The organism is Pseudobacillus wudalianchiensis (assembly GCF_001685015.1).
Classification (GTDB): domain Bacteria; phylum Bacillota; class Bacilli; order Bacillales; family Domibacillaceae; genus Pseudobacillus; species Pseudobacillus wudalianchiensis.
Window position 1 is genome coordinate 115,344 of sequence record NZ_MAYT01000001.1, and the last position, 461,373, is coordinate 576,716.

The 461,373-nt window shown below is 41.1% G+C and carries 467 protein-coding genes, 1 tRNA gene, 2 other RNA genes, 7 pseudogenes, 4 riboswitches and 6 other annotated features (2 of these 487 running past the window's edge); of the genes and pseudogenes, 386 read left to right on the plus strand and 91 right to left on the minus strand.

Annotated features, from left to right (window positions below; all coding sequences use genetic code 11):
* Positions 1 to 76: the end of a DRTGG domain-containing protein gene (locus A8F95_RS00630; RefSeq protein WP_049663747.1), read on the plus strand. The gene continues 1,238 nt to the left of window position 1, outside the view; 76 of the gene's 1,314 nt are visible here — the last part of the coding sequence; its start codon lies off the left edge, out of view; the stop codon is at positions 74 to 76.
* A 363-nt stretch (positions 77 to 439) separates the two neighbouring features.
* On the opposite strand, the gene A8F95_RS00635 is transcribed toward A8F95_RS00630, so the two are convergent.
* Positions 440 to 745 carry a YtpI family protein gene (locus A8F95_RS00635; RefSeq protein WP_049663745.1) on the minus strand — a complete coding sequence of 102 codons (306 nt, stop codon included), beginning with the start codon at positions 743 to 745 and terminating at the stop codon, positions 440 to 442.
* A 95-nt stretch (positions 746 to 840) separates the two neighbouring features.
* On the opposite strand from A8F95_RS00635, the gene A8F95_RS00640 reads away from it, so the two are divergent.
* Positions 841 to 1,782, plus strand: coding sequence for a DHH family phosphoesterase (locus tag A8F95_RS00640; protein WP_065408796.1), 942 nt, complete (start codon positions 841 to 843; stop codon positions 1,780 to 1,782).
* A gap of 52 nt (positions 1,783 to 1,834) precedes the next feature.
* Here the strand turns inward: A8F95_RS00640 and ytrI are convergent, their stop codons facing one another.
* Both ytrI and ytrH read right to left on the minus strand, forming a co-directional pair.
* Positions 1,835 to 2,329, minus strand: coding sequence for a sporulation membrane protein YtrI (gene ytrI, locus A8F95_RS00645; RefSeq protein ID WP_245671044.1), 495 nt, complete (start codon positions 2,327 to 2,329; stop codon positions 1,835 to 1,837).
* Between the two features lie 11 nt (positions 2,330 to 2,340).
* Positions 2,341 to 2,676, minus strand: coding sequence for a sporulation membrane protein YtrH (gene ytrH / locus A8F95_RS00650; RefSeq protein WP_065408797.1), 336 nt, complete (start codon positions 2,674 to 2,676; stop codon positions 2,341 to 2,343).
* A 146-nt stretch (positions 2,677 to 2,822) separates the two neighbouring features.
* On the opposite strand from ytrH, the gene dnaE reads away from it, so the two are divergent.
* The 8 genes from dnaE to A8F95_RS00690 all read left to right on the plus strand — a co-directional run bounded on the left by dnaE (position 2,823) and on the right by A8F95_RS00690 (position 13,548).
* Positions 2,823 to 6,173, plus strand: coding sequence for a DNA polymerase III subunit alpha (dnaE, locus tag A8F95_RS00655; protein ID WP_065408798.1), 3,351 nt, complete (start codon positions 2,823 to 2,825; stop codon positions 6,171 to 6,173).
* Positions 6,174 to 6,279: 106 nt separating this feature from the next.
* Positions 6,280 to 7,518, plus strand: coding sequence for an NADP-dependent malic enzyme (gene ystJ / locus A8F95_RS00660; RefSeq protein WP_065408799.1), 1,239 nt, complete (start codon positions 6,280 to 6,282; stop codon positions 7,516 to 7,518).
* A gap of 4 nt (positions 7,519 to 7,522) precedes the next feature.
* A complete protein-coding gene (locus tag A8F95_RS00665; RefSeq protein WP_077247151.1) occupies positions 7,523 to 8,131 on the plus strand; it encodes a FadR/GntR family transcriptional regulator in 609 nt (202 codons plus the stop codon).
* A 76-nt stretch (positions 8,132 to 8,207) separates the two neighbouring features.
* Complete coding sequence (accD, locus tag A8F95_RS00670; protein ID WP_049663733.1) at positions 8,208 to 9,080, plus strand: acetyl-CoA carboxylase, carboxyltransferase subunit beta; 873 nt, start codon at positions 8,208 to 8,210, stop codon at positions 9,078 to 9,080.
* A complete protein-coding gene (gene accA / locus A8F95_RS00675; RefSeq protein WP_049663730.1) occupies positions 9,077 to 10,027 on the plus strand; it encodes an acetyl-CoA carboxylase carboxyl transferase subunit alpha in 951 nt (316 codons plus the stop codon). Before accD ends, accA begins: the two co-directional genes overlap by 4 nt.
* Before the next feature lie 211 nt (positions 10,028 to 10,238).
* On the plus strand, positions 10,239 to 11,198 hold the full coding sequence (gene pfkA, locus A8F95_RS00680; RefSeq protein WP_065408800.1) for a 6-phosphofructokinase: 960 nt from the start codon (positions 10,239 to 10,241) through the stop codon (positions 11,196 to 11,198).
* Positions 11,199 to 11,226: 28 nt separating this feature from the next.
* Positions 11,227 to 12,987: a pyruvate kinase gene (gene pyk, locus A8F95_RS00685; protein ID WP_065408801.1), complete on the plus strand. Its 1,761-nt coding sequence runs from the start codon at positions 11,227 to 11,229 to the stop codon at positions 12,985 to 12,987.
* A 174-nt stretch (positions 12,988 to 13,161) separates the two neighbouring features.
* Entirely contained in the window at positions 13,162 to 13,548 is a 387-nt protein-coding gene (locus A8F95_RS00690) for an FxsA family protein (RefSeq protein WP_065408802.1), read from the plus strand.
* A gap of 27 nt (positions 13,549 to 13,575) precedes the next feature.
* Here A8F95_RS00690 and ytvI read toward each other — a convergent pair whose 3' ends face one another.
* Positions 13,576 to 14,706 carry a sporulation integral membrane protein YtvI gene (ytvI, locus tag A8F95_RS00695; RefSeq protein WP_065408803.1) on the minus strand — a complete coding sequence of 377 codons (1,131 nt, stop codon included), beginning with the start codon at positions 14,704 to 14,706 and terminating at the stop codon, positions 13,576 to 13,578.
* Positions 14,707 to 14,813: 107 nt separating this feature from the next.
* Here ytvI and A8F95_RS00700 point away from each other — a divergent pair, with 107 nt between their 5' ends.
* From A8F95_RS00700 to rplT, 21 genes are all read left to right on the plus strand, one after another.
* A complete protein-coding gene (locus A8F95_RS00700; RefSeq protein ID WP_065408804.1) occupies positions 14,814 to 15,269 on the plus strand; it encodes a DUF441 domain-containing protein in 456 nt (151 codons plus the stop codon).
* Between the two features lie 293 nt (positions 15,270 to 15,562).
* Positions 15,563 to 16,681 carry a citrate synthase gene (gene citZ, locus A8F95_RS00705; protein WP_049663715.1) on the plus strand — a complete coding sequence of 373 codons (1,119 nt, stop codon included), beginning with the start codon at positions 15,563 to 15,565 and terminating at the stop codon, positions 16,679 to 16,681.
* Positions 16,682 to 16,789: 108 nt separating this feature from the next.
* Positions 16,790 to 18,079: an NADP-dependent isocitrate dehydrogenase gene (gene icd / locus A8F95_RS00710; RefSeq protein ID WP_281181734.1), complete on the plus strand. Its 1,290-nt coding sequence runs from the start codon at positions 16,790 to 16,792 to the stop codon at positions 18,077 to 18,079.
* Positions 18,080 to 18,169: 90 nt separating this feature from the next.
* On the plus strand, positions 18,170 to 19,111 hold the full coding sequence (gene mdh / locus A8F95_RS00715) for a malate dehydrogenase (RefSeq protein WP_049663705.1): 942 nt from the start codon (positions 18,170 to 18,172) through the stop codon (positions 19,109 to 19,111).
* Between the two features lie 162 nt (positions 19,112 to 19,273).
* Positions 19,274 to 19,987, plus strand: coding sequence for a response regulator transcription factor (locus tag A8F95_RS00720; RefSeq protein ID WP_065408806.1), 714 nt, complete (start codon positions 19,274 to 19,276; stop codon positions 19,985 to 19,987).
* Positions 19,984 to 21,783, plus strand: a complete 1,800-nt coding sequence (gene pnpS, locus A8F95_RS00725) for a two-component system histidine kinase PnpS (RefSeq protein ID WP_065408807.1) — start codon at positions 19,984 to 19,986, stop codon at positions 21,781 to 21,783. Before A8F95_RS00720 ends, pnpS begins: the two co-directional genes overlap by 4 nt.
* On the plus strand, positions 21,758 to 24,385 hold the full coding sequence (gene polA / locus A8F95_RS00730) for a DNA polymerase I (protein WP_176713586.1): 2,628 nt from the start codon (positions 21,758 to 21,760) through the stop codon (positions 24,383 to 24,385). The genes pnpS and polA overlap by 26 nt, the downstream gene beginning before the upstream one ends.
* A gap of 32 nt (positions 24,386 to 24,417) precedes the next feature.
* A complete protein-coding gene (mutM, locus tag A8F95_RS00735) occupies positions 24,418 to 25,254 on the plus strand; it encodes a DNA-formamidopyrimidine glycosylase (RefSeq protein WP_065408809.1) in 837 nt (278 codons plus the stop codon).
* Positions 25,255 to 25,320: 66 nt separating this feature from the next.
* Entirely contained in the window at positions 25,321 to 25,953 is a 633-nt protein-coding gene (ytaF, locus tag A8F95_RS00740) for a sporulation membrane protein YtaF (RefSeq protein ID WP_049663697.1), read from the plus strand.
* Between the two features lie 19 nt (positions 25,954 to 25,972).
* The gene (gene coaE, locus A8F95_RS00745; protein ID WP_065408810.1) at positions 25,973 to 26,575 is read left to right on the plus strand and encodes a dephospho-CoA kinase; all 603 of its coding nucleotides are present in this window, start codon (positions 25,973 to 25,975) and stop codon (positions 26,573 to 26,575) included.
* A 136-nt stretch (positions 26,576 to 26,711) separates the two neighbouring features.
* Positions 26,712 to 26,921: a helix-turn-helix transcriptional regulator gene (locus A8F95_RS00750; RefSeq protein ID WP_065408811.1), complete on the plus strand. Its 210-nt coding sequence runs from the start codon at positions 26,712 to 26,714 to the stop codon at positions 26,919 to 26,921.
* Complete coding sequence (locus tag A8F95_RS00755; RefSeq protein ID WP_065408812.1) at positions 26,914 to 27,228, plus strand: DUF2178 domain-containing protein; 315 nt, start codon at positions 26,914 to 26,916, stop codon at positions 27,226 to 27,228. The genes A8F95_RS00750 and A8F95_RS00755 overlap by 8 nt, the downstream gene beginning before the upstream one ends.
* Before the next feature lie 231 nt (positions 27,229 to 27,459).
* Positions 27,460 to 28,488 carry a glyceraldehyde-3-phosphate dehydrogenase gene (locus A8F95_RS00760; protein ID WP_065408813.1) on the plus strand — a complete coding sequence of 343 codons (1,029 nt, stop codon included), beginning with the start codon at positions 27,460 to 27,462 and terminating at the stop codon, positions 28,486 to 28,488.
* A 283-nt stretch (positions 28,489 to 28,771) separates the two neighbouring features.
* The gene (gene speD / locus A8F95_RS00765) at positions 28,772 to 29,149 is read left to right on the plus strand and encodes an adenosylmethionine decarboxylase (RefSeq protein WP_041097721.1); all 378 of its coding nucleotides are present in this window, start codon (positions 28,772 to 28,774) and stop codon (positions 29,147 to 29,149) included.
* Positions 29,150 to 29,266: 117 nt separating this feature from the next.
* On the plus strand, positions 29,267 to 29,725 hold the full coding sequence (gene nrdR, locus A8F95_RS00770) for a transcriptional regulator NrdR (protein WP_049663688.1): 459 nt from the start codon (positions 29,267 to 29,269) through the stop codon (positions 29,723 to 29,725).
* Positions 29,726 to 29,810: 85 nt separating this feature from the next.
* Complete coding sequence (locus A8F95_RS00775; RefSeq protein ID WP_065409409.1) at positions 29,811 to 31,202, plus strand: replication initiation and membrane attachment family protein; 1,392 nt, start codon at positions 29,811 to 29,813, stop codon at positions 31,200 to 31,202.
* Positions 31,199 to 32,131 carry a primosomal protein DnaI gene (gene dnaI / locus A8F95_RS00780; RefSeq protein WP_065408814.1) on the plus strand — a complete coding sequence of 311 codons (933 nt, stop codon included), beginning with the start codon at positions 31,199 to 31,201 and terminating at the stop codon, positions 32,129 to 32,131. The genes A8F95_RS00775 and dnaI overlap by 4 nt, the downstream gene beginning before the upstream one ends.
* A gap of 63 nt (positions 32,132 to 32,194) precedes the next feature.
* Positions 32,195 to 32,421, plus strand: a binding site (T-box leader).
* A gap of 52 nt (positions 32,422 to 32,473) precedes the next feature.
* On the plus strand, positions 32,474 to 34,414 hold the full coding sequence (gene thrS / locus A8F95_RS00785; protein ID WP_065408815.1) for a threonine--tRNA ligase: 1,941 nt from the start codon (positions 32,474 to 32,476) through the stop codon (positions 34,412 to 34,414).
* Positions 34,415 to 34,535: 121 nt separating this feature from the next.
* Positions 34,536 to 34,665 (plus strand) — a sequence feature (ribosomal protein L20 leader region).
* A 76-nt stretch (positions 34,666 to 34,741) separates the two neighbouring features.
* The gene (gene infC / locus A8F95_RS00790) at positions 34,742 to 35,260 is read left to right on the plus strand and encodes a translation initiation factor IF-3 (RefSeq protein WP_176713617.1); all 519 of its coding nucleotides are present in this window, start codon (positions 34,742 to 34,744) and stop codon (positions 35,258 to 35,260) included.
* A gap of 23 nt (positions 35,261 to 35,283) precedes the next feature.
* On the plus strand, positions 35,284 to 35,484 hold the full coding sequence (rpmI, locus tag A8F95_RS00795; protein ID WP_041097707.1) for a 50S ribosomal protein L35: 201 nt from the start codon (positions 35,284 to 35,286) through the stop codon (positions 35,482 to 35,484).
* Positions 35,485 to 35,516: 32 nt separating this feature from the next.
* Positions 35,517 to 35,876: a 50S ribosomal protein L20 gene (rplT, locus tag A8F95_RS00800; RefSeq protein WP_065408816.1), complete on the plus strand. Its 360-nt coding sequence runs from the start codon at positions 35,517 to 35,519 to the stop codon at positions 35,874 to 35,876.
* 82 nt (positions 35,877 to 35,958) lie between these two features.
* On the opposite strand, the gene A8F95_RS00805 is transcribed toward rplT, so the two are convergent.
* The gene (locus A8F95_RS00805; RefSeq protein ID WP_065408817.1) at positions 35,959 to 36,168 is read right to left on the minus strand and encodes a hypothetical protein; all 210 of its coding nucleotides are present in this window, start codon (positions 36,166 to 36,168) and stop codon (positions 35,959 to 35,961) included.
* Between the two features lie 156 nt (positions 36,169 to 36,324).
* Here A8F95_RS00805 and A8F95_RS00810 point away from each other — a divergent pair, with 156 nt between their 5' ends.
* The 3 genes from A8F95_RS00810 to A8F95_RS00820 all read left to right on the plus strand — a co-directional run bounded on the left by A8F95_RS00810 (position 36,325) and on the right by A8F95_RS00820 (position 38,240).
* Positions 36,325 to 36,573, plus strand: coding sequence for a DUF1294 domain-containing protein (locus tag A8F95_RS00810; protein ID WP_065408818.1), 249 nt, complete (start codon positions 36,325 to 36,327; stop codon positions 36,571 to 36,573).
* 15 nt (positions 36,574 to 36,588) lie between these two features.
* Positions 36,589 to 37,077, plus strand: coding sequence for a dUTP diphosphatase (locus tag A8F95_RS00815; RefSeq protein WP_065408819.1), 489 nt, complete (start codon positions 36,589 to 36,591; stop codon positions 37,075 to 37,077).
* 77 nt (positions 37,078 to 37,154) lie between these two features.
* Positions 37,155 to 38,240 (plus strand): M42 family metallopeptidase, encoded by a 1,086-nt coding sequence (locus A8F95_RS00820; RefSeq protein ID WP_049663671.1) that lies wholly within the window; start codon positions 37,155 to 37,157, stop codon positions 38,238 to 38,240.
* Positions 38,241 to 38,487: 247 nt separating this feature from the next.
* Here A8F95_RS00820 and A8F95_RS00825 read toward each other — a convergent pair whose 3' ends face one another.
* Positions 38,488 to 38,925: a YueI family protein gene (locus A8F95_RS00825; RefSeq protein WP_065408820.1), complete on the minus strand. Its 438-nt coding sequence runs from the start codon at positions 38,923 to 38,925 to the stop codon at positions 38,488 to 38,490.
* A gap of 376 nt (positions 38,926 to 39,301) precedes the next feature.
* On the opposite strand from A8F95_RS00825, the gene A8F95_RS00830 reads away from it, so the two are divergent.
* From A8F95_RS00830 to A8F95_RS00875, 10 genes are all read left to right on the plus strand, one after another.
* Positions 39,302 to 41,122 (plus strand): assimilatory sulfite reductase (NADPH) flavoprotein subunit, encoded by a 1,821-nt coding sequence (locus A8F95_RS00830; protein WP_065408821.1) that lies wholly within the window; start codon positions 39,302 to 39,304, stop codon positions 41,120 to 41,122.
* A gap of 28 nt (positions 41,123 to 41,150) precedes the next feature.
* The gene (gene cysI, locus A8F95_RS00835; protein WP_095407428.1) at positions 41,151 to 42,866 is read left to right on the plus strand and encodes an assimilatory sulfite reductase (NADPH) hemoprotein subunit; all 1,716 of its coding nucleotides are present in this window, start codon (positions 41,151 to 41,153) and stop codon (positions 42,864 to 42,866) included.
* Between the two features lie 131 nt (positions 42,867 to 42,997).
* Complete coding sequence (locus A8F95_RS00840) at positions 42,998 to 43,315, plus strand: hypothetical protein (protein ID WP_065408823.1); 318 nt, start codon at positions 42,998 to 43,000, stop codon at positions 43,313 to 43,315.
* Between the two features lie 18 nt (positions 43,316 to 43,333).
* Positions 43,334 to 43,777, plus strand: coding sequence for a GNAT family N-acetyltransferase (locus A8F95_RS00845; protein ID WP_065408824.1), 444 nt, complete (start codon positions 43,334 to 43,336; stop codon positions 43,775 to 43,777).
* 56 nt (positions 43,778 to 43,833) lie between these two features.
* Complete coding sequence (locus A8F95_RS00850) at positions 43,834 to 44,343, plus strand: DUF1648 domain-containing protein (protein ID WP_065408825.1); 510 nt, start codon at positions 43,834 to 43,836, stop codon at positions 44,341 to 44,343.
* 77 nt (positions 44,344 to 44,420) lie between these two features.
* Positions 44,421 to 45,095, plus strand: a complete 675-nt coding sequence (locus A8F95_RS00855; protein ID WP_065408826.1) for a response regulator transcription factor — start codon at positions 44,421 to 44,423, stop codon at positions 45,093 to 45,095.
* Positions 45,085 to 46,476: a sensor histidine kinase gene (locus tag A8F95_RS00860; protein WP_065408827.1), complete on the plus strand. Its 1,392-nt coding sequence runs from the start codon at positions 45,085 to 45,087 to the stop codon at positions 46,474 to 46,476. The genes A8F95_RS00855 and A8F95_RS00860 overlap by 11 nt, the downstream gene beginning before the upstream one ends.
* Positions 46,477 to 46,697: 221 nt before the next feature.
* A complete protein-coding gene (locus A8F95_RS00865; RefSeq protein WP_065408828.1) occupies positions 46,698 to 46,910 on the plus strand; it encodes a hypothetical protein in 213 nt (70 codons plus the stop codon).
* Positions 46,911 to 47,107: 197 nt separating this feature from the next.
* Positions 47,108 to 48,322, plus strand: coding sequence for a S1C family serine protease (locus A8F95_RS00870; RefSeq protein ID WP_065408829.1), 1,215 nt, complete (start codon positions 47,108 to 47,110; stop codon positions 48,320 to 48,322).
* 101 nt (positions 48,323 to 48,423) lie between these two features.
* The gene (locus tag A8F95_RS00875) at positions 48,424 to 49,098 is read left to right on the plus strand and encodes a hypothetical protein (RefSeq protein ID WP_065408830.1); all 675 of its coding nucleotides are present in this window, start codon (positions 48,424 to 48,426) and stop codon (positions 49,096 to 49,098) included.
* A gap of 48 nt (positions 49,099 to 49,146) precedes the next feature.
* Here the strand turns inward: A8F95_RS00875 and A8F95_RS00880 are convergent, their stop codons facing one another.
* Both A8F95_RS00880 and A8F95_RS00885 read right to left on the minus strand, forming a co-directional pair.
* A complete protein-coding gene (locus A8F95_RS00880; protein ID WP_065408831.1) occupies positions 49,147 to 50,628 on the minus strand; it encodes an amino acid permease in 1,482 nt (493 codons plus the stop codon).
* Between the two features lie 259 nt (positions 50,629 to 50,887).
* A complete protein-coding gene (locus A8F95_RS00885; protein WP_049666668.1) occupies positions 50,888 to 51,907 on the minus strand; it encodes an AI-2E family transporter in 1,020 nt (339 codons plus the stop codon).
* 362 nt (positions 51,908 to 52,269) lie between these two features.
* Here A8F95_RS00885 and A8F95_RS00890 point away from each other — a divergent pair, with 362 nt between their 5' ends.
* Entirely contained in the window at positions 52,270 to 53,853 is a 1,584-nt protein-coding gene (locus A8F95_RS00890; protein ID WP_065408832.1) for an S-layer homology domain-containing protein, read from the plus strand.
* A gap of 279 nt (positions 53,854 to 54,132) precedes the next feature.
* A complete protein-coding gene (locus A8F95_RS00895) occupies positions 54,133 to 54,951 on the plus strand; it encodes a squalene/phytoene synthase family protein (protein ID WP_065408833.1) in 819 nt (272 codons plus the stop codon).
* A 54-nt stretch (positions 54,952 to 55,005) separates the two neighbouring features.
* Here A8F95_RS00895 and A8F95_RS00900 read toward each other — a convergent pair whose 3' ends face one another.
* The gene (locus A8F95_RS00900) at positions 55,006 to 55,149 is read right to left on the minus strand and encodes an acid-soluble spore protein N (protein WP_049663641.1); all 144 of its coding nucleotides are present in this window, start codon (positions 55,147 to 55,149) and stop codon (positions 55,006 to 55,008) included.
* 234 nt (positions 55,150 to 55,383) lie between these two features.
* Between A8F95_RS00900 and A8F95_RS00905 the strand changes: the two genes are divergently transcribed.
* The 9 genes from A8F95_RS00905 (at position 55,384) to A8F95_RS23145 (ending at position 67,606) form a co-directional block, all read left to right on the plus strand.
* Positions 55,384 to 56,889 (plus strand): N-acetylmuramoyl-L-alanine amidase, encoded by a 1,506-nt coding sequence (locus tag A8F95_RS00905; RefSeq protein ID WP_245671046.1) that lies wholly within the window; start codon positions 55,384 to 55,386, stop codon positions 56,887 to 56,889.
* 259 nt (positions 56,890 to 57,148) lie between these two features.
* Positions 57,149 to 58,585, plus strand: a complete 1,437-nt coding sequence (locus tag A8F95_RS00910; RefSeq protein ID WP_065408834.1) for an FAD-binding oxidoreductase — start codon at positions 57,149 to 57,151, stop codon at positions 58,583 to 58,585.
* Positions 58,582 to 59,130, plus strand: coding sequence for an MFS transporter (locus A8F95_RS00915; protein ID WP_065408835.1), 549 nt, complete (start codon positions 58,582 to 58,584; stop codon positions 59,128 to 59,130). Before A8F95_RS00910 ends, A8F95_RS00915 begins: the two co-directional genes overlap by 4 nt.
* A gap of 69 nt (positions 59,131 to 59,199) precedes the next feature.
* The gene (locus A8F95_RS00920; protein ID WP_065408836.1) at positions 59,200 to 59,607 is read left to right on the plus strand and encodes a hypothetical protein; all 408 of its coding nucleotides are present in this window, start codon (positions 59,200 to 59,202) and stop codon (positions 59,605 to 59,607) included.
* Positions 59,608 to 59,759: 152 nt separating this feature from the next.
* Positions 59,760 to 61,163 (plus strand): M48 family metallopeptidase, encoded by a 1,404-nt coding sequence (locus A8F95_RS00925; protein WP_065408837.1) that lies wholly within the window; start codon positions 59,760 to 59,762, stop codon positions 61,161 to 61,163.
* A gap of 25 nt (positions 61,164 to 61,188) precedes the next feature.
* Positions 61,189 to 61,617 (plus strand): RDD family protein, encoded by a 429-nt coding sequence (locus tag A8F95_RS00930; protein ID WP_065408838.1) that lies wholly within the window; start codon positions 61,189 to 61,191, stop codon positions 61,615 to 61,617.
* Positions 61,618 to 61,982: 365 nt separating this feature from the next.
* Positions 61,983 to 64,703 (plus strand): response regulator, encoded by a 2,721-nt coding sequence (locus A8F95_RS00935; RefSeq protein WP_065408839.1) that lies wholly within the window; start codon positions 61,983 to 61,985, stop codon positions 64,701 to 64,703.
* A 7-nt stretch (positions 64,704 to 64,710) separates the two neighbouring features.
* Positions 64,711 to 65,580: a CheR family methyltransferase gene (locus tag A8F95_RS00940; protein WP_425414963.1), complete on the plus strand. Its 870-nt coding sequence runs from the start codon at positions 64,711 to 64,713 to the stop codon at positions 65,578 to 65,580.
* A complete protein-coding gene (locus tag A8F95_RS23145; protein WP_077247155.1) occupies positions 65,552 to 67,606 on the plus strand; it encodes a PAS domain S-box protein in 2,055 nt (684 codons plus the stop codon). Before A8F95_RS00940 ends, A8F95_RS23145 begins: the two co-directional genes overlap by 29 nt.
* Before the next feature lie 56 nt (positions 67,607 to 67,662).
* Here the strand turns inward: A8F95_RS23145 and A8F95_RS00950 are convergent, their stop codons facing one another.
* Together A8F95_RS00950 and A8F95_RS00955 are read right to left on the minus strand one after the other, a co-directional pair.
* Complete coding sequence (locus A8F95_RS00950) at positions 67,663 to 68,883, minus strand: MFS transporter (RefSeq protein WP_065409413.1); 1,221 nt, start codon at positions 68,881 to 68,883, stop codon at positions 67,663 to 67,665.
* Between the two features lie 44 nt (positions 68,884 to 68,927).
* The gene (locus A8F95_RS00955; RefSeq protein ID WP_065408840.1) at positions 68,928 to 69,803 is read right to left on the minus strand and encodes a TetR/AcrR family transcriptional regulator; all 876 of its coding nucleotides are present in this window, start codon (positions 69,801 to 69,803) and stop codon (positions 68,928 to 68,930) included.
* A 229-nt stretch (positions 69,804 to 70,032) separates the two neighbouring features.
* Here A8F95_RS00955 and A8F95_RS00960 point away from each other — a divergent pair, with 229 nt between their 5' ends.
* The 5 genes from A8F95_RS00960 to A8F95_RS00980 are packed head-to-tail and all read left to right on the plus strand — an operon-like array spanning position 70,033 to position 73,988.
* Positions 70,033 to 70,587, plus strand: coding sequence for a biotin transporter BioY (locus A8F95_RS00960; RefSeq protein WP_065408841.1), 555 nt, complete (start codon positions 70,033 to 70,035; stop codon positions 70,585 to 70,587).
* Between the two features lie 39 nt (positions 70,588 to 70,626).
* Positions 70,627 to 72,090: an AMP-binding protein gene (locus A8F95_RS00965; protein WP_065408842.1), complete on the plus strand. Its 1,464-nt coding sequence runs from the start codon at positions 70,627 to 70,629 to the stop codon at positions 72,088 to 72,090.
* Positions 72,091 to 72,094: 4 nt separating this feature from the next.
* A complete protein-coding gene (locus tag A8F95_RS00970) occupies positions 72,095 to 73,180 on the plus strand; it encodes an acetyl-CoA C-acyltransferase (RefSeq protein ID WP_065408843.1) in 1,086 nt (361 codons plus the stop codon).
* Positions 73,181 to 73,207: 27 nt separating this feature from the next.
* Positions 73,208 to 73,768 (plus strand): GNAT family N-acetyltransferase, encoded by a 561-nt coding sequence (locus A8F95_RS00975; protein ID WP_095407417.1) that lies wholly within the window; start codon positions 73,208 to 73,210, stop codon positions 73,766 to 73,768.
* A complete protein-coding gene (locus tag A8F95_RS00980) occupies positions 73,722 to 73,988 on the plus strand; it encodes a hypothetical protein (protein WP_065408844.1) in 267 nt (88 codons plus the stop codon). The genes A8F95_RS00975 and A8F95_RS00980 overlap by 47 nt, the downstream gene beginning before the upstream one ends.
* Before the next feature lie 207 nt (positions 73,989 to 74,195).
* On the opposite strand, the gene A8F95_RS00985 is transcribed toward A8F95_RS00980, so the two are convergent.
* Positions 74,196 to 74,486: a hypothetical protein gene (locus tag A8F95_RS00985; protein WP_065408845.1), complete on the minus strand. Its 291-nt coding sequence runs from the start codon at positions 74,484 to 74,486 to the stop codon at positions 74,196 to 74,198.
* 215 nt (positions 74,487 to 74,701) lie between these two features.
* Here A8F95_RS00985 and A8F95_RS00990 point away from each other — a divergent pair, with 215 nt between their 5' ends.
* Positions 74,702 to 75,004 carry a hypothetical protein gene (locus tag A8F95_RS00990; protein WP_065408846.1) on the plus strand — a complete coding sequence of 101 codons (303 nt, stop codon included), beginning with the start codon at positions 74,702 to 74,704 and terminating at the stop codon, positions 75,002 to 75,004.
* Between the two features lie 318 nt (positions 75,005 to 75,322).
* Here the strand turns inward: A8F95_RS00990 and A8F95_RS00995 are convergent, their stop codons facing one another.
* Positions 75,323 to 75,892, minus strand: a complete 570-nt coding sequence (locus A8F95_RS00995) for a hypothetical protein (RefSeq protein ID WP_141676201.1) — start codon at positions 75,890 to 75,892, stop codon at positions 75,323 to 75,325.
* Between the two features lie 398 nt (positions 75,893 to 76,290).
* Here A8F95_RS00995 and A8F95_RS01000 point away from each other — a divergent pair, with 398 nt between their 5' ends.
* The 3 genes from A8F95_RS01000 (at position 76,291) to A8F95_RS01005 (ending at position 78,460) form a co-directional block, all read left to right on the plus strand.
* Positions 76,291 to 76,695 (plus strand): hypothetical protein, encoded by a 405-nt coding sequence (locus A8F95_RS01000; RefSeq protein WP_141676202.1) that lies wholly within the window; start codon positions 76,291 to 76,293, stop codon positions 76,693 to 76,695.
* Between the two features lie 17 nt (positions 76,696 to 76,712).
* Positions 76,713 to 76,850, plus strand: a complete 138-nt coding sequence (locus tag A8F95_RS23360; protein ID WP_425414967.1) for a SlyX family protein — start codon at positions 76,713 to 76,715, stop codon at positions 76,848 to 76,850.
* Between the two features lie 254 nt (positions 76,851 to 77,104).
* Positions 77,105 to 78,460: an arsenic transporter gene (locus A8F95_RS01005; RefSeq protein WP_065408849.1), complete on the plus strand. Its 1,356-nt coding sequence runs from the start codon at positions 77,105 to 77,107 to the stop codon at positions 78,458 to 78,460.
* Between the two features lie 155 nt (positions 78,461 to 78,615).
* Here A8F95_RS01005 and A8F95_RS01010 read toward each other — a convergent pair whose 3' ends face one another.
* From A8F95_RS01010 to sspI, 7 genes are all read right to left on the minus strand, one after another.
* Positions 78,616 to 79,287: a hypothetical protein gene (locus tag A8F95_RS01010; RefSeq protein ID WP_065408850.1), complete on the minus strand. Its 672-nt coding sequence runs from the start codon at positions 79,285 to 79,287 to the stop codon at positions 78,616 to 78,618.
* Between the two features lie 95 nt (positions 79,288 to 79,382).
* Complete coding sequence (locus tag A8F95_RS01015) at positions 79,383 to 80,720, minus strand: DUF2642 domain-containing protein (protein WP_065408851.1); 1,338 nt, start codon at positions 80,718 to 80,720, stop codon at positions 79,383 to 79,385.
* Positions 80,721 to 80,864: 144 nt separating this feature from the next.
* On the minus strand, positions 80,865 to 81,386 hold the full coding sequence (locus A8F95_RS01020) for a hypothetical protein (RefSeq protein WP_065408852.1): 522 nt from the start codon (positions 81,384 to 81,386) through the stop codon (positions 80,865 to 80,867).
* 574 nt (positions 81,387 to 81,960) lie between these two features.
* Positions 81,961 to 82,728: an STAS domain-containing protein gene (locus A8F95_RS01025; protein WP_065408853.1), complete on the minus strand. Its 768-nt coding sequence runs from the start codon at positions 82,726 to 82,728 to the stop codon at positions 81,961 to 81,963.
* 194 nt (positions 82,729 to 82,922) lie between these two features.
* Positions 82,923 to 83,222, minus strand: coding sequence for a hypothetical protein (locus A8F95_RS01030; protein WP_065408854.1), 300 nt, complete (start codon positions 83,220 to 83,222; stop codon positions 82,923 to 82,925).
* A gap of 167 nt (positions 83,223 to 83,389) precedes the next feature.
* Positions 83,390 to 84,094, minus strand: a complete 705-nt coding sequence (locus tag A8F95_RS01035) for a DUF421 domain-containing protein (RefSeq protein WP_065408855.1) — start codon at positions 84,092 to 84,094, stop codon at positions 83,390 to 83,392.
* An 80-nt stretch (positions 84,095 to 84,174) separates the two neighbouring features.
* Entirely contained in the window at positions 84,175 to 84,381 is a 207-nt protein-coding gene (gene sspI / locus A8F95_RS01040) for a small acid-soluble spore protein SspI (RefSeq protein WP_049663589.1), read from the minus strand.
* Between the two features lie 113 nt (positions 84,382 to 84,494).
* On the opposite strand from sspI, the gene A8F95_RS01045 reads away from it, so the two are divergent.
* The 3 genes from A8F95_RS01045 to pheT all read left to right on the plus strand — a co-directional run bounded on the left by A8F95_RS01045 (position 84,495) and on the right by pheT (position 89,093).
* Entirely contained in the window at positions 84,495 to 85,262 is a 768-nt protein-coding gene (locus A8F95_RS01045) for a TrmH family RNA methyltransferase (protein WP_065409415.1), read from the plus strand.
* A gap of 43 nt (positions 85,263 to 85,305) precedes the next feature.
* Positions 85,306 to 85,531, plus strand: a binding site (T-box leader).
* A 97-nt stretch (positions 85,532 to 85,628) separates the two neighbouring features.
* Positions 85,629 to 86,663, plus strand: coding sequence for a phenylalanine--tRNA ligase subunit alpha (gene pheS, locus A8F95_RS01050; protein WP_049663588.1), 1,035 nt, complete (start codon positions 85,629 to 85,631; stop codon positions 86,661 to 86,663).
* Between the two features lie 15 nt (positions 86,664 to 86,678).
* Complete coding sequence (gene pheT / locus A8F95_RS01055) at positions 86,679 to 89,093, plus strand: phenylalanine--tRNA ligase subunit beta (protein ID WP_065408856.1); 2,415 nt, start codon at positions 86,679 to 86,681, stop codon at positions 89,091 to 89,093.
* 193 nt (positions 89,094 to 89,286) lie between these two features.
* Here the strand turns inward: pheT and rnhC are convergent, their stop codons facing one another.
* Positions 89,287 to 90,219, minus strand: a complete 933-nt coding sequence (gene rnhC, locus A8F95_RS01060; protein ID WP_065408857.1) for a ribonuclease HIII — start codon at positions 90,217 to 90,219, stop codon at positions 89,287 to 89,289.
* A 91-nt stretch (positions 90,220 to 90,310) separates the two neighbouring features.
* Here rnhC and zapA point away from each other — a divergent pair, with 91 nt between their 5' ends.
* The 5 genes from zapA (at position 90,311) to A8F95_RS01085 (ending at position 95,715) form a co-directional block, all read left to right on the plus strand.
* Positions 90,311 to 90,571 carry a cell division protein ZapA gene (gene zapA / locus A8F95_RS01065; RefSeq protein ID WP_049663583.1) on the plus strand — a complete coding sequence of 87 codons (261 nt, stop codon included), beginning with the start codon at positions 90,311 to 90,313 and terminating at the stop codon, positions 90,569 to 90,571.
* Positions 90,572 to 90,576: 5 nt separating this feature from the next.
* Entirely contained in the window at positions 90,577 to 91,122 is a 546-nt protein-coding gene (locus tag A8F95_RS01070) for a CvpA family protein (RefSeq protein ID WP_065408858.1), read from the plus strand.
* Between the two features lie 82 nt (positions 91,123 to 91,204).
* Positions 91,205 to 92,920, plus strand: a complete 1,716-nt coding sequence (gene polX / locus A8F95_RS01075) for a DNA polymerase/3'-5' exonuclease PolX (RefSeq protein ID WP_065409416.1) — start codon at positions 91,205 to 91,207, stop codon at positions 92,918 to 92,920.
* Between the two features lie 16 nt (positions 92,921 to 92,936).
* Positions 92,937 to 95,291 (plus strand): endonuclease MutS2, encoded by a 2,355-nt coding sequence (locus A8F95_RS01080; protein WP_065408859.1) that lies wholly within the window; start codon positions 92,937 to 92,939, stop codon positions 95,289 to 95,291.
* Between the two features lie 16 nt (positions 95,292 to 95,307).
* Positions 95,308 to 95,715: a DUF350 domain-containing protein gene (locus A8F95_RS01085; protein WP_065408860.1), complete on the plus strand. Its 408-nt coding sequence runs from the start codon at positions 95,308 to 95,310 to the stop codon at positions 95,713 to 95,715.
* Positions 95,716 to 95,903: 188 nt separating this feature from the next.
* Here A8F95_RS01085 and A8F95_RS01090 read toward each other — a convergent pair whose 3' ends face one another.
* The 3 genes from A8F95_RS01090 to A8F95_RS01100 form a co-directional block, all read right to left on the minus strand.
* On the minus strand, positions 95,904 to 97,727 hold the full coding sequence (locus A8F95_RS01090) for a pyruvate kinase (protein ID WP_141676203.1): 1,824 nt from the start codon (positions 97,725 to 97,727) through the stop codon (positions 95,904 to 95,906).
* Between the two features lie 132 nt (positions 97,728 to 97,859).
* On the minus strand, positions 97,860 to 98,303 hold the full coding sequence (locus A8F95_RS01095) for an Hsp20/alpha crystallin family protein (protein WP_065408862.1): 444 nt from the start codon (positions 98,301 to 98,303) through the stop codon (positions 97,860 to 97,862).
* A 110-nt stretch (positions 98,304 to 98,413) separates the two neighbouring features.
* Positions 98,414 to 99,394, minus strand: coding sequence for a 2-hydroxyacid dehydrogenase (locus tag A8F95_RS01100; RefSeq protein WP_065408863.1), 981 nt, complete (start codon positions 99,392 to 99,394; stop codon positions 98,414 to 98,416).
* A 265-nt stretch (positions 99,395 to 99,659) separates the two neighbouring features.
* Between A8F95_RS01100 and A8F95_RS01105 the strand changes: the two genes are divergently transcribed.
* From A8F95_RS01105 to uvrC, 14 genes are all read left to right on the plus strand, one after another.
* Positions 99,660 to 101,321, plus strand: coding sequence for an amidohydrolase (locus A8F95_RS01105; protein ID WP_065408864.1), 1,662 nt, complete (start codon positions 99,660 to 99,662; stop codon positions 101,319 to 101,321).
* Between the two features lie 101 nt (positions 101,322 to 101,422).
* The gene (locus A8F95_RS01110) at positions 101,423 to 101,641 is read left to right on the plus strand and encodes a DUF3311 domain-containing protein (RefSeq protein WP_218060655.1); all 219 of its coding nucleotides are present in this window, start codon (positions 101,423 to 101,425) and stop codon (positions 101,639 to 101,641) included.
* Between the two features lie 20 nt (positions 101,642 to 101,661).
* A complete protein-coding gene (locus A8F95_RS01115) occupies positions 101,662 to 103,131 on the plus strand; it encodes a sodium:solute symporter family protein (protein ID WP_065408865.1) in 1,470 nt (489 codons plus the stop codon).
* A 234-nt stretch (positions 103,132 to 103,365) separates the two neighbouring features.
* Positions 103,366 to 104,694 (plus strand): helix-turn-helix domain-containing protein, encoded by a 1,329-nt coding sequence (locus A8F95_RS01120; protein WP_065408866.1) that lies wholly within the window; start codon positions 103,366 to 103,368, stop codon positions 104,692 to 104,694.
* Positions 104,695 to 104,974: 280 nt separating this feature from the next.
* A complete protein-coding gene (locus tag A8F95_RS01125) occupies positions 104,975 to 106,435 on the plus strand; it encodes a carbon starvation CstA family protein (RefSeq protein WP_065408867.1) in 1,461 nt (486 codons plus the stop codon).
* Positions 106,436 to 106,570: 135 nt separating this feature from the next.
* Positions 106,571 to 106,870 carry a cupin domain-containing protein gene (locus tag A8F95_RS01130; RefSeq protein WP_141676204.1) on the plus strand — a complete coding sequence of 100 codons (300 nt, stop codon included), beginning with the start codon at positions 106,571 to 106,573 and terminating at the stop codon, positions 106,868 to 106,870.
* Between the two features lie 85 nt (positions 106,871 to 106,955).
* Positions 106,956 to 107,822: a VanW family protein gene (locus A8F95_RS01135; RefSeq protein WP_065408868.1), complete on the plus strand. Its 867-nt coding sequence runs from the start codon at positions 106,956 to 106,958 to the stop codon at positions 107,820 to 107,822.
* A gap of 142 nt (positions 107,823 to 107,964) precedes the next feature.
* Complete coding sequence (locus A8F95_RS01140; protein ID WP_065408869.1) at positions 107,965 to 109,653, plus strand: long-chain-fatty-acid--CoA ligase; 1,689 nt, start codon at positions 107,965 to 107,967, stop codon at positions 109,651 to 109,653.
* 115 nt (positions 109,654 to 109,768) lie between these two features.
* The gene (locus tag A8F95_RS01145; RefSeq protein WP_065408870.1) at positions 109,769 to 110,353 is read left to right on the plus strand and encodes a fatty acid metabolism transcriptional regulator FadR; all 585 of its coding nucleotides are present in this window, start codon (positions 109,769 to 109,771) and stop codon (positions 110,351 to 110,353) included.
* Positions 110,354 to 110,386: 33 nt separating this feature from the next.
* On the plus strand, positions 110,387 to 111,157 hold the full coding sequence (locus A8F95_RS01150) for an enoyl-CoA hydratase (protein ID WP_065408871.1): 771 nt from the start codon (positions 110,387 to 110,389) through the stop codon (positions 111,155 to 111,157).
* Between the two features lie 68 nt (positions 111,158 to 111,225).
* Positions 111,226 to 111,999, plus strand: coding sequence for an electron transfer flavoprotein subunit beta/FixA family protein (locus A8F95_RS01155; RefSeq protein ID WP_065408872.1), 774 nt, complete (start codon positions 111,226 to 111,228; stop codon positions 111,997 to 111,999).
* A gap of 28 nt (positions 112,000 to 112,027) precedes the next feature.
* A complete protein-coding gene (locus tag A8F95_RS01160; protein ID WP_065408873.1) occupies positions 112,028 to 113,008 on the plus strand; it encodes an electron transfer flavoprotein subunit alpha/FixB family protein in 981 nt (326 codons plus the stop codon).
* Between the two features lie 272 nt (positions 113,009 to 113,280).
* Entirely contained in the window at positions 113,281 to 113,595 is a 315-nt protein-coding gene (trxA, locus tag A8F95_RS01165) for a thioredoxin (protein WP_049663540.1), read from the plus strand.
* Between the two features lie 90 nt (positions 113,596 to 113,685).
* Entirely contained in the window at positions 113,686 to 115,473 is a 1,788-nt protein-coding gene (gene uvrC / locus A8F95_RS01170; protein ID WP_065408874.1) for an excinuclease ABC subunit UvrC, read from the plus strand.
* A gap of 51 nt (positions 115,474 to 115,524) precedes the next feature.
* On the opposite strand, the gene A8F95_RS01175 is transcribed toward uvrC, so the two are convergent.
* The gene (locus A8F95_RS01175; protein ID WP_065408875.1) at positions 115,525 to 115,956 is read right to left on the minus strand and encodes a YslB family protein; all 432 of its coding nucleotides are present in this window, start codon (positions 115,954 to 115,956) and stop codon (positions 115,525 to 115,527) included.
* A 277-nt stretch (positions 115,957 to 116,233) separates the two neighbouring features.
* Between A8F95_RS01175 and A8F95_RS01180 the strand changes: the two genes are divergently transcribed.
* The 5 genes from A8F95_RS01180 to A8F95_RS01200 all read left to right on the plus strand — a co-directional run bounded on the left by A8F95_RS01180 (position 116,234) and on the right by A8F95_RS01200 (position 120,469).
* A complete protein-coding gene (locus tag A8F95_RS01180; protein ID WP_065408876.1) occupies positions 116,234 to 116,842 on the plus strand; it encodes a succinate dehydrogenase cytochrome b558 subunit in 609 nt (202 codons plus the stop codon).
* A 55-nt stretch (positions 116,843 to 116,897) separates the two neighbouring features.
* A complete protein-coding gene (gene sdhA / locus A8F95_RS01185) occupies positions 116,898 to 118,658 on the plus strand; it encodes a succinate dehydrogenase flavoprotein subunit (protein WP_049663535.1) in 1,761 nt (586 codons plus the stop codon).
* Between the two features lie 2 nt (positions 118,659 to 118,660).
* Complete coding sequence (gene sdhB / locus A8F95_RS01190; RefSeq protein WP_049663533.1) at positions 118,661 to 119,428, plus strand: succinate dehydrogenase iron-sulfur subunit; 768 nt, start codon at positions 118,661 to 118,663, stop codon at positions 119,426 to 119,428.
* Positions 119,429 to 119,493: 65 nt separating this feature from the next.
* Positions 119,494 to 119,949 carry an acyl-CoA thioesterase gene (locus A8F95_RS01195; RefSeq protein WP_065409418.1) on the plus strand — a complete coding sequence of 152 codons (456 nt, stop codon included), beginning with the start codon at positions 119,494 to 119,496 and terminating at the stop codon, positions 119,947 to 119,949.
* A gap of 295 nt (positions 119,950 to 120,244) precedes the next feature.
* Entirely contained in the window at positions 120,245 to 120,469 is a 225-nt protein-coding gene (locus A8F95_RS01200) for a helix-turn-helix domain-containing protein (protein ID WP_041097586.1), read from the plus strand.
* A 99-nt stretch (positions 120,470 to 120,568) separates the two neighbouring features.
* Here the strand turns inward: A8F95_RS01200 and A8F95_RS01205 are convergent, their stop codons facing one another.
* Positions 120,569 to 120,862 carry a hypothetical protein gene (locus A8F95_RS01205; RefSeq protein WP_065408877.1) on the minus strand — a complete coding sequence of 98 codons (294 nt, stop codon included), beginning with the start codon at positions 120,860 to 120,862 and terminating at the stop codon, positions 120,569 to 120,571.
* Between the two features lie 185 nt (positions 120,863 to 121,047).
* Here A8F95_RS01205 and A8F95_RS01210 point away from each other — a divergent pair, with 185 nt between their 5' ends.
* The 9 genes from A8F95_RS01210 (at position 121,048) to tig (ending at position 128,469) form a co-directional block, all read left to right on the plus strand.
* Positions 121,048 to 121,497, plus strand: coding sequence for a MarR family winged helix-turn-helix transcriptional regulator (locus tag A8F95_RS01210; protein WP_065408878.1), 450 nt, complete (start codon positions 121,048 to 121,050; stop codon positions 121,495 to 121,497).
* A 10-nt stretch (positions 121,498 to 121,507) separates the two neighbouring features.
* Positions 121,508 to 122,308, plus strand: coding sequence for a glutamate racemase (racE, locus tag A8F95_RS01215; protein WP_065408879.1), 801 nt, complete (start codon positions 121,508 to 121,510; stop codon positions 122,306 to 122,308).
* Between the two features lie 111 nt (positions 122,309 to 122,419).
* Positions 122,420 to 123,466: a GerMN domain-containing protein gene (locus A8F95_RS01220; protein WP_065408880.1), complete on the plus strand. Its 1,047-nt coding sequence runs from the start codon at positions 122,420 to 122,422 to the stop codon at positions 123,464 to 123,466.
* A 167-nt stretch (positions 123,467 to 123,633) separates the two neighbouring features.
* Positions 123,634 to 124,395, plus strand: a complete 762-nt coding sequence (gene rph, locus A8F95_RS01225) for a ribonuclease PH (RefSeq protein WP_065408881.1) — start codon at positions 123,634 to 123,636, stop codon at positions 124,393 to 124,395.
* The gene (locus A8F95_RS01230; protein WP_065408882.1) at positions 124,392 to 125,000 is read left to right on the plus strand and encodes an XTP/dITP diphosphatase; all 609 of its coding nucleotides are present in this window, start codon (positions 124,392 to 124,394) and stop codon (positions 124,998 to 125,000) included. Before rph ends, A8F95_RS01230 begins: the two co-directional genes overlap by 4 nt.
* Entirely contained in the window at positions 124,997 to 125,506 is a 510-nt protein-coding gene (locus tag A8F95_RS01235) for a metallophosphoesterase family protein (protein ID WP_065408883.1), read from the plus strand. The genes A8F95_RS01230 and A8F95_RS01235 overlap by 4 nt, the downstream gene beginning before the upstream one ends.
* Positions 125,507 to 125,758: 252 nt before the next feature.
* Positions 125,759 to 125,835: transfer RNA gene (locus tag A8F95_RS01240), tRNA-Arg, on the plus strand.
* A gap of 226 nt (positions 125,836 to 126,061) precedes the next feature.
* A complete protein-coding gene (locus tag A8F95_RS01245; RefSeq protein WP_065408884.1) occupies positions 126,062 to 127,039 on the plus strand; it encodes a tetratricopeptide repeat protein in 978 nt (325 codons plus the stop codon).
* 143 nt (positions 127,040 to 127,182) lie between these two features.
* Positions 127,183 to 128,469 carry a trigger factor gene (tig, locus tag A8F95_RS01250; protein ID WP_065408885.1) on the plus strand — a complete coding sequence of 429 codons (1,287 nt, stop codon included), beginning with the start codon at positions 127,183 to 127,185 and terminating at the stop codon, positions 128,467 to 128,469.
* A 278-nt stretch (positions 128,470 to 128,747) separates the two neighbouring features.
* Here tig and A8F95_RS22225 read toward each other — a convergent pair whose 3' ends face one another.
* Entirely contained in the window at positions 128,748 to 128,897 is a 150-nt protein-coding gene (locus A8F95_RS22225; protein ID WP_176713587.1) for a hypothetical protein, read from the minus strand.
* On the opposite strand from A8F95_RS22225, the gene A8F95_RS22230 reads away from it, so the two are divergent.
* From A8F95_RS22230 to yihA, 6 genes are all read left to right on the plus strand, one after another.
* On the plus strand, positions 128,898 to 129,065 hold the full coding sequence (locus tag A8F95_RS22230) for a hypothetical protein (RefSeq protein ID WP_176713588.1): 168 nt from the start codon (positions 128,898 to 128,900) through the stop codon (positions 129,063 to 129,065). It begins immediately after the preceding gene.
* 104 nt (positions 129,066 to 129,169) lie between these two features.
* Entirely contained in the window at positions 129,170 to 130,432 is a 1,263-nt protein-coding gene (gene clpX, locus A8F95_RS01255) for an ATP-dependent protease ATP-binding subunit ClpX (protein WP_065408886.1), read from the plus strand.
* 300 nt (positions 130,433 to 130,732) lie between these two features.
* Positions 130,733 to 130,873, plus strand: coding sequence for a hypothetical protein (locus A8F95_RS22235; protein WP_176713589.1), 141 nt, complete (start codon positions 130,733 to 130,735; stop codon positions 130,871 to 130,873).
* A gap of 16 nt (positions 130,874 to 130,889) precedes the next feature.
* Positions 130,890 to 132,560: an ATP-dependent protease LonB gene (gene lonB / locus A8F95_RS01260; RefSeq protein ID WP_065408887.1), complete on the plus strand. Its 1,671-nt coding sequence runs from the start codon at positions 130,890 to 130,892 to the stop codon at positions 132,558 to 132,560.
* 237 nt (positions 132,561 to 132,797) lie between these two features.
* Entirely contained in the window at positions 132,798 to 135,128 is a 2,331-nt protein-coding gene (gene lon / locus A8F95_RS01265; protein WP_095407419.1) for an endopeptidase La, read from the plus strand.
* Positions 135,118 to 135,723: a ribosome biogenesis GTP-binding protein YihA/YsxC gene (gene yihA, locus A8F95_RS01270; protein ID WP_065408888.1), complete on the plus strand. Its 606-nt coding sequence runs from the start codon at positions 135,118 to 135,120 to the stop codon at positions 135,721 to 135,723. Before lon ends, yihA begins: the two co-directional genes overlap by 11 nt.
* 291 nt (positions 135,724 to 136,014) lie before the next feature.
* Here the strand turns inward: yihA and A8F95_RS01275 are convergent, their stop codons facing one another.
* Positions 136,015 to 136,500, minus strand: coding sequence for a LiaI-LiaF-like domain-containing protein (locus A8F95_RS01275; RefSeq protein ID WP_065408889.1), 486 nt, complete (start codon positions 136,498 to 136,500; stop codon positions 136,015 to 136,017).
* 184 nt (positions 136,501 to 136,684) lie between these two features.
* Here A8F95_RS01275 and hemA point away from each other — a divergent pair, with 184 nt between their 5' ends.
* From hemA to ysxE, 8 genes are all read left to right on the plus strand, one after another.
* A complete protein-coding gene (hemA, locus tag A8F95_RS01280; RefSeq protein ID WP_065409419.1) occupies positions 136,685 to 138,028 on the plus strand; it encodes a glutamyl-tRNA reductase in 1,344 nt (447 codons plus the stop codon).
* 13 nt (positions 138,029 to 138,041) lie between these two features.
* Positions 138,042 to 138,875 carry a cytochrome c biogenesis protein CcsA gene (gene ccsA, locus A8F95_RS01285; protein ID WP_065408890.1) on the plus strand — a complete coding sequence of 278 codons (834 nt, stop codon included), beginning with the start codon at positions 138,042 to 138,044 and terminating at the stop codon, positions 138,873 to 138,875.
* Between the two features lie 20 nt (positions 138,876 to 138,895).
* Entirely contained in the window at positions 138,896 to 139,828 is a 933-nt protein-coding gene (gene hemC, locus A8F95_RS01290; protein WP_065408891.1) for a hydroxymethylbilane synthase, read from the plus strand.
* Positions 139,825 to 140,610 carry a uroporphyrinogen-III synthase gene (locus tag A8F95_RS01295; RefSeq protein ID WP_065408892.1) on the plus strand — a complete coding sequence of 262 codons (786 nt, stop codon included), beginning with the start codon at positions 139,825 to 139,827 and terminating at the stop codon, positions 140,608 to 140,610. Before hemC ends, A8F95_RS01295 begins: the two co-directional genes overlap by 4 nt.
* Entirely contained in the window at positions 140,610 to 141,587 is a 978-nt protein-coding gene (hemB, locus tag A8F95_RS01300; protein WP_065408893.1) for a porphobilinogen synthase, read from the plus strand. Before A8F95_RS01295 ends, hemB begins: the two co-directional genes overlap by 1 nt.
* Before the next feature lie 13 nt (positions 141,588 to 141,600).
* Positions 141,601 to 142,890, plus strand: a complete 1,290-nt coding sequence (hemL, locus tag A8F95_RS01305; RefSeq protein WP_065408894.1) for a glutamate-1-semialdehyde 2,1-aminomutase — start codon at positions 141,601 to 141,603, stop codon at positions 142,888 to 142,890.
* A 192-nt stretch (positions 142,891 to 143,082) separates the two neighbouring features.
* Positions 143,083 to 144,249 carry a stage VI sporulation protein D gene (gene spoVID, locus A8F95_RS01310; RefSeq protein WP_065408895.1) on the plus strand — a complete coding sequence of 389 codons (1,167 nt, stop codon included), beginning with the start codon at positions 143,083 to 143,085 and terminating at the stop codon, positions 144,247 to 144,249.
* Complete coding sequence (gene ysxE, locus A8F95_RS01315; protein ID WP_077247158.1) at positions 144,249 to 145,295, plus strand: spore coat protein YsxE; 1,047 nt, start codon at positions 144,249 to 144,251, stop codon at positions 145,293 to 145,295. Before spoVID ends, ysxE begins: the two co-directional genes overlap by 1 nt.
* A gap of 55 nt (positions 145,296 to 145,350) precedes the next feature.
* Here ysxE and A8F95_RS01320 read toward each other — a convergent pair whose 3' ends face one another.
* The 3 genes from A8F95_RS01320 to A8F95_RS01330 form a co-directional block, all read right to left on the minus strand.
* Complete coding sequence (locus tag A8F95_RS01320; RefSeq protein ID WP_065408896.1) at positions 145,351 to 146,823, minus strand: amino acid permease; 1,473 nt, start codon at positions 146,821 to 146,823, stop codon at positions 145,351 to 145,353.
* A 104-nt stretch (positions 146,824 to 146,927) separates the two neighbouring features.
* Positions 146,928 to 147,106, minus strand: a riboswitch (Lysine riboswitch).
* A 142-nt stretch (positions 147,107 to 147,248) separates the two neighbouring features.
* Positions 147,249 to 149,075 (minus strand): APC family permease, encoded by a 1,827-nt coding sequence (locus A8F95_RS01325; protein WP_065408897.1) that lies wholly within the window; start codon positions 149,073 to 149,075, stop codon positions 147,249 to 147,251.
* A gap of 299 nt (positions 149,076 to 149,374) precedes the next feature.
* Positions 149,375 to 149,514: riboswitch (cyclic di-AMP (ydaO/yuaA leader) on the minus strand.
* 173 nt (positions 149,515 to 149,687) lie between these two features.
* The gene (locus A8F95_RS01330; protein WP_065409421.1) at positions 149,688 to 149,879 is read right to left on the minus strand and encodes a hypothetical protein; all 192 of its coding nucleotides are present in this window, start codon (positions 149,877 to 149,879) and stop codon (positions 149,688 to 149,690) included.
* 174 nt (positions 149,880 to 150,053) lie between these two features.
* Between A8F95_RS01330 and nfsA the strand changes: the two genes are divergently transcribed.
* From nfsA to A8F95_RS01350, 4 genes are all read left to right on the plus strand, one after another.
* The gene (nfsA, locus tag A8F95_RS01335) at positions 150,054 to 150,782 is read left to right on the plus strand and encodes an oxygen-insensitive NADPH nitroreductase (RefSeq protein ID WP_065408898.1); all 729 of its coding nucleotides are present in this window, start codon (positions 150,054 to 150,056) and stop codon (positions 150,780 to 150,782) included.
* Positions 150,783 to 150,834: 52 nt separating this feature from the next.
* Positions 150,835 to 151,071: a binding site (T-box leader), on the plus strand.
* 101 nt (positions 151,072 to 151,172) lie between these two features.
* Positions 151,173 to 153,815, plus strand: coding sequence for a valine--tRNA ligase (locus A8F95_RS01340; RefSeq protein WP_065408899.1), 2,643 nt, complete (start codon positions 151,173 to 151,175; stop codon positions 153,813 to 153,815).
* A gap of 198 nt (positions 153,816 to 154,013) precedes the next feature.
* Positions 154,014 to 155,303 (plus strand): bifunctional folylpolyglutamate synthase/dihydrofolate synthase, encoded by a 1,290-nt coding sequence (locus tag A8F95_RS01345; protein WP_065408900.1) that lies wholly within the window; start codon positions 154,014 to 154,016, stop codon positions 155,301 to 155,303.
* A gap of 222 nt (positions 155,304 to 155,525) precedes the next feature.
* On the plus strand, positions 155,526 to 160,178 hold the full coding sequence (locus A8F95_RS01350; RefSeq protein WP_065408901.1) for a vWA domain-containing protein: 4,653 nt from the start codon (positions 155,526 to 155,528) through the stop codon (positions 160,176 to 160,178).
* 47 nt (positions 160,179 to 160,225) lie between these two features.
* On the opposite strand, the gene A8F95_RS01355 is transcribed toward A8F95_RS01350, so the two are convergent.
* From A8F95_RS01355 to A8F95_RS01365, 3 genes are read right to left on the minus strand one after another with little or no spacing between them, the layout of a single operon-like run.
* Positions 160,226 to 162,415 (minus strand): hypothetical protein, encoded by a 2,190-nt coding sequence (locus A8F95_RS01355; RefSeq protein ID WP_065408902.1) that lies wholly within the window; start codon positions 162,413 to 162,415, stop codon positions 160,226 to 160,228.
* Positions 162,415 to 163,014: a PulJ/GspJ family protein gene (locus A8F95_RS01360; RefSeq protein ID WP_065408903.1), complete on the minus strand. Its 600-nt coding sequence runs from the start codon at positions 163,012 to 163,014 to the stop codon at positions 162,415 to 162,417. The genes A8F95_RS01355 and A8F95_RS01360 overlap by 1 nt, the downstream gene beginning before the upstream one ends.
* Positions 162,956 to 163,519, minus strand: a complete 564-nt coding sequence (locus A8F95_RS01365) for a type IV pilus modification PilV family protein (protein ID WP_065408904.1) — start codon at positions 163,517 to 163,519, stop codon at positions 162,956 to 162,958. The genes A8F95_RS01360 and A8F95_RS01365 overlap by 59 nt, the downstream gene beginning before the upstream one ends.
* 111 nt (positions 163,520 to 163,630) lie before the next feature.
* On the opposite strand from A8F95_RS01365, the gene A8F95_RS01370 reads away from it, so the two are divergent.
* From A8F95_RS01370 to pheA, 30 genes are all read left to right on the plus strand, one after another.
* Entirely contained in the window at positions 163,631 to 165,376 is a 1,746-nt protein-coding gene (locus A8F95_RS01370; RefSeq protein ID WP_065408905.1) for a putative sodium/potassium/calcium exchanger, read from the plus strand.
* Positions 165,377 to 165,378: 2 nt separating this feature from the next.
* On the plus strand, positions 165,379 to 166,077 hold the full coding sequence (locus A8F95_RS01375) for a PRC-barrel domain-containing protein (RefSeq protein ID WP_065408906.1): 699 nt from the start codon (positions 165,379 to 165,381) through the stop codon (positions 166,075 to 166,077).
* A gap of 24 nt (positions 166,078 to 166,101) precedes the next feature.
* Positions 166,102 to 167,442 (plus strand): VanW family protein, encoded by a 1,341-nt coding sequence (locus A8F95_RS01380; protein ID WP_065408907.1) that lies wholly within the window; start codon positions 166,102 to 166,104, stop codon positions 167,440 to 167,442.
* A gap of 24 nt (positions 167,443 to 167,466) precedes the next feature.
* Positions 167,467 to 169,128: a GspE/PulE family protein gene (locus tag A8F95_RS01385; RefSeq protein WP_065408908.1), complete on the plus strand. Its 1,662-nt coding sequence runs from the start codon at positions 167,467 to 167,469 to the stop codon at positions 169,126 to 169,128.
* A 6-nt stretch (positions 169,129 to 169,134) separates the two neighbouring features.
* Positions 169,135 to 170,184 carry a type IV pilus twitching motility protein PilT gene (locus A8F95_RS01390; protein ID WP_065408909.1) on the plus strand — a complete coding sequence of 350 codons (1,050 nt, stop codon included), beginning with the start codon at positions 169,135 to 169,137 and terminating at the stop codon, positions 170,182 to 170,184.
* Positions 170,177 to 171,388 (plus strand): type II secretion system F family protein, encoded by a 1,212-nt coding sequence (locus A8F95_RS01395; protein WP_065408910.1) that lies wholly within the window; start codon positions 170,177 to 170,179, stop codon positions 171,386 to 171,388. The genes A8F95_RS01390 and A8F95_RS01395 overlap by 8 nt, the downstream gene beginning before the upstream one ends.
* Before the next feature lie 97 nt (positions 171,389 to 171,485).
* Positions 171,486 to 171,980: a prepilin-type N-terminal cleavage/methylation domain-containing protein gene (locus A8F95_RS23150; RefSeq protein ID WP_065408911.1), complete on the plus strand. Its 495-nt coding sequence runs from the start codon at positions 171,486 to 171,488 to the stop codon at positions 171,978 to 171,980.
* The gene (locus A8F95_RS01405) at positions 171,961 to 172,731 is read left to right on the plus strand and encodes a prepilin peptidase (protein ID WP_245671095.1); all 771 of its coding nucleotides are present in this window, start codon (positions 171,961 to 171,963) and stop codon (positions 172,729 to 172,731) included. Before A8F95_RS23150 ends, A8F95_RS01405 begins: the two co-directional genes overlap by 20 nt.
* A 23-nt stretch (positions 172,732 to 172,754) precedes the next feature.
* Positions 172,755 to 173,708 carry a type IV pilus biogenesis protein PilM gene (gene pilM / locus A8F95_RS01410; protein WP_065408912.1) on the plus strand — a complete coding sequence of 318 codons (954 nt, stop codon included), beginning with the start codon at positions 172,755 to 172,757 and terminating at the stop codon, positions 173,706 to 173,708.
* A 3-nt stretch (positions 173,709 to 173,711) separates the two neighbouring features.
* Entirely contained in the window at positions 173,712 to 174,335 is a 624-nt protein-coding gene (locus A8F95_RS01415) for a hypothetical protein (protein ID WP_065408913.1), read from the plus strand.
* 5 nt (positions 174,336 to 174,340) lie between these two features.
* A complete protein-coding gene (locus A8F95_RS01420; RefSeq protein ID WP_065408914.1) occupies positions 174,341 to 175,111 on the plus strand; it encodes a hypothetical protein in 771 nt (256 codons plus the stop codon).
* Positions 175,104 to 175,562: a prepilin-type N-terminal cleavage/methylation domain-containing protein gene (locus A8F95_RS01425; protein WP_176713590.1), complete on the plus strand. Its 459-nt coding sequence runs from the start codon at positions 175,104 to 175,106 to the stop codon at positions 175,560 to 175,562. Before A8F95_RS01420 ends, A8F95_RS01425 begins: the two co-directional genes overlap by 8 nt.
* A gap of 109 nt (positions 175,563 to 175,671) precedes the next feature.
* Positions 175,672 to 176,622, plus strand: coding sequence for an SPOR domain-containing protein (locus A8F95_RS01430; protein ID WP_065408915.1), 951 nt, complete (start codon positions 175,672 to 175,674; stop codon positions 176,620 to 176,622).
* Between the two features lie 338 nt (positions 176,623 to 176,960).
* Positions 176,961 to 177,548 carry a Maf family protein gene (locus tag A8F95_RS01435; protein ID WP_065408916.1) on the plus strand — a complete coding sequence of 196 codons (588 nt, stop codon included), beginning with the start codon at positions 176,961 to 176,963 and terminating at the stop codon, positions 177,546 to 177,548.
* Positions 177,549 to 177,569: 21 nt separating this feature from the next.
* Entirely contained in the window at positions 177,570 to 178,259 is a 690-nt protein-coding gene (radC, locus tag A8F95_RS01440) for a RadC family protein (protein ID WP_065408917.1), read from the plus strand.
* A 132-nt stretch (positions 178,260 to 178,391) separates the two neighbouring features.
* Complete coding sequence (locus A8F95_RS01445; protein WP_049663447.1) at positions 178,392 to 179,408, plus strand: rod shape-determining protein; 1,017 nt, start codon at positions 178,392 to 178,394, stop codon at positions 179,406 to 179,408.
* Between the two features lie 207 nt (positions 179,409 to 179,615).
* Positions 179,616 to 180,509, plus strand: a complete 894-nt coding sequence (gene mreC, locus A8F95_RS01450) for a rod shape-determining protein MreC (protein ID WP_065408918.1) — start codon at positions 179,616 to 179,618, stop codon at positions 180,507 to 180,509.
* Positions 180,506 to 181,021: a rod shape-determining protein MreD gene (mreD, locus tag A8F95_RS01455; RefSeq protein WP_065408919.1), complete on the plus strand. Its 516-nt coding sequence runs from the start codon at positions 180,506 to 180,508 to the stop codon at positions 181,019 to 181,021. Before mreC ends, mreD begins: the two co-directional genes overlap by 4 nt.
* 76 nt (positions 181,022 to 181,097) lie before the next feature.
* Positions 181,098 to 181,784 (plus strand): septum site-determining protein MinC, encoded by a 687-nt coding sequence (gene minC, locus A8F95_RS01460; protein WP_049663442.1) that lies wholly within the window; start codon positions 181,098 to 181,100, stop codon positions 181,782 to 181,784.
* Entirely contained in the window at positions 181,777 to 182,586 is an 810-nt protein-coding gene (gene minD, locus A8F95_RS01465) for a septum site-determining protein MinD (protein ID WP_049663440.1), read from the plus strand. The genes minC and minD overlap by 8 nt, the downstream gene beginning before the upstream one ends.
* Positions 182,587 to 182,718: 132 nt before the next feature.
* Entirely contained in the window at positions 182,719 to 183,378 is a 660-nt protein-coding gene (locus A8F95_RS01470; protein WP_077247160.1) for a M23 family metallopeptidase, read from the plus strand.
* Positions 183,371 to 184,228: a M50 family metallopeptidase gene (locus tag A8F95_RS01475; RefSeq protein ID WP_065408921.1), complete on the plus strand. Its 858-nt coding sequence runs from the start codon at positions 183,371 to 183,373 to the stop codon at positions 184,226 to 184,228. The genes A8F95_RS01470 and A8F95_RS01475 overlap by 8 nt, the downstream gene beginning before the upstream one ends.
* Positions 184,229 to 184,251: 23 nt before the next feature.
* Positions 184,252 to 185,736, plus strand: coding sequence for an Rne/Rng family ribonuclease (locus A8F95_RS01480; protein WP_141676205.1), 1,485 nt, complete (start codon positions 184,252 to 184,254; stop codon positions 185,734 to 185,736).
* A 58-nt stretch (positions 185,737 to 185,794) separates the two neighbouring features.
* Positions 185,795 to 185,875, plus strand: a sequence feature (ribosomal protein L21 leader region).
* 13 nt (positions 185,876 to 185,888) lie between these two features.
* The gene (rplU, locus tag A8F95_RS01485; RefSeq protein WP_065408923.1) at positions 185,889 to 186,197 is read left to right on the plus strand and encodes a 50S ribosomal protein L21; all 309 of its coding nucleotides are present in this window, start codon (positions 185,889 to 185,891) and stop codon (positions 186,195 to 186,197) included.
* 12 nt (positions 186,198 to 186,209) lie between these two features.
* The gene (locus A8F95_RS01490) at positions 186,210 to 186,542 is read left to right on the plus strand and encodes a ribosomal-processing cysteine protease Prp (RefSeq protein WP_065408924.1); all 333 of its coding nucleotides are present in this window, start codon (positions 186,210 to 186,212) and stop codon (positions 186,540 to 186,542) included.
* A 15-nt stretch (positions 186,543 to 186,557) separates the two neighbouring features.
* Complete coding sequence (rpmA, locus tag A8F95_RS01495; RefSeq protein ID WP_049663432.1) at positions 186,558 to 186,842, plus strand: 50S ribosomal protein L27; 285 nt, start codon at positions 186,558 to 186,560, stop codon at positions 186,840 to 186,842.
* Between the two features lie 246 nt (positions 186,843 to 187,088).
* Positions 187,089 to 187,634 carry a Spo0B C-terminal domain-containing protein gene (locus tag A8F95_RS01500; RefSeq protein WP_077247161.1) on the plus strand — a complete coding sequence of 182 codons (546 nt, stop codon included), beginning with the start codon at positions 187,089 to 187,091 and terminating at the stop codon, positions 187,632 to 187,634.
* 42 nt (positions 187,635 to 187,676) lie between these two features.
* Complete coding sequence (gene obgE, locus A8F95_RS01505; RefSeq protein ID WP_065408925.1) at positions 187,677 to 188,966, plus strand: GTPase ObgE; 1,290 nt, start codon at positions 187,677 to 187,679, stop codon at positions 188,964 to 188,966.
* A gap of 316 nt (positions 188,967 to 189,282) precedes the next feature.
* Positions 189,283 to 189,738 carry an ACT domain-containing protein gene (locus tag A8F95_RS01510; RefSeq protein ID WP_065408926.1) on the plus strand — a complete coding sequence of 152 codons (456 nt, stop codon included), beginning with the start codon at positions 189,283 to 189,285 and terminating at the stop codon, positions 189,736 to 189,738.
* 51 nt (positions 189,739 to 189,789) lie between these two features.
* On the plus strand, positions 189,790 to 190,653 hold the full coding sequence (gene pheA / locus A8F95_RS01515; protein WP_065408927.1) for a prephenate dehydratase: 864 nt from the start codon (positions 189,790 to 189,792) through the stop codon (positions 190,651 to 190,653).
* Between the two features lie 32 nt (positions 190,654 to 190,685).
* On the opposite strand, the gene A8F95_RS01520 is transcribed toward pheA, so the two are convergent.
* Both A8F95_RS01520 and A8F95_RS01525 read right to left on the minus strand, forming a co-directional pair.
* Complete coding sequence (locus A8F95_RS01520) at positions 190,686 to 191,225, minus strand: transcription repressor NadR (RefSeq protein ID WP_065408928.1); 540 nt, start codon at positions 191,223 to 191,225, stop codon at positions 190,686 to 190,688.
* A 60-nt stretch (positions 191,226 to 191,285) separates the two neighbouring features.
* Entirely contained in the window at positions 191,286 to 192,410 is a 1,125-nt protein-coding gene (locus tag A8F95_RS01525) for an IscS subfamily cysteine desulfurase (RefSeq protein ID WP_065408929.1), read from the minus strand.
* 106 nt (positions 192,411 to 192,516) lie between these two features.
* Here A8F95_RS01525 and nadB point away from each other — a divergent pair, with 106 nt between their 5' ends.
* The 9 genes from nadB to rpmG (A8F95_RS01570) all read left to right on the plus strand — a co-directional run bounded on the left by nadB (position 192,517) and on the right by rpmG (A8F95_RS01570) (position 202,584).
* The gene (gene nadB / locus A8F95_RS01530) at positions 192,517 to 194,112 is read left to right on the plus strand and encodes an L-aspartate oxidase (protein ID WP_065408930.1); all 1,596 of its coding nucleotides are present in this window, start codon (positions 192,517 to 192,519) and stop codon (positions 194,110 to 194,112) included.
* Complete coding sequence (gene nadC / locus A8F95_RS01535; protein ID WP_065408931.1) at positions 194,081 to 194,959, plus strand: carboxylating nicotinate-nucleotide diphosphorylase; 879 nt, start codon at positions 194,081 to 194,083, stop codon at positions 194,957 to 194,959. Before nadB ends, nadC begins: the two co-directional genes overlap by 32 nt.
* Entirely contained in the window at positions 194,937 to 196,040 is a 1,104-nt protein-coding gene (gene nadA / locus A8F95_RS01540; protein WP_065408932.1) for a quinolinate synthase NadA, read from the plus strand. The genes nadC and nadA overlap by 23 nt, the downstream gene beginning before the upstream one ends.
* A gap of 243 nt (positions 196,041 to 196,283) precedes the next feature.
* Complete coding sequence (gene safA, locus A8F95_RS01545) at positions 196,284 to 197,552, plus strand: SafA/ExsA family spore coat assembly protein (protein ID WP_065408933.1); 1,269 nt, start codon at positions 196,284 to 196,286, stop codon at positions 197,550 to 197,552.
* Positions 197,542 to 198,513 (plus strand): aminoglycoside phosphotransferase family protein, encoded by a 972-nt coding sequence (locus tag A8F95_RS01550; protein WP_065408934.1) that lies wholly within the window; start codon positions 197,542 to 197,544, stop codon positions 198,511 to 198,513. Before safA ends, A8F95_RS01550 begins: the two co-directional genes overlap by 11 nt.
* A gap of 66 nt (positions 198,514 to 198,579) precedes the next feature.
* Positions 198,580 to 199,293 carry a YhcN/YlaJ family sporulation lipoprotein gene (locus tag A8F95_RS01555; RefSeq protein WP_049663412.1) on the plus strand — a complete coding sequence of 238 codons (714 nt, stop codon included), beginning with the start codon at positions 198,580 to 198,582 and terminating at the stop codon, positions 199,291 to 199,293.
* 171 nt (positions 199,294 to 199,464) lie between these two features.
* On the plus strand, positions 199,465 to 200,877 hold the full coding sequence (locus tag A8F95_RS01560) for a glycoside hydrolase family 18 protein (protein WP_065408935.1): 1,413 nt from the start codon (positions 199,465 to 199,467) through the stop codon (positions 200,875 to 200,877).
* Positions 200,878 to 201,228: 351 nt separating this feature from the next.
* Positions 201,229 to 202,413 (plus strand): GTP-binding protein, encoded by a 1,185-nt coding sequence (locus tag A8F95_RS01565; RefSeq protein WP_065408936.1) that lies wholly within the window; start codon positions 201,229 to 201,231, stop codon positions 202,411 to 202,413.
* A gap of 21 nt (positions 202,414 to 202,434) precedes the next feature.
* Positions 202,435 to 202,584: a 50S ribosomal protein L33 gene (gene rpmG, locus A8F95_RS01570; protein ID WP_065408937.1), complete on the plus strand. Its 150-nt coding sequence runs from the start codon at positions 202,435 to 202,437 to the stop codon at positions 202,582 to 202,584.
* A gap of 76 nt (positions 202,585 to 202,660) precedes the next feature.
* On the opposite strand, the gene ssrS (A8F95_RS01575) is transcribed toward rpmG (A8F95_RS01570), so the two are convergent.
* Positions 202,661 to 202,846, minus strand: a non-coding RNA gene (gene ssrS, locus A8F95_RS01575) — 6S RNA.
* A gap of 121 nt (positions 202,847 to 202,967) precedes the next feature.
* Between ssrS (A8F95_RS01575) and A8F95_RS01580 the strand changes: the two genes are divergently transcribed.
* From A8F95_RS01580 to yajC, 9 genes are all read left to right on the plus strand, one after another.
* On the plus strand, positions 202,968 to 203,189 hold the full coding sequence (locus A8F95_RS01580) for a hypothetical protein (protein WP_065408938.1): 222 nt from the start codon (positions 202,968 to 202,970) through the stop codon (positions 203,187 to 203,189).
* Between the two features lie 140 nt (positions 203,190 to 203,329).
* Entirely contained in the window at positions 203,330 to 203,605 is a 276-nt protein-coding gene (locus A8F95_RS01585) for a BofC N-terminal domain-containing protein (RefSeq protein WP_065408939.1), read from the plus strand.
* A 116-nt stretch (positions 203,606 to 203,721) separates the two neighbouring features.
* Positions 203,722 to 204,333: a Holliday junction branch migration protein RuvA gene (gene ruvA / locus A8F95_RS01590; protein WP_065409425.1), complete on the plus strand. Its 612-nt coding sequence runs from the start codon at positions 203,722 to 203,724 to the stop codon at positions 204,331 to 204,333.
* A gap of 23 nt (positions 204,334 to 204,356) precedes the next feature.
* Complete coding sequence (gene ruvB, locus A8F95_RS01595) at positions 204,357 to 205,370, plus strand: Holliday junction branch migration DNA helicase RuvB (RefSeq protein WP_065408940.1); 1,014 nt, start codon at positions 204,357 to 204,359, stop codon at positions 205,368 to 205,370.
* Positions 205,354 to 205,560: a DUF2905 domain-containing protein gene (locus tag A8F95_RS01600; protein ID WP_077247163.1), complete on the plus strand. Its 207-nt coding sequence runs from the start codon at positions 205,354 to 205,356 to the stop codon at positions 205,558 to 205,560. Before ruvB ends, A8F95_RS01600 begins: the two co-directional genes overlap by 17 nt.
* A 19-nt stretch (positions 205,561 to 205,579) precedes the next feature.
* The gene (gene queA, locus A8F95_RS01605; protein ID WP_065408941.1) at positions 205,580 to 206,608 is read left to right on the plus strand and encodes a tRNA preQ1(34) S-adenosylmethionine ribosyltransferase-isomerase QueA; all 1,029 of its coding nucleotides are present in this window, start codon (positions 205,580 to 205,582) and stop codon (positions 206,606 to 206,608) included.
* A 46-nt stretch (positions 206,609 to 206,654) separates the two neighbouring features.
* The gene (locus A8F95_RS22240) at positions 206,655 to 206,792 is read left to right on the plus strand and encodes a hypothetical protein (RefSeq protein ID WP_176713591.1); all 138 of its coding nucleotides are present in this window, start codon (positions 206,655 to 206,657) and stop codon (positions 206,790 to 206,792) included.
* An 85-nt stretch (positions 206,793 to 206,877) separates the two neighbouring features.
* On the plus strand, positions 206,878 to 208,017 hold the full coding sequence (tgt, locus tag A8F95_RS01610) for a tRNA guanosine(34) transglycosylase Tgt (protein WP_065408942.1): 1,140 nt from the start codon (positions 206,878 to 206,880) through the stop codon (positions 208,015 to 208,017).
* Positions 208,018 to 208,043: 26 nt separating this feature from the next.
* The gene (yajC, locus tag A8F95_RS01615) at positions 208,044 to 208,310 is read left to right on the plus strand and encodes a preprotein translocase subunit YajC (protein WP_065408943.1); all 267 of its coding nucleotides are present in this window, start codon (positions 208,044 to 208,046) and stop codon (positions 208,308 to 208,310) included.
* A gap of 45 nt (positions 208,311 to 208,355) precedes the next feature.
* On the opposite strand, the gene A8F95_RS01620 is transcribed toward yajC, so the two are convergent.
* Positions 208,356 to 208,727 (minus strand): TIGR04086 family membrane protein, encoded by a 372-nt coding sequence (locus A8F95_RS01620; protein ID WP_245671049.1) that lies wholly within the window; start codon positions 208,725 to 208,727, stop codon positions 208,356 to 208,358.
* A gap of 96 nt (positions 208,728 to 208,823) precedes the next feature.
* Here A8F95_RS01620 and A8F95_RS01625 point away from each other — a divergent pair, with 96 nt between their 5' ends.
* Positions 208,824 to 209,465: a DUF421 domain-containing protein gene (locus A8F95_RS01625; RefSeq protein ID WP_065408944.1), complete on the plus strand. Its 642-nt coding sequence runs from the start codon at positions 208,824 to 208,826 to the stop codon at positions 209,463 to 209,465.
* 9 nt (positions 209,466 to 209,474) lie between these two features.
* Here A8F95_RS01625 and spoVB read toward each other — a convergent pair whose 3' ends face one another.
* Positions 209,475 to 211,166: a stage V sporulation protein B gene (gene spoVB / locus A8F95_RS01630; protein ID WP_077247164.1), complete on the minus strand. Its 1,692-nt coding sequence runs from the start codon at positions 211,164 to 211,166 to the stop codon at positions 209,475 to 209,477.
* 115 nt (positions 211,167 to 211,281) lie between these two features.
* Here spoVB and A8F95_RS01635 point away from each other — a divergent pair, with 115 nt between their 5' ends.
* Both A8F95_RS01635 and secDF read left to right on the plus strand, forming a co-directional pair.
* The gene (locus A8F95_RS01635) at positions 211,282 to 211,602 is read left to right on the plus strand and encodes a post-transcriptional regulator (protein ID WP_065408945.1); all 321 of its coding nucleotides are present in this window, start codon (positions 211,282 to 211,284) and stop codon (positions 211,600 to 211,602) included.
* A 131-nt stretch (positions 211,603 to 211,733) separates the two neighbouring features.
* Positions 211,734 to 213,998 carry a protein translocase subunit SecDF gene (gene secDF / locus A8F95_RS01640; protein ID WP_065408946.1) on the plus strand — a complete coding sequence of 755 codons (2,265 nt, stop codon included), beginning with the start codon at positions 211,734 to 211,736 and terminating at the stop codon, positions 213,996 to 213,998.
* Positions 213,999 to 214,062: 64 nt separating this feature from the next.
* On the opposite strand, the gene A8F95_RS22805 is transcribed toward secDF, so the two are convergent.
* Positions 214,063 to 214,266, minus strand: coding sequence for a hypothetical protein (locus A8F95_RS22805; RefSeq protein ID WP_141676206.1), 204 nt, complete (start codon positions 214,264 to 214,266; stop codon positions 214,063 to 214,065).
* 33 nt (positions 214,267 to 214,299) lie between these two features.
* Here A8F95_RS22805 and A8F95_RS01645 point away from each other — a divergent pair, with 33 nt between their 5' ends.
* The 6 genes from A8F95_RS01645 to dtd all read left to right on the plus strand — a co-directional run bounded on the left by A8F95_RS01645 (position 214,300) and on the right by dtd (position 221,503).
* Positions 214,300 to 215,208: a cation diffusion facilitator family transporter gene (locus tag A8F95_RS01645; RefSeq protein ID WP_065408947.1), complete on the plus strand. Its 909-nt coding sequence runs from the start codon at positions 214,300 to 214,302 to the stop codon at positions 215,206 to 215,208.
* Positions 215,209 to 215,227: 19 nt separating this feature from the next.
* A complete protein-coding gene (locus tag A8F95_RS01650) occupies positions 215,228 to 215,557 on the plus strand; it encodes a LapA family protein (protein WP_065408948.1) in 330 nt (109 codons plus the stop codon).
* A gap of 187 nt (positions 215,558 to 215,744) precedes the next feature.
* On the plus strand, positions 215,745 to 218,111 hold the full coding sequence (gene recJ / locus A8F95_RS01655; RefSeq protein ID WP_065408949.1) for a single-stranded-DNA-specific exonuclease RecJ: 2,367 nt from the start codon (positions 215,745 to 215,747) through the stop codon (positions 218,109 to 218,111).
* On the plus strand, positions 218,102 to 218,617 hold the full coding sequence (locus A8F95_RS01660) for an adenine phosphoribosyltransferase (protein ID WP_049663381.1): 516 nt from the start codon (positions 218,102 to 218,104) through the stop codon (positions 218,615 to 218,617). Before recJ ends, A8F95_RS01660 begins: the two co-directional genes overlap by 10 nt.
* A gap of 235 nt (positions 218,618 to 218,852) precedes the next feature.
* Complete coding sequence (locus A8F95_RS01665; RefSeq protein ID WP_065408950.1) at positions 218,853 to 221,048, plus strand: RelA/SpoT family protein; 2,196 nt, start codon at positions 218,853 to 218,855, stop codon at positions 221,046 to 221,048.
* A 14-nt stretch (positions 221,049 to 221,062) separates the two neighbouring features.
* The gene (gene dtd, locus A8F95_RS01670) at positions 221,063 to 221,503 is read left to right on the plus strand and encodes a D-aminoacyl-tRNA deacylase (RefSeq protein ID WP_065408951.1); all 441 of its coding nucleotides are present in this window, start codon (positions 221,063 to 221,065) and stop codon (positions 221,501 to 221,503) included.
* A 62-nt stretch (positions 221,504 to 221,565) separates the two neighbouring features.
* On the opposite strand, the gene A8F95_RS01675 is transcribed toward dtd, so the two are convergent.
* A complete protein-coding gene (locus A8F95_RS01675) occupies positions 221,566 to 222,906 on the minus strand; it encodes an N-acetylmuramoyl-L-alanine amidase family protein (RefSeq protein WP_065408952.1) in 1,341 nt (446 codons plus the stop codon).
* Between the two features lie 408 nt (positions 222,907 to 223,314).
* Positions 223,315 to 223,547, plus strand: a binding site (T-box leader).
* A gap of 67 nt (positions 223,548 to 223,614) precedes the next feature.
* Here A8F95_RS01675 and hisS point away from each other — a divergent pair.
* The 10 genes from hisS to A8F95_RS01725 all read left to right on the plus strand — a co-directional run bounded on the left by hisS (position 223,615) and on the right by A8F95_RS01725 (position 231,935).
* Positions 223,615 to 224,892 (plus strand): histidine--tRNA ligase, encoded by a 1,278-nt coding sequence (gene hisS / locus A8F95_RS01680; protein WP_065408953.1) that lies wholly within the window; start codon positions 223,615 to 223,617, stop codon positions 224,890 to 224,892.
* The gene (aspS, locus tag A8F95_RS01685; RefSeq protein ID WP_065408954.1) at positions 224,893 to 226,668 is read left to right on the plus strand and encodes an aspartate--tRNA ligase; all 1,776 of its coding nucleotides are present in this window, start codon (positions 224,893 to 224,895) and stop codon (positions 226,666 to 226,668) included.
* Between the two features lie 69 nt (positions 226,669 to 226,737).
* Positions 226,738 to 226,926: non-coding RNA, 6S RNA (gene ssrS / locus A8F95_RS01690), on the plus strand.
* 159 nt (positions 226,927 to 227,085) lie between these two features.
* A complete protein-coding gene (locus tag A8F95_RS01695) occupies positions 227,086 to 227,853 on the plus strand; it encodes a tRNA threonylcarbamoyladenosine dehydratase (protein WP_065408955.1) in 768 nt (255 codons plus the stop codon).
* A 47-nt stretch (positions 227,854 to 227,900) separates the two neighbouring features.
* Complete coding sequence (locus tag A8F95_RS01700; protein ID WP_065408956.1) at positions 227,901 to 228,035, plus strand: YpzI family protein; 135 nt, start codon at positions 227,901 to 227,903, stop codon at positions 228,033 to 228,035.
* Positions 228,036 to 228,210: 175 nt separating this feature from the next.
* The gene (locus tag A8F95_RS01705) at positions 228,211 to 228,987 is read left to right on the plus strand and encodes a hypothetical protein (protein WP_065408957.1); all 777 of its coding nucleotides are present in this window, start codon (positions 228,211 to 228,213) and stop codon (positions 228,985 to 228,987) included.
* Between the two features lie 3 nt (positions 228,988 to 228,990).
* On the plus strand, positions 228,991 to 229,374 hold the full coding sequence (locus A8F95_RS01710; RefSeq protein WP_065408958.1) for a GntR family transcriptional regulator: 384 nt from the start codon (positions 228,991 to 228,993) through the stop codon (positions 229,372 to 229,374).
* A complete protein-coding gene (locus A8F95_RS01715; RefSeq protein WP_065408959.1) occupies positions 229,367 to 230,053 on the plus strand; it encodes an ABC transporter ATP-binding protein in 687 nt (228 codons plus the stop codon). The genes A8F95_RS01710 and A8F95_RS01715 overlap by 8 nt, the downstream gene beginning before the upstream one ends.
* Positions 230,054 to 230,067: 14 nt before the next feature.
* Positions 230,068 to 230,988 (plus strand): ABC transporter ATP-binding protein, encoded by a 921-nt coding sequence (locus A8F95_RS01720; RefSeq protein ID WP_065408960.1) that lies wholly within the window; start codon positions 230,068 to 230,070, stop codon positions 230,986 to 230,988.
* Positions 230,988 to 231,935, plus strand: a complete 948-nt coding sequence (locus A8F95_RS01725; protein ID WP_065408961.1) for an ABC transporter permease — start codon at positions 230,988 to 230,990, stop codon at positions 231,933 to 231,935. Before A8F95_RS01720 ends, A8F95_RS01725 begins: the two co-directional genes overlap by 1 nt.
* Before the next feature lie 59 nt (positions 231,936 to 231,994).
* Here A8F95_RS01725 and A8F95_RS01730 read toward each other — a convergent pair whose 3' ends face one another.
* Entirely contained in the window at positions 231,995 to 232,795 is an 801-nt protein-coding gene (locus A8F95_RS01730) for a DUF2935 domain-containing protein (protein WP_065409427.1), read from the minus strand.
* Positions 232,796 to 232,906: 111 nt separating this feature from the next.
* Positions 232,907 to 234,172: a replication-associated recombination protein A gene (locus tag A8F95_RS01735; RefSeq protein ID WP_065408962.1), complete on the minus strand. Its 1,266-nt coding sequence runs from the start codon at positions 234,170 to 234,172 to the stop codon at positions 232,907 to 232,909.
* A gap of 154 nt (positions 234,173 to 234,326) precedes the next feature.
* On the opposite strand from A8F95_RS01735, the gene A8F95_RS01740 reads away from it, so the two are divergent.
* The 7 genes from A8F95_RS01740 (at position 234,327) to A8F95_RS22245 (ending at position 241,743) form a co-directional block, all read left to right on the plus strand.
* Complete coding sequence (locus A8F95_RS01740) at positions 234,327 to 235,004, plus strand: YczE/YyaS/YitT family protein (RefSeq protein ID WP_065408963.1); 678 nt, start codon at positions 234,327 to 234,329, stop codon at positions 235,002 to 235,004.
* Positions 235,001 to 235,423, plus strand: coding sequence for a cysteine metabolism transcriptional regulator CymR (gene cymR / locus A8F95_RS01745; protein ID WP_065408964.1), 423 nt, complete (start codon positions 235,001 to 235,003; stop codon positions 235,421 to 235,423). Before A8F95_RS01740 ends, cymR begins: the two co-directional genes overlap by 4 nt.
* 15 nt (positions 235,424 to 235,438) lie before the next feature.
* Positions 235,439 to 236,584, plus strand: coding sequence for a cysteine desulfurase family protein (locus tag A8F95_RS01750; RefSeq protein WP_065408965.1), 1,146 nt, complete (start codon positions 235,439 to 235,441; stop codon positions 236,582 to 236,584).
* 35 nt (positions 236,585 to 236,619) lie between these two features.
* Positions 236,620 to 237,735 carry a tRNA 2-thiouridine(34) synthase MnmA gene (mnmA, locus tag A8F95_RS01755; RefSeq protein ID WP_065408966.1) on the plus strand — a complete coding sequence of 372 codons (1,116 nt, stop codon included), beginning with the start codon at positions 236,620 to 236,622 and terminating at the stop codon, positions 237,733 to 237,735.
* 394 nt (positions 237,736 to 238,129) lie between these two features.
* Complete coding sequence (hutU, locus tag A8F95_RS01760; protein ID WP_065408967.1) at positions 238,130 to 239,851, plus strand: urocanate hydratase; 1,722 nt, start codon at positions 238,130 to 238,132, stop codon at positions 239,849 to 239,851.
* Between the two features lie 166 nt (positions 239,852 to 240,017).
* Entirely contained in the window at positions 240,018 to 241,373 is a 1,356-nt protein-coding gene (locus tag A8F95_RS01765) for a YjiH family protein (protein WP_065408968.1), read from the plus strand.
* A gap of 202 nt (positions 241,374 to 241,575) precedes the next feature.
* A complete protein-coding gene (locus tag A8F95_RS22245; RefSeq protein ID WP_176713584.1) occupies positions 241,576 to 241,743 on the plus strand; it encodes a hypothetical protein in 168 nt (55 codons plus the stop codon).
* A gap of 130 nt (positions 241,744 to 241,873) precedes the next feature.
* Here A8F95_RS22245 and A8F95_RS01770 read toward each other — a convergent pair whose 3' ends face one another.
* Entirely contained in the window at positions 241,874 to 243,583 is a 1,710-nt protein-coding gene (locus tag A8F95_RS01770; protein WP_077247165.1) for a sigma-54 interaction domain-containing protein, read from the minus strand.
* Between the two features lie 396 nt (positions 243,584 to 243,979).
* Between A8F95_RS01770 and hutU (A8F95_RS01775) the strand changes: the two genes are divergently transcribed.
* The 21 genes from hutU (A8F95_RS01775) to A8F95_RS01870 all read left to right on the plus strand — a co-directional run bounded on the left by hutU (A8F95_RS01775) (position 243,980) and on the right by A8F95_RS01870 (position 267,797).
* Entirely contained in the window at positions 243,980 to 245,701 is a 1,722-nt protein-coding gene (hutU, locus tag A8F95_RS01775) for a urocanate hydratase (protein WP_049663353.1), read from the plus strand.
* A 449-nt stretch (positions 245,702 to 246,150) separates the two neighbouring features.
* Positions 246,151 to 247,629 (plus strand): amino acid permease, encoded by a 1,479-nt coding sequence (locus tag A8F95_RS01780; RefSeq protein ID WP_065408969.1) that lies wholly within the window; start codon positions 246,151 to 246,153, stop codon positions 247,627 to 247,629.
* A 446-nt stretch (positions 247,630 to 248,075) separates the two neighbouring features.
* Entirely contained in the window at positions 248,076 to 249,326 is a 1,251-nt protein-coding gene (hutI, locus tag A8F95_RS01785; protein WP_065408970.1) for an imidazolonepropionase, read from the plus strand.
* Positions 249,327 to 249,365: 39 nt separating this feature from the next.
* Positions 249,366 to 250,529: a M20/M25/M40 family metallo-hydrolase gene (locus tag A8F95_RS01790; protein WP_245671050.1), complete on the plus strand. Its 1,164-nt coding sequence runs from the start codon at positions 249,366 to 249,368 to the stop codon at positions 250,527 to 250,529.
* 100 nt (positions 250,530 to 250,629) lie between these two features.
* Positions 250,630 to 252,150 carry a histidine ammonia-lyase gene (hutH, locus tag A8F95_RS01795; RefSeq protein ID WP_065408971.1) on the plus strand — a complete coding sequence of 507 codons (1,521 nt, stop codon included), beginning with the start codon at positions 250,630 to 250,632 and terminating at the stop codon, positions 252,148 to 252,150.
* Positions 252,151 to 252,384: 234 nt separating this feature from the next.
* Complete coding sequence (locus tag A8F95_RS01800) at positions 252,385 to 253,047, plus strand: tetratricopeptide repeat protein (protein WP_065408972.1); 663 nt, start codon at positions 252,385 to 252,387, stop codon at positions 253,045 to 253,047.
* Between the two features lie 12 nt (positions 253,048 to 253,059).
* Positions 253,060 to 255,450, plus strand: coding sequence for an SF1B family DNA helicase RecD2 (gene recD2, locus A8F95_RS01805; RefSeq protein WP_065408973.1), 2,391 nt, complete (start codon positions 253,060 to 253,062; stop codon positions 255,448 to 255,450).
* 72 nt (positions 255,451 to 255,522) lie between these two features.
* Positions 255,523 to 255,711, plus strand: coding sequence for a hypothetical protein (locus tag A8F95_RS01810; protein WP_049663342.1), 189 nt, complete (start codon positions 255,523 to 255,525; stop codon positions 255,709 to 255,711).
* A gap of 40 nt (positions 255,712 to 255,751) precedes the next feature.
* Positions 255,752 to 255,940 (plus strand): hypothetical protein, encoded by a 189-nt coding sequence (locus A8F95_RS21990; protein ID WP_141676207.1) that lies wholly within the window; start codon positions 255,752 to 255,754, stop codon positions 255,938 to 255,940.
* 286 nt (positions 255,941 to 256,226) lie between these two features.
* Positions 256,227 to 257,306, plus strand: coding sequence for an AI-2E family transporter (locus tag A8F95_RS01815; protein ID WP_065408974.1), 1,080 nt, complete (start codon positions 256,227 to 256,229; stop codon positions 257,304 to 257,306).
* 335 nt (positions 257,307 to 257,641) lie between these two features.
* Positions 257,642 to 260,275, plus strand: coding sequence for an alanine--tRNA ligase (gene alaS, locus A8F95_RS01820; protein WP_065408975.1), 2,634 nt, complete (start codon positions 257,642 to 257,644; stop codon positions 260,273 to 260,275).
* Positions 260,276 to 260,357: 82 nt separating this feature from the next.
* On the plus strand, positions 260,358 to 260,624 hold the full coding sequence (locus A8F95_RS01825) for an IreB family regulatory phosphoprotein (RefSeq protein WP_041097404.1): 267 nt from the start codon (positions 260,358 to 260,360) through the stop codon (positions 260,622 to 260,624).
* A 6-nt stretch (positions 260,625 to 260,630) separates the two neighbouring features.
* Positions 260,631 to 261,047, plus strand: a complete 417-nt coding sequence (gene ruvX / locus A8F95_RS01830; protein WP_049663337.1) for a Holliday junction resolvase RuvX — start codon at positions 260,631 to 260,633, stop codon at positions 261,045 to 261,047.
* Between the two features lie 4 nt (positions 261,048 to 261,051).
* The gene (locus A8F95_RS01835; RefSeq protein ID WP_259455581.1) at positions 261,052 to 261,348 is read left to right on the plus strand and encodes a DUF1292 domain-containing protein; all 297 of its coding nucleotides are present in this window, start codon (positions 261,052 to 261,054) and stop codon (positions 261,346 to 261,348) included.
* Positions 261,349 to 261,474: 126 nt separating this feature from the next.
* Entirely contained in the window at positions 261,475 to 262,593 is a 1,119-nt protein-coding gene (mltG, locus tag A8F95_RS01840; RefSeq protein ID WP_065408976.1) for an endolytic transglycosylase MltG, read from the plus strand.
* A gap of 236 nt (positions 262,594 to 262,829) precedes the next feature.
* Positions 262,830 to 263,474 (plus strand): O-methyltransferase, encoded by a 645-nt coding sequence (locus A8F95_RS01845; RefSeq protein WP_065409430.1) that lies wholly within the window; start codon positions 262,830 to 262,832, stop codon positions 263,472 to 263,474.
* 1 nt (position 263,475) lies between these two features.
* Positions 263,476 to 264,405, plus strand: a complete 930-nt coding sequence (locus A8F95_RS01850; RefSeq protein ID WP_065408977.1) for a peptidase U32 family protein — start codon at positions 263,476 to 263,478, stop codon at positions 264,403 to 264,405.
* 16 nt (positions 264,406 to 264,421) lie between these two features.
* On the plus strand, positions 264,422 to 265,696 hold the full coding sequence (locus A8F95_RS01855; RefSeq protein WP_065408978.1) for a peptidase U32 family protein: 1,275 nt from the start codon (positions 264,422 to 264,424) through the stop codon (positions 265,694 to 265,696).
* Positions 265,697 to 265,701: 5 nt separating this feature from the next.
* Positions 265,702 to 266,337, plus strand: a complete 636-nt coding sequence (udk, locus tag A8F95_RS01860; RefSeq protein WP_049663324.1) for a uridine kinase — start codon at positions 265,702 to 265,704, stop codon at positions 266,335 to 266,337.
* Between the two features lie 206 nt (positions 266,338 to 266,543).
* The gene (greA, locus tag A8F95_RS01865; RefSeq protein ID WP_049666626.1) at positions 266,544 to 267,014 is read left to right on the plus strand and encodes a transcription elongation factor GreA; all 471 of its coding nucleotides are present in this window, start codon (positions 266,544 to 266,546) and stop codon (positions 267,012 to 267,014) included.
* 120 nt (positions 267,015 to 267,134) lie between these two features.
* Positions 267,135 to 267,797, plus strand: coding sequence for a YrrS family protein (locus A8F95_RS01870; protein ID WP_065408979.1), 663 nt, complete (start codon positions 267,135 to 267,137; stop codon positions 267,795 to 267,797).
* A 34-nt stretch (positions 267,798 to 267,831) separates the two neighbouring features.
* Here the strand turns inward: A8F95_RS01870 and A8F95_RS01875 are convergent, their stop codons facing one another.
* On the minus strand, positions 267,832 to 268,035 hold the full coding sequence (locus A8F95_RS01875; RefSeq protein WP_065408980.1) for a DUF2536 family protein: 204 nt from the start codon (positions 268,033 to 268,035) through the stop codon (positions 267,832 to 267,834).
* 129 nt (positions 268,036 to 268,164) lie between these two features.
* On the opposite strand from A8F95_RS01875, the gene mtnN reads away from it, so the two are divergent.
* Positions 268,165 to 268,866 carry a 5'-methylthioadenosine/S-adenosylhomocysteine nucleosidase gene (gene mtnN / locus A8F95_RS01880; RefSeq protein WP_065408981.1) on the plus strand — a complete coding sequence of 234 codons (702 nt, stop codon included), beginning with the start codon at positions 268,165 to 268,167 and terminating at the stop codon, positions 268,864 to 268,866.
* A 342-nt stretch (positions 268,867 to 269,208) separates the two neighbouring features.
* Here the strand turns inward: mtnN and sigK are convergent, their stop codons facing one another.
* Positions 269,209 to 269,919: an RNA polymerase sporulation sigma factor SigK gene (gene sigK / locus A8F95_RS01885; RefSeq protein WP_049663314.1), complete on the minus strand. Its 711-nt coding sequence runs from the start codon at positions 269,917 to 269,919 to the stop codon at positions 269,209 to 269,211.
* Positions 269,920 to 270,108: 189 nt separating this feature from the next.
* On the minus strand, positions 270,109 to 270,648 hold the full coding sequence (gene pssA, locus A8F95_RS01890; protein ID WP_049663313.1) for a CDP-diacylglycerol--serine O-phosphatidyltransferase: 540 nt from the start codon (positions 270,646 to 270,648) through the stop codon (positions 270,109 to 270,111).
* A 121-nt stretch (positions 270,649 to 270,769) separates the two neighbouring features.
* Between pssA and A8F95_RS01895 the strand changes: the two genes are divergently transcribed.
* A complete protein-coding gene (locus A8F95_RS01895) occupies positions 270,770 to 271,549 on the plus strand; it encodes a phosphatidylserine decarboxylase (protein WP_065408982.1) in 780 nt (259 codons plus the stop codon).
* 30 nt (positions 271,550 to 271,579) lie between these two features.
* On the opposite strand, the gene sda is transcribed toward A8F95_RS01895, so the two are convergent.
* Positions 271,580 to 271,717 (minus strand): sporulation histidine kinase inhibitor Sda, encoded by a 138-nt coding sequence (sda, locus tag A8F95_RS01900; RefSeq protein ID WP_065408983.1) that lies wholly within the window; start codon positions 271,715 to 271,717, stop codon positions 271,580 to 271,582.
* A gap of 359 nt (positions 271,718 to 272,076) precedes the next feature.
* On the opposite strand from sda, the gene A8F95_RS01905 reads away from it, so the two are divergent.
* The 8 genes from A8F95_RS01905 to A8F95_RS01940 are packed head-to-tail and all read left to right on the plus strand — an operon-like array spanning position 272,077 to position 277,082.
* The gene (locus A8F95_RS01905; RefSeq protein WP_049666623.1) at positions 272,077 to 272,598 is read left to right on the plus strand and encodes a YqeG family HAD IIIA-type phosphatase; all 522 of its coding nucleotides are present in this window, start codon (positions 272,077 to 272,079) and stop codon (positions 272,596 to 272,598) included.
* Complete coding sequence (yqeH, locus tag A8F95_RS01910; protein WP_425414964.1) at positions 272,580 to 273,701, plus strand: ribosome biogenesis GTPase YqeH; 1,122 nt, start codon at positions 272,580 to 272,582, stop codon at positions 273,699 to 273,701. Before A8F95_RS01905 ends, yqeH begins: the two co-directional genes overlap by 19 nt.
* Before the next feature lie 16 nt (positions 273,702 to 273,717).
* Entirely contained in the window at positions 273,718 to 274,566 is an 849-nt protein-coding gene (gene aroE / locus A8F95_RS01915; RefSeq protein WP_065408985.1) for a shikimate dehydrogenase, read from the plus strand.
* Positions 274,553 to 274,846: a ribosome assembly RNA-binding protein YhbY gene (yhbY, locus tag A8F95_RS01920; protein WP_065408986.1), complete on the plus strand. Its 294-nt coding sequence runs from the start codon at positions 274,553 to 274,555 to the stop codon at positions 274,844 to 274,846. The genes aroE and yhbY overlap by 14 nt, the downstream gene beginning before the upstream one ends.
* Complete coding sequence (locus A8F95_RS01925) at positions 274,843 to 275,415, plus strand: nicotinate-nucleotide adenylyltransferase (protein WP_065408987.1); 573 nt, start codon at positions 274,843 to 274,845, stop codon at positions 275,413 to 275,415. Before yhbY ends, A8F95_RS01925 begins: the two co-directional genes overlap by 4 nt.
* The gene (yqeK, locus tag A8F95_RS01930) at positions 275,405 to 275,977 is read left to right on the plus strand and encodes a bis(5'-nucleosyl)-tetraphosphatase (symmetrical) YqeK (protein WP_065408988.1); all 573 of its coding nucleotides are present in this window, start codon (positions 275,405 to 275,407) and stop codon (positions 275,975 to 275,977) included. The genes A8F95_RS01925 and yqeK overlap by 11 nt, the downstream gene beginning before the upstream one ends.
* Positions 275,977 to 276,333: a ribosome silencing factor gene (gene rsfS, locus A8F95_RS01935; RefSeq protein ID WP_065408989.1), complete on the plus strand. Its 357-nt coding sequence runs from the start codon at positions 275,977 to 275,979 to the stop codon at positions 276,331 to 276,333. Before yqeK ends, rsfS begins: the two co-directional genes overlap by 1 nt.
* A complete protein-coding gene (locus tag A8F95_RS01940; protein WP_065408990.1) occupies positions 276,330 to 277,082 on the plus strand; it encodes a class I SAM-dependent DNA methyltransferase in 753 nt (250 codons plus the stop codon). The genes rsfS and A8F95_RS01940 overlap by 4 nt, the downstream gene beginning before the upstream one ends.
* A 119-nt stretch (positions 277,083 to 277,201) precedes the next feature.
* Here the strand turns inward: A8F95_RS01940 and comER are convergent, their stop codons facing one another.
* Positions 277,202 to 278,026 carry a late competence protein ComER gene (comER, locus tag A8F95_RS01945; protein WP_065408991.1) on the minus strand — a complete coding sequence of 275 codons (825 nt, stop codon included), beginning with the start codon at positions 278,024 to 278,026 and terminating at the stop codon, positions 277,202 to 277,204.
* Positions 278,027 to 278,159: 133 nt separating this feature from the next.
* On the opposite strand from comER, the gene A8F95_RS01950 reads away from it, so the two are divergent.
* The 3 genes from A8F95_RS01950 (at position 278,160) to A8F95_RS01960 (ending at position 281,560) form a co-directional block, all read left to right on the plus strand.
* Positions 278,160 to 278,753, plus strand: coding sequence for a helix-hairpin-helix domain-containing protein (locus A8F95_RS01950; protein WP_176713593.1), 594 nt, complete (start codon positions 278,160 to 278,162; stop codon positions 278,751 to 278,753).
* A gap of 75 nt (positions 278,754 to 278,828) precedes the next feature.
* Positions 278,829 to 279,242 carry a deoxycytidylate deaminase gene (locus A8F95_RS01955; RefSeq protein ID WP_049663296.1) on the plus strand — a complete coding sequence of 138 codons (414 nt, stop codon included), beginning with the start codon at positions 278,829 to 278,831 and terminating at the stop codon, positions 279,240 to 279,242.
* A gap of 20 nt (positions 279,243 to 279,262) precedes the next feature.
* Positions 279,263 to 281,560 (plus strand): DNA internalization-related competence protein ComEC/Rec2, encoded by a 2,298-nt coding sequence (locus A8F95_RS01960; RefSeq protein ID WP_065408993.1) that lies wholly within the window; start codon positions 279,263 to 279,265, stop codon positions 281,558 to 281,560.
* A gap of 98 nt (positions 281,561 to 281,658) precedes the next feature.
* On the opposite strand, the gene A8F95_RS01965 is transcribed toward A8F95_RS01960, so the two are convergent.
* Entirely contained in the window at positions 281,659 to 281,790 is a 132-nt protein-coding gene (locus tag A8F95_RS01965) for a YqzM family protein (protein WP_049663293.1), read from the minus strand.
* Between the two features lie 284 nt (positions 281,791 to 282,074).
* Between A8F95_RS01965 and holA the strand changes: the two genes are divergently transcribed.
* On the plus strand, positions 282,075 to 283,103 hold the full coding sequence (gene holA, locus A8F95_RS01970; RefSeq protein WP_065408994.1) for a DNA polymerase III subunit delta: 1,029 nt from the start codon (positions 282,075 to 282,077) through the stop codon (positions 283,101 to 283,103).
* A gap of 119 nt (positions 283,104 to 283,222) precedes the next feature.
* Here holA and rpsT read toward each other — a convergent pair whose 3' ends face one another.
* The gene (gene rpsT / locus A8F95_RS01975) at positions 283,223 to 283,477 is read right to left on the minus strand and encodes a 30S ribosomal protein S20 (protein WP_049663292.1); all 255 of its coding nucleotides are present in this window, start codon (positions 283,475 to 283,477) and stop codon (positions 283,223 to 283,225) included.
* Positions 283,478 to 283,670: 193 nt separating this feature from the next.
* Here rpsT and gpr point away from each other — a divergent pair, with 193 nt between their 5' ends.
* The 15 genes from gpr to A8F95_RS02050 all read left to right on the plus strand — a co-directional run bounded on the left by gpr (position 283,671) and on the right by A8F95_RS02050 (position 299,770).
* Complete coding sequence (gene gpr / locus A8F95_RS01980) at positions 283,671 to 284,774, plus strand: GPR endopeptidase (RefSeq protein WP_065408995.1); 1,104 nt, start codon at positions 283,671 to 283,673, stop codon at positions 284,772 to 284,774.
* A gap of 200 nt (positions 284,775 to 284,974) precedes the next feature.
* Positions 284,975 to 286,153, plus strand: a complete 1,179-nt coding sequence (gene spoIIP / locus A8F95_RS01985) for a stage II sporulation protein P (protein WP_065408996.1) — start codon at positions 284,975 to 284,977, stop codon at positions 286,151 to 286,153.
* Between the two features lie 14 nt (positions 286,154 to 286,167).
* Positions 286,168 to 286,461, plus strand: a complete 294-nt coding sequence (locus A8F95_RS01990) for a DUF3679 domain-containing protein (RefSeq protein WP_065408997.1) — start codon at positions 286,168 to 286,170, stop codon at positions 286,459 to 286,461.
* 406 nt (positions 286,462 to 286,867) lie between these two features.
* Positions 286,868 to 288,703 carry a translation elongation factor 4 gene (lepA, locus tag A8F95_RS01995; RefSeq protein ID WP_065408998.1) on the plus strand — a complete coding sequence of 612 codons (1,836 nt, stop codon included), beginning with the start codon at positions 286,868 to 286,870 and terminating at the stop codon, positions 288,701 to 288,703.
* A 76-nt stretch (positions 288,704 to 288,779) separates the two neighbouring features.
* Entirely contained in the window at positions 288,780 to 289,928 is a 1,149-nt protein-coding gene (gene hemW, locus A8F95_RS02000; protein WP_065408999.1) for a radical SAM family heme chaperone HemW, read from the plus strand.
* Between the two features lie 108 nt (positions 289,929 to 290,036).
* The gene (gene hrcA, locus A8F95_RS02005) at positions 290,037 to 291,068 is read left to right on the plus strand and encodes a heat-inducible transcriptional repressor HrcA (protein ID WP_065409000.1); all 1,032 of its coding nucleotides are present in this window, start codon (positions 290,037 to 290,039) and stop codon (positions 291,066 to 291,068) included.
* Between the two features lie 108 nt (positions 291,069 to 291,176).
* Positions 291,177 to 291,755, plus strand: coding sequence for a nucleotide exchange factor GrpE (gene grpE, locus A8F95_RS02010; RefSeq protein WP_065409001.1), 579 nt, complete (start codon positions 291,177 to 291,179; stop codon positions 291,753 to 291,755).
* 33 nt (positions 291,756 to 291,788) lie between these two features.
* Entirely contained in the window at positions 291,789 to 293,621 is a 1,833-nt protein-coding gene (gene dnaK / locus A8F95_RS02015) for a molecular chaperone DnaK (RefSeq protein WP_049663277.1), read from the plus strand.
* Between the two features lie 148 nt (positions 293,622 to 293,769).
* A complete protein-coding gene (gene dnaJ / locus A8F95_RS02020; protein WP_065409002.1) occupies positions 293,770 to 294,882 on the plus strand; it encodes a molecular chaperone DnaJ in 1,113 nt (370 codons plus the stop codon).
* Between the two features lie 22 nt (positions 294,883 to 294,904).
* Positions 294,905 to 295,846 (plus strand): 50S ribosomal protein L11 methyltransferase, encoded by a 942-nt coding sequence (gene prmA, locus A8F95_RS02025; RefSeq protein WP_065409003.1) that lies wholly within the window; start codon positions 294,905 to 294,907, stop codon positions 295,844 to 295,846.
* 188 nt (positions 295,847 to 296,034) lie between these two features.
* Positions 296,035 to 296,787: a 16S rRNA (uracil(1498)-N(3))-methyltransferase gene (locus A8F95_RS02030; RefSeq protein ID WP_065409431.1), complete on the plus strand. Its 753-nt coding sequence runs from the start codon at positions 296,035 to 296,037 to the stop codon at positions 296,785 to 296,787.
* A 5-nt stretch (positions 296,788 to 296,792) separates the two neighbouring features.
* Positions 296,793 to 298,136, plus strand: coding sequence for a tRNA (N(6)-L-threonylcarbamoyladenosine(37)-C(2))-methylthiotransferase MtaB (gene mtaB, locus A8F95_RS02035; RefSeq protein WP_065409004.1), 1,344 nt, complete (start codon positions 296,793 to 296,795; stop codon positions 298,134 to 298,136).
* A 176-nt stretch (positions 298,137 to 298,312) separates the two neighbouring features.
* Positions 298,313 to 298,996, plus strand: a complete 684-nt coding sequence (gene deoC / locus A8F95_RS02040) for a deoxyribose-phosphate aldolase (RefSeq protein WP_077247167.1) — start codon at positions 298,313 to 298,315, stop codon at positions 298,994 to 298,996.
* A gap of 134 nt (positions 298,997 to 299,130) precedes the next feature.
* Entirely contained in the window at positions 299,131 to 299,304 is a 174-nt protein-coding gene (rpsU, locus tag A8F95_RS02045) for a 30S ribosomal protein S21 (RefSeq protein WP_041097322.1), read from the plus strand.
* A 19-nt stretch (positions 299,305 to 299,323) separates the two neighbouring features.
* Positions 299,324 to 299,770 (plus strand): GatB/YqeY domain-containing protein, encoded by a 447-nt coding sequence (locus A8F95_RS02050; RefSeq protein ID WP_049663269.1) that lies wholly within the window; start codon positions 299,324 to 299,326, stop codon positions 299,768 to 299,770.
* A 177-nt stretch (positions 299,771 to 299,947) separates the two neighbouring features.
* On the opposite strand, the gene A8F95_RS02055 is transcribed toward A8F95_RS02050, so the two are convergent.
* Positions 299,948 to 300,160, minus strand: a complete 213-nt coding sequence (locus A8F95_RS02055; RefSeq protein WP_065409005.1) for a hypothetical protein — start codon at positions 300,158 to 300,160, stop codon at positions 299,948 to 299,950.
* Between the two features lie 231 nt (positions 300,161 to 300,391).
* Between A8F95_RS02055 and A8F95_RS02060 the strand changes: the two genes are divergently transcribed.
* From A8F95_RS02060 to A8F95_RS02165, 22 genes are all read left to right on the plus strand, one after another.
* Positions 300,392 to 301,708 carry an NfeD family protein gene (locus A8F95_RS02060; protein WP_065409006.1) on the plus strand — a complete coding sequence of 439 codons (1,317 nt, stop codon included), beginning with the start codon at positions 300,392 to 300,394 and terminating at the stop codon, positions 301,706 to 301,708.
* A gap of 12 nt (positions 301,709 to 301,720) precedes the next feature.
* Positions 301,721 to 302,719: a flotillin-like protein FloA gene (gene floA / locus A8F95_RS02065; RefSeq protein ID WP_065409007.1), complete on the plus strand. Its 999-nt coding sequence runs from the start codon at positions 301,721 to 301,723 to the stop codon at positions 302,717 to 302,719.
* Between the two features lie 27 nt (positions 302,720 to 302,746).
* On the plus strand, positions 302,747 to 303,136 hold the full coding sequence (locus A8F95_RS02070; protein ID WP_065409008.1) for a hypothetical protein: 390 nt from the start codon (positions 302,747 to 302,749) through the stop codon (positions 303,134 to 303,136).
* 59 nt (positions 303,137 to 303,195) lie between these two features.
* Entirely contained in the window at positions 303,196 to 303,480 is a 285-nt protein-coding gene (gene yqfC / locus A8F95_RS02075) for a sporulation protein YqfC (RefSeq protein ID WP_049663258.1), read from the plus strand.
* Positions 303,481 to 303,492: 12 nt separating this feature from the next.
* On the plus strand, positions 303,493 to 304,734 hold the full coding sequence (gene yqfD, locus A8F95_RS02080) for a sporulation protein YqfD (protein ID WP_065409009.1): 1,242 nt from the start codon (positions 303,493 to 303,495) through the stop codon (positions 304,732 to 304,734).
* Positions 304,685 to 305,647 carry a PhoH family protein gene (locus A8F95_RS02085; protein ID WP_049663252.1) on the plus strand — a complete coding sequence of 321 codons (963 nt, stop codon included), beginning with the start codon at positions 304,685 to 304,687 and terminating at the stop codon, positions 305,645 to 305,647. Before yqfD ends, A8F95_RS02085 begins: the two co-directional genes overlap by 50 nt.
* 263 nt (positions 305,648 to 305,910) lie before the next feature.
* Entirely contained in the window at positions 305,911 to 306,384 is a 474-nt protein-coding gene (gene ybeY, locus A8F95_RS02090; RefSeq protein WP_065409010.1) for an rRNA maturation RNase YbeY, read from the plus strand.
* A complete protein-coding gene (locus A8F95_RS02095) occupies positions 306,362 to 306,751 on the plus strand; it encodes a diacylglycerol kinase family protein (RefSeq protein WP_065409011.1) in 390 nt (129 codons plus the stop codon). Before ybeY ends, A8F95_RS02095 begins: the two co-directional genes overlap by 23 nt.
* Before the next feature lie 88 nt (positions 306,752 to 306,839).
* Complete coding sequence (locus A8F95_RS02100; protein WP_065409012.1) at positions 306,840 to 307,238, plus strand: cytidine deaminase; 399 nt, start codon at positions 306,840 to 306,842, stop codon at positions 307,236 to 307,238.
* On the plus strand, positions 307,231 to 308,151 hold the full coding sequence (gene era, locus A8F95_RS02105) for a GTPase Era (RefSeq protein ID WP_065409013.1): 921 nt from the start codon (positions 307,231 to 307,233) through the stop codon (positions 308,149 to 308,151). The genes A8F95_RS02100 and era overlap by 8 nt, the downstream gene beginning before the upstream one ends.
* Positions 308,152 to 308,260: 109 nt before the next feature.
* Complete coding sequence (locus A8F95_RS02110; protein ID WP_065409433.1) at positions 308,261 to 308,416, plus strand: YqzL family protein; 156 nt, start codon at positions 308,261 to 308,263, stop codon at positions 308,414 to 308,416.
* A 24-nt stretch (positions 308,417 to 308,440) separates the two neighbouring features.
* A complete protein-coding gene (gene recO / locus A8F95_RS02115) occupies positions 308,441 to 309,214 on the plus strand; it encodes a DNA repair protein RecO (RefSeq protein ID WP_049663236.1) in 774 nt (257 codons plus the stop codon).
* A 383-nt stretch (positions 309,215 to 309,597) separates the two neighbouring features.
* Entirely contained in the window at positions 309,598 to 310,488 is an 891-nt protein-coding gene (gene glyQ, locus A8F95_RS02120; RefSeq protein ID WP_049663233.1) for a glycine--tRNA ligase subunit alpha, read from the plus strand.
* The gene (gene glyS, locus A8F95_RS02125) at positions 310,481 to 312,553 is read left to right on the plus strand and encodes a glycine--tRNA ligase subunit beta (RefSeq protein WP_065409014.1); all 2,073 of its coding nucleotides are present in this window, start codon (positions 310,481 to 310,483) and stop codon (positions 312,551 to 312,553) included. The genes glyQ and glyS overlap by 8 nt, the downstream gene beginning before the upstream one ends.
* 222 nt (positions 312,554 to 312,775) lie before the next feature.
* Positions 312,776 to 313,411, plus strand: a complete 636-nt coding sequence (gene ccpN, locus A8F95_RS02130; protein WP_065409015.1) for a transcriptional regulator CcpN — start codon at positions 312,776 to 312,778, stop codon at positions 313,409 to 313,411.
* Positions 313,412 to 313,441: 30 nt separating this feature from the next.
* Positions 313,442 to 314,248 carry a pyruvate, water dikinase regulatory protein gene (locus A8F95_RS02135; RefSeq protein ID WP_065409434.1) on the plus strand — a complete coding sequence of 269 codons (807 nt, stop codon included), beginning with the start codon at positions 313,442 to 313,444 and terminating at the stop codon, positions 314,246 to 314,248.
* Between the two features lie 534 nt (positions 314,249 to 314,782).
* Entirely contained in the window at positions 314,783 to 316,594 is a 1,812-nt protein-coding gene (gene dnaG, locus A8F95_RS02140; RefSeq protein WP_095407421.1) for a DNA primase, read from the plus strand.
* Between the two features lie 44 nt (positions 316,595 to 316,638).
* Positions 316,639 to 317,760, plus strand: a complete 1,122-nt coding sequence (gene rpoD, locus A8F95_RS02145; RefSeq protein WP_065409016.1) for an RNA polymerase sigma factor RpoD — start codon at positions 316,639 to 316,641, stop codon at positions 317,758 to 317,760.
* Positions 317,761 to 317,891: 131 nt separating this feature from the next.
* On the plus strand, positions 317,892 to 318,425 hold the full coding sequence (locus A8F95_RS02150; RefSeq protein WP_065409017.1) for a hypothetical protein: 534 nt from the start codon (positions 317,892 to 317,894) through the stop codon (positions 318,423 to 318,425).
* A 166-nt stretch (positions 318,426 to 318,591) separates the two neighbouring features.
* The gene (gene cccA / locus A8F95_RS02155; RefSeq protein WP_049663221.1) at positions 318,592 to 318,960 is read left to right on the plus strand and encodes a cytochrome c550; all 369 of its coding nucleotides are present in this window, start codon (positions 318,592 to 318,594) and stop codon (positions 318,958 to 318,960) included.
* 97 nt (positions 318,961 to 319,057) lie between these two features.
* Positions 319,058 to 319,786 (plus strand): tRNA (adenine(22)-N(1))-methyltransferase, encoded by a 729-nt coding sequence (locus A8F95_RS02160; protein ID WP_065409018.1) that lies wholly within the window; start codon positions 319,058 to 319,060, stop codon positions 319,784 to 319,786.
* Positions 319,764 to 320,882, plus strand: coding sequence for a Nif3-like dinuclear metal center hexameric protein (locus A8F95_RS02165; protein WP_065409019.1), 1,119 nt, complete (start codon positions 319,764 to 319,766; stop codon positions 320,880 to 320,882). The genes A8F95_RS02160 and A8F95_RS02165 overlap by 23 nt, the downstream gene beginning before the upstream one ends.
* A 47-nt stretch (positions 320,883 to 320,929) precedes the next feature.
* Here A8F95_RS02165 and A8F95_RS02170 read toward each other — a convergent pair whose 3' ends face one another.
* Together A8F95_RS02170 and vrrA are read right to left on the minus strand one after the other, a co-directional pair.
* The gene (locus A8F95_RS02170) at positions 320,930 to 321,886 is read right to left on the minus strand and encodes a 4-hydroxy-3-methylbut-2-enyl diphosphate reductase (RefSeq protein WP_065409020.1); all 957 of its coding nucleotides are present in this window, start codon (positions 321,884 to 321,886) and stop codon (positions 320,930 to 320,932) included.
* 91 nt (positions 321,887 to 321,977) lie between these two features.
* The gene (gene vrrA / locus A8F95_RS02175) at positions 321,978 to 322,445 is read right to left on the minus strand and encodes a VrrA/YqfQ family protein (protein ID WP_065409021.1); all 468 of its coding nucleotides are present in this window, start codon (positions 322,443 to 322,445) and stop codon (positions 321,978 to 321,980) included.
* A gap of 284 nt (positions 322,446 to 322,729) precedes the next feature.
* On the opposite strand from vrrA, the gene A8F95_RS02180 reads away from it, so the two are divergent.
* Together A8F95_RS02180 and A8F95_RS02185 are read left to right on the plus strand one after the other, a co-directional pair.
* A complete protein-coding gene (locus A8F95_RS02180; protein WP_065409022.1) occupies positions 322,730 to 324,049 on the plus strand; it encodes a DEAD/DEAH box helicase in 1,320 nt (439 codons plus the stop codon).
* Positions 324,050 to 324,142: 93 nt separating this feature from the next.
* Positions 324,143 to 325,039 carry a deoxyribonuclease IV gene (locus A8F95_RS02185; protein WP_065409023.1) on the plus strand — a complete coding sequence of 299 codons (897 nt, stop codon included), beginning with the start codon at positions 324,143 to 324,145 and terminating at the stop codon, positions 325,037 to 325,039.
* 230 nt (positions 325,040 to 325,269) lie between these two features.
* Here the strand turns inward: A8F95_RS02185 and A8F95_RS02190 are convergent, their stop codons facing one another.
* Positions 325,270 to 325,524: a DUF2624 domain-containing protein gene (locus A8F95_RS02190; RefSeq protein WP_077247169.1), complete on the minus strand. Its 255-nt coding sequence runs from the start codon at positions 325,522 to 325,524 to the stop codon at positions 325,270 to 325,272.
* Between the two features lie 108 nt (positions 325,525 to 325,632).
* On the opposite strand from A8F95_RS02190, the gene A8F95_RS02195 reads away from it, so the two are divergent.
* From A8F95_RS02195 to A8F95_RS02210, 4 genes are all read left to right on the plus strand, one after another.
* Positions 325,633 to 326,505, plus strand: coding sequence for a YitT family protein (locus A8F95_RS02195; protein WP_065409437.1), 873 nt, complete (start codon positions 325,633 to 325,635; stop codon positions 326,503 to 326,505).
* A gap of 112 nt (positions 326,506 to 326,617) precedes the next feature.
* Entirely contained in the window at positions 326,618 to 327,397 is a 780-nt protein-coding gene (locus A8F95_RS02200) for a metal ABC transporter ATP-binding protein (RefSeq protein ID WP_065409024.1), read from the plus strand.
* A complete protein-coding gene (locus A8F95_RS02205) occupies positions 327,394 to 328,230 on the plus strand; it encodes a metal ABC transporter permease (protein ID WP_065409025.1) in 837 nt (278 codons plus the stop codon). The genes A8F95_RS02200 and A8F95_RS02205 overlap by 4 nt, the downstream gene beginning before the upstream one ends.
* 5 nt (positions 328,231 to 328,235) lie before the next feature.
* Complete coding sequence (locus A8F95_RS02210) at positions 328,236 to 328,655, plus strand: Fur family transcriptional regulator (protein ID WP_065409026.1); 420 nt, start codon at positions 328,236 to 328,238, stop codon at positions 328,653 to 328,655.
* 66 nt (positions 328,656 to 328,721) lie between these two features.
* Here A8F95_RS02210 and A8F95_RS02215 read toward each other — a convergent pair whose 3' ends face one another.
* Positions 328,722 to 329,324, minus strand: coding sequence for a 5' nucleotidase, NT5C type (locus A8F95_RS02215; protein WP_065409027.1), 603 nt, complete (start codon positions 329,322 to 329,324; stop codon positions 328,722 to 328,724).
* A 148-nt stretch (positions 329,325 to 329,472) separates the two neighbouring features.
* Here A8F95_RS02215 and A8F95_RS02220 point away from each other — a divergent pair, with 148 nt between their 5' ends.
* A complete protein-coding gene (locus tag A8F95_RS02220) occupies positions 329,473 to 329,853 on the plus strand; it encodes a DUF4190 domain-containing protein (protein ID WP_245671051.1) in 381 nt (126 codons plus the stop codon).
* Between the two features lie 153 nt (positions 329,854 to 330,006).
* Here the strand turns inward: A8F95_RS02220 and ispG are convergent, their stop codons facing one another.
* The 3 genes from ispG to A8F95_RS02235 all read right to left on the minus strand — a co-directional run bounded on the left by ispG (position 330,007) and on the right by A8F95_RS02235 (position 332,612).
* Complete coding sequence (ispG, locus tag A8F95_RS02225; RefSeq protein WP_231603639.1) at positions 330,007 to 331,104, minus strand: flavodoxin-dependent (E)-4-hydroxy-3-methylbut-2-enyl-diphosphate synthase; 1,098 nt, start codon at positions 331,102 to 331,104, stop codon at positions 330,007 to 330,009.
* A gap of 204 nt (positions 331,105 to 331,308) precedes the next feature.
* Positions 331,309 to 331,638: a LysM peptidoglycan-binding domain-containing protein gene (locus A8F95_RS02230; protein WP_065409028.1), complete on the minus strand. Its 330-nt coding sequence runs from the start codon at positions 331,636 to 331,638 to the stop codon at positions 331,309 to 331,311.
* Positions 331,639 to 331,823: 185 nt separating this feature from the next.
* Positions 331,824 to 332,612: a DUF1189 domain-containing protein gene (locus A8F95_RS02235; protein ID WP_065409029.1), complete on the minus strand. Its 789-nt coding sequence runs from the start codon at positions 332,610 to 332,612 to the stop codon at positions 331,824 to 331,826.
* A 223-nt stretch (positions 332,613 to 332,835) separates the two neighbouring features.
* Here A8F95_RS02235 and A8F95_RS02240 point away from each other — a divergent pair, with 223 nt between their 5' ends.
* The 8 genes from A8F95_RS02240 to pstB all read left to right on the plus strand — a co-directional run bounded on the left by A8F95_RS02240 (position 332,836) and on the right by pstB (position 342,943).
* Complete coding sequence (locus tag A8F95_RS02240) at positions 332,836 to 334,470, plus strand: Na/Pi cotransporter family protein (RefSeq protein WP_065409030.1); 1,635 nt, start codon at positions 332,836 to 332,838, stop codon at positions 334,468 to 334,470.
* Between the two features lie 245 nt (positions 334,471 to 334,715).
* Entirely contained in the window at positions 334,716 to 335,324 is a 609-nt protein-coding gene (sodA, locus tag A8F95_RS02245; RefSeq protein WP_065409031.1) for a superoxide dismutase SodA, read from the plus strand.
* Between the two features lie 88 nt (positions 335,325 to 335,412).
* Complete coding sequence (locus A8F95_RS02250; RefSeq protein WP_065409032.1) at positions 335,413 to 336,645, plus strand: MFS transporter; 1,233 nt, start codon at positions 335,413 to 335,415, stop codon at positions 336,643 to 336,645.
* Between the two features lie 211 nt (positions 336,646 to 336,856).
* Positions 336,857 to 339,073, plus strand: coding sequence for a peptidoglycan D,D-transpeptidase FtsI family protein (locus tag A8F95_RS02255; protein ID WP_065409033.1), 2,217 nt, complete (start codon positions 336,857 to 336,859; stop codon positions 339,071 to 339,073).
* A 151-nt stretch (positions 339,074 to 339,224) separates the two neighbouring features.
* On the plus strand, positions 339,225 to 340,187 hold the full coding sequence (locus tag A8F95_RS02260; RefSeq protein ID WP_049663187.1) for a PstS family phosphate ABC transporter substrate-binding protein: 963 nt from the start codon (positions 339,225 to 339,227) through the stop codon (positions 340,185 to 340,187).
* Between the two features lie 112 nt (positions 340,188 to 340,299).
* Positions 340,300 to 341,205: a phosphate ABC transporter permease subunit PstC gene (pstC, locus tag A8F95_RS02265; RefSeq protein WP_245671103.1), complete on the plus strand. Its 906-nt coding sequence runs from the start codon at positions 340,300 to 340,302 to the stop codon at positions 341,203 to 341,205.
* Positions 341,205 to 342,095, plus strand: a complete 891-nt coding sequence (gene pstA, locus A8F95_RS02270; protein ID WP_065409035.1) for a phosphate ABC transporter permease PstA — start codon at positions 341,205 to 341,207, stop codon at positions 342,093 to 342,095. The genes pstC and pstA overlap by 1 nt, the downstream gene beginning before the upstream one ends.
* Before the next feature lie 32 nt (positions 342,096 to 342,127).
* Positions 342,128 to 342,943, plus strand: coding sequence for a phosphate ABC transporter ATP-binding protein PstB (pstB, locus tag A8F95_RS02275; RefSeq protein WP_049663181.1), 816 nt, complete (start codon positions 342,128 to 342,130; stop codon positions 342,941 to 342,943).
* 56 nt (positions 342,944 to 342,999) lie between these two features.
* Here the strand turns inward: pstB and A8F95_RS02280 are convergent, their stop codons facing one another.
* Positions 343,000 to 343,479, minus strand: a complete 480-nt coding sequence (locus tag A8F95_RS02280; RefSeq protein WP_065409036.1) for an endolytic transglycosylase MltG — start codon at positions 343,477 to 343,479, stop codon at positions 343,000 to 343,002.
* A gap of 4 nt (positions 343,480 to 343,483) precedes the next feature.
* Entirely contained in the window at positions 343,484 to 343,861 is a 378-nt protein-coding gene (locus A8F95_RS02285) for a hypothetical protein (protein WP_065409037.1), read from the minus strand.
* 213 nt (positions 343,862 to 344,074) lie between these two features.
* Between A8F95_RS02285 and rpmG (A8F95_RS21500) the strand changes: the two genes are divergently transcribed.
* The 5 genes from rpmG (A8F95_RS21500) (at position 344,075) to A8F95_RS02305 (ending at position 348,502) form a co-directional block, all read left to right on the plus strand.
* On the plus strand, positions 344,075 to 344,224 hold the full coding sequence (gene rpmG / locus A8F95_RS21500; protein ID WP_077247170.1) for a 50S ribosomal protein L33: 150 nt from the start codon (positions 344,075 to 344,077) through the stop codon (positions 344,222 to 344,224).
* 68 nt (positions 344,225 to 344,292) lie between these two features.
* Positions 344,293 to 344,868 (plus strand): 5-formyltetrahydrofolate cyclo-ligase, encoded by a 576-nt coding sequence (locus A8F95_RS02290; protein WP_065409038.1) that lies wholly within the window; start codon positions 344,293 to 344,295, stop codon positions 344,866 to 344,868.
* Positions 344,861 to 346,114 carry a rhomboid family intramembrane serine protease gene (locus A8F95_RS02295; RefSeq protein WP_245671053.1) on the plus strand — a complete coding sequence of 418 codons (1,254 nt, stop codon included), beginning with the start codon at positions 344,861 to 344,863 and terminating at the stop codon, positions 346,112 to 346,114. The genes A8F95_RS02290 and A8F95_RS02295 overlap by 8 nt, the downstream gene beginning before the upstream one ends.
* Positions 346,115 to 346,179: 65 nt before the next feature.
* Positions 346,180 to 346,386: a YqgQ family protein gene (locus A8F95_RS02300; RefSeq protein ID WP_065409040.1), complete on the plus strand. Its 207-nt coding sequence runs from the start codon at positions 346,180 to 346,182 to the stop codon at positions 346,384 to 346,386.
* Positions 346,387 to 346,636: 250 nt separating this feature from the next.
* Positions 346,637 to 348,502 (plus strand): LTA synthase family protein, encoded by a 1,866-nt coding sequence (locus A8F95_RS02305; RefSeq protein ID WP_065409041.1) that lies wholly within the window; start codon positions 346,637 to 346,639, stop codon positions 348,500 to 348,502.
* 106 nt (positions 348,503 to 348,608) lie between these two features.
* Here A8F95_RS02305 and A8F95_RS02310 read toward each other — a convergent pair whose 3' ends face one another.
* On the minus strand, positions 348,609 to 348,782 hold the full coding sequence (locus A8F95_RS02310; protein WP_049663170.1) for a DUF2759 domain-containing protein: 174 nt from the start codon (positions 348,780 to 348,782) through the stop codon (positions 348,609 to 348,611).
* A 189-nt stretch (positions 348,783 to 348,971) separates the two neighbouring features.
* Here A8F95_RS02310 and A8F95_RS02315 point away from each other — a divergent pair, with 189 nt between their 5' ends.
* A complete protein-coding gene (locus tag A8F95_RS02315; RefSeq protein ID WP_065409042.1) occupies positions 348,972 to 349,604 on the plus strand; it encodes an MBL fold metallo-hydrolase in 633 nt (210 codons plus the stop codon).
* Between the two features lie 141 nt (positions 349,605 to 349,745).
* Here A8F95_RS02315 and A8F95_RS02320 read toward each other — a convergent pair whose 3' ends face one another.
* Positions 349,746 to 349,988: a DUF2626 domain-containing protein gene (locus tag A8F95_RS02320; RefSeq protein ID WP_049663166.1), complete on the minus strand. Its 243-nt coding sequence runs from the start codon at positions 349,986 to 349,988 to the stop codon at positions 349,746 to 349,748.
* A gap of 293 nt (positions 349,989 to 350,281) precedes the next feature.
* Between A8F95_RS02320 and comGA the strand changes: the two are divergent.
* The 3 genes and pseudogenes from comGA to A8F95_RS02335 form a co-directional block, all read left to right on the plus strand.
* Positions 350,282 to 351,040 (plus strand): annotated as a pseudogene (gene comGA / locus A8F95_RS02325) (competence type IV pilus ATPase ComGA); the annotation flags it as partial.
* A gap of 761 nt (positions 351,041 to 351,801) precedes the next feature.
* Positions 351,802 to 352,278, plus strand: coding sequence for a hypothetical protein (locus tag A8F95_RS02330; protein WP_065409044.1), 477 nt, complete (start codon positions 351,802 to 351,804; stop codon positions 352,276 to 352,278).
* A gap of 285 nt (positions 352,279 to 352,563) precedes the next feature.
* Entirely contained in the window at positions 352,564 to 353,121 is a 558-nt protein-coding gene (locus A8F95_RS02335; RefSeq protein ID WP_065409045.1) for a DUF4240 domain-containing protein, read from the plus strand.
* 601 nt (positions 353,122 to 353,722) lie between these two features.
* Here the strand turns inward: A8F95_RS02335 and A8F95_RS02340 are convergent.
* The 3 genes from A8F95_RS02340 to A8F95_RS02350 all read right to left on the minus strand — a co-directional run bounded on the left by A8F95_RS02340 (position 353,723) and on the right by A8F95_RS02350 (position 355,780).
* A complete protein-coding gene (locus A8F95_RS02340; RefSeq protein ID WP_077247171.1) occupies positions 353,723 to 354,136 on the minus strand; it encodes a DUF3139 domain-containing protein in 414 nt (137 codons plus the stop codon).
* 38 nt (positions 354,137 to 354,174) lie between these two features.
* Positions 354,175 to 354,642 carry a helix-turn-helix transcriptional regulator gene (locus A8F95_RS02345; RefSeq protein ID WP_065409046.1) on the minus strand — a complete coding sequence of 156 codons (468 nt, stop codon included), beginning with the start codon at positions 354,640 to 354,642 and terminating at the stop codon, positions 354,175 to 354,177.
* Between the two features lie 373 nt (positions 354,643 to 355,015).
* Positions 355,016 to 355,780, minus strand: a complete 765-nt coding sequence (locus A8F95_RS02350; protein ID WP_065409047.1) for a hypothetical protein — start codon at positions 355,778 to 355,780, stop codon at positions 355,016 to 355,018.
* Positions 355,781 to 355,969: 189 nt separating this feature from the next.
* Between A8F95_RS02350 and A8F95_RS23155 the strand changes: the two genes are divergently transcribed.
* Positions 355,970 to 356,101, plus strand: a complete 132-nt coding sequence (locus A8F95_RS23155) for a hypothetical protein (protein WP_281181727.1) — start codon at positions 355,970 to 355,972, stop codon at positions 356,099 to 356,101.
* Positions 356,102 to 356,109: 8 nt separating this feature from the next.
* A pseudogene (locus tag A8F95_RS23365) lies at positions 356,110 to 356,328 on the plus strand (hypothetical protein); the annotation flags it as partial.
* Positions 356,329 to 356,488: 160 nt separating this feature from the next.
* Here the strand turns inward: A8F95_RS23365 and A8F95_RS02365 are convergent.
* From A8F95_RS02365 to A8F95_RS02375, 4 genes are read right to left on the minus strand one after another with little or no spacing between them, the layout of a single operon-like run.
* Positions 356,489 to 356,683, minus strand: a complete 195-nt coding sequence (locus A8F95_RS02365; RefSeq protein WP_065409050.1) for a hypothetical protein — start codon at positions 356,681 to 356,683, stop codon at positions 356,489 to 356,491.
* Between the two features lie 59 nt (positions 356,684 to 356,742).
* Positions 356,743 to 356,961: a hypothetical protein gene (locus A8F95_RS02370; RefSeq protein ID WP_065409051.1), complete on the minus strand. Its 219-nt coding sequence runs from the start codon at positions 356,959 to 356,961 to the stop codon at positions 356,743 to 356,745.
* Positions 356,962 to 356,972: 11 nt separating this feature from the next.
* The gene (locus A8F95_RS22250; protein ID WP_176713585.1) at positions 356,973 to 357,146 is read right to left on the minus strand and encodes a hypothetical protein; all 174 of its coding nucleotides are present in this window, start codon (positions 357,144 to 357,146) and stop codon (positions 356,973 to 356,975) included.
* A gap of 53 nt (positions 357,147 to 357,199) precedes the next feature.
* Positions 357,200 to 357,397, minus strand: coding sequence for a hypothetical protein (locus tag A8F95_RS02375; protein ID WP_065409052.1), 198 nt, complete (start codon positions 357,395 to 357,397; stop codon positions 357,200 to 357,202).
* A 1,124-nt stretch (positions 357,398 to 358,521) separates the two neighbouring features.
* On the opposite strand from A8F95_RS02375, the gene A8F95_RS22255 reads away from it, so the two are divergent.
* The 7 genes and pseudogenes from A8F95_RS22255 to A8F95_RS02400 all read left to right on the plus strand — a co-directional run bounded on the left by A8F95_RS22255 (position 358,522) and on the right by A8F95_RS02400 (position 362,289).
* Entirely contained in the window at positions 358,522 to 358,671 is a 150-nt protein-coding gene (locus A8F95_RS22255; protein WP_176713595.1) for a hypothetical protein, read from the plus strand.
* Positions 358,672 to 358,847: 176 nt separating this feature from the next.
* A pseudogene (locus A8F95_RS21865) lies at positions 358,848 to 358,979 on the plus strand (IS1595 family transposase); the annotation flags it as partial.
* Between the two features lie 30 nt (positions 358,980 to 359,009).
* The gene (locus A8F95_RS02380; protein WP_095407424.1) at positions 359,010 to 359,648 is read left to right on the plus strand and encodes a DUF3885 domain-containing protein; all 639 of its coding nucleotides are present in this window, start codon (positions 359,010 to 359,012) and stop codon (positions 359,646 to 359,648) included.
* Between the two features lie 255 nt (positions 359,649 to 359,903).
* Entirely contained in the window at positions 359,904 to 360,152 is a 249-nt protein-coding gene (locus A8F95_RS02385; RefSeq protein ID WP_065409053.1) for a hypothetical protein, read from the plus strand.
* Positions 360,153 to 360,259: 107 nt separating this feature from the next.
* Complete coding sequence (locus A8F95_RS02390) at positions 360,260 to 360,439, plus strand: DUF4083 family protein (protein ID WP_065409054.1); 180 nt, start codon at positions 360,260 to 360,262, stop codon at positions 360,437 to 360,439.
* 117 nt (positions 360,440 to 360,556) lie between these two features.
* Positions 360,557 to 361,498, plus strand: a complete 942-nt coding sequence (locus tag A8F95_RS02395) for a hypothetical protein (RefSeq protein ID WP_065409055.1) — start codon at positions 360,557 to 360,559, stop codon at positions 361,496 to 361,498.
* 377 nt (positions 361,499 to 361,875) lie between these two features.
* A complete protein-coding gene (locus tag A8F95_RS02400; protein ID WP_065409056.1) occupies positions 361,876 to 362,289 on the plus strand; it encodes a hypothetical protein in 414 nt (137 codons plus the stop codon).
* A gap of 705 nt (positions 362,290 to 362,994) precedes the next feature.
* Here A8F95_RS02400 and A8F95_RS02410 read toward each other — a convergent pair.
* Positions 362,995 to 364,515: a restriction endonuclease gene (locus A8F95_RS02410; RefSeq protein WP_065409058.1), complete on the minus strand. Its 1,521-nt coding sequence runs from the start codon at positions 364,513 to 364,515 to the stop codon at positions 362,995 to 362,997.
* A gap of 151 nt (positions 364,516 to 364,666) precedes the next feature.
* Between A8F95_RS02410 and A8F95_RS23370 the strand changes: the two are divergent.
* The 10 genes and pseudogenes from A8F95_RS23370 to A8F95_RS02465 form a co-directional block, all read left to right on the plus strand.
* A pseudogene (locus A8F95_RS23370) lies at positions 364,667 to 365,002 on the plus strand (TniQ family protein); the annotation flags it as partial.
* A gap of 198 nt (positions 365,003 to 365,200) precedes the next feature.
* A complete protein-coding gene (locus A8F95_RS02415) occupies positions 365,201 to 366,493 on the plus strand; it encodes a hypothetical protein (RefSeq protein ID WP_245671055.1) in 1,293 nt (430 codons plus the stop codon).
* Between the two features lie 1,583 nt (positions 366,494 to 368,076).
* On the plus strand, positions 368,077 to 368,403 hold the full coding sequence (locus A8F95_RS02425; RefSeq protein ID WP_065409061.1) for a hypothetical protein: 327 nt from the start codon (positions 368,077 to 368,079) through the stop codon (positions 368,401 to 368,403).
* Positions 368,404 to 368,623: 220 nt separating this feature from the next.
* The gene (locus tag A8F95_RS02430) at positions 368,624 to 369,088 is read left to right on the plus strand and encodes a nuclear transport factor 2 family protein (RefSeq protein ID WP_141676211.1); all 465 of its coding nucleotides are present in this window, start codon (positions 368,624 to 368,626) and stop codon (positions 369,086 to 369,088) included.
* 409 nt (positions 369,089 to 369,497) lie between these two features.
* The gene (locus tag A8F95_RS02435) at positions 369,498 to 369,971 is read left to right on the plus strand and encodes an immunoglobulin-like domain-containing protein (RefSeq protein WP_065409063.1); all 474 of its coding nucleotides are present in this window, start codon (positions 369,498 to 369,500) and stop codon (positions 369,969 to 369,971) included.
* A gap of 321 nt (positions 369,972 to 370,292) precedes the next feature.
* A complete protein-coding gene (locus A8F95_RS02440; protein ID WP_065409064.1) occupies positions 370,293 to 370,697 on the plus strand; it encodes a hypothetical protein in 405 nt (134 codons plus the stop codon).
* Between the two features lie 169 nt (positions 370,698 to 370,866).
* Positions 370,867 to 371,142, plus strand: a complete 276-nt coding sequence (locus A8F95_RS02445) for a hypothetical protein (RefSeq protein ID WP_077247175.1) — start codon at positions 370,867 to 370,869, stop codon at positions 371,140 to 371,142.
* Positions 371,139 to 371,495: a hypothetical protein gene (locus A8F95_RS02450; protein ID WP_065409065.1), complete on the plus strand. Its 357-nt coding sequence runs from the start codon at positions 371,139 to 371,141 to the stop codon at positions 371,493 to 371,495. Before A8F95_RS02445 ends, A8F95_RS02450 begins: the two co-directional genes overlap by 4 nt.
* A gap of 716 nt (positions 371,496 to 372,211) precedes the next feature.
* A complete protein-coding gene (locus tag A8F95_RS02460; RefSeq protein ID WP_065409067.1) occupies positions 372,212 to 372,649 on the plus strand; it encodes an immunoglobulin-like domain-containing protein in 438 nt (145 codons plus the stop codon).
* Between the two features lie 206 nt (positions 372,650 to 372,855).
* Positions 372,856 to 373,140: a DUF1871 family protein gene (locus tag A8F95_RS02465; protein ID WP_065409068.1), complete on the plus strand. Its 285-nt coding sequence runs from the start codon at positions 372,856 to 372,858 to the stop codon at positions 373,138 to 373,140.
* A 110-nt stretch (positions 373,141 to 373,250) separates the two neighbouring features.
* Here the strand turns inward: A8F95_RS02465 and A8F95_RS22000 are convergent, their stop codons facing one another.
* Complete coding sequence (locus A8F95_RS22000) at positions 373,251 to 373,640, minus strand: hypothetical protein (RefSeq protein ID WP_141676212.1); 390 nt, start codon at positions 373,638 to 373,640, stop codon at positions 373,251 to 373,253.
* Positions 373,641 to 373,885: 245 nt separating this feature from the next.
* On the opposite strand from A8F95_RS22000, the gene A8F95_RS02470 reads away from it, so the two are divergent.
* The gene (locus A8F95_RS02470; RefSeq protein WP_065409069.1) at positions 373,886 to 374,452 is read left to right on the plus strand and encodes a hypothetical protein; all 567 of its coding nucleotides are present in this window, start codon (positions 373,886 to 373,888) and stop codon (positions 374,450 to 374,452) included.
* A gap of 192 nt (positions 374,453 to 374,644) precedes the next feature.
* On the opposite strand, the gene A8F95_RS02475 is transcribed toward A8F95_RS02470, so the two are convergent.
* From A8F95_RS02475 to A8F95_RS02485, 3 genes are all read right to left on the minus strand, one after another.
* Positions 374,645 to 375,058, minus strand: a complete 414-nt coding sequence (locus A8F95_RS02475; protein ID WP_065409070.1) for a hypothetical protein — start codon at positions 375,056 to 375,058, stop codon at positions 374,645 to 374,647.
* Between the two features lie 97 nt (positions 375,059 to 375,155).
* Positions 375,156 to 375,674 carry an NHL repeat-containing protein gene (locus A8F95_RS02480; protein WP_065409071.1) on the minus strand — a complete coding sequence of 173 codons (519 nt, stop codon included), beginning with the start codon at positions 375,672 to 375,674 and terminating at the stop codon, positions 375,156 to 375,158.
* Positions 375,675 to 375,962: 288 nt separating this feature from the next.
* Entirely contained in the window at positions 375,963 to 376,643 is a 681-nt protein-coding gene (locus A8F95_RS02485; protein ID WP_065409072.1) for a hypothetical protein, read from the minus strand.
* 78 nt (positions 376,644 to 376,721) lie between these two features.
* Here A8F95_RS02485 and A8F95_RS22890 point away from each other — a divergent pair.
* From A8F95_RS22890 to A8F95_RS22900, 9 genes and pseudogenes are all read left to right on the plus strand, one after another.
* Positions 376,722 to 376,991 (plus strand): annotated as a pseudogene (locus A8F95_RS22890) (DUF3885 domain-containing protein); the annotation flags it as partial.
* Between the two features lie 115 nt (positions 376,992 to 377,106).
* A complete protein-coding gene (locus tag A8F95_RS02490) occupies positions 377,107 to 377,553 on the plus strand; it encodes a DUF4878 domain-containing protein (protein WP_065409073.1) in 447 nt (148 codons plus the stop codon).
* 293 nt (positions 377,554 to 377,846) lie between these two features.
* Positions 377,847 to 379,055: an MFS transporter gene (locus A8F95_RS02495; protein ID WP_065409074.1), complete on the plus strand. Its 1,209-nt coding sequence runs from the start codon at positions 377,847 to 377,849 to the stop codon at positions 379,053 to 379,055.
* A gap of 188 nt (positions 379,056 to 379,243) precedes the next feature.
* On the plus strand, positions 379,244 to 379,519 hold the full coding sequence (locus A8F95_RS02500; protein WP_065409075.1) for a colicin immunity domain-containing protein: 276 nt from the start codon (positions 379,244 to 379,246) through the stop codon (positions 379,517 to 379,519).
* Between the two features lie 14 nt (positions 379,520 to 379,533).
* Complete coding sequence (locus A8F95_RS02505) at positions 379,534 to 379,812, plus strand: hypothetical protein (protein ID WP_065409076.1); 279 nt, start codon at positions 379,534 to 379,536, stop codon at positions 379,810 to 379,812.
* Positions 379,813 to 379,968: 156 nt separating this feature from the next.
* Positions 379,969 to 380,178, plus strand: coding sequence for a hypothetical protein (locus tag A8F95_RS02510; RefSeq protein ID WP_065409077.1), 210 nt, complete (start codon positions 379,969 to 379,971; stop codon positions 380,176 to 380,178).
* Between the two features lie 220 nt (positions 380,179 to 380,398).
* Positions 380,399 to 380,791: a hypothetical protein gene (locus tag A8F95_RS02515; RefSeq protein WP_141676213.1), complete on the plus strand. Its 393-nt coding sequence runs from the start codon at positions 380,399 to 380,401 to the stop codon at positions 380,789 to 380,791.
* 220 nt (positions 380,792 to 381,011) lie between these two features.
* A complete protein-coding gene (locus tag A8F95_RS22895; RefSeq protein WP_245671057.1) occupies positions 381,012 to 381,251 on the plus strand; it encodes a hypothetical protein in 240 nt (79 codons plus the stop codon).
* A complete protein-coding gene (locus A8F95_RS22900; RefSeq protein ID WP_245671059.1) occupies positions 381,252 to 381,488 on the plus strand; it encodes a hypothetical protein in 237 nt (78 codons plus the stop codon).
* A gap of 57 nt (positions 381,489 to 381,545) precedes the next feature.
* On the opposite strand, the gene A8F95_RS02525 is transcribed toward A8F95_RS22900, so the two are convergent.
* Positions 381,546 to 381,980 (minus strand): DUF3139 domain-containing protein, encoded by a 435-nt coding sequence (locus A8F95_RS02525; protein ID WP_065409079.1) that lies wholly within the window; start codon positions 381,978 to 381,980, stop codon positions 381,546 to 381,548.
* 218 nt (positions 381,981 to 382,198) lie between these two features.
* Here A8F95_RS02525 and A8F95_RS02530 point away from each other — a divergent pair, with 218 nt between their 5' ends.
* The gene (locus A8F95_RS02530) at positions 382,199 to 382,636 is read left to right on the plus strand and encodes a YhfM domain-containing protein (protein WP_065409080.1); all 438 of its coding nucleotides are present in this window, start codon (positions 382,199 to 382,201) and stop codon (positions 382,634 to 382,636) included.
* A 142-nt stretch (positions 382,637 to 382,778) separates the two neighbouring features.
* Positions 382,779 to 383,153: a hypothetical protein gene (locus A8F95_RS02535; protein WP_141676214.1), complete on the plus strand. Its 375-nt coding sequence runs from the start codon at positions 382,779 to 382,781 to the stop codon at positions 383,151 to 383,153.
* Between the two features lie 161 nt (positions 383,154 to 383,314).
* On the opposite strand, the gene A8F95_RS02540 is transcribed toward A8F95_RS02535, so the two are convergent.
* The gene (locus A8F95_RS02540; protein ID WP_065409082.1) at positions 383,315 to 383,725 is read right to left on the minus strand and encodes a hypothetical protein; all 411 of its coding nucleotides are present in this window, start codon (positions 383,723 to 383,725) and stop codon (positions 383,315 to 383,317) included.
* A gap of 373 nt (positions 383,726 to 384,098) precedes the next feature.
* Between A8F95_RS02540 and A8F95_RS02545 the strand changes: the two genes are divergently transcribed.
* The 9 genes from A8F95_RS02545 to A8F95_RS02585 all read left to right on the plus strand — a co-directional run bounded on the left by A8F95_RS02545 (position 384,099) and on the right by A8F95_RS02585 (position 394,123).
* Positions 384,099 to 386,087, plus strand: coding sequence for a Mu transposase C-terminal domain-containing protein (locus A8F95_RS02545; protein WP_245671104.1), 1,989 nt, complete (start codon positions 384,099 to 384,101; stop codon positions 386,085 to 386,087).
* Entirely contained in the window at positions 386,080 to 386,967 is an 888-nt protein-coding gene (locus tag A8F95_RS02550) for a TniB family NTP-binding protein (RefSeq protein WP_065409084.1), read from the plus strand. The genes A8F95_RS02545 and A8F95_RS02550 overlap by 8 nt, the downstream gene beginning before the upstream one ends.
* Before the next feature lie 112 nt (positions 386,968 to 387,079).
* Positions 387,080 to 388,927 (plus strand): TniQ family protein, encoded by a 1,848-nt coding sequence (locus A8F95_RS02555; protein WP_065409085.1) that lies wholly within the window; start codon positions 387,080 to 387,082, stop codon positions 388,925 to 388,927.
* 159 nt (positions 388,928 to 389,086) lie between these two features.
* Positions 389,087 to 389,473: a hypothetical protein gene (locus A8F95_RS02560; protein WP_065409086.1), complete on the plus strand. Its 387-nt coding sequence runs from the start codon at positions 389,087 to 389,089 to the stop codon at positions 389,471 to 389,473.
* A 191-nt stretch (positions 389,474 to 389,664) separates the two neighbouring features.
* Positions 389,665 to 390,189 carry a DUF2199 domain-containing protein gene (locus tag A8F95_RS02565; RefSeq protein WP_065409087.1) on the plus strand — a complete coding sequence of 175 codons (525 nt, stop codon included), beginning with the start codon at positions 389,665 to 389,667 and terminating at the stop codon, positions 390,187 to 390,189.
* 294 nt (positions 390,190 to 390,483) lie between these two features.
* On the plus strand, positions 390,484 to 390,882 hold the full coding sequence (locus tag A8F95_RS02570; protein WP_065409088.1) for a hypothetical protein: 399 nt from the start codon (positions 390,484 to 390,486) through the stop codon (positions 390,880 to 390,882).
* 725 nt (positions 390,883 to 391,607) lie between these two features.
* The gene (locus A8F95_RS02575; RefSeq protein WP_065409089.1) at positions 391,608 to 392,738 is read left to right on the plus strand and encodes a nucleotidyltransferase domain-containing protein; all 1,131 of its coding nucleotides are present in this window, start codon (positions 391,608 to 391,610) and stop codon (positions 392,736 to 392,738) included.
* The gene (locus tag A8F95_RS02580) at positions 392,728 to 393,192 is read left to right on the plus strand and encodes a type II CBASS E2 protein (RefSeq protein ID WP_065409090.1); all 465 of its coding nucleotides are present in this window, start codon (positions 392,728 to 392,730) and stop codon (positions 393,190 to 393,192) included. Before A8F95_RS02575 ends, A8F95_RS02580 begins: the two co-directional genes overlap by 11 nt.
* Complete coding sequence (locus A8F95_RS02585; protein WP_065409091.1) at positions 393,170 to 394,123, plus strand: CBASS cGAMP-activated phospholipase; 954 nt, start codon at positions 393,170 to 393,172, stop codon at positions 394,121 to 394,123. The genes A8F95_RS02580 and A8F95_RS02585 overlap by 23 nt, the downstream gene beginning before the upstream one ends.
* A 316-nt stretch (positions 394,124 to 394,439) precedes the next feature.
* On the opposite strand, the gene A8F95_RS02590 is transcribed toward A8F95_RS02585, so the two are convergent.
* On the minus strand, positions 394,440 to 395,213 hold the full coding sequence (locus A8F95_RS02590) for a hypothetical protein (RefSeq protein ID WP_065409092.1): 774 nt from the start codon (positions 395,211 to 395,213) through the stop codon (positions 394,440 to 394,442).
* A gap of 1,205 nt (positions 395,214 to 396,418) precedes the next feature.
* Here A8F95_RS02590 and A8F95_RS02605 point away from each other — a divergent pair.
* Positions 396,419 to 396,724, plus strand: coding sequence for a hypothetical protein (locus A8F95_RS02605; RefSeq protein WP_065409095.1), 306 nt, complete (start codon positions 396,419 to 396,421; stop codon positions 396,722 to 396,724).
* 427 nt (positions 396,725 to 397,151) lie between these two features.
* Complete coding sequence (locus A8F95_RS02610) at positions 397,152 to 397,577, plus strand: hypothetical protein (protein ID WP_065409096.1); 426 nt, start codon at positions 397,152 to 397,154, stop codon at positions 397,575 to 397,577.
* A gap of 102 nt (positions 397,578 to 397,679) precedes the next feature.
* Here A8F95_RS02610 and A8F95_RS02615 read toward each other — a convergent pair whose 3' ends face one another.
* Positions 397,680 to 397,865: a hypothetical protein gene (locus A8F95_RS02615; RefSeq protein ID WP_065409097.1), complete on the minus strand. Its 186-nt coding sequence runs from the start codon at positions 397,863 to 397,865 to the stop codon at positions 397,680 to 397,682.
* Positions 397,866 to 398,047: 182 nt separating this feature from the next.
* Here A8F95_RS02615 and A8F95_RS02620 point away from each other — a divergent pair, with 182 nt between their 5' ends.
* From A8F95_RS02620 to A8F95_RS22260, 4 genes and pseudogenes are all read left to right on the plus strand, one after another.
* On the plus strand, positions 398,048 to 398,467 hold the full coding sequence (locus A8F95_RS02620; protein WP_218060656.1) for a DUF7674 family protein: 420 nt from the start codon (positions 398,048 to 398,050) through the stop codon (positions 398,465 to 398,467).
* Between the two features lie 11 nt (positions 398,468 to 398,478).
* Positions 398,479 to 398,835 (plus strand): annotated as a pseudogene (locus A8F95_RS22905) (insertion element protein); the annotation flags it as partial.
* 85 nt (positions 398,836 to 398,920) lie between these two features.
* The gene (locus A8F95_RS02630; protein WP_077247178.1) at positions 398,921 to 399,487 is read left to right on the plus strand and encodes a hypothetical protein; all 567 of its coding nucleotides are present in this window, start codon (positions 398,921 to 398,923) and stop codon (positions 399,485 to 399,487) included.
* Positions 399,488 to 399,938: 451 nt separating this feature from the next.
* Entirely contained in the window at positions 399,939 to 400,094 is a 156-nt protein-coding gene (locus A8F95_RS22260) for a hypothetical protein (RefSeq protein ID WP_176713596.1), read from the plus strand.
* A 430-nt stretch (positions 400,095 to 400,524) separates the two neighbouring features.
* Here the strand turns inward: A8F95_RS22260 and A8F95_RS22265 are convergent, their stop codons facing one another.
* The 5 genes from A8F95_RS22265 to A8F95_RS02655 all read right to left on the minus strand — a co-directional run bounded on the left by A8F95_RS22265 (position 400,525) and on the right by A8F95_RS02655 (position 406,235).
* Complete coding sequence (locus A8F95_RS22265; protein WP_065409100.1) at positions 400,525 to 401,049, minus strand: DUF5412 family protein; 525 nt, start codon at positions 401,047 to 401,049, stop codon at positions 400,525 to 400,527.
* A gap of 763 nt (positions 401,050 to 401,812) precedes the next feature.
* Positions 401,813 to 402,244 (minus strand): hypothetical protein, encoded by a 432-nt coding sequence (locus tag A8F95_RS02640; protein ID WP_176713597.1) that lies wholly within the window; start codon positions 402,242 to 402,244, stop codon positions 401,813 to 401,815.
* Between the two features lie 433 nt (positions 402,245 to 402,677).
* The gene (locus A8F95_RS02645) at positions 402,678 to 404,144 is read right to left on the minus strand and encodes an SEFIR domain-containing protein (RefSeq protein WP_065409102.1); all 1,467 of its coding nucleotides are present in this window, start codon (positions 404,142 to 404,144) and stop codon (positions 402,678 to 402,680) included.
* A 430-nt stretch (positions 404,145 to 404,574) separates the two neighbouring features.
* Positions 404,575 to 404,796 (minus strand): hypothetical protein, encoded by a 222-nt coding sequence (locus A8F95_RS02650; RefSeq protein ID WP_218060657.1) that lies wholly within the window; start codon positions 404,794 to 404,796, stop codon positions 404,575 to 404,577.
* A 980-nt stretch (positions 404,797 to 405,776) separates the two neighbouring features.
* Entirely contained in the window at positions 405,777 to 406,235 is a 459-nt protein-coding gene (locus A8F95_RS02655; RefSeq protein WP_065409104.1) for a VOC family protein, read from the minus strand.
* A gap of 330 nt (positions 406,236 to 406,565) precedes the next feature.
* Here A8F95_RS02655 and A8F95_RS02660 point away from each other — a divergent pair, with 330 nt between their 5' ends.
* The 11 genes and pseudogenes from A8F95_RS02660 to A8F95_RS21520 all read left to right on the plus strand — a co-directional run bounded on the left by A8F95_RS02660 (position 406,566) and on the right by A8F95_RS21520 (position 414,030).
* Entirely contained in the window at positions 406,566 to 407,300 is a 735-nt protein-coding gene (locus tag A8F95_RS02660) for a hypothetical protein (protein WP_065409105.1), read from the plus strand.
* A gap of 498 nt (positions 407,301 to 407,798) precedes the next feature.
* Positions 407,799 to 408,281: a hypothetical protein gene (locus tag A8F95_RS22910; RefSeq protein ID WP_245671061.1), complete on the plus strand. Its 483-nt coding sequence runs from the start codon at positions 407,799 to 407,801 to the stop codon at positions 408,279 to 408,281.
* A 606-nt stretch (positions 408,282 to 408,887) separates the two neighbouring features.
* Positions 408,888 to 409,322, plus strand: a complete 435-nt coding sequence (locus A8F95_RS02670; protein ID WP_065409106.1) for a hypothetical protein — start codon at positions 408,888 to 408,890, stop codon at positions 409,320 to 409,322.
* Between the two features lie 1,289 nt (positions 409,323 to 410,611).
* Positions 410,612 to 410,929, plus strand: a pseudogene (locus tag A8F95_RS23460) (ATPase, T2SS/T4P/T4SS family); the annotation flags it as partial.
* Positions 410,856 to 411,923 carry a competence type IV pilus assembly protein ComGB gene (comGB, locus tag A8F95_RS02680; RefSeq protein WP_065409108.1) on the plus strand — a complete coding sequence of 356 codons (1,068 nt, stop codon included), beginning with the start codon at positions 410,856 to 410,858 and terminating at the stop codon, positions 411,921 to 411,923. The pseudogene A8F95_RS23460 and the gene comGB, both read left to right, overlap by 74 nt.
* A gap of 17 nt (positions 411,924 to 411,940) precedes the next feature.
* Positions 411,941 to 412,264 carry a competence type IV pilus major pilin ComGC gene (gene comGC / locus A8F95_RS02685; RefSeq protein ID WP_281181729.1) on the plus strand — a complete coding sequence of 108 codons (324 nt, stop codon included), beginning with the start codon at positions 411,941 to 411,943 and terminating at the stop codon, positions 412,262 to 412,264.
* Positions 412,239 to 412,715 (plus strand): competence type IV pilus minor pilin ComGD, encoded by a 477-nt coding sequence (comGD, locus tag A8F95_RS02690; RefSeq protein ID WP_065409109.1) that lies wholly within the window; start codon positions 412,239 to 412,241, stop codon positions 412,713 to 412,715. The genes comGC and comGD overlap by 26 nt, the downstream gene beginning before the upstream one ends.
* On the plus strand, positions 412,699 to 413,007 hold the full coding sequence (locus A8F95_RS22010; RefSeq protein WP_065409110.1) for a type II secretion system protein: 309 nt from the start codon (positions 412,699 to 412,701) through the stop codon (positions 413,005 to 413,007). The genes comGD and A8F95_RS22010 overlap by 17 nt, the downstream gene beginning before the upstream one ends.
* Complete coding sequence (gene comGF, locus A8F95_RS02700; RefSeq protein WP_176713599.1) at positions 412,928 to 413,422, plus strand: competence type IV pilus minor pilin ComGF; 495 nt, start codon at positions 412,928 to 412,930, stop codon at positions 413,420 to 413,422. The genes A8F95_RS22010 and comGF overlap by 80 nt, the downstream gene beginning before the upstream one ends.
* Positions 413,419 to 413,799, plus strand: a complete 381-nt coding sequence (locus A8F95_RS02705; protein WP_065409112.1) for a competence type IV pilus minor pilin ComGG — start codon at positions 413,419 to 413,421, stop codon at positions 413,797 to 413,799. The genes comGF and A8F95_RS02705 overlap by 4 nt, the downstream gene beginning before the upstream one ends.
* Positions 413,800 to 413,859: 60 nt before the next feature.
* A complete protein-coding gene (locus tag A8F95_RS21520) occupies positions 413,860 to 414,030 on the plus strand; it encodes a YqzE family protein (protein WP_176713600.1) in 171 nt (56 codons plus the stop codon).
* A gap of 17 nt (positions 414,031 to 414,047) precedes the next feature.
* Here A8F95_RS21520 and A8F95_RS02710 read toward each other — a convergent pair whose 3' ends face one another.
* Together A8F95_RS02710 and A8F95_RS02715 are read right to left on the minus strand one after the other, a co-directional pair.
* Positions 414,048 to 414,821 (minus strand): YqhG family protein, encoded by a 774-nt coding sequence (locus A8F95_RS02710; protein WP_065409113.1) that lies wholly within the window; start codon positions 414,819 to 414,821, stop codon positions 414,048 to 414,050.
* Positions 414,793 to 416,493, minus strand: a complete 1,701-nt coding sequence (locus A8F95_RS02715; protein ID WP_065409114.1) for a DEAD/DEAH box helicase — start codon at positions 416,491 to 416,493, stop codon at positions 414,793 to 414,795. Before A8F95_RS02715 ends, A8F95_RS02710 begins: the two co-directional genes overlap by 29 nt.
* A gap of 158 nt (positions 416,494 to 416,651) precedes the next feature.
* Positions 416,652 to 416,742: riboswitch (glycine riboswitch) on the plus strand.
* 3 nt (positions 416,743 to 416,745) lie between these two features.
* Positions 416,746 to 416,826: riboswitch (glycine riboswitch) on the plus strand.
* Between the two features lie 85 nt (positions 416,827 to 416,911).
* Between A8F95_RS02715 and gcvT the strand changes: the two genes are divergently transcribed.
* Genes gcvT through gcvPB form a run of 3 tightly spaced genes read left to right on the plus strand, consistent with a single transcriptional unit; the run spans position 416,912 to position 420,845 of the window.
* Positions 416,912 to 418,012 carry a glycine cleavage system aminomethyltransferase GcvT gene (gene gcvT, locus A8F95_RS02720; protein WP_065409115.1) on the plus strand — a complete coding sequence of 367 codons (1,101 nt, stop codon included), beginning with the start codon at positions 416,912 to 416,914 and terminating at the stop codon, positions 418,010 to 418,012.
* A gap of 21 nt (positions 418,013 to 418,033) precedes the next feature.
* Positions 418,034 to 419,380 (plus strand): aminomethyl-transferring glycine dehydrogenase subunit GcvPA, encoded by a 1,347-nt coding sequence (gcvPA, locus tag A8F95_RS02725; protein WP_065409116.1) that lies wholly within the window; start codon positions 418,034 to 418,036, stop codon positions 419,378 to 419,380.
* Positions 419,373 to 420,845 (plus strand): aminomethyl-transferring glycine dehydrogenase subunit GcvPB, encoded by a 1,473-nt coding sequence (gene gcvPB / locus A8F95_RS02730; protein ID WP_065409117.1) that lies wholly within the window; start codon positions 419,373 to 419,375, stop codon positions 420,843 to 420,845. Before gcvPA ends, gcvPB begins: the two co-directional genes overlap by 8 nt.
* 40 nt (positions 420,846 to 420,885) lie before the next feature.
* Here gcvPB and A8F95_RS02735 read toward each other — a convergent pair whose 3' ends face one another.
* Positions 420,886 to 421,206 (minus strand): rhodanese-like domain-containing protein, encoded by a 321-nt coding sequence (locus tag A8F95_RS02735; protein ID WP_049666608.1) that lies wholly within the window; start codon positions 421,204 to 421,206, stop codon positions 420,886 to 420,888.
* Positions 421,207 to 421,417: 211 nt separating this feature from the next.
* Between A8F95_RS02735 and A8F95_RS02740 the strand changes: the two genes are divergently transcribed.
* The 3 genes from A8F95_RS02740 to A8F95_RS02755 all read left to right on the plus strand — a co-directional run bounded on the left by A8F95_RS02740 (position 421,418) and on the right by A8F95_RS02755 (position 426,236).
* The gene (locus tag A8F95_RS02740; protein WP_065409444.1) at positions 421,418 to 422,254 is read left to right on the plus strand and encodes a lipoate--protein ligase family protein; all 837 of its coding nucleotides are present in this window, start codon (positions 421,418 to 421,420) and stop codon (positions 422,252 to 422,254) included.
* Positions 422,255 to 422,571: 317 nt separating this feature from the next.
* Positions 422,572 to 425,133 (plus strand): vitamin B12-dependent ribonucleotide reductase, encoded by a 2,562-nt coding sequence (locus tag A8F95_RS02750; RefSeq protein WP_065409119.1) that lies wholly within the window; start codon positions 422,572 to 422,574, stop codon positions 425,131 to 425,133.
* Positions 425,134 to 425,363: 230 nt separating this feature from the next.
* Positions 425,364 to 426,236, plus strand: a complete 873-nt coding sequence (locus tag A8F95_RS02755) for a patatin-like phospholipase family protein (protein WP_065409120.1) — start codon at positions 425,364 to 425,366, stop codon at positions 426,234 to 426,236.
* Positions 426,237 to 426,246: 10 nt separating this feature from the next.
* Here A8F95_RS02755 and A8F95_RS02760 read toward each other — a convergent pair whose 3' ends face one another.
* Both A8F95_RS02760 and A8F95_RS02765 read right to left on the minus strand, forming a co-directional pair.
* Positions 426,247 to 426,609: an SA1362 family protein gene (locus A8F95_RS02760; RefSeq protein ID WP_077247181.1), complete on the minus strand. Its 363-nt coding sequence runs from the start codon at positions 426,607 to 426,609 to the stop codon at positions 426,247 to 426,249.
* 46 nt (positions 426,610 to 426,655) lie between these two features.
* Positions 426,656 to 427,600 carry a DUF1385 domain-containing protein gene (locus A8F95_RS02765; RefSeq protein ID WP_065409121.1) on the minus strand — a complete coding sequence of 315 codons (945 nt, stop codon included), beginning with the start codon at positions 427,598 to 427,600 and terminating at the stop codon, positions 426,656 to 426,658.
* Positions 427,601 to 427,736: 136 nt separating this feature from the next.
* Between A8F95_RS02765 and A8F95_RS02770 the strand changes: the two genes are divergently transcribed.
* The 28 genes from A8F95_RS02770 to A8F95_RS02905 all read left to right on the plus strand — a co-directional run bounded on the left by A8F95_RS02770 (position 427,737) and on the right by A8F95_RS02905 (position 451,991).
* Positions 427,737 to 428,246, plus strand: a complete 510-nt coding sequence (locus A8F95_RS02770) for a YqhR family membrane protein (protein ID WP_065409122.1) — start codon at positions 427,737 to 427,739, stop codon at positions 428,244 to 428,246.
* Positions 428,247 to 428,313: 67 nt separating this feature from the next.
* Positions 428,314 to 428,745 carry a type II 3-dehydroquinate dehydratase gene (aroQ, locus tag A8F95_RS02775; protein ID WP_065409123.1) on the plus strand — a complete coding sequence of 144 codons (432 nt, stop codon included), beginning with the start codon at positions 428,314 to 428,316 and terminating at the stop codon, positions 428,743 to 428,745.
* Positions 428,746 to 428,761: 16 nt separating this feature from the next.
* Positions 428,762 to 429,823, plus strand: coding sequence for a M24 family metallopeptidase (locus tag A8F95_RS02780; protein ID WP_065409124.1), 1,062 nt, complete (start codon positions 428,762 to 428,764; stop codon positions 429,821 to 429,823).
* A 21-nt stretch (positions 429,824 to 429,844) separates the two neighbouring features.
* Complete coding sequence (gene efp / locus A8F95_RS02785; RefSeq protein ID WP_065409125.1) at positions 429,845 to 430,402, plus strand: elongation factor P; 558 nt, start codon at positions 429,845 to 429,847, stop codon at positions 430,400 to 430,402.
* 359 nt (positions 430,403 to 430,761) lie between these two features.
* Positions 430,762 to 431,688, plus strand: a complete 927-nt coding sequence (spoIIIAA, locus tag A8F95_RS02790; RefSeq protein WP_065409126.1) for a stage III sporulation protein AA — start codon at positions 430,762 to 430,764, stop codon at positions 431,686 to 431,688.
* Positions 431,685 to 432,197: a stage III sporulation protein SpoIIIAB gene (spoIIIAB, locus tag A8F95_RS02795; protein WP_065409127.1), complete on the plus strand. Its 513-nt coding sequence runs from the start codon at positions 431,685 to 431,687 to the stop codon at positions 432,195 to 432,197. Before spoIIIAA ends, spoIIIAB begins: the two co-directional genes overlap by 4 nt.
* 17 nt (positions 432,198 to 432,214) lie before the next feature.
* Positions 432,215 to 432,418 carry a stage III sporulation protein AC gene (spoIIIAC, locus tag A8F95_RS02800; protein WP_065409128.1) on the plus strand — a complete coding sequence of 68 codons (204 nt, stop codon included), beginning with the start codon at positions 432,215 to 432,217 and terminating at the stop codon, positions 432,416 to 432,418.
* Between the two features lie 15 nt (positions 432,419 to 432,433).
* Entirely contained in the window at positions 432,434 to 432,826 is a 393-nt protein-coding gene (gene spoIIIAD, locus A8F95_RS02805; protein ID WP_269429938.1) for a stage III sporulation protein AD, read from the plus strand.
* Positions 432,827 to 432,901: 75 nt separating this feature from the next.
* On the plus strand, positions 432,902 to 434,110 hold the full coding sequence (gene spoIIIAE, locus A8F95_RS02810; protein WP_065409129.1) for a stage III sporulation protein AE: 1,209 nt from the start codon (positions 432,902 to 432,904) through the stop codon (positions 434,108 to 434,110).
* Positions 434,111 to 434,127: 17 nt separating this feature from the next.
* Positions 434,128 to 434,739, plus strand: coding sequence for a stage III sporulation protein AF (gene spoIIIAF / locus A8F95_RS02815; protein WP_065409130.1), 612 nt, complete (start codon positions 434,128 to 434,130; stop codon positions 434,737 to 434,739).
* Positions 434,732 to 435,364: a stage III sporulation protein AG gene (spoIIIAG, locus tag A8F95_RS02820; protein ID WP_065409131.1), complete on the plus strand. Its 633-nt coding sequence runs from the start codon at positions 434,732 to 434,734 to the stop codon at positions 435,362 to 435,364. Before spoIIIAF ends, spoIIIAG begins: the two co-directional genes overlap by 8 nt.
* Positions 435,365 to 435,955: a SpoIIIAH-like family protein gene (locus A8F95_RS02825; protein ID WP_049663114.1), complete on the plus strand. Its 591-nt coding sequence runs from the start codon at positions 435,365 to 435,367 to the stop codon at positions 435,953 to 435,955.
* Positions 435,956 to 436,206: 251 nt separating this feature from the next.
* Positions 436,207 to 436,707, plus strand: coding sequence for an acetyl-CoA carboxylase biotin carboxyl carrier protein (gene accB, locus A8F95_RS02830; RefSeq protein ID WP_065409132.1), 501 nt, complete (start codon positions 436,207 to 436,209; stop codon positions 436,705 to 436,707).
* A gap of 13 nt (positions 436,708 to 436,720) precedes the next feature.
* Positions 436,721 to 438,079, plus strand: coding sequence for an acetyl-CoA carboxylase biotin carboxylase subunit (accC, locus tag A8F95_RS02835; RefSeq protein ID WP_065409133.1), 1,359 nt, complete (start codon positions 436,721 to 436,723; stop codon positions 438,077 to 438,079).
* Positions 438,080 to 438,121: 42 nt separating this feature from the next.
* Positions 438,122 to 438,505, plus strand: coding sequence for an Asp23/Gls24 family envelope stress response protein (locus A8F95_RS02840; protein ID WP_049666602.1), 384 nt, complete (start codon positions 438,122 to 438,124; stop codon positions 438,503 to 438,505).
* 136 nt (positions 438,506 to 438,641) lie between these two features.
* Positions 438,642 to 439,028: a transcription antitermination factor NusB gene (gene nusB, locus A8F95_RS02845; RefSeq protein ID WP_065409134.1), complete on the plus strand. Its 387-nt coding sequence runs from the start codon at positions 438,642 to 438,644 to the stop codon at positions 439,026 to 439,028.
* Between the two features lie 28 nt (positions 439,029 to 439,056).
* Positions 439,057 to 439,920, plus strand: a complete 864-nt coding sequence (gene folD, locus A8F95_RS02850) for a bifunctional methylenetetrahydrofolate dehydrogenase/methenyltetrahydrofolate cyclohydrolase FolD (RefSeq protein WP_065409135.1) — start codon at positions 439,057 to 439,059, stop codon at positions 439,918 to 439,920.
* 82 nt (positions 439,921 to 440,002) lie between these two features.
* Positions 440,003 to 441,358 carry an exodeoxyribonuclease VII large subunit gene (xseA, locus tag A8F95_RS02855; protein ID WP_065409136.1) on the plus strand — a complete coding sequence of 452 codons (1,356 nt, stop codon included), beginning with the start codon at positions 440,003 to 440,005 and terminating at the stop codon, positions 441,356 to 441,358.
* Complete coding sequence (xseB, locus tag A8F95_RS02860) at positions 441,348 to 441,575, plus strand: exodeoxyribonuclease VII small subunit (RefSeq protein ID WP_065409137.1); 228 nt, start codon at positions 441,348 to 441,350, stop codon at positions 441,573 to 441,575. Before xseA ends, xseB begins: the two co-directional genes overlap by 11 nt.
* Positions 441,576 to 441,577: 2 nt before the next feature.
* Positions 441,578 to 442,462, plus strand: a complete 885-nt coding sequence (locus A8F95_RS02865) for a polyprenyl synthetase family protein (protein ID WP_065409138.1) — start codon at positions 441,578 to 441,580, stop codon at positions 442,460 to 442,462.
* Between the two features lie 226 nt (positions 442,463 to 442,688).
* Positions 442,689 to 444,581 carry a 1-deoxy-D-xylulose-5-phosphate synthase gene (gene dxs, locus A8F95_RS02870; protein WP_065409139.1) on the plus strand — a complete coding sequence of 631 codons (1,893 nt, stop codon included), beginning with the start codon at positions 442,689 to 442,691 and terminating at the stop codon, positions 444,579 to 444,581.
* Between the two features lie 2 nt (positions 444,582 to 444,583).
* Positions 444,584 to 445,426 (plus strand): TlyA family RNA methyltransferase, encoded by an 843-nt coding sequence (locus tag A8F95_RS02875; RefSeq protein WP_065409140.1) that lies wholly within the window; start codon positions 444,584 to 444,586, stop codon positions 445,424 to 445,426.
* Positions 445,427 to 445,709: 283 nt separating this feature from the next.
* Positions 445,710 to 446,159 (plus strand): transcriptional regulator AhrC/ArgR, encoded by a 450-nt coding sequence (gene ahrC / locus A8F95_RS02880; RefSeq protein ID WP_049663093.1) that lies wholly within the window; start codon positions 445,710 to 445,712, stop codon positions 446,157 to 446,159.
* Between the two features lie 17 nt (positions 446,160 to 446,176).
* The gene (recN, locus tag A8F95_RS02885) at positions 446,177 to 447,886 is read left to right on the plus strand and encodes a DNA repair protein RecN (RefSeq protein WP_065409141.1); all 1,710 of its coding nucleotides are present in this window, start codon (positions 446,177 to 446,179) and stop codon (positions 447,884 to 447,886) included.
* Between the two features lie 211 nt (positions 447,887 to 448,097).
* On the plus strand, positions 448,098 to 448,787 hold the full coding sequence (locus tag A8F95_RS02890) for an MgtC/SapB family protein (protein ID WP_065409142.1): 690 nt from the start codon (positions 448,098 to 448,100) through the stop codon (positions 448,785 to 448,787).
* Positions 448,788 to 448,988: 201 nt separating this feature from the next.
* A complete protein-coding gene (spoIVB, locus tag A8F95_RS02895) occupies positions 448,989 to 450,194 on the plus strand; it encodes a SpoIVB peptidase (RefSeq protein WP_065409143.1) in 1,206 nt (401 codons plus the stop codon).
* Positions 450,195 to 450,380: 186 nt separating this feature from the next.
* Positions 450,381 to 451,169 (plus strand): sporulation transcription factor Spo0A, encoded by a 789-nt coding sequence (gene spo0A / locus A8F95_RS02900; RefSeq protein WP_065409144.1) that lies wholly within the window; start codon positions 450,381 to 450,383, stop codon positions 451,167 to 451,169.
* An 87-nt stretch (positions 451,170 to 451,256) separates the two neighbouring features.
* Positions 451,257 to 451,991: a glycerophosphodiester phosphodiesterase gene (locus tag A8F95_RS02905; protein ID WP_065409145.1), complete on the plus strand. Its 735-nt coding sequence runs from the start codon at positions 451,257 to 451,259 to the stop codon at positions 451,989 to 451,991.
* 51 nt (positions 451,992 to 452,042) lie between these two features.
* On the opposite strand, the gene A8F95_RS02910 is transcribed toward A8F95_RS02905, so the two are convergent.
* A complete protein-coding gene (locus A8F95_RS02910) occupies positions 452,043 to 452,279 on the minus strand; it encodes a DUF2627 domain-containing protein (protein WP_049663083.1) in 237 nt (78 codons plus the stop codon).
* Positions 452,280 to 452,411: 132 nt separating this feature from the next.
* On the opposite strand from A8F95_RS02910, the gene A8F95_RS02915 reads away from it, so the two are divergent.
* From A8F95_RS02915 to A8F95_RS02945, 7 genes are all read left to right on the plus strand, one after another.
* Entirely contained in the window at positions 452,412 to 454,472 is a 2,061-nt protein-coding gene (locus tag A8F95_RS02915; RefSeq protein WP_065409146.1) for a sigma-54 interaction domain-containing protein, read from the plus strand.
* Positions 454,473 to 454,620: 148 nt separating this feature from the next.
* Positions 454,621 to 455,721, plus strand: coding sequence for a branched-chain amino acid dehydrogenase (gene bcd / locus A8F95_RS02920; protein ID WP_065409147.1), 1,101 nt, complete (start codon positions 454,621 to 454,623; stop codon positions 455,719 to 455,721).
* Positions 455,722 to 455,744: 23 nt separating this feature from the next.
* The gene (locus A8F95_RS02925) at positions 455,745 to 456,164 is read left to right on the plus strand and encodes a hypothetical protein (protein ID WP_065409148.1); all 420 of its coding nucleotides are present in this window, start codon (positions 455,745 to 455,747) and stop codon (positions 456,162 to 456,164) included.
* A 37-nt stretch (positions 456,165 to 456,201) separates the two neighbouring features.
* The gene (lpdA, locus tag A8F95_RS02930; RefSeq protein ID WP_065409149.1) at positions 456,202 to 457,626 is read left to right on the plus strand and encodes a dihydrolipoyl dehydrogenase; all 1,425 of its coding nucleotides are present in this window, start codon (positions 456,202 to 456,204) and stop codon (positions 457,624 to 457,626) included.
* Positions 457,627 to 457,653: 27 nt separating this feature from the next.
* The gene (locus A8F95_RS02935; protein ID WP_065409150.1) at positions 457,654 to 458,649 is read left to right on the plus strand and encodes a thiamine pyrophosphate-dependent dehydrogenase E1 component subunit alpha; all 996 of its coding nucleotides are present in this window, start codon (positions 457,654 to 457,656) and stop codon (positions 458,647 to 458,649) included.
* Between the two features lie 15 nt (positions 458,650 to 458,664).
* Entirely contained in the window at positions 458,665 to 459,648 is a 984-nt protein-coding gene (locus A8F95_RS02940) for an alpha-ketoacid dehydrogenase subunit beta (RefSeq protein ID WP_049663072.1), read from the plus strand.
* A 49-nt stretch (positions 459,649 to 459,697) separates the two neighbouring features.
* The gene (locus A8F95_RS02945) at positions 459,698 to 460,939 is read left to right on the plus strand and encodes a dihydrolipoamide acetyltransferase family protein (RefSeq protein WP_425414968.1); all 1,242 of its coding nucleotides are present in this window, start codon (positions 459,698 to 459,700) and stop codon (positions 460,937 to 460,939) included.
* A 57-nt stretch (positions 460,940 to 460,996) separates the two neighbouring features.
* On the opposite strand, the gene A8F95_RS02950 is transcribed toward A8F95_RS02945, so the two are convergent.
* Positions 460,997 to 461,373 carry the 3' portion of a DUF1002 domain-containing protein gene (locus A8F95_RS02950; RefSeq protein ID WP_065409152.1) on the minus strand. It continues 484 nt past the right edge of the window, so 377 of the gene's 861 nt are visible here — the last part of the coding sequence; its start codon lies beyond the right edge, outside the window; the stop codon is at positions 460,997 to 460,999.

Genomic DNA, 461,373 nt, shown 5'->3' on the forward strand with positions numbered 1-461,373 from the left:
AGACGTTGAGGTTTACAACGGAGGCATGCTCGTCGGAAAAGCCCTCATGATGTGTCAAATACTGGATAGGCAATAAAGGGTCGACGGCTAAATACGCGACATCGTGTCGCAACGCCCTCACTAGCACATCCTGTGCGTCGAAGCGGAAGGCGCTCGTTCAGCGGCGACAAGCATAAGGCAGGCTGACGAAATGGCGGTTCTCAGCCATGCAGTTAGCTTGACTTACGACCTTGAGCCGCTAGCGCGTGCAGCTGGCCAATAAAGGTGTGCTGTGTCTTTCTTGTGAATCTAAGAGTAAACGCTTGGGCGCAATTTGTGTTTAGCCTCATAAATACAATGATATACAATAGAAGATACGGGGATAGAACAGTCGGGCTCATTAAAACAAGAAGAAGGATGTCTCCACCTCTTTGGGTTCAGACATCCCCTTCGCAGTAAGTTATTGATTTTTTAATTCTTCTGCTTCTCTTTGAGCATAAGGCAGGAAGTGGCGGTAGGCCTTGAACCCTGCCCACAGACTAGAAAAGCCAATTAGTAGAAAGAAAGCAGCTACGATATAGGATACTGTCGTCTGCTGGATAAATAATGTATTTAGTCCAAAGAAACCAACAAACAGGCCAAGGGCCATACTAGATTTAGCGGATAGCCATTTTTTCTCCATCGGCCGTCTGCTTCGAACATACTGAACTTTGTAGAAAATATAAAAAGCAAACGATAAAACAATAATAAAAGCTAAAACGGGCATTAGTTTTCCTCCATTATTTGTTCAAATATCTTCATTGTAACGAGAATTTGGAAGAAATTCTAGTGAAAAAACTGAATGTCATAAAGGAGACAGGAATGAAAAATAAAATTATTCAAAAAGTAAAAGAGTATAATACGATCATTATTCATCGCCATGTCCGTCCTGATCCGGATGCGTATGGCTCGCAAGGCGGCTTAGGGGAGATGCTGCGCGCTTCTTTCCCTGATAAAAAAATCTACACGGTCGGGAAGGAAGAACCAACACTTGCTTATTTGCGTAAACTCGACATAATCTCAGATGAGGAATACCAAGGGGCACTTGTGATTGTCTGCGATACAGCGAATCAGGAGAGAATTTGTGACCAGCGCTACAGGCTTGGAAAAGAGTTGATTAAAATTGACCACCATCCGAATGAGGATCCGTACGGTGATCTTTTGTGGGTCGATACATCTGCCAGCTCTGTAAGTGAAATGATTTATGATTTATATAAAAGCGGCCAAGATGAGGGATTGCGTTTGAATGATGAGGCAGCTCGACTGCTATTTGCAGGTATTGTTGGTGACACGGGCCGCTTTCTTTATCCTAGTACTACGCGGCGTACAATGGAATTTGCCGGAGAGCTGCTTCAGTTTAACTTTGATCGTAATGAGCTATTTAATCGGATGTATGAAACAGATGAGAAAGTATTGAAGCTGCAAGGCTACATCTTACAAACATTCAGCTTGTCACCGAGCGGGGCGGCCTCTGTCACCCTAAAAAAAGAGCTTCTTGATGAATTCAATGTAGTCCCTTCGGAAGCATCTTTGCTCGTCAGCTCACTTGGCAATGTAAAGGGAATTAAAGCGTGGGTCTTCTTTATCGAAGAGGCCGATCAAATTCGTGTCCGCCTGCGCTCGAAAAAGCTTGTAATCAATCAAATCGCCAAAAAATATAAAGGAGGCGGACACCCGCTCGCTGCTGGTGCTTCTGTCTATTCATGGGAAGAGGCAGAAAACGTAGCGGCTGACCTAGAAGCACTCTGCCGGGAAGATGGATAAGAATCCAGTCTTCTGACCAATACTTGCTTTTGCCTCTTCACGTATACAGGAGTTAACCGCCTTCTAGGTCTAATTCCAGCTGGATATGAACGGTTGTGTAAAAATACCATTCTTTTACATGGAGAGAATAGCTGCGTTTATTAATTTTTAATGTCTTATTTTCGATCGTTTGCCTGATTAGTTCTTTATGGGAATAAACCGTTTCCAGGTCTTTAGCATATAAGACAGATAGATCTTTCTTGATCTGTTCTTTCGCTGAAAAGATACTTTGGGCGTCATCAATACCATATTTTTTATAATTGATAATATCAATCTCGATCTCCTGCACAGTCAGCTTGTGCAGGTTTTTTTTATTTAGCTCTTTATATTCCTCCTGCCAGATGTCTAGTTGTACTTTTAATTCATCAATTGTTTTTTTATGTTTTTCCAATAAGGCAGCCTGTCTCTCCTGCATAGCACCAAACAGATAAAGAAAGAGCAGCCAGCTAAGGCAAAAACCAATTGCTGCCCCGGCGAGTAAAACCTGTAATTTTTTTTGCCTGTACAAAGAGGGGACTCTCATGGTGAAATATGCTCCCCGGTTAGCCATACGATAATAGCTGCTCCGGTAGCCGTTCCGCCCATTGCTGACAAAATGAGCAGAAACTGCTTAAATAAGTCTTTCGTTTCTCCATTTAGAAAACCCCGCTCAAAACTATAGACTGTATCAAACGTTCCTCCAATAGCTGCTATAATAGCCCAAATCCGCAAGCCCTCACTAATTTGTGAAATGCCGGTAAGAAGCGGTCTCCCGGTGGCAAATGACGCCACCCCTCCGATCAAAGAGCCGCCAAGCAGAACACCAAATGCGATGAAATAACATTTAAACAGTTCATCAAAAAAAGTCTGCGCCATATACCCTCCATATTAGCTTGTCTTTCTACTATATATGTAAAAAGAAAGGTTCCTATGAAACCAGAACGTATTTTCTTTTTTTCAGCGGCCGTCTTATAATGGAGGAAGACATTAGGGACGAAAAGTGTCAAGGAAGGATGAGAAGGATGTTTACACATCTGCAAGTTCAGACAGGCTACAGCCTATTGTCCAGTGCCATAGCCATCGACAAATTGACTGTAAAGGCGAAAGAGATGGGCTACGGTGCGCTTGCCATTACGGATCGCAATGTGATGTATGGAGTTATTCCTTTTTATAAAGCATGCAAACGAGTTGGGATCAAACCGATTATTGGTTTGATTGCTGATATTGAAAGTGTAATGGGGGAAGACCGTTCTTATCCACTTGTCTTATTGGCTAAAAACAATACAGGCTATCATCATTTGCTTAAAATTTCGAGTGCTATTCAATCAAGAGCGAAAGAAGGAATTCCGTTAAAATGGCTGAAAGGCTATTCTGCCGGGTTATTTGCTTTTACACCGGGAGCAGAAGGGGAAGTAGAACAATTACTTCTAAAGGATCCTGTCCAGGCAAAGAAAGCTGCTCAGCTATTGAAAGAACAATTTGAACCAGAGCACTTTTTCTTATCTATTGCGCGCCACAAGAGAAAGAACGAGGAAACGATCATTGAGGAAATGAAGCAGCTAAGTATCTCTCTTTCTATTCCATTGCTCGTTTCTAACCGGGTCACTTATTTAAATAAAGCAGATGCATTTGCCGTTCAATGTTTGGAAGCGATTAAGGATGGCGTGAAATTGGCAGATAAGCAGATAGATGACAATAATCAAGCTTACTTATCGTCGAAAGAAGAAATGGCGAACTTATTTGCTGATTTACCAGATGCACTGGAACAAACCGAAAAAATTGCGCAGGTCTGTGAAGTAGATATCTCATTCGGCCGCCGCCTGCTTCCTAAATATCCGCTGTCAGATCATCCATCAGCTTCCGACTATTTGCGGGAACTTTGCTATAAAGGTTTGGAAAAAGTGGGGGCTTCCACAGAGAAAGCGTACGTTGATCGTCTTGAATACGAGCTGGAAACGATCGAAAAAATGGAGTTCTGTGACTATTTTCTTATTGTTTGGGACTTTATGAAATTTGCAAAAGAAAGGTCTATTTTGACAGGGCCGGGAAGAGGATCAGCCGCCGGCTCCCTCGTTGCCTATGTTCTCGGTATTACAACCGTTGACCCGCTTGAATATGGCCTGCTGTTTGAACGGTTTCTTAATCCTGAGCGTGTGACGATGCCTGATATTGATCTTGATTTTCCTGATCATCGGCGGGATGAAGTCATTCGCTACGTTGTTAATAAATATGGATCGCTTCATGCCGCGCAAATTATTACGTTTGGTACGCTGTCTGCAAAAGCAGTCATACGAGACGTGGCGAGAGTATTCGGCTTTACATCTAAAGAGCTTGAGCAGTTGTCTAAGATGATTCCTTCGCGCCCTGGACTTACGCTTCAACAGCACTACACAGATTCTGTCCGCTTTCGGGAGTGGGTGAACGAAACGAACGAACATGAGAAGGTTTATCAAACCGCTTTGACGCTTGAAGGGCTGCCGCGTCATACGTCTACCCATGCGGCGGGGATGGTTATCACTGATCTGCCTTTGACTGAATTAGTCCCCATCCAGGAAGGACATGATGGAGTACTTCTGACCCAATTTCCGATGGACGCACTTGAAGAGCTTGGCTTATTGAAAATTGATTTGCTTGGTCTGCGCAATTTGTCCGTTCTTGAAAGAATGCTTGATTCAATTTATTATATTGAAGGAAAAAGACTAACTTTGCAGAATATACCTTTACAGAATAAAGAAACGTTTCAGTTGCTTGGAGAAGGAAAAACGACCGGGATTTTTCAGCTAGAGTCAGAGGGAATGCGTAACATGCTCAAGAAGCTGCAGCCAAATCATTTTGAGGATATTGTAGCAGTGAATGCACTTTACCGGCCGGGTCCGATGGAAAGCATTCCTCTCTATATAGAGAGAAAGCACGGGCATCAGCCAATTCACTACCCACATCCAGATTTACAAGCTATTTTAGAGCCTACATATGGTGTGCTGATCTATCAAGAGCAAATTATGCAGATTGCCTCTAGACTTGCAGGATTTTCGCTGGGAGAAGCGGATCTTTTAAGACGGGCTGTCAGTAAAAAGAAAAAGGATGTGCTCAACAGCGAAAGACGCCATTTTGTAGAAGGAGCGATGAAAAACGGTTATAGCAAAGAAGTCGCAGAAGATATCTATCATCTGATTGTTCAATTTGCCAATTATGGATTTAACCGCAGCCACGCAGTCGCCTACAGTTTTATTGCCTATGGAATGGCGTACATTAAAGCTCATTATCCAACTATTTTCATGGCTTCGCTACTAAGTTCTGCAATCGGCAATGAGGATAAAATAAAACAATATGTGTCCGAAGCAAAAGGAATGGGAATTTCTTTGCTGCCCCCCTCCATCAATAATAGTTATTATCCATTTAAAGCTGAAGAGAACAAGATCCGCTTTAGTCTAGCCGCCATCAAAGGTATTGGAGCGGGGATGTTAAAGGCAATTATAGAGGCGCGGGAAAAAGGCCCTTTCGTTGATTTGTTTGATTTTTGTCTCCGTGTGCCTCTTAACATCGTGAATCGCAAAGCTTTGGAGGCTCTTTTATTTGCAGGAGCATTTGATGAGTTTAATGAAGACCGGGCTGTTCTTTTGGCCACGCTTGATATTGCGATTGAACATGCGCAGCTTATTCGGCCAACAGATAGTGCGGAAGATGATTTATTTACAGAAGATGATTTTTTTCCAAAACCGAAATATGCACAAGCAGAACCGATGAGTATGGAAGCTAAACTTCAGCATGAGAGAGAAGTGCTTGGTCTTTATTTGTCAGCTCATCCAACAGAGCCATATGAACAGCTTTTTACGCAGTCAGGAGCTGTCCCATCTGCGGATTTGTCTCCAGGCAGCCGGCATGTTTCCATCGGTGCTTTCATAAATGAGGTAAAAGTCATCCGTACAAAAAAAGGGGAAAACATGGCTTTTCTTCACTGTTCGGACAGCAGCGGTGAAATAAAAGGTGTTCTGTTTCCGCCTTCCTATAGGAACTGCTCCCCCCTTCTGGAAAAAGGAGCAATTCTTTATTTAACAGGAAACGTAGAGGAAAGAAGCGGGGGAAAACAGCTGATTATTAAAGCGGTTCATAGCATAGAAGAAGTGCAAGAGCGGCAAGCTGAAAGAGCCAAAACCTTGTACATAAAAATACCAGAAGCACCGGACGAGCATTTGATACTCGAAGACGTTCACCGAGTAATCAACCGCTTTAAAGGGGCAACATCTGTTGTGCTCCACTATGAAAAGAACCGGCAGACCGTTAAACTTCATGAAAAAAATTCGGTTAAGCCAACAAAACAATTAGTAGAAGAATTGACAACGATCCTCGGCAGAGAGAATGTCGTATTGAAATAATTATTACTTTACAACTTATCTTTGATAGTTTATTGTGTGTAATAGACGAAAACGTGGTCTGACCACTGAAGGCGGTTAGACTTGCTGAAATAGGGAGAGAAAAAGAATGTCACTTAGAGAAGAAGCATTGCATATGCATAAAACAAATAAAGGGAAGTTGTCCACTGGCATTAAAACAAAAGTGAGAAACGCTAGAGATTTAAGCCTTGCTTACTCGCCAGGCGTAGCAGAGCCATGTAAGGAAATTTATGAAAAGCCTGAAACCGTCTTTGATTATACAATTAAAGGAAATACTGTAGCAGTTGTTTCTAATGGTACGGCTGTGCTTGGCTTAGGAAACATTGGTGCAGAGGCAGCAATGCCAGTTATGGAAGGGAAAGCGGTCCTATTTAAGAGTTTTGCCGGTGTAGACGCTTTTCCAATTTGTTTAGATACAGAAGATCCAGAAAAGATTATTGAAACTGTAAAATTAATGGAGCCAACATTTGGCGGTGTCAACCTAGAAGATATTGCTGCTCCTCATTGTTTTGAAATCGAAGAACGTCTAAAGAAAGAAACAAACATTCCTGTGTTTCATGACGATCAACACGGAACAGCTATTGTAACAGCGGCTGGCCTTCTCAATGCACTTAAATTAACGGGCAGAAAGTTCAAAGACATTAAAATTGTAGCTAACGGTGCCGGTGCAGCTGGTATTGCCATTATTAAGCTCTTAGCGAGCTATGGCGTTCGTGATATCGTCATGTGTGACTCACGCGGAGCTATTTATGAGGGCCGCCAGGAAGGAATGAACTCTGTTAAAGAGGAAGTAGCTAAGTTTACTAACATCAACCGCCAAGAGGGTTCACTAGAAGATGTTATTAAAGGTGCCGATGTTTTCATTGGAGTATCTGTTGCCGGTGCGTTAACAAAAGAAATGATCCAAACGATGAACCCAGAGCCGATTATTTTTGCTATGGCAAACCCAGTTCCGGAAGTAATGCCAGAAGAGGCAAAAATGGCAGGGGCCCGCGTAATTGGAACAGGACGTTCAGACTTCCCGAATCAGGTCAATAACGTGCTGGCTTTCCCAGGGATTTTCCGTGGCGCGCTTGATGTGCGTGCAACACATATTAATGAACAAATGAAGCATGCGGCTGTAGCGGCCATCGCTGGTTTGATTGATGAAAAAGAGCTAAACTCTGATTATGTGATTCCTGGACCATTTGATCCGCGTGTAGCGCCAGCAGTAGCGGCAGCAGTGGCAAAAGCAGCAATGGAAACGGGCGTTGCCCGCTTAAAAGCAGATCCAGAGGAAATTCGTCAACGTACGATGCAATTGGCTTTAATCGGAAAAGGTGAATAAAGCAATGGAAAATCAACGACCGCAATCAAAATTCGCGCAAGTCGTTGAAAAGATTCGTGACATGATCGCAGCAGACGGATTGGTTCCGGGAGATAAGATGCCATCAGAGCGGGAGCTGTCTGAACGTCTGTCTGCTTCGCGGTCTTCTATTAGAGAAGCGCTGCGGGCTCTCGAACTGCTTGGATTAATTGAGACAAGAAGGGGAGAGGGAACGTTCCTTCGGGACTTTAATGACCATCAGCTTGTTCAACTGCTCAGCACATTCATTTTACAAAGGGAACAGACGAAAAAAGACGTCTGTTTAACGAAAGAAATCGTTGAAATGGGCTGCTTGTCTTCTTTGGTCATGTTGCCGGATCTTGAGAAGCACATGTCTGAGCTTACTGAAAAAATAAAAGATGCGTCCTTTACAGAACATGACTTCTTCACTTTTTTAATGAGTATAAATGGCAATTCACTTTTAAAGAAAATCTGGCTAATCGTGTCCGATTATGCAGATGCGATTCATAAAGAGGATAGGCTGCTAATGAATAAAGAGGCCTTTGTCCACTTAATTTATATAATAAAGACAAGAAATATAAAAGATATTTTTGATACTTATAAGCAGCTTTAAGCTGTTCTATTTTTTGTCGTCCGCCTCATAAAGTCACATAACTATGTTCAAGCTTTTTATAGGGAGAGGATGCAACTTGATTAAAGACTTATTTAACAAACAAAAACCGAAAAAGAAAAAGTATGCGACGATACCTACAGAAGCCAGCAAACAAGACGTACCTGAAGGCATAATGCAAAAATGCCCAAAATGTAAAAAGATTATGTACACGAAAGAACTAAAGAAAAACTTAAATGTTTGCTTGCAGTGTGGTCATCACCATGGCATGACGTCCCTTGAACGCCGTGATTCTTTTATCGATGAAGGAACGTTTCAAGAGTTAGATGCTGCGCTTTCTTCAACTAATCCGCTGAACTTTCCGGGATACCTGGAAAAGGTAGAGGCCGATCGACAAAAAACAGGAATGAATGAAGCGATTTTAACTGGTGTGGGCCAAGTCGAAGGCCATGAAGTAGTCGTGGCCATTATGGATGCTAATTTCCGTATGGGAAGCATGGGATCCGTTGTTGGTGAAAAGATTACAAGAGCGATTGAAGAGGCGGGCCGACGGAATGTACCGTTCATTATCTTCACGGCTTCAGGCGGAGCTAGAATGCAAGAAGGTGTTCTTTCATTAATGCAGATGGCTAAAACAAGCGTGGCCTTAAAACGTTTTAGTGAAAATGGCGGACTCATTATTTCTATTATGACACATCCAACAACTGGCGGTGTATCTGCTAGCTTTGCGTCGTTAGGAGATTATAACTTTGCAGAGCCTGGGGCACTTATCGGATTCGCAGGCAGACGGATTATTGAACAGACGATCCGTGAGAAGCTTCCAGAAGACTTCCAGACGGCTGAATTTTTATTAAAGCATGGCCAGCTTGATGCGGTCATTCACCGTCATGATATGAAAGAAAAGATCGCCTTTTTGCTCGATATACATGAACCGGGTGGTGAACTGGCATGATTGGTTTAGAATTTGAGAAACCAGTAATGGAACTAAAAGGAAAGATTGCTGAGTTAAAAGAGTTTACTTCTACTTCAGATGTAGATTTAACAGAAGAAATTGAAAAGCTGGAGCAGCGCTTGAAAAAGCTTGAAAAAGACATTTATGAAAGCATGACGCCATGGGATCGCGTCCAAATGGCTCGACATCCAGAACGTCCGACAACGCTTGATTATATTCAGCATTTATTTACTGATTTTATGGAACTTCACGGTGACAGATTATTTGGGGATGATGCTGCGATCGTTGGCGGAGTAGCAAAATACCATGGACTGCCAGTCACAGTGATCGGACATCAGCGTGGCCGTGATACGAAGGAGAATATCAAGCGTACATTTGGTATGCCACACCCGGAAGGATACCGTAAAGCTCTTCGTTTAATGAACCAGGCAGTAAAGTTCAAGCGTCCGATTATTTGTCTCATTGATACGAAAGGGGCTTATCCCGGAAAAGCGGCTGAAGAGCGTGGCCAGAGTGAAGCTATTGCGAGAAACCTATTTGAAATGGCGGGTATGGAAGTGCCAGTCATTTGTATCGTAATCGGTGAAGGTGGAAGCGGAGGTGCTCTTGCCCTAGGCATTGGAGATAAATTATTTATGTTAGAGAATTCAACATACTCTGTTATCTCTCCAGAGGGGGCTGCTGCTCTGCTTTGGAAAGATGCTTCCCAGGCAAAACGTGCGGCAGAGACGATGAAAATTACAGCAGGTGATTTGAAAGAGCTTGGAGTCATTGACGCCATTATTCCTGAGGTAAGCGGTGGAGCTCATCGAAATATCGCTCAACAGGCAGCTTTAATTGATCAAATGTTGAAGCCGGCATTACAGGAACTTCTTCAGCTATCGATCCCCGAATTATTGGACAATCGTTATATAAAATACAAACAAATTGGAGAATATACGCTCTAGTTGTTTTAGTTAAATACACAGCGGGAAAAAGAACGTGCGATACGATGATAAGCACGTTCTTTTTTTGGGAATAACTTTAAGGTAATCTATAAGGAATTTTGATAAACATTGTGAAGGTCAGACCTTTCTGTTATTTTAGAAGAGACTAATAAAGCAGTAAAAAAGGTCGCTGTATATTTTTTTAAGATATAGGCAGGATGGAGGGAGCCATGTGAAACGTATCGGAGTGTTAACGAGCGGCGGCGATGCACCAGGAATGAACGCAGCTGTTCGAGCTGTTGTCCGTAAGGCTATCTATCATGATCTAGAGGTATATGGAATTTATCAAGGATACCAAGGGTTAATTTCGGGTAATATTCATAAGATGGAAGTTGGTTCTGTTGGTGATATTATTCATCGGGGCGGAACGATTCTCCGTTCAGCAAGATGTCCTGAATTCCAAACTGCAGAAGGACAAAAGAAAGGTTTAGAGCAGCTGAAAAAAAACGGAATTGAAGGGCTTGTTGTGATTGGCGGCGACGGTTCTTACCGTGGAGCAAAAGCACTTACCGAGCTTGGCTATCCATGTGTCGGTGTACCTGGAACCATTGACAATGATATTCCGGGCACAGAATTTACCATTGGCTTTGACACAGCTTTAAATACAATCATTGATGCAATTGATAAAATCCGTGATACAGCTAGTTCTCATGAGCGGACGTTTATCGTAGAAGTAATGGGAAGAAATGCCGGAGATCTAGCATTGTGGGCAGGGCTTGCTGGTGGAGCGGAAACGATCTTAATTCCAGAAGAGCCGCTTGACATGGAGTCTATTAAAGTGCGTTTGCAAAAAGGATTAGAACGCGGCAAGAGACATAGCATCATTATTGTGGCTGAAGGAGTCATGAGCGGTAATGAATTTGCTGAGAGAGTGAAGCGAATGACCGGTATCGAAACGAGGGTATCTGTGTTAGGTCATATGCAAAGAGGAGGTTCGCCAACAGCTGCGGACCGTATGCTTGCAAGCAGACTTGGAGCAAGAGCTGTTGAACTTTTGTTAGCTGGAAAAGGTGGACGCGCAGTTGGCATTGAACACAATAAGTTGGTAGACTATGACATTGTAGAAGCTCTTGCCCTTCCACATCAGTTGGATTTAAATATTTCCCGGTTAGCAAAAGAGTTATCTATTTAATTGATTTTCACGAGGAGGCTGTCAAGAGATGAGAAAGACAAAGATTGTATGTACAATTGGTCCGGCAAGTGAAAGCCCGTCCATGCTTGAAAAATTAATGGAGGCAGGCATGAATGTTGCTCGCTTAAATTTCTCTCATGGAAACCATGAGGAGCATGCACAACGGATTAAAAATATCCGCGAAGCAGCGAAAAAGACGGGAAAAACAATTGGGATTCTATTAGATACAAAAGGACCCGAAATTCGTACACATAATATGGAGAATGATGCTATCGAACTAACTGCTGGCAGCCAGGTAATAGTGTCTATGAGTGAAGTACTTGGCACGCCTGAAAAGTTTTCAGTTACATACGAAGGATTAATAGATGATATAGAGCCAGGCGGCAAAATTCTTTTAGACGATGGCTTAATTGCCCTCGAGGTTATAAGCATTCATAAGCAAGAGGGAGAAATCCAAACAAAAGTACTTAATAGTGGCACGCTGAAAAATAAAAAAGGTGTAAACGTACCTGGCGTATCCATCAAGCTTCCAGGGATTACGGCAAAAGATGCAGAGGATATTAAGTTTGGCATTGAACAGGACGTTGACTTTATTGCCGCTTCATTTGTCCGTCGAGCATCCGATGTTCTTGAAATTCATGAATTACTTGAGCAATATGGGGCAAGCCATATTCAAATTATCCCGAAGATCGAAAATCAAGAGGGAGTCGATAATATCGATAGTATTCTTGATGTATCCGACGGCTTGATGGTAGCACGCGGGGATCTTGGCGTAGAAATTCCTGCTGAGGAAGTGCCGCTCGTGCAAAAAAGGTTAATTCAACGCTGTAATACTCTCGGCAAACCAGTTATCACAGCAACTCAAATGCTTGATTCCATGCAGCGTAATCCGCGTCCAACACGGGCGGAAGCGAGTGATGTAGCGAACGCTATTTTCGATGGTACAGATGCGATTATGCTTTCCGGAGAAACAGCAGCTGGTATGTACCCTCTTGAAGCTGTACAAACGATGCACAGCATTGCTGACCGTACGGAAACAGCTTTGAATTACTCGGAGATTATATCGACACGCAGTAAAGTAAGCGGTCATACGATGACGGATGCCATTGGACAGGCCGTTGCTCATACAGCTAATAATTTAGATGTACAAGCGATTGTCACACCAACGGAGAGCGGCCATACAGCACGAATGATTTCACGGTACCGCTCCAAAGCGCCAATCGTAGCTGTTACATCCAGTGAGCGGGTATCGCGCAGCCTGGCATTGGTTTGGGGAGTATTTCCAAATATCGGACCGAAAGTAAAGACAACAGATGAAATGCTTGAACTTGCCGTCCAGCAAAGCTTGAATACCGGTCTTATCAAGCATGGCGATCTAATCGTAATTACAGCTGGTGTTCCGGTAGGCGAAGCAGGCACGACAAACTTGATGAAAATCCATGTTGTCGGCGATATTTTAATGAAAGGTCAGGGAATCGGACGAAAATCCACTTACGGAAAAGTAGTGGTAGCGAGAAGTGCAGCAGAAGCGATTGAGAAGGTAAAAGAAGGCGATATTCTCGTTACGATTGGCAGCGATAGAGATATGGTGCCGGCTATTGAAAAATGTGCAGCTCTTATTACAGAAGAAGGCGGTTTAACGAGCCATGCTGCTGTTGTTGGCATTAATCTCGGGGTACCAGTTCTTGTTGGAGTCGAAAATGCCATGACTGTTTTAAAAGACGGCCAAGAAATTACTGTAGATGCAGCAAGAGGCATTATTTATAATGGGCATGCTAATGTCCTTTAACTAACAATAAAACCGACCAGCCGCTGTTGGTCGGTTTTTTAGTGTGTTCAGAAGTGTGAACAAGCCCACGGGAATAATGAACAATGTTGCGAATACTGCTCTATTTTTGCAGATCGCTCTTGAGGGATGATACAATGAAGAGGAACATAACCTTTCTAAAAAGGAGAAAATCCGTTGAGATATCTACTGTTTGTTTTTATTGTTGTCCCGGCACTAGAAATTAGTTTGTTAATGTTTTCTGGAAAAACGATTGGCGTGTTACCGACGTTTCTGCTGATTTTGACAACGGGATTTTTAGGGGCTTATTTTGCTAAGAAGCAAGGGATGCAGGCGGTTACAAAGATGCGTGAAGATATCCAAAGGGGACTATTTATCGGTGATGCGGTCATGGATGGAGTCTGCGTTTTATTTGGTGGACTGCTATTGTTAGCTCCAGGGTTTGTTTCAGACATTGCAGGCTTTCTGCTCTTGTTTCCTTACACGCGTAAATGGCTTAAGCCACTTTTACTGCGTTTGTTTCGCCGCACCTTCCAAAATAGAAATGTTATTGTAATGAAATAAAAAACGTCAGTTTATCGCTGACGTTTTTTATTTTGCCGGAGGGGGTACTTCTTTCCCCATAATATAGTCTCTTAAATCGGTGAACACTCCTGCACTATGAAGGGCATTCAAAATCACGAGCGTAATTGGACCGAGAATCAAGCCAAAAAATCCGGCAAGCTTAAAGCCGACAAAGAGGGCAATCAGTGTTGCCAGCGGATCGAGCCCGATACTTGAAGACAGCACCTTTGGCTCCATAATCTGGCGCTGAACGATAATGATCACATATAAAACAGTCAGCCCGATGGCAAGCCCGGGGTCCCCAGCGATAAACTCGTATGCGATCCATGGCACAAACAGCGTGCCTGTCCCTAGATACGGAAGCAAGTCAACAAGTCCAGCTACGAGAGCAAGTGTAATAGCGTAGTTGACCCGCAAAACAAGCAACCCAACCAGAACGATAAAGGTAGTAATCGAAATCAGTGTTAACTGTGCACGTAAAAACCCAAATAAAGCTCTTTTTAAAGCTGCAAATACCTTGCTTAAGCTTGTTCGTGCCTTTATAGGTAAATAATTGACTGTACGATGTTGAAGCTTTTCCCAATCCTTGCTGATGAAAAAAGCAGCAAGAAATGAGAAGATTAAGGCAGTCGCGAAATTAGGAATCCAGGAAATTAATTTAGGAAGCTTTAAAAAGAAGTTTTGGATAAATTCTCCCGCTGTTGAGGCGAACTGTTCTCCTGCTTCTCGGATATTTGTAGAAATCGTCTCTTGCTGTCCAGTATCAAGCGAATGAAACAGTCCAGCTGCTCGTTCATAGAACGGAATGACTTGGGAAGCAAACATTGTCTCGATCTGTTCGACCACAACGTGAACGTGACGGGGAACGACAGAGGCAAAATAGTTGGCGCCAGAAACGATTTCAGCAATAAGAAGTGTGATTCCGCCTGCAAAAACAGCTAGAATCAGAAGAATCGCTGTAACGGCGGCGGCGGCGCGCGGCAATCTGGCCTTCTTTTCCATGAAGCGAATGAAGGGCTGTATAAGAAAAGCGACAGCAAAGCCAATGATAAATGGATATGTTACTTTTGTAATATAATATAACGAGACAATAAGCAACACAGTAGAAATAATGACAATGAGTAAACGCATGAGCCTTTGCCGACTAGATGGGTTCACAAGCTCACCTCCTCTGCTTCACATTGTATCAAGAGGGACAAGGGAGAGAAAGAAAAATGGCTCGTATTATAACGACAAAAAATGCGTGAAAAGGAAGGAGAAAGCATATGCAGGCTTATTTATTTTTATTCATGCTGCTTGTCATCGCTGTAATGGCTAAAAACCAATCGTTACTTATTGCTATTATAGTCCTGCTTGCACTTAAAATAATTGGTTTGGACAATAAGATTTTTACTCTTGTTCAATCTAAAGGAATTAATTGGGGGGTAACGATTATCACGATTGCTGTACTTGTCCCTATTGCTACTGGAGAGATTGGTTTTAGAGAGCTTGGTAACTCGTTGAAGTCTCCTTATGCATGGATTGCCCTCGTTTCTGGAGTGTTTGTCGCTCTTCTCGGCAAAAGTGGAGTGGTGCTGTTAGCAGAGGATCCTCATATAACGACGGCACTTGTTTTTGGGACCGTTGCAGCGGTCGCGCTGTTTAATGGTGTAGCGGTTGGTCCGTTAATCGGTGCGGGCATTGCTTACACAGCTATGAAGATTATCGAGTGGTTTCATTAGAAATTCCATCTATTCCAATGTATAATGATTGAAGGAAAGAAAATAATTTATTAATATAGCATGTTTTTTCCCCGTGTTTTGTTGAGAGGCCATGACGATTTTGTATGTTTTTAGACACTTTCCATTCACAAATCCCGGTTTATTGTTTATAATAGCAGGTGAAAGCGCAATCTTTTGTATGTTCGTATTTTATATGTTCGTATTTTGTACGAAACCTTACTGAGCAGGCACTCAGTAGATGAGGGGGTTTCAAAAACAATGGGGGAAATTAACAGTCGAAGGAGAGAATGATTATGACGACCGCTCGTGGATTAGAAGGAGTAGTAGCAACAACATCTTCAGTGAGCTCTATTATTGATGACACCCTTACATACGCAGGATACAACATCGATGATTTAGCGGAAAATGCAAGCTTTGAAGAAGTGATTTATCTGCTGTGGCACCGTAAGCTTCCTACACAAACAGAATTAGATGAGCTAAAGCAGCAACTGTCAGACAACTATGATCTTCCTCAAGAAGTATTTAACCACTTTAAAATGTATCCAATTGATAAAGTCCATCCAATGGCTGCCCTTCGCACGGCTGTTTCCTTGATCGGTTTGTATGATGAAGAAGCAGATGTCATGAATGAAGAGGCTAATTACCGTAAGGCGGTTCGTTTGCAGGCAAAAATCCCTGCGCTAGTCACTGCGTTTGCACGTATCCGTAAAGGCCAAGAGCCAATAGCGCCACGCAAGGATTTAGGTTTAGCAGCGAACTTCCTTTATATGCTTTCAGGAAAAGAGCCAGAAGCGGTAGAAGTGGAAGCGTTTGATAAAGCACTCGTCCTGCATGCAGATCACGAATTAAACGCTTCTACATTTACAGCCCGTGTCTGTGTAGCTACTTTATCTGATGTTTATTCAGGTGTAACGGCAGCTATCTCTGCTTTAAAGGGACCACTACATGGCGGCGCCAATGAGCAAGTAATGAAGATGCTGTCTGAAATCGGCTCTGTTGATAATGTAGAACCGTATATTTTAAGCAAGTTAAACAATAAAGAGAAAATCATGGGCTTCGGTCACCGCGTATATCGTCAAGGCGACCCTCGTGCAAAGCATTTGAAAGAAATGTCAAGAAGATTGACTGAATTAACGGGAGAGCCGCAATGGTACGATATGTCCACTCAGATTGAGGAGATCGTGACATCTCAGAAGAAGCTTCCGCCAAACGTGGACTTCTATTCAGCATCTGTTTATCACAGCCTAGGTATAGAGCACGATTTGTTCACGCCGATCTTTGCGGTAAGCCGTGTATCTGGCTGGCTCGCGCATATTTTGGAGCAATACTCGAACAATCGTTTAATTCGTCCACGTGCTGAGTACACAGGTCCTGGTATGCAAGAGTATGTACCAATTGGTGAGCGCAAGTAACTCTCATACTCATATTTACAAAATCATAAAAAATTAGTGTAATAAAGATTGAGTAACAATTGAGTAACAAAGGAGAGGTTAGAGGGCGCATGCCTCTAACCTTTGATTATGGAATTGGAGGTATTTTTCATGACACAAGGCGAAAAAATTACTGTAACAAACGGAGTTTTAAATGTACCAAACAACCCAGTAATCCCATTTATTGAAGGAGACGGTATTGGTCCTGATATTTGGGCAGCAGCTTCCCGCGTGCTAGATGCAGCTGTTGAGAAAGCATATAACGGCGAGAAAAAAATCGAATGGAAAGAAGTATATGCCGGAGAAAAAGCATTTAACAAAACTGGTGAATGGCTTCCGGAAGAAACTTTAGAACAAATTCGCGAATACTTAATTGCTATCAAAGGTCCTTTAACAACACCAATCGGTGGCGGTTTCCGTTCATTGAACGTAGCACTTCGCCAAGAGTTAGACCTATTCGTCTGCTTACGCCCTGTTCGCTACTTTGATGGAGTTCCTTCTCCAATTAAGCGCCCTGAGGATACAGACATGGTGATCTTCCGTGAGAACACAGAAGATATCTACGCTGGTATCGAATACAAAGAAGGCTCAGATGAAGTGAAAAAAGTCATCGACTTCTTGCAAAATGAAATGGGTGTAAACAAAATCCGTTTCCCTGAAACATCAGGTATTGGTATTAAGCCAATTTCTAAAGAAGGAACAACTCGTTTAGTACGTGCTGCTATTAATTACGCTATTAAAGAAGGCCGTAAATCTGTTACTTTAGTACATAAAGGTAACATTATGAAATTTACGGAAGGCGCTTTTAAAAACTGGGGCTATGAATTAGCTGAGAAAGAATTTGGCGATAAAGTATTCACTTGGGCTCAATACGATAAAGTTAAAGAAGAGCAAGGAACAGAAGCGGCGAACAAAGCACAAGCTGATGCAGAAGCGGCTGGCAAAATCATCATTAAAGATGCAATTGCTGATATTTTCCTTCAACAAATTCTTACTCGTCCAAAAGAGTTCGATGTAGTTGCTACAATGAACTTGAATGGTGACTATATTTCTGACGCGCTTGCTGCTCAAGTTGGCGGAATCGGAATTGCACCAGGGGCAAACATTAACTATGAAACAGGACATGCTATTTTCGAAGCGACACACGGAACAGCTCCGAAATATGCAGGGCTTGATAAAGTGAACCCTTCTTCTGTTCTGCTTTCAGGTGTATTAATGCTTGAACACTTAGGATGGAATGAAGCGGCTAAACTCATCACTGCATCTGTTGAAAAAACAATTGCATCTAAAGTAGTTACTTACGACTTTGCACGTTTAATGGACGGTGCGAAAGAAGTAAAAACTTCTGAGTTTGCTGATGAACTAATTAAAAATCTTTAATTTAAAGCAACACCGTTCTTCTATAAGAAGAACGGTGTTACATATATTCTACACTTTACCTATCACCTAATTATAAGGGGGGAACTTTCCATGTCTTTAAAACGCAAAAAGATTTCCGTCATCGGTGCGGGATTTACAGGAGCCACTACGGCATTTTTACTCGCACAAAAAGAACTCGGAGACATTGTACTAGTTGATATTCCGCAAGCTGAAGGACCAACAAAAGGTAAAGCACTCGATATGCTTGAAGCGAGTCCGGTGCAAGGATTTGATACAAATATTATCGGTACATCCAGCTATGAAGAGACGAAAGATTCTGACCTCGTGATCATTACAGCCGGTATTGCCCGTAAGCCGGGAATGAGCCGTGATGATTTGGTGCAAACCAACCAAAAAGTGATGAAGGCTGTTACAGCTGAAATCGTGAAAAGCTCTCCGAACTGTCATATTATTGTCTTAACAAATCCTGCAGACGCGATGACTTACACGGTATTTAAAGAATCTGGCTTCCCTAAAAATCGTGTTATTGGTCAATCAGGTGTTTTGGATACAGCACGTTTTCGTACATTTGTTGCTCAAGAATTAAATGTGTCTGTTAAAGATGTTACAGGCTTCGTGCTTGGCGGCCATGGTGATGATATGGTTCCGCTTGTTCGCTATTCTTACGCAGGCGGCATCCCATTGGAAACTCTTATTCCAAAAGATCGGCTAGACGCCATTGTTGAACGTACACGCAAAGGAGGCGGCGAAATCGTTTCCCTTTTAGGTAATGGATCGGCTTATTATGCACCAGCGGCTTCTCTTGTTGAAATGGCTGAAGCTATTTTGAAAGATCAGCGTCGTATCCTTCCAGCTATTGCTTATCTTGAAGGTGAGTATGGTTATGAAGGACTGTATCTGGGTGTCCCAACGATCCTTGGTAAAGATGGTATCGAAAAAGTAATTGAACTGGAACTGACTGAAGATGAGAAAGCTGCTTTGAAAAAATCAATAGAGTCTGTACGTAACGTTATGGATGTTCTCTCTGAATAAGTAGTTCTATATGAAAGCCTGTCAATTCTATTGATGGGCTTTTTCCTTTTCTAGAGGTCAGGAAAACCCATTGCTTAAGCCTTCGGGTTCTTCCTTTTTCAACACGAAAAGGTTAAGGTATAATTGATAAGGAATGGCTAATTACTTTCCAAGGGGGACAAAATGAATAAAAAAGTTTTAGTTGTAGATGATGAACCATCCATTGTAACACTCATTAAATATAACTTAGAACAAGCTGGCTATGAAGTCATCACAGCATTTGATGGAGAGGAAGCGCTGAAGAGAGCAACAGAGGAATCTCCAGATTTGCTTGTCTTAGATTGGATGCTTCCCAAGCTGGATGGAATGGAAGTGTGCAAGGAGCTGCGACAGCGAAAAGTGTCAACGCCAATTTTGATGCTGACGGCAAAGGATGAAGAGTTTGATAAAGTACTCGGTCTTGAGCTTGGTGCAGATGATTACATGACGAAGCCGTTTAGCCCGAGAGAATTACTGGCACGGGTTAAGGCTATTTTGCGCCGCTTGCAGCATGTGCCGAAAATAGAAGAAGTCCCTACAGAGGACACAGGGCTCGTTGTGGCAGATATTGAAATTTATCCTGAGAAGTATGAAGCGTATTTCCAGGGGAATTTATTAGAGCTTACTCCGAAGGAATTTGAATTGTTGCTTTACCTTATGGAGAATAAAGGCCGTGTGTTAACACGCGATCAGCTATTGAGTGCTGTTTGGAAATACGACTTTGCTGGTGACACTAGAATTGTCGATGTACATATAAGTCATTTGCGGGAAAAAATTGAGCAAAATTCAAGAAAGCCAGAGTACATAAAAACCATTCGTGGATTAGGTTATAAATTAGAGGAGCCAAAGCCTTCATGATTAAATTTCGTACCCGACTAATGCTTGCCCTTCTCTCTTTAATTGTTCTAGTTCTAGTTGCTCTCGGCATTATTCTTGGACAAATGTTCAAAGGCTATTATTTATCCACCTTTAATGAGCGCTTAGAAAAAGAGACAGAAGTACTGGCAGGACAAATTAACCGGGAAGGCGGCTTGCAGGCTTTTAATACGGATATGGTAAAAGACTGGAGTAAACAGCTGCAGGTTCGAATCTCTCTTGCTGATGCTTCGGGAAAATTGGTTTTTGATAGTGGTGCTTTTGATGACTCAACTATTTCTGATCATCAGGAAATTGTTAAAAGGCTGGCTGGGATGGGATCTTCTACTGCCTATCGAGAATCTCTTTTTAATAAATTCGGTGAACACTATCATTGGCGGACGATAAAAAATAAAGACGGTCAAAAGGACGGAATGATTGTATTAAATACAAAGGTCAAGGATCTGGACAATATTTACCAGCAAATTTGGCTAATCTTGCTTTTCTCACTCGGAGCCTCTCTTGTTTTGCTTACATTGTTTAGTACAAAAATTACAAATCGTTATACGAAACCAATCGAATCCGCAACGAAGGTAGCGATAGAGCTCGCAAAAGGGAATTATCGGGCGAGAACGCATGAAATTCCGCCTGATGAAGTTGGCATGCTGAATACGTCGATTAATATTCTTGCCCGTAATTTACAAGAGATGATGCAGGCGCAGGAAATGCATCAAAACCGGCTTTCAACTTTAATCGAAAATATGGAAAGCGGGCTGCTTTTGATTGACGACCGCGGTTTTATCACGATGGTCAACAAGTCATTTAAACGTCACTTTCATTTAGAAAAGAAGCAGTTAATAAGGAAAAGGTATCATGAGGCGATTCCTCATGAACAAGTTATTGACATCGTTGAAGAAGTTTTCATGACCGAACAAAATGTACGCAGACAGCTGTTATTGCCGCTTGGCATCGAAAGAAAACATTTTGAGGTATCAGGTGCACCTATTATTGGGACGAATGCCGAGTGGAAAGGGGTACTAATTGTATTCCATGACATTACAAGTTTGAAAAAGCTTGAACAAATGCGCAAAGATTTTGTGGCAAACGTTTCCCATGAATTGAAAACGCCCATTACTTCTATTAAAGGCTTTACCGAAACTTTACTAGATGGTGCACTAGAAGATAAAGAAGCGTTAAAGATGTTTCTTACTATTATTTTAAAAGAAAGTGAACGAATGCAATCGCTTGTAATGGATCTATTAGAATTGTCCAAGATTGAGCAAAAAGGAATTTCCTTAAATATCACACAGCTATCGGTAGATGCACTCATTACGGATATGCTGCCATCTTTACAAAATCGGTTTGAAGAGAAGCAGATTGAGTTATCCCTTCAATTAGAAAAGAATTTATGGATTGAGGGAGATAGCGGTCGATTAAAGCAAGTGTTCTTTAATTTAATGACAAATGCCATTTTGTATACACAAGAAGGCGGCCATATAGAAGTTCGAGCATTTGAAGAGGATAACCGGGTAATCGTCGAGGTAGAGGACAATGGCATTGGGATGGATCCAGAAGAGCTGCCGCGGATTTTTGAGCGTTTCTACCGGGTAGATAAAGCGAGAAGCCGTAATTCAGGAGGTACTGGACTCGGTTTAGCGATTGTTAAGCATATTATCGAAGCGCATGATGGCGAGATTTTTGTTAAGAGTAAAGCCACTGAAGGGACAACATTTACCGTTTCGTTAAAAAAGCAGAATGAGGAGGAAGGTCGCTTTGAAGAAAAAAATCGTATTAATTGACGGCAACAGCATTGCCTACCGAGCGTTTTTTGCATTGCCTTTGCTGAATAATAATAAAGGTGTTCATACCAACGCTGTATATGGCTTTGCGATGATGCTGTTAAAGGTATTAAAAGAGGAACAGCCAACTCATCTTCTCGTCGCTTTTGATGCCGGAAAAACAACGTTCAGACATAAGACATTTGATGAGTATAAAGGCGGCCGGCAAAAAACGCCACCTGAGCTATCTGAGCAATTTCCTTATATTCGAGAATTATTAAAAGCCTATGGGATCGCCCAATATGAATTAGAAAATTATGAGGCAGATGATATTATCGGTACGCTGTCGCTTGAAGCAGAAAAAGATGGATATGAGATAAAAATCTATTCCGGTGATAAAGATTTGACGCAACTTGCCTCGGATGCCACAACGGTCTGTATTACAAGAAAAGGAATTACCGATATTGAAGAATATACTCCAGCTCATGTAGAAGAAAAATATGGATTAACGCCAGAACAGATCGTCGATATGAAAGGATTAATGGGGGATTCTTCTGATAACATTCCGGGTGTTCCAGGAGTGGGCGAGAAAACAGCGATCAAGTTGTTAAAGCAATTTGGTTCTGTAGAAAAGCTGCTCTCCTCCATTGATGAAGTAAGTGGTAAAAAGCTGCAGGAAAAATTGCGTGAGCATGAGCAGATGGCTGTTATGAGCAAAGAGCTCGCTACCATTTTACGAGAGGTGCCTATTAATTTTTCCTTAAGTGATTTGGAATATCAGGAAGCCAACAATGAAAGAGTATATGAGCTGTTTAAAGAACTGGAGTTTAATTCATTGCTTGAAAAGCTTGATCGACCAGCAGAAGAAGTTCCTGTACATGAAACAGTGAACTATGAGCTCGTTTCTGAAGTGACAGAAGACTTGTTCAGCGGAGAAATGGCCTTTTATTTAGAAATGATCACTGAAAACTACCATCGTACTGATGTTGTCGGTTTCGGAGTAAGCGGAGAAAAGGGTACGTGCTTTATTCCTGCCGAAGCGGCACTGCAATCAGCTGCCTTTAAAGCTTGGGCGGAGGATGAGACGAAGAAAAAATCAGTGTATGATGCGAAACGGACCATTATCGGATTAAGGCGGCATGGAATTGAGCTGAGAGGAATTGACTTTGATGTCTGGCTGGCTTCTTATTTACTGAATCCGTCTGAGTCGCCGGAAGATTTTGCGGCTGTAGGGAAGCTGCATGGGATTTCATCTATTCAATCGGATGAAACTGTATATGGGAAAGGCGCGAAACGCGGACTTCCTGAAGAATCTGATTATGCCGAGCATATTGCTTCTAAAGCAGCGGCCATTGAAGAGCTAAAATCAGTTTGCCTGAAGGAACTGGAGGAAAATCAACAGCTTGAATTGCTTTATGAGCTTGAACTGCCTCTTGCCTTTATTCTTGCTGATATGGAATCTGAAGGGGTTCAAGTTGATGTAGACCGTCTGAAAGAAATGGGCGAGGAGCTAAAAAGCAAGCTGGCTGACATTGAGCAGACGATTTACTCTCTTGCGGGCACAGAGTTTAACATTAACTCACCGAAACAGCTTGGTACGATCTTGTTTGAAAAATTGGGGCTGCCGCCTATCAAAAAAACAAAAACAGGCTATTCCACGTCAGCGGAGGTTCTAGAAAAACTGGCGCCCTCCCATGAAATTGTCGAGCATATTTTACATTACCGCCAGCTTGGCAAGCTGCAGTCTACTTATATTGAAGGCTTGCTTAAAGTAGTTGATGCGGATACTCATAAAATCCACACGCGCTTTAATCAGGCATTGACACAAACAGGCCGGTTAAGTTCGACAGAGCCTAACTTGCAGAATATCCCGATTCGATTAGAGGAAGGAAGAAAAATTCGTCAAGCTTTTACTCCATCAGAACCGGATTCTGTTATTTTCGCAGCTGACTATTCGCAAATTGAATTGCGTGTGCTGGCTCATATCGCGAATGATGAGAAGTTGATTGATGCTTTTTTACATGATCTTGATATACATACGGCCACTGCTGCAGATGTGTTCCATGTCTCACAGGATGAAGTGGACAGTAACATGCGCCGGCAGGCAAAGGCTGTAAATTTCGGTATCGTCTATGGCATTAGCGATTATGGATTGTCCCAAAGCCTTGGCATTACGAGAAAAGAAGCAGGCACTTTTATTGATCGCTATTTGCATACGTATCCAGGCGTGAAAGAGTACATGGATTCTATCATCCGGGAGGCAAAGGAGAAAGGCTTTGTCACTACCTTGATGCAACGCCGTCGCTATATTCCGGAAATTACCAGCCGTAACTTTAACTTACGCGGTTTTGGAGAGCGAACAGCTATGAATACACCTATTCAGGGAAGTGCCGCTGATATTATTAAAAAAGCGATGATTGATGTGGCTGAAAGGCTCGAAAAGGAAAAGCTTCAATCTAAGCTGTTACTGCAAGTGCATGATGAATTGATTTTTGAAGTGCCAAAAGCAGAAATTGAAACGATGAAGCAGCTTGTTCCAGAAGTAATGGAACAGGCCATTCAATTAAAGGTCCCGCTGAAAGTAGATTATGCATACGGGCCGACATGGTACGATGCTAAATAATAAAAGATAGAATAGAGAGGAGAGAGAGCAGCTTGCCTGAAATGCCTGAAGTAGAAACTGTCCGGCGTACGCTCAAACAGCTGGTCGTCGGCAAGACGATTCAACAAGTGGAAATCCGATGGTCTAACATTATCAAAAAACCCGAACAGGCGGAGCAATTTGCCGATGCATTAGTCGGTGAAACGATTCACGATGTATTGCGCAGAGGGAAATTTTTAATTTTTGCGCTCGATCATTATTCACTCGTGTCGCATTTGCGAATGGAAGGTAAATATCGGCTGCATGAAGATGGAGAACAAGAGGAGCCGCATACCCATATTTTATTCACCTTTACAGATGGTTCACAGCTGCGTTACCGTGATGTACGTAAATTTGGGACGATGCATTTATTTGAGCGGGGAAAAGAGCACGATTCTCTGCCATTATCACAGCTCGGGCCTGAACCATTTTCAGAGGACTTTTCTCTTGAATATGTAAAGAGCAAGCTAAAGAAAACAGAAAGAAATATTAAAGCCGTGCTGCTTGATCAAAAAGTGTTTGTCGGGCTCGGCAATATTTATGTAGATGAGGCCCTGTTCCGTGCAGGAATTCATCCTGAAAGGAAAGCTAATTCTCTCAGCGAAGAAGAGATCAAGATTCTGCATAAAGAAATTATCTCTACCTTGAAAGAAGCGGTTGATAAAGGAGGAAGCACGGTTCGTTCGTATGTCAACAGCCAAGGGCAGGCCGGCACCTTTCAAGAGACTCATTTCGTCTATGGCCGCAAAGGAGAACCTTGTAAACATTGTGGTGAATTGATCATAAAAATAAGAACAGCCGGAAGAGGAACCCATATTTGCCCCAACTGCCAGCCGCTTTCGCCTAGATAAGACTGAACCTTCCCATCTGTCCTTCCATATACTACAGTAACGTTTTGACAGGGGAGGAGCTGTTGGATGGATGGGTATCTTTCGTTGTTTATGTTGGCAGCGGCAGTCAGTTTAGATAGTTTTAGTGCAGGTCTTGCTTATGGATTAAAAAAGTTAAAATTGCCAGTGAAGTCTTCCATCATTTTATCGCTTTGTTCGGCATCAGCACTTCTCGTTGCTATGGGGACCGGCCATTGGATAAGCCGCTGGTTTAGCGAGGCAGCAGCAGGACGGATCGGCGGAATTATTCTAATTGCACTCGGGGCTTGGGTGCTTTGGCAATTTTTCCGGGAAGAGCAAAAGCACGAGCATCTTGAAGAAAAACAGCTTATTCATTTAGAATTGAAACGACTCGGGGTGGTCATTCATATTTTTAAAAGGCCGACAGCTGCTGATCTGGATCAATCCGGTACCATTACCAGTTTAGAGGCATTGCTACTCGGTTTCGCGCTGTCATTAGATGCGTTTGGGGCAGGGATAGGGGCTGCCATGCTCGGCTATTCAGCTATTGGGCTCGCGGCGGCCGTCGCTATTATGAATTTGTTGTTTGTGACAGGCGGCCTTGCTTGCGGTCGAAAATTTGCGAGCATCCAATGGGTACAGCGACTTTCCTTTTTTCCTGGCATTTTACTCATTATTTTAGGCACGTTAAAGATTTAAAGGTTTGGAGGGGAAAGTAATGGCAGCAATCATTGGACTAACAGGAGGCATTGCAAGCGGAAAGAGCACAGTTAGCCGCTTATTAAAAGAACGAGGATATGTAATTGTAGATGCGGACGTGGCTGCCCGGGCAGTAGTAGAGCCAGGCAGCCAGACGCTTTCCCAGATTGCAGAAGCATTTGGAGGCAGCGTTATTTTGCCCGACGGTTCACTCGATAGAAGCCGCTTGGGTGACATGATCTTCAATAATGAGGAGCAGAGAAAGAAATTAAACAGTATCGTGCATCCAGCTGTTCGCCAGTTCATGATGGCAGAAAAAGAGGCCGCTATTGAAGCGGGTAAGGAAACGATTATCATGGATATTCCACTTTTATATGAAAGTGGACTAACATGGATGGTAGATAAGGTGATCGTTGTGTATACCGATGAAGCAACGCAGCTGGACAGGCTGATGGCTCGCAATGATCTAAGCGAACAAGCAGCTAAAGTCCGCATTGCGTCTCAAATGCCGCTTGCAGAAAAAGCAGAAAAGGCAGATGCGGTGATTAACAATAACGGTACGATTGAACAAACGAAAAAACAGCTTCTGAAAATAATTGAAGACTGGCAGCTGACGCCTTGACCCGTTCCACAGTGAACGGTTTTTTTACGGATAAAATGAATAAAGCATTCTATTTGTCAAGCTAGCTTGACAAATAGAATAGAAGTAAAGTAAGCTTTACGTAAAGTTAACTTTACTAATAAGAAGGGGAGGAAGAATGAAAAATAAGATTCGGGAAAAACGCACAGAGAGAGACATCACGCAGGAAGAACTATCAAAAAAGTTAAATGTATCAAGACAAACTATTATTTCGCTTGAAAAAGGCAAATATAACCCTTCTCTCGTTTTAGCTCATAAGCTTGCTCAATTGTTTAATTGTCAGATTGAAGATTTATTTATTTTTGAAGGAGATGAGAATATTGAGTAAAATAGCAGCAAATAACTTAATAGGGTTGTCAGGTTTACTGCTTGGCGTGATCATTACCATTATTATTTATTTCATTAACCGTCATATCGGTGAGAAAAAACGATTATTTGATGAACGCCAGCAATACGTTACGACTCGTTCGAAAGCAGCTGCGTGGAATGTAACCTCTATCATTCTACTCGTTGCTTGGGCATTCATTATTGTGTATGACGGCATCTCTTTCTCATTTTTTCTTATGACCGGTATCTGGGTTGCGCACAACATTTCTCTTATCATTACGAGCATTTATTTCAGCGGTCAAAACTAAAGCTGACCGGGAACGAAACGAATGGGAATGCGATCGAAATAGCTTGATTGAAGGGATGATGAGTCATTCAATCTTCATTAGCTAAGCAGCTGATTTGTACATTATTTTCTGAATAGTTAAATTTATCATTTTGCGGTTTTTAGGCTTCCACTTGGAGGCAAATATGTTATACTAATTGCAGATAAAAAAACAATTAAGTATAACATTTATTTATATAGGAGGAGCCAGTGTATGAAGGCGAGAGTAGCGATTAATGGATTTGGACGTATCGGGAGAATGGTCTTCCGTAAAGCAATTTTAGAGGATACATTTGAGATTGTTGCGGTGAATGCAAGTTATCCTGCAGAAACGCTTGCTCATTTGATTAAGTATGACACAAATCATGGCAAGTTCGATGGAGATGTTCAAGTAGAAGAAAATGCGCTAATCGTAAATGGCAAGCGTGTTCAGTTAGTGAATAACCGTGATCCACGTGAGCTTCCATGGAAAGAACTTGGCATTGATATTGTAATCGAAGCAACAGGTAAATTCAATGCCCGTGAAAAAGCAGCTCTTCATTTAGAAGCTGGCGCAAAGAAAGTCGTGCTTACTGCTCCGGGTAAAAACGAAGATGTAACAATTGTAATGGGTGTTAACCAGAACGACTTAGATATTGAAAAGCATGAGGTTATTTCTAATGCATCTTGCACAACAAACTGCCTGGCTCCGGTAGCAAAAGTGCTGAATGATACATTTGGCATTGAAAATGGTCTAATGACAACAGTTCATGCTTATACAAACGACCAAAACAACATTGATAACCCGCATAAAGATTTGCGTCGTGCTCGTGCATGTGCTCAATCCATTATCCCAACATCTACAGGTGCGGCTAAGGCTTTATCCCTTGTTCTTCCGGAATTAAAAGGAAAAATTCACGGTATGGCTTTGCGTGTACCAACTTCTAACGTTTCTCTAGTTGACCTTGTAGTAGACTTAAAGCGTGAAGTAACGGTAGATGAAGTAAACGATGCCTTCATCAGAGCTTCTGAAGGCCCATTAAAAGGAATCATCGAATTCACAACAGAACCATTAGTATCGGTTGATTTCAATACAAATCCTCATTCTTCTATCATCGATGGTTTATCGACGATCGTAATGGAAGGAACAAAGGTGAAGGTTCTTGCTTGGTATGACAACGAGTGGGGTTATTCTTGCCGTGTGGTTGACCTTGTAAACTATGTTGCTGAAAATATGAAAAAAAAAGTTGAAGTAAACGCATAATCTGCAAATAGAGGGTTGGTCTATATCCTCTAAAAGTAAATAAAGCCCGCAGATAACTATCTGCGGGCTTTATCTGCTTCCTTTATCTTTGTAGAGAATTTTCTAAAAAATCATTTAGAAAAATGTTTGACAAGATGTTGCAAAATTAAACTGTTCACAGTATACTAATCTTCGTGAAATAAATAACCGCTTAAAGGGTTAGGACCTCTTCGGACTAACTTTCCCCCGTGGTGGTTATACTTTTACAACGAATCTCTAAAAATTGTAAAAGGGGGAAGCGATCATGGATACTATGGGTCGTCACGTAATTGCAGAACTTTGGGGCTGCAATCTTGAAAAATTGAATGATATGGAAACAATTGAACAAATCTTTGTGGATGCTGCATTAAAATCAGGTGCTGAAATCCGGGAAGTGGCGTTTCACAAATTTGCTCCTCAAGGAGTAAGTGGTGTCGTCATTATTTCTGAGTCGCATTTAACGATTCACAGCTTTCCAGAACATGGCTACGCGAGCATTGATGTATATACTTGCGGAGACCTTGATCCTAACATTGCTGCTAATTACATTGCAGAGGCGCTGGAGGCACAGACGCAGGAAAAAATGGAAATGCCTCGGGGAATGGGCCCTGTACAAATGAAGCAAGAAGCAAGTGTGTTATAACAAAGAGGTGTATGCGTGAGCATACACCTCTTTCATTTATTTACGTGATATTGCCTTGTGCATTTCGTTTCTTTTTAATATGATGAGAGTAATCAATTTAGAATCGGAGTTGGTAGAATGAAATGTCCGGCCTGCCAGCATAATGGCACTCGCGTAATCGATTCAAGACCGGTAGATGAAGCACGCTCGATCCGCAGGCGCCGGGAGTGTGAATCTTGTGCTTATCGATTTACGACTTTCGAAAAAGTGGAAGATTTGCCGTTGATCGTTGTGAAGAAGGAAGGCACGAGAGAAGAATTTAATCGTGACAAGCTTTTGCGCGGTTTAATTAAAGCCTGTGAAAAGCGTCCGGTTTCACTTGAGCAGCTTGAAAAACTAACGATGGACGTCGAAAAAGAAATTAGGAATTGTGGATTTTCAGAAATTCAATCAGAAAAAGTTGGAGAAATGGTCATGGACCGGCTGGCAGACATTGATGAAGTAGCCTATGTGCGATTTGCTTCTGTCTATCGCCAATTTAAGGATATTAATGTGTTTTTAGATGAATTAAAGGAATTAATTAAAAAAGAAAAATAACAGGCTGGAGGCAACGACCCGTTCTCTAGCTTTTTTTCATCGGTCAGCACAAGAAGTTTCAACATTGAAAGGTTAGATGATGAACATGAAAAGACATTGGAACGAAATTCAGCCGGTGGATGAATACATAGTTTGCTTGAATGGTATGCTTCATGAAACGGACCGGCGCATTTTAACGTTCTTGTATCAACCACTCCTCGGAACGAATTGCTTTAGTCTATATATGACACTCTGGGCAGAAGTAGAAGAAAATCGATTACGTTCGCAGACGGCGAATCACTATTATTTAATGAATTTTCTTGATCAAAACCTTCAAGAGATTTATGAATCTCGACTCAAATTAGAAGCGCTTGGATTGTTAAAAACATTCGTTAGAAAGACTGGCGATTTGCGTGAGTTCGTATATGAACTGCAGCCGCCGCTTACACCAGAACAGTTTTTTAACGATGGGATGCTGAATGTATTTCTTTACCGAAAAATCGGCCGTTCCCATTTTTTGAGAGTGAAAGAGTTTTTTTCAGACGATATTACGTGTACGGATGAACATTTAGAAATTACGAAAGATTTCCAGGAGGTTTTTTCTGCCGGACTGCCGCCGCTTGACCGTGATGTGATGGAAGATAGTCTTCTTTCGGAAGGCAAGCTGTTTATGGCTAAGCCGGATAGAAAAGGGGTTTCTTTGAAGGTGGAGCAATTTGATTTCAGCTTATTGGAAAGCTCTCTTCAAGGAGTGGTTGTAGCTAAATCAGCACTGACACCGCTCGTGAAAGAGACCATTGTCAAACTGGCCCATCTTTATGGAATTGAACCACTAGAAATGAAGAACCTATTGCTTACAGCCGTCGATGAAAAAGATGAAATTGATATCGAGGTATTACGTAAATCAGCCCGTGATTGGTATCAGCTTGAACGGAATGAACAGTTGCCCGAGCTCATTTATCTATCTCAGCCAGAGGCCCTGCGTACTGTTCACAGTGAACCATCAACGAAAGAAGAAGAATTGATCTATTATTTAGAAACGGTTTCACCGCGGCAGTTGTTGATTGATATTTCCGGCAGTCTTCCATCAAGTGCCGATATGCAAGTGATTGAAGGCGTACTCTTTCAGTATAAGCTGCCAGCTGGTGTTGTTAATGTGCTGATTCAATATGTTATGCTGAAAACTGATATGAAGCTGACGAAAAGCTATGTAGAAAAAATCGCTTCCCACTGGGCCCGTAAAAAAGTAAAAACGGTAAAGGATGCGATGGAGCTTGCTAAAAATGAACATCGTCAGTATGCTGAATGGGCAAAAAACAAGCAACAGCCAAAGCAAAGGGTAACTCGTACAGAAAAGCTGCCTTATTGGTTTAATGAAGAGGAAAAGGCAACAACTCTTCCAGCTGATGATGAAGAAAAGTTAAAAGCGATGAGGGAGGCTTTAGTAGAAGAAATTAAAAATCAAACGGCCGAGAAGGAAGGTGACAAATCGCAATGAAGCGAATAGGTGAGACGCTGAATAAATTAAAGCAGTCCCCAGACTTTAAATCTAGATATGAACAGACGCGTCGGGAGATTTTAAATGATCCGGCTGTTTATGCTTTTTTGCAGGAGCATCAAGACGACATTACTCCCGATGTGCTGGATAAACATTTAATGAAGCTATACGAATATAAAACGCAAAGTTTCTCCTGTGAAAAGTGCCCAAGCCTTCAAGAATGCGTTAATGTGATGAAAGGTTTTGAGCCAAAGCTTGTTTGGCGCCGCGGCGGCATTGATATTGACTACCATCGCTGTCCACGTAAAATCCGTGATGATGAACAGAGAAAGAATGAGAAGCTGATCAAAAGTCTATATGTACCGAAAGACATTTTGAATGCTCGTTTTTCCGATCTCGATTTTAATGACCTTGGGAGAATACCAGCCATTAATCTAGCTCGGCAGTTTACGAAAGACTATGTTGAAGGCAGCGAAATGAAAGGGTTGTTTATTCACGGATTATTTGGCGTGGGGAAATCTTATTTACTAGGTGCGATTGCGAATGAATTAGCGGACAAGGACGTTTCCTCCTTAATCATCTATTTTCCAGAGTTTGTTCGAGAAATGAAGCAGTCGCTTAATGATCAATCCATAAATGAGAAGCTTGAGCTCGTCAAAAAAGCATCTGTACTAATGGTTGATGATATCGGTGCCGAAGCAATGTCGAGCTGGATGCGCGATGAGATTCTTGGCACGATTCTGCAGTTCCGTATGCTTGAGGGATTGCCGACGTTTTTTACATCTAATTTCAGCTATAAGGAGCTCGAGCATCATTTAGCTCATTCTCAGCGTGGGGAAAGGGAAGAGATGAAGGCTAAGCGGGTAATGGAGAGAATTCAGTCTTTGACTACTCCTGTAGAAATGAAAGGGACCAATCGTCGAAAATAAAAAGCAAGTCTATTGATTTTTAGATAATCAAGGACTATAATACGGTCATACATGTAAATAATGAGACAAGTTTTGATAAGGACATGAGTATTTTCTTACGGTTTCCAGAGAGGGAAAGCAAGGCTGAAACTTTCCTAACACGAGGAATATGCTTACCACCTTTGAACTTCGGCCGTGAACACAGCACTGTTAGTAATGGACCGCCGGCAGCAGCCGTTATCTGATCTGGAGATTTCAACGTTTTTTGTTGAAAAGTAGGGTGGAATCGCGATATAAACCTCGTCCCTTCATTTTTGAAGGGCGGGGTTTTTTATTTTGTCAAAAAAATAAGGAGTGTTAAAAATGTCTGAAATGCTGAATATTACGTTTCCTGATGGATCAGTCAAGGAGTTTCCAAAAGGAACAACAATAGAAGAAATCGCCCAATCAATCAGCCCGGGCTTAAAGAAAAAAGCGCTTGCTGGAAAGATAGACGGTAAGCTGCTTGATTTGCGCACACCGATCGAAGAAAGCGGCAGCCTGGAAATTGTCACACCAGATCATGAAGACGCTTTGGAAATTCTTCGTCACAGTACAGCCCATTTAATGGCTCAAGCGATTAAACGTCTGTATGGGGAAGATAAAGTGAAACTTGGGGTCGGACCTGTCATTGAGGGTGGATTCTATTACGATATTGACCTTGATGAATCCATCACACCAGAGGATCTGCCGAAAATTGAAAAAGAAATGAAAAAAATTATCGGCGAAAATGTAGAGGTTGTCCGTAAAGAAGTGAGCCGTAATGAAGCTAAAAAACTGTACGAGGAAATTGGCGACGAGTATAAGCTAGAGTTAATCGATGCCATTCCGGAAGATGAAACAGTGACCATTTATGAACAAGGCGAATTCTTTGATTTGTGCCGCGGCGTGCATGTACCATCTACAAATAAAATTAAAGAATTTAAGTTGTTGAGCATTGCGGGAGCTTACTGGCGTGGAAACAGCGATAATAAAATGCTGCAGCGCATTTACGGTACTGCTTTCTTCAAAAAAGAAGATTTAGAGCACCATTTAAAAATGCTTGAGGAAGCAAAAGAGCGTGACCATCGTAAAATCGGTAAAGAGCTGGATCTTTTTATGAGCTCACAAAAAGTTGGCCAGGGGCTGCCAATGTGGCTGCCAAAAGGTGCAACGATCCGTCGCATTATCGAGCGCTACATCGTCGATAAAGAAGAAAGTTTAGGCTATCACCATGTATATACACCTGTAATGGCGAATGTAGAGCTTTATAAAACGAGCGGACACTGGGATCATTATCAAGAAAATATGTTCCCGATTATGGATATGGATAACGAGCAGCTTGTTTTACGTCCGATGAACTGCCCGCATCACATGATGATTTATAAAAATGGCATTCATTCTTATCGTGAACTGCCAATCCGAATTGCAGAGCTTGGCACGATGCACCGCTATGAAATGTCAGGAGCCCTTTCCGGCCTGCAGCGTGTACGCGGCATGACATTGAATGATGCACACGTTTTCGTTCGTCCAGATCAAATTAAAGACGAATTTAAGCGAGTAGTTCATTTAATTTTAGAAGTGTATAAAGATTTCGAGTTGCATGATTACTCATTCCGTTTGTCTTATCGTGATCCGGCAGATACAGAAAAATATTACGATGATGATGAAATGTGGAATAAGGCACAAAGCATGCTCAAAGAAGCAATGGATGAAATGGGGCTTGACTACTTCGAGGCAGAAGGGGAAGCAGCGTTTTATGGGCCGAAGCTTGACGTGCAAGTAAAAACAGCGCTAGGCAAAGAGGAAACATTGTCGACTGTTCAGCTTGACTTCTTGCTCCCAGAGAGATTTGATTTAACATACATCGGTGAGGATGGCAAGCAACATCGTCCAGTTGTTATTCACCGTGGTGTCGTTTCAACAATGGAACGCTTCGTCGCTTTCTTAATTGAGGAATACAAAGGAGCCTTCCCAACTTGGCTGGCACCGATTCAAGTACAGGTTATTCCAGTTTCTGTGGATGTTCATCTCGACTATGCAAAAGAGGTACAGGAAAAATTACGTGCAGCAGGTCTTCGTGTGGAGCTTGACAGCCGCGACGAGAAGATTGGCTATAAAATCCGTGAAGCCCAAATGCAAAAAATTCCGTACATGCTCGTAGTCGGTGATAAAGAAATTGAAACGAATTCCGTCAATGTTCGTAAATACGGTGAGCAAAAATCGGAAACAGTAGCGTTCAGCGATTTTATCGATATGATAAAAAAAGAAGCAAAAAAAGCATAACATTTCAAAAAGATGTTGCTTAATGAAACAAACTTTGTTAGAATTGTTTTTGTTGAATTGCTTTCGATGAGTTGACGAACAATGCTCGTTATGATATAATGCTAAGGTGAACTGAATACACATAAACAAGAAGAAGCACCCGCTTCTCACCTGATTGACGCATCAGCAGTTACCAGGTTTGAATGTAATGATAAATGACAGTTTTGTCGTTTTATGCGGGTATGCACTCATGCCCGCATTTTTTATTGCATAAAAACTGAGAATCGCTGGCGTCAATGTGTGTTCCGGAATAGCATCGTTTATTCTAAAAAACCTTGGAGGTGGCTCATTATTAGCAAAGATATGTTTGTAAACGAAGGGATCCGCTCCCGTGAAGTCCGTTTAATCGACCAAAATGGAGAGCAGCTTGGTGTTAAATCAAAGAACGAAGCTCTTGAGATTGCCGGACGCGTGAACCTTGACCTTGTGCTTGTTGCGCCAAATGCAAAACCGCCGGTTGCCCGCATTATGGACTATGGCAAATTTAAATTTGAGCAGCAGAAGAAGGATAAGGAAGCACGTAAGAATCAAAAAATTATTAACTTGAAAGAAGTCCGTCTTAGCCCGACAATCGAGGAACACGATTTTAATACAAAATTGCGTAATGCGATTAAGTTCTTGGAAAAAGGCGACAAAGTTAAAGCTTCCATTCGTTTCAAAGGGCGTGCGATCACTCACAAAGAGATCGGCCAACGCGTACTTGATCGTTTTGCTGAAGCATGTAAAGAAGTATCTACTGTGGAAACAAAGCCAAAAATGGACGGCCGCAGTATGTTCTTAGTATTAGCACCTAAAAACGAAAAGTAATCAGTTTGAGGAGGAAGACGAAAATGCCAAAAATGAAAACTCACCGCGGCTCAGCGAAACGTTTCAAAAAAACAGGTTCTGGTAAATTAAAACGTTCTCATGGTTACACTAGCCACTTATTTGCCAACAAATCTACAAAGCAAAAGCGTAAGCTCCGCAAAGGAACTCTTGTATCTAAAGGCGATTTCAAACGTATTCGCCATATGCTAGACAATCTTAAGTAAGACCAGCACTTATATTTTAGGAGGTAAATATTATGCCACGCGTAAAAGGCGGAACAGTAACTCGCAGACGTCGTAAAAAAGTTCTTAAATTAGCAAAAGGTTTTTTCGGTGCTAAACACCGTTTATATAAAGTAGCTAACCAACAGGTTATGAAATCTTTACAATATGCTTATCGTGACCGTCGCCAGAAGAAACGCGACTTCCGTAAGCTTTGGATTACTCGTATCAACGCAGCTGCTCGCATGAACGGCCTTTCTTACAGCCGCTTAATGCACGGCTTAAAGCTTGCAGGTATCGAAGTAAACCGTAAAATGCTTGCTGACTTAGCTGTTAACGATCTACAAGCATTCAACCAATTAGCTGACGCTGCTAAAGCACAGTTAAATAAATAAGAAGCTTTTCAAAAACAGGTCCGCTTTTTAGCGGGCCTGTTTTTTTACGGGCATGAACAAGAAGATAGCTTATAAGCTAATTTTATTTTTTACCGTCAAAAAAGCGTTTGAACCGATCCATTTCTGGGTCTTCTTTTAGTTTTGTCACCTCATAAGGGCTTTCTGTCTGCTTGCCGTCAACCCGAACTCCGATTTGCGATGTACCCTCAGGATCAGCAATAATGCCTTCGTATCTTCCATCAAAATGCGGGTCGCCATTGTTCGTTTGGATGTTTGCTCTTTCTCGAGGCATGGATGTTCACCTGCTTCCATTATTCTTCTTTGTATTGTTCTCCCAAGCCTGTGTTGTTATGCAACTATTAAGAACGAGAAAATCTATCTTTACGCTCAGTTCATCATCACCGTTAGGCCGCTTTTTTTGCTAAACTAACATGGAGGAGTGAGTGGCATGCTTATTTATTTTATCTTGATTAATCTAGTGAGCTATATGGTAATGGGAAATGACAAGCGAAAAGCGAAGCAGGGAAAATGGCGAATACGTGAGAGCACGCTTTGGCTGCTGGCCCTTATTGGAGGGGCAGTCGGCAACTGGGTAGCTATGCAAACCTATCGCCATAAAACAAAGCATCTATCGTTTAAGTATGGCATGCCTGTTCTAGCGTTAATTGACCTCGGTCTACTAGTTTATTTTTCATGAATGGAGGAAAAAAAGATGGATTTATTAAAGTTGTTCCGCATGCAGCGGGCGCTCGACGAATACATTGAAACAGAACACGGCTTGCAGGAAGCTGACTTGTTTGATAAAAAAGTGCTGGCTTTGCTCGTAGAGATTGGAGAACTGGCGAATGAAACACGCTGTTTTAAATTTTGGAGTTTAAAACAGCCAAGTGAACGCAAAGTTATTTTAGAGGAGTTCGTAGATGGTGTTCACTTTATTTTATCACTTGGATTAACATGCTCTCTAGAACAAGAAGCAGTTATCACCGAAGCAGAGGCAGCAAGTTCAGTGACAGAGCAGTTTCTTCGTGTATATAAAGCGGTTCATGTATTCAAACAGGAAAAGTCAACGGATACATATCAACAGTTGCTTCAAAACTATTTTTTACTTGGCCGCTTGCTAGGTTTTTCAGCAGAAGAAGTAGAAGAAGCCTATGTGGCAAAGAATGAAGTAAACTATGAAAGACAGCAGCAAGGGTATTAAGCGGAAATTTTTGTATAATATAAGAGAAATACGTATAATGAAAACGGATCCATATTTTTTAACAGGAGGAATGGTGTATGGCTAAAATGGACGAAACATTGATGATGCTGAAGGATTTAACGGATGCTAAAGGAATTGCCGGCAATGAGCGTGAAGCACGGGCCGTTATGAAAAAATACATAGAGCCGTTTGCGGATGAAGTGACAACAGATAACCTGGGAAGTTTAATTGCTAAAAAGTCAGGAGCTGAAAATGGGCCAAAAATTATGGTTGCCGGCCATTTAGATGAAGTCGGCTTCATGATTACACAAATTGACGACAAAGGATTCCTCCGTTTTCAAACAGTAGGCGGCTGGTGGAGCCAAGTAATGCTTGCACAGCGTGTAACCATTGTAACGAGAAAAGGGGATATCACAGGAGTGATCGGTTCCAAACCGCCGCATATTTTATCACCCGAAGCGCGCAAAAAGCCGGTAGAGATTAAAGATATGTTTATCGACATTGGCGCATCGAGCAAAGAAGAAGCGCAAGAGTGGGGCGTGCGTCCAGGTGATATGGTCGTACCTTACTTTGAATTTACAGTCATGAACAATGAAAAAATGCTGCTTGCAAAAGCATGGGACAACCGTATTGGCTGTGCGATCGCCATTGATGTCATGAAGTATATTAAAAACAAACAGCATAAAAACACTGTATACGGTGTTGGAACAGTACAAGAAGAAGTGGGGCTGCGCGGGGCAAAAACATCAGCTCAGGCGATCCAGCCAGATATCGCGTTCGGTGTAGATGTGGGAATCGCCGGCGACACACCAGGTGTTTCCAGCAAAGAAGCGATGAGCAAAATGGGCGATGGCCCTCAAATTATCCTTTATGATGCCTCTATGGTTTCACATAAAGGATTACGCGATTTTGTAACGGATGTAGCTGACGAATTAAACATCCCTTACCAATTTGATGCTATGGCAGGCGGCGGTACAGACTCTGGTGCCATCCACGTAACATCAGGCGGCGTACCAAGTCTATCCATCACGATTGCTACAAGATATATCCACTCACACGCCGCAATGCTTCACCGTGATGATTACGAAAACGCCGTCAAACTCATCGGAGAAGTCATCCTGCGACTAGACCAAGACACAGTAAACAAAATTAAATTTGATTAATGAAGAAAACCGCCGTACGCACTAGCGCCAGCAGCTGGACAAAAGAAAGGAACGACGGCTAAAGGCGCAACATCGTGTCGCAACGCCCTCGCTAGCGCATCGTGTGCGTCGAAGCGGAAGACGCTCGATCAGTGCGAAAGAAAGTTGAACAAGCAGCCAATTTTTCTCCTATATAAAAGTAGAGCTGTCATGGAAAGAATCCAATGACAGCTCTTTTCTATTTTCAGAAAGAACATATCCATTCATCTTATCTTCGTTTTAGCCACTTGAAGAGAGAAGGCCATTTGCTTTTCTTTTTAGCTTGTTGCTTTTGCTGCGGCCTGGAAAGGAAAATGTCTTCCTTATCAATCGCATAATCATAAGCTAAAACGAGCCCGATATGGGTATCAGCGTTTTTGTTTATAACCACTGTATAGGGAAGGCCGTGTTTTTCAGCGGCCGTAATGTATTTTTTTAAATAGCTCATATTCAGTGTTCCATTTAAATACAATTTGGCGTTAGGGTGTTCCTTCATAAGGTTGATTAATTCCGGATAAGCCTCTTTTTCTCTCACTTGGGTCATGAGCAGTGCAGCTACAATTCTTTCTCTTAAAGTACCAAGAAACTTTCGCCGTTCTTCAGGATTTATTTCCTTTTTTCCGTAAATTCCTTCCTGCAAAATATCGTCTACATTCTTTTTGGACATGATTGAACTCCTCAAGTTTTGATAAAGAATAATTTTGATTAATCATAGAATATGCTTTCATCGTTCGTTTGGAAAATCATTTGGATTATTTAGTTCAAGAATCCCTTTTAAAGAAGGAAGGAGTAGGATAATTGCAATAAGCGGGTATAAAACCTACTTGACATATAGGAATAATGAATATATTATAAAAATTAATCATTCAGACACTGATTTGGATTTTTCTAGTTAGTACATAGCCGCGTCAATAATGGGGGAGAAATCGTTTTTTTATTTACTTTCCTTTCCTTTACGCTCTTACTGATTGTGGCGAATACAATCATTTATTCTTCAAGGATGAATGATTGATCATCTATATTCCTTTGTGAGGTGGATATCATTGCAACTTCAAGTAATGAACAGTCCTTTTAGTCAGGAGCAATCAGAGCTCCTTAATCGTCTTTTGTCAACGCTGACAGAACCACAAAAAATGTGGTTGAGCGGATATCTTGCCGGATCAGCTGGTACTATCCTTCCGCAAGTGGCAGGGAGTGAACTTGTCTCTCAACAAACGGGCTCGACCGTGTCTAAAGAAGTGACTGTTCTTTTTGGTTCTCAAACAGGCAACGCGCAGGGGCTTGCCGAGAAGGTGAAAGCAACATTACAAGAACGCGGTTTTCAAGCCACCCTTGCCCCGATGAATGAATTTAAAGCCAATAGCATTAAAAAGGTTCACAATCTTCTGATCTTAGTCAGTACTCATGGAGAAGGAGATCCGCCAGACAATGCTCTTTCTTTTTATGAGTTTCTTCATGGCAGACGGGCACCGCAATTGAAGGATTTGCGCTTCTCTGTTCTTTCTTTAGGAGATAGCTCATATGAATTTTTCTGTAAAACTGGAAAAGACTTTGACAAGCGACTGGAAGAGTTAGGCGCCCAACGTCTTTATCCGCGCTTTGATTGTGACCTTGATTATGACGAACCAGCTGCTGAATGGTTGGAAGGCGTCTTAAATAGCTTAAGTGAAGCAAAGGCTGAGGAAGCTTTTTCTCCGTTAGTGCCCGTTGGAGCAGGAGTGGCAGCAGAACAGTCTGTTTACTCACGAACAAATCCTTTTAAGGCAGAGATTCTTGAAAATATCAATTTAAATGGCCGTGGATCAAACAAAGAGACGAGACACCTTGAATTATCTCTTGAGGGATCAAACCTTGAATTTGAACCAGGAGACAGTCTAGGAATTTATCCGGAAAATGAGCCAGAGCTGGTCGATCTTATCATCCAAAAAATGAACTGGAACCCTGATGAGACAATCACGGTAAACAAGCAGGGGGAAACACGTTCACTGCGTGAGTCACTCATCTCTTATTATGAAGTGACAGTCTTAACAAAACCACTTCTTCAAAAAGCGGCAGAGCTCACTTCCGATGAGCAACTGCAACAACTAATATCGCCGGAAAAAGAGGAAGAATTACGTGCCTACATTGAAGGTCGTGATCTCCTTGATTTAGTTCAAGATTTTAATTTTGCGGAGGTGCCAGCCAGCACATTCGTTTCCATTTTACGTAAAATGCCAGCTCGTCTTTATTCGATTTCCAGCAGCTTGAGAGCGAACCCGGATGAGGTGCATCTTACGATTGGAACAGTAAGATATGATGCTCACGGACGCAGCCGAAAAGGCGTATGCTCCATCCAGTGTGCTGAGCGGCTTCAGCCAGGGGATTATTTGCCGGTTTATATTCAACGCAACCAAAACTTTAAGCTTCCAGCTAATCCCGATACACCTATTATTATGATTGGGCCTGGCACAGGGGCAGCACCGTTCAGAGCATTTCTTCAAGAGCGGGAAGAATTGGCTGCTCAGGGGAAAACGTGGCTGTTCTTCGGTGATCAGCATTTTGTGACAGATTTCCTTTATCAAACAGAGTGGCAGCAATGGCTTAAAAAAGATGTGCTAACAAGAATGGATGTTGCTTTTTCACGGGATACAGAAGAAAAAGTCTATGTTCAGCACCGGATGCTTGAAAATAGCAAAGATCTTTACCAATGGCTTGAAGAAGGAGCCGTTGTGTATATTTGCGGTGATGAAAAGAATATGGCGCATGACGTTCATGAAACACTAATTCGCATTATTGAACAAGAAGGCGGCGTAAGCCGGGAGCAGGCAGAGGCTTATCTTGCTGGTATGCAACAGCAAAAGAGATATCAGCGCGACGTATATTAAGCCTTGAGTGAAAGGAGCTAAGACAATGATCGAAGAGAAAGTACTAAAGGCGCCGGAAGGTCCTCCAAGCGACGTCGAACGGATCAAAGAAGAGAGCGACTACTTGCGTGGCACGCTTGTAGAAACGCTTGCTGATCCGATTACGGCGGGAATTCCAGATGATGATAATCGTCTAATGAAATTTCATGGCAGCTATTTGCAAGATGATCGGGACTTAAGAAATGAACGGGAACGCCAGAAGCTTGAACCTGCCTATCAATTCATGGTGCGGGTACGTGCTCCAGGCGGCGTAGCAACATCAGAACAGTGGCTCGCCATGGATGACATTGCTAACAAGTACGGAAACGGAACGTTAAAGTTAACGACTCGTCAAGCATTCCAAATGCACGGTATTTTAAAATGGAACATGAAAAAAAGCATTCAGGAAATTAATGCTGTTTTAATGGATACATTGGCAGCTTGTGGAGACGTTAACCGAAATGTAATGTGCAATCCTAACCCGTATCAATCAGAGATCCATTCAGAAGTGTATGAGTGGTCTCGCAAATTGAGTGAGTATCTCTCACCGCGTACGAGAGCGTACCATGAAATTTGGCTAGATGAAGAAAAAGTGGCAGGCAGTCCAGAAGAAGAAGTCGAGCCGATGTACGGAGCACTTTACTTGCCACGGAAGTTCAAGATCGGCATCGCTGTCCCACCCTCTAATGATGTGGATGTTTTCTCGCAGGATTTAGGCTATATTGCCGTAATTGAAGACGGAAAGCTAGCTGGTTTCAACGTCGCGATTGGCGGCGGAATGGGCATGACCCATGGCGATAAAAAAACATATCCGCAGCTGGCAAGAGTTATTGGCTTCTGTACGCCGGATAAAATTCTTGATGTAGCAGAAAAAGTGATTACGATTCAACGGGATTACGGGGATCGTTCTGTTAGAAAGTATGCTCGCTTCAAGTATACGGTTGATCGATTGGGACTTGATTCTATTAAACAAGAGTTGCATAAGCGATTAGGCTGGGAGCTAGAAGAAGCACGCTCTTTCCACTTCGACCATAACGGCGATCGCTATGGATGGGTAGAAGGAAGCAATGGCAACTGGCATTTTACTTTATTCATTCAAAATGGCCGTGTGGCCGATTTAGAAGGATACCCGCTGATGACTGGTTTAAGAGAAATTGCCAAAGTTCACACCGGTGATTTTCGACTCACACCTAACCAAAATCTCGTTATCGCTAATGTGACAAATGAGAAGAAAAATCAAATTGTTGAACTCATTCAGCAATACGGACTTACAGACGGCAAGCATTATTCAGCGCTGCGCAGAAATTCAATGGCTTGTGTTGCACTTCCAACATGCGGACTCGCAATGGCAGAAGCAGAACGTTATCTTCCTGATTTGCTTGGGAAAATTGAAGACATTGTAGAAGAGGCCGGTTTGCACGAAGAGGAAATTACGATTCGCATGACGGGCTGTCCGAATGGTTGTGCTCGTCCGGCATTAGCGGAAATTGCTTTTATTGGAAAATCTCCTGGAAAATACAACATGTATTTAGGAGCTGGGTTTTCTGGTCATCGTTTGAGCAAGCTCTATAAAGAAAATGTGGGAGAAGAAGAAATTTTAGCATCCCTTCGTCCGATTCTTTCCCAGTATGCCAAAGAGCGGGAAGAAGGCGAACATTTCGGTGATTATGTCATTCGGGCTGGTATCGTGAAGGAAGTTCATTCTGGAACAGACTTCCACAGTTAATAGGAGAGCGGTTAACAAATAAAGGGGTTTATCTTATTTTCATAAAAAGCAGGGGCTATCTAGGCTCCTGCTTTTTTGCATCGTACCCATTAGATCGAATAATTGGTACAATGGAGTAAAAAGGAGACAATATGCAAGTACATAGTTTATCGTCTGTTATTTTTTCTTTTATCGGAGTGATGTTTGTCGGACTTTCTTTTGTCTTGAGTAACTTTGTGGAGTATCTGTTAGCAGTAGGGTTCATTTTTTTGCTTATCGGAGCTTATGTAAGCTTTAGAGCCATTGTTTACAGAGAAGCAGGCAAGATGAAATTCATTGGTCTTGTTGTGTTTTTTTCGGTTCTTCTAGTTATTGTACTTGTTGTGCCTTTTCATATTGTCCGTCTGTTCACATGGGTGAAAAACTGGTCGATTATAGAAGAGCTGCTTTTAAGAATGCGGCAATCTTAAGAAAGAGAGTGGAACAGAATGAGTAAGGCAAAGAATACGAGTATTCGAGAGTTAAAGAGCCAAAAAGACATTTTTGAGGCTTTTTCGGTTATAAAACAGCTGCGCACCCACTTGAATGAAGAAACATATCTTGCGCTCGTTTCTGAAGCGCAAGAGAAAGATCATTATAAATTATTTGCTTTATATGAGGAAGGAAAAATAGTAGCAGCAGTTGGTTTTAAGCCAATGGTCACGTTGTATTATGGCAGGTTTGTATGGGTATGCGATTTAGTCACAGACGCTTCTAGACGTTCCAATGGATATGGAAAAAGGCTGCTTACATTTGTCCATGAATGGGCAAAGAAGAATAACTATGAAAGTGTTGCTCTATCATCAGGGCTGCAAAGAGAAGAGGCACATCGATTTTATGAAGAAAAGATGGGCTATGATAAAGTCAGCTACGTATTTAAGACCGTACTATAAGCAAATGCCAAAAAACGAGAGGCTGCCTGAATGACAAGACGCAAAGGAGGGACAGAATGAGCGTTGACAATGGGTCAGCAATAAAGGAATCAAAGACAACCTTTGAAAAAGTATCCACTGTTGTTTCGCTGCTTTTGATTATAGCAAATGTCATCTATTTATTTGGGCAATGGCAAACACTGCCTGATCAAGTACCGATTCATTTTAATGCTAAAGGAGAAGCGGATGGATGGGGAAATAAGAGGATGGTATGGTTTCTCCCTGCGATTACGCTGATACTATGGGGAGGCATGACCATTTTAGAGAGAATGCCGCATGTCTACAATATTCCTAACTTAACAGAAGAAAACAAGGATCAGCAATTTATGAATACAAGATTAATGCTGAATATAGTGAAAGTTGAGATCATCACATTTCTCGTCTACACGAGTTGGCAAAGCGTACAATGGTCGCATGGGAAAGAAGCCGGTCTAGGCTATTTTGAGCTCCCTATTTTTCTAATCATCATGCTTGGAACGATCGGTGTCTTTCTTTATCAAAATAACAAAATAAGTAAAAATAAATAAGAAACCTGCCGTGCGTTTTCACTCTTTTTTCATTAAAAGAGAGTACAGTAAAAAGATAAAAGAAAGGAGGAGCCGATATGAACATTCTCTTAGCAGAAGACGACGAGCAGCTCGGTGAGTTAACGGCTTACATGCTGAAGAAAAAAGGCGGATATCGTGTAGAATGGGTGAAGACCGGCGAGGATGCCTATGATTATGCAGCTTCTTCTCATTATGATGTGCTCGTACTAGATTGGATGATGCCAAATGGAAGCGGGATTGGGGTATGTCGCCGCTTACGGAAAGAAGGTTATTCGAGGGCTATTCTCATGCTGACGGCTAAGGACACGGTGGAAGACCGAATTGAAGGACTTGATTCGGGTGCGGATGATTACCTTATTAAGCCCTTTGAAATCGATGAACTGCTAGCACGGCTGCGGGCGTTGTCTCGACGGAATTATGCGCCTATTGTAGAAGAGACGATAACAGTTCAAGGCATCCTCCTCAATCGAACGAGCCAAATGATTGAATATGACGGCAAAAAAATCCAGCTTAGTCCGCGGGAATTTCAATTGCTCGATTTGCTTGCACAAAACCAAGGACAAGTGTTGCCGCGTGAAGTCATTTTAGACCGGATATGGGGATATGATGCAGACGTGTCTACAAAGACCATTGATGCGACGGTAAAGCTGCTGCGAAAAAAGCTCGATATGTTTGGAAAGCAAGACGTCCTCCATAGCATCAGAGGGGTTGGCTATAAAATTGAAAAATAAGTGGTCATTACGAAGAAAGAACATACAGTCAGACATCTTTGAGAATACACAATCCCGGCTCACTTTCTTTTACAGTGGTTTGATGATGCTGTTTCTTGCCCTATTTGTGATGATCGTTTATTTCTTAGTCTATGTGGTTGTGATGGAAGATCAAAAAAGTGAGCTCGGAGAATTAACGCATCGCGAATCAAGAATTATATTGGATTATTTAGCAGAGAACACATTGAAAGAATTGCAGGGACTGGAGAGTCAGCAAATTGTCTTAGCAGGTGTGGATCAGTTTTTTTATTACGTGGTGGATAGAGAGGGCAATCTTGTAATGGGACAGGAAATGCTTCCTCAAATGCGTATGGACCTGTTGCAGCTGTTACAAGGATGGATACCAAGAAAAAATGAGGTCCGAGAAGAAACATTGCAAATTACGGTTCCGAAAAAAGAGGAAATAGGCCATGGCCCCCGCCGAATCGGCGATGATGCAAAAGTGAAGTTAATGATTGACGGCCGCCCGCTTTTTTATAATGACCAGTTTATTGGCATGTTATATATCGGGAAGGATATCACATTTGTTCATCAACTATTTAAATGGCTTCTTATTGTATTAGTGATATTGGCTATTCTGTTTTTTGGAGTAGCTCTATTTATGAGCCGTTACATGTCAAAGAAAGCGATGATCCCTATTTCCCAGGCATTTGCCCGCCAGCGAGAATTCGTTGGCGATGCCTCGCATGAGCTGCGTACACCGCTAAGCATTATGCTGTCTTCTATTAATGCGATCGAAATGACTGATTCAATGGAGGAAGATCCATTTGTCCGCAAATTGCTTCTTAATATGAAGACTGAGGTTAAGCGAATGACGAAATTAGTGAGTGATCTGCTCGTTCTAGCCCGAAGTGACTCGGGCATTATTGAACATCAGCTTAAGCCGTTTGATTTTCGTCCAGCTGCCGAAAAAGTGGTAGAGTCTGTTTATCCACTGGCTCAAGAGAAAAAAATTAGTCTCGATTTTGACACACCTTCAGCCGTACCGGTAAGCGGTGACCCGGAGCGGCTCACCCAGCTTCTTTATATTTTGTTGGATAACGCCATTAAGTACACACCGGACGAAGGAAAGGTTAATCTTTCTTTAACGATGGATAAGAGAGAATTGTCCATAACGGTACAAGACACAGGCATTGGTATCGAACCAGAGGATTGTACCCGGATCTTTGACCGCTTCTATCGTTCAGATAAATCACGATCAAGAGCAATGGGAGGCCACGGTCTCGGTCTTTCGATTGCTAAATGGATTGTTACAATTCACGGCGGCACCATTGGAGTAGACAGCAAACTAAGGAAAGGAAGTACATTTATCGTCCGTCTGCCGATCATACAGGAAGGATAGATGTTAGCAAAATAGAAGTATGTTATATCGAAAAGGACGGTTTTGAGCCCAGCGATCAAAACCGTCTTTGTTTGTCTATCATCTCTAACCTTCTCTTTATTCGGTTCGCTTCTTGAAAAATTTGGTATTTATCCATCATTATCCATTCTGTTCGTGTTATGATTAATAAAATAGAGGGATTTATAACAGTCCCATTTCATCAACTGAATAGGGGGTTCTTTATGTTCAACGGCACATTGTTTGCATCGGACGGAGCATTTATCTTTTTCACTTTTTTACCTATTGTAATTTATCTGGTCCTTACGGGAGTGGGCATTTATTTCGTTATAAAAGTGATTACATTCATGAATGAGAAAATAAAATTAGATCGCGAGAGAAATGAGAGGATTAGTGAGCTAATAAAGACAACTAGTCTGTCTAAGAAAATTGAATAGCTAATCAGTGTAAAAGTTAAAAACCGCATCGTGAAGCCATGATGCGGTTTTTAACATTCTTTCCTAATTTTCTCCTTCTTTGATTTATTACCCTTATTAATCGATTTATTTTTTTATCCATTTTCACCGTCTTTTCACTAACGTTTTATAAAATTTGTATCAGATAAAGAATCTATAGTGAAAAGGAGACTGCCAATATGTATGAACAAGAACTAAAAAAAGAAAAACGCCAGAAAAAGGGAAGACTTCAGCCGCTTTTCACTTCGTTTACTGGTGCGATCGTTGGGGGAGCAACGGTTCTTTACTTATCCCCTTTTCTCGGGGCGAACGGGGAACTGCCAACGATGGATAAAGGGAACGCCGCTGTTATGCAGAACAATAAAGCAGATCAATCAGGATTAAACGTACAGCAAACAGCCGCTGCTCCAAATAGTATGGTTAATGCCATTAGCAAGATTAATGAAGCTGTTGTGGGCGTAGTCAATCTTCAGAAACAACAGACAGGTTTTTTTCAGTTCGATGATCCTGCCCAGGGAGGTGAACAGGAGGCTGGAACGGGTTCAGGAGTCGTATTTAAAAAGTCGGGCAATCACGCCTTTATTGTGACGAATAATCATGTTGTAGAAGGCGCAGATAAAGTAGAAATTGCCCTTAAAAATGGAAAGCGAGCAGCAGCAGAAATCGTCGGAACCGATCCATTGACTGATTTAGCTGTTTTAAAAACAGATAGCAGCATCGTGACGGAGGTAGCAGCTTTTGGCCAGTCATCGAAGCTGCAGCTTGGCGAACAAGTAGCTGCGATTGGCAATCCGCTTGGGCTTGATTTGGCAAGCTCAGTCACCCAGGGGATTGTGAGTGGGAAAGATCGAACGATTCCTGTTTCGACATCGGAAGGCCAATGGGATTTGAATGTGATCCAAACGGATGCCGCTATTAATCCCGGTAACAGCGGAGGAGCCTTAATTAATAGCGCTGGACAAGTCGTCGGCATTAACAGCATGAAGATTTCAGAAAGCGGCATAGAAGGACTAGGATTCGCCATTCCTAGCGAAGATGTCATGCCAATTATGAAGGATTTATTAGAAGACGGGAAAGTGAAAAGACCTTATCTTGGTGTCAGCCTTCAAGATGTAGGTGAGCTGCCAGATACCGTATTACAAAGCCAGCTTGGTCTACCAGCTAACGTAAAGGAGGGGGTAGTCATTGCGGCAGTGGAAACTGCTTCACCTGCTGTATCCGCTGGTCTTCAGGCAAAAGACGTTATCCAATCAGTGAATGGAACAAAAGTTAGCAATACGAGTGAATTCCGAAAGTATCTTTATTCCAAAGCAGAAATAGGAGAAAAAGTGGAAATAGGTTTGTACCGAAACGGTAAGCAAATGAGCGTGACGTTAAAGCTAAGCGAAAAGTAAAAGAGAAAAAATACTGAAACAGCTTCCCTTTTCACCGTCTTTTCACCATTGCCGGATAAAGTAACATCGTGTAAGGCAAACAAATGAAGGAGGAATTTTTAATGAAAACAAACAGAGTGTTAAGTTATGTTATGACAGGAGCTTTATCCTTAAGCGTTTTGGGAGGAGCTGGAGCTTCTGTACTGGCAGCTGCCAAACCAGCAGCTACAACGGCATTAGCAGTCCAACAGGTGAAGAAGGTAAAAGCTTCTGCCGATAGTGCAACACAGAAACAAGTACAGGAGATTATGGACAAGCTGAAATCTGATCTGTCAGCACTTGGAGTCAAGGTTCCAGAAAAAGTCGGCAAGAGAGATATGCTGGCTAATCTAGATGCAGCTACAAAGAAAAAAGCGGAAGCGATTATGGAGAAAGAAAGAGCAGGCACGATGACTCGTGAGGAAGCCCGTACTCAATTAGAAGAATTAGGGGTTAAAGTTCCAGCAAAAGACGGTAGAGAAGATATATTCGCTAACTTAGACGAAGCCACAAAGGAAAAAGCAAAAGCAATCATGGAGAAGGAACATGCAGGAACCATCACTTATGAGAAGGCCCATACACAATTAGAAAAATTAGGAGTTAAGCTTTCGGAAAAAGACGGCAGAGAAGATTTATTTGCCAATCTAGACGAAGCTACAAAGAAAAAAGCCGAAGACCTTGTAGCGAAAGCAAAACAACAGTTGGCTGACCTTGGTGTTGATCATTTCCCTTTCGATGGCCATAAAATAAAGAACTAATCCAATATAGGAAAGAACCGCCTGCAGCTGCAAGCGGTTCTTTCTCATTTATTTAGTTGCTGTGTCTTCACCCATATCAATTTCACACTCTGTTAATGGAACAACCTTTGTTTTTTTGATGAATTTATAACTAAACCACACGACTAAGAATAACGGAATACCGAGGTAAGAAGAAACGACGCTCGTCCAGTCGATATGGCCACCAAGAAAGGCTTGATAGTTTTGTGCCAGTAAGACGACAAGGCAAATGCTAAATGCGAGAATAGGTCCGAATGGATACCACTTTGCCCGGTAAGGAAGCTGATCAAGTGAATACCCTTGTGCCAAGAAAGCTTTTCTAAAGCGATAATGGCTTGCTGCGATACCCAACCAGAAAATAAAGCCTGTAACCCCAGCCGAATTAAGCAGCCAAATATAAACTACGCCATCCCCAAAGATGGAGGCAAGAAAAGCAAGTAAGCCTACTAAAGTAGTTGCTACAAGTGCAGCCACTGGAATACCGCGCTTATTTAATTTGCCAAAGAGACGAGGAGCCTGTCCTTCTTTCGCCATGGCATACAAGATTCGGGTAGAGGCATATAAGCTTGAATTTCCAGCGGATAAGACAGCCGTTAAAATGACGGCATTCATGACAGAGGCCGCAAACGCAAGACCCGCTTTTTCAAATACGAGTGTGAACGGACTCACCATAACGTTATCGCTCTTAAGGCTTTCGTTTGTATAAGGAATAATTAATCCAATGACTAAAATAGCAAGTACGTAAAATAAGAGAATTCTCCAAAAGATAGTCCGTGTCGCTTTTGGAACATTTTCACGAGGATTTTCACTTTCTCCTGCAGCTACTCCCACAATTTCAGTACCCTGAAAAGAGAATCCTGCTGCTAGAAAAACGCCGAGGACCGCTAGCATTCCTCCGTGGAAAGGTGCATCACCGACAGTGAAATTGTGGAAACCAATCGTCTCTCCACCGTTCATAATGCCAAAAATCATTAAAAAGCCAACGATAATAAAAATAATAATAGTCGTTACCTTAATGAAGGAGAACCAATATTCACCTTCTCCATAACCTTTAACTGATAATATATTTAATCCGAAGATCAATAGCAAAAATAAACCGCTCCATAACCACGATGGGCTATTCGGAAACCAGAACTTCATAACGAGTGTGGAGGCAGATAACTCAGCTGCCAGCGTAATCGCCCAGCTATACCAATAGTTCCATCCTAAAGCAAAGCCGAGGGAAGGATCAATAAACTTCGTTGCATATGTGCTGAATGCTCCACTAGTTGGCATAAGAGCTGCCAGCTCCGCAAGGCTTGTCATAATAAAATAAACCATAACACCAATAATAAGGTAGGCAAGCAAAGCGCCTCCCGGACCTGCTGAATAAATAGCAAATCCGCTTCCTAAGAAAAGACCAGTGCCAATTGAGCCGCCTAGCGAGATCATCGTTAAATGTCTTGCTTTCAACCCTTTCTTTAGTTCGCCATTTTGGCTAACTGCACCATTTTGCAAAGATTGATTACTCATAGTTTGACCTCCAAGATGATAAAATACAAATGCTGCATGGTAACTATGCTTTACTTACATACCCTTTCCAAAAGAGAGAGTAAACAAGCGATTGCTGAAAGCGTATACACATCATAAAACGAAAGCGATAAAAAGAAAAGAATTTTTTTGTATTTTTTGTCGGAAAATGTTGTATTTTGTAAATGATCCTTACCAAACAGGGCGTTGGAACAAATAAAAAAAGCCCTCTTTTTTTAGAAAAGGGCTTTTGGAAAAACTATTAAGATAAAGGGGCTCCGCTTTCTTTATTCGTTACTTCTAAAACATCAAGTAAGAAGACGAATACCGGAATTCCAATAATCAATCCCCATACACCAAAAAAATGCTCTGAGAAGAGAAGTACAACGAACGTATAAAAAACAGGTAAATCTGTTTTAGAGGACATCAGTTTTGGATTTAAAATATACGCCTCAATCGCATGAATAATGGCAATAGCGATAATAACGTAGATTACTTTCATAAAGCCGCCAATAGTATACCCGATTAAACAAAGAGGAACGAGTGAAATAATCACTCCAGCAACGGGAATAAGACCAAGGAAGAAGATCATGATGGCTAATCCGAATATTTGCTGAAATCCTAGAATTGTTAACGCGATAACGGATAAGATACAGTTGACAAAAGCGATGATAAATTGCGCTTCGATCACTTTTCCGAAAGTGCGTGTGAATTTCTTCCCGAAAAATTCAATTTCATAATAGAAAGGGGCAATCTTACTTTCTTTAAACTTTCTTGTAAATTCTTGAAGTCGTGATTTTTCCAATAAGAAAAATAAGCTTAAAATTAAAGATATTAATATATCAATGCTTATTTTACTAATATCACTAAAGGATTTAAGCAGGAAAGATACGCCGTTTTCTAGGTAGGCAGTGATTTGGTCGCTGGAAATGATCTTCTCGACGTAGTTCATAAAAATATTATCGTGGGGCTGAGCATAGAAAGCTGTAATACGCTTAATAAGCTGACCAATTTCTATAGTAATAATAGGTAAGTACTTCACGAGCCCAAATGTTAACAGGCCAACGATGAGTGAATACATCAACACAACGAGGAGCCTGCGGTTTAACGGGATCCGCCTGGCTGCGAATTCTACAAGACGATTCATTAAGAAGGCGAATATAAATGTAAGAAGTATTAAATTGATCATACTTCTCATGAGGAATAAAATTAAAATAATTAAACTGGCGATAAAGATACGCTTAACTCCTTTTTTTTGAAAAAAACCTTTTATCTCATCCATTTCCATTATGACTCCTTAGCAAGTTTCTCACCTTTTGTTATAAAACCTTTCTTTGTTCTATCTCATTTTATTATCAACTCGCTGAGCAAAGTTTACAAGTAGCTAGAGAGTTTTTTCCCATAATAATTATGAGAAAATTTATAATTTGGGATACATTTTCCTTTGTTGGATATTGATGCCTTAATTTTTGTTCCTCTATAAAAAGTCACCTAATCTTTTTAAAGATTTAATAGTAATAAGCAGATTTCCTGCAAATGGAAAAAGAATAATAAATGAGAAATAAATAGTTATAATTTACTAGAGAATAAATATCTAGGCTAGGATATAATATGGGCTAACAAATTTTAGAAAGGAAGTTGTATTTGTCTAAGTTCTTAACAAAATGTGCCGCTTTTTTGCTAGTCATTAGTCTTATTTTACCGGGTACTAGCCAGGCTGCCGCAGTTCAATCATTTAAGGATGTATCTAGCTTCAAGAAAGAAATTGAATTTTTAACGAGTAAAGGAATTATTTTAGGTTATCCGGATGGAACATTTCGGCCCTCTCTTCCTATTCAGCGGGTACAGGCAGTACAGATGATTATACGTGAAATGAAGCCGGAGCTCGGCAATGCACCTAATCCGAATTTTAAAGATATCAAGCCAGGGGACCGTGGCTATGAAGAAGTAGCAAAGGCAGTAGAAATGGGGATTATTACGGGAAAGGGAAATAATGCCTTTGACCCGCGTGGAAACTTAACACGTGCTGAAATGGCGATTATTCTCGTAAGAGCTTATGAATTAGGCGGTATTTATCCAAAAGGATTTACAGATGTACCGATGTCTTCAAAAGCTTACTGGTCTATCTCTGCATTAGCAGCTAACAATATTACAGTAGGGTATAAGGATGGTACCTTCCAGCCTGGAAAAACAATTGACCGTGCTCAGTTCTCCGCTTTTATGGCTCGGGTCATTGAGCCATCCTTTCAACCAGATAACCCGGAAATTGCGGATACGTATTTAGAAGCTTTATTTGATTTTGATATCGTTGATTATGCAATGAATCCAACAGAGCCTATTATCTATCTGTTAGATGGCAGTATGAATGAGGTCGTTGCTCTTAACTATGATACGTATGAAATAGAGTCTGTAGAAATGAGCCTCCCGGCGGAAAGAATTGCTTATGCGAATAACAAATTATATGTGACACAATTAAAGGGGAAGCATAGTTCCTATTGGTTTGATAAAGACCAGCAAGGAGCGTTTGCCGTCATTGATGCTGCAACGATGAAACAAGAAAAAGTCATTAATATTGACATCGATCCATTCGATATTGAAGCGGATAATAATGGGATCGTCTATATTTCATCAGGTTCGGGACAGCATACGAAGTTAGTCAGCTATAATGGCAGTACGGGCGAAGTTCTTAGCTCACAAATGATCTATGAGCAAACGCTTTTACAAATGCATCCGTCCCAGAAAAGACTTTATACTATCACGACCGCCCTTTCGCCAAGAAACATGAGTTCATTTACGATTACAGATGGAGTATTAAGCCCGGAACAGCGTTCTCCTTATCATGGAGATTATGCTTTGAACAAGGACTTAACCATTTCACCAGATGGAAAGTATCTCTTTAACAGCACAGGCCATATTTTCCGCTCTTCTGCTACGCCAAGTTCTGACATGGTCTTTTTCGGAAAATTAGATCGTCCATACACTTCTGTTGCTTTTGATACTCAGTACGGAGAGTTATACACAGCTGATAAGAAAAATTACATTCAAGCGTATGACTATACGACAATGAAGCCTTTTGATCAGCTTAGAACATATGGAAATATCAATAAAATGTTCTACAATCAGCAAGAACATACACTGCTGATCTTCTCAACTGTGAAACTAGGAGATTCTACTGTTCCATTTACAGGCGTAGAAAAAATTTATTTTGATGTAGAGGAAGAACAATAAACTGCTTTTTGCCATCTCCTTGCTGGAAGACAGCGAGGGATGGCTTTTTTTGTTATAATAAATAGCCAGTATATTAAAGGTCATGCAGTGATTTTCTCCAAAATTATATGGCCTATCTTGCCCTTGGAAAATAGGCTAAATATGATGGTTATCTTCTATAAAAAATCAATTGAATAAGAAATAAAGATTTTATGTTAAAATACAAGTATAAGTGAAAAAATTATCGGTTTTTGAGAATATTTAGCGTATAATAGGGAAAATAGTAGGAGGCAGCAAAAGATGAGCGAAACGAATGATTTACAAAAAGATGCGATTAACGTGCTGAGGGAGACGAGCAGGACGTTTTTCATTCCGATTAGCCAGCTCGCACCGGGTGTGCAGGAAGCTGTCGCATCAGCTTACTTATGTATGAGAGCGATCGATGAGATTGAAGATCATCCAGAACTAGAATCAACGTCGAAAAATAGCTTGCTAACCTCTATCAGCGAAATCTTAAAAGGATCATTTAACAAAGAGAAATTTGATTCCATTATTGAGCCTTATCGCACATACTTGCCAGAAGTGACCGTACGGCTTGGTGATTGGATTAAATTTTGCCCTGCAACAGTTGTTGATACTGTGCTAAATGCCACCTCTATAATGGCAAAGGGCATGGCAGACTGGGCGCTGAAGGGATGGAGAGTAAAAGATGAGGAAGATCTGGACGACTATACCTACTACGTAGCCGGTCTCGTTGGAGTGATGCTTTCTGATATTTGGAAGTGGTACGACGGTACAGAAACGGATAAACAATTGGCGATTGCTTATGGACGCGGTTTACAGTCTGTCAATATTCTTCGCAACCATATTGAAGACCGAGAACGCGGTGTCAGCTTCTTTCCTGAAGGCTGGGAATTAGATGATATGTTTAAATATGCTAAGCGCAATTTAGCTTTAGCCGATGTGTATATAGAAGATATTAAATCAGGCTCCATCCTCAATTTTTGTAAAATTCCCCTTGCGCTTGCTCATGGTACGCTTAATGCCTTAGAAAAAGGAAAAGAAAAAATGAGCAGAGCAGAAGTAACGGAAATGGTCAGTCAAGTAATAGAGAAGTAGGAAAAACAGAAAGCGGCTTTGCTGCTTTCTGTCTTTTTTTTATAAAATAATTTGTTACTCGCCTTTTGTTTGAATCACTTGAGCATGCTTTCCGGAAGTGTCCTGCATTTTCTTACCTTTGTTTCCCTCAAAGGATGTAGGGGGCGAGCCAGTATCATTCGAAGCAAATTGATTTCTGCTTGTTTTTGGTTTGCTCATGAAAATTCCTCCTTTCCTTTTATAGCTTTACCATGAGGAAAAGATTTTATTTTCCTCATTTTTACATAATTTTTATTCGAACGATTTATTGCAATAACATTACAAAGATATTTTTATTATTACAACAAAAATAGAAAGCTACATAACTCTCTCTTTTTACCGAAAAAAATAGTAGAAGTCGAAATTTGTATATCTAGAAGAAAAGGTGTGTGTTAGAATAAAATGGTAAAATTTGTGAAGGGAGACAAAGTTGTGAAGAAGAGTCCGTTTTTGGTTATGTTAGCGTTTCTATTAGTTCTTCCTCTTTTTGGGTTTCACGCAACAGCACAAGCAAGTGGTTTTACAGATGTGCCTAGCCGGGCGCAAAAAGAAGTGAACTATCTAGCTGAAGGAGGAATTGCAACTGGCTCATCAGCTACTAAGTTTGATGCTAAAAAAATAGTAACACGTCAAGAAGCAGCCGCTTTCATTAGTCGTGCTTTGCAATTAGATGGCAAAGTGCGTAACACAATTTTCAAAGATGTACAAGCAAGTAATCCTTCATCAGGGTTGATTCAATCTGCCGTGGATAAAGGAATCTTAAACGGTTATGCAGATAAAACCTTTCTTCCGAATAAACCTGTAACACGTGGCGAAATGGCTATTATGATCGCCAGAGCATTTGGTTATCCATTTGACGGAAGCTTTTCTGGAGCAGCGAATGCATTAATGTCTCGCGGCATTGCAAGCGGCATGTCCGATGGCTCATTTGGATCAAAACAGCAGATTATTCGCATGGACTTTTCTGTTTTCCTTGCTCGTGCCATCAATCCTGAATTCCGAACAAAAAATACAACAAGTTTTACAAAAACGTTTTGGGTAGATACCAATAATTTAAACGTTCGTACAGGCCCGTCTACCAGTTATAAAAAAACAGGTTCTTTACAGAAAAATGTTCAAATCCTCGGCGGTCATGAAGTAGGAAGCTGGGTCTATGTGAAAGCAGGTAATACTGTTGGATTTGTTCATAAGAGTTACCTGCGTAACACAGGAGAGGCCTCTAACGGGACAGATCAGCCAGTTACACCACCAGCCACACCAGACGAAAATGATAATACAGATAACAAAACTGAGAAGCCTGATGTGATTGACAAGGCAGACCCGCGTTTAGGTAATCAAATTCTTATTTTAGATCCGGGTCACGGCGGCAGCGATCCTGGTGCTTCTGGTTTTGGAATAAATGAAAAAGATGTTGTCTTGGATACGGGGTTAAAAGTAAATGAATTTTTGAAGAAAACGCCATTTAAAGTGTACATGACCCGTACAGGTGATACATTCCCATCATTGTCTGATCGGACAAAGTTTGCTAAAAGCAAAAACGGCAATGTATTTGTTAGCATCCATGCGAACGCCAGCAATGGAGCAGGTAACGGCACGGAGACTTTCTACTACTCGGCCGCAGCTACTAACCCATACGTATCTGACAGTAAATTGTTAGCAACAAAAATCCAGCAACGGATGCTGAACGCTTTACAATTAAAAAATCGCGGTGTAAAAACAGCTAATTATTATGTTATTAAATATAACAGTATGCCGGCGGCGCTTGCTGAACTTGGTTTTATCGATAATGCAAACGACAATCAAAAACTAAAATCAGATTATTGGCGTACAGCTGCTGCTAAAGCAATCTATCTTGGTATTTTAGATTACTATAAAGCTAAAGGTTATCAAGTCGATTCCCTTTATGATGTAGCACAATAGTGTAGAAGAGAAGCTCTTTTAAAGGCTAATGATTCACTAGCTTTTTGAGAGCTTCTTTTTTGTGAAAAAAGTAGAGAAGATTGACCAATTACTACGCTGTTTCCCTTTTTAAGTTATTTCCCGAAAAATAGTTTGAATAGGGATAAAACCAAATAAAGCATACCTGAAAAAAGTATTTTCCAAATTATTGATTTTAAATAAAATATTGTTAATTCGTATGTTAAGATAAAATTAGACAATTTTTTCAGGAGACGCGTTTATGAATAAAAAAGTAATTGTTTCTTTTTTTATTGGATACAGTCTGCTTTTTGCGGGTTCTATTTATAAGTATGAACAAAAACTTTTACATCCCGTGGCTGAAGATGCTGGCCGATTGCTGCCAATAGCTGTGAAAAGCATCAAACAGGCAGAGGGTGAAAAACAATTGCAGGATATCGTACGGCGGGCAAATAAAACGGGAGATAAATTGTCGATCGCTGGCATGCAGCATAGTCAGGGAGGCCATACTTACTATCCAAATGGAACCGTCATTGACATGAAAAAGTACAAAAAAGTTCTCCGTTTTGATCCGCAGCAACGAACGATAACCGTTCAAAGTGGAGCAACGTGGGATGATATTCAACAGTATATTAATCCGTATGGTTTGGCGGTAAAAGTGATGCAGTCGCAAAACATTTTTACGATTGGCGGTTCGCTTAGTGTAAACGTTCATGGCCGGGATATCCGTTATGGTTCTTTAATTGATACTGTTGAATCTTTTCGGCTCTTAACGGCTGATGGTCATATTATCAACGTTAGCAGAGAAGAAAACGAGCAGCTTTTTTCGCTTGTGATCGGCGGGTATGGTCTGTTTGGCATTATTCTCGATGTTACTTTGACGCTGGCAAAAGATGAGCTATATGAAAAAAATACGAGAATGATAGATTACAAGGAATATACTTCTTATTTTAAAGAAGTGGCGAACAACCCGGAGGTGAAAATGCATCTCGCTCGCATTTCTGTGGCACCAGATACGTACTTAAAGGAAATGTATGTAACCGATTGGACACTTGCTGCTGACCAAAGTGGGCTAGCCGCTCACAGTCCATTGAAGGAAGACAGGATTGTAGCGGCTCCGAAAATGCTGCTCGGCTTATCCCGTTATAGCGATTGGGGCAAAAACAAGTTTTGGGAGCTTCAGCGTGTCTATATGGAAAGAGGGAACGGCGAGCTTGAAACGAGAAACAATGTGATGAGGTCGGAAACAGCGTTTATGGAATATGAAAATGGCAGCCGGACAGAGGTGCTGCAGGAATACTTCGTTCCGGTGAATGAATTCATGGATTATATTGATGATTTGCGAACTGTGCTCGAGAAAGAGGAGGGATTTAACTTACTTAACATTACTATCCGATATGTAGAAAAGGATGAACAAGCGGTATTGTCTTATGCTAAGGAGGATATGTTTGCATTTGTTTTGCTTATTAATCAAGGCAGGTCTTCACAAGAGATTGATCAAACAGAGAGAGTAATCCGTAAGATGGTTGATGTTACTCTCGATCACAAGGGAAGCTATTACTTGCCGTATTATGCGTATCCGTCAATGGAACAACTGCACACGGCTTATCCTCGCAGCCAAGAGTTTTTCCGCATGAAAAGAAAATATGACCCAGCTGAACGCTTTATTAATTTATTTTACGAGGAGTACGGAAAATGAATTTTCGACGGTTTATCTTATCGCAGAGCCTAATTATGATGGCAGGCAGCATGATTTTTCCTTTTTACGTTTTGCTTTTACGAAATGTGGGAGAGAGCTATACGCAATTTGGCTGGGCGTATGGCTTGTTTGCATTAACATCCGCTGTCGCTTACCCGGTTATTGGCAAAAGCGCTGACCAGTTAGGTGATCAACTTCTGCTTGTGATATATACCTGGGGAATGGCTGTCATTCTCTTGTTTTTTCCGCTTGTCACAGAGGTATGGCAAGTATATGTGCTGCAAATTTTTATGGGGCTGCTAGGCGCTCTGCAGAAAAATACAGAGAAAACTTCACTCGCCCGTCACGTGAGGAAAGAAAGAGCGGGACAACAAATTGGCGCTTATCATACATGGACATCGGTTGGAGCGGCTATAGCCATTATTTTAACGGGCTATATTGTTGATTTTCTTACAATTGGGACCATCTTTTATTTAGCTTCTTTTATTTATGTGATGAGTGGAATAATTCTATTGAAAAAGCCGGAACAAGCTGCTTCTCAATGAAATCAATACGTCTCTCTGGATAGTTTAATCTTTTTCTAGCCTGTTATTTGGTGGTGGAGGAGGAGAAAAATGATAGGTCCTAATGGTGTCGTTCTGTTTTCTATTCTGCTAGTGCCTGTTCTTATATTGACAGGAACGGCCCTCTTATGGAAAAAACGAAGGGTTTTATTCTTATTCATTACCATCGTCGTAGTAACTGCAGAAGTGTATTACCTTATTTATAAGGAAAAGGCTGCTCTTCAAGAGTGGTATATCAGCAAGGATCGAGTGCATGAGTATTTAACAAAGAAATATCCAGGTGCCGATTGGGTCTTAATGCAGGACGATAGCTTTTTAAGGTCAAGCAAAACAGTGGAGGTCGTCTTTATAGATGAGCCGCATGTGACGTATTTATATTCGGTAGACAATGGGAAAGTGAGCCTTACAGGCGGTAGTGTTGAGGAAGGTTACGAAATGAAAAGAAGAGATGAGGAATGAAGGAGATGGCTGCATAAGATTTATTGAAAACCTAGCAGTAAAGCATTTTCCTTTTCTAAAAACAGCTCAATTTACCACTATATTCCTATAGTATATTCTCTTGCCCATTGCTATTCTAAGATGATGATAAATAAAGGAGCCATGATAAGTAAATGAATCAAGATATGCCTCTTAAGAGTCTCGTTCACAAAAATGAGCAAAAATATTTTTGGCTTGTTCTTATATTGAGTGTCGCTACGTATGCTGTTTTTTTGTTTTCCATTGTAGGTATTTTTATTATTCTGGGGCTGCTTGCTATCTCGTTATTTTTACATGCTCTCTCAATCGGGTATATACGTACAAACGCCGTAAAGCTAACGGAGAGGCAATTCCCAGATGTGTATGAGCAAGTAAAAGAGATTTGTAAGAAAATGGGCATTTTGTATGTACCTGATGTGTATGTCATGGAGTCCCAAGGAGTGTTGAATGCATTTGCTACCCGCTTTTTTGGGCGAAATATGGTCGTATTGTATTCGGAAGTTTTTGAACTGTCACAGCAACAAGCGAGAGGGGAGTTAGCTTTTGTCATAGCGCACGAGCTGGCGCATATTAAGCGTAATCATTTGTCTAAAACACTATTTATCCTGCCGGCTATGTGGATTCCAGGCATTGCCGAATTATATTTGCGAGCGTGCGAGTACACATGTGATCGCTATGCTGCATATTATATCAATAATAGAGAAGCAGCTAAAAAGAGCTTAACGATTTTTGCCGTTGGCAAGGCACTCTATGAGCAGGTCGATCGAGCGGAATATTTAGATCAGATGAACAAGGAAAAAGGGTTCTTTGTATGGCTGAGCGAGGTTCTTTCCACGCATCCGCCTTTACCTAAACGAATCAATGAAATTGCTTTATTCTTTGATGAGCCAGAGAGAGTCATGATTAACAAAAGGGCCTCCAAGCTAGTTTGGCTGTGGGTACCAATGGCCGGACTAATTTTTGGTTTGGTTATCGCTGGCGGGGTGTATGTATTTGAAAAAGCCGCTGACTTTATTTTAGCAGACGATTTTGAAAGCTATGATGAAGAGGAAGCTGCCGCAGAGCCAATTCCTCCAATGATTGAGGCGGTTGTAAAGGGAAATACAGCAGCAGTTGCTGCTTTTATTAAAAAGGGAGAAGACATCCAGGTAACAGATAATCAAGGGTATACACCACTTCACTGGGCGGTGTTGGATAACAATAAAGAAATGGTGGATCAACTGTTAGAAGCTGGTGCCGACCCCAATGAAGAGGATTATTATGGGATGACTCCTTTTTCGAAAGCTGCCGAGCAGGGGAATGCAAAGATGGTGCAGAGATTGGCAGAAGCAGGAGGGGATCCAAATTATCAAAGTGAAGAGGATGAAACCACTCCTTTACTTTATGCGGTGTTTAGTGAAGATCCGTCAACCGTCGCTGTGCTGCTAAAGCTGGGAGCGAATCCTAAGCACAAGGACAGCGGGAATATGACCGCTTTAATGCATGCTATTGAATCAGGCAATCGCCCTATTATTGAATTATTAAAGAAAGTCAGTTAACTAGTGAAAAGGAGAGAATATTTACATGATTAGACAACCAGCAGGTTTTTGGAGAAGATTAGCAGCTAATTTTTTAGATGCAATTATTATTGGAATTCCTTTATCTGTTATTAGTTATTTTATTACAGGGGATTTGGAAGGTGACCCACTTACCAATACACTGAATGTCCTCTATGCGCTGATTATTCCTGTTGTTTGGTCGGGATATACAGTAGGGAAGAAAATAATGGGGATTCGCATTGCCAAGGTGAATGGTGAGAAACTAGGCATTGGAGCTATGCTGCTGCGGACACTTGTAGCAGGTCTCATCTACGTATTAACATTAGGAATCGGTATCATTATCAGTGCTTTTATGGTCGGATTGCGAGATGATAAGCGCGCGATTCACGATTTCATCGCTGGCACTTACGTAACCCACGACACTCCTCAATCATCAAAGATTGTTTCTCTTTAAGGGAGAGCTCGGAGGAATGGAAAACAACTCGTTCAATAGGATTAAAGAAATCTTTTCTTTTAGGTAAGATTAAATCGATTGAGCTGGCTTCGAAGGAAGCCAGCTTTTTTCTTTATCTTTTTGTAAACAAGAAGTTCATTTAAACAGTAGTGTTTAGATTTCTCTATGAGACTTAGAAAGAGGCTATTATGAGAAAGCCTTAAGAGGAATTATATCCGAAGAATGGAAAATCTGTTTGAAAATTGTAACCCATGGACTTATCATATAAGTATTATCCTATTTTAAGTAAATCCGCAAAAAAGCTTTATTGTTTCCTTTTTATAGCTTGTGTACTCATAAAATAACTGACAAAGAAAGGGGATAAAATGAAACTAAAAACAAAGTTATATATTGGATTTGGCTTTTCTTTTGTATTGTTCATTTTTTCATATTTTATTCTCATGGTGATGATGAATCAGCTTAGCCAAAATACAAATGTTACAGTTAAAAACTACGAGATGCTTAATTTAGCAAATACTATTCAAAATGAATTAAATATATTTAGCCGCGAATCAAGAGGCTTGATTTCCAATCCGCCGAAGGAATTAATAGACGAATTAGAAATGAATAGAACTGAGGCCCTTCAAAATGTTCATAAAGCTATCGATTCTCTTGAACAGTTAGATAAACGGAAACAATCTCAAAAGTTAATCAAAGAATTAAATAGATTAGGTAGAACCTATAGTGAACTAGAAGACATGACAGATACCCTGGCAAAAAATGACCAAGATAAGGAAATGTTAAAAATTTTCTGGTATGACAGCCGAAAAGTGAGAGAGGAAATGAGTAGAATTGCTGGAGAGTTGCAAAAAATTCAAAAGCAAACGATCGATGAAGAATTAGAGAAGTCCGTTAAGACGTATCAGCGGACAAATCAAGTTATTTTTACCTATGTAGTCATCGTATTTCTCGTTGGTCTCGCTGTGACAGCATGGATTTTAAGAAGCATAACAGGGAGCTTGCGAAAGGTAACTTCCGTTATGAAGGAAGTAGCTTCTGACAGCTCAGAGCAATTGCCGCGTGTACAAGTAACGACAAAGGATGAGATCGGAGAAATCGCTTCCGCCTTTAATTCCATGGCTCAAACTCTTGAAGAACACTCTAAACAAGAAAAAGAATTAAAAAATAAAGCAGAGGAAAGAAGCTGGTTAAGTACCAAAATTGCTGAAGTAGCGCAAATGTATCCAGGGATCGATAATCTAGATGCATTAGCACAATGGTTTATCAATAAGGTAGCGAGCATTTCAGGAGCCCATTACGGGGCATTTTACATAAAAGAGAGCGAAGGGGAGCAGGAGAAATTACGAAAGCTGGCTGCTTACACGGACACTCATTCTTCTATAAAGGAGAGCTTTTATTTAGGGGAAGGAATTGTTGGACAGTGTGCACTGGAAAATCGCACGATCTCGCTTAAACAAGTTCCTGGCGATTATATAAAGATTGAGTCTGGTCTCGGTTCTTCACTGCCTTCCAACATACTTGTGATACCAGCAGAATTTCATGGAGAGGTATTGGCGGTAATCGAGCTTGCTTCATTTAATGAATTTGGCCGGCTTGAACAAACGTTCCTTCAAGAAGTAATCGATAATATTGGTATGAATATCAATCGAACATTAAATCATATGAAAGTCGAAAAGCTGTTAGAAGAGTTTCAGTTGGTGAATGAAGAACTGCAAAGCCAGTCTGAAGAGCTTCAATTGCAGCAAGAGGAACTGCGAGCAGTAAATGAACAACTTGAAGAGCAAAATGAGCAGTCTGAGCAGAAAACGAGGGAATTAGAAGAGATCAAAATAATGTTGGAGGATAAAGCAAAGCAGTTAACGATTAGTTCGCAATATAAGTCCGAATTTCTAGCGAATATGTCTCATGAACTGCGAACCCCACTAAATAGCCTTTTGATTCTCGCTCAAATGCTTGCTGATAATACCGAGAACAATCTTTCGCCGGAACAAGTAGAGTATGCGAAGACGATCTTCACTTCAGGAAAGGACTTATTAAATTTAATTGATGACATTTTGGATATAGCGAAAGTAGAAGCAGGAAAAATGGAAGTCTTGTTTGAAGATGTAAAGATAAGTGACATTAAAGACTTCGTACAGGCTCAATTCGCTCCTATTGCCCACGAAAAGAAGATTCAATTCAATATTGAGCTGGCCGCCGGTCTCCCAGAAACTATTCGAACGGATAAGCAGCGAGTGAAACAAATTTTAAAGAATTTATTATCTAACGCCTTTAAGTTCACTGAGCATGGAGCTGTATCTCTAATAGTGGAAAACGCAAAGGATAAACAGTCAGGTCTAGTGTTATTTGCCGTTAAGGATACAGGTATTGGCATTTCAAAAGAGAATTTAGATATTATTTTTGAGGCTTTTCAACAAGCCGACGGTACTATTAGCCGTAAATATGGGGGAACAGGATTAGGTCTTTCTATCAGTAAAGAAATCGCTCATTTATTAGGCGGTTTCATTGAAGTAGATAGTGTAGAGCATAGTGGAAGTACATTTACATTGTATTTACCCGATTATCAAGAAACGAAACATGCAACGGCTTCTATTTTTGAAAAAGAGGCAGCAGCTGCCATCGTGGGAGAAGCACGTACAGAATTTCCTTCTCCGCTATCGTATTCATTGTTAGTGAATGAGCAAAAAGAAACCGATAGGAGACAGCCCGTATTCAAAGGAAGGAAAATATTGATCGTAGATGATGACATCAGAAATATATTTGCCTTAACGGCAGCGCTTGAGCAGTATCAGGCGGAAGTGATGTTTGCAGAGAACGGCAGGGAAGGGGTCGTGCTTCTACAAAAAAATCCAGAGATTGATTTAATCTTTATGGATATTATGATGCCGGAAATGAACGGCTTTGAAGCTATTCGAGCTATACGTGAAATGCCTAAATTTAAACACTTGCCCATTATTGCTCTTACAGCAAAAGCAATGAAAGATGACCGGCAACAGTGCATTGATGCCGGCGCTTCGGATTATATCAGTAAACCAATTGATTTAGAACAACTATTTTCCATTATACAAGTTTGGTTATATAGATAGGCGGAGGATGAGGGTGTGCAAAATAAAAGAGCAGGCAGACTATCGTGAATATATGACGAATGAGGAATTGGAAATGGTAGAGATAGAATTATTACTGGAAGGAATTTATCGCTACTACGGATTTGACTTCAGAGACTATGCTCCTCCATTTTTAAAGCGTAGAATTTGGAACCGGGTTCGGGCAGAGAAAGTAGAGAGTATCTCGGGATTACAAGAAAAGATCTTGCATGACCCTTCTATTATGCAAAAATTGTTTGAAGACTTTTCAATTAATGTAACTGAAATGTTCCGCGACCCAAACTTTTTTCTGGCCTTTCGAAAAAAGGTCGTTCCATTTTTAAGAACCTGTCCTTCTGTTAAAATTTGGCATGCGGGCTGTTCTACTGGGGAAGAAGTATATTCTATGGCTATCCTTTTACATGAAGAAGGATTATATGAAAAAACAACAATTTATGCGACAGACATGAATAACGGTGTCCTGACGTATGCACAAAATGGTAAGTTTCCCTTGCAAAAAATGCAGTTATACACAAAAAATTACTTGGCAGCAGGAGGAAAGCGAGCTTTTTCGGAGTATTATACGGCTAAGCAGACAAATGCAGCTTTTCACTCTTCTTTAACAAAAAATGTTGTTTTTGCTGAGCACAACTTAGCCACTGATCGCTCATTTAATGAGTTCCACGTTATTATTTGCCGAAATGTTACGATTTATTTTAATAAACGGCTCCAGAATCGTGTCTATCACCTTTTTCATGAAAGCTTGATCCAGTCTGGGATTCTTGGACTCGGTAGTAAGGAAGGAATTAAGTTCACGAGCATTGCAAATTCTTACAAGGAAGTGGATCCGATTGAAAAATTATACAGAAAGATCCAATAGTTCTTTATTCACCGAGGTTATGCCAGCAGACAGTGAGGGGGAAAAGCCGCAAGGTGAAGAAGAGGGTCATTCGAAGGTGAATATTCTAATGGTTGATGACCATCCAGAAAATTTACTCGTATTGAAAGCGGTACTCGCTTCACCTGATTATCACCTCGTCTGTGCAAATTCAGGTGAAGAAGCATTAAAGCATGTGCTGAAACAGGAGTTTGCTGTTATTTTGCTAGACGTACAAATGCCCGGCCTCAACGGGTTTGAAACGGCCAATCTTATTAAAGAAAGAGAAAAATCTAAGTATATTCCGATTATCTTTATTACAGCCATTAATCAGACGATGGAAAATGTCATTAAAGGCTATGGTGTCGGAGCAGTCGATTATATATTTAAACCCTTTCATCCTGAAACATTAAAATTAAAGGTTCAACAATTTGTGAAGATCTATCAAAATCACAAAAAGATGAGAGAACAAAGTGAAGTGCGGCGACAGAATGAATTAAAGGAAGTAAATGAGAAGCTAGAACGGACAACGCACAATTTACGAAAAAATGAAGAACTAGCACGAGTGATTGGTGAAACGTTGCTCGATACGATTATTACCTTCGACGAGCAAGGCTGTATCTTGTCAGTTAATCCAGCTGTTACGCGTATGTTTGGCTATACAACAGGTGAGCTTCTTGGAAAACATATGGTCAATCTTCTGCCTGGATTTTCCCCTTCGCTCATGGATTACGTAAGAGAAATGACAGGTCAGCTGCTTGAAGCTTCCGTAAAGAATAAAGAGGGGAGAGAAGTTCCGGTTGAAATTCAGATCGGGGAGGCACAAGTCGAAGAAGAGTATCTTTTTGTTTGTTCTATTCGTGATATAACAGATCGAAAAAAAATGGAGAAAGAACGAAAGCGGCAATATGATATTTTGGAAAAACTAGTGGAGGAACGAACCAGGGAGCTGTCACTGGCCAATGGGCAACTGCGGAGAGAAGTAGAAGAGCGTGAAAAGATGGCAGAAGCTCTTCGGCTATCAAAAGAGCACTTTTATAAAATTTTTCAATCGAGTCCTTCTTTAATTGAACTTCGTACATTAGAAGACGGAAAGTACATCGATGTCAATGAAAGCTGGCTCCAACATACTGGCTATACTCACGAAGAAGTACTGAATCAAACGGCTCCTATTCTTAATATCGCAGGTGTAGACCATTTGAAAAAAGGTGAATGTGTACAAAATGCTGAAATTCAGTATCAAACGAAATCAGGCGCCATACGGCATGGATTACTTTCGACTGAAATTCTTGAAATCCAAGGTGAAAAATGTCTGTTAAGTGCTGTTACAGATATTACCGAGCGAGTGCGGTTGGAGAGTGAAGTAGCTCGGCTAGATCGCTTGTATCTAGTTGGAGAAATGGCAGCTGGCATCGCTCACGAAATCCGCAACCCGATGACAACGGTTAGAGGGTTTTTGGAGCTTTCAAAGAGTGATCCAGGAAGTTTAATGGTGAAGTATGTTGATTTAATGCTGGGGGAGTTAGATAGAGCGAACTCTATCATTACAGAATTTCTGAATTTAGCGAAGAATAAGGTAAGCAATAAGAAACGCCAGTATCTTAACCCAGTGATTGAGGGATTGTATCCATTAATCCAAGCGGAAGCCCTGATGAATGACAAATTCGTTTCACTCCAGTTAGGGGAATGCCCTGAATTTTATTTAGATGAAAAAGAAATTAGTCAATTAATTTTAAATCTGTCTTTGAATGGATTAGAAGCAATGAAGCCTGGGGGGAAATTGGTATTAAAAACATACACGGAAGAAGACCAAGTTGTGTTGGAAGTAAAAGATGAAGGAGACGGAATTAAACCGGAGCTTCTTGAAATGATCGGAACGCCTTTCTTTACAACGAAAGATACAGGTACGGGGCTGGGACTAGCTATTTGCTATAGCGTAGCGGAGCGTCATCATGCCATCATTGATTTAAAAACGAGTGAGCAGGGAACGACCTTTTTCATTCGCTTTACTCTAACAGAAGAAAATTAAAGCGAGGCAATGCCATGGTATTAGTACCTTTGGGATTGCCTCGCTTCTTTGTCTTGTTACGGAGTCGAACGGGGATGATAGTTAGGACGCAGATTCTGTTTCTTTTTTAAACTCCGCGCCCATTTTATACAAATAATGAGTGTAACAAGAATAATAACAGCCCCAAATATATAAGGAAGGGCCATGTTTATATCAAATAGGGTTCCGGCAAGAGCTGGACCGATCATATTGCCAATACTCATATAGGCATTGTTCATACCAGCGGCGAATCCTTGCTCGCTTCCAGCCATCTTGGAAACGGTCGTATTGATAGCCGGGCGCAGCAAAGAAGCAGCCGTAAAGAAAAAGGCAGATATGGCAAGAACCGAAACAAATCCGGTTGCAAACAGCAAGGCAAGCATAGCTGCTGCTGCGACGACAAGCATCGTATTCATCACACGAACTTCACCAAATACCCGCAATGCTCTATCCAAAATAAAGGCTTGCACGATAACACCGATTAAGCCTCCGACGACCATTAGTATGGAAATATCAGATGGACTAAACCCAAATTTAACGTTCGTATATAAGCTGATCGTTGCCTGGTAGTTGGCAAGTCCGAAAGAAAGAGTAAACATCATCATGAGAAGAATAAAATATGGTTTCTTTGCTGATAGAGCCAGCTGCTTTAATAAAGGATCCCGCTTCTTAGGAGCAGCTGCTGGAATAGCTGCACGTTCTGGCTCTTTCAAAAAAAGTATAGATAAAAGGGCAGCTAAAGCGGCAGCCACTCCGGCAATAAAAAAGGGAGCCTGCAAACCAAGCGTGGACAGAAAACCGCCGATTCCTGGACCAACAACAAAACCGAGCGACATGGAGGCCCCTAGCCGGCCCATTCCTTTTGCCCGTGTCTCTACGGTCGTAATATCCGCCACAAAAGCCATCATGGATGGAATCATAAAAGCAGCTCCAATGCCTCCAAAAATACGTGAAATGTAAAGCAAGACGAGCTGCTGTGAAAAAGCAAATAAAAATTGGGAGAAGGAGAAAAGAATCAACCCAAAGACAATCGCTTTTTTCCGGCCAAGCCGGTCAGATAAATCTCCGGCAAGCGGAGAGAAGATAAATTGCGCTAAGGCAAAGGTAGCAATTAGCGCGCCAAATGTTTTCCCGCCAGCCCCAAAATGATGGATGATTGTCGGCATAATAGGAATCACAAGACCGATACCTGTCATGACGATAAACATATTGGCCATTAAAATGAGGAGGGGGAATTGGTGTGCATTTTTTTGTGACATATTATCAACCTGCTTTCTTTTCACTCTCTTCATTTTTAAACACATTATTCATATAAACCGATGATTCTTTCTAACTCTCCCGCTAATTGAACTAGCTCTTCGTTGTCTTTTAAATTGCGGATCATCCCAGCTAACAGAGCAGGCCGCGGCTTTAATTCCCTTAATTCTTTTTCCAGTATGTCAATCGTTTCCGCGATCAAGTCCTCTTCCTGAGCAGCTGATGACTCCTTCATTTTTCGTACAATATAGAGTGGATGTACGGTCTCCTCTTGACCGCCATCCGCTAGCTCTTGTAAAAGCGGCGTAACGAAAAAAGGATCCGGCTGCTTTTCGATCAGCGCTTGAGCTGCCGCTTCCACTTGAAGAAATAAAAAATGAGCGAGCGCATTGAAATCACAAGCGGTTCCCTCTTCCATCACACCACGCATATATGAAGTGAGCATTCCTTTTAGAGTAGCTGTTAAATCAGCTGCATACGGAGCGGTTTCCGGTCCGAATACAGAGACAATGCCTTTTTCCGTTTTGCGAAGTAACTTAGCGTTTTCCTGCCGCACATATTGGTTCAGCGACTTATCTTCCAATCCTTTAATTTCATGCAGCTGCATAAGGAAAAACTCTTGAAATTGACAATAGTGACGAATGCGAATAGCAATCTCGCGGATAAAAGCTTCCCGCGGCGTGTCACTGTCTTTGGCTGAAGCAGCAATTTGATCGTTTAGCAGCTGATAATAATAAGAGAAAATATCCAGCAACAGCTCTTCTTTTGATTTGAAATAAGTATAGAGGCTGCCCTTGGATATGCCGCATACATCAGCTACTTGCTGCATGGATGTCTGGTGGAAGTTCTTTTTCGAAAAGAGCTTCATAGCAGTGAGCAGGATTTTTCGTTTTTTCTCATTCATCTTTATAATCCCAACCATTCGGTTTTTGATTTGACCACGTAGTCACCATTGTTTCATTTTAACACACTTACTTCTTGTTTACACGGAAAAGTTTCGGCAAGCGAAATATTTTATGAAAATAGGATAGAGGACTTAATGCTAAAATGATTTGTTAACCTAATAAAAAGTGAGTTGACAAATTTGTTTAACGATAATAAACTGACAGTGTTTTCAGTTTATTAGATAGGGAGAATAAGGAGGAATTTGCGTGAAGACAAGAGAAATTACATATGTAGCTTTATTTGCAGCTGTTATGGCTGTATTGGGAATGGTACCACCGATCACATTGTCATTTACCCCAGTACCGATCGTGCTGCAAACATTAGGTGTTGTTCTAGCTGGTGGTATTTTAGGTGCCCGGCTTGGATTTATGAGTCAAGCTACTTTCTTATTACTAGTTGCTGCTGGATTGCCGCTGTTATCGGGAGGCCGCGGAGGCATCGGTGTATTTGTTGGACCGAGTGCTGGCTACTTGTTCAGCTATCCCATTGTGGCGGCTTTACTTGGATTTTTGCTTTCTCGTTTTCAAGTCCTAACGTTAAAGAAAATTTTACTTGTTAATTTAACCGCCGGTGTATTTACCCTTTATTTATTCGGTATACCGGTACAAGCTTTCGTGATGGATCTTCCACTTGTTCATACGATTAAAATCAGTCTTGTCTATATTCCAGGAGACCTTATGAAAGCAACGGTGGCTTCTTACTTAGTCTATAAGTTAAGAAAATCAACAGTTATTGCAAGGCAGTTTGCAAAAGCAGGATAAAAATACGCATTCTCTTAAGTAGAAAGGAAGGCAGAATCTATGTCAGCTATTACTTCTATTTATGCTGATCACGCCTGTCGTCATCCTCAGCAGTTGGCGATAAAAACATTAAATCGGGAAGTAAGCTGGCGTGATTGGCATGCGCTCGTTCGGCAAACGGCCAATTGGCTAGAGTTAAAGAAAAAACATAACAAAACGGTAGGCATTCTCATGGAGAATGGACTGCCGTTTTTGCAATTATTTGCCGGAGCTGCAGCAGCTGGCTGGACGGCTGTTCCGTTAGATCTGAGATGGAACAGCCATGAACTAGAAAAGCGGCTTCGCATTTGTTCTCCCTCTCTTATCGTAACAACCGGCAGCTTCCATAAAAAAATAGACTCTATGCGTTTCTCTGTTTTTACATGGGATAAAGTATCAGGAGAAATAGATAGGATGCACGCTTATTCAGGAGAAGAAGTGGAGGAGGAGAGCCCCTTTTACATGGGGTTTACATCAGGCTCTACAGGAGAACCAAAAGCGTTTATCCGTTCTCATCGCTCTTGGCTGGCTAGTTTTAAATGCAACGAATATGATTTTGGACTTACAGAAAATGAATGTGTACTCATACCGGGTGCGCTTTTTCATTCTCATTTTCTCTACGGAGCGATCAGTACCCTGTTTTTAGGCGGCACTGTCTATTTATTGGAAAAGTTTTCTCCATCTGAAACGTTGCGCATTGTGCACCACTATCCGATCACCGTTGTTTATCTTGTGCCGACAATGATTGAGGCTCTCTTAAGAAAAGAAGAGATGGTAGAGAAGCCTTTAACGTTTATTTCTTCGGGAGCGAAATGGGAAAAAGATTCGAAACAGAAGATACGAAGGCTGTTCCCGCATCTACTGATGTTCGAATTTTATGGAGCTGGTGAGCTAAGCTTCGTCACCGTGTTGTCAAATGATGAACATAGCGAGAAACCAGATTCAGTCGGCAAGCCCTGTTACGGTGTAGAGGTTGAAGTTCGTACAGAGGGCGGGAAAACGGCAGCCCCGTATGAAACCGGAAAAATTTTCGTAAAAAGCGATTTAGTTTGTATCAGCTATATAAAAGAAACAGGCGTACAACCTGTGCAGGATTCACAGGGCTGGAGCACGGTTGATGACATGGGATACCTGGACGAAGAAGGGTTTTTGTACATAAAAGGGCGAGAGAAGAACATGATTTTATACGGAGGAATGAATGTGTTCCCTGAAGAAATTGAAGCAGTCTTATCCATGCATCCTAAAGTGGAACTAGCGGCTGTAGTGGGAATGAAGGATGCTTATTGGGGAGAGATCATTACAGCTGTTGTAAAAGGAGAAGCCATGAAGCAAGAGCTGAGAAAACTTTGTAAAGAACAATTAACTTCCTATAAGGTTCCACGAAGATGGTTTGTTTTAGATGAGTTTCCGATGACAGCCGGCGGGAAAATTGCCCGGGCACAATTGAAGGAAAAACTAGAAAAAGAGGTGTTCTCCCATTTATAAAGCAGTGATTGTGAAGGCCAAGCGGACACCGATTGGAAAAAAGAGTGGGGCGCTGAAAGCATGGCCGCCACATGAATTAGCGGCTCCTTTGCTTCAGCACCTGGCAAAGGGAATAGAGCTTGAAGTCAATGATGTCATTTTAGGAAACATTGTTGGGCCTGGCGGGAATGTGGCCCGTTTAGCCTCATTACAGGCTGATTTGCCGCTTTCTGTACCGGGATTGACGATTGACCGTCAATGCAGCGCCGGCTTGGAAGCGATTCGGATGGCCTGTTATTTTGTTCAAGGAGGGGCAGGAAAGGTATATATAGCAGGCGGGACAGAAAGCACAAGCACCTCTCCGTTCCCGGCTCGTGCCCGTTTTTCCCCTGATCATATTGGGGATCCTGATATGGGAATGGCCGCCGAATATGTAGCACAAGATTATGCCATTACGAGAGAAGAACAGGATGAATGGACAAAAATCAGCTGCGAACGAAGCTGGAAAGCCTTTGAAGAAGGGATCTATGCGCCAGAGATTATACAAATGGGTTCTTTAAGAAGCGACGAGGAATTTTATAAGAGGCGGGATATTGAAAAACTCGCCAAAAGAGCGAAAGCCGTCTTTCAGAGAGAAGGCGGCACAGTAACAGCCGTTAATAGCTGCGGCATTCATGATGGAGCTAGCGCCGTACTCGTTATGGAGGAACAAACCGCGCTAGCTCATCAACTTCAGCCAGTCATACGATTCGTTGACAGCCAGGTAGCCGGTGTGCATCCTCATTACCCAGGCATTGCTCCAGTGCCGGCTATTCAGCAGCTGCTGGCACGTAATCATTTAACGATCGAGGATATCGATTTAATAGAAATCAATGAGGCCTTTGCTGTCAAAATAGCAGCTTGTGCCCGAGAGCTCGGCATTCCTGCTCATAAATTAAATGTTCGGGGAGGGGCTCTGACACTTGGACATCCCTATGGCGCATCGGGGGCTATTTTAGTAACACGGCTGTTTTATGAAATGCAAAGAAGGCCGGAAGCTCGTTATACAATCGCTGCCTTAGGGAGCGGCGGAGGTGTCGGAACAGCCGTTTTGTTTGAAGCGATCAGGTGAAAAAAGTCATACCATGGGGGGATAGAGGTGAAATCGATTTTGCTGGAGTTTCCAAGTGAACTTTATTCGGCAAGGTTATTGATTAGAATGCCGATGCCGGGAGACGGAAAAATGGTGCATGAAGCAATCGATGCTTCGAGAGAGGAGCTGCAAGTCTGGCTGCCGTTTGCGAAGCATAAACAAAGCTTAGAGGAAACAGAGGCTAACGTAAGAGAGGCCCATGCTGAATTTTTAACCCGTAAAGATTTGCGGTTTCATGTTTTCCATAAAGAAACGGGAGAATTTATCGGATCAACAGGCTTGCACCGTATAAACTGGAACGTGCCGAAGTTTGAAATCGGTTATTGGATTGACACGCGCCAAAGCGGTAAAGGCTATATCACGGAAGCGGTGGAAGCACTCACGAATTTTGCCTTTGACGTGTTACAGGCACGGCGGGTGGAAATTCGCTGTGATGAAAAAAATAACAAGAGCCGGGCGATCCCCGAAAAGCTCGGATTTTATTTAGAAGGCACCTTGCGTCACGATGACGTAGCAGTCGATGGAGAAGAACTCAGGAACACCTGTATTTATTCAAAAATCAAATGAGCCACAAGTACTGCATAATGCTAAGGCAGATGGGAAAAATAAAGGGCAGTATAAACGAAAGGAGTCCATGGAAATGAGTGTATACGAACGCTTCCCCGTCGCTGATCTGAACGGAAACCACCTGCAAAGAGTGCAGTCATTGGAGCAAGAATTAAGACAGGAATTGGGCGAGAATATTGTGCTGATTGCTTATGATGAAGAAGATAAGCAAGGCAAATAAGAGACTCACCTCTGGTTAAGCAGTCACAGCAATAATTTAAAATGTCACAAGGCTTGTAGATTTGCTTGTTCCATTATCATACATAATAGAACAAGCAGGTTACAGGCTATTTTGTATTGCTGGTGGTTTTTCCTAAAAAAGTTTATTAGAAGTAAGATTTAAGACTCAACTTTTCTTTCCTGCACTATAGCCACAGAGAATAAGCAATTAATCTGCTTCGTTACTTCTTGAGCTTTCTTCTTTGATTTGATCCGTGCTATTTGAAATTAAAAGCTCTTTTATAGAACTATCGCTTACCGTAATATTCACTCCTTCTTCTGAGTTTAAGAAATAGCATAGAGAGAGTGCTTTTTCAGCAGAGTCATTCTTCAACTGATTAAACCTTTTCTCAAGCTTCTTAAAATCAGCTTTTAACATGTTAAGCTCATTTTCTATTTTTTCATTTTGTTCGATAAGCTTGTCCGCTAGTTTTGCTAATTTGCTAAACTCATTCATCATCCTTTCATCAACCTTTCCCAAGAGTGAAGTATACATCGTTAATATTATTTAATGTAAAGAAAAAGGTTTGGTGCAGGCATTAGTGGAATTTTTAGTTTCTGGAGATAAGGGGGTAGACTGTCCATCCTTTTTTTATAGAGGTGCATACAGTAGTAAAGAAAGGAAGGTCAAATTCATTTGATCCCTTACATCATTAAGAAAGGAGTGGCAAAGATATGAGTAATGGAGGATACCCGCCAGCTAAAAAATGCTGTTGTGAAGCACCAAAGTATGTCCACATCACATTTAAAAATAACTGGATTGGAAATGTCAATGTTTACAATGCTGCATGTTCCGGCGGTTACGGTGGAGGCCCTGTAACTTTTGAGTTTGGCGGCGATCAAACGAATAAAGCGACTGCGGTCCAAATTGAGGGGGACACTTTCCAAATTAATGTGGCAGATGATGGAGGAACGAATCTTGGCAACGATAACACAGATATTAATTCTATAGGTATTAGTCAAAGCAATCAACAGTAGTTTTAAGACTCGTTAAATCAGTCAACATTTCTTTTGCCAGCTGAGAAAAGAGGCGCCCGAAAAGCAGAGCTTTTTGGGCGCTTTTTCGTGATGAAGATTACCATTATCTTCTGTGAAAGTTTGCATGACAGTGTACGTTTTGCAGGAAGTGGCTCTGCTTGTTTTAATTGTTTTCCTAATATATTTAATTAAATACGTCACAATAAAAAACTCCAAGCTTTCCAAAAAACTAAAAGCTTAGAGTTTCATAAAGTCTATTATAAATAGTCTTACAAGAAGAGAACAGCAGTGATTCTCTTCTTGTTTATTGTTACATTATTAGTCGATTACTGCAGCTGTAAATACAACAGGTCCTACAATCAAGGCTCTGTCATTTTGGTCATCTTGAACTACTTCTGCTGTCAAGAAATATTCTGTGTCATCGTCGTGATGGGAGTGTTTGTGGCCAAAAGGAGAAGCATCTACATGGATAAAGCTCGTAGTTCTTGCCCGTAATTCGTTAATATCTACCCCTACTCCATCTCTTGTTGCAAAGATAATTTCGCCGTTTGGAGACCCTTTTCTAATGCGGAACTCTACAACTAAACCATCACTAGTCTGAACATTATTCGCTCTCCAACCTACTGTAGCGGCTAACCAAACTGCATCGTCAGAACATTTATGTTTTTTGCAGCCATCTTTGTGTTTGTGGTCGTGATCGTGCTTGTGTCCGTGATGGTGGTCGCAGTCGCATTTATGTTTATGATCGTGATGGTGATGCTTAGGACAGAGAGAAATCTTAGCTAGTACTTCTTCTTCGTTTCTGCGGATTACTTTAAATGGGCTTTGCATCGGAACACTTACCGGCTCATCAAATCGAAACTGTTTTAAATCGTCTTTATTACTCATTTCTTTCACCTCCTCATTATGATCCTCATGATGGTAGTAATTACAGCGTTTGCAGTGCTTATCATATTTATCGTTGTGATGCTTACAGTGCTTGCATTTCCAATACTTGTCGCTCAAGGACTGTTCCTCCTTTCTTTTAAAAGTAGTCAAGCAAAGTGAGCCAATCACTTGACTACTATATCCTATGGTTTTTTATTTAATCGGCATGGTTTTTCTACCTATTGTTATAAAAAAGGGTTTTTGTCTATCAGGTTTTAATGAATAGGAGGATTAGTTAGCACGTAAATTGGTGAGCTAAAACATCATAAGAAAAAATATTTCTATCATCATATTTATTTAATTTTTTTCTTTCTCGTATCATAGCTTAATAATGAAAGGGGAGATGAACATGCCAAAACATGGAAAAGAACACAAACACCACGAAGAAGATAATAAGCACGATTGGGATCACGATCGAGGGTGGGACAAAGACCACGATCGTGATTGGGATCAAGATTGCAGCTGCGACCATGACAGCGGCCATGATTGGGATAGCGACCGTGACAAGGATCGTGACCATGACAGCGGCCATGATTGGGACAGCGGCCGTGACAAACATCGTGGTCATGACAGCGACCGAGATAAAGGTCGCGACCATGGCAGAGACCGCGACAAAGGTCGCGACCATGGCAGAGACCGCGACAAGGGTCGCGACCATGGCAGGGATCGTGACAAAGATCGCGACCATGGCAGAGACCGTGACAAAGATCGAGGCCATGACAAAGACCACGGCAGAGACCGAGATAAAGATCGCCACCGATTAGACGATTTAGAAGACAAGATAAGAAGCCTGGGAAGAAAAGTTGCACGGTTAGAAAGAGAGGTTGACCAGTTAGATAGAGAAAATGCACGCCAACAAGGACAAATTGATCGGCTTGAAGAAGAAGTTGCCCGCCTTAAAAAGAAGTGCGATTGTTAATTCTCTGAGAAAGAACAAACCTATTTAAAATAAGTAATATGAGCAGACGGAAGATCTCCGTCTGCTTTTTTGTTTCATCAGTTATGGCTTTATAAGCTTCTTTCCTAATTACTTATAGAATAGAGACAAACACATAATTTAAGGAACTAGTGAGCTGCCTAGTTCGTATTCTATAGAATGGAATATAAATAGAAATGAGAGGGTAAAACGGGGCTTGATAGAGAATTTATCTTAATGAAAAGGAAGAACTATCGATGAGTTTGGAAATGGTAATGACCGTATTTGTGTTTTTTATAACGATGTTAGTCATATTTTGGAGGCCGGGAGGGATGAACGAAGCATGGCCAGCTTCAATAGGTGCATTGATTATCTTGCTGACGGGAGCCGTGTCACGAGGTGACATTGTCGATATTATCAATAAGATTGGCGGCGCATCGATTGCCATTATCGCTACTATTGTTATGGCGGTTATATTAGAAAGCTTTGGTTTTTTTCACTGGGCAGCTGCAAAGCTTGCGAACTTAGCTAAAGGCTCGGGTTATCGGCTGTACTGGTATATTCAATTGTTGTGCTTTTTAATGACTCTTTTATTTAACAATGATGGAAGCATCCTCATTACAACTCCAATTTTAATTTTACTCTTAAAGAATCTTCGCTTGAAAACCTACCAGCAGATCCCTTACCTTTTGAGCGGGGCACTTATTGCCACTGCTTCGAGTGCGCCGATTGGTGTAAGCAATATTGTCAATCTAATAGCTCTGAAAATTGTCGATATGTCCCTTTATATGCATACGGCTATGATGTTCGTACCGGCTACCTTAGGATTATTGTTTATGTCCTGGCTGATGTTCATTGTAATCAAGAAGAAATTGCCTAAAAGGCTGCCAGCTTCTTTATATGACATAGAAGATCTCTTTTTTGAGAAAAACTTTCATCCTTTAAAAACGACTCTTTCATTTGAAACAAAGAAAAAGCGCACAAAGTTTATGATGAAATTATTATTGTTTGTCTTCATGGTTCGCTGTCTTTTGTTCGTCGCTTCTTATTTGTCCATCCCAATTGAATTAGTAGCCGTTCTCGGTTCATTTATTTTACTTTTATGGCGGTGGTATCATTTGCGTACAAACCCAGTGGATATCTTGAAGAAGACTCCGTGGCACATTCTTATATTTGCTTTTTCCATGTATGTCATTATATATGGACTCCATAATGCCGGGCTAACAGATACGCTTGTAAAAATCTGTGAGCCGATTGTAAATGAAGGGCTGTTTTACTCGACCTTTATTATGGGGGGATTGGTATCTGTTTTATCTAACTTTTTCAATAATCATCCCGCTTTGATGATCGGAACGATTACTCTAACAGAGATGGGATTAGATTCGATTACCTTAAAAACCATCTATCTTGCTAATATAATTGGGAGTGATATGGGGTCATTATTGTTGCCTATCGGAACACTAGCTTCTCTTATTTGGCTGCACATATTGAGAGAAAATAAGATCAAAGTTAAGTGGAAGGATTATTTAAGCGTCTCCTTGATTGTTATCCCCTTAACGACTATTGTCACCTTATTTTTATTGTTCTGCTGGGTCCAAATCATCTTCTTTTAAAAAATCTCCTGCTTGTCTGCTTGAACTGTGCTCCTTATTCACTATAGCCGCTTTCTAATCCTCCTTCCTTTATTTAATAACAATAAAAATAGAAAGCACAGTTTCTTTTCTCTTTTTTGGTTATCATATAAAAGCAGTGTAGGGCAAGTTTCACCCTACGGACAGATTATGTTTTTTATGTGGGGAATGCTAATGTGTATTTGTCTTTCTTTTGCCGTAAGCAAATGGACAAAATGATTCCCTTTGCTAAGAAGTTTACCACTCTTGCTTTCTTTCTCCCCGACATTACAGGTAATAAATGCACCTGCCATCTTTTCTATTTGAGAGGCAAAAGTTCTAGCAAAGGATTTAGCAGTAGAAGTTGCCGGAAGTATTGTGTTTTTAAATCCATAAGGATGAGAAGCAGGGGGATAGGGAATAAGCCATTTTATGTGTTGAAAGGGAATTAGCATTGTTTGATAAGTTGGAGAGAAAAATACGACGTAGTCATCCAATATATTTGTGATATAACCATGAAATGGCTGAGCGGCTGTTACATTTATTTCAAGAAAAACTCCTTTTGCCGCCTCTAATACTTTTTTCAATGACAACTCTTCAGTAAGCGAAATTTCCGTTAGTTTGTCAGGCTGAGTTAGTGTGTCTGCTTCCTCTTTTGATAAGGACCTGATCCCTCGAATATGAAATAAAGGGATATAGAAATACTCGTCTTGTCGATAAAGAATGAGCACCTCACTGCCAAAATCAACGAGTATGCCTGATAATTCTTTTTTACCTAGAAGATCTAGAGCAACTGGTTCCCCAATATAAATTTTAATTAACTCTACCACGAAAATCCTCCTCAAGTGCTTAAAAGCTGCGTATTCAAAAAATAGAAGAAGGTCAGTCAGGAAACCTTCTGCTTCTTTTTAAGAGCATTTTTATATTATTTTAGACTTTCCCGGTCTAACCTTTTCTTTCTTAGTTCCATGTAATTCTTTTCCGCTTGCATCATAAGTGAATAATATTGGGATTCTAAAATTTTTTCTTTTTCTTCTGCAGTGAGTATCGTTTTTACTTGATTTCGCCGATCTTCTGCGCTAGGAGATGGGAGCCGCTTTTCTTCCACGTGATGCCTCTTCACGCTTCTTTTGTTTATTCTTAACTCTTTCGTACTTCGTTTTTTTCTGAAGAAACATTTTCCTAAGTTAGGGGGATCAACTGTGTACTCACTCGATGATTGATTGTCTTCAACAGAAGGTTCTTGACTCTCTTCATGTTTAGAAGAGATTGGCAAAGGTCCTTTGTCAGTAATTGGATGTAATCCAAGGCTTTTATTAGAAAGACCGTAGTCTATCGAGCCGTTCTCCTTGTCTGCTATAGGCTGATGGTTTTGTTGTGGTTCCTCAGAAAAATCATAAATGATAGACGACTGCTGTTTTGCAGAAGACCTTTCCTGTACGTCTTTTCTTTGGCTGCTTGCTGGCAAAAACTCTGTTTGGTGATCTGTGTTTCCTTCTGTCGTTGCTTCAGTTTGTTCAGAAGAGGGCAGATTTTCAAGTGTTGTTATATCTTCTTCATAAAGTGGTGATGGTGCTTCACTTTCATTTAAATTAGGAGGATTAGAGTGTGCGTTGGCATTTGTTTGGGAATCTTTTTGTGTTTTTTCTAGTTTAAATTCCCGTTGTACTTCACTTTCATTGGAAGCAGGGGGAGCAAGATCAATTTTAGCATTCATCTGCTGTTCTTTTTGTACTGCTTCTTGATTAAATTCCTGCTCATCTTCTATAAGCTCTTCGCTCTGGCTATGTGTTACTGTTTCTTTCTTATTTGAATGATCCGTTTCGGCAGGTTTAGGACTTTCATAGAATCCTGGAAAAACATTGGAGATATGAAAGGTTTGCATAATAATCTTTTCTTCAGAACTAATCAAAATAATGTGATCGTCAAAAACATCGCTTAAATAACCTGTTACGAGCTGATCGTTATGACAGTTAATTGTAACCCATTGCTGCTTGCAATGTTCCAAAATCCCCTGCAGTTTTTCTGCTCGTAGATAATCATCGTTCATTGAGTTTATCTTTAAGTCTTTTGTATTTTTGGCAATCGATTTAATTTGATGAAGATGATAGTAAAAAAAGTCTCCCTCTTTATTTTGTAAAATAAGATAATCTTCTTTTACATCAGCTAAGCTTCCCTTAATGAGAGTGCCATTACTCGAAAAAATACCGATAGAATATCCTATGAGTGATTTAAGCGTATCAGAAAAATAAGGGTTCAACACCTCTAACCCTCCTCATAAATTATTAAGCTTTTTCAATAGAAGGGACCACTTCGAATAAATAAATCATTTCTTGCATACATTTATTCAAAGTGGTCTCTTTGTAGATGCATGATTACGAATAGAGTTGGAAACGGCTAACGCTGATTAATCGTTTCTTTCTTCCCATTGACCGCCTCTATCTTTGTCTTCATTCTTATCTTCGTCTTTCTTTTTCTCGTCTCTCTTATCTTTGCCTGGCTCTTCCACTCTCATATCGTAACTGATATTCCGGATATGAAACATAGCTACGCGAATAACTTCTTCATTGAAAATAACAGTGATGTAATCGTCATTAATATCGTCCAATACACCTTGATACTTTTCATGACCCCCGCGATTAATGGTTACCCAGTGATATTTCAAGCAGTGCAACACATCTTCAAAATTCTTTCCTCTTACGTAAGAAAAGTCTTCCGGAACAATAAGATCAAAATTGATCCCTTTTTTAGCGTTGTCGGTCAAACTTTTTACATGGTGACCTTTGTAATAAAGAACACCGTCTTCTTTTGTAAGTAACACAAAGTAATCTTCTTCTACTGCCAGCAAAAGCCCAATTCTTGAGTCATGGCCGCCGCGGTTAACTTTCACCGCTTTGCCCACTAAAGAACCTAATATATCCCTATTCATTCTGCTCTTCTCCTCCTGCTTCAAAATGTCTCTATATGTATATGTTTTGCGAGAGGATAAGGTGCCGTTGCATTTAGCTTTTCTATATCCGTTCTTTGAAAGCTGACGGGATCTCGGTGAAGAGTCTGCAACATAAATAGATAGGCTGGTCTCTAGATTATTTTTATCTGATTTAATCTTTGCTTCGCACGTCTGATAGTATTTCGTTATTCGAAGAGAACAGGACTCTCATTCCATGCCTGCTTTTTAACAGCCAAAGGTGTGTGCCTAAGCTAATGTAAATAAAGAGGAGGAAAAGATTAGAAACATGCGGATTTTTATGAATTTAGGATAAGAGGAAGGGGAGGAGTGCATCAGATAATGCCTCCTATATGGGTGTAAAAAGAACAGAAGGAAAGATTCATCAGAAAGCCCTTTCGATGAAAAAAGGATACACTCGTTGAATGTCTTTGCCATTCTACTTTCTTAAGCATACTTGTGATGACAGGACTATTCTTTATAACTGCCAGCACTAGATGAAACAGAAAGGTGCTATTCCCAAGTATTCGAAGAGGGAGGTAGATCTTTGGACAGATTAAGAATCTGTTTGTTGGCGGTTTAATACATAATTGAGGCCAGCGTGTGCCGTATTGAAGGTTGGAATGCGAATATTTAACTCACCAATTGACATAGCCAACTTAGGAGTGATGCCGACGATAATACATTGCGTTCCAATTAAATTTAAACAATCATTTAATTTTTGTAAGTGCTCCCTAATTCCTTCGTCGAAGCTGTATAAACCGCTTAAGTCTATTAAAGCAAACTGAATATTATGAGTTGCACATTCCTTTAAGACAGAAGTAAGAAGTCGATCTGCGCGAGCAGTATCAATTTCTCCAATGAGAGGCAGAGCAATTGTTTTTTTCCATATTTTCAAAATGGGGACAGACAGCGCCTGAATAAGCTTTTCGTTTCTTTCCTCTTCTTCCGCTTTTGTCGTTACATCCCTTAGAATAACAACATAGCCTGTCACTTCGTTCTCATCATTTTTTATAGCTGTGACGATGATATCAGCAACATAACGATCACGAATTGTAATGCGGGCTTGATGGCTTTCTGTTAGATCGTTCATGATCTTTCGCTGGGTTTCTGGCTGGGCGTGAAATACGTCCATTTTTTGTCCAATCATATCCTTTGCATCTAACAAGCCGTATAAAGGAGCTACTACAGACAATAAACCGGCTGCTTTTGCATTCATCCAGCGTATCGTATAATGCTTATCAGCAATAATTATGTTTTCACCTAAGCTGTTTAAAGCATGCAGAAGAGAAATATCTACTGGGATTTGGCCAATCGCGTTCATTCGTTTTCACCTTCTTTAGATGTTGTTCACCCATTGTAACATAGATCTTTTCGTTAAAGAGTATAGTAGAGGAGGGGCTTATTTGAATAGGACGGACACATATCACAAATAGACTGCATAAGGTAAAGGGCAGGCAAAAACAAAGGAGGGCATTATTTTGCATTTCCAAAATTTTAATTTTGAAGATGAGCCGTTTATTGCTGAAGAAGAATTAAGTAACATTGATCTGGAAGATGAGAGACAACAGCCATACTCAATGCAGCCATATCATATGCAACCGTACCAAATGCAACAATATCCATCTCAAATGCAGCCATACGATATGCAGCAGTATCCATATCAGATGCAGCCATATCATATGCAACAGTATCCATCTCAAATGCAGCCATACCACATGCAGCAATATCCATATTCTCACTCTTCTTATCCGAGACCAAGACCAAGGCCGATGTATTCGCCTTACTCTTATCAATCACAATATCCCTATTATTCACAACAATTCCCCTCTTATCCAGGAGGATGGGGACGATAATTCCAAACGAGAAGCTGCTCCGGTATCGGGGGCAGCTTCATTCATATAGCCTCCAGACAGTGTTACCAAATTATAATGATGATAGACTTGTTGTTTTCAATCCATGTTATCTACATAGTGAAAGGCCGGTTATCTATAAAGTAAAACCTTCAATTGCTCACTTTGATCCAAAGTAGCGAGCAACACCTCATTTACCGTTATGTGATGGTCCTCCTTCAGTTTATGTTCAAGCCACTCCCAGTCTTTTCCTATCTTTTTTAGCTCAGAATTATCAATTTGTCCATCTTTAATAATCGGATAGGGAAAAGAAAAAGACGTTGCTGGCAGCTGCATGTCTGCTCGGGTAACAGATTCATGCTTTGGTTCCAGAAATACGGAAATATTTCCGTCTGGTTCCCATAAGGCAAGTGCTACTTTTTGCACAGCAGTTACCTTTTCTTTTCTTAGCTGAGACAATAAGAAGTTGAGCGATATTTTTGCTTTTGATAAATTTTTATAAATGATTTGTCCATTTTTTATGAGAGGAAACGGCGAAGGGTCAAGCCAATTTCGAAGCTTGTGCCATTTCAATGTTAAGAATACACTGATCGAATAGAGAATGACTAACACACTAATGGTAATCAACGAGCCTCTCATCTCTAATCGTTCATCGGAAAGGGGATCTGAAATGATGTTGCCAAGCAATAAAGCCATGGTAAAGTCGATCATTCTTAATTTAGAAATGGAGTGGCGGCCCATTATTTTAACAACGACCAATAAAAAGAAAAAAGCAACAACAGCCCGTAAAATCCATTGAACGGCTGTTAGAGATTGTTGGGAATAGAAAAAGTCCATGATGATGATCCCATCCTTTTTATCAAAAGAGCTTTAGATAAAAGAAGTGACCCAAAATGACTTTGGATCACTTCATATTGTTATTTCAGTCCTGCTTCCAATGTTTGTAGCATATGCTGTTTTTCCTGCTCATCGGCATTTTTCCAGAACACTTCGAATAAGACGCCAAGACCAGGCAGCATTTTCTCCTCGTTACGCTGAATAGCATCAACGATTGTGTGTTGTAACTGGTCTTGAGAACTTCCTGAGACGTTAGCTAATACGGCATTACGCAAGTTAAAATTCATGTGGATCGCTCCTTTTCAAAGTGATCTTTTTTATTTTCGCCCGTCTTGCCATTCATTATGCGGAGAAATTAAGCTATAATGAAGCGGCGAAAACAGGAAAAGGAGTGAGCGGCGTGAAATTTATCCAATCCATCAAAAACCCCCAAGTTAAGCAATGGAAAAAGCTGTTGACGAAGAAAGAACGGGAAAAAGCGGGCCAGTATCTTCTTGAAGGCTTTCATTTAGTGGAAGCCGCATTATATCATAAAAAAGACATCGTGGAACTAATCGTATCAGAAGACATTACCCTTCCAGCACATTGGAATGTAGACGATGTAGAACTGACAATGGTCACACCTGAAATCGCGAAAGCATTGTCTGATACAGAAGCAGGTCAAGGAGTATTTGCTGTCTGCCGTAAGCAGAAGCTGACAGAGGCGCTAAAGGGACGTACTTATTTGTTAATTGATGCCGTACAAGATCCGGGTAATATTGGCACGATGATCCGCACAGCAGATGCAGCAGGACTCGATGGCGTTATTCTCGGAACAGGCTGTGCCGATCCGTACAATCCGAAAGTGCTGCGTTCGGCTCAAGGAAGTCATTTTCACTTGCCCCTTATTCAAATGCCGCTGCTTGAAGCGGTTCATCAATTGAAGGAGCAAGGTATTCGGGTGTTTGGCACCTCGCTGCAGCAGGCATCGGACTACCGCGAAGCAGAGGTGGAAGATTCATTTGCCCTTCTCGTCGGCAATGAGGGGAGCGGTGTGGAAGAAGCCTTATTGAAGGAAACAGATAACAATGTGTATATCCCGATTTATGGAAAAAGCGAATCGCTAAATGTAGCTGTTGCTGCGGGAATCTTGTTGTATCATTTTAAACATTCTTTCAAAAACGTTTGAATTTTTTACGGGCGTTGACTATAATAACGGTAATTACATAATGAAAAAGGCAATGACAGAGAAGAGTACCCCATGCCATTTCTTCCAGGGAGAAAGTGCCGAAGACTGCAAGCACTTTTATGAAATAATGGGTGAAGTTCACCTCTCGAGCCGGCATCAGGACCGCTTTCGGCGTAAAGGTGCTCCGGTGAAGAACCGTTACCTCAATGAAGTGAACATGTGTTACATGTTAAAAAGGGTGGTACCGCGACCAAAGCCTCGTCCCTTTCCGGGAGACGGGGCTTTTTTTATTGGTTAAAAAACAATTATAATGAAGAACTTCTGCCAAAAGGCACTTGTTCTACAAAATAAAGGAGGACTTTTCAAGTGGAGCAGCAATTAAAAGAGTTACAAACTGAGGCACTCGCAAAAGTGGAAGCAGCAGAAGATCTAAAGCAGCTGAATGACATTCGAGTCGCTTATGTAGGAAAGAAGGGGCCGATTACAGAAGTGCTGAAAGGCATGGGGAAATTATCGGCGGAAGAACGTCCGAAAATGGGGGCGCTTGCGAATGAAGTACGTGCTGCCGTGGCATCAGCTATTGAAGCCAAACAATCAGCCCTGCAGCAAAAAGCCATTCAAGAACAGCTGGAAAAAGAAACGATTGATGTGACGCTTCCTGGCCGTCCGGTCAGAACAGGCAACGCTCACCCGCTTACAAAGGTTGTAGAAGAAATTGAAGATTTGTTTATCAGCATGGGCTATTCTATCGCTGAAGGGCCAGAGGTAGAAACAGATTATTACAATTTTGAGGCATTGAACTTGCCCAAAGGCCATCCAGCACGGGATATGCAGGATTCTTTCTATATCACGGAGGATATTTTGCTGCGTACCCACACTTCACCAGTTCAGGCCCGTACGATGGAAAAGCATGAAGGTAGAGGTCCGGTAAAAATCATTTGTCCAGGAAAAGTGTACCGCCGTGATAATGACGACGCGACCCATTCTCACCAATTTACTCAAATTGAAGGCCTGGCTGTAGATGAAAACATCAGCATGGGAGATTTAAAGGGAACGCTTGAAGTATTCGCCAAAAAATTGTTTGGTGAAGACCGGGAAATCCGCCTGCGTCCGAGCTTCTTCCCGTTTACAGAGCCATCTGTTGAAGTAGATGTGAGCTGTATGTGCGGCGGAAAAGGCTGCCGGATTTGTAAAGAAACTGGCTGGATTGAAATTTTAGGCGCCGGTATGGTGCATCCAAACGTATTAGAAATGGCTGGTTTTGACTCAAAGAAATATACTGGCTTCGCATTCGGTATGGGGCCCGACCGGATTGCTATGCTGAAATACGGAATTGATGATATTCGTCACTTTTATACAAATGACGTTCGTTTCTTAAAGCAATTTTCAGAACATGAATAACTGGAGGGGTAAACAATGTTTGTTTCATATAAATGGCTGAGCGAGTATGTCGACTTAGATGGCATGCCCTCAAAGGAATTAGCAGAAAAAATTACGCGCAGCGGGATTGAGGTAGAAGGCGTTGATATGCTTGGTGCAGGGATTAAAGGTGTAGTCATCGGTCACGTTCTTGAAAAAGAACAGCACCCGAATGCCGATAAGTTAAATGTATGCCAGGTGGATATCGGCGAAGAAGAACCAGTCCAAATTGTCTGCGGAGCGCCGAATGTAGACAAAGGACAAAAAGTAGCGGTTGCCAAAGTAGGAGCCGTCCTTCCAGGTAACTTCAAAATCAAAAAAGCGAAGCTGCGCGGCGAAGCATCGAACGGCATGATTTGTTCGTTACAGGAGCTTGGCATTGAAAGCAAGCTTGTCGCGAAAGAATATTCTGAAGGCATCTTCGTTTTTCCGAACGATGTCACACCGGGAGAAGACGCACTTTTACAGTTGAATTTAGATGATGAAGTACTAGAGCTAGGTTTAACGCCGAATCGTTCGGACTGCTTAAGCATGATCGGGGTAGCTTATGAAGTTGCCGCTATTCTGGATAAAGAAGTGAAGCTTCCGGAAATTGAAGTAGAGGAAGCTGCTGAGCGTACAGAAGATTGGATTAAGGTAAGCATCGAAGCAAAAGAAGATAATCCAATTTATATCGCCCGTATCGTAAAAGACGTAAAAATTGGGCCATCGCCGCTTTGGATGCAAGCACGTCTTATGGCAGAAGGCATTCGTCCGCATAACAACGTTGTCGATATTACAAACTATATTTTGCTTGAATACGGCCAGCCGCTGCATGCATTTGACTATGATCGGTTAGGCTCAAAAGAAATTGTTGTTCGTCGTGCGCAGGACGGTGAACAATTCGTTACGCTTGATAATGCAGAACGCACATTATCATCTGAGCATTTACTCATCACAAATGGCAAAGAAGGGGTAGCCCTTGCTGGTGTAATGGGCGGTGCAAACTCCGAAGTAGAAGCTGATACAACGAGGGTGTTAATTGAATCGGCTTATTTTAACGGACAGCGTGTTCGCCAAGCATCTAAAGATCACGGCCTTCGTTCAGAGGCGAGTGCTCGTTTTGAAAAAGGCGTTGATCCGAATCGCTTGCAGGCAGCGGCTGACCGTGCTGCGCAGTTGATGGCACAGTACGCTGGCGGTCAAGTGTTGGCAGGCAGCGTGGTTGCTGGTGAAATCGACCTCGAGCCAAAAGTTGTTTCTGTTACACTTGAAAAATTAAATCGCGTGCTTGGAACGAATCTGCAAGCAGCAGAAGTAGAAGACATTTTCCGCCGCTTGAAATTTGAGGTTAAAACCGATAATGAGGAGTTCATCGTAACAGTGCCAACTCGCCGCGGTGATATTACGATTGCAGAAGATCTTGTGGAAGAAGTCGCTCGCTTGTATGGATATGACCACTTGCCGACAACTGTTCCAGTTGGCGCGACGTATCCTGGCGGCTTGACAGATTACCAAGAAAAGCGCCGCACTGTCCGCCGCTTTTTAGAAGGAGCTGGCTTCAATCAAGCCATCACCTATACATTAACAAGTGAGAAAAAATCGCAAGAATACGCGTTAGAGTCACGTGAGCCAATCAAGCTTGCAATGCCAATGAGTGAAGAGCATGCTTATTTACGTTTAAGCATCATTCCACAGTTATTAGGCGTCGTTTCGTATAACAACGCGCGTCAAATTGATTCACTTGCCCTTTATGAAGTGGGCAGCGTCTTTTTGAAAGAATCAGGTGCTGAGCTCCCAACAGAAGAAGAGCATCTAGCTGGAGCCATCACGGGTCTTTGGGAAGAGAACCTTTGGCAAGGTGAAAATAAAGCAGCTGATTTCTTTGTAGCAAAAGGGGTACTGGAAGGATTGTTTGCTAAACTGGGGCTTTTAGAGCGCGTTGCCTTTAAAAAGGCAGAAATCGCCGGCATGCATCCAGGACGAACAGCAGCTATTGAGCTTGATGGCCAAGAGATTGGATTCGTCGGGCAGGTGCATCCACAGCAGGCTAAAGACTTAGACATTAAAGAAACCTATTTATTTGAATTAAAATTAAGCCCGCTCTTTACAGCAGAAACAGAAGCCGTTACTTACGAACCAATCCCGCGCTTCCCGTCGATTACTCGAGATATTGCTCTCGTTGTCGACACAAATGTAGAAGCAGGCAAGCTGGAAGAAATTATTAAAGAAGCCGGTGGAAAACTGTTAAAAGATGTCCGCGTATTTGACTTGTATGAAGGTGAGCATATCGAGGCAGGCAAAAAATCGATTGCCTTCTCACTCAAATATTTTGATCCAGAAAAAACACTAACAGACGAAGAAGTAGTAAAAGTCCATGATGGTGTATTAGAAGCATTGAAAGAAAAAGCTGGAGCTGAATTAAGAAGCTAATACTCTTTTTAAGCACTCCTGTCTAATGGCAGGAGTGCTTTTACTTGCGCTCATAAATTCGTTCTATGCGCGCACAATCGACAAAGTTGCGCTCACAAAACCGGGAACTCCGCTCGCAATCAACAAGATTACGCGCATAAACGTGAGAAAGAAGAAACAAAGCCGGACCTTTATTAGGGCCGGCTTTGTTTTTTTATCGTTTATTCACGAGTTTCAGGGCTTTCTGGGTATTGGCGAAGTGTTTTTTGGTGAAATGAAGCAGGGCTTCTTCGCCTTTTTCGCTGATGAGGCGGGCAGCGGCAACATCAACGTGACTGCCAGCCCCTTTTGGAATCGGAAAACCGGCTTCGCTGCTTAAATTGTCCATTTGTTTCACAAAAGCATAACGGGCGATGATCGAGGCAGCGGCAACAGCAAGGTGGATGCTTTCGCCTTTTGTGCTAAAGAACACATTCTCCTGAAAAATTTCTTTTTGTTCTTTTAAATAACGATAGTACGTATCCTTTTCGGCAAACTGGTCAATTAGCACGGCATCTGGACGCTCAGGAAGAATTTTTTTGTGCAGGTTAATCAATGCCTGATTATGAAGCAACGCTTTTATTTTTCCTTGCGACATGCCTTTTTGCTGAAGCTCGTTATACTTCTCGTTCTTTAAAACAAGTAGGCTATATGGTACCACTTTAGCAATTTTCTTAGCGATTTGGATAATTTGCGGGTCTGTTAAATCTTTGGAATCGCGGACGCCTATTGACTGCAGTTCATGGAGTTGTTCCTTTCTTACAAAAGCGCTGACGACTGTGATCGGGCCAAAATAATCGCCTGTGCCGACTTCATCACTGCCGATAACAGACATTTCCGAGAATCCGGATGGCAACTGGGCGGACACGGGCTTCTTTTTCTTGACAGGAGCTGCTTTTGTACTTTCCCCATGCCATTTGGCTGCTTCTAGCAGCGCATCCTTTCCTTGAAATAGAACTTTACCGGAACGATAACCGGTAATCGCACAGGCAGACGTTTTAGCTGCGAAGACGGCTCCTGCTGGCAGCTTGCCAGTAGATTGGGAATTATAATAGGTTTTCATTTTCGAAAGGGTGGTGCTGGATACGTTTAAAACAGTGTGGCTCATATAGAAACTCTCCTTTATACTTGCGGCTTTTCATGGATTCCTGCTCATGGTATGATAACAGATAGGATTCTTTACGAATGGGGGCATTCCATTGTCGAATGAAGAGAAAAACCGGATTACGGTTGACATATACGGACATCATTATACAATTGTCGGCACGGAATCGAAAAGTCATATCCGGCATGTGGCTCAGTTAGTCGACGAAAAGATGCGGGAAATTAAGAGAAAGAATCCTGTGCTTGATTTAAATAAAATCGCTGTATTAGCTGCGGTGAATACAGTTCATGACTATGTAAAATTGCAAGAAGAAATAGAACACTTAAAGCAACAATTAAAAGAATTGAAGGGCTGAACAACATGATTGACATTGTATTGCTTATTTTATTAGTTGCCGGTATTGTAATTGGTTTAAAACGGGGATTTGTTTTACAGTTTTTCCACATAGCTGGTTCCATTATCGCGATTATTGCTGCTCTTGCGCTTCGCGAGCAGGTAGCCCCGCTGCTAAAAAACTGGATCCCGATGCCGCCGGTTGATCAAAATCCAGCGTTTGGTCTTGTGGCAGCCGGTTTTGAATCTTTTTATTATGGAGCCATTGCTTTTGTTCTTATTTTTATTTTAGTGAAAATTGTGCTATCGATCCTTGGCTCTTTTGTAAATGCGCTTGCGAATATTCCGATTTTACGAGAAGTGAATAAAGTCGGCGGAGGGGTTCTCGGCTTTGTGGAAGTGTACCTCGTGCTCTTTGTCCTTGTCTACCTCGGTATGCTGCTGCCCTCTGGAATTTCTTCCATGATAAATGATTCTTTCATTGCCGATTATATGATACATCATACACCTTATTTATCAGATGCGCTTAAAAACTTTAACCCGCTTGCCCAACTGAACCGCTTCTCTTTTTAAAAGAGAAGTTTTTGTTTTGTCTGGCTTTTCTGTTACTATTAAAATGGAGAAAAAGATCGATTTTGAAAGTATGGTGACGACGATGATCAATAAAAAAGACATTATCCGTTTACTGGAAAAGATAGCGATATATATGGAATTAAAAGGGGAAAACCCGTTTAAAGTATCTGCCTTTCGAAAAGCTGCCGCCGCTCTAGAAACGGACGAGCGCAGCTTAACAGAAATTGAGGATATGACGAAGATTCCAGGAATCGGCAAGGGGACAGGAGCCGTCATTGAAGAATACCTGGAAACGGGTGAATCGACAGTTTTAAAAGAGCTGCAGGATGAGGTGCCTTCCGGGCTTGTCCCTTTGCTGCAATTACCGGGACTTGGCGGTAAAAAGATTGCTAAATTATATAAAGAATTGAACGTAAAAAGCATGGCTGATTTACAAGAAGCATGTGAGCAGAAAAAAGTGCAGGAGCTGCCTGGGTTTGGGGCTAAAACCGAGGAAAAAATTTTAGCGGCTATCCAAGAAGCCGGAAAGCGCCCGGAGCGGCTCCCCATCACGTATATGCTGCCACTTGCTGAATCGATTGAAAATCGCCTGGCTGAGATGAAAGGAATTCAGCGATTTTCACGGGCAGGCAGCTTAAGACGCCTTCGCGAAACGATTAAGGACCTTGATTTTATCATTGCAGCTGATAATGCTGCTGCCGTGAAGGAGCAGCTACTCTCGCTCCCCGGAATTAAAGAAGTGATTGCAGCCGGTGATACGAAGGTTTCCGTTGTCATCGAGGGAGAGTGGGATGTGTCGGTTGATTTTCGGATCGTCACAGCAGAAGAATTTGCTTCTACGCTTCATCATTTTACCGGCTCGAAGGATCATAATGTCCGTATGCGCCAGCTGGCGAAAGAGCGCGGGGAAAAGATTAGTGAGTATGGCGTTGAATCGGTTGAGACAGGAGAAGTAACTACATTCCAAACGGAAGAGGATTTTTATCATCATTTTAATCTGCCATGGATCCCTCCAGAAATTCGAGAGGATGGAACAGAAGTAGAGGATTTTCCTGGATTTGGCCGTCTCATTCATTTAGGTGATATCAAGGGAGATGTCCATATGCATACGACTTGGTCAGACGGGGCATATTCGCTTGAAGAAATGATAGAAGCCTGTCGGGCTAGAGGCTATGAATACATGGCAATTACCGATCATTCCCGCTATTTAAAAGTAGCAAATGGCTTGTCAGTTGAGCGGCTGTTAAAGCAGAATGAGGAAATTCGCGAGCTCAACGCCCGCTATAACGATATTGAAATTCTTTCCGGCATTGAAATGGATATTTTGCCTGATGCTACATTAGATTATGACGATGAAATTTTAAGCCAGTTGGACTTTGTGATTGCCTCGATTCATTCAAGTTTTTCACAGCCGCGGGAAACGATTATGGAGCGCTTAAAAACAGCTTTAATGAATCCATACGTTGACTTAATTGCTCATCCGACTGGCCGGTTAATTGGCCGTCGTGAGGGCTACGATGTTGACGTTGATATGCTCATTGAATTGGCAAAGGAAACCAACACAGCTCTGGAATTAAATGCCAATCCCTATCGGCTAGATTTATCTGCCGATCATTTAAAGAAAGCTCAGGCAGCCAGTGTGAAGGTGATCATTAATACAGATGCTCATGCTATTGAACATTTAGATTTCATGGAAATTGGGGCAAAAGCAGCGAGAAAAGGCTGGCTTCGTCCAGATACGGTGCTCAATACGTACAGTAAGGAAGATTTTTTAGCATTTATTAATCGAAACAAATAGGGAGGAATCCTGTTACGTGAATAAAAAAGTATTAAAAACTCTTGAGTTTGACAAAATTAAGCAGCAGCTTGCTGAACATGCTGCCTCCAGCTTAGGAAGGGAACAGGCAGAAGCCTTGAATCCATCTGTTTCCTATGATGAAGTGGTTCGACTTCAGGAAGAAACCGATGAAGCAGCGCGTGTACTTCGCCTAAAGGGACACGCACCACTGGGCGGAATTCATAATGTTCGTCCGCATGTGAAGCGAGCACAAATTGGCGGCATGCTGAACGGTATGGAATTTGTTCAAGTGGCGAGCACCATCTATGCAGGACGGATGATGAAGCAATTCATTCATGATTTAGTTGAAGAAGAAGAAGAATTGCCGATCCTTTCTGAAAAAGCAGAACAGCTGCCGGTATTGACACCGCTTGAACACCGGATTAAACATACAGTAGACGAACACGGCGGTGTTCTTGATTCAGCGAGTGAAACACTTCGCCATATCCGTCAGCAGCTTCGAGCGAATGAAAGCCGGATTCGCGGCAAGCTTGAAAGTTTAATACGCGGAAGCAACGCCCAAAAAATGCTCTCCGATACAATCATTACGATTAGAAACGATCGTTACGTTATCCCCGTAAAACAGGAGTACAGGGGACACTATGGCGGTATCGTGCACGATCAGTCTTCATCTGGCCAAACGTTATTTATTGAGCCGGAGTCGATCGTGCAAATGAATAACCAAATCCGTGAATTTAAGCTGAAGGAACAATTAGAAATTGAACGGATTTTTACCGAGTTAACAGTGGAAGTAGAACAGCATGGAGAAGAGCTTTATCATTTAACTGGCTTGCTTGGTGAGCTTGATTTTATGTTTATGAAAGCAAAATTCGGCCGAGCTATTAAAGGCACGAAGCCATTGGTGAACAAAGATGGCTATATCCGTTTGAATAAGGCCCGCCATCCGCTGTTGCCGATTGATGAAGCAGTGGCAAATGATATTGAATTCGGAAAAGAATATACAACGATCTTAATTACCGGACCGAATACCGGTGGGAAAACCGTGACCTTAAAAACGGTCGGTTTAACGACATTAATGGCCCAAGCAGGACTTCCTATCCCGGCGCTTGACGGGTCGGAAACAGCGGTATTCGGTTCAGTCTTTGCTGATATTGGGGACGAACAATCCATTGAGCAAAGTTTGAGTACGTTTTCATCTCATATGGTGAATATTGTAGATATTTTAAAGCAAGTTGACGATGAAAGCCTCGTCTTATTTGATGAACTTGGTGCCGGCACGGACCCTCAGGAAGGGGCTGCTCTGGCGATGGCGATCCTTGATGATGTGCATAATCGAGGAGCAAGAGTCATTGCTACTACGCATTATCCTGAGTTAAAAGCATACGGCTATAATCGCGAAGGGGTCGTCAATGCGAGCGTTGAGTTTAATGTAGAGACACTCAGTCCGACCTATCGCCTCCTCATTGGCGTACCAGGACGAAGCAATGCCTTTGAGATTTCCAGCCGTTTAGGTCTCAATGATACGATCATTCAGCAGGCGCGCGGTTTGATTGGCGCGGATACGAATGAAGTAGATCAAATGATTGCTTCACTTGAACAGGCGCGCCGGAAAGCGGAAGATGAAGAACGGGAAGCACGCGAATATTTGAAGCTTGCGGAACAGTTCCATAAAGAAATGCAAAAACAAATGCAGGAATACTATGCTCATAAAGAGGAGCTTGCCGAGAAGGCCCGCAAGCAGGCGGCAGATATTGTAGAGAAGGCGAAAGCGGAAGCGGAAGAAGTAATCCGTGATTTGCGTACGATGAGATTCGAGAAACAGGCAGATGTAAAAGAGCATGAATTGATTGAAGCTAAAAGACGGCTGACCGAAGCGGTACCGGAAGCGAAAAAAGCCCCAAAAACGAAATCAGCCTCTTCAGAACGGATATTGAAGCCGGGAGACGAAGTGAAAGTGCTTAGTTTTGATCAAAAAGGTACGCTGCTTGAAAAAGCTGGGGACAAAGAATGGAACGTGCAAATTGGCATTATGAAAATGAAAGTAAAAGAAAGCGATTTGCAATTTATAAAGTCAGAGAAAAAAGCAGAGCCAAAGCCGCTCGCGACGATTCGTGGAAAAGACTATCATGTAAGCCTAGAGCTTGATTTGCGCGGCGAGCGTTACGAGGATGCATTGGCACGGTTAGAAAAGTATATTGATGATGCTTTACTCGCCGGCTACCCACGCGTTTCGATCATTCACGGCAAAGGAACGGGAGCGCTTCGCAAAGGTGTTCAAGATTATTTGAAAAATCACCGGTCTGTGAAGCGGACACGCTTCGGTGAAGCAGGGGAAGGCGGCAGCGGCGTGACTGTTGTCGAATTAAAATAAGAGGGGCTTTATATGTATGAACCAGTTTTGGGAAAATGAATTTATACAGCTTGCCGGTTATTACAGTGTAGTCGTTGTCTGTATTATACTGTCGCTAGCCGTGTTTGAACTGGTAACTAAATACCGCAACTGGGAAGAAATCCAAAGAGGCAATATGGCTGTGGCAATGGCAACCGGCGGAAAAATATTCGGTCTTGCGAATATTTTCCGCCATTCGATTGCCCATAATGATCATGTTTTAACGATGATTGGCTGGGGAGCATTTGGTTTTGTTTTGCTGTTAGCTGGCTACTTTATTTTTGAATTTTTAACTCCCCGTTTTAAAATTGATGAAGAAATTGAACAAGACAACCGTGCTGTCGGCTTTATCTCTATGGTAATCTCTGTCGGATTATCATACGTTATTGGCGCAGCTTTAATTTAATAAGGAGCATCCGAACTATGGAAACACTCGCGAAAGTATTGCTCGTCCTTTGTGGCGTCTTTCTTGCCATCGGTGTTATTTATCTATTATTTATAGCTTGATCACAAAAGCACTTCCTAAGCGCAGCTAGGGAAGTGCTTTATATGTTTCTTGTTTATTCATCTAATTGATGAAATGTTAAGTAGCAGCTATCTTTCGTTAACAGAAGAGAAGGAGCGTGTGAACGTTTGCTTATAATCCTTTGCTTCGGATATTAAGAGAAGGGTTTCCGTTAAGAACTCTATCGTTTCTTCCATAAACGGGCCTTTATTTAGCATTAAGCAATCAAATTCGCTTCCAAAGAATAAGTCGGCTAACTCAGATCGAGAAGGAGTGCCCTTTTTAGCTAGCGATTCCAGCACTTGCGTGGCCAAGATGACGGGAATATGAGCAGCACGGCACATTGATAAAATCTCTTCCTGAACAACCGGGAGTTTATCAAAGCCTATTTCAATAGCTAAGTCGCCTCTTGCGGCCATGATGCCGAATTTTGAGAAAGTAAGCCCTTCTAAGAGAATGTTAGAGAAATGATGGATCGCTTCTTTTGTTTCAATTTTGGCGATCACTGTTAAATCTTTGTGTGAATAGTTGGCTAAAAGCTGCTGTAGCTTTTGAAGATCTTGGGCGCTGTGTATAAAAGAGAGTCCTACCATATCTGCATGCTCACAGATAAACGCCAGATCCTCCTCGTCTTTATTCGTTAAAGCTGAAATCGTTGAATTGGCATCGCAATCAGGTAAGTTAATTCCTTTATTTTCTTTAATAGCTGTCTCCATATCTGGAGAGATAATTTCGGCATCGATGAAGTCTTGGTTGCATGTTCTTACTACGGCTTGGATTTTCCCATCATCGATAAATATTCTATGTCCTTTTTGAACACAGGCGAATGCTTCAGGAAGGCTGACGGAAATAGCAGCCGATGCTGATTCAGTAGCAGGGTGTCCTTCTGTGGAATGATTCAAATGAATTCTTAAAAGATCTCCCTTTTTAACTTCTATTTGAATGGGGGATCTTTCAACGTTATTTACGAATAACTCTATTTCTCCTTGCGTGCTTTTTAGTTTCGTATGCTCCGTAATATAAGCAGTTTCTTCAATCGTGACAATCAAGCCAGCCGGCAATGTATCCGTAATAAAGAATTTTCTCTTCTTATTTCGATTATCAACGAAAGAAAGGGAATCTCCTTTTGTCAATTGACGAAAGTGTTCACATGGAGAGGTAGAAATAATAAAATCATATTCCTCGTTGACTAACTGTTTAGTCGATGCAGACTGCCAACTGATGATTCCTTTTTTAGCTGCCAGCGGACGGCCGTAGCGGTCTTTTTTTATGCCTATTTTTAAAGGATAGGCAACTTTTTTTAGGGGACCGACTCTAATTTTAGGCCCTGCTAGATCCATATGGATTTGGCACCTTTGATTTTTATATTTGCCCTTGTTTCTTAATTGCTCTTCAGCATAGCGAATGGTGTCAATCATCTTTTTCCATGTTAATGTATCGTCATAGGCACAGTTGATGCGGGCAATGGTCATTCCGTTCAGCAAGAAGCCTTCAATAAGAGAAGGGGAGGTCATTTGACCATCCAAGGTGACCATAATATGGGGAGAGTGCTCAGATGCTCTTTCCCCTAATACAGTTTGCGTTCGTTCTCTTCTCAGTTGTGAGTGTGCCTCCGCATCAGGAGTGTGAATAGGAGGAGAGATGCCTAAGTTGGAACAAAGGATTTGCAAGCTCTGCATCATGCTTTGATTTGAACTTAAGCAGAAACCTCTACTCTGAAGAGCGGTTACAAAGGTGGAATCTATATTATTTTTATAAGCGAGAAATGCCAGCAGGTTTTGGGCGCTGAACGTATGGTGGATACGTGGGTGTATCAAGGGGACAAGGGCTGCCTGGTTCACCGCTGTTTGATAGAGTGACCAAGTCTTGTTGGCGAGTTCATCTTGAGAAAAGTGGTGCATATGTTTATCCACCCCAGTATAAAAGTCATTAATAATTTAGTTTATTCTTTTATTTATCAGATATGTGGATTCCCTTGCTCCGGAGCTTAGGCAATCCAAATGGATAGAGGCTATTTTAGTTAGATAAATGGACATTAAGGAATTTTACTCAATGTTAATAAAGCGTTTAGCAGAATGCTGTTTAGGTGTGATAATTCTTAGTACGCCATCTTTATAAGTCGCTCTCGTCTCTTTTTCTGAAATAAGAAAGGGTAACGTTATAAAGCGTTCCATTCTCTGGCTAGCATGGTATTGATGAGGGTAGGACTGTTCAAAAGGGGTCATTTCTGCTAGTTGAGCGTTTTCTACGGCAATCCGCAAGCGGTCTCCGAGTATTTCAATTTGAATCTGCTCTCGTTTATATCCAGGAAGCTCTGCTTCGACAATCACATCTGAGCTTGTTTCATACCAATCTATTTTGAACAGGTTATGGTGAAAAAAAGCATCAAACTGTTTAAACGGTTCATCAAAAAAAGAATCAATGGTCTTTACTAAATGATAAAGCGAACCGTCCAATAATTTTGGAAGATTGTTTTTACGAGATACCATGAATCAATCTGCTCCTTTTCTTAAGTGATCAATACTAAAATATGATAAAAAAAGAGAAGTGTAACCATTCAAGGCATCCCATCTAAACAATCGAACGTACGGTACAAAATTTATTGATTTAAAAATATGTTTGGATTCAATAAATTAGGCGGCTGCTGTCCTTTTAAGCCTGTTTGTAGGTTTTTAGCAGCCACTACAGACATTTTGTGCTCTGTTTCAGCTGTGGAGGAGCCGATATGTGGCAGAGTGACTAAGTTTTTGCATGTTAACAGCTTATGATGAGCAGGAAGAGGCTCCTCTTTAAAGACATCGGTGCCTGCAGCCCAAATGGTGCCGTTTTGGAGAGCGTCATAAAGAGCCTCCTCGTCTACATTTTGTCCCCGTGAACCGTTAATGAAGATGGCTGTTCGTTTCATTTTGCTAAACTCTCCATAGCTAATTAAATTTTTTGTCTCGAGAGAAGCGGGGACCATTAAGCAAACAAAATCTGACTCTGCCAATAATTCATCCATTGATACATAATGAGCGTTTAACAATTCTTCGACATCTGGTCTTCTTGAACGGTTATGATATAAAATCTCCATATCGAAACCAAAATGTCCTCGTTTAGCGATTGCCTGTCCAATGCGGCCCATGCCGATAATGCCAAGCTTCTTATGGTGCACATCCAATCCAAAAAGTTCCGGAGGCAAGAGCTCAGTCCATGCTCCGCTTTTTACATAATGATCCAGCTCTGTCATCCGCCGGGCTGCCGCAATTAAAATGCCAAAGATGGCATCGGCCGTTGTGTCGTTTAATACATCCGGTGTATTCGTTGCCATGATGCCGCGCTTTGATAATTCCTCTAGTGGCAGATTATCGTATCCTACCGAAACGTTTGAAATTATTTTTAACGTTGGAGCCAGATCAAGCAGTTCTTTTGTTACGTTTAGTCCAAGCCCAATTACGCCTGCTGTTTTTTGCAGCGTTTGTACAAAACGTGGATCATCCAAGTATTCATTGTTTTCAAAATAGACGACTTCAAATTCCTTTTCCAGCTCTTCAAGGACTTGCGGAGATACACGATTATAAGCAAGAATTACTTTTTTCACCTTAACACCTCTTTTATTATTCGTTACAGACCTTTCCGGCTTTCCCGATTTTGTTCGTCTCAATGCTGCTTGTATCACCTTTTCTTTTCAAAACATAATAAAGGTCCACTTATGGTTATTGTAAGAAATTATTGTTTTTAATACCATTGTTTAAAAGAAAAATCTGAATATTTTTCTTTTTTTGAAAGCGTATACAAATTTCTTTTCACAACCACGGAGAAAAAAGAACAAAATGAGCCGGTGAAACGGGAGAGGATGATTCATAATGATTAAAGCAGATGTTTTGTTGACAAATGCCAATGTCCTTACTTTAGACAAGGAAAGAAGACGTGGAGGTTCAGTGGCCGTAACAAATGGCCGAATCAGCGGGATTTGGCCGGAAGCTGAACCGCCAAAGAATGAGGTTGAGGTTACGAGGCACACACAAATCATTAATTTAAAGGGAGGCACATTGCTTCCGGGGTTTATTGATACGCATAATCACTTGTTAATGTATGCCCAGTTTCGCCAACAAGCAAATTGCAGCAGTCCACTTAATAAAAATATTAGTGATATTCAAGATCGACTTTTGCAATTAGCCCGGAAAAAGGAAAAAAATCAGTGGGTTTTGGGCTATGGGTATGATGATACTCTTCTGGAGGAAAAGCGTCACCCGACTCGTGAAGAATTAGACGCTGTTGTTCCTCATCAGCCTGTTTTTATTCGGCATGTTTCTGCTCATTTTGCTGTTGTCAACTCGGCTGCTCTAAAGCTCGCCGGAATCGATGAGCAAATAACAGACCCGCCTGGCGGCCATTTTGGAAGAGATGGGGCAGGCAAATTAAATGGGGTCCTATACGAGCTTCCAGCTATGAATCTTGTTGAATCAAACATTCCTGTTCCGTCTGTAGAGAATTTAGTATCCTTATTGGGAGAAGCGTCCAAAGATTATTTAGCTCAGGGAATTACGACAAACACAGATGCCGGCGTTGGTCTGAACATAGGAGTAGAGGAACTCGAAGCACATATCCAGGCAGTAGCTGGAGGACAAAACCCTATGCGCATGCAATTAATGATTATGCATCATCTCCTCAGAGAGAATAATGTATTTGGAGGTTTATCTGCTAAAGAATTGGATGAAGATATTCATCTTCGGTCTAACGGACGAGCTCGTCTTGACAGCGCTAAATTGTTTCAGGATGGATCTATCCAAGTGCTGACGGCAGCATTACGAGAGCCTTATTATTGCAACTCTGAACTAAATGGTCAGTTGATCCATGACCAGGAGGATTTTAATTTAGAAGTGCTGGACCTGCACAAACGCGGTTATCGGGTGACGATCCACGGCAATGGCGACCGGGCTATCGCCTCTAACTTGGATGCTTTTGAGTTTGCTTTAACTCATCATCCCCGTGTAGATCATCGTCATCGCATTGAGCACGTGCAAACAGCAACAGCGGCCGATTTGGACCGAATGAAAAAACTGGGGGTAGCCGGCTCGTTTTTCATTAATCATATTTATTATTGGGGAGACCGCCATGAAAAACTGTTTCTTGGGCCGGAAAGAGCAGCTAGAATGAATCCAATCAAAGATGCTCTAGATCGTAATCTCCTTTTTACCGTACATTCAGATTGTCCTGTAACCCCTATCTCTCCGTTGTTTTCCGTTTGGGCAGCAGTCAACCGGATAACGAAGGATGGAAAAGTGTTGGGGGCTGACCAGAAATGCAGTGTGGAAGATGCTTTGAGGTCTATGACGATTTGGGGAGCTGAACTAAATTTTGATGAACATGATTCCGGCAGTATTGAAGTAGGGAAAAAAGCTGATTTTACCGTCTTGGCAGAGGATCCTACAAAGGTAAATCCAAAAGAAATTAAAGATATAGACATCGTGGCTACCTTGATTGACGGCTGTGTTGTTTATGAAAATAAAATGTGTTTACTGTGATAACCTCTATGCTCATCAAAACTTTGCAGAAAGAAAGGTAAGCGACTCTTTTAAGTAGGTATACGAGTGTATACTGAATCAGCGGAAAGGTGGAGATCTCTTTGTCATTACGACAAATAGGCAGTCTATTCATTGGTATTGGAATACCGTTTCTGGCGATTTTTGGGGTTGTTCCGTTTATTGCTGCAGCCGATGTAAGCGTTCTAGGGTTCCCTATTCTTTATTTTTGGATATTTCTCTTGTTCCCGTTGACTACTCTTTGTCTTTGCGTTTCTTGGCATTTCTTTGACCGGCATCAGTATGAAGATGAACAAATATGACAAAAAAGGGGGAGTGAATAATGACAGCTTTCGTATTCGGATTCATTTTACTTTTGTCATTGGGCATCGCACTCAGCAGCCGTGGTAAAAAGAAGAAAATGAATGTGGAGGAATACTTGGTTGGGGGCCGGGCATTCAGCGGGATTTTGCTTTTCTTTCTAGCGGTTGGTGAAATATATAGCATAGGAACGATGATTGGCTTTCCTGGAGGCATTTACGCAAAAGGTCCTAGCTATGGACTATGGTTTTTAGGGTACATTCTTTTAGCGTATCCTGTTGGGTATTTTATTGCTCCGCTGCTTTGGAGAGCGGGCAAGAAGTATGGAGCCATGACGCTCCCCGATCTATTTAAAGGACACTATTCCAACCGCGGTCTAGAGTTAGTAGTGGCGTTGTCTGCTCTGCTCTTTTTGATTCCGTGGGGACAGCTGCAATTCGAGGGGCTCATTGTTGCCCTTAGCTCCCTTGGCTTTAATTTGTCACCTACGGCAGCTGTCATTATTGCGGGATGTATAGCGTTTCTCTATATTTCTGTATCCGGTGTAAAGGCTCCGGCCATGATTTCTATCCTAAAAGACATCTTAATGTTCTTAGCCATTGTGATCGCTGGTATAGCAGTTATCAGAGAAGCAAACGGTGTTTCTCATTTATTTTCAATGGCAAAAGAACAAGGTGCGTCCGTGACGATTGATCAGCCGGAACATTTGGTTTTCAGTTTAACAACCATTTTCTTTCAAGCCCTAGCCCTATATTGCATGCCGCTGATTACGGCTGTTATTTTTACGGGCAAATCGGAGGGGACAATCAAAAAAACACAAAGATTTATGCCACTCTATATGTTGATGTATCCTTTCTTAATTCTTTCTTCTTACTTTGCTTTAGTTCACATTCCAAATTTGCAAAATCCCAATCAGGCATTTATAGCTACCGTCATGTCAATCCTTCCATCATGGGCAGTGGGTCTTGTAGCTGCAGGGGCGGCACTTTCAGGGCTGTTAGTGCTGGCCATTACAAGTTTAACGGTTGGGGGGCTTGTTTCAAGAAATTTAATGCCGGCTGTTCCGGAAAAATCTCAAAGAAAATGGGTACAAACGATTGTGATCCTTTATCTTCTGAGCTCAATGGCATTAACTTTGCTGGCTCCAAGTCTCATGTTAAATTTAATTAACACGGCTTATTATGGATATGGTCAATTTTTGCCGGGGTTACTGGCTATCTTCTTCTCCCGCACTATTAAACCAGTAGGAATAGCAGCAGGTTTAATTACTGGTAACGTGTTTGCTTTAAGCATGCATGTAAGTGAAATCAATCTATTTAACATAAATACAGGATTGATTGCCCTCATCTTAAATTTTGTCGTGACTTATATAGTAAGTATGGTCATGAAAAAGCAGTCGGCAGGAAAGGAGCCTGTTGCCCGGAAATCAAATGATCCAAAATCTGAAACAAAGGAGGAGTTGGAAGGAACTCCACCTGTTGCGGCTAAATAAAATGAGTATCTAGAAACTTGTTATAGAATAAGTTGTATTGTTTCCATCAAAAGCTAATGGATTGTAGGCAAAGTTTATCATACACTTGGTCAGGCTGAGCTGATGTTCTTGTACACAGGAACATTAGCTTTTTTAATTTTATAGAGTTCTTTGAGTCTACTTTAAAACACGAATAAATAATGTGTGGTAATATATTTTAATATTCAGAAATATGAAAGGAGAAGAGATATACATTTGAAAATTAAAGTGGCTGTATTTGGAGCACCTGATTTGGTGGAATTAGTGATGCTTATCGGAAAGCAATTTGAAGATCTCGATTTGCTGCAAGCGGTTTATAGTCACCCTGATCAAGTAACAAAGCTGGTTGAAAAGTATCATAAAGAAACAGATATTCTCTTATTTGCAGCGCCTGTCCCTTATTTACTTGTGCGTGATTACTTAACTCATTTTACTATAGAGTTAAATAAACCAATGATTTTTATTCCATATACCGAAGCCTCTTTTTATCGCGGATTATTTATGGCTTTTAAGCAAACAGGTTTGAGCGCTGATAAATTAAATTTCAGTATTGATTACTTGCCTGAAACGGGTGCAAAAGAATGTTTAGAAGAATTAGAAATCAACGCTGAAAAAATGTATGAAAAGAAATGCAAGCTTCATCAGGATTTAGATAAACTTTTTTCCTTTCATTATGATCTATGGAAGCAAGGAAAAACTGCAACGGCTATGACGAGTTATTATCTTGTTTATGAAAAGCTAAAGAAGCTGGGCATTCCTGCTTTTCGAGTTACACCAGCAAAATCAGCTATTCGTCAGACGTTACAGCAAGTGCTGCTAGAAGGGAAAAGCCTCTATCAGGTTGAAAGCCAAATTGCCATTGTTATAATCGGTTTTAGCCAGAATACGGATAAACCTGATCAGAGCGTGGATAAACAGGTTATAAATCGAAGAGAAGAAATCTTACGGCAGATAATTGCCGAATATGAAAAAGACATACAAGCTTTAAGTGTTTGGACAGAGCAGGGGAATGTTCGGCTTATAACAACGAGAGGAGAGATCGAGCAGCATACACAGCGTTTCCGGAAATTTCCTATGTTTCAATCTGTTCATACTAAATTAAATATACCCGTTTTTTGCGGAATTGGTTTTGGGCATACGGCAAACGAAGCAGAGCTAAAAGCATATGAGGCTTTCTCCAAAGCTAGATCGACAGATGATAGCAATTGTTTTGTTGTTGAATCAGATGGAAAGGTGCATGGGCCGATTGGAAAGCCTTTTCAGCTTGAGTATGCGGTACGTAGTAAAGATCCTGGCCGGCTCTTAATTGCCAAGCAAACCGGATTAAGCATTGGAACGATTAATAAATTAATTTCGTTTAATGAAAGCTGCGGAAATCAAACGATCACTGCAGGAAATTTAGCGGATGGTTTTGGCATTACTTCACGAAGTGCGCGCCGAATTTTAAGTAAATTGGAGCAGCATAACTTTGCTCAAATTATTGGAGAAGAACAACCTGTCAATAAAGGGCGCCCCCGTCAAATATATAAATTGATTTTAGATTGATTGCAGGTTTCTTGTGTAGTTATTGAAATTATCTTTATCATAAATAAATTGTCTCTCCTCCACTGCTACTAAGAAAAGAGAGGTGTTGAGATGATAAAAAATCACTCTCATACTTTTCTAATTTTAACATTCTTCCTCAGACATCTAATCACAAAAACCAAGTATACCAGTGTGGCGGCTCCTTTGCATCATGTGAAGTTAAATGAGATTTCACAATAAAGGCACGTCTCGTTATAAATAAAATAAAGGGATCATACATTGTTGGAAAGGAGGGAAAGCCATGATTACCTTTATTGCCGCCATTGCACTGCTCATTGTCGGCTATTTCACGTATGGCAAGTATGTGGAGAAGGTATTTGGGGTGAAGACAGAGAGAAAAACACCAGCTTATACACTTGCTGATGGTGTAGATTATGTACCAATGAACAAAAAGCGAAACTCACTCATTCAGCTGTTGAATATCGCTGGTGTAGGACCGATTTTTGGGCCTATTATGGGAGCCCTTTATGGTCCAGTTGCTTTTGTATGGATTGTGTTTGGCGCTATTTTTGCGGGAGCGGTTCATGATTATCTGACAGGGATGATCTCATTGAGGAACCGAGGAGCTCATTTGCCTGAACTGGCTGGGATTTTTCTCGGAAAGGTTTTTAAACATGTTGTCAACGCTTTTTCCCTTTTATTGCTTGTGCTCGTGGGAACTGTTTTTGTATCCTCGCCAGCGGCGTTGCTGGCCGATCTGACACCGGGCTGGATGACGCTGGGGATTTGGGTAGCTGTTATTTTCATCTATTATTTGTTGGCGACTGTTTTGCCAGTTGATCAAATCATCGGCCGTTTTTACCCGTTTTTTGGAGCATTGTTATTAATTAGCGCGGTTGGAATTGGAGGGGCTCTCATACTCCAAGGCCACCCAATTCCGGAGCTTTCGTTTGTGAATATGCATCCTGACAATCTGCCTATTTTTCCGCTTTTATTTTTAACGATTTCTTGTGGAGCTTTGTCTGGATTTCATGCGACGCAATCTCCGATTATTTCGCGCACGACCCAAAAAGAATCACAGGGCCGTTTTATTTTTTACGGTATGATGATAACTGAAGCAATCATTGCGATGATTTGGGCAGCGGCAGCTATGTCGATTTTTAACGGAGCCTCGTTAACTGAATTGCTTGCAACAGCAGGACCGGCCGGAGTTGTGAAAGAAGTGGCAACCACAACGCTCGGCGCTGTATTTGGGACATTGGCCATTCTCGGGGTCATTGTACTGCCGATTACGTCTGGCGATACGGCTTTCCGGAGTGCACGGATGATTATTGCTGATTATATCGGTGCTGCTCAAAAGAAAATAGGCAATCGCCTTTGGATAGCCTTGCCGATGTTTGCTATTTCAGTCGGTTTGACACAAATTGATTTTACTATTTTGTGGCGCTACTTTTCGTGGGCAAATCAGTCAACCGCTATGATTGCCTTGTGGGTAGGAGCGATGTATTTGGCGTTACAGAAGAAAAACTTTTGGATTGCGGCTGTGCCGGCGGCTTTCATTACGATGGCCACCTTCACTTATATACTCAATGCGCAAATTGGCTTTGGATTATCTATGACCGCATCCTATACCGGTGCAGCTATTATTACCGGCATCATCGTTATCGTTTTTTTCTGGGGGTTAAAACGAAAGTTGGCCGCAGCAAAGAGCGGCAAGAAGCCGATTGTTTTGGATGATGGATTAGGGAGATATATTTCTTGATAAAAAGGCTTTATTTGATTGCAGCGAAAACCAACAAGCTGATAACCCAGGTGTCTGTTCATTGACATCTGGTTTTTTTGTGAAAAGCTTAAGTGAATTTAGTGGAAGAGATGAAGGATAATGGAAAAATGATCGTTGGAAGAATATATATCCTTTTTAGATGAGACATTCATACGTCATGCAGTAAAGAGCAGAGAGAAATCAATGATGTTTGTGTTGAATTTTCAGCCTGGACAATCGTTGCCGCCCCATCCTCATCCGAACGACGATGTATATGTAATGATTTGGGAAGGCGGCGGAACTTTTACAATAGACAGTGAATGTTTTTCAGCGAAAAAAGGTAACATGATTCATTGTCAGAATAAAGAAGCACTTTCTTTTGCAAATGATAGGAACGAGAACGCGACTTTATGTGTGACATTGGCAAAGGATTAACTAGGGCAACAACTTCTTTTTCATTTTTTCTTTATCGTACATGAAACCCTTCCTTCAACGAATACTAAGCGGGGGAGGTTATGTGATGATAAAGAAAATTATGTTTATGTTTCTTTTGCTATTGACGTCCGCTCCGCTTGCGTCTGAAGCTCAAAGTCTTACGATTACGGATGAAACGATTAATGAAACGATTACACGCAATCATTTTCTTCTTTTCCCAATGGAAGAGTCAATGATCGATCTTCACAAGGTGCGGTCCCTTGTGGAGCGTTTTGATAAAGAAGTGTATAGAGCACCAGTTAATGCTGCTTTAAATGATAAAGGGGAGATTATCTCTGCTAAACCAGGAATAGGATTGGATAAAGAGAACTTCCTCGAGCAATTGTATGCATTCTTTTACGGAAAAGAATCGGCTGTCGTGACGATTCCAAAGAAAGAAATTTATCCAAAAGTGGATAATGAGCTTTTAGCGGAAATCAGTACGAATGAGATCGGCAGCTTTGCAACATATTTTACGGAAAGCAATAAGGAACGTTCCTACAATATCTTTTTGGCAGCAAAAGCGGTGAATAATCGCGTAGTTTTTCCTGGAGAAACCTTTTCCTTTAACAAGGTTGTAGGGGAACGGACGAAAGAAAGAGGATATAAACGTGCTCCAGTCATTGTAAAGGGAGAACTGGCAGAGGATATTGGAGGGGGAATATGCCAGGTTTCCTCAACGTTATTTAATGCTGTCAATTTAAAGGGAATACAAATTGTTGAGCGCTATTCACATAGCAGAAGAGTACCTTACGTTCCACCTGGAAAAGATGCTACAGTCAGCTGGTGGGGACCGGACTTTGTCTTTAAAAATGAATACAATTATCCCATCTTAATTCGAGCGGCTTCAAACAATGGCAAAATGATCATCCGAATCTTTTCATCAGAAGCCGTTGAAGTAAAAAAGCAGTAAAGTGACTGTTCTTTCAGTTTTGCCCCTTCTTTCTTGAGGTTAGGGAGAAGGCTTTGTCTTTTCCATTTGGCAAAGCCTTCTGAATTGGTTTATAATTGAATAGAATATTTATAATATTCAAAATGGATGGGGAGGGAGAGAAATGAGTATTCGGCCTTGGCTTGCGCAGTATCCAAAGGAAATACCCGCTTCACTTACCTATGAAGAACAGCCCGTGCAATCGTACTTAACGAAAGCGGCAAGGGAGTACCCTGATAAAATAGCTATTCATTTCATGGGAAAAGAATTAACCTTCCAGGAAGTATATGAATCCTCTTTAAAGATGGGGCGTTATCTGAGAAAGCTCGGCATTCAGAAGGGGGACCGGGTAGCGATTATGCTTCCTAATGGTCCACAGTCGGTGATCAGCTATTTTGGAGTCCTGTATGCCGGGGGAATCGTTGTCCAAACAAATCCGCTATACACGGAAAGAGAAATAGAGTACCAAATGAAGGATTCTGGTTCTACTGTCATTATTACACTTGACGTTTTGTATCCTCGAGTACGGCAAGCGATGAAACGAACTAACTTGCAGCATATTATTGTAACCGCTGTCAAAGATTATCTTCCTTTTCCAAAAAACATTATTTATCCTTTTATACAAATGAAACAAACCGGTCTGAAAGTACAAGTAGAAGAGCGTGGAACGAATCATGAGTTTAAACGAATCATGGAAATAGAGGCAGCCGAAGAATTAGATATTTCCTTCGATTTTAATGAGGACCTTGCCATCCTTCAATATACAGGTGGAACAACAGGCTTTCCGAAAGGTGTTATGCTTACTCACAAGAATTTGATAGCTAATACAACGATGTGTGCCTCCTGGCTGTATAAGTGCAGGAAAGGGGAAGAAACTATTCTCGGTGTCTTGCCATTTTTCCATGTATACGGTATGACAGCTGTTATGATACTATCAATCATGCAAGGATACAAAATGGTTCTTCTCCCTAAATTTGATGTCAAGACGACATTAAAGACGATTCAAAAGCAGCGACCTACACTGTTTCCTGGTGCTCCCACTATTTATATCGCTTTGTTAAATGATCCGGATTTAAAAAAATATGATTTATCCTCCATTCATTCATGCCTTAGCGGATCAGCACCATTACCAGCGGAAGTACAGCAGAAATTTGAGAGAATCACTGGCGGAAAGCTCGTAGAAGGATATGGACTGTCTGAAACCTCCCCGGTTACCCATTCGAACTTCCTGTGGGATCATTCGCGGGTAAAGGGAAGCGTTGGTGTTCCATGGCCGGATACAGATGCGGCAATCTTGTCTATGGATACAGGAGAGATTCTTTCCCCGGGTGAGATTGGAGAGATTGTTGTTAAAGGGCCGCAAGTAATGAAGGGCTACTGGAAGCGGCCTGAAGAAACGGAAATGACCTTCAAAGACGGCTGGCTCTTGACGGGTGATGTTGGATATATGGATGAGAATGGCTATTTTTTTGTGGTCGATCGCAAGAAAGATATGATCCTTGCAGGCGGGTATAATATTTATCCGCGTGAAATCGAGGAAGTTTTATATGAGCATGAAGCAGTACAGGAAGCAGTAGCTGTAGGAGTGCCGGATTCCTATCGAGGTGAAACGGTAAAAGCCTATGTTGTATTAAAAGATGGATATTCCGTGACAGAAGAAGAATTAAATCAATTTGCCAGAACCCAGTTAGCAGCTTATAAAGTACCAAGAGTCTATGAATTTAGAAATGAGCTTCCGAAAACAGCTGTCGGTAAAATTTTAAGGCGCGCACTAATAGATGAAGAAAAAAGGAAACAAGAAAAAACAAGTTAAGTTATGAAAATAAAAGACTTGTCCCCTCTTGACTCTTTTTGTGTAAAAAGGTAAGATAAAAACATGAATGAATGATCATTCATTTCATCTTATGAAAGAACGGGAGGGGCAGCCTGTGAAACGAAATAAACCAAAGTATCATCAGATTATCGATGCTGCTGTTGTGACAATCGCAGAGAACGGCTATCATCAAGCCCAGGTTGCAAAAATAGCTAAGCAAGCGGGAGTTGCGGACGGCACAATCTATTTATATTTTAAAAATAAGGAAGACATATTAATCTCATTATTTCAAGAGAAGATGGGAAGTTTTGTGAAGAAAATTCAAGAAGCTTTAGCAGGAAAAAACACAGCTGCGGAGAAATTATTATTATTAGTGGAACATCACTTTACAATGTTGGCAGAGGATAAGCATTTAGCAGTCGTTACCCAGCTGGAGTTGAGACAGTCAAATAAAGAACTTCGCATGAAGATTAATGAAGTCTTAAAACATTATTTGCAGCTGATTGATGAAATATTAAAGGAAGGCGTTGAAAAAAAGGAATTTAGATCTTCTTTAAATATTCAGCTTGCCAGACAAATGATTTTTGGAACGATTGATGAAACAGTTACCACTTGGGTGATGAATGAACAAAAGTATGATCTTCCAGCATTGGCTCCTGAAGTGGGAGATATGCTGCTAAATGGATTTTCTGTTCACTGACCTGCATTGAAATGTAAGGGGGATGGTAAGAAAATGGCATACATATCGTGGAAAAGAGAGGGTCGGACGGCAGAAGTTTTAATTCAAAGACCGCCGGCCAATGCTCTTTCAAGTGCGTTGATCACTGACGTTGAGCGAGCGTTCAATGAGATTGAGCAAGATGAAGAAGTACGTGTTGTCCTCATTCATGGCGAGGGGAGATTTTTTTCAGCTGGTGCTGATATTAAAGAATTTACAACAGTAGAGAGCGGGAAAGAATTCTCTGAGCTTGCGGCTCGCGGACAGCGGGTATTTGAGCGCATTGAGAATTTTCCAAAGCCAGTGATTGCGGCTATTCACGGGGCGGCACTCGGCGGAGGCTTGGAACTCGCAATGAGCTGTCATATTAGGTTAGTTTCGGAACAGGCCAAGCTTGGACTGCCGGAACTTTCTCTCGGTCTAGTCCCAGGGTTTGCCGGATCACAGCGGCTGCCTCGGTATGTTGGTACGGCAAAAGCGGCAGAATTATTGCTGACGAGCGAACCCATTACCGGTACGGAAGCTGTCCAATGGGGGCTGGCCAACCAAGCTTATCCAGAAGAAGAGCTGCTTTCAAAAGCGCGTGAAATGGCAGCCAAGATTTCTTTGAAAAGTCCAGTCAGCATGAAAGCAGCCATTGAATTGCTGAATTTTTCTAAGCATGCTGAGTACTATAAGGGGGCGGAAAGAGAGGCTGAGCTTTTTGGTGAAGTATTTGAATCTCAAGATGCCAAAGAAGGAATAAGTGCTTTCATCGAAAAACGTGAACCTCAGTTTAAAGGATGATTATTTTTTCACTAAAATATTCGCAATCTTTTAAATGAACAGAAAAGAACAAAGCGGGAGGGGAAGTTATGAATATTTACGTATTGCTAAAACGAACTTTTGATACTGAAGAAAAAATCAGCGTGGCAAATGGCCAAATCCAGGAGGATGGTGCTGAGTTTATTATCAATCCATACGATGAGTATGCGGTAGAAGAAGCGATTCAAATCCGTGATGAGAAAGGCGGAGAGGTAACAGTTGTTTCTGTTGGAAGTGAAGAAGCAGAGAAGCAGCTCCGTACTGCGCTAGCAATGGGAGCGGACAAAGCTGTGCTCATCAATACAGAAGACGACGTCGAAAATGGTGATCAATATACAACTGCCAAGATTCTTGCTGAGTTTTTAAAAGACAAGAAGGCCGACTTAATTATTGCTGGAAATGTAGCCATTGACGGTGGAAGCGGCCAAGTTGGCCCGCGTGTAGCCGATCAGCTCGGCATCCCATATGTCACAACGATTACGGATATTAAAATTGAGGGTGAAAGCGTTCACATTGTGCGGGATGTAGAAGGGGACTCGGAAAAAATCGAGACTTCATTGCCGCTGCTTGTCACAGCTCAGCAAGGTTTGAATGATCCGCGCTATCCTTCTTTGCCGGGTATCATGAAAGCGAAGAAGAAGCCGCTGGAAGAATTGGAGTTAGATGATTTAGATCTCGATGAAGACGATGTAGAAGCAAAAACAGAAACAATCGATGTGTTCCTGCCGCCGAAAAAGGAAGCGGGCCGCGTTTTAGAAGGCGATTTAAGCGATCAGGTCAAAGAGCTTGTGAACTTATTGCATAACGAAGCAAAGGTTATCTAAAGAACAAACAGGACAGGAGGGGATTCATATGTCAAAAAAAGTATTAGTATTGGGAGAAATACGTGATGGAGTACTAAGAAATGTTTCATTTGAAGCGATCGCAGCCGGTAAAAAGGTCGCTCAGGGCGGAGAAGTAGTAGGAGTATTGATTGGAGAATCTATCAGCGGATTAGCCGATCAGCTTATTCATTACGGGGCAGATCGTGTGGCGACTGTGGAACATGAAAAGCTGGCGCAATATACCTCTGACGGTTATTCGCAGGCATTGCTTGCTGTTGCAGACCGCGAAAATCCAGATGCGATTATTTTTGGCCATACAGCGCTTGGGAAGGATTTGTCTCCAAAGATCGCCTCCAGGCTGCAAGCTGGGCTCATTTCTGATGCGACAGCGTTAGAAGAAGAAGACGGCGAAATGATTTTCACTCGTCCGATTTATTCCGGAAAAGCCTTTGAAAAGAAAAAAGTAAGCGAAGGGATTCTATTGGCATCAGTGCGTCCAAACAACATTGCGCCGCTTGAAAAGGATGAATCCCGCACAGGTGATATCTATCCTGTAAACACGGATATTAAAGATATTCGGACAGTTATTCAGGAAGTAGTTCGCAAAACAGCTGAAGGCGTTGATTTGTCAGAAGCGAAAGTGATTGTCGCGGGCGGCCGCGGGGTGAAAAGTGAAGATGGCTTTAAGCCGCTGCAAGAACTCGCAGATGTACTGGGCGGTGCAGTCGGTGCTTCCCGCGGGGCGTGCGATGCAGATTATTGCGACTACTCGCTGCAAATTGGCCAGACAGGGAAAGTCGTTACACCAGACTTATATATTGCCTGTGGCATTTCGGGAGCAATTCAGCATTTAGCTGGTATGTCTAACTCTAAAATTATTGTGGCCATTAATAAAGATCCAGAAGCAAGTATTTTTGGAGTAGCGGACTATGGCATCGTTGGCGACTTATTTGAAGTCGTGCCAATGCTGACAGAGGAATTTAAAAAGCTAAAGGTCGCTTCGTCTTAATGAATAAAAGCTGGCACAATAAGTGCCAGCTTTTATTTGTTTATTTTGACGTACCATTCCTGATAAGTATGCCTTTATTCTAGAAAAAGAGACGATGAGTCATGAAAAATTAAGATAGATCATAAAAGATGACAGTTTGATTGTTTAAAGTCTCTTTTTAAGAGTAAAGGTTATGGAAAAGGGAAAAATAAAATGTAAAGCAAAAAAATAGCATCCAATTATAATCGGTGCTATACTGACCATAGTATATGTAACTTTAGGAGGGTTTTTAAATGGCAATTGTAAAAGCGACTGATCAAAACTTTACTAATGAAACAGCTAGCGGTCTTGTGTTAGCAGACTTTTGGGCTCCATGGTGCGGACCATGTAAAATGATCGCTCCTGTTTTAGAAGAGCTTGATGCAGAACTATCTGACAAAGTAAAAATCGTAAAAATCGATGTGGATGAAAACCAAGAAACAGCTGGAAAATTCGGTGTTATGAGTATTCCAACACTTATTTTATTCAAGGACGGCCAGCCTGTTGATAAGGTAATCGGTTTCCAACCGAAAGAAGCATTGGCTGAATTAGTAAACAAACACGCTTAATTTCATGAGAGAAACCGTCTTCTGTCCTAGACAGAAGACGGTTTTTTGTAGACATAATAATGAAACAGAACTCATCCGGGAGGTGAGAAGATGAATTCAATTATTAAACATAAGCTGGCGCTGCTTCCGGATCAGCCGGGATGCTATTTAATGAAAGATCGGCAAGGCACCGTTATTTATGTCGGAAAAGCAAAAGTGCTGAAAAACCGCGTCCGTTCGTATTTTTCAGGTTCACATGATGCAAAAACACAGCGGCTCGTTGGGGAAATAGAAGATTTTGAATATATTATTACGTCATCCAACCTTGAAGCGCTTATTCTTGAGCTAAATTTGATTAAGAAATATGATCCGAAGTATAACATTATGCTGAAGGATGATAAAAGCTATCCCTTTATCAAACTAACAGCCGAGAGACACCCTCGGCTAATTATCACGAGAAAAGTAAAAAAGGACAAAGCTAAATATTTCGGTCCCTATCCAAATGCCCATGCAGCGAACGAAACGAAAAAGCTGCTCGACCGGTTGTATCCGCTCAGAAAGTGCATGAATTTGCCGGATAGAGTTTGTCTTTATTATCACATGGGACAGTGTCTTGCTCCTTGTGTAAATGAAGTAACCGACGAACAATATAAGGAAATGACGAACGAAATTACCCGTTTTTTAAATGGGGGACATCAACAAGTGAAAGAGCAGCTGACTGCAAAAATGCAGGAAGCGGCTGAAAAATTAGAATTTGAGCGGGCAAAAGAATTCCGTGACCAAATCGCCCATATTGAAGCGACGATGGAGAAACAGAAAATTAACACGACCGATTTTACAGACCGCGACGTATTTGGCTATGCCGTTGATAAAGGCTGGATGTGCGTGCAGGTGTTTTTTATCCGGCAGGGTAAGTTAATCGAACGTGATGTCTCTCTGTTCCCTATTTATGATGAACCAGAAGAAGAATTCTTAACGTATCTTGGGCAATTTTATGATCAGCCAAACCATTTTAAGCCGAAGGAAATTCTGCTGCCGGAAAAGGTAGATGATTCTCTTGCTGAGCAGTTAATTGAGGTGAAAATGATAAAGCCTCAAAGAGGAAAAAAGAAAGAGCTCGTTCATTTGGCAGCCAGCAATGCACAGGCGGCACTAGCGGAAAAGTTTGCGCTGATTGAGCGCGACGAGGAAAGAACAATTAAAGCGGTAGAGCAGCTGGGGCGCGCGATGAATATTCAAACGCCGCTTCGGATTGAGGCGTTTGATAACTCTAATATTCAAGGAACAGATGCCGTATCAGCGATGATTGTGTTCATTGATGGCAAGCCTGCAAAAAAAGAATATCGCAAATTTAAAATCAAAACAGTAGAAGGACCGGATGATTATGGTTCTATGCGAGAAGTTATACGCCGCCGTTATAGCCGTGTGCTTAGAGAAGGATTGCCGCTGCCGGATTTAATTATCATCGATGGCGGCAAAGGGCAAATTGAAGCAGCGAAGGATATTTTGCTCAATGAATTAAATTTAGATGTCCCGGTTGCTGGTCTGGCAAAGGATGATAAGCACCGTACCTCACAGCTCTTATACGGTACACCGCCCTCAGTCGTGTCGCTTGCACATAATAGCCAGGAGTTTTATTTGCTGCAGCGCATTCAGGATGAAGTTCACCGTTTTGCGATTACATTTCACCGTCAGCTTCGTGGAAAGGGAACCTTTCAATCGATCCTAGATAATATTTCTGGGGTAGGGCCTAAACGTAAAAAGCAGCTGTTAAAGCACTTTGGTTCTGTCAAAAAAATAAAAGAAGCAACAGAGGAAGAGTTAAGATCAATCGGTATTCCAGAGAAGACAGTGAAAGAAATTCTCGAAGAGCTGCAAGGAAAAGCGGAAGAGAAATAGAGAAGAGGCTGTCCATTTTCCTTAACGGACAGCCTTTTCTCTATTCATTTCTTATTCCCATTTTACAGTTACGGTTACTTTTTTTGTCCGTTTTTGTATATCAATCACTGACTCTGCCTCAGTTTGTTCGTGTGAAGTGATTTGTTCGGCTAAAAATCCACTTTCAAGGGAGAAGGAAGGTTCAGAATGGATCGAAAATCTTCTTTCAACGAAAGGGCCGCCGAGTTCAAAGGTCTTCTCACGTTTTGCTTCCTTTAGAAGAGTAAGAGTTCCCCAGCCAGCCTCTTCGAAAAAAGAGAAAAGCTCTTCACTGCTTTTGCAAGGAAACTTTCTAGCAAGTGATTTTCCTGCCCAGTAAAGGATCGAGTCAGCTTCTTTGCCAAGTATGTCTGTTAATAGAGAATCTCGAATTAGTTCATAACCAAAAACAGGTACAGAGAGGCCTTTTATCTCTTGTTGGTCGAGTTGATTCGTCAATTTCATCCCCACTTTCTGTTATCCATTATATACAACAGTTGGAAGAGAAAAAAGGAATTTATCAAATCAATATTGTGATATAATAAATTTGTAATAGAATTCAAAAAAAGTGAAGAAACATTCAGTTTTTGTCGCTTTTTTACAATATAAAAAGAGTGGACGTATCCTTGACGCTTCATAGCGATGAGAGTAAAATGGTCTTGTCACAAAATAGTTACAATATGAAGCTTTGCCGAAACAAAGGATATTTTGTCGGATGCTTCAAGATTAAGGGGGGTAAAACATGGCTGACAACCGAGAATTTTTTTATCGCAGGCTGCACTCATTGCTTGGTGTCATACCTGTAGGATTGTTCCTAACGCAACACTTAGTCGTAAACCACTTTGCAACAAAAGGCGAGGAGGCATTTAACCGAGCTGCTGGTGTAATGGAAGGCTTACCATTCCGTTATTTATTGGAAACATTTGTTATCTTCCTTCCATTGTTATTCCATGCTATCTACGGATTGTATATTGCTTTCACAGCGAAGAATAATATTGGCAGATTTGGTCATTTCCGCAATGTTATGTTCTTCTTGCAACGTGTGTCTGGTGTCATTACGCTTGTATTCATTGCATGGCACGTATGGGAAACAAGAATCCAAGCAGCACTTGGCGCTGAAGTGGACTTTCAAATGATGGCGGATGTATTTTCCAATCCGTTAATGGTTGGTTTTTACATAGTCGGTGTCATTTCGACAGTATTCCACTTTGCTAATGGCCTGTGGTCTTTCAGCGTAAGCTGGGGACTTACGATTTCACCTCGTTCACAGCGCATTATGACATATGTCACAATGGTTGTTTTTGTTGCGCTTTCTGTTGTAGGGGTTCGTGCAATTCTTGCGTTCGTATAAGTACATCGTTGAAATAAGTTAAGTTTGGATTTGGGAGAAAAAGGAGTGAGTCTCAATGAGTAATGGAAAAATTATTGTAGTCGGCGGCGGTTTGGCCGGTTTAATGGCTACAATTAAAGCAGCAGAAGCAGGAACACAGGTTGACTTGTTTTCTCTAGTTCCGGTTAAACGCTCCCACTCTGTGTGTGCGCAAGGTGGTATTAATGGTGCGGTTAATACAAAAGGTGAGGGAGATTCACCTTATATTCACTTTGATGACACGGTCTATGGTGGAGACTTTTTAGCGAATCAACCTCCTGTAAAAGCAATGACGGAAGCAGCACCTGGCATCATTAACTTGTTGGATCGTATGGGAGTTATGTTCAACCGTACTCCGGAAGGTCTGCTTGATTTCCGCCGTTTTGGTGGTACACAGCATCACCGTACAGCATTTGCTGGAGCAACAACAGGTCAACAGCTTTTATACGCATTGGATGAGCAAGTTCGCCGCTTTGAAGTAGCTGGACTTGTTACGAAATATGAAGGCTGGGAATTCCTCGGCGTTGTTCTTGACGATGAAAATATTTGTCGCGGAGTTGTTGCTCAAAACTTGCGTGACATGCACATTCAATCATTCCCAGGCGATGCAGTTATTATGGCTACTGGAGGACCTGGTATTATCTTTGGTAAGTCGACAAACTCTGTTATTAATACCGGTTCTGCTGCATCTATCGTGTATCAGCAAGGTGTATACTATTCCAATGGCGAATTTATCCAAATTCACCCAACAGCTATTCCTGGCGATGACAAACTTCGTCTTATGAGTGAATCAGCACGTGGAGAAGGTGGACGCGTTTGGACATATAAAGACGGGAAGCCATGGTACTTCCTGGAAGAAAAATATCCGGCATACGGAAACCTTGTACCACGTGATATTGCAACACGTGAAATTTTTGATGTGTGCGTAAATCAAAAGCTTGGTATTAACGGAGAAAACATGGTATACCTTGACCTTTCTCATAAAGATCCACATGAACTTGATATTAAGTTAGGTGGTATCATTGAAATTTATGAGAAATTCATGGGTGAGGATCCACGTAAAGTACCAATGAAAATCTTCCCTGCGGTTCACTATTCAATGGGTGGATTATGGGTTGATTATGAGCAACAAACAAATATTCCTGGTTTGTTCGCTGCGGGTGAGTGTGATTATTCACAACATGGTGCGAACCGCTTAGGTGCTAACTCCCTTCTATCTGCTATTTATGGTGGAATGGTTGCCGGCCCGAATGCAGTTAAATATATTCATGGATTAGAAAAATCAGCGGATGCTATTTCTTCCTCTGTTTTTGACCGACATGTGAAACAAGAAGAAGCAAAATGGAACGGTATTATGTCGTTGGACGGCAAGGAAAATGCTTACTTGCTTCATAAAGAGCTTGGTGAGTGGATGACAGCAAACGTTACAGTTGTTCGCCACAACGACAAGCTGAGAGAAACAGATAATAAAATTGTTGAGTTAATGGAGCGTTACAAAAACATTAACATTAACGATACAGCAAAATGGAGCAACCAAGGTGCAGCCTTCACGCGCCAGTTGAAAAACATGCTTCATCTTGCTCGCGTTATTACAATTGGAGCTCTTAACCGTAATGAAAGCCGTGGAGCTCATTACAAGCCAGAATTCCCAGATCGTAATGACGAGGACTTCCTCAAAACAACAATGGCAACATTTAAAGGAGAGAACGAAGCTCCTGGTTTCCATTATGAAGACGTAGATGTTTCCTTGATCCCTCCACGTAAACGTGACTATACGAAGAATAAGGAGGAAAAATAAAGATGAGTGAAAATAAAACAGTTCGCTTTATTATTACTCGTCAAGACACAATGAATTCGGCTCCGTATGAAGAAGAGTTCGTTCTCCCATATCGTCCGAACATGAACGTTATTTCAGCGCTCATGGAAATCCAGCGTAACCCGGTTAACGCTAAAGGTGAAAAAACAACACCGGTTGCCTGGGATAGTAACTGTCTTGAAGAAGTTTGTGGAGCTTGTTCAATGGTTGTTAACGGCAAGCCGCGTCAAGCTTGTACAGCTTTGATCGATAAATTGGAACAGCCGGTTCGTCTTGCACCAATGAGCACATTCCCAGTTGTTCGTGATTTGCAGATTGATCGGGAGCGCATGTTTGATTCCATGAAACGAATCAAAGCATGGATTCCAATCGATGGTACGTATGAGCTTGGACCTGGTCCGCGTATGCCAGAAAGAAAACGTCAATGGGCGTACGAATTATCTAAATGTATGACTTGTGGCGTTTGTCTTGAAGCGTGTCCAAACGTGAACAGCAAATCTGATTTCATCGGTCCTGCTTTTATTTCTCTCGTTCGCTTATTTAATGCGCATCCAACGGGTTCAATGAACAGAGACGAGCGCTTAAACGCATTAATGGGTGATGGTGGTTTACAGGACTGCGGAAACTCTCAAAACTGTGTGCAAGCATGTCCAAAAGGAATTCCTTTAACGACATCCATCGCAGCAATGAACCGTGCGGCAACAGTTCAATCTTTCCGCAACTTCTTTGGAAGCGACCATCAAGTAGATTAATTGACTCCAGCCTTCAGCTGCCTCAGCTGGAGGCTGTTTTTTTTAGAATAAAGGGGGAGAACATGGTGAGGGAATTTTCATATATTACTGATTTTGAGCAGTGGGAGAAGGAATTCAACTTTTTGCATTCTGTAAAGGTACGGTTTGGGGAAACAGATATGTTTGGTCATTTAAACAACACGGTTCCATTTGTCTACTTTGAGGAAGCTCGGATTGAGTTTTTAGCAGAAAGAGGCCTAAAGGATGAATGGTTAAGTGGGAAAAGCGAAGCCATTCCAGTCGTTGCTGACTTGCAGTGCGATTTTTTAGAACAAGTATTTTTTGGCGAAACGTTATCGATCGGCGTGAAAGTAGACAGTCTTGGCCGTTCCTCCTGTGACATTCACTATAAAGGGACAACAGAAAATGGAAAAGTTTGCTTCATAGGCAGAGGAACACTCGTGCAAATCTCCTCCAAAACAGGAAAAGCGGAGCCGTTTACATCATCAGTGAAAGAGAAATTACTTGGTGAGTCCATTTAATTTACTTAGAAGAGGCTCTATTAAAGATGAATAATGTCTTTAATAGTTGATCATAGCGGAAGGTGGAGACTCTGCGAGAAAGTGAGTCCTGGTGGGACCATGCAGGACTGGTTACGGAAAGTGTCTGCCTGCAGCGAAAATCAACGCTGAAGTATAACAGAGCATGAGAATAAAAAACAAAGAGAATTTTGCTGCTTTGCTGTCAATTCTTTGTTCCTTCACATATGATACCGTAACGGCCATTCCGTTAATTGAGTGATCAGAAGCTGGCGGAAGCGAGGAGGTTACATGTCAAGTGAGGGAGCATCGCTTTGATCGTAAACCGCTATTAACGAAGAGAGAAAAAGAAGTATTTGAATTACTCGTGCAAGATCGGACGACGAGGGAAATTGCTGAAGAGCTATTTATCAGTGAAAAAACGGTCCGCAATCATATCTCTAACTCCATTCAAAAGCTCGGCGTGAAAGGACGGGCGCAGGCAATCGTTGAATTGCTCAGGATGGGTGAATTAAAGCTTTAAGAAAACAGATGGCGTCCACTGGACCGCCATCTGTTTTACCGTTGGATAAAATGTTTCTACGGTTGCTTTAAAAGAAATATTGACGATAATAAAATAGCATTAAACTAAATGAAAGCACAGTGTAGATAATTGCTGCATAAAACAAGCTGGGGGATCAAAGGATTTCGATTGCCGGTCTTGCCTCATACCTGTTTGACTCTGCAGGTGCATATCTAAGTTGTCGCTAGTAAAACCACCGGATGAGCTGGAAAACTTAATCAGCACAACACCAATTAATCCGACGAAAAAGGAATAATCGAAAAAGTGTCCTTTTTTTAATAAAGTGAGACTATAAGTTGCTCCGCATAAAATTAACCATACTGCTATAAAGCTAGCTATTCTTTTTATATTCATTCGCCCCTCCTTTACTTATAGTTACTATTTAATGAAAAATAAGTAAAACAAGAGAAATACTATAGATTATGCTTTTGTGCCTTCTTTACCTTGCAATTTATAGGGAAAAAAGCGACAATAAACAGGTGAGGGATTTATGAACGTTAAGGTTTGAAAAAGGGAACGATGAATAAGGAGTGCTAAGCATGGCAGCAAATCTTGAGCAATCGCTCGATTTTGTCGCGGATATTGAAAAGGAATTACGATACATAAACGGTATTATTAAACAAAAAGGTCGAGAGATATTAAGTGATTATAAGATTACACCTCCTCAATTTATTGCGCTGCAATGGTTGTTTGAAGAAGGAGATATGACGATTGGCGAGTTATCTACGAAAATGTTTCTAGCTTTCAGTACAACAACAGACCTGATTGATAGAATGGAACGAAACAGCCTCGTTGAACGGGTGAAAGATACGAATGATCGACGGATTGTGCGCATTCATCTACTGAAAGAAGGCGCGAGTATGATCGAAGAAGTGATAAAAAAGCGCCAGCTGTATGTACAGCAAATTTTACAAAATTTCAGCGAGGATGAAATACTATCTTTAAAAAGCAACTTAGAGAAAATGCATCAAGAAATGAAAGTAAAATGAGGCGAGAAAATTGAATAGACCGATCGGTGTAATAGATTCGGGAGTAGGCGGTTTAACGGTAGCTAAAGAGATTATGCGTCAGCTTCCGAATGAAACCATTTATTATACAGGGGACACGGCACGTTGTCCTTACGGGCCAAGACCGGCTGAAGAAGTGAAGGCCTATACTTGGGAAATGACCCGATTTTTAATAGAGAAAAACATTAAGATGCTTGTAATTGCTTGTAATACGGCTACAGCCGTTGTACTAGAAGAGATTCGGACCGCTTTGCCAATTCCTGTGATTGGGGTGATCCGTCCGGGGGCACGGGCAGCGATTAAACAAACGAGAAATGATCAGATTGGTGTGCTTGGAACAATTGGGACAATCCGAAGTGGTGCTTACGAAAAAATGCTTACTTCTATTAACAAAAAGGCAGTTGTTACCTCGCTCGCTTGTCCAAAATTTGTACCTCTTGTGGAAAGTGGAGAATACAAAGGAGAAACGGCAGAAAAGATTGTGGCTGAGACGTTAGTTCCGTTGCAGAATACGCAAATTGACACGGTTATTTTAGGATGTACCCATTATCCTTTGCTTGAACCTATTATAGCTGATGTTCTAGGCGAACAGGTTCAAGTTATTAGCTCAGGGGAAGAAACGGCTCGTGAGGTAAGTGCTATTCTTGATTACAAGAAGCTCTTGGCAGAAGAATCTCCTCGACTGTCACATTACTTCTATACAACGGGTTCAAAAGAGTTGTTTTACGAAATTGCTTCCGATTGGCTTCAAGAGAAAGAGTTACATATTGAATCAATCCGCTTAGGCAGCTAAGCGGTTTTTTTTTGGAGTCTTTGTCTGTAAGAATAGAAGATTTGTCCAAGCTAGTTCTAAGTTTTCGAAACACCCGTATATTTAGTACAAACAGTTTTAGGAGGGGTAGTTATGCGAAAAAAGAAGACGGCAGCGGTGGCAGTTATTTTAATTTCTTCTGTTTATACAGCAGGCTGCGGATTATGGCCCGAAGAGAAGAAGGAAAAAATTGATCCCCCGCAATCTGTTGTGTATACGGATAGCTTGACGAGTGAAGATGGACAAAAAGCTGCACAAAATAAAAATATGGTGATGACAGAGCTATATTTAATTGATAAAAACGGCTATGTTGTTTCTCAAACGATGCCTCTTCCGAATACAAAAAGTTTGGCCAAGCAGGCACTTGAATATCTTGTGGCCGAGGGTCCTGTATCCAATATGGTTCCAAATGGTTTTCGTCCTGTTCTGCCGGCCGGTACACAAATCAAAAGCGTTGACATTGAAAAAGGAACGGCAACAGTTGATTTCTCCCCTGAATTTAAAGAATATGATCGAGCAGACGAACAGAGAATCGCTCAATCGATTACTTGGACATTAACTCAATTTGATTCGGTGGAGCGGGTAAAACTCCAAGTGAATGGCCATCCAATTTCTGAAATGCCAGTCGGAAAGATGGCACTTGATGAAGAAGGGTTAACACGACAAAGCGGAATTAATGTAGATGCCTCTGGTGTAGTGGATCTCGTAGACACAAGACCGGTCACCGTTTATTATATGGCTCAAGAGGGAGAGGGCTATTATTATGTACCCGTCACGAAGCGTGTCAGCAATAAGGAACAAGATCAAATTACGGCCATTGTGAAAGAGTTAGCTAAAGGGCCGCGAGCAGATTCCGGGCTCGTAACAGAATTTCTTCCAGAAGCCGAATTATTGGAAAAGCCAATGATAAAGGAAGGGCGAGTTACGTTGAACTTTAATGAGTCTATTCTTGGAAGTTTTGAAAATAAAATGGTGTCTGAGCATATATTACAATCACTCGCTTTGTCTCTGACGGAAGGAACCCAGATTGAGAGCTTGGCTATTCAGGTTGGTGGCAATTCAAACATTACGACTGAGCAAGGCAAGCCGCTTAGCAGTTCGGTAACACGTCCTGACGTAGTGAATCCGGTTGATTTGTGAAAGTCTCTTTTAAAGGTGACAGATCGTATATGCAATTGACCTTTCTCATAATCATCTATCTAACCACCTGCGATCAGGGGGCTAGGTGAATGATTTCTTTTTTATGTCTGTGAGAAAAATGCTACTATAATAAGATGCAGATAAATGATACAACGGAGGGAATTAAGATGAGATTTGATGGAAGACAAGCTCAGGAACTTAGACACGTACATATTGAGACTAATTATTTAAAGCATCCAGAGGGATCCGTGCTTATTCAAGTGGGAGATACGAAAGTGATTTGTACAGCCAGCATTGAGGAGCGGGTGCCTCCGTTTATGAGAGGGAGCGGAAAAGGCTGGATTTCAGCGGAATATTCGATGCTGCCGAGAGCAACGGGACAAAGGAATATTCGTGAATCTTCTAAAGGAAAAGTATCAGGAAGAACGATGGAGATTCAACGGCTTATTGGCCGTGCTCTTAGAGCGATCGTGGATTTGGAAGCGATGGGCGAACGGACAGTTTGGATTGATTGTGATGTGATTCAGGCAGATGGCGGTACACGGACAGCGTCTATTACTGGTGCCTTTGTAGCGCTGACACTAGCGCTTAATAAGCTATCTGAAGAAAAAGAGTTACCGGTATTTCCAGTTACTGATTTCTTAGCCGCAACAAGCGTAGGAATCGTCAAAGAGCATGGCGCCGTGTTAGACTTAAATTACGTAGAAGACAGCCAGGCAGAGGTGGATATGAATATTGTCATGACAGGCAACAATGAGTTTGTGGAACTGCAGGGAACTGGAGAAGAAGCAACTTTTTCTATTCAGGAGCTGCATCAACTTCTAGAACTTGCCCAGAACGGGATCACGAGCCTGTTTGCAATTCAATCAGCAGCCCTTGGTGAAATTGCTGAAAAAATCGGCAGACGACCAAAAGGAGAGGCAGAATGAATAAGGTCATTATTGCAACGAAAAATGAAGGAAAAGCGAAGGAATTTTCTAGTTTATTTGCAGAGTATGGAATAGAAGTGCAAACACTGCTTGATTATCCATCGTTGCCCGATGTAGAGGAAACAGGTCACACGTTTGAAGAAAATGCTGTATTGAAAGCAGAAGCAATAGCGAATGAAACAGGACAGTTAGTGATTGCCGATGATTCAGGCTTAAGCATTGATGCTCTTGATGGCCGGCCGGGCGTTTATTCTGCCCGCTATGCTGGTGTTAAGAAAGACGATGAAGCCAATATTCAAAAAGTGTTAGCTGAACTCAAGGGAGTGCCGGAAGAAAAACGGACTGCCCGCTTTCATTGTGTATTGGCCATTGCCCGTCCAGGTGAAAAAACGGTGACGGTATCTGGATCTTGTGAAGGGAAAATCACTTCAGAGAAGCAAGGCGCCAACGGATTTGGTTATGATCCTATTTTCTGGATGGAGGGCTTCAAGAAAACAATGGCGGAACTGCAGCCGGAAGAAAAGAATAGTGTCAGTCACCGTGGTGGGGCCATGAAGAAATTAGGCGCACTGCTTCCGGAAATTATGGGTGGTGAAACGAGATGAAAGTGTTAGTTGTGAGTGACAGTCACGGCTGGAGTGAAATTTTAACAGAGCTGAAACAGCGTTATGAAGGGGAAGTAGATGTATTGATTCATTGCGGCGACTCTGAATTGAGTGCGGATAACCCGGCAATTGAAGGGTATGTAGCGGTAAGAGGGAATTGCGACACAGAAGAAGAGTTTCCCTATGATATTGTCGAGGGTGTCAAGGGAAAAAGAATATTCATTACTCATGGTCATCGCTATAACGTGAAAATGTCGCTTATGAAGTTAACTTATAAAGCGCAAGAAAATGGCTCAGATTTTGTCTTTTTTGGTCATTCTCATTTGTTAGGCGCCGAGAAGATAAATGATGCTATTTTTCTGAATCCAGGGAGCATTGCTATGCCGCGTGGTCGGCGGGAGAAAACGTATGCGCTTGTGGAAGCAGACGAGCAACAGGCTGTCATTCGTTTTTTTGATGAAACCCATCGGGAATTAACAGAGCTGCAATGTGTTTTTTCACTTTAAATCGTTTTTATGTATAACCTGTTAATTAGGATGCATAGAATAAAAGCAGTGAGTTATAGGAGTGTGCAAGCGAAAGTGCAGTTTAAACAGCCAATAGAATGCTAACTTTTTAAGCTGCACTTTTGCTTTTAAAGCAGAAAAATCCCTCTCTATGAAATAAATGAAAAAAACTTAAAAAACACGTTGACAATCTTTCGTGAGGTTGTTATTATAGTAAATGTCTTACATAACTTGTTTAACACTTTTAAAATTGTCCCAGTAGCTCAGCTGGATAGAGCAACGGCCTTCTAAGCCGTCGGTCGGGAGTTCGAATCTCTCCTGGGACGCCATACATAATGAAATCAACCTTTCAGGCAAACGCTTGGAAGGTTTTTTTATATTTGAAATTTGAGAAGGAATCCTTGCTTAGCACGATTAAATCCTTTTGTTTTCGATCATCCGCCTTCTCCATTGCTTTTTTTTTTCGAATATCCGTGCTACACTTACAGAAATACAAAAAAAGGAATGGAAGCAGCCGCTGTTTTCATCGAAGTAGAGGCAATCGGGTGACTGACTATGAAGAAGAAAAAGTGGGATAGAAAAGGAAATGTATTTATTTTTCCAGGAACGGGACAGGCGCTTATCCAAAAAGGACGGGCCGCCCTTGAAGCGAAGCAATATGATGAAGCCGCTTCTTTTTTGTCCCAAGCGCTGGAACATCCGCTTACTGAAGAAGGGGATGTAAAAACAGCCCTCTTACTAGCTTTGTACGAAAGTGGTCGTTACGACAGCGCCTTAGAGTTGTGTAAAGACATGCTACATAAGGGGCTTGGCGATTACTATGATGTGCTTGATATTTACGTGCTTATTCTTATGCAGCAAAAACAGTATAAGACGATCTTTTCCACGCTATCAGCGTTGATGGAGGAAAAGCAGCTGCCAGAAGAAAAGCGAGAGTATTTTGAACGGCTGTTGGAGTTAAGCCGGAAGATGCTGGATGCTCCAGAAACCAGGTGGATGCCGCTGTTTACTGGCCAGGAAACCTTACGTGAGCAAACGTTAAGATTGATGGAGCTTGCTCATGTGAATATCCAGCCGTATTATGACGAGCTAGTCGCCATGCTTGAAAAAGAAGGCACGCATCCTTTTTTGCAAACACTTATTTTGAACGTATTAAAGGAACATGGAATTGAAAGGGCCGTAACGGTAAGGAAGTTTGAATTTACGGGTAGTGTAATTCCTGTACAGTTGTCCGATGCTTTTGAAAAGGATTATTTTAAGAAGGTTATCCACTTTTTAGAAGACGAGCTAGCGGACAAAGATCCAGTACAGCTTGAGCAAGTAAAGGAAATAGTCAAGCATCATTTTTTCCTTATATATCCTTTTGAGCCGAAGGAGATTTCTCCTGAAGGATGGGCTAGAGCATCATTGCGGCAGCTTCGTACCTATTACCAAGAACCGGGGCTGGAAACAGAGAATGAGCTGGATAAAGAGGTTCAAAAGAGCCTTGCTTTTATGAGGAAATTAGATGAAATTTCTTCACCGATCATGTAGGCTTTTTGTTGAAAGAGAAAAAACGTATGTTATAATGTAAAGGTCATAATGTGTCCTTTTTGTGTAAGAAAGATATACATAGGGCGGCCGAACAACTTATACTGTTCATGATGATCAATTTATAGATTTTTGGAGGGAACTTTATGTCTGCTAAATGGGAAAAGCAAGAAGGGAACCAAGGGGTTCTAACAGTAGAAGTAGATGCGGAAACAGTAAACAACGGTTTAGATGCCGCATTTAAAAAAGTAGTAAAAAACATTAACGTACCTGGTTTCCGTAAAGGTAAAATGCCACGCGCTTTATTTGAAAAGCGTTTCGGTGTAGAGTCTCTTTATCAAGATGCACTGGATATCATTCTTCCAGAAGCATATGGAAAAGCGGTTGAGGAAGCAGGAATTGATCCTGTAGACCGTCCAGAAATTGATATTGAGCAAATGGAAAAAGGCAAAGAGTTAATTTTCAAAGCGACTGTTACTGTTAAGCCTGAAGTAAAGCTTGGCGAATATAAAGGGCTTGAAGCAGAAAAATTAAGCACAGAAGTAACAGACGAGGATGTTCAGGAAGAACTAACAGCTCTTCAAAAGCGTCATGCTGAGCTTGTTGTGAAAGAAGACGGAAAAGTAGAAGACGGCGACACAGTTGTTCTTGATTTCGAAGGCTCTGTTGACGGAGAAGTATTTGAAGGCGGCACAGCTGAAAACTACTCATTAGTTGTTGGTTCAGGTACATTCATTCCTGGATTCGAAGAGCAATTGATCGGTGTAGCAGCTGGCGAAGAGAAAGACGTAGAAGTTACTTTCCCTGAAGAGTACCATGCAGAAGAGCTTGCTGGCAAACCAGCTGTATTCAAAGTGAAGGTTCATGAAATCAAAGCGCAAGAGCTTCCTGAACTAAATGACGAATTTGCAAAAGAAACAGACGAAGATGTGGAAACACTTGATGAATTAAAAGCGAAAATCCGCACGCGTCTTGAAGAGCAAAAGAAAACAGCTGCAGAGCAAACACTTCGTGATACGCTCGTGGAAAAAGCAGCAGCTAATGCAGAAATCGACGTACCAGAAGTAATGATCGAAAATGAAATTGATCGTATGCTTCAGGAATTTACACAAAACCTTTCTATGCAAGGTATGAATCTTGATCTTTACTATCAATTCTCAGGTCAAAGCGAAGCAGACCTTCGTGGCCAAATGAAAGAAAATGCAGAAACACGTGTACGCACAAGCTTAACGCTTGAAGCTATCGCAGAAGCAGAGAACTTAGAAGCAACTGAAGAAGATACAGAAAAAGAATTAAGCAAGATGGCAGAACAGTTTAATCTGTCAGTTGAAGACATTAAAAAAGCATTAGGCAACTTAGATGGCATGCAGGCTGACTTAAAGATCCGCAAAGCAATCGAATTTCTTGTGGAAAACAGCAAAGCTAGTGCATAATAATAGATAATGGTAGACAAGGCGCGAACTGCTCGTGCCTTGTTTTCTACCTATTACTTACTACCATACATATATAACAGTCAAGGTGCTTATAAGAAAATGGGGATTTTATCCGCATAGGAAGTCAGTTGTATACTTGATTCTTAAATAAAAGCAGCTTGACGAAGAAAAGTGAAAAAATGTTTTAGTAATAGTGCAGATGGTTACACATTATATATACAAAAGACCTTTTGTTTCTGCAATAGAACAAAATGTGGTACAATGCAATACATACTTTTTTAATAAAGAGCCAACGGCGCTCGTTCAGCGTACACGTTGACATCTGTAGCTGAACGAGGGAAAAGTGAGAAATCACCCGTTTGGCCGCAGCAAATTGTTGGGGCAAGAGCGGGTAAATAAACAGCTAGGCGCGATTGCCTAAAAGACATATGTCACAAAAAATGACTGTTTGTTTTTTATGGGAAAGGGTGACAGGGAGAGTAAAATCAACGTACACACTGGCGCCTGCAGCTGGGCACGAAAAGCGGAGGGCGCTTGCCCAGCGGCGTATAGACTGGACGGCTCCGCATGAGATAAAGGAAACACGAAGAGCGTGAGCGGATTCGATGTTGACTTATCGCAAGAAGGAGCAGGAAGTCCACTAGCCGTTAAGCGCCTGCAGCTGGACAAGCGATTAATTATTTATAAGGGGTGAAAAACATTGTTCAAGTTTAACGATGAAAAAGGGCAGCTTAAATGTTCTTTCTGTGGAAAAACACAGGATCAAGTACGCAAACTTGTAGCTGGACCCGGTGTATATATATGTGATGAGTGTATTGAGCTATGCACTGAAATAGTTGAGGAAGAGCTTGGGACTGAAGAAGAAGTAGAGTTTAAAGACGTACCGAAACCAATGGAAATTCGTGATATTTTGGATGATTACGTCATTGGCCAGGAACGTGCTAAAAAGTCATTAGCCGTTGCTGTTTATAACCACTATAAGCGTATCAATTCAAACAGCAAAGTAGATGACGTGGAATTAGCGAAAAGTAATATTTGTTTAATTGGGCCTACAGGAAGTGGAAAAACCCTTCTTGCACAAACACTTGCACGTATTTTAGATGTGCCATTTGCTATTGCTGATGCTACTTCTTTAACGGAAGCAGGTTACGTGGGGGAGGATGTAGAAAACATCCTTCTTAAATTAATCCAAGCTGCTGATTACGATGTAGAAAAAGCGGAAAAGGGCATTATTTACATCGATGAGATTGATAAAGTAGCGCGTAAATCTGAAAATCCATCTATTACACGTGATGTTTCTGGTGAAGGCGTACAGCAGGCCCTTCTGAAAATTTTAGAAGGTACAGTAGCGAGTGTTCCGCCACAAGGTGGACGTAAGCATCCTCATCAGGAATTTATTCAAATCGATACAACAAATATTCTCTTTATCTGCGGAGGAGCGTTTGATGGCGTAGAGCAAATTATTAAACGCCGTCTAGGTCAAAAAGTAATTGGTTTTGGCCTTGAAACAAAGCAAGAAGAAGTGACAGATGGCTCTCTTTTATCTAAGCTAGTACCGGAAGATTTATTAAAATTTGGGTTAATTCCTGAATTCATTGGCCGTCTTCCAGTGATCGCAAGCCTTGAACAGCTTGATGAAGAAGCACTCGTTGAAATCTTAACCAAGCCAAAAAATGCGCTTGTTAAACAATATCAAAAAATGATGGAGCTTGATGAAGTGAGCCTCGAGTTTGAAGAGGATGCCCTTCGTGAAATTGCTAAAAAGGCAATTGAACGTAAAACAGGTGCACGCGGACTCCGTTCTATTATTGAAAGCATTATGCTGGATGTCATGTATGACCTGCCTTCAAGAGAGGACATTAAAACATGCGTCATTACGGAGGACACAGTCCTCAACAACGCAGCGCCAAAACTTCTTGGCGAAAACGGCCAAAAAATAGACCTAACCAAAACCTCAGCGTAATATAGAAAAGCGGAGCCGACTGTATTGGGGCGACAAGCATAAGACAGGCTGGCGCTGGTGTAGTGGCGTTTTTCAGCCACAGCGTCAGATTGGCTTATGACCTCGAGCCCCAAGGAGGCGAAGCTGGACAATAGAAAAGCGGAAGCGGCCTGATTAGCCCGCTAGGAGGTTGGAGGGCTCGAAAAGGAGTTCAAAAGCGTCTGGTAAAGTAACAGAATAAAATAAACAATTTATGAAAACAGGACAGCTCAAAGTCATGCGGCTGCCCTGTTTTTTTGTCGTAGAAGAACTTCCGAATGAATGGCTGTTTATGAGTATCAAAATGAGGCGATACTGGCAAATAAGAAAACGGATGATGAGAAGATAGAGGATGGCTTCTGGAAGAACATAGGGGCATTCCTATGGAAAGATCAGCCGTTTATGCAGGGATCACTTTGCTAGTATGGGAGGATACGATATGAATTGGACAGCAGTTGCTATTGCGGGACAGCTTGTGTTTGGATTGATTATCAGTCTTTATTTTCTTACGATGCTGAAAAAACAGTACGCGAGCAAAATAACGATTGACAAGGAATCGAAAAAAGAAATGGAAGCCATGAGGAAAATGAGGGCAATCTCTTTAACAAAGCCGCTTGCCGAAAAAATTCGACCACAGAACTTTTCGGATATCGTAGGGCAAGAAGAAGGGATCAAAGCGCTGCGAGCGGCTCTTTGCGGTGCTCACCCGCAGCATGTCATTGTCTATGGGCCGCCGGGCGTAGGAAAAACCGCAGCAGCCCGTCTTGTATTAGAGGAGGCAAAAAGAAGCAAGCACTCGCCTTTTGCACAGAACGCTGTTTTTGTAGAGTTAGATGCGACGACCGCTCGCTTCGATGAGAGAGGGATTGCCGACCCGCTCATTGGCTCTGTGCATGATCCTATTTATCAGGGAGCTGGGGCTCTTGGGCAGGCTGGTATTCCTCAGCCTAAAAAAGGAGCGGTTAGTAACGCACACGGTGGGATTTTATTTATTGATGAAATCGGTGAGCTACACCCTATTCAAATGAACAAGCTGCTAAAAGTGCTGGAAGATCGAAAAGTCATCCTTGAAAGTGCATATTATAGTGAAGAAAATGAGAATATCCCGAGACATATTCATGATATTTTTCAAAAAGGATTACCGGCAGATTTTCGTTTGATTGGAGCGACGACAAGACAACCTGAAGAAATCCCGGCAGCTATTCGCTCCCGCTGTCAAGAAGTGTACTTTAATGAATTGGATCATAAGCATTTAACCAATATTGCCCGTAAAGCGGCTGAGAAGGCGGGGATGGCTTTATCTGAAAAAGGATTGGCTCTTATCGCCGGACATACTCGCAACGGTCGAGAAGCGGTGAACTTGGTACAAATGGCTTCTGGAATTGCCATGATGGAAAATAAGAAAGAGATACTTGACCAGGAAGTGGAATGGGTGATTCGTTCAAGCCGCCTCTCCCCAAAATGGGAGTCGCGGATTCCGGAGAAATCAAAAGTTGGGCTCATTAATGGGCTGGCTGTTACTGGGCCAAACAGCGGAGCTCTTCTCGGAATTGAAGCAGCGGTCCTTCCTGCAAATGAGAAGGGAACCGTGACCGTAACCGGCATAATAGAAGAAGAAACGTTCAATCAATCGGCAAAATCGATTAAGCGAAAGAGTATGGCAAAAGGATCGGTAGAAAATGCGGTTACCGTTTTAAAATCAATCGGTGTACCGGTAGAACAGTTTAATATTTTTGTTAACTTTCCTGGGGGAATGCCAGTAGACGGTCCCTCTGCAGGAGCAGCGATTGCATTGTCTATTTATTCAGCGATATACGGTCATCCCGCCGATCACACTTCAGCCATTACAGGCGAAATTAGTCTTCATGGCCAAATAAAACCGGTTGGCGGCGTTTTGCAAAAAGTGCTAGCTGCAAAAGAAGCAGGAGCGAAAAAAGTGCTCTTTCCAAAAGAAAATGAATCCCTTCTTTTAGAAAAAGTCGAGGGAATAGAATTAATTCCAATTTCCGAATTAGAAGAAGCATTTGATCACTTTTTCGATAAAGAGGCCGAGCGGAAAGGCCTTGTTCAGCCAGGGAATATTTTATCGAAAGAAAAGAAATCTATATAGCAGACAGAGGCTGCCTCATAAAGTAATATTTTTTACTTTTAGGGCAGCCCCATTGTTTGTTTTCTGCTAAAGTGAGGAATAGGTAAAAAGACAGGAAAATGATAATTCATTTCAAAAATGGACACTCTTATTTAAATAAGATAAGATTGTACAAAACACCTATTTTACGGCAGAAAGCGTGAAACAGAGAACAGGCAGCTGCTTTGCCTGATGTTTGAAGTGATGGAGGTTATGTTTATGAGTAATGAAACGATTCACACTGTGCCCCTCCTGCCACTCCGGGGATTACTAGTGTATCCTACGATGGTTTTGCACCTCGATGTTGGTCGTGACCGTTCGATTGAGGCATTGGAGCAGGCAATGTTGGACAATCATTTGATTTTTTTATCCACTCAAAAAGATTCCAATATAGACGATCCTTTGCAAGAGGATTTGTTTGAAACGGGTACTTTAACAAAAGTGAAGCAAATGCTTAAGTTGCCGAATGGAACGATCCGTGTGCTCGTTGAAGGCCTAAGCCGGGCAGTGCTGAAACAGTTGGAGGATAAGGAAACTTTTTATTTAGCGACAGTAGAAGTGCATGAGGATGATGTCACAAAGGACCTCGAATTAGAAGCCTTGATGCGCACACTTCTTCAGTATTTTGAGCAATATATTAAGCTTTCCAAAAAAGTTTCTGCAGAAACGTATTCTACTGTAGCGGACATTGACGAGCCAGGCCGGCTTGCTGATATCGTAGCATCTCACTTGCCAATCAAAATGAAGGACAAGCAAGAGATTCTTGAGACATTTAATGTAAAAGATCGTCTCAATCGGATTATTGATTTGTTAAATAACGAAAAGCAAGTATTGAACTTGGAAAAGAAAATCGGGCAGCGCGTGAAAACATCGATGGAGCGTACGCAGAAAGAGTACTTTTTGCGGGAGCAAATGAAGGCGATCCAGCAAGAGCTTGGCGATAAGGAAGGCAAAACTGGCGAAGTTGAAGAGTTATTGAAGCGAATTGAAGAAGCCAATATGCCAGAGCATGTGAAAAAGACGGCTTTAAAAGAATTAAATCGCTTTGAAAAAATTCCTTCAAGCGCGGCAGAAAGCGCAGTTATTCGTAATTATCTTGAATGGCTTGTAACGCTTCCATGGACGAACGCAACACAAGATGATTTGGACATTGAAAAAGCAGAAGAAATCTTAAATCGTGACCACTACGGACTAGAGAAAGTCAAAGAGCGTGTGCTTGAATATTTGGCCGTTCAACAGCTTACCCAGTCATTAAAAGGGCCGATTTTATGTCTTGCTGGACCTCCGGGTGTCGGGAAAACATCTTTGGCGCGTTCTATTGCAGAATCTCTTGGCAGAAACTTTGTACGTATTTCCTTAGGTGGTGTGCGTGATGAATCTGAGATTCGCGGTCATCGCCGTACGTATGTTGGAGCCATGCCAGGCCGTATCATTCAAGGGATGAAAAAAGCGGGAACGATCAATCCTGTCTTCCTGCTCGATGAAATTGATAAGATGTCAAGTGACTTTAGAGGAGATCCGTCTTCAGCTATGCTTGAAGTACTAGATCCGGAACAGAATTTTAATTTTAGTGATCACTACATCGAAGAAACATATGATTTATCAAAAGTCATGTTTATCGCTACGGCTAATGATCTAGCAACGATTCCGGGACCTCTTCGTGATCGGATGGAAATTATTACGATTGCAGGCTATACGGAGCTTGAGAAAATCCACATTGCCAAATCACACTTACTGCCAAAACAAGTAGAAGAGCATGGATTAAGTAAATCACAGCTTCAAGTACGAGACGATGCCATTCAAGATGTTGTCCGCTATTATACACGTGAAGCGGGCGTTCGGAATCTTGAGCGCCAGCTTGCCTCTATTTGTCGAAAAACAGCTAAGATGATTGTGTCGGAGGAAAAGAAACGTGTAGTCGTGACAAGCAAAAATTTAGAAGAATTTTTAGGCAAGCGCATCTTCCGCTATGGCCAGGCGGAAACAGTTGATCAAGTCGGTGTAGCAAATGGGCTGGCTTACACGACTGCTGGCGGAGATACTTTACAAATTGAAGTATCGCTCTCTCCTGGGAAAGGCAAGTTGATTTTAACAGGGAAACTAGGAGATGTGATGAAGGAATCAGCTCAAGCCGCCTTTAGTTATGTCCGCTCTAAAGCAAAAGAGTTGGATATTGAAGAAGATTTCCATGAAAAGTATGATATTCATATCCACGTTCCAGAAGGAGCGGTGCCGAAGGATGGTCCTTCTGCTGGTATTACAATGGCTACTGCTCTTGTATCAGCCTTAACGACTCGGCCAATCCGTCGGGAAGTCGGCATGACGGGCGAAATTACGCTGCGTGGCCGTGTACTGCCAATCGGCGGAGTAAAAGAAAAATCGCTTGGCGCTCATAGAGCCGGGCTTAAGACGATTATCCTACCGCAGGATAATGAAAAAGACATCGAAGACGTTCCAGAAAGTGTGCGCCATGATCTAACATTTATTCTAGCTTCTCATATGGATGATGTGTTAAAAATAGCGCTAACAGGTGAAAATTATGAAGGTTAATCAAGTAGAACTCGTCATTAGTGCAGTGAAGCCAGCGCAGTATCCGGAAGATTTTCTTCCGGAATTTGCGCTGGCTGGACGCTCTAACGTAGGAAAATCATCTTTTATTAATAGAATGATTCAGCGTAAAAGTATGGCTAGGATTTCATCTAAACCAGGGAAAACACAGACACTGAACTTTTATAAAATTGAAGAAAAGCTCTATTTCGTTGATGTGCCAGGCTATGGCTTTGCAAAAGTATCAAAAAAAGAGCGTGAAGCATGGGGCAAAATGATTGAGACTTATTTAACAACCAGGGAGCAGCTGCGTGCATGTATGCTCATTGTTGATTTACGGCATCCTCCTACAGAAGATGACGCCATGATGTATCATTTCTTAAAGCATTATGAAATTCCGGCCATTGTCATTGCCACGAAGGCAGACAAGATTCCGAAGGGCAAGTGGCAACAGCATCTAAAGGTAGTCAAGGAAACACTTGATTTTGACCCCGAGGATGATATCGTGGTTTTCTCCTCTGAAACAGGGCAAGGAAAAGACGAAGCCTGGAAGATCATCCAAAAGAGAATGAAAAGCGAAAAAAAAGCTGCTCACTAATGTGTGAGCAGTTTTCTTTTTTTAAAAGTGGGTATTCTGTTGTAAATATCATTTTTACTTATAAAAATAAGCCGGAAGTGCGATTCTAAATAACCATGTGTCATGGGAAAGGTTTAACTAATTGAGAGCCCGATGTCCTAGTTTTTATAAAATAAGATATGTTTTTTTCGTATGCGTTCAGCTGTCTGTTCATTTCATCAAGTGGGTGAACGGCATTTTTATATGTACAGAAAAAGCGGCTTCTATATGTTTTCTAAACTGTCGCTTGGGTAATAATAGCTAGGTTTCATCTTACTTTCTTTTGACAAATAGCAGATAGCCGCCAATGGCAATGAGAAGAACAGGCCAAAATTGCCAAAGTGAGAGTGCGCGATTTTCAAGCAATCCGAGCCATTCGACTACTTTATCATAAAAAAGAGTAATAACGGCAAGAATAAGAAAAAGCAAACCTTGGAACAGGCCATTTCTCGTTTTTTGATATTGCAGTAAAAATCCTAGTGAGATAATTAAAATAAAAACACCTGTATCGTTAGACCAAAATCCAAAGTGATTGACGACGTGAAAATGAATGCCGAAGCCAGTTAGAATCACACCGGGCAAGATACTGTTACCTTCCCGGCCGCTGTAGGCATCCGCTAAAAAGGCAAGGCCAATCACGATAAGAAGCGTTGGCCAGCTTAAGAAGGGCTGAAACCAGGCAATAGCAGCTTGCTGCAAAAAGAAATACAAGCCAAATCCAATTAAGATAGTGCCCGGAAAAATTCGCTGCTGCTTCATAAAATAGTTTCCCCGCTTTCCAAATTCCTAACTTGAATCTTAGTTCCTATTTTGTTACGCTAGCTAGTGGGTCTAAACAGAATTTATTGCTTTTAATGTTAGCATATGTTCACAATTTGTGAATAAGGAAAATTTGTTCCGTGTTATAATGAATGTAACAGATTTTTATGGGGGTGCTGAGAACGTGCATATTATTGTGGTGGGACTAAACTACAAAACAGCCCCAGTGGAGATACGTGAACGATTATCTTTTCAAGACACGGACTTAGAAAAAGCCATGTCAGAGCTCCGTACGCAAAAAAGTATTTTGGAAAACGTCATTCTTTCCACTTGCAACCGGACAGAAATTTACGCGGTCGTCGATCAGCTCCATACAGGGCGTTATTATATTAAACATTTCTTATCTGAATGGTTCGGGATGGAAAAGGAAGAATTTACTCCTTTTCTATTTATCCATGAACAGGAAGCAGCGGTTGAACACTTGTTGAAAGTGACGAGCGGTTTAAATTCTATGGTACTTGGGGAAACGCAAATTTTGGGACAAGTACGATCAAGCTTTTTAAGAAGCCAGGAAATTGGCGCAACGGGTACGGTCTTCAACCATCTATTTAAGCAGGCTGTTACGCTTGCTAAGAAAGCGCATGCTGAAACAGAGATCGGGGCAAATGCTGTGTCTGTGAGCTATGCTGCTGTAGAGCTTGCTAAGAAGATTTTTGGCAGTCTTTCAGGCAAGCATGTCCTTGTTGTCGGCGCCGGTAAAATGGGTGAGCTGGCTATTCAAAATTTACATGGCAGTGGAGCGACAAAGGTAACTGTTGTGAATCGGACGTTTGAGAAAGCTGCTACACTTGCCGAAAAGTTTGATGGCGATGCTAAAACGTTAGCCGAGCTTCAATGCGCTCTTGTTGAAGCAGATATTTTGATCAGTTCTACAGGCTCCAGCGACTATGTGATTACAAAAGAAAGAATGGCCGTTGTGGAAAAGATGCGTAAAGGCAAACCATTATTTATGGTAGACATTGCTGTGCCACGTGACCTTGATCCGGCTATCTCCGATTTGGAAAGTGTTTTCTTGTATGATATTGATGATTTAGAGGGAATTGTCCAAGCAAATATGGTCGAGCGTCAGAAAGCAGCAGAGAAAATCGAATTGATGATCGAAGCAGAGATTGTTGCTTTCAATGAATGGATCAATATGCTTGGAGTTGTTCCAGTAATTTCTGCTCTTCGCCAAAAGGCACTTTCTATCCAAGCAGAAACGATGGTTAGCATTGAGCGGAAAATGCCAAACCTAACAGACCGTGAACGGAAAATATTAAACAAACATACAAAAAGTATTATCAATCAGTTGTTGAAGGATCCGATTTTACAGGCGAAAGAACTGGCTGGGGATAAACGTTCGGCTGAAAAACTGGCTCTATTTACACAAATCTTTAATATTGAAGAGGAAGTAAAAGCGGAGAAACAGGCAAAAACAGCAGAACAGCCTATTCAGCAAGTTCAAACGAAGCCATTATTCCAAGTGTAAGCGAGGTTACTCGATGTTTGAACAAGGAATGGCCAGGCTCCACGAATTGATGGTAATTTTATATGCTTTAAGTATCATGCTGTATTTTATCGACTTTTTAAATCAAAACCGGAAGGCGAATAAAATCGCCTTCTGGATGTTATCGATTGTTTGGGCTCTTCAAACAATTTTTTTATTTTTATATATGTTCAAAACCGGTCGATTTCCGGTTCTTACCCTTTTTGAAGGGCTTTATTTTTATGCTTGGATCTTGATCACCCTTTCATTGGTCATCAACCGGCTGTTGCGTATGGACTTTACCGTTTTCTTTACAAATATGATCGGCTTTGCCATTATGGCCATCCATGCCTTTGCGCCTGTGCAAATGAAATCGCAGGCAATGGCAGAGCAGCTTGTTTCTGAATTGCTGCTTATTCATATTACGATGGCGATTTTATCATACGCTGCATTCTCGCTTTCTTTCATTTTTTCTTTACTTTACTTGCTGCAGTATCGGCTGTTGAAGATGAGAAAATGGAGCCAGCGCTTATGGCGCCTTGGTGATTTAGATAAGTTAACGAAGTTTTCCTACGTATCAAATGCTATCGGTGTGCCGATGCTGTTGTTAAGCTTGATTCTTGGGGTGATCTGGAAGTTTATTAAACTTCCTGATGTCAGCTGGTATGACGTCAAAATTATTACTTCTTTTATTCTGTTGATTATTTATGGCATTTATCTTTACCTAAAAGTTCGCAAGGGGCTCTACGGCAAATCATTGGCACTGTTAAACGCTGCTGCCTTTTTAATTATCTTAATTAACTTTTTCTTAGTGAGCCGATTTTCATCGTTTCACTTTTGGTACAGTTAAAAGCAAAGCAGGAGGGTATTATGAGAAAAATTATTGTCGGCTCCCGCCGAAGCAAGCTGGCTCTTACACAAACAAACTGGGTTATTGATCAGTTGAAGAAGCTGAAGCCAGAATACGACTTTGAAGTAAAAGAAATTGTAACAAAAGGAGACCGTATTTTAGATGTAACGCTGTCTAAAGTAGGGGGGAAAGGTTTATTCGTCAAGGAAATTGAGCAGGCGATGTACGATAAGGAAATTGATATGGCCGTACACAGTATGAAAGACATGCCAGCTGAGCTTCCAGAAGGACTGACAATTGGCTGTATTCCAGTGCGAGAAGATCACCGTGATGCGTTTATTTCAAAAAATCACGTTAAACTTCAGCATATGCCGGCTGGAGCCGTGATCGGAACAAGCAGCCTGCGTCGCAGTGCCCAGATTTTAGCGGCTCGTCCTGATCTTGAAATTAAGTGGATCCGCGGCAACATTGATACCCGTCTCGCCAAACTTGAGACAGAAGAGTATGATGCCATCATTTTGGCAGCAGCAGGGTTGTCCCGCATGGGGTGGGCCTCTGACGTTGTAACAGAATTTCTTGAGCCGGAACTTTGCTTACCGGCCGTAGGCCAGGGGGCATTAGCCATTGAATGTCGTCAAGATGATCAAGAATTACTCGAATTGCTTGCTGCTTTTTCAAATGAAGAAACAGTGAAAACGGTAACAGCAGAGCGGGCATTTTTACATGAAATGGAAGGTGGCTGCCAAGTGCCAATCGCTGGATTCGCCGTAATAGATGGCGAAGAAACAGCGCTAACGGCCCTTGTCGCTTCTCCAGACGGCAAAACAATTTATAAAGAAACTGTAAGGGGCAACGATCCAAAAGAGGTTGGCGTAAAAGCAGCAAGACTGCTCTCAGAGCACGGCGCAAAAGAACTGATTGATACTGTGAAAGCAGAGCTTGATGCCGAATGACGTCTGACCAGCCGCTTTTGGGCAAGCACGTATTAGTCACTCGTCCTAGAGGACAAGCAGACTCCTTTATTGATAAAATAAAAGCAGCCGGAGGAATTGTTCATTTCGTTCCTCTGATTGCTTTTCGCTCTTTTCTCGACAAACGGGAAAAGGAACGATTGCAGCAATTGTCTACATATGATTGGATTATTTTGACGAGTAAAAACGGTGTGGATTTTTTCTTTCGACGGTTAGAAGAGAAAGGAATAGAGTGGAAGAGCCTCCAAGCTCGCTTTGCCGCTATTGGAACAAAAACAGCAGCTGTGCTAAAAAGCTATGGATTCCAAGCTGAATATATTCCCGAGAAGTTTTCTGCTGACCAGTTTGCCGAGGAAATTAACAGTGACCGCTTTGAGGCAAATAAGGTCCTCATTCCAAAAGGCAATCTTGCAAGAACAACGATTGCGGATGCTCTTAGAGAAAAAGGCGTAGCTGCTGATGAATGGGTGGTTTACGAAACGTATTTTCCCGAAGAAGAAAAGCAGCACTTAATTGATTTGCTCAAAACCGAAAAAACAGATGTACTGACGTTCACGAGTCCGTCTGCCATCCGACACTTTATGGAAAGTATCCAAGAAGCAGGCATTCATGAATTAAAGCAATCAGTCATTGCCTGTATCGGTCCGGTAACTAAAAAGGAAGCGGATCATTTCGGCCTTCATACACTGGTTTGCCCGGATACTTACACGAGCGAATCTCTGGCAGAAGAAATCGTCCGCTATTTTAGAAAGGAAGAAGACTAATGGAATTACAATTTAAACGTCACCGCCGTCTGCGGCAATCAGCTAATATGCGTGCACTCGTACGTGAAACTTATCTTCATAAAGAAGATTTGATTTATCCATTGTTTATCGTAGAGGGAGAAAATATTAAAAATGAGGTCCCTTCTATGCCAGGTGTCTTTCACCTATCACTAGACCGTTTAAAAGCAGAAATGGATGAAATTGTTGGACTCGGATTAAAATCTGTTATTTTATTCGGCGTTCCAGTTGAAAAAGATGCAGAAGGAACAGGCGCTTACCACAACCATGGCATCGTTCAACAAGCGACTCGTTTTATTAAAAGTCATTATCCGGATATGGTCGTTATTGCGGATACGTGTCTATGCGAGTATACAGATCATGGCCATTGTGGAGTAGTGGAAGGAAACAAAGTTCTAAATGATCCATCACTCAACTTGCTTGCTAAAACAGCGGTTAGCCAAGCAGAGGCGGGTGCTGATATTATTGCGCCGTCTAACATGATGGATGGGTTTGTCGCGGCCATCCGCAAGGGATTAGATGAAGCTGGCTTTGAAGATGTGCCTATTATGTCTTATGCGGTTAAATATTCATCCAGTTTTTACGGTCCTTTCCGTGATGCAGCCGATTCTACTCCGCAATTTGGTGACCGCAAAACGTACCAAATGGATCCGGCAAACCGCCTCGAAGCATTCCGTGAAGCGGAGTCAGATATTGAAGAAGGAGCAGATTTCTTAATCGTTAAACCGGCTCTTTCCTATTTAGATATCGTGCGCGATATGCGAAATGAATATAAATTGCCGATCGTTGCTTACAACGTCAGCGGCGAGTATTCAATGGTCAAAGCCGCGGCCCTGAATGGTTGGGTGGATGAAAAAGCGATCGTGATGGAAAAGTTGATCAGCATGAAACGAGCAGGGGCTGATTTAATTATTACGTATTTTGCTAAAGATGCAGCCCGCTGGCTGAGTGAACAATAAGGGGGATTCTGTTATGCGTTCTTATGAAAAATCGAAGCAGGCCTTTCAAGAAGCGGTTAAATTAATGCCAGGCGGTGTTAACAGCCCGGTTCGTGCCTTTAAATCTGTTAATATGGACCCTATTTTTATGGAAAGAGGAAAAGGCTCTAAGATTTATGATATCGACGGCAATGAGTACATTGACTATGTATTGTCATGGGGGCCGCTTATTTTAGGACATGCGAATGATCAAGTTGTGGAAGCGTTGAAAAAGACAGCTGAAACGGGTACAAGCTTTGGAGCTTCTACTTTAATTGAAAATGAGCTGGCAAAGCTCGTCATCGATCGCGTTCCATCTATCGAAGTCGTTCGGATGGTTTCTTCTGGTACAGAAGCAACGATGAGTGCGCTTCGACTTGCCCGCGGCTTTACAGGACGCAGCAAGATATTGAAGTTTGAAGGCTGCTACCACGGCCATGGCGATTCTCTTTTAATTAAAGCAGGCTCTGGTGTCGCAACATTAGGATTGCCAGATAGCCCGGGTGTACCGGAAAGCGTAGCGAAAAATACGATTACGGTCCCTTATAATGATCTTGACGGCGTAAAGTATGCCTTCGAACAATTTGGCGATGACATTGCTTGTGTCATTGTTGAGCCTGTTGCCGGGAATATGGGCGTTGTACCGCCACAGCCAGGTTTCTTAGAGGGCCTTCGTGAAGTAACGAAGGAGTGTGGTGCTCTCCTTATTTTTGATGAAGTCATGACAGGTTTCCGTGTCGGTTATAACTGTGCACAAGGGTTCTTCGACATTACACCAGATCTAACTTGTCTTGGCAAGGTCATTGGCGGCGGTCTTCCAGTCGGTGCTTACGGCGGCCGGGCAGATATTATGAATCAAATTGCCCCGAGCGGACCAATTTACCAAGCGGGTACACTTTCAGGGAATCCGATGGCAATGGCTGCCGGATTGGAAACGCTCCGTCAATTAACACCGGAAATGTACGAAGAATTTGGACGCAAAGCAGACCGGCTTGAAGAAGGGTTAACGGAAGCAGCGAAGAAGCATAACATTCCAATTACCTTTAACCGTGCTGGTTCAATGATCGGCCTCTTCTTTACAAATGAACATGTAACGAATTATGAAAAAGCCAAAACGTCTGACCTTGAATTGTTTGCTGACTATTACCGGGAAATGGTGAATGAAGGTGTATTCCTGCCGCCGTCCCAATTTGAAGGCTTATTTTTATCAAGCGCTCATACTGAAGAAGACATTGAACATACGATTGCAGCTGCTGAAAAAGCATTCAGCCGCTTAGCGAAATAAAAGATATACAAAAACCCGCCAGCCGATCCGCTGGCGGGTTTTTATGTATCCTAAATTGAATGGGGCAATCTTTCATATTTCTTTCCGGAGTGTCATACAAATAAATTGTCAGGGAAGATAAATAGGAATTATCTTGTCGTTATGTAAACGAGTGAAAAACATAAGTCCGAGGATTTGAAAGGAGGAAATAAAGTGGCGTCTCAAGATCTATCGTATTTACGATTTTCATTAGAAGAAACCGTGCGATTTATGAGAGGTCAGGAAGTAGGAGAATTATATTCCATCTCTCTTGATCCACAAATTCATACTGAAGAAGCAGACCAATTCATTAGGATGCATGGCTTTTTAGAACTCTCAGGAGAATACGCTCCATCAGAACAGCACCAAACAGAACAGACAGATAGGCATGGTTATAAATATGTACAGCAAGTATTAGAGCGGGGAGATAATGAATGTGAGTTTTTTCATCACTTTCCAATTGATATAACCATCCCAAAATCTCGTATTGCTAAGATGGAAGATGTTGAAATTTACATCGACTCGTTTGACTATGAGTTTCCTGAAAAAGCCAATTTAAAATTAACCGTAGATTTGTCGATAGCAGGAATAATGGAAGAAGAGGCAGAGACTGAAAGAACACCAATTGATAAAACGATTGAAGTACCCGTAGAGGACCAGCCTAGGCTAAAAGAAGAAGTAAATAAAAAGGAGCCGGAATTTTCGATTTTAAAGCTGGATGTTGATACAGCGGAGAATTTAGAAGAACAGGGAAGGGAAGCCGATTTTTTAGTGGAGGTGAAAAGACAGCCTGACGCTCCCGAGGAAGAAGAAATACCACTGTTTTCGCTAAATGAAGAAAGAAAAGAACAGCAAAAAGAAAATGTCTCTAATATAAACATGGAGCTGGTACCTAATGAATCTCCTAATGTGGCCGTTAATGAGTCTCCTAATCTAATGGAATCTTCTTCTATGAGCAATATCAATATGCCTGCTCATAAGATGAAGGAGGTAATGGAATCCTCGCCTTCCGAATTAGCCGAGATGAAGGAGTCTCCGTCTCCGTCTCCATCTCCATCTCCGTCTGCCTCTTCATCATCAGAGGAAGAGGAACCAAAGAAAAAGAAAAAGTCATTTAGTTTAAAGAAAACCGAAACGATGTCTCTAGCCGATTTCTTTGCGAGAAAAGAATCTGAGGAAGCGGTCACCTGGAAAGTGTGTCTTGTTCAAAGAGAGGATACCCTTCAGACGATCGCTGAGCGTTACGAATTACCGGTAGCTGACTTAGTTCGCGAAAACAAATTGGAGACGAATCAAAGCATTGAAGAGGGCCAGGCGCTCTATATACCGACTTCTCGTTAATGATCCGGCTGTTCCCGATTAAAGTTGGGACAGCCTTATTTTTTATAAAGCGGGTGAAGATAGTGGAACAGCCCTATTCACATATTTGGAAAAGCTACGGACTAACCCCCATGCATATCGAAGAGATAGGCCAGGTACAAAAAATAACAACTGATAAAGGCGTGTTTGCTTTAAAAAGAATTCCTTCCATACGGGGAATGGATTTTCTATTAAATATACAAAAGCTTTATCAAGCGGGCTATCATCGGTTTGTTCCGGTTTATCCAACTTTGGATGGTAGATATGGCATTTTGGAAGGCGCCCATATTTACTATTTAATGCCGTGGATTGAAAGCGGCGGCCAGCAGATAGCAGAAACAGAGAAAAAGCTCATTCGGGAAGTAGCCAGACTGCATTTCGTTTCTACAGCAGAGATCCCCGTAGCGAAGGCAGCACGTGCCGAACAATACGAACAAACTAAAGCTTTATGGGAAAGGCAAGAAGAACATTTAGAGCAATTTCTGGAACTTTCAGAAAGAGAAACTTATATGTCACCATTCCAACTGCTATTTTGTATGTACTATACAGAGACCCGCCAGGCGTTTTCTTTTGCAAAGGAAAAGCTGAAAGAATGGAAAGAGGAAACAGAAGAAGAGGAAAAAGAGAGAACGGTTCAGGTGCACGGCAAACTAGATCCTGGACATTTTCTTATTGATCGGAGCGGGGGAGGGTATTTTATTAATTTAGAACAGTCCCGGAGAGCGACACCTATTCATGATTTAATTCCGTATTTTGCCCGTATACTGGATACATTTCCGGAAAATTCAGCATCAGCAAGGGAGCTGTTCGCGTATTATGCTGATTTTTTTCCGCTGAAAAAAGGGGAAAGACTGTTATTCCAAAGCTATATGGCTTATCCAGGAGCGATGTATCAAACAGCTGCTGCTTATTTTTCAGGACAGCGAAAACAAAGTGAATACCGCTATACCCGTAAATTCCAGCAGAATTATTGGCAATTAAAAAATATTGAGTATTTTGTTACATCCTTAAAGGAAGAAAATGAATAAAATCTATTAAAAAACAGCTGGAGAGAAAGAATCTCTTCAGCTGTTTTTTTGATCGTTATTCTTTTCCGAGGTCACATTCTTTTAAAGGAATGACTTTTGTTTTATGCTTTACTTTATAGCCAATCCAGAAGATTAAAAATAGGGGGAGCCCAATATAAGAAACAAACACGCCGTTCCAATCAATTTGACCTCCCGTGAAGGCTTGAAAATTTTGCCCTAAAATAACAAAGACACAGAGAATAAGAGCCAATACAGGACCAATTGGGAACCATTTTGCCCGGTAAGGAAGTGTTGTTAAATCTCCGCCTTGAGCAATGAAAGCTCTCCGAAAACGATAATGGCTAATGGCAATTCCAAGCCATGTTACGAATCCAGCCATTCCAGAAGCGTTTAGCAGCCATACATACACGACGCCGTCACCGAAGAAGGTAGTTAAGAATGCAAGACAGCCAACAAGTGTTGTAATAATAAGAGCGTTTACTGGTACGCCTCTTCTGTCAAGCTGAGCTAAGAATTTCGGAGCTTGACCATCACGTGCTAAGTCCCAGAGCATACGTGTAGAGGCATACATGCCGGAATTACCGGCAGATAAGACAGCCGTTAAAATAATCGCATTCATAACAGAAGCAGCAAAAGCAAAGCCTGCTCGTTCAAAAACGAGTGTAAAGGGACTGACAGAAACGGCATCACTTAGAAGGCGTTCATCTGTGTACGGAAGAATTAATCCGATTACAAAAATGGCTAAAATATAAAAGAGCAGGATCCGCCAGAACACAGAATTAATCGCTTTAGGAATATTTTTCTCTGGTTCTTCACTTTCTCCGGCAGCCACTCCGAGTAATTCTGTCCCTTGGAAAGAGAAGCCGGCCGCCATGAAAACACCTAGAACCGCCAAAAATCCGCCGTTGAAAGGAGCATCCTCAATGGTAAAGTTTTTAAAACCAATCGCTTCGCCGCCCATAATGCCAAAGATCATGAAGACTCCAGTAATAATAAATATAATAACGGTGATGACTTTAATAAGGGAGAACCAAAATTCTGCCTCGCCAAACCCTTTAACGGATAGAAAATTTAAGCCAAACATAATTAAAAGGGCCAATCCGCTCCAAATAAAGGAAGGACTTTCAGGAAACCAAAATTTCATAATGAGTACAACGGCAGCGAGTTCGGCAGCAATGGTGATTGCCCAGTTGTACCAATAGTTCCAACCGATCGCAAACCCGAGAGCTGGATCGACAAATTTTGAGGCATAGGCCTTAAAAGAACCGGCTACTGGCATATAAGCCGCCATTTCTGCCAAGCTTGTCATTAAGAAGTAAACCATTAGTCCGATGGCTGCATAAGCGAGCAGCGCTCCTCCAGGGCCGGCATTGTGAATAGCGCCGCCGCTGGCTAAGAAGATTCCCGTTCCGATCGATCCGCCAAGAGAGATCATCGTCAGGTGTCTTGCTTTGAGTGTTCTTTTTAGTTCATTTGGTTTGGATGATGCTGTTGATGCATCTGCTGATGATGTTGCTGTATTCCTCAATGTTGTGCACTCCTTTTCATGATAGAAGGTTAACGCATGTTGAGGGCAAATAAAAAACAGCCGTCGAAGAAGATCGACGGCTGTTTAAAAGTCCGTTTAATCCTTCCGAAGATAGCCCTCCACGTTAAATAACGCGACAGTGATGTTCCTATTCGAAAACATCCCCAGCATGAATAGACAATGACCTACTCACACTTCGGCAGTTTATCCTTTCAAACAGCGTCATCAACATCATGGTATCTCGACTGTTTTACTCATATAAACTGCAGCCTCTATCCCATCGGTAAATGGGAATATTTAATTAATTTGATACTAGCATTATAGTCAATTTTTTTGAATGTTGCAATGGTTAATTTTGGTGCTTTATACTCGGTTCGCTTGATTTCCACCCTGACCAACTATTGAAAAACATGCATTTGAAAGACCTATTTTTTAAATCGATACGGAACCGTCGTGACAATAACGTTCTTTTGATAAAGGAGATAGACTCTTAAGCGTAAGCTTGACTGATTGTGCAGAATATCCTGCCATCTCTTCTTCGTGATGAATTGTGGAATAAGCACGGTTAGTGTGCGGTCATTCCCGTTCGCCTTTTCCGCCGCCAGGTCAATAAACCGGGAAAGGGGCCTCATTAAACTGCGATATTGAGATTGGAGCGTAACGAGGCGGATATTTGGTTTCCACTTTTTCCACTTTTCCTCCATCTGCTTTTCACTCTCGCGGTCAAAGGCAACATAAACAGCAATCACTGTATCGCCGACTAGCTGGGCATAATTTAAGGAGTTTTCCACTACTTTTGTAATGCCTGCAACCGGAACGATTACCACGTTCCCTTTAAATTGTAAAGCTTCCTCACCAGGTTTAATTCTCAGCTGTTCTCCCGTAGCTTCATAGTGGTTTTTAATCCGGTGGAACATCCAGATAATAATCGGCAAGAAAATCAAGACAGGCCAGACTTGAGTAAATTTAGTCGTAAAGAAAATAATAACAACCGTCAAACTAATAAGAGCCCCAACTAAATTAACACTCAATTTATAGGCCCAGCCAGAGGGTTTTTCATTTACCCATTTCACAATCATCCCAGATTGTGAAAGTGTAAAAGGAATAAATACCCCGACAGCATATAAGGGGATCAGTTGCTCGGTTTGACCGCTAAAGGCCACGATTAATATAATGGACATGATTCCCAGTGTGACAATCCCATTTGAATAACCAAGCCGATCTCCACGTATCAGGAACATTCGCGGGATATACTTGTCTGTTGCTAAGTTAACCGCTAATAATGGGAAAGCAGAAAATCCGGTATTCGCTGCGAGCACTAGGATAAGAGCGGTAGCCCCTTGAATAAAATAATACATGAAATTTCTTCCAAATACTGCGGATGCAATTTGTGATACTACGGTTTCTTCGGCTTTAGGGACAATCCCAAACCAGTAGGCTAAAAACATAATGCCGGAGAAAAGAATGGCTAAGATGACTCCCATCATAACTAATGTATTAGCGGCATTTTTAGCTGCCGGTTCTTTAAAATTAGGAACAGCATTGGAAACCGCCTCTACTCCGGTCAAGGCTGAACAGCCGGATGAAAAAGCGCGGAGCAATAAAAACAGACTAATCCCCGGTACGGCTGTTCCGATTGTTGGATGCAAATCAGCCGGTACTTGTCCAGTTGTAATTTTCCATAGCCCTACTGCCGAAAGAATAAGTAAGGCCACAACAAATAAGTAGACAGGATAAGCCAGGACAGAAGCGGACTCTGTTACGCCTCTCAAATTTAAAATGGTAATCAAGACGACCAATAAACAAGCAATGATTACGTTATGCTGATGCAGCTCCGGAAAAGCAGACGTAAGGGCGTCCGTTCCGGCTGAAACACTCACAGCTACAGTTAAAATATAGTCTACTAACAAGGAGCCTCCGGCGATGAGCCCGGCATTTTCTCCTAAATTGCTTCTGGAGACGATGTAGGCGCCGCCGCCGCGGGGGTAGGCATGGATAATTTGGCGATAGGAAAGAATTAAAGCCGTCAATAGTACCAGCACGCCAACGCCGATAGGAATGGAATACCAAAATGCCACGAGACCGATTGTAGACAGGACAATTAAAACTTGTTCCGGTCCATAGGCAACAGAAGAAAGCGCATCTGATGACAAAATGGCAAGGGCCTTTAACTTGCTTAATTTTTGTTCTCCCAATTCCCTTGTTTTGAGCGGTCTTCCAATCAATGCTTTTTTCATGAGTGAATAGCGCATGATGCTTACCTCCATAAAAGTACCAGGCTGTTGACAAACGCTCGCTTTCAAGCAGCCTGAGATGTTAAAAATAGACTTTGTCTACAATCCCTGTACATCCAGTTATTAAAAATATAAATCTATACATTGATTGCTTATGGTATTCCATTTCAGTTAATGTTCCTTAAACAATCCTTTACTGCAAAGGATTGATACGTTTATACTTCCCCCTTTAACCACGACCAATCCTCATTTAAAAATGAACACAAAAAAGAACACTAAGGTATTACTCAGTGTCCTTTTCAGCCAACACAAAGCAAACCTCCTCCCTAGACGCTTATGAGGTTAGCTGTCGGATTCGGGCTTTGAGAGTAGCCCTACCTTCTTATGAAGGATTCACCCCAAGTGACGATGCACAAAATGGGTCCCCCACTCCTTAAGGATTAAGCGATTATATAAGGTGTGATTGAGTTTATATGAAATTTACTTAGCTACTATACTCCCGAAATAATGGTTTGTAAAGAAAAATATGTACATGCTCACTTAGGGAAGAGAAAGGTATTTTCAAAAGCAAAAACCTTGGCAGGCAGAAGCGAAATAGAAAGCAAAAAAGACGTCTGTCGGGACGTCCTCTTAAATCCATTCGAGATAAAGGGCGACAGCAAGCAGCACAAGGATAGACAGTAAAATAACATCAAAGGTTGTAGGAAAGAAAATAGTCCGGATGCCTTGGAAGATGCAAAAGGGAACGGCTAGCTGACAGCAAACGGCCCGGACCGTCCGAAGCCAAGGTGGCAAAGAGTAAGGGTTATAGCGTCTTCTCATCATTACACCTGCCTGTAAATTCATGAAGAGTTCTTCTTTTATTATATGTATCCAAATAAAAAGGGTGATTTTAAGCAGGGGAGAGCAGGAACGTTGACAGTGGGAAAAAGGTGATTTACGTTAATAGAGACATACATATGGTTTTAGATGACAAGACAGGGGAGGAAGGATAATATGATCGATTTATTGAAATCCCATGCGTCTGTCCGCAAATATACAGACGAGCCTATTTCAGATGAGGTTTTTTATGAATTACTTGAAGCTGCCCAGCATGCAGCAAGCTCTCATTTCGTGCAAGCTTATTCCGTTGTACGAGTGAAGGATGAAGAGAAACGCCTTAAGCTCGCAGAATTATCAAAGAACAAACAGCAATTTGAATCAGCTGCCTTGCCGCTTGTTTTTTGTGCGGATTTAAAGCGCCTGGAAAAAGCCGTGACCCTTCATGGCAAAAACTTTGAAGGCGGCACGGCAGAAAATCTGCTTGTCGCTGTGATTGATACAGCCTTGTTTGCCCAAAACTTTGTTGTAGCCGCAGAATCAAAAGGATATGGCATCTGTTATATTGGAGGGGTACGTAATAATCCGCAGGCGATCAGTGAGTTGTTGAATCTGCCCGACTATGTCATTCCATTATTCGGCTTGACTGTAGGTGTGCCAGCTGAATCGAACGAAGTAAAACCGCGCCTGCCGGTAGAAGCTATTTTACATGAAGATTCCTATAATGAAGAGAAATATAGCCGTCTGCTCCCAGAGTATGACGAGCGGATGCACGAATATTATGCGAACCGCTCAACGAACCAGAAAGATGCCGCCTGGACAGGTGGGATGGCAGCCTTTTTATCTGAACCGCGGCGGGCGTATATGCTTGAGTTTTTGCAATCAAAAGGTTTTCTAAAAAAATAATAGGGGAAAGATTGACGCCCTTGCCTGTTTTCAGCTAATATATGAATGATAAAGAAAAGCAAAGACCGGGAAGAGTACAAAGTGACCACTTGTCTGCAGAGAGGAAAACTCCTGGCTGAAAAGTTTTCCGCAAGGACCTTTGGAATGTCCCCCGTGAGCTGCTTCTGCGAACTGATCAGTAGTGGAAGCCGGTCGCCAGCCGTTAATGGATTGAGAGCCGGACCAGTCTGTCTATATACAGCTGTCCGTGAAAAAAGGTGGTACCGCGAACAACTCCTTCGTCCTTTTGACGTTAGGAGTTTTTTTGTGTTCAAAAAATATGAGTGATCACATTACAGGTAGCTGGCTAAAGCGCTTGTGCATTTGTTCTGTAATAAGGAGGAAAACTGAATGGAAAACAATGAATTGTCGATGCCGACAAAATATGATCCGAAAGCAATTGAGCAGGGACGATATGATTGGTGGGTCAAAGGCCAATATTTCGAAGCAAAAGATAATGAAACAAAAACACCGTACACCATTGTGATCCCGCCGCCGAATGTAACCGGGAAACTTCACCTCGGCCATGCATGGGATACGACATTGCAAGATATTTTAACGCGTATGAAGCGGATGCAGGGATATGATGTCCTTTGGCTTCCAGGAATGGACCATGCCGGAATTGCCACACAGGCGAAAGTAGAACAAAAGCTTCGTGAAGAAGGCAAAACGCGTTATGATCTTGGCCGCGAAAAGTTTCTAGAAGAAGCATGGAAATGGAAAGAAGAGTATGCGAATTTTATCCGCCAGCAATGGGCGAAGCTCGGCCTTGGCCTGGATTACAGCCGTGAGCGCTTTACGCTTGATGAAGGCTTATCAAAAGCCGTGCGTGAAGTATTCGTCTCTCTATATGAAAAAGGCTTAATTTATCGCGGGGAGTATATTATCAACTGGGACCCAGCAACAAAAACAGCTTTATCCGATATTGAAGTGATTTACAAAGATGTACAAGGTGCGTTTTATCATATGAGATATCCGCTGGCAGATGGAAGCGGTCATATTGAAATCGCGACCACTCGTCCGGAAACAATGCTTGGTGATACAGCCGTAGCGGTTCATCCAGAAGATGAGCGTTATAAGCATCTTATTGGCAAGAAGGTCATTTTGCCAATCGTCGGCCGTGAAATCCCAATCGTTGGCGATGATTATGTCGATATGGAATTTGGTTCAGGAGCCGTAAAAATTACTCCAGCTCACGATCCAAATGACTTTGAAATTGGCAATCGCCATAACTTAGAACGCATTCTCGTCATGAATGAAGATGGCACTATGAATGAGCGTGCCGGTAAATATAATGGAATGGATCGTTTTGACTGCCGCAAACAAATTGTGAAAGATTTACAGGAAGCAGATGTCCTTTTCAAGATTGAAGACCATATGCATTCTGTCGGTCACTCAGAGCGCAGCGGTGCGGTAGTCGAGCCGTATTTATCTACCCAGTGGTTTGTGAAAATGCAGCCGCTTGCAGATTCAGCAATTGAACTGCAATCAAAAGAAGATAAAGTTCATTTCGTACCAGACCGTTTTGAGAAGACTTATCTTCACTGGATGGAAAATATCCGTGACTGGTGTATTTCTCGTCAGCTTTGGTGGGGTCACCGCATCCCAGCTTGGTATCATAAAGAAACAGGCGAAGTCTACGTTGGCCATGAGGCACCGGCAGACGCTGAGAACTGGGAACAAGATAAAGACGTTCTTGATACATGGTTCAGCTCTGCATTATGGCCGTTTTCAACAATGGGCTGGCCGGACAAAGAGGCAGCGGACTTCAAACGCTATTATCCAACTGCTGCTCTCGTAACAGGCTATGATATTATATTCTTCTGGGTATCCCGGATGATTTTCCAAGGCCTAGAGTTCACAGGCGAACGTCCATTTAAAGATGTACTGATCCACGGGCTTGTCCGCGATTCAGAAGGACGGAAAATGAGTAAATCACTAGGAAACGGTGTGGATCCAATGGAAGTCATTGATCAATACGGAGCCGATTCCTTGCGTTATTTCTTATCAACGGGCAGTTCTCCTGGACAGGACTTGCGCTTCTCTGTAGAAAAAGTAGAATCTATCTGGAACTTTGCCAATAAGATTTGGAACGCTTCTCGTTTTGCTCTTATGAACATGAATGGCTTGAAATATGAAGAAATCGACTTGAGCGGCGAAAAATCAGTTGCAGATAAATGGATTTTAACGCGCTTAAATGACACGATCGCCAACGTGACAAAGCTCGCTGACCGCTATGAATTCGGTGAAGTCGGCCGTGTGCTTTACAACTTTATTTGGGACGATTTCTGCGATTGGTATATTGAAATGGCGAAGCTTCCGCTTTACGGTGAAGACGAGGCAGCAAAGAAAACGACACGTTCTATTCTTGCTTACGTGTTAGATAACACGATGCGCCTATTGCATCCATTCATGCCGTTTATTACCGAGGAAATATGGCAAAACCTGCCGCACAGCGGAGAGACGATCGTCACAGCGAAATGGCCAGAAGTGAATGAGGAACTATCTGACCAGCAAGCAGCAGAAGAAATGAAATTGCTTGTAGACATTATCCGTTCTGTGCGTAATATCCGGGCGGAAGTCAATACACCGCTCAGCAAGAAGATTAAGTTAATTATCAAAGCGAAAGATGAAACAGTGTTGAGCACATTGGAAAACAACCGTGCTTACATCGAGCGTTTCTGTAACCCGGAAGAGCTCGTCGTCTCAACAGATGCTTCAGCTCCTGACAAAGCAATGACAGCTGTTGTTACAGGTGCCGAATTATTCTTGCCGCTTGAGGGATTAATTAACATCGAAGAGGAAATTGCCCGCTTGCAAAAAGAATGGGATAAATGGAACAGCGAGGTTGAACGCGTTCAAAAGAAACTTGGCAACGAACGGTTCGTCAGCAAAGCGCCGCAAAAAGTCGTCGACGAAGAGCGCGCGAAAGAAAAAGACTATCTTGAAAAACGCGCCGCTGTGGAAGCACGCATGAAAGAAATGCAAGGATAAGAAAAGGAATGAGACGAATCTGCCGAGTGTAGATTCGTCTTTTTCTAGAGGAACGATCGGCTAATAAAGCTGGCTTTTTGGATCATAACATGCTCGGTTCGGCTAATAAAATCATCATTTTAGCTAATACAATCCACTTTTCGGAAATAAATAGCCGAGCCTTCTTTTAGCAGATGATTGATAGGAGGAAACATAACGATGACTACATATGAAGAAGCACTTTCCTGGATTCATGGACGGCTTCAGCTTGGCATTAAGCCCGGCTTAAAGAGAATGGAATGGCTGATGGAGAAAATGAAGCATCCAGAGCGCCGTCTACGGGCGGTACACATCGGAGGGACGAACGGCAAAGGCTCCACTGTCGCCATGATGCGCTCGATCCTAGAGAAAGCGGGATACGAGGTGGGAACCTTCACCTCTCCTTATATTGAACAATTCAACGAGCGAATTAGCATCAATGGCCAACCGATTAGCGATGAAGCCATTGTTGAATTAACAGCTATGATTAAGCCGCTGGCAGAGGAATTAGAAAAAACAGAGCTCGGCGGACCGAGTGAATTTGAAGTGATTACGGCGATGGCCCTTTACTATTTCGCGTACACCCGCCCAGTGGATATCGTCTTATTTGAAGTGGGGCTTGGCGGACGGCTCGATTCCACAAACGTCATTCAGCCATTGCTATCGGTGATTACGACAATCGGCATGGACCACATGCAATTTTTAGGGGACACGCTTGAAGACATTGCCTTTGAAAAAGCAGGCATTATTAAAAATGGTGCACCGGTCGTCACGGGAGTCAAACAGGAGGCGGCACTGGGAGTCATCAAAGGACGGGCCAAAGAGGTTCGATCTCCTGTTTACCAGCTTGGAGAGCAATTCAAGGCTGACTGGCAAACATCCATGCCTCAAGGAGAAGTCTTTCATTTTCAGTCTGTCTTTGCCAATCTGAAAGACTTAATGACGGGTCTGAATGGTCTCCATCAAACAGACAATGCAGCCGTTGCGGTCATGTCGATATTGTACTTGCGCACCTTCTACGCTTTCCTAGTCGAAGAAGAACATATCCGCTCGGGTCTTCAGTCGGCGAAATGGCCGGGAAGAATGGAATATGTCTCCGAGCAGCCGACGATTCTGCTCGACGGGGCCCATAATCCGGAAGGCATGAGAGCACTCGCTGCTTCACTTGCCGAACGTTTTCCCAGCAAAAACATCACTGCGTTATTTTCCGGCATGAAGGATAAAGACTTAAAGGAAATGACAGAACTCCTTGAAAAGACAGCGAACCACATTGTCTTCACAACCTTTGAATTCCCGCGGGCTGCCAAGAAAAAAGACTTTGCACCGTTTTTAACCACCCATCAATGGGAAGAAGATTGGCAAGGATTTATTCAAAAATTCCAACAAACTGCCGATGAAAATGAAGTGTTAGTCGTGACAGGGTCGCTTTATTTTATTTCGGAAGTGAAAAGATTCATAAAAGAAGCATGATGAATCAGCATAGAAAGCTGTCCTGGCACTAAACCGGCAAGGACGGCTTTTTACATGCTCCCCATGGAATAAACTCATAAAGATAATAGTATTGTCGTTTCTCTAAAAATTGCCATTAAAAATTCATTTGGTTAGGTCGAATGTTCTATAAAAAGGATGTGTATATTGGTATAATCGTAACATGACAAGGTAGATGCGACGAAACAAGGGAGGGAGAGACAGATGACGGGAAGATCAACTATTTTTAAGATGTTGTTAGCTTTTTTGCTAATACTATCTGTGTTGCCAATTGTACCGAGAGAAGCAAATGCAACAACAGCAACAGGTATGCCGCCGTCTATGAATTTTAATGTTACAGCTATGCCATCGAATGTCGTTTTATCTACTGAAGGAAGGGCAGAGAGTACACTGAAATTAAAGGTGTCTACAAACGGTTTGCCTAATGAGGGACTGCGACAATCCGTCAATGTAGCTTTCTTATATGATACTTCAAAGTCCATGCATGGTGGACAAAATGATAAAAAGTTTATAAGTGAACAAAGAGTATTTACAGATGCGTTAAAGTATTTTAATAGCAGGGATAATACTGTCTTTATTCCTTTTAGAAATGGAGTGCCTAGCTACTCTTGTAATGGGGGAAATGGCAGGAAGTATACAGTAGGCATGACGAAAAGTTTTGCTCTAATAAATACTTTGGCAAACCAGTGTTTAGGTGATAACAATGTATACACTTCTGAGAAAGGCACCAATGCGCCGGGGGGAACAAATTACGCTAAGGCATTAAAAATGGCAATTCAACAGCTGGATAGCTCAGGCTCTTCCTACAAAAATATTATTCTCTTTTCAGATGGAAAACCAAATCTGCTTGAAAATGAAACAAAGCATAATAGCAGCGATACGCAAGGGATAACAGCGGAATATAATCGTGCGGTAAAGCAAGAAATTGATACAATCATTGAGAGCATGAAAAGTAAAGGTATTAAGCTATACAGCGTGGGGTTCGGTAATGGGGATGACACGGATGTGGCTTATTTAAATGAAATTTCCAGCAAGACAGGCGGTTATGCTTTAGAAGCAAGTGATAAGAGGCTTCCTGATTTATTTACAGATATCGTTTCAAAACCGTCTTCAGACCTTACTGGCAAGGTTGACATTGATCTAGATACGGTTGTGAATGAAAAAAATGAAGATGTTAGTTCTTTTGTTGAAATGAAAGGAGACACTTCAATTCGCAAGAAAACATACGAATTTGATTTGAATAGAAGCAACTTCTCTGAAGCCCTGCCGCTTATATTCAAAAAAGAAGGAACCTACACAATTAAGAGCAAGCTGACTTACGGCAAGTCAAGCGGGTCCATTATTAGATCTACGACGATTTATGTCACGAAAAAAGAAGTGTTATCTGCCGGAATTGACTTTGCTGTAAAAGCCTCCCCTGAGAAAGTGATCAAGCCGACAAATGAAAACGCTAAAAGCGAATTAAATATTGACTTGACTCCTAAAGGGATAGCTACTCAGCCAGGGGCTCAAAGAGAACCTGTTGATATCGTCTTCGTTTATGACACTTCCAGTGCAATGGCGCAAAATGGGTGGTCTGTAATGGCCCAAACCGCTATGAAATCGACTCTTAAGACTTTAAAAGCTTCACAGATTTCAAATGACAATTACTATTTTATCCCGTTTGATAGCAATATTAGCCGAAAACGTAACGGCATGGTTGCCCCAAGAGAGGGGTTGACAGCAATTGGAGAAGCGGTTGACTCATTAGTAGGGAAAGATGCGTATGGCAGATCTATTGATTACTCTAGTTCTGGCGGGGCAAATTACTCTATTGCCTTAGAAGAGGCAGTGAAAAAGTTTTCAGGACCGACAATTAATAAGCGCTATATTATCTTTTTAACGGCTGGCAAACCGACGGAGTTTGTCAAGAGGGAAGACGTTACCTACTGTCTCCATTGGAAAGTAAATGATTGTCCTTCAGGGCAGAAAGCAACAGAACAGAATGTTTTAGTCACATATAAAATAGACTTGACAAACAAAACTTATTATAGACAGTTCTTCGATAAAGAAGGAATTCTTAGAGATTTGCCGGCCAAATCTTTGGAAGAAATACAAACAGTCATTGATAAGGGGGCTTTAGCCTCTGCAGAGCAAGTAAAAAACAGCAATGCTGTCATGAACATCGTTACCTTCACAAATTCTAGCCTTTTGAATACGATGGCGGCTAAGACTGGCGGGACAGTTCAAACGGCGAATGAACAGAACTTGAATTCTATCCTAACTAGTATTACTCAAAAGGTTGATGCTCCCTCTATAAGAGGAAATGTAGAAATTAACTTAAGAGATTTCGGTTCGTCTGTACTAGCAGGAAAAGATAGTAAGTTTACTGCCAATGAGGGAATCGTTAAAATTCCCTTTGCATTTCATTATCCTGTCGGAGGAAATCCAGACCCTGTGAAACTTCAAGAATTGCTTCCTTTGGAATTTACAGCTACCGGAATTTTTGACTTTGCGGGAAAAGTAAAAATTTCTTATAAAGACTTGGATGGCCAGCTGAAAGAGCTTGTACATCCTGCTTTTAAAGTAGAAGTAGTGAAAGATGCACCGCCAGTATTTAAAAGTACGGTAGAAGTGCTGGGCAATTCATTTTTTGAGCCTGAAGCTCTTGTCAAAGTCGGAAATGCTGACTCAGAGAGCAATGAATTTACTATGAAATATACTCTGACACCCGATACTGTTTTCGGTACGGAAACGAAAGGGACGATCAGTCAAATTGTGTTACGCCAACCACTTCCGGATGGGGTAGAAATGGCAAGTAACCCACAATTAGAAGTTATGAAAGAAACAACCTCTATATCGGGAGCATCTGTAAAGCAGGAAGGAAAAATGTTAATCATTACCCTTGGTTCTAATGGAACGACTTCCTATATGCCAAGTTCCTTTACGCCAAATCGTTTTGTCGTGAAAGTAAAATTAAAAGCGGCATGGGCACTGCCTTCTACAGAAGTTCCAAGAGGCACTATCTACTTTAAAGATTCTAGATTTGCCGATAATCAGGAAAACCAATTAGCTCCAGCGGATAAAAAGATATCGATGAGAGTATTACTCTATGGAACAGGGCAGAAGAGCTATGATTATGTCGGCGATCATACTGGTACCATTCAAAAAGTTCATCAATCAGATGCTTGGCTAGTGGCTGAGACAAAGCTGTCGAATGAAAATGGTGAAATTGTCAAACCGGTAAAAGGGATGGAGCTTGCAAACGCAGGCACAGCTATTAAGCTGACGTATAGCGACGGATCAACGGCACTGCTTTACATGAAAACAGATTACAATGTATTTAATAACTTTGATGCAGCTAAGAAGCCGCTTCATCAAACAGGTGGTCCTGCCGTTCCAAAAACAGAAGGACCAGTGGCTTTCGAAGCAATATATTTAGTAGCCGGTGAAGAGGTTCAGTATGAATATCGATTAACAAATAAGGAAAGCACCACTGCATGGCAAACGTTTGATCCGCAAATGGCTGTGCCGATTTTCGAGGACTACTTAGGACAGGTCGATATCGAAGTGCGGACTTCTGGAGGATTTACGCTTGATAGTGATTCTATTAAGAAATCTATTGAAATCATTAAGCCAATCACCGAAATTACAGTGAATCCTACTTCTTTAAATGTTGTAAAAGGAAAAAGTGTTGATTTTACTGTAGCCGTTTTTCCAGAGGATACGACAGAAGGAGAGTATGACATTATCTTTGATGATCCTGCCATCGCTTCAGTTCCGGATAAGCCTGAAAAACAAGGGGAAGTAGATGAATGGAAACTGAAAGGTTTAAAAGCGGGCACGACTACGATGACAGTACAATCTAAAATAAATCCAAATGTCAAAGCAGAAGTACCCGTTTCGGTTGGGGAGCCCATCACTGGCATTATTATTAAACCGAGTCCTTTAGAGGTAGATAAAGGCAAATCGAAGGAGTTCACTGTTACATTAGAGCCAAAGACTACGGTGGAAAATGATTATCAGCTTTCTTTCGGCAATGACAGTCTAGCCGAAGCCATCATGAAAGAGGATCATAACGGTGATGGAGATGTTTGGGTACTGGAAGGCTTAAATGCAGGGGAAACAGAGCTAATTGTTTCTTCCTTGGATAACCCGGACATACAATCTAAAGAGAAGGTAACGGTCCATGAACCAATCACGGGCATTGCTGTGGTACCGGATAATGAAAAGATAAAAACAGAAGAACAAGAGCCAAAAAAATGGAAAATTGATAAAGGAGTAACCAGCAATTTTACCGTTGCCATTCTTCCTGAAAGCACTACAAAAAACAAAGAGTACACCGTAACATTAGATAAAGAGTGGAGCCGAGCAGAAAAAACTGAAACGAAAGATAAATGGTCCTTGATCGGAACAGAATCCGGCACGGCAATCATGACTGTGACAGCTAAAGATGATCCAAATGTGAAAGAAACGATTACGATTGAGTTTATCGATCCGTTTGTTGAAATGGAAGGGATTTCCTTCACAAAACCGCATTATGATTTTCAGTTAGGTGAAACAGAAAACGAGTGGACACCTATTACAGATTATGTGAACATTAACCCGGACGACGCAACAAATGTTGAGGTAATTCGAGTAGAATCTGCTAAGCCTTCTATTGTTGAGACTAGAGTAGAAGGTGGAGAATGGCAGATCAAAGTGTCTGATGATCAGGCCGGTTATTCTACTGTGACGGTAACAGCGGAACAGCCAAATAAAGAGGGAGACGGTAAGAAAACAGCTTCTGATACAGCTGTTTTTGAAGTAAGCAAGCAGCCTTCTGACAACAGAGAAGATCAAGGCGGCAACAATAATGACATAGACGGAAGATGGTAACATAATAAGAAGGCGCCCTAAAAGTCTAGCTTTTAGGGCGCCGTTTTTTATTCTACGGTTAGGTCATCCGGATAGATGGACAAATATTTGACTTTAGGAAGAGTTTCGAAGTTTTGCAGTAACACGTCTTCGTTGTAATTGACGATGAAGCGGGAATAGAAACCCTCTTGGTCTTTAACACTAACTTCCTCAGGTTTCCCATCTGAATCCTTCTCAGTTTTTCCGCGTATCGCGTTAATTTCCAATTGACTTTTTGCAAAAAGGCCCCCGTCTACGTAAAAGAGTGAGCCAACGCCGTATAATTCAGCTTCACCCTCTGTATAGAAAAATCCTTTGATCGGTTTAATGTTCAATTTACTATCATCTACATGATCAGCCGGTACATAGTTTGTATTAGGTGTTTCCTCCAGCTCTTCGTAATTGTTAAATTCGTTAATTCGCGTGATCACTAAGCCAGCTTCTCCAGAAAGTAGAATAAGCTGTTTTATCTGATTGTTCATTGTATCCTCGTCTTCTAAGCCAACAATATTTAAGTTGGAAACCATTGCTTCTCCGGAGGCGTACATAACTCCATCTACCTTTAATTCATCGTTTTCTTTTGCCGTTCCTTCCGTATTGCCGCGTAAAATCAATTTTCCCTTTGCATAGACGTTACCTTTAAAGGATGTCTCAAGTTTTTCATCGAGATTATCATAGATCAGCAATGTAATATTATTATTATTTTCATTTCCTAAGGAAAGGATATTTCCTTTTATCTTAGCTTGCCCGTTTAATGTAAGGACAATAGTATCCTCTTTATTTTCTCGTTCCTCTAGCTTGCCAGCTACAAGGTCATTAGTTAACACTAATTTTCCGTCAGTTTCGTTTGTTATGTTTATTTTTTCGGCTGCAAATAGGTTTTGCTTCTTTGGAGTACCCTCATTGGAAATAAACATCGTGTCTTTATTCGTGATCGTTAATGTTTGCTCGGTAGCAATCGCTTTTTTTGTTTCAACTGTACCCTTATTGTTCATTAATGTAATCGCGCCCTGAGATGCTATATTACCTGCGATTGATAGATTGCCATTATATGAAATGATTTTAACTGTTCCAGTTGCATAAATATTGTTGAACGTCATGCTTTGATTGGCGACGATCAAAAGATCACCATGAACATAGAGATCATCCGCAATTATTTTTTTGTTGGTGTTCGTGATGATCAAGTCACCAACGTGTTTACCAGCTTCTCCTAAAACGTCTTGATCATTAAAAACGATAGTCTTTTCAGGTATAGGGCCTGGGAGGCTCTTTGCTACTTCTATACCTTTAGCTATGTCATTTTGTAATGAAGGCACCGCTGTCGATAGACTATCTTTATTTGGTACAGCAACTTTTCCAAGCGCTTTTCGTTGCTCTTCCTCAAATGCTCCTTCAAAGTCAATTTCCTGATACTGGCTGTCATTTTTTAAAGCTGGCACCTTGTCTTTGTAAAAATATGTTTTTCCTTCCTCATCTCGACTCCTTAAAAGATCAAGAATTTCCTGTAAGTGTCTGCTGTTAAATTCACTCGCATAAAGATCTTTCATAATAGAAGGATAAGGTGTAGCCATCTTCTTATCCGGACCCTTTTCTGGATCATAGGCTCCACTGTAATATTTAGCATTTTTACTAATCAATAATTGATTAGCGAAAATGTTTCCGTTAATGTTCGGTGAGCCATTTAAGATGAGCTTTCCATCTTCAGCCCCTACCGCATATTTTAAAAAGCTTGGCAGCGGGGAAATAATGAGCCGCTTAGTTGCTGTTCGGCGAATGTTTCCTTTTTCTTCCCCAGTTTTGGCTGTGACATAAATTTCGTATACGCGTGTTAGTGTATTGTTAAATTCCGCGGGAGTTAAATAACCTTTAGCTGTCGTTACATCTTTAAAATCTATTTTCTCAATCCCTTTTATTGGATCTTCATACCGCATTTTTAATGTGGTGAGGATCTCATCAATTTGCGCCGAAACACTGCCTGTAGTTAATTTAGCGATTTCATATTTTGGTGAGCTTTGCAGTTCGGCAGACAAATCAGCTGTTATTTGGTCAATGACTTTAATAGAGGCAAATGCCTTGGCGATTTCCTCTTTACGAATTTCTGTCCTTTTTGTCCCGCCGAGCGTAGAGGCGATGATGCTTAAGCCTAAAGCAGTGAAAATAACGGTTATTAATAACACAAGCAGTAGGGCATTTCCTTTATTGTTGTGCATAAGGTTCATTAGAAACCAAACTCACTTTCTAGATCGAGATTTTGACTTGTCTTTGCATCGCCGAGCTTCATGTTAATTTTGATTAAGCCAGAGGAGCACTTTCCATTAGAATCCGTTTCCTGACAAGAGAAGGAAAGGGTTGTATCTTTAAAATCCGATTTTGTTTCCACCGGAACCCCTTTGATCTGCAGGACGGTTCTTTCGTCTTCCTCAGCTACTTTTATTTCCGTTTCTTTTACTTCGCTTTTTGCTTCTTTTTCTATGTCATAGTAGGTTGTCTTTTCAGCCCCTACTCTTTTTAACTTGGCCTCTTTTGCGTCCACTATTTTAATGCAATTTGTTCCACAGCTTTCCACGTAGTCAAATGGCGTGGCGAAAAATTCATTCATGATCATCGTGACGGCATAATCAGCATCTTCGCGAAATTGGACTTCAGCGGTTTGCCGGACATATGCTTTTTGCCCGCCGTTAAAGACAGACCAGACGATCGGAGAGATAATCGCCATAATGACAATGGTCAGCAGCACTTCTATAAGAGTGAGCCCGCTTTTATCGCAAATCCTCGCTTTTAATCGTTCCTTCCAGCTCGGTTTCTTTTTTCTTTTCATTTTGATACCAGCTCACCTTCACTTTGACTGGGATGTAATAGTTATAAAATGTATCATTATTTTCTTCTTCAGCGGTTTTTTCAGAGCTCACCGTTACATAATAGTCTCCGCCATTAATTGTAACGGGCCGACAGCCAGTTGGGAGTGGCGGAGGTTCCTCCATTTTGGATTCTGATAAGGGGTTAAGAGTATATCCTTCTGTTTGATCACCTGAATCTTTACACAAATACAACCCAAACTGATCCTCAGTAGCCGTAACGGGAGTGGCGTCCGTGTAAAAACTATTTCTTATTTCGATAAAGTTTTCTTTCTCTAAAAACATCATCGCATTTCTCGCTACATTGAGCGCTATCGTTTTATTCTGATTAGAAAGGTTATAAGTACCTGCCTGATAGAAAAAATGTGTAAAGGTTAGTAGAACGATTGACAAAATCGTCATAGCGAGCAAAAGCTCCAATAAAGTGACACCTTTTTGTGACCGACATACAAGTTTCGACAGGTTCATCGCTTTCCCTTCTTTCAAAATAGCTGACTTTATTATACAATATTTTGTAGTTCATTTTTCCTTTAATCGGTAAGATATGAATATATTTCTCCAAAGGTGAGGCGTTCTTACATGACCCGTTTAGTTCTGATGTTAATGGCCTTTTTTTTAGCTATACCAATTTTATATTTTCTTCCTTTGGGGTTAACGATAACAGGAAGTTTTTTGCTGTTAAGCATCGCTTTGCTGATTGCGGGAGGTAGTGTTTTTATGGAGCCCTATGTGCCGCTGTGGCAGAACGTGCTCGTTTGTTTACTTCTTGTGGCTGCGATGGCTTATTTTTTGTTTAAGTATAAGGGCCATAAGATTATGAGCGAATGGCCGGGGAATAAAGAGGAGAGCCCAGATGAAGATTGGCTTGAAATAGAGGGGGAAATGACCGAAAAGAAAGAGGAAAAGCGGCTTGCACAAATAGAAGAGCCATCGCTAAAGGCTTCTTTGTTTGAAACAAATATGAATCAAACAATTGGACAGACAGAGCAGGAAACGAAGCCTCTGTATATAGACAAGGAAGCTAATAAGCTAGAGGCAGGAGCAGAACAGCTGTATGAACAAGTGGAGTTAGAACCGGCTGCAGGCAAAGAAGCCGTTCCCACGGAAGAAGCTGAAGCATTGGAAGCAGATCTGGAAAGCTTATTAGCAAGAGAAGAAGAACTGTCCATTTTTGATCAAGAGACACCGGAAGAAACCGATGTACCCCATGGGCATGAAGAGGAACACTATTATTTAGAGAGCTTATTTGACGAAATAATAGAAGAAGAGAAACATGAACCATCGATGTCCAGGACAGAAGAAAAGAATTTGGAAGCTGATAGAGAAATAGCTTTTGAAAATATAGCAGAACAGGAAGCAGACTATATTGCTCCATTGAATCATTTAGATTTTGATGAATTATTTGAAGCAGAGTCTGATATGGAAGAAAAAACAGAAATGATGGAAGCCCTCGCTCCTAAAGAAGATGAGGAAGCCCCGTCAGCGGTAAATAAATTGGAAGAGGCGGACTTCCTGTACGGTGAAGAAGAGATAAAAGAGCGGTTGCTTGAGCAAGAAGAGTTCCTTCACGAGTGGGAATCTGAAATAGAAGAGCCGGCAGATTCTAAAGAAATAGTAGATACTGCCGACGAACTAACAGAAGAAGAGATGGGAAACACCCATCAAGAGGGGGACCAGCCTCTAATAGTGGAACGAGATGAATCCGCTCCTATGCTGCCGGAATCAGAGGTTAATGATGAGCAGCCAGAAGAAGAGTTAGAGAAACATAATCAGGAAGAGGCCCAGCTTCCAACGTTGGAATCAGAGGAACCTACTCTTGTGTTGTCAGAAGCAGAGGCTAATAATGAGGAGCAGCTGCCGGAAGAGGAAGAGCTAGAAGAGCATGCTCAAGGAGAGTTTCACCCTTCAACGCTGAAACTAGATGAATCTGTTCCTGCGCTGCCTGAAGAAGCAGCTGATGATGAGGAACATTTGGAAGAAGAGATCATGGAGTCTTTACCTGAAGAAGTAGAAAGAGCTCCGTTATCCCGTGAGTGGCTTCATATAATCATACAAGAACTAGAATTGAAAAAAGAACTGTGGACGTTTGCAGCAGCAGAGGAAGCGATACAAGGTTATTTGCGCGCACCGCTGAACGACCGGGACTATTATACATTTGCTAAATTGCTTCTCTCTTTTTACGTAGAGAAAGGGGCGTTTGAGAAAGCTTCTAACTGGACAGCTGAATTGAAAGATCGCTTTTCAGCTTATCCAATCATCATACAAGAATTACAGTTAGTAGAATCCTATATAGACGAAAAATTTAATGAAGACAGGTGGAAGTAAACATGAAAAAAAGCGCAGAAATTAAAGGATTGCCTATTATTAGCATTATGGATGGTTCGGAAATCGGACGTGTTAAATCATTAATTATTAACCCTGACCAGGGCACTGTTGATTTTTTTACCATTGAACATGAAGAGTGGCAAGTAGGCGGCAAAGCCATTCCTTTTAAAAAAGTGATTGGCATTGGTGAGTATGCCCTCACGATTGAAAATGAAGGGGCTATTATTGATCTGAATGAAATTCCAATTGCGAGTGATTTATTGAACCGTAAAACAAAGATCGAAAATACGAAACTTATGACACGCAAAGGCCAGTTAATCGGCGAGGCAAAAGAATACGTTATCGATGATGAAACAGGGAAAATTGTCAATCTTGAAGTAAAGGTTCAAGGCGACATGATGACACTTGATCACGAATTTGTCGTTACCTATGGAAAGGATATCATTATTGTGACAGAGGAAGCAGGGACACATCTCCATTCTATTGAAGCAGAACAAAAGCCAGCTGGAGCAAACGGTCTTGCGGCGATCGAACAGCAGCAGGATGAGTTGCTAAAAGGTAAAACGGTTCGCAAAGATATTATTGGAATGAATAGGGAAGTTCTCATTTCTCAAGGGACAGTACTGAACGAGCAGTCTATTCGCACCGCAAGAGAAGCAGGTCCAGAAGTATTCGTAGAGCTGAGCATGAACGTAGAATAATGAACAGGGAAAGGGTGTCAGCCTATGAACAAGCAAGGCTTTCTTCGGATTTTGCTCATTCTAGCGATCATGACAGCTTATTTCGTAACATTTTCTTCCTACGGCTCCGTTGCATATGAAAAAATCTTTCACTTGTCGACCGGCTTTGATGAAGGAACGAAAATTGGTCCAATAGACATCTCGCAGCAAACAAAAGTCGAAGCATTAAAGCAGCTACACACCCAAACAGAAGAGTGGCAGAAAGACAAAAAGATTACATTACAATATGTCGAAAAAGAAGCGGCACTTGATCCCGGTATGGTTGAATTCCAGTCAAAAACATCTGTCAAGAAGGCGGTTTCCGGTCAGGAAAATCCGCTTTTATGCATGGTAGATAAATCTGCTATTGAAGAAGCCGTTCGTGAAAAGTTTCCGAAGGTCAGCAAGAAATCACTAGATTATGATGGAATAGCGAGCGACCTGCAGGACATCGCTTCCTCTTTACAAAAGGATGGAACGGTTATTGATCTATCACTCTATTTAAAAAAAGAAGAAAAGCAGGAAGTTGTCGCTGAGGCGCTGCTTGGAAATGATGTGCTGACGCGGGAACTGCAAGCTTTTATTAAGCAAACACCTGCCGTCAAACTAAAAAGCAATATTGCATTCTCTTTTTTAGATTGGATGGAAGAGGCAGATGATCTGTCCTTGGATGAAGAGGATAAAAATGTCCTTTCTTCTTTATTATACCGGCTCGTGTTGCAGACAAACTTTTTAATTTTTGAAAAAAATCAAGGCACTGAGCTTCCATCTTATATTGAGCTTGGATATGAAGCGAAGGTGAATAAAGTAAAAGAGCTGGATTTTATTTTTATGAATGAAAACCCTGCAGATTATACGTTGGAGTTAAAGATAGTCAATAACAAACTATATGGGGCTATTAAAGGTTTACCGTTTGCTTATGACTACAAAGGCATTTTAAAAAACAAGAAAGTGCTGAAGCCAAAAACGATTTTGCATTTTTCTCCTAATTTGCCATATGGACAATGGCAATTGAAGCGCCCAGGTAAAAAGGGCGAATTAATTCAAATGTACCGTGTTGTCTATAATGGGCAATCGGAGCGAATGAAAGAGGAGAAAGTGAGTGAAGATTTTTATCCGCCTATTCATCGGATTGAAGTGTACAGCACACAGGAGCCGCCGATAGAAAAACCGGAGGAAGCCGAAAGCAGCGAAGAGAAGCCGGCAGATGAAACTGAAAAGGCTCCTGAAACGAACGTGCCAAAAACAGAAACTCCGTCTGTTCAAGAGCCGCCTGCACAACAAACAGAAGAGTCAAATAAACAGGCGCCAGCAGTCGCTGACGAGTTACCGGGTGAAGCAAAATAATGTCAGTAAATGAAGGGGAAGATTATGCGTCAGCAGCGTAAGCGTTTAGGAGATTTATTAGTAGAAGCCGGTTTGCTAACGGAGGAACAATTACAAACTACCCTTGCGGAAAAAACGGAAGGCCAAAAGCTTGGAGATGCTCTTTTACAGCGAGGGTACATTACCGAACAGCAGTTAATTGAGGTATTAGAGTTCCAGCTTGGCATTCCACACGTCAGCTTATATCGTTACCCGCTAGATATAAAGCTTTTAAGCTTGATTCCGAAAGAAACAGCGAAACGACAGTTGATGATTCCTCTAAAAAAGGAAGAAAACCGGCTGTTCGTCGCCATGGCCGATCCGATGGACTATTATTCTATTGAAGATTTGCGGCTTTCTACCGGTTTTCAAATTGAGACAGCCATTGCTACGAAAGACGATATTATTCGAGCGATTAAAAAATATTATGATGTAGACGATAGTTTTGATGAGTTAACTCTTCCGTCACCGCAAGAAGAGCTGCCAGGAGACCCGGCTTTTGCAGAAGAGGATTCGCCGATTGTCCGGCTTGTGAATCAGCTGCTTTCTAATGCGGTAACAGAGAAGGCAAGTGACATTCATATCGACCCGCAAGAAACAAAGGTAATCGTCCGGTTCCGGGTAGACGGTATGCTGCAGATTGAGCGTCAGCTGCCAAAGCATTTGCAGAGCATGCTAATCGCCCGGATTAAGATTATGGCGAGTCTCGATATTACGGAGCACAGGGTGCCACAGGACGGGCGGATTAAAACAAATGTTGATTTCCGTCCCATTGACTTGCGTGTTTCCACATTGCCAACGATTTACGGCGAAAAGGTTGTCATGCGGATTCTGGATTTAAGCAGCTCGCTGAACGATTTGAATCAGCTTGGCTTTAACAGTGTAAATTTAAAACGGTTTAAGAGCATGATCGAAAGCCCGAATGGCATTGTTCTCATTACGGGGCCGACCGGATCAGGTAAATCATCGACCTTGTACGCTGCCTTGAACAAGCTTAACCAGGAAGAGGTCAACATTATTACAGTGGAAGATCCGGTAGAGTACCAGCTTGAAGGCGTTAACCAAATACAAGTGAATCCTAATGTTGGCTTAACCTTTGCGGCAGGACTGCGCTCAATTTTACGGCAGGACCCTAATATTATTATGGTTGGGGAAATCCGCGATAAAGAAACAGCTGAAGTAGCCATCCGTGCCTCGCTAACGGGACACTTAGTCCTCAGTACATTGCATACGAATGATTCACTGACAAGCATTACCCGTTTGGTAGACATGGGAGTCGAGCCCTTTCTCGTCGCTTCTTCTGTGAGTGGCATCGTCGCCCAGCGGCTTGTAAGGAAAGTATGTCGTGACTGTGCGGAAGAACAAGAAGTATCTCAGCGAGAAAAAGAAATTTTTGCCCAGCGTGGGCTGCGAATTGAAAAGGTAACGAGAGGGCGCGGCTGCTCTTCTTGTAATATGACAGGGTACAAAGGGCGGTTAGCTATCCATGAAGTGCTGACAATGACGGAAGAGATTAGAAAGGTCATCTTGAACAATGAGCCTTTTTCAAAAATGAAAGAGATAGCGCGCAAACAAAAAACTATTTTCTTAATCGACGATGGCTTGCTGAAAGTCAAGCAAGGAATAACCACAACAGAAGAAGTACTGCGCGCTGCCTTAATGGAGTAGTGGGAAATGAAAGAAAAACTCGATTTTTTATTGCGATCCGCTTTTGAATTAAAAGCTTCAGATATTCATTTGACTGTTGGATCACCTCCCGTTTTTAGAATACATGGAGATCTGAAGCGTTATGGAAAAGAGAAGCTGACTCCGAATGATACGGAAGAAATGGCAAGGGCGTTGATTCCTGATCATCTTTGGGAGGAATTCAAGGAGCAGGGAGAACTCGATTTTTCGTATGGAATCCCACGGGTGTCAAGGTTTCGCGTCAATACGTTTCATCAGCGATCCTGCGTGTCACTGGCCCTCCGAGTTGTGCCAGCGCATATTCCAACGCTTGAAGAGTTGCAGTTGCCTTCTATCCTGAAGGACATTGCTCAAAAGCCGCATGGTCTTGTTCTTGTCACCGGGCCGACAGGAAGCGGGAAATCCACAACGTTGGCCAGTATGATTGATTATTTAAATAAGCATACGCGTAAGCATGTCATTACCTTAGAAGACCCGATTGAATATTTGCATAAGCATGGCACTTGTATTATTGACCAGCGGGAAGTCGGCTATGATACGCGTAATTTTGCCAAAGGCTTGCGCGCCTCTCTGCGCCAAGATCCGGATGTGATTCTCGTTGGGGAAATGCGTGACCTCGAAACGATTCAGACCGCGATTACTGCAGCGGAAACTGGGCATTTAGTGTTTGCGACGCTTCATACGTCTAGTGCACCGGCGACGATTGAACGGATCATTGACGTTTTTCCGGCTGAACAGCAGCCGCAAGTCCGCATTCAGCTGGCGACCGTACTGATGGCCGTTATCTCCCAGCGACTGTTCCCGACAGCCGATAAGCAGGGAAGGAAAGCAGCGCTGGAAATCATGATCAATAATTCAGCCGTGGCAAACTTAATCCGTTCTGAAAAAGTCCATCAGCTTATTAATGTAATGCAAACATCTAAAGCGCAAGGAATGCAGGTTATGGGTGATCAAATTAGGGAACTGGTAGAACAGAGGCAAATTGCCAGAGAATCAGCCCTGCCTTACATGAAAGAAAGGGATAAGCAAAATGGCTAGATTTAAATATGCGGGCCGGGATCGAAAAGGCAAAAAGTCAGGCGTGATCACCGCTAACACTAAAAAGGAAGCGGCAGCGAAGCTCGCAAAAAGCGGCATCCGTGTCATTGAATTAGAAGAACAGCCAGAAACCTTGCTGACGAAGGACATTACGATCGGCAACCCTGTGAAGCTTGAGCAAATGGTGATGTTCTTGAAGCAATTCTCGACGCTGCTTCATGCCGGAGTGACCGTTGTCGATGCGATCGTCATATTAGCCCAGCAAACCGAAAGCAAAGGACTGAAAAAAGCGCTGGCTGTTGTGGAAACCGAGCTGCGGGAAGGGCGGCCGCTTTCAGAAGCGTTCGCGAAACAAAAAAAAGTTTTCGAGCCGCTGTTTGTTAATATGGTGCGCGCTGGCGAAGCGACAGGAAGCCTGGACGAAACATTGGAGGAAATGGCAGATCATTATGAGCAGCAATACCGTACACGGCAAAAGGTCATCTCGGCTCTTGCTTATCCAATCGTCGTTGGCTTCATTGCGATTGGAGTTGTGATTTTTCTTCTTGTTTCCGTTGTGCCAACGTTTGTGACAATGTTTGACGACCTTGGCGGCGAGCTGCCGGCCATTACGAAATTTGTCATCGGCGCCAGTGACTGGATGCAGGCATACTGGTATGTTGTTGTAGCGATTGCTTTGCTTGTCACGATTGCCGTTTGGGCGGTTCGACAGCGCAAAGAAACGAAATACTATCTGGATTACTTTTTGCTGCGAATGCCGATTTTCGGAAACCTGCTGCAAAAGGCGGCACTTGCTCGCATGACCCGCACATTAAGCTCTTTATTTTCTAACTCGGTGCCAATTTTGCAGGCGCTTGACATCGTTGCGCATGTCGTAGAAAACGAGATTATCGCCAAAGTCATTCATGAGTCAAGAGAATCATTGGAGCGGGGCGGTTCAATGACAGAGCCCATGAAAAGGCATTGGGCCTTTCCACCCTTGATCCATCACATGATTGCCATCGGGGAAGAAACTGGTGCGCTTGACTCCATGCTCGCCAAAGTCGCCGATTTTTACGAAAGGGAAGTTGAAGCGGTGACAGACCGGCTGAAAGCCCTTATCGAACCGCTAATGATCGTGGCACTTGCTGCGATCGTTGGCACGATTGTTACATCCATCCTTGTACCTATGTTTGAAATATTCAACACAGTTCAACAACAATAGATGTTGGAAAAAATACACAACTTTTGGTTGATTTTGGTGTAGGCAAATCATAAGATAGCAGTATAAGAAAATAGTAAAAAAGAAGGAGGAATATATAATGATAGCGACGATTAAACAAAGACTGAAAGACCAAAAAGGGTTAACGTTAATTGAACTTTTAGCTGTTGTTGTTATTTTAGCGATTATTGCAGCCATTGCCATTCCGGCGATTGGCGGATTGATTGATAATACGAAGAAGGATGCTCATATTGCAAACGCTCAGCAAATGGTAAATTCTGCAAAGACAGCGATTGCATCTGAAAAAGAATTGACAAAAAACTCAACAATTTATTTGTCAATGCAATATCTAGAAGATAAGGGTTATTTAGAACCTGTTGAAGATCCAGATGGTACAGCTAGTTCAGGATATGCTAAAGGATCATCAAGTGCAGCTGTTACTACTGCTCCTGCTGCTACAACTTCTTACGTTGAAATTACAAAAAATGCTACTACAAAAAGCTTGACTTATAAAGTAAATCTTGTTGGAAGTGAAAGGAAGATTGCTACTAGCGAATTAAAAGATATTGATAGAAATGATGTTGTTGCAAAGTAGTAATATAGTTATAGTATTTTTCGTCACCCTCTACGGCCTTCTATTCGGCTCCTTCTTTAACGTAGTCGGCCTGCGAGTCCCGGCAGGACAGTCGATCGTGCGGCCGCGCAGCGCTTGCCCAAAGTGCGGCCATATGTTGACGGCAAGAGAATTGATTCCGGTTTTATCTTATATGATGCAAGGAGGAAAATGCCGCGTCTGCCGGACGGGCATTTCCCCTCTTTATCCTGTAACAGAGCTGGCGACGGCGCTGTTATTTTTGTATGCGTATCTTTCTTTCGGGCTGACACCGGCATTTTTTATGGCTGTGCTGTTGATCTCGATGCTCGTTATTATTACAATATCGGATTTAGCGTATATGATCATACCGGATAAAATTTTGTTGTTTTTTGCCGCACTTTTCATCGTGGGACAGCTGCTTTGGCCGCTGTCTCCGTGGTGGGATTCGTTGCTTGGAGCGGCTGTTGGCTTTTTCTTGCTCCTGTTGATTGCGATTGTGTCAAAGGGCGGAATGGGCGGCGGAGATATTAAGTTGTTTGCTGTCATTGGGTTTGTGATCGGAACGAAAGCGGTGTTGATGACGTTTTTTCTTTCGTGTGCACTTGGCGCATTTATTGGCGTATTTCTTTTATTTTTTGGTATAGTAAAAAGAGGAAAACCGATGCCGTTTGGCCCGTTTATCGCAGCGGCAGCCATCAGTGTCTACTTTTATGGTGACCGTGTGATTGACTGGTATTTTTCTTTTTTTTAACTAACTATTAAGGGGACTTCAGCATGGCTTTTACATTGTTTAGAAGAAAGGACCGCACCGTTAATTTTATCGTAACCGACTATATGATTCGCTTTGTTGAATTGCGCCAAATGGAGCCGATTGTTGTCGAATGCTACGGAGAACGGGAATTGCCGGAAGGAATCGTGCGCAACGGTGAAATAATCGACTATGAATCATTGAAACTGATTTTAGAAGATGTCTTGATTGAATGGGGAATCAAAAAGCGGGACGTGCGGTTTGCGGTGCCAGATCATTATATTGCCATTCGTGAAGAGCAGCTGCGTGAAGATCTGGAAGAGGATGAAATCAAAGGCTATTTGTTTTTGCAAATTGGATCGACGATTCATCTTCCCTTTGAGGAGCCTGTGTTTGATGCTGTTGTGACCGGTGAAACGAATGGCCGAAAAAACGTACTGCTCGTAGCGGCCCCAGAAGAAGAAGTCCGCAAGTTTTGCGAGTTGTTTGAAGATGTGAAGCTGCGATTAAAAGCCGCTGATATTACTCCGTTGAGCCTTTATCGCTTTTTCTATTATCAGGGGCTCACAGAAGAAAATCGACATGAGCTTGTTCTCCATGTGCGGAGAAATTTAATGACGATTTCTATTTTTCATTATCATCAGCCGAAGTTTATTAAGCCGGTTTCGCTAGAGGATGCCCAGTCGTCCGCTTTGCTCGAATTAGGAGAGGAAGAAGTATCCGGGTTAATGGATGCTTTAAAAGAAGTAGCGAATGTCGTAAATTTCTATGAAAATTCCATTTACAAAGGACAGGCGCAGATTGGAAAAGTATTTGTGAATGGAGATCATCCCCGTCTTGCCTTCGTAGAGACGTATATAAGGGAAACGCTTGGCCTATCTGTTGCGGAACAAGAGGGGATAGAGGTTATAGATAAAGATGGTGAACCTTTGCCATGTGCTTACTACGCAGCTGTCGGCTTAGGATTGAAAGAGGTGTAGCCGATGCTCGTTGATATTAACTTACTGCCAGAAAAAGAGAAAAAGCGCGCCTCTATTTTAATTCCGTTTCTTTTGCTTTTACTTCTGATCATAGCGGGCGCTGGCACTTTTTTATGGATACAAACGAAAAAAAACGAAGTAGAATCGGTAGACTCTAAGCTGAAAACGACTGTTCAACTGCGGGAAACACTCGAAATGAGTCAAAATGAGCCAAAAGGGGACGAGGAAGACGTCAAGAAATTGAATGATGCGATTGTGTGGGCAGAAACCAAAAAGCTGAAAGCTGTTCCGGTTCTGAATCACTTAATCTCTCTTCTGCCAGAGCGCGGCTTTTTTCTTGAATACTCTTATACAGCAAATGAAACGGTAAGGCTAGGGGTTCAATTCGACACGAGCAGACAGGCGGCTTATTACTTAAGTGAGTTAAAAGCCTCAGAGTGGGTTGCCGACGCGAAAATCATTGCGGTTACAACGTCTGTAGACGAAGAAGAAAAAGAGGCAAAGAAATTGCTGGAAATCACAGATGCCTTGCCCCGTTACGGAGTAGAGTATGAGGTTGCGCTCGATAAAGCTTTCATTCTAGAAAAACAGCAAAGTGAAGAACGAGAAAAGCGGGGGGAGAAGTGATCAATATGTTTCAAAACAGACGCCGTATCCTTATTCCTCTGTTCCTTCTTTTGCTGGCTGCTGTGTGTGTTTATATTTATTACGCTTTTTACCAGCCGCTTACGTTAGAGCTGCAATCCAAGAAGCGGGAATTACAATCAGAAGAAAAACTGATTGAAGCGTTGGAGTCCCAAATGGGGAAGACACCTTCTAAACCGGTTATAGCGACAAACAACCTGCAGCAAAGATTGCCTGTGAAACCGATGACCGATCAATTGCTTCTCGATTTTGAAAAGATTGAGCTGCTTTCCAACAGTACCATCACCGAGATGAATTTTACGGATGGGGAAGTGAAAGAAGAAGCCAATCTGCTGGAGGATGCTAAAAAAGAAGAAACGAATACGGCGAATAACAGTCAAGCCGATGAGCAGACAACCGATCAGGAAAAAAAGAAAGTACAAGGTGAGGCTGATACAACAGCCGTTCCAGAAGTACTGCCGGCGGGGATAGAGAAAATCTCAGCGCAGCTTACTGTTGAATCGGACAGTTATGCGGAGATGGAAACATTTTTAGCGGAATTAGAACAGCAAATTCGCATTCTGAATATTGAGCAACTTACATTCGATGGACCAGAAGAATTAGACAAACTCGAAGGAACCGATGAGCCTCTCGTCTATGATGTGACTGTTGCGGCTTACTATATGCCGGAGCTGCTTAGCTTAATGCAGGATGTACCGAAAGTGGATACACCGAATCCAGCAAAGAAGGAAGATCCGTTTGTTAAAATTAATGACTAGCGGACAGAAAGGCTTTCCTATGGAAGATGAAAAAGGATATACCTTAATAGAGCTTTTGGCAGTAGTGGTGATCCTTGCCATTATTGCAGCCATCGCTGTCCTTAGCATGAGCCGGCTGATTGAACAATCAAAGGAGAAAGCCTTTGTGGCAAATGCGCATGCATTAAAATCAGCCGCTGACCTTTTCATCAAAGATAAAACAGCACGGGAAGAACCAGTTGCTTCAAAAATCACTTATCTTTTTTTATATAACGAGGGGATGATCGAAGCATTTTCCGATCCGTTTACCCAGACGCAGCTAGAGCCCTCAACGGACTCTTTCGTTCTGACAGATGGAAAACGGGTGACGGGCGTTTGTCTAAAAGGCCATGAAAAAAAGCTATGCGGAGAAGGAGCCGACACAGGCTTGGCATCCGCCGATTTAGCAGAAGAAAATATTAAGAACAAATAAGAATGTTGGCGAAATTTTTCCAGAACAGGGCGACAAAAGTCTTGTTCTTTTTTTTATCCGCTATGTTAGCATGAAGGCAACTTCAATGGAGGCGGAAGGATGATCGCGAATGATGGACAAGGATAAGCCAAAGAAACGACAAGAGATCTTTTTAACGATCGGCGGAAAGAAGAAAACAAAAGTGGTCACGCAGGAGTGGAAAAAAGGGGAAACCGAGAGTGCTGCTGCGATTGAGCCGAAGAAAAATGAAGACGAATTCCAATGGCTGCTTCCTGAAGAGACGGAACGAAAGGAAGACGTCCTTACACAGTATGTGCCGGTACAAAAAGCAGCAGCGAAACGGGCGACAGGAAGGCTCTTTATTGTTGTCATCAGCGCTGTGCTTGTGGGAGTCTTGCTCGGTTATTCATTGGTGAAAATTGTAACGCAGCAAAAGGAAGGAGCCACACCGCCAGCCGTATTAAAAGAAGAAAAAGCCAAACAAGAAAGAGAGGTTGCGACACCCGTTGCTCCGGCAGCGCCAAAAACTGAAAAAACAGCTCTTCTGCCGCTGGAAATGGCTGTCGTCCAAGGTGGGATTTTTTCAACGAAAGAGGCAGCGGACTCAGTAAAACAACAAATGAAAGACTTAGGGCTTCCTGCTGAATCCGTGCGGCAAAATGGCCAGTATTTGGTCTTATTGGCCGCTGCTTCTACTATCGAAACGGCGAAGGCTGTGGGCGGTCTCTATCAAACAGCTGGAGCAGATACGTATGCAAAACAGGTATCGATCTCTCCGGCTCAAGGCTTGTCGGAGGAAGCTGGTGAAATGGCGGTGTTATTCTCGATTGTAGCAGAGGAAAGCGGTAAAACGGCCGCTGGTCTCAGCGGGGATCAAAGCAAGCTGGAGGAGGCTGAAAAAAAGTTAGAAACAGTGAAAGTGCCGTCAAGTGACGAAGCGTCCGCTAAGCTGAAACAACTGCTGACAGAAGCGTTAACTGAAGCCAAAAGCGATCAGCCGCAGGCCGCCAAAGCTGCGCAGGAGAAGCTTCTGGCTTTTTTAGCTGTTTATAGTGAATAAGAATAAGGATGCGCCATGCATCCTTCAGGCTGTTGATAAACGTTCGCTGTCTTCGTTGCTCACCTGGCTGTGGCGCTTATGACCTTGATGGCCACTTCGCTCCTCGCCAGGTTTCGCGTCTAGAAAGACAAACGCTTTTAATCAGCCCGATAAATATATAAAATAGACTTTGTCTCGATCTCTAAGGGTGTACAGTGCATCCTTTTTATTTTGTGAAAATGTTGGTTTTGAGCGGAAATAAGTGTTCTTTTCTCACGGCAGAAAAATTTGTAGTGTTTTGGCACTTTTGATATGATAGCGGTGTATCTCCCTTACTCTTGAAAGATAGGTGAATGGATTTGACACAATTAATTCTAGCTTCTGGTTCCCCACGACGTAAAGAACTCCTCGAACAAATCGGCTTGGCTTTTACAGTGAAAGTAAGCCATGCAGATGAAACTATCCCCTCTGGAATAACCCCAGAAGAAGCGGTTATGCACTTAGCTTCCGTGAAAGCTGCGGCTGTAGCGAAGAACGATGAAGATCACTTTGTTATCGGTGCAGATACCGTTGTCGTCCTCGATGGAGAAATTTTAGGTAAGCCAAGCGATCGCCAAGAGGCAAAAGAAATGCTTCAGCGTCTTTCTGGCCGCACGCACGCCGTCTGCACAGGAGTGGCCGTGAGGCATAAAGGAAGCGAGTGCAGCTTTTATGAAAAAACGAACGTCACTTTCTGGAAGCTCACGGAAGAAGAGATAAATGGTTACCTCGATACAGGAGAACCGTTTGATAAAGCTGGTGCATACGGCATTCAAGGAGCAGGAGCCATCTTCGTCAAAAAAATTGATGGCGACTATTTCTCCGTTGTTGGCCTGCCGATTTCTTCTTTGTACAGACAGCTAAAGCAAATGGGTTGGCAAGGCACGGCTTTCTTTTTCCCTTCCTGAAAAGAATGAAAGGAGAAAAAGATGACCAAAGAAACGTTTATGATCCGTGATGTTCCGGTGGAAGATCGACCGCGGGAACGATTGATTGCCAACGGGGCAGCAAGTCTGTCCAACCACGAACTCCTCGCTATTATTTTGCGAACGGGCACGAAAGCGGAGTCCGTTCTGCAAATCGCTAATCGTCTCTTGCAAGCATTTGAAGGCCTTCGTTTGTTAAAAGAAGCCTCTCTTGAAGAAATCACTTCCATTAAAGGCATCGGTGAAGCAAAAGCTGTTCAAATTATGTCGGCCCTTGAGCTGGGAAGGCGTATTAGTCAACTAAAGTTTGAAGATCGTTATGTGATCCGATCACCGGAAGATGGGGCCAATTATGTGATGGAAGAAATGAGATTCCTAACACAGGAGCATTTTGTTTGTCTCTATTTGAATACCAAAAATCAAGTACTGCACAAGCAAACCTTGTTTATCGGCAGTTTAAATGCTTCGATCGTGCATCCGCGGGAAGTGTTCAAGGAAGCTTTTCGCCGATCCGCTGCCTCGATCATTTGTATCCATAATCACCCGTCAGGAGACCCGGGACCGAGCAGGGAAGACATTGATGTGACAAAGCGGCTAGCCGAGTGCGGCAAAATCCTTGGTATTGAATTACTCGATCACTTAATAATAGGAGAAAAGAAATTCGTCAGTCTAAAAGAAAAAGGCTATTTATAACGCTAGGATTTTTTTTTTCATTCGGTTATAATATAAGTTATGATTTTTCCTAGTTGTTTTTGTCGAAAAATAAAAGAATAATGTCAAATCAATCATGATAAAAGTAATGGACCGAGAAAGGGAGATACTTGTATGTTTGGAATTGGAAGCCGAGATCTTGGAATAGACTTAGGAACGGCTAATACGCTCGTTTATGCAAAAGGAAAAGGTGTCGTTGTTCGTGAGCCGTCTGTTGTGGCTCTGCAGACAGATACAAAACAAATTGTGGCAGTCGGAAACGATGCTAAGAAAATGATCGGCCGTACACCGGGGAATGTAGTAGCCACGCGCCCGATGAAAGACGGAGTAATCGCTGATTATGAAACGACTGCTACGATGATTAAATACTATTTAAAACAAGCAACGAATAACGGGAAAGGCTTTTTTGCAAGCAAGCCGTATGTCATGGTTTGTGTACCATCTGGCATTACAGCTGTTGAAGAACGGGCGGTCATTGATGCGACTCGTCAAGCGGGCGCTCGTGATGCTTATACGATTGAAGAGCCGTTTGCAGCTGCTATTGGCGCTAACCTTCCTGTTTGGGAACCGACAGGAAGCATGGTCGTTGATATTGGCGGCGGTACGACAGAAGTAGCGATTATTTCACTTGGCGGCATTGTAACAAGTCAGTCGCTTCGCACAGCAGGGGATGAAATGGATGATGCGATTGTCGCTTACATCCGTAAACAGTATAATTTATTAATTGGTGACAGAACGTCTGAAACAATTAAAATGGAAATTGGCTCAGCTGGTGATTTTGAGCAGTTGCCAAGCATGGAAATCCGTGGCCGTGACCTATTAACTGGATTGCCAAAAACAATCGAAATCACTGGGGAAGAAATCGCTGATGCTTTAAAAGATACGGTAACGGCGATTGTGGATACGGTCAAAAGTACATTAGAACAAACCCCGCCGGAATTAGCAGCAGATATTATGGATCGCGGAATTGTTTTGACAGGCGGCGGCGCGCTTCTTCGCAATCTCGATAAAGTCATCAGCAAAGAAACAAATATGCCTGTGATTATCGCGGAAAATCCGCTTGATTGTGTAGCCATCGGGACAGGAATGGCCCTAGATCATATCGACCTATTCAAAAACAAAAATAAATAAGCAAAGTGGACCATATGGGTCATGAGCGCGTCAGGTAATAAGGAAAGTGAATATTTCTTATGGCCTGACGGCTCGGCTTTATCCGACAGTATAGCGGCTTAAGAAAAGAGAGCCGCCCTGAAACAAGCGCTTTCGCTTTGAATCTATCCGGCAGCAGCGGACAGCTGCCGGATTCTAACTTAATGCAAAAAAACAGAGGTGGAGTATATGCCACAATTTTTTACAAATAAGCGTCTGATTATTTTACTTGGAAGCATTATTGTTCTTGTCGCTTTGATTGGTTTTTCTCTTCGTGATCGAGAGAATTTATCCTGGCCGGAGCAATTCGTCAAAGACATTGTCGGTTTAGGGCAAGCAGTGGTGTCTAAACCTGCTAACGGTTTTGCAGGTTTTTTTGATGAAGTGAAAGACTTGCGAAATACATATGAGGAGAATAAAGAACTCAAAGCAAGGATTGAAAAGACTGCCCAGCTGGAAAGTGATGTGGCCCGTCTTAAAAAAGACAATGAGGAACTTCGAAAAGTAATTGATAAAAAGAAGAGTTTAGCAGATTACGAGCCGGTACAGGCAACCGTGATTGCTCGCAATCCAGACCGTTGGTATGATGTCCTTACAATCGATCAAGGAGAAGCAAGAGGCATTCAGCCTGATATGGCCGTTATTACCGCTGAAGGATTGATCGGAAAAGTAAAAAATACATCAAAATTTACGTCTACTGTTCAATTGCTGAGTGCATACGATTCGAGAAACCGTGTATCTGCGGTCATTCAAGGGAAAAGCAACGTCTATGGCGTTATTGAAGGCTATAATCAAGAGGAGAAAGCCTTGCTCATGACGAAAGTTCCTTACGATTCTAAAGTAAAGAAGGGCATGTTAGTTGCCACGTCCGGCAAAGGAGGAGTTTTCCCGGAAGGCTTAATCATTGGTAAGATTAAGAAGATGGTTCCGGATGAATTTGGTTTAACACAAACGGCTCTTATTACACCGGCAGCATCCTTTAATGATCTTGAGCATGTAATGGTCACAAAACGCAGCATGACGACTGTTTTTCCAGAAAAAGCGGAGCGTAAACAGGTTCTTGTCGAGGAGGGGAACTTGTGAAGCGGCTTTATCTTCCTCTCCTTATGATCGTTCTCTTTTTTAGCGACAGTGTCTTTACAACGGTATTTCCAGAAATGGCTTTCGACGGAAAATACTTCATCATTCCACGCTTTTTTACCGTTGGTTTATTACTTATGGCCATTTTTTTTGATCGCAATACAGCGATTAAATATGGCTTTCTATTTGGCTTTCTTTTTGATATCTTTTATACCGGAGTGCTTGGGGCTTACATGTTTTTCTTGCCATTAATTGTATATATCGTATCAAAGCTTGTGAAAGTCTTACAAAATAATTTATTCATTTTGACCTTTATTGTCTTATTTGGGATCTTTTTGCTGGAGTTAATTTTGTTCCAGTTAAACGTAATTATTAAGAGGACAGAAATGGATTTAACACAGTTTATGTCGCTTCGCTTAGGGCCGACATTGCTTTTAAATCTGATCTTCTATCTTCTTCTAGCGCTCCCGTTAAAAAGTGCTTTTGAGAAGCTTCAGCGCATTTATAATGACTAGGTTCATAATGATAGAAAAAGAGGAATCGGAAGAGGGTTTGTCGAATTAATTGGACGACAGAGGTGAATTTCGTGCTATGAAGACAAAACAGAACGTTGTCATTAAAGGGACAAAAGACGGACTTACATTGCATTTGAATGATAAGTGCGCATACGACGAGCTGCTGCAGGAACTGAAAGAGAAAATGGATGCCGTTAACGGCCAAGAGCACGGTTCGATCCTCACAGTTACTGTTCAGGCGGGAAATCGTTATTTGCTGGATGAAGATATAGAAGAGATAAAGAAAATAATTAATCAGCGCGAGCATCTTGCTGTAGAGGCCATCAAGTCCAATGTTATGACGATGGAAGAAGCGATCCGCTGGAAAGAGGAAAGCGAGATTGTTTCATATACAGGAAGAATCCGCTCTGGACAGGTTCTTGAAGTTCCCGGCGATTTGCTGCTGATCGGTGACGTCAATCCTGGAGGAACAGTAAAAGCCGGAAGAAATATTTTTATTCTAGGGGCTTTGAAAGGGATGGCACATGCCGGCTGTTACGGAGACGAAACAGCTGTGATTGCTGCTGGCCGGATGATGCCGTCCCAACTTAGAATCAGTCATTATTTTAACCGCGCACCTGATCGTTATGAGGAAGAAGATTATTATGAGACAGAGTGTGCTTACATAGATGATTCTAACCAGATTGTGGTTGACCGCTTGCAGGTGCTTAAGCATCTGAGACCGGGGATTTCTACGTTTAAAGGGGGAAAGCACAGTGGGTGAGGCTATAGTTATTACATCTGGAAAAGGCGGGGTCGGCAAAACCACCACTACAGCCAATTTAGGTACCGCACTTGCATTGCAAGAGAAAAAAGTTTGTTTAGTTGATACAGATATTGGGCTAAGAAACTTAGATGTGGTAATGGGACTAGAAAACCGGATTATTTATGATTTGGTAGATGTCGTAGAAGGACGCTGTAAAATCCATCAGGCGCTCGTGAAAGACAAGCGTTTTAACGACCTGCTATACTTGCTGCCGGCGGCTCAGACAACAGATAAATCAGCGGTCCGTCCTGAGCAGCTCAAAAAATTAATGGAAGAATTAAAACAAGAATTTGATTACATTTTAATAGATTGCCCGGCTGGAATTGAGCAGGGATACAAAAATGCCGTGGCTGGAGCGAATAAGGCGATTGTCGTAACCACTCCTGAAAAGTCAGCCGTCCGTGATGCTGATAGAGTGATCGGGCTGCTGGAAAAAGAAGAAGGAATGGAACCGCCGAAGTTAATCATTAACCGCATACGCAGTCATATGATGCAGCAAGGCGATATGTTAGACGTAGATGAAGTAGCGGCACACTTATCGATTGAATTACTCGGCATTGTGATTGATGATGATGAAGTCATTAAATCTTCTCATAATGGGGAGCCCGTTGCCCATAATCCAAACAATCGGGCTTCAATTGCTTATCGTAATATTGCTAGAAGAATCCTGGGAGAGTCTGTTCCCCTTCAACAGTTAGATGATATCAAGGAAGGTTTTTTCACTCGGATTAAGAAATTTTTCGGTGTCCGTTCAAAATAAGAATAGAGTTCAAGCAAGCTGCCTAAAAGTGAATAAGCTAGGGCAGCTTTTTTGTTGTCTGAATTCTTTCTTCTTAATCAGGCTTGTCACTCATATAGTGTACAAACCTGTGTAGAAAAGGAGGAAAGACACGTGAAAGAAGAGAAAGAACTGTTTCCGCTGGTAGAAGAAAAAGAAGAACTGCATCCCTTGTTCAGCTGGGAACGCTTTTTATTTAAGTGGCTGGCTGGTGCAGCGTTAGTATTATCGACAGCCATCTTGTTTCAGCATCCCTCGCCTATTTTGGATGATGGACGAGAGTGGATGGAGAAGACAATGGAAAAGGAATTTCCTTTTTCAAAAGCAGCTGAGTGGTATGAAAACGCACTTGGAGAGCCGCTGCCTTTCACAATAGATGGCTGGAAGGAGAAAGAAGACAGTCCAAGTCAACCAGCTGAGATTGCCCTGCCAGCAGGCGGGCGTATTGTAGAGGACTTTCAAACGAATGGACAAGGAATCCTCGTGGAGACTGGACCGGCAGAAGAAGTAAAGGCGATCAAAGAAGGGACCGTGATCTTCGTGGGGGAAAAGGAGGGGCTAGGCAAAACGGTTATTTTGCAACACTCCGATAATAGTGAGTCGTGGTATGGCCATTTGTCTGATTCCTCAGTACAACAGTATCAACGAGTAAAGGCGGGTAGTACGCTCGCAAAGGCAGAGGCGGGAGAGGATGCAGCAGGCGGGCAGTTTTATTTGGCCATCAAAAAGGATAACGTGTTTATCGACCCAAACGAGGTGGTTCCGTTTGAGTAAATGGGCAAAAAATATACATGTTCATCCCCTCTTGTGGGGAGTGGCGGGTGTTTGTATATTGACGGGAACTTTTTTGCATCTTTTGCTTGCTTTTAGTGTGATTGTGATTCATGAATTAGGACATGTGGCTGCTGCTCACGCACTTGGCTGGCGCATTAAAAAGGTAATGCTTCTCCCTTTTGGAGGAGTGGCAGAAGTGGACGAGTATGGAAACCGGCCTTTGCGCGAGGAACTAATTGTCGTACTCGCTGGGCCGCTGCAGCATTTGTGGCTGTTTGCGGCGGCATGGCTGGTGCATCAAGGAGGAATATTGCCTGACAACATATATGAAGCGTTCTGGCAAATAAACGCAACCATATTGCTGTTCAATTTGCTTCCTGTTTATCCGCTTGATGGCGGCAAGCTGCTTATGCTCCTTTTTTCTACAGTCCGGCCATTTTTATCTGCTTTTCGCCTCGTCATTATCTGCTCGGCATGCCTGTTATTCTGCCTGCAACTGCTTGCTTTTCTCTTCTTTCCTTTTCACTTGCAAGTATGGGCATTGTTTTTTTATTTAGCCTGGACACTGTGGCAAGCCTGGAAAGAAAAACGATACGCTTTTATACGTTTTCTACTAGAACGCCATTACGGCAATAAAGGGTCAGCTGGTTTTTTAAAACCTTTAACGGCACCGGCAGGCGAACCGGTCATGAATGTATTGGAACGATTTCAGCGTAATGCCAAGCACATTATTTATGTGACAGAAGGGGGAGAAAAACAAGGCAGGCTTGATGAAAATGAACTGTTGTATGCTTATTTCTCAGAAAAAAGAACAGATTCCCTCCTAAAAGATCTGCTGCCTATCGATTGACGGGAGCGTCTCACAGCAGTAAAGTGAAACCAAAAGAGGAAAGCGGGTTTTATATGAATACGTTAATTGTCAGCCTAAAAGGCAGGGAAAAAAGATTAGCCGTCATGAAAAACGGACAGGCCGATCAAATTCATATCTTTCAGCCGTCACACCTCTCACGTGTCGGCTTTATTTATTATGGAATTGTTTCTAAGGTAGAGAAAGGGATGAACGCTTGCTTTGTGAATATTGGACTGGAACAAAATGCTTATTTACACAGAAATGATCTGCCCAATCATCAAAATAAACCGATTAGTGAACTGATTCACCAGGGCCAGAAGATCATTGTCCAAGTGATAAAAGATGGGACAGAAACGAAAGCACCACGGCTAACAGCCATTATTGAATGGCCGAGTGATCTGCTTGTTTATTTGCCTGCAGGTCGTTACATTGCCTTGTCAAAAAAGGTAGCAAATGAAAAGAAGCGCAGTGAATGGACAAAATGGATAGAACAGCAGAAACGAGAAGAAGAAGGATTGATTCTTCGCACCGCTGCTTTTCATTCCTCAAAAGAGGTACTGCTTATAGAATGGAACCGGCTCCGTCTTCAGCATGAAAAGCTAGAAAAAGAAGCGGAAAAAACAAAAGCTCCTGCTTTATTAATGGAGAGGCAGCAGCTAAAAGAAGAATTGTTTGCCCGGATGAATGAGCTAGGGCAGGGAGAGTTCATTTGTGACGAGCTGGATTTTCTATCGAGCGTGAAAGAAGACCCGCGTTTCGAGAAAAATAAGTGGACCACTCTTTTTCATTCATCTGAGGAGGAGGTATTTTCTGCCTTTCACTTACCGAATGCAGCGGAGCTTTCTTTAAAACGGATTATTTGGATGCCGAGCGGCGGATTTATCGTTATTGACCGAACAGAGGCGATGACCGTCATTGATGTGAATACAGGGAAATTTACCGGCAAAAGCAGCCAGCAGCAAACGGTGCTTTTAACGAATAAAGAGGCGGCGATAGAAAGTGCTCGTCAGCTGCGACTGCGTGATATTAGCGGTATTATTCTCATTGATTTTATTGATATGATAAAGGAAGAAGACCGCCGCCAGATTGAACATATACTCGTTGAGGAAGCAAAGAAAGACCCGAAGCAAATCTCTATCCGCGGGTTCACCTCTCTTGGACTTATGCAAATTACTCGTAAAAAAACGAAGCCTTCTCTCGTGGAAACACTGACTGTCCCTTGCCGAGTATGCCGAGGAACTGGACGGATGATCAGTCCAGAAACAGCTGCTTTTCAGCTTGAAAGAAAGCTATTTGAACTAACGCGAGATGAAGAAGAAGCGGTGCTTGTAGAAGTGACACCGGACGTTATGACAGTTTTTGCTGGTGAAAAACATGAGTATCATGAAAAGCTAGAGAAGCTGCTTCATAAAAAGATTATTTACAGCGTGGTTCATTCAGAGGCACCTGTAGGAAACGTCATTCGAACAGGCGATTTTAGAGAGTTGTCACTAAAAGGAACTTCCTGAAAAGAAGTTGACATAAGAGCATGAAAATGATAAGATTCTAATGTTATTGTTTGTAGCACCCGTGCTACAACCGCTCATACCAGGTTCTAAGAGTTTGTTTTTAGCAGACCACCTGCGGATGGCGAGTCTGAGTAATTAAGGAGGTGCAGGGAATGTACGCAATTATCGAAACTGGCGGTAAGCAAGTAAAAGTAGAAGAAGGTCAAGCTATCTACATTGAAAAATTAGATGCTGCAGAAGGTGATTCTGTAACATTTGATCAAGTATTATTCGTCGGCGGCGAGAATGTAAAAGTAGGAAGCCCAACTGTTGAAGGTGCTACTGTTACAGCTAAAGTTGAAAAACAAGGCCGTCAAAAGAAAATTACTGTTTTCAAATTCAAAGCTAAGAAAAATTACCGTAGAAAACAAGGCCATCGTCAGCCATACACAAAAGTCGTGATTGAAAAAATCAACGCGTAAGGCGATGATCAAATGATTCAGGTAGACGTAGTAAGGCAGCCTTCTGGAAGAATTTCTTCTTTTACTATGGAAGGCCATGCTGAATTTGCTGAACATGGAAAAGATCTCGTGTGTGCAGGAGCAACAGCTGTTTCATTCGGAGCACTAAATGCTATTCTTTCCTTAACCGATGCCAAGCTCGGCATTGAGCAGGGAGAAGAAGGCGGACTGCTGCGCTGTTTGGTTCCGGAAGATCTTCCGGCCGACATAGACGAAAAAGTCCAGCTGCTGCTTGAAGGAATGGTTGTTTCTCTGCAAACGATTGAACGTGAGTATAGCAAATATATAAACATTACTTTTCACTAACAGGAGGTGAGACTCATGTTAAGATTAGACCTTCAATTTTTCGCATCGAAAAAAGGGGTTGGTTCTACAAAGAACGGACGTGACTCTGAAGCTAAGCGCCTTGGTGCAAAGCGTGCAGACGGTCAATTCGTAACTGGCGGTTCAATTCTTTACCGTCAACGTGGAACAAAAATTTACCCTGGTGAAAACGTTGGCCGTGGTGGAGACGACACTCTATTCGCAAAAGTTGACGGCGTTGTTCGTTTCGAACGTTACGGCCGCGACAAGAAAAAAGTGAGCGTATACCCTGCAGCTCAGTAATAAAAGCTCGATAAAATGGAAGTGGAAAGCTCTAACCAACCGGTTAGAGCTTTCTTTATGGTTATTTTGAAGCGGCTTTTCATGGTTTGCTATCTCTATTCATTCAATTTCTGTTATACTAATTGGAAAGCCACAACAGGCAGGAAGATTATGGGCATATAATTAGCAATAAAGCGAGTGATGAGAAGGCAGCAGCCAACTTCTCTTTCTTCCATATATGTTTGGCACTAGGGGGTGACCTGTGCAGTGGATGAAAAAAGTAACAATTGGACGATTATTCGAGCGCTTCAGCATGCCCGGCATGACTGGATGAATCATATTCAGCTGATTAAGGGGTATATTGCGCTTGGAAAAACAGAAGAAGCAGAGCGGGTTATTGAACAGACGGTTATGCAAGCGAAGCAGGAAGCTCATTTATGCAATTTAGCTTTGCCAGAACTTGCAAAGCTGTTGATTACATTTAATTGGGAGGCGCATGCCTTTCAGCTCGAATATGAAGTAATGGATATGAGTATCAAGACAGAGGCAGCAGACAGCTGTCTCGTAAGCTGGATGTCCTCACTTTTCTGTCTCATTGAAAGGAATGTCGAGACGTATGCAGCTAATCACTTATATCTTTCAATGGAAGAAGCAGAAGAAGGAATTCGTTTCTTTTTTGAGTTCAGTGGAATAATAACGAATACAGAAGCGCTAAGCAAGGGGTTAGTGGAGATACTGAGCGCTTCTGGTGTAAAACGATATAAAATTCATTTGCACTCATCGGAGGAAATGCTCTTCGAAGCGGTCATCTAAAGAGCTCTATAACACGCACAGCTTCATCAATAGGAGGATTTTATGTTTGTAGATCAGGTAAAAGTATATGTAAAAGGCGGCGACGGCGGAAACGGCATGGTGGCCTTCCGGCGTGAAAAGTACGTACCAAAAGGCGGACCGGCTGGCGGCGATGGCGGCCATGGAGCTGACGTTGTTTTTGAAGTCGATGAAGGGTTAAGAACGCTCATGGACTTTCGCTATCAGCGTCATTTTAAAGCTTCACGCGGCGAGCATGGGATGAGCAAAGGCCAACATGGTAAAAATGCAACCGATATGGTGGTAAAAGTCCCTCCAGGCACAGTCGTCATGGATGATGATACGAAGGAAGTCATCGCTGATTTAACGGAGCATGGCCAGCGAGCGGTGATTGCAAGAGGTGGACGGGGAGGACGCGGAAATTCCCGTTTTGCCACACCAGCCAATCCAGCTCCGGAATTATCGGAAAACGGAGAGCCGGGACAAGAGCGCTATATCGTAATGGAATTAAAACTATTAGCAGATGCAGGTCTCGTTGGTTTTCCGAGCGTCGGTAAATCGACACTTCTCTCTGTTGTGTCAGCTGCTCGTCCGAAAATTGCGGCTTATCACTTTACAACCATTGTCCCTAATCTTGGCGTTGTGGAAACTGACGACGGCCGCAGCTTCGTCATGGCAGACCTTCCGGGATTAATTGAAGGGGCACACGAAGGAGTAGGCCTTGGCCATCAGTTTTTACGTCATATTGAACGAACACGCGTCATTGTGCACGTTATTGATATGTCAGGCATCGAAGGCCGCGATCCATATGATGACTATGTGACCATTAACAAAGAGTTGAAGGAATATAATTTAAGGCTGACTGAACGGCCGCAAATTATTGTAGCGAACAAAATGGACATGCCTGATGCAGAGGAAAATCTGGCAACATTTAAAGAAAAGATCGATGAAGATACACTAATCTTCCCAATTTCCGCTGTTACGCGTGAAGGGTTGAAAGAGTTGCTGTTCGCAATAGCAGATAAAGTAGACGAAACTCCAGAATTCCCGCTTGCTGACCTAGAAGAAGAGAAGGGCATCCACCGTGTTATGTACAAGCATGAAGATCAGCCGGCAGAATTTATGATTACAAGAGATTCTGCAGGAGCCTTCGTTGTCAGCGGGGCAAAAGTAGAGAAGCTGTTCAAGATGACGGATTTCTCACGCGAAGACTCGATTCGCCGCTTTGCCCGTCAGCTTCGTTCCATGGGAGTCGACGATGCATTGCGCGAACGCGGAGCCGAAGATGGCGACATCGTTCGCTTGCTTGATTATGAATTTGAGTTTGTTGAGTAGAGATGAAGTAGCTCATTAGTTCTGGTGTATGCTTACTGTAGCTAATGAGGTTTTAAGTTTATCCAGCTGCAGGCGCTAGCGCGTACGGTGGTTTTGAAAAGTCTCAGGGAGTCAAAGAGCGACTCCCCGGGCCTTTCCTCCAACCCCCTATCGCGCTGACCGAGCGCCTTCCGCTTTTAAGTTATCTAGCTGCAGCGCCTAGCTGCTCGAGGTCATAAATCAAATGGACTGCATGGCAGAAAAGCGCCATTTCGTCCATTCGCTTTATGCTTGTCGCAGCTGACCAGGCGCTTCCGCTTTTAAGTGAGGGAGAGACGTGGCTAAGAAGGATTTTGAACGTAAATTTTATCTTGTACGCGAGGATGTTTTGCCGGAAGCGATGAAAAAGACGCTGGAAGCAAAAGAGCTGATCGATCGGCATCGGGTAGACTCTGTATGGGAAGCGGTAAAGAAGGTGGACTTGAGCCGCAGTGCTTTCTATAAATACCGCGACACTGTTTTTCCTTTTCATAAAGTCGTCACTGAACGGATTATCACTTTATTCTTTCATCTGGAGGATCGGTCGGGAACGCTGTCTGAATTACTTAGGCTTGTCGCCAAATATGAAGGAAATATTTTGACTATTCACCAAACTATTCCTATTCAAGGAAGAGCGAATGTCACTTTATCATTGAATGTAAGCAATATGACGATTGATTTGGATGATATGCTGGCGGAGCTGGAAAAACTGGAGTTTATTGATACAGTGGAAGTGCTGGGCTCGGGTGGCTAAGAGCCGGCTTTCATCCATTCAAAAGATTCCCAATTTTCAAGTAAGGAGAAGATTTCATTGCAAAAAATCGCTTTTTTAGGGCCTGCCGCTACTTTTACTAACTTAGCGGTGTGTCATGCGTTTCCGGGAGAAGAGCATGTTCCTTATCCGACCATTCCCGCTTGTATGGATGCGGTTATTAACGGAGATATGGACTTTGCTGTTGTGCCTATTGAAAATACACTTGAAGGAACCGTTAATTTAACGATTGATTATTTATTCCATGAAGCTGATTTGAAAATTGTAGCTGAGTTGACAGAGCCTATTCAGCAGCATTTGCTCGTTCATAAAGAATACGCCTATGAATGGCAGAAGACAGAGAAAGTTCTCTCGCATCCTCATGCCATCGCCCAATGCCATAAATTTTTACATAGTTATTTCCCGGATAATCCACACGAGCAAATGACATCGACAGCTGCTGCAGCAAAATATGTGAAAGAACACCCAGAACAGCGCTTGGCAGCCATTGCGAATGAATTATCTGCACAAGAGTATGATTTAGCAGTTGCCAGACCTAATATTCATGATTATGAATTTAATCAGACCCGTTTTATCGTACTAGCCAAACAAGAAACAGACCTATCGCTGCCGTTGGCTAGGCCTCGAGATAAAACAACCGTTGTCATTACACTGCCATCTGATAGGCCGGGGGCACTTCATCAAGTCTTGTCTGCTTTCTCTTGGCGTAATATTAACTTAAGTAAAATTGAGTCCCGTCCATTAAAGACCGGTCTTGGCAATTATTTTTTCATTATTGATATTGAGCAGCGGATGGATCAAGTTCTCATGCCAGGAGCCTTTGCTGAGATGGAGGCGCTCGGCTGCAAAGTACATATTCTTGGAAGCTACCAAGCCTATGCTATTCAATATGAATAAATTAAAAAAGCTGTCCCATGAGACAGCTTTTTCTATTCCACGAGTAAAAACCCTGCCTGTCTTAAGGCGGCCTCTGCCTCATCGAGTGTCCGTTCTTCTCTCGCTGCAATGGTGTGCAGATGAACGCCCTCCGTTAACTGTGATAAATAGGCTGCGTTTGTTTCGTTCACCCGCTGAATGAATTGCGCTACTTCTTTCCGGTTAGCCACCATAATGGAAGCTGTTAAATCGCCGTATACGGGATGTTCAATCTTTACGTCTTTTACGAGCACCCCAAGATCGACAAGCAAATTTAGTTCTGCTTTTGCATCTTCCGGTTCATGGTTGCAGGCAATGGAACGTTCGAACCATTGCTCCGGAACGGCCGGAGCAAAATAACAATAGCCTTGGCTTGTAGCAATGATGGGTTCATTGCGTGCTTTTAATAACGTAATATCATTGACGATAACTTGGCGGCTCACATTCGAACGGTTTGCCAATTCACTGCCTGTTAACGGTTCTTTACTCGTTTGTAACCATTCTAAAATAAGCTTGCGCCTTTCTTCCCCTAAAATCTTTTTCCCGGAAGTCATATTGATCCCTCCCTATACAATCTACACTTTTTTCATTTTATCATAAGGCAGGAGCTAGTTCTAACGGAGAGAAGCTGACGTTATGCCTAGCAGGAGGTCTCCGAGTTTCTCTATTTCTTCTGTTGTCGTGCGGCTGCTAAGTGAAATACGGAAAAATTGGCGGGCTTTCTCCATCGAATACCCCATCGCCAGAATCGCCTTTGTACCATTTTCTGTCCTTGAATCACAGGCGCTTCCTGTCGAGATGGCACAGCCTTGTTCATTTAATTTTAGTAAAATCAGCTGTCCTTCTGTGCCGGGCAGCGTCATTCCGATAACGGATGGAAGCTGATGAGCCTCCTCCGTTTCAATCCAATGAAAAGCAGAATGGGCAAGTCTTTCTTTAAGCAAATAGCGGAGCTGCCATTCTTTTTGCAGATTAAAGGTCTGACAAGCTTTTTCAGCAGCTGCGATAAAAGCTGCTATGGCTGGGACATCCACTGTTCCTCCGCGAAAGCCGCTTTCATGAGTAAGACCAGGGAAAAGGGGAGTCCATCGGACGGCAGGATCGATATAAACGGCTCCAACTCCTTTTGGACCAGATACTTTATGAGAAGAAAGCGAAATGCTATGTGCCCATTGAAGCAGCGGTCGAAGGTCTAATTTGCTGAATGCCTGAACGCAGTCCGAGTGAAATAAAATATCTTTTTCTTTTAATAACCTGCCAATTTTCTCAACCGGATTGATCGCTCCAATTTCTTGATTCACATATTGCAAAGAGACAAGAATGGTATCGGGACGAATAGCTGCTGCTACTCTTTCCGGCTCTACCATTCCTCGTGAACTAAGCGGCAGCTTTGTAATATGGAAACCTTCTTTTTCTAAATAGGCCATCGCTGAATGAACAGACGAATGTTCCGCCATTGAGGTAATCACGTGTGTGCCTTTTTTTCTTGCTGCTTGTGCCAGCGAAATAATGGATAATAAGTTACTCTCCGTTCCACCTGAAGTAAAGTAAATGCCTTCCTGTTTGCCCCCAATTAAATCAGCTAACGTTTCTCGGCATCGTTTGAGTAAAAAACTAGCCTGGCTGCCCTCATCGTGAAGACTTGAACTGTTGCCAAAAAAATCTTGACTCGCTTTTATATAAACGTTTAGCGCTTCCTTACTCATAGGGGAAGTAGCCGCATAATCGAAATAGATCAATGAAATGTCCTCCTTTATAAAAGGATTTAAAAAAAAGCCTTGTCATTAGTTTAAATTTGTGTAAACATATGTGTCAAGACACCTGTTAAAACAAGAGGGGAAAATAATGAATAAACAAGCTGATGTGATCATCGTTGGCAGTGGACTAGCTGCTCTGCAGTTAGCTCATCATTTACATTCAACTAGTCATGTGATTATTCTCACAAAAACAAAGATTAGACAAAGCAATTCCTATATTGCCCAAGGTGGTATTGCAGCAGTAATAGATAAAGATGACAGTGTTCATTCGCATGTGGAAGATACATTAAAAGCAGGACGGTATCATCATTTTACCGAGGAGGTAGAGCGATTAGCCGGTGAGGGGGCCGCAGCGGTAAAAGAGTTGATTGCCGGCGGTCTTGGCATTGATAGAGAGGCGGATGGACAGCCTTCGCTTGGCCTTGAAGGAGCCCATAGCGCAAAAAGAATTGTTCATTCAGGGGGAGATGCGACCGGCCGTCACACAGTAGAGCACTTGTTGGCGACCTTGCCGGCAAATGTGGAAATAATCGAAGGAGAAATGGCTTATGAGTGCCTGCTATCAGAGGACCGCTCTGTCTGCATTGGTGTAAAAACAAAAAATAAAGAAGGACAAATCCATCATTACTGGTCCTCGCATGTTGTCTTAGCTACAGGGGGCATTGGTGCTATTTATCCAGCTACATCTAATCAGCCGACCATGACTGGAGACGGGATTGCCATGGCCTTTCGTGCTGGAGCAGAGGTGACAGACATGGAATTTGTTCAATTTCATCCTACTTTACTTTTTAAGGACGGAGCTGCAAGGGGACTTATTTCAGAAGCGGTCAGAGGAGCAGGGGGCGTACTTGTGGATGAGAATGGCGTTTCTCTAATGGAGGGTGTCCATCCGCTAAGAGATTTAGCCCCGCGTCACGTTACAGCCTATGAAATTTACAAGGCACTAGCGAGAGGGACGGCTGTTTTCCTAGATATCCGGCGTGTTCAACAGTTCGAGAAGCAATTTCCGACAATTACAGCATTGTGTAAAAGAAACGGGGTGCCCATCAGCAAAGGGTTCCTTCCGGTAGCTCCAGGAAGCCATTTTTTAATGGGGGGCATTTCTGTTGATTCCAATGGCTGCACAACAGTGCCGGGATTGTATGCAGTCGGAGAAGCAGCCCACAGCGGTGTTCACGGAGCTAACCGTTTGGCAAGCAACTCTTTGCTAGAGGGAATTGTATATGGCCGCAGATTGGCTGCTTTTCTCAATCGTCATATACCAGTGAAGTCAAGACCGGCTGATATGTTTTATTACGAAAAACAGTTAAAGAGCGAATCGGCCATTACGCTTTCAAAGGAAGAGCTGCGAGCTCGTACAATGAAAGCAGCTGGTATTATTCGGACGTCGGAATGCTTGCAGAACCATGTAAGTTATTTAGAGAAACTAGGAATTCAAAAGTGGATCGAAAGCGGACTAGACGAGCTGGATAGAGACGCAATTGAAAAAATAGATATGCACATCAATAGCTATTTAATTAGCCGCGCCGCCTTGCTTCGTCAAGAAAGCCGCGGTGCGCATATCCGTACCGATTTCCCTGTCGAAGAAGTAGATTGGTGCGGAAAACGAATTGTCCAGACAAAGGACCAAATAAACATAAGAGGTGGGCAGCATGAACGAAATCCAATTAGAATCCATGCTTAAGCAGTTTTTTATTGAGGATATTGGTGATGGAGATATAAGTGGGGAAGCGCTCTTTTCACAAGAAGAAAGAGGCTCATTTACTTTATTAGCGAAAGAAAACGGGATTTTTTGCGGGAAGTTGATTTTACAGCGTGGCTTTGCTCTTATTGATCCGTCCGCTGTTGTCCATATAAAGGTAAGGGACGGGGAAGCTGTTTCTCCTGGTACGATTATTGCAGAAGTGGAAGGAACGATGCAAGGGCTCTTAAAGGGCGAGCGTGTCATTCTGAATTTAATTCAACGGATGTCCGGTATCGCCACGGCAACAGCAAAAGCTGTAAAGCAAACTGCCGGCACGCATGCGAAAATTTGCGATACTCGTAAAACAACACCAGGGTTGCGTATGCTGGAGAAATACGCGGTAAAAACAGGCGGCGGTTATAATCATCGTCGCGGTCTTTATGATGCTGTCATGCTGAAAGATAACCATATTGCCTTCGCTGGGGGAATTAAGCAGGCAGTAGAGAAAGCAAGAGCGGCGGTTGGTCACACGGTAAAAATTGAAGTTGAGATTGAGACAAAGCAACAGCTGATAGAAGCGATTGAAGCTGGTGCCGATATTATCATGTTTGACAATCGGACTCCTGAAGAAATCCAGGAATGGCTGCCGCTCGTACCTGACAGTATTGCGACCGAAGCTTCAGGGGGCATTTCGTTTGATAACATTCGACCATTTGCGGAAAGCGGCATTGAATGGATTTCACTTGGTGCTTTGACTCACTCAATCCGTGCTTTAGATGTTAGTGCAAAAGTGATAACAAAATCTGTTAAGGAGGAAGCCGATCATGTCTATCATGGAAATGCTTAAGCAGCCATCTTTTGCTTTACCGGAGAAATACCGGCAGTTAAAGAAAGAGGAAATGGAAGAACGGGTTAGAGAGATTAAACAGCAGCTTGGCCATTCACTGTTTATTCCGGGGCATCATTACCAGCGCGATGAAGTCATTCAATTTGCTGATGCGGTAGGTGACTCCTTGCAGCTTGCCCAAATTTCTGCAAAAAATAAAGAAGCAAAGCATATCGTATTTTGTGGTGTGCATTTTATGGCTGAAACAGCAGATATTTTAACAACACCAGAACAAACGGTCATTTTGCCGGATATGCGTGCAGGTTGTTCCATGGCAGACATGGCGGATATTTACCAAACAGAGACAGCTTGGAAAGAACTGCAAGGACTATTTGGTGATACGATGCTGCCTCTTACGTACGTCAATTCTACAGCAGCCATTAAAGCTTTTGTTGGCCGCAATGGCGGAGCAACCGTCACTTCGTCTAATGCTCACTCAATGGTTAAATGGGCCTTTGAGCAAAAAGAAAGAATTTTATTTTTGCCAGACCAGCATTTAGGGCGTAATACGGCTTTTGATCTAGGCATTGGACTTGATGAAATGGCGGTATGGAATCCGATCAGCAATGAACTTGAGTATGAAGGCGACGTAAGCAGAGTAAAGGTCATTTTATGGAAAGGGCATTGCTCTGTTCATGAAAATTTTACCGTTCAAAATATCGAACACATCCGAAGCACTCATCCGGAAATGAACATAATTGTTCACCCGGAATGTACGCGTGAAGTCGTAGGATTGGCGGATGACAATGGTTCAACAAAATATATTATTGAAAAAATTGAAGCGGCCGAACCTGGGAGCGCTTGGGCGATCGGTACAGAAATGAATCTTGTCAATCGACTGATTCAACAGCATCCTGATAAACATATCATCTCATTAAACCCGAATATGTGTCCGTGCCTAACGATGAATCGAATTGACTTGCCCCATCTGTTATGGTCACTTGAGAGCATTGTTGAAGGAAAAGAAGGCAATGTGATTAAAGTGGATGATCAAACTGCCCACGAAGCAGTCTTAGCATTAGAACGCATGTTAAATAGATAGTAGTCTTACACCTGCTCTTCAGCAGGTGTTTTTTTGCGAAGCTTTTAAGAGAAATGCCAGTGAACAAGGAGTGGTATCCGTGAAGGAAACCATCTGAACGATGAATAAAGAGCCATAGCCGTAAGCAATAAGCAACATTCTTTTCTCATAACTTCTTTGTCATGAGCATACAATTTGGTGTAGGTTCGTTCACAAATTCGTATCGCCCACATATACTACGACGAATGCCTGAGGAGGGAGAAAATGAGAATCCATATTGTTCAGAAAGGGGATACACTCTGGACGATCGCCAAAAAATACGGAGTGAACTTTGATGAATTAAAAAAATTAAATGCGCAGCTGTCTAATCCGGATTTAATTATGCCTGGAATGAAAATTAAAGTGCCAACACCGGCAGGCCCATCTAAAAAAGAAATGCCTATGCCGTCAAAAAAGCCAAAAGAAGCACCGATTTCTCCTTCAAACATGCCAATTAAGGAGCAGCCTAATGTAGTGGCTCCAATGAAAGAGCAGCCTAACATAGTGGCTCCAATGAAAGAGCAGCCTAATGTAGTGGCTCCAATGAAAGAGCAGCCCAACGTAGTGTCTCCGATGAAAGAGCAGCCGAAGCTGATTTCCCCAGTGAAGGAGAAACCAGTTATGCCGCCGCTGCCGCCAATTGTACCTGAAGTAGAGATTAATCAAGTGTTTCAAATGAACATGGAGCAAGTACAGCAGACCGTTCAGCAGCCACCTCCTCCTCCTCCGGCCCCACCTGTCAAGCCCGATAATATTTTTCCGGGGCTTGGTAAAAAGGAAGAGGTAATGGAAAGTCCGAGCATGCCAGTCACACCGCCGCCTATGCCGGAAATAGAGATGGTATCACCATCACAAGGAGGCTCTAACTACCCGATGAATGCATATGTGAATCAATATCAAATGGCACCGCAAGTTCCAAACTATGGGATGCAGCCATCATTTTCTCCCCAATGGAGCATGCCAGTACCTATGATGCAGCCTTCCTATCAGGTAGCTGGTGAAATGATGGAATCATCTCCAGAAGAAGTGTCACCTAATTACCCAATGATGCACTATCCTTCACCGGATAACGTGCAGGGGATACAAGAGAATATGCCGCCTATGCCGGTGGCTCCCATGTCGTATGCTCCGCAGATGTATCCCGTAACAGCTCCATATTCTATGCAGCCATACCCGTCGTCTTGTTGCGTTCCAATTACACCGGTTATGCCAGGAACAGGCTGTTATATGCCATATGAAATGCCCTATCAGCCAATGATGGGATATGGGGTAGAGTCACCGGAATATGGGATGCAGCCGCAAGTAATGGGAGCCTATCAACCGTCCGCCTATTATCCACAGCCGATGATGACACAGCCTTATATGCCTAGCTATTACCAGCAGCCAATGGCGTACCCGGCTGGAGGAATGGGCATGCCTTACCCTCCTCCGCCAATGTTCGCGGGGCAATCGGGTTGCGGCTGTCATCGTTCAGATGAAGAGGATGAAGAATAAGTTTTATCAGGGAGACGACTTAACACCTCGTCTCCTTTTCCTGTTATCTGCCCGTTTAGAGGAAACGATCCAGACTGTTTTTCCGTTAAAAGAAGGAAAGTGGCTTGTCATTACTAAAAAACATAAGTGGTTTCTTAAAAGGTATTCGTCACTTTCACAACTAGAAAAGCAAATCCAACTACATCGCTTTCTGTCTAATAATGGTTTTACGAAAGTGATCCCTTTTCATCCTATATCACCGATTAAATTTGAAAAGCAGGTTTTTGCTGTCATGCCCTTTATTGAACCTTCAAAAAAACCATTTCGCTTTCAAACTAAAGCAGAAAGGGAGGAAGCTCTCCAATTGCTCGCTTTGTTTCATCAGAAGACTGAAAATGTCTCTGAGGAAATGGCTTCAGGATTTCATATGTTTGATCAAATAAGTGTGTGGCGCAAAAGGCTGACTGCGTTTCAAAGCTTGCTTCCCGAATTGGTTCGGTATTTTCCGCCTGCCATATTAGAGCACTACACAGACATGGGGAAATGGTGTCTTGAGCATGTTGTTGAGCAGCCGGGAGACGAAGGAAAGATGGCGGTGATTCATGGGGATGTGGCAGCTCATAATTTCTTTAGGTCCGCCGCGGGCTCTTTATATTTAATTGATTTTGATTTAGCTGCGCGGGCGCCTGCTCTATTTGATTACGTGCAGTGGGTTAATCGTGTCCTGCCAATTGTTGGATGGGACGTAGAGAAAATAATGGAACACCGTGTTCTGTCTCTATATGCACGTAAAAAGAATTGGCTCATCTATACAATGTTTCCTGCCGATGTTTTTCGTGAATGCCGTCGAGTCATGTCTACCTCCTCTAAAGAAAAAAGGATTGCTTATCAACATGCTTACGAGCTTACGGTCAAGTCATTTACAAAGCGAAAAGAGTTTTTTAAAAAATGGAAGAGAGAATGGGAAAAACAGCAAGGATAAGACTTCTCCACTTCTGCAAACTAAGAAGGGCATCATCTGCCCGAATAAGAGCTCAGGGGTGGAGTCATGCAGAAAACGCTGAAAGCTTTTGCTGTATTATCTTTATCGGCTAGCCTGGCGGCGTGTGGGATTGAAAAGGAAAGTGGCTATGGCGGGGATAATAACCAATACGAGCCACAGGGATACTTTTCAAACGCTGGACACGGTGATACGAATGATCGTCATGACGGCCCGCTGACAGAATGGTACGATCATTCTGTTGGAGAGGAACAAAAGGTGATACGAAGAGAGAAAAATCGGTACTTGCAAAATGACGATGACAATGGCCATCCACAAAATCCATCTAAACCGCTTGCTAAAGAGGACCGCAGCTTCTATGAACGGGATAACGAGCAGCCTTATAACAGCGATGCAAACTACCACGGTCATCTAAGTGTTCAAAACGTCCAAGCAAAAAATTCTTATTACACAAACTACAATGGAAAGCTGGCTGAAAAAGTCGTTAGAAAAGCGGAACAGGTAGAAGGTGTACTGGACGCACAGGCATATATTGGCGATAAGGAAATACTCGTTGCTGTACAGATTTCCAAAGAGAGCGATGAGAAAGCAGTAAAAAGTAAAGTCAAGCGAACGATAGAACGCTATGCAGACGGTGCTGAAGTCAGAGTAGCGGACGATATCGGTACCTTTAACTATATTCGTGTTCTAGACAATGATTTGCGTGATGGCGGACCAATTGACTTACACAACACCCGGTTTACGAAAGAGAGATATAGATAAACGGGAGTCTCTAGACTCCTTATGAGCTCCTAACCATTTTACGGTTAGGAGTTTCTTTCATTTTGCCGCCTAAGAAGAAGTTTTGAATAAATATTTTAGGAATAGAAGGTCTTCTTAAAGCTCCTGTCCGCATATGTATAATGATATGACTATCATTTGGAGGAGACACCTATGATTATTCATGTAGTTCAAAAGGGAGAGACCTTAGATCAACTGGCGCGCAGGTATGGAGTGGACACAGCTCAAATTGCAGCGGCCAACGAGTTGCCTAACCGTGATCGTCTCGTCGTTGGCCAGGCTTTAATTATTCCTATTTTGGCTCAGCGGCATACCGTGCGATCAGGAGAGACGCTTCGACAAATCGGTCAACGATATGGAGTAACAGTAAGAGAGATTGTTCGGGTTAATCGGATTAGAGATCCGGAAAGGATTAACCCTGGCACTGTGTTATATATTCCAGCGAGAAGGCATATAGTAGAGGTTGGAGAGACACTGCGGCAAATTGCGGAGCGGTATGGAATAGACATACAAGAATTGATAAGAATGAATAATATCCGACGTCCGGAGGCCATTTATCCAGGGCAGGTTTTATCCATTCCATTTGAAAGACCGGTTATCGATGTGAACGCGTATACAATCGAAATGGGAGAAGAAGGAGCCAGGCAAGTTCGTGAAGTAGGCAGGTACTTAACATATGCCTCTCCCTTTGCCTATACTATGAGGGCAGACGGTGGACTAGAATCCATTAATGACGAGGCAACGATTCAAGCGGCCAGAGCGGAGCAAGTTGTTCCCATGATGGCTATTACGAACTTTACTGCAACGAATCCAGGGTCTCGATTAGCAAGCACCATTTTGAGAAGTGTGGAGCTGCAAGAAACATTGCTGACAAATGCAATTCAAATCATGCGCAGAAAAGGCTATCAGGGGATTAATATTGATTTTGAAAATGTCTTTCCAGCCGATCGTGAACGCTATAATCAATTTTTACAACGAGCAGTAAACCGGCTCCATCCAGAGGGCTTCTTTGTTTCCACCGCGTTAGCTCCTAAAATAAGTGGTGAACAACAAGGATTATTGTATGAAGCACATGACTATGCGGCTCATGGCCGGATTGTGGACTTTGTTATTTTAATGACGTATGAATGGGGATACCGATTTGGCCCGCCGCAAGCTATTTCACCACTCAACCAAATTAGACGGGTTTTGGACTATGCTGTGACTGTCATTCCACGGAATAAAATATTTTTTGGCTTTCAATTATATGCTAGAGATTGGCTCCTTCCACATCAACAAGGACAGGAAGCTGAAACATTTGATATGCAGGAAGCTGTACGCCGGGCGGTACAACATGGGGCGTCTATTCAATATGACACTGCGTCCCAATCGCCATTTTACCGATATACAGATGAACAAGGGCGTACGCATGAAGTATGGTTCGAGGATGCTCGCAGTGCTCAAGCAAAATTTGATCTTGTAAAAGAGTATAAACTCCGTGGAATTAGTTATTGGGTACTCGGTTATCCATTTCCACAAAACTGGCTGCTTTTGCAAAGCAACTTTAGAATTCGAAAAATAGGGTAAGGGGATAAGAAAAGCAGAAAGCCGCTAATTCATACTTCTTTGACAAGTATGAATTAGCGGCTTTTGTTATTTTTTAAATAAATTTAAAATAGGCGGATCGTTGATAAAGGATCGTCTATTTAGCCTATTTTTTCTTTTTGTTATAAAAAATAACTTGCAAATCAAAATCATTACGATTTATAATCTATAATAAATCGTAATGATTTTGATTTAGGAAATATGGATTAACCTTTACGCAAGTGAAGGGAATTGAATGTAAGCGGGAGGAGGAAGAAACGTAGGTAACAGAAAAAAGAATGATGTTTAAATCGTAAAAATAACGATTTGCACAGAAGGGAAGGAGAGAACAAGGTGAAAAAAAGAATTCCTGTAACAGTATTAAGCGGATATTTAGGTTCAGGGAAAACAACAGTGTTAAATCATATTTTAAAAAACCGGGAAGAGAGAAAAGTAGCTGTTATCGTGAATGACATGAGCGAGATTAATGTCGATGCTTCGCTCATTAAGCAAGGGGGATTTTCACGGACGGAGGAAAAGTTGGTGGAAATGCAAAATGGCTGTATTTGTTGTACCCTTCGTGAAGATTTAATAAAAGAAGTAGAAAAGCTTGCGTCAGCGGGTGATATTGATTATATCGTGATTGAATCAACAGGCATTAGCGAGCCAGTGCCCGTTGCTCAGACATTTACATATGTGGATGAGTCTTTAGGGATTGATTTATCTGCTTTTTGCCGGCTTGATACGATGGTAACCGTTGTAGACGCGAATCGTTTCTGGCACGATTTTGCTTCCGGTGAGAGCCTGTTTGACCGTAAGGAAGCAGCAGATGAAACAGATACGAGAGAAGTGGTCGATTTATTGATTGACCAAATTGAGTTTGCCAATGTCATTGTGCTAAATAAAATGGATCTCGTAGCTAAAAAGGAGATTCAGGAATTAAAAGCGGTTTTGCAAAAGTTAAATCCAGAAGCTCGTATAATCTTAACAGACCATGGCCGGCTTGCTTTAAATGAAGTGCTTCATACAAATTTATTTAATTTTGAGAAAGCAAGTCAAAGTGCCGGATGGCTAAAAGAGTTAAACAATGAACATATCCCAGAAACAGAAGAGTACGGTATTTCTTCTTTCGTTTACCGCAGACAGCTTCCGTTCCATCCAGAGCGCTTTACGAGCTGGCTGGAAAATTGGCCGATAGAAGTTATAAGAGCAAAAGGTTTTATTTGGCTTGCTTCTCGGAATGATACGGCCTGCATTGTGTCACAAGCTGGACCGTCCATTGTGTTTCAAGGTGCAGGAGAATGGCTTGCTGCTTATCCGGAAGCAGAGAGGGAGCAGGTATTACAAGAAGAGCCTGAGCTATTGGAAAGATGGCATGAGGAATATGGAGACCGGATGACAGAGCTTGTGTTAATCGGGATCAGCATGGATAAAGAAGCTATTGAACAATCGCTGGATAACTGCCTATTAACAGACACAGAACAGCAAGAAGAATGGTCTGCTTTAAAGGACCCGCTGCCGCCGTTTGTCACGGCTTAATTAAAAGAAGGAGGAGAAAAAATGAGAGTAGCTATTACACTAGCTTGTACAGAAACAGGAGATAGAAACTACATTACAACCAAAAACAAAGGGTCGAACCCAGAGAGATTAGAATTAAAGAAGTATTGTCCTCGTTTAAAAAGGCATACATTACATCGAGAAACAAAATAAACAGCGAGAAAGACCTTATAGAAGCTGTACGCAAAAAAGCCGATTTCCTTTTGGAAATCGGCTTTGGTTATGTAATGGAAAGGCCGCAGTTGCCGTACGTTTAATGAAGTTTTAAAACCACCACTCCATAAAGTGGGTGTTTGCAGAAACTTTCCTATCGTCCTTACCGCGATAAGGCATGACATTTCAGCTTCAATTTAAAACTCCCTATTTCAGCTTAAAGGTTAAAACTTTATTAAGGTTACGCACAACGCAGCTGATATTTATAATATACACGAGGTACATCAAAAATGCAACACCATTTTTATCCATTACGTACACGTTTAAATTAAAAATAGTCGGGAAAATAACAAACATATACTGAGGAAAGCGAGGAGAAGACAATGAGAGTAGTCAATGTTGAGCTTCAGTATGAAGAAGACAAGATGAAAGGCGATATTACTGAAACGTTAAAAGGCTTATTAAACAAAGAAGGTATTGAAGTGATCTCTGTTGATCGAAATAAAAATACCGAACCGGAAAGCCCTTATCAAAGAGTCAAAAATAAGGAAGTAGCGTCTGATGTCAGTTCTGCCGGTGCAGGCGGAATGGTGTCCCCTAATTAATTTGTAGAGGAAGCCTACTTTAATTTGTTAGCTGATCAAAAGTGATCGTTTGAACAGTCTGTGACCGTCTATTTGGACGGTCTTTTTTGTTTGCCCTCTTTCCTTTTTGGCGAAGATGAGAGTAAAAAGGAGAGAGCGAATTGAATTGGACGATAGCTATCGTTTTTATGACCTGCTTCATGACAAGCAGTGCATACATGTTGAAGGAGACAGAAGGACAGAAGCTGGCAATGACTGTTCAGGATGGTCCTCATCAGGTTCAGGTAACACTTCTGGAAACAGACGGAAATGGCCAGTTAAAGAAAATGGTCTACGATGAAGTGATCTGGGCTATGGAAGACTTTTGGGCGAAGTACAAAAACTACCAACTTGTTGATATGAGGAAGGAGGAGGTAATTTTCGAAAAAAGAAAATGAAGTGAAGGCATAAAAGATTTTTTATCAGAACAGATGTTTCTTTGATTTTTTTTTCGCAAGTAAATCATGGTATGATACAATGAGGAGTAATGTGTAGTGTAGGGGAGAGAATGAATTTGTATGAATATATTAAGGGCAGCGTAGCGTTCGTGGGGCCGGAGTACATTGTGATTGAAAATGGCGGCATTGGCTTTCAAATATTGACGCCCAATCCATTTGCTTTCTCAAAATACGAACAGCAAACTGTTACTGTGTATGTGCACCAACACGTGCGCGAAGATGTGTTGGCGCTATATGGATTTATGTCTATAGAAGAGAAACGCTTATTTGAAAAGCTGATTTCTGTTTCCGGTATTGGTCCGAAAGGGGCGCTTGCTGTGTTGGCAAGCGGAGAGCCTCACCAGGTCATATCGGCGATCGAAGAGGAAGACGAGAAGTTTTTAATCAAATTCCCGGGTGTCGGCAAGAAAACAGCCCGACAAATGATTCTCGATTTAAAAGGGAAGTTAGCAGATGTTGTACCAGAATTTTTCCCTAATTTATTTCAACCGGACGGCCTGGAGCCAACGAGAGCGGCTTCTGCTGATCTAGAAGAAGCACTGCTTGCATTAGAGGCGCTTGGCTATTCTGCTCGGGAAATTAAGCGGGTCAGCACGAAGCTGAAAGCAGAACAATTAACGACAGATCAATATATTCGTAAAGGCTTACAGCTGCTGCTGAACGGATAAATGAATGAGGGAGTGATCATTCGATGGAAGAACGCATCGTTTCCGGAACGGCTGAATCGGACGAGTTGTACGAAGAACAATCACTGCGTCCTCAGACGTTAAAGCAATATATTGGCCAGGAACAAGTGAAAAGCAATCTGGCTATTTTTATTGAAGCTGCCCGCCAGCGTCAAGAAACTCTTGATCACGTGCTATTGTATGGGCCTCCAGGGCTTGGTAAAACGACACTAGCTGCAGTCATTGCTAATGAAATGGGCGTACAGCTGCGGACGACTGCAGGACCAGCGATCGAACGACCAGGTGATCTGGCAGCGGTTCTGACCGCACTCGAACCAGGCGACGTTCTATTTATTGATGAAATTCATCGTCTGCCACGTTCCATTGAAGAGGTGTTGTATCCGGCGATGGAGGATTTTTGTCTCGATATTGTTATTGGTAAAGGACCGAGTGCTCGTTCTGTCCGTTTGGATCTGCCGCCGTTTACCTTAATTGGTGCAACGACGAGAGCAGGTTCTCTTTCTGCGCCGCTTCGTGATCGTTTCGGAGTTTTAAGCCGGCTGGAGTATTATAGTGAAGAGCAGCTTCGCGAAGTCGTGCTGCGGACAGCTGAAATTTTTCACACCGACATTGATCCTGCTGGTGCTGCTGAAATTGCCCGCCGTTCACGTGGAACACCGCGAATTGCCAATCGGCTGTTAAAGCGGGTACGTGACTATGCTCAAGTACGGGGAAATGGTGTGGTTACGTTTGAGTTGGCAGAAGAAGCACTCGAACTGCTTCAAGTTGATCGAATGGGACTTGACCACATTGATCATAAGTTACTAAAAGCCATTATTGAACGGTTTCGCGGGGGTCCGGTTGGTGTAGAAACGATTGCCGCCAGCATCGGCGAAGAAGCGGGCACGATCGAAGATGTCTATGAGCCGTACTTGCTGCAAATCGGCTTTTTGCAACGAACACCGAGAGGACGGATCGTCAGCGAGTCGGTTTATCATCATTTTCACATGGAGGTTCCGGTGGATGAGCGGAATCGGTAAGACATTGATGCTCCTTGGCGTGATTATTTTCGTCTTAGGGCTTGTGATGCAGTTTGTTAAAATTGGCCGTTTGCCTGGCGATTTGTTATTTAAAAAAGGAAACACAACAGTTTATTTTCCGATCATGACATCTATTATTGTCAGCGTTGTGCTGTCGCTCATTTTTTATGTGATTGGAAAATGGAAATAAAAAGATAGGGATGAAGAAAGTGAAAGTAGAGGAATTTGACTTTAATCTACCAGAAGAATTAATTGCCCAAACACCGCTTGCTGAGCGGACAGAGAGCCGGCTAATGGTACTCGATAAAGAAACCGGAGCTATCCAGCATGAGGTATTTAAAAATATTACTTCGTTTTTGAAACCGGGAGATTGCCTTGTATTGAACGATACGAAAGTAATGCCTGCGCGCCTGTATGGCGTAAAACCAGATACAGGAGCAAAGATTGAAGTTTTATTATTAAAGCAAGAGGATGGCGACCGGTGGGAGACGCTTGTAAAACCAGCCAAGCGGATTAAAGAAGGCAGCCAGATTCTATTTGGAGATGGCCAGCTTACGGCTGTCTGTGTAGGTGAAAAAGAGCACGGCGGTCGGATTTTAGAGTTCTCATATGAAGGAATTTTCTATGAAGTGCTCGACGAACTTGGAGAAATGCCGCTGCCGCCTTATATTAAAGAGCAGTTGGAAGAACGCGACCGTTATCAAACGGTTTTTGCCAAGGAACGCGGCTCAGCGGCTGCGCCAACAGCAGGGCTTCATTTCACCGAGGAGCTGCTGGAAGAGATCCGCGCAATGGGCGTACATACAGCTTTTTTGACATTGCATGTGGGTCTTGGCACTTTTCGGCCGGTGTCGGTTGATAAGATTGAAGAACATGAAATGCATGCGGAGTTTTATCATGTATCAGAAGGAACAGCGCGTCTTATTGAGCAAGTGAAAGCAGAAGGCGGCCGTATCATCAGTGTGGGAACAACCTCAACGCGTACGTTAGAAACGGTTGCTCGCGATCATGATGGTCACATTCAAGCGACGAGTGGCTGGACGGATATTTTCATTTATCCAGGCTTTGAGTTCAAAGCGATTGACGGTATGATTACGAACTTTCATTTACCAAAGTCTACATTAATTATGCTTGTGAGCGCACTTGCCGGAAAAGAGCACGTGTTGAATGCCTATAAAGAAGCAGTAGCAGAGAAATATCGCTTCTTTAGCTTTGGTGATGCGATGCTGATTAAATAAGAAGTTGTCTAGCTGCAGCGCCTAGCCGCTCGAGGTCATAAATCAAATGGACTGCATGACAGAAAGCGCCATTTCGTCCATTCGCTTTATGCTTGTCGCAGCTGACCAGGCGCTTCCGCTTTTATGCTATCTAGCTGCAGGTGCTGGCGCGCACGCTGATTTCGCTCTCTCCGTCGGAGTCTAAAAAACGACTCCACATCGGGAGCTTCAATCTGCTATCGCGCTGAACGAGCGCCTTCCGCTTTTATTGAGAAGGGAGTGGCATTGGTTTGCCAGCAATTAAATATGAATTAATCAAAACGTGTAAGCAAACTGGAGCACGTCTTGGACGTGTTCACACACCGCACGGAAGCTTTGAGACACCGGTCTTTATGCCAGTAGGAACGTTAGCGACTGTGAAGACGATGTCCCCAGAAGAGTTAAAAGAAATGGACGCTAACATCATTTTAAGCAATACGTACCACCTTTGGCTGCGCCCGGGACATGACATCATCAAGGAGGCAGGCGGGCTTCATAAATTTATGAATTGGGATCGGTCAATTTTAACGGATTCCGGCGGTTTTCAGGTATTTTCTTTAAGCGATTTTCGCAAAATTGAAGAAGAGGGTGTTCATTTCCGTAACCACTTAAATGGGGACAAGCTGTTCTTGTCACCAGAAAAGGCGATGGAAATCCAGAATGCGCTTGGGTCTGATATTATGATGGCTTTTGATGAGTGTCCGCCATATCCTGCAGAATATGACTACATGAAACGTTCAGTTGAGCGGACATCACGATGGGCAGAGAGATGCCTGCAGGCTCATGCGCGTCCTCAGGATCAGGGGCTATTCGGCATCGTGCAAGGCGGGGAGTATGAAGAATTACGCCGTCAAAGTGCCAACGACCTTGTTTCACTTGATTTTCCTGGATATGCGATCGGTGGTTTATCTGTTGGAGAGCCGAAGGATGTCATGAATCGCGTATTAGAGTTTACGACGCCACTTCTGCCAGCACAAAAACCACGTTATTTAATGGGTGTTGGGTCTCCAGACTCCCTAATTGACGGTGCGATCCGTGGAGTGGACATGTTCGACTGTGTGTTGCCAACGCGAATCGCTAGAAATGGTACGCTCATGACAAGCGAAGGAAGACTTGTTGTGAAAAATGCTAAATATGCACGTGATTTTGGCCCGCTCGATCCGAATTGTGATTGTTATACATGCCGAAATTATTCCCGTGCTTACATTCGTCATCTAATTCGATGCAATGAAACATTTGGAATCAGGCTTACAACTTACCATAACTTATATTTTCTGATAAAATTAATGGAACAAGTAAGAGAGGCGATTAAAGAAGACCGTTTGGGAGACTTTAGGGACGAGTTCTTCGAAGCTTATGGCTTTAACCGTCCGGATGCGAAAAACTTCTAATATCGTTCTCAGAAAGGGGTGAAATTATGCAGTCCATTATTATGCTTGTGTTGATGTTTGTTGTGTTTTATTTCTTGCTTATCCGTCCGCAGCAAAAGCGGCAAAAAGCAGTAGCGCAAATGCAAAGCAGTTTGCAAAAAGGCGATAGAGTCGTGACAATCGGTGGTTTACATGGGTTTGTCGATGCCATTGAAGAAAGCACAGTCGTGATTAAATGCGGGGATGGCAGCCGTCTTACATATGACCGTTCTGCTATTCGGGAAGTGTCTGAAAAAGCAGCCGTACCTCAATAAAAAAGTAAAAAAAGCAAATTCTCCTCAATAGGAGAATTTGCTTTTTTATTTTCCTGAAGACATATTCACACCGAGTACACCGCCCATCGTCGCCGTTATAATAAAGCAAAGATGGTAGACAAACTGTTCAAAATGAAAGACGGAATCATGGCCTAAGTACTGGTAAAGAAGCATAACGAGACTATATAAAAGACCGGTAGCTCCTCCTGAAAGCCAGCCTCTATTACCCGATAGCTTTCCTGAGATAAATCCTCCTATAAATAGAACAAGAAATGAAGCGATGGTAATGGAGAGCTGCAAAGATGCTTCAGTTAGTGAACTAAATCGCAAAACGAGAGAAAACACCAAGCTGCACAATGAGGCAAATACGAAAATTACGATCGTACCATACAAAATACCATAACTGAAAGGCTTCACATTAAAGTCCTCCTTACTTTCCATTGTTTGTATTTCATGATTTTTTTCATTTAAGCTCACAATAAATATAAATATGAGTAACAAAAGGAGAATTCCATGGTTTATTGGACAATTATCTTTCGGGTGGTATTTCTTTATATCGTTATTTTATTTGTATTCCGGCTAATGGGCCGAAGAGAAATTGGCGAATTGAGTATTCTCGATCTCGTGGTGTTCATTATGATTGGTGAAATGGCGGTCATTGCGATTGAACAACCGAAGGACCCATTAATGCATACACTTGTACCTATTTCTCTTCTTGCTGTGATTCAAGTCAGCCTTGCCTATGTCTCTTTAAAAAGTGTCAAGTTCAGAGAGTTTATAGATGGTAAACCGGAAATTGTGATTAAGCATGGGAAAATTGATGAAAAGGCGATGAAAAGGCACCGCTACAATTATCATGATTTGCTTCTTCAACTGCGTGATAAAGATATTCGCCATATTGATGACATAGAATACGCAATATTGGAAACGTCTGGAACGCTATCGATCCTTAAGAAACAGAACAAAGGGAAAGAAGGCACATTCACGCTGCCGCTTATACTTGACGGCGAAATTCATGATGAACATTTACAAATGATGAATAAAACAGAGCAATGGCTAATGAAAGAGCTGCGCAAAAGAGGATATAAAGACACGAAAGATATTTCCTTTTGTTCCTTTCATGACGGCCAGTTTTTTATTGATAAAAAAGACTAAGAGACCGGTTTATTTTTTTATAAAAGGCAGCCGGGATATATCCTGCTTAGTCACGAGGCCAAATAGGACAGACAGAATAAAATAGCAAAAGGTCGTTACGGCTGCCCCAACGGTTAGATAAGTAAAAGAGCTAAGCTCATCCAACCACAGGCTATTGACAGAACGGGCAATAATAAAAGAAGCGGCAAGGACGAGAGAAAATTTAATATATTGATGAGCGTTTACCGAAATAGAAATTTTCTTAAAAACAGTTGCTAAATGAAGTAGGGTAACGAGCAGGATGCTTGCGGCCATACCAAGTGCGGCTCCGTAAATCCCAAACTGTGGCTGCGAAGCAAAAATGAAAATAACTGCTAACTTGACAAAAGCACCGATCAGGCTGTTAATCATAGCAGCATTCGCTAAATTTAAAGCTTGNAGGGTAACGAGCAGGATGCTTGCGGCCATACCAAGTGCGGCTCCGTAAATCCCAAACTGTGGCTGCGAAGCAAAAATGAAAATAACTGCTAACTTGACAAAAGCACCGATCAGGCTGTTAATCATAGCAGCATTCGCTAAATTTAAAGCTTGTAAAACAGCCTGAAGGGGCCCCTGATAATAATAAAATAAGAAAAAGGGAGCCATTAACTCGATAAAACGAGCACCATTTGGTGAATGGTACATAAATTGCATCAGCGGTTCTGCGTATAAAAACAAAAGCAGAACCGAAATGCCGCCTGTTACAAGACAAAAACGCAAGGCCTCCTGTACCCGATGCTCAAGCAGCTGATACTGTTTTTTAGCGTAAGCCTCACTGACAGCCGGGACGAGAGAAGTGGATAACGCCAATGTAACGAATGAAGGTAAAAACATAACAGGAAGTGCGTAGCCGGTCAGTACGCCGTATTGCTTTGTGGCGGCAATGGCCGTTACACCAGCAATGGCGAGACTATGAGTGACAACGATCGGTTCAAAAAACCAGGAAAGCGAGCCGATCATTCGGCTGCCTGTTGTAGGAATGGCGACTTCAAACAATTCTTTTGCTGTTTCCTTTCCGGTACGGACAGCTCGGAAAAAGCGCCGGCGCAGCAGGAAGGTTTTATTAAACCGAAACATTAATAACAAATACAGCAAGGAAATCAACTCTCCGCAAGCGGCGGCGGCCATTGCTCCGGCAGCAGCAAATTCAATTCCATACGGCAGCATCTTTTTTGTGAATAAGGCAATCAGGCCAATTCTGACAATCTGCTCGATTACTTGGGAATAAGCAGCTGGCTTCATATTTTGCCTTCCTTGAAAGTAGCCGCGCAGTACAGAGGAAACGGCGATAATCGGAATAGCTGGTGTAACGGCAATCAAAGGGTAATAGGTGCGCGGGTCAGTGAACAACACGTTTGATAGATAAGGAGCGAGCAGCAAAAGTGCCGGCGTGAATAGCAATGACAATGATAGAGTAATGGATAAAGAGACAGCTAAAATCCGTTTCATTTTTGCTACATCGCCTCGTGCTTCAGCCGCGGCGATGCTTCTAGAGATAGCTACAGGGAGCCCCATCTGTGTAAGTGTCACAACAAGAATAAATGACGGAAAGACCATCATATACAAGCCGACACCTTCTTCGCCAATCAGACGGGCAATTACAATACGGTTAACGAAGCCGAGTATCTTTGTAATGAACATAGCGGCCATTAAAACGAGTGTCCCTTTTAAAAACTTTGACATCTGTCTCCCTGCCTTCTCAAAATAGATGAATTGCTTTACAATGATATATATGCCATCTAGTCGGGCAAGCATGACAAGTTCATTGATTCTTCTAAATAAAAAGGGGATGGAAAGAATGGCGGAAATACACCCATATGACAAGTATTTTCAATACCTGCTGCCGGTACTAAAGAGCAAGGTGGAAGAGTTTCGGCTGTTAAATTACGGGACCATTGATATTCCTTCTTTATGGAAGTACTTAACAGTGAAAAAGTGGCGAAAGCCGGCAGAAGACGTGCACGTATACGAACTGGTTGCTGATATTCTATCCATCATGCCGGGAGACTATATGAATTATGCAACGATCGAAGCATATCGTTCGCCGAACTGGTTTGAAGAAGTGAACGAAGAAGAGTTGCGGGAATTGCTCGGAACGAAAAAAATTGAGCAAAATTGACAGTCGTTATATTCTGCTTCATAATAGTTTTGTTAAGGAATTCTGGTATCCTTCTACCAGAATTTTTTTAATCAATCAGCTATCATTTTTTTGTTTTTAGAGATGAATTGAATTAAGGAGGAAGTTGTGCAATGGTAAAACGCAGCCGGATCGTAGCCTTTTTTCTTATTGTACTGTTGCTTGCAAGTGCAATCGGGCTTACGACGAAGGATATTGTCAACAATATAAAACTCGGTCTTGACCTTCAAGGCGGATTTGAAGTGCTCTATGAAGTAAAGCCGGCGAAACCAGGCCAAAAGATTACGCAGGAAGTCGTGAAAAACACAGCAGATGCACTTGATAAACGGGTGAATGCTCTCGGTGTAAGTGAACCGAGTATTCAAATTGAAGAAGGTAACCGTATTCGTGTTCAGCTTGCTGGTGTAGAAGATCAAACGGAAGCACGAAAAATGCTTTCCACGCAAGCAAATTTATCTTTCCGCGATGCGAACGATAAGCTCATGATGGACGGAAGTGACCTTGCAGAAGGCGGCGCTAAGCAGTCATTTACGCAGCAAGGAGCGCCTAACGTTGCACTAAAGCTGAAAAGCAGCAAGAAATTTAAAGAAGTGACAGAGCATGTTCTGAACATGGCGCCGAACAACCAGCTCGTCATTTGGCTCGATTTTGAAGAAGGAAAAGATTCTTTCCAAAAAGAAATTCAACAGAAATCTCCTAAGTTCTTATCCGCTCCAAATGTTAGTCAAGTATTTAATACGGATGAAGTGACAATCGAAGGGAATTTTACAGTTGAGGAAGCGCAGAACCTTGCGTCTTTATTAAATGCAGGGGCATTGCCAGTGAAATTGAATGAAGTGTATTCGACTTCTGTCGGAGCGCAATTTGGGGAAAAAGCACTGAATGACATGATCCTCGCTGGAATTGTTGGGATCGCCCTTATCTTCTTGTTCATGATTTTTTATTACCGTCTGCCAGGATTTATTGCCGCCATTACTCTTTCAGTCTACGTTTATTTAATTTTATTAGTTTTTGACTGGATGAATGTTGTCTTAACACTGCCGGGCATTGCTGCTTTAATTCTTGGGGTTGGGATGGCAGTTGATGCTAATATTATTACGTATGAACGGATTAGGGAAGAAATCAAAGTAGGCCGCTCGATCAGGGCCGCTTTTAAAGAAGGAAATAAAAGTTCCTTCCTAACGATTCTTGATGCCAACTTAACGACTATTTTAGCAGGGGCCGTTCTATTCTATTTCGGAACAAGCTCCGTTAAAGGGTTTGCGACAACACTCATTGTCAGTATTCTTGTGAGCTTTATTACGGCTATTTGGGGTTCCCGCCTGCTGCTCAGTTTGTTTGTCCAAAGCAACTGGTTAAAGGACAAGCCAGGCTGGTTTGGTGTTCACCAAAAAGATATTAAAAACATTAACGAGAACTATGATACGATCGATTTACCGACCCGCTTTGACAAGCTTGACTTTGTTAAGCATCATAATAAATTTTTCGCTTTTTCAGCCATTACCATTATTGCGGGCATGATTGTCCTGGCTCTATTCCGTTTAAACCTAGGAATTGACTTTTCAAGCGGAACACGGATGGAAATTATGTCTAGCAAGCCGTTGACTGAAGAGGTTGTGAAGAATGAATTAAAAGAAGTCGGGCTTTCTACTGACGATATCGTTCTTTCGGGAGAAAAGAAAAACGTGGGGGTTGCCCGTTTTAAAGAGTCCTTTTCTCAAGATAAAGTAGCCGAGGTAAAAGCACACTTCGCTAAAAAGTATGGCAGTGAGCCGAATATTAGTACGGTTTCGCCAGTCATTGGAAAAGAGCTTGCAAAAAATGCGGTCATTGCTCTTGTTATCGCGTCTGTAGGGATCATTTTGTACGTAACGATCCGTTTTGAAATTTATATGGCACTCGGAGCCATTGTTTCCTTGCTATATGACGCCTTTTTCATCGTAGCGATTTTCAGTCTGACACGTCTTGAAGTGGACATTACCTTTATCGCTGCTGTTCTGACGATCATCGGTTATTCCATTAATGACACGATTGTTACCTTTGACCGGATGCGTGAAAACATGGCGAAGAGACGCAAAATTAAAACAGCGAAGGAACTTGAAGACATTGTCAATGTCAGCTTGCGTCAAACGTTTACGCGCTCCGTTAATACTGTCTTGACGGTTGTTATCGCTGTCGTTGCCTTGCTTCTATTCGGAAGTGAATCAATCCGTAACTTCTCGATTGCCCTTCTCATCGGTTTGCTTTCAGGCGTGTATTCTTCCCTCTTTATTGCCGCCCAGCTATGGTTGATCTGGAAGAAAAAAGAGTTGAAGAAAAAAGGATCCATCGTCACCTACAAAGAGAAAAAACAATGGAGCGACGAACCACAAGTGTAAAGAAAAGCGGAAGGCGCTCGATCAGCGCGATAGTGGATTGGAGCTCTCGACGAGGAGTCGTTTCTTAGACTCCGACAGAGGGAGCGAAATCAGCGTAAGCGCTAGCGCCTGCAGCTAGCCAAGGAAAGCGGAAACGGCCGCACGTTCCATTTGATTTCAAATTAAAAGCCTTTTGGCGTTTACGTTGTAGTAAACGCCAAAAGGCTTTTTTTATGGTTTCAATCAACGATACCGGTACTTTTTCATGAATCTTCAACGGATTGTTCATAATAACGGTAGAGAAAATGGAGGAGGCCGTCAGATGGAGAAAGAAGAAAGGTTTAAGAAAGCAGAGTTTGCGGCAATGGTTGGGATTGTGGGGAACATTTTTTTAGCGATTCTGAAAGGAATAGGCGGAATGATTGGGAACAGTCGGGCGCTCCTTGCAGATGCTGCCCATTCAGCTTCTGATGTGGCTGGTTCACTAGCTGTGTGGATTGGACTCCGGGCTGCCAAGCGCCCTCCAGATGAAGATCACCCGTATGGACACGGCAAGGCAGAATCTATTTCGGCGATTATCGTAGCCGTTTTGCTCATTCTTGTTGGTTTTGAAATTGGTATTTCGTCGGTAAGAGCTTTTTTTCAGGCAATCGAACCTCCAAAAGCGATTGCCGTTTACGCTGTTCTTTTTTCTATTATTGTCAAAGAAGCGATGTTTCAATATAAGTACCGTTTGGGAAAAAGAATAAAGAGTAATGCTTTAATTGCCAACGCTTATGAGCATCGTTCGGATGTGTATTCGTCTATCGCTGCACTCATTGGGATTGGGGCAGCCATGTTGGGTGGAAAACTGGGAATAGACTGGCTTATATACGCCGATCCAGTCGCCGGTCTTCTCGTTTCGCTGCTCGTGTTAAAGATCGCCTGGACAGTTGGCAAAGAATCGATTCACAATACGTTAGATCACGTTCTGCATGAAGAAGACACAGGAATCTTTAAAGAAGCTATTTTATCTGTTCCTGCTGTGAGAAAGATTAATTCCTTGTATGCCCGCGATCAAGGACACTATGTGATTATAGATTTAAAGATAGCAGTAGATCCTTTCATGACGGTGGAAGAAGGACATCGAGTCGGAAAGCAAGTTAAGAAGAAGCTGCTTGCCCTTCCTGATGTTCAAGATGCCTTTATTCACATTAACCCAGATCAACCGGATACAGAAGAAAAGAAATAGCTGAAAAGGAGGGGCCTGCATGAAAACACAATCGACCTTGCTGCTCGTTATTTTATTCGCTCTGATCGTAGCCGTGTTTGCCATTGTTAACGTTGATCCTGTAAGGGTAAACTATATATTGGGGCAAGCGGAGTGGCCGCTCGTTCTCGTCATTATGGCTTCAGTCCTAATGGGAGGCGTTATTACTTGGCTCGTCAGCCTGTTTCGTACAATTGGCTTGAAACGGCAAAATAACGTGCTTATTCATCAAATTGAAAAATTAAAAGAAGAATTGCACGATTTGAAACTAGAGAGACGGGAAAATCATAGCGTAGACCAAGTGAAACGGATGGCTCCTGACGGAAAGTAAGCGGCAACGGCATTCAACCTTTCAAACGGCCTGAAATGAAGATTTTAGGCCGTTTTTTTCTGCTTTCATACCGGTAAACGTACTCATGAATAGAGCAAAGGAGTTTCTTCTTTTTGAACGAAAATAAACGCCTACATTGAATCCCATTTTTTACTCCTGTATAATAGTAAGGCTGAGGGGTGACAGTATGTTAAAATCAAAAACCCGCTGGATCGTCCGAAATACAGACGAGAGAGTGCGGGATCAATTGGCAGAACAATTGGATATCAGCCCGCTGTTGGCCTCTTTGTTGATCAATAGAGGAATAACGGAGACGGATGCAGCGCGGAATTTTTTATATGATAAAGGAAATGAATTTCACGATCCGTTTTTGTTCAACGGAATGAAAGAAGCGAGCGATCGAATTCATCAGGCGATTGAACATGAAGAGCCTATTTTAATTTTTGGAGATTACGATGCAGATGGCGTCAGCAGTACGTCTGTCATGATGACGGTGTTAACAGATTTAGGAGCGAAGGTAGATTTTTATATTCCTAATCGCTTTACAGAAGGATACGGACCAAATGAGCCAGCTTTTCGTTTGGCGAAGGAACAGGGGTATCAGCTCATCATCACTGTAGATACGGGAATTGCGGCAGTGAAGGAAGCGGCTGTGGCCGCTGAGCTTGGCATGGATTTGATTATTACGGATCATCATGAGCCGGGCCCAGAGCTTCCGCAGGCATTAGCGATTATCCATCCAAAACTTCCGGGAGGGAACTATCCATTTCCTTATTTAGCGGGTGTTGGGGTGGCTTTTAAGGTGGCTCATGCGCTATACGGATACTTGCCAGAGCATTTGCTTGACTTAGCGGCGATTGGGACAATTGCAGATCTTGTTCCTTTAACAGGAGAAAACCGAACGATCGCTAAAGCGGGTCTTAAAAAGCTGCGGCAAACTTTGCGTCCAGGCATTGAGGCACTTTTACATTTAACTTCTACAAAGCCAGCTGCAGTAGATGAAGAAACTGTGGGCTTTATGATCGCTCCCCGTATTAACGCGGCAGGCCGTCTCGCTGATGCAGCTCCGGCCGTTGATTTAATGCTGACAAAAGATCGTACAGAGGCCAATGAGCTAGCTCAAGACATTGATGCGATGAACAAAGAGCGTCAAATGATTGTTTCAGAGATTGCTAAGGAAGCGATTGAGATGGTGGAAACACATTATCCGCCTGAAGCATATCCTGTTATCGTTGTCGGCAAAGAAAATTGGAATGCTGGTGTGATTGGCATTGTGGCTTCTAAATTGGTAGAGACGTTTTACCGGCCGGCTATCGTGCTTAGCTTTGATCCGGAAACAAACAAGGCAAAGGGATCAGCGAGAAGTATTGCAGGATTTGATTTATTTAAGAATTTATCTAAATGCCGAGAACTGCTTCCTCACTTCGGAGGCCATCCGATGGCAGCCGGAATGACATTAGAGTTATCCGATGTCGATGAGTTGAGAGAGCGGCTTTGTTCATTAGCGAAAGAACAGCTATCTGCTGAAGATTTCATCCCTGTTACCGAACTTGATGCCGTAGTGCCGCTGGAACAGGTAAGTCTGCCTGTTATTGAAGAGCTAAATATGCTGGCACCTTACGGAATGAGTAATCCGAAACCGCAAGTGCTGATCGAGAAAGTGGATTTTTCAACGATTCGTAAGATTGGTTCTGATAAAACGCATTTAAAGCTTCAATTGGAAAGCACTGGAGGTTCACTTGACAGCATTGGTTTTGGTCTTGGACACTATGCCGATCATATTGCGCCATTATCAAAAGTATCGGCTATTGGCGAGCTGTCTGTTAATGAATGGAACAATATTCGGAAGCCTCAATTATTTTTGAAAGATCTTCGGGTCGATCATTGGCAGTTATTTGACGTAAGGGGGCATCGGCAGTTTGAACGCTGGATCAGTGAAGTGCCAAAAGAACGCCTGTTCATTACTTTTAAAGAAGAGACAGCTGCTGAATTAAATTTAGAGAAATTTGATTCGGAGACGGTATATGTCAGCGGAAAAGAAGAAGCGGCGCAAATGTCGATCGATGGGAAAAATATTGTGTTAATTGATTTCCCCTTGGAGGAAGAAACAGTGAAAGCGTTGCTGCAAACGGGCTGTCCAGAACGTATTTATGCTCATTTTTATCAAAAGGACAGCCATTTTTTCAGCACCATGCCGACGAGAGAACATTTTAAATGGTTTTATGCTTTCTTGTTAAAGAGAAGAAGCTTTGACTTAAAAAAGCACGGTGATCAACTTGCTCACCATCGCGGCTGGTCGCGGGAAACGATTGATTTTATGTCACAAGTGTTTTTTGAACTTGACTTTGTTACAATAAATGAAGGAGTTATTTATTTAAATGGTCAAGCTCCTAAGCGGGATTTAAATGAATCCCCATCTTATCAAAATAAGAAAATGCAACTTGAACTGGAGAATCAGCTGCTCTATTCTTCGTGCCAAGAATTAAAGTCTTGGCTGGATAAGCATGTGAATGCCCCTGTTAATAATGAGGAGGAAGTTGAATCATGGATTTAAAACCGTATATTAAAATTGTACCGGATTGGCCAAAGCCGGGCATTAAATTTAAAGATATTACGCCGCTAATGGACAATGGCGAAGCTTTCCGCTACGCGACAGATCAAATTGTCGAATATGCTAAAGAAAGAAAAATTGATTTAATCGTCGGTCCTGAAGCCCGTGGCTTTATTGTCGGCTGTCCGGTCGCTTATGCGCTTGGCGTTGGCTTTGCTCCTGTACGTAAAGAAGGAAAGCTTCCACGCGAAACAGTGAAAGTAACCTATGGAAAAGAGTACGGAGACGACGTCTTGACAATTCATAAAGATGCGGTGAAACCAGGACAGCGTGTATTGATTACAGATGATCTGCTTGCTACAGGCGGTACGATTGAAGCGACCATTAAGCTCGTAGAACAACTTGGCGGGGTTGTAGCAGGCATTGCGTTCTTAGTGGAGCTTTCTTACCTAGATGGCCGCAGTAAATTAGATGGCTATGACGTATTAACATTAATTCCTTACGAATAAAATAAAAAATAGGCACTGTTGACAGTGCCTGTTTTTTTATACTTGCTTTGTTAAAAGAGGATTCATTTAACAAAATTCTGAAAATAAATTGAATATTTTCGACATTCTTTTTCATTTTCTTTAGAAAATGAGCAAGATATCTTTACATCTGCTTATTTTTTTTCGATAATAAGAACTATTAGAATCTTTTAGAAGGAACAAAAATATTTAATAGATGGCAAAGGTGAGTAAATATATGGCAAAAGATCGGGTATTGACTGCCGACGAAGTGATTGAGAAGGTGAGAGGCTATTTAAACGAAGAACACGTCAAACTCGTAGAAAAAGCCTATCAATACGCTAAGGAAGCGCATAAAGACCAGTATCGCAAATCAGGGGAGCCTTACATTATTCACCCGATTCAAGTTGCAGGGATACTGGCTGATTTAAAAATGGATCCGGCCACTGTAGCAGCCGGTTTTTTACATGATGTTGTGGAAGATACAGACATCACACTAGAAGATATGGAAGAAGCCTTTGGAAAAGAAGTCGCTATGCTTGTAGATGGTGTGACGAAGCTCGGAAAAATTAAATATAAATCCAAAGAAGAACAGCAGGCAGAAAATCATCGAAAAATGTTTGTAGCGATGGCGCAGGATATTCGCGTGATTTTAATTAAATTGGCAGACCGTTTACACAACATGCGGACATTAAAGCACCTTCCTCATGAAAAACAGCGGCGCATCGCGAACGAAACACTGGAAATTTTTGCACCGCTCGCTCACCGTTTAGGTATTTCAAAAATCAAATGGGAGTTAGAAGATATAGCTCTTCGTTATTTAAATCCCCAGCAATATTATCGAATTGTCAATTTAATGAAGCGCAAGCGTGCAGAGCGTGAGCAATACCTAGAGGAAGTCATTCATGATGTAAAAACACGCCTTGATGAAATTTCCATTAAAGCGGACCTGTCTGGAAGACCAAAGCATATTTACAGCATTTATCGTAAAATGGCCCTTCAGCATAAGCAATTTAACGAAATTTATGACTTGCTGGCTGTTCGGGTAATTGTGGACAGCATTAAAGATTGTTATGCGGTGCTCGGCATTATTCACACATGCTGGAAGCCAATGCCGGGACGGTTTAAGGACTATATCGCTATGCCAAAAACGAATATGTATCAATCGCTGCATACGACAGTAATCGGTCCAAAAGGGGACCCGCTCGAAGTGCAAATTCGTACGAAGGACATGCACAACATCGCTGAATACGGGGTAGCAGCTCATTGGGCATACAAAGAAGGAAAAACAGTTGATGACAAAGGTTCTTTTGATAAGAAATTGTCCTGGTTCCGCGAAATTATGGAGTATCAAAACGATTCTGCGGACGCAGAAGAGTTTATGGAATCATTGAAGATTGATTTCTTCTCTGACATGGTCTTTATTTTCACTCCAAAAGGAGATGTACTTGAACTTCCAAAAGGATCAGTGCCTCTTGATTTTGCCTACCGAATTCATTCAGAAATCGGCAATAAAACAATTGGTGCCAAAGTAAATGGAAAAATGGTTACACTTGATTATAAGCTTCAAACAGGGGACATCGTTGAAATCTTAACGTCCAAGCATTCATATGGTCCAAGCAAAGACTGGTTGAAAATGGCCCAGACCTCTCAGGCTAAAAATAAAATCAAACAATTTTTCAAGAAGCAAAACCGTGAAGAAAATGTGATTAAAGGCCGCGAACAAGTCGAAAGAGAAATTAAAAATATGGACTTTGATGTAAAGGAAGTCATCACGCCTGAAAACGTGAAGCGTGTCGCTGAGAAGTTTAATTTTGCTAATGAAGAGGATATGTATGCAGCTGTTGGATACAATGGCATCACAGCTTTGCAGGTCGTCAATCGTCTAACTGAAAAGCTGCGGAAAATGAGAGATCAAGAAGCCATTATAGAAGAATCTTTAAAAGATTTAAAACCGGCTTCTTCGCCATCGCATTCCAAGAAAAATTCGGGTGTGACTGTAAAAGGCATTGATAACTTGCTTATTCGTCTATCTCGCTGCTGTAATCCCGTGCCTGGAGACGAGATCGTCGGCTACATTACGAAAGGACGCGGAGTATCTGTCCACCGTGCCGATTGCCCAAATGTAAATGATGAAGAATCAACAGACCGTCTGATCGAGGTAGAGTGGGAGAGCGGTGCAGCCGATCAAAAAGAATACACAGTGGAAATTGAAATTTCTGGTTATGATCGTCAAGGCCTATTGAATGAAGTCTTGCAGGCTGTCAGTGAAACGAAAACAAATATATCTACTGTTTCTGGAAGATCGGATCGCAATAAAGTCGCAAAAATTGACATGGCCATCTATATTCACAATATAAGTCATTTGCACAAAGTAGTGGAACGTATTAAGCAAATTCCTGACATTTACTCCGTGCACAGAATTTTAAATTAAGGGTGTTTTAAAGAATGAGAGTTGTTTTACAAAGAAGCAAAGAGGCTTCTGTCACTGTAGAAGGAAAAATAGTAGGCCAAATTGACAGCGGCCTTGTTCTTCTCGTCGGTGTTACTCATGAGGACGGGGAAGCAGAAGCCGCTTATTTAGCCGAGAAAATTGTCCATTTGCGAATCTTTGAAGATGAAGAGGGAAAGATGAACCGTTCACTGCTTGACGTTGGAGGTTCTATTTTATCTGTTTCCCAATTTACTTTATACGGTGATTGCCGCAAAGGACGCCGCCCTAACTTTATGAACGCAGCCAAAGGAGAACAGGCTGAGAAAGTATACGATCGGTTTAATGAATTGCTTAGAGAAAAAGGCATCCATGTGGAAACCGGCGAATTCGGTGCGATGATGGATGTCGCTCTAATCAATGACGGCCCTGTCACTTTTATATTAGAAAGCAACTAAATGGCAATTAATTCAGCCATACTAAACAAGCAGCCTAATGATTATTAGGCTGCTTGTTTTGATTAATCGTTAAAATAAGAACTTAATCCGTTATAGACTCCGTTCGTGATTAATTCCTGATAAGGATTTGTCACAACGGCTGTTGCTTCCTGTGGATTGCTTAAGTAGCCTAGCTCCAGCAGAATAGCGGGCTGGCTATTCTCACGAAGAACATAATAATCACCGCGGCGGACACCGCGATTTTTCATAGGCAGCGACTGGTCAAGCTTATCATTTACATTTTTAGCGAGTTGTTTATGATTATTATGGTAATAATACGTAGTAAACCCGTTTGCGCCAACTTGATGAGTGCTATCGTAGTGAAGACTAATGAATGCGTCTGCATGGTGATATCTGGCTATAGCAACCCGTGAAGGAAGCGAGACATATTGATCGTCGGAACGAGTCAATATGACGTTTGCCCCAGCTTGACGAAGTTTATTGTATAGGCGATCAGCCGTTTTTAATGTGATAAACTTCTCAAATGTTCCTTGCATACCAGTCGTACCAGCATCAACGCCGCCATGTCCTGGATCTAAAATAATGGTTTTTCCTCGCAGCCCTGGAGTATGATTAGCAGCCGGCTCCGATGAAGAGCTTTCGGAACCAGCTTCTCCGTTGACGGACACGACCCAGCTAGCTACAAAAGCCTGTTGGCCGCTTGAAAGACTGATTTTATACCAATCACCAACTCGGGCATGAATAGGATAACGCTCTCCTTGTGATCCCCGTGCTACAATAGAAGAGGATGTACTGGCATCGGAACGAAGGTTTGTCCCATTGTATAAAATAACGGCAAAGCCATCCGCAGCCGCTTCATTTTTGCTAGCTGCTTGCTCTTGATCATTTGATGCTACTCGGACAAATTGCCGGCTGACCCAAGCAGCTTGTCCTTTGTACCGAATATGTACCCAGTCATTTTGCACTTTCTCAACAGGTACCTGATCGCCAATATGCAATTTGCCAATCACATCGGCCGACAGAGAAGGCTCATTGCGAACGTTTAAATCATCAGCCAAGACCGTTGCGGATCTGTTTGTTGAGATGCTTTTCACTTGTCCTTGCTCATCCCTTTGGAAGGAAGCCCCGGCTTTTTTGACAATATAACCAGCCACCCATCCTTTAGTTCCGTTTGCAAGCTGAATTTGGTACCAGTCGTATTTTTCCTTTAATATTGTATACCGCTTGCCGCGCTCGGCTTGTCCAACTAAGCTCGCAGACATGCTCGGTTCGCTGCGGACATTTGCTTTGTTTACGGCAATTTCTATTGTGTGCTGAGTTCCTTCCGCAGCAACCATAACAGTTGGTAAAAGGCTCAACAGCAAAGCAAAAGCCACTATTAAACTAAGTATCTTTCTTTCCATAATCCACCGCCTTCAAAATAAATAAATTCACGTCTTATTTTAGCATCTCTTTCACGAATTGGTGTTTCTTTCCCTCATTTTTCTGAAATTGAGAAAAAGGTCCGCCTTTTTAGGAAAAGGCAGACAAAAAGCCGAATATATGCGGAAAGTTGTGAAAAAGAAACTTGAATGCGCTCGTAAAGTTTTTTATAATAGGAACATTGATAGTATAACGAAAAGCGGAAGGCGCTCGATCAGCGCGATAGGAGGTTGGAGGAATGGCTGAAGGAGTCGTTCTTTGACTCCAGCAGACAGACCGAAACAGCCGTACGCGCTAGCGCCTGCAGCTGGACAGAGAAAAGCGGAAGGCGCTTGTTCAGCGCGATAGTGAATTGAAACTCCCGCTTTCCCTTTGTTAACAATTAAATGACAAGACCTATGATGGAGAAAAGTAATTAAGGATCGCACGTTCAGAGAGGAAAGGCCGTGGCTGAGAGCCGTTCCCGTCAGCACCATAATGAATGAACACTCCGGAGGTTTTCCTTTGAAAGAAGCGATGCTTTTAGTAGGAGGAAACGCGAACAGGCGTTAGCTGAAAAGTGAAAGCGGAGAATCCGTTTTAACTAGGGTGGTACCACGGGAAAAAAACTCTCGTCCCTTATTTCAGGGATGAAGAGTTTTTTTATTTGGAAAAAAACACCTGAAATTAGAATTGAAGGAGGAATAATCATGAGTGTCAACATTCCACGCGGTACGCAGGATATTTTACCTGGAACAGTAGAGAAGTGGCAGCACCTTGAGAGAATTGCTACCGACATTTGCCGAAATTATCAGTACAAAGAAATACGGACACCTATTTTTGAGCATACTGAATTGTTTCAGCGTGGTGTAGGGGATACGACGGATATTGTTCAAAAGGAAATGTACACATTTACGGATCGCGGAGGCCGTAGTTTAACTCTCCGTCCGGAAGGAACAGCGGCAGTCGTCCGTTCATTTGTAGAAAATAAAATGTTCGGTGATCCTAATCAGCCAGTGAAGCTGTACTATAAGGGCCCGATGTTCCGTTATGAACGCCCGCAGTCAGGACGTTACCGCCAGTTTGTGCAATTTGGCGTCGAAGCGATCGGCAGTGAAGATCCGGCAATTGATGCGGAAGTCATAGCGCTTGTTATGGACATTTATCGCACGGCAGGTTTGCGTAAAATTCAGCTTGTTGTGAATTCACTAGGTGACACAGAAAGCCGTGTAGCTCATAGAGAAGCGCTTATCCAGCATTTTCAGCCACGGATTGGCGAGTTTTGTGAAGACTGCCAAAGCCGCTTGGAGAAAAATCCGATGCGTATTTTGGATTGTAAGAAAGACCGTGATCACGAATTAATGAAATCGGCTCCGTCTATTCTCGATTACCTAAACGAGTATTCCCGTACATATTTTGAAAAAGTGCAGCAGTATTTATCAGCACTTGACATTGAGTTTGTAGTGGATCCAACGCTCGTTCGCGGACTTGATTACTATAATCACACTGCCTTTGAAATTATGAGCCAGGCAGAGGGATTTGGGGCGATTACGACGTTGTGCGGCGGTGGCCGCTATAATGGGCTCGTTAGCCAAATGGGCGGTCCGGACGTACCAGGCATCGGCTTTGCCTTTAGTATGGAAAGATTTCTTGCCGCGATGGAAGCGGAAAGCATTGAATGGGAAGAAACTAATCGTCTTGATTGTTACATCGCCTCTCTTGGAGATGAAGCAAGAGATTACACAGTAAAACTCGTTCATGATCTGCGAAAAGCGGGAATGAAAGCGGAACGCGATTACCAGAACCGGAAAATGAAAGCACAATTTAAAGCAGCAGACCGCCTGCAAGCAAAATTTGTGGCTATCCTTGGTGAGGATGAGCTAAAAGAAAATAAAATTACATTAAAAGATATGGAAACAGGTGAGCAGCAAGAAGTTATGCTTGAACACTTCGTTGATACATTACAGAAGAAGATGGAGGAAAAATAAATGTTTGGCAGATCGTATGAATGCGGAAAGATTTCAGAGCGGCAAATTGGAGAACAAGTAACATTAAAAGGCTGGGTGCAGCGTCGTAGAGATTTAGGTGGAGTTATCTTTATCGATCTTCGCGACCGTACGGGCATTGTACAAATCGTATTTGATTCTGAAACGTCTGCGGAAGCACTGGCAATAGCAGAAAAAATCCGGAATGAATATGTATTAGATATTCAAGGAACCGTTATTGCTCGTGATGAGAGCACAGTGAATGAAAATATTGAGACTGGAAAAATTGAAATTCAAGTAAATGAAGTGACGATTTTAAGCGAGGCAAAGACGCCTCCGTTCCCAATTGAAGATACAACAGAAGTATCAGAGGATATTCGCTTAAAATATCGCTATATGGATTTACGCCGTCCAGTTATGTATGAAACATTTAAAATGCGCAGTGATATTACTAAAACCGTTCGTGACTACCTCGATGAAGAAGGATTCCTTGATGTTGAAACACCGATTTTAACGAAGAGTACACCAGAGGGAGCGCGCGATTATTTAGTACCGAGCCGTGTGCATGGCGGAGAATTCTATGCGCTACCGCAATCGCCGCAAATTTTCAAGCAATTATTAATGGTATCTGGCTTTGATCGTTATTATCAAATTGCCCGCTGTTTCCGTGATGAAGATTTACGTGCAGATCGTCAGCCAGAATTTACACAAATCGATATTGAAGCAAGCTTTATGAGCCAAGAAGATATTATGGCTATGGCAGAGGAAATGCTGAAGCGTGTTATGAAACGCGTAAAGGGCGTTGAAATAACTGATGCATTCCCGCGCATAACGTATGATGAAGCGATGAGCCGTTTCGGTTCTGACAAACCAGATACTCGCTTTGGTATGGAATTAGTGGATGTATCAGAGCAAGTAAAGGGTTCAGGCTTTAAAGTATTCGCTGGTGCTGTTGAGAGCGGCGGACAAGTGAAGCTGATCAATGTGAAGAATGGCGGCACGACCTACTCCCGTAAAGATATCGATGCCTTGACAGAGTTTGCTGCTATTTATGGAGCAAAAGGGCTTGCTTGGATGAAAGTAGAAGCAGACGGCTTGAAAGGGCCAATCGCTAAATTCTTCTCTGAAGAAGAGCAAAACGGCCTGATTTCTTCTGCTGAAGCAGAAGCAGGAGACTTACTGCTATTTGTAGCAGATAAAAAATCAGTCGTAGCGGATGCGCTTGGAGCACTTCGTCTGAAGCTTGGAAAAGATCTTGGGTTAATCGATGAAAATAAATTCAACTTCCTTTGGGTAACAGATTGGCCGCTTCTTGAATATGATGAAGATGCAAAACGCTATTTTGCTGCTCACCATCCATTTACAATGCCAGTTCGTGACGATCTGCCGCTTCTAAACGATGAGCCAGAAAAAGTACGGGCGCAAGCTTATGATATCGTGTTAAATGGATATGAACTCGGTGGCGGTTCTATTCGGATTTTCGAGCGTGATATTCAAGAAAAAATGTTTGAAGTGCTAGGCTTTACACCAGAAGAAGCAAAAGAGCAATTTGGCTTCTTGCTTGATGCGTTTGAATATGGAACACCTCCACATGGCGGGATTGCGCTCGGACTCGACCGGATGGTTATGCTGCTGTCAGGCCGTACAAACCTGCGCGATACGATTGCTTTCCCGAAAACAGCAAGTGCAAGCGATCTATTAATGGATGCTCCAAGTGAAGTAAGCTCCGGTCAGCTGGAAGAATTGCATTTAGCTATTCGTCAAACAGCGAAAAAGTAAATTTTAAATATTTAGACAATTGAAAGTTGAAAACGATATTTGCGTATGTTATGATAGTTTCAACGAAGGGAAGTCCTGATGTGTCCGTTTATTTTCACTATCTGTTTTGACCGAACAATGTATGTTACGGGAGCTCGGGTTTGTAAATGGCGTACACGCCTCCCTTGCGAGGACTTACAAAGTTTACTGCAGGGCACCCACCTGCCTAGAGCGGGTTCAAAACATATAGATTCATAGGACGGCACGATCGGGATTTCCCCTCTATATCTAATATCATTTACAGTCTCTTGTCACAAGAGACTGTTTTTTTATTGGAGAAAATGGGGAAAACATTGAATGAACGATTATTTTCAAGTAAGATTAATCCTATCTGAAAAGATAACAATATATTATTAATGTTATGGAGTGATCCTATTCATGCTGCATCAATTTTCAAGAAATGAACTTGCCTTTGGACAAGAAGGGCTCGATATTTTAAAAAATAGTACAGTGGCCATCCTCGGTATTGGCGGCGTTGGCTCATTTTCCGTTGAAGCGCTCGCTCGTTCAGGTGTGGGACGGCTTGTGCTTGTAGATAAAGATACGATTGACATTACGAATGTTAATCGCCAGCTGCCTGCTTTACTGTCAACCGTTGGACAGCCAAAAGCAGAGGTAATGAAGCAGCGCATTGCAGATATTAACCCGGAGTGTGAAGTGATTACACTAAATATGTTTTACACAGAAGAAACATACGAAGACTTTTTTCAATATGATTTGGATTTTGTAGTGGATGCCTCTGATACGATTTCTTATAAAATACATTTAATGAAAGAGTGTCTGAAGCGCAATATCCCGATTATTTCCAGCATGGGAGCAGCTAATAAAATGGACCCAACCCGTTTTCAAATTGCGGATATTTCGAAGACTCACACAGACCCTATTGCGAAAGTGATTCGCACCCGCTTACGAAAAGAAGGCATTCGCAAAGGCATCCCAGTCGTATTTTCCGATGAGAGTCCCATTGTTATTCGCGAAGATGTACGTAAAGTGGTTGGCAACGATCAAGCAGAAATTCGTAAAGCGAAAATGCCGCCATCTTCCAATGCCTTTGTTCCATCAGTTTGCGGATTGATTATGGCGAGCTACGTCGTTAGAGAATTATTAAAGGACATTAAAATCACTCGGGTAAAAGATGAAAAGTGAGTATAAACCTTTCCCTCTTGGAAACGTTATAATTAGAGGTGATCAAGATGGGAAAAGACCGGCAAGAAAAAAAGCTTAGAAGCCAGAAGAAAGTGGAATCCGACCGTGATCAATCCTTGCATTTCGGAGGCGCTACACGGTATGAAAAGCCCGGAGAAGCTGGCAAAAGCATAAATGAATAATCGCAAGCAAGCTCTCTCCTTTAATCAGGAGAGAGCTTTTTACTAATAATTGAGCAGCCGCCTGAAGAGATGGGCGGCTTTCTTATTTGTTGGAAAAAATAAGAAATGTTGTTGACATGAGAAGTTGTTCTAGTGTACTATCTAACTAGAACACCAGTACACGGAGGGATTCTATATGTTTCCAGGATTATTAAGGAAAGATTTTTTACTTATTAAGAACTATGCTTGGCTGTGGCTCATTCTTGTTTTAGCGGTATACGGCTGTGGGCTTGCTGTAGCGGCTTATTACGGAGAATTTTTTCTTGTTTTTCCGTTTCTCTTTTTTATTTATTTTTTTCACGTAGCACTTTTGCCAATTACAGAAATGATTTTGCTTAAAGCTGAGGAAAAAGGGCAGTATTGGCTGCATAGTACAGCGGGCGGTGTGAAGTTATTGCTCTCAAAGATTCTCGTGTCCCTTTTCCTTTTCATCATTTCTTTAATACTTGCGGATGTTCTAGCGCTCATCTCGTTAAACATTGCTTTGCCACAGGGCTTTATTAATACTCCAGAAGGCGAAATACCCTATAAAGAAGGATTTTTATTAAATATAGGTCTGACGGCAGGAGCTTTATATTTTACCATTTGGGGATTGTTTCTTTGGGCGGTCTACCATTCACTCAATGCTTATCCGTTCATAAAAAAAATAAGATGGGGCGTTGTGATTGCTGTCTATCTCTTCTTTCAATGGATCACGGCAAAGCTGCTGCAAATTCCATTCATTCAAAAATGGTTTGCCAGCTGGACAGTCAATATTAGTGAATCCGGAACGAGGGCATGGGGAATAGGGGGAATGCATTTTTCAATAGAAAACGGTGATATTCAAATATGGCCGATCATTCTTTCCATACTCTTTCATATTGCGTTATTTTTAGCTGCTGCCTGGCTGCTCAATCGAAAAGTAGAGGTGTAAAACATGACAGAAGAATTTCAAACATCCAAACCGATCTACCGCCAGATTGCTGACCGGATTATCCAGCAATTTGTCCGTGGTGAGATCAGCCCGGGTGAGAAGCTGCCATCTGTGAGAGAGATGGCCATTCAGTCCGGGGTGAATCCAAATACTATTCAACGAACATATGGGGAGCTAGAGCGTATGGGAGTAGTAGAAACAAAAAGAGGGCAGGGAACGTTTATGACGGAACAAATAGAGATGAAAAGGCAGTTAAGAACAGAAATTCAGCGAGAAATGATTGAGATGTTTATACAAAATATGCGAGGTATTGGTGTGGAGGACAGAGAGATCACGGAAGCGGTCGAACAGGCTTTAATGGGGAAGGGGAGGGCTGAAAATGATTGAATTGAGAAATGTGACGAAGGAATATGGAAAGCGAAAAGCATTGCATGACATTAATTTGCGCTTTGAAACAGGCAAGATATATGGCATCCTCGGACCAAACGGAAGTGGGAAATCTACTATGATGAAAATGGCGGCAGGTCTCGTGTTTCCATCAAAAGGTGAAATCATGATTAACGGCCGGCTAGTAGATCGCCATATTGCCCGGGATGTTGCTTATCTATCGAGCGAAGGAATGCTCTATCCCAGCTTAACTGTGGAGCAAATGATTCAATTTTTTGCTTCCCAGTACGAAGACTTTTCTATGAACAAAGCGGAAGAGCTGCTTGAATTTATGAGCCTTGAGCGTCATCAAAAAACAGCAAAATTATCAAAAGGACAGCAAGGGCGCTTGAAATTATTGCTTGTCTTATCACGTGAAGCGCCTGTTCTTTTGCTGGATGAGCCGTTTCTTGGGCTCGATCCGATGGTAAGAGACACAATCGTGAAAGGGCTCGTTTCTTTTATTGACTTTGGGAAGCAGACAGTGATCATTACGACTCATGAAATTACGGAGATTGAGCCAGTGCTCGAGGAAGCCATTATTTTAGACGAGGGCCGGGTGCATGCTCGCTGCCATGTGGAAGCACTCCGTGAGGAAGAAGGCTTATCGGTGCTCCAGTGGCTAAAAAGTAATTATTAAAAGGGGACTCGACTATGACTGCGTTAGTAGAATTGAAAGAGGTTTCGAAAATGATTAAAGGAAAGAAAATTATCGATTCGCTAAGCTTTACCATCCGAGCCGGTGAGGTCTTTGGATTTCTCGGTCCAAATGGTGCGGGAAAAACGACAACCATCCGGATGATGGTTGGACTGATGAAGCTGACGGAAGGAGATATTGTCATTTGCGGACACAGTATTCAAAAGGATTTTGAAAAAGCTGTTCGCCACATTGGAGCCATTGTCGAAAACCCGGAGATGTATAAATTTTTAACAGGCTATCAAAATTTGCAGCAGTATGCCCGTATGCAAAAAGGCATCACGAAAGAGAGAATTGATGAAGTCGTTCAGCTTGTCGGGCTTAGTGACCGTATTCACGATAAAGTGAAAACCTATTCACTCGGTATGCGCCAGCGTCTAGGCATCGCTCAATCATTGCTGCACGGCCCGAAAATTTTAATCCTAGATGAACCAACAAATGGACTCGATCCCGCAGGCATTAAAGAAATACGCCAATATATTCGTGATTTAGCAGAAAAGGAAGGGATGGCTGTTATCGTATCAAGCCATCTGCTATCAGAGATGGAAATGATGTGTGATCGGATTGGCATTATTCAAAAAGGCCGGCTCATTCATGTTCAATCAGTCCGTGATTGGATGAACGATGGCCGTGAAGCTTACTCGATTGAAGTAGACCATGCAGATACAGCTGCTAAGTTAACGACGGCTTCGTTCCCGGATATTCGCGTTAAAATAGCAGGCAAAAGTCTATCTGTTGAAGCAGACAAAGAGCAAATTCCTGACTTGGTCCGCTTACTCGCCTCTAAGAATATAAGAGTCTATGAAGTCAAACTGTTATCTAAAACGTTAGAAGAAAGATTTTTAGAAATAACTGAAAAACAGGGGGCGGTGAGCTGATGATCCGTTTAATTCAAAATGAATGGATTAAAATTTTCAAGCGGCCAGGCACGTATGTCATGATTGGCCTTCTCATTCTGATGGCTTGTACGTTTGCTGGATTTACAAAGTACGATGAAAACAGACAAAAAGAACCGGCTAGCTGGCAGCGAGTTGTGCAAGCAGAGAATGCAGCTTATGAAAAAGAAATGACAGAAGGCACTCACTTGTCAAAAGACCATAAAGACTATTTACAAGAACAAATAAAGATCAATGAGTATCGACTTGAACATAATCTGCCGGCTGATACGAAAATGACCACGTGGTCTTTTATTGAAGAAAACAGTCAATTACTCAGCTTGGCCGGTTTGTTTATGATTATTATTGCTGCTGGGATCGTGGCCGGCGAATACACGTGGGGAACAGTAAAAATGCTTTTAATCCGTCCCATCAGCCGTCCGAAAATTCTTTTCTCTAAATATGCAGCCGTTGTCCTGTTCGGACTGTTTATGATTTCAGTGTTGTTCATTGTATCTGCTTTAATTGGCGCTGTTCTCTTTGGCTCCTCTGAAACTTCTGTGCATTTTGCATACGAAGGTGGGAAAGTGGTGGAGCAAAATATGTTTTTATATTTGCTTAAAATTTATTTGATGAAGTCAGTGGATGTGTTTATGCTCGCGACGATGGCCTTTATGATTTCAGCCGTTTTCCGCAGCAGCTCTCTTGCTATCGGTATCTCACTATTTTTACTATTCATCGGTACAAATGTTACGATGCTCATCGCTATGAAATATGAATGGGCAAAATATTTATTATTTGCGAATACAAACTTGCTGCAATATGAAAATGGGCAAACGCTAGTAGACGGTATGACGCTTGGATTTTCACTGGCTATGCTTGCGGTTTACTATGTTGTCTTTCAACTGCTTGCCTTTGTTACCTTTACAAAGAGAGATGTCGCTGCTTAACCGCTTGCATATGAATAACAAAAAGCTGCTGAGGTGAAAAATCAGCAGCTTTTCTATCGTTAATCCTGTAGCCGTGGTTTTGCAGGATTACAGTTCGGTGCTTGAAGGTCAGTTGATTCAGCGAGTTTCATTAAATAGTAGCATTCTTCTCTCATCATATGATCAGCCATAAGCGGCGCAAATGTTCCCAATGCTTCCTTACTTAATCTTAATTCTTCAATTTCTTGAAGAAAGCTCATAAATAGCTTGATTTGAAGGGAGGTATCTTCGTTAAATCGTGCTAAAGCAGGGAAGGAAGATAGGTTCGTCCGTAAAAAGCCGGTCATTTCTACTGCCTTTAAGTAAAAAGCTTCGAAATCTTTTGTAAAGCTATTACTTTTTTGTTTTATTTTCTTTTCAACTTGGTCCATATTATCGGATATGGCACCGGCATGGCCAGCTGCATCCATTAGCCAAAGCAAATGGTGGTGAAGTGCATGATAAACAGGTGGAATCTTTCCTTCTTTCAAGTCATTTAATAACCGCCTATACTCATCGAGTTCATTCACCATATGATTGATAAACGTTGGTCCCAGATGGATAGACACCTTTCCGATCAGGTGTCTGCGTATAAGATCGAGTTTAAAGGCCCTTAGTTTTTGGGTTTCTTCATCAGCCAGTCTGCTAAGAGCCACTAAATGACTTTGCTCAACCGCCACACTTTCGAGCAGTTGATCAAAGGTTTGGATGAAATAACGAGCCAGCTCGATGTCTCGCTGTTCTTGGGGAGCAAGCGAATCATGAATAAACCGGGCGTGGTCGCCTAATACTTGCAGCCAAAATGCATGTTCAAACGCGGCTGTTTCCTCGTAGGTTCTCATCATGTAACCTCTCCTTTTCCGATACTCTTATCATTTTATCGGAAGGAACAAGGTTGTATGACAAGTTTAAAAGGAGAAGAGCTACCTGTGCATCTTCTCCTTTTTTGAGAGTTACTTTCCCTTTTCAATCTTTGCATAAATGCCCGATAAAGCTTGTTCAAACTTTCCGGTTTGCTTCGGTTCATAATACCGTTTATTCTTTAATCTATCTGGAAGGTATTGTTGTTTCACCCAGCCGCTGTCATAGTTATGTGGATACTTATATTCAAGGCCGCGGCCAAGTTCTTTAGCGCCTGTATAATGGGCGTCTTTTAAGTGATCGGGCACGTCACCGCTTTTACCGGCACGGATATCAGAGAGGGCTGCATCAATTGCTGTAATTGCTGTATTGGACTTGGGCGACAAGCAAAGTTCGATAACGGCTGCCGCAAGAGGAATACGGGCTTCCGGAAATCCAATCTTTTCTGCAGTTTGCACAGCAGCTAGTGTTCGCTGTCCAGCTTGAGGGCTGGCAAGGCCAACGTCTTCGTAGGCCGTAACAAGCAGTCTTCTCGCTATGCTAGGCAAGTCACCGGCTTCGATTAAGCGTGCAAGGTAATGAAGAGCAGCGTTCACATCACTGCCGCGAATTGATTTTTGAAAGGCGCTAATAACATCATAATGGGCATCACCATCTTTGTCGTGAGAAAAGCTTTTCTTTTGCAAACATTCTTCTGCTATTTCACGAGTGATAACAATTACGTTCTCTTCATTAGGAGGTGTAGACAAAACGGCGAGCTCTAGTGCATTTAACGAGCTGCGCACATCACCGCCGCTTGCTAGGGAGAAATGCTGAAGGGCGCTTTCTTCTATTTTTGTATGATAATGGCCGAGGCCCCGTTCCTTATCCTGCAGAGCCCGGTTCAGAGTGTCTTCAATTTCTGTCGGTGTCAGCGGTTTTAGCTCGAAAATTTGACAGCGGCTGCGGATCGCCGGATTAATAGCGTGATAAGGATTGCTCGTTGTCGCCCCGATTAACGTAATTGCTCCATTTTCTAAAAAAGGAAGCAGAAAATCTTGCTTTCCCTTATCCAGCCGATGAACTTCATCAAGAAGCAGGATCACTTTTCCTGACATTTTGGCTTCCGCCGCGACAATTTCCATATCTTTCTTGTTGCTTGTTACTGCATTCAATGTGCGGAAGGCATATTTTGTACTGCCAGCGATTGCGCTGGCAATGGATGTTTTGCCAATGCCCGGAGGACCATATAAAATCATGGAAGACAGTTGTTTAGCTGCCACCATACGCTCGATAATTTTTCCGCGGCCGACTAAGTGCTGCTGGCCGACAACTTCCTCAATTGTTCGTGGACGCATCCGAAAAGCTAGTGGTTTCATGCCTATTCCTCATTTCTTGTTTCAATTCTTTTCTTCACTGTATCATAGGAAATGAAAGTAGAGCATGTTTTTTGACCTGAATTCTATGATATAATAGCAAAAGCTGACTATAGTAAAGGTAATGAAGCAGTCCATTCAATAAGGGGAAAAATGGATGAAAAAAGAGAAGATAAGCAAACAGGGGAATATTGTGATCCGGCTAATCATTTTTACAATTGGCCTTTTATTTATGTCTCTCGGAATCGTGCTATTAATTCGCGCTAACCTTGGCGCAACACCTTGGGATGCCCTTCATGTAGGGTTATATGAACAAATTGGACTGACGGTTGGCACATGGTCGGTGCTCGTCGGTTTTTTGATTTTAGGAGCCGCTTCTTTTTACTTGCGGGAATGGCCGCAAGTGGGCGCTTATTTAAATATGGTGCTTGTTGGTGTTTTTATTGATTTCTTTTTGTGGATGCCTATTATCACAACGCCTCACAGCTTCATTGGGAAGCTCGTCATGTTTGTCGTGGGAATTTTCGTGATGGCTTATGGGATGTCTTTTTATATTTCCGCCCAGCTTGGCGCCGGACCGCGGGACAGTTTTATGCTGGCTGTAATGAAAAAGACAGGCTGGAAAGTATCCAGCATCCGGAGAGGAATGGAGTTTATTGTATTGGCCATTGCCTGGCTGATCGGCGGACCCGTTCATTTCGGCACGTTTCTATTTAGCTTGTTAATGGGAACGGCTGTCGGAGTTTCATTGCCGCAATGCCAGCGTTTTTCGGATATACTAATAAACAGAGTAAATGAATGGAAAAAAGATCATAACCAGGGGGTAAATATATGAGAATTTCAACTAAAGGAAGATACGGATTAACGATTATGATTGAATTGGCAAAACGACATGGCGAAGGTCCAACTTCGTTAAGAGTCATTGCGGGTGCCCATAACTTATCTGAACATTATCTTGAACAGTTAATTGCACCGCTTCGTAATTCTGGGCTTGTTCGCAGTATCCGCGGAGCTTATGGCGGATATGTACTTGGAAGAGAGCCGGAGACCATTACAGCCGGAGACATTATTCGCGTTCTCGAAGGACCAATCAGTCTCGTAGAAGGGATTGAAGATGAAGAGCCGGCGAAACGTGAATTATGGATTAGAATTAGCGATGCGATTAAAGGTGTGCTTGAAAATACAACGCTCGAAGATTTAGCAAAGCATACGGATGATAACGGACAATCCGACGCTTACATGTTCTATATATAAGGAGAGATCAGCGGAATGGAACGCATTTACCTAGACCATGCGGCAACAACTCCCATGCATCCAGAAGTGATCGAAACGGTAATGAAACAAATGAGTGATACATTTGGCAATCCGTCAAGCATCCACTCGTTTGGCCGGGCATCACGCCAAATTGTCGATGCAGCGCGGACCTCCGCGGCGGCAAGCATTGGAGCGGATTTTAATGAAATTATTTTCACGAGCGGCGGAACGGAAGCTGATAATTTAGCTATTGTTGGTACAGCACGAGCGATGAAACATCGTGGCCGTCACGTTATTACTTCGGCAGTAGAGCATCATGCCGTCCTGCACACGTGTGAATATCTTGAAAAAGAAGGATATGATGTGACGTATTTGCCGGTGGATGAAGAAGGGAGAATCCGTCTATCGGATTTAGCTTCTGCTCTGCGGGAAGATACCATTTTAGTGTCTATTATGTATGGAAATAATGAGATAGGGACCATTCAGCCAATTGCTGAGATTGGCGAGCTGCTAAAGGAGCATCAGGCGGTTTTTCACACAGATGCTGTACAAGCGTACGGAATGGTTTCCATCGATGTAAAAACCGAGCATATTGATTTGTTATCGGTATCCAGCCATAAAATTAACGGTCCAAAAGGAATGGGGTTTCTCTATGCGAAAGAAGGACTGACACTAACACCTGCCCTTCTTGGCGGTGAGCAAGAGAGAAAACGAAGAGCTGGAACCGAAAATGTGCCAGCGATCGCTGGTTTTGGAAAAGCCATTGAGCTATCGATGGTTTCTATGGAAGAAAAAAGAGAGCGTTACTTGGCATTTAAGGAGCAGCTGACTCGGCTGTTAAAGGAAAAACAAGTAGAATTTTCCGTGAACGGATCGTTTGAACGTTCACTGCCTCACGTGATAAACTTAAGCTTTCCTGGAACAGATGTAGAGTCATTGCTCGTGAATTTAGATCTTGCCGGTATCGCTGCTTCAAGCGGTTCTGCTTGTACGGCAGGATCGATTGAGCCATCGCATGTTCTCGTCGCGATGTTTGGCAAAGACTCTGAACGCCTGCGTAACTCCATCCGTTTCAGTTTTGGTATAACAAATACGAAAGAACAAATAGATGAAGCAGGAGAAGCGCTAGCGAATATTATCGCTCGTCTAACGAACAAGTAAGCGCCGTGCTCCTGCTAAGAAAGAGAGTGGACAGAATGAAAAAAGCACCGAAAGACACCCGTGTTGTTGTCGGCATGTCCGGCGGCGTGGACTCTTCGGTTGCCGCCCTTTTATTGAAGGAGCAGGGCTACGAAGTCATCGGTATTTTCATGAAAAACTGGGATGACACAGATGAGTCTGGCGTCTGCACAGCAACAGAGGATTATAATGATGTCATACGTGTATGCAATCAAATTGGCATTCCGTATTATGCCGTCAACTTTGAGAAGCAGTATTGGGAAAAGGTGTTTACTTATTTCCTTGATGAATATAAAGCCGGACGCACACCAAACCCGGATGTGATGTGTAATAAAGAAATTAAGTTTAAAGCTTTTTTAGAACATGCGATGAGCCTGGGTGCTGATTATCTTGCAACAGGTCATTATGCGCGGGTAGATCATAGCGGCGAAGAAGTAAAAATGCTTCGCGGTCTTGACGAAAATAAGGATCAAACCTATTTTTTGAACCAGCTGCAGCAAAGCCAGCTTGAAAAAGTGCTTTTTCCTATCGGAGATATTGATAAGAAGCGTGTGCGTGAAATTGCAGCAGAAGCAGGCCTTGCAACAGCGACGAAAAAAGACAGCACAGGCATTTGCTTTATTGGAGAACGCAATTTCAAGGAATTTTTAAGTGGCTATCTGCCAGCACAGCCAGGGCTGATGACAACGATGGATGGAGAAGTAAAAGGCCATCACGATGGATTAATGTATTACACAATCGGACAGCGCCACGGCCTTGGCATTGGTGGATCAGGGGAGCCGTGGTTCGTAGTAGGAAAGGATTTAGAGAAAAACGTGCTTTACGTTGAGCAAGGGTTTCATAATGATCTTCTTTACTCTACTTCATTGATTGCTGATCAAGTGAGCTGGATTTCCAATCAACCAAAGCCGCAATCGTTTGAATGTACAGCAAAGTTCCGTTATCGCCAGCAAGATAATAAAGTAACCGTGCATTTGCTGGAAGGTGGAAAAGTGAAGGTTGATTTCCATGAACCGGTTCGCGCTATTACCCCTGGACAAGCTGCCGTATTTTATAACGGAGAAGAATGCCTTGGCGGTGCGACAATTGATCAAGTATTTAAAGACGGAACAAGACTAACATATGTCGGGTAAAGAGACGACTGAAAGCCTTTAAAGCAGATTTTGCTTTAAAGGCTTTCTTTTTTTGTGCGAGAACTGCAATATTTTTGGCAGTATGCTTCTAACAAGGGATAGGTGCATAATTTATCTGCACAGCCCATGGTCTAGATGGTAAGCGGTCGTGTTGCCTAGATGTGAAGGTATTCTTTCTTGACATGCAGACGACCTCTGCGTTTTTTTGAACTTTGTTTCCCTGAAACTGGGGAGGGGGACCGGTGCGACAGAGAAAGAAGGTGATAAAAAGACCGCTGTAACAACGATTTTTTAGAAAACAATAAAAATTCGGGGTGATGTGGCTATGTTGGCACACGACTTGCTATATATAAAGCAAGCTTGACCAACATTTAACACTTAGGGGGAAAACACAATGTCAACACCAGAAATTTTGTATTCAGTAAAAGCACAAAGAGGACCGGAACTCCGCTGTAAAGGCTGGAGACAGGAAGCGATCCTTCGGATGCTGGAAAACAATATGGAAAATGCAGAAAAACCAGAAGAGCTGGTCATCTACGGCGGGATTGGAAAAGCCGCTCGTAACTGGGAATCCTACCATGCGATTGTGAAATCTCTAAAGGAATTAGAAGATGATGAAACATTGGTTGTTCAATCCGGGATGCCAGTAGCGGTGTTTAAAACACACAAATACGCACCGACTGTTGTCATGGCAACAACGAACATTATGAAAGCAGACTGGCCGACATTCTATGATTTACAAGATAAAAACTTAACGATTTATGCAAACTATACAGCGGCTCCATGGGAGTACATCGGTACACAAGGGGTCATCCAAGGAACGTTTGAGACATTATCCGCAATTGCCCGCTTGCATTACAATGACTCGCTTATCGGAAAAATCTTGTTAACAGCGGGTGCCGGCGGAATGGGCGGAAACCAAACGAGAGCGATGACGATGCATGGCGGGGTAGCCATCCTTTGTGACTCGAATGTAGACATCATCAACCGCCGTATTGAAAAAGGCTTCATTGATACGCTAGCTGGCTCTTTGGATGAAGCGATTGAGATGGCGCAAAAAGCAGCAGCTGAGGGCAAGCCGCTTGGCGTAGCGGTGGTCGGAAACGCAGCGGATGTATTTGAAGAAGTACTGGAAAAAGGCTTCAGACCGGATATCACGACGTCGATGACGCCAGCTCATGACCCGATTTCTTACCTGCCTTCCGGTTATACAGTCGAAGAAGCAGAACAGCTTCGTGACACAGACCGTAACCTGTATTTACAAAAAGCACGCGAAACGATGGTTCGTGAATTGAAAGCGCTCATCAAATTCTTGGATATGGGGGTTCATTCCTTTGAATACGGAACAAGTATCCGTAAAGAATGTATCGACGCTGGAATGGATGAGAAAGAAGCAAAACGCCTTCCAGGCTTCGTAGCCGAGTATATCCGTCCGCTCTTCTGTGAAGGCCGTGGACCTTTCCGCTGGGTGTGCTTATCTGGAGATCCGGAAGATTTAAGAAAGATCGACGACATGATCTTAGAGAAGTTCAGCGATGACCTGCTTGTGACACGCTGGATCAAATTGGCGAAAGAGCATATTCCGATTGAAGCTCTTCCAGCTCGTATTTGTTACATGGGCTTTGGCCAGCGTAAAGCGTTCGCGTTAGAAGTCAACGACATGATCCGCCGCGGCGAATTGTCTGGACCGGTTGCGTTCTCCCGTGACAACTTAGACTCCGGTTCGATCGTGAATCCGACATTTGAATCAGAAAATATGAAGGACGGCGGGGACTTAATTTCTGACTGGCCGGTATTGAACGGTTTATTGAATGCCGTAGGCATGTGTGATTTGATTGCCCTGCAAGCGAACTATTCGATGGGAGAAGCGGTTCATACAGGGGTAACCATGGTAGCGGATGGAACAGCGGAGTCTGATATGAGACTAGAAGTAGCGATGACAGTTGACTCTGGTATCGGGGTTGTCCGCCATGCGCAAGCGGGCTATGAAATTGCGAAAGACGTAGCGAATGGCAAAGGAAAATTAACAGACGAAAGCATCAAGATTCCATTATGGTGGACGCCAACCGCTACTTTCGGTCCGAAAGATTTGAAAAAGGAAGACGTAAAAGCATAAAGAGTTAAAAAAGAATAAGTACAGAGATCCAGTTGCTTTTAAAGAAGGGTCTCTGTCCTTCTTTTTTCATCCTTGTCGTCACTAAAAGTAAGAGGGTTATGCTTAACTTTTATTGATCGGTATTCTGCCAATGGACGAAAACTTTATAGATGCAAGGGGCGAGGATATGAGCGAAATCCAAAAGACAGCTAACAATGAGGTCATTGGCACGGCTAAAGAACAAGAGCCAAAGATTTATTCTGTTCAGAATATATTGAAGTTCACTTTCTTTAGTGCGATTGGAATCTTTATGTTTTTTGTTCCTATTGAGATAAACGACAAGAGTTCCATCCCCCTGGATCATTTAGTGACATGGATTCGTGAATCGTTGGGCAAGGGAGTTTCTTATTACACGATCGTTCTCGTTGTATTAGGAGCCATTTATCCTTTTTATAAAAAGACATGGAATAACAGCTCGGTGGAAATGGTTATTTCCTTCTTTAAGGTATTAGGTTTAGTAGCAGCTGTTCTTGTTTTATTCGAGACTGGGCCAGCGTGGTTGTTAGCCGAGGATATGGGCCCCTACTGGTTTTACAAGTTACTTATCCCGATTGGTGTTCTTGTGCCAGTTGGTGCTGTATTTTTAGCGCTTCTCGTTGGATATGGACTGCTTGAGTTTATTGGAATTTTCATGCAGCCTATTATGCGGCCGATATGGAAGACCCCAGGCCGTTCAGCCATTGATGCTGTCGCCTCTTTCGTGGGAAGCTATTCAATCGGTCTGTTGATCACCAACCGTATTTATAAGGAAGGAAAGTATACAAAGAAAGAAGCCATTATTATTGCCACTGGCTTTTCTACTGTATCCGCTACCTTTATGATCGTTGTCGCAAAAACGCTGGATTTAATGTCTATTTGGAATTTATATTTCTGGTTGACGTTCCTAGTAACCTTTGCTGTTACAGCTATTACAGTGAGAATTTGGCCCATTAATAAAATGAGTGATGATTATTACACTGAAGAAGGATTTCCTGAAGAAAGAATCGAAAAGAACCGACTTCGCTACGCTTGGGAGCAAGCGATGTTAACGGCCCACCATGCACCTAAATTAAAAGATAATGTAATAGAAAATGTAAAAGACGGCTTTGTTATGGCTATGGGGATTTTGCCTTCTATTATGTCTATTGGATTATTAGGTCTCCTATTAGCTAACCATACGCCTGTTTTTGATTATGCCGCTTATATTTTTTATCCGCTTACAGCGCTGTTGCACATTCCCGATGCTTTCCTTGCTGCTAAGGCAGCAGCTATTAATTTGGTAGATATGTTTTTGCCATCATTAGTTGTGTTAAAGGCCAGCCTAGAGACACGGTTTATTATCGCTTCTCTTTCTATTTCGACGATTCTTTTTTTCTCGGCTTTAATCCCATGTATACTCTCAACAGAAATACCGCTTAAGATGAGCCATATACTGGCTATTTGGTTCTTACGGACAGTATTAACGCTCGTGATTATAACCCCGATTGCTTTATTAGTTTTATAAAAGAACTGGAGAAAGTATTAAAGTGAGCGTTATAGATAATCGTACAGTATATAAACAAAGAGGGTAGAGGTTCAGGCAAGCGGAATCTCTGCCATTCTTTTTAATTTTAACAGTCAGTAATGAATGAGTACTTTGTTCGCTTACAAGATGGCAAGGGCGAGCAAAGAAAGTTCATGAAATTGGGTAAGCATTAAAAAGCTAAATGGAGGAAATTATTGTGTGGGTCATTACAGTTCATTCTAAAGACCATATACAGGTGTTTGAATTTGATACCGAGAAAGAAGCAAAAGAAGCTTTAGCGGATATTCAAGATTATAAAATTCTAACAGAAATTATTTATTTTAATGATGAATCTTTAGTGGGGTTGTGACTGTTAGGGTTATTTAAGTAAAGGGATTTTTATAGATCTTGCGGCTTTTATAAGTGTTATGGTTTGTTGGAAGACTGTCTCAAAGACCGGTAAATAACAGGTCTTTAAGACAGTCATTTTTATTTTCTGCTTAATTTGGTTTGACGAGACCATGCTTTTTAATATGATACTGTAAACTCTGACGAGTGATCCCCAGAGTTCTGGCTGCTTTTGAGATGTTCCAGTTTGTTTGCTCCAATACCATTTGAATATAATGTTCCTGGGAATTTGTAAAAATGGATTTAAAAGGTCTGTTCAGGACTTCTTTTTCCTTGGCAGATTTATTTTTCCGATCGGATAAAACTTTTCTGCGCAAATAAGCAGGAAGGTGATCAATGTCAATAATAGAATCGTTTTCATTCACCCGGATCATCAAGTTTTCAATTAAGTGTTCTAGCTCACGAGTATTGCCCGGCCAAGGATATTGAAGAAGAGCAACACGCAATGTCTTAGATAGACCCGGCATTGTTTTAGAAAACTTTTTTTGATAAGCGCTTAAGAAATAGTCTATGAAAAAATGAATGTCTTCTGGCCGTTCCCGTAAAGGGGGAATATAAAGGCTTGTACGAGCAATTCGATAAAATAAGTCCAATCGCATTTTATCTTCTGCAATTAGTTTTTCAGGATCTTCATTGGATGCACTAATGACTGTGCACTTTACAGGCGTCACGTCATTAGAACCGACCCTTCTGACTAAACGTTCTTGCAGTACTCGCATTAACTTAGATTGCAAAGTCATCGGCATCGAGTTGATTTCATCAAGGAACAGGGTGCCATCTTTCGCATATTCAAATAAGCCCACTTGATTCGTCGCACCGGTAAAAGCTCCTTTAACTGTACCGAAGAGCGTACTTTCTAATAAATTTTCAGGAATAGCCGCACAGTTAATAGCAACAAATGGGCTTTCTGCTCTTGGGCTATAGTTGTGCATGCTTTGGGCAAACAACTCTTTACCTGTACCTGTTTCACCAACAATTAAAGTATCTGTATTATGAAGAGCGATATTTTCGGCTTCGTTAATTAAGTTTTTTAACGCAAGGCTTTTGCCTTTTATGTCGTTAAAGGTAAAAGTAGTGCCATTTTTTGTCTCCGATGATTGTTCATCTTTATCGACAATTTGTCTTTTTAGTTCAATGGTTTGATGAAGACGGTCTTTCAGTTTCGATTCGTTTGTACTTAATGAAAAAACAGCAATGGTTTCTCCATCTTTCTGAATAGGGAAAGTACTGTAATTTACATACTTAGGGTTTCCGTTAACAGTGGAGTGAGCGCGATATCTCGAAAAGATTGGTTTTCCCGTTTTGAAGATATGAGCGTGCTCGGAATATTGCGGGTTATAATTGTAAACGGACCATAAGTGCTTTCCGGTAATTTCCTCGCTATTTAAGCCTTCCATTTTTTCTTGTGCTGCATTATATAAAGCAATCTTTCCTTCATAATTGCTCATCATGACACCCTCATCTAATGACTCGATAATTTTTTCAAGGCAATAGGATCGGATCGTTGGATTAGACATTAAATCGGTCATATCCTCTATGCACAAGACGATATACGTCTCTTCTGCGGTGAAATTTCTAACTTTAACCGAGAGTTTTCGGTTATCCATTACAAAAGGAAAGGTTTCATTCTCTATAAATTTCACTTCTTCACAAGGAAGAAAATCCAAAATAGAAGCTCCTGCTGTTATGTCCAATGGGATGTCTTTATTGACGTCATACCATAGCACTTTATAATCTTTATTCAGCACGATGACTCCGTCTACAAAACTTTTTATTAGCGACCCAATTGATGCTGCAATCAAATTCCTTACCTCCTGTTCTGCACGTATGGCTTTAAATATAACATTTATTTAAACTTTTTTGAATAATCTGCCTTCCGATTTCATTTGCACCCACTAGAACAGTCTGCATGCAATGTTTATCTGCATGCGATTTTTTTGTAATCGTTTACATGTTTTTTGTTTTTTCTAGTGAAATTACCCAACAATATGCAAATAATCTCTGCGTTTTTTGAAAGAGAATTTACCTTATTTTAGAAATGAAAGAAAGCAAAAAAATAAGAGAACTAGGAAAAAGGCTATTATACCGGCTTTCTTTTAGAGAAACAGATAATTTGACCTAGTATGGCTCTCTTGGCACACGACTTGCTATATATAAAACGAGCATGAACAACATTTAACACTTAGGGGGAAAACACAATGTCAACACCAGAAATTTTGTATTCAGTAAAAGCACAAAGAGGACCGGAACTCCGCTGTAAAGGCTGGAGACAGGAAGCGATCCTTCGGATGCTGGAAAACAATATGGAAAATGCAGAAAAACCAGAAGAGCTGGTCATCTACGGCGGGATTGGAAAAGCCGCTCGTAACTGGGAATCCTACCATGCGATTGTGAAATCTCTAAAGGAATTAGAAGATGATGAAACATTGGTTGTTCAATCCGGGATGCCAGTAGCGGTGTTTAAAACACACAAATACGCACCGACTGTTGTCATGGCAACAACGAACATTATGAAAGCAGACTGGCCGACATTCTATGATTTACAAGATAAAAACTTAACGATTTATGCAAACTATACAGCGGCTCCATGGGAGTACATCGGTACACAAGGGGTCATCCAAGGAACGTTTGAGACATTATCCGCAATTGCCCGCTTGCATTACAATGACTCGCTTATCGGAAAAATCTTGTTAACAGCGGGTGCCGGCGGAATGGGCGGAAACCAAACGAGAGCGATGACGATGCATGGCGGGGTAGCCATCCTTTGTGACTCGAATGTAGACATCATCAACCGCCGTATTGAAAAAGGCTTCATTGATACGCTAGCTGGCTCTTTGGATGAAGCGATTGAGATGGCGCAAAAAGCAGCAGCTGAGGGCAAGCCGCTTGGCGTAGCGGTGGTCGGAAACGCAGCGGATGTATTTGAAGAAGTACTGGAAAAAGGCTTCAGACCGGATATCACGACGTCGATGACGCCAGCTCATGACCCGATTTCTTACCTGCCTTCCGGTTATACAGTCGAAGAAGCAGAACAGCTTCGTGACACAGACCGTAACCTGTATTTACAAAAAGCACGCGAAACGATGGTTCGTGAATTGAAAGCGCTCATCAAATTCTTGGATATGGGGGTTCATTCCTTTGAATACGGAACAAGTATCCGTAAAGAATGTATCGACGCTGGAATGGATGAGAAAGAAGCAAAACGCCTTCCAGGCTTCGTAGCCGAGTATATCCGTCCGCTCTTCTGTGAAGGCCGTGGACCTTTCCGCTGGGTGTGCTTATCTGGAGATCCGGAAGATTTAAGAAAGATCGACGACATGATCTTAGAGAAGTTCAGCGATGACCTGCTTGTGACACGCTGGATCAAATTGGCGAAAGAGCATATTCCGATTGAAGCTCTTCCAGCTCGTATTTGTTACATGGGCTTTGGCCAGCGTAAAGCGTTCGCGTTAGAAGTCAACGACATGATCCGCCGCGGCGAATTGTCTGGACCGGTTGCGTTCTCCCGTGACAACTTAGACTCCGGTTCGATCGTGAATCCGACATTTGAATCAGAAAATATGAAGGACGGCGGGGACTTAATTTCTGACTGGCCGGTATTGAACGGTTTATTGAATGCCGTAGGCATGTGTGATTTGATTGCCCTGCAAGCGAACTACTCGATGGGAGAAGCGGTTCATACAGGGGTAACCATGGTAGCGGATGGAACAGCAGAGTCTGATATGAGACTAGAAGTAGCGATGACAGTTGACTCTGGTATCGGGGTTGTCCGCCATGCGCAAGCGGGCTATGAAATTGCGAAAGACGTAGCGAATGGCAAAGGAAAATTAACAGACGAAAGCATCAAGATTCCATTATGGTGGACGCCAACCGCTACTTTCGGTCCGAAAGATCTGAAAAAAGAAGACGCGAAAGCGTAACATTTGTAAAAGTAAAATGGTAGAGGTCTGAACAACCTCTGCCATTCTTTATCCTTCATAATGTCCTGGGAAGATTGAAATTGGGAAAATGATTGAACGATTTCTAGAAAGGAGTTGATGAGCCGAAATTCTAGTAGAAACTAACTCACTGTAGGAATTCGAGAGAAAAAGAAGTTTTTTAGCATGAAATGATAACGCTTTCTTAACGGCGATCTATCAAATGGTTAAGCTGTCCTCTTTATTGAGCCATTCAAATATCTTAAATAGCCCGTAGATCATGCAGTCATACAAGGGGCTGTATAAAAATTTGTATGGCAGAGGCAGCAAATAAAAGAAATAGATAGGTAGAGTTCATAGGTTAGCGTTCGGCTGCCTTCGAGAGAGGCAAGTAACTCGTTTTTTCTCACGAAGCAGCACATGTCTTCAGTAAATTAAAAAGGGGTGTTAGTTTGGAGAATCAACAACCGCAAGTATCATCAATAGTAGAAGAACATGGGTCGACGGCTAATTTACACAAAAAGTTAAAGGCGCGCCACCTTACGATGATTGCATTGGGTGGTACGATCGGAACCGGAATTTTTCTTGGAACCGGTCCGGCCATCCATACAGCAGGACCAGGCGGGGTTTTACTTGCGTATGGCGTAATTGGCCTGATGGTTTATTTTGTTATGACCAGTCTTGGAGAGTTAGCCTCCTTTATGCCGACAAGCGGTTCGATTAGTACGTATGCAACACGATTTATTGATCCCGCTCTTGGGTTTGCGTTCGGTTGGAATTATTGGTTCTCCTGGGCTATGACACTCGCAGCAGAACTATCCGCTTCTGCCCTTATCATGAAATATTGGTTTCCAGATAGCTCGTCATTGTTATGGAGCGCAGTGTTTCTAGTGTTTCTTTTCTCCTTAAACATTTTATCTGTTAAAGGGTTTGGTGAAGGAGAGTATTGGTTTTCATTTATTAAGGTGGCAACGATTATTATTTTCATCGGTGTTGGTACATTGATGATCTTTGGAATTATGAATGGTGAGCCAGCCGGTTTTAAAAACTTTACTATAGGAGAAGCTCCATTTGTAGGAGGCACTCTTGGTACGATAAGCATATTATTAATTGCAGGCTTTTCCTTCTCGGGGACAGAGGCCATTGGCGTCGCTGCTGGAGAGAGTGAGAATCCGACGAAGAATATACCGCGTGCAGTGCGTACTGTTTTTTGGAGGATCCTTTTATTCTACGTATTAGCGATCGCCATCATCTCGTTTCTCATTCCTTATACGAATGAAAGTCTTCAAGATTCTTCCGTTATGGCTAGTCCGTTTACCATTGTATTTGAAAAAGCGGGGCTTGCCTTTGCAGCTTCGGCTATGAATGCGGTCATTTTGACGTCCGTGTTATCTGCTGGCAATGGATGTCTTTACGTAACAAGCCGAATTATGTATGCCATGGCTCAAGACGGACAAGCGCCGCAATTTTTAGCAAAAGTAAACAAACGAGGTGTTCCTGTAAGGGCGCTAGTCGCCACAGCGATTATTGGAATGTTAGCGTTTTTAGCTTCTATTTTTGGTGATGGAACTATTTATGTCTGGCTTATGAATTCGGTTGGAATCACAACTTTTATCTTTTGGCTCGGCATTGCTATAAGCCATTACCGTTTCCGAAAAGCATATGTTGCACAAGGCCGTTCACTGGAGGATCTTCCTTATCGTGCAAAATGGTTCCCTTATGGACCATTGTTTGCGATTGCCCTTTGTTTATTTATCCTGCTTGGGCAGAATCTTGAAGGTTTTATTACTGGAAATATTAATTTGACAAGTGTCTTGGCTGCTTATATCGGCCTTCCAATATTTCTCGCATTATGGCTTGGATATAAATTTATAAAGAAAACGAAAGTGATCCCGTTAGAAGAATGTAAGTTTGATTTTAAGGAGCAGTAAGACATTAATCGCAGGTGGACATCAAAAACATCGAATGAGATTTTGTACTGTAGAGAGTAAGAGGTTTCATTCGATGTTTTATGGAGAAGCCTGCTATTGAGTATCTGAATTACATAGTTTTTAACCTTTATGCCTCTTGATTAGCTTTTTTCAAGCTTACCTCTGCATGCAAGATTATTTGCACCCGAATAAAGTTGATATAGAAGGTGTTATGAATGATTTAAGCATAACGAAAGAAATGGCATGCAAATTTTATCTGCGTTTTTGCGTGGGGTTTTAATAAAAGGATTCCTATTTTGATAAGATGTTTCAATTTTTTTTTCGTTAATAATACTCTCTAAGTCCATTAATTCTTGAATGAAATGGATGAATTTTAAATATTGGCACAAAACATGCATTAATAAATGATATAGAATCTAGTATTTTTTGGAGGAGGTAAGGGATCCGTGTCTGAAACAAAGGTAAAGACAAAGGTTGACTTAGTGATCAGTAATGCAGCAGAAGTAGTGACTTGTGCGGGAGAAGGCATGGGGGATATCGGAGTACTGACAAATGCTTGGATTGCCGTTAAAGGAGATAAGATTGTCGGAACTGGATCCCAAGAAGAAATAATAAATAATTTTGATATAAATCAAGCAGATCGGATCGATGCAACAGGAAAGGTCGTTGCACCAGGTTTTGTTGATGCGCATACCCACTTGGTTTTTTACGGAACGCGGGTGGAAGAATATGCAGCTAAGCTAACGGGTGCTGATCCGGCAAAATTAAAAAAACTCGGTTTGACGATGGGACCTAACCGGACAGTTGAGCTTACACGCAACCAGCCGGAAGAAGAGTTGTTCCAACAGTCCAAAAAGCGTTTGCTTACGATGTTAGATTACGGGATTACAACAGTTGAAAGCAAGAGCGGCTATGGACTCACAACAGAAAGTGAAATTAAAATTCTTGAAGTGAGCAAAAGGCTGGATGAAGAAACGCCGCTGGATGTCCTGCACACATTTTTAGGAGCACATGGCTTCCCTGAAAACTTAACAAAAGAGGAATATTTGGACGTCATTATTAATGAGATGATTCCACAAGTAGGCGAGCGTAAACTAGCTCAGTTCTGTGACGTATGGTGTGATGATGGTTATTTCACAGCAGAAGAGTCGGAGCAAATCTTAAGGGCAGGCTTAAAATACGGAATGAAACCGAAGATTCATGCTGATGCTTATTCTTATATTGGCGGCTCTGACTTAGCAGCAGATATGAAAATGGTTTCTGTTGATCATTTAAACTATACGCCTGTGGAAGTGATGGAGCGGCTTGCTGAAACACAAGTAACGGGTGTGTTAATGCCAGCTTTGGATTTTGCGGTTAGCCACAAACGTCCTTTTGAGGCTCGGAAGATGCTAGACTTGGGCATGAAGATTGCGTTAGCGACGGATCTTTGTCCAGCTTGCTATACAGAATCCATGCAGTTTGTTATTAATCTAGCTTGCCGTTTGTATAAGTTTTCTGTAGAAGAGGCACTGAAGGCAGCCACTTATGGGGGTGCACAGGCACTTGACTTAGATGATAGAGGCGTTATTGAGGAAGGAAAGCTGGCAGACTTGCAAATTTGGGATGTACCGACATACAAGCACATTGCATACGAACTTGGAACGAATATTGTAGAAACCGTGATTAAAAGCGGAAAAGTGATTGTAAACCGTTAGTTGGAAGAAGCTGATTTAAACATGATGGAGGGATGTAAAATGAAGATGACACAAGGATCAAAAGCTGCTGAAAAAGTAAATGCTGACCGCTTGCTTGATTTATTTCTGGAACTTGCCAAAATAAATGGGCCAAGCACAAAGGAACAGCTTGTTGCGGACTACTTAAAGAAAGCGTTGCCTGAGCTTGGATTTACCCTTGAGTTCGATGAAGCCCATAAGAATTTTGATGGAGAAGTCGGTAATTTAATTGCTTGGCGTGAAGGAACGGATTCTTCCATTCCACCATTATTTTTCTCTACTCATATGGACACCGTACTGCCAACGGAAGGATTGAAGCCCGTCATTAAAGATGGCGTGATTCAGTCCGATGGTACGACTATTTTAGGAGCAGATGACCGTGCAGCGTTAGCCGCTTATTTAGAAGCAGTTCGGGCTGTTATTGAAAGTGGTGTTCCTCATGGCCCTATTGAATTCATTTTAACAGTGAATGAGCAGCCAGGACTTGTTGGAGCAAGATATATGGACTACAGCAAAGCCAAGAGTAAAAGAGGTTATATTTTCGATAGCAGTGGGGACGTTGGACAAATCATCTTAAAAGGACCTTACAGCAGCCGGATTTGGATGGAAGTAGAAGGAAATGCTGCTCATATTGCTTTGAATGCAGAAGAAGGAAACAGTGCGTTCTTAATTGCCGCTGCAGGACTTTCTAATATGAAGCTTGGCGCAATTGATGAAGAGACGTTAGCTAATATTGGTATTATCAAAGGTGGAGAGCTGACTTCTATTATTCCAGGCAGTGTGACAGTTGCTGGAGAAGTACGCAGCTTCTCTAAAGAAAAGCTGGATAAACAATTGAAGCACATGGAAGAAGTAATGCAAGAGGCTGCCGAAAAAAGCGGTGGCAGTGTGAAGGTGAAAATTGAGAAAAAATATAGCGGCTTTGATATTGCACAAGATGATATCTTAACACAAACAGCTGAAGCAGCAGCCCGCAATATTAAAGTAAATCCTTACTTAACTGAAACATTAGGCGGTGCTGATACGAACGTATTAAATGAAAACGGCTTAACGTGTCTGACGCTTGGTTTGGGATTCCAAAATATTCACTCATTCAGAGAATGTATTAGTGTGGAGAACTTGACTAATACAGGAAGATTAAGTGCTGCTCTCATTGAGCAATGGTATGTGCATCACAAAAAATGACAGTAAGTTCAGAAAATCATTTACTTAATGCATGTATTTTTTGAATTTTGTAGTATTTTAATAGAGTTGGAAATTATATGAAAAGGGGAGTTGGAGCGTTATGAGCACCAGAGAACTAACTGAGTTAGGAATTGTTGAGTTAGATGGATATACGTTAAACCGTTCTCTTATACAAGATGTGGCGGATCACCGGGCGAAAGTAGTCATCCCAGAAGGCAGCTTGGAAAGAGTAAGAGCAAGCCGTGCTCGGATTGAGAAGCAAATTAAAGATGGGAAAGTTGTTTATGGAGTCAACACTGGGTTTGGTAAGTTGAGCGATATCGAAATTGAAAAAGATGATATTGCAAAGCTGCAGCTGAATTTACTGCGTGCAGATGTTGTCGGTGTTGGCGAGCCGTTACCGACGGTGGTCGTAAGGGCAATGATGACAATGCGTGCCAACGCGCTTGCAAAAGGTTTTTCCGGAATAAGAGAAGAGACCTTAAACTTGCTTGTTGACATGATTAACGAAGGCGTTCATCCAATTGTTCCTTGTAAAGGTTCGGTCGGAGCGAGTGGAGATTTAGCACCGCTTTCTCACGTGGCGATCGTGTTAGTTGGTGAAGGAAAAGCGGAATACAAAGGGGAAGTTTTGCCAGGTGCTGAAGCATTGAAGCGAGCAGGGTTAAAGCCTGTCTCTTTAGAGGCGAAGGAAGGACTAGCTTTAATTAATGGAACACAGGCTATGTCTAGTGTAGGCGTGATCGCTCTCAATGAAGCTGAACGCTTAGGCCTTGCAGCTGATATGGCTGCCTGCTTAACAATGGAAGCTCTTCAAGGAATCATTACAGCATTCGACAGTGAGCTGCTAGCTGTTCGTCCGCATCCGGAATTAGAGTTTGTAGCCTCACGTATGAGAAACTGGTTAGAAGGCAGTAAGCGGATTACACATCAGGGAGAAGTACGTGTGCAAGATGCTTACTCTATCCGTTGTATCCCGCAAGTGCATGGGGCATCCTGGCAGGCACTTAATTATGTGGATGAACGCTTGAAAGTGGAAATGAACTCAGCTACAGACAATCCAATTGTTTTAGAGAGCGGAGAAATCATTTCAGGCGGACATTTCCATGGGCAGCCGATCGCTCTTTCCATGGACTTTTTGAAAGTGGGCGCAGCAGAATGGGCGAACATCTCCGAGCGAAGAACAGAACGTCTTGTGAATCCGCAGTTAAGTGGATTGTCTCCGTTCCTGGCTCCTGATCCAGGACTGGAAACGGGATTAATGGTAGCTCAATATGCAGCAGCTTCACTTGTTTCTGAAAATAAAGTTCTCGCACACCCGGCTAGCGTCGATTCTATTCCAACATCCGCTAACCAGGAAGATCATGTAAGCATGGGAACCATCGCATCCCGTCAAGCCCGGGATATTATCCACAATTCAGCTCGGGTCATAGCGGTAGAAATGATTTGTGCATCACAAGCCATCTATCTAGAAAAGGCGGAAAACCAATTAGCCCCGGCTACAAGAAACTACTTAGAAAAAATACGTGAAATTTGCCCTCCTTTAGAAACAGACAGAGCGATCTCGGATCAAATGGAAGAGTTAGCTCAGTTTATTCTAAGAGAAGACATATTAAAGTAAGAAACATAAAAAGAGGAAAAAAGCCCGATCTTGATTTTATCATCAGGAGAGGTATTCGGGTTGCCCGCTAACATAGCAACAATCCTTTAGTCCAACCGTTAGCTTGCCTTAATAAAAGGAACGAAGACACTCACTCGTTGTCTGTCTTCGTTTCTTTTTTGTGTCTTTCTCTATGGTTAAGAACTTCTAGGCTCTGTGGTATAATTTTGATGAATATAACTATAGAGGTGACCAATGGACAAGAACTTACAAGGTATTGAATATTTACAGCAAGGAAAAGTGGAGGAAGCGTTAAAGCTATTTTCAGAGCGGATTGAAGAAGCGCCGGAAGATCCGACAGCATATATAAATTTTGGTCATGTGTTATCGACAGTTGGTGAACTGGAGCGGGCTGAGCGATTTTATAAACAAGCAATTGCAGTAGATCCAAAAGCAGGTGCTGCCCATTATGCACTCGGTGCGTTCTATTATGAGCAAGAGAGACTGGAGGAGGCGTGCCGTGAATTTGAACAAGCGGTTAAGTCAGGGATAGAAGAGAGCGACGCCTTTTTTATGCTTGGCATGACGTTTGCTCAGCTCGATCAACCCGTTCTTGCCCTTCCATATTTACAGCGTGCAGTCGAGTTAAATGAAGCTGATACAGAAGCACGCTTTCAACTAGGCCTTTCTTTAGCGAAGGTGCAAGCCTATGATGAAGCGATCCTCCAGCTAGAGCGAGTGATTGAGGAAGACCCGGGGCATGCCGATGCTTTCTATAATCTTGGTGTTGCCTATGCAGGACATTTGGAAGATGCAGAAAGAGCTTTAGCTATGTTCAACCGCGCGCTTGAAGTTCAGCCGGATCATATGTTGGCTGGTTATGGAAAGAAAATGATAGAAAAAGCTGAAGAGGCGTAAGGAGTGCCGCCGATGGAACAAGAGTCAATGGATTTGTTTGCAAACGGAGAGAAATACGTCAAAGGACGGCATCTCGTTACGATCTTTCATAACGAAGAAAATTTTTACTCCGTTATACGGGTCCGTGTCACAGAAACAAATGACGCTTGTGAAGACAAAGAAGTAGTAGTGACCGGGTATTTTCCACAAATCCATGAGCATGAAGTGTACATTTTTTATGGCGTATTTAAAGAACATCCAAAATTTGGACGGCAGTTTCAGGCGCGCCATGCCCAAAAGGAAATCCCGCAGACGAAGCAGGGAATTGTCGCCTATTTATCGAGTGACTTATTCAAAGGAATCGGAAAAAAAACAGCAGAAGCGATTGTAGAGACGCTTGGAGAAGGAGCGATCTCCCAAATTCTTAATCATCCTTCTGTATTGGAAGAGGTGCCGCGTCTGCCTGCCGACAAAGCCCAGACGATTTATGAAACACTTCTTGAACATCAGGGACTTGAGCAAATCATGATTGCCCTCAGCCAGTATGGTTTCGGTCCACAGCTCTCGATGAAGATTTATCAGGCTTATCAGCAGCAGGCGATTGAAATCATTCAAAAAAATCCTTATCAACTTGTCGAGGATATTGAAGGAATTGGTTTTGGACGCGCGGACGAACTGGGTGCACAGATTGGCATTCACGGCGAGCACCCTGACCGCATTAAAGCGGGGATTTTATTTACGATTGAACAACAGTGCATGCAGGAGGGGCATTGTTACTTAGAGGCAGAACCGCTGTTAAAAGAGGTAAAGATACTGCTTGAAAAAAGCGGTAGAGAACCGGTTTCTTTCGAAGCGATCGCCAAGCAGCTTATTGCTCTAGAAGGAGCAGGAAAGGTGATGGGGGAAGAGGACCGCGTGTTTTTGCCTTCCTTATATTTTTCCGAAAAGGGCCTCGTCACAAATATTGAGCGCCTGCTTAAACAAACGGAATATGAAGATCAATTTCCTGAATCGGAATTTTTATTAGCTTTGGGCGATTTAGAAGACCGGACAGGCGTACAATATGCGCCTTCACAAAAAGAAGCGATTCAAAAAGCGCTTATGTCGCCTATGATGCTCTTAACAGGAGGACCGGGTACAGGAAAGACAACGGTTATTAAAGGGATCGTGGAGCTATACGCTGAGCTGCACGGCTGTTCACTTGATCCCAAATCGTATGGAAAGGAAGAACCGTTTCCGATTAAGCTGGCAGCGCCAACCGGCCGGGCGGCGAAGCGAATGGCCGAGTCAACCGGACTGCCTGCTGTGACCATTCATCGGCTGCTTGGATTTAGCGGACAGGAAATGATGGAAGACGAGGAGGGCCGGGAAGTCTCAGGACGACTGCTTATCGTCGATGAAGTCTCAATGGTGGACATTTGGCTTGCTCATCAGCTGTTTAAAGCATTACCGGACGATATGCAAGTGGTTCTCGTAGGGGATGAAGACCAGCTTCCTTCCGTCGGACCCGGCCAGGTATTAAAAGACTTATTGGCATCAGGAGTGATCCCAACCGTTAAATTAACAGATATTTACCGGCAGGAAGAAGGCTCTTCTATAATTGAAATGGCGCATGAGATTAAAAATGGGTTAGTTCCGTCTAATCTAACGAAACAGCAAAAGGATCGTTCCTTTATAAGCTGTCATGTTCAGCAAATGCCGGATGTGGTGGAACAAGTGGTGAAAAGTGCGATTAGAAAGGGTTTTACTGCAAGGGATATTCAAGTGCTGGCGCCGATGTACAAAGGACCAGCGGGGATTGACCGCTTAAACGAAATTTTACAGGAAATCCTTAATGCAAATCCGGATGGCTCCCGCAAACAGATTGACTTTGGGGACGTCCATTACCGCATCGGCGATAAGGTTCTCCAGCTCGTCAATCAGCCGGAGCAAAATATTTTTAATGGCGATATTGGAGAAGTTGTCTCGATCTTTTTTGCCAAAGAAAATACGGAAAAGCAAGACATGGTGATTGTCTCCTATGAAGGAAATGAAGTCACCTACACAAGACAGGAATTAAACCAAATCACTCATGCCTTTTGCTGCTCGATTCATAAATCACAAGGCAGTGAATTTCCGATCGTGATTTTGCCGGTAGTAAAAAGCTATTACCGCATGCTGCGGCGCAATTTGCTTTATACAGCCATTACACGGAGCAAGCAATTTCTGATCCTCTGCGGAGAAGAAGAAGCATTTCGCATGGGCATTGAACGCAATGACGATCTCATGCGTAAAACCTCATTAAAAGAAAAACTTGTCGAGGCCTTAAAAGCTGGTCAATCAGAAGATGAAGCATCGAGCCCCGTCTCGTTGACAGAAGACACGATCATGACAATTGACCCAATGATCGGCATGGAAAATATTACTCCGTACGATTTTTTGTAAAGAATAGGTATAAATAAAGGCTAAGCCGGGCACCCTGTTTGCCAAAAGCAAAAAGCGTGCGAGGTGACGCCCATGATAACATGTCCAAATTGCCAAAGCAAAGAACTCGGAAAAATTGGCACAACTCAATACTATTGCTGGAACTGCTTTATCGAACTTTCCATCGAAGAAAACATCATCTCCGTCCACCAAGTCGAAGAAGATGGCTCCCTAAGCTCCTTAAACGACCTATTCGAAGAAGAAAAAAGAAGAATGGGGTAACAAAGAAAAGCGGAAGCGGCCGGATGAGCCCGATAGGAGGTTGGAGGGCTTAACAGGAGTCATTCTTCAGACTCCGACAGAGAGATCGAAACCGCCGTATGGGCTGGCCGCTAGAGCTGGACAAAAGAAAAGCGGAAGGCGCTTGTTAGCGCGCTGGCAGATTGGAGCTCTTGACGAGAAGTCGTTTTTTAGACTTCGACAGAGAGAGCGAAATCAGTGTACGCGCTAGCGCCTGCAGCTGGACAAAAAGAAACAACGGCTAAAGGCACCTGCAATAAACGAAAAAAGCTTGTAGAGAAATTTTCTCGGCAAGCTTTTTTGTATGGATCATAACAAGTGATGGTTCTTCCATCATACGCAATTGGAAGCAATTTGCTGTAAAGACCCTCTTCTATTTTTCAGCCGGACATTGATTTCATTTAAATATAGAATGTATTCTATTCGAGACCGTGCATAAATCATCCTCTTCTAGCCGCAAACTAAGCAAAATAGTTTATTAAAGGGTGTCGGATCCGATGGAGAGTAGGTTGAAGTTAAAGTGGCTGTATTTGGCAGCTGCCGCGCTTTTCACATTGTTAACCGTGTATGTGATCTATTTATTAAATCCCGTCATTAGTCCGCTATTTCATGGGATTATGATCAGTCTGATGCCATTTTTATTAGGCGGGTTTATCGCGTATTTGCTGCATCCGCTAGTAGAGAAAATGGTGGAGCAGGGGGTTTCTAGAACGATGGCGATCTTGCTGATTTATATATTGTTTTTCGGCATAATCGGTATTTGTTTATTTAGGGGAGTGCCACTATTTATTCATCAGCTGAGAGAATTATCACAAAGTGCTCCCGAGATTTCAAGAATGTATGAAAAGCAAATCGTTGCCCTTGAAGCGGAAACATTGACTTGGCCAGATGGTATACAAGAAAAGATTCATAATCGTATTGTTGGTTTTGAGCGATGGCTTTCAGGGCTTGTCGAAGCTTTTATGAATGTATTGATGAAAATGGTCAATTTTCTCCTGCTGCTGGCCGTTGTGCCTTTTATCTCGTTTTATTTACTAAAAGATATTCATCGGGTAAAGAAGGCCGCCTGGACCTTTACGCCAAAAAAGTGGCGGACGAGGGCATTGCGTTTTGTTAGGGAATTAGACAGCTCGCTTGGGGGATATATAAGGGGACAGCTATTCGTTTGCTTAGTGATCGGGACAGTAGCTGCTTTGTTATTTACGTTTATTGGTCTTAAATACGCCATTTTACTTGGTTTAATCATTGGCATCACAAATGTAATCCCTTATTTTGGCCCGATCATTGGAGCGGTGCCCGCTGTTTTTGTTGCGTTGACGATGTCTGGACAAATGGCTCTTTATACAGCGATTATCGTACTGATTTTACAATTTATCGAGGGGAATGTTCTATCTCCATGGATTGTGGGAAAAAGCGTACATTTGCATCCTTTATTTATTATCGGAGCCCTCTTGCTTGGGGGGGAGGCAGGAGGTGTGCTTGGGTTAATTGTCGCTGTACCCGTTCTCATTATCTTCAAGGCCGCTTTTATGGCGGAAAGGCGTGTAAAGGTTCGTCTTCAAAAAGCCCCGCGTTGACAAATTGGTATGAAATTTTTTATAATTCGATATATCATAACAAATGTAAATCAATGATGGATCGAGTATGTTATAGTCCACCTAAGTGCCAAGCACGTCAGAGAGGGGTTTCCATGGCTGGAAGAAATCCTAGGTGAAGGGTAACGGAAAGCTAGTCCGGAGAGCAGCTAATCCCTGCCGTTTGCCGCGTTAAGGTATTTGAGAGATGAACTGGCATAGTTGGTTCATAATCAGGGTGGTACCGCGAAAAGCTTCGTCCCTGTCCGGGGAACGGGGCTTTTTTGTTGTCTTTAAATAGCACACCCATTTCAATTATGAATATAGGAGGAATTAAAATGAAAAATTTGACTGGGGCTCAAATTCGTCAGATGTTTCTGGAGTTCTTTCAGGAGAAAAATCACCGGGTTGAGCCAAGTGCTCCGCTCGTGCCTCATGATGATCCGACCTTGTTGTGGATCAACAGCGGTGTAGCCACATTGAAAAAATATTTTGATGGCCGGGTTATTCCGGAAAATCCGCGAATCGTGAATGCCCAAAAGTCGATCCGCACAAATGACATTGAAAACGTCGGAAAAACCGCTCGCCATCATACCTTTTTTGAAATGCTTGGTAACTTTTCAATTGGTGAGTACTTTAAAAAAGAAGCTATTCATTGGGCATGGGAGTTTTTAACCGATGAAAAATGGATGGCGCTTGAACCAGAAAAGCTGTCTGTCACCATTCATCCAGAGGACGATGAAGCCTTCGCCATTTGGCATGAGGAAATTGGAGTGCCGGAAGAGCGGATTATCCGATTAGAGGGGAATTTCTGGGACATTGGTGAAGGACCAAGCGGACCGAATACGGAAATCTTCTATGACCGCGGCGAGTCATACGGAAATGATGAAAATGATCCGGAGCTTTATCCAGGGGGGGAAAACGAGCGTTATTTAGAAATTTGGAACCTCGTATTTTCTCAATTTAACCATAACCCTGATGGCACGTATACACCGCTTCCAAAGAAAAATATTGATACCGGAATGGGACTTGAGCGGATGACATCCGTTATGCAGGAAGTGCCGACAAACTTTGATACGGATTTATTTATGCCGATCATTGAAGCAACAGAAGCGATTTCTGGTGAAAAATACCGTAAAGATCAGGAAAAGGACGTAGCTTTTAAAGTAATTGCTGACCATATTCGTACAGTTGCTTTTGCGATTGGGGACGGGGCACTTCCATCTAATGAAGGGCGCGGCTATGTACTACGCCGTTTACTGCGGCGCGCTGTTCGTTATGCAAAGCAAATTAACATTAACCGCCCATTCATGTTTGAGCTTGTCCCTGTTGTCGGTGAGATCATGCATGATTTTTATCCCGAGGTGAAGAACAAACAAGAGTTTATTCAGCGCGTCATTAAAAATGAAGAAGAACGTTTCCATGAAACGCTGCATGAAGGATTAGCGATTTTATCAGCGGTCATCCAAGCAGCTAAGAACAATGGATCGAATGTCATTGCTGGCGCTGATGTATTCCGGTTATACGACACGTATGGCTTCCCTGTTGAGTTAACGGAAGAATATGCCGAAGAAGAAGGCATGAGAGTAGACCATGAAGGTTTTGAAAGAGAAATGGAGAACCAGCGTGAGCGTGCTCGGGCAGCTCGTCAGGATGTAGGCTCTATGCAAGTTCAAGGCGGAGTGCTAGGTGACATCACAGTGGAGAGTGAATTTACGGGCTACGATGAATTAACGGCTGAGGCAACGGTAGAAGTAATCATTGCTAATGGCAAAATCGTAGAGAAAGCACAAGCCGGAGAAGCTGTTCAGCTCATCTTAAGCCGGACTCCTTTCTACGCAGAAAGCGGTGGACAAACAGCTGATAAAGGAATCATCGAAGGGGACGGCGTACGTGCTGCTGTTCAAGATGTCCAAAAAGCGCCAAACGGCCAAAATATTCAACATGCTATCATCGAAAGCGGCACATTGACAACCGGTCAAAAAGTGACGGCGCGTGTGGATGCTGCTTCCCGTAACAAAATTATTAAAAATCATACGGCGACTCACTTATTACATCAAGCGTTAAAGGATGTATTAGGAACGCATGTAAACCAAGCGGGGTCACTCGTTGAACCAGATCGTCTTCGTTTTGACTTCTCTCATTTTGGACAAGTAACACCTGAAGAACTAGAGAAAGTAGAAGAAATCGTTAATGAAAAAATCTGGCATAGCCTCCCAGTTGGCATTGCTCATAAATCCATTGATGAAGCGAAAAAAATGGGAGCAATGGCCTTGTTCGGAGAGAAGTACGGAGATATTGTCCGTGTTGTTTCTGTCGGCGACTACAGCTTAGAGTTGTGCGGCGGCTGCCACGTGCCAGATACATCGGTGATTGGATTATTTAAGATTGTGTCTGAAAGCGGTATTGGTGCCGGAACACGCCGTATTGAAGCAGTTACGGGCGAAGCTGCATACAAATTCTTAAATAGCCAAACAGCTCTTTTGAAGGAAGCGGCTCATAAATTAAAAGCTAATCCAAAGGACATTTTGGCAAAAGTGGACAGTCTGCAGGCAGAATTAAAAGAATTACAACGCGAAAATGAATCACTTTCCCAAAAATTGTCCAATATAGAAGCAGGTAGTCTTCTTGATCGCGTACAAGAAGAGAATGGAGTCAAATTCCTCGCAGCTCGTGTACAAGCGACAGATATGAATAATTTGCGCTCTATGACAGATGAATTAAAGCAAAAGCTTGATTCTGGCGTTATTGTACTGGCTGCAGCTACAGGAGACAAAGTCAATATTGTAGCTGCTGTTACAAAGGATTTAGTGGAAAAAGGGTATCACGCTGGCAAGCTTGTCAAAGAGGTTGCTACACGCTGTGGCGGCGGTGGCGGCGGACGTCCTGATATGGCGCAAGCGGGAGGAAAAGACCCTAAGAAAATAGAAGAAGCACTCAATTTTGTGGCAGAGTGGATTAAATCCGTTTGATTCCTTGAAAATTTATTGTACAATGGAAATAACTTGTACAAGAGGGAGTTTTCACTTTCAAGCCTAAAGCGAGGTGCTATTAATGAGCTCTTTTGATCAAACGATGAAATTTAATTTTCCGGAGGAACCGTTTGAGCAGAACGTAGAAGAGGTACTGTTTAAAGTGTACAAGGCTCTTCAGGAAAAAGGGTATAATCCGATTAACCAAATTGTTGGTTATTTGCTTTCCGGCGATCCTGCATATATCCCGCGACATAATGATGCCCGTAATTTGATTCGCAAGCTCGAGCGTGACGAAATTATCGAAGAACTGGTGAAGACATATTTAAAACAGCAGCGAGAGGAATAAGCCTTTATGAGAGTTATGGGGTTGGATGTCGGTTCAAAAACAATCGGTGTTGCCATCAGCGATGAATTGGGCTGGACCGCGCAGGGCGTGGAAACGATTCAGATCGATGAAGAAAAGTTTAATTTTGGTTTGAGGCGCATTGAAAGCTTATGCAAAGAATACGGAATTGAGAAGTTCGTTGTCGGGCTGCCTAAGAATATGAATAATACAATTGGCCCGCGCGGCGAGGCTTCTAAGGCTTTTGCCAAAAAATTAGAAGACCGCTTTTCGCTGCCAGTTGTCCTCTGGGACGAACGGCTAACAACAATGGCAGCGGAAAGAGTATTGCTAGAAGCAGACATGAGCCGAAAAAAACGCAAGAAAGTAATCGATAAGATGGCTGCTGTGATGATTTTACAAGGCTTCTTAGACAGCCAAAAATAATGAGGTGAAGAAAATGGATCACGGAGAAAAACAAATTACAATTATTGACGAAAACGGTAACGAACAATTATGCGAAGTACTTTTCACTTTCGATTCTGATGAGTTTGAAAAGTCTTACGTGCTTTACTTCCCTGTAGGAGCAGAAGAAGATGACAACGAAGAAATTGAAATTCACGCTTCTGCCTTCATTCCTGGTGAAGATGGGGAAGACGGCGAGCTTCAGCCAATTGAATCTGATGAAGAATGGGAATTAATTGAAGAGATGTTGAATACATTTCTTGATGAGGAAGAAGAAGAATAAAAATAAAATCAGAAAAAAGACCGGGGCGCTGCTCCCGGTCTTTTTTCAATTCTATCTTTTCTTATAAGATGTAGTATAATAAAACAAGTGAAGAAAGGCTCGTTATTTGTTGAAAGGAGTAAGTGTATGTCGAAAAAGTCATATGTCGGGCCGTCTGGAAGAAAGAGGCGGTTAAAAAGAGCTATTTTTTTTGCCGTTATTTCATTCCTGCTGATCATTGGGGGAATAGCAGCAGGCGGTTATTTTTTCATTCAATCTGCCCTGGAGCCTGTTAATAAATCAGATAACACTCCTGTGCAGGTTAATATCCCAATTGGGTCCAGCTTATCGGTTATTGCCGAGAAGCTAGAGAAAAAAGGAATTGTCAAAAATGCGGAAGTGTTTAAATACTATGTGAAATACAAAGGCGAAGATAACTTGCAGGCAGGGGAATACTCCTTCACGCCAAGCATGACAATGGATGAGTTGATTAAGAGCTTGAAAACAGGCAAAGTCATTGGGCAAGGTCAAGTGAAAATCACGATTCCAGAAGGCTATCAATTGACACAGATTGCGGCAGTGATCGGAAAAGAGACGGGGCGGCCGGCAAGTGAAGTCTTAAAGGTAATGAATGATCGAGTGTTTATTAAGGAAATGATGCAAACGTATCCGGAGCTGCTTACAGAGGAAGTGTTCGCTAAGAACATTCGATATCCGCTGGAGGGATATTTATACCCTGCTACTTACCATTACGGGGATAAAAAGAAACCAGTAAGGGAAATCGTAGAAGATATGCTTGAGAAAACAGATCATGTGCTCGCCCAGTACCGAACGTCCATGGCAGCAAAGCAAATGACGACGCACAAGCTGCTTACACTTTCTTCCCTTATAGAAGAAGAGGCCACGGCAAAAGCGGACCGCCATAAAATTTCCAGTGTATTTTATAATCGCCTAGCAGCCGGTATGCCTCTACAAACAGACCCGACGGTGCTTTATGCGCTTGGTAAGCACAAGAAACGCGTTCTCTATGAAGATTTAAAAGTAAACTCGCCTTATAATACCTATAAAGTAAAAGGGTTAACGCCTGGACCAATCGGAAACAGCGGTGTTTCCTCGATGGAGGCAGCTTTAAATCCTGAAAAGACGGATTACCTTTATTTCCTCGCTTCTCCAGCCGGGGATGTCTATTATGCCAAAACTTTAGAAGAACACAGCAAACTAAAGGAAAAGTACATCACAAGCCATTACGAGAAACAAAAGCAATAGATGGAAGGATCGCTTTTCTCGCGCTATTGTGATAAAATAATTCAAGTATTTTTGACGAAGAAAAATGAATAAGACAGAATAAAGCAGAAAGCTGGCAGGCTTTCTTCTTTTTCTTGTTTATGGGCATCTATTGTACCGGAGCCATGAAAGCTGGCCCGATAAAAAGGAAAAAGGCAGTTCTGGGGCTTATCGGAGTCTTTTGTTTGTCATCAAGCCTTTTTGAAAAGGAGAGTATTATGGACGATATTATCCATCATTATATAGAGTCATTGATTAAAAGCCGGGAACCGCTGTTCGCTGAAATGGAAGCTTTTGCCCAGGAACATGGGGTGCCAATTATGGAACCGACTGGGATAGAGGCGATGCTTCAAATCATGCGGATCCAGCAGCCGAAGCGGATACTGGAAATTGGTACTGCAATCGGATATTCTGCTTTGCGCATGGCTGCAGCCCTTCCAGAGACGACCATTGTGACCATTGAGCGTGATGAAGAGCGTTATCGGCAGGCGATTGACTATATTCAGGCTTCAAAAGTCGGCGGGCGGGTAGAGGTCTTGTTTGGTGATGCTCTTGAATTAGTAGCTGAAGCCGGCGGAAAAGGTCCCTATGATGCTATTTTTATCGATGCAGCGAAAGGGCAGTATACGAAGTTTTTTGAAGGGTACTCCGCTTTTTTGGCGCCGGAAGGGACCGTGTATACAGACAACGTTTTATTTAAAGGCTATGTTGCTGGTATCCCGGCTGAATCGAAGCGCATCATTAATTTAGTAAAAAAAATTCAATCTTACAATGAATGGCTGATGAGCCATCCGGATTTCGACACAGCTATATTTCCAGTCGGGGATGGTTTAGCTGTCAGCCGTAAAAGAGGGGGAAACTAAAGTGAAAAAACCAGAACTACTCGTTACTCCGCATAGCGTAGATTCCATTGAGCCCCTTATAGCAACGGGAGCGGACGCGTTTGTCTTAGGAGAGCAGCGCTATGGCCTGCGTCTTGCCGGAGAATTTAACAGAGAAGATATGAAGCACGCGATTGGGAAAGCCCATGCAAAAGGAAAAAAAGTATACGTTGCCGTTAATGCTATTTTTCATAATGACATCGCTAACGAGCTGGATGATTATATTGCTTTTGTTAAAGAGGCTGGAGCGGATGCCATTATTTTTGGAGACCCGGCTGTATTAATGGCTGTTCGTGCTGTAGCTCCTGATATGCCGCTGCACTGGAACACCGAAACAACGGCAACCAATTATTTTACTTGCAACTATTGGGGGCAACGCGGAGCCGTAAGAGCTGTTCTTGCTCGTGAGTTAAGTATGGATGAAGTCATTGAAGTGAAAGAAAATGCTGAAGTGGCAATTGAAGTACAAGTGCATGGCATGACATGTATGTTTCAATCCAAACGGCCGCTTTTAGGTCATTATTTTGAATATCAAGGAAAAGTAATGGAAATTGAAAATCGCAAAGAAGCAAAGAATATGCTGCTTTATGATAAAGAACGTGATAATAAGTATCCGATTTTTGAAGATCAGAATGGCACCCATATTATGAGTCCAAATGATATCTGTATTATTGATGAACTTGCCGAAATGATAGAAGCAGGCATTGATAGTTTTAAAATTGACGGTGTCCTTCATTCACCAGAATATTTGCTTGAAGTAACGAAGCTTTACCGGCAGGCTATTGACCTATGTGTAGAAAACCTAGAAGAATACGAAGAAGTAAAAGAGGAGCTGCTGGAGAAAATCGAAGAGCTGCAGCCCGCACACCGTCCATTAGATACAGGCTTCTTCTTCAAAGAAACAGTTTATTAAAAAGGGAGGAACAATCGTGAGTACGGTTATAAATGATACAATTGCAACCGTTATAGACGGCAAGCGAGTCATCGTGAAAAAGCCTGAATTGCTAGCACCGGCAGGAACACTTGAAAAATTAAAAATTGCTATTCATTATGGAGCCGATGCCGTGTATATCGGCGGCCAAGAATATGGGCTTCGGTCCAATGCCGGCAATTTTACGCTGGAGGAAATGAAAGAAGGGGTAGAATTTGCCCGGAAATATGGAGCAAAAGTATATGTAACAACTAATATTTATGCTCATAATGAAAATATCGACGGCTTGGAAGACTATTTACGTGGACTTCAGGAAGCGGGTGTTACCGGGATTATTGTAGCAGACCCGCTTATCATCGAAACGTGCCGTCGTGTTGCTCCAAAAGTAGAAGTACACCTCAGTACACAGCAATCCTTATCTAACTGGCGCGCCGTTCAGTATTGGAAAGAGGAAGGATTGCACCGTGTTGTCCTAGCCCGGGAAACAACAAGTGAAGAAATGCGCGAAATGAAAGAGAAAGTCGATATTGAAATTGAGACATTTATCCATGGAGCGATGTGTATTGCTTATTCAGGCCGTTGTGTGCTGAGCAACCATATGACTGCCCGTGATTCAAATCGGGGAGGCTGCTGTCAGTCATGCCGATGGGATTATGATCTTTACTCTTTAGACGAAGGCAACGAACAAGCATTGTTTGCGGAAAACGATTCTCCTTTTGCGATGAGCCCTAAAGATTTAAAACTTGTTGAATCGATTCCGAAATTAATTGAATTAGGAATTGACAGCTTAAAAATTGAAGGCCGCATGAAGTCTATTCATTATATTGCGACCGTTGTTAGTGTCTATCGCAAAGTGATTGACACGTACTGTGCAGATCCGGAGAACTTCCAAATTAAGCAAGAGTGGTTAGAGGAGCTTGAGAAGTGTGCGAACCGCCCAGCAGCTCCAGCTTTCTTTGAAGGCACGCCTGGAATGGAAGAACAGCTATTTGGCGTTCATGGAAAAAAAGCCTCTCACGACTTCGCTGGTCTTGTTCTTGACTATGATAAAGACACAGGAATGGTTACTTTGCAACAGCGTAACTTTTTCCGCCCGGGAGATGAAGTCGAGTTTTTCGGTCCAGAAATTGAGAACTTTACACAGACGGTAGAAGCGATATGGGATGAAAAAGGAAATGAGTTGGATGCAGCTCGTCATCCGCTGCAAATTGTCCGTTTTAAAACAGAAAAACCAGTGTATCCAAATAACATGATGCGAAAGGGGCTTGAATAAAGTTCATGGACCAAAAGCCAGTTGTTATCGGTGTTGCCGGCGGCTCAGGTTCCGGTAAAACGAGCGTTACGAAGTCAATTGCCGAGCATTTTAAAGGACATTCTGTTATGGTCATTGAGCAGGACTATTATTATAAAGACCAAAGCCATTTGCCATTTGAAGAACGGCTGAAAACGAATTATGATCATCCGCTTGCTTTTGATAATGACCTGCTCATCCACCATATTGAAAAGCTGCAGCAGTACGAGGCGGTTGAGAAACCGGTGTATGATTATGCTCGTCATACCCGCTCAGCTGAGACGATTCGCATGGAACCGAAAGACGTCATTATACTTGAAGGTATTCTCGTGTTAGAGGATGAGCGCCTGCGTAATTTAATGGATATCAAACTGTTCGTAGATACCGATGCAGACTTGCGCATTATCCGCCGCATGATCCGTGACATTAAAGAACGGGGCCGTACGTTTGAATCGGTTGTCGATCAATATTTAAATGTGGTCCGGCCGATGCATAATCAATTTATCGAACCGACAAAGCGTTATGCTGACATTATCATTCCAGAAGGCGGCCAAAATCACGTGGCCATCGATCTGATGGTAACAAAAATTCAAACGGTTCTTGAACAAAAAGCCATTTTATAGTATCTTTTTATGAAACAGACATAATCTTTAAAAAACAAAGGCTGTCTCAATCATTGGAGCGGGCTTGTGGCGCGCTCATATATAGGGGAAAACGCTTTCTCTATATATGAATGCGGCAAAAGTGGCTTCAAATGAGGCAGCCTGCTCATGTTTATTTGTTTTCCTTCACCAAGGAAGGCAGCGAGATGAAAAGGAGTGGAAGGGACTTGTCAACAGAAAAAGTATACCCAATGACTAAAGAGGGGAAAGAAAAGCTAGAACAGGAACTAGAATATTTAAAAACGGTTAAACGTAAGGAGGTCGTAGAAAGAATTAAAATCGCCCGCAGTTTTGGTGATTTATCAGAGAACTCCGAGTACGATTCGGCAAAGGAAGAACAAGCCTTTGTTGAAGGACGAATTGGGACAATCGAAGCGATGATTCGCAATGCAGAAATCATTGAAGAAGATCACAGTAATGTTGTTTCTTTAGGAAAAACAGTTGTATTTGTTGAACTGCCGGATGGAGAAGAAGAAACGTATACAATTGTAGGAAGCGCAGAAGCTGACCCATTCGAAGGAAAGATTTCAAATGATTCTCCGATCGCCAAAAGTCTGCTTGGCAAAGAAGTCGGCGATGAAGTCATCGTACAGACACCTGGCGGAGAAATGAAAGTGAAAATCGTCTCAATTAAATAATGAATGCCAAAAAGCGTTAAAGGCAGTAGGCCTTTAGCGCTTTTTTCGATTAAAATAGCTTCATGTTCCAGGAGAGTCATGATAAAATGTGAATGATGCCAAAGAGAGAGGAGTCGTAACATGGCACAGCCATCACGTACACAGAGAAAATCTAAACGAAGAAAAACAAATCGAATTTTAAATACTGCCATTGCGGTTGTTGTCCTTTTAATTGTTGTCGTTGCTTTCACTATTTTTTCTGGCGGTGAAAAGGAAGAAGTGACACCAGCGCCAAAGTCGAAAACAGAGTCGCAACAGTCTGCAGCTAACGAACAAGACGACCAGTCATCTAACGTAAGCGACGAAGATCAAAATGCAACTGATGAAAATGCGAACGATGAAGAGAAAGACGATGATGAAAAGAAGGATGACGAGCAGAAGCAGGATGATCAAGGTGAAGCCGTCGAAAAAGACAGCGATGAGCCGAATGTAGAAAAAGAAATTGTCAATCCGAATTGGACAGGCGTCGGCACTTCACAGTCTGGTCAGCATACTTCTTCTTTTGACAGCGGTTCAGTAGACTGGCAAGAGAAAAAGCAAGCTTTATCTTATGCAACAGGTATTTCTCAAGAAGAGATGATTGTTTGGTACATTAGCGGAGATGGTCCTAAAGGGGCAATTGGAACGGTTTCTCCGAAAAGTGACCCGAACAATGCCTACCGTGTATACATCAATTGGGTAGACGGCGAAGGCTGGAAGCCGGTAAAGGTGTACAAGCTAGAGCATAACGATAAAGGGCGGTAAGCCGGAAGAGACCTACCTTGGTAGGTCTCTCTTTTTATTTAGCTTTAAAGTGTACAACGGCTGAGAAGTGCTTATGTCCGTCAGCATCGATTTGCATTTGGTGGGAAACAGAACGGACACTGAGCAAGATAGCTCGGTTTTGCTCAATTTTCTCAGCAATCTTTTTTTCGAGAGAAGCTAGGTTATTAGCTTCAAAAAATTCAATTTTATCTTCAATTAAGTCAAGTTGAAACTGCATGGTCTTTCCCCCTTTAAATTGCAATAATTTCTTTCTTATGTATACAAGATAAAAGGGAAAAGAAGCAAGCGATTCTACTGAAAAAATGCTAAAATGAGACAGGTAAGTGGAAAGAACGGAGGAATAAACATGAAAATAGCAATTATTGGAGCAATGGAAGAAGAAGTAGTCATTTTGCGTGAACAAATGGACAACCGAAAAGTGGAAACAATCGCTAATAGTGAGTTTACGACTGGAACATTGAATGGAGCAGAAGTCATCCTGCTGCGCTCTGGTATCGGAAAGGTGAACGCTGCGATGACTACGGCTATTTTATTACATCATTTTCAACCAGATGCAGTCATTAATACTGGTTCAGCAGGTGGATTAAATTCTGAACTTAACGTTGGAGATGTTGTTATTTCTACAGAGGTACGCCATCATGATGTGGACGTGACAGCATTTGGTTACGAATATGGCCAAGTGCCGCAGCTGCCTGCCGCTTTTACAGCCGATGAAAAGCTTGTTGACATCGCTGTAGGCTGTGCAGCCAAAGGTGGAGAGGAGCAAGTAGTCAAAGGATTAATTGCGACGGGAGATGCATTTATGAGCGATCCAGAGCGTGTGCTGGCCGTAGGAAAGAAATTTGCAGGACTGCAGGCCGTTGAAATGGAAGCAGCGGCTATCGCTCAAGTCGCTTATCAATTCGGCATTCCATTTGTTGTCATTCGTTCAATCTCGGATATCGCTGGCAAGGAATCGGATGTTTCATTCGAACAATTTTTGCCGAAAGCAGCCCGCCATTCCGCTAACCTTGTTGTAGGCATTGTTAACGAATTATCCCGTCAGTGAATTGTGAATAATTTGTGAAAAACGTGCTACAACTTATTCCTTTTGTGGTACATTAATAGCAAATAGCTTTTTTAGGTATGTAAGGAGTGAAGAAGAATGGTCATGATGATTATGGGGTTGCTGCTTGCTACAATTATGGGGATTTTAGTATCCATAACAATTGATTGAAACAGAAAAGCGCCAGGAGCTAGACAAAAAGGAACGGCGGCTAAAGACGCGACATCGTGTCACAACGCCCTCACTAGCACATCATGTGCGTCGAAGCGGAAAGCGCTCAGTTTTAATAGGTCTTTTCCTATTTATAAAAAACCGGCTCCTAATGAGGAGCCGGTTTTTTAGTCTCTAGTGACCCCTTCCTTTTTCTTCACGGTAGAATTCATGGAACATTTTCATCAGCGCCCGCTTTTCGATGCGTGATACATAGCTGCGAGAAATGCCCAGCTCTTTTGCGATTTCCCTTTGTGTTTTCTCTTCGTTTTGATTTAATCCGAACCGGGCAATAATGACCTCTTGTTCACGTTCGTCAAGTACCCGCAAAAATTTCAGGACTTTTTTTAACTCGATCGTTAATAGGATATGTTCAAGCACATCTTCATCTTCTGATTTTAGTATATCGAGCAGGTTAATTTCATTTCCTTCCTTATCATGGCCGATCGGATCTTGAAGCGATACGTCTTTTTTTGTTTTTTTCAAGGCACGTAAATGCATCAAAATTTCATTTTCAATACACCGCGCGGCATATGTAGCTAACTTTGTGCCTTTTCCGCCTGAATAGCTTTCTATCCCTTTGATCAAACCAATCGTTCCGATTGAAATTAAGTCTTCAGAATCCTCTCCGGTGTTTTCAAACTTTTTAACAATATGCGCCACCAGCCGAAGATTGTGCTCGATCAACTTGTTGCGGGCCTCTGCGTCGCCTTTTGCCATTTTCTCTAGGTACATCTTTTCTTCTTTTGGAGATAAAGGTTGGGGGAAGGCATTGTTTTTTACATAAGATACGAAAAAAAATAATTCTTTTACCGCATAGGACAAAGCAGCAAGAATGCCGAGCATGAAACCTCCTCCTTTATAAATCCGCTGTTGTCCTAAGTGTATGAGAGGAGCGTGATGGATTTGCCTGTCCTTTGTAATTTAAAGAAGAAACTTGCTCTTGGACAAAAAGACCGTAAGAGGAAACGGCTGCAAGGAGAAAAATATCATGAAGAGAATGAAAAAACATCCTGGGGCTTTCCAGGATGTTTTTTACACTTTTTTCAATTTAAATGGACTGACCATTAATAAAGACAAACACATAATAATAACCATAAATGAAGGCATTGGTAGGTATGGGATTGCTAAGTAGCTGAGCGTTAATAAACATCCTGCGGCTGTAATCGGAAGACCATGAAAATAGCCATTGTTCTCAGAGATATTAAAGCGCGCTAGACGGAAAGCACCGCATCCAATATAAAAGACCGTGAAAAAAGAACCGGGAAAGCCAAACTCAGATAAAATACCTATATAAAGTAATAAGGCAGGAGCAACGCCAAAAGAAATAATATCGCACATGGAATCCAACTGTTTACCAAGCTCAGATTCAATATTTAATTTGCGAGCGACCATTCCATCAAAACGGTCAGCCAAAGCTGCGACGAAAATAAGAAGCAAACCAAGATGATATTGTGCATGCAGCGTCATTAGGATAGAAAAGCCACCTAAGGCTAGGTTACCTAACGTGAGCACATTGGCTGTCTGGGCTTTGACCTTTTTTATAGTGGTATCTATCACTTGAGAAATAAACAAATTTACACTCTCCTCGAATTTAGCAGGAATCTGCCGATAGTTTATTATATAATAATATTTTAATGATGATCTATTATACCATAAAGTGGTTAGTATTTTTTAAATTTTTGGAGGTTGAATTGTGCAACGGCATCTATATCGCTTTTTTATTGAGTTAACAAATAAAAGATGGTCTTCGCGACTACTTGAACGATACACAAGCTCTTCTTTGAGCAAGCCGATGATTCGTCCTTTCATGAAAGCTTACCGGATCAATGAGGAGGAAATGGCTCACCCGGTAGAGGAATACCAAACGCTTCACGACTTCTTCATGCGCAAGCTCCTGCCAGAAGCAAGAACCATTGAGTATGGAAACAATCATGTGATCAGTCCAGTAGATGCGAGACTGGCCGAAACGGGAACGATTACTAATGGTTATGAGATCACAGTAAAAGGGAAACCATACTCGGTTGCTGAAATGCTCGGCAGCAACGAAAAAGCGGCACATTACGAGAAAGGCACATTTCTTGTTTTTTACTTGAGTCCAAGCCATTATCATAGGATTCATAGTCCGGTTGATGGTGAGATCATTGAAAAATGGACGCTTGGCCGGTACTCTTATCCTGTCAATCACTACGGGCTAAAATATGGGAGAGAACCGCTTGCCAAGAATTATAGAGAAATTACCGAGCTGTCATGGGGAACTGGAAAGATGGCTGTAGTGAAAGTAGGGGCCATGTTTGTAAATTCGATTGAGCGCTCTCACGACCGATTAGTTTGGAAACAAGGGGAAGAAGTGGCTTATTTTAATTTTGGATCTACAGTTGTTCTTTTATTCGAGCCAGGCACCTTCATGTTAAATGAACAATTAGATGTGCCCTGTGAAGTAAAGGTCGGTGAAAGGGTCGGTACACTCATATAAAAAAAGCACTGCTTCAGCAAGTGCTTTTTATTAGTGTGCGTGTACTTGATAGTAAAGAGCTCTCTTTTTTAATTCATCTTCAATTAACAAGATAAAGTCACGGCTAAGGTCTAATTTACGTGCTTTCGTATAAGCTTCTAAAAGCAAATCATCTGAAATGCGGTTCATTCCTCATTCACCTCCGAAAAATAAGTGGTCTATAATAGGTGAAATCGCATAAGATGTTAGATTCAAGTAATGTACTACCCTCACTTTACTAAATGTAAACAAAAAGAACAAGTGTTCCTTTATCCACAGTATTAGGTGGATAAAATGTGGATAGATTGTGTTTAAGTAGTGGGAAAGGGTAAGAAATCAGAAGGATAATGTGTATAAAGTTATCCACAATAAAGAAATGCAAAAAATGTCGGAAAATATTTTAGCATTATTAAAAAGTTCAAGCATACGATTATACGTTTTGTTTTGTCATGATAGCCAAAATCCGCTATGATAAAGGCAATGAAAGCCGAGAGAACGGGGTGCAGGGATTGTTAAAGAAATTTTTGCCGAGCAGGCACGTAAAAAGCATTTTTCAAATTACACCAGAGTATTTAAAAGAAAAGGGAATGAAAGCGATCATTACCGATTTGGATAATACGTTAGTGGCCTGGGATCGTCCAGATGCTACACCGGAATTATTGGAATGGTTTGCTGAAATGAAAAAAGCAGGCATTAAAGTGCTAATTGTTTCCAATAATAATCAAAAAAGAGTAAGCGCCTTTTCACAGCCAATTGATATTCCTTATATATTCGAAGCGCGTAAACCAATGGGAAAGGCATTTCGCAGGGCTGTTAAATTATTAGGTGTCAAAAAAGAAGAAACGGTCGTAATCGGTGATCAATTGCTCACGGATATATTCGGTGGCAATCGTGGTGGGTTTTATACCATTTTAGTTTTACCAGTTGCCCAAACGGATGGCTTCTGGACAAAATTCAATCGCCGAATTGAGCGGAGGATTATGAATTTCTTTAAACGAAAAGGTTTAATTCAATGGGAGGAAAGCAAGTGAATAACGAAAAAATCATGTGTATTGGATGCGGAGTCAACGTACAAACGGAAGATCCAGCAGGACTTGGCTATGCACCGGCTTCAGCACTGGAAAAAGAAGAAATTGTCTGCCAGCGCTGTTTTCGCTTGAAGAACTATAATGAAGTCCAGGATGTGTCTTTAACAGATGACGACTTCTTGAAAATTTTAAATACACTTGGAGAGACAGACAGCTTAATCGTTAAAATCGTAGATATTTTTGATTTTAATGGCAGTTGGCTGCCTGGTCTCCATCGATTTGTTGGCAAAAACCCGGTTTTGTTAATCGGCAACAAAGCGGATCTTCTTCCTAAATCTGTGAAAAAAAACAAGTTAATTAATTGGATGAAGCAGCAGGCAAAGGAGCTCGGCTTGAAGCCGATTGATGTGCTTCTCGTTAGTGCAGCAAAAGGAGCCTCCATGGAGGAGGCAATGCAGGCTATCGAGGATTATCGCGATGGAAAAGATGTTTACGTAGTCGGCTGTACGAACGTAGGAAAATCAACATTTATCAATCGAATCATCAAAGAGGGAACGGGCGAGAAAGATGTGATCACGACCTCGCATTTCCCGGGCACAACGCTGGATATGATTGAGATCCCGCTTGATGATGGTCATTTTCTTGTTGACACGCCAGGAATTATTAATCATCATCAAATGGCCCACTTTGTAGATAAGAGAGATTTAAAGTACATTACGCCCAAAAAAGAAATCAAGCCAAAAATTTTCCAGCTGAATGAACAGCAATCATTGTTTTTTGGGGGACTGGCTCGCTTCGATTATCTTTCAGGGGGCCGCCGTTCTTTTACTTGTTATTTGTCAAATGAACTAACCATTCATCGCACAAAGCTGGAGAAAGCAGATGAGTTGTATAAGACACATGCAGGAGAATTGCTTACTCCGCCGCGAAGAGAAGAAATGGATACCTTCCCTGAATTGACCCGGCATGAATTTATGATTAAAGAAGGCAAAATGGACGTCGTCTTTTCCGGACTTGGATGGGTAACCATCAATGAACCGGGCTCCAAAGTAGCTGCCTATGTGCCGAAGGGTGTCAGTGTATTTCTACGGAAATCCTTAATCTAGAAGAGGGGAAGAAGCAATGAAAAAATTATTTGGCGTTATCGGTGATCCAATTGCCCATTCTATGTCCCCGGCAATGCATAATGACGCATTTGTCCAGCTTGGCATTGAGGGGTATTATCATCCTTTTCACGTAAAACCAGAAGATTTGCCTGCGGCTGTACAAGGAATGAAAGCCATTGGCGTGCAAGGATTTAACGTGACAATTCCTCACAAATCAGCTATTATACCTTTGCTTGATCAAGTCGATCCACTTGCAAAAGCTATTGGAGCTGTAAATACGGTAGTTCGTGAAAATGGAGGGTGGACAGGATACAATACAGATGGAGTAGGGTTTGTGCGGGGGCTTCGGGAAGCGTATGGAGAGCCGCTTACAGAAAAACGTGTCCTGCTGATTGGAGCAGGAGGCGCGGCGCGGGCTATTTATTATACGCTCGCCTCAGAAGGAGTAAGCCGGATTGATATCGCCAATCGAACAGCAGAAAAAGCAGCAAATCTTGCAGAAAGCTGCCCTTATCCTGTTGTCGGGTCAGTAAAAACGACAACAAAGGCGGCTGAACAGCTTGAAGAATACGATGTGATAATTCAAACAACATCAATTGGAATGTCCCCGCTTATTGAGGCAAGCCCGATTTCAGTTGAAAAAATAAAAGCAGGCACATTTGTTTCGGATATTATTTACAATCCGCTCGAAACGCAGCTTTTACAGGAAGCGAAGAAGCGGGGGGCTCGTACACAAAACGGCCTTAAAATGTTTGTTTATCAGGGAGCGTTGGCTTTTGAGAAGTGGACAAGCCAAACACCTGATATCGAACGAATGGAAGAAATGGTACGTCATCAATTGGGAGGCAATTATGTTAACAACTAAGCAAAAATCTTTTTTACGTTCGAAAGCTCATCACCTTGATCCGATTTTCCAGGTGGGCAAAGGCGGCGTAAATGAAAATATGATTAAACAAATCGCTGATGTGCTTGAAGCGCGTGAACTGATCAAAGTAAGCGTGCTGCAAAATTGCGGGGAGGACAAGCGCGAAGTAGCAGAGCAGCTGGCTAAAGGAGCCCGTGCCGAGCTTATTCAAGTCATTGGCAGCATCATCGTGCTTTACAAAGAATCTAGAGAAAATAAAAAGATTGAGCTGCCGAGATGAAGAAAAAAGTAGGCATTTTAGGTGGCACATTCAATCCGCCGCATATTGGTCATTTGATCATAGCAAATGAGGTGCTGAAGGCACTCCATTTGGATGAAATCCGCTTCATGCCTAACTATACTCCACCGCATAAAAAAATTGATCATCATATCCGTGATGAAGATCGTCTTCATATGCTTCAGGCAGCTATTGAAGGGCATCCGTGTTTTTCAGTGGAGCCGATAGAAATGGAGCGGAAAGGAACTTCTTACACATTTGATACGATGAAAGCATTAAAAGCGCGGGAGTCTGAAACCGACTTTTATTTTATTATCGGCGGTGACATGATTGAGTATTTACCGAAATGGTATAACATCGATGAGTTGAGCCGCATGGTCAAGTTTGTTGGGGTGCGCCGGCCGGGCTATTCGGTTGAAACACCGTACCCCGTGCAGTTGATCGAAACGCCGGAAATTCATCTTTCTTCTACGATGCTCAGACAAAGAGCGGCGGGTGGGGGAACTTTACGTTACTTGCTGCCCGAGAAAGTCATCGCTTATATAAAGGAGAATCGTTTATATGAAACGTGAGGAGGCGCTCTCACTCGTTAAAGAGCAAATAACTGAACACCGCTACGTTCACACACTTGGTGTAGTAGACACATCGATCCTGCTCGCTGAAAGATATGGAGCAGACACCAAGAAGGCAGAGCTTGCTGCGATCTTTCATGACTATGCTAAATTTCGCCCTAAAGAGGAAATGGCCGCCATTATTAAGCAGCAAAACATGGACCCGCGGTTACTGGCTTTTCACTCAGAACTGTGGCATGCTCCGGTAGGCGCTTATTTGGTACAAAAAGAAGCTGGCATAGAAGACGAGGAAGTCTTGAATGCTATCCGTTATCATACATCCGGAAGAATAGGCATGACTTTGCTTGAAAAAGTGGTTTATGTTGCAGACTATATTGAACCGGGCCGTCATTTCCCGGGTGTAGAAGAAGTGCGTGAATTAGCGAAAAAAGATTTGGATGCTGCTTTAATCCAAGCTCTGAAAAATACCATTCAATTTTTAATGAAAAAAAATCAGCCGGTTTATCCGGATACCTTTCATACGTACAATGATTTAACCATGAAAAAGGAGGAGGCCAATTAATGGGTCAACCGGAAATTTTACAACGAGTCGTGAATGCCGCGGACGATAAGCGTGCGGAAAATATTGTTGTGTTAAATATGCAGGGAATTTCACTAATGGCAGACTATTTTATCATCTGTCACGGGAATTCCGATAAGCAGGTTCAAGCAATTGCTCGAGAAATTAAAGAGCAGGCAGAGGAGCTTGGATATGAAGTAAAGCGGATGGAAGGTTTTGATGAAGCTCGGTGGGTGTTAATTGATTTAGGCGATTTGATTATCCACGTATTCCACCGTGATGAGCGGCTTTATTATAACCTGGAACGTCTCTGGGGGGACGCTCCGGAAATTGATGTGGAGAGCGAGCTGCTTTCATGACATATGAACGCTTTGCCCGTGTGTACGACTTTTTAATGGAGGATGCGCCGTATGAACAATGGCTGGACTTTTTCCAGCAGCATGCCTCCGAACTGCCTGGAAAGAGCGTATTGGACCTTGCTTGCGGTACAGGCGAGCTGACTTGGCGTTTAGCAGCAGCTGGATGGGATGTAACGGGCGTTGACTTATCGGACAGCATGCTCTTTGCAGCCGGGCAAAAAGCAGAAGCAAAAAAGCTGTTCATTCCGCTTTTCCAGCAGGACATGCGCGATTTAGAAGGGCTTGGACAGTTTGATGTCATCACGATCTTCTGTGACTCTCTTAATTATTTGACAGAAGAAGAAGACATAAAACGTACGTTTCGCGGAGTCCAACAACATCTGAAAGAAGACGGATTACTTTTATTTGATGTGCACTCGCTGTATAAAATGCGCCATATCTTTAAGGACGGAACGTTTACAGCTGTGAATGAAGCGGTCTCTTATATTTGGAACTGCTTCGATGGTGAGCAGCCTGACAGCATTGAACACGAGCTTACTTTTTTTGTCCGCGAAGAAGAAACGGATTTATATGAGCGATTTGATGAACTGCATGTCCAGCGTTCATTCGCTGTTGAACAATACAAAGCGTGGCTTCAGGAGATTGGTTTTTCCGATATTGACATTACCGCTGATTTCACTGGGAATTCTCCAGAGGAAACAAGTGAGAGAATATTTTTTGTATGCAGAAATGGATCGGTTCAATTGTAAATAAAATGATTGTCAGTTAGGAAGCCATTATAAAAACATAAAAACGAGAGGAGGGATTCATTTTCACTCCTCTCGTTTTTATATTAAAGAAGGACTTCTCTGGCAGGTGGCGAATAGTATTAAGGGATTCCAAATTGCGCCGCTGTTTCTTGTTTATCCTCGGCAAACTTTTCATGAGTGGCTTGGAATAACTTCGTGAACATATCCCCGGTTTCTGCTTCTAACACAGCAATTCCTTTTCCGGTAACTCCTCCTTTGACACAGACTTTTTCTTCTAACTGCGCAAGCGTATATTCCTTTTGTTTGAATAATTCTCCCAGCCCGGCAAGCATCGACTCTGCCAATTTTTCTGCTGTATGTGAATCCATACCTGTTGTTTCTGCCCCTTCAATAAACTTTCTCGTTAAAAAACTAATAAATGCTGGGCCGCAGCTCACAAGATCTGAGGCGGCACGTGTAATTGACTCATCGATTTCTACTGCCTCATTGCATAGCTGATCCATATGCTTTTTCATTTCTGCTTTCCATTTCTCTTCACATCTTTTTCCGTACGTATAAAGTACCGTTCCGGATAATACTTTATTCGTGATGCTTGGAATCATACGCATGCATGAACAGGGCAGGATGGATTCCAATTGTGCGGTGCTGACTGGACTAGTAATGGACACTACACATTGTTCAGGACGAAATAAAGGCTGAACCTTCTGGAGCAGCGGGTAAATATCGTGGGGCTTCACACAAACGAATAAAAGATCACATATAGTGACAAGTTCGGAAGCGTCCCTGCATACATTCAGGCCTGGGTGGTTCTCTTGGATACGCCGCGCCTTTTCTGCCGTTCTATTCATGATAAAAAGATTGGCGGCAGAAGTGACTTTAGAGGCAATTAAAGCATCAATCAAAATCTCTCCCATATTCCCCGTTCCGATGATTCCTATCTTCATTCATCATTCCCCCTTATGCAAGCTGCTCTTACAATGTATGAAAAAAAATTTGGTTTATGAGAAAGAGGTGAAGATACTGGATTTAAAAGCAATAGTTAGTAAATATAAAGTCTACTTTTTGATAGGAGGAATAGTGGCAGCGTTTGGCCTTTATCAATTGACTGGAGAAGAAACACCTCCAGCAGTGCCACTATTAGAAGAGTCTGTACAAACAGAACAAAGTGTAAGTCCGCCTTTGACTACACCGCCGCTAGAACTGCAGGAACCTGCTGTTTTAATGGTTGATATTAAAGGGGCGGTTGCATCACCTGGCATTTACTCTTTGAAAAATGGCGAGCGCATTCATGATGCCATCGAAAAAGCAGGTGGTTTTCAACAGGAGGCTGATCGAACGGCGATTAATTTAGCGCAGAAGCTGCAGGATGAAATGGTTGTCTATGTACCGAAAAATGGAGAAGAGCCCCCTGCAGAGTTGCCTGCTGCTGTTCCGCCGCAGGGGAGTGCACAGGGAAATTCCCCGGAGAATGGCGGAAGTTCTATTAATATTAATCAAGCGTCTGCCGAAGAGCTTCAGCAACTGCCGGGAATCGGGAAGGCAAAAGCACAGGCTATTATCGAGTATAGGGAGACGACGGGAGCCTTTTCCAAACCGGAGGATTTAAAAAATGTCTCCGGGATCGGAGAAAAGACGTTTGAGAAAATGGCCTCACTCGTTGTCGTTCAGTAATAGGGATTGACGGGAGCCTTTTTTTGCCGCTACACTAAAGAAAACATGAAATGGACAAAGAAAGAGTGAAATCAAATGAGCAGAAAAAGCTGGGATGAATATTTTTTAGATATTGCAGAGGTAGTTTCCACTCGTTCAACATGCACCCGTCTGCATGTTGGCTGCGTGATCGTCAAAGATAAACACATTGTTGCAACGGGATACAATGGTTCCATTCACGGGCATGCCCATTGCGAGGAAGAAGGGTGCCTTCTGTCCGATGAGAAGCGCTGCATCCGATGCCTGCATGCAGAGCTGAATGCTGTCCTTCATGCGGAGAGAGATAAGCTGAAAGGCGCTGCTGCGTATGTTACTCATGAGCCATGCGAAAACTGTGCGAAAACATTGGCGCAAGCCGGAATCAAAAAAATTGTCTATCGAAATGCCTATCCGAATAAATGGAACCAGCATTTTCTGAAGGACATTGAAGTTGTTCACTTATCTTCGTAAAGTATCTTTAAGGAGAGCGTATGCGCGGAAAATACATTTATCTGGCAGTCGGCACGCTGACAGGTTTGTTGTGGGCGCTTCCTGTTTTGGGAAGTATCCGCTTCTTGCTGACTGTGGCTGCTTTCTTTTTCATCATCAAACTGGATGAGAAAGGAAAGGTGGCTTTTTTTAGTTGTGCCGCCATGGGTTTTTTAGCTGGCCATTTTGCGGAAGACCGGAACGTAACGGCTTTTACCGGGAAGGAAGACAAGTGGTCTGTCTCCTTTTCTGATGAGATGGTGGTCGACGGCGACCTCTTGAAAGCAACAGTAACGGCAGACAATAATGAGAAGCTACGTCTCCTTTACCGGCTGTCCTCTTCTGAAGAAGGAGACGAGCTGCAGAGAGAATTAGTCCCTGGTACCCTCTGTTACGTGGCAGGCACACTTGAAGAGCCAGAAGGAAAAAGAAATCGTTATGGGTTTGATTATCGATCCTTTCTCAAAAATCAGCATATTTTTTGGCAGTTAAAGGTGGATCGCTTTGCTTTATCTTCTTGTATCCAAAAAGAAAAAAGCGTAAAAGAACATATTTTCCACTGGCGTGTAAAGGGAATTAATCACTTAAAAACGGTTTTTCCGGAGAACTTGCAGCCGGTTGGAGCCGCTTTATTATTTGGCGACCGTTCTTTAACAGAAGAAGATGTGACGAAGGCGTATCAGCGTCTTGGGGTCATTCATTTACTGGCTATTTCCGGTCTTCACGTTAGCTTAATTACATCTCTTGTTTACTATGCCATGATACGAATCGGGATAGTGAAAGAAACAGCGCAGATGATCTTGCTTGCTGCCCTTCCGATTTACGCCCTTTTAGCTGGTGGGTCTCCTCCTGTTGTGAGAGCCGTATTAATGACGGTCTTAGTCTTGTTATCTGTTCGCTTTTACCATCGATTTACAGCTCTGGATGCCCTTGCTCTAAGCTTTATGGCCGTTGTGTTTCTGGACCCCTACTTTATTTATCAAGCAGGATTTCAGCTTTCTTATCTTATTAGTTTTTCTCTCCTTCTCTCCTCTAAGTTCATCTTATCTTTTCCTGTCTCTTTTTTAGGGAAAATGTTTGCGATTACCTCTGTTTCTCAAGCGGCGGGTTTGCCGGTGCTGATGTATCATTTTTATGAGGTCTCCCTTTATTCTTTTATTGCCAACTTATTTTTTGTTCCCTTTTATTCGTTTCTTGTGCTTCCATCCCTTCTCATTATCTATTTCTTGAGCTTTACACTAAAATCGGCTGTGATCTTCTTAGAACCGCTTCGTTTTCTGCTTGAGCAAGTAGACCAGGCAGCAATAAAAGTGAGTGAATGGCCGGGTGCGGTGATCGTTACAGGCCAGCCAAATGATGTTTTGTTGGCCATTATTTGTCTTTTAAGCACAGTTGTCTTTTTTCAGTGGGAAAAAACACAGGATTGGAAACGGATCAGCGTTCTGTTGCTTGTTATGATTGGCATGCCTGTTACCGTGCACACTTATTCAATTAAGGGAGAAGTCTCCTTTATTGATGTCGGGCAGGGAGACGCCATTCTCATTACTCTTCCGTTTAATAAAGGAAATTATTTGATTGACACAGGAGGCTTACTGCCATTTCAAAAAGAAGAATGGCAAAAAAAGAAAAAGGACTTTTCGATCGGTGAACATATTTTGCTTCCTTACTTGAAAGGAAGAGGCATTACCCGCATTGATAAATTGTTTCTTACGCATAGTGATTATGACCATATCGGAGCAGCAGAGGAGTTATTCGGTCAAATCACTATCAAAGAGATGATTATCAGTCCAGGGGCAGAAGCCAAACCTGTTATGCGCGAGACGATTGAACAGGCTGCTATGCATAAAATACCTGTGCGCTACGGAAAATACATGGAAAGCTGGCAGGAGGGAGAAGCTTACTTTCAAATTGTATCACCTGCAGATGAGCACTATGAAGGAAACGATGATTCACTTGTCATTTACGCATTATTAGGAGGAAAGAAATGGTTGTTTACAGGAGACTTGGAGGCGGAGGGAGAAAAGCGCCTTGTGGAGCACTTTTCTATGGACATCGATGTGTTGAAAGTAGGCCATCATGGCAGCCGCTCTTCAACAACAGAACCTTTTATGTCGAAGACGACACCAGAAACCGCCATTATATCTCTTGGAAAAAACAATCGGTACAGTCATCCTCATAAAGAAGTGGTAGACCGTCTCCAACAGCATGGTGCCGCCATTTGGCGGACAGATCTGCATGGAGAAATTGTATACACGTATAAAGAAGGTAAAACAGGCACATTTTCGGTCGTGCGTCCGTAAAATAAAGAAACTAAACGAACAGGACGTTGTCTGCTCCCCGGAAGTGTAGAAGATCCTAAAAAGAAAAAAGCCCGTCTATTGTCGGGCTTTTGCGGCAGTTATCCAATGAATTTGATAACCTGTGCGATAATAAAGATGATGGCAAAAAACGCGAAAGAAACACCAAAAGCAACGCCAGAGTCTATTGCGTCATTACGTTTTGATTGGACATTTTTTTCAAATTCGTTCACAACTACCCCTCCTATTTCATCTATAGTATAGACGAACCGTTATAAAAAATCCAGACTGTCCTTGCTAATTCCTACATTGACAAGAGTTAACTGCAATAAGTTTCACAAATTCGGTGAAAATACAAGTAAGATGATCACCGTCTGCAAAGCTGTTTCCCGGGGCAGCGTTGCCGGCGTTTATATAGATCACGGGGGGAACTTTTCCGAAAGTTTCCCCTTGTCAAATGGGAATTGCTTTTTTAACATGAGAGTATCATACATGAAAATGGAGAGAAAAGCCATTGATGCCCATTTGGAAAAAAATAGAGCAAAAGCAATTTTCACCGATTTATTTGTTGTACGGAACAGAAGCATTTGTAATTAATGAAACAAAACAAAGACTTATTCAATCTGTCTTGACGGAAGAGGAAATGGACTTTAATTTTTCTTCTTATGACTTAGAAGACATTCCTGTGGAAGCAGCACTTGAAGAGGCAGAAACCTTGCCTTTCATGGGGGACAAAAAACTGGTGATCTTACAAAATCCAGTGTTTTTAACAGCTGAACGTTCAAAGGATAAAGTAGAGCATAATGTAAAAAAGCTTGAAGAATACATAGCTAATCCTGCTCCTTATACGATAGTCGTCTTTTCGGCTCCTTATGAAAAATTAGATGAACGTAAAAAAATTACCAAGCTGCTAAAGAAAAACGCGGAAGTTATGGAAGCTAATAAGCTAAATGAAAAAGAGTTGAAAGCGTGGATTCGTACCCGTGCTGCTGCCAACCAAGCACAAATAGAAGAAGAGGCCATCGACCATCTTCTAGCTATCGCGGGAACAAATTTGATGATGCTTGCTTCCGAATTAGATAAATTATCATTGTACGCCTCTGGGGAACAGCCCATTACGGTGGAAGTCGTTGATCAATTGACGGCCCGCTCTTTGGAACAAGATATTTTTGCTTTGGTTGATAAAGTAGTAACAGGGAAAGTGGAAAAAGCTTTTCGAATTTACTATGATTTACTCAAGTTAAATGAAGAACCGATTAAAATCCTAGCCGTGATTGCCAATCAGTTCCGTTTGATTTACCAGACAAAGGAGCTAGCGCGAAAAGGGTACGGCCAGCAGCAAATAGCCGGCTTTTTAAAGGTGCATCCGTTTCGGGTAAAGCTTGCTGCCGGCCAGGCTAGAAGCTTTTCGGATGAACAGCTTGCAGCCATTATGATGATGCTTGCTGATAGCGATCTGCAAATGAAAACGAGCGGCATGGCTAAATCACTGATTGCCGAAATGTTTTTATTCAAACTACAAAGCTTAATGCAGAAAACAGGATAAGAGTATAACGAGAAGAAGGCTCTAGTAAGATGCAAACAGAAATGTCGCGGCCTTTTCATAAAATAAAAAATCCTTCAAGATGACTTGAAGGATTTTTTATTTAGCGAAACGATCGTTTATTACGCGTTAAGCTTTTTGAGTAAACGAGACTTTTTACGGTCTGCAGCGTTTTTATGGATTAAACCTTTAGCGGCAGCTTTATCAAGGCTTCTTGCTGCTTGAGCAAAAAGATCTTTTGCGTTTTCGTCATTGTTAGCAACTGCTGCTTCGTATTTCTTTACAGCTGTACGCATAGCAGATTTTTGTTGGTTGTTGCGTTCTGTACGATCTTGGATCGTTTTTGTGCGTTTAATAGCAGATTTAATATTTGGCATTCCGGTCACCTCCTAAAAGCGATCGAGATTCTATCTTTTACTCGACTTCCATTTTTCCTTATAAGAACAAAAGTTATTCTATCAAACAGAAGGTGAGATTGCAATAGTTACATTTGCAATTTGTGTCAAGGAATGAACTTTTACACAGTCGGGCAGACTAAAAATAAAAGTTCATTTAAAAGGGTGAAAATAAATGAAAGAATCATCAATTGATTTAAGCCAATATGCGGTAAGAACAGATTTAGCAGTAGAAGCGAAAACACTTGCTGAGGAACGACAGGGGCAAGGACGAAGAGTAACAGGTGTCTTAACAGAGGAACGAACAATCGATGACATTACCATTACCTCTGTCACGATTGATGAAGAGGGGGCAAAAGCGACAGGAAAGAAAGCAGGCTTATATTTAACGGTCGAATCTCAAGGAATCCGTACCCATGATACGAGTCATCAGCACGAAATGGAAAAGGTGCTGGCGAGTGAATTCAGTGCTTTTTTAAAAAAGAAAGGCATTGGCGAGAATGCCAGCTGTCTCGTCGTAGGCCTTGGAAATGAGGATGTCACCCCTGATGCGCTTGGTCCGCTTGTATGTGGAGAAATCATGGTAACGAGGCATCTATTTGAGTTGCAGCCAGAACAAGTCGACGAAGGCTATCGGCCAGTTAGTTCTCTTATTCCAGGGGTCATGGGAACGACAGGAATTGAAACGAGCGACATTGTCTTTGGGGTAGTAGAAAAAACAAAGCCGGATTTTTTAGTCGTAATTGATGCTCTTGCTTCACGATCGATCGAGCGGGTGAACGCTACCGTGCAAATTGCAGATACGGGCATTCAGCCAGGAGCGGGCGTAGGGAATAAAAGAAAAGAAATTAGCGAAGAAACTCTTGGTATTCCGGTCATTGCGATCGGTGTGCCTACCGTTGTAGATGCTGTTTCAATTACAAGCGACACGATTGACTTTATCTTGAAGCACTTAGGAAAAGAAATTCAAGAAGGGGATCGGCCTTCTGGAGCGCTTGCCCCTGCTGGTTTCGCTTTTGGGAGAAGCAAACTAACCGAACAGCATATGCCTGATGAAGAAAAACGCCGGTCTTTCCTTGGGATGATCGGAACCCTGCCTGATAATGAAAAGCGGCAGCTTATTCGTGAAGTGCTCTCTCCGCTAGGGCACAATTTAATGGTTACACCAAAAGAAGTAGATCTTTTTATTAAGGATACCGCTAATTTATTAGCCAACAGTTTAAATGCTGCTTTGCATTCGGCAGTTGATCAAGAGAATGCTGGTTTCTTTACAAAATAAGTATAGCTGGGGACTGCTCCTTTTTGCGATAAGTCAACATCGAATTGCTTTGGCTCATTATGTTTTCTTTATTTCATGCGAAGCCGTTAAGTCCATACACCGCTGAACAAGTGCCTTCCGCTTTTCCTTCATAAAATTTGTTCTGCTTTTTCTATTAAGGTCATACGATAGTACAAGACTTTTCTAGAAAGGGTGGAGCAATGAAGGAGAACCAGCCGTATGACCTCTTTACAATTAATTTGTCGACGATCTTAAAGGGAATGATGATTTTTACAATTTCTCTCCTTACGCTTTTTTCTGTTGCCGGGTTGTTAACGTCTCTTACGTACAATTATCGGATTTCTTCTCATTCCGTTAATGAGGCGGCTGAAAATGTATCTGGCGGTGCACTTTATTATTTATATACGATGGAAAATAAATTATTTGCGTCGCATGCACCTGAAGACGCCCGGCCGCCATCATTAAGTGAATTAGCGTTTCGTTATGCAACAAATGTGCGCTTTCAAGATCCACGCAGCTTTTTAGGAAGAGAAGTTCCTGGCTTCTCTATTTACGATGGGGAGATATTAGTGGCCGGTGAAGGAACGGATTATACGAATATGCCGATTGAATCAGAGCCTCCAAATGAAGCTCTGGATCAGAAAAACGACGTAGCCGTAAAACCTACAAAAGAGATTCCAAAAGAGAAAGACAGCCCGCCGCCTTCTTTAACGACCAATGGGAAAAAGAGGGTATATTTATACTTTACGCATACGAGAGAGTCTTACCTGCCGTATTTACAAGGTGTTTCCTCGGCAGATTCTGCTCACCATTCTGCCTTAAATGTCACAAAGGTCGGAGAGATGGTACAAGCTGCATTAGAAGCTAAAGGGATTGGAGCAACAGTAGACAAAACAGACATTGTCGCGAAGCTTAATCAATCGGGAAGAAAATATAGCCAAGCGTATCAAGAGTCGCGTGCCGTTGTAGCTTCTGCGCAATCGGGTAACCATGATTTGCAATATTTTATCGATATTCATCGTGATTCACAGCGTAAGAAAGTGACGACCGCTACGATTAATGGAGAGAGCTATGCAAAGCTTGTGTTTGTCGTTGGGGCGGAACATGCGAATTATGAAAAGAATGTAAAGCTGGCAACGGAGTGGCATAAGTTATTAGAGAAAAAGTATAAAGGATTGTCTAGAGGAGTTATTTTAAAACAAGGGAAAAACACAAATGGTAAATTTAATCAAGATTTATCGGATAAAGCGATGCTCATTGAATTTGGCGGAGTAGATAATACATTCGAAGAACTGAATCGAACAGCAGAGGCATTTGCCGATGTCTTTGCCGATTATTACTGGCAGGCTGAAGCCGTACACGCAAAGGGAGAGCAGTAAGAAAGGGTATTCTCATGAAAACTTTTCTACTTAAAACATTCTTTGTTATTTCTGTTTTTTTTATTGGCATGTTGATCGGCTCCCTTCATAGTAGAAGCTGGCAGGAGTCAACTCCCTATACACGGGAAATTTCAGACAAGAAAGAAGAAGCCGATTTTTCTCTATTTCCAAAAGATGAAGCAGAAGTTGATTTGCATATAAAAAAAGAAAGGCTAGAGAAAGAGGAAACGGTGAACGTATTCTCAAAGGCCGGACAATCTTTAGCTGATGCGGTAACATTTGCTGCTAGATCATTATTTGATCAGTAGAGAGCCATCCGTTGGTTTAGTTTACTCTTAAACATTTGCTTTCTTTAAAGTCGCACCCTGTCCAACAAATCAATCTTAACCCGCTGCTTGTATGATCTCGCAGCGGGTTTCTTGTTTTATGGCTTTGTCGAAGGAGAATGTTGTTTTTTAATAGTTGATTAGAGCGGAAAGCGTCCGCCTGAGGCGGAAATATGCAACCACGTATAACAAAGCTTATTTTATAATCAGAATATCTATTTATTTTCGTCACTTTGATTTGTAAAGAGAGTGTCCTTTTCTCTCCACTCATCTAGTATGATCGTTATGAACTCGTATGCTTCTACTTTTGTAAATTGTCAATTGCTTTTCTGGCTGATATAATCAATGCTAGTATACATGCGCCGACTAACAGGAGTGAAGAAAAAACATGAATAATGAAGAGAAACAATTAAGACAAGAGCATATCAGGAACTTCTCGATTATTGCTCATATTGACCACGGGAAGTCTACTTTAGCCGACCGGATTTTAGAGTTCACGAATGCTCTATCTGCCCGTGAAATGAAAAGCCAGCTGCTCGACTCAATGGATCTTGAGCGTGAGCGGGGCATTACGATTAAGTTAAATGCGGTACAATTAAATTATAAAGCGAAAAATGGAGAAAATTATATTTTTCATTTAATCGATACGCCAGGGCACGTCGATTTCACGTATGAAGTGTCTCGTAGTCTTGCTGCTTGTGAAGGAGCGATTCTCGTTGTAGATGCCGCGCAAGGAATTGAGGCGCAAACATTGGCGAACGTTTATCTTGCTTTAGACAACGATTTGGAGATTCTGCCCGTTATTAATAAGATTGATTTGCCAGCAGCAGAGCCAGAGCGCGTTCGTCAGGAAGTTGAGGATGTGATCGGCTTAGACGCTTCTGAGGCGGTGCTCGCTTCCGCAAAAGCAGGCATTGGAATTGAAGAAATTTTAGAGCAAATTGTTGAAAAAGTACCTGCCCCGACAGGTGACCCATCGGCTCCATTAAAGGCGCTTATTTTTGACTCTTTGTATGACGCTTATCGCGGCGTTGTTGCTTATATCCGTGTTGTAGACGGTTCAGTAAAAGCAGGCGACAAAATTAAAATGATGGCCACTGGCAAAGAATTTGAGGTCACTGAAGTGGGAGTGTTCACGCCAAAAACAACTGTACGTGACGAACTAACGGTTGGAGACGTTGGCTTCTTGACGGCTGCTATCAAAAACGTTGGTGACACGCGAGTGGGGGATACGATCACTTCAGCGCATAACCCGGCGGTTGAAGCGCTGCCTGGATATAGAAAGCTGAATCCGATGGTCTATTGCGGTCTTTATCCAATTGATTCATCAAAGTTTAATGATTTGCGTGAAGCGCTAGAGAAATTAGAATTAAATGACTCATCCTTGCAGTTTGAGCCAGAAACGTCACAGGCGCTTGGATTTGGTTTCCGCTGCGGCTTCCTTGGGCTTCTTCATATGGAAATTATCCAAGAACGGATCGAGCGTGAATTTAAAATTGATTTAATTACAACAGCTCCGAGTGTTATTTATAAAGTACGGATGACAAATGGCGAAGAGATCAATGTGGACAACCCTTCTAATATGCCAGATCCTCAAAAGATTGATGCAGTAGAAGAGCCATATGTAAAAGCGTCTATTATGGTACCAAATGATTACGTTGGTGCAGTGATGGAGCTTTCACAGAATAAGCGTGGTATTTTCATTGATATGCAGTATATGGATGAAAATCGAGTAAATGTGATTTATGAAATCCCGCTTTCAGAAATTGTCTATGATTTCTTCGACCAGCTAAAGTCAAGCACGAAAGGCTATGCCTCTTTTGATTACGAACTGATTGGCTACAAGCCATCTAAGCTCGTGAAAATGGATATTTTGTTGAACGGAGAAAAAGTCGATGCCTTAAGCTTTATCGTTCACCGCGACTTTGCTTATGATCGCGGCAAGACGATTGTTGAAAAGCTAAAGAGTTTAATTCCAAGACAACAGTTCGAGGTACCAGTACAAGCTGCAATTGGACAAAAAATTGTAGCAAGATCGACGATTAAATCAATGGGCAAAAACGTTTTAGCTAAGTGTTATGGTGGAGACATTTCCCGGAAAAGAAAATTGCTTGAAAAGCAAAAAGAAGGTAAAAAGCGGATGAAGCAAGTAGGTTCAGTTGAAGTGCCACAGGAAGCCTTTATGGCCGTCTTGAAGATGGACGACGATAATAATAAAAAGTAAATAAGGAAAGGAGAGAGGGAAAGCGCAGATGCTTCCCCTTTTTCTCGTTATTGAACACACAAAGAGGAGTTTTTACATGATACGTTCCGCTTATATTCACATTCCTTTCTGTCAGCAAATTTGTCATTATTGTGATTTTAATAAAGTCTTTCTGAAAAACCAGCCAGTAGATGATTATATAGAGGCACTGGCTGCTGAGATGAAAATGACAATGGAGCAATATCCAACGGAACGGCTTACTACCATTTTTGTTGGTGGAGGAACGCCGACGGCCCTGACTGCTGGACAACTTGAAAAGCTATGTCAGGCTATTCGCAATCAGCTGCCATTTACAAAAGGCGAGTTTACGTTTGAAGCGAACCCTGGAGATTTAACGCTAGAGAAATTAAGAGTGCTCAAGGACTATGGAGTCAATCGATTAAGTCTTGGTGTCCAATCTTTTAATGATGAACTCCTTCGTGCCATTGGACGGACGCATTCAAGCAGTGATGTGTTTGCTACAGTAGAAGACGCAAAAAAAGCTGGATTTGATAATATTAGTATAGATTTAATATACGCATTGCCGAATCAAACACTTGCTGATTTTCAAGCCACCTTAAAGCAGGCCTTAAGCTTGCAGCTTCCGCATTATTCAGGGTATTCATTAATTATTGAGCCTAAAACGGTCTTTTATAATCTAATGAGAAAAGACGAGCTTCCGCTTCCAAAAGTGGAAACAGAGGCCTCGATGTATGAATTGCTTATGGAAGAAATGGCAGCTGCCGGTCTGCGGCAATATGAAATCAGTAATTTTGCCATCCCTGGGTTTGAAAGCCTCCATAATCTTGTATACTGGAATAATGAATACTACTATGGTTTTGGGGCCGGTGCTCATGCTTATATCGATGGAACGAGACGGTCTAATCACGGGCCTTTAAAGAAATATATGACCCCGATTCAGGACGGACAGTTTCCTTTGCTGTATGAGAGCAAGCTCACTGAAAAAGAGCAAATGGAGGAAGAGATGTTTCTCGGGCTTCGTAAAACGGCAGGTGTTTCAGCTTCACATTTTAAAGGGAAATTTGGTGTGTCTCCGTTTTCCTTATTTAAAGGGCCGGTTGAAGACATGGTTACAAGAGGGCTGCTCGTGGTAGAGGAGAATGAATCTATTCGGCTGACAGCACAGGGAAAGCTTCTCGGAAATGAAGTGTTTCAGGCATTTTTGCTTACTGGAGAGGATGAATAACAGAGTTGGATAATGAGTGCTCTGTCGTTGACATTAATCGCTGATTTTGATAATTTATTTATAGATTTAGCACTCATAACGACCGAGTGCTAAAAGAGGTGATCAACGATGTTAACCGATCGTCAACTTTTTATTTTGCAAATAATTATTGATGATTTCATTCGGTCTGCACAGCCGGTCGGCTCCCGCAGTCTTGCGGAAAAAAAAGACATAACATATAGCTCGGCTACGATTCGTAACGATATGGCAGAGTTGGAGAATTTAGGTTTTATAGAGAAACCTCATACTTCTTCAGGGCGTGTACCGTCAGAAAAAGGATATCGTTATTATGTGGACCATTTGCTGCGTCCGAAAAAACTTAACTATCAGGAAGTAGAGACGATTAACTCTATTTTTGTGGATCGAGTTTATGAGCTCGAGAAGGTTGTGCAGAAATCAGCAGAAATTTTATCTGAGCTGACCAATTACACGGCAATTGTGTTAGGGCCCGAATTAAAAGACAACAAGTTAAAGAAGCTGCAAATTGTGCCGCTTGGCCAGGATGCAGCTGTTGCAATAATTGTCACCGATACCGGCCATGTTGAAAATCGGACGTTTACTTTGCCTGAACAAGTAGACGCCTCTGATATTGAGAAAATGGTCAATATATTAAATGAAAAGCTCATTGGTGTACCGCTTTCCGAGCTGCATGATAAATTATATAAAGAAATTGTTGTGTTATTGCGCCGTCATATCCGCAATCACGATGCATTGTTGTCGATGTTTGCGGAAGCAGTAGACTTGCATGCGAATGAAAAGCTGTTCTTCGGCGGGAAAACAAATATTTTAAACCAGCCTGAATTCCACGATATCGAGAAAATTAGGCTTGTGATGAACATGATCGACCAAGAAGAGGGGATATACCGTTTGATTAGCGGGGTTCCTGCGGGTATTCAAGTAAAGATCGGAAAAGAAAATAAAAATGCTGCTATGCAGCATTGCAGCTTGATCACCGCTTCTTATTCTATTGGGAACGAACAAGTTGGAACTATCGCGCTTCTTGGTCCGACACGAATGGAATATTCGCGTGTCATTAGTCTTGTTGACTTCTTAAGTCATGACATGACAAAGGCTTTAACGAATTTGTATCATAATGGATGAAGGTAGCCAGAAGCAGACGGAAATTAGCGTTTCTTTGCTAATTTCCTTCTCTTTGTGCAAAAAGGCGGCGAGCGGGTATTAGTTAATTCTTTAAAGGAGGTGAAACGAATGGCAGAAGAAAAAGATTTGAACCAAGAAGAGAAAGAAGAAATGGAACAGCAGCCTTCAACAGAAGAAGCTCCTGTGCAAGCGGAAAATGCGACAGCTGAAGAAGAACAGCCTGCAGCAGATGCTTCTCTTGAAAAAATAAATGAGCTAGAGCAAAAGCTTGAAGAAGCAGAGAATCGTTATTTACGTCTACTTGCTGATTTTGATAACCTTCGTCGTCGTACGCAGTTAGATCGAGAAGCGAGTGAAAAATATCGTGCTCAAAGCTTAATTTCTGACCTTCTTCCATTGCTAGATAACTTCGAACGTGCACTAAAGGTAGAAGCGTCGAACGAACAAACGAAATCCGTACTGCAAGGAATGGAAATGGTATATAAAGGCCTCGTTGCAGCGCTTGAGAAAGAAGGCGTAGAAGTAATTGAGGCAGTTGGCAAAGAATTTGATCCGAATTTCCATCAAGCCGTCATGACAGACAGCGATGACCAGTACGGCCCTAATGAAGTGATTGAGGAGTTTCAAAAAGGGTATAAGCTGAAAGATCGCATTATTCGTCCGTCGATGGTGAAAGTAAATCAGTAAACCATTACATATTTCAAAGGAGGCAAATCGCAAATGAGTAAAATAATCGGTATCGACTTAGGAACAACAAACTCATGTGTGGCGGTTCTCGAAGGTGGAGAACCAAAAGTTATTCCAAACCCAGAAGGTAACCGGACAACACCATCTGTTGTTGCATTCAAAAATGGTGAACGCCAAGTAGGGGAAGTGGCTAAACGCCAAGCGATTACAAATCCTAACACGATCATTTCCATCAAACGTTATATGGGAACAAATCATAAAGTTGAGGTAGAAGGAAAAGAATATTCTCCTCAAGAAATCTCAGCGATGATTTTACAATATTTAAAATCATATGCAGAAGATTATTTAGGCGAGAAAGTAGAAAAAGCCGTTATCACTGTTCCGGCGTATTTTAACGATGCAGAGCGCCAAGCAACAAAGGATGCCGGGAAAATTGCCGGTCTTGAAGTAGAACGGATCATTAACGAGCCGACTGCAGCGGCTCTTGCTTACGGAATGGATAAAATGGATGAAGATCAAACTGTTCTCGTTTATGACTTAGGCGGCGGAACATTCGATGTATCTATTCTTGAACTTGGCGATGGTGTATTTGAAGTTCGTTCTACAGCGGGTGATAACCGCCTTGGTGGTGACGACTTTGACCAAGTCATTATCGACTACTTAGTACAAGAGTTCAAGAAAGAAAACGGTATTGACTTATCAAAAGATAAAATGGCGATGCAGCGTTTGAAAGATGCAGCGGAAAAAGCGAAAAAAGATCTTTCTGGTGTGACTTCTACGCAAATCTCCCTGCCGTTTATCACAGCAGGAGAAGCAGGACCGCTTCATTTAGAAGTAACATTAACTCGTGCAAAATTTGATGAATTATCTGCTGATCTAGTTGAACGTACGATGGGACCAGTACGTCAGGCGCTTTCTGATGCCGGCATTTCAGCTTCTGAACTTGACCGCGTTATTTTAGTAGGTGGATCAACTCGTATTCCTGCTGTTCAAGAAGCTATCAAGAAAGCGACAGGAAAAGAGCCGCATAAAGGTGTAAACCCCGACGAAGTAGTAGCGATGGGAGCAGCCGTACAAGGCGGTGTATTAACAGGGGATGTTAAGGATGTTGTTCTTTTAGACGTTACACCGCTTTCGCTTGGAATCGAGACGATGGGTGGCGTATTTACGAAGTTAATCGAACGGAATACAACAATCCCGACTTCAAAATCCCAAGTATTCTCTACAGCAGCTGACAGTCAAACAGCAGTTGATATTCATGTTCTTCAAGGGGAGCGCCCAATGGCATCTGCCAACAAAACGCTTGGCCGCTTCCAATTAACGGATATTCCGCCGGCACCACGCGGTATTCCACAAATTGAAGTAACATTCGATATTGATAAAAATGGTATCGTAAATGTCAGCGCGAAAGACCTTGGAACAGGCAAAGAGCAAAATATTACGATTAAATCTTCTTCTGGCTTATCCGATGAAGAAATCGACCGCATGGTGAAGGAAGCGGAAGAAAACGCAGAAGCAGATAAAAAGCTAAAAGAAGAAGTAGAATTGAGAAACGAAGCAGATCAGCTTGTCTTTACGACTGAAAAAACATTAAAAGAGCTAGAAGGCAAAGTAGATGCCGATGAAGTGAAAAAAGCAGAAGACGCAAAAGAAGAATTAAAAGCGGCTCTTGAGAAAAATGAAATCGAAGAAATTCGCACGAAAAAAGATGCACTGTCCGAAATCGTGCAAAACTTGTCAGTAAAATTATATGAAGAAGCAGCGAAACAGGCACAGCAAGCTCAAGGAGCAGATGCACAAGCATCCGGTCAAAAAGGCGACGATGTGGTTGACGCTGAGTTTGAAGAAGTAGACGACCAGAAATAATTGCCGTACACGTCTGCCTTTCAGACATTGAAAAGTCAAAGTCAGGATTTCTTGGCTTTGGCTTTTTTCAATGAATAATATTCACTATTGCTAAGCAATTATGTTAAAATAGCCTTTATGTGAAATGAGTCGGGGAGTGGGCAATCATATGAGTAAACGAGATTATTATGAAGTGCTGGGTGTTGAAAAAGGCGCCTCAAAAGATGAAATTAAAAAAGCATACCGAAAGCTTTCCAAAAAATATCATCCGGATATTAATAAAGAAGCCGGTGCAGATGAAAAGTTTAAAGAAATTAAAGAAGCATACGAAACGTTAAATGACGATCAAAAACGGGCTCAATATGATCGATTTGGCCATACTGATCCTAACCAAGGCTTTGGCGGACAGGACTTTGGCGGCTTTGGCGGTTTTGAAGACATTTTTAGTACCTTCTTTGGCGGTGGCCGCCGAAGAGATCCAAATGCTCCGCGCCAAGGGGCCGATTTGCAATATACAATGACGATTAGTTTTGAAGAGGCTGTATTTGGAAAAGAAACAGATATTGAAATTCCAAAAGAAGAAACATGTGATACTTGTCATGGCACAGGCGCTAAACCAGGGACCACGCCAGAAACGTGTAATCATTGTCACGGTACAGGTGAATTGAATGTTGAGCAGAACACCCCGTTTGGCCGTATTGTGAATCGTCGTGCGTGTCCGTACTGTAACGGAACGGGCAATTTGATTAAAGAAAAGTGCTCGACTTGTGGGGGGGACGGTATCGTAACAAAGAATACAAAGATCCATATTAAGATACCAGCCGGAATTGATGATGGTCAGCAGCTGCGTGTAGCAGGCCAAGGAGAGCCGGGAATAAATGGCGGTCCTGCAGGTGACTTATTTATTGTGTTCCGCGTGCTTCCTCATGAGCTTTTTGATCGGGATGGCGATGACATTTATTGTGAAATTCCAATTACATTTGTTCAGTCTGCCCTTGGCGACGAAATCGAAGTACCGACCATCCATGGCAAGGTAAAGCTTAAAGTACCAGCCGGAACGCAGACCGGTACAAAATTCCGCTTGCGTGGAAAGGGTGTGCCTAACGTACGCGGCTATGGAACAGGAGATCAGCATATTCGTGTAAAAGTGATCACCCCAACAAAACTAAATGAAAAACAAAAGCATTTGCTGCGTGAATTCGCAGAAGCAAGCGGTGAAATGCTGGATGAGCAGGAAAAAAGCTTTTTTGATAAAGTGAAACGCGCATTAAAGCGTGACTAAATGAGAATGGAGCTGGCAAGACGTGAAGTGGTCTGAGATTAGTATTCAAACAACAAATGAAGCCGTGGAACCAATTTCAAACATTTTGCATGAAGCAGGTGCAAGCGGAGTTGTCATTGAAGATCCACTTGAACTGACAAGAGAAAGAGAAGACCAGTTTGGTGAAATTTATGAGCTCAATCCTCAGGATTATCCAGAAGAAGGCATTGTTATTGTGAAAGCTTATTTACCTGTTAACAGCTTTCTCGCTGAAACGGTAGAAGGCATACAGGAATCCATCAGAAACCTGGCTAGTTATGGTATCGACATTGGCCGTAATGAAGTACAATTAACTGAGGTATTTGAAGAAGACTGGGCAACGGCTTGGAAACAATACTATAATCCAGTGAAAATTTCCGAGAAATTTACGATCGTGCCGACATGGGAGCGATATGAGCCGGTAAGCACCGATGAGTTAATCATTGAGCTTGATCCAGGAATGGCATTTGGAACAGGCACGCACCCAACGACGGTCATGTGTCTGCAAGCATTAGAACGTTATGTGCAGCCGGGAGACTATGTTGTGGATGTGGGTACCGGTTCAGGTGTGCTAAGCATTGGAGCCGCCCTGCTCGGAGCAAAGAGAGTAACAGCTCTTGATCTTGATGAAGTCGCTGTTGAATCAGCAAAAGAAAATGTTCAATTAAATAAAGTAGCCGAGACGGTGACAGTGTTAAAAAATGACCTGCTTACCGGCATTGATGAGCAAGCAGATGTCGTTGTGGCGAACATATTAGCTGAAGTGATTCTCTCTTTTACGGGAGACGTAGCTAAAAAAGTAAAACCAGGCGGTTATTTCATTTCATCAGGCATTATCGGTCAAAAGAAAGACCTAGTCAAAGAAGCAGTGGAAGCTGCCGGATTCGTTGTAGAAGAAACAGTTTTAATGGAAGACTGGGTGGCGATTATTGCTAAAAAGCAATAAACAGTGCGTACAAGAAAAGAGAGAATATAGATAAAGTCTATTTTAATCATTCAGGCTGGCTGAAAGCGTTCCGCTCTCGAAGCGGGAAGCCCACTCGAGAGCAATGCACTCGAAAAAGTCATAAGCACTGCAGCAAGCGGGCGTTTATCAACAGCCTGAACGAAACTTTGGCAGATGGGGTGACAATGGTGCAGCGATATTTTTTAAATGACAAGCCAGAAAACGATGAAAAAGTAACAATTGCGGGAGAGGACTTTCACCATTTAAAACGCGTAATGCGTGCGAAGGAAGGAGACCATGTATCGGTCGTTTTTCCAAATGGAGCGTCGGCAAGAGTAGAACTTGAAGATATTTCCGATGACCGTGCCCTTGCTTTTATTGTGGAATGGCTGCATGATGAAAAAGAGCTGCCGGTTGCTGTCACGATTGCGAGCGGCCTGCCGAAAGGGGATAAGCTTGAACTCGTCATTCAGAAGGGAACAGAGCTTGGTGCAAGCAAGTTTGTCCCTTTTCATGCGGATCGCTCCATCGTAAAGTGGGATGAGAAGAAAGCTGCGAAAAAGACAGAGCGCTGGGCAAAAATTGCTAAAGAAGCAGCTGAACAATCTCAGCGAAACCGCGTGCCGGAAGTACACGTACCGGTAGATTTTCAACAATTAATTCAAATCGGACAAGAGTATCCGTTTAAATTATATGCGTTTGAAGAAGAAAGTAAAAAGGGGGAGAAGACGGCATTTCATCGATTGTTGAACGAAATGCAGCCGAGCGATGAAGTGTTGATTGTCTTTGGTCCCGAAGGCGGAATATCGGAGAAAGAAGCAGAAGAGCTAAAGAGCAGCGGATTTATTCCATGTGGACTCGGTCCACGAATTTTACGGACGGAAACAGCTCCACTTTACGCATTGTCTGCCATCTCCTACCATTTTGAACTAATGAGGTGATGATCATGCCTACAGTGGCATTCCAAACACTTGGATGTAAAGTAAATCATTATGAAACGGAAGCAATTTGGCAATTATTTAAAGGTCAAGGTTACGACCGTGTAGAATTTGAAGCAATTGCTGACGTATATGTTATTAATACGTGTACTGTAACGAACACAGGTGATAAAAAAAGCCGGCAGGTAATCCGGCGTGCTGTCCGCAAAAACCCAGATGCTGTTATTTGTGTAACGGGCTGTTACGCACAAACCTCTCCGGCAGAAATCATGGCTATTCCAGGGGTAGATGTGGTAGTCGGTACGCAAGACCGTGTCAAGATGCTAGAATACATTGAGCAATATAAAAAAGAACGCCAGCCAATCAATGGGGTCGGCAACATTATGAAAAACCGCGTCTATGAAGAGCTTGACGTTCCGGCCTTCACAGACCGCACACGTGCTTCTTTAAAAATCCAAGAGGGTTGCAACAATTTCTGCACTTTTTGCATTATCCCATGGGCTCGCGGCTTAATGCGTTCCCGTGACCCGGAAGAAGTGATTCGCCAGGCTCAACAGCTTGTGGATGCTGGTTATAAAGAGATTGTGTTAACGGGTATTCATACGGGCGGTTACGGTTCTGATATGAAAGATTATAACTTGGCTATGCTGTTAACGGACTTGGAGGAAAAAGTAAAAGGATTAAAACGGATTCGTATTTCCTCCATTGAAGCGAGCCAGCTTACAGATGAAGTCATTGAAGTAATTGATCGCTCTAACATTGTTGTTAGACATTTACATGTCCCGCTGCAGTCCGGCTCTAATACCGTTTTGAAAAGAATGCGCCGTAAGTATACAATGGAGTTTTTCGCTGACCGTTTAAACCGGTTGAAACAAGCCCTTCCTGGACTTGCGGTTACGTCAGATGTTATTGTAGGTTTTCCTGGTGAGACAGAAGAAGAGTTCATGGAAACATACAATTTTATTAAAGAACATCAATTTTCTGAGCTTCATGTTTTCCCATATTCGAAGCGGACAGGCACACCAGCAGCGCGCATGGACGATCAGATTGATGAAGAAGTAAAAAACGATCGGGTCCACCGCCTTATTGCGCTTTCTGACCAGCTTGCGAAAGAGTATGCTTCCCGTTTTGAAGGTGAAGTATTAGAAGTTATTCCTGAAGAGCCTTTCAAAGAAGGACCAGAAGAAGGATTGTACATGGGCTATACGGATAATTATTTAAAAGTAGTCTTTTCAGCAACTGAGGAAATGGTCGGTCAGATCGTAAAAGTAAAAATCACAAAAGCAGGCTATCCATATAACGAAGGCCAATTTGTTCGTGTAATGGATGAAGAGTTAGAGCCGACTGTTTAATATAAAATAAAAGCCTTTCATACATAAAAATTGTATGAAAGGCTTTTATTTTACTTAAAAAAGGGTATGGTAAAAGAAAACAAGTAGAAAAGCTGCTCAAGATACTCGCCATTTTTCCCATTCGATGGTACTCTAAGTAGAGGTACGGACAACTTGTTGAAAAGGAGATTAGTCACTTGATAACAGATCAATTCGGAAATATTGCAAAAACAATTGACCATACGCTGCTTAAAGCAGAAATAACGAAAGAAGAAATCAAAAAACTTTGTGAAGAAGCAAGAGCTTATGAGTTTGCTTCTGTTTGTGTAAATCCATTTTGGGTCGCTTATGCAAGCGAGCAGCTAGAAGGCACAAAGGTAAAAGTATGTACCGTAATTGGCTTTCCATTAGGGGCTACTACAACGGCAGTAAAAGCATTTGAAACAAAAGATGCTATTGAAAATGGAGCAACAGAAGTCGATATGGTCATTAATATTGGTGCCTTAAAAGCCGGCGACGATGAGACCGTGTTAAAAGACATTCAAGCTGTGACTGCTTCGGCACGTGGAAAAGCATTGACAAAAGTGATTATCGAAACGAGCCTGTTAACGGATGAGGAAAAAGAACGGGCTTGCCGGTTATCTGTTGAGGCGGGTGCTGATTATGTAAAGACATCTACCGGTTTTTCTACAGGGGGAGCAACAGAGGAAGATGTGCGGCTAATGAGGAAAACAGTCGGTCCAGACATTGGCGTAAAAGCATCTGGAGGGGTGCGCAGCCAGGAAGATGCTCTTAGCATGATCAAGGCTGGAGCAACGAGAATTGGAGCCAGCTCGGGTGTACAAATCGTTCAAGGGCTGAAAGGGAAGTCAGATTATTAAGTACTGAATAAACATATCGATGGTTGAAAAGGAATTTCTTGACCGTCCTACTGGCTTGTATTATAATTATTTGGTACATGGAATTTCCGTTACGGAACATGTAATCGTAAGTGTTCGGAGGGAGGGAAAGAGATATGTCAAAAACAGTTGTTCGTAAAAACGAATCGCTTGAAGACGCTCTACGTCGGTTCAAACGTGCTGTTTCCAAAACTGGAACTTTACAAGAGGCAAGAAAACGTGAATTTTATGAAAAACCAAGCGTAAAGCGTAAAAAGAAATCAGAAGCGGCTAGAAAACGTAAGTTCTAATGAGAGAGAGGGTAATACTTTGAGTCTTCTCGAGCGTTTAAATGACGACATCAAGCAAGCGATGAAAAACAAAGAAAAAGAAAAATTAACTGTGATCCGTATGTTAAAAGCTTCCTTGCAGAATGAAGCCATTAAAGTAGGCAGTGAAGGGTTAACAGAAGATCAAGAGTTGGCAGTTCTTTCTCGTGAAGTGAAACAGCGCAAAGACTCCCTCCATGAATTTGAAAAGGCGGGGCGTGCTGACCTCGTTTCTAAAATTCAAACTGAACTGACTTACGTGAACTCATATATGCCAGAACAGCTTTCAGATGAAGAATTAGAAGCGATTGTTCAAGAAACCATCGCTGAAGTGAATGCTTCCTCTAAAGCAGATATCGGCAAAGTAATGGGCGCATTAATGCCGAAGATAAAAGGCCGGGCTGATGGCGGTCTCGTCAACAAGCTCGTTCAGCAAAAACTTTCTTAAAAGAAGATGACAGGTGATCCTGTCATCTTTTTTTATGGTTCTTTTTAAAGACTCACGATTTATGTTGTTTACAAAAATCTGATCCTGTAGCGCTACACAAGCGCTTTCCGCTTTGACACACACGAGGTGCTAGTGAGGGCGTTGCGATACGATGTCGCGCCTTTAGCCGCCGTTCCTCTAGTGTCCAGCTGCGCCTCCTTGCCCCTCGAGGTCATAAGCCGACCTGGCTGTGTGGCTGAAGAACGCCACTTCGCCATTTCGTCTTATGCTTGTCGGGGCAAAGCAGTAGGCTCCGCTTTTTTTTGTTGTCCAGCTGCAGCGGCCAGCCCGTACGGCGGTTTCGGCCTCTCTGTCGGAGTCTAAAGAACGACTCCTTGTCGAGTCCTCCAACCTCCTATCGGGCTAATCGGACCGCTTCCGCTTTTCTTTGTCCAGCTATAGGCGCTAGTGCGTACGGCGGTTTCAAGATTTCTGCAGGAGTCAAAGGACGACTCCAACAGAAATCTCTCCAACCTCCTATCGCACTAAACAAGCGCCTTCCGCTTTTATTGTTATATTTTTGAAACTTTTTCCTTAGACTATACGTATAGAAGAAAAAGGAGTAGTAGAGGGGTGGTGAGTTTGATAAGGAGAGGGTTCGGTCTATTCTTTGGAGTGTTACTTATTTTGGCAGGATTCAGTTTTCCGGTTTTTTCACAAACTAAAGAGCAGCCCGTGTATGTCGTACCGGTGCATGATGAAGTGGAAAAAGGGTTGTACGCCTTTATGAAACGTTCATTTAAAGAAGCGGAGGATAACGGGGCGCAGTTAATTGTGTTGGATATCCATACACCAGGCGGGGCGGTTGATGCCGCTGGTGAGATTGGCAAGCTGCTAGATGAAACGGATACACGAACGGTTGCTTTTATTAACGACCGGGCATTATCAGCAGGGGCCTTTATCTCTCTTCATGCAGATGCGATTTATATGGTGCCTAATGGCCAAATGGGAGCAGCAGCGATTATCGACCAGCAGGGGAACATGGCGGATAAGAAAGCACAAAGCTACTGGCGCTCTGCTATGAAAAGCGCTGCCCAAACGAACGGTCTTGATCCTAAGTATGCAATCGCGATGGCTGATCCTGATGTAGATTTGCCTGAATACAATGCAGGCAAAGGTGAATTGTTAACGTTTTCGGCCAAGGAAGCGCTGGAAACGGGTTATTCAAAAGCAACTGTCCACCAGTTAAAAGACGTCTTGCAGCACGAGAAGGCAGCAGGGGCGCCTATTGTAGAGGTGAAAGAAAGCTGGGCAGAAAAGGTGGCCCGCTTCGTAACGAATCCAATCATTGTGCCGATCTTGCTATCTTTAGCGAGTCTAGGTTTGATTCTTGAGCTGTATTCACCGGGCTTTGGGCTGCCTGGATCTGTCGGCCTTGTCTCTTTGTTTTTGTTTTTCTACGGCCACTTAGTTGCAGGTCTTGCTGGCTATGAGTCTGTTCTGCTATTTGCGATAGGAGCACTGCTCATTGTGGCTGAATTGTTCCTTCCAGGCGGAATAGCCGGTATATTGGGCATCTCTGCTCTAGCGGGGAGCATTTTACTGGCAGGAGACAATGTAAAATGGATGGGGTTATCGCTAGTAATTGCCATGTCAGTTTCAATAGTGGCTATGATTTTAATGGTAAAGGTGTTTGGTAAAAAAATGAAATTTTTTAAAAAGATCATTCTGACCGATTCTACCAATACGGAAAGTGGTTATGTATCAAATGTAAACCGTGTAGAGCTTCTTGGAAAAACAGGCGTAACAAAAACACCTTTCCGGCCAGCCGGTACAGTCGTTATTGATAATGAACGAATTGATGCGGTCAGCGAGGGTGGTTTCATTACAGCGGAAAAAGAAGTAACAGTCGTAAAGGTAGAAGGAGCACGAATCGTGGTCCGAGAAATGGATGAATAAGGGGGAAATCTAATGGATCCTAGCTTTGTGTTTATCATTGCAGCAGTTATTATTGGTATTATTGTGTTATCCATATTCTTTACATTTGTTCCCGTTATGCTATGGGTTTCTGCTTTAGCAGCGGGTGTAAAAGTAAGCATTTTTACGTTAGTTGGAATGAGACTCCGTCGAGTGATTCCAAGCCGTGTCGTGAATCCGATGATTAAAGCCTCAAAGGCCGGATTAAATGTGACGACGAATCAATTGGAAAGCCATTATTTAGCGGGAGGGAATGTAGATCGCGTTGTCAATGCGTTAATTGCCGCACAGCGAGCTAATATCGAATTGTCCTTTGAACGGTGTGCGGCGATCGATCTCGCTGGCCGTGACGTGCTAGAGGCCGTACAAATGAGTGTCAATCCAAAAGTGATTGAAACACCGTTTATTGCCGGTGTGGCGATGGATGGGATTGAAGTAAAGGCGAAAGCCCGTATTACAGTACGCGCTAACATCGAACGGCTCGTCGGTGGAGCAGGCGAGGAAACCATTGTTGCCCGTGTTGGTGAGGGGATTGTTAGTACGATTGGTTCTAGTGACAACCACAAAAAAGTGCTTGAAAATCCTGATATGATTTCGCAAACTGTACTGAGTAAAGGATTAGACGCTGGTACGGCATTCGAAATTTTATCGATCGATATTGCGGATGTGGATATCGGCAAAAATATCGGTGCCGAGCTGCAAAAAGAGCAGGCTGAGGCAGACAAGAACATTGCCCAGGCAAAAGCGGAAGAGCGCCGGGCGATGGCTGTAGCCAACGAGCAGGAAATGAAGGCGCGCGTCCAAGAAATGAGGGCGAAAGTAGTAGAAGCCGAAGCGGATGTACCGCTTGCTATGGCAGAAGCCTTACGAACAGGCAACATTGGTGTGATGGACTATATGAATTATAAAAATATTGATGCAGACACAGGGATGCGGGGTTCAATCGGTAAAATGGCTGGTGGCAATAAAGACGGAAAGAATCAAGGCAATTAAGGGGTGCTTTGTTGAAGGAGGTCCTCTATGGAGTCTATCATTATAGCCATTATTGTCGGACTCATCTCGGTTATGACTAGCCGGCTAAAAGGTGAGAAGAAAGAGGAGAAAAAGCCAATAGAACGACCAAAACAGCCGGATTCTCCTTCTGTAAGTGATGTGCTCATGCAGACGAAGAAAGAAGCCGGTGAGTCTGTTCAGAAAAAGCAGACAGACGTAAAAGAAAGATACGAAGAAATCAAAAGGGAAACCCCACGCCGTGACAGAACGACAGGCCGTCTCAGCCGTTTTCAAGAAGATCAAGCAAAGGATTCTCCTGCGGCTGAGCTCGCTTTTGAAGCAGAGGCGGACGATTTAGTAAAAGGAATCATTTTGGCAGAAATCCTTGCCCCTCCTAAAGCGCTGAGACGGAAATAAACTGACATGTTCCCCCCTCTCCTTTCATACATTTGAAAGGAGAGGGGGGTTCTTTTTTTATGACAAAAAAGTGGGGAGAGCAAATGAGAAGCTGGCTGACAAAATCGCTGAATCTACCCGAAGATGTCATGATGGACCTTCCCCGGATCACGATGATTGGCCAGCTCCATATCTATATTGAAAATCATAGAGGCTTGCTTGCTTTCTCGGATAAAGAAGTAAGATTAATGCTCACGAAAGGTCAGTTGTTAATTAAAGGACAGTCGTTTACTATCAAGACCATCTTGCCAGAAGAAATATTAATTGAAGGAAAAATTGAAAAGCTCGTTTATTTGGATGGGTAAGGGGGAAAAAGCTTGAACAATCAGTGGCTTGCTTTTTTTCAAGGTATTATTTTCGTAAAAGTGGAGGGGCAAGGAGCGGAACGCTTTATTAATCGATTGATTCGTTCGCGGGTCCCTATTTGGCAGGTAAGCAGGCAAAGTGAGCAGGCGATCACATTTTCCTGTTCGCTCCAGCATATTCACAAGGTGAGAAGAGAAGCACGCACATTTGAGGGGGAGATACGCTTTTATAGGGGAGAAGGCTTCCCTTTTTTACTGAAAAGACTGTGGAAAAGCTCAGGCTTCGTAGTCGGGCTCGTTGCCTTCTTTGTTGTTATTTTATTGTTGTCAAATATCGTGTGGCGGATCGATATTGGCGGGGCAAGCCCCAAAATGGAACACCAAATTCGCAAGGAATTAGCTAGTATGGGAGTTGAAAAAGGACGATTTATCTTCGGAATGGATGATCCTGAAACCATTCAACATAAACTGTTAAATCAGATTGAAGGATTAACTTGGATTGGCGTAGAAGTGAAAGGCAGCACGTTTCATTTCCGAGTTGTAGAAAAAAATGAACCAAAAGAGAAGAAAAAGAATGGCCCTCAGCACCTTGTGGCAGCTAAAGAAGCAGTCGTGGTGAAATTGTTTGTTAAAAAAGGACAGGCCACCGTGAAACGAGATCAGTTTGTTCATAAAGGCCAGCTGCTTGTCTCAGGGTTCATTGGAACAGAAGAAAAGGTAAGAGAAGTGGCTGCTGATGGCGAAGTTCTTGGAGAAACGTGGTATAAAACAACTGTCGAGATGCCTATAACAACAGAATTCCAAGTCCTAACCGGCCGTCAAGTAAAAAAGCATATGTTTGAGGTCCAGGCATTTAGATTTCCTATATGGGGATTTAAAAGTCACTCTTTTGCAAACTATAAGAAGGACGAGCAAGTACATTCTGTTTCTTTTGTTGGAATGAAGCTGCCGATCAACTATGTAGAAAAAACGTATTATGAAAGCAGAAGAACAAGCCGTTCTTATACAGAAAAGGAAGCGGAGCAGCAGGCATTAGCCATTGCAAGAGGCGATCTAGAGTCAAAATTGCCTGAAAAAGCGGAAATTCGCGGTCAAAAAATTTTGCAGAGACAGTTCACGAATGGTAAAGTTAAATTATCTATACACTTCCAAGTACTAGAAAATATAGCTGTAGGGAAACCAATCACTCAAGGAGACAAAGAGAATGCCAGAAGAAAAGAACGTAATGAACATCCAGCTCGAAAATCCGAATGAGGCAGCAGCATTACTCGGAGTATCGGATAAAAACCTAACCACTTTAGAAGAGGAATTCGATGTATCTCTTATCACAAGGGGAGAAACGATTCATATAGCTGGCACAGAAGCCAACACAGCACTGGTTAGAGAAATCATTTACCGTCTTCTCCTTATTATTCGTAAAGGCATTAACATAGGAGAGCGGGACGTCATGAATGCTGTGCAAATGGCGAAAAACGGAACGATTGAATATTTGGATGAATTATATGACCAAGAAATTACTAAGAATGCAAAAGGGAAATCTATCCGGATCAAAACACTTGGCCAACAAGAGTATGTGACGGCGATCCGTAAACACGATCTTGTGTTTGGTATAGGCCCGGCAGGAACGGGAAAAACCTATTTGGCAGTCGTGATGGCTGTACATGCTTTAAAAACAGGACAAGTCAAACGGATTGTGTTAACGAGGCCGGCTGTAGAAGCAGGCGAGAGCCTTGGGTTCTTGCCTGGAGATTTAAAGGAAAAAGTTGATCCATATTTACGCCCGCTATATGATGCGCTGCATGATGTATTGGGTACAGAGCACACACAGCGGCTCATTGAGCGGGGAACGATTGAGGTGGCGCCGCTTGCTTATATGCGAGGCCGGACACTTGATGATGCCTTTGTGATTTTAGATGAAGCACAAAATACAACAAAAGCTCAAATGAAAATGTTTTTAACACGGCTCGGCTTCGGATCGAAAATGGTTATTACGGGTGACCGCACGCAAATCGACTTGCCAAAAGGAGCACAATCAGGGCTTGTGTCAGCGGAACATATTTTAAACCGTGTATCGTCCATTTCTTTTATTTATTTAGAGCAAAGTGATGTCGTCCGCCATCCGCTTGTTGCCCGAATCATTCAAGCCTATGAGGAAATGGACAGTTAATTGCAAGTGCTTGTCTTTCGAGGAGCAGAGTGACCGTCAGGGTCATGAGCCCGCAGACAGGCGAGCAACGAAGAAAGTGAACGTTTGTGAACGGCTCGAACAGGCAGTCTAAGGACTGGCTGTTTTTCTTTTCGTAGAGCGGAACATGATTTTTTTTGAAAAACCTGTTATGATTTTACGTACAAGAGAAAATGATACTATATGGATATAAAGTACCGTTCCATTTATTTGCTGGAAGGGAAAGAAAAGAATGGAGGAAGGAAATGGGTCTAGTCATCGATATGATAGATGAAACGGAAGAGCTGGGATCGAAAGCTTTCCAACTTGTAGAGGCGTTATTAGAGCTGACAGCTGAAAAGGAAAGTGTAGCAGATGGCAGTGAGGTGTCAGTCACTTTTACGGATAATCCGAAAATTCAAGAAATCAACCGAGAGTATCGTGGAAAGAATGAGCCGACAGATGTTATTTCTTTTGCGTTAGAAGAAATGGATGAGGATGAAATAGAGATTACAGGTGCGGAAGATTTGCCACGGGTACTAGGAGATATTATTATTTCGGTTACACGGGCGAAAGAGCAGGCTGTTGAGTACGGTCATAGCTTTGAGAGAGAGCTGGGCTTTTTAGCTGTCCATGGCCTTCTTCATTTGCTTGGGTATGATCATATGACAGAGGAAGAAGAAAAGGTTATGTTTGCAAAACAGAAGGAAATTTTGAATGAATTCGGATTGCAACGATAAAGAAACATTCCGCTGGAAACGGTTCCTCTCTTCTTTTCGCTTTGCGCTAAACGGATTAAGGATTGTAGTAAAAGAGCCTAATTTCCGTGTTCATCTCGCAGCGGCGTCAGGAGTGATGATGGCAGGGGTATATTTCTCTTTGACACGTGTAGAATGGTTGTTCATTTTACTTATGATCTTTGGAGTGATGACACTTGAAATCATCAACACTGCGATAGAAAAAACGGTTGATTTAGTAACGAAAGATTATCAACCATTAGCAAAAGAGGCGAAGGACTTGGCAGCGGGGGCTGTCTTGTGGTTTTCCCTTCTCTCTATTATAGTAGGAGCGATTATTTTTTTACCAAAAATATATTCTTTATTTTAGATAATTGTGATTTTTCAGAAAAAAATAAACAGAATGAATTACAAAAAGACTATTTTATATTAAAATAGAAAGTGAAGGAGCATAAAAAGTGAAAAAAGAACAATTAATTAAGGAAGCAACTATTGCAAGAGAGCGTGCTTATGTTCCTTATTCGAAATTTAAAGTAGGAGCGGCACTTCTGACGAAGGACGGGAAGGTCTTCCACGGGTGTAATATAGAGAATGCTGCTTATAGCATGTGTAATTGTGCAGAAAGAACCGCTTTGTTTAAAGCGTGGTCTGAGGGAGAAAAGGAGTTTGCGGCGTTGGCGGTTATTGCTGATACGGACCGCCCGGTACCTCCGTGTGGCGCATGCCGCCAGGTTATCTCTGAACTTTGCACACCAGATATGAAAGTGATTTTAACAAACCTGCAAGGTGACGTTGAAGAAACTACTGTTAAAGAATTGCTGCCAGGAGCATTTTCACCGGAGGATTTACATGAATAGACAAGACACAAATTCAACCTATAAATCAGGCTTTATTTCCATTATTGGCCGTCCCAACGTAGGAAAGTCTACTTTCCTAAATAGAGTAATCGGCCAGAAAATCGCCATCATGAGCGATAAGCCGCAAACAACGAGAAATAAAGTACAGGGAGTTTATACAAAAGAAGATGCTCAAATGATTTTCATTGACACACCGGGCATTCACAAGCCAAAGCATAAGCTTGGAGACTTTATGATGAAAGTCGCTGTCAATACGTTAAAGGAAGTTGATCTTGTGCTTTTTATGGTCAATGCGGAGGAAGGCTACGGACGCGGTGATGAATTCATTATTGAGAAATTAAAAGGCATTCCTACACCCGTTTTTCTTGTCGTGAATAAAATTGACCAGATTCATCCCGATCAGCTATTAAAATTAATCGATCAGTACAAAAGCTTGTACCCGTTTGCGGAAATTATTCCGATTTCCGCTTTAGAGGGAAATAATGTAGAGCGTCTGTTGGCACAAATTGAAGAAAAGCTTCCTGAAGGACCGCAATACTATCCAGCTGACCAAGTAACAGACCATCCCGAGCGCTTTATCATCTCTGAGCTTATTCGAGAAAAAGTCCTCCATTTAACGAGAGAGGAAGTCCCGCATTCGATTGCGGTGGTGATCGATAAGATAGAGCGGCGAGGCGATAAAGAGATCATTAATGTCATGGCTACCATTGTCGTAGAGCGTGATTCACAAAAAGGAATCGTCATCGGGAAGCGAGGCGCTTTGCTGAAAGAAATTGGCCAGCGGGCACGTCAAGATATTGAACATTTACTTGGTTCGCAAGTATTTTTAGAACTATGGGTAAAAGTCCAAAAAGACTGGCGCAATAAAGCATCAAACCTTCGCGATTTCGGATTCCGCGAAGATGAATATTAATCAATGGATAATTAGAAATTTTTGCTCCTCATAATCAAAAAGGAATCGGTGAAGCTAATAAGGAAGCCAAGGGTAAATGCCAGTTTCAATTAAGAAAGGCGGGAAAAACATGTTAGATTTTACATGGAAAGTCTTTTCAGAAACGGGAAGTGTCGAGATGTATCTTTTATACAAGGAGATTGAAAAAGGCGGCAAATATTCCTTATTTGAACAAGAGCAGCAATTGGCTAGTCCCGATTTTCCGGTTGCCGAAATGACTAATTGAGGAGGATGAAAGGACGGCCTTCTCATGCTTCAAAAGATTGAAGGAATCGTAATTCGAACATCCGATTATGGTGAAACCAATAAAGTAGTCACTATTTTTACACGGGAGAAAGGCAAGCTGGCCTTTATGGCGCGGGGAGCAAAAAAGCCAAACAGCCGCCTTTCTTCTATTACACAGCCGTTTACGCATGGCAGTTTTTTAGTCCAGTCGGGCAGCGGGCTTGGCACGCTGCAGCAGGGTGAAATGCTGACGTCGATGCGGCATCTCCGTGAAGATTTAATAATGTCGGCACATGCTGCTTATATGGCTGAATTGCTCGACAAAAGCACAGAGGAAAAAAAGCCTAATCCCTACTTGTATGAGCTGTTCGAGCAGTCTCTTCATTATTTGAACGAAGGCTATGACGCTGAAATTTTAACGGCTATTTTTGAAATGAAGATGCTGCAAGTGATCGGCCTGCATCCCGAGTTGTCCAGTTGTGTAAATTGCGGCAGCCGGGAAGGTCGATTTGCTTTTTCTATTCGGGAAAATGGCTTCTTATGTCACCGCTGCTTTGAAATCGATCCCTATTTACTGCCATTATCACAAGCTGCTATTAAGCTTTTGCGGCTGTTTTATTTTTTCGATTTAAATCGGCTTGGCAATATTAATGTAAAAGAAGAAACGAAAAAAGAATTGCGAAAAGCTATTTCGCTTTATTATGATGAATATTCCGGGATTTATTTAAAATCACGAAAATTTCTCGATCAAATGGAACGAATGCAGTCGCTGCTCAATAAAGAACAAGAAGAGGATTGACAAATTTCCTGTTTTCGATTAAGTTTTTTATATTCAATCAAATAAATAGTTGGCTGCAGTGAAGGAATGGAGTACATGATTTCCTCTTTTACTAGCGAACCCGGGATGGTGAAAGCCGGGAAAAGAGCATCATGGAAAGGCGGTCTGGAGCAGCGTTTTGGAAAAGAGGCCGTATCATACGGCAAATAGGGTGGAACCGCGGGTAACTCTCGTCCCTATGTACATTGTGTACATAGGGACGAGAGTTTTTTATTGTGTAAAGCTGTAAAATTCTGCAGCCTATTCTATTCACGAAGCTAATGAAAGTGCTCACGGTGAATCAATATCCTGCTTTTCCTATAAAACAGGTGACTATCACCCATTACAGAAAGAGAGGCATAGCTATGAATATTCAAGAGATGATTTTAACCTTGCAAAAACACTGGTCTGATCATGGCTGCATTCTGATGCAGGCATATGATGTAGAAAAAGGGGCCGGTACAATGAGCCCTTATACTTTTTTACGGGCCCTCGGTCCTGAACCATGGAACGTTGCTTACGTAGAACCGAGCAGACGTCCAGCAGATGGCCGTTACGGGGAAAATCCGAACCGTTTGTATCAGCATCATCAATTTCAGGTCATCATGAAACCTTCACCTGATAACATTCAGGAGATGTATTTAGATTCTTTAAGAGCGTTAGGCATTGAGCCGCTCGATCATGATATCCGTTTTGTAGAAGATAACTGGGAAAATCCATCCCTCGGCTGTGCAGGGCTCGGCTGGGAAGTATGGCTTGACGGTATGGAAATCACACAATTTACTTATTTCCAGCAAGTCGGCGGTCTGGAGTGTAAGCCGGTTTCGGTGGAAATCACATACGGAATTGAACGGCTCGCCTCTTATATTCAAGAGAAAGAGAACGTCTTTGATTTAGAGTGGACAGAAGGCTTTACGGTAAGAGATATTTTTTATCAGCCTGAATTTGAACATTCTAAATACACATTTGAAACATCAGATGCCGATATGTTGTTTAATTTATTTGCGATTTATGAAAAAGAAGCGAAACGCCAAATGGACGAGGGGCTTGTTCACCCAGCGTATGACTATGTTTTAAAATGCTCTCACGTATTCAACGTCTTAGATGCTAAAGGAGCCATTTCCGTTACAGAGAGAACAGCTTACCTTGGCCGCATGCGTAATTTAGCAAGACAAATAGCGAAGACATTCTATGCAGAGCGTGAAAAACTAGGATTCCCAATGTTAAAAGAGAAAGGAGAGGCGGAACATGAGTAAGAGAGATATGCTGTTAGAAATTGGCCTGGAGGAAATGCCAGCTCGCTTCGTGACAGATTCGATGAACCAGCTCGGCAGCAAGGTAGAAGAATTTTTACAAGAGCAAAAAGTTTCTTATGAAGGCATTACGTTATATTCAACTCCGCGCCGTTTAGCCGTTTTAGTGCAGGGAGTGGCAGAAGCCCAAGAAGATATTGAAGAAGAAGCAAAAGGACCGGCAAAAAAGATTGCTCTTCAAGAAGATGGCTCTTGGTCAAAAGCAGCGATTGGCTTTACACGTGGGCAGGGAGTAACGGTAGAAGATATCTACTTTAAAGAAATTAATGGTGTTGAATATGTACACGTTAATAAATTTATTAAAGGCCAGCCGACAATTGATTTATTGCCAAAGCTTCGGGACATTGTCGTGAACTTACATTTTGGAAAAAACATGCGCTGGGCAAATAACGACCTTCGTTATATCCGTCCGATTAAATGGATCGTGGCGTTGTTTGGTTCAGACGTTATTCCATTCGAAATTACAAATGTCGTGACAGACCGGATAACGAAGGGACACCGCTTTTTGGGTGACACGATCACGATCACAGCTCCAGCAGAATACGAAGTACAGCTCAAAAAACAATTTGTTATCGTAGATCCTGCTGAGCGGAAAGCGATGATCCGTCGCCAATTGTCTGAATTGGAAGCAGAAAAGTCATGGGTAATTCCGGTTGATGAAGAACTGCTCGAAGAGGTCAATAACCTAGTAGAATATCCAACAGCTTTATCAGGTTCTTTTAATAAAGAATTCCTTGAATTGCCGGAAGAAGTGCTGATCACTTCTATGAAAGAGCATCAACGCTATTTCCCAGTAAAAGATAAAGAAGGCACGCTTCTTCCTTACTTTGTTACAGTCCGAAACGGTGACAGCCGTTCACTTGATGTTGTGGCCCGTGGGAACGAAAAAGTATTAAGAGCGCGACTTGCAGATGCTGACTTTTTCTACAAAGAAGATCAAAGTAAGGAAATCGACTTTTTCTTAAATAAGCTTCAAACGATTGTGTACCATGAAAAGATCGGAACGTTATCTGAAAAAGTAAGCCGTATTCGCCGCCTAGCTGCTAAGCTAAGTGAATTAACAGGTGCTTCAAAAGAGGTGCAGCAAAAAGTAGACCGGGCAGCAGAAATCTGTAAATTTGATCTCGTAACTCAGATGGTTTATGAGTTTCCAGAACTGCAAGGTATTATGGGAGAGAAATACGCCCAGCAGAAAGGAGAAGATTCAGAAGTCGCTCGAGCAGTGAATGAACATTACGAACCGCGGCACGCTGATGATGAGACGCCGGAGACATTCACTGGAGCCATTGTTAGTCTAGCCGATAAGTTAGATACGATCGTCTCTTGCTTTGCAGTAGACATTATTCCAACTGGTTCTCAGGACCCTTACGCTTTAAGAAGACAGGCAGCTGGTGTCGTTCTTATTTTAGCGGAAAAGAAATGGAGCATTTCACTTGAGACGGTTTTACAAACGGCAATCGGAGTAGTGAAAGAAGACAATGTTGGTGAGAAAGAAGCAGAAGCGCTCTTGGAGGAATTGGTTTCCTTCTTCAAGCTCCGTGTTAAACACAGCTTGCAGGAGAGAGAGATCCGTTACGATTTAATTGATGCTGTACTTGCAGGGCCTGTTGGTTCCTTGCCTTCCTTGTTTGCCAAGGCGGATGTATTGATGGCTCACAAGGAAGAAGAGGGCTTTAAAGAGACGACGGAAGCGCTTAGTCGTGTCGTAAATATTGCTAAGAAAGCTGAAGTGATAGGAGAGATTGATGAGCAGCGTTTCGAGAATGAAGAGGAAAAGGTCTTACATAGAGAGTTTCTTCGCGTTCAAAAAGGACTAAAAGAAGTAGAGACAGCTGAACAACAATTTACTCTTCTTGAAAGCTTAAAGCAGCCAATTGAACAATATTTTGATCATACGATGGTCATGGCAGAAGAGACAGCTGTAAGAGAAAATCGTTTAAATCAAATGAAAGCTCTCTCTGTTATCATCTTGTCGTTCGCTGATTTTAATAAAATTTTAGTAAAGTAAGGTCAGACAGATTAGCTATTTCCATAAATCATTCATCTATACTAGCGCAAAATACTGATATCTGGTGAAACTTTTCTTTTCATTCAGTTTAAATAGTATATAATATTTATTATATGGTATAACACTTTTGAAGATCGAGGCACGGGTGCCCGGACGCTCAGCTAGAGGGGTTAAAAAAGTTAACAAGCTAGCGCCAGCACTTGTGCTCTTATTGCGCACTAGGTGGTGAGGGAGATCGAACTTAATAATCGTCAGGAAAAAATCTTGCAAATTGTCAAGGAGAACGGGCCGATTACCGGTGAAAATATCGCGGAACGCCTTAATCTCACAAGAGCAACACTGCGTCCCGATTTAGCTATTTTAACGATGGCAGGTTTTTTAGATGCAAGACCGCGCGTGGGCTATTTTTATACAGGCAAATCAGGTACTCAGCTTCTTACAGAAAATTTAATGAAAATATATGTAAAAGACTACCAAGCGGTACCAGTCGTGGTACGTGAAAATGTATCTGTCTACGATGCGATCGTTACGATGTTTTTAGAAGATGTCGGTACATTGTTTGTCGTAGATGAAAATGGTCATCTAGTCGGTGTGCTTTCTCGTAAAGACTTGCTTCGGGCCAGTATTGGAAAGCAGGAATTAAACGCCATTCCAGTCAATATTATTATGACAAGAATGCCGAATATCGCTGTATGTGAACGAGATGATTTGCTCGTTGATGTTGCGAAAAATTTAATCGAAAGACAAATAGATGCTGTACCAGTTGTTAAAAAAACAGCTACAGGTTATGAAGTAATTGGCCGCATTACCAAAACAACTATTGCCAAAGCGTTTGTCTCATTGGCAGATGATGAGTGATGCAGTTAGGAAAGGAGGTTCTAGTTTTTGCTGAATGACCCAATCATCTACATCGTTTCGGATTCAGTAGGCGAGACAGCTGAACTTGTGACAAAAGCGGCTGTTAGTCAGTTTAATGGATCACACGCTGTGATTAAACGGTTTCCATATGTTGAAGATTTATCAACCATTGATGAAGTAATGGACTTAGCGAAAGTCGAGCGGGGAATTATCGTCTATACGCTTGTCAAGCCAGAGATCAGAAATTATATGAAGCAGCAGGCGCAAAAAGAAAATATTATTATTTTTGATTTAATTGGTCCATTAATGGATGAACTAGAGTCCCTATACGGACGCCAGCCTTTAATGGAACCTGGGCTTGTAAGAAAATTAGATGAACAGTATTTTAAAAAGGTAGAGGCCATTGAATTTGCTGTGAAATATGATGATGGCCGCGATCCTCGCGGGTTGTTGAAGGCGGATGTTGTTTTAATTGGGGTGTCACGCACATCTAAAACACCGCTTTCTCAATATCTGGCTCATAAGCGGTTAAAAGTAGCCAATGTTCCACTCGTACCAGAGGTAGACCCCCCTGAAGAGTTGTTCAGTCTTCCTACGGACAAGTGTTTTGGCTTAAAGATCAGTCCAGATAAACTTAATCAAATTCGCAGGGAAAGATTAATTTCACTTGGTTTGAACGATAGTGCCAGCTATGCAGATCTTGAGCGGATTAAAGCGGAAATTTCTTATTCCGAAAAGATTATGAACCGCATTGGCTGCGAAGTCATCGATGTGACAAACAAAGCGGTAGAAGAAACAGCTAATATCATTTTGAGCAGGCTTGGAAAACGAAAATAGGAGTGACCCTACAATGGGCCCCTTCCGTTTACAAGTTTATATTCAGCCGATAAATTTTTGATTATGTATATGGTAATTGAGAAAAGGGAGCTTTTCGCTTTTGGAAAGGCTTCTTTTTCTTTGAGCTATAAAAATCAATGGTTTTTTGGAATGAAATGTACTATAATAAAAAATTGTGATAAAAATGTATTTAAAAAGGTTTAACAGATCAGGTAAAGGAATAAACTAATTGTATGCCACTTGGAAAGAGATTTGTCAAACAGTAGATTATTGTTCGTTTTTTTAGTTTATTTCTCAATTGAGAAGGATTCTAATCCACCTTGTAGAATTATAATGCATAGGAAAGAGAAATATAAGAAGATTTGTCGATTCTCTTTTCCGCTGCAGCTCTAGCAGCAAGAAGAAATAACAGGGTGCTTCAAAGAGAGTAGAGGAAGTGCCGAAAGTGAAAGCAGCTAATAGAAAAGCAAATAATAGAAAAAGCTGCAGGAAATTTAGTTTTTTTATCGAACAATAGTATAGCTGGTGATGTATGTGACAGGAAAAATTCCTGAGGAAACTATTCAACAAATCAAGCAGTCACTGGACATTACTGAAGTAATCGGCGATTACGTTCAGTTGAAAAAACAAGGAAGAAACTTTTTCGGTTTATGCCCGTTTCACGGAGAAAATTCACCGTCTTTCTCCGTATCACCCGAAAAGCAAATATATCATTGTTTCGGGTGTGGAGCTGGAGGAAATGTTTTTTCTTTTTTAATGGAAATAGAAAACATCTCCTTTCAGGAAGCGGTAGGGAAGCTGGCTACACGTACAGGAATAGCTCTTGATCCGGCTATTACTGGCGATGGTCCTAGTCACTCCATTTCCAAAGAGCATAAGCAGATAATGGAAGCTCATGAATTGTTGGCAAAATTTTACCATCATTTGCTGATGAATACAACAGAGGGTCAGGAAGCATTAGATTATCTAGAAAAAAGAGGATTTTCTAAAGAGGATTTGGACGCTTTCCAAATCGGATGGTCGCTTCCGAATTGGGATTTCACCGTTAAATTTCTTCAAAAGCGCGGCTTCACTCTTGAATGGATGGAAAAAGCAGGCTTGATTATTCATAAAGAGGAAGATGGAACGTACTTTGATCGTTTTCGCGGTCGAATCATGTTTCCCCTTCACGATGAAAAAGGAAAAGTAGTCGCTTTTTCTGGCCGTTCTCTCCATGATGAAAAGCCAAAATATTTAAATAGCCCGGAGACACCTATCTTTAATAAAAGCCGTCTCTTGTATAATTTTCACCGAGCGCGGCCATCTATCCGCAAGCAGCACCATGCTGTTCTTTTTGAAGGATTTGCGGATGTGATTGCAGCAGCAAGTGCTGGGGTAGAAACCGGAATTGCTACGATGGGAACCTCACTGACGGATGCTCACATTCAGCAGATTAGACGGGTAGCTGATCAGGTTATTATTTGTTTCGATGGCGATTCAGCCGGCATACAGGCTGCTTTCCGTGCTTCCAATTTGTTAAGTGACAGCGGCTGCGAGATAAAGGTTGCTCTCATTCCAGATAAAATGGATCCGGATGATTATATAAGGAAATACGGGGCTGAAAAATTTCGAAATAACGTGATTGGTACAGCCATGACGCTTATTGCTTTCAAAATGGAGTATTATAAGCAAGGGAAAAATTTGCAGGATGAAGGACAAAAGCTGCACTATATCGAAGAGGTAGTAGCTGAAATCTCTAAATTAAAAAAAGCAGTCGAACGGGATTATTATTTAAGGCAAATAGCAGAGCAGTTCTCACTTTCATTGGATGCATTGAAACAGCAAGAGAAACAGCTCTTCTTTAAAGAACGAAAGAAGCATCCTCCAAGTGAGCGAACGTTTCAGCAAGCACCAACGATACAAGCGCAGATAAAGCTATATCCTGCTTTTCAAACGGCAGAACGGCGTCTTCTCGCTCATATGCTGAAAGATGCAGACATTGCTTATAAAGTGAAAGATTTGCTTAACGGTGAAACATTTAACCTTGATGAGCATCAGGCTATCTTTACGTATTTACTTGGCTTTTATGAAGGAGGCAATGTACCGGACTCAAGTGCATTTATCAGTTTTCTCCCGAACGCCAATTTACGCCGCCTCGTTTCAGATATAGAAATGATGATGGTCAGCGAAGTAATAAATGATGAAGCAGTTCATGATTATATAAAAGAAATATTGAAATACCATAAAATATTAGAAGTGAAAGAAAAAAAGCAACAGCAGGTGGCAGCAGAGAAAGCAAAGGACTACAAAACGGCTGCTCAGCTTGCCATGGAGATTGTCAGGCTTCAAAAGGAATTAAAAAAATAGTAAAACTCATTGAGGCAAGGATTTTGGAAGGAGGGGGACGACAGATGGCTGAAAAGTCTACACGTTCCAAAGAAACTGAAGTAACACTAGAAAGAGCGAAAGAACAAATTGTTGAAATAGGAAAAAAGAGAGGGAAACTCTCTTACGACTATGTGGCCGACAAACTATCACCGTTTGAGGTGGAATCTGATCAAGTTGATGAATTTTATGAATACCTTGGTGAACAAGGAATTGATATAACAAACGACGAGGATGAGGAAGAAGATCCAAATATTCATGAACTTGAAAAAGAGAGTGAAGAATTCGACCTAAACGATTTGAGTGTGCCGCCAGGCGTAAAAATTAACGATCCGGTACGGATGTATCTAAAAGAAATTGGCCGGGTTGATCTCTTGTCTGCTGAAGAGGAAATTGAGCTGGCGACCCGAATCGAAGAAGGTGACGAGGAGGCAAAACGCCGTCTCGCTGAAGCGAACCTTCGTCTCGTAGTTAGTATAGCAAAGCGTTATGTTGGTCGTGGTATGTTGTTCCTTGATCTTATCCAAGAGGGGAACATGGGCCTTATCAAAGCAGTTGAAAAATTCGACTATCGCAAAGGGTTCAAATTTAGTACGTATGCTACATGGTGGATCCGTCAGGCGATTACACGCGCGATCGCGGATCAGGCAAGAACAATTCGGATTCCGGTTCATATGGTTGAAACCATCAATAAGCTAATCCGTGTCCAAAGGCAACTTCTCCAGGATCTTGGCCGCGAACCATCTCCTGAAGAAATTGCAGAAGAAATGGATTTAACACCTGAAAAGGTACGGGAAATTCTAAAAATTGCTCAGGAGCCAGTTTCTCTTGAAACTCCGATCGGAGAAGAAGATGACTCTCATTTAGGTGATTTTATTGAAGACCAAGAGGCAACATCACCTTCTGAGCATGCTGCTTATGAATTGCTAAAAGAACAATTAGAAGACGTTCTCGATACGTTAACCGATCGGGAAGAAAACGTGTTACGTCTTCGCTTCGGTCTAGACGACGGGCGTACTCGGACACTTGAAGAAGTCGGCAAGGTATTTGGCGTCACTCGCGAACGGATTCGTCAAATCGAGGCAAAAGCTTTGCGCAAGCTTCGTCATCCGAGCCGCAGTAAACGATTAAAAGATTTCCTTGAATAAAACTGCCGGCACCCATGTTATTGCCTAGAATGTTTCAATGGTTTACTTCTGACAAGAAGTAAACTATTTTTTTTTGAAAAGCAGGTATTTCAAGGATTTTCGCGAATGTGTTAGACAGGATGTGACGATAGATGAAAGATAACAAAAAGACCATCATTATTAAAGAAATCCATTTTTGGAAAGAAAATCATATGCTGCCTGCTCAATACTGTGATTACTTATTGACGATGTATACCCAGGGAGAAGAGCTGCCGGAAAACGCTGTCAAAAAGCCAAAGGCAAAGCGCCTATCCGCTATTAGTTTACTCGCTTCCTTTTTCGTTGTATTTATTTCTTTATTTGTCCTATATTTTACTGAATTGTCTTTCCCTTTGCAAATGACGATTTTAGCAGCTTTTGTCGTTTTGTTGTTAAGCGCTGCTATTTATTTTTCTAAAAAAGGATTTTTTCTTCCATTTTTATATGCGGCTTCGGCTATTTTATTTTTAATTTTTACAGTAGAGTGTCATGAGAAAATATGGGGGGGAAACTCGATCACCCTTTATGCTCTGCTCTTTTTTCATTGTTTAATTTGGTGGATAGCCGGGAGAAAGCTTCAGCAGGTTTATTTTACAATCTCGGCATGGCTCGGAGTCATATTGTTAGTCATTTTTATTTTTATATAATACAAAAAAACTTATAAAAAAGAAAAACAAAGGTAAAATGTGTCTAAATTACGACAAAGGGGTAAAAACTTCTATGGAAGGGCTTTTCGTCTTCTCCATTTTCAAGTAGAATAGTAAGTGTTTGTACTTTCTATTTGTTATTTGTGTACATAAGGGAGGTTAAGAAATGAATCGTAATCCAATCATTCCGTTCTTATTGATTGCTGTGTTTGGCCTTGGTCTGATTTTCTTCCTTTCTTTAGAAGGACTTGATAACTCTAAAGAAATGGCGAAAGAGGAGAAGGGCGGAGAGCAAACAGGCGGTGAGACGGCAGGCGCTTTTGAACCAGAAGGCTTCTACAAGCAAACTTGTGCAGGCTGTCATGGCGGCAACTTTGAAGGTGGAGCTGGTCCTTCTTTGAAAGGCATTGGCGGCAAATTGTCGAAAGATGAAATTAAAGACATTATTACACACGGTAAAGGCGCTATGCCTCCAGGCCTTGTGCCAGCTGAAAATGCTGATGCTATGGCTGACTGGGTCAGCAAAATTAAATAATGCACGAAAAGTTCTTTGCCGTCCGGCAAAGAACTTTTTTAATTAGGCGTTTTCATTTAGAATGGAAGCGGAACATTAAAATAAAAGTGGTGACACGATGAATATTAATCAATTATCAAAGCGTTTAATGGCCGTAGCTGCCCGTATTCCAGCGCAGGCGGTTATGGCGGATATTGGCTCTGATCATGCTTATTTGCCTTGCTACGCGATCAATAAGGGCTTAGCTGTGAAGGCTATTGCTGGTGAAGTGGCAGACGGTCCCCTGCAGGCGGCTGAACAGCAGGTGAAAGCTGCTGGACTTGAAGGAGAAATTGATGTACGCAAAGGCAATGGGCTTGAAGTCATTTCGGCCGGTGAAGTGGATTGTGTCACGATTGCCGGTATGGGCGGCACCCTCATTACTTCTATCTTGAACGAAGGAAAAGAAAAGCTGGAGGGCGTAAAGCGGCTCGTTCTGCAGCCAAATCTTCGGGCTGATCATATTCGTAAGTGGCTGATAGAGAACGACTGGGAGCTAATCGATGAAGTCATTATGGAAGAAGACGGGAAAATATATGAGATTTTAACAGCAGAAAAGGGAGACGCCGAAAAACCGTACAGCACAAGAAAGGAACTGAAATTGCTCACAGGCCCGATGTTGCTTGCTGAAAAAAACGAAGCATTTCTTAAAAAGTGGAAAAGAGAAGCAGACCAATTAGAAGTAGTGTTGAAAAATTTAGAAAAAGCGGGAAATCAGCAAGCGGCAAAGGAAAAGAAACAAAGCGTGCTGCGGGAGCTTCAATTGATTAAGGAGGCGATTAGTAGTGAAGAAAGTGAACGGACATGAAGTGATTCAATTATTTGAACAGTTCTCTCCCAAGAAATATGCAATGGAAGGCGATAAAATTGGCTTGCAAGTAGGCCGGTTAAATAAGCCGGTTGAACGTGTTCTTATAGCCCTTGATGTGCTTGAAGAAGTAGTAGACGAAGCTATTGAAAAGGATGTGCAGCTCATTATTGCCCATCACCCTCTTATTTTTCGCCCGTTAAAGTCTATTGTCACGAGTGATCCGTCTGGAAGGCTGCTGGAGAAATTAATTAAGCATGACATTGCTGTCTATGCAGCCCATACCAATTTAGATGTGGCGAAAGGCGGTGTGAATGATCTTTTAGCTGCAGCTCTTGAGTTAACGGAAACAAAGGTTCTCGTACCGACGTTTCAAGATGGTTTAAAGAAGCTTGCTGTGTTTGTTCCGGCAGATCATGCAGAGGAGATGCGCCAAGCCCTAGGGGAAGCAGGAGCAGGGTTTATCGGCGAGTATAGCCATTGTTCATTTTCGACGGATGGAATTGGGCGCTTTATGCCTGGCGACCAAACAAATCCGTATATCGGACAAGCCGGCCAATTGGAAAAGGTAGAAGAGGTTAAAATAGAAACGATCTATCCGGAGAGCTTGGAGAAAACCGTGTTGTCTGCTATGCTGAAGACTCACCCTTACGAAGAAGTGGCCTACGATATCTATCCACTGGATAATGAGGGAGAAGCACTGGGCCTCGGCAGAATCGGCAAGTTAGAGAAGTCGATGACGTTGGGTGAGTTTGCTGAGCATGTAAAAGAAAAACTAGAGGTTAAAGGTGTTCGTGTTGTCGGAGACTTAACAGGTCATGTAAGAAAAGTAGCGGTGCTCGGAGGCGACGGCAATAAGTATTTTCAATCGGCTAAATTTCAGGGAGCTGATGTGTACGTCACTGGTGATTTTTATTACCATACCGCTCATGATGCACTTGCTATCGGATTAAAAGTAGTAGATCCTGGTCACAATGTGGAAAAGGTAATGAAAGTGGGAACTGCGAACAAGATGACGTCTTTAGCGGCGGAAAAGGACTTTGATGTGCAATTTATTCCTTCCTCTGTTCATACTGACCCCTTTACATTTGTATAAAAACAAACAAGCTGATCCTTTGCCATGGATCAGCTTGTTTGTTTTTCTTAACGAGTCGTTAAGGTTGATCTTTTTACTTTGGGCAAGATTTTATTGAGCGGAACTTTTTTCTCTCGACCCCATGTACTTTCATCTTCCGGATCGAACTGTTCTAAAAACTGGATGACTTCTTTTACAATGGGTGTCGGCGTAGAAGCTCCGGCTGTGACAGCTGCTACTTTGGCATCCTTGATCCAATCGATCTCAATTTCCGACACATCAGCAACCCGATAAGCAGTCGTACCGGCAATCTCCATAGAGACCTGAGCTAAGCGATTGGAGTTATTGCTTTTTGGATCGCCTACAACGATCAATACATCTGCTTCGCCTGCTTGTTCTGCTACCGCTTCTTGGCGAACTTGCGTAGCTAGGCAAATTTCTTTGTGCATTTCGGAATGCGGGTATTTTTCTTTAATTTTGTCCATAATATCAGCTACATCCCATTGGCTCATCGTTGTCTGGTTCGTTACGATGACTTTCGGACTTTTTATCGCTAGCTTCTCGACATCTTCGGGCTTTTCAACTAAATGAATGATCTCTGGGGCAACTCCTAGTGCTCCTTCTGGTTCAGGATGGCCCTTTTTTCCGATGTAGATAATTTCATAGCCTTCTACTTTTTTCTCCCGAATTAAATCGTGGGTTTTCGTTACATCTGGACAAGTGGCGTCAATCGTAACCAAATTCTTTTTGCGGGCAAGCTCTCTCACTTCAGGAGAGACACCGTGAGCGGTGAAAATGACAGTCCCTTTATCGACTTGCTCTAAAATTTCTTTACGGTTGCTGCCTTCAAGCGTTATGATGCCTTCTTCCTCAAAGGCATCTGTTACATGCTTATTGTGGACGATCATTCCGAGAATATAAATCGGGCGTGGCAACGTTTTATCTAGAGCGGCGTTCCGAGCGATCACCATCGCATCTACTACGCCGTAACAGTATCCCCTTGGCGCAATCTTAATGAGTTCCATAAAAAAACCTCCTATTTTTATAATCGGAGTGAATAGTGTACGAATTCATTATATAGGAGGAAGACGAACTTTGGAAGTGAACAGCCGCTTCTTAAATATAAAGTTTCGGTCTAGATGATTTAGGTTTCAGTTCTTGGGGAGAGATATCGTCCGTTTCTTCTGGCGCTTCCGTCTCTGCTTTTACTTTTGATGTTGGCCGCTTAGGCTCTGTTTTGGGCGTATCTGCTGATTGTTTCTTTTTCTTTTGTTCGGTTTCTTCAGCTTGGTTATCATCTTTTTGTTCTTCATCTGCATTAGGAAGAGACTTTAACCCTTTATACAGCCTCCACATTGAAGGTAAATTCTTTACCATTGGTCCATATTGTTGGACAATCGGGCCAAATTGCTGAACGGTTTTCAGCACTTGCTGTGTATTAGCTAACATTTGCTGTAAGTTAATCGGGTTAGCTGCTTTTTGGGCAATCGCTCCTGCCCCTTGACGTTCAAATCCGGTTAGACCAGGCCCGATCCCGGCCCCTTGCCTTAGACGCCCGAGCAATCCTCGACCTGTTAATCCCATGCCACCGCCTCCTGGAATGCCAGGGGGAGGCGGCATGGGTGAAAAACCTCTCATGGGAGGCGGATAGTTGAAAGAGGGCGGGGGACGGTTGCCGCGTGGAAAAGGAATCATAACTAGTTCATCCTTTCGTGTATTTTTCTTCTTCGTTATTGTATGCAGTAAAAAGCAAAAAGGTTTTTCCATAAAAATAGATGAATCGTTCAGAGCCCTTTGATTTATGAATCATTTTGATATAATATCAGAATGGAGAAAAAGGCTTATTTAAGCCAAAAGGAGTGTCACACTTGGCAAATCATCAATTTGAAAAGTACGGATTTCAGCCGTTTATCAATAAAGGAATAGAACAATTAGGGTTTTATGAACCGACTGATATACAAACGAGAATGATCCCGCTTGTTTTAAAAGGGGAAAGTGCGATTGGACAATCGCAAACTGGGACAGGAAAGACGCATTCTTATATTTTGCCGATTCTTCATAAAATAAATCCCGCTAAAAAAGAAGTACAGGCTGTTATTACGGCGCCGACTAGAGAGCTTGCTAATCAAATTTATCAAGAAATTCTTAAAATTACTCGATTGTCTGATGATGAAATTACAGCCCGCTGTTATATTGGAGGAACGGACAAGCAGCGTGATATTGAAAAACTAAAAAATCAACCGCATATCGTTGTTGGTACACCTGGAAGAATCAACGATTTGATCAAAGCTCAAGCGTTATCTGTTTATAAAGCTAGCATGCTTGTGATTGATGAAGCCGACTTAATGCTTGATATGGGATTTATTATGGATGTCGATCAAATCGCTTCCAGAATGCCTGAGCAGTTGAGCATATATGTCTTTTCAGCAACCATTCCTGAAAAGTTAAAACCATTTTTGAAGAAATACATGGAAAACCCTGAATTCATTCACATTCAGCCAAAGCATATCTCGGCAGAAAATATTCATCATGTTCTTGTTCCGAAGAAGAGTCGAGAAAAAATTGATCTGCTCGCTGATATGCTGCAAGCCTACAATCCTTATTTAGCTGTGATTTTTACGAACACGAAGCAAAAAGCGGATGAAGTGGCAGATGCCTTGTTAGAGAAGGGCTTGAAAACAGGCCGCATACACGGCGATTTGTCACCGCGTGACCGTAAAAAAATGATGAAGCAAATTCGAGATTTGGACTATCAATTTATTGTAGCAACCGATCTTGCAGCTAGAGGAATTGACATCGAAGGAGTCAGCCATGTCATCAATTACGAGCTGCCAAAGGATCTAGATTTCTACGTTCATCGGGCAGGGCGAACTGCTCGGGCTGGTTCTTCAGGAATATGTGCAACGATTTATACTCCTTCTGATGAGGATGCACTTGTTCGCCTGGAAAAGCTAGGTATTAGCTTCAGTCATGCTGATTTACGTCATGGTGAGTGGATAGAACTTGTTGACCGTAATCAACGGAAAAAGCGCGAGAAAACGGCGGATGAAATTGATGCCAAAGCAAAATCAATCGTTCGTAAGCCGAAAAAAGTAAAACCGGGTTATAAGAAGAAAATGCAAAGAGAAATGACACAATTTAAAAAGCGAGAGCGCCGTTTGGAAACGAAGCGTAATAACAAGGGTTAACATACAAACGAAAAGACCTGCTGCTGCGGGTCTTTTTTGCTGAAAAAGGTGTGTTTTTTTAGTAAAATAGTAAGGGAAGAAGGAGAGATCGTTATGTTGAAAATTGGATCCCATGTTTCCATGAGTGGGAAAAAGATGCTGCTGGGAGCGAGTGAAGAGGCGGCTTCTTATGGTGCTAATACATTTATGATTTATACAGGAGCCCCCCAGAACACGAGAAGGAAGAAAATTGAAGAGCTTAATATTGAAAAAGGCTGGCTTCATATGAAGGAAAACAACATGGTCGATATCGTTGTCCATGCTCCTTATATTATTAACATCGGCAACTCTGTCAATGCGAGCACTTTCGAACTAGGTGTTGATTTTCTAAGAATGGAAATAGAACGCACGGCAGCGCTCGGTGCTAAACAGATTGTTCTCCACCCTGGCGCTCATGTAGGCGCAGGTTCAGAGACAGGCATCAAGAAAATTATTGAAGGGCTAAACGAAGTTTTAACGAAAGATATAGATGTACAAATTGCCCTTGAAACGATGGCTGGAAAAGGTTCAGAGTGTGGAGCCTCTTTTGAGGAACTGGCCATGATTATGGACGGAGTGCATTTAAATGATAAATTGTCGGTTTGTTTTGATACATGTCACACTCATGATGCCGGTTATTCAATAAAAGAAGATTTTGATGGGGTGCTTGATCAATTTGACCGCATTGTTGGAGTGGAGCGGATTAAAGTCTTGCACATTAACGATAGCAAAAATGAGCAAGGAGCCCGGAAAGACCGTCACGAAAATATTGGCTTTGGCCACATTGGCTTTGAAGCTCTTAACTATATTGTCCATCATCCTCAATTGATAGAGGTGCCGAAAATACTAGAAACACCTTATGTTGGCGAAGACAAAAAATCACGAAAACCGCCTTACAAATTTGAAATTGAGATGTTCAGACAAAAAACATTTGATGAAGCGGTTCTTGGAAAAGTAGTAGCCGTTCATTAACGTATTAATATTTATGTAGTGGATAGCAGCAAAGTGAAGCAACGTTAAGGGAATGTTTAGTTTTATAAGTTTCATTAATTGTCTTTTCCTGCTAAAAACTAGGGAGTGGCCTTTTAGCAGGAAAAGAGCGTTGCTTTCCAATCCAGACGAGCAGCTTGTTATTGTTTGCATAAATATTCGATTTTAGATTATAAATTCCATCCTTTGGGCAATCAATTGCTCAGACCTTCTTATTGTAAAAATGTTTTAAGCAATTTATTAAGCTTATCTGCGGTTTGTTTATTTGTAATGGCGGCAATTTCCCTCAATAAATTGACCCTCTCCTGCTCATTGAATAAATCAATTCTCCGGCTGCGCAACAGGCTGGCGACTCTTTCGGCTTCCTCTCGCTTCAGTGGGATATCAAGCCCTTTCGCATACTTTAACAGTTCATCTCCTGTCATCATTTGTGCCTTTTGATTAATTATGTTTTGTAAGAATTTCACTGACAATCACTCCTTTTCTTCTATGGTTAATGTATGAGGGAAAGAAAAGAAGGTGATTCAGAGACAAAAGAAAGCAGAAAGAATACTTTAAATAAAAGGAATGATGTTATGCCCAAACAACATAAAAAAGAAAAGAAATCTCATGCTCTATACCGGCTTCTTATGATTTTCATGGGGGCGGCTTTTGCGGCGGCCGCGATTGAGCTGTTTCTTGTTCCTAACAATATTATTGATGGCGGAATTATCGGAATTTCATTAATTTTAAGTTATTTATTTGAGCATCCGCTGCTGAATTTCTCTACATTTGTTGTTTTGTTAAATATCCCGTTTTTATATTTTGGTTACAAACAGATTGGAAAAACGTTTATGTTTTCTTCTTTGTTTGGCATTGTGTGTCTTGCTGTAGTAGAAAATAGCTTCCACCGATTTGGCCCCTTTACGGATCAGCCAGTCCTAGCGGCAGTATTTGGCGGTCTGCTCCTCGGTATAGGGGTGGGACTTGTTATTCGCCATGGCGGAACACTAGATGGCACTGAAATACTTGGAATCCTAATGACGAAAAAGCTGCCTTTCTCAGTTGGAGAATTTGTCATGTTTATTAATATTTTTATTTTTGGATGGGCTGCTTTTGTTCTAGGTGCGGAGAATGCCATGTACTCTGTGATGACTTACTATATAGCCTTTAAAGCGATTGACACGGTCATCCAGGGACTTGAAGAAACAAAGGCATGTATTATTATCTCTGATTTCTATGAAGAAATGTCTGACGTGATTCTTCATCGTCTTGGGCGGGGAACAACGAAGTTAAAAGGAAAAGGTGGATTTACTGACTCGGATAAGGAAGTTATTTACGTTGTCGTCACACGTTTGGAAGTGACAAAATTAAAAACCATTATTAATGATGTGGATCCGGATGCCTTTTTAACGATCATGAACACACATGAAACAAGAGGAGGCCGCTTTAAAGCGGCTATTCACTAATAAAAATTGGAGCTGTCTATCTAAGGACAGTTCCAATTTACTTTTTCCGTTAAATGTTGTATACTTCATTTGGTTCATAAATCGTAATCATTCTTATAAAGGAGACACTTCAATGAATCCATCATCTGTCATTGAAATTAAAAACGTGTCCTACCGTTACGACCGGGATAATGTGTTAGAAAACATTCAATTATCTGTCCCTAAAGGGGCTTTTTTAGGTTTAGTAGGTCCAAATGGCTCAGGAAAATCAACTTTGCTCAAACTTATTCTGGGTTTATTGAAAGTAAAAGAAGGAGAAATTCTTCTCTTTGGCACCCCTCAGAAGAATTTTAAAAATTGGGATCGAATTGGGTTTGTTTCACAAAAAGCCAATTCCTTCAATACTGGTTTCCCTGCTACCGTCTATGAAGTAGTAGCAAGTGGTCTAACAAAGAAGCTGGGGCTCTTTCGACTGCCTGGCAGCAAAGAGAAACAGGCTATTAAAGCAGCAGTAGCAGCAGTAGGAATGGAGCAATTCTTGACAAGAAACATTGGAGAGCTTTCCGGAGGGCAGCAGCAGCGTGTATTTATTGCCAGAGCGATTGTGTCCAAGCCTGATATTCTAATTCTTGACGAGCCTACCGTCGGGGTAGACAGCAAAAATGTTGAATCATTTTACGAAATGCTTTCTTATTTAAATAAGAAAATGGGAATCACCCTTTTGTTAGTCACACATGATATTGGCATTATCAGTGATAAAGTGACTCACGTAGCCTGCCTTAATAAATATTTACATTTTCACGGCAGCATGAAACAGTTTGAAACACTGAATGAAGATGATTTATCCGCTTTATACGGGCATGGCATCCATCTGCTTGATCATCATCATGATCATCAGGAGGCAGATATATGATTGAAGCAATAGGCCAATATGAATTTCTTCAAAATGCTTTTTTAACCGGCATGATTATTGGAGTTATTGCACCATTGCTTGGTGCTTTTATCGTTGTAAGAAGGTTATCGCTCATTGCGGATGCTCTCAGTCACGTAACACTTGCGGGGATTGCTGCTGGATTGTACTTTGGCCAGACCTTTACTTTTCTTGCTTGGCTGAATCCGATGTATTCAGGAATGGTTTTTTCGGTAATCGGCTCTTTGTTTATTGAACGGCTAAGAACAGTGTATAAGCACTATCAAGAGCTGGCCATTCCGATTATTTTGTCAGGTGGAATAGGAATAGGGGTTATTTTTATTTCACTAGCGGATGGGTTTAATACGGATCTATTCAGTTATTTATTTGGAAGTGTTAGTGCTGTCAGCCGTGAGGATCTCTGGCTAATCTGCATTGTCAGCGTCGTCGTAATGGCGACGGTATATCTATTGTATAAAGAGCTATTCCTATTGTCATTTGATGAAGAGCACGCGAAAGCTTCTGGAATACCGGCTAAGTCCATCCACTTTATCTTTATTATTCTTGTTGCTTTAGTCATTGCAGCTTCTATGCGGATTGTTGGTGTGCTGCTTGTATCAGCGCTTATGACGTTACCGGTGGCGGCCTCTATGCGGATGGCAAAAGGGTTTAAACAGACTATCGCTTATTCTGTGTTATTTGGCGAAATAGCTGTTATTACAGGACTAATTAGTGCCTTTTATTTAGACTTGGCTCCAGGTGGGACCATCGTGGTAGCTTCCATCCTGATTTTACTGCTCGTCATTGCAGCTAAAAAATTCGTAAAGGCGGGGTGAAAAACATGAATTTAACGGAAGCGGTCGAACTTTTAAAAAAGCGGGGATATAAGCAGACGGGCAAAAGGGAGGACATGCTTGAGCTGTTTGCGCGGAAGGACAAGTACTTAACCGCCAAAGATGTGCTCGAAGAAATGAAAGGGAATTATCCAGGGCTCAGCTTTGATACGATCTATCGAAATTTAGCTTTGTTTGTGGAAATGGGGATTTTAGAGGAGACGGAATTATCTGGTGAACGACATTACCGATTCACTTGTTCACATAAGGAGCATCATCACCATTTTATTTGTTTAGCTTGTGGAAAGACACGAGAAATTCATCTGTGCCCGATGGATCACGTTCATGAACTGCCAGGCTATGAAGTGTCGGGCCATAAGTTTGAAATATACGGAACGTGCCCAGCCTGCTTGCCGGCAGAAGCATAGTAAAATGGATACATTACGTAAAAAAGGATGCGATAAAAACGGAACGTCGTTTTTATCGCATCCTTTTTAATATGAATTTTCACTAATAGAAACGGCTTTTGTTGGGTGAACCCATCGATTCACCCATTGTTCTGCTTGAGCCCAGTTATCGACTCGAATGACTCCATCAGGAATAGGATCCTGGTTGTATGGTGTATTGAATAAGAGAACAGGAATACGCAATTCTTCATGGATGCTTACCGCGTTATCGTGTTTATCTTCAAGAAAAATGTCTACTTTATACTGTTTTGCTGCTTTGATTTTATCGTGTGAACCAATGAGTTCTATCCGATCGTATAAAATATCCTGCTCCTCAAACCATCGCTCTGTTATGTTCATCAGATGATTTCTGCGGGCACTAATAAAAAATAACTGGAATTGTTCTTTCCACTTCAACAAGACTTCTTTTGCTCCTTCAGCAAGCGGAGAGCTTGCATAAATAGCCGGTTCTCTTTTGTTAAACCAGTCGCTAAAGCGCTCAGCCGGAATATCTAGGGCCTCAGATAAATCGTATTTTTTTATATCATCAAGCGTAATGTTTAAGGAAAAATCCTGATTAATGAATGGAATCAAACTTGTTGGACACGTAACGGTTCCATCAATGTCGATGCCAAAACGTTTCGCTTTCATCATTTTTTGCTCCTTACGTTGTAAAATCTTTATCAAAGTGTATCATATTTTGACGAAGAGTGTTAGGAAAGATCACCTGAATAATTTTAATGGAAAATCAAATACTATAAAAGCTCCTTAAATGATAAAAGCGAGGGGATGAGCAGTAATGGACAACAGAGATAATCCAATGGACAATAAGTTCGATAAAGACCCAATGCCAACAGGCGAAACGGGAATGTATGAGAAAACAGGATTGTACAAGGAAGAAACAGCTGCTGAACTGACTGAGCCAATTCCCTCACGCCAGCAGGAGCAGCCGGATAACAGCCAAAAGAATAAAGCAACGACAGGCGGTCGTGGAATGGGATATGCCGGTCTAATCGTTTCTGTTATTGCGTTATTCATTATGCCGGTGTTGCTAGGGATCGTTGGCATTGTTCTTGGCTTCTTCGCAAGAAGCAGGGGAGAACAGAGTCTTGGCGCTTGGGCAATTGGTATAGGAGCCGCTGCTGTGATCATGGGGCTGTTTGTTTTACCCTTTTTTTAGATAATAATAAAAGCCTGGCGAATGCCAGGCTTTTAAGATGTTGACAAACGTTCTCTTTTTGTTGCGCGCCTTGAAAGACAACTGGTTCAATCAGCTTGATAAGAATAGGATTGAATAATAATGATAAGGAAAAGCCTGGCAAATGCCAGGCTTTTATACGTTTTGTGCTTCTGCTTCTTGCTGGCGGTAGTATTCTTCAGCAATTTTATCAATTTCTTTTTTCAATTCCTCTACCATCGTTTCCTCTGGTACTTTACGAACAATCTGTCCTTTTCGGAATAGCAGGCCTTCACCGCGCGCGCCGGCGATGCCGATATCTGCTTCGCGTGCTTCTCCCGGTCCGTTTACAGCACAGCCGAGCACAGCTACTTTAATAGGCGCTTTGATTTTTTGGATGTACTCTTCCACTTCATTGGCAATGCTGATTAAATCAATCTCAATGCGGCCGCATGTTGGGCAGGAGATTAATGTAGCAGCATTGGAAGAAAGACCAAAATCTTTTAATAGCTCTCTTGCAACTTTTATTTCCTCAACAGGATCGGCACTTAGGGAAATACGTAACGTATTGCCGATGCCTTTGCTTAGGATTGCTCCCAGGCCGGCAGCGCTTTTCACTGTACCAGCAAATAAAGTACCGGATTCGGTAATGCCAAGGTGAAGCGGATAATCAAATGCTCGTGCAGCTTTTTCATATGCCTCAATGGCTAAATTAACATCCGATGCTTTCATCGAAACGATAATATCATGGAAATCGAGGTCTTCCAAAATTTTGATATGGTGAAGAGCACTTTCTACCATGCCATCTGCTGTAGGATAACCGTACTTTTCTAAAATACGGCGTTCAAGACTTCCCGCGTTGACACCGATACGAATCGGAATGCCTTTCGCTTTAGCAGCATTGACAACGGCTTCTACCTTTTCCCGTCGGCCGATGTTCCCTGGGTTGATCCGTATTTTGTCTGCTCCGCCTTCAATCGCTTTGAGAGCGAGCTTATAGTCAAAATGTATATCCACGACTAGTGGGATATTAATTTGTTTTTTAATTGCTGCGATGGCATTAGCCGCACGCTCATCCGGACAAGCAACACGAACAATTTGGCACCCAGCCTCTTCAAGACGATGGATCTGTTGAACCGTCGCTTCGACATCGTGAGTTTTGGTTGTTGTCATACTTTGAATAAATAGTTCATTGCTTCCGCCGATGGTTAAGTTTCCGACTTTCACCGGGCGTGTATTTGAACGGTGGATAATTTCACTCAATGGTGACTCGCCCCTTTTCATTCTGATAAAAAGCTGCTTCAATCATCAATTGTAACAGTAATCGGGCAGATCTGACAAGAAAATGACAACGGAAAAAGGTTTCTTTTGTATAGGCGGGCAGCAAGACCCTTGCCATGAAGCGTTTTATTGGTCGTGCCTTATCCTAAGTAAGTACAGCTACGGAGAATACGATTTTTACTCATCCTCATATAGTGGAAATTTATAGCGTTCACCCAGCCGAATATTGTCCGGGGAAACACCATTATTTAATTTTTGAAAGTCAGACACTGCTGTTTCAAGATCTGCAGGAAGTTGGCCGCCGTGCAAGGAAGCCAGTATAGAAAGAACCGTGTCACCAGCTTTTACTTCTATTTCTTCATAGGGGGCAGAAGGCAGACTTTTGCTTTCTGCTTTTACAGCCTTCTTTTCACTTTCTTCTATGCGAGGCAGTGAGCCATTGGTGAAGTCATTCCAGAGGCCGGCAGCGATGACGATGAGAGTGATAAAAATTAAAAAGTTTTTCATAATTCCACCTCTTTTTCCTACTATATGCTTGTCCTAAAAAAATAGACCAGCAAAAGGGAAAAAGGGGGTTAGGCTGTTGATAAACGCTCGCTTTCTTCGTTGTTCGTCTGCCCGCGCTTATAATTAGGTTTCGCCCCTTGAAGGGCTATCATGTATAGAAGAAATCTTATCTACAGTCTCAAGGGTTAATTCGCTGCTTTCTGCTTTTTAGACTTGGGCAGCGGAATAGAGCGGATAGCTAAAAAGAGCATAAGAGCCGTTATCAGCCAGTCTATAAGGAAGCTGAAAGGCAATGTGATACCTGCTAAACGCAACAGAGAAAAAAGTATAATAGCCGGTGTCATAGCATAGGCAGCTAGACGCCAGCTTTGCCGATAAAACAATTTTCTACCTGTTACCTGCTTAAAAAGCATACCAATAGCAGCCAAAACAGAAACTTTTAAAAAGCCCATACAGGAGGTGAAAAGATAATAAAGAATAAAAAGAACCGGTAAAATGATGGCTGAATAGGCTTGAAGTGAATGAGTATAATGAATCACTGTCTCCTTGTTTATCGCTGCGATGCCAGGAAAATCATAAGAGATCGTCTGCAGTTGGCCTCCTGCTGATAAAACAAGCTCTTCTTTTAAAAGCCCGATAGCCTGATCTTTGTTGGCTAAATCGCTAGCCGAGACGGTACCTGCCGGATCAAAAACAATATCAGTGACTCCTTTTTTCAACCATTTCGTTTTTGTTTCAGGAGAAGTAAGTTGACCGTTCTCAATCGTAAAGGACGGCAGCTCTTCCTTCGCTACTTCTTTAAATGAGGAGAGACCGCTCGTTGCCAGCAGGCTAAATTGGATCATAAAGGGCAGGGATGAGAGTAGCATTAATAAGAAAATGTAAGAAATGGTTTTGCCTATTCCTTGAAAACGAAAAAAAGAAATCGATTTTGGAGAATAGAGGCTCTTCCATAACTGGTGAAAAATGTTCATATTGTAAATCCTCCTTCTCGTTATTCTATTCTGATTTCTCTTGTTTTTTCAAGCTTAGCGAATAGTTTTTGGTTTATTTTGTAACATAAATGTAATATGTCCCCCTCAATGTTAATCGATTGTAAATTTTTTGTTGAGATCATTTACTTCTTCATTGCGTTTTATTAATAATTGTAGAGGGTTTGCAAGTTTTGTCGAATTCATTTGATTAGGAGTTGAAAAGATGGAGATCAACGTCCAAGAAATGCTGTTCCAGTTTTTGGGTGGACTTGGTATATTTTTATATGGAATAAAGTTAATGGGGGACGGGCTGCAACAATCGGCAGGAGACCGATTGCGTGACATTTTAGACCGGTTTACGACTAATCCCTTGATGGGAGTGTTAGCGGGAATTCTTGTTACGGTCTTAATTCAAAGTAGCTCTGCTACCACTGTCATCACAGTCGGCTTAGTTAGCGCTGGATTTATGACGTTAAGGCAGGCTATCGGAGTTATTATGGGAGCTAATATTGGGACAACCGTAACCGCCTTTATCATTGGGATTGACGTTGGCACTTACGCTTTGCCTATTTTGGCGCTCGGCGCTGTATTTATTTTCTTCTTCAAAAGCAAGAAAATGCACAACTTAGGAATGATTCTTTTCGGATTCGGCTCTCTTTTCTTTGGTTTAGAGTTAATGAGTAATGGCATGAAGCCGCTACGTTCATTAGAGACATTCCATGATTTAACCGTCAATATGAGTTCGAGCCCGATCCTAGGGGTAGTAGTTGGAACGATTTTCACCGTTATCGTTCAAAGTTCCAGCGCTACAATCGGAATTTTGCAAGGTTTGTTTGCAGAGAATTTGTTAGATTTAAATGCTGCATTGCCGGTTCTTTTTGGAGATAACATCGGAACGACCATTACAGCTGTTTTAGCCTCTATTGGCGCTTCTGTAGCCGCGAGACGGGCAGCTGCTACTCATGTGTTGTTTAATATAATCGGAACAATAATCTTTTTAATCATTCTTCCTTTGTTTACTCAGTTCATCCTTTACTTAACAACTGCTCTGAGTCTGGAGCCGAAAATGGTGATAGCTTTTGCCCACGGAACCTTTAATGTGACGAATACATTGATTCAGCTTCCTTTCGTCGGTGTACTCGCTATGATTGTAACGAAGCTGATACCAGGAGAAGATACAGTTATAGAATATAAAGCGAAGCATCTCGACCCAATCTTTATTGAACAGTCTCCTTCTATTGCGCTTGGACAAGCAAAAGAAGAAGTGATCCGTATGGGGGAATTTGCCGTCAAAGGGATGGAGGAAGTGCACACCTATTTAAAAACAAAGCATCAAAAGCATGCGGACATGGCGACTCAAATAGAAGACGCTCTAAATAATCTGGATAAAAAAATTACGGACTATTTAGTTCATCTGTCGGGAACCTCGCTTTCAGAAATAGAGCTGGAGAAACACAATACGTTAATCGATGCCGTTCGCGATATTGAGCGTATCGGTGATCATTGTGAAAATATTATTGAGCTCATTGATTATCAGCAGGCGAATAAAGTGAAAATTACCGATGAGGCAATGGCTGACCTGGAAGACATGTTTGCTTTAACGATCACAGCTGTCAACAAGGCTATTAAGGCGTTGGATGAAAACGACTTAAACTTAGCCAAAGAAGTAACTCAAAAAGAAGAGTTGATTGATAAAATGGAAAGAAAGCTGCGCAAACAGCACATTCTGCGTATGAACGAAGGCCGCTGTACAGGGCAGGCCGGCATTGTATACGTTGACATTATTAGCAATCTTGAGCGAATGGGTGATCATGCCGTTAATATTGCCGAGGCTATTTTAGGGCTTAGACATGTATAAAAATGATTGTACATAGAGAAGGCGGGCAAAGTCCTCACTGCTCTCGGGCGAGTAAAGAAGAGAGCGAATACTTGTCGCAGACTCACTAGAGAAAAGAGCAGCTGTTCTCCTGATCAGATTGAACCAGAGAGAACAACTGCTTTTTCTTTAAATCCGATAAGCTTTATTATTGATTAGCGCTTTCAGTTTTGTTACTCTTATAGTTGAAGTTCATGAAACAAATATTACATAGGGAGGAATTTATTATGGCATTCCAATTACCTGAATTACCTTACGCATATGACGCACTGGAGCCTCATATCGACAAGGAAACAATGAATATCCACCACACAAAGCACCATAACACATACGTAACAAACTTAAACAAAGCGCTTGAAGGTCAAGATGAGCTGGCAAACAAGTCAGTAGAAGAAGTAATTGCAAACTTAGACGCTGTTCCAGAAAGCGTACGCACAGCTGTACGTAATAATGGCGGCGGCCATGCGAACCACTCTTTATTCTGGCAGCTTCTTTCTCCAAACGGCGGTGGAGCGCCAAGTGGTGAATTAGCTGATGCTATCAGCAGCAAATTTGGCAGCTTCGACAAGTTTAAAGAAGAATTCGCTGCTGCAGCTGCAGGCCGCTTTGGTTCCGGATGGGCATGGCTTGTTGTGAATAACGGTGAATTAGAAATTACAAGCACACCAAACCAAGACTCTCCAATTATGGAAGGTAAAACACCAATCCTTGGTTTAGATGTTTGGGAGCATGCTTACTACTTGAATTACCAAAACCGTCGTCCGGACTACGTTAGCGCTTTCTGGAATGTGGTCAACTGGGATGAAGTAGCCAAACGTTACCAAGAAGCAAAATAATTGATGAAGCGAACCGACAAATCGGTTCGCTTTTTTGAATAACTTTCTCCTTTTCTCCAAACGCTATAAGGAGAAAGGGGGATACATCTTGTCGATCATTCGAAAGAGATTCCGCCACTTAGCGCTGTCGAAGGATCTTGGACTGTTGCTGTTCATTGGCGGCTTATACTCCCTGAGTGTGGCGTTGTCCAATACGTTTGTAAATATTTTTTTGTGGAGACAGTCCGGCCAATTCATTGATTTGGCCATTTATAATTTGACAGCTGTTGTCTTTGAATTATTTGCTTATGTGGCTGCAGGCCAATGTGCCAAAAAGGTAGACCGTATTATTGTATTAAGGATGGGCGTTTTATTCCTTGGCTGTTTTTATATAGCGGTTCTATTGATCGGCAGTCAGGCGTCAGAATGGATCGTATTTCTTGGTGCACTGCTCGGTATCGGTTATGGGTTTTACTGGCTGGCTTACAATGTGTTGACCTTTGAAATTACGGAACCGGAAACGAGAGATTTCTTTAACGGTTTTTTCGGCTCCTTGCTTTCAATGGGTGGCATGATCGGACCGATCGCGGCTGGCTTTATTATTAGCCGTTTTACGTCTAATACGGGTTATTTTATTATTTTCGGCATTTCGCTCGGCTGTTTCTTAGTTGCTGTTTTATTAAGTCTGATGTTAAAAAGGCGCCCTTCTAGCGGCCGCTTTCAGCTTTTGGAAGTTTGGAAGGAAAGAGATCGTCATCCGGATTGGAAACGAGTCTTAAACGCTCACTTTTTCCAAGGGTTAAGAGAAGGCGTTTTTGTTTTTGTTATTTCAGTCTTTGTCTTTGTCACAACTGGGAGTGAGCTGGCCCTTGGCACGTATGGGCTTGTTTATTCGGGTGTTTCTTTTTTTAGTTATTCACTTGCCGTGAAACTAGTGAAGGAGCAGTACCGAAAAAGAGTCATTCTTGCAGGCGGTATGACACTGTTCCTGTCGCTCTTCTTAATTATAGTGGATTTAACGTTCACAAAGCTCCTCATTTATGCGGCGATCATTGCGGTGGCTTATCCGTTTTTGCTCGTACCTTATTTATCGATGACATATGATGTGATCGGCAGAAGCAGGGAGGCGGCGGAAAGAAGGGTAGAATATATCGTTGTCAGAGAGATATTTATTAATATTGGCCGGGTTGTTTCGATCCTGTCTTTTATTGTAGCGATTACCTTATTTGACGAAAAAGAAAGCATCCCATTTCTGCTCGTGATTCTGGGAGCGGGACACAGTTTTATTTATTTATGCATTCGAAAAGTGAACGGGCAGTCTGTTAGAGACTTGGCCAATTAAGCCGAGTCTCTCGTTGTCGACAAACTCCCTTGATGCTTATAACTCTGTTAGTCATCTCGTGCTTTGAAGTGTTTAAAGTGAATTTTATGTATGTTCTGAGACTTGGTCAATTAATCCAAGTCTCTTTTTAGGCTTCAATGTAGAAAAAAAACAGGAAGTTGTTTAAAATGGGGAATAGAGATTAATAGATTTTGAACAGAGAGGATAATGAATGGTGAAAAAAACAAAGAGAAAGAAGAAGACACATGTTCCTTTTCGGATGAACATGATGTTTTTTGTTGTCTTTTTGCTTTTTTCGATCTTAATTTTCAGACTGGGAATTGTGCAAATTGTCCAGGGGGAAGATTATCAGCGGAAAATTGAGCGAACAGAAGACGTAACAGTAAATGCAAGTGTACCGCGTGGAAAGATCTTTGATCGCAACGGCCAAATTGTAGTGGATAATGTTCCGCAGAATGCTATCACTTATACGCGCAAAAAAGGAGCTACGCAGGAAGAAATGCTGGAGACAGCAGAAAAGCTCGCAAAGCTGATTGATAAAGAAACAGATCAGGTGACTGAACGAGATAAAAAAGATTACTGGCTTATCAAAAATGAGGAAAAAGCAAAGAAGAAAATTACGGATAAGGAATGGGAAAAGGCTAACGAGAATGAAATCTCTTCAAAAGAATTATATCAAATGCAGCTTGACCGCATTACGGAGAAAGATTTAAAAACGTTAACGAAACAAGATTTAGAAGTGCTGGCGATTTATCGTGAATTTACTTCTGGTTACGCGATGACACCGCAAGTCGTTAAAAACAAAAATGTATCAGAAGAAGAGTATGCAGTGGTGAGTGAGAACTTAGCCTCCCTTCCAGGCGTGAACACGACGACTGACTGGGATCGAGCGTATGCTTATGATAATACGCTAAAAACGGTACTCGGCAATATTTCCTCCTCTCGTGAAGGCTTGCCAAAAGAGATGGTTGACTTCTATCTTTCTAGAGATTACAGCCGCAATGACCGTGTCGGCAAAAGCTATATTGAGTATCAATATGAGGAAGTACTGCGCGGCCAGAAAACAAAGGTGAAAAATGTTACCGACAAGTCGGGGAATATTCTTGATTCTGAAGTAGTCCGTGAAGGACAGCGCGGAAACGATTTAGTGTTAACCATTGATATGGATCTGCAACTGGCAGTTGAAAAGATTATTGAAGAAGAACTTGGACAAGCAAAACGCCAAGGAGGCCATCCGCTTCTTGACCGGATATTTGTGACAGTCATGGATCCTAATACAGGTGAAATTTTAACGCTTGCCGGCAAGCAATTTGTCGTAAAAGATGGTAAAGCAGAGATGCGGGACTTCGCGCTCGGTAACCTGACCACTTCTTACACAATGGGATCTGTTGTGAAAGGAGCGACCGTATTAACGGGTTATATGACCGGGGCGATTCACCCAGGTGAATATCTCGTCGATGAGCCTCTGAAATTTGCAGGTTCAGGAGGCAAGACAAAAAGTTCTTGGTTTAACCGGGGCGGCGCAATGGGCATCAGTGATCAATATGCTCTCATGCGCTCTTCCAACGTTTATATGTTTAAAACAGCAATGAAAATCGGAAAAGCGAAATATCGCCCGAATGGACCATTAAGAATTTCCCCGGAAACGCTGCCGACGATGCGACGCTACTTTAGCCAATTTGGTCTCGGTGTTCGTACTGGTATTGATTTACCGAATGAGCAAGTTGGTTTCCAGGGAGAACTTACTCAGCCAGGTTTGGCACTTGACTTCGCCATTGGGCAGTTCGATACGTATACACCGTTACAGCTCGCACAATACGTATCAACAATTGCTAATGGCGGCTATCGAATGAAGCCTCATATCGTCAAGGAGATCCGTCAGCCAATTGCTGAAACAGGAAAAATTGGACCAGTAGTAGAAGAAGTCGAACCCCAAGTGTTAAATCGTCTAGATGCTACTCCAAGTGAGATTAAGCATGTACAGGAAGGTTTCTACGCGGTTATGCATGGCTCGCAAGGTACAGCTAAAAAGTACTTCGCTGGTGTCGACTATAATCCAGCAGGTAAGACTGGGACAGCGGAAGGCTTGTATGATGGCCCCAAGCGTGAGGACTATTTAAAAAGAGGCGAGCAGCTGCCAATGACTTGGAACGTAAACCTTGTTGGCTACGCTCCTTATGACAATCCCGAGGTAGCATTTGCGGTTGTTGTTCCTTGGGCCTATCAGCATAGTGCCAATTCGGCTCCTCTTAATAATAACGTTGGGCGAAAAGTGCTCGACAAATATTTTGAATTAAAAGCACAACGAGCGAAAGAAGAAACACCAGACGTTGTCATTGAAAAAGACATTCGCTCAAGGGATAGTGTGGAAGATGAAGAGAAAAGTACAGATAGCGACAATAATGAGGAAAATACAGAGGAAGAATAAGCAGCAGGCTTTTGAGCCTGCTGCTTTTTTTGTTGAAAGATGGAGATTTACAAAACATTAACATTCTATTAAAACCTATTTAATAGTTTTCCCTTAATCTGATTACTGTAAAGAACAACAAAAACTTACAAGTTGGCAGGGGGAGAACAGAATGAAAAAGATAAAGGTGTTGACGGGTTTAGCAATGATGAGCACTGCGTTAGTGTTGGGGGCATGTAATAACACGAGCGGTGAGGGAAACGCTGAACAATCAGCAGAAGAAAATAAACAAATGCAAGGAAATATACAGATCGATGGCTCCTCTACTGTTTTTCCAATCATGGAAGCTGTTTCTGAAGAGTACATGATGGAACAGCCGAACGTAAAAGTAACAGTTGGTTACTCAGGAACAGGCGGCGGCTTTGAGAAATTTATTGCTGGCGAAACACAAATGAGCAATGCATCTCGTCCGATTAAGGATGAAGAAAAAGCAGCATTAGAGGAAAAAGGAATCGATTTTACCGAATTTAAACTAGCGTACGACGGTCTTTCCGTTGTGGTGAACAAAGATAATGATTGGGTGGACAGCCTAACAGTGGAAGAACTGCAGAAGATTTGGCTTGATAACGGGAAATCAAAAAAATGGTCTGATATTCGTAAAGGATGGCCTGAAGAAGAAATTAAGCTTTACTCACCAGGTACTGACTCAGGTACGTATGATTACTTTGATGAAGTAATCCTTGAAGGCGGGCAGATCGACAAGTCAGCTGTATTATCTGAAGATGACAATGTCCTTGTACAAGGTGTAACCGGAGAAAAAAGTGGAATTGGTTACTTTGGCTATGCTTATTACCTAGAAAATAAAGATAAGTTGAAAGTAGTTCCAATTGACGCTGGAAAAGGTGCAGTAGAACCAACGAACGAAACAATTGAGAGCGGCGAGTACGCTCCATTATCAAGACCACTATTCACATATGCTGCTAACAAAGCAGTAGCAGAAGATGAAGCTGTTTATGATTACTTGAAATTTACGATTGAAAATGCTGGCTCTCTATCAGAGGAAGTTGGTTATGTAAAGCTTCCGGAAGAAGAGTATAAAAAAGATTTGGAAACACTAGAAGGATTAAAGAAATAATCTGAAAAACAGATAAACGTACAAGCGGGTGGGGGAACATCTACCCGCTTGTACAAGGTTGAAAGGAGTTTTCATTTTGAAAACGAACGATGGTCAAAATCAGGTCCAGAGCCTGCTTGAGAAAAAATATCAAAACGGCTTTCTCAGCAGGGGAGAAAAAGTGATTCCGGTCCTTCTCTTTTTAATGGCAGCTGTGTCTGTTGTCACAACAATTGGAATTGTTTTAACTTTAATTGTGGAGACCTTTACCTTCTTTAAACAAATATCAATAGCTGAATTTTTAACAAAAAAAGACTGGTATCCATTTTCTAAGACGGACGCTTCCTATGGGGTGTTGCCTTTATTGGTAGGTACATTAAAGATCACCTTAATTGCTTCAATCACGGCTGTTCCGATCGGTCTTGCTGTTGCGATTTATTTAAGTGAGTATGCATCGGAAAGAGTTAGAAAACTCATGAAGCCAATATTAGAAGTGCTGGCAGGGGTCCCGACCATCGTATATGGATTCTTTGCCTTAACATTTGTTACTCCATTGCTTCGTGCTATATTTCCTTCACTGGAAATGTTTAATGCGGTCAGCCCGGGCATAGTGGTCGGCATGATGATCATTCCGATGATTGTCTCACTTTCAGAAGATGCACTTTCTTCTGTGCCTGACTCGGTTCGTCAAGGAGCTTTAGCACTGGGAGCGACTAAATGGGAAATGACTTGGCGGGTTGCTTTTCCGGCTGCATTGTCAGGTATTATGGCTTCTATCGTACTGGCTATTTCCCGGGCCATTGGTGAGACAATGATTGTTTCTATTGCCGGAGGATCAACGCCGACTGCTTCATTAGATTTGACTACGTCATTGCAGACTATGACTTCTTACATTGTTCAAGTTAGCACAGGTGATGCCGGGTTTGGAACTACTATTTATTATAGTATTTACGCAGTTGGCTTTACCCTGTTTCTTTTCACACTCGCTATGAACATGCTGGCACAGAGAATTTCCAGAAGGTTCAGGGAGGAATATTGATGGAGAACGTACAAAAAAACATTCATACAGACGAAATGATTAACAAAATCCCCGTTCGTCTTTTAAAGAACAAGATATACAAAGGATTGTTTTTACTCGCTGCTCTTTTCACTTTTATCCTGCTCGTCGTGCTTCTTGCGCGAATTTTTTCGCAAGGTGCCTCTCATCTTTCATGGGATTTCTTACAAAACTTTGCTTCAAGACGACCTGAACAGGCTGGAATTAAAGCGGCTGTTATAGGTACATTGTGGATGATGGCTGTCGTTGTGCCAGTCTCATTACTATTAGGGGTTGGGACAGCCGTTTATCTCGAAGAATACGCGGGTAAAAATCGAATGACTCGTTTTATCCAAATGAACATTTCCAATTTGGCTGGTGTTCCGTCTGTTGTTTTCGGTTTATTGGGATTAACTCTCTTCGTCCGGGTTCTTTTTCTTGGAAACAGTATTCTAGCCGCTGGTTTGACGATGAGCTTACTCATTCTTCCGGTGATCATAGTGGCTTCTCAGGAAGCAATCCGAGCGGTACCAAAAGAATTGAGAGAAGCGGCGTACGGACTTGGAGCTACAAAATGGCAAATGATTCTACGGGTTGTGCTGCCTTCCGCTATAGCAGGTATCTTAACAGGAAGCATCCTTGCTTTTTCCCGTGCTATAGGAGAGACAGCTCCGTTAGTCGTCATCGGTATTCCAGCATTTGTCGCTTTCCTGCCTAAAAGTGTATTTGACTCGTTTACCGCTCTGCCTATGCAGATTTATAACTGGACGAGCAGACCACAGGAGGAGTTCCACTTTCTTGCAGCGGCAGGCATCATCGTTCTGCTTGTCATTTTAATCCTAATGAATTCGGTCGCCGTATGGATTCGTAACCGCTATGAGAATAAATACTGAGGATAGTCGAAAGCAAACGAGGAGGAAATAAAATGGCATTAGTCGCCTTTAAGACGAAAGAAAAGAAAATCAATGAACAAGCACCTGTTGAGCGTCAAACCGTGTATAGCACAAAAAAATGCAACCTCTGGTATGGCAATCATCATGCTTTAAAAAATATTAATCTTGACATGAAAGAAAGAGAAGTAACTGCGATCATTGGCCCTTCGGGTTGTGGAAAGTCTACTTATATTAAGACACTGAATCGTATGGTCGATCTTGTGCCAAATGTTAAAACATCCGGTGCCATTGAGTATCGGGGGAGAAACATTTTCAGCAAAGACTTTCATGTAGAGGAATTGCGTACAAGAGTCGGGATGGTATTTCAAAAACCCAATCCATTCCCGAAATCAATTTTTGAAAACATTGCTTTTGGATTACGAATCCATGGAATTAAAAATAAGAAACTGATCCATGAAACAGTAGAGAAGAGCCTGCGCCAAGCAGCTATTTGGGATGAAGTGAAGGACAGACTTCATGATTCAGCATATGGATTATCAGGCGGGCAGCAGCAGCGCCTCTGTATTGCGCGCAGTCTTGCTTTAGAGCCGGATGTATTATTAATGGATGAGCCGACTTCTGCGCTTGATCCGGTATCCACATTAAAAGTAGAAGAACTGATTCAAGATTTAAAAGAAAAGTATTCTATTATTATTGTTACGCATAATATGCAGCAGGCTTCCCGTATTTCAGACAAGACGGCTTTTTTCCTTAATGGAGAGGTTGTGGAGTATGATGATACGTACACCATTTTTAATAATCCAAGAGATCATCGTACAGAAGACTACATTACAGGACGATTCGGCTAATACACTATTTTTTGAAGTGCGAAAGAAAATAGAGGCTGCCCTCGAAAGGGCAGCCTCTATTTGGTTGTTAAAACAACAGCCATTTCCTTCATAGACATAGATGGATGAACGGTATGTTCGCCAACTTGGAGTTTTTCAGCATAGCCGTTGTCTGTTAAATAGGTGTTGAATTTTTCGCTGTCCTCTATAACGCCGGCTTTTTCAAGGAGCCGCCCGACTTCAGAGGAAGACATGCCTGATTCGATGCGCAAAGTGTAGGAGTTTTTTTGTCGTGTCTTTTCTTTTTTTGGTGAACCGTTTTGGTCGTTTTTAGCAGTAAAACGGTTGAGCTTCTGTTGCAGCTGCTCTTTCTCCTGCTTCTGTTGTATGGCCTCCTTGGCGGTTAAGACGACATAATGCTCTTTTTCTAGCTTTTGAATCATAGCTGACTTGGATAATGACGTAGAGTTTGCGCCGGCTGCTTCTTGATAAACCAAAAGAGCTAAGGAAGCTGCAAGCAGGCCAAATGCAAAGGCTCTTACTGATTGTTTATTCATACTATCATCCTTTTCCTTCGTTCAAATAAGGTGTTAAAATATGCCGAACTTGTGAAAGAGAAAGAGAGGATTGCTTGGCGATGTCCTCTATCCTTGTTCCTTGATAATAGAGGGAGATCACTTGGTTTTTAAGGATTTCATTGATACCAGCCGTTGTTTCACTGGCAGCAGCTGTTTCCTGCAGAGAGGTGACAGGAGGTCCGATTAACAACTCTTCTTCAAGAACCTTTATTTTTTTCTTTAGTTGATAAGTCTCTTGCAAGAATTGCAAAGACAATTCTTCTACTTCTTTTTCAAGCTGGCGGGAACGGTCCTTTAAAAAGAAAGATAATAAAAGAAAAACAACCCCTGCCACGGCCAGTCCAATAATGAGTCCATTCATTTTTATTCACCTCACTGCTTATTATAGCGTGATTTAAAGGACATTCAAACCGGTTATTTCTTTTACAGGATGCTAAGAGGGGAGATAAAGACAGAATTTTTCGTTAAGTAATTGAATAGTAAAGTCAGACTAGCATTTATAGAAGAAAAGTGCTATTATAGAAAAGTCGTAAAGAAGATACAAATGTATTGAAAAGTTTGGAGGGAAAAAAAGATGCGCGTAAATATCACTTTAGCATGCACTGAGTGCGGTGATCGTAATTATATCTCTACTAAAAACAAGCGTAACAATCCTGATCGTCTTGAACTGAAAAAATACTGTTCTAGAGAAAAGCGTGTTACTGCACACCGTGAAACAAAGTAAGCAGCGGGGATTTATTTCCTGCTGTTTTTTTAATACATAAAAACTAAACAAAGAACAGGGGGGTTTTTATGGATAAACAAAGTATGCGGCAAAGGATAAAAGCGGAGTTGTCAATATTAGATAGACTTACATACGAGCAGTATTCTTTTCAAATTGCCCGTCGTCTTTTTGCTTTAAAAGAATGGCAGGAAGCACAAACGGTAGCTATAACTGTTTCCAATATGCCGGAAGTTGATACGTGGCAGATCATCCGGCAAGGCTGGATAGAAGGAAAAAGGATTGTAGTACCAAAGTGTATACCGGCAGAGAGAGGAATGAACTTTCATGAGCTTACGGCATTTACCGAATTAGAAACGGTTTATTCTGGCTTATATGAACCAGTCCCTTCGTGTACTTCTATCGTAGACCGCTCTCAGATGGACCTCATCCTTGTGCCCGGATTAGCCTTTAGCCGCTCTGGCAGCCGTCTCGGCTTTGGTGGCGGATATTATGATCGTTTTTTGGCAAGCTACAATGGGAAAACAGCAGCGCTTGCTTTTTCACAACAATTGGTAGAGGAATTGCCAAAGGAGCCTCATGATTTGCCGGTGAAGAAGATCCTTACAGAAGAAGAAGTGATTCTCTGTACACCAGCATGTGAATAGTCCTCGCTTTACATTCGCTTTTTCCATTCGTTATAGTTACTGTAAACAGAAAACGAATAAAGGCAGTGATGAAATGGGTTCTTATGAACATAACTTGTTTTGGAAGCTGGCGTATTTTTTAGTTGTAGAGCAGGATTACCAAATTGTTCAAATGGATGAGAATCGCCAGGAAATATTGTTCGAAAACTTATCAAACAAGTCTGCGCAGATTATTCGCATGATATACAGCGAACTCGATTGGGGCAACAAAATGCGCCGTGATATCGAGCAAGCAGCCGCTATGGGGGAAAGTATTAGGAAACAGCTAGGCAAGCGGGAATTGATGGTCATCAATTTATATTTGTCCCCTTATCCCCCGATTGATGAATACGAAGCTTACATAAAAGAACCCGTTTATTTTCCAAAGGGGGAACGGACGAAGGTAATGTCTATCTTATTTGCGCATGGACATATGAAAGAAGCAGCAGAATCTTTTGGCCGATTGTTTCGAGGAGGGATCGAGCTGTCTTTTTTTGAGGCGGGTTCGGAAGAAGAAACAGCCGCTTATAGACGGGCTGCGCTTGTTCATTCAGTTAAACGGAGTGAAGAGGATCAAAAAGTATTCCATTCTTCCACCCCTTTTTTCTCCTATCTGTTTATCGCTGTTCAAGTGGTGATGTTCTTATTGTTAGAACTGACTGGAGGCAGTACCAACTCGGAAAATTTAATCCGCTTCGGGGCAAAATTTAACCCGCTTATTCTTGAAGGAGAGTGGTGGCGTTTCTTTACCCCTATCTTTTTACACATAGGCTTTTTGCATTTGCTGATGAATACTTTCGCCTTGTATTTCCTTGGAACTGCTGTAGAGCAGATATATGGACGATTCCGCTTTCTCTTTATTTATTTATTTTCAGGCTTTATGGGAGCGTTAGCCAGTTTTGTCATGAACTCTAGCTTATCAGCTGGCGCAAGCGGGGCGATCTTTGGTTGCTTTGGTGCTTTGCTTTACTTTGGAGTGATTTATCCTAGGCTTTTTTTTCGAACAATGGGCATGAATATTATTGTCGTTATTTTGATTAATCTCGTTTTTGGCTTTTCGGTATCAGGAATTGATAATGCGGGACATATAGGCGGATTAATAGGGGGCTTTTTAGCAACGGGGGCTGTTCATTTTCCTGCCAAGAAAAAGCCGTTGATGCAATTTGCTTTTCTGATAGCAGCGTTTTTATTATCAGCAGGGGGGCTGTACTTAGGCTTTTCGGAATAACAAGCATCATTTAACAATGGGTGAAGGTCGAGTGGGGAAACTTAGTAAGGGGGCCGTTGAACAAGTTGAAAACGATGTGGGATGTGCAACAGCTTTTAAAGCGGTATGGCATTTTTGTTTATGTAGGCGACCGTCTAGCGGATTTGGACTTGATGGAAGCCGAAATAAGGGACTTGTATGATTCGAAATTGTTAGAAGTGAAAGATTTTCAGCAGGCGGTGCTCATTTTAAGACAGGAGCGCAGAATAGAAAAAGAAAAGCGTGGCTGTTAATCAGGCATGAGGGAAGGGACCATTTCAAACGGTCCCTTTTTTTTATAAAAATGAAACCTTTTTCCTTGTTGATACGTATGACAAAAGGTGAAGAAAGCAGGTGTGTAAACTATTATTCTACAAAATCCCTATTTTCTCTCGTTTGCTTTTTTGTAAAAAAAGTATTAAGATTAGCTATGATGTTTTTACATATGAACGGCTTTATATGGCACAGGGGAACCTGTGCGCTTTGTATTAAGGAGGTTATTGAATGAAAGGAACCTTACGCAACAATGTATCTTTAATCGCTGTTGTCGTTTTGTTCTTATGGATTAAAACGTATATTATCTATCAAACGAGTTTTAACATTGAAATCGAAAATACATTGCAGGCATTTATACTTTTTATTAACCCATTGAGTTTTATTATGCTCATTATGGGGGTTAGTATGTTCTTTAAAAGTGAAAAAGCTAGAAATCGCTATCTGATCATTACCAGCTTCTTGCTTACTTTCTTGCTTTATGCAAACGTCGTTTTCTATCGTTTCTTTAACGACTTTATCACGATGCCGCTCTTATTTCAGACTAGTAACTTTGCCGATTTAGGAAACAGTGTGACCGAAGAATTTAAATGGTATGACATGTTTTACTTTGCTGATCTCATTGTGATCATGGTTATTTTAAAAGTGAAGCCGAAGCTTATCAGCTTTCATTCCATGACTAAAATGAACCGCCGGGCCTACTTTCTCGCGGCGGCTGCGATGTTCTTTTTAAACCTAGGTCTGTCTGAAATTGAACGCCCGCAGCTTTTAACGAGAACATTTGACCGTGAAATGCTCGTGAAAAATATAGGAACGTTTAATTATCATATCTATGATGTGATTTTACAATCAAAGTCATCTGCACAAAGAGCGCTTGCGGATGGCAGTGAGCTAGCAGATATTGAAAACTACTCTGATACCAATTATGCTAAGCCGAATGATGAATTGTTTGGGGTGGCAAAAGGGAAAAACTTAATTATGGTATCTGTTGAGTCCACACAAGAGTTTGTCATAAATAATAAAGTGAATGGTCAAGAAATTACTCCGTTTATGAACCAATTTGCTAAACAAAGTTTGTATTTCAACAACTTTTATCATCAAACAGGGCAAGGAAAAACGTCTGATGCAGAGTTTTTAACTGAGAATTCACTTTATCCGTTAAGCCGTGGAGCCGTCTTCTTCACTCATTCTGGCAATGAATTTAATTCTATGGCAGAAAAGTTAAGGGAGAACGGGTACTTTTCTAATGCGATGCATGCAAATAACAAAAGCTTTTGGAACCGGGACATCATGTATAAGTCTTTAGGGTATGAGCGCTTTTATGAGGCAGGCGACTATGACATTAATGCGGATAATAGTGTTAACTGGGGAATGAAGGATATCCCGTTTTTTGAGCAATCGGTGCAGCATATGAAAGACATGCCAAAACCATTTTATTCAAAGCTTATCACTTTAACGAATCATCACCCGTTCTATTACGATGAGGAAGATCAATTTATTGATGAATTTACTTCAAACAGCGGGACATTGAACCGATATTTTGTCACAGTACGCTATACAGATGAGGCATTGAAAAAATTCGTTGAGGACTTGAAGGCTGCCGGGCTGTATGAAAACTCCGTCATTGTTCTTTATGGAGACCATTACGGTATTTCAGAAAACCATAATGAAGCGATGAGCCAGTACCTAGGCAAGGAAGTTACGCCATTTGTTTCAACTCAGCTGCAAAAAGTTCCGTTTATGATTCACGTACCTGGTGTAAAAGGAAGAGTGATTGATAAAGTCGGTGGACAAATAGACGTTCGCCCGACGCTTCTTCACTTGCTTGGCATTGAAACAAAAGATGATCTTCAGTTCGGACAAGATTTGTTGTCAAAAGATCATGAGGATTTAGCTATATTCCGTGACGGCCGTTTTGTAACAAAAGATTATGTGTATGCGGACAATAAGTGTTGGGACAAAGCAACAGAGCAGCCAACCGAAAAGAATTACTGTGCCCCTTCTATAGAAAAAGCAGCAACGGAATTAAATTATTCTGATCGAATTATTTACGGTGATTTACTTCGCTTCTATGACCCGAACGCTGCCAAAAAATAAGATGTGTAAAACCCTGCCGCAATCGGCAGGGTTTTTTCGTCGTTTCATCAAGTTGAAGGGAAAATAAAAAACCCTCTGCTGTAGAGGGTTTTGTCTGAAAAGTGGATCAGGCAGCAGGGTATCCTTGATGGATCACAGTCATAATTGTAAACCATCCAAATACTCCTAGCGTGCCGAGTCCAAAAATAATGCCTAGAATGTTTTTGTTTTTTAAAGCGTTTACCGTACTGAACAAGGCAAGAAGAGCTATTAGAGCGAAGATAATTACTAAGCCGTTCATAAGTCAAACTCCTTTCTAAGATCACTCGATAATCATCAGCTAAAGACAATTATGTAAAATTAGTACATATTCATCACTATTCTATAGTTTTTTTTAATGTTTGTCGAGTTGAAAAATCATTGTTCTTTAAAAAGATAGGATTGGCTGGTACGATAAAGAGAGTTAAAAAGAAAGGTGGACGAAGATCATATGAATTGGACACAATTGCCGCTAGGCCCACTGCAAACCAATTGTTATATTCTATCTAATGAAAAGGGGGAGTGTATCGTATTTGACCCGGGGGCAGAGGGAGAAAAGCTCGTTAGCTGGTTAAATGAAAATCATTTACGACCGCTTGCTATTTTACTAACACACGCTCATTTCGATCATATTGGGGCTGTTGAACAAGTTAGAGAAGCTTTTGACATCCCGGTGTACATACATAAAGAAGAGGCAGAATGGCTCACGAATCCGGCTTTAAATGGATCTGCCCGTTTTCAGCTTGGTGAAATCAGCGGCCAGCCAGCTGACCATCTTTTAGGAAACGAGGATTCCTTAACAATAGGCAGTTTTTCTCTTCGGTTATTTCATACGCCGGGCCATTCTCCAGGCAGCATATCTTATTTCTTTGAAGAAGGGAATGCTGTATTTGCCGGTGACACGTTATTCATGGGAAGCATCGGCCGTACAGATTTGCCAGGTGGCAACCATGAGCAATTGATTAGAAGCATTCACGATCATCTATTGACATTGCCAGAAGAAGTGATTGTTCTGCCTGGACATGGACCAGCTACGATGATTGGCGATGAAATGGAGCGTAATCCGTTTTTAAACGGATTTTAAAAAATAAAGGCTGTCTCATACAGGCTAGATCTTCTTCTCTTATCGAGCGAAAAAGGTCGGGGTCTGTTTTGAGAGAGCCTTTTTATATTGTTAACTAAATAAAAAAGCCGGCCATTATAGACCGGCTGACAGAACCATTTATTAATGGCCTGCTCCAGGAGTTACCATAAAGGTAGTCCAGTAGCTGTATCCACAGAAGAATACAGTTAAGTATGCTGCAAACAGGTACACGTACATACGTTCAGTTAAATTTAAATATCCTACAATTAAGAAGAATCCGGTCTGGCCGAGGAATAGCAAAGCTGTTTTGTGCATATCGCCAAGATAGAACATGACAGCAAAGATTCCAGTCCAGAATGCTAATACGCGGAACATGCGATCCATTATGTATCCCTCCTTTATTCGTCACTCCATCAGTATCTTATTATAATGGAACGACAATAGTATTGTAAACATAACTTTCACGCACTTTGTGAAGATTGCGTGATATTTCCATAGTATCATGCTCTCTCCATGAATACATGTATAAGGTAAAATGGCGGATTTTTATATACTTTCTCCCCTAGCAGGAACGATTAAAAACTTGTTGTAGAAACTTAAAGAAAGAAGAAGGAGTTTTTAGTTTACTGTCGAATAAAGTTAATGAGCCAAAATGAAAGGTGGTGAAATAAAGAACAATGATGGTTGAAGAAGCTGTCGAAGAACTTTTGCAAGAAGCCCTCACTCTTAATTCGACAGATATCCACTTTATTCCCCGAACACATAGCTATGCTGTTCAAATCCGCTCTCAAGGTCAATTGATTCCCCATAGACAGTTTTCATTGCGTGAAGGTGAAAGACTGATTTCTCATTTTAAGTTTATGGCTTCGATGGACATCGGCGAAAAACGAAAGCCGCAAAGCGGATCATTTCAACTTGAAGTATCCAGATTTTTGATTTCTTTACGAATCTCCACATTGCCTACGGCCCTCTCGAAAGAAAGTCTCGTCATTCGTCTTCTTCCTCAACAAGGCGTACCAGACTTGCTGCAGCTTTCCTTGTTTCCAAGCTCCGCTAAAAAACTTCTCGCGCTTTTATCCCATTCTCACGGATTAATTATTTTCACAGGTCCGACTGGAAGTGGTAAAACGACGACTCTGTATTCGCTTATTCAGCATAGTGCCAGCCAGCACGGCCGAAATGTGATTACTCTCGAAGACCCTGTCGAAAAGCAAAACGATCAATGGCTGCAAGTACAAGTGAATGAAAAGGCCGGCGTAACGTATTCAACAGGATTAAAGGCTATTTTAAGGCATGATCCAGACGTGATTATGGTAGGAGAAATTCGTGATGAAGAGACGGCTAGAATTGCAATCCGCGCTTCACTCACAGGCCACCTTGTTTTAACGACTTTGCATACGAGGGATGCAAAAGGAGCGATATTCCGCCTGCTTGATGTTATGCGTCAACATGTTTGGCACTGCGTCAACATGTTTGACACCGTTCCAACTTCCTTGGCACGCGCGTCAGCTGAAACCCTTGATATATCAACAATGTATTTCAGAAAGTTTGTCACTGCGAAAATCACCTAAGGAGTGATCGAAAGGTTCTTTTCAAAGTTTGGCACGGGAAGGGTTTTTTACCAACATGTATGGCACGGCAAAAATCAAAGTTTGGCACAGGAAGAGTTTTCTATCAACATGTATGGCACAGAACAAGGGGAGGAAATAACAGCGAAGGAAATGTGCAGCTGATTTATATAAAACGAAATTTCCTCGGTGTTACATAGCATAAAAAACGAGAAAATCCTGCAACTTCTGATAATTATATTGATCCTACATAAGTAATAGCTCTGAATTGGTTTCTGTTGTTTTTTGAATAATTATTTTAAAGAGGGATTCTATATTAATTCATGAACGCAATATTGTTCATTCAATATACTTCAGCTAGTGAATAAATAATTGCTACGGTCTATGTGTAAGGTGTTAATAGACAGAAAGCAGTATGTTAGCGGAAAAATAAATGAAATTAAATAAGGTACGATAAAACAACTTTTAAATGGAATTCATTTAGCTATAACGAACTTAAAAAGAGGGTTAATAAAACGGATAGAGTTTTTTGAATTTTTGTTTACAAAGGGAAATTTTTCAATATATCATACAGGAGAGGTAGTGAAATAAAAGCATAAAATAAAATTCGTACATAGAGAGGTCTATTTATGGAATTTGAAGAAAGACAAGTTGCTGAGAAGGCGCTACGGCAAATGTTTATTGGAAGCCAATTAGATGGAATTAAATTTGGTTTAAGTCCTGCAACAACATTTGTTTACTTTATGCACTATGTAAACCGTGAGCCTGATCATTTATGGATAAATATTGAAACGAAATGGAACGTTTACTCTTCCGATGCAGTTTTATTCCCTGGTTCAGAACAAGAAATGGGTGAACTAACGGAGGAAGAACAGTTTAAACTGCTTTATTCTCTCAGAAGAGAACAAGTTGTAGATATTAAATTGGGAAACAGTTCTCCTCATCTTTATATAACTTTTAAATCGGGCAGGATACTTTTTATTAATGGATACCACGAAGAATACGAATGTTGGCAAGCTGGAGATGGTCAGGGCTTCGCTGGTGATGAATGGTTGGTTGTAGCAGCTCCTCAAAACGGAATAGCTACTTTGTTTCCACAAAATTAGTACATTGTTGCTCTGTGTGCGTACGCTTTATTTTCACGGAAATGCTGAATTTGACAAGTATATCCATTAGAATGCATTGGTGTGATTGTTGTACGCAGAATTAAGGGTATATTAGTGAATGTGTTTTTTTGTATTATGACGTTTGAAGTAGAATCACTTTACTTTCTTACTTCCATATTTCTCACCATTAAGGTTTTTAGCACCGAAAAGCAGTTTGGAAATGAAATAAATAGTATGATTATTGAAGTATCCTATGTATTATGCGGATAAGTGAGGGGGAATACGGTGAATAGAAAAGAATTCTGGAATTTAATTGACGGGTCTAAGGAATATGAAGATCAGGCTGAGTGGTTATTAGATGTGTTGGCACAGAAAAGTATAAACGAAATTTTGGATTTTGAGTTTCACTTTCAGGGATTTATGAATGAAAGTTACCAATCTCAGTTATGGGCAGCAGCTTATATACTTATGGGAGGATGCTCAGATGATACTTTTGATTACTTCCGAGGTTGGCTTATTGGCCAAGGAGAAGAAGTATATAATAAGGTCATGCAGAATCATGAGTACCTGGCAAAATATATTAGCGAAGAGAACCTTGATGAGGAAGGGTTGCCGCAAAACGAAGAATTACTTTCAGTCGGAGCAGATGCGTATACGTTAAAAAAGACAGGCGATATAGAGTGGAATAGTGACGTATATGATGAGCTATTGGAAGAGCTCAATCGGAGAGGGATTGGGTCAGCTGCTGACGATATAGATCTTGATTGGGAAGAAGATGAAGAGGAGTTAGAAAAGTTATTCCCGCTATTATGGAAACGGTTCGGAGAAGACTCGTTGGGATAGGAAATAGCGTAATTGAGCATCGGATTCTGTTATAGAAGCGAATGCGGTAATTAGAGAGTGCCAAGGAAATGGAATTCAAATTAATTTTGTTTAATGAGATATAAATTTTTTGCTTCTAGAATGGTCTCCGCTCGGGGTGTCTGTTGATTTCTTAGTTAAATTGATAGTAAAGGTTGGTATGATCAATATTAAGGTAAAGGTGGCAAGGTTATTCCCTAGGGTTGCTGAATAAGATAACGGAAGCCTAAAAGGCGCGATAATATGAATATAAAGGCCTCTTCGTTATATTGAGTATGATTCATTAGCGACATGTTCAAACGCAGCAGAAACGATTTACAAGATGCTAGCGCGCAGTATGTAAACGGGCAAACGTTTGGACAGTTTTAACATTGTTCAAAAATAACAAGAATCCATTTCGAAAGAAGATCAATCAAAATAGATTCTTAACCAACATATTTAAGTTCTCGTCATATAAAAAACTTGTTCGTTTTTCGCCTATGCTTTTCAATGAGAGTAGCTTCAATTGAGCAACACAATCACATGCCAATCACGACTAATGTGTGGCTGTCTTTTCCTTTTTGTTAGTGTGCAATATTTAACCTTATTTATTGTCGTAATAATTTACGCAATCATCCTCACTGTGTTTCGTTGGGCCGCTGATATTTCTATATTTAGGGCTATATCTCTCACAAAATTGCTTTACAATTTTCCCTTTTTTTCTTACTCCGTAGTAATAAGTTATATCGGGTTCATCCTTAAATTTGACTATATATTGGGTATGAAAGTAATCCTTATTTGAAGATTCATTCGGATAACCAGTATGTTGTTCTAGTATATCTTCGTCTGCATATCCCGTTTTCTCAAGGTAGGGAGGTACATGCTTATTTAGGAGATAATCTTGATATGGACTCCCATAATTCAGCCGAAAGATAACAGCAACAGGTAAAAGAAAAACAATAATAAGCATTAAAATCACTATAATCATTAATGTTTTCCTATCTTTTAAAATTTTCACGTTTGTGACCTCCTTTAAATTAAGTGCTCTCAAAAAATTTAGGAGTTTGCAGGACTATTTTTTAAAAGCTCATCAAAATATATGAATGTTTCATCACTTTCAAATGAACTGAACCAACGATAATTGTCCAAATCTATGATCCGATAATGCTTGCTTATCATGTTTTGTTGCAGTATAAAGCCTTTTTCTTTCTTAATTTGTTTCCACCAAACTTTTCCCCCCAATGTTTTTTCCTTTGGTCTATCAATTTTCCCGTGTGCTAACGTTTCAATTACTTCTAAGGGGTCTTCTCCTAATGCTGCCTGAATGACTTCAGAATCTCTAAATAAAGCGCAAGTGGCAATAACGCTCGTCCAGGTAGCAGGTATTCGCTCTTTTTCAATCTGAACTAATGTTTTTTTTGAAATCCCAAGAACTTCTGCCATTTTTTCTTGTGTATAGCCTTTTTCGTGTCTTATTAGTTTTATTTTTTTTGAAATCACATCAATTACATCTTTTTCATTCATAGAATATCTCCTTAGTTACTTTTGTTTAATTTAGTGTAATATTACACTTTTAGTGAATAGAGAGCAAGAAGGAATATCCAAAATAAGAAATTTTAAACGGAGATATATTTTGGTTACACTTTTTACAAATTTACGCACTTTTATGGATTAGGAGAGTTTATCCAATATGCATTATTGTGTGTTTCCATAGATTTATGAGGATTATTATGGAAAATAGTTATAATAACACGGGCATTGAAGCGGTTGTTATTCCTGAAGGGTTATTGAAGTTCTAATTTAAATTTAAAATAAATGATTTGGTTTTTTTATTGTATTAGCAAGGTGCTTGCTAGATAAGCCGCTGACAGTTATTAAACCCCTTAAAGGATTATCTTTAAGGGGTTCGGTCTTTTAAATTTTTCTTTTGTTTTGACCAGAAATCAGGAGGGACATAAGAAATTAACGAGTAATCAATTTCCTGACCTGCTTGAGTGGCCAACTGAACAAGCAAGGCTTCTCTCTTATTAATTGGTTCTACGTTCTTGGTGGTAATTGTAATAACTTGAGCACCAGTTCTTTGTGGGACACCGACAACAACAATTTGATTGCCTTTAGTATATACATCGGTTACTTTAGTTTGAAAAATAACAATATACATGTCTAAGGCCTTTTCATTTTGGAACATAGGTATGGATAAACCGACATTGTGTTCGAAGTCATACCATTCAGAAAGCCCAATATCATAATTGGTAAAAAGACGATGAAGAGCATAGTGAATTCGGATTGGCATATAGCTCCATCTGCCTGTTGTACTATGCCAATATTTCTCATAAGCAGCTCTTTTATAATCAGGTTTGTCTATTATTGTTTTAAAAGGAATGCGGGGGCCAGTTTTAATCACTGTTCGAATAGATTCCGTATGCGATGGCAAAGAGAGTCCTGCCCAAGGCGGATCATCAATTCTTACTGGTTCGGAGGGCTCCAAGTTTTTAAGGCGCTTTTCTTGTTCTCTTAACAGAATCCCATATTTTTTGATCCTGTTTTCCAATTTGTTTATTTCAATTTTGAGGTCTTCTTTTCCGTAAGCAAAAGGGGCGGAGCTTACATTTGCAATTATTGAACAAATAAAAAGTACAATCCATTTTTGTATACTCGACATATCGTCACCTCAAATTTATTATCCGCTGTTGGGACAGACATATGCCTTTTTATGACTTTCCTTTTTTAAAGAAGGAATAATATTCAATAAACCAAAACATCTCTTTAAGTGAGGGGATGGAAGTTACAAAATAAGGCAGCGGAAGTTCTTCAGGAACTACAAAAAAAGTTAGAAGAAAACGAGGGCGCAATGGAAGTAAACCAAGATGGCTATGAGTATCAGGCGACTTGTACATTTAATTCTCCTGCTTTTGAACAGAAAATTAGGTTTTTGAAAATAAAACAGGAGGGGCCTTACCCGATAATTGCAAAGAGTTTTTAACGACAACTAACGGTTGTCGTCTGTTGGATGATATAGATTTCGGTGGAGAGATAGAGCTTTACGGTCTTAATGAGATTAAGGGATATACCCATGAAGACGAATTTGAAGGATGTTACAATGTGGCTTATATCTATCAGCTTAACAAGCAAGACTACCCCTTTATTGATCGGTTATATGCTTTTTATGTTAACGAGCGCTATTTCTTTTGGGTGTTTAACTTTAATTGAGAAAAGAAAAAGAGGAGGGAATCGATTAAAATTCCTCTGCCTCAATTTCTTGTAATAAATTATCAATCCTCACCTTATAACTCCTGTTTTACTTTGAGGTGATATTATAACTATCGGCTACAAGAGGTATAACTTGTAAGGTGCGGAATCAATGTCTTGTTTAATCGTTAATAAAAATTAACTCTTCATCGTCCAATGCAAATGCTCCTTCTTCCAATACCGCTTCATATCCATCGAAAACTTCTTCTTCCACTTCAATGATGACATTTTCATATTTCTTTACCATCTCTATAAAACATGTCGTATACTTCGCTTGATTTTTCATTATTTCTTCTACATTAAATTTAGCCTTCAAATTACTCATCTCCTTATAAAAGGGTATTTTTAGCTCACAACTTGCCAGTGCATGGTGAATTAATCTGAATAAGACTTACAGTCTTTGCAGTAAACTTTAACTAAAAACTGTTTACCGTCCTGCCAATAAACCTCTTCTTGGTTGCAGTTTTCGCTACCACATTGCTTGCATTTTAGTCCAAGTTCTATTAAGTCATCGTCCGTCCAAAATTCCTTTACCTGCTTTTGCCGTTCTTCGTTAGACATGGCCATAATTTTTTTAAACCTTTTAATATTCATAAGTTATCCCTCTATTCCTCTTCACTAATGCTGCTGATAAGATTATTTAGATCCTTTACTTCTTCAAAATACATGGATACGGTTCCGACTGCTTCTCCATCATGAAACTGCGCCAATTCAACTACTCCACCATTAGCTTTAGCAATTAATTTACCTGATTGATTTTCATAGATTACTTTCTCCATTCCTTTCACCCCCAAAGTAATTTTTGTCATATCCTCAACGGAATGCGAATTAGTTATTGTTTTATATAAAACCTGTAATCCTTTAATGTTCGTGCAATTCCACCTTTTGTTTCCTTGACTTTTTTAAGGACTGTTAAAACTCTTTCATGTGTTATAGGCGGAAACCCTTCGCTTAATGCTACATCGTTGTTTAATTCTCTTATGGCAAGGATAAGTTTTTTATCTAACTTTTTACGTTGTCTTTTGTTCAATTGGAATTACCCCCTTGTGTCGCTTAATGTGTCAATCCCACACTAAAGTTTCAAGAAACAGTTTGTATCTGAATGAATTAATATTCTTGTTCACCACACTGATGTTTCAATGTCTGTATTAATCACCTTTTCGCGAAAACTTATTAAAAACTCTTTAGTGAAACACTGTTTAATTTCGCTCGGCATTTCATATTCAATCTTTGAATTCTTTTTTATCGGCATACAATACACCCCTCGACTTGATATTAACTCATTCCCAAATTAATTTTTGGTCGCAACGGGAGCAAAATTCTGGTTTCTCCCAAGCCATTAGAATATGCCTCTCACAATTAGGGCATTTGATAACTATTGGTGAGTAATTTTTGTTGTGTATCACAATCACTTTTTCGACACTTGTGGGTATGTTTTTATCCACCAATATCCCTCCTTCGCTACATTGTTTGTGCCTAATCTCTTTATATTTGTACAGCCTTATACAATGATAATGATGTTTCACCATAAAAGTTGACGAAACTACTGTATGCTATTATTCATTTAATTACAGTGATTTCCTTTAGAATATACGTCGGTTATTTTGGTTTGGAAGACTGCAATATACCTATCTAAAGCCTTTTCATTTTGTAACATAGACATAGATAATCTAATGTTATGTTCAAACCTATACTATTTAGAAAGTCCGTTGTAATAATTGGTAATAATCGGTGAAGAGTATAGTAAGTTCGGGTTGGTATATAACTCTATCTACCTGTTGTACTATGCCAATATTTTTTATAAGCAACTATTTTAATAATCAAGTTTGTCTATTATTGTGTTGAAAGGAATGCGGGAGTCAGTTTCAATAATTGTTAGAATAGATTCAGATTTGAATGACAAGGAGAGCTCTAGCCAGGGCAGAATGCCGATTTTTACTGATTCGGAAGGTTCCAAAATGTTAAGGGGATTTCTTTTTCTCTTAACAGAATATCATGTTTTTTGATCTAGTTTTCAAATTTTTTCTTTTTAATTTTAATGTCTTCTTTTCCTTAAGAAAGGGGACAGGCATATGCCTTTTTATGACTTTCCTTTTTTAAAGAAAGAATAATATTCAATAAATCCAAACATCTTTTTAAGTGAGGGAATGAAAGATGAAAAATAATGTAGGAGAAGTTCTTCAAGAACTCCAAAAAAAGTTAGCAGAAAACGAGGGTGTAATCGAAGTAAATCAAGATGGGTATGTTTATCAGGCGACTTGTACATTTAATTCTCCTGCTTCTGAAAAGGAAATTAGATTCTGAATTAAATGGTTTGGTTTTTTTATTGTATGGGTTCTATTAAAGAATATTGTTGATATTTGATAACTTCCCAAATTCAAAATATTGTCTTACTGAGAACAAATATTTGGAAGAGGTTGTAAGGATGGACAAAGCGTTTAGTAACTTGTTGAAGTATCTTGATAAATTATCTTACTTGATTCTTGTTCATAGACAGTCGCAGTAACAAAACCACAAAGCAACATATTAAAGAGCTTTTATTAACATCATTTGTATTTGAAAGGACAGAGACTTATGATAGTTTAAGTCAGTCCAAATTTCGGGTCAGTTGAACCGATAAATAGTAACTATGAGGTGTTGAAATGCAGTTAAATGACTTTATGCACGAAAATTACCCTAATTTAGAGCTTAGACCACCTTTATTTTATAATTGGGATATTGGGATTCGTTTTGAACTTGGTGTAGGGTGGACAAGGGAATATGATTATCCAAACAACCCATATGTATTGGGGTGTTATAAAAGGGCGATTACTTTATTTGAATCTCAACATTCTCCAACAGAAGATATTTTTGTTGTGATAGATGTCAATGATTTTGATAAAGGGAAAAAACTTAAACATCAGTTAAAGAATTTTTCCTCCTATGTTAAGAAATTATTATTGTTTAGTTTAAAACATCAAGAATTGCCTTATATTTTTTCAGAAGATGATGAAGAAGGCGCATATAAAACTCATAGATTTACTTTAAAGTGCAAAACATCCGATTTTAAATATGTCCCATTACTAAAAGCAATTTGCAATAAAGACTTGGAGTTGAAACCGAGAATTTTCCATAGGGTTTATTTCATTAATATCAATAGAAAAACAATCTTTCGCGTTTACGATGATAGAGGTTGTGATTTGTTAGCAACTTCACCCGCTACAATAAGAGATGTTTATAATAGATACAATGACTGGATTTTAGACTATGACAGACCTGAAATTAATAAGGTATTTAATTGAATTTTATTTAAGGGAAACGCCATAAACAAGCGTCTCCCATTTTTATAATTAAAAATCAACATTAAAATTTAACAGAGCCTAATATTAAAGTCCAGCAGAACCTTGCGGAAAATAAAGGACTAGAGTATCTAAGCCTTTGTCGCTCTTACTACGTTTTTCTTGTACTGTTGATCAAAGGTCAATGAATAAGGATTGAAAAGGTACTGTGCTATTGCTACTATTAAATAGCAATATATTCTATTAAGGGGGATTCCAATGAGGAAACATTGCTTATTAATTTTGGGTTTGCTGTCACTGTCTCTTTTATTATTAATAAGCTACCAACCAAAAAATGAACAAAGCATTCAAGAAACAGACCAACATTCAGTCAGCCAAATGGCAACACACGTAAAAAAAGATATATCAGCTGCTTATAATGAAGAAGATGTTTTCAAAAGAACGGTTTCCATCGGTTCAAAGAAAATCATACTTCCTCTTCATGGATTATACCTTGATGAAAACTAGATGATGCAAAGCATCTTTGATAAATAGAAAGGTTCTATTTATTTAGAAAAACTATCGGAGGAGTTCAATGAAGATTTTTCCGTTAAACGTTCTAGGAGTGACTTGTTATGAGTAGTTTTAATGTTGGAGATGCTTTATTTCAATTATTTAATCTTGGCTTTCTTGTCCTAATTGTTGTATTAATCGTGTCTTTTTTCCGTTCTAACAAGAGCCGCAGAAATCAACTTAATAGAATTGAAAAGAAGCTTGATGATATAAGTGAACAATTAAAAAAGCATGTAGAATAACGATTTTAATAAAGTCGTTTTTCTACGTGCTTTTTAGTATTTCGACAGTCACTTTATTGGGTTTTTAATGTGGTAAAATTGGCACTTGCTAGGGTTATCGTAAAAGGAGTGACATTGATGCTTCAAATGGAGGTTATCCAAAAACTTAAGACATCCTACGTAATGAAAGTGGCACAAAAAAGAAGATTATTATCTCACACTATGGGGAGTAAAACTGTAATTTATGATACTGATTCTTGGGAAAAAGTAACTGAGCTTTTTAAACCTAAGCATCCAGGAAATATAATGTTTTCAAAAGACAATAATTATTTCTACATTAAGAGTACGACTGGCGCCTTTTGCGTGTACGGTACGATTGACTTTAAACTTATAAAAAGTATTCAGTCCAGTAAGTCTCGCCAGTTTACAGAAGGATCGTTTGCATTAACTGATGACCCCTTTATAATAATCGACACAATACAAACTAAATTTGGGAACCAATTAGCAGTCATTGACGTCAATGAGGGAAGCCACAAAGTAATTACTGATTTTGAAGATTCTATAACATTGTTTGACTACCATCAGTATGTAGCAGATGAAAGTTATCATTTATTTACTGTCAGTTACGTTAATCCTAATACTGATTTTCGTGAATACAAATTATTAAAAATAGATCTGTCCTCACAAGATATCGTGTCATTAAGACACCCTAATATTTCTTATTGGGATTCTTTAATTTTTAGCTCTGTCCATAAGAGCTATATTATGATTCATGATAACCATGATCTTATCATTTCGGACTATTCATTTAAAAAAGTCCTGAAAAGAAAAACTTTATTTGAAGGGCAAAAAAAACAAGAGGAAGTTGGATATTTTCGCCATATCAATCAATCGCCTGATGGAAACTATATCATTGTAACGTATAGTGAGATGGTGATTATTATTCGTTATGCTGATTTAGAAATAGTCAGAGTAGAAGCTCTGCCTTCCGCTTGTTTTGGAGAGTTTAGTGAGGATAATCAATATCTACTTATCGGCACGTGGACAAATGGATATGTACTAAAAAATAACTTGAAATAACCTTTAGTAATTATGAGTTGAGTTTCGTCCTCCATTTAACATCCGTTCTATTTGAACTGACAGGCGATTAAGTTAAATAACAAAATGTGAGGATAAGTCGGCCTTCTCTCTTTAAATAATCGACACTATTGATTCGTATGGTCTTACAGAAAAAAAGAGGGATGAATCGTCTGTTGTTTATCTAGTTACAGATAGTAAACAGATTATAGAAATAGAAAGTCTTGTTAAGTCCTTTGCTGATTATTGGCAAGTCAAAACAGAAGGGTAGTTTCCGTCCTTTATGGGTTAGTCTCGGGTGTAGAAAATAAAAGATTATTTCGGAGTATCTATGAGACAGGACGATAGTAAGATAAGTAAGCGGAAGGGCGGGAATTGAAATGAGTTTAGCTAGTTATATTGGTTGTAACAAAAAAATCCCAATTAGTGATGAAGATTCAAGTGATTTAATTATTATAGGTGATTGTTTTTCGAATAAGTATAATCAACTAAATGTAAAGAAGTATCAACTCTCTACACCTTATGTTTATGAGGTATCGAGTCATTGGGGGATTGAGATTTCGGAATATGTAAATAAGAGAACTTGCGCAGAATCAAAAAAGAAATTAATGCGGCTATGTGAAATTATGGATGGCCACCTTGAAAAAGGTGATTTCTTTGAATTATATAGTTGTTGGGTCGGCGAAGAAGCGGACAAACGAGAAGGTGAACTAGTCTTACAATTCACCAGCTTTGATATTGATCAAATTGAAATACCTGAAAAAACATTAGTACGATTTGAAAAAAATAATTAAAAGTTTCCCCTAATTAATCGAAGAAGTGGCAACCATCTTTAATAAACTCTCTGATTTCTTTAAATGACTTAAATTGCCTAACGCAACTTGAATCTTCTTCTAAATGAATGAAATATTCGATATCGGCATAATTTATCTTCAGCAAATAAGATTTATTGTTCCTGCTAAATCTGGCCATCGCTTCATGAACAAATTCCCACTTCTCTTGAAGGTCTTTTTGAAGAAATTCTCCTAGAAAGATGGCTTCGGAAAAAACGACCGATTTAAAGATCTTATGTTTGTTGGTTTTACTCAAAAGTAATAGTCCTTTCTTTATGGATTATTCAAAAGAATTTTTTAGAATGGCTCTAACCATATTTCGAGACTGAAAAATCTGTGATGTTCGCAAAAAGGAATCTATTTCAAGCGAAATCACAATTTGTTGCTCCTGCTTTAATTTCAAATGTTCGGCTGCATAATTGAAAATATTATTGATTTAATGACTATCCTCTTAAACGACCATTCATTTTCCTGAATAGTTCTTCGCTTCTCAACATTTGACATTCAATTCATGCCTTGTCCTGTTTAACTCTACAAATTAATTCTTTATCCAAAAGTTACCTCTTAAATCTCAACTTTAACGATTAATAAAATTTTTATACATACAAAAATCACAGGCCTATAATACCCGTGATTTTTTGTGGTGAGATTAAGTAAGAAGAAAGATTAAATAAGTTTTTTATTCTGTGTTAATTCAATCCTAACTTTATATCCATATTCATTGAACATTTGGATTAAATTCGATCCGTCTAGGAGGGTGAGGGGTTTTCCTTTTATAAATTCTCTGGAGTCATTTCCGTAATAGCTTGTTGTGACAAGTATCCCCTTCACTGCTCCTTCATCTGCCATTATTCCGTTTAACTCCCGAACCGCTGAAATAGGAACAACATGATTGTACCTCTTTGCTTGAATAATGAATTTTCCTCCTCGTATTGGATCAGGATCAAACGCAACAGCATCTATACCTCCATCTCGGCTCGCCTTTGTAACTTTAACTTCAGCGCCAACATCTGAAAAATATTGCTCAAACAATTCTCTGACGAGGTGTTCAAAATCCTCCCATGGCATAACAGCTAAGTTTGGGATTGAATTAATGTTTGCTAGGATCTCCTTTGATTCCACAAAGCGTTTATCTTCTTTGTTTATTTCCAAGATTGGTCGAACAGGAGCGAGTTGATGCAAAGCGCTTGCATTTAATCCCTTTAAACTTCGGAAACAGTCTTTTGGAATTACTTTTTCTAAATTAAGTGATAGAAATTGCTTTTTTTCTGCCTGAAGACTAATGATGCAAGAATTAAAATCTAGCCCAGTAGCAGTATCTACTCCGTGTACCCAGCCATTAAAAACCAATAATTCGACCGTTTGAGCATAATCTGAACTGAACACTTCATGAAAAGTGCGTAGCGTCATTTGATACAGTATATCTTCGTAATAATTCTCGAACTCCTTTTTCTTCATTTTTTTTGTGGTTATTTCTTTTCGTGTTTGGATGAATTTGTACTCTGCAATATTTGGCACTTGATCAAGGTGAGGCAAATGATAATCCACAATCAGGGTATTAGTGTCTGGAAGATACTGAATATCAAAGTGTTTCTTTAGGTCTGGCGGATAGTTAGATAATTCTAGTACTTTTCCGAAGTACCTCTCCACAAAAGGAGCTATTGCTTCTTCATAAGATAGTTTAAAAAGATCAACTGATTCATTAATTTGTTTTTGATCATTTGAAAATTCGTTTTTCTCGTTAAAATACTCGCTTAAAGCCTCGTTGTAGAGTCTTTCTGCCTCTCTTTGTTTCTTCAATCGTTTTTCTCTTACTGACGGGAATAAGAACTCAATGATCTTATCTTCTTTTGGGACATTAACAAGTTCTATGAATGTATCTAGAGTAGGCTCTGGTTTTAAAAAATCCTCATTATTGTATAGCATCTGCCAATTTAAGCGATGTTCCTGCTCTAAAGAGTGTTTAAGTAAATTTTGATACCAACTGATCAACTCTAAGGCCGCTTCGGTATCAGCAGTGGCCTTTTCCTTCATCTTTACAATCTTCTTTTGCTCTTTTATTTGCTTTTCCTTTTCTCTCCATTTTTTTCTTTGGATTTTTACTTTTTGGTCTAATTCCCACTGGGTTTTAGCGGTTATTACTTTACTCTCGTTAAGAAAATTATTTGATATGTGAGTGCGAAACACTTAGATTACCTCCGCTATTTTCTATATTATTAGAAGTCTTGCCAAAAGAAAGGAGGATATAAGTGAATTTTCGGAGCGCGAATAAATTTCTCCATTGCGGGCAATAACAGTTTTCTAGGAGGGATGAAAAATAAAGACACTGTTAAACAAATTGTCCATCAAAGAGACGGAAACATTGGGTAGCTTTCTTTTTCGAATTTTTAAAAGGAATTATTATGATTCTCCTTATCCTCTATCCAATAGTTCTTTTACGAGAAATCAACTACTCCAAAATTTTATTCCACAGGACATCTGTAATGAGTTAGAATTACTAACAATGCAAAAGGGACTATATCGTCACTCGTATAAGAGCATGGAAGTTGATTTAGAACAAGAGAACTTATTGTTCCTTAAGACAAGCAGCAAGTTCTGTCCTAAATGCTTACAAGAGGAAATTTATCAGGATTTCAGCTGGGGTATAAATCTAATTAGCGTATGTCTGAAACACGAAGTATATTTAGCGAATAGGTGTAGTTTTTGCAATAGCAAAGTTACTCTAAGTTCAATCTTCAAAGACAAGTGCAATGGATGTGGATGTAAATATTCATCTATAACAACTGCAAAGGAGACAAATCCCTATATATTGAATTCACAAAGAGAATTGAGCGAATTAATATTAGGGAAAAAGAAGTTGTTTCTCGATTTGATGAGTTTAACTGATTTTTTAACTGTAATTTTTGCTTTCTCTCAGTTATTAGATGGCCTACCAAGTTTTACTCAGCAAGATGCTCATAAGTATAAAATAAAATGCACTAATAAAATCCCGTTTGATGAGAAGGACTTAGTATATTTAATAGCCGATCTTTATTGGGTCTTCAAGGACTTTGATAACCGCATTCCTAAGATTTTAACTTCGAATTTTTGCCAAGAGCCTACTAGAGATGTAAGAAAAAAAAGAAAGAAATTTGAAGAGCGAATTCTTAGTTCTGAAAAACTGCGCTTTATTATAAACGCATATGAAGAGTTACGCCTGGAACATTTCATTTGCGAAATGAAGGCTCCGAGGAATGTGAAAATTTATGACAGACAAGCATTAAATTTCATCAAGGAAAACTATCTTACTAAGGGAGAACTTAAACGACAATATCAATTAGTGGAGAGTGAATATGATTTTTTAATGAAATCAGGAGCTTTCAAAGATTGTTATTTCAATAATGGAAATGCAAGTTATTTCTTTAAGAAAAGAATAAACAGGCGTATACAGACTTTCTTAAAGGAGAAGGCTGATGCTGTTACAGTCGCGGAGGCCGCGATGCTGCTAGGGGTTAACGTTAATCGTGTATCTAGTTTGGTGAAAAACGGTATTTTAAATTACTCTTCTTATATGGGGTATAGTAAATGGCTGTCAAAAGAAAGTATTCAACAATTATTCGTGTCATTAAATGCGGAAGAAATTAAAGATGTAGAAAACAAAGTTTCCTTTCGCAGATCTTTTGAGATGTTTGCAACATCAGGTTTAAACGTGGTCGAATTAATCCACTTCATCCGACGAGATCATTTAAAAGCATATACCAAAACTATGCCATATAAATTATTCGATTTATATTTTGAAGTTGATGATCTTTTGAAAAAGATCAAGGAGAAGCGCATTTTAACAAAAGGACTTAGCTTAAGTGAAGCAGCGGCTAAACTAAATTGTGGAGAACGAACTGTTATGAAAATGGTTGAGGTGGGATTGTTGTCCTCTCCCGCTGTGGAGAAAATTCATTCCTCTTCTTTCGCATATCGTTTTGATTTGACTGAAATTGATAGGTTCCAAAAAAATTTTTATATGGTCGATCAACTTGTAAAAGAGTTCAAAGTAACTCCAACATTAATAAGTAACGCTATTTACAGAGGGTCGTTAAAGAATTATCTAGCTGGTAAATGCAGAAAAGTAATTGTAAATAAAAAGGAGTTTGAAGAGTATTTAAAAAAACAAAAAAGAGCTGTTTCGTGATAACGGGCTCCGTTCGGAGATACAAACAAGAGTGAAGTCATAAGGATTTCACTCTTTTATTTTTATGCGTTATTATTTTCCTGTAAATATGGAACGAGGGTTTTTAGGAAAGAACTTAAATTGGATTCTCCGTTAAGTTCACCCTGTGTGGGTACATTCTTTATAGAACTAAGCATTTTTTCAACACTATTTGAATTTGTTTTCAACAAATAAACTTTTAAGGTCTGTTTTTTTGAATCATTCTTTATTAAATTCCTTTTATACTTTCACTCTGTTTTATTACATAGGTTGTGTCAATTACACAGTAACAACGAACTGCGTCACAAATGTGTTGATTAAACCTCTTTGAGTAAGCTATATTGATCTCTAACATTAGTTTTAATTGTATATGGGGGTGAGTCCTCTGCTCTGGCTCTTTATTTCTTTAATTGGATTAATAATAGTCATACTTACAGCTAGGAGTTATTACAAAGAAAGTAAAGAAATCAAAAGTAAGAAATGGCGTGGTTTGGCTTTTCTGTTTTTAGCTATTCTTTCAGCAGCTAGTGAATCGACAGTATTTTATCTTGGGTTATTACTTATACTTTTTGGTTTAGTTAAGGCAACAGGTTTACTTTAACTAAAATCGCTTTTATTACACATTTTGTGTCTACTGTTCATCATTCTTGGCCGTAGAAGCTTAAACAATTATCTTAAAGACAGTCTAGCCTCTGAGGAATGCAGAGCATAAAACTCCCCTTTTTTATGAAGACACTAGGCTAATTCGAAAAATAAAAATCTGTGAAATCGACAATGGATAAAATCGTGTGCAGAGAAGAATGAGAGATAAAAAGAAGCCCCCTTGCGGATAAGGTTTTTATGCGTCAGAGGAGCTTCCTTGTTGTGGTGTTATGTGAACTAATACTGTATAGATTATTCATTTGATTTCTTGGACCTTAAAAATCCTAAATTCCTTAATGACACATTTAATGTTTGGGTTTATCTTGTAAAGAAAGGGAATAAAAAAGTAGACCATTTACACTAGGAGGAATAAGTATTTTACAAAGAAAAATAGTCACGGCAGCCGTTTCTGGTACTTTATTTACCATTTTATTAAGCCTAATTAACCCGAATCCATTTGAAGAACCCGCTGATATAACAGGAAATTACTTATATGCTTTTGTTTCTATTGTCTCTCCTTATATGCTGTATACTTTACCAGCCATTTTAACCTATGGAGTTTTCACATCGATCGTTAGCGACAAAATAGGTGAGTTTATATCAACTAAAGTGAAAAAGAGAAAAGTAGAATGGATCGTTTCTGGAATTTTGCATATCGTTTTTGGACTAATATTGCTATGGTTTAGCCTAGGTGCTTCTATACTCTTTTTTATTACCGATCGCATAATGAAAAAGTACGTTGAAAAGTATACATGGCCAGAAGCATTTATTAGTTTAATCATACCTATCTGGACATTCTTGATGTTCACTGGAGTTTCTTGGTTATGGGACACAGTGTTTTTTAAAAATCACTAGAGGTTTATGAACAGGAAAAGATAACTTCCTGTATCGAACATTATGTAAATTAACTAGGAGATGTTGTGATGATTAATGAATGTCTAGAAAATGACCCTATTTATATCATAGAAGATTTTACGTGCTGTGAAGAAGGTGTAGAATTTGAATGGGAAAAATCTAGAGATTTTCATGTTGGGGATCGAGTGTTTTTCATAGATGCTTTTAAGAATCCAGATAGTGTTTTTTCTCAAGATCATCTTTCTTGGATGATTAAGTTTAAAACAGAAGATAACAAAGTTTATAACGCATGCCAATTATATTTTGTGCATCAGGATGTGTGGGAAGGTTTAAGGACATTTTTTACCACAAAGCAGCCATTAACAATTGATCGTGAGGTAGATAAAAAAGGTTGAGTATCTAAAAGGTACTTAACCTTTTTATTTTCAAAAATAGAGAAGAAGAGCATAAGGAATTTTTTCTCTTTTTTTAGATACTTAACTTTTTTATTTGCGCAGCACTGAGAATACTCTTAGATCGCTCCCCTCATGAGAGAATAACTCTTCTTAAAAGAGGTCCTTTATAAAGATCGAATAAAATGTTAAATTGGAATATAGATACATTTTAGTAAAAATTATGGTTAGAAAATTTGGAAAGGAAGTTAATTGGATGAAAAAATCTCTTATTTTATCTGTTACAACAATATTTATAGTAGTAGTCATAGTTTCAGTCCCTTTCTTAGCGAATTCTAAGAGTATTTCGCCAGAACAGTTTGTAAAAGAGTACCTAGAATTAAACAAGAAAGATGACTACGAAAAATTGTCTGACATCATTATTGATGATCGTTTTAATAATGATCGTCAAACGGAGATTGAGCAATATAAAAAATTTGCTCAAGAAAAAGTAAAAGTAAAAGATTTTAAGATTAAAAAAGTAAGAGAAGTAACAGAGGATAAAGCAACAGTTATTACCGAAATAACTTTTGAAGATGGCCGTGTTAATCAGACACCAGTAAAACTGGTTAAGCAAGATGGCGAGTGGAAAGTTCATATCGGTACCGAAAGTGCAACTGACGACAAGGATTTTAAACGAATTAAATAGCAATTTGTTTTCTCACACGGGTGGGGCACTATTTTATCTATTTCATCCTTACCTATTGTTACATTGCTAATGCTTCTAAAGGAAATGGAACGACAATTGCTTTAATTGTTGTCGATATCTCTGGGTACCAAAAGCCAAAGGAAACCTATTTACTACTTATGAAAGCGAGGGTACAATATTTCAATTGCCATGGTATCTTCCGACTCATCGGCTAAGATCTGACCAAAAGGTGAAGGTGTATTTCAATGGAGAAGTGTTTCTGGTGTCACTTGGACGAACTAATAGATACTGGATAAAAACAATTAAATGCTAAGTATATTGTATCTGCACCATCAAGATCCTTTTTGAATCTTGGTGGTTATTTTTATGGTATAATATTCCAAACAAGCTGTGCTTAGGAGGAAATCCATTGAAGAAATTTTACATGTTTATTATCTTTTCGACAGCAGTATTTCTGGTGTTAGCAGCATGTCAGCAAAATAAGTCGCAAACAAAAGAGAACTCAGAAATAAAACTTGTGAAAACAGAAGTTCAGGATATGCAAAGTTCCAGGGATGGTATTACAGTTAGCATGGAAAAAGAGAAGTATAAAACAACTGATAATACGATCACACTGAACATTCAAAATAACAGTGGTACTGAATTAAATTATAGCAGTGGGTTTTCCTTGGAAAAAAAGATTAACAGCACATGGTTCTATGTGCCGATCAAAGAAGGGAGGGGAGTGGATGATATGGGACATCGTCTTCCTGCTAAGAAAACAAAGTCTGAAACATACTCACTAGATTCTTTAAGAGACAAACTTTCACCAGGCAAATATCGCCTTATACAAAATTTTGGAGCTACTTATCTTGCTGCCCCTTTTGAAGTTGTTGAGCCGTAAGATAAATAAGCATCGTATATTTTTTATCCTTAACGCAACGATACATTGTTAACTATTTCTATGGGTGAGAATAATTTTGAAATTTGCAGTAGTATCTATAATTTTCAACACAGGTAAATACTTCTAATCGAACAATTATTCTAATGCACAAGCCAGACGAGGATTAAAATTCATATTATTAATAGGGGGATTATAACGATGCCTCTTTTTTTGTAAGATTGTCTTTAAGAGAGTTCCATTTGTAAGAAATAAAGATCATTTGTTTTGGAAAGAATTAAAGGGTTTATAGTTAGACTCACCAATAAATAAGGAGTGATGAAAATGGATTTTAGTGAGTTAATGGAATGGAACGGATATATTTACTTAGAGAAATTACTGGAACCTGAAGATAATCTATTGAGACTACTTATAGGAAGGAGTAAGGAAATCAATGCTGGTCTAGGTATAAAACATCTGCCAACGATACAAATAGATTTTGATTTTTATGTTTCATATTCTGTGATCAATGAATGTTTTGATTGTCTAGATGAAGATGAAATATCAAAAGGAAAAGTTTTTCGGATATATACTAAGTCAAAGTATTTAGATTTTATTAAATCATCTACGTTGGAGATAGAAGATATATGTTTGCCGACAAATTTTGTTCACTATCAATTTTGTTGTTTAAATCATATTATTGATGTCATTTCTTGTAATGCACCCAAAATTACTGAACTAACAGATTAAATGAAGTGTATATAGTTTCACTTTTCTGTCTTGCACTGAGTTTATTGATTCCAGCATTATATAATCTATATATCTATAATGAGATGATGAAATAACAGAGAAGCTTCGACTAGAAGCTCTTTTTTTAACTAATACGGAAGGTAAATTGAACAAGAGTTTTAAGGAGGACATGATTGGTAAAGGGAGGGAGATCGTTATCAAAAAAGTTTTAGTAAAAACTGGAACGTACTCATTTATTATTTCTTTCTTAGCATTATTGATAATACTAGATAGAACGGAAACATCAGAAAATGCTGATGGAATGACTTCAACTTGGGAAATATCCTATGCAGACTACTTCTTTATGATTTTGCAGCGTTCCATAAAAATCACCTTTGCAGCGATTGTAGTTGCTTTTTTGATAAAATTATTTATAAGAAATAAAAAAGGGAGTATCATGCTATGAAATTGACTTGTCAAACCTGTGATATTGTGATTTCCAATGAAGTGGTGGAACTTAAGGATTTAAGCCGTCTCAATGATAAGGATGGTCAAGATTATATACCTAAAGGCTTTTTCATTATTGACAATCAGGATTTCTGTCCAGAGCTAAAAGGGGCTATTATGATTAATATCAAAGATTCAACTAATTCAAAATATCACTCTGACGGCAGTAGATTAAACGGATGCTGCGGTTATGATGGCTTAGACGGAATGAATAGAATTTGCTCAAATAATCATGAGATCGGAACTGAGATGTCGGATTGTTGGATGCCCCATTGTATAGCATTGAATCCAAATTTAGTTAAATTTATTTAGATGTTATTTGCTTAGTGATAAATCAATATGTTGTCTAACTTCTCATATTGTATTATTGTGCGAACTAGAGGTGTATAGAGCATTAATTCATTTCTTTAGGATATTTTTCAACTAATGAAAACTAATTATCTCTTCCGTTTTTTTAACCAAGGTTCAATTATGTTATCAAATAATTTAATCCCAATGTAAATATCCAATATAGCAAGTATTAAAGAAATAACTAGCATACTTATACCAGTATCATCAAGAATAATAATTGGTTTCAAAAGTACGAAACTAACAGCTAGAAGAATAGGAACTGTTATAGAAGTCCAAGCTATCCCAAATAAAAAATATATCATTTTATTCACCTCTTTTAAATAAACTCATCTGTCCTGTTACTTTACCCTCCTTAGGGAAAGCATAAAAGAGAAGAAATTTATTTTCTAGGGGTCGATAAAGATAAAATAATTGAACAATTAACTTCCTATATTGGTAGACACTTTAAAGGATTAGATACACTTTGGTTCTCAATAGCAGTTGGGATTGTATTGTGCGCATTAGGTATTTTTATATACAAAGATAGAAAAAATAAGCCATAACTGTATCCTTGATTTTCTTAAATAAACAACTTTATTACTCATTCGCAGGCGTCGCTTAATCAACGAACTTTTTCATTAACTTTTCTGGTGTTTCTATATCCTGCTATTGGTACAATGAGCACGGGAGGTGTTTTAATGATTAAGAACTACACATTAACTGCTTTTGGTTTCGCAGTATTGCTTCTTTTTTTAGCTGGTTGCCAAGCTGATAGATTATATCTAAAAAAAGAAGCCGTTGCTCAAAAACGCCCGATCTCCAAAAATGGTATTGCTATTAAGACAGAAAAAGCTGAATATCCAACCTCGATTAAGCAAATCATTGTTAAACTCCGTAATGATAGTAATAAAGAATACACAACAGGCGTTCATGTGTTTCTTGAAAAAAAAGTAGAAGATACATGGTACGAAGTCCCAATGAAAGCAGAATCTTTTACGCTACAAGGTATGCTTCATCGTCCAAATGAATCGTCTTCCCTTGTCCTTAGTGTAAATGATCTCAAGTATAAGCTAACTCCAGGTGAATATCGGGCCACTGTTGGTGAATTTGCTGCTCCATTTGAAGTTGTAGATTGAAAAGAACCACGTTAGGTTCTTTTCTTTTTAAACAATTATTGTAAAGTGGTTTACCGCACAGTTTGTGTCTACTAGATATTATCTACGTACCGTTGATCAAAAAAATGGGTATGACTAAAAGAAGTGATAACCTGTTTTAAAAATTGAAGGGACTAATTGCCTCGACAAGATATGTAATTATTTCAACAATTAAAGGAGGTAATTCATTGGTAAATAAATTTTTAAAAGATAACTACAAAAAGACATTTACAATAGTTGAAGAAATAATTAATCAATGGGATCCACTTGATTTACTTGCTATTGACTGCCCATGTGATGAGTATGAATTTGAAATTCGACAAGTTGCAGCTGCTGCTCTTCGAATAGACAATGCTGAAGAATTGGTTAGAGAAATCACCGAAATACTCTACAAAGCTTTCGATGAAGACTTCAAAAAATCTAAAGATTGTTTAGAGATTGCTAATAAAATTACGAATAGACTAATTAGCTAACGAGAAGAGAAGTTCATCTTCGTAGACTGATTTCTAAATTAGCGAAATACACTCTTGTGAATAGTTTTTGTCTATTACGCATCAACAGCGAACTATGCACCAACCTTACTTTATAAGGCACGATTAAAAAATAATTTAGCACCTTCATAAAAAGTAACAGCAATATAAATGGTAAATATAGCGATAAAACCAAAAAACATAAAAACCGCCAAAACTTGAAATCCATCTGAATCAAACATTTTTTTCAAATATCTCTTAATCATCTTTTTTACACCCTCTCCATGGCGCTTTATGTGTCTACCGTTGATTAGTAAAATAGAATACAACACAATGATAGAATTGTTGCATAGAAAGAAACATAATGTACCTGCTTTATGGCGCGAAAGATCCTTCAGGCTTATCATAAATATACTGTCTGTTTTGAAAATCCAATACTGTATTTGGCCAAGGAACTCTTTCGCTTTTACTGGAAAATGTTTGATTCTCAGAGGTAGCTTCACCTTCTAAAGGTTCAGTTGCTTGCTGTCCACTGAACTGATAGACAGCTAATAAAGGGAAGAGTATCGTGAAGAGAGAAAGGAATAACGTTCGCTTTTTTATTAAAATCTCTCCTTTTCATCAGTCTTTATTTTTTAAAGTTAAATTTAGTAAATTTCCTACACTTATAAAATTATTCGAGCTAGACTAGGGTTTGGTCTTTTTTATTTTATTAAAATACAAATAACTCGGTAAAGGAGTATTAGCAATGAAAAGGAGAAAGTGGCTTCGAATTTCGCTCTTTGTTCTACTTTCATATTTTGCTATTAGAGTTATAATGATTAGTTCTTCTCTCGACTATTTATTTTTTTATAAAGAAAACCTTTACCAATTTCTTGCTTGGCTTGATTTTCTATTATTAGTACCTTTTCTTGTTGTCTCTTCTCTTTTATTAGGAGAAAGGACAATGATTCAATTATTTCTATTTCTTTCGTTTTTCCCTTTTATCGGGTTAATATTTTTCTCGGTATTTTCTCAAAGCCTGGAGTATGGGGATCTTAGTGTAATAGAGAATGATGATAGATATATTTTAGGCATTTCAGGAGGATTTCAAGAAGATCCAGATAACAGATATGAGAATCGTATCTTTGAGGCTAAATTGTACGAGAAAAAGTTCTCTTTCATTTATAAGAGAATTCATTCTTCTAGAGAATCGATTTCTAATACCGACAACAATAGCCTTAGTGAAAATAAGATAAAGCCAATTTACTTAAAGAATAAAGGTTTAATTAAATTCGGAAATACAGTTCTTCATATAAAAAAGAAAGGGAAATAGAATTTTATTAAAAGTCAAGATATTTTATAAATCCCTTGATAAAGTTGAAGTTCTATAAAATGTTACACATTATATAGGATAAAAGAGAAGGATAGATAAAGCAGATAAAATTGTATTTAGGTTAGTTGAGTAAAATAGTTGATATTAAAAGGGCCCCACATTTTAGACATATCTAAAATGTGGGGCCCTAATTTATTCTTTCTTCAAAAAATATCTAGGAGGGGGACCATATCCTTGCTCGGATTCAAAATAAGCCAGTTTCCCTGGAATACACGAAATAATTGAAGGCATACCAAACCCAACTACATTTTCTAAAGCAGAAAGTAAGGGCATTTGCTGACCATCAATTTCTTCATTCCAAGAAATAATATAACAAAGTTTTTCTGCCCCGTGTTTCTTCAGAAGGGCTTCAATCTCAGTCTTATCGGAATTAGGCTTTGGTATTTTAAACATATATTGCTCACGAAGAGTTGTATTGTAATTATGGCAGAGACGGCTCAATGCGTCTAAACGTCTTTTTGGAGAAGCCAATTCAAATAAAACTCTTTCTTGAACTCTTTTCACAAAAAAAGCCTTAATAATGATTTCTTCTAGTTCCTTATTCATTTTAATCCCTCCCTAACCTGCTTCGTTAGTGCAAGAAGTGACTTTTCTTATTGAACAATCGCACCCTTTAGTTGAAGAAAGAGACTTCTAATTTATTTTAGTTTTTAACGGTTATTTCAAATGTATCACCATCAAGTTCTAGTTCCACATGGTTGTCCCAGTTCAAAAATTCATCACATGTTATTGATAGTTTATTGTTAGACCAACTATGAAACTTAATCATATCCATTTCGATAGGACTATCCAGTTGTATCTTATTATGTAAAGTTGACTTTATAATTTCAATATTATAGTCATCTGCTATTACGAAGTCCCCTGAAGAACTGACTATTAAATTTTGATATTGTGGTTCGGACTCATATTCAGTTAATTCTCCACTGAAGCAATCAAGCTTAAATAAATAATCCGAAGTAAGAACAAGGACACAGTTATATTTTTCTGATACGGCAACTCCTCGTGGAAATCCTCGGAAACTTCCGCACCATTCAGTTACATCATCGTTTGTGAATTTTATCCACGTCCAATTTTGAGAGTTCCATGGACTAGAAATGTCAAAAATCTTTTCCTTGTACTCTCCTGAATATGGTTGAGTTATTAACTCTGCTTTGGCTATCATTCGTTTGTCCTCCATAAAACATCGTTCTTAAACAAAACTGCCTCGTTAGTAGAAGAAGGATTTTTAAATAACTATATTATTTTTTAAATGACTTTATTGTAAATTAAACAACTTTATTATCTCTGTACATTTACTACGGTTTTTCTTGCTCCTTATTCATTTAATCGCCTCCTTGGTTCGTCATTACGATTTGGAATTTTTATTTAGAATTAGAATACTACAATCCCTTCTCGTGAGGTTACGTTAACTAGAAGTGAATATTCTATGCACTAAAAATTATTAATGAACTTATTGAGGGATATGTATTTCCTTCATCCAACTGCTTGTTTTAGATTTCACAGTGATTAAGTATTCGTTTTCCCATTTAAGGGTTCCTAGAAATCTAGAATATACAACTTCGTGTCCCACTTCTTTAACTAATAACTGATCTATTATTTTTAGACCTTTAGCATCGTAAACCTCACATCTCAATTGAAATCCTTCTGACCGATGTATGCCTTTCAAAATAGCTATTTGCTTTCTGCTAGGGCTTTTTTTCGGTGTTTTTCCTACTAAAAAAATACCCTCGTAATTTTGATGAATGATTTCATTTAAAGCTTCCTGGACGTAGCCGATTAGTATATCAAACGGTTGTGCACAGTGCTTTTCTAAACAAGGAACAACACAGTTAATAATAACTTTCGAAAAAGCCTGGAATTTATCCTCATTAGAGCTTAGCTTTAAAAAATCCATATAATCATCAGGAAGAAATATAGAGATTTCTCCAAGAGATAAGTCTTCTTTGTGAGAAACATTTTTTTTAGGATCTGCTAGTAAATAAATTGAAATGATACTGATATTATTTATTTCAACACCAAGTTTAGCTAGTTTATTTGAAAAGATTAACTCGAATATACGTAATTGGTGAAGATTATTGTAATGCTTTTTAGGTCTGTTTTTACCCCAATCTTTAATATGAATATCCAGCATTTAAGCTCCATCCTTTCCTCTTATATTGATAAGTAGGTTTATTCATATTTAAGTATAAGCGAAAGCGAGAGCGATTAAATGAACATAACAGAATATCTTAAGGAAAAGTTTCCGTCTGTCGGGTTAATCTCAAGTATTTATTATCAATGGGACATAGGCATCCATTTTTCACTTGATGGCGAAATCTATTAGTTTAAAGAAAATGACGAGCTCAACCTTGAACGGTTTCGACTTGTATATAAGCAAGCCACTACAATTTTTAATGAATTATTTGAACAAAATGATGACTTGTTCCTTGTAACGAATGTCTATAAGCATAAAACGAAAAAACAGCGAACAAGAAAATTGTTCTGTTTTCGTTGTAATTTCACTTTTATTAAATTAGACGAAAAAATAAAGTCCCTTAACTATCCTGGCCTTAAATGGTAACATAATAATAAAAATGGTAGGTGGTGGAATTTTCATGAAAAGGTTTTGGCTCGTTCCTATTCTAGCCATTGCAACAATAGCTTTTGTAGTTATTCCGTTTCTAGCAAATTCTAAGGAGCAAGAAAGTTCTTCTCCAGAAGAATTTGTGAAAGAATACTTGAATTTATCCAAGGCGAAAGACTATGAAAGTATGGCGAATTTAGCTATTGATGAACGCTCTCCTGATCTGCAAACAAAAATTGAGAGATATAAAGCAGCTGGAGAAAGAGCAGCATTAGAAAAATATAAAATTAAAGAAGTGAAAGATGTTACGGAAGAAACAGCAACGGTTGTTACGGTATTAACTTTTAAAAATGGCATGATTAACCAAACGCCTATACATCTTGTTAAAGAAGATGGGGATTGGAAAGTTCTATTTACTGGCAAAGACGCAAATTCGGATGAGGATTTTAAATTACTCAAACGACCAGACGGAATATAAAATAAACAGAGATGAAAATGCAACTTGTAGTACATGAAAAACCCCTTGGTTTGAACTGCACCCCAATTGTTAGACATTTACTTCCACTCACATCAAATTTAAGTTACTTGGACATTCTGTTGTTTAATTTTGGTAAAATTCATATAAGTATTTATTGCTGCTAAAAATTTGTGATAAATCTACATCCCCCAGGTTTATCCGATTAATAAAAGGAGAAGCTTTGATGAACAATCCAATTTAATACATCCCCCTGTTAAGTGAAAAATTCAATTTAGAATATTGGGGGATATATCATGAAATTGGGTAAAAACTTTTTCCTGTTATTGCTGGGGCAGTCACTTGCGAATATAGGCGATATTCTGTACATGATAGCTGTTATTAGTACGATTTTTAGTTTAACAGGTTCTGCAACAGCATCATCATTTGTTCCATTTACGATCACGTTATCCATGTTTATTTCCAGCTTATTAACACCTCTTTTGCTTGGAAGAGTCAATTTAAAATGGCTAATGGCTGGATCACAAATTGGAAAAACAGTTTTGCTTGTTATTTTAGGATTTGTGTTAATGGTTATAACGGCATCGAATTATTATTTACTCTTTTTAATTATAGGATTGGTTGCTTTTCTTGATGGCTGCGCAAATCCAATAAGACAAACGTTAATTCCTTACTATGTTAAACAGAAACATTTAATGCAAGCTAATGGAATTTTTGAAACAGCTACTCAAATAGTTCAGGCAGTAATGTGGTTCGTAGGCAGCTTGTTTTTAATTATTTTAAGTTCGCAACAACTTATTTGGTTAGTTGGATGTTTGTTCGTTGTGTCTGGTATTTTGCTATGTTTATTAGAAGATGTAAGTTATAAAACAACTGAGCCAAAAGGGAAGTTAGAACAGCTTAAAGAGGGATGGAAGACTTTATATAATACTCCCGTATTAAGAATGATTGCTTGGCTGGACCTTTTCGAAACCATTGCAGGGACGGTATGGATCGCAGCTATTTTATATGTGTTTACTAGCGATGCTTTACACGTTGATGAAAAGTGGTGGGGGTTTATCAATGGAGCGTTCCTTTTAGGAATGATTATAGGAAGCGTTTATTGTATTAAGTATTACTCTTTTATTGAAAAAAGATTGGGTATTTTTATTTTTGGTGGTTCATTTTCCAGTTTCTTAGTGACAATGTTTTTTAGCCTGAACACTATTCCGTTCATTGCCCTGCTCTTGTCGCTGTTGGTGGGAGTTTTTCAGCAGGTTAAAAACATTCCTCAACAAACAATCATACAAAGCAGTGTTTCTAAAGAAGCGTTATCAACTGTTTATACTTCGTTAGGTGCCATTGGAACAGGAATCTTTGGTGTGGGTTCTCTTGTTATGGGAATATTGACAGACTTGTTAGGTGTTAGAAGTGTATTTGTTTTTTCGGGTCTGATGCTTGCTTTAGTGAGTACAATCGTTTATAAAAATAAGCAATTGTTTGTTAAAAACGTTTTTGACAAATAAAGCTATGAAGGAAGGGCTTGTCTTATAAAGCCCTTCTTAAATGTTAATATTGTGGTGTTACGTGATAGGGGTACAAGAGTTATGGAATGGTTCCTTGTTCAACTAGCACAAATAGATGAGTTCAAAAAGGAATAATTGTTTTTTAGGAAGAAAAGTATGATTTAAAAAAACATTAAAGAGGTTAACAAATGGTTGTTTATAAGTACAAAAAATTAATAGGGGACTTTATAAATAAAGCGATTACTGTTGAGGATTTTGAGCGTAACTATTTAAATTCATTCAAAAATGAGACAGAAAGAATAGACAATGCACTGTTCGATATCTTAAACGACGTTTTTGAAGCAGTTGATTGTTATTGGCATGAATGTCTTCCTGGTCAAGAAACTGACTTTACAATATCAGAACAACAACTAAGAAATGAAGTAAGTGAAGCATTGATTAAATTAAATAATTTATTGATTTAGATGGGGTAAATATTATGATTGAGAAAAATTATGGACACTGGCACGTAGATTATTACTGTGAGGAGACGAATTTTTATACAACGGCTACTGGATTTTGGAATGATGAGGGAAGATGGGACGTATTTTTCAATGAATTAGAAGCGGATAAGATGTACAAATTATTTGATGGTTTGGACTATGAAATAGATAAAGATTTTGGTGTCCTACTGTTCAAAGTAAATGACTTTAATAATGCACACGATAAGTTCACCAAGTGGGTAGAAAATGTACTGCTACCGTTTTTAGAAAAGTAGTAATCAGGAGTTTGTTTCACTAAAGAGTGCTTTTGTTTAATATCTCGGCTGTTATTTCGGCAGTCTTTTCTTATTCAGTTAATTGGCAGTTTAACTCAATAGGGTTATTGAGATAAACTGAATAAGTAAATTTTGTATAAAAGGGAGAAAAAGACTATGAATTCAGATTCTCTGAAACAAGAATTTATAAAAGAATTTGTGGACGATACAATCTTGCAAATGAAAGAAGGGGCAAAGCAAGAATTTAAAGGTTATGTGTATCTGAACGGTGAATTCCGAAAGGATTCTCGAATTGTAGAGGAACAGGAAGTCAGAGATTATATCTATCAATTTTGGAGTTCAGGAACTTTTTCCTTATGGAAGTAACGGGGTCTTTAATGCAAGAACAGGGCTGTCAATAGGCGGTCTTTTTTTGTGTGTTCCGAAAGTGTCATAACTCAAGAGTTGTGGGCTGGCTCCTTGATCAACTAGCGAGGCAATTTAGTTGCACAAGGATTATAATTAAATTTGTAGAAGTATTAAGTTAAAAAGTAGGTGAAGCTAATTGGAAACAAATGATTCCGCGTATATAACCTTTGGTGCTCAAATGGGTGATGAAGATGCCGATAATGCAGTAGCGCCACATCTTATGGAATTAAGAAAACTTTTAGAAAAACACTGTAATAAACATTATTGCAAGGAAGTAGATGAATTTGCTCCTATTCTCCGTGTAGATGGAACAGGGTGGTACTGGAAATTTGAAGGATGCGAGAAGTTGCGGCTTAGTAAAAAGTATCGTTATATAACAATTGATATAGGGATGCCACGTTCAAGGTGGGAAGGCGCCAATGCAGTAGATATTAAAAAATATCTTTTTGACAATCTTAAAAATGCATTAGAGTTAATCGTAAAAAGACTAAAAAAAGAAAAGTATGTTGTTAATGACGCAGAGTTGTGGGGTGATTTGAAAGAAGTAGAAAATGGTTTTTTATTGATATAAGGGTGCTTAGTTAAATAATTTCTTAAGTCAATTCTTCAATTAGGGAATCGACTATTTTAGTTTAGCTAAATAAATGGTGTCATAACTCATAAGTAATACAACTTCCTGTATTTGTGATGTTATGTTATGTGAGCTAAAGTTGTATAGGATATTCCTTATATTTTACGTAGGATCGCGATAAATACATATCGAAATAGGGTGGCATAGGGAGGATGAAAACGTGAAAATAGAGGAAAAAGAATTTGCAGAGAAAGTATTAAAGCATTTGTGTATGGGGAGTCAAATAGACGGTATAAGATTCGGCCTGAAGAGTCCTCTTTTATATTTCATGCACTATGATAGAGATGATATTGACCGTCTTTGGTTAAATTCCGAATCGAAATGGACTATATATTCAAAAGCTCCAGATATATATCCAGCATCCGAAAAAGAGATGAACGTAGAGACAGAAGAAGAATAATTGAAGGATTTCATTGACATAAGGAGAGAGAAAGTAATAGATATTCGGCTAGGGGATGTTTCTCCACATCTTATTATTACTTTAGAATCAGAAAAAGTACTATTTGTAAATGGGCATCATCCAGACTATGAGTGCTGGCAGCTAGGTGATGGGGGAGACTACGGTGGAAATGATTGGCTGCTGATTGCTGTGCCTGGAGATAGAATAGCTGTTTGGACTCCAGACGACTTTAATTAACTTCCTGTAACGTGGAGTTATGGCAAGTAAAGGAAGATAGAATATACAGCGAAGCTATTACTGCTCAATAACTTTTTTTACTCCACCTTCATCGTGTTGCGGCATGATTTTACTGTCAGCAATTAATATATGAACCTGCTTAATGCTGGTGTCTTTTATTCTATATTCATATGCTACTCCTGGTTCACTTTCAAATATTACATGCAGGTAGCCAACAGGACTTATTTCTACCATGTTTTTGTCTTCAATACCCCATTTTTCATTCGGATATTTTTGGGTTAAATATTTATTTAATTGTTGTACGAATTCATTAGTTTGATGTTGTAGAATAAATGACCTTGTATTATAAAAGGTCATTCCTCCAATAAGCAATAAGCCTAAAACTATCCATATCATTTTACGTCTTTTCTTAGGAAACAAGAGTACCGATAAACTGAGGATCAGTACAACGCTAGTTAACATGCCTAATTTAATGATTGTAGTTGGAGACATATTTTACTCCCCCTTAAATAATGTATTATAATTCTAATCCCATCGTACACAAATATCTTTTCACTTTTAACCCCTTTTTAAATAATGCTAATTCTAATCTTTAGTGATGTTAGTTAATTAGAAACACAAAGATATTCAATTTTTTAGTTTTGTACTCGTTTAAAGGGAATTTTTGTATTTACTATAATTTCCTTTACACTTGCTTAAGGGAGAGAGACATGAAAATTCAAAATCTATTATTTGCGTTAGTTTTAGTGTTTGTTTTTGTAGTAGCTAGCTGTTCAAGTGATACTGAAAATGAAGAAAGAACAATAATTGTTGAAAAGCGTGTTGAAAATGAAAACAAATACAGTTATTTGAGAGAAGTTACTGACATCAAACAAGTGAATAAAGCAATTAATATGCTGGAGAAATCGAATTGGACAAATGCTGAAGTAAGTATGGCATATCCGCCACATTATAAATTCCACTTTGACTATGTAGAGAAAGAAACTCAATCGGATGGTGTAGTTTATGAACTTTGGGTTAGTCCGAATAAGGATAAAATAGAGCTTGTGATACAAGGTAAGGGGAAGTATATTCAATTAAATAAAAGTAAGTCAGCAGAATTATTTGAAATTGTTACAGGAGAGAAATTGTCTGATCTAAAACAATGATCTCAGTTAGATTTCCTGCATCGAGTGTTATGTCAATGAAGAGTGTATGGATTATTCACTCGGTTCGTTAAGGTCTTCCTTAATAAGGAAAATAAATGGCTTGCATATGGGGGAGATAGAGCAAGTGTGTTATTTTATACATTTGAAAGTAACTGAGGAAGGTAAACAGATATACGCTGAAGAATTAATGAAACTACTTTCTGATAAAAGTAACGATATAAAAATTGTTGGACAATATCCTGACTTCACGTTAACTGATGGCATGTGCTCTTGTAATTTTATCTGGGAAGGTGGCAAAAAAATAAGCTTGGATAATAAAATTTTTCAAACCATTCTTTCGAACGATTCAATCAAAAATATATTAGTTGGTTGGACTTGGGGTGAACGTCTCCCTCAATTAGATAATAAATTGAGTATGGATATTAAAGAGTTTGTAAAAAGGAATAAAAAAGCGAAACTACAAATGGATACTTGGTATCGCCTGTTTGATTTAAATAAATATAATAAGTATCAATAACTATGTTTAAGTAGTGCTGATCAATAAGATTTTTTTATTGGCGGAAGTTTTAGTTAAGAAGTTAATAGTTAAAAGGAGCTTCTACTCTGGAAGCTCCTTTTTTATGCTCATAATGTGATGTTATGCAAAATGAGGTTGTATAAACTATACATCTGATAATTTTAGAACAACAAGCTAGTTATTATTTCTTGAAATCCTCCACGAGTTTGAACCCGAACAGTCGCATGTTTGGGAGAAGCGGTCTTTTCTCTAGTTGTAATAGAATGGAAATTCAACTCTTGGGGCTTTTTCTCGGTTTGTTTTAAGACTTCCGTAAGCAACCTTGAGGTGCGCCATCCACTATTATTATCTAAACCAAATGTCAGTTCTTCTCCGTTTTTTTGAAACGTTCCTTCTATGTAATCAATTTTATTATTTGGATAAGATGCTTTAACTTCGCTGTAAGATATTGGATTGTCGTAGTCAATAATATACACTTTAGTCCCCTTACCTAGTAAAAGCATTAGGATCGCTAAACAAAATATGATTAGTAGAATCATTCTTTTTTTTAATACTTTATTGGCAATATTCATCCCTCTCTGTTACTCCTCTTTTTATATTTAATAGTAATTATATCGGTTAATTCATCCTTTTTTTGTATTTAATCTGTTTTGTTCGTAATGTTAAAATGGCAGCAATTTTTCTGCCGTTTTATTGTCAGGATGTATCAGTCTCATAAGTCGATCCTTCGTTTCAAAAACCCATTTTTCATTTTTATGAAATTATCAATTTTATAATATTAATTCGATAATGTCAATATTTTTTTATGTTTTTATGGAAATTTTATATCGGAATATTGTAAGATAGTATCAAATTAGTAATTAAACGTATGTAAAAGGGTTGGCGGCTTATAACATGATTACTCTGGCGAAATAGTGAGTTAGCTGAAGGGGGCTAAGTGTGATTATGAGGATGTACGTTAGCATTGGTACAAAATTCAAATTGAACGAACGATTCTTTGAAGTAGTTGAAGAAGTAGAGAAAGATATTTTTCTTGCTAAAGATTTAAACTTTGGATCAACGCAACAAAAATTCACACTAACTGAACTTTATAGTTACCTAGAACAAGGAAGTTTAGAATTTCAGCATAATAAGGAAAAAAAGGTTGCACCTCATTCTGATTTTGCTGACTTTTCTATGTTGCATGTAAAAAAACAGGAAGAAGCAAAATACCGATATTTTGCCATTGAGCCGCTTCTCCAGGTTAGTGATCAAGAATTAAAACCCTATGTTAAAGAAAGATGCGAAGTTTTGCGTCTTCAAGGTTACAAAGTTTCTGAAAGATCTCTCTATCGTTGGTTATCTGCCTTTTTGGATTCTGAGGGAGATATACGTTCTCTAGTTGATCAACTTCATAATTCAGGGCCAAAAGAAAAGCTTATTCATGGTGAAGTTGATTTAATTATTGCTGAAGTAATGGATTCTTTATATAAAAGAAGAGAACTTGCTAATCCTAAAAAGGTTTTTTATGGGGTAGTAGATAGGATAAATACAGAAAATCAAAGCAGACGCAGGGAGGATAAATTGAAACCTCCCTCTTTATCAACTATTAGAAGAAGAATTAAAGATTCTGATTCCTATGAAAGAGATAAAGTAAGGTTGGGACATGAGAAAGCTAGAAAAAAGTATGGAAGCGCACGGTTACTCCAGAGGCCGACATACCCACTACAAAGAGTAGAAATGGATCATACAAAATTAGATCTGATTCTGCTGGATAAAAATAATCAGCCGCTGGGGAGGCCAACAATCACAACAGCTTTAGATAAATACACAGGATATCCTTTGGGCATTTATGTTGGCTATGAACCACCGTCTTACACTGCTGTCATGTATTGTTTGTTGCATGCATTTGCCCCGAAAACCTATTTAAAAGAACGCTTCCCGAGTGTGAAAAATGATTGGATTGCTTATGGTTTGCCTGATCTTTTGGTGGTTGATCGCGGGAAAGAATTTAAAAGCAAACACCTCTCAGAAGCGTGCCTTCAGCTTGATATACAGCTTGAACACACGCCAGCAAGGAAACCCTGGTATAAGGGAAGTGTTGAGCGACATTTTAGGACTTTAAATGAAGGGTTAATACATCAACTGCCTGGGACTACCTTTTCAAATGTTTCAAAGAAGGGTGAGTATGATCCAGAAAAAAACGCTGTAATGATGTTGGATAACTTCTTGGAACATTTGCACATCTATATTGTTGATATTTATGCGCAGGAACCGAGAGGAGACCGACCATCACCTGCTCAAATGTGGATTAGGGCACTTGAGAATGGTTTCACTCCTGCGATTCCTTCTTCGAAATTAGATTGGACTATTGCATTAATGAAGCTCGGAAATGGTTCTATACAAAGTACAGGAATTAGAAAGGATTATCTGTATTATCAGTCTAGTGATTTGCAGGACTTAAAAATCAGATTGGGCTTAAAAGGAAAGGGCAACATGGTTAAATATAAATATGATCCAAGTGATCTTTCGAAAATTTATGTTTACGATGAGTTAAAGATGCAATATATCGAGGCGTTATGTACGGATCAGGAATACTCCCGATATTTAAATGAATATTCTCATAGACTTTATCTTGCAACAGCTAAAGAAGAAGAAAAAAAATATGTAAGTATCGATAACATTGCAGCTGCTAGGGCAAAAACAGAAGAATTACTGCAAGCCCATATCATGAACAAGAAAGAAAGGCAAAGATTAGAACGCATGTCAGGAGAAGGGTCCAATAAATTACTAAATACAGAGAAGAGAAATAAGTCAGAAAACCAGGTAATAGAGGGGGAAGTTGAAAAAATATCATCTACGCCCGAAAAAGCGGCGGCCAAACTCAATAGGAAGGAGCATTACAAAGCCGAGGAATTAAACTTTGACGTAGATTGGGATGTGACCTATGACTAATGATTTTTTACAAATGACTAAAGAGGAAAAAATTAAAAAAATTGATCTTATGCGGATTCAACACCCTAATTTCAAAGAAGCGCTAAAAAAAATCAGCCTGTGTCATAAATCTAAATTAAAATCTGCTGATCCTCAATGTCTTTTAATTACAGGGAATTACGGCACTGGAAAAACCACAATTTTAAACTATTATGTTAAACAAAACCAAAAAGAAATGGCGCTGGAAAATACAACGAAGAAGGCGATTTTATATGGATCAATACCCAGCCCAACGCGGATAAACACCTTTTTAGAAGCCATGTTAGATCATTTGGGCGATCCCTATGCTATTAAAGGGACAATTGGAAATAAACAATATCGACTGGTTAATTTAATAAAGGATTCAGAAGTAGAGCTAATTATGCTGGATGAATTCCAGCACTTTGTACATCGGAATCACCAGGTAAATCATGATGTAGCGGACTGCTTTAAGTCTATTATCAATGAAACTAAAGTTCCTGTTGTACTACTTGGATTAGACGAATCTGAAAAGGTGCTAAACGATAATGGACAATTGAAGAGACGCTTCTCGTTTAGACATCACCTCGCTGACTTTAATTGTAGGAATGCTGAAGCAACTAGTCAATTTAGAATTTTGCTTCATAGTATTGATAAAAGCCTCCCATTTGAGAAACTCTCAGGTTTAAAAGAAGTAGATATGTGGGAGAAATTTGAAAATGCCACAAAGGGTAATATGAGTGCTTTGATGAAAATTATCCGCACGGCCGCTATCGAAGCAGTAGAAGCAAATGATAAATTTATAAGTGAGAAGCGTTTTGCAAAAGCTTTTGAATTGCATTCTTTTATTATGAATGGAGAAAACCCTTTTAAGTTTGAGTAGAATTTACGAATGATTGTCGCACTTGAAGAATAAGGGTGAGAAGTATGAAGTTTTAACTAGTAATGAATTAAATGACTTCAAAGATGATGACTGAAAATGAGGTGATAGGAATATGGACAAACTCCCTCTTAATAAAACCCAACCGAAGGACAAGGAAAGTCTCTATTCGTTCTTACATCGATTAGCTTTAGTTAATTATTACGAACACTTTAGCGCCATGTTCACTGAACTGCGAGATGCGTCATTTGCAGAAAATTGCAATGAAATCCATCCGCATTTAAAATGGGTGGGATTTGTAAGTTCTTTATTAGAGCGCATGGGGATTGATATAAATTCTCTTGTTGTTAATCAATACGACCAATTGCTTGTTCGGAAGACAAGGATGGAATCCTCAGTAAAGAGAAGGGATTATTATAGAAAGTATTATCATCGATATTCAACCAAATACTGTCCTGAATGTTTAAAAGAGGACTTCTATCATCGTAACTATTGGGACATTAGCTATGTAACTGTTTGTACCAAACATAAAGCGAGTCTCATCACTCATTGCACCAAATGTAAATGTACTGTTTTAATGTCTCGTCTCCTTAGTGACAAATGCAAATGTGGTAAGAAATATACAAAAATAAAAGTCCGAAAGCCTGATCCACTAACACTTCAAGCTCAGACAAGTTTTCAGCATCTTTTGTTTGGAGAAAAAAAGAAAATTAAACGTGCCAATAGCTCTTACATTAGTGGAGATGAATATTTGGATTTTTTATTCTTTTTCAGGCGGGTTATAGAAAATTTAAAAGTTAGTTCGTTTTTCTTTTCCGATTTTTATGGCATAAAAAATAAATTGATGTTTAGCGAGAAAGAATTTATGCATATTAATCGATCCAACTTAAATTTTATTGTTTCTACTTTACATTTTTTAATTACAGACCCCGCAAAAGATTTGGAAAATTTAATTAATTCTTTAGACGGGACAAAGAAACGGAGGGATGCTGGTAACTATGCTTATAATGAAAGATATCATGCTTTGCGAAGAATTTTTAAGACGGAAAAAGGTTTATACTATTACGAAATTTATACAGATATACTCAACCACAAAAAAGATGAAAATATTAATCATAGAAAGATACTCCCCCCTTTAACAAAGGATAAAGCTTTTATAACATTAGATGAGGCAGCCAAACTTTTAAACTCAAAACTTTATACTGTAAAAAACTTGTGTAAACATAATTTAATTAAAGAACATGTGACCTGTAAAAATGGGAAGAGAATAACGGTAGTTGAGAAGGAAAGTGTCAATGAATACCTTAAAATAAAAAGATCTAGTTTCACGTTGTATCAAGGTATGAAATATTTGGGATTGAACTATCAACATTTAATAGAACTGATCAATGTCAAGCTTATTAAGCCTATTCATGGTAAAAGTGTTGATGGTCACCGCATATGGTATATTCCGAAAAAGGAAGTTTTCTGCTTTGAGAAGGAACTGAAAGAAAAACTTCTTCCCATATCCTCAATAAAAGAGGAGTGGTGGGACATTCGGCAAGTGAGTTCTAGTCTAAGACAGTATCAAATTAGTATTGGGGAAATTTACCTGTTAATTTTTAATGGCAGTTTCCGAGTATATCACGATAAAAATAAAAAATTAACAGTTGGGTTAAAAATTCTTAAGCAAGACGTGGAACGTTTTTTAAAAGAATTATATTACAAAAGAATTAGCGAAAAAGGGTATCGGGGAAGAGAGCTTGAAAGAGCTTGTAAAGCAACGCCAAAAAAGATTAAACAACTTTTGGATAATGAGATTCTCCAAATAAGTTCTGCCGTTAAAAGTGGTAAATATCCTCCCCAAAACTATGTAGATAAGCAACAAGTCATTGAATATCTAAAAAATTATAAGGGAATGAATGAAATTTCGATTGAGAAACATCTACGAGCAGTAGAGGTTGCTTTTGAACCACCTATATAGTAATGTCTTCTAGTTTGAAATATGCCAAAGGAGCAGATTAGTAAAACAAATTAAGTGGACTTACCCCTTTTATACAGCCATATACTTAAATTAAAAAAGGAAGTGTAAAAGCTGAAAAAGGGCAAAATTGCTTTAATCGGAGCCACTTTAATTTTATTAGTGATAACCTTTCTACTTATCAATAACTCTACATCAAAAGAAAAAAAATATGAAATTTCTCCTTCAGCAAGTTCTGAAATAAAAGCAGAAAATGAAAAGAAGTTAAAAGAAATAGAGGAAATTCAAACTATTCTTTATCAAGAGGACGGCTTTTTTGAGCAAGTAAACAACAAATTAAAAGAAAGAGGCTATGCTTTTCAAGTAGGAGTTGCGGTTTATTCAAAAGATGATATTCGGGTGAAATATATCTTAATAAATAAAGATGCTGTTGAACCAGCCCAAAAAGAGATAAAATCAATTTTCTATGAGGCAGTGAAAAAGAATGATCTAGATCCCGATTCATTTCATCTTAAAGTGGGTGATAGTGATGATGGACCAGATTGGTAATGAGGTTTCTTATTTTGCTAACAAAGATTTAGTTGAATAGGAACAGGAGGAACTTTCATAAATGAGGTTCCTCCTAATTATTGTGCAAAAAAACAACATTAAAATTTAACGGAGCTTATCCTTAAATAAGCGTTTGAAAATAAATGATATAATTGAAATAAAATAAGAACTTCAACTATCGGAGGAGTCAAATGACTAAAATCAGGGGATACACTTGTAGCTGCTGTGGTGAATATCACGAAGAACTTCCAACGAGTTACGGAAACCCAGCACCAGTTTATTACTATTATGTTGAGCCAGATGAGCAGGAAGATAGATTTGAACTAGATGACGACTTATGTATTATGGACAATGAACACTATTTTATTCGCGGATGCATTGAAATTCCTATAATTGGGATGGATGAACACCTGATATGGGGCGCATGGGTTTCATTAAGTGAAGATAACTTTAACAAAACAAAAGAACTGTGGGATAAACAGGAATTATTAGAGCCAATGCTTGGTTGGTTATCAACTGATTTACCTTGTTATCCTGATACAGTGAATTTAAAAGCTAGAGTTCATCCTAGGCCAGATGGAATTAGACCTTATTTTGAACTTGAACCAACCGACCATCCTTTAGCAGTGGAATTTAGGGATGGAGTGACTATTGAACGGGTGCAAGAGATAGCTGAGCAGTTTTGTTTAAAGCGTGATAACGAAACAAAAGAGTAGTGATGTCATTTAACGGGTTCCTTTTTGAGGGTTTAGCTAAAATAGCAGTAAAAAGTGGACTGTATGACTGATTTTCCATCGCTGGATTCCACAGAAATCTCAAGGATGGTACTTTATGAAAATACCGCTCGACCAACTTCTTTATCCAACAAATAAGAAGATTATCGGCTCTTGAACGGCCACTAACAAGGATAAGGATGACAAGAGCTGCATCTATTCGAACTTCAATCTCAAATATGCTTATATGGCTTTGACAATCTTGAGGATGTATTACAATAGGGAAGGGTAGAAGTGATGAAAAATAAGTGGTTTAAGAAATTAAAGCCTCTTTTGATAACCGCAGTAGTTCTGATCGGTCTTTATTTTGCAGGTAATTATGTACTTAATACACTATTCGGGGATATGTGTGGAAACAAGATTGTTCAAAAGTTACCTTCACCAAATGGAGATAAAGTAGCTTATATTTTTCAGCGAGATTGTGGTGCTACAACAGGGACATCATATCAGTTATCAATTTTGAATTCTGATGAGGAACTCCCGAATAAATCTGGAAATGCATTCGTTTCGGATAACCAATTTCAAATCAAGTGGATTACCAACGATAAATTACGAGTAAATTATAATAAGTCCTCGGAGACATACGAAATGGATAAAAGTGTGGGTTGGACTAAGATTGAATATATAGGAAATTAAATGAGAAACACTTACGATGTTTTCATACAAAAAGAGTATCAAAATCGATGCTCTTTTTTGCTTCTTTAATACTTTTTTAATCTCAAATCATTTGCTGAAAAGGGTGCGGAGAGTGGTGTTTTTATTTCAATTCCCCATCAAGAGAACTTGTTAGCGCCATTTCAATGCTCTTTTTTAGCATTCAATATATTAATTTTAACCCATTACTATAAAGAGATAATAAAGTGCAACTCTCGAATAAAGCTTGGTTAATTATTGCCCTCTAACTCTTATTGAATAACAAATGCAAAACTCCATTTCGAAAAAAGGTTGATCAAAACGGAGTTACTCTCCTTAGCTGAGTATAAGATTATTAAAAAATGGATAGTGTTATTGAGCTTCGATTAAACAAAGCCCCTGTTGTTTAACAAGACTAAAATTTCATGATTCCGATTATCAGAATCAAAAGATACAATACAGGCACTAAGCGCTCACCGTTATTTCTTCCATTTCAATAGGAGAGAGAACTTACATACTTTCCATAGGGGGCTTCTAAATATTTCTATCAAATAAATAAACATAGCATTTAACATAGACTTGGGCAAGGAAAATACCTTAAAAACACTACATATAGTGTTTATTTTTTTAATTTTTAACTATATATTGATTTCGTTGTTGACTAAACTTTCCTTGCGAGGATATAATTAGGGAGGCAAGAACAAATATTCGATTCAAGGGGGAATTATATGTTCGATAGTTTTAGTAATCAGTTGGATGATTTATTACAACGAGTTGGTCATAAGCTTCAAATCAGCAAAACACAACGGAAACTAGCAGAACAACGCTACAATTCTGTTGGTATCTGGCTATCAGATGACCAAAAATTCTTCAAAGGAAAAGATGTGGATATATATCCGCAAGGTTCCTTAAGTATTAGTACCACCGTCAAACCGCTACAACAACAAGAGTATGATCTAGACCTCGTCTGTGAAATAAAAGAAAACTGGCAAGGCAAAGATCCCCTCGAACTTTTAGACTCCATTGAAAGACGCCTCAATGAACACGACACCTATAAGAAAATGGTAGAAAGAAAGAACCGTTGTGTACGGCTTAACTACGCCAATGAATTCCACATGGATATCCTACCAGCTCACCCAACAGACAATGGCAATAACACAAACGTGAAAGTGCCTGATAGGAAAGCAGAGGACTGGAAAGACAGCAATCCAAAAGGGTATGCTGCTTGGCTTAATGAACGCTCCGAACAATATTGGAATGTGCTCCTTGAGAAAAAAGCAGTAGCGTCCATACAGCCCCTGCCAATAGATGATGATCCTAACCGTAAGCCACCATTAAAACGTGCCGTCCAACTTATCAAGCGTTATCGTGACATTTATTTTGAAGATGATCCAGACTCTGCCCCAATCAGTATTGTTCTTACAACGCTTGCAGGAAAGTACTACGATGGACAAGTTTCTGTAAATGATGCGATTGACGTCATTCTAGAAAAAATACTTGCCAATATTCCAAGAGAAGGCAGGTTGATTGTAGTAAACCCTACCAATAAACAAGAAGATTTAAGTGAACGTTGGGACGGGAAACCTAAATTGTACCATTCATTTGTGAGTTTTGTCCGCGACTTCAAACAACATTGGTCTGAACTTAATAAAATTCAAGGTATCGATGAAATCGCAAAAGAACTAAAAGTAATGTTTGGAGAGAGCATTATTAATGAAAGCCTAAAAGAGCAGGCTGAATTTATGGAAAAAGCCCGAAAAAAACAAGTGCTGGGTGTTGTTGGCTCCTCGGGACTGCTTGTTGCAGCGGCGAAAGAACCAGTTATCCCATTAAGGAAGAACACGTTTTATGGCGAGTAAAAAGGTTTGGTTTAATAATAAATTGTCTTTGTCAAAACAAGTCATTGCGATGGAAAAGTTATTCCCAAGTTTTGAAGTGAGTTGGAAGAAAAACACCGTTATATGGACAGGGAATCTTAAACCCACAGAAATGAGCGCTACATATACCATACAAATATCTTATTCGTTAGATATGAAGAAACCCGAAATAATCGTTCTCTCGCCGAAGTTAAAAAGGCGAGAGGATGAAGCGATCCCTCATATTTATCCAGAAGAAAAATTGTGTCTATTTCAACCAAGAAAAAAGGAATGGACAAAAGAAACGTTTATCGCAGACACTATCGTCCCTTGGACAAGCCTATGGTTATATTACTATGAAATGTGGCATGCAACTGGAGCTTGGCTTGGTGGAGGGGAACACTTCAGACCGAAGAAAAAAAGGAGGGAATTAAGTGAAGAGAGTGCTGTCAATTGATGGAGGAGGTATAAAAGGAGTGTTCCCAGCTTCTTTTCTTGCTTCCCTAGAGGATTCTATTGGTGAAAACATTGGGGAATATTTTGATCTTATTGTTGGAACGTCAACTGGAGGAATCATTGCTTTAGGGCTTGCAAGTGGCATGAGTGCAAAAGAAGTTGTTTCTTTTTATGAACAAGAGGGTCCTAATATTTTCAAAGGAAATAAATTGTTGCGAGCATTGCGTTGGCTACCGCTTGCAAAATACAGTCAAGAGCCGCTTAAAGAAGCTTTAAAAAATTGCTTCGGAGAAAAACGAATTGGCGAATGTAAGACACGGGTTGTTATACCGTCCATGAATCTTGATACAGGAGAAGTTCATATTTATAAAACTGCACATCATGAACGGTTTAGAAATGATTATAAGGAAAAAATAACGGAAGCTGCACTAGCAACTTCTGCTGCTCCAACCTTTTTTCCGAGTAAGATATCAGAAAGTGGGACATCCTTAGTTGACGGGGGAATGTGGGCGAATAACCCAGTTGGTACCGCAGTTGTTGAAGCAATTGGTGTCCTCGGATGGAAGCCAGGTGAATTTCAGGTGTTAAGTATCGGTTGCACATCAGAACCGTTCTCTGTTAATTGGGGAAGGAAGTTTGGATTAGGAGCAGGTTATTGGGCTCTAAAATTGGCGGACACATTTATGACTGCACAATCCTCTCAAAGTTTAGGAACAGCAAAACTGTTAGCAGGTCATGAGTTTGTACATAGGTATGATGTTATAATGCCAAAAGATCGTTTTAAATTAGATGGAATAAAAGAAATACAATCACTAAAAGGACTTGGTCATACGGAAGCCCGAAAAGCGTTCCATGAACTCAAAAATTTCTTCTTCAATGAAAAGGCAGAACCCTTTATTCCATTTTATCAATTGATAAAAGAAGCTGGATAAAACACTAACAAGTTTGGTTCAGAAGTACAAAACACCAGATAGCATTGAGAAACAGTTTATTTAGTTCATTTTCAGCAATACAATCAACATACAAAATAACGTGTAAAAGGAGCGGAAACCCGCTCCTTTTTCTTCTACTTCATTTATTTTAGTCCCGATAAATTATCACCTGTGATAATTTCAAACATTATTACTGATTGTTCTTTTGATAATTGGGCGTACTGATCTTCACCTTGAACAATTTCTAATTTATCCTTATTTGGACTAATCCAAACCCTGTGTACTTACTTTTATTTGCTACGAATGATCTTTAAACTCATTTATAGTAGGGAGGCATTTCGCCTTCTTCTTTATAAAGGCTTAAGGTAGAACGATCTACTTGATAAGAGAAGGTCCAATCTCCTTTTTTATTTCCTTTGCTCCATTTTTCTTTAAGCGTTACCAAGTATCTTTCTTTTTTTGTTTCTTTCACTGATGTTTCTTTTTCTACTTGATACCCATTAATTATTCCTGCCCATTTTCCCTCTTTTTTAGGGAAGCCATCGGTAATAGTGCCTTCTCCTTCCGTAGCCGATTGAATGGCATCTTCCTTTGTAAAAGGCGGAAGAGGAGGGGAGATTAAATAAAAATACCCCCAACATACCCCATATATAAGAAGTGGGGCGAGAAAAAACATTTTTATAGACTTCTTATTCTTTGAAGCTCTTTTATATAACCATCTATCTACACATGCGTATAATAAGGCAGCTAACATGCCATGTAAAGCAAGGATCCAATATTGAAACAATAAACCATTTGCTAATCCAAATATGCCATGTAACAACACATAGAGCCAGTCATGTTTTTTAAACCATTTTCTTTGCAAATACTCTATTCCAATCGATACTATGCTGCCGTATATTAAGATAATTCCTCCTACATACATAATAAAAACAGAGGACCACCCCAAAAATTCATTTCCAAGGTTATAGGTGATTTCTGAATCACTATCTTTCAAAGTAAAAAAAGTGATGAATATAGAGGTGATCAATGTAGCAACAAACGTAGTAATTAATTTCCTAAGAAAAATACTGCCTAATTTATTTTGCATATTTTCATTCCTGTCTTTTGAAAATGCTGTGCTTATCACTGTCGTTTTTTCAAATGTAAATTACCCTTATTAAACATAATAAGTCCATTAACCCGCTCATATAGGGCATATAAAGGATATAGCAGCCCAATAAAGACGATAAAGGAAGGTGTTTTTTCAATAACAGGTATTACGCGAGATAGCAAAGATATTAATATTTCTGTTAAGTAAATAAATAAAGGTATTATGGCTATCAAACCGATCAAAAGAAATGGGGTTACTTTTGTTTCTTTTAATTTGGCTTTGCAGTACGGGCACTTCATTGTAAAAGGTGATGAAAAATCCTCAAAGTCATCAAGCGTTATTGCTTTTTGACAATTTGGACAGGGTACAGAGGTTCTCATAATAATCTCCTTACAAAAGAATTTATCTTAGTAAAAATGGGAATTACATTACACGCTTAGTAAATAGAGAATAGTAGTATTTAGAAGAGGACAGTTGATTGAGCCTGTTTACACAAAGTGTTTAGGAAACGCAAAAAACTTATAACATTGCTTCTCCAATTATAGAGACAGAAGGAATAGCAGTAATAAGCTCGGTAAGATAAAGGCTGGTATAGAAAGTAGAACCTTAATTGGATAGCGAATGTCACTGAAGTGTTTATAAAGCTGACCTATTGGTTTCCAAATTAGTGCGACAAGAAGTAAGTATATACATGCTGATATTAGATCAATACGAGTAAATGGGGAGTCTAAATATTTATCAAGACAAAAATTGAGAACATATAACACACTAAGCAGTACAGTTTGAAGAACAAAGAATTTAAATTTTTTCATAAACAACTTACTCCTATTTCATATGGTGAACGTATGTAAATTATAAGTTTCGTAGGAAAAATAGTAAATAGGAATCTAATAAGAACAGATGATGTTAAAAGTGATTTGTTGGCTTTTTTGTTGTACTCCAGGAAGAGACCTTACAGTATAATGATTGAAAGTAGAAGATGCAAAATCTTCTGCCTTGTCTATTGCGAAATGCAGCCTGATTTTGGCAAAGTTACCTTGCTTGGTTCTTAATTATGGATAGTAGTAGTAACGAAAACACTAAACAAAATATAAAGGAATTATCGTTGTCATCATCGGTATTTAAAATAACAGATACCTACGATTATCTAAATTTATTGTTTAAACAAAAATATTAATAAGTTTTCAAAAGGCGGGATTTGATTGAGTAATATTGAGTTCGAAAAAGAACTTTGGTTTGAATTAGAAGGTCATTGTGAAGGGAAGCATTATATTGTTGGCAATCCCCATACTTTTAATGGAAGAATATCGGCATATTGCCCTCAAAAAGAAACATTGGATATTTATTGGGGAATGAACCTTCACCTCCTGTTGATGAAGAGGGTGATTTGTATCCTCCAATGCACGAAGAATATATTCATTAGGAGAAAAGTATTGAGTTATTTAATAAGACTGGATATTGGTATGCAGGAGATAGGAATTGTGAAGTTTGTGGAAAGAAGTTACTGAATTCTTGGATTGAATTTGAATGTGAAAACTGCTGTAAAGAGGAATAACCTAATAAATTATATCGGAAACTATCACACAGTGGGTAGTTCCTAATTATTATCTATCCTTTGAATATCATTGATGAGCGCGAGTGACAACAGTATATATTAACCATTTTAAGAACATTCTACAACTTTTGTGAAATTTATAAATCAGTCGGTGAAAAAGAACTTATCCCTGTGAGACATTTAGGAATTACTAATAACAAGGGTAATTCAAAAAATATAGTATATCTAAGATAGTTCACTTAATATCAAGTGAACTTATTTTTTAAAAGGAAAGGGAACAATTATTATGAAATAAATTGATAGATTGTGAGAAAACTTTGTTAAAGCTAACTAATAAATTTTCAAAGAAAAATTATAAGCAAGTATGGAGGTGGGAAACAGTGAAGAAAAGTTTATTATCAATAGTTTTATTTTCAATAATTATACTCTCAGGTTGTAATTCAACGAACAATGAAATTATAGCTAAAGGAAAAAGTCAATATTGGAAGGTTTCTATTGCTTATAAGTTGGAAGGAAGTATGCTTAATGACAATGGAAATATGGTCTATTTAAAAGATAATCCTCCTAAAAAAGTTGAATTTAAATATTCTTATCCGAATGGTTTTCCTACTGGTTCGTCAGGAACAGTAGAACATTACGAGGAAAATATAAAGGAGTTTAAAATTGGCGGTGGCAGCGGTAGCCTTAATAAAGGGGACAATTATGAAAATCTAAAAGAAAAAATTGATGAAATGTCTGTTTTAATTCAATGGGAAACCGATGGGAAAGTTTATAATGAAACTGTTGACCTTAATGCAATGAAATAAGTATTAGAATTGGTTATTCACTCATTTTTTCATAAAAACGAGAAGAAGCGCTTGGAATTCCAAGCATTTCTTGTACTATTATTGCTTTTTCTTTTCCTTAAGTCATGCTTTGTATTCATGTTCAGTATATTCGTCCATTTTTACAATAGTCCAGTGACCATCTTTGTTCTCTAGAGAAACCTCTACTAAAAGCTCTTTTCCTGACTCACCGTAGTCGTTACGCAAATAACCAATGCCGCCATGAACAAGAACAATTACCTCTTCGTCATTTATTGTTTTTACCTTCAATCGTTCATGGCTTTCAATGCCATAATTAGTCCCCTTTGCAGACTGTCCCAGGCATACAAGAATTTGAAATAAATCCTTTTTTAATTTTGCGTGTTGTCAACATTAAAATTTAACAGAGCCTTTTTATAAAAGGAATTGGTTATTTATGTTAATATATTTCTGAATATAAAGAGGTGATAAGGTTGAAAAAGGAAATAACTAAAGAACAAGTTATGGGTCTATTATTAAGTGCTTGTCCTTCATACACTAAGAGATGGGAAAAATATTTGGAAGAAAATTATGAGGATGGGGATGAACAATTACTTTATATTGATGTTGCTGATTTTACGAATCATGTAATTGAATTATATAGACTTAACGAAACTGAAGAATTTGAACCTGTCTTTGAAGTAATCGAGCTTTTACACATACAAGGTGATGAATTTGTTAAGGAACTAGCGACGATTGGACTTTTGGAAGATATTCAACTTAGCCTCACTGACAAACAGGAGCATGATTTTTTTATTAAATATTTAAAACCAGACTCTTTGAAGTGGTGGAACTATCTTATTGATTTTTGGTCTGGGAAGTTATTCAATGAAAAAACAAAAAGCCCCAGTTGAATACTTCAATAGACAAAGGATTCTCAAAAGTAGATTGCACTACTGATTTGTCTTCGTTGGAGCCAGAACAAGTGGCAAAAATGATACTCAATGTAAATGACCACGCAACTAATTTTTTCATCCAACAAATTCGGAGAAAGTTATCAGATTTAGTACGACCTTTAACTACTGCGAGAGGTGACAAGAAAAGTTATACCTATTCCAATTTCAATCCAAAATATGCACAAATGGCTCTGACTATTCTCAGAACGTACTATAATTTTTGTTTGCCTTACAAATCTAGAGATAAGAAGAAACTTAGTCCTGCACAACGGTTAGGAATTACAGAAAAAGTTTTTACAATAGAAGATATTTTATATTTAAGATGAATCTGTCGTTATAAAAATTACCCCCTCATGTAAAATAAAGGATATAATAGAATAAATAGTAAAATATAAAAAAGGGGGTAAACAATTGAAACGATTTATTGTACTTTTAACTTTAATATCAGTTATAGCAATTTTAACTGCTTGTTCATCTGAACCATCTTTGAAACTTACAAATAAAAAAGTGGACATTATCAACGATAAAGGTAAGACTGGTGCGATGATTTTACAACAAGGCGAGAAAGCAGGGAAAGAAGTTGTACCTACAACGTTGTATTACACTTTTACAATTAAAAACGAAGGAAGTAAGAAACTTGGAGATACAACCAACCTTTTCACAGTTAAAATTCAACCAAACGAAAAATTATTGACTGTTTCCAAGGAAGTAATGGGGTTTAATATTTTTAATCCAAAGGAATATGATAATAGTGGTTTGGGTTACGGAAGTTCCTATGTTGGTATCCTTGAACCTAATACAGAGGGACAATTTATTCTGCATTATGATTTAGGTGTTGATGAAGAAACTACTGAGGCTCTTCTTGTTCCATCTAAACAACAATTAGAGAAATTAAGAAATCATGCTTTAGAGGCGACTTTAATTGTATTATTGGACAACGAAGAAATAGCCCGTTTTGATTTGAATAAAAAAGAATAAGTAATTACTATTAAATATGCTGAAAAAGTAACATCAATATAAAAGCATCAGTGCTAATACTAACGGGTTCGGTTGATGGGGAGAAAACATTAAATAACATAGCATTTGGGGGCACTATTCGCATGTGAATTGGTGTCCCTGTTTTTGTTGTTATATCAATGTTTGGACTGTTTATTTGAGAGAATTCTCACTATAATTGGTAGGCGAATTAGCAACAGCACATAAATTTATGTGCCATTGCTAATTACCTTGTTAAAACGCTTGTTAAATGGTTGGATGGAACGGCTACCGTAAAAATAACTTATTTGAAACGAGTGAATATTTAGAGGGTTATAAGGTATTATGTGTTTAAATAGATTATAAGTAGATTAATTATTCAACGAACAGGACAGGTCGAAGAACAAAAAGTAAGTAAGGGAATTTACTAATATCGATGGAAGGGGCGGGCAATGTGAGAGCAGACGAAATCATTAAAAATCATTTGAAATATAAAGATAAAAGTATGGAAGAACTGATAGAAGAAAGATACAAGAAGCATCTAAAAGGGCAAAACGAGTTAAGAAAAAAATACTTACCAGAGAAACACAATCCGAATCTTGATAAATAGGAGTATAACTTTCAATAACACTCGCGTTTGATACGCAAAGCCTAACAAGAAAATATGGCATATAAAAACGCACAGACGTGAAGAACTGTGCGTTTTTGATTTGCTTTTTCTACTGTTAATTGTTGTTTAAATCATATGCTAATTGGGTTACTAATTCAGTTGCGTTTATGCGTTTTCTCCCCATCAACCGAACCCGTTATGCTAATACCGATGCTTTTTTGTGTGTTAAACTACTTACTATTTTTGATGGTTTTTTAATTTTTGTCCCCCAAAAGAGAACCCGTTAAGAAAAATCCAAGCCTTTTTTCTATGAAATATACTGTGAATTCAATGGTGAAACAATTGCGATTAATAGTTAGATATTAATGACGATTTGCTGTTTTGCACTCACAAGTAAATCCGTTAGGTTCTTAATCCTGCGTTTTGTTATCTAATCTGAATATGTTTCTCCTCTTTTTAAATTTAGTATATGTCCATTAATTGCAATAGTATAATTGTTTTTCCATTCAACGTCAGCTTGGTCCATTCTATAATCATTATATATTTTCTTACTAAACCAAAGTGGACCATCTATTACACCTAAAACTTCATAAGCGGTTGTTGCTCCTCCATTTACTAAATAAAGATTTATAGTATATTTACCATCAGGCGAATGTGTGCTGCTGATTTTTTCCTCTGAAATAATTACAAGTCTTATGACTCCTAAGAATAGAACTAATGCAAGTATTGAAGAAATAATCACAGTAAACCAGCTTCTCAATTTTGATGCTGAATTAGTTTTATCTTTAAAACCAATCAGCCCTAAAATAAGTGTTAGTACCGACAAAAACCAAAGAACATACGATGGGGGTGCATATGACCAAGTAACGTATAAAGATGAATAAACCAAATGTATTGAAAGTATCAGCCAAAGCAAACTTAAATAAAAAGCCCATTTATTAAATAAATTTACCATTTAGTAATTCCTTTTTCATTCTTGTTAAATTCTTAAATTGCCTATATCGCAGAGTCCTGTTTATTAAATAATCGCTCCAATTTATCCAATAGATTTCACCTTCACCACAATTTCGATCTGTTTAATTAACCGTTTATTGTTTCTTTTTGTTAAATTCACTTGATGAAGTTTTTATCGTCAAGAATGTTTTGCAAAAACTTATCAGCGATTTCACTTTCTCTAAAGATTCATGCCGATTTTATCATAATTTCCCTAAAGTTTAAATGGCGATCAAATCGTACTTTGATTAGATATCTTTTTTCTATGGCTTTTCTTAATTCAGCGAATCCACTTCAAACGATATCGATTTCTCCCTCGGAAGATGAAATAAAGGACTGAAGGAAGAGAATAAGTGATTGCACAAAAAAGAGAATTGAATCCCGTTGAATATTTCAAGGAACTTTAGGAAGTTCTCTTATTTAACCAATAATACAGGAGTATATAATAGGAAGAAGAATGCAATTAACTTACTACTACAATGATTGGGAACGCAACGAAATTATCCCTTGTTTGAGAAGATACCGTTGATTTCGCTATTGCTAGAAATGGAACCGTTGCGGCTTATAAACCGAAAGATGAGATTGGAACGTCCGCCCAATCGATGAATGTAGGGTATCTAATTGCTATGCCATGAACACATAACACCGCCCGAGTGCTCGGACGGTGTTTAAAATATAAAATAGTTCTCTAGTTTTATCTACCTTTTGCTAAATTTCCAATGATACTAGTAACTTTCAGCGGTCATTTTTACAATTGTCAGTAGTTTCTTTGTTTCAGCATCGAACACTGCATATTTTGTTATCCCCTGTTTCTGATCGCCTTTTTTCGAGAAAAAATAGTAAACCTGCCTTTGTGGATCTAAATAGATCAAGTGATCCTTTATTTCACTTATCTTGGCTTGTCTTTCTTTCTCGCTATTCCACTTCATTTGGCTGGTAACCGAAGGGAGGTCTTTAGCCAGTATAAGCTTACGCACTGATATTTCTGATTTAGAGACCTCTTTATAGCCGCTAATTTTGTAAAATTCTTGAGCGTTTATAAAGTACTTGTGATTGTTGCTTGAGAAGTATTCGTCTTTTGCTGCGAAAACAAATTGGTTTGTGAATAGGACCAAGAAAAATACGACTACTGCAATTTTTTTAACAATGTGAATCACCACCCTTTAATGTAGGTATAAATAGTATTCCCTTTTATTTGTTAATCATTAAAAGCAGCTTATCTTTATTTATCCTTATCGCTACTTCAGCATGTATCGCTATTTAACTAATTTGTCCTGTTAGTCGAACAAAGAACACGAGAAATAAACAACTTTTTATCAATTAACAATGGATTTCCCTTTTGGTTGGTTTTACGCTTCATTTGATAAGAGTTAAACGAATTGTTTAAATCGATGATAAATATGTCGCTTTGTGTTCTGAAGGAATGAAGTTTGAACTAATGTAAACAGCATCGGCGCTAAACACCGATGCTGTTTAAGTATAGAAATAATCATTATTTTTGATGTTCTAATTTTCCATCATTAATTAAAGCGCTTGGAATTAAAATTTTCTCTCCATGTGTTCTGAACCATTTTTAAACAAAAATAGTTTCTATGGCAACGTACAGATATCTTGAGGATTGATATGAAATCTCATGACGGGAATACGTGTCCCTCCTTCGTATCCTCTGGCTCTCGCTTCTTCTTCCTTAATAATCATTTCCTTTAGGGTCTCAGGTTGATCCACATTAAAAAGCTGTTTCACAAGTTCAAAGTGCCTTTTAGAAACTAATCGCTGTAATAATTCAATTTTATTAAAAGAAGCATATGGATAAGTTTCAGGAAACCAACCAAAAAATGAATTGTTTCCTTCTCGGGTTTTGTCAATATAGTATAGAAGCATATCGGTCTCCACAATCGCTTCTTTTGGATACTTTTTAGTGGCCCTCTGAACTAGCAAATCAGCTGTTATGCTAATTCGATTTAAATTTAAACGCGCTTTACGAATTTCATTTAGCGCTCGGGAATACTGACGAAAGTCCCCGAAAGTTCCTTGATATAACTCAGAACGGCTCCTTGTTCGATAAAAGTATGGTCTGTTTACTAATTGGGCCGTGTCTTGGTACCGTTTCTTCTTAAGTAGTATGGTTATTAGATATAAAAATAGTTCATGGATTAAAAATTTGTAATGATCAAATTGTAGCTGGTGATAAGAGGTCCATTCAGTAGGTGCTTCGCTGTATCGAATGATAGTTTCGAAAAAGTCAGTAAACATATTTATATCAAGATTTTCGGTATAAGAACAATGAAGCTCAACAAATTCAATAAAATCTTCTCGCAAAGGAAGCATAATATGAACCTTATCGTATATGATTTGATCGAGAGGAGGATCGTCTTTCATTTCCTCAACTTTAATTTGTAACTCATCCAATGATTCAAAAAAAGTATCTATAAACTGACTGCTAAGACCTCCAAATCTTTTTGGATTTCGATCAATAGCATCCCTAAGTTGCTTTAAAACATTTTTAGTTCTAAAGTAAGGAACTTCTCCTTCGTTTAACCAGGCAGGTGGATTACCTTTCTTAGGCTTACTATATTGTGGTTTTTGATAAATATTTCTCAGTAACTGTTCATATCCTTGTTCGAACCTCTCATCAGATGATAAGTCAATATATTTTCTTCCTTTTATATATGTGGGTAAAAAAGGGGTTCCATTGTCATCAGTTTCCGCTACAATAGGAATAAATTTTTCCTGCTTAATATCCTGATAGATTTCGGGGGACACGATTTGCGATTCTACACCAGCACCGCCTTTACGGTTATCCGCTTTTTCTTGATAGCCCTTGTCACAAATTAAAAGAACTTTATCAACAATGCTTTCGCCTTTCTCATCTGCTCTTACCATTGACTCCATAAAAGAATAAATTTCATGACCATCTTTTAGGTCCCATTTATCTAAAATAACTTCAACTCCGTCATCTGCATGAAGGCGAGTCGCAAGGTTTAACACCCATTCTTCATGTTCAGGCGTAGTCCAGCTGTATGATATAAATACACGTGGCGATTTTACTTCTGACATTTATAACACTCTCCTATATAGCTATTTGGAAGCATTCGTTAAATGATTTCCAAATCCAATAACTGTATTTTCTTCTGGATTATCATCAATTACGTCTTCAATGTTGGCAAAGGAAGGAAAATTTCTTCATCAAAATGCCCCAGGAGGTTTTACATTGTGCCACTCGTCTAACCAAGTTACGGCGTTGTTAAATGTTTTAACCGCTCAGCTAACAGTAACATATTTGTTATCAACGACAGCTTAATAATTTTTCGCTTTATAAAAAGGGTATGACGTAAAAAATAAGAATTATGAGTTGGTGGACGTGGCGATGTCCTATTTTCACTAGATATATCTAACTAAGATAGGCGCTGAGAAACTTAATTTTCTAGTTGGATATGGATCCTTTTTTCATTCATCTATCCTTTGCGAACTCGCCAACATACAATCGTTACAAGCTAATGCACATAGCTTGAGTAACGGGATGCAATGCCATTTTAGTTACTAACCCTATAAGAACTAAAGTTAAAATGTAACCAATGGTGAAACCAATGTAGATGTAACCTTTTATATCGGTGTTTTCTGTTGATTGGGCTGCAAAGGTTGCTATTCTGAACATAACGGAAAAAGAGATTCCAGAAACTAAGACTTGCATTAAAACCAAAGCTGTCAATATATAAAGGTACAAAGGACCAACTCCCGACTTTCTCAAAAAAAGAGGGTTGGCTTGTTCTTCTTGTGTTCGTTATCGTTTTCGTAGGATACAGATACATGGTGTGAGTTTCTCGCTATAATCGCCACGTGTAAGAAAATAGTACCACGGATTAAATTTAGGTGCTAGCTATAACTTTAGAGGGAATTAGCAAATTTTAAGATGTCAAATGCTCTCAAAGAATATAATCCGCTATATAGAGAACAGTTTTAAAAGCCAATAGGTAAATAACGTAAGAAAACTAACTGGCTCCTTTAATAGAATCGCAGATTAAGACTTTATTGTTGGTTGCATTAATTTTGTTTGTAAAGGATGTAGAGCGGTAAGGCCGTTCCTATTTAGTTGGAAGTTATCCAGCTGAAAAGTATATGCAGCATCAACGATATTTTTGGATTTGATTCAGTAAGCGCTTAAAAGAAGAGGGGCGAGTGGAGAGGTCAATTTGAAAGAGAACATCCTTAAAATGTGCCATACATTCGTACCTTGATTAGATATCTCGTTCTTATGGTTTTTCCTAATTTAGCGAATCCACTTTAAACGATGTCGCTTTTTCCCTAAGAAGATAAAATAAAGGACTGAAGGAAGAGAATAAGCGATTTCACAAAAAAAGAGAATTGAATCCAGTCGAATATTTTAAGGAACTTTAGGAAGTTCTATTATTTATGTTAAAACACAATAAAGTAATTTAATTTAAAAAGCTAAACAAGCATAACCCCGTCCTGAATTTAGGACGGGGTAAAAACATAGTTGTTTAATTTTGATGTAAGATACTTCACTATACTGAAAAATATAGTAATAGAGTCGTTTGAAAATATAAGGTTTATTCAACAATTGCGCCCTATTCCTTAAGATCAATAAAAAGTGGTCAACTTGGAAATCAATAGTGACCTTCAATTTAAGCACCTGTTCCAAATAAACCATAAAAAGAGTTTTAGAGAAAATTATTTCTTTTTAATAAACCATTCTTCTAATGTCATCATTTCAAAATCTTCTTCAAAGTTCAATCGTAAAGGTGTAATTAGTTCAACTGAGTTTCCATCTGGGTCATCAAAATAAATTGCTGAATGAGCTTGTGGATTATTAGGCAATACAAGTGGTTGTTTTTCAGGGGGAAAGCCAAAAGATGTTCGCACCATAATTCCTCTCTGCTTTAACCATTCTTTTGCTTGTTTAATATCTTCTAAGTCAACTTTAAATGCAATATGTCTTAATGAGGGATGATAAGGTGTTTTTACTTTGTCAGTTTCCCAAAGTCCCAACCAACTGTTTCCTTTTTCAATCCATAAAAAAGCTAAGTTTTCATTTTGGTAAGCAACCTCTAACCCTAATTTCTTATAGAAATCTATCGAATTTGAAAGATCACTTACTGGCAGATGTGCTTCGTACAATCCCTTTATCAATTTTTCAGCCCCCTTTGTTAAAATGAATATATTTCCAAACTTAGCTTACGAAAAAATACGGACTTTTTCAACTAATAGGAAGAAGAATGCGATTAACTGAAGTATAAGGGGTAGCGTCAGGATAAATGCGGATTTATGGCAATAAGTATTTTGATATGAGTCTTATGAGACATTACGAAGTCTTAATTTAACAATGCTTTTATTATGTGTAAACACGCTCTATCCTATTGAAAGCTTGAAGGTTTTCATTTACACTAACGAGGCAGGATAGTGCGAATAGAATTTATACTTGTGCATCCAAAGGCGTTAAAACTTAGAGGTGAAACAGCTATGAAAAAAAAGTTAATATTCTTTTTGCTGGGAACGATTTTACTTTTAACTTCTCTGCCATTAAGCACAAAAATGGTAATGGAACTTATTCATAATCAAAAAATGAATAGAGAGTATAAGGTTACAAATGTAAACGAAGGTTCTCCTCCCACTTCATCCGCATTCCGTTTTAAAGGACATATTGTAGAGATTAAGGAAACACTAAAAAATGAGGATGGTTATGTAGACCCTTGGAGTAATAAAATCAGAATGGCAGATTTATCCTTAGAATTAGATGGAGCGAAAATAGATACACTAAGAGATTATCCAATAAAAGTGGAGGAAAAAGGTTTAAATAGATACTATGGAGAAATTGCTTATTTACTCTTAGAAGATAAAAAAAGCAGCAAAACCCAGTTCATTGTACTTTTGAAAAAAACAAGAGAATTTAAAAAAGAGATGCCTAATGGATATATAGTTGGCGGAGCTCCCACGGAGAAATTAAAGTACACATTATACTCACTGGATGAAGAAGGAAATTTAAACACTAAATCTTTTAGTTTCACTGAGCGTAATGGTTTACAAACAAAACTACTTAATGATAGCTTTATGGTTCCTTATTCGATTGGATATTATACAGACGCTTGGGAAGTTTATCCTTCAATATTTTTCCCCTTTATATTCCCATTCGTAACTTTGGTAGTCGGATTTGTATTAATAGTTGTCTTTTTTCCTATTAGAAAAGTTAAAAAATAAAAATTTACGAGCCTACTTCAGCCAAAGGGTGCTTTAGTTGAACAAACTAAATTACAAAAGCCGTTTCCTTGAGATGGAAATCGGCTTTTTTTATGGGTGAAAACTTCCTTATCATTGTAAATCTGCGTTTTCCCAACTCTCCCTCCGTATTAAGAACAGTGGGACGGTTTCTATGGCTAAAAATGATCTAACGTTAGTTCTTTTTTCTTTTGTGTTAACTGCCTGTTCGACCAAATGAAAAGATAAAGACAACTATAACTGGAATGGAAAAACGGAAAGCATTAACTTGAAGAGTCAGTAGCTCCTTGTTCAATCAATGGAAAGAGTTATTCAAAGAACGAGGACATTTGAGCACGTACATGTTGGATATATGTAATATGTGCGTGCTTTCTGTTTTAACTGTTTGCCTTATCTAAATATAACGGCCGCTGTTACACGGTTAATTGATATGCTAAAATGTAAAGATAAAAAATATGTCAAATTGCGAGGGTATACTGAATGAAAATATACAAAGTTTCTTGGTATCCAATAATCGCTTTTATGCTGGCTGGAATCATCATATTTCTATTACCCATTGGAGATATAAAAGAAATTCTTTCAGAACTTTTTCTCTTCCTTTGCACATGGTGCTTATCATTTTTATTTTTAGGTTATGCCTTTTATCTTTTAAGCAAAAGGAGACAGCATAAAGCATTCTGCTGGGATGGTGAAGGGGTTGTGATCGACTTAAACGGTAATAAGGTTTATTGGGATGAAATTGAGGATATCAAGTTTTCTAAAAGCAGTATTACTCATATGAGATCCACTGTTATTTATCCTCACTACACTCACCACGAAAAGATCAGGGTCCGTCGTAAAAAATTAATGCCTACTCCTGCACATTCAATTGAATGGTATTTAATTGAAAAATCCAAGGAATATCATGAAAATTTAATGAAAGTATGGAAAGAAAAACAAGAGGAGAGGGCCGTCAATTGTTAAAATAAGATAATAACTCATAGGATAGTTAGTCCATTATGAGGCTAATTATCCTTTTTATTTACATGATTGATTAAAAAGTAAAGGTTAAAAATGCCGTTTAGTTTGTTTAATATGAAAATATGGATAAGAACGTTATTTTGGGCGTTAGGGGATACAGCCTCGGTGCGAGGATCTTAACAACCAACAATGACGATGATTATTATAAGTAAAGATAATTATTAAAGATAATCAATGGTTGGAAGTGTTTTTATAAGAGTGGAAGAAATATCTGTTGATAATAGAAAGGCAATCTCTTAATTGGAACAAACAGATTGCTTGTTAAACCTGTTGCAAAGTATATGAAATATCTCCATAACAGAGAGAACAGCAGCCACATCAACAGGAAAAAGCATTTGTAGACTCTAGGATTAAACGGGATGAGAATAATCAAAACGCCAACATCGCCTCTCTCAAAAGAACAATTAAGTACAAGAACAAGAAAATAAAGAACATAATGAACATTTTATGGAGCTATAATCCTTATTCGATTAACGGACAATTTAGCGGAAGAGAGCTACGTCATATAGTAGTATTCCATTCCATTCAATTTTTATAGGAAGTGAAAAAATGTTCCTTTATTATTTTACGCTCACAGTTGGAGCTTTTTTAGTTATATCTGCGATAATTGCCTTTATTGCTATGTATTATAACGAAGAATTTACAATACTAAATGCAGGAAAAGCCTGTGGAACCTTTTTACTTGGTGTTTTACTTTTAGTGGTTACTCTTCCAAGCCTAAAATATGTGATGTTAAAGGAATATGATGTTGTCAGTGGGAAATGTGTCATTGACATATATTCATCAGGTCGTTCTTCTGCAACGGAATTTAAAATGCTCGATACAGGTGAAATGTTTACTTTCGATGATATTCCTGCACTTGATGCTTACGGAAAGTCAATCCCTTATTATTGTGAAGTCACCGTTACAAAAGACCATATGTTTGAAATTGGTTATAAAATATATGATGTCAAAACACGAAAGTTAATAGTAACAAGTGAATAGCCTATGTATACAATTGGTAACTAAATAAAGGACCACACATTTTAGATGACTAATATGTAGGGTCCTTTTATTATTAATTGTTTTACCTATTTAGTTAAATATATCAATTGATGGTCTTATTTTTGATGATTTTAATCTAAATCTGAAAGCGCCACTATATAAAAGTGGCTTTTTTAAATGAAATAAAAAGGGGGCAAAGGTTGCAGTAGGCAACCGCTAACCGAACGCTTTATTAATTTAGGAGGAGAATAGGAGTAAAAATTCTTTTTGCCGTGTCACGCATGTTGAAATGCAACACCAATTGAAAGGAATCATCGATTTACGATAGCTGAAGAATCTTTCTTCAACTATTATTTCAAAGTACTTTTTTAAAAATATTTCTATTAAGAATTCGTTAAACGACTAACCTTCCCTATACTTCAATCTAAAAGTTGTAAATTATTTATAGATAACCCTACTAAATTAAGAGGTGAATTAGGGGCTTATATCAAATACAATTAAAAGAAGGTAAATGGTAGAATTATACAGAGGTGATTCATTTATGAAGAAGATACTCTTATCACTACTTGGTGGAATAATAATCGGAGGTTCAATCTCGTACTTTTTTCTAGATTACGAGGATTCGAATTATGTAATACTTAATTATTTTGGTGTAGATAAAAAAACAGTCAGAGAATGGGATTTTCAGTTTATTTCAAATGCGGGTTTTATAATAATTGGTGTATCGATTTTAATTTATTTGATTTGGACTTTATTTGAAAAAAGGTACAACACAAGGAAGAAATAATAAAAAGTGCTAATCAAATTAGAAAATACTTGGGGCCAGTTTCCCAAGTATCTTTTGTGTTCTATTCTGTTGCTAATTTACTTTCAGAAATTTTACTAATCGGTATTCTAATTCAACTAAGAACTACCTTTTTATACTTCAAAACCGAATCCGTTACTTTTATATAATGGCGTTTTTACTTGAAATAAAAGAGGGCAAAGACTACGGCAGGCAATCGCTAACCGAGTACTTTATCGATAGGAGGAGAATAGAAGTGAAAATTCTCTTTGTGGTGCCACACATGTTGAAAAAAAACTCTTCCTGTGCCAAACTTTGATTCTTGCCGTGCCAAACATGTTGGAAAAGATTTTTTCCGTGCCACACATGTTGAACATTTTTAGTTGCTGTGCCAAACTTTGAACTTTACTGTGCCAAATATGTTGAAACAGAACCTTGATGCTATGCGCCTTTTCGCGCTTCCTGTTGCCAAACATGTTGAAACGCAACACTTGAGTTTGGACTAAAATGGCATGAGATCCAACAAACGTTAATTGGGGTTACTGCACAGCGTCTTGTTAATCTTCTTTGTCCAAAATGCGGAGCGGATTGTTCTCCTCATTGCCTTGTAAAGAAACAACGCAGGCAAGCTACTGTATACGAAATATTAAGCGGCACAGACTTGCAAGCCGTGTTAAATGAAGCGAAAGGAGAGGCGAGCCAATACCATTACCCGTTGCTAAAACATTTATTAAGGAAGGGGATTGCTCTTGGATATCTCTCTCAAACTGAATACGATCGCTGGGTATTTGAAGACGAGAAGAGCGGGAAGATATCAAGGTGAATTTATTTTTAGGCTGGGAGAAATGCTAAATCAAGGGTTTGCGATTGGTGACGCGCTTGAATTTTTACTAATCAATTTTGATCGTAATCATCGTGAATCTATTCGATTAATTCGCACTGAACTAAACGCGGGTACGCCTTTAAATGAAATTCTTCATATGCTTCATTTTCCGTCCATGATTTGTCTTCAAGTGTACTTTGCCGAAAAGCATGGCCGTCTGCCTGAAACATTACTACATGCGGGTGAGCACTGGAAAAAGACAGAACAGGCGAAGGAAAAATTAGTAAAGCTGCTCCAGTATCCACTCTTTCTGCTCTTTCTTTTATTTATGCTATTGTTTCTTTTAAACCATTTCTTAATGCCGCGTTTTGAGGAGCTGTATGTGGCTCTTAACTTTACCCCTAGCGGCAGTACGTTTCTGCTCATCACCTTTTTACAAAAAGGACCGCCCTTTATTTTATTAGCTGCTGTCGTGCTGGCAGTTGCTTCTCTGTTTGTCTTTTTTCAATATCAAAGACAAACTCCCCAAAGTAAAATCCATTGGCTCATAAAAACTCCTATCACTTCCACTTATTTTCCGTTGCTCTTTACGCGCCTATTTGCAAAGGAGGTTTCCTCTTTGCTGAAGAGCGGTTTTGCGGTGAATGAAGTGCTGCTAATCTTACAAGAACAGACGATGCATCCGGTACTGCGCCATGTTGCTTCAGTAATAAACAGCGGTTTAGTGACAGGCCAGTCTTTTGCAGAGGCAGCAGAACAGATGTCCTGCTTTGTGCCTCAGCTTCCGCGTATTCTTCGTCATGGCGAAACGAATGGCCGGCTAGCCCAAGAACTATTCTTGTTCAGTCATTTTTGTGAGACTTTACTAGAAAAGAAAATAAAGAGAAGCTTGTCTATTTTACAGCCGTCTATCTTTTTGTGCGTCGGTCTTGTTGTAATTGCGATTTACCTGTCGGTTATGTTGCCGATGTTCCAAATGGTCGGTTCTATCTAAGAAGGAGGCATCTATTCTTGAGGAAAAGATTTATCTATAAAAATGAGGCTGGTTTCACCCTCATTGAAATGATGATTGTCTTATTAGTCATTTCAGTGTTGTTATTTATCGCTATACCAAATGTAGCAAAACAGAGTAATAGCATTAATAAAAAAGGATGTACAGCGTTTAAACACATGGTGCAAGGCCAGGTACAAGCTTATCGGATTGATCTTAATAAATTTCCTTCGACCATTCAGGAAATGGCCGATAAAGGGTATTTAAGAGATGATGAGACGGCTTGTCCGAATGGAGACCAGTTAAAGGTTGGAACAGATGGGGAAGTATCCATTGTTCCATAAAAGATTGTGGTTACCAAAAGAAGAGAGAGGCTTTACTCTCATGGAAACGATGATCGTGCTTACAGTTATAATCGTTTTACTCTCTATCGCTGTGCTTCCTTTTCCAAAGCTCGCTGCTCATTTCGAGAAAGAACAGTTTCTTAATCAACTGCAGGCTGATCTTTTTTTCGCTCAGTCTTATGCAATCGCCAGGCAGGAAAAAGTAGAGGTAAAGTTCTTCTATACAGAAAATTGTTATACAATTCGATCCCTCACTTCTACTGCAAGCTTTTTAGTCCAACGAAACATGCCTGATACGATTCGTTATATGGATGGTTCATTAACGGTTTTATCTTTTTTGCCAAACGGGAATACAAATAACTTTGGTACCGTTCGTTTTAGATATGGAAGTCGGTACATCTCGCTGGTTTTTCAAATTGGTAAGGGGAGATTTTATGTTACGGAACAATGAACGAGGCTTTACGCTTGCAGAAAGCTTGCTTTCTTTAATGATAATTGTGATGCTGGCTGCCTCTATTCTGCCGTTAATGGTGCAAATGACAGGACAGTCTAAAGTTCTATGGGAGCGGCAAAAAGGAATGAGGTTCTTATACGAGGAGAGTGGAAAGAGGCTGCTTGAAGGAAAGGACTTTCAAGTCGTTTATGAAGAGGAGGGAGAGCAGTATGATATTTCCTGGGAAACGACGAAGGCAGCCGCTTGCTTTAAAGTATCGGGACAAGCTTCTTGTATTAACAAACAATAATGGCTTTACGATGGTAGAGTCTTTATTTGTTTTAATGATTTTTATTAGTATGGCTGCTCTCTTTCCTCTTATCTACGGGACTGTCTATCGGATGGAGGAGCAGCTTGCTCCAGAAAGAAGAACGGAATGGGAGTTGTTTATACTGCAGCTGCGAAAAGAGTTATATATGTCTCATTCTCTGAACATAACAGATGAGCAAATCACATTTATACAAGAAGGTGAAGTGGTTTCAATTGAGAAATATAAAGAGGGGATAAGGAGAAGAGTTGGAGGCAGAGGACATGAAATAATTTTGCAGGAAGTTTCTTCTGTGCAATTTTATCCGTGCGGTTCATCACTATGCACAAGAGCTGTTTTTAAAAACGGTGAAAAGGAAAGAGCGCATCTTCATCTTTTTGCAGGGGAAGCGATATGAAAAGCTTGATCAGTAATGAAAAGGGGGTTCTTCTCCCTTACACGATTCTTCTCTTTACCGTTGTTTGCACAGCGGCCATGTTTGGAACGGGAATCTTTGTCAGTAAGCAGAAAACAGCTTTGTTTTTAACAGACTACTATGAAACGAAAGTGATAGAGTTCATGGCACTGCAGGAAATTTTCGTGCTTCTGGAAAATGGAGAGGAAATTTCCGGTATTTACCGCACAGATCGTGGGGATGTCACATATAAAGTGATACCAGACGAGACAGAGGAATTAGTAGCGATTCATTTAAAGACGGCTAAAGCAGAAACAAGATTTTCAACAAGGGTAATTTATAGCATGGCCGATCGACAAATTGTCCGCTGGATTGAATAGCAGGTGTTTAGAACGAGCAGAAATTGGAAAAAATGACACCGACTGCAGGAGGCGGTGTTTGTGAACGAATACGTAAAATATTTTATTGCAACGTTTCTTAGTTATTGGAATGAACCGAAGCAAGTAAGAAGAGAAAAACGTTACCAGAAACGGGCTGGGCGTGCGGCCTTTTCTTCTAGATGGTTTGGTTTGCTTCCTTGGGCGCTGCGCCAGCTCTTTTATAAAAAGTGATGGCGCAGCGCTTTTATTTAGGAATGCAAGTAAATCACTCCGCCATTAATAATATTCACATCGATCTTTGGCGAATATTGTTTTTCTAATGCCGCTTTTTCGATAAAATAAGCCTCAGGTTTTTCTTCGTCTTCATAAAAAGAATCAAGCAGGAGGAGGTCTTCCTCCCATTCTTTTTGTGCTTTTACCGCCCATTGATGATTTTCTTTTTCAAGCTGGGAGGTTAAAAAGCGCTGCAATCGCTTAACGCCGCTTTTTGGTTTAATTAAGGGAGTAATGGTAAAAGAAAAATCAGGGATTTTTGATACGAGCTGTTTACGGTTGAGTACGTCCATGAATTCTTCTTGAATCACTCCGTTAATTAAATTGAGGCCAAGTGAATAAAAGATATCTTTTTTATGATTGGCTTCGTAGGATACTTTTACATTTATTAAAAGCCATGGATGAAGCGGCTGGCGATGGCCGGTGGCTCTTTGTTCGTAAAGCCGGATAAAACGGGTATGTTCTTTCGCTGATTGGAAAATCTGTTGCAGACGAGGAGTGCCGAAGTGGATAGATTCCCCTTCAAGATCAGCTGGTATTTTGGTTTGATCGGTAATGAAGGTTACGGAAAGCGGCTCCGCTTTCATTCCAGTTTTTTCGGCATAATGCCAATAAAAAGGCCGATTCATCAATTCTTTATCAATGGCAGGCGTTAGTTTGACACTAAGTGACCCTTCTGTTTTCTCTAAAAAAGCACATTCAGTGGCTTTAAAATAGTCTTCAAGAAATAGATGAATTTCGTTCTTCACTAAAGCGCTCCTCCTCTTTTTTCCACTCGTTGGCTAATTCGATGGCCGCTTCAAGATTTTTCATTTTGACATGCAGCTCTCCTTCTGTTTTGGAGTGCTGAAAAATATCCACTAAATGTTCCTGCATATTAGGAAGATCGATTCTCTCTAAAATATCATCTAGTTGCCCGACAGCCTGCTCAAATAGATGGATTTTTTCATAGAGCAGCTGCAGAATTCGGTCTTCAATTGTATTTTCAATGCTGAAGTTATAAATGCACACATCTTTTGTTTGTCCGAATCGATGAACACGGCCGATCCGCTGTTCTAGTCGCATCGGATTCCAGGGAAGGTCAAAATTAATGACATGGTGGCAAAATTGCAGGTTTAATCCTTCGCCGCCCGCTTCCGTCGCGATTAAAACCTGAGCCTGCTTCTCGAAAAGCTGCTTCATCCAATCTTTCTTTCCGCGTTTAAACCCACCGCGGAAGGGGACGGATGTAATCCCGTTTTGTTTAAAGAACCACTGTAAATATAGTTGCGTTGCTCGGTATTCAGTAAAAATAATTACTTTGTCATTAATCGATTGAACGAGTTGAAGTGCTTTTTCTGCTTTAGAGTTGTGCGTAATGTTCTGTATATGTGACAAAGCGTTTTGAAAACTCTCTGGAAAATCAAGATGGTTTCCATTCAGCTTCTTCGCCATGTTTCTTAAGGTGAAAAAGACGGCTTCTTTGCTGCTGCAGGCTTCTCGTTGCAAAGTAAGCAAGGAAAAAGCAGACCGTACATCATCTGGCTGGCTGCGGACGAGCTGTTCAAGAGCTTGATAGAGCGAGCGTTCTTCCTCTGTAAAAGTCACTTTAACGGATTCTACTTTTCTGGCTGTCCACTCCACACCTGTATCCTGCCGACGGTTACGAATCATCACTTTATTCATGAGCTTAATTAAATGGTGATGGTTTTGTACTTGCCGGTCTCCTTTTTTAAACTGCTCACTAAATTGTCCTTCGCTTCCCAAATGACCAGGCTTTAATAGCGAAACGAGATGGAACATTTCATCAAGCCGGTTTTGAATAGGTGTCGCTGTGAGTAATAGGCAAAATTTCTTTTTTAAGTGACGGACAAATTGATAGTTTTTTGTTTTATGGTTTTTTAATTTATGAGCTTCGTCAATAATAACTAAGTCATAGTCTTGTTCATAAATTTTTTCCTTGTGCGGGCTTCGTTTGGCTGTATCGATCGAGGAAATGACGATATCATGCTCATCCCAGGCATAAAACTTCTTTTGGGCAATAGCAGGAATATAAAATTTAGTAGTTAACTCATGGGCCCATTGAGAAACGAGAGAAGCCGGGGCTAAGATTAAAACTTTTTTCACGAGGCCGCGAATCAAATACTCTTTTAATACTAGCCCAGCTTCGATTGTCTTGCCGAGTCCCACTTCATCCGCTAAAATAGCTTTGCCATTCATTTCTTCCACTACTCTTCTAGCTGCTTCAAGCTGATGAGGAAGAGCCGTAAGTTCCGGCAGAAAGCTAGGAGCTAACAATCCTTCAAAATCCGGAACCATCATTCGTCTTTCCATATTAATGGTTGATTGAAAAAGCGGCCAGCTCCCCCAAGGCCCATCCTGTTCGATTCTTTTTTCTAATTCCTCTTCCCAGCTATGATCGAAATAAATTTCCACATCCATTTGAAAAACTCCTTTATAAAATATGTTGCCGAAACCTTACCTTTAATGGTAGGATGTAAGTGAACAAAATATTATGTCATTTTGCAAAAAAGCGAATATTGTTGATTTACTCTAATCCGATGTTCATAGTATGCCCATTTATTAACTAAATATAGCGAATGAAGGCGAGGGGAGAGACTGTTTATACAGCGCCGAAGGAGCAAACAAGCTTTTTGTGAATCTCTCAGGCAAAAGAACTCTTGCTGGACGCGACTCTGGAGAGCGTTTCGTTAACGAAACCACCAAAGAAGACAGCCTGTTTACCAGGTTAAACTTTCAGGTTCAAGGACAGAGAACAACTTGTAAAAGCTGTTCTCTGTCTTTTTTTATGCAAAAATAATGGGCTGAACCGCAGGAAGACAATGAAAGGGGTAGGGAAATGGGAGAATTAAAGCGCACACCATTGTTTGAATCGTACCAGCGATCTGGAGCAAAAACGATTGATTTTGGAGGATGGGAACTGCCTGTTCAATTTTCAAGTATTAAAGAAGAACATGAGGCTGTCCGCACAAAGGCAGGGCTTTTTGATGTTTCTCATATGGGAGAAATTACAGTAAAGGGAAAAGACTCCTTAGCCTTTCTGCAAAAAATGATGACGAACGACTTGTCAAAGCTCCAGCCAGATCAAGCAATCTATACGATTATGTGTAATGAAAAAGGCGGAGCTGTCGATGATTTGCTCGTCTACATGCTAGCTGAAGATGATTATCTACTTGTTGTGAATGCAGCGAATACAGATAAAGATTTTGATTGGCTGAAGAAGCATCAAGCAGGAAATATAGAAGTTGAAAACGTATCAAAAGACTGGGCACAACTCGCCATTCAAGGTCCAGCTGCTGAAGGAATCCTGCAAAAGCTAGTGACTGATGTGGATTTAAGTGAGATTAAGCCTTTTAAGTTTAAGCAGGAAGTTAGAATTAACGGGATACCAGCTCTTGTATCAAGAACTGGTTATACAGGAGAAGATGGCTTTGAGATTTATAGCCGAAGTGAAGATGCCCCTAAGCTATGGGAAGATCTTTTAGAGGCTGGCAAAGAAGACGGTCTTCTTCCATGCGGACTCGGTGCGCGCGATACCTTACGCTTTGAAGCGAACCTTGCTTTATATGGACAGGAGCTAGCTGATGATATTTCACCACTTGAAGCAGGCTTAGGTTTTGCAGTAAAGACAAACAAAGAGGACTTTATTGGCCTAGAAGTGTTGAAAGAGCAGAAAGAAAATGGTCCGAAGCGGAAATTGATTGGTCTTGAGATGATAGATCGGGGAATTCCTCGTCACGGCTATCTTGTTTTTTCCGGTGAAGAAGAAGTGGGTCATGTAACGACAGGTACTCAATCACCAACGTTGAAGAAAAATATTGGTCTGGCTTTAGTGAAAGCAGAGTATGCGGTACCTGATCAAGAGCTGCAAGTAGAAATCCGCGGCAAAAAATTAACAGCTAAAACAGTAAGACCACCATTTTATAAACGCTCAAAATAAGAAAGAGAGAAGGGGAATATAATGAAGCATCGTTACTTGCCGATGACAGAAACGGATAAAAAGGAAATGCTTGCAACAATAGGTGTCCAAACGGTAGATGAATTATTTGCCGACATTCCTGAAAAAGTACGTTTTCAGGGATTATACAATATTAAAGAAGCAAAAGCAGAACCAGCGTTGAAAAAAGAATTAAGCGCAATGGCTGCTAAAAATATCAATGCGAAACAATATGCTTCCTTTTTAGGGGCAGGTGTATATGATCACTATACGCCGTCTATTGTAGACCACGTTATTTCTCGTTCAGAATTTTACACAGCTTACACACCGTACCAGCCGGAAATTTCCCAAGGGGAACTGCAAGCGATCTTTGAATTCCAAACGATGATTTGCGAATTAACAGGTATGGATGTAGCGAACTCTTCTATGTATGACGGAGGCACAGCGTTGGCGGAAGCAGCTATGCTAAGCGCTGGCCAGACGAAAAGAAAGAAAGTACTCGTATCAGAAACGGTTCATCCAGAGTCACGTGATGTGTTAGCGACTTACGCAAAAGGCCAAAACATTGAAGTAGTGGTAATTCCACACAAAAATGGAGTAACAGACATTGATCAGCTAAATGAATTAGTCGATAACGATACAGCAGCTGTAATCGTTCAATATCCTAACTTCTTCGGTGCGATTGAGTCACTTTCTGAAGTAGAAAAAGCGGCTCATGACGCAAAAGCCATGTTTGTTGTTTCTTCTAATCCACTTGCTCTTGGTGCACTGACACCTCCAGGGAAATTTGGTGCTGATATTGTGATCGGTGATGCTCAGCCATTTGGCATTCCGGCTCAATTTGGCGGACCGCACTGCGGATATTTTGCAGTAACGAAAAAGCTGATGCGTAAAGTGCCAGGCCGTCTCGTTGGCCAGACGCATGATGATCAAGGACAACGCGGCTTTGTATTGACACTGCAAGCACGCGAGCAGCATATCCGTCGTGACAAAGCGACTTCTAACATTTGCTCCAATCAGGCACTTAACGCTCTTGCAGCCAGTGTAGCTATGACAGCTTTAGGTAAAAAAGGTGTACGTGAAATCGCGACACAAAACTTGCAAAAAGCATTTTTTGCTAGAGAGACGTTAAAGCAAAATGGAGTAGAAGTCTTGTTTGACGGACCTATATTTAATGAATTTGTTATTCGTCTCAATAAACCGGTAAGAGAAGTAAACCAAAAGCTGCTTGAAAAAGGCATTATTGGCGGTTACGACCTTGGTCTTACTTACGATGGCCTTGAAAATTGCATGCTCGTTGCTGTGACAGAACTGCGGACGAAAGAAGAAATTGAACTTTTTGCAAAAGAATTGGGGGATAGCCATGAATAAGAAGGACCAAGAGCTTATTTTCGAATTGTCTCAACCAGGGCGGATTGGCTATAGTCTGCCTGAATTAGATGTACCAGAAGCAGATTTGTCTGTCCTTTTGCCTGCAGGATATTTACGTGAGGAAGAGCCGGAACTTCCGGAAGTCTCTGAACTTGATATTATGCGTCATTACACAGCGCTATCAAATAGAAACCATGGTGTGGATTCTGGATTTTATCCGCTTGGTTCTTGTACGATGAAATACAACCCGAAAATTAATGAAGACGTTGCTCGTTTTGAAGGTTTTGCTCATGTGCATCCCCTTCAACAAGAAGAAACTGTACAAGGAGCAATGGAGTTATTGTACGACCTTCAAGAGCATTTAAAAGAAATTACAGGCATGGATGAAGTGACATTACAGCCAGCAGCAGGAGCTCAGGGTGAGTGGACGGGATTAATGATGATTCGTGCTTACCATGAAGAAAACGGGGACTTTAATCGTACAAAAGTAATTGTACCGGATTCTGCTCACGGTACAAACCCAGCCTCTGCTACAGTTGCCGGCTTTGAAACGGTAACGGTGAAGTCTGGGGAAGACGGCTTAGTAGATTTAGAAGATTTAAGACGGGTAGCGGATGAGACAACTGCAGCGCTCATGCTGACAAATCCAAATACACTTGGCTTATTTGAAGAAAATATTTTAGAAATCGCTGAAATTATTCACGGTGTCGGCGGCAAGGTGTATTATGACGGCGCCAACTTAAATGCCGTTATGTCAAAAGCCCGTCCTGGGGATATGGGATTTGATGTGGTTCACTTAAATCTCCATAAAACATTTACGGGTCCTCACGGCGGCGGCGGACCGGGTTCTGGTCCAGTCGGCGTGAAGAAGGATTTAATTCCTTACTTGCCAAAACCGGTTCTAGTGAAAGAAGAAGGCGTCTATCGTTTCGATTATAACCGCCCGCAGTCCATTGGCCGCGTAAAACCGTTTTACGGAAACTTTGGCATTAATGTTCGCGCTTATACGTATATCCGCTCAATGGGCCCAGACGGCTTAAAAGCGGTAACAGAATATGCGGTATTAAACGCTAACTATATGATGCGCAGACTTGCTCCTTATTTTGACTTGCCGTTTAACCGTCATTGTAAGCACGAATTTGTACTCAGCGGAAAACGCCAGAAAAAGCTTGGGGTGCGTACGCTTGACATTGCTAAGCGTCTGTTAGACTTCGGTTTCCATCCACCTACAATTTACTTCCCATTAAATGTGGAAGAATGTATTATGATCGAACCGACTGAAACAGAGTCGAAAGAAACGCTAGATGCTTTCATTGACGTTATGATTCAAATTGCGAAGGAAGCAGAAGCTAACCCAGAAATCGTTCAAGAAGCGCCGCATACAACCGTCATTGGCCGTCTTGATGAAACAGCAGCAGCTCGTAAGCCAGTTCTTCGTTACGAGCGGGAATTGCAGAACGCTTAAATGTTTACAATAGAAAAACTGCCTCGGAGGAGGCAGTTTTTTACTTGCTTTTTACTTTTCCAGTCCAGCCTTTGAACCCGCCTTGTAAGTGATATAAATCGCGGTAGCCTTTTTTGTACAATGTTTGAGCAGCTCTGCCGCTGCGCAGGCCGCTTTGGCAATACAGATACACGGGCTTGTCCGGACGAATTTCCTTCATGCGCGTTTTCATTTGTGTAAGCGGAATGTTGCGTGCGCCTAAAATGTGACCCGCTTCAAATTCGTTCGGTTCACGGACATCAATGAGCTGAGCTTTGCGGTACCCTTTAATGAACTCTTCCTGGGAGAGCGATTTGACCGCTTTTTTCTGGGAAAAATACATATATAAAGTATACAGAATGATGGCGCCTAAAATGGCAGCTATTGTATAAAGCAATGGATACACCCCTTCCTAGTAAACATGCACTGATTTCTATTATAAACGTGGCTGCGGGAAGAATCAAAAGAAATAAACGAGCGATAACTCTTTGTTTTTGTCTCTGCTTTTGATACACTAAGTGGGTGAATTTATCATGAAAAAGGCGGCAATCACCATGAAAAAAGAGATTTGGAGATTTGTTGATTCCGGCCGGCAGACGGCAGAATTCAATATGGCAATGGATGAGGCGCTATTAGAATGGCATAGCGAAGGAAAGATCCCGCCTGTGATTCGTTTCTACGGCTGGGAACCAGCAGCGTTGTCAATTGGGTATTTTCAAAAAGCAACAAAGGAAATTGATTTGGAGGCTGTTAAACGGCATGGTCTTGGCTTTGTCCGCCGTCCAACTGGCGGTAGAGGCGTGCTTCATGAACATGAGTTAACGTATAGTGTCATCGTTACGGAGGAGCATCCAAATATGCCAGCAGGGGTGACAGAGGCATACAGAGTGATATCTGAGGGAATCTTAAAAGGGTTCCATCACCTTGGTCTAGAGGCTTATTTTGCAGTTCCGCGGACAGAAGAGGAGAAAGACAGCTTGAAAAACCCGCGCTCATCTGTTTGTTTTGATGCGCCAAGCTGGTACGAACTCGTCGTTGAAGGCCGAAAAGTAGCAGGAAGTGCCCAGACGAGACAAAAAGGTGTTATTTTGCAGCACGGCTCCATCTTGTTGGATCTAGATGAAGATAAGCTGTTCAGTTTATTTACATACTCGAATGAACGGGTAAAAGAGAGAATGCAGCGGGCATTTAAAAATAAAGCCGTTGCCATTAACGATATTAGCCCAAATAGAGTGACTTATGATATGGCAGGCGAAGCATTCAGAAAAGGGTTTGAGGAAGGTCTTGGAATTGAGCTTGAACCGTATGAATTTACGGCAGAAGAACTAGCCTACATTGAGCGGCTTGCGAAAGAAAAATACGCTTCAGATGAATGGAATTTTAAAAGATGAATCATCAAGCGAAAGAGAAGCTAGCCTTTAGGCTTGTTCTCTTTTTTTGCGGAAAAAAGAAGAAAGCTACGTGAAGGCCGAGCACGAAAAATTTTCTTGTATTGGTAATATCGTTGTTTTCCCTAGTTTGATCGCGTTTTTATGTCGGAAGGCGGTCGTTTGTCAGCTTGACAAAAAAATGTTTTTAACTCAATATATAGTAATGTATCAAGAAAAACAAACACAATATATTGTGTTTGTTGAGTTTTTAGTCAGAATACATGGGTATAGAATGTTTAAATGACTGTGAAATATGTAGAAGAAAAGGAGCTGTGATTATGTCTGTTGCGTCACAAAAGAATATGTCCCTCAACATTGACAGATTGAACAAAGACATCAGCGTCTTCCCTCAAGTTCATCCTGTCACCCCTGATATGAAAATCACTCACAAAGGGGTTTCACGTCTTGTTATGATCGACCGCTATTCGTTTAAAGACACAGAGAAAGTCACGTTAACGGAAGGCGATTTTGTTGTGTTAACGATTAAAGAGGATCCGAAGTTTCCAGCGAGAGGTGTTGGCTTTATTACCAGCATTGACTGGCAGGAGAAAAAAGCCGAAGTACTTGTGGATGAAGAATTCCGCGGTGCATTAGATGATGCGGAAGAACAAGAAACAGGCCTTATCCGCCGTCCTCTTGATGTGATTGAAAAGCCTCTAGAAATTTACTACGAGCAAATTGCTAAACGAAACGCAACAGGCCTCGCTTCTGTAGAAAAAACGGAAGAAAAGCGTAAAGAGTGGTTCGAGAAATTTTATCAAGAGCTTGTGAACTTAAACTTTATTCCAGCGGGACGCGTTCTTTATGGAGCAGGAGCACAGACGGATGTAACGTATTTTAACTGTTACGTTATGCCATTCGTTCCTGATTCACGCGAAGGCATTTCTGAACATCGCAAGCAAGTGATGGAAATTATGAGCCGCGGCGGCGGTGTTGGCACGAACGGTTCTACCCTTCGCCCACGCAACACACTCGCTAAAGGCGTCAACGGAAAATCATCCGGATCCGTTTCCTGGCTTGATGACATTGCGAAATTAACGCATCTTGTTGAGCAGGGTGGATCTAGACGTGGTGCCCAAATGATCATGCTAGCGGACTGGCATCCAGATATCGTAGAATTTATCATTTCCAAAATGCAAAACCCGCGTATTTTACGCTATTTGCTTGAAAATACAGAAGATGAACAAATCAAAAAAGCGGCGAAGGACAAGCTGAACTTCAAGCCGCTCACTGAACGCGAAGAAGCCATGTATCAAGGAGTGGTAAATTACAAAAACATTCCGGGCTACGGCGGTTTCAGCGCTGAAATTATTAAAGAAGCAGAAGAGAAGTTAAGAACAGGCGGAACGTACACAGTTCATAATCCTGAGTTTTTAACAGGTGCTAATATTTCTATCTGCTTAACGAAAGAGTTCATGGAAGCGGTCGAGAAAGACGCGGACTATGAATTGCGTTTTCCGGCTGTTGAAGCGTACAGCAAAGAAGAGATGGCCTATTATAACGAAAACTGGCACAAAGTCGGCGATGTACGGGAGTGGAAAAAGCAAGGACATGCCGTGCGTACATACCGTAAGATCAAGGCGCGTGAATTGTGGAACTTGATCAACATTTGTGCGACCTACTCTGCTGAACCAGGTATTTTCTTTATTGATAATGCGAATGACATGACGAATGCAAAAGCATACGGCCAGCAGGTTGTAGCAACGAATCCGTGTGGAGAGCAGCCTCTCGCACCATTTTCTGTCTGTAACTTGGCTGCTGTTAACCTGGCAGAAATGGCAGATAAAGAAACAAAAACGGTTAATTTTGAAAAGCTGAAAGAAACAGTCCGTACAGGGGTAAGAATGCAGGATAATGTTATCGATGCAACGCCTTACTTCCTGGAAGAAAATAAAAAGCAGGCACTCGGTGAACGCCGTGTCGGTCTTGGGGTAATGGGTCTTGCTGATCTATTAATTTACTGTGAGAAAGAATACGGTTCGCCTGAAGGTAACGAACTAGTAGACAAAGTGTTTGAAACGATTGCGACAACAGCGTACAGAGCTTCTGTGGAACTGGCAAAAGAAAAAGGCAGCTTCCCATTCCTTGAAGGAGAAACAGAGGAAGAGACTAATCGTTTGCGCCAGGCATTCATTGAAACAGGTTATATGAAGAAAATGCCGGAAGATGTTCGCGAGTCGATTATTGAAAACGGCATTCGCAACTCTCATCTCTTAACTGTGGCGCCAACGGGATCCACTGGAACGATGGTTGGAGTATCTACCGGTTTAGAGCCTTACTTCTCCTTCACGTACTACCGCAGTGGACGTTTAGGGAAATTTATTGAAGTGAAGGCAGACATCGTAAAAGAATATTTGGATCGTCATCCAGAGGCAGATCCGAACCAATTACCGGAATGGTTTGTAACGGCGATGAGCCTTGCCCCTGAAGCGCATGCTGATGTTCAGTGTGTAATCCAGCGCTGGATTGACAGCTCCATTTCGAAAACGGTAAACGCTCCGCGCGGCTACACAGTGGAGCAAGTAGAAAAAGTGTACGAGCGTCTTTACAAAGGCGGCGCTAAAGGCGGCACCGTATACGTAGACGGCAGCCGTGACTCTCAGGTCTTGACATTAAAAGCAGAAGAAAATAGCTTTGATGAACAAGAAGAATCAAAACCGAAAGAACATGAGAACCATGTCGTGCTCGTGGATACGATTCAAGAAATCCGCTCGACCAATGTAACGATCGGCAGTGAAGTAGGAAATACTTGTCCTGTTTGCCGCAAAGGAACAGTAGAAGAAATGGGCGGCTGCAATACATGCACAAACTGTGGCGCTCAGCTTAAATGCGGTCTATAAAAAGTAAACATTTCCTATATAACAGCTCCCGGAAGTCAATCCGGGGGCTGTTTTTTATAGTTTTAGTACAAATTTTTCTAGAGTGGATCATAAGTGAAAAACATAGCACTCGTTCCCTGAACGCGGAGAAAAATACAGTTCACCTCCCCTCAACTTGTAAGATTTTCGTCTAGGCCAAGCTTTCTCTGATTACACATATAAGAAGAAAGGGAGAGAGGAGAGAAAAGGACATGTATATTGACGGGGTTTTTTCCGGGGGAGGGATTAAAGGCTTTGCTCTTATTGGCGCCTATGAGGCCATTGAAAGTAGAGGATTAAGATTTGCGAGATTAGCAGGCACGAGCGCTGGCGCCATTATGGCGGCCTTAATCGCAGCTGGGTATACGAGCGTGGAATTAAAGAGAGTGATCAAAGAAGTAGAGGGAAAACAGCTGCTTGATGATACATTATTTGATTTGCCATTTGTCCGGTGGTTAAAGATTTACTTCACACTTGGCTTGTATAAGGGAAAGAAGCTGGAGCAGTGGATTGATGGCTTGCTTATGCAAAAGGGGATTCGGACATTTGGCGATTTGGCACCTGAAGCATTACGGGTCGTAACGTCGGATATTACGAACGGCCGAATCCTCACATTGCCCGACGACTTGCCTTCCTACAGAATTAATCCACATACCTTTCCGATTGCTCGGGCCGTGCGGATGAGCTGCACGCTTCCTTATTTTTTCCAGCCGGTCAAACTGTCTGTGCCACATGGCAAGGCGCTTATATTGGACGGCGGCATGCTGAGCAATTTTCCTCTCTGGCTGTTTGATGAGGAGAAAAAGCAAAAACGGCCAGTGCTCGGTATAAAATTAAGTACAAGAACGATGAGGATGCCGAGACAGATCAATACGGGAGCAGATCTGTTTAGCGCGATGTTTCATACGATGAAAGATGCGCACGATGCAAGATACATTTCGAGAAGGCATGAACGAAATATCGTTTTTATTCCCGTGGAGGGTACAGCCGTGACGGATTTCGACTTATCAGACGAAAAAAAAGACGCCCTCATTCAAGTAGGGCGCAGTTATACAGAGGCATTTTTAAAGAGATGGTGCTATTAACAACCGGGGGTTAAGAGGACGCCCGGTTGTTTTTTTTACCTTTTCTTCCGTCAATGACCTTTAAGTGATTCGCTCTTTTTCTACGGAAAGGTTTTTTCTTTTTCGAAGAAACAGATGAGGAAGAGGAAGGTTTTTGGTGCTTTTGCAGCCGTTTCTTTGATTCTTTCGCTGCTTTTGCAAACGCCTTGTCTTCTGAACCACCGCCAAGTCGCTTTTGAATGACAAGACGGTAAATAAAATAAATAACTACAGCAGTAACCGCAAGAATAATGAGCTGCCTTGCTAAAGCTCCAGGTGAGTAAAGCAACATGGAAATTAAACCAATGGCAGCGAGTCCCATGAGTGTATAGGCAATGACTGACCGGATTGTCAAAAAAGCCACCTCCTAACGAGCTGTTAAATAAGCTGTTATTTACATATTAGACAATTTCCTCTGTACTTAATCCCTTTTTCGTGCTTTCTTCCATTTCTAGCAACTTCTCAAATGAAGCGATCGCTACTTCTACTTGATCATCTTCCGGCTCCTTCGTTGTTAAGAGCTGCAGCCACAGGCCAGGATAACCTAAGTAACGAAGAACAGGAACATCCCGAAGTTTGTTTGTTAGCTGTAAGACTTCAAATGAGATGCCGAGAACAACGGGAATAAGAGCCACCCTGTTGAGTACCCTAACGTAAAGCGGGTCTGTTGGAACGAGCATATAAACAAAAATCCCAACAATGACTGTAAATAAAATAAAACTAGACCCACAGCGGTAATGGAGACGTGAAGCCGCCTGCACATTTTCCACTGTTAACGGGTGCCCGCTTTCAAAGGCATTGATTACTTTATGCTCAGCTCCATGATATTGAAACACTCGTTTGATGAGTGGAGTTAAGGAGATTAAATAAATATAAACAAGCAGGAGAACCAGCTTGAAAAAGCCTTCAACTAGAATTTGCGCAAAGTCGCCTGAAAAGATGGGGCGGGTAAGTTCAGCAAGAAATACTGGAACGAGTGTAAAAATAAACTTTCCGAATAAAAAAGATAGAATACCAATAGCTGCTACACCGAGGACCATCGTCCATTTAGATGGTTCGGCCTCGTCATTTAGTTGTCCGTCATCTTCAGGATCTACATCATACCGCTCCTGCGCAAAATTTAAATGTTTAGAACCGGTTGCGGCCGAATCGAGGATGGCAAAAATCCCCCTCAAAAAAGGAACTTTCTTTAATTTTTGTAAAACAGGTTTTGGCGTTCTTGGCAAATGAAAGAATTCGATGGAACGATCTTTCCGGCGAATGGCTGTCACCGTATGATGCTTTCCCCCAAACATGACGCCTTCTACTAGGGCCTGCCCGCCGTAAACCGGCTTTTGCTCACTCATCTTATACCCTCTTTCGTAATTAACAGATGTAAAAACCTTCTATATACATATTCTATCCCTTATTAAGCAAAAATAAAAGCTGAATCACTTCGTAATCGTATTTTGCCTATTTTGACTCATTTTTTGGAGGTGCACAATGGAAAATAGACAAGGAAAAGAACAAAAAGCTCAATTTCCTTTAAGTTATGCATTAGTGATCGGGTTGTTTGGAGGGCTCATCTGGGGAGGGCTGGCTCAATTTGCTGCTTACTTTCATTTTATGACAATAGACATTAATGCGGTCGTCAAATATGTAAATCTGCCAAAAATTCAAAGTGGCTTTTGGCGAGTAGCAGCCGGCATGATTTTCCACACGGGTGTGTCTATCCTCTTAGCCATCGTTTATTATTTCTTGTTAAAGAAGAGCAAAACCATTTGGAGTGGTGTTCTGTTTGGGGTAGCCCTTTGGATTTTTTTATTTGTGATCATTCATCCTTTGTTAGCGAGCATTCCCTCCTGGCAAAAACTCAATGCTAACACCTTATCGACAACACTTTGTTTACTTATTCTCTACGGCTTATTTATTGGGTATTCTATTTCCTACGGATATGAACAGCATCTCTTAAGGGAAAAGAGGTTAAATGCTTGGGAAAACGCAAACGGGTAAGTAGTTTTAGTTAATTTAAATATGTTAAAATATTCATGTAACTATATTTGGGAAGCGGAGAGATTACATGAAAAACATTCTCTTACTAAACGGGCCGAATCTAAATCGGCTTGGCAAACGAGAGCCGGAAGTGTACGGTCATGAAACGCTTGAAGACTTAGAAAGCCGGATCATGGCCAAAGGAAAAGAGTTGGGCATAAGTGTCAGTGCGTTTCAATCTAATCACGAAGGGGAATTAATTGACAGACTTCACTTGGCTGCAGATGAAGAAATGGATGGTATCATTTTTAACCCGGGAGCATTTACTCATTATAGCTATGCTATTCGAGATGCGATAGCAGCGATTTCAGTTCCTGTTATTGAGGTGCATATTAGCAATATTCATAGTCGTGAGCCATTTCGGGAGCACTCTGTTATAGCGCCTGTAGCGGCTGGACAAATTGCTGGTCTCGGTTTTATCGGGTACGAATTGGCTTTACAGGCACTTATACATAGATGAGGGAAGGGAGAAACTAATGAGTAAAGTAGATAAACTGCGTGCGCAAATGAAAACAGTGGGAATAGATGGCCTGCTTGTGATGAGTCCCTATAATCGCCGCTATGTGACAAACTTTACCGGCTCTGCGGGAGCAGCTCTTATTTCTGATGAGAAAGCTGTATTCATCACTGATTTCCGGTATGTAGAACAGGCTGGAAAACAAGCGGAAGAGTTTGAGATTGTTCAGCATAAAGGAACGCTGTATGAAGAAGTGGTGGCACAGGCGAAAAAACTAGGTATAAAGCGGCTTGGATTTGAAAAAGCGTACACGACTTTTCAAACTTATGAAACCCTCAAAAGCCTCTTTAAAGAAGAATTAGTGCCGGTCAGTGAATTGATTGAAAAATTGCGCTTGATTAAGGATAATTCAGAGATTAAGATATTAAAGGAAGCGGCCGATATTGCTGATGCTGCCTTTAAACATATCATTGAGTTTATCAAGCCGGGAATGACCGAACTAGAGGTTTCCAACGAGCTGGAGTTCTTTATGAGAAAATGGGGAGCAACTTCTTCTTCCTTTGATACGATCGTAGCTTCCGGCAAACGATCCGCTCTGCCTCATGGTGTAGCGAGTGATAAGGTGATCGAAAAAGGCGATATGGTGACATTGGATTACGGAGCTTATTATAAAGGATATGTTTCCGATATCACCCGGACCGTTGCAGTGGGAGAACCATCTGAACAAATGAAGGAAATTTATCAGATTGTGCTGGATGCCCAGTTAAAAGGGATGGAGCAGATCAGAGGCGGCTTAACAGGAAAAGAAGCGGATGCTATTACTCGCGATTATATTACTGAAAAAGGATATGGGGAGTACTTTGGCCATTCAACCGGTCATGGCATCGGGCTCGAAGTTCATGAAGGGCCGGCACTTTCCTTCCGTTCTGATACGGTTCTGAAACCGGGAATGATTGTGACAGTTGAACCGGGTATTTACTTGCCAGGGGTTGGCGGTGTACGTATTGAAGATGATACGTTAATCACAGACACAGGCAATGAAACGTTCACGCATTCCACAAAAGATTTACTTATTCTTTAAGGAAACAGGAGGAAATACAACATGATTTCAGTAAACGATTTTCGTACAGGTTTAACGATTGAAGTAGACGGCGGTCTTTGGCGTGTAGTCGATTTCCAACACGTTAAGCCTGGTAAGGGAGCAGCTTTTGTTCGTTCTAAACTGCGCAACTTACGTAATGGCAGCATTCAAGAAAAAACATTCCGTGCAGGGGAAAAAGTTGAAAAAGCACAAATTGACCACCGTAGAATGCAATATCTCTATGCAAATGGTGATCAGCACGTGTTCATGGACAATGAATCTTATGAGCAAATTGAATTGCCTGCTTCCCAAATTGAACATGAGTTGAAGTTTTTAAAAGAAAACATGGAAGTTTCCATTATGATGTACCAAACAGAGACGCTTGGAGTCGATCTTCCAAATACAGTAGAATTGAAAGTTATTGAAACGGAGCCAGGTATTAAAGGCGACACAGCTTCAGGCGGAACAAAGCCAGCAACAGTTGAAACAGGCTTAACCGTTCAAGTGCCATTCTTCGTGAATGAAGGAGACGTTCTTGTCATTAATACAGATGATGGCAGCTATATTTCCCGTGCTTAAAAGCAAAAAGGACTGTTCCTTTTGAGGGCGGTTCAGAGTGTAGACAAAGTCTATGTTTAATTCCTCAGGCTAGTTGAAAACGGTTGTCTTTCGAGGCGCGAAACTTGACAAGGAGCAGAGTGGCCATCAAGGTCATGAGCACCGCAGGCAGGCGGGCAACGAAGAAAGCGAGCATTTGACAACAGCCTGGACCGTTCCTTTTTAGGAACGGTTTTTTTATTTATAGAGAAGATTTGCCAGCGATAATGAAATGGCCGGATGATTCCGGCCATTTTTTCTTTTAAGAAAATAGAGTCGGCATATCTTGAAATTCAGCACATACATTGAATAAAAAGGAGGAGAAAAAGGAGGAAGCGCCTATGGAAACGATATATGCTTATTTGCCGCAAACATTGAAGGAAACCATCAATGCCATGCCATCCGAACTGAAAAGTCAAATTGAAGAAATCAGGGTGCGCATCGGCAAGCCGATCGAAGTGATTGCTGGTCGCCCTTTTCACTTGTCTCATATAGTTACTCTTGAAGAAGGACAAGCTCTTGTTAATAAACTGAGTCAGCATTCTTTTTACGCGCTGGATGAAGAGTTAAGATGCGGCTATTTAACGATCGAGGGAGGTCATCGCGTTGGCTTGGCAGGAAAGGTCATTCTCGAAGAGGGAAAAGTAAAAGCGTTACGCTACCTTTCTTCTTTTAATTTAAGGATCGCCAGGGAAAAGCCGGGTGTTTGTTATCCGCTCATCCCCTGGCTTTTTGAGGGAAAGTGGAAAAATACATTAATTATTGGAGCGCCACAAACGGGAAAAACAACATTGCTTCGGGATTTAGCAAGAACAGCCGCCACAGGGACCGGGATCAAGCAAAAGGATATAGCGCCTGTAAAAGTAGGCATTGTAGATGAACGTTCAGAAATTGCCGGTTGTGTAAAAGGAATTCCACAGCTTGATATCGGGCTGCGAACGGATATCCTGGATGCCTGTCCGAAAGCAGAGGGAATGATGATGATGATTCGTTCGATGAGTCCCGACGTATTGGTGGCCGATGAAATAGGCAGAGTGGAGGATGGACAGGCTGTAGCGGAAGCGATTAATGCGGGCATTACCTTAATCGCCACCGCTCACGGGTCCAGCTACAGTGAAGTCGTTCGCCGGCCGATCGTGCAGGCTATGATAGAAAGTGGAGCATTTGAGCGATTCATCGAACTTTCTTCTGAAAAAGGAGTAAGGTCGTTTAAAGTGCTTGATCAATCTGGGCAGGAATTAATGTCTCCGGCAAGGATGGGACAATGAAGTGGATAGGAGCGCTGCTTATACTATTTTCTTCTTTTTGCATCGGTATGGAGCAGTCGAAAAAATTAGGTGACAGGCCAAAGCAAATCCGTTTCATTCGCTCTGCCTTGCAAACACTAGAAGCCGAGATCGTATATGGGTTTACTCCCTTACACGAATCAGCCAGAAAGCTGTCTGAACGGCTGCCGCCGCCGATAAATGAATTGTTTGCTTTATTTAGCGAGCTGTTAACATCGACAGAATTGGATGCAAAGGAAGCATGGAAAAAGAGTTTGGCGGCTATTTGGCCTAAAACAGCCTTAATGGAAAGCGAACGAGCGATCCTTTTAGAATTTGGAGAAACGGTTGGCAAGCATGATCGTAAGACCGAGCAGAAACAAATTCTTGTCACGCTGAAGCATTTGGAGCGTCAGGAAGAAGAAGCCTATGAAAAGCAAAAAAGATACGGGAAAATGCTGAGAAGTTTGAGTGTAATGGGCGGTCTGTTAATCGTGCTTCTGCTGTTTTAGCAGAAAGGAGGAAGAAAATGGGCATTGAGGTGGAAATGATTTTTAAAATTGCCGGTGTCGGTTTAGTCGTCGCATTCCTCCATACGATTCTCGAACAGGTAGGAAAGAAAGAATATGCCCAATGGGTGACGCTGCTGGGTTTCGTCTATATTTTATTTTTGATCGTTTCCATCATAGAGGAATTGTTTGACAAGATTAGGGAAGTATTTTTATTTCACTGACGGGAGAGGAGAACCATTGAAATTATCCAAGTAGCTGCTGTTGTTCTTGTGACAGTTTTTTTGGCTCTTCTCTTACAGGAACAACAGCCGATCTTCGCTTTTTTACTCGTAATGTTTGTTGGAAGCGGGTTATTTTTATTTTTAGCTGACAGGATTGCTGAGATCATTCTGATGATTAAAAAGCTGGCCGCACAGGCTGAAGTGGAGTTTGTGTATGTAGAAACGATTTTAAAAATCATTGGTATTTCTTATATTGCTGAGTTTGCATCCCAAATTACGAAAGATGCCGGGCAGGAAGCGTTAGCCGCTAAAATGGAGCTCGCGGGAAAGGTCATTATTTTATCGATGGCGATCCCGATTTTAACGATTTTGATAGAAACGATTTTAACGATGCTTCCAGGAAAATAGGTTAGCCGAAAGCTGCTCTAAAGCTATTTAACTATATTTTCCACCAGGAAGCAGCAACAGGCAGAGAAGAGAGGGATGGAGGAAGGCGGTGAAACGATGCGGCTCTGTCAAAAAATCGCTTTACTGTTTCTGGTGCTTTTTCTCCCTGCCGCTGCTTCCGTGCAGGCAGAACAGGAAGAAAAGGAAAGTCCGGATATTGGAGCGGTCGCTGAAGAACAGCTTGGGCAGCTTGGCATGAATGATCTGTCTGTCTATTGGGATCAGCTTTTAAAAACATACGGACAATATTTACCCGAAACAGAACGGCAGCCGCTCACAGATCTTTTCAAAGAGGGACAAGCCTTTTCTTTCAGCACTTGGGCGAAAGGGCTGTTGAGCTTTGTTTTCCACGAACTGTATGCGAATGGAAAACTGCTTGGCACCCTTATTCTTTTAACCGTCTTTTCTGTTTTTTTGCAAATTCTCCAAAATGCCTTTGAGCAGGGAACTGTCGGCAAAACAGCCTATAGCGTCGTGCTGATCGTGCTGCTTATTTTGGCGCTAAACAGCTTTCGGCTGGCAATGGAGTATGCGACAGAGGCGGTTGACCAAATGATCCAGTTTTTATTGGCGCTCATGCCGATTTTGCTGGCACTCTTAGCTTCAACAGGGGGAGCTATTTCAGCTACTGTTTTTCATCCATTTCTGCTGTTTTTAATGAATATTAGCGGACTGGTCATTCAAAAGGTAGTGTTACCGCTATTATTTTTCTCTACCTTATTGAGTGTTGTTAGTTTGTTTTCTACTCATTATAAAGCTACGAAGCTGGCTGACTTGCTTCGTCATTGGAGTGTTGGACTCTTAAGTGCTTTCATGGCGATCTATTTAGCGATTGTATCCATTCAGGGATCGGCAGCAGCAGTAGCAGATGGTTTAGCTATCCGGACAGCTAAATTTTTTGCCGGAAACTTTATTCCGGTTGTTGGAAAGATGTTTACGGAAGCGGCAGATACTGTGATGAGCGCTTCTCTGCTTTTAAAAAACACGATTGGAATTGCAGGGGCCGGAATTTTGCTGCTTATCGTCGCTTTTCCAGCCTTAAAAATTTTTGCACTTGTCTTAGTGTATAAGATTGCTGGTGCTATTTTACAGCCGCTTGGCGATGAAACGATCACAGAGTGCCTGGAGATTATCGGCAAAAATATGACCTATGTGTTTGCAGCGTTGGTGATTGTTTCTTTTATGTTTCTTTTATCTATCGTTATTTTGGTCGCTGCTAGTAATGTGACGATGATGATTCGTTGAAGAAGGGAACGAGCTTCATGAGTTTTTTTACTAATTGGTTAGAAAGTATCATTGCTTTTCTTTTACTGGCTGCCGTGGTGGATTTGCTTCTGCCTTCTAATCGCTTTCAGCAGTATGCCAAAGTGGTAATTGGACTGCTTTTATTGTTTGTTATGCTGCAGCCGATATGGAAAATACTTTCTGTCAATATCGAAGAAAAGCTTGCGGGATGGGCAGATAGCACGATAACGGATCAGCAGGCGGCTACAGCAGCTATCAGTAAACAGAGTAGCCTAGAATCCTCTAAGGAACTATTTATTTTAAAAGAAAGCGAACAGCAGCTGCAAGCACTTGTCGAAAATGATCTTAAACAAACGTTTCACAAAGAGATCGTGGACATCAATATTCAAGTGGAAAAATGGGAGAATTCCTTGCCAAAAAACATTGAGCGCATTGACGTCTATATGGCCCCAGTTTCGGATCGTGCGGGCAAAGAGTATGTCAAAGAAATTAGCATTGACGCTTCTAAGCAGACAGAGCCGGGGCAAAAAGAAGAGAGAGAGTTAGCTTCTTTTCTCTCAAAAAAGTGGAATATTCCAACAGAGCAATTGAATATTCATATGGTAGAGGAGGGGGACAGCCTTGGTTGACCGTAAAAGCCGCTTTAAGTGGCTGCAATCCTTAATCCCATCTAAAAAAAGCGGAGAGGAGAAAACAGCTAACAAGGCAAAGTGGATGGCCATTGCCGCCATTATCGGCATTAGTTTTATGCTTTTAAGTGATTTAAAGGATAGGAAAGAAATAAACGCTGTCCTCCCGCAAGACTCTTCTGAGGAGGGGAATAAACAAGCCGCGTCTACACCGGATGATTTTGAAGCCGCCTATGAGAGAGAGCTTACCGCTGCTTTAGAGCAAATCGCTGGTGTCAGCAATGTGACAGTCGTTGTCACGATCGAAGCGTCTGAGAGAAAGGTATTTGAGAAGAATACAGCTGTTAAAACCCAGGAAACGAAGGAGCAGGACAAGAGAGGGGGAGAACGCACGATTACAGACCAGACAAGAGATGAAAATTTGGTAATGGTAAAAGAGGATGGTGGGGAAGCGCCGGTTATTCTAGAAATGAAAAAGCCTGATATTCGCGGTGTACTTGTTGTGGCTGAAGGAGCTGAAAACATTCAAGTGAAAAAGTGGATCATTGAATCCGTAACAAGGGTGTTAAATGTGCCAAGTCATCGTGTGGCAGTCATGCCGAAAAAACCAAAGGAGGATGCTTAAATGCTATTAAAAAAACAAACTGTCTGGCTGCTGACAATGCTAAGCCTAGTTGTTGTTCTATCAGTCTACTATATTACCTCGCCGGAGCAGCTGTCGCCGGAGACAGCTTCACCTGTGGAAGAGGGAGAGTTAACGACTGAAGTGATGGAGAAAAAAGTAGACGGCAGTCAAACGGCTGTGAAAGAAACGAAGAATGCAGCAGGAGATAAGCAGACAGCTATTATTACAGAATCGGCTGGTGATGAAGCGTTTGATATGCTTCGCATGGAAATGGAGGATGACCGCAACAAGATGAAAGAGGAGTTGACAGCGAAAGTAGCATCGGCTGAATTATCAGCAGAAGATAAAAATGCAGCCTATGAAGAAATGGAGAAGCTGACAGAACTAGCGACAAAAGAAAATTTATTGGAGACACTCATTAAGTCCAAAGGATATTCAGATGCTCTCGTCCGGGCAGATGGAGAGAATGTTCGGATTACAGTTAAGTCCAATGAGCATTCAGCGGCCGCGGCCAATGATATTATTCGGCTAGTAAGGGACGAGCTTGGTAAGCAGCAGCCGGTCGCTGTTGAGTTCCAGCCGGTTAAGTAAAGACGAACCTAATCTGTTTTTTACTCATCAAAAGAACTCCTGTTAGGACTGGCAGTGATCAGTTTTGGCAGGAGTTTTTTTATCAAAGAGCTTTTTGTTTTTTCTAAAAGTAAGATTTTTTATTTCATCTTTTTAAAAAAAGGGCTAAAATGAACAATACAAGCTTCAATTAACTTTTCAGTTGAAGTTCCGCTAGATATTATCGTAAGATATTAGTATCTAGTCATAATCTTTCAAGGGGTGTCCAATGAATGAAAGTACAGGAAATTAGAGAAATTATTAAGCTTGTTGACCAATCGTCAATTGAAGAGTTTGTATTTGAATCTGAAGGCAGCAAAGTAGAAATCAAGAAACATTCAGGCGTTACATATTCAGCTGCGCCACAGATAGCTCCTGTACAAGAGCCCGTAGCCGCTCCTGTACAAGCTGCTCCGCCTGCGCCAGCAGTAGCACCGGTTGTTCAGGAAGCACCAGTACAAGAAGCTCCAAAGCCAGCTGCTGCAGATCAAAACTTACATAAAATCACTTCTCCTATGGTAGGAACATTTTATCAATCGCCTTCTCCAGATGCCGAGGCTTATGTAAAAGCAGGATCAAAAGTTTCAACAGATACAGTCGTATGTATTGTAGAGGCTATGAAGCTGTTCAATGAAATTGAAGCGGAAGTAGACGGAGAAATTGTAGAGGTTCTTGTAAAGGACGGCCAGCTAGTAGAGTATGGACAGCCGTTATTTTTAGTGAAACCTCAATAAGGGAGAGAGCGGAATGATTAAGAAGTTATTAATTGCCAACCGCGGCGAAATTGCAGTACGGATCATCCGTGCCTGTAAAGAACTCGATGTGGAAACGGTAGCGGTGTATTCTGAAGCCGATAAGGAAGCTCTCCATGTTCAGCTTGCTGATGAAGCGTACTGTATTGGGCCGACAGCTTCTAAAGACAGCTATTTGAATTTCACGAATATTATTAGCGTGGCTAAGCTAACGAATTGTGATGCCATTCATCCGGGATATGGCTTTTTGGCAGAAAATGCGGACTTTGCTGAGCTATGCCGTGAATGTAACATTATTTTTGTTGGTCCGTCACCAGAAGCCATTACTCAAATGGGAACGAAAGATGTAGCACGCGAGACGATGAAAAAAGCTGGCGTGCCGATTGTGCCAGGTTCACCTGGAATCATTCCATCGATCGAAGACGGTCTTTCAATCGCTGCTGATATTGGTTATCCTGTCATTATTAAAGCAACGGCAGGCGGCGGCGGAAAAGGAATCCGTGTAGCACGAAATGAAGAAGAGCTGAAAAAAGGCATTAACATGACTCAGCAGGAAGCGGCTACTGCATTCGGAAATCCTGGTGTATATTTAGAAAAATTCATTGAAGATTTTCGTCATGTAGAAATTCAAGTAGTTGCCGATACGTATGGCCACGTGATTCATCTTGGAGAACGTGACTGTACGATTCAGCGTCGTATGCAAAAATTGCTCGAAGAAACACCTTCACCGGCATTAGACGCCAAAACCCGCGAGGAAATGGGAAATGCCGCTGTTAAAGCAGCACAAGCTGTTAATTATACAGGGGCAGGAACGGTGGAATTCATTTATGACTACCAGGAAAGAAAATTCTACTTCATGGAAATGAATACCCGTATTCAAGTAGAACATCCTGTAACTGAAATGGTAACGGGCGTGGATTTGATTAAAGAACAAATCCGAATTGCGTCAGGAGAAGAGTTGTCTTTGACACAGGAAGAGGTAGAATTTACAGGCTGGTCGATCGAATGCCGTATTAATGCCGAGAACCCTGAGAAGAACTTCATGCCTTCTCCAGGAAGAATTACAGATTATATGCCGCCGGGTGGTTTCGGTGTCCGTGTGGATTCTGCTGCCTACCCAGGGTACATGATTCCGCCATACTATGATTCCATGATCGCTAAATTAATCACCTATGGTGCAACTCGTGAAGAAGCGATTGCCCGTATGAAAAGAGCGTTGAGTGAGTTTGTGATTGAAGGTATCCATACGACGATTCCATTCCACTTAAGATTGCTTGAGCATGATCAGTTTGTTGAAGGAGAATTTAATACGAAGTTTCTTGAAAAGTATGATGTAATGAAAACGGAGGTGTAAAGAGTGGCAGAAAACAATCAAGCAGCAAATCAAGTACTAGAAATGAGCAATGGCGATAACGGCCTTGGCAAAATCGAAATTGCACCAGAAGTGATTGAAGTGATTGCCGGTATTGCCGCTTCAGAAGTGGAAGGCGTGGAGAAAATGCGTGGAAGCTTCGCATCTGGTGTAGTAGAACGCCTCGGCAAGAAAAATCACGGGAAAGGTGTCCGTGTAGATTTAACAGAAGAAGGCATCAAAATCGATGTATACTGTGTGATTGCCTTTGGAGTGTCTATTCCAAGCGTGGCACAAAAAATTCAGGACAGCATCCGCCAAGCGCTGTTAAACATGACAGCATTAGAAGCGGAAGAAGTCAATATTCACGTAGTGGGTGTCCAATTCGATACAAAAAATACTGAAAGCGATTTCGCTTCAGAAGTGTAAGCAGAAAACCAAAGGGCTTTCCCCCTTTGGTTTTTTTCTATGGCAGGTTTTTTCAGAAGAAGATGGATTTCCTTTGAATATGTGCTATTATCTTTTTATAATGCAGAAAAAGGCTAAATAAAGGAGTATACAATACATGAAAAGACGTACAGCACGTGAAAAAAGCCTGCAGGCACTTTACCAAATGGATGTAAGCGGCGCAGAACCGGAAGAAGCAATTGCCAACGTTTTAGGAGAAGAGGCAGCTGACGAATATTTAAGTAAAAGTGTAAAAGGGACTTTTGAACATCTGGAAGAAATTGATGCGACAATCAAAGCGCATTTAGAAAAATGGTCCTTTGACCGTTTAGCTAGAGTGGACCGGAATATTCTGCGGCTTGCTGTGTTTGAAATGAAATACGGAGATGACGTGCCAGTAAAAGTCGCTATCAATGAAGCGATCGAGCTTGCTAAACAATTTAGTGACGAGCAAGCGGGCAAATTCATCAATGGTGTACTATCAAGAATTCAGGAATCTTTGTAAAAGAGTCAAGAACGAAGGGGGAAAAATAATGGCAGCTGCTATTATCGATGGCAAAGCAATTGCACAAGATATTCGCACAGAATTAAAAAAAGAAATTGAGAAATTAAAAGCAAATGGTGTTACACCCGGCTTGGCAGTCATTTTGGTGGGAGATGACCAGGCCTCTCATACATATGTACGTAACAAGGACAAAGCATGTGCTGAAGTGGGGATTCATTCTGAGATTTACCGTTATCCGGCAGACTTATCTGAAGAGGTGCTTTTACAAAAGGTTGCTGAGTTAAATGAGGATCCGGCTATTCACGGAATTCTTGTGCAGCTTCCTTTACCAGCCCATTTGTCTGAAGATAAGGTCATTGATGCAATTTCTCCAGAGAAGGATGTAGATGGTTTCCATCCAGTTAATGTTGGGAAAATGGCGATCGGCAAAGAAGCCTTTTATTCGTGTACGCCGTACGGCATTATCAAAATGCTTGAAAGAGAAAATATTTCTCTAGAAGGCAAGCATGTTGTCGTTGTAGGGCGGAGCAACATTGTCGGCAAGCCGGCAGCTCTATTATCGTTAAAAGAAAGTGCAACGGTCACGGTTTGCCATTCAAAAACAAAGGATCTTTCTGCTTTTACTAGACAAGCAGACGTCGTCATTGCGGCAGTCGGAAAAGCGAAATTCCTGAAAAAAGACGACTTCAAGCCAGGAGCGATCATTATTGATGTCGGCATGAATCGAGATGAAAATGGCAAGCTGTGCGGCGACGTAGACTTTGAAAGCGCGAAAGAAACAGCCGCTGCGATTACGCCAGTACCGGGCGGTGTCGGTCCGATGACCATTACGATGCTGCTTTACAATACAGTACAGTCAGCGAAACAAAAAGCACAACAGGCTGTTAAATAATCTTTCTATAAAAAGCTGTCTCCTAATCATGTTATAATGAGGGGGCAGCTTTTTAGCTTGACCGGAAAAGGTGGAATGAAAAATGGAAGTCGAACGCTATTTAACCGTTAAAGCACTGACAAAATACATAAAGAGAAAATTCGATGCGGATCCTCATTTAACGAATGTGTATGTTAAAGGGGAGATTTCCAATTTTAAAAGTCATTCAAGCGGCCATATGTATTTTACGCTAAAAGACGATAAAGCACGTATTCTAGCCGTTATGTTTTCCTCTGCTAATCGGTCGCTTAAATTCCAGCCAGAGAACGGCATGCAAGTACTTGTTACAGGAGACATTACCGTCTATGAAGGCGGCGGGCAATATCAAATTTATGTGAAATCCATGCAGCCAGACGGCATCGGCAGTTTATACCTTGCTTTTGAGCAGTTAAAAACGAAGCTTGCGAAAGAAGGGCTTTTTGACGAAAATAGAAAAAGACCGCTGCCCGTCTACCCAAAAACGATTGGGATTGTTACCTCGCCAACAGGGGCGGCCGTCCGGGATATTATTACAACAATTAAGCGCCGTTATCCAGTGGCGGAAATGCTCATTTATCCAGCTCTTGTACAGGGGGCAAATGCCGCGCCGTCCATCGTCGCGGCGCTCGAGCGGGCTAACAAAGATGAACGGGCGGATGTGCTCATCGTTGGCCGCGGCGGGGGCTCCATTGAAGAATTGTGGGCTTTCAATGAAGAAGCAGTAGCAAGGGCCATTAATTTCTCGGTGATTCCTGTTATTTCAGCCGTCGGCCATGAGACAGATATTACAATAGCTGATTTTGCCGCCGACAAGAGAGCGCCCACGCCGACGGCTGGTGCTGAAATGGCTGTTCCGCATCTAGAAGAGGTGCTGGAAAAGGTGTTTGTCCGAAAAACGAGATTGATTCGGGCGATATCGGAGAAAATCAGGCGCGAGAGAAAGCGGTATGAAAGTGCGAGAAATGCGTACATTCTCCGCAATCCACACGCTTTGTACAGACAGCAGCAGGAGCGGCTTGACCGTTTAACGGAGATGCTTGAAAGAGGACAATTCCTATATATAAAAAATACCGCAGCGAAAATCAATGACTTAACAGAGAGACTGCGCCGAAGTCATCCAGAGAGAAAGATGAAGGAGGCGAAGCAGCAAATCAGCCGTTTAGACGCTTCTCTTAATCGGGAGATTGGCCTGCTTTTGCGAAACAAGAAAGAAGATCTTCGCCAGCATCTTTCCATGCTTGATGCCTTGAGTCCGTTAAAAATAATGGAACGGGGTTACAGCCTTGCTTACGATAAAGAAGAGAAGCTTGTGAAATCAAGTAAGGAAGTACAGGTGGGAGAACAGGTGAAAGTGCAGCTGGCTGATGGCCATCTTATGTGTCAAGTTGAATCAATTGAGGTGAAAAAGAATGGAGAATAAAGAGATCACGTTTGAAGAAGCAATGGACAAGCTGGAGTCTATCATCATGAAGCTGGAAGAGGGAGATGTGCCATTAGAAAAAGCTTTAAGCCTTTATCAAAAAGGCATGGAGCTATCCGGCTTTTGCCATACTTTGCTGAGCCAGGCAGAAGAACAGTTAGCAAAATTAATAACGGATGATGGCGAAAAAGAGTTTTCTATTGACGAGGGGGAATGAAGATGACAGCTACACTATCTGCTTTTATGAAGGAATATAAAGAAGTTTTAGAAAGAGAATTAAAAGAATTGGTAGCGGCCTTACAAGCGCCAGCTGTATTGAAAGAAGCGATGGATTATTCACTGCAGGCAGGAGGAAAGCGGATTCGTCCAATGTTGATTTTTGCGACGCTTGCTTCTTTTGAAAAAAACCCCCGCATCGGTCTTGCAGCAGCGTCTGCACTTGAAATGATTCATACGTATTCCCTTATCCATGACGATTTGCCGAGCATGGATGATGACGACCTTAGAAGAGGACAGCCGACGAATCATAAGGTATTTGGAGAGGCTGCTGCTATTTTAGCAGGAGATGCCTTATTAACGTATGCTTTTCAAGTCATCGCTCAGGACGAAAGCTATTCAAACGAAGAAAAAGTCGTGTTAATGAAATGGTTAGCAGAAGCAGCCGGACCTGAGGGAATGGTGGGCGGCCAAATGGCTGATATTGAAGGAGAACAGAAAGAGTTAACGCTTTCTGAACTGGAATATATCCATAAAAACAAGACCGGCCGTTTGCTTGCTTACAGTGTGATGGCTGGAGCTTTGCTTGCTGGCGCCACTGAGGAACAGCTGAAGTACTTTGAACAATATGCCTTTCACATTGGACTTGCCTTTCAAATCCAAGATGATATTTTAGATGTGGAAGGTTCAGAAGAAAAGCTCGGCAAACGGGTTGGCAGCGATTCGGCTAATCATAAAAGCACTTATCCGTCTTTACTTACAATGGAAGGGGCAAAAGCACAATTAGCTCAACATGCCAATTTGGCACGCGAAGCCCTTCTTCAAACAAAGGCAGAATCTGCTCTCCTTCTAGATCTTGTTGATTTAATTGCGACACGTGATCAATAAGAAAATTGACTAAAATTGTTGTGGATTGTTCTGTGTGATATAATAACAGTATTATTTTGATGGAATCGCCGTTATCACGCGCTGTGTTAGCGGCTATTTTTTCAAAGCAGTCCATATAAAAAGCTGGTTGAAGCTGTCTGTTTTTCAGGTGAAAAGTTGTGTAAAATAATGATCGCGTTATAATAAAGAAAGTGAAATGACACAGTTATGAAAGTGAGTGATCCGATTGGATCTGTTATCTATTAAAAGTCCTGCCTTTTTAAAGAGCATGACGATTGATGAATTAAATGAGTTAAGCATGGACATTCGACAATTTTTGATCGAAAATTTGTCAAGAACGGGCGGCCATATTGGTCCTAATCTTGGAGTTGTTGAGCTGACTGTTGCGCTGCATCGCTGTTTCAACAGCCCGCAAGATAAAATTATATGGGATGTCGGCCACCAATCTTATGTCCATAAAATATTAACTGGACGGGCAGGCCAATTTGAAACGCTCCGTCAATACAAAGGGTTATGCGGTTTCCCTAAAATGGCGGAAAGTGAGCATGATGTATGGGAGACTGGCCACAGCTCTACGTCTTTATCGGCAGCAATGGGAATGGCCATCGCTCGAGATCTAAAAAAAGAACAATCTTATATTGTACCTGTCATTGGTGATGGAGCCTTAACTGGTGGAATGGCGCTGGAAGCTCTTAACCACATTGGTCACGAAAAGAAGAACATGATCGTCATTTTAAATGATAATGAAATGTCGATTGCTCCGAATGTAGGGGCGCTTCACAGCATACTTGGCCGTCTGCGGACTGCTGGCAAGTACAATTGGGTGAAAGATGAGCTAGAAGGTCTATTGAAAAAAATTCCGGCAGTCGGCGGGAAAATGGCGCAAACGGCTGAGCGTTTAAAAGACAGTTTAAAGTATTTACTCGTTTCCGGCATGTTCTTTGAAGAGCTTGGGTTTACCTATCTTGGTCCGATTGATGGACATAACTATGAAGAATTATTGGAAAATCTGCAATATGCCAAGAAGACAGAAGGCCCAGTCTTATTGCATGTTTTAACTAAAAAAGGAAAGGGATACGGCCCGGCCGAACTCGATACAAAGGGAACCTGGCATGGGACTGGTCCATATAAAATAGATACTGGCGATTTAATTAAACCAGTTGGACAACCGCCTGCTTGGAGCGCCCTTGTCAGTGAGACGGTGAGACGGATTGCTCGTACAGATGATCGGGTTGTGGCGATTACGCCAGCAATGCCTGTTGGATCTAAATTATTAGGATTCGCTGAAGAGTTCCCTGACCGGATGTTTGATGTCGGGATTGCCGAGCAGCATGCCGCTACTGTCGCTGCTGGATTAGCTACCCAAGGAATGAAGCCGTTTCTTGCGATTTACTCTACGTTTTTACAGCGGGCGTATGACCAAGTTGTCCATGATATTTGCCGCCCAAATTTAAATGTGTTTATCGGTATTGACCGGGCAGGACTTGTGGGAGCGGATGGAGAAACGCATCAAGGCGTATTTGATATTGCTTTTTTGCGGCACATACCAAACATGGTACTGATGATGCCGAAAGATGAGAATGAAGGCCAGCATATGGTCAATACAGCAATCCAGTACGACGATGGACCAATTGCTATGCGTTTCCCACGCGGCAATGGATCGGGAGTAGCAATGGACGAAGAGCTGAAGCAAATTCCGATCGGCTCATGGGAAGTGCTGCGGGAAGGCACAGACGCAGCGATCCTGACTTTTGGCACGACCATTCCGATGGCAATGAAAGCAGCCGCACTTGCGGAGAAACAGGGATTATCCATTAAGGTTGTCAATGCTCGTTTTATCAAACCGCTTGATGAAGCGATGCTAATGGCTATTTTGGAAGCCAATATGCCGATTCTAACGATTGAAGAAGCTGTTCTGCAAGGAGGCTTCGGGAGCGCGGTGCTTGAATTTGCCCATGATCACGGTTTTTACGGGCATGTCATCGACCGTATGGGGATTCCGGATTGCTTTATTGAGCATGGCAGCGTCAATGCGTTACTTGATGAAATCGGATTAACAGAAGAGACGGCTGTACGTAAGTTAACAGCGATGACACCAAAAAAACAGAAAAGAGCATAAGTATGAAAGCGAAAAAAGAACGTATTGATGTGCTGCTCGTGGAGAGAGGCCTTATTGAGACAAGAGAGAAAGCAAAGCGTGCTGTTATGGCAGGTCTTGTTTATTCTAACGAAGAAAGACTTGATAAGCCTGGTGAAAAAATCTCCTCCGATGCTCCTCTGCAAATAAAAGGCAATATGCTTCCTTATGTAAGCCGCGGCGGCTTGAAGCTGGAAAAAGCATTAAAAGTCTTTGATCTCGATATTAAAGATAAAATTATGCTTGATATTGGCTCGTCGACCGGTGGATTTACTGATTGTGCCTTGCAAAATGGAGTAAAGCTATCTTATGCGCTTGATGTCGGATATAACCAACTAGCATGGAAGCTTCGTCAGGATGAGCGGGTTGTAGTGATGGAACGGACAAACTTCCGCTACGTCACGCCAGAGGATCTCAAGGAGGGGGCTCCTGAGTTTGCCACCATTGATGTATCCTTTATCTCGCTTTCGCTCATTTTGCCTGTCTTAAAAACGCTGCTCGTACCCGGAAGCGATACGGTAGCGCTCATTAAACCGCAATTTGAAGCAGGAAAAGAGCAGGTTGGCAAAAAGGGAATTGTCCGGGATCCGGCTATTCACAAGGAAGTAGTAGAAAAAATTATCAATTTGTCGATCGGGCTTGGCTATGACGTCAAAAACCTTTCCTTTTCACCGATTACCGGCGGCGATGGCAATATTGAATTTTTGATTCACTTGACTTGGCCGCAAGCAGATTCGATAGTAGGACAGAACTTTTTAGAGGTGACGGTGGAGTCAGTTGTACAGGCTGCTCATTCCGAACTAAAGCAAGTTAAAAAAACGAATTAGTTGCATTAGAAAACTGGTCAGGAGTTTCTGGCCAGTTTTCTCATTTAAGAGAAGCGCTCAGTGAATAAGGTGTGTTGCATTTTTAAATAATTTATTGATTCTCTTAAAGACGAATGTGTTTTTTTAACAGTTGGTTGTAACGAAAAGCAATAGCTGTCTATAGGAGGAGTCTGTTGAATAGATTTAATTATCTGAAAAGTCTTGAACACTATACATTAGTGGGTAAATAAGATAAAATGTCGTATATTCAGGTATATTTATACGATCTATGAGGTGATGAACGATGAATAAAGGACAACGTCACATTAAAATAAGAGAAATTATTGCCAATAATGAAATAGAAACACAGGATGAATTAGTTGATTATTTAAAAGAACTCGGTTACAACGTTACGCAAGCAACCATCTCCCGCGATATTAAAGAATTGCACTTAGTAAAAGTCCCATTAATGGACGGCCGTTATAAATATAGCCTGCCGGCGGATCAGCGCTTTAACCCTTTGCAAAAACTGAAGCGCACACTTGTAGATTCTTTCGTCAGCATCGATTCTGCCGGACATTTTGTTATTATGAAAACACTTCCGGGCAACGCCCAAGCAGTGGGGGCGTTAATTGATAACTTAGATTGGGAAGAGATAATGGGCACTATTTGTGGTGATGATACGTGTTTGCTTATTTGCCGCGCTCCCGAGCATACGTCTGTCATTTCGGAACGTTTTTTAGAAATGCTTTGATTTGAGGTGAACTGACTTTGCTACAGGAATTGTCTATACGCAACTTTGCGATTATTGAGGAACTTCACGTATCACTAGAAAGAGGACTGACTGTACTTACGGGTGAAACAGGTGCAGGGAAGTCCATCATTATTGATGCGGTTCACTTGCTCGTTGGCGGCCGCGGTTCATCGGAATTTGTTCGCCACGGAGAAAAAAAAGCCGAAATAGAAGGAATGTTTCAAATTGATAGCCCGGATCATCCTTGTTTGAAGAAGGCGCAAGAATTTGGCATTGATGTGGAAGAAGAAACGATCATCATTCGCCGCGAGATTTCGGCAAATGGCAAGAGCGTGTGCCGTATCAACGGAAAGCTTGTCACAATTGGCATTTTACGTGAAATCGGGTCAGCTCTTGTTGACATTCATGGACAGCATGAACACCAAGAATTAATGGATGCCAGTCAGCACCTGCGTTTACTTGATCATTTTGGCGGAACGGAAGTGCTAGCTGCCAAAGGGAGCTATGCCGAAGTATATAAGCGATATGAACAAACAGCGAAGTCCATCAGCCAGTTGAGTGAGAATGAACAGCAAATGGCTCACCGCCTCGATTTAATTCAGTTTCAGCTCTCTGAAATTCAGAAAGCAGAATTGCAATTGCATGAAGACGAAGAGTTGTTAGAAGAGAAACGAAAGCTTAGCAACTTCGAGAAACTATACGAATCCGTTCAAAATGCGGCCAACGCACTGCAAGGAGAAGGAAGAGGGCTGGATTGGATCGGATTGGCGATGACGCAGCTAGAAGCAGCCGCCGAAATTGATGAATCTTACAAGTCGGTTTATGAGGCTGTCTCCGAAAGTTTTTACGTACTGGAAGATGCAGCCCGGCATGCAGGCTCTGCGTTAGATAGCTTAGAATTTGATCCAAATCGCCTTAATATTATTGAAACGAGATTGAATGAGATCAATCAATTGAAAAGAAAATACGGCGGCTCTATTGAAGAAATTTTAGAATACGGAGCCAAAATTGAAGAGGAAATTGAGACGCTAACGAATCGGGAAACCCATATTGAAAAGCTGTACAAAGAGCTTTCTGCCTACGAAAAAGATTTACTGCTGGAAGGAGAACAGCTGAGTTGTTTAAGACAGGAGGCAGCCAAAAAGTTAACGGATGCTATCCATTTGGAGCTTAAGCAATTATATATGGACAAGACGGTTTTTGAGATCCAGTTTGCAACGTTGGAGGAGAGTGGTGGAGACCGAACAAAGCCCTTTAAAAAAGACGGACTGGATGAAGTAGAATTTTACATTTCCACCAATCCAGGAGAACCAGTTAAACCGCTTTCGAAAGTAGCATCTGGCGGAGAATTGTCACGGATTATGCTGGCTATGAAGACGATTTTTTCTCAGCATCAAGGGATTACTTCCATCATCTTTGATGAGGTTGACACTGGTGTAAGCGGCCGTGTTGCCCAGGCGATTGGCGAAAAAATTTATGAGGTCGCCATCCATTCGCAAGTACTCTGTATTTCTCACTTGCCGCAGGTGGCAGCCATGGCGGATACCCATTTGTATATTTCAAAGGTAATGAAAGATGGGCGGACAAGAACAGTAGTGGAGCCGTTGGAAAATGCAGCCAAGGTCCGGGAGATTGGCCGGATGATTTCTGGAGTGGAAATGACGGATTTAACGAAGCAGCATGCAAAAGAGCTGTTAGACCTCGCCGCTTCCTTAAAGGAGACGTGAATAACCGCTTTTAGGCTGTTAACCAAGTCCTTAACCGTACACTTAAAGAGGGAGATGCTAAAATCTTCTTTTTGACAATTTCAAAGCTGCTTTTGCAGCTTTTTTCTATATTTTTATAAATGATCCGATATAATTGGATTAAAAAACGGCAGAGAAGGTTATTAAAAAATCGAATGGATTACGGTCGTGTTCGCAAAGGAGAAGGGGAGATATGTCTATCGAAGTCAGTGATTTTATTTTTAATCTGGGTGTTGCTACTATCTTATCTATGATCATTGGTTTAGAGCGGGAAATTAAGAAAAAGCCCATTGGTTTGAAAACGTGTGTTGTCATTGGGATCACGAGCTGTTTGCTTACAGATGTTTCGATTGATGCAGCTAACCACTTTGCGATCCCGTACGAAAAACCAATGGACCCACTTCGGCTGGCCGCCCAAATTGTATCAGGAATTGGATTTTTAGGAGCAGGAGTTATTCTTAGAAGAAATAATGATATTATTTCGGGGCTGACGACTGCTGCCATTGTTTGGGGAGCGGGGGCCATTGGAATCGCTTGTGGGGCTGGCTTTTGGATGGAAGCAATTATTTCCACTTGTTTAATTATCATTAGTGTAGAAATATTTCCAATTATATTTAAGTGGATTGGACCTAAGGCTTTAACAGAGAAGCAATTAAAGGTAAAAATCATAGTAGATAATGATGAAAAAATGACGGAAATATTAAAGCAAATGAAACAAAAAGGCATGAAAGCAAGCAAAGTCCGCATCAAGGATGTACAGGAAGGGACTTTGCAGCAAATGGATCTAACTATTTTAGTTAATGAAAAATTATATGCAACAGATGTCTACTATGAATTAAAACAAATTAAACATGTAATTAGCGTTGAAATGGAAGCACTTTAACGAGCTTTCTTTACTGCATACCATTCGGTCATGCTTGATCTTATCTATATTTTCCTGCAGCCTGCCTTATGCAGGCTGTTTTTATTGTCATTCACATCCAACTGTGGGCAGCTTTTTACGTAATAATTGAGGCCTCTCAAGGAAAAAGTATAAATACGGCCAGCAAGTCAGGCTCGATTAGAAGCGAGGAGAGTGAACGGTTTGAACAAGTATCTATTCAATACAATCACTGGTGGAATTCTCCTTGTTTCTTTTGTAGTATGTTTAATTTTTTCTTCTTTTATTAACAATGCTTATGCAATAGACATAAGTCGTTCAGAAACCGAAAAAACGTCAGTGGCAACGGGACGTACATTTCATAATAAAGACGAACTATTGCAGTTGGCTGGTTTTCCAGGGGAAAATGAAAAAGCTGTCGCTGCTCGTGAAATCCGTGTCATACCAGGAGGACAGTCGATCGGTATTAAGCTGAATACATTCGGTGTTCTTGTAGTTGGCCACCACCTGGTTGAAACTGCGGGCGGAAAGCAGTCGCCCGGAGAAAAGGCTGGCATTAGAGTTGGTGATATGATCACGGAAATTAACGGGAAAAGAATTGAGAAAATGCAGGACATTAGTGCGTTTGTTCAACGGGCGGGACAAGAGGCTGAACCGCTTCAGATGACGATACGCCGAAATCAAAAAATGGTGCACACGGAGTTACAACCATTAAAGGATAAAAATGAACAATCGTTTAAAATTGGTCTGTACATTCGTGATTCAGCATCAGGTATTGGTACACTTACCTTTGTCGAACCGCGATCACAAAAATATGGAGCGCTTGGCCATGTCATTGCCGATGCAGATACAAAAAAACCAATCATTGTTCAAGGTGGAGAAATTGTAAAATCGAAAGTCACTTCCATTGAAAAAGGACGCAATGGTAACCCTGGAGAAAAGCTGGCCCAGTTTTCAACGGGCCAGAAAAAGCTGGGTGATATTAAGAGGAACAGTCCGTACGGTATATTTGGCCGCTTAAATGAGCCGCTTTCTGATAATTTGGCAAAAAAGTCTTATCCAGTTGCTTTATCCCATGAAGTGAAGGAAGGGCCTGCCAAGATTCTAACGGTTATTAACGGGGAAAAGGTGGAATGGTACGATATCGAAATCGTTAGCACCATTCCTCAAAAGTACCCGGCGACAAAAGGAATGGTTTTAAAAGTAACAGACAAGAGACTGCTTGACAAAACAGGGGGAATAGTTCAAGGGATGAGCGGAAGTCCGATTATCCAAAATGGAAAAATCATTGGTGCTGTTACTCACGTATTTGTGAATGATCCTACGTCAGGATATGGAGTGCACATTGAATGGATGCTTAATGAGGCAGGCATTTCGTTAACTGAGACAGAAAAGAGTGAAGCGAGTTAAACAAGCGGATGATTCCGCTTGTTTTTTTATCGGTGAAACTGGAAGAAATTCGTCGAAAATAAAGGAATATCAACGAAAAAAATATATATTATTAAAATTTAAAGGAAATCATTTCCCTTTGTCGAAAAAACTATTAGAATAAATGTACACTTGCGAGAGAGCAAACGGATGGGGAGGAAATAAACGATGACTAAAATAAAAGTAGCTATTGTAGATGATAACCGAGATCTGGTGAATATGCTTGAGGAATATATTTCTTCTCAGGAAGACATGGAAGTGACAGGAAGAGCAAGCAATGGGCAAGATTGTTTAGAGATGCTGCCGGACGCACAGCCAGATGTATTGATTCTCGATATTATTATGCCACACGTAGATGGGTTAGCCGTATTGGAGCGGATGAGGGAGCTTGAGCTGGAGACCGTTCCGAATGTTATTATGCTGACAGCGTTTGGGCAGGAGGACGTAACTAAAAAAGCTGTAGAGCTTGGGGCCTCTTATTTTATGCTGAAGCCATTTGACATCGAAAGTCTCTTTAACCATATTCGTCAAGTGAGCGGGAAAGAAAATTCAATGATGCGGCGCTCGTCCCAAGAAATGTTGAAGCAGCCAGCAAAAAAAGCCATTAATTTAGATGCGAGCATTACAAGCATTATCCATGAGATTGGTGTCCCGGCGCATATTAAGGGGTATATGTATTTACGGGAAGCGATTTCAATGGTGTACAATGATATTGAACTGCTTGGTTCTATTACAAAAGTTCTTTATCCAGATATTGCTAAAAAATACAACACAACCGCCAGCCGTGTAGAACGGGCTATTCGCCATGCAATCGAAGTAGCATGGAGCCGCGGGAATATTGATTCGATTTCCAATTTGTTCGGCTACACAGTCTCTATGACAAAAGCGAAGCCGACAAATTCAGAATTTATTGCGATGGTCGCAGATAAGCTACGCCTTGAGCATAAAGCCTCTTGAAAAAGTAAGGAGGTTGACAAGACCGACCAGTAAAGCCGCCTGCTAGCTGTATACATAGCAGCATATATGGAAAAAGGATGTGTTTCTATGACTGCTATCTTTGCCCATCGCGGCTTTTCTGCGATAGCTCCGGAAAATACGTTAGCCGCTTTTCAAGCAGCAGAATCCGCAGGAGCCGATGGCATTGAATTGGATGTTCAGCTGACAAAAGATGGGCGTCTTGCTGTCATTCATGATGAAAAGCTTAACAGAACGACAAATGGACAGGGATACGTGAAAGATTGGGAATGGAAGGATTTATCGAAGCTGGAAGCAAAATATAAATTTCCAGAAGCAACGAGGGCTATTGGCATTCCGTCGTTAGAAGAGATCTTTGAATGGATGCGGGAAAATGAAATTATTTGCAACATTGAGCTAAAGAATAATGAGTTTCCTTATCCAGGTATGGAAGAAAAGGTCATTCGGCTGATTCGCCAATTTAATTACGAAGGCCGTGTGATTATTTCCTCATTTAATCATTACTCATTGACTTACGTATACCAGCTTGCACCGGATTTAGAAACGGCTGCTCTATACTCTTCTCATCTTTATATGCCTTGGAAATATGCAGAAGCGATTCGAGCGGGAGCGATTCACCCAAATATCCGCACAGTCAACCATAACATTATCCGTTCGTCTATTGAGCATGGCATTCAAATTCGTCCATATACGGTAAATAAAGAAAAGCAAGTCCGATGGCTGATTGAAGAAGGCTGCTCAGCCCTTATTACGGATGATCCAAAAATGGCTTTAGAAATCCGAGATAGCGTGTTAGATGTATAAAAAGCTCCTTATGCGTAACCTGCTGAAAACGCAGAAACGCACAAGGAGCTTTTACTTGTCTTTAAAGCGGTTTTGTACTTTATTGTTCTTTCGGTCTCTATAAAAAATAAAACCAGCAACAAATCCTAGTCCGCCAACAAACAGAACGAGGCCAACAAGGAACTGCAGCCAAAGGAAAGGGAATGGCGGCTGCAATATACCGAATAGCATATCTCTCATTAACTTTATGCCAAGCCCCGCCAAAAAGCCAGGAATCACTAAAACCAATAATGCCAGTAGTCGGATCATGTAGTTTTGCTCCTTCAATTGTTACTCACAAAAATCATATCTCACCTGAAAAATTTGTCAAGTTAGATTTACACGTATAAAATAAGAGTATGCAAGAATTTGCAGGCTGAAAGAAAGCGAGGGGATGGCTTCATGCAAACAGCTTTAATTATTGGCGGTGGGCAAGGCGGCCTTTCAGTTTTAAAAATCTTACAGAACAGCCAGATCATGAAGGTCATAGCGGTAGTAGATGTCAATGAGAAAGCATCAGCTCTTTGTCTGGCAAGGGAGATAGGAGTCCAAACCGGACAGGATTGGCGCTCCTTCATAGACAGGAAGCCGGATGTTATTATTGAAGTGACAGGCAACAGCCAGGTATTTGAAGCAGTGCGTCAATACGCTCCGGATGCTATTGTGATTCCAGGAAGTGTTGCTTATTTACTGGCGCAGCTTCTTCAGCAAAAAGAAGAATTGATTATGCAGCTGAAAAATCAGTCGTATCAGTATGATATTATATTTGAATCAATCGATGAAGGCATGATTGTCATCGATCATACAGAAAAAATCATTTTATTTAACAAAAGTGCCGAACGTATACTTAAGATTAAAAAGAGAGAGGCCATTGGACAACACGTTCAACAAATTATACCCAACAGCCGGCTGCCGGAAGTATTAAAAAGCAAGCAGACTGAAATAAACCGAGAACAACAACTTGCCAAAAATGAAAAAATTATCACTTCCCGCATCCCGATGATCACGACAGAAGGAAAAGTCATTGGGGCCTTTTCTATTTTTAAAGATATTACTGAAGTAGTAAATTTAGCTGAAGAGATCACGAATTTAAAAGAAATTCAAACGATGCTGAAAGCCATTATTTTTTCAAGTGATGATGCGATCTCCGTAGTTGACGAACAAGGCAGAGGGCTGCTCATTAATCCGGCTTATACAAGGTTAACCGGCCTTAGTGAAAAAGAAGTGATTGGAAAGCCGGCGACCATTGACATTTCAGAAGGCGACAGCGTGCATTTACAAGTACTTGCAAAGAAGCAGCCAGTGCGGGGGGTAAAAATGTACGTGGGACCGAAAAAAAAGGAAGTAGTCGTGAATGTAGCCCCTATTCTTGTAGATGATAAGCTAAAGGGCAGCGTCGGTGTTATTCATGACTTAACAGAAATTCAATCTTTAACAAAAGAACTTGACCGTGCGCGGCAAATCATTCGTACGCTCGAAGCCAAGTATACATTTGAGGAAATCATTGGCTGTTCTGAGGAAATGAAAATTGCCGTGGAACAAGCAAAAGCAGGGGCCAATACACCGGCAACTGTTTTATTAAGAGGAGAATCAGGAACAGGAAAAGAGTTGTTCGCTCATGCGATTCATAATGCGAGTGACCGCCGCTATAATAAATTTATTCGCGTGAATTGCGCAGCATTAACCGAATCGCTGCTAGAAAGTGAGCTGTTTGGTTATGAAGATGGAGCTTTTTCAGGTGCCCGCCGTGGCGGCAAAAGGGGATTATTTGAAGAAGCAAACAATGGCAGTATTTTTCTTGATGAAATTGGTGAATTAAGCGCCAATATGCAGGCAAAACTTTTACGTGTGCTGCAAGAACGGGAAATTGTTCGAGTAGGAGGAACAAAATCGATACCTGTCAATGTTCGCATCATTGCGGCTACGAACGTTAATCTTGAAAAAGCGATGACGGAGGGAACTTTTCGTGAAGACTTATATTACCGTCTCAATCGGATGCCGATACATATTCCTCCGCTCCGCAATCGGAAAGCAGATATTCCACTTTTGTGTGAGCGGCTCATTGCGAAGATCAACCAAGACTATGGAAGAACTGTGGAAGGAGTTACTCCCGAAGCGATGGAAAGATTAATGGGATATTCGTGGCCGGGGAACGTGCGTGAATTGGAGAATGTATTAGGAAGGGCAATGATTTTTTTAAACTATAGTGATCACTTTATTGATGCTGCAGCTCTCCCGCCACTTCTAAAAGGAGAAAAGGAAGTGAAGGGACTGACAGACGAACAGCCAAAGATAAAAAGACAGAATGGCCGCTCGCTGCAGGAAATGCTCGATCTATATGAAAAAGAAATTCTTCAATTGCGTTTAGCTGAACATAATGGAAATAAAACAGCCGCCGCGAGGGAATTAAAAATTTCTATTCGAAATTTGTATTACAAGCTGGAAAAGTACCAACTGCACTAAATTGCCTGCAAAAAATTGCGCAGTATGCAACTATCTGCAGAGAGTAAATTGGAAAATAAAGCGTTTTCATAAAGCGATTATTGGCATAGCAATTGCATTATAAAAATGAACAGAAGAGATTAACTACCTAGCATGAGGAGGAAATACAATGGAAATTTTTAAATACATGAAAAAATATGATTATGAACAGCTAGTATTTTGCCAAGATGAAGTGTCCGGATTAAAAGCGATCATCGCAATACATGATACAACACTTGGCCCAGCACTCGGCGGAACGAGAATGTGGACATATGCATCAGAGGAAGCAGCCATTGAAGATGCCCTACGTCTGGCGCGCGGCATGACCTATAAAAATGCGGCAGCTGGGTTGAATTTAGGCGGCGGCAAAACGGTCATTATTGGCGATCCGCGCAAAGATAAAAATGAAGAAATGTTTCGTGCATTCGGACGGTATATTCAAGGGCTTAACGGGCGGTATATTACAGCCGAAGATGTTGGCACAACAGTAGAAGATATGGACATCATCCATGAGGAAACCGATTATGTAACAGGAATTTCTCCGGCGTTCGGTTCTTCGGGTAATCCATCTCCTGTGACGGCTTACGGCTGCTTTGTCGGCATGAAGGCGGCTGCGAAAGAGGCGTTCGGCACAGACTCTCTCGAAGGGCTTACGATTTCTGTGCAGGGAGTAGGGAATGTGGCTTATCATTTATGCCGTCACTTGCACGAGGCAGGAGCAAAGTTAATTGTGACAGATATTAATAAAGAGGCAGTAAAGCGGGCTGTCGATGACTTTGGTGCCATAGCGGTGAATACAGATGAAATTTATGGAGTCGAAGCAGATATTTTTGCTCCTTGTGCTCTTGGGGCAGTGATCAACTCAGAGACCATTCCACAGCTAAAAGTAAAAGTGGTCGCTGGTTCCGCTAACAATCAATTAAAAGAAGAAAAAGACGGCGACGAACTTCATGAGCGCGGCATTATTTATGCTCCTGACTACGTCATTAACGCTGGCGGAGTAATCAACGTAGCAGATGAACTAAATGGTTATAATCGCGAACGTGCGATGAAAAAAGTAGAGCAGATTTACTATAACATTGAAAAAACGATTGATATTTCTAAGCGTGACGGTATACCGACTTATCGGGCAGCTGATCGCATGGCTGAAGAACGGATTCAGAAAATGAGCAAAGCGCGAAATCAATTTTTATTAGATGGCCATCACATTTTATCAAGACGCAAACATTAACAAAAAGCAGAGGAGGGGCGCTTTTGCGATCGAAAGCATTCCGCATGCTCGTTATGTATGTAGCTGGGGAAGAAGTGATAGCGGGCGTGTTTGATAATCAAATAGCCGTGCTTGAACAAACTTTCCCATACAAAAAACAGCCGCTGGCGGAAATGTGCCTCTATCTGCTTGCTTCTCTTGATAGAGAAGGCATCAATCTTTCAAAGCTAAAAGTGGTTTGTGTACCGGGGGCGCTGGAGGAAGCAACGGCTAGAAGTCAAAAAGATGTGGATGAGGGCATCAGGATGGCTCGTTATATTGCGGATTATTTAAATATCCCAGCGCATTCTGCCTTTTCAAGCGATCTCTTGCAAACAAAAAACAGGCAATCTGCTTATCATGGTGATCATGGCTTGCTTTTTCTAGCAGAAAAGGCTCTTCTCATGTTAACAGGAGAGGATTAATATACTAAGGTGAACAATAGAAAGAGGAGGAGAAGATTTGGCTGAAGAATATGATTTAGTGATTCTTGGCGGAGGAACGGGCGGATATGTCGCAGCGATCCGTGCATCACAGCTTGGTTTAAAAACAGCCCTTGTTGAAAAAAGCAAGCTTGGCGGGACATGCCTTCATAAAGGCTGTATACCTTCTAAAGCATTATTGAGAAGTGCGGAGGTATTTAAAACGGCTAAGAACAGTGAGGACTTTGGCGTCTCTGCGGGAAGTGTAACGTTAAACTTTGCGAAGGTACAAAAGCGGAAACAGGACATTATCGATACGCTTTATAGCGGTGTGCAAGGATTAATGAAAAAGAATAAAATTGATGTATACGAAGGACTTGGCCGTATTTTAGGCCCATCTATTTTTTCTCCAATGCCGGGTACGGTGTCCGTGGAAATGAACGATGGAACGGATAATCCTATGCTCCTTCCTAAAAATGTGATTGTCGCAACCGGCTCTCATCCGCGGCCTTTACAAGATCTTCCTTTTGATGGGGATATGGTTTTATCATCTGATGACGCCTTAGCGCTAGAAAGCCTTCCTGAATCCATTATTATCGTCGGCGGCGGCGTGATTGGAATTGAATGGGCTTCGATGCTCACTGACTTTGGAGTGAAAGTCACCGTTTTGGAATATGCGAATAGAATATTGCCGACAGAAGATATCGAGATCTCGAAAGAAATGGAACGTCTTCTCAAAAAGCGTGGAGCCAACATTGTTACTGGAGCGAAGGTGCTTGCGGAGACAGTGGAAAAAAGAGACCACTCGATTAGTATTCAGGCTGAAACAAATAACGGCCAGACGGTGTACAAAGCTGAAAAACTACTCGTTTCAATCGGCCGGCAGGCAAATGTAAATGGAATCGGCTTAGAAAATACAGATATTGAAGTAGAAAAAGGAAACATAGTAGTGAACGAGTTTTACCAAACGAAAGAATCTCATATCTATGCGATTGGCGATGTCATTGGCGGCTTGCAGCTTGCTCATGTTGCTTCCCATGAAGGGATCACAGCGGTCAATCATCTAGCTGGGGGAGAAGCAGATCCGATTGATTATACGATGGTGCCTAAATGTATTTATTCCAGCCCGGAAGCTGCAAGTGTAGGGTTAACGGAGCAAGAAGCAACAGAGCAAGGGTATGAAGTGAAGACTGGTAAGTTTTCGTTTCGTGCCATTGGCAAAGCACTTGTTTACGGAGAGAGCGATGGTTTTGTTAAAATAGTAGCGGACAAACAAACGGATGACTTGCTTGGTGTTCATATGATCGGGCCTCATGTTACAGATATGATTTCAGAAGCGGGGCTTGCCCGTGTGCTCGATGCAGCGGCCTGGGAAGTAAGTCATACGATTCATCCGCATCCAACACTTAGTGAAGCGATCGGGGAAGCGGCTCTTGCTGCAGACGGCAAGGCCATTCATTCGTAAGGAGAGAAAGAAGGGAGAGGAACAGGTATGGCTGAAAATCGCCACTCTGCGATAGGATTAAGTGACAATATGGTATTGGAAATGTATAAAACAATGCTGCTCGCCCGCAGGATTGATGAACGGATGTGGCTGTTGAACCGTTCAGGGAAAATTCCTTTCGTGATTTCCTGCCAGGGACAGGAAGCCGCACAAGTAGGAGCAGCGTTTGCTCTTGATAAACAAAAGGATTATGTGCTGCCTTATTATCGAGATATGGGTGTTGTGTTAACATTTGGAATGACAACAACGGACATTATGCTTTCAGGCTTTGCGAAAGCGGAGGATCCGAGCTCGGGCGGCCGGCAAATGCCTGGCCATTTCGGTCAAAAGAAAAATCGAATTGTAACAGGATCTTCTCCTGTTACGACACAGGTGCCACACGCCGTCGGAATTGCATTAGGCGGAAAAATGAGGAAGGAAGATATCGTTACGTTCGTTACATTTGGAGAAGGTTCTTCTAACCAAGGTGATTTCCATGAGGGAGCGAATTTTGCGGGTGTCCATAAGCTTCCTGTTATTTTTATGTGCGAAAATAACAAATATGCGATTTCCGTGCCAGTAGAAAAGCAGTTATCATGCGAAAATGTTGCGGATCGGGCACAAGGATATGGCATGCCGGGTTTCACCATTAACGGGAATGATCCAATAGAAGTCTATAAATATGTAAAAGAGGCTGCAGACCGGGCTAGACGCGGAGAAGGGCCTACGTTAATTGAGACAGTATCCTACCGCTTAACTGCTCACTCATCGGATGATGATGATCGTACGTATCGTTCACCAGATGAAGTAGAAAAAGCAAAGTCAAACGATCCAATTATTACGTTTAGTCAGTACTTGAAAGAAACTGGTGTACTAAATGATGAACTTGAGAAAGAAATAAATGACCGCATTATGAAAGAAGTCAATGAAGCGACCGATTATGCCGAAAATGCGCCATATGCAAAACCGGAAGATGCCTTGACTTACGTGTATGCAGAAGAGTAATAGGGGGGAAAGAGGATGCCGATAATTTCTTATATAGATGCTGTGACAATGGCAATGCGTGAAGAAATGGAACGGGATCCGAGAGTATTTGTTCTCGGGGAAGATGTAGGAAAAAAGGGCGGTGTCTTTAAAGCAACGGCAGGCTTATATGATCGATTTGGCGAAGAGCGTGTAATGGATACTCCACTGGCAGAATCGGCTATTGCCGGAGTTGGCATTGGGGCAGCGATGTATGGCATGCGGCCGATTGCTGAAATGCAGTTTGCTGACTTCATTATGCCGGCAGTGAACCAAATTATTTCAGAGGCAGCGCGTATTCGTTACCGCTCGAACAATGATTGGAGCTGTCCAATTGTAATCCGGGCCCCATATGGCGGCGGAGTACACGGAGCTCTCTATCATTCTCAGTCAGTGGAAGCGGTGTTTGCTAATCAGCCTGGCTTAAAGATCGTCATGCCTTCCACACCTTATGATGTAAAAGGTTTGTTAAAAGCAGCCATTCGTGATGAGGATCCAGTTTTATTTTTTGAACATAAGCGTGCCTACCGTTTAATTAAAGGGGAGGTACCGACTGAAGATTACGTACTTCCAATCGGCAAAGCTGATACTAAGCGCAAAGGGGAAGACTTGACAGTCATTACATATGGGCTGTGTGTCCACTTTGCCATGCAGGCAGCAGAGAGGTTAGCGAAGGATGGAATTGAAACAGAGATACTCGACCTGCGCACCGTTTATCCACTTGATAAAGAAGCTATCTGTGAAGCGGCAAAGAAAACAGGAAAAGTTTTACTTGTAACAGAAGATAATAAAGAAGGCAGCATCATGAGTGAGGTAGCGGCGATTATTGCTGAAAACTGCTTGTTTGATCTGGATGCGCCTATTAAGCGGCTGGCAGGGCCAGATGTACCGGCCATGCCTTATGCACCAACAATGGAAAAGTTTTTCATGATCAATCCTGATAAAGTCGAAAAAGCAATGCGGGAATTGGCCGAGTTTTAAAATAGGTAGATAGAGAGGAGGCTTTTTTGTGACAATAGAAAAAGTAACGATGCCTCAGCTTGGAGAAAGTGTCACCGAAGGCACCATTAGTAAATGGCTTGTCCAGGCGGGGGATCATGTCAATAAATATGATCCGATTGCTGAAGTGATGACAGATAAAGTAAATGCGGAAGTGCCTTCTTCTTTTACGGGTACGATAAAAGAACTGATCGCTGCGGAAGGAGATACACTCGAAGTCGGAGCGGTTATCTGTTTAATGGACGTGGAAGGGGCTGGCGAGAAGAAGTCAGCAATTTCGCAGGAGAGTACGGAAGCTGTTCAAACGGAGACAAAACAAGTGGCAGAAGAGAAAACGGAAAACAAAGCCCGGTATTCACCATCCGTTTTAAAGCTCTCGCAGGAGCATAATATTGACTTAACACAAGTGGCTGGTTCTGGAAAAGGAGGCCGGATTACTCGTAAAGATTTGCTAAAAATAATAGAATCCGGCGACATCCCAGCACCACAGCAAACAATGACACAGCCCGAACCTGTGTCACAAGAAAAGCCGGCCGTGCGAGCACAGTCAAAATCATCTGTTTCCTCGATGCCGGGTGATATTAGCATTCCAGTGAGCGGTGTGAGAAAAGCCATTGCCGCAAACATGGTACGCTCTAAGCAGGAAGTGCCGCATGCTTGGACGATGATGGAGGTAGATGTGACGAATCTTGTCGCTCGTCGTGATGCTTTAAAAGAGGAATTCAAGAAAAAAGAAGGGTTTAATTTAACATATTTCGCTTTCTTTGTGAAAGCTGTGGCTCAAGCTCTAAAGGAATTTCCAGAAGTGAATTCTATGTGGGCGGGAGACGAAATTATCCAAAAGAAAGAAATTAACCTGTCCATTGCTGTTGCGACAGACGATGCCTTGTTTGTTCCTGTTATTAAGCAGGCGGATGAGAAGACGATTAAAGGCATTGCCCGTGAGATTCACGAGCTGGCTGGCAAGGTTCGCTCCGGCATGCTCAAAGCGGAGGATATGCAAGGCGGCACTTTCACAGTAAACAACACAGGTTCATTTGGCTCTGTTCAGTCAATGGGTATTATCAATTATCCTCAGGCTGCCATTTTGCAAGTGGAGTCGATCGTCAAACGTCCTGTTGTTATGCAAGGTGGTATGATTGCGGTGCGTGACATGGTAAACCTCTGCCTGTCACTGGATCACCGGGTACTTGACGGTCTCATTTGCGGCCGTTTCTTACAGCGTGTGAAAGAAATTTTAGAGAATATTTCCGAGAATACATCTGTTTATTAAGAAACTAAAAAAGCTGCCGGGACACCCCGGCAGCTTTTTCGCTATTCTTTTATTGTTTTATTTGAACAGGCCGGCAATCCAGTCAACAATTCTTTGTAAGAAGTCAATAATAGATTGTAGGATGCCTTGACCCTCATCCGAGTTTTTAAAATCGTTCCATTTTTCTTTTGCTTTATCAAGCTGGTTATTCACTTGATCCCAATTAATATCAAGGTTTTTCATTTTATCAAACAAAGCAGCAAGCCGATCAGTTTGATCTTGTGTTAACTGGATATTCAGCTCGTTTGATACGTTATTGACAATCACTTTAATCTCTTGAAGAGTTTGTGGATTTTCTTTTGCTACCTCTTCTTTAATGCGTTGAATTAATTCGGTCGCTTGTTTTTCGCCGATTTGGTCCCCGAGCTTAGCTGTTGTGACCATTTCTTCGTTAG

Coding starts and splice junctions, on each gene's coding strand:
- A8F95_RS02740 (WP_065409444.1), top strand. CDS start 421,418: ATGAAAAAAGAGATTTGGAGATTTGTTGATTCCGGCCGGCAGACGGCA.
- A8F95_RS00980 (WP_065408844.1), top strand. CDS start 73,722: ATGGAGAAGAACTCAGGAACACCTGTATTTATTCAAAAATCAAATGAG.
- A8F95_RS01875 (WP_065408980.1), bottom strand. CDS start 268,035: ATGCAGTTTCAACTTGACTTAATTGAAGATAAAATTGAATTTTTTGAA.
- A8F95_RS02940 (WP_049663072.1), top strand. CDS start 458,665: ATGCCGATAATTTCTTATATAGATGCTGTGACAATGGCAATGCGTGAA.
- A8F95_RS02495 (WP_065409074.1), top strand. CDS start 377,847: ATGAAATTGGGTAAAAACTTTTTCCTGTTATTGCTGGGGCAGTCACTT.
- yqfC (WP_049663258.1), top strand. CDS start 303,196: ATGACAAAAAAGTGGGGAGAGCAAATGAGAAGCTGGCTGACAAAATCG.
- rplU (WP_065408923.1), top strand. CDS start 185,889: ATGTACGCAATTATCGAAACTGGCGGTAAGCAAGTAAAAGTAGAAGAA.
- floA (WP_065409007.1), top strand. CDS start 301,721: ATGGATCCTAGCTTTGTGTTTATCATTGCAGCAGTTATTATTGGTATT.
- A8F95_RS01445 (WP_049663447.1), top strand. CDS start 178,392: ATGTTTGGAATTGGAAGCCGAGATCTTGGAATAGACTTAGGAACGGCT.
- aroE (WP_065408985.1), top strand. CDS start 273,718: ATGAAAAAATTATTTGGCGTTATCGGTGATCCAATTGCCCATTCTATG.
- accC (WP_065409133.1), top strand. CDS start 436,721: ATGATTAAGAAGTTATTAATTGCCAACCGCGGCGAAATTGCAGTACGG.
- A8F95_RS01220 (WP_065408880.1), top strand. CDS start 122,420: ATGCGAAAAAAGAAGACGGCAGCGGTGGCAGTTATTTTAATTTCTTCT.
- A8F95_RS01365 (WP_065408904.1), bottom strand. CDS start 163,519: ATGAACCTGTCGAAACTTGTATGTCGGTCACAAAAAGGTGTCACTTTA.
- mreC (WP_065408918.1), top strand. CDS start 179,616: ATGCCACAATTTTTTACAAATAAGCGTCTGATTATTTTACTTGGAAGC.
- A8F95_RS02580 (WP_065409090.1), top strand. CDS start 392,728: ATGGCGAGTAAAAAGGTTTGGTTTAATAATAAATTGTCTTTGTCAAAA.
- A8F95_RS02735 (WP_049666608.1), bottom strand. CDS start 421,206: ATGTATTTTTCCCAGAAAAAAGCGGTCAAATCGCTCTCCCAGGAAGAG.
- spoIIIAB (WP_065409127.1), top strand. CDS start 431,685: ATGAAGTGGATAGGAGCGCTGCTTATACTATTTTCTTCTTTTTGCATC.
- ystJ (WP_065408799.1), top strand. CDS start 6,280: ATGTCACTTAGAGAAGAAGCATTGCATATGCATAAAACAAATAAAGGG.
- A8F95_RS02350 (WP_065409047.1), bottom strand. CDS start 355,780: ATGTCGAGTATACAAAAATGGATTGTACTTTTTATTTGTTCAATAATT.
- rnhC (WP_065408857.1), bottom strand. CDS start 90,219: ATGAGCCACACTGTTTTAAACGTATCCAGCACCACCCTTTCGAAAATG.
- A8F95_RS01715 (WP_065408959.1), top strand. CDS start 229,367: ATGATTGAATTGAGAAATGTGACGAAGGAATATGGAAAGCGAAAAGCA.
- xseB (WP_065409137.1), top strand. CDS start 441,348: ATGGAGAATAAAGAGATCACGTTTGAAGAAGCAATGGACAAGCTGGAG.
- A8F95_RS02315 (WP_065409042.1), top strand. CDS start 348,972: ATGAATTGGACACAATTGCCGCTAGGCCCACTGCAAACCAATTGTTAT.
- nadB (WP_065408930.1), top strand. CDS start 192,517: ATGAATAAACAAGCTGATGTGATCATCGTTGGCAGTGGACTAGCTGCT.
- A8F95_RS00640 (WP_065408796.1), top strand. CDS start 841: ATGAAAAATAAAATTATTCAAAAAGTAAAAGAGTATAATACGATCATT.
- alaS (WP_065408975.1), top strand. CDS start 257,642: ATGAAAAATTTGACTGGGGCTCAAATTCGTCAGATGTTTCTGGAGTTC.
- A8F95_RS02380 (WP_095407424.1), top strand. CDS start 359,010: ATGCAGTTAAATGACTTTATGCACGAAAATTACCCTAATTTAGAGCTT.
- spoIIIAA (WP_065409126.1), top strand. CDS start 430,762: ATGGAAACGATATATGCTTATTTGCCGCAAACATTGAAGGAAACCATC.
- A8F95_RS02390 (WP_065409054.1), top strand. CDS start 360,260: ATGAGTAGTTTTAATGTTGGAGATGCTTTATTTCAATTATTTAATCTT.
- ytaF (WP_049663697.1), top strand. CDS start 25,321: ATGGATGGGTATCTTTCGTTGTTTATGTTGGCAGCGGCAGTCAGTTTA.
- A8F95_RS02400 (WP_065409056.1), top strand. CDS start 361,876: ATGAGTTTAGCTAGTTATATTGGTTGTAACAAAAAAATCCCAATTAGT.
- gpr (WP_065408995.1), top strand. CDS start 283,671: ATGAAAGAATCATCAATTGATTTAAGCCAATATGCGGTAAGAACAGAT.
- A8F95_RS01070 (WP_065408858.1), top strand. CDS start 90,577: ATGATTGACATTGTATTGCTTATTTTATTAGTTGCCGGTATTGTAATT.
- pstB (WP_049663181.1), top strand. CDS start 342,128: ATGGCATTAGTCGCCTTTAAGACGAAAGAAAAGAAAATCAATGAACAA.
- efp (WP_065409125.1), top strand. CDS start 429,845: ATGATTTCAGTAAACGATTTTCGTACAGGTTTAACGATTGAAGTAGAC.
- A8F95_RS00995 (WP_141676201.1), bottom strand. CDS start 75,892: ATGAGTAATAAAGACGATTTAAAACAGTTTCGATTTGATGAGCCGGTA.
- thrS (WP_065408815.1), top strand. CDS start 32,474: ATGTCTGAAATGCTGAATATTACGTTTCCTGATGGATCAGTCAAGGAG.
- A8F95_RS02235 (WP_065409029.1), bottom strand. CDS start 332,612: ATGAACATTTTTCACCAGTTATGGAAGAGCCTCTATTCTCCAAAATCG.
- era (WP_065409013.1), top strand. CDS start 307,231: ATGAATAGACAAGACACAAATTCAACCTATAAATCAGGCTTTATTTCC.
- trxA (WP_049663540.1), top strand. CDS start 113,281: ATGGCAATTGTAAAAGCGACTGATCAAAACTTTACTAATGAAACAGCT.
- rsfS (WP_065408989.1), top strand. CDS start 275,977: ATGGGTCAACCGGAAATTTTACAACGAGTCGTGAATGCCGCGGACGAT.
- A8F95_RS22910 (WP_245671061.1), top strand. CDS start 407,799: ATGAAAATATACAAAGTTTCTTGGTATCCAATAATCGCTTTTATGCTG.
- A8F95_RS02385 (WP_065409053.1), top strand. CDS start 359,904: ATGAGGAAACATTGCTTATTAATTTTGGGTTTGCTGTCACTGTCTCTT.
- A8F95_RS01370 (WP_065408905.1), top strand. CDS start 163,631: ATGACCCGTTTAGTTCTGATGTTAATGGCCTTTTTTTTAGCTATACCA.
- A8F95_RS02185 (WP_065409023.1), top strand. CDS start 324,143: ATGTTGAAAATTGGATCCCATGTTTCCATGAGTGGGAAAAAGATGCTG.
- A8F95_RS01825 (WP_041097404.1), top strand. CDS start 260,358: ATGAGCTCTTTTGATCAAACGATGAAATTTAATTTTCCGGAGGAACCG.
- A8F95_RS02230 (WP_065409028.1), bottom strand. CDS start 331,638: ATGAAAAACTTTTTAATTTTTATCACTCTCATCGTCATCGCTGCCGGC.
- recJ (WP_065408949.1), top strand. CDS start 215,745: ATGTTAAAATCAAAAACCCGCTGGATCGTCCGAAATACAGACGAGAGA.
- A8F95_RS01350 (WP_065408901.1), top strand. CDS start 155,526: ATGACGGGAAGATCAACTATTTTTAAGATGTTGTTAGCTTTTTTGCTA.
- A8F95_RS00965 (WP_065408842.1), top strand. CDS start 70,627: ATGTCAGCTATTACTTCTATTTATGCTGATCACGCCTGTCGTCATCCT.
- A8F95_RS02575 (WP_065409089.1), top strand. CDS start 391,608: ATGTTCGATAGTTTTAGTAATCAGTTGGATGATTTATTACAACGAGTT.
- rplT (WP_065408816.1), top strand. CDS start 35,517: ATGCCACGCGTAAAAGGCGGAACAGTAACTCGCAGACGTCGTAAAAAA.
- A8F95_RS01160 (WP_065408873.1), top strand. CDS start 112,028: ATGTCAAAAAAAGTATTAGTATTGGGAGAAATACGTGATGGAGTACTA.
- sigK (WP_049663314.1), bottom strand. CDS start 269,919: ATGCTCGGCATTCTTGCTGCTTTGTCCTATGCGGTAAAAGAATTATTT.
- A8F95_RS02555 (WP_065409085.1), top strand. CDS start 387,080: ATGGACAAACTCCCTCTTAATAAAACCCAACCGAAGGACAAGGAAAGT.
- grpE (WP_065409001.1), top strand. CDS start 291,177: ATGGCAGAAGAAAAAGATTTGAACCAAGAAGAGAAAGAAGAAATGGAA.
- A8F95_RS01625 (WP_065408944.1), top strand. CDS start 208,824: ATGGTTTATTGGACAATTATCTTTCGGGTGGTATTTCTTTATATCGTT.
- rpmA (WP_049663432.1), top strand. CDS start 186,558: ATGTTAAGATTAGACCTTCAATTTTTCGCATCGAAAAAAGGGGTTGGT.
- A8F95_RS02825 (WP_049663114.1), top strand. CDS start 435,365: ATGCTATTAAAAAAACAAACTGTCTGGCTGCTGACAATGCTAAGCCTA.
- A8F95_RS01695 (WP_065408955.1), top strand. CDS start 227,086: ATGCTGCATCAATTTTCAAGAAATGAACTTGCCTTTGGACAAGAAGGG.
- yhbY (WP_065408986.1), top strand. CDS start 274,553: ATGTTAACAACTAAGCAAAAATCTTTTTTACGTTCGAAAGCTCATCAC.
- A8F95_RS00760 (WP_065408813.1), top strand. CDS start 27,460: ATGAAGGCGAGAGTAGCGATTAATGGATTTGGACGTATCGGGAGAATG.
- A8F95_RS02905 (WP_065409145.1), top strand. CDS start 451,257: ATGACTGCTATCTTTGCCCATCGCGGCTTTTCTGCGATAGCTCCGGAA.
- A8F95_RS01990 (WP_065408997.1), top strand. CDS start 286,168: ATGAAAACTTTTCTACTTAAAACATTCTTTGTTATTTCTGTTTTTTTT.
- A8F95_RS01230 (WP_065408882.1), top strand. CDS start 124,392: ATGAATAAGGTCATTATTGCAACGAAAAATGAAGGAAAAGCGAAGGAA.
- A8F95_RS00910 (WP_065408834.1), top strand. CDS start 57,149: ATGAATAAAAAAGTAATTGTTTCTTTTTTTATTGGATACAGTCTGCTT.
- A8F95_RS01020 (WP_065408852.1), bottom strand. CDS start 81,386: ATGAATAGGGATATATTAGGTTCTTTAGTGGGCAAAGCGGTGAAAGTT.
- A8F95_RS00750 (WP_065408811.1), top strand. CDS start 26,712: ATGAAAAATAAGATTCGGGAAAAACGCACAGAGAGAGACATCACGCAG.
- A8F95_RS00955 (WP_065408840.1), bottom strand. CDS start 69,803: ATGGTTGGGATTATAAAGATGAATGAGAAAAAACGAAAAATCCTGCTC.
- A8F95_RS01135 (WP_065408868.1), top strand. CDS start 106,956: ATGATAAAGAAAATTATGTTTATGTTTCTTTTGCTATTGACGTCCGCT.
- A8F95_RS02345 (WP_065409046.1), bottom strand. CDS start 354,642: ATGAATGAAAAAGATGTAATTGATGTGATTTCAAAAAAAATAAAACTA.
- comER (WP_065408991.1), bottom strand. CDS start 278,026: ATGAAGATAGGAATCATCGGAACGGGGAATATGGGAGAGATTTTGATT.
- A8F95_RS00840 (WP_065408823.1), top strand. CDS start 42,998: ATGCAAGTACATAGTTTATCGTCTGTTATTTTTTCTTTTATCGGAGTG.
- coaE (WP_065408810.1), top strand. CDS start 25,973: ATGGCAGCAATCATTGGACTAACAGGAGGCATTGCAAGCGGAAAGAGC.
- A8F95_RS01520 (WP_065408928.1), bottom strand. CDS start 191,225: ATGACTTCCGGGAAAAAGATTTTAGGGGAAGAAAGGCGCAAGCTTATT.
- aroQ (WP_065409123.1), top strand. CDS start 428,314: ATGAAAAACATTCTCTTACTAAACGGGCCGAATCTAAATCGGCTTGGC.
- A8F95_RS01000 (WP_141676202.1), top strand. CDS start 76,291: ATGGAAAAGAACACAAACACCACGAAGAAGATAATAAGCACGATTGGG.
- yihA (WP_065408888.1), top strand. CDS start 135,118: ATGAAGGTTAATCAAGTAGAACTCGTCATTAGTGCAGTGAAGCCAGCG.
- A8F95_RS02160 (WP_065409018.1), top strand. CDS start 319,058: ATGAATATTAATCAATTATCAAAGCGTTTAATGGCCGTAGCTGCCCGT.
- A8F95_RS02210 (WP_065409026.1), top strand. CDS start 328,236: ATGAATTTAACGGAAGCGGTCGAACTTTTAAAAAAGCGGGGATATAAG.
- A8F95_RS02170 (WP_065409020.1), bottom strand. CDS start 321,886: ATGGAACTCATTAAGATTGCGCCAAGGGGATACTGTTACGGCGTAGTA.
- A8F95_RS01940 (WP_065408990.1), top strand. CDS start 276,330: ATGACATATGAACGCTTTGCCCGTGTGTACGACTTTTTAATGGAGGAT.
- A8F95_RS00635 (WP_049663745.1), bottom strand. CDS start 745: ATGCCCGTTTTAGCTTTTATTATTGTTTTATCGTTTGCTTTTTATATT.
- A8F95_RS01650 (WP_065408948.1), top strand. CDS start 215,228: ATGAAAACACAATCGACCTTGCTGCTCGTTATTTTATTCGCTCTGATC.
- A8F95_RS02150 (WP_065409017.1), top strand. CDS start 317,892: ATGAAAGATAACAAAAAGACCATCATTATTAAAGAAATCCATTTTTGG.
- A8F95_RS01140 (WP_065408869.1), top strand. CDS start 107,965: ATGAGTATTCGGCCTTGGCTTGCGCAGTATCCAAAGGAAATACCCGCT.
- holA (WP_065408994.1), top strand. CDS start 282,075: ATGCCCATTTGGAAAAAAATAGAGCAAAAGCAATTTTCACCGATTTAT.
- gcvT (WP_065409115.1), top strand. CDS start 416,912: ATGGGAGAATTAAAGCGCACACCATTGTTTGAATCGTACCAGCGATCT.
- sodA (WP_065409031.1), top strand. CDS start 334,716: ATGGCATTCCAATTACCTGAATTACCTTACGCATATGACGCACTGGAG.
- A8F95_RS02460 (WP_065409067.1), top strand. CDS start 372,212: ATGATTAAGAACTACACATTAACTGCTTTTGGTTTCGCAGTATTGCTT.
- A8F95_RS00810 (WP_065408818.1), top strand. CDS start 36,325: ATGCTTATTTATTTTATCTTGATTAATCTAGTGAGCTATATGGTAATG.
- A8F95_RS02310 (WP_049663170.1), bottom strand. CDS start 348,782: ATGAACGGCTTAGTAATTATCTTCGCTCTAATAGCTCTTCTTGCCTTG.
- gcvPA (WP_065409116.1), top strand. CDS start 418,034: ATGAAGCATCGTTACTTGCCGATGACAGAAACGGATAAAAAGGAAATG.
- A8F95_RS02195 (WP_065409437.1), top strand. CDS start 325,633: ATGCCCAAACAACATAAAAAAGAAAAGAAATCTCATGCTCTATACCGG.
- A8F95_RS00990 (WP_065408846.1), top strand. CDS start 74,702: ATGAGTAATGGAGGATACCCGCCAGCTAAAAAATGCTGTTGTGAAGCA.
- A8F95_RS02215 (WP_065409027.1), bottom strand. CDS start 329,324: ATGAAAGCGAAACGTTTTGGCATCGACATTGATGGAACCGTTACGTGT.
- A8F95_RS01700 (WP_065408956.1), top strand. CDS start 227,901: ATGGGAAAAGACCGGCAAGAAAAAAAGCTTAGAAGCCAGAAGAAAGTG.
- A8F95_RS22225 (WP_176713587.1), bottom strand. CDS start 128,897: ATGTCTTTTAGGCAATCGCGCCTAGCTGTTTATTTACCCGCTCTTGCC.
- rpmG (WP_065408937.1), top strand. CDS start 202,435: ATGAGAGTAGCTATTACACTAGCTTGTACAGAAACAGGAGATAGAAAC.
- A8F95_RS01665 (WP_065408950.1), top strand. CDS start 218,853: ATGGCAAAAGATCGGGTATTGACTGCCGACGAAGTGATTGAGAAGGTG.
- A8F95_RS01740 (WP_065408963.1), top strand. CDS start 234,327: ATGAAAAAAGAGAAGATAAGCAAACAGGGGAATATTGTGATCCGGCTA.
- A8F95_RS23150 (WP_065408911.1), top strand. CDS start 171,486: ATGATAGCGACGATTAAACAAAGACTGAAAGACCAAAAAGGGTTAACG.
- A8F95_RS01385 (WP_065408908.1), top strand. CDS start 167,467: ATGCGTCAGCAGCGTAAGCGTTTAGGAGATTTATTAGTAGAAGCCGGT.
- accA (WP_049663730.1), top strand. CDS start 9,077: ATGATTGGTTTAGAATTTGAGAAACCAGTAATGGAACTAAAAGGAAAG.
- speD (WP_041097721.1), top strand. CDS start 28,772: ATGGATACTATGGGTCGTCACGTAATTGCAGAACTTTGGGGCTGCAAT.
- rpmI (WP_041097707.1), top strand. CDS start 35,284: ATGCCAAAAATGAAAACTCACCGCGGCTCAGCGAAACGTTTCAAAAAA.
- A8F95_RS02550 (WP_065409084.1), top strand. CDS start 386,080: ATGACTAATGATTTTTTACAAATGACTAAAGAGGAAAAAATTAAAAAA.
- rph (WP_065408881.1), top strand. CDS start 123,634: ATGAGATTTGATGGAAGACAAGCTCAGGAACTTAGACACGTACATATT.
- sdhB (WP_049663533.1), top strand. CDS start 118,661: ATGAGTGAAAATAAAACAGTTCGCTTTATTATTACTCGTCAAGACACA.
- udk (WP_049663324.1), top strand. CDS start 265,702: ATGGACCAAAAGCCAGTTGTTATCGGTGTTGCCGGCGGCTCAGGTTCC.
- hemW (WP_065408999.1), top strand. CDS start 288,780: ATGATACGTTCCGCTTATATTCACATTCCTTTCTGTCAGCAAATTTGT.
- pnpS (WP_065408807.1), top strand. CDS start 19,984: ATGATTAAATTTCGTACCCGACTAATGCTTGCCCTTCTCTCTTTAATT.
- yajC (WP_065408943.1), top strand. CDS start 208,044: ATGCAGTCCATTATTATGCTTGTGTTGATGTTTGTTGTGTTTTATTTC.
- A8F95_RS01235 (WP_065408883.1), top strand. CDS start 124,997: ATGAAAGTGTTAGTTGTGAGTGACAGTCACGGCTGGAGTGAAATTTTA.
- A8F95_RS02280 (WP_065409036.1), bottom strand. CDS start 343,479: ATGAATAAACAATCAGTAAGAGCCTTTGCATTTGGCCTGCTTGCAGCT.
- lonB (WP_065408887.1), top strand. CDS start 130,890: ATGAATTGGACAGCAGTTGCTATTGCGGGACAGCTTGTGTTTGGATTG.
- glyS (WP_065409014.1), top strand. CDS start 310,481: ATGAGTAAGAGAGATATGCTGTTAGAAATTGGCCTGGAGGAAATGCCA.
- A8F95_RS22235 (WP_176713589.1), top strand. CDS start 130,733: ATGGCTGTTTATGAGTATCAAAATGAGGCGATACTGGCAAATAAGAAA.
- A8F95_RS02260 (WP_049663187.1), top strand. CDS start 339,225: ATGAAAAAGATAAAGGTGTTGACGGGTTTAGCAATGATGAGCACTGCG.
- A8F95_RS02945 (WP_425414968.1), top strand. CDS start 459,698: ATGCCTCAGCTTGGAGAAAGTGTCACCGAAGGCACCATTAGTAAATGG.
- hutH (WP_065408971.1), top strand. CDS start 250,630: ATGAGCACCAGAGAACTAACTGAGTTAGGAATTGTTGAGTTAGATGGA.
- A8F95_RS02475 (WP_065409070.1), bottom strand. CDS start 375,058: ATGAATAAGGAACTAGAAGAAATCATTATTAAGGCTTTTTTTGTGAAA.
- mltG (WP_065408976.1), top strand. CDS start 261,475: ATGTCGAAAAAGTCATATGTCGGGCCGTCTGGAAGAAAGAGGCGGTTA.
- A8F95_RS00865 (WP_065408828.1), top strand. CDS start 46,698: ATGTTCAACGGCACATTGTTTGCATCGGACGGAGCATTTATCTTTTTC.
- A8F95_RS00700 (WP_065408804.1), top strand. CDS start 14,814: ATGCAGGCTTATTTATTTTTATTCATGCTGCTTGTCATCGCTGTAATG.
- A8F95_RS00940 (WP_425414963.1), top strand. CDS start 64,711: ATGAGGGTGTGCAAAATAAAAGAGCAGGCAGACTATCGTGAATATATG.
- A8F95_RS01115 (WP_065408865.1), top strand. CDS start 101,662: ATGACAGCTTTCGTATTCGGATTCATTTTACTTTTGTCATTGGGCATC.
- sspI (WP_049663589.1), bottom strand. CDS start 84,381: ATGAATTTTAACTTGCGTAATGCCGTATTAGCTAACGTCTCAGGAAGT.
- A8F95_RS02865 (WP_065409138.1), top strand. CDS start 441,578: ATGACAGCTACACTATCTGCTTTTATGAAGGAATATAAAGAAGTTTTA.
- A8F95_RS01960 (WP_065408993.1), top strand. CDS start 279,263: ATGCGCGGAAAATACATTTATCTGGCAGTCGGCACGCTGACAGGTTTG.
- A8F95_RS22250 (WP_176713585.1), bottom strand. CDS start 357,146: ATGGAGAAAGTAATCTATGAAAATCAATCAGGTAAATTAATTGCTAAA.
- A8F95_RS02565 (WP_065409087.1), top strand. CDS start 389,665: ATGACTAAAATCAGGGGATACACTTGTAGCTGCTGTGGTGAATATCAC.
- A8F95_RS00875 (WP_065408830.1), top strand. CDS start 48,424: ATGAAAACAAACAGAGTGTTAAGTTATGTTATGACAGGAGCTTTATCC.
- A8F95_RS00880 (WP_065408831.1), bottom strand. CDS start 50,628: ATGAGTAATCAATCTTTGCAAAATGGTGCAGTTAGCCAAAATGGCGAA.
- A8F95_RS01150 (WP_065408871.1), top strand. CDS start 110,387: ATGGCATACATATCGTGGAAAAGAGAGGGTCGGACGGCAGAAGTTTTA.
- A8F95_RS02415 (WP_245671055.1), top strand. CDS start 365,201: ATGAGTTTAACTGATTTTTTAACTGTAATTTTTGCTTTCTCTCAGTTA.
- A8F95_RS02320 (WP_049663166.1), bottom strand. CDS start 349,988: ATGGATCGCATGTTCCGCGTATTAGCATTCTGGACTGGAATCTTTGCT.
- A8F95_RS02505 (WP_065409076.1), top strand. CDS start 379,534: ATGATTGAGAAAAATTATGGACACTGGCACGTAGATTATTACTGTGAG.
- dtd (WP_065408951.1), top strand. CDS start 221,063: ATGAGAGTTGTTTTACAAAGAAGCAAAGAGGCTTCTGTCACTGTAGAA.
- ahrC (WP_049663093.1), top strand. CDS start 445,710: ATGAATAAAGGACAACGTCACATTAAAATAAGAGAAATTATTGCCAAT.
- A8F95_RS00930 (WP_065408838.1), top strand. CDS start 61,189: ATGATTAGACAACCAGCAGGTTTTTGGAGAAGATTAGCAGCTAATTTT.
- A8F95_RS02875 (WP_065409140.1), top strand. CDS start 444,584: ATGAAAGCGAAAAAAGAACGTATTGATGTGCTGCTCGTGGAGAGAGGC.
- A8F95_RS01560 (WP_065408935.1), top strand. CDS start 199,465: ATGATTATTCATGTAGTTCAAAAGGGAGAGACCTTAGATCAACTGGCG.
- A8F95_RS02935 (WP_065409150.1), top strand. CDS start 457,654: ATGGCTGAAAATCGCCACTCTGCGATAGGATTAAGTGACAATATGGTA.
- A8F95_RS01580 (WP_065408938.1), top strand. CDS start 202,968: ATGAGAGTAGTCAATGTTGAGCTTCAGTATGAAGAAGACAAGATGAAA.
- A8F95_RS01845 (WP_065409430.1), top strand. CDS start 262,830: ATGGACGATATTATCCATCATTATATAGAGTCATTGATTAAAAGCCGG.
- A8F95_RS02200 (WP_065409024.1), top strand. CDS start 326,618: ATGAATCCATCATCTGTCATTGAAATTAAAAACGTGTCCTACCGTTAC.
- spoIIIAE (WP_065409129.1), top strand. CDS start 432,902: ATGGAGGAAGGCGGTGAAACGATGCGGCTCTGTCAAAAAATCGCTTTA.
- A8F95_RS02450 (WP_065409065.1), top strand. CDS start 371,139: ATGAAATTGACTTGTCAAACCTGTGATATTGTGATTTCCAATGAAGTG.
- A8F95_RS02705 (WP_065409112.1), top strand. CDS start 413,419: ATGAAAAGCTTGATCAGTAATGAAAAGGGGGTTCTTCTCCCTTACACG.
- A8F95_RS01035 (WP_065408855.1), bottom strand. CDS start 84,094: ATGGACTTTTTCTATTCCCAACAATCTCTAACAGCCGTTCAATGGATT.
- A8F95_RS02370 (WP_065409051.1), bottom strand. CDS start 356,961: ATGAATATTAAAAGGTTTAAAAAAATTATGGCCATGTCTAACGAAGAA.
- obgE (WP_065408925.1), top strand. CDS start 187,677: ATGTTTGTAGATCAGGTAAAAGTATATGTAAAAGGCGGCGACGGCGGA.
- A8F95_RS02510 (WP_065409077.1), top strand. CDS start 379,969: ATGAATTCAGATTCTCTGAAACAAGAATTTATAAAAGAATTTGTGGAC.
- A8F95_RS22805 (WP_141676206.1), bottom strand. CDS start 214,266: ATGAACAATCCGTTGAAGATTCATGAAAAAGTACCGGTATCGTTGATT.
- A8F95_RS02545 (WP_245671104.1), top strand. CDS start 384,099: ATGAGGATGTACGTTAGCATTGGTACAAAATTCAAATTGAACGAACGA.
- A8F95_RS02765 (WP_065409121.1), bottom strand. CDS start 427,600: ATGAGTGAGCAAAAGCCGGTTTACGGCGGGCAGGCCCTAGTAGAAGGC.
- A8F95_RS02670 (WP_065409106.1), top strand. CDS start 408,888: ATGTTCCTTTATTATTTTACGCTCACAGTTGGAGCTTTTTTAGTTATA.
- A8F95_RS00920 (WP_065408836.1), top strand. CDS start 59,200: ATGATAGGTCCTAATGGTGTCGTTCTGTTTTCTATTCTGCTAGTGCCT.
- A8F95_RS01395 (WP_065408910.1), top strand. CDS start 170,177: ATGGCTAGATTTAAATATGCGGGCCGGGATCGAAAAGGCAAAAAGTCA.
- A8F95_RS01245 (WP_065408884.1), top strand. CDS start 126,062: ATGAAGAAGAAAAAGTGGGATAGAAAAGGAAATGTATTTATTTTTCCA.
- A8F95_RS01275 (WP_065408889.1), bottom strand. CDS start 136,500: ATGAAGCAGCAGCGAATTTTTCCGGGCACTATCTTAATTGGATTTGGC.
- A8F95_RS01815 (WP_065408974.1), top strand. CDS start 256,227: ATGGAGAGTAGGTTGAAGTTAAAGTGGCTGTATTTGGCAGCTGCCGCG.
- A8F95_RS02485 (WP_065409072.1), bottom strand. CDS start 376,643: ATGCTGGATATTCATATTAAAGATTGGGGTAAAAACAGACCTAAAAAG.
- A8F95_RS02715 (WP_065409114.1), bottom strand. CDS start 416,493: ATGGATGTGGAAATTTATTTCGATCATAGCTGGGAAGAGGAATTAGAA.
- dnaI (WP_065408814.1), top strand. CDS start 31,199: ATGAAGCGAATAGGTGAGACGCTGAATAAATTAAAGCAGTCCCCAGAC.
- recD2 (WP_065408973.1), top strand. CDS start 253,060: ATGGAACAAGAGTCAATGGATTTGTTTGCAAACGGAGAGAAATACGTC.
- ybeY (WP_065409010.1), top strand. CDS start 305,911: ATGGGTCTAGTCATCGATATGATAGATGAAACGGAAGAGCTGGGATCG.
- A8F95_RS02480 (WP_065409071.1), bottom strand. CDS start 375,674: ATGATAGCCAAAGCAGAGTTAATAACTCAACCATATTCAGGAGAGTAC.
- hutU (WP_065408967.1), top strand. CDS start 238,130: ATGTCAACACCAGAAATTTTGTATTCAGTAAAAGCACAAAGAGGACCG.
- A8F95_RS01420 (WP_065408914.1), top strand. CDS start 174,341: ATGTTTCAAAACAGACGCCGTATCCTTATTCCTCTGTTCCTTCTTTTG.
- dnaJ (WP_065409002.1), top strand. CDS start 293,770: ATGAGTAAACGAGATTATTATGAAGTGCTGGGTGTTGAAAAAGGCGCC.
- ysxE (WP_077247158.1), top strand. CDS start 144,249: ATGATCCGGCTGTTCCCGATTAAAGTTGGGACAGCCTTATTTTTTATA.
- A8F95_RS00850 (WP_065408825.1), top strand. CDS start 43,834: ATGAGCGTTGACAATGGGTCAGCAATAAAGGAATCAAAGACAACCTTT.
- A8F95_RS02915 (WP_065409146.1), top strand. CDS start 452,412: ATGCAAACAGCTTTAATTATTGGCGGTGGGCAAGGCGGCCTTTCAGTT.
- A8F95_RS02890 (WP_065409142.1), top strand. CDS start 448,098: ATGTCTATCGAAGTCAGTGATTTTATTTTTAATCTGGGTGTTGCTACT.
- A8F95_RS01005 (WP_065408849.1), top strand. CDS start 77,105: ATGAGTTTGGAAATGGTAATGACCGTATTTGTGTTTTTTATAACGATG.
- pilM (WP_065408912.1), top strand. CDS start 172,755: ATGGCTTTTACATTGTTTAGAAGAAAGGACCGCACCGTTAATTTTATC.
- cccA (WP_049663221.1), top strand. CDS start 318,592: ATGAATCGTAATCCAATCATTCCGTTCTTATTGATTGCTGTGTTTGGC.
- lepA (WP_065408998.1), top strand. CDS start 286,868: ATGAATAATGAAGAGAAACAATTAAGACAAGAGCATATCAGGAACTTC.
- A8F95_RS02240 (WP_065409030.1), top strand. CDS start 332,836: ATGGAGATCAACGTCCAAGAAATGCTGTTCCAGTTTTTGGGTGGACTT.
- A8F95_RS02255 (WP_065409033.1), top strand. CDS start 336,857: ATGGTGAAAAAAACAAAGAGAAAGAAGAAGACACATGTTCCTTTTCGG.
- ytrH (WP_065408797.1), bottom strand. CDS start 2,676: ATGGCGCAGACTTTTTTTGATGAACTGTTTAAATGTTATTTCATCGCA.
- A8F95_RS02530 (WP_065409080.1), top strand. CDS start 382,199: ATGAAAATTCAAAATCTATTATTTGCGTTAGTTTTAGTGTTTGTTTTT.
- spoIIP (WP_065408996.1), top strand. CDS start 284,975: ATGAAGGAGAACCAGCCGTATGACCTCTTTACAATTAATTTGTCGACG.
- nusB (WP_065409134.1), top strand. CDS start 438,642: ATGAAAAGACGTACAGCACGTGAAAAAAGCCTGCAGGCACTTTACCAA.
- aspS (WP_065408954.1), top strand. CDS start 224,893: ATGTTTGGCAGATCGTATGAATGCGGAAAGATTTCAGAGCGGCAAATT.
- A8F95_RS01125 (WP_065408867.1), top strand. CDS start 104,975: ATGATTACCTTTATTGCCGCCATTGCACTGCTCATTGTCGGCTATTTC.
- A8F95_RS01095 (WP_065408862.1), bottom strand. CDS start 98,303: ATGGTATCTCGTAAAAACAATCTTCCAAAATTATTGGACGGTTCGCTT.
- A8F95_RS00935 (WP_065408839.1), top strand. CDS start 61,983: ATGAAACTAAAAACAAAGTTATATATTGGATTTGGCTTTTCTTTTGTA.
- accB (WP_065409132.1), top strand. CDS start 436,207: ATGAAAGTACAGGAAATTAGAGAAATTATTAAGCTTGTTGACCAATCG.
- A8F95_RS00720 (WP_065408806.1), top strand. CDS start 19,274: ATGAATAAAAAAGTTTTAGTTGTAGATGATGAACCATCCATTGTAACA.
- hisS (WP_065408953.1), top strand. CDS start 223,615: ATGAGTGTCAACATTCCACGCGGTACGCAGGATATTTTACCTGGAACA.
- A8F95_RS01330 (WP_065409421.1), bottom strand. CDS start 149,879: ATGAGAAGACGCTATAACCCTTACTCTTTGCCACCTTGGCTTCGGACG.
- hemL (WP_065408894.1), top strand. CDS start 141,601: ATGCGTTCTTATGAAAAATCGAAGCAGGCCTTTCAAGAAGCGGTTAAA.
- A8F95_RS01155 (WP_065408872.1), top strand. CDS start 111,226: ATGAATATTTACGTATTGCTAAAACGAACTTTTGATACTGAAGAAAAA.
- A8F95_RS02470 (WP_065409069.1), top strand. CDS start 373,886: ATGAAAAGGAGAAAGTGGCTTCGAATTTCGCTCTTTGTTCTACTTTCA.
- A8F95_RS02910 (WP_049663083.1), bottom strand. CDS start 452,279: ATGATCCGACTACTGGCATTATTGGTTTTAGTGATTCCTGGCTTTTTG.
- spoIIIAF (WP_065409130.1), top strand. CDS start 434,128: ATGAGTTTTTTTACTAATTGGTTAGAAAGTATCATTGCTTTTCTTTTA.
- A8F95_RS01355 (WP_065408902.1), bottom strand. CDS start 162,415: ATGAACCTTATGCACAACAATAAAGGAAATGCCCTACTGCTTGTGTTA.
- radC (WP_065408917.1), top strand. CDS start 177,570: ATGACCAAAGAAACGTTTATGATCCGTGATGTTCCGGTGGAAGATCGA.
- A8F95_RS02570 (WP_065409088.1), top strand. CDS start 390,484: ATGAAAAATAAGTGGTTTAAGAAATTAAAGCCTCTTTTGATAACCGCA.
- dnaE (WP_065408798.1), top strand. CDS start 2,823: ATGTTTACACATCTGCAAGTTCAGACAGGCTACAGCCTATTGTCCAGT.
- A8F95_RS02645 (WP_065409102.1), bottom strand. CDS start 404,144: ATGTCAGAAGTAAAATCGCCACGTGTATTTATATCATACAGCTGGACT.
- cymR (WP_065408964.1), top strand. CDS start 235,001: ATGAGAATTTCAACTAAAGGAAGATACGGATTAACGATTATGATTGAA.
- A8F95_RS01720 (WP_065408960.1), top strand. CDS start 230,068: ATGACTGCGTTAGTAGAATTGAAAGAGGTTTCGAAAATGATTAAAGGA.
- tig (WP_065408885.1), top strand. CDS start 127,183: ATGTCTGCTAAATGGGAAAAGCAAGAAGGGAACCAAGGGGTTCTAACA.
- uvrC (WP_065408874.1), top strand. CDS start 113,686: ATGAATTCAATTATTAAACATAAGCTGGCGCTGCTTCCGGATCAGCCG.
- sdhA (WP_049663535.1), top strand. CDS start 116,898: ATGAGTAATGGAAAAATTATTGTAGTCGGCGGCGGTTTGGCCGGTTTA.
- A8F95_RS00900 (WP_049663641.1), bottom strand. CDS start 55,149: ATGAGCAAACCAAAAACAAGCAGAAATCAATTTGCTTCGAATGATACT.
- nfsA (WP_065408898.1), top strand. CDS start 150,054: ATGATCGATTTATTGAAATCCCATGCGTCTGTCCGCAAATATACAGAC.
- A8F95_RS01800 (WP_065408972.1), top strand. CDS start 252,385: ATGGACAAGAACTTACAAGGTATTGAATATTTACAGCAAGGAAAAGTG.
- A8F95_RS00820 (WP_049663671.1), top strand. CDS start 37,155: ATGGCTAAAATGGACGAAACATTGATGATGCTGAAGGATTTAACGGAT.
- ruvB (WP_065408940.1), top strand. CDS start 204,357: ATGGAAGAACGCATCGTTTCCGGAACGGCTGAATCGGACGAGTTGTAC.
- A8F95_RS00665 (WP_077247151.1), top strand. CDS start 7,523: ATGGAAAATCAACGACCGCAATCAAAATTCGCGCAAGTCGTTGAAAAG.
- A8F95_RS01730 (WP_065409427.1), bottom strand. CDS start 232,795: ATGAGAACCTACGAGGAAACAGCCGCGTTTGAACATGCATTTTGGCTG.
- A8F95_RS01705 (WP_065408957.1), top strand. CDS start 228,211: ATGTTTCCAGGATTATTAAGGAAAGATTTTTTACTTATTAAGAACTAT.
- recO (WP_049663236.1), top strand. CDS start 308,441: ATGCTTCAAAAGATTGAAGGAATCGTAATTCGAACATCCGATTATGGT.
- mnmA (WP_065408966.1), top strand. CDS start 236,620: ATGAAAAAAGCACCGAAAGACACCCGTGTTGTTGTCGGCATGTCCGGC.
- A8F95_RS02110 (WP_065409433.1), top strand. CDS start 308,261: ATGTTAGATTTTACATGGAAAGTCTTTTCAGAAACGGGAAGTGTCGAG.
- A8F95_RS02440 (WP_065409064.1), top strand. CDS start 370,293: ATGGATTTTAGTGAGTTAATGGAATGGAACGGATATATTTACTTAGAG.
- A8F95_RS01345 (WP_065408900.1), top strand. CDS start 154,014: ATGACTACATATGAAGAAGCACTTTCCTGGATTCATGGACGGCTTCAG.
- hemC (WP_065408891.1), top strand. CDS start 138,896: ATGAGAAAAATTATTGTCGGCTCCCGCCGAAGCAAGCTGGCTCTTACA.
- A8F95_RS01325 (WP_065408897.1), bottom strand. CDS start 149,075: ATGCGCTATTCACTCATGAAAAAAGCATTGATTGGAAGACCGCTCAAA.
- gcvPB (WP_065409117.1), top strand. CDS start 419,373: ATGAATAAGAAGGACCAAGAGCTTATTTTCGAATTGTCTCAACCAGGG.
- glyQ (WP_049663233.1), top strand. CDS start 309,598: ATGAATATTCAAGAGATGATTTTAACCTTGCAAAAACACTGGTCTGAT.
- A8F95_RS01105 (WP_065408864.1), top strand. CDS start 99,660: ATGATTAAAGCAGATGTTTTGTTGACAAATGCCAATGTCCTTACTTTA.
- A8F95_RS01925 (WP_065408987.1), top strand. CDS start 274,843: ATGAAGAAAAAAGTAGGCATTTTAGGTGGCACATTCAATCCGCCGCAT.
- A8F95_RS02780 (WP_065409124.1), top strand. CDS start 428,762: ATGAGTAAAGTAGATAAACTGCGTGCGCAAATGAAAACAGTGGGAATA.
- A8F95_RS00915 (WP_065408835.1), top strand. CDS start 58,582: ATGAATTTTCGACGGTTTATCTTATCGCAGAGCCTAATTATGATGGCA.
- A8F95_RS22230 (WP_176713588.1), top strand. CDS start 128,898: ATGTCACAAAAAATGACTGTTTGTTTTTTATGGGAAAGGGTGACAGGG.
- A8F95_RS01085 (WP_065408860.1), top strand. CDS start 95,308: ATGAACCAGTTTTGGGAAAATGAATTTATACAGCTTGCCGGTTATTAC.
- A8F95_RS02395 (WP_065409055.1), top strand. CDS start 360,557: ATGCTTCAAATGGAGGTTATCCAAAAACTTAAGACATCCTACGTAATG.
- yqeK (WP_065408988.1), top strand. CDS start 275,405: ATGAAACGTGAGGAGGCGCTCTCACTCGTTAAAGAGCAAATAACTGAA.
- rpoD (WP_065409016.1), top strand. CDS start 316,639: ATGGCTGAAAAGTCTACACGTTCCAAAGAAACTGAAGTAACACTAGAA.
- A8F95_RS01725 (WP_065408961.1), top strand. CDS start 230,988: ATGATCCGTTTAATTCAAAATGAATGGATTAAAATTTTCAAGCGGCCA.
- A8F95_RS22010 (WP_065409110.1), top strand. CDS start 412,699: ATGTTACGGAACAATGAACGAGGCTTTACGCTTGCAGAAAGCTTGCTT.
- polX (WP_065409416.1), top strand. CDS start 91,205: ATGATCAATAAAAAAGACATTATCCGTTTACTGGAAAAGATAGCGATA.
- A8F95_RS01210 (WP_065408878.1), top strand. CDS start 121,048: ATGGCAGCAAATCTTGAGCAATCGCTCGATTTTGTCGCGGATATTGAA.
- A8F95_RS01490 (WP_065408924.1), top strand. CDS start 186,210: ATGATTCAGGTAGACGTAGTAAGGCAGCCTTCTGGAAGAATTTCTTCT.
- nadC (WP_065408931.1), top strand. CDS start 194,081: ATGAACGAAATCCAATTAGAATCCATGCTTAAGCAGTTTTTTATTGAG.
- A8F95_RS01180 (WP_065408876.1), top strand. CDS start 116,234: ATGGCTGACAACCGAGAATTTTTTTATCGCAGGCTGCACTCATTGCTT.
- A8F95_RS23155 (WP_281181727.1), top strand. CDS start 355,970: ATGGAAGTAAACCAAGATGGCTATGAGTATCAGGCGACTTGTACATTT.
- A8F95_RS01340 (WP_065408899.1), top strand. CDS start 151,173: ATGGAAAACAATGAATTGTCGATGCCGACAAAATATGATCCGAAAGCA.
- A8F95_RS00775 (WP_065409409.1), top strand. CDS start 29,811: ATGAAAAGACATTGGAACGAAATTCAGCCGGTGGATGAATACATAGTT.
- A8F95_RS00855 (WP_065408826.1), top strand. CDS start 44,421: ATGAACATTCTCTTAGCAGAAGACGACGAGCAGCTCGGTGAGTTAACG.
- A8F95_RS02490 (WP_065409073.1), top strand. CDS start 377,107: ATGAAAAGGTTTTGGCTCGTTCCTATTCTAGCCATTGCAACAATAGCT.
- A8F95_RS22245 (WP_176713584.1), top strand. CDS start 241,576: ATGGAGGAAATTATTGTGTGGGTCATTACAGTTCATTCTAAAGACCAT.
- A8F95_RS01765 (WP_065408968.1), top strand. CDS start 240,018: ATGAGCGAAATCCAAAAGACAGCTAACAATGAGGTCATTGGCACGGCT.
- spo0A (WP_065409144.1), top strand. CDS start 450,381: ATGACTAAAATAAAAGTAGCTATTGTAGATGATAACCGAGATCTGGTG.
- A8F95_RS02330 (WP_065409044.1), top strand. CDS start 351,802: ATGGAATTTGAAGAAAGACAAGTTGCTGAGAAGGCGCTACGGCAAATG.
- pheT (WP_065408856.1), top strand. CDS start 86,679: ATGTTTGTTTCATATAAATGGCTGAGCGAGTATGTCGACTTAGATGGC.
- folD (WP_065409135.1), top strand. CDS start 439,057: ATGGCAGCTGCTATTATCGATGGCAAAGCAATTGCACAAGATATTCGC.
- A8F95_RS02290 (WP_065409038.1), top strand. CDS start 344,293: ATGGATAAACAAAGTATGCGGCAAAGGATAAAAGCGGAGTTGTCAATA.
- bcd (WP_065409147.1), top strand. CDS start 454,621: ATGGAAATTTTTAAATACATGAAAAAATATGATTATGAACAGCTAGTA.
- mdh (WP_049663705.1), top strand. CDS start 18,170: ATGTCTTTAAAACGCAAAAAGATTTCCGTCATCGGTGCGGGATTTACA.
- comGF (WP_176713599.1), top strand. CDS start 412,928: ATGATATTTCCTGGGAAACGACGAAGGCAGCCGCTTGCTTTAAAGTAT.
- A8F95_RS02755 (WP_065409120.1), top strand. CDS start 425,364: ATGTATATTGACGGGGTTTTTTCCGGGGGAGGGATTAAAGGCTTTGCT.
- A8F95_RS02750 (WP_065409119.1), top strand. CDS start 422,572: ATGTCTGTTGCGTCACAAAAGAATATGTCCCTCAACATTGACAGATTG.
- A8F95_RS22255 (WP_176713595.1), top strand. CDS start 358,522: ATGAAAAATAATGTAGGAGAAGTTCTTCAAGAACTCCAAAAAAAGTTA.
- A8F95_RS22265 (WP_065409100.1), bottom strand. CDS start 401,049: ATGGTAAATTTATTTAATAAATGGGCTTTTTATTTAAGTTTGCTTTGG.
- A8F95_RS00985 (WP_065408845.1), bottom strand. CDS start 74,486: ATGATGAATGAGTTTAGCAAATTAGCAAAACTAGCGGACAAGCTTATC.
- A8F95_RS01415 (WP_065408913.1), top strand. CDS start 173,712: ATGCTCGTTGATATTAACTTACTGCCAGAAAAAGAGAAAAAGCGCGCC.
- A8F95_RS01645 (WP_065408947.1), top strand. CDS start 214,300: ATGGAGAAAGAAGAAAGGTTTAAGAAAGCAGAGTTTGCGGCAATGGTT.
- A8F95_RS02525 (WP_065409079.1), bottom strand. CDS start 381,980: ATGTCTCCAACTACAATCATTAAATTAGGCATGTTAACTAGCGTTGTA.
- A8F95_RS01425 (WP_176713590.1), top strand. CDS start 175,104: ATGACTAGCGGACAGAAAGGCTTTCCTATGGAAGATGAAAAAGGATAT.
- A8F95_RS01555 (WP_049663412.1), top strand. CDS start 198,580: ATGCAGAAAACGCTGAAAGCTTTTGCTGTATTATCTTTATCGGCTAGC.
- A8F95_RS01375 (WP_065408906.1), top strand. CDS start 165,379: ATGAAAAAAAGCGCAGAAATTAAAGGATTGCCTATTATTAGCATTATG.
- A8F95_RS02590 (WP_065409092.1), bottom strand. CDS start 395,213: ATGCAAAATAAATTAGGCAGTATTTTTCTTAGGAAATTAATTACTACG.
- mtaB (WP_065409004.1), top strand. CDS start 296,793: ATGCCTACAGTGGCATTCCAAACACTTGGATGTAAAGTAAATCATTAT.
- A8F95_RS01390 (WP_065408909.1), top strand. CDS start 169,135: ATGAAAGAAAAACTCGATTTTTTATTGCGATCCGCTTTTGAATTAAAA.
- A8F95_RS01790 (WP_245671050.1), top strand. CDS start 249,366: ATGAAGATGACACAAGGATCAAAAGCTGCTGAAAAAGTAAATGCTGAC.
- secDF (WP_065408946.1), top strand. CDS start 211,734: ATGGTAAAACGCAGCCGGATCGTAGCCTTTTTTCTTATTGTACTGTTG.
- minC (WP_049663442.1), top strand. CDS start 181,098: ATGAAGACAAAACAGAACGTTGTCATTAAAGGGACAAAAGACGGACTT.
- A8F95_RS00845 (WP_065408824.1), top strand. CDS start 43,334: ATGAGTAAGGCAAAGAATACGAGTATTCGAGAGTTAAAGAGCCAAAAA.
- A8F95_RS02515 (WP_141676213.1), top strand. CDS start 380,399: ATGGGTGATGAAGATGCCGATAATGCAGTAGCGCCACATCTTATGGAA.
- A8F95_RS01870 (WP_065408979.1), top strand. CDS start 267,135: ATGGCACAGCCATCACGTACACAGAGAAAATCTAAACGAAGAAAAACA.
- sda (WP_065408983.1), bottom strand. CDS start 271,717: ATGAACCGCATTTCAGATGATTTGCTTTTAGAAGCTTATACGAAAGCA.
- A8F95_RS01205 (WP_065408877.1), bottom strand. CDS start 120,862: ATGAATATAAAAAGAATAGCTAGCTTTATAGCAGTATGGTTAATTTTA.
- A8F95_RS02500 (WP_065409075.1), top strand. CDS start 379,244: ATGGTTGTTTATAAGTACAAAAAATTAATAGGGGACTTTATAAATAAA.
- A8F95_RS01810 (WP_049663342.1), top strand. CDS start 255,523: ATGATAACATGTCCAAATTGCCAAAGCAAAGAACTCGGAAAAATTGGC.
- A8F95_RS02445 (WP_077247175.1), top strand. CDS start 370,867: ATGATTGGTAAAGGGAGGGAGATCGTTATCAAAAAAGTTTTAGTAAAA.
- A8F95_RS02305 (WP_065409041.1), top strand. CDS start 346,637: ATGAAAGGAACCTTACGCAACAATGTATCTTTAATCGCTGTTGTCGTT.
- A8F95_RS02095 (WP_065409011.1), top strand. CDS start 306,362: ATGAATTCGGATTGCAACGATAAAGAAACATTCCGCTGGAAACGGTTC.
- A8F95_RS01360 (WP_065408903.1), bottom strand. CDS start 163,014: ATGAAAAGAAAAAAGAAACCGAGCTGGAAGGAACGATTAAAAGCGAGG.
- spoIIIAC (WP_065409128.1), top strand. CDS start 432,215: ATGGGCATTGAGGTGGAAATGATTTTTAAAATTGCCGGTGTCGGTTTA.
- A8F95_RS01550 (WP_065408934.1), top strand. CDS start 197,542: ATGAAGAATAAGTTTTATCAGGGAGACGACTTAACACCTCGTCTCCTT.
- A8F95_RS01955 (WP_049663296.1), top strand. CDS start 278,829: ATGAGCAGAAAAAGCTGGGATGAATATTTTTTAGATATTGCAGAGGTA.
- pstA (WP_065409035.1), top strand. CDS start 341,205: ATGGAGAACGTACAAAAAAACATTCATACAGACGAAATGATTAACAAA.
- A8F95_RS02425 (WP_065409061.1), top strand. CDS start 368,077: ATGATTAATGAATGTCTAGAAAATGACCCTATTTATATCATAGAAGAT.
- A8F95_RS00950 (WP_065409413.1), bottom strand. CDS start 68,883: ATGTCACAAAAAAATGCACACCAATTCCCCCTCCTCATTTTAATGGCC.
- icd (WP_281181734.1), top strand. CDS start 16,790: ATGGAATTGGAGGTATTTTTCATGACACAAGGCGAAAAAATTACTGTA.
- A8F95_RS00815 (WP_065408819.1), top strand. CDS start 36,589: ATGGATTTATTAAAGTTGTTCCGCATGCAGCGGGCGCTCGACGAATAC.
- lon (WP_095407419.1), top strand. CDS start 132,798: ATGAGTAATGAAACGATTCACACTGTGCCCCTCCTGCCACTCCGGGGA.
- A8F95_RS01675 (WP_065408952.1), bottom strand. CDS start 222,906: ATGGAAAGAAAGATACTTAGTTTAATAGTGGCTTTTGCTTTGCTGTTG.
- ccsA (WP_065408890.1), top strand. CDS start 138,042: ATGTTTGAACAAGGAATGGCCAGGCTCCACGAATTGATGGTAATTTTA.
- pyk (WP_065408801.1), top strand. CDS start 11,227: ATGAGAAAGACAAAGATTGTATGTACAATTGGTCCGGCAAGTGAAAGC.
- rpmG (WP_077247170.1), top strand. CDS start 344,075: ATGCGCGTAAATATCACTTTAGCATGCACTGAGTGCGGTGATCGTAAT.
- A8F95_RS02540 (WP_065409082.1), bottom strand. CDS start 383,725: ATGAATATTGCCAATAAAGTATTAAAAAAAAGAATGATTCTACTAATC.
- A8F95_RS00870 (WP_065408829.1), top strand. CDS start 47,108: ATGTATGAACAAGAACTAAAAAAAGAAAAACGCCAGAAAAAGGGAAGA.
- A8F95_RS02205 (WP_065409025.1), top strand. CDS start 327,394: ATGATTGAAGCAATAGGCCAATATGAATTTCTTCAAAATGCTTTTTTA.
- A8F95_RS01635 (WP_065408945.1), top strand. CDS start 211,282: ATGGCGGAAATACACCCATATGACAAGTATTTTCAATACCTGCTGCCG.
- A8F95_RS02220 (WP_245671051.1), top strand. CDS start 329,473: ATGGACAACAGAGATAATCCAATGGACAATAAGTTCGATAAAGACCCA.
- A8F95_RS02070 (WP_065409008.1), top strand. CDS start 302,747: ATGGAGTCTATCATTATAGCCATTATTGTCGGACTCATCTCGGTTATG.
- yqeH (WP_425414964.1), top strand. CDS start 272,580: ATGGGAGGAAAGCAAGTGAATAACGAAAAAATCATGTGTATTGGATGC.
- rpsT (WP_049663292.1), bottom strand. CDS start 283,477: ATGCCAAATATTAAATCTGCTATTAAACGCACAAAAACGATCCAAGAT.
- A8F95_RS01660 (WP_049663381.1), top strand. CDS start 218,102: ATGGATTTAAAACCGTATATTAAAATTGTACCGGATTGGCCAAAGCCG.
- citZ (WP_049663715.1), top strand. CDS start 15,563: ATGACGACCGCTCGTGGATTAGAAGGAGTAGTAGCAACAACATCTTCA.
- comGD (WP_065409109.1), top strand. CDS start 412,239: ATGGGGAAGTATCCATTGTTCCATAAAAGATTGTGGTTACCAAAAGAA.
- A8F95_RS00825 (WP_065408820.1), bottom strand. CDS start 38,925: ATGTCCAAAAAGAATGTAGACGATATTTTGCAGGAAGGAATTTACGGA.
- xseA (WP_065409136.1), top strand. CDS start 440,003: ATGGAAGTCGAACGCTATTTAACCGTTAAAGCACTGACAAAATACATA.
- A8F95_RS22240 (WP_176713591.1), top strand. CDS start 206,655: ATGGACTGCATGACAGAAAGCGCCATTTCGTCCATTCGCTTTATGCTT.
- A8F95_RS02285 (WP_065409037.1), bottom strand. CDS start 343,861: ATGAATGGACTCATTATTGGACTGGCCGTGGCAGGGGTTGTTTTTCTT.
- A8F95_RS01380 (WP_065408907.1), top strand. CDS start 166,102: ATGAACAAGCAAGGCTTTCTTCGGATTTTGCTCATTCTAGCGATCATG.
- A8F95_RS00885 (WP_049666668.1), bottom strand. CDS start 51,907: ATGGATGAGATAAAAGGTTTTTTTCAAAAAAAAGGAGTTAAGCGTATC.
- A8F95_RS00805 (WP_065408817.1), bottom strand. CDS start 36,168: ATGCCTCGAGAAAGAGCAAACATCCAAACGAACAATGGCGACCCGCAT.
- A8F95_RS02430 (WP_141676211.1), top strand. CDS start 368,624: ATGGTTAGAAAATTTGGAAAGGAAGTTAATTGGATGAAAAAATCTCTT.
- A8F95_RS01735 (WP_065408962.1), bottom strand. CDS start 234,172: ATGAAACCACTAGCTTTTCGGATGCGTCCACGAACAATTGAGGAAGTT.
- A8F95_RS01710 (WP_065408958.1), top strand. CDS start 228,991: ATGACAGAAGAATTTCAAACATCCAAACCGATCTACCGCCAGATTGCT.
- A8F95_RS01175 (WP_065408875.1), bottom strand. CDS start 115,956: ATGAAATTGACGAATCAACTCGACCAACAAGAGATAAAAGGCCTCTCT.
- A8F95_RS01025 (WP_065408853.1), bottom strand. CDS start 82,728: ATGAACGCGATTGGCCAAATCCCAGTAGATATTTCTCTTCTGCATGCT.
- A8F95_RS01430 (WP_065408915.1), top strand. CDS start 175,672: ATGATGGACAAGGATAAGCCAAAGAAACGACAAGAGATCTTTTTAACG.
- A8F95_RS01405 (WP_245671095.1), top strand. CDS start 171,961: ATGATGTTGTTGCAAAGTAGTAATATAGTTATAGTATTTTTCGTCACC.
- A8F95_RS00895 (WP_065408833.1), top strand. CDS start 54,133: ATGAGCGAAACGAATGATTTACAAAAAGATGCGATTAACGTGCTGAGG.
- nrdR (WP_049663688.1), top strand. CDS start 29,267: ATGAAATGTCCGGCCTGCCAGCATAATGGCACTCGCGTAATCGATTCA.
- ruvX (WP_049663337.1), top strand. CDS start 260,631: ATGAGAGTTATGGGGTTGGATGTCGGTTCAAAAACAATCGGTGTTGCC.
- hrcA (WP_065409000.1), top strand. CDS start 290,037: ATGTTAACCGATCGTCAACTTTTTATTTTGCAAATAATTATTGATGAT.
- A8F95_RS02840 (WP_049666602.1), top strand. CDS start 438,122: ATGAGCAATGGCGATAACGGCCTTGGCAAAATCGAAATTGCACCAGAA.
- mtnN (WP_065408981.1), top strand. CDS start 268,165: ATGAAAATAGCAATTATTGGAGCAATGGAAGAAGAAGTAGTCATTTTG.
- A8F95_RS02660 (WP_065409105.1), top strand. CDS start 406,566: ATGAAAAAAAAGTTAATATTCTTTTTGCTGGGAACGATTTTACTTTTA.
- dnaK (WP_049663277.1), top strand. CDS start 291,789: ATGAGTAAAATAATCGGTATCGACTTAGGAACAACAAACTCATGTGTG.
- hemB (WP_065408893.1), top strand. CDS start 140,610: ATGGAATTACAATTTAAACGTCACCGCCGTCTGCGGCAATCAGCTAAT.
- A8F95_RS01295 (WP_065408892.1), top strand. CDS start 139,825: ATGACGTCTGACCAGCCGCTTTTGGGCAAGCACGTATTAGTCACTCGT.
- safA (WP_065408933.1), top strand. CDS start 196,284: ATGAGAATCCATATTGTTCAGAAAGGGGATACACTCTGGACGATCGCC.
- vrrA (WP_065409021.1), bottom strand. CDS start 322,445: ATGGGATTAACAGGTCGAGGATTGCTCGGGCGTCTAAGGCAAGGGGCC.
- A8F95_RS02085 (WP_049663252.1), top strand. CDS start 304,685: ATGCCAGAAGAAAAGAACGTAATGAACATCCAGCTCGAAAATCCGAAT.
- A8F95_RS00925 (WP_065408837.1), top strand. CDS start 59,760: ATGAATCAAGATATGCCTCTTAAGAGTCTCGTTCACAAAAATGAGCAA.
- nadA (WP_065408932.1), top strand. CDS start 194,937: ATGTCTATCATGGAAATGCTTAAGCAGCCATCTTTTGCTTTACCGGAG.
- A8F95_RS01750 (WP_065408965.1), top strand. CDS start 235,439: ATGGAACGCATTTACCTAGACCATGCGGCAACAACTCCCATGCATCCA.
- A8F95_RS02770 (WP_065409122.1), top strand. CDS start 427,737: ATGGAAAATAGACAAGGAAAAGAACAAAAAGCTCAATTTCCTTTAAGT.
- A8F95_RS01600 (WP_077247163.1), top strand. CDS start 205,354: ATGAGCGGAATCGGTAAGACATTGATGCTCCTTGGCGTGATTATTTTC.
- rpsU (WP_041097322.1), top strand. CDS start 299,131: ATGTCAAAAACAGTTGTTCGTAAAAACGAATCGCTTGAAGACGCTCTA.
- hutU (WP_049663353.1), top strand. CDS start 243,980: ATGTCAACACCAGAAATTTTGTATTCAGTAAAAGCACAAAGAGGACCG.